Annotated in this window: 425 protein-coding genes, 3 tRNA genes, 3 rRNA genes, 1 other RNA gene, 2 pseudogenes, 1 riboswitch and 2 other annotated features (2 of these 437 only partly in view); of the genes and pseudogenes, 336 read left to right on the top strand and 98 right to left on the bottom strand. The window is 43.5% G+C overall.

Translation table 11 applies throughout. The annotated features are described in order from the left end of the window. The 4 genes from IGJ44_RS00800 to IGJ44_RS00815 all read right to left on the bottom strand — a co-directional run. Window positions 1-1285 carry the 5' portion of a PTS sugar transporter subunit IIC gene (locus tag IGJ44_RS00800; RefSeq protein ID WP_008376519.1) on the bottom strand. It extends 26 nt beyond the left edge of the window, so only the first 1285 of its 1311 coding nucleotides appear in the window; its start codon is at window positions 1283-1285; the stop codon falls past the left edge of the window. Between the two features lie 159 nt (window positions 1286-1444). Further along, window positions 1445-2203, bottom strand: coding sequence for a MurR/RpiR family transcriptional regulator (locus IGJ44_RS00805; RefSeq protein ID WP_010748570.1), 759 nt, complete (start codon window positions 2201-2203; stop codon window positions 1445-1447). 57 nt (window positions 2204-2260) lie between these two features. Then, window positions 2261-3187 (bottom strand): ROK family protein, encoded by a 927-nt coding sequence (locus tag IGJ44_RS00810; protein WP_074535622.1) that lies wholly within the window; start codon window positions 3185-3187, stop codon window positions 2261-2263. Between the two features lie 75 nt (window positions 3188-3262). After that, window positions 3263-3814, bottom strand: a complete 552-nt coding sequence (locus IGJ44_RS00815) for a GNAT family N-acetyltransferase (RefSeq protein ID WP_167826597.1) — start codon at window positions 3812-3814, stop codon at window positions 3263-3265. A 336-nt stretch (window positions 3815-4150) separates the two neighbouring features. Between IGJ44_RS00815 and IGJ44_RS00820 the strand changes: the two genes are divergently transcribed. Then, complete coding sequence (locus IGJ44_RS00820; protein WP_430606032.1) at window positions 4151-5431, top strand: PTS sugar transporter subunit IIC; 1281 nt, start codon at window positions 4151-4153, stop codon at window positions 5429-5431. A 43-nt stretch (window positions 5432-5474) separates the two neighbouring features. Here the strand turns inward: IGJ44_RS00820 and IGJ44_RS00825 are convergent, their stop codons facing one another. Then, complete coding sequence (locus IGJ44_RS00825; protein WP_151195390.1) at window positions 5475-6521, bottom strand: AraC family transcriptional regulator; 1047 nt, start codon at window positions 6519-6521, stop codon at window positions 5475-5477. Between the two features lie 38 nt (window positions 6522-6559). On the opposite strand from IGJ44_RS00825, the gene IGJ44_RS00830 reads away from it, so the two are divergent. The 5 genes from IGJ44_RS00830 (at window position 6560) to IGJ44_RS00850 (ending at window position 13038) form a co-directional block, all read left to right on the top strand. Beyond that, window positions 6560-9358 carry an alpha-L-rhamnosidase gene (locus tag IGJ44_RS00830; protein WP_167826599.1) on the top strand — a complete coding sequence of 933 codons (2799 nt, stop codon included), beginning with the start codon at window positions 6560-6562 and terminating at the stop codon, window positions 9356-9358. A 393-nt stretch (window positions 9359-9751) separates the two neighbouring features. After that, window positions 9752-10120 carry a YxeA family protein gene (locus tag IGJ44_RS00835; RefSeq protein WP_167826698.1) on the top strand — a complete coding sequence of 123 codons (369 nt, stop codon included), beginning with the start codon at window positions 9752-9754 and terminating at the stop codon, window positions 10118-10120. A gap of 294 nt (window positions 10121-10414) precedes the next feature. Then, window positions 10415-11761 (top strand): amino acid permease, encoded by a 1347-nt coding sequence (locus IGJ44_RS00840; RefSeq protein ID WP_167826600.1) that lies wholly within the window; start codon window positions 10415-10417, stop codon window positions 11759-11761. Window positions 11762-11868: 107 nt separating this feature from the next. Beyond that, window positions 11869-12297: a DUF1761 domain-containing protein gene (locus IGJ44_RS00845; protein WP_005226702.1), complete on the top strand. Its 429-nt coding sequence runs from the start codon at window positions 11869-11871 to the stop codon at window positions 12295-12297. Window positions 12298-12537: 240 nt separating this feature from the next. After that, window positions 12538-13038, top strand: a complete 501-nt coding sequence (locus IGJ44_RS00850) for a hypothetical protein (RefSeq protein WP_167826601.1) — start codon at window positions 12538-12540, stop codon at window positions 13036-13038. 109 nt (window positions 13039-13147) lie between these two features. On the opposite strand, the gene IGJ44_RS00855 is transcribed toward IGJ44_RS00850, so the two are convergent. Beyond that, window positions 13148-14284 (bottom strand): serine protease, encoded by a 1137-nt coding sequence (locus IGJ44_RS00855; RefSeq protein ID WP_167826602.1) that lies wholly within the window; start codon window positions 14282-14284, stop codon window positions 13148-13150. 426 nt (window positions 14285-14710) lie between these two features. Here IGJ44_RS00855 and IGJ44_RS00860 point away from each other — a divergent pair, with 426 nt between their 5' ends. From IGJ44_RS00860 to IGJ44_RS00870, 3 genes are read left to right on the top strand one after another with little or no spacing between them, the layout of a single operon-like run. After that, the gene (locus IGJ44_RS00860; RefSeq protein WP_167826603.1) at window positions 14711-16015 is read left to right on the top strand and encodes a hypothetical protein; all 1305 of its coding nucleotides are present in this window, start codon (window positions 14711-14713) and stop codon (window positions 16013-16015) included. A 48-nt stretch (window positions 16016-16063) separates the two neighbouring features. After that, window positions 16064-17464 (top strand): hypothetical protein, encoded by a 1401-nt coding sequence (locus IGJ44_RS00865; protein WP_413130240.1) that lies wholly within the window; start codon window positions 16064-16066, stop codon window positions 17462-17464. 4 nt (window positions 17465-17468) lie between these two features. Further along, on the top strand, window positions 17469-18242 hold the full coding sequence (locus tag IGJ44_RS00870) for a hypothetical protein (RefSeq protein WP_430606037.1): 774 nt from the start codon (window positions 17469-17471) through the stop codon (window positions 18240-18242). Window positions 18243-18342: 100 nt separating this feature from the next. On the opposite strand, the gene IGJ44_RS00875 is transcribed toward IGJ44_RS00870, so the two are convergent. After that, window positions 18343-19269, bottom strand: a complete 927-nt coding sequence (locus IGJ44_RS00875) for a methyl-accepting chemotaxis protein (protein WP_167826606.1) — start codon at window positions 19267-19269, stop codon at window positions 18343-18345. A 218-nt stretch (window positions 19270-19487) separates the two neighbouring features. On the opposite strand from IGJ44_RS00875, the gene IGJ44_RS00880 reads away from it, so the two are divergent. From IGJ44_RS00880 to IGJ44_RS00900, 5 genes are all read left to right on the top strand, one after another. Further along, window positions 19488-20447, top strand: a complete 960-nt coding sequence (locus IGJ44_RS00880) for an alpha/beta hydrolase (protein ID WP_167826607.1) — start codon at window positions 19488-19490, stop codon at window positions 20445-20447. A gap of 253 nt (window positions 20448-20700) precedes the next feature. After that, entirely contained in the window at window positions 20701-22353 is a 1653-nt protein-coding gene (gene alsS / locus IGJ44_RS00885; protein ID WP_005232673.1) for an acetolactate synthase AlsS, read from the top strand. Window positions 22354-22371: 18 nt separating this feature from the next. After that, window positions 22372-23088, top strand: a complete 717-nt coding sequence (gene budA / locus IGJ44_RS00890) for an acetolactate decarboxylase (protein ID WP_430606039.1) — start codon at window positions 22372-22374, stop codon at window positions 23086-23088. 305 nt (window positions 23089-23393) lie between these two features. Next, on the top strand, window positions 23394-24824 hold the full coding sequence (locus tag IGJ44_RS00895) for a catalase (RefSeq protein ID WP_430606040.1): 1431 nt from the start codon (window positions 23394-23396) through the stop codon (window positions 24822-24824). A 16-nt stretch (window positions 24825-24840) separates the two neighbouring features. Continuing rightward, window positions 24841-25104: a hypothetical protein gene (locus tag IGJ44_RS00900; RefSeq protein ID WP_005232670.1), complete on the top strand. Its 264-nt coding sequence runs from the start codon at window positions 24841-24843 to the stop codon at window positions 25102-25104. A 183-nt stretch (window positions 25105-25287) separates the two neighbouring features. On the opposite strand, the gene IGJ44_RS00905 is transcribed toward IGJ44_RS00900, so the two are convergent. Beyond that, on the bottom strand, window positions 25288-26781 hold the full coding sequence (locus IGJ44_RS00905; protein WP_167826610.1) for a helix-turn-helix domain-containing protein: 1494 nt from the start codon (window positions 26779-26781) through the stop codon (window positions 25288-25290). A gap of 210 nt (window positions 26782-26991) precedes the next feature. Here IGJ44_RS00905 and IGJ44_RS00910 point away from each other — a divergent pair, with 210 nt between their 5' ends. The 9 genes from IGJ44_RS00910 (at window position 26992) to IGJ44_RS00950 (ending at window position 39415) form a co-directional block, all read left to right on the top strand. Beyond that, window positions 26992-27420 (top strand): hypothetical protein, encoded by a 429-nt coding sequence (locus IGJ44_RS00910; protein ID WP_167826611.1) that lies wholly within the window; start codon window positions 26992-26994, stop codon window positions 27418-27420. Beyond that, the gene (locus IGJ44_RS00915) at window positions 27398-28837 is read left to right on the top strand and encodes a helix-turn-helix domain-containing protein (RefSeq protein WP_430606042.1); all 1440 of its coding nucleotides are present in this window, start codon (window positions 27398-27400) and stop codon (window positions 28835-28837) included. Before IGJ44_RS00910 ends, IGJ44_RS00915 begins: the two co-directional genes overlap by 23 nt. 369 nt (window positions 28838-29206) lie before the next feature. Beyond that, entirely contained in the window at window positions 29207-30718 is a 1512-nt protein-coding gene (locus IGJ44_RS00920; RefSeq protein ID WP_167826613.1) for a peptidoglycan DD-metalloendopeptidase family protein, read from the top strand. Between the two features lie 304 nt (window positions 30719-31022). Next, window positions 31023-35633, top strand: coding sequence for a hypothetical protein (locus IGJ44_RS00925; protein ID WP_430606043.1), 4611 nt, complete (start codon window positions 31023-31025; stop codon window positions 35631-35633). An 18-nt stretch (window positions 35634-35651) separates the two neighbouring features. Continuing rightward, window positions 35652-36158 (top strand): hypothetical protein, encoded by a 507-nt coding sequence (locus IGJ44_RS00930; protein WP_074536629.1) that lies wholly within the window; start codon window positions 35652-35654, stop codon window positions 36156-36158. Between the two features lie 24 nt (window positions 36159-36182). After that, window positions 36183-36737, top strand: coding sequence for a hypothetical protein (locus IGJ44_RS00935; RefSeq protein ID WP_074536630.1), 555 nt, complete (start codon window positions 36183-36185; stop codon window positions 36735-36737). 29 nt (window positions 36738-36766) lie between these two features. After that, the gene (locus tag IGJ44_RS00940) at window positions 36767-37114 is read left to right on the top strand and encodes an LPXTG cell wall anchor domain-containing protein (protein WP_074536631.1); all 348 of its coding nucleotides are present in this window, start codon (window positions 36767-36769) and stop codon (window positions 37112-37114) included. 124 nt (window positions 37115-37238) lie between these two features. Continuing rightward, window positions 37239-37643 (top strand): hypothetical protein, encoded by a 405-nt coding sequence (locus IGJ44_RS00945; protein ID WP_167826615.1) that lies wholly within the window; start codon window positions 37239-37241, stop codon window positions 37641-37643. 278 nt (window positions 37644-37921) lie between these two features. Further along, entirely contained in the window at window positions 37922-39415 is a 1494-nt protein-coding gene (locus IGJ44_RS00950; RefSeq protein WP_205821171.1) for a helix-turn-helix domain-containing protein, read from the top strand. 232 nt (window positions 39416-39647) lie between these two features. On the opposite strand, the gene IGJ44_RS00955 is transcribed toward IGJ44_RS00950, so the two are convergent. Beyond that, a complete protein-coding gene (locus tag IGJ44_RS00955; RefSeq protein WP_074536634.1) occupies window positions 39648-40025 on the bottom strand; it encodes a DUF7006 family protein in 378 nt (125 codons plus the stop codon). Between the two features lie 553 nt (window positions 40026-40578). Between IGJ44_RS00955 and IGJ44_RS00960 the strand changes: the two genes are divergently transcribed. The 27 genes from IGJ44_RS00960 to IGJ44_RS01090 all read left to right on the top strand — a co-directional run bounded on the left by IGJ44_RS00960 (window position 40579) and on the right by IGJ44_RS01090 (window position 67274). Further along, window positions 40579-42066 (top strand): phytoene desaturase family protein, encoded by a 1488-nt coding sequence (locus IGJ44_RS00960; RefSeq protein WP_074536635.1) that lies wholly within the window; start codon window positions 40579-40581, stop codon window positions 42064-42066. A gap of 11 nt (window positions 42067-42077) precedes the next feature. Beyond that, window positions 42078-43184, top strand: coding sequence for a glycosyltransferase (locus tag IGJ44_RS00965; protein ID WP_074536636.1), 1107 nt, complete (start codon window positions 42078-42080; stop codon window positions 43182-43184). Between the two features lie 12 nt (window positions 43185-43196). Further along, window positions 43197-43709: a hypothetical protein gene (locus IGJ44_RS00970; RefSeq protein ID WP_015508786.1), complete on the top strand. Its 513-nt coding sequence runs from the start codon at window positions 43197-43199 to the stop codon at window positions 43707-43709. Window positions 43710-44004: 295 nt separating this feature from the next. Beyond that, the gene (locus IGJ44_RS00975; protein WP_167826616.1) at window positions 44005-45069 is read left to right on the top strand and encodes a methylated-DNA--[protein]-cysteine S-methyltransferase; all 1065 of its coding nucleotides are present in this window, start codon (window positions 44005-44007) and stop codon (window positions 45067-45069) included. A 300-nt stretch (window positions 45070-45369) separates the two neighbouring features. After that, entirely contained in the window at window positions 45370-45798 is a 429-nt protein-coding gene (locus IGJ44_RS00980; RefSeq protein ID WP_010748593.1) for a MarR family winged helix-turn-helix transcriptional regulator, read from the top strand. A 10-nt stretch (window positions 45799-45808) separates the two neighbouring features. Further along, the gene (locus IGJ44_RS00985; RefSeq protein WP_167826617.1) at window positions 45809-46771 is read left to right on the top strand and encodes a ring-cleaving dioxygenase; all 963 of its coding nucleotides are present in this window, start codon (window positions 45809-45811) and stop codon (window positions 46769-46771) included. 13 nt (window positions 46772-46784) lie between these two features. Continuing rightward, window positions 46785-47678, top strand: coding sequence for a VOC family protein (locus IGJ44_RS00990; protein ID WP_010748595.1), 894 nt, complete (start codon window positions 46785-46787; stop codon window positions 47676-47678). Between the two features lie 15 nt (window positions 47679-47693). After that, the gene (locus IGJ44_RS00995; protein WP_008376465.1) at window positions 47694-48302 is read left to right on the top strand and encodes a flavin reductase family protein; all 609 of its coding nucleotides are present in this window, start codon (window positions 47694-47696) and stop codon (window positions 48300-48302) included. Window positions 48303-48315: 13 nt separating this feature from the next. Further along, window positions 48316-48912, top strand: a complete 597-nt coding sequence (locus IGJ44_RS01000) for an alpha/beta hydrolase (RefSeq protein WP_167826618.1) — start codon at window positions 48316-48318, stop codon at window positions 48910-48912. 422 nt (window positions 48913-49334) lie between these two features. Continuing rightward, complete coding sequence (locus IGJ44_RS01005; protein WP_167826619.1) at window positions 49335-50279, top strand: sugar phosphate isomerase/epimerase family protein; 945 nt, start codon at window positions 49335-49337, stop codon at window positions 50277-50279. Between the two features lie 14 nt (window positions 50280-50293). After that, window positions 50294-51667 carry a PTS transporter subunit EIIC gene (locus IGJ44_RS01010; protein WP_167826620.1) on the top strand — a complete coding sequence of 458 codons (1374 nt, stop codon included), beginning with the start codon at window positions 50294-50296 and terminating at the stop codon, window positions 51665-51667. Window positions 51668-51681: 14 nt separating this feature from the next. Continuing rightward, window positions 51682-52146, top strand: coding sequence for a PTS sugar transporter subunit IIA (locus IGJ44_RS01015; RefSeq protein ID WP_167826621.1), 465 nt, complete (start codon window positions 51682-51684; stop codon window positions 52144-52146). A gap of 27 nt (window positions 52147-52173) precedes the next feature. After that, window positions 52174-52836, top strand: coding sequence for a ribulose-phosphate 3-epimerase (locus IGJ44_RS01020; RefSeq protein WP_074536644.1), 663 nt, complete (start codon window positions 52174-52176; stop codon window positions 52834-52836). Beyond that, window positions 52833-53273 carry a ribose 5-phosphate isomerase B gene (gene rpiB, locus IGJ44_RS01025; protein ID WP_074536645.1) on the top strand — a complete coding sequence of 147 codons (441 nt, stop codon included), beginning with the start codon at window positions 52833-52835 and terminating at the stop codon, window positions 53271-53273. Before IGJ44_RS01020 ends, rpiB begins: the two co-directional genes overlap by 4 nt. A 159-nt stretch (window positions 53274-53432) precedes the next feature. Further along, on the top strand, window positions 53433-54185 hold the full coding sequence (locus IGJ44_RS01030) for a DeoR/GlpR family DNA-binding transcription regulator (protein WP_430606562.1): 753 nt from the start codon (window positions 53433-53435) through the stop codon (window positions 54183-54185). Between the two features lie 458 nt (window positions 54186-54643). Then, a complete protein-coding gene (locus IGJ44_RS01035; protein ID WP_074536647.1) occupies window positions 54644-55075 on the top strand; it encodes a PTS sugar transporter subunit IIA in 432 nt (143 codons plus the stop codon). 2 nt (window positions 55076-55077) lie between these two features. Further along, window positions 55078-55353 carry a preprotein translocase subunit YajC gene (gene yajC, locus IGJ44_RS01040; protein WP_008376459.1) on the top strand — a complete coding sequence of 92 codons (276 nt, stop codon included), beginning with the start codon at window positions 55078-55080 and terminating at the stop codon, window positions 55351-55353. 19 nt (window positions 55354-55372) lie between these two features. Further along, on the top strand, window positions 55373-55855 hold the full coding sequence (gene agaV / locus IGJ44_RS01045; RefSeq protein WP_005226769.1) for a PTS N-acetylgalactosamine transporter subunit IIB: 483 nt from the start codon (window positions 55373-55375) through the stop codon (window positions 55853-55855). Window positions 55856-55881: 26 nt separating this feature from the next. After that, window positions 55882-56688, top strand: coding sequence for a PTS mannose/fructose/sorbose/N-acetylgalactosamine transporter subunit IIC (locus IGJ44_RS01050; protein ID WP_005226770.1), 807 nt, complete (start codon window positions 55882-55884; stop codon window positions 56686-56688). Further along, on the top strand, window positions 56678-57706 hold the full coding sequence (locus IGJ44_RS01055) for a PTS system mannose/fructose/sorbose family transporter subunit IID (protein WP_005226771.1): 1029 nt from the start codon (window positions 56678-56680) through the stop codon (window positions 57704-57706). The genes IGJ44_RS01050 and IGJ44_RS01055 overlap by 11 nt, the downstream gene beginning before the upstream one ends. Before the next feature lie 214 nt (window positions 57707-57920). Next, window positions 57921-58655 (top strand): GntR family transcriptional regulator, encoded by a 735-nt coding sequence (locus IGJ44_RS01060; protein WP_005226773.1) that lies wholly within the window; start codon window positions 57921-57923, stop codon window positions 58653-58655. A gap of 179 nt (window positions 58656-58834) precedes the next feature. Next, complete coding sequence (locus tag IGJ44_RS01065) at window positions 58835-60004, top strand: SIS domain-containing protein (protein WP_074536648.1); 1170 nt, start codon at window positions 58835-58837, stop codon at window positions 60002-60004. 185 nt (window positions 60005-60189) lie between these two features. Beyond that, window positions 60190-61185, top strand: a complete 996-nt coding sequence (lacD, locus tag IGJ44_RS01070; protein WP_318248576.1) for a tagatose-bisphosphate aldolase — start codon at window positions 60190-60192, stop codon at window positions 61183-61185. Window positions 61186-61602: 417 nt separating this feature from the next. Further along, window positions 61603-63369 carry a DUF2264 domain-containing protein gene (locus IGJ44_RS01075; protein ID WP_074536650.1) on the top strand — a complete coding sequence of 589 codons (1767 nt, stop codon included), beginning with the start codon at window positions 61603-61605 and terminating at the stop codon, window positions 63367-63369. After that, window positions 63344-64171, top strand: a complete 828-nt coding sequence (locus IGJ44_RS01080; RefSeq protein WP_142965099.1) for a DUF7402 domain-containing protein — start codon at window positions 63344-63346, stop codon at window positions 64169-64171. Before IGJ44_RS01075 ends, IGJ44_RS01080 begins: the two co-directional genes overlap by 26 nt. A gap of 150 nt (window positions 64172-64321) precedes the next feature. Next, window positions 64322-65485, top strand: a complete 1164-nt coding sequence (locus tag IGJ44_RS01085; RefSeq protein WP_074536652.1) for a glycoside hydrolase family 88 protein — start codon at window positions 64322-64324, stop codon at window positions 65483-65485. 13 nt (window positions 65486-65498) lie between these two features. Continuing rightward, window positions 65499-67274, top strand: a complete 1776-nt coding sequence (locus IGJ44_RS01090; RefSeq protein ID WP_074536653.1) for a glycoside hydrolase family 35 protein — start codon at window positions 65499-65501, stop codon at window positions 67272-67274. A 24-nt stretch (window positions 67275-67298) separates the two neighbouring features. Here IGJ44_RS01090 and IGJ44_RS01095 read toward each other — a convergent pair whose 3' ends face one another. Next, entirely contained in the window at window positions 67299-68006 is a 708-nt protein-coding gene (locus tag IGJ44_RS01095) for a GntR family transcriptional regulator (RefSeq protein WP_010748602.1), read from the bottom strand. 190 nt (window positions 68007-68196) lie between these two features. Here IGJ44_RS01095 and IGJ44_RS01100 point away from each other — a divergent pair, with 190 nt between their 5' ends. The 3 genes from IGJ44_RS01100 (at window position 68197) to IGJ44_RS01110 (ending at window position 70881) form a co-directional block, all read left to right on the top strand. After that, a complete protein-coding gene (locus tag IGJ44_RS01100; RefSeq protein WP_167826622.1) occupies window positions 68197-69159 on the top strand; it encodes a PTS mannose/fructose/sorbose transporter subunit IIAB in 963 nt (320 codons plus the stop codon). A 140-nt stretch (window positions 69160-69299) separates the two neighbouring features. Next, window positions 69300-70088, top strand: coding sequence for a PTS mannose/fructose/sorbose/N-acetylgalactosamine transporter subunit IIC (locus IGJ44_RS01105; protein WP_005226797.1), 789 nt, complete (start codon window positions 69300-69302; stop codon window positions 70086-70088). Continuing rightward, complete coding sequence (locus IGJ44_RS01110) at window positions 70072-70881, top strand: PTS system mannose/fructose/sorbose family transporter subunit IID (protein ID WP_005226799.1); 810 nt, start codon at window positions 70072-70074, stop codon at window positions 70879-70881. Before IGJ44_RS01105 ends, IGJ44_RS01110 begins: the two co-directional genes overlap by 17 nt. Window positions 70882-71146: 265 nt before the next feature. On the opposite strand, the gene guaA is transcribed toward IGJ44_RS01110, so the two are convergent. Continuing rightward, a complete protein-coding gene (gene guaA, locus IGJ44_RS01115; protein WP_008376418.1) occupies window positions 71147-72712 on the bottom strand; it encodes a glutamine-hydrolyzing GMP synthase in 1566 nt (521 codons plus the stop codon). Window positions 72713-72792: 80 nt separating this feature from the next. Next, the gene (gene coaA, locus IGJ44_RS01120; protein WP_005226828.1) at window positions 72793-73716 is read right to left on the bottom strand and encodes a type I pantothenate kinase; all 924 of its coding nucleotides are present in this window, start codon (window positions 73714-73716) and stop codon (window positions 72793-72795) included. 337 nt (window positions 73717-74053) lie between these two features. Between coaA and IGJ44_RS01125 the strand changes: the two genes are divergently transcribed. The 13 genes from IGJ44_RS01125 to IGJ44_RS01185 all read left to right on the top strand — a co-directional run bounded on the left by IGJ44_RS01125 (window position 74054) and on the right by IGJ44_RS01185 (window position 87815). After that, complete coding sequence (locus IGJ44_RS01125; protein ID WP_074536656.1) at window positions 74054-74659, top strand: class I SAM-dependent methyltransferase; 606 nt, start codon at window positions 74054-74056, stop codon at window positions 74657-74659. 249 nt (window positions 74660-74908) lie between these two features. Beyond that, entirely contained in the window at window positions 74909-75928 is a 1020-nt protein-coding gene (locus IGJ44_RS01130; protein WP_074536657.1) for a LacI family DNA-binding transcriptional regulator, read from the top strand. A gap of 123 nt (window positions 75929-76051) precedes the next feature. Further along, the gene (locus tag IGJ44_RS01135) at window positions 76052-77353 is read left to right on the top strand and encodes a pyrimidine-nucleoside phosphorylase (RefSeq protein ID WP_005226834.1); all 1302 of its coding nucleotides are present in this window, start codon (window positions 76052-76054) and stop codon (window positions 77351-77353) included. A gap of 13 nt (window positions 77354-77366) precedes the next feature. Beyond that, window positions 77367-78029 (top strand): deoxyribose-phosphate aldolase, encoded by a 663-nt coding sequence (gene deoC / locus IGJ44_RS01140; protein WP_005226835.1) that lies wholly within the window; start codon window positions 77367-77369, stop codon window positions 78027-78029. A 54-nt stretch (window positions 78030-78083) separates the two neighbouring features. Beyond that, window positions 78084-78482, top strand: a complete 399-nt coding sequence (locus IGJ44_RS01145; RefSeq protein ID WP_008376409.1) for a cytidine deaminase — start codon at window positions 78084-78086, stop codon at window positions 78480-78482. A 63-nt stretch (window positions 78483-78545) separates the two neighbouring features. Continuing rightward, window positions 78546-79664, top strand: coding sequence for a BMP family lipoprotein (locus tag IGJ44_RS01150; protein WP_015508805.1), 1119 nt, complete (start codon window positions 78546-78548; stop codon window positions 79662-79664). Between the two features lie 137 nt (window positions 79665-79801). Further along, entirely contained in the window at window positions 79802-81412 is a 1611-nt protein-coding gene (locus tag IGJ44_RS01155; RefSeq protein WP_005232559.1) for an ABC transporter ATP-binding protein, read from the top strand. Continuing rightward, a complete protein-coding gene (locus IGJ44_RS01160; RefSeq protein WP_005226844.1) occupies window positions 81405-82556 on the top strand; it encodes an ABC transporter permease in 1152 nt (383 codons plus the stop codon). Before IGJ44_RS01155 ends, IGJ44_RS01160 begins: the two co-directional genes overlap by 8 nt. Beyond that, window positions 82556-83509: an ABC transporter permease gene (locus IGJ44_RS01165; RefSeq protein ID WP_005232556.1), complete on the top strand. Its 954-nt coding sequence runs from the start codon at window positions 82556-82558 to the stop codon at window positions 83507-83509. Before IGJ44_RS01160 ends, IGJ44_RS01165 begins: the two co-directional genes overlap by 1 nt. A gap of 194 nt (window positions 83510-83703) precedes the next feature. Beyond that, the gene (deoB, locus tag IGJ44_RS01170; RefSeq protein WP_142967950.1) at window positions 83704-84870 is read left to right on the top strand and encodes a phosphopentomutase; all 1167 of its coding nucleotides are present in this window, start codon (window positions 83704-83706) and stop codon (window positions 84868-84870) included. A 10-nt stretch (window positions 84871-84880) separates the two neighbouring features. After that, entirely contained in the window at window positions 84881-85699 is an 819-nt protein-coding gene (locus tag IGJ44_RS01175) for a purine-nucleoside phosphorylase (RefSeq protein ID WP_005226849.1), read from the top strand. 25 nt (window positions 85700-85724) lie between these two features. Further along, a complete protein-coding gene (gene deoD, locus IGJ44_RS01180) occupies window positions 85725-86429 on the top strand; it encodes a purine-nucleoside phosphorylase (protein ID WP_005226852.1) in 705 nt (234 codons plus the stop codon). Window positions 86430-86627: 198 nt separating this feature from the next. Further along, window positions 86628-87815: an iron-containing alcohol dehydrogenase gene (locus tag IGJ44_RS01185; RefSeq protein ID WP_167826623.1), complete on the top strand. Its 1188-nt coding sequence runs from the start codon at window positions 86628-86630 to the stop codon at window positions 87813-87815. Between the two features lie 52 nt (window positions 87816-87867). On the opposite strand, the gene IGJ44_RS01190 is transcribed toward IGJ44_RS01185, so the two are convergent. The 4 genes from IGJ44_RS01190 to rpiA form a co-directional block, all read right to left on the bottom strand. Continuing rightward, window positions 87868-88515 (bottom strand): SGNH/GDSL hydrolase family protein, encoded by a 648-nt coding sequence (locus tag IGJ44_RS01190; protein ID WP_167826624.1) that lies wholly within the window; start codon window positions 88513-88515, stop codon window positions 87868-87870. A gap of 101 nt (window positions 88516-88616) precedes the next feature. Beyond that, the gene (gene gpmA / locus IGJ44_RS01195; protein WP_005226871.1) at window positions 88617-89303 is read right to left on the bottom strand and encodes a 2,3-diphosphoglycerate-dependent phosphoglycerate mutase; all 687 of its coding nucleotides are present in this window, start codon (window positions 89301-89303) and stop codon (window positions 88617-88619) included. 194 nt (window positions 89304-89497) lie between these two features. Continuing rightward, on the bottom strand, window positions 89498-90079 hold the full coding sequence (locus IGJ44_RS01200; protein WP_005226873.1) for a recombinase family protein: 582 nt from the start codon (window positions 90077-90079) through the stop codon (window positions 89498-89500). Between the two features lie 150 nt (window positions 90080-90229). After that, complete coding sequence (rpiA, locus tag IGJ44_RS01205; protein WP_010748612.1) at window positions 90230-90904, bottom strand: ribose-5-phosphate isomerase RpiA; 675 nt, start codon at window positions 90902-90904, stop codon at window positions 90230-90232. Between the two features lie 304 nt (window positions 90905-91208). Here rpiA and rpsL point away from each other — a divergent pair, with 304 nt between their 5' ends. From rpsL to tuf, 4 genes are all read left to right on the top strand, one after another. Continuing rightward, window positions 91209-91622 carry a 30S ribosomal protein S12 gene (gene rpsL / locus IGJ44_RS01210; protein ID WP_003127956.1) on the top strand — a complete coding sequence of 138 codons (414 nt, stop codon included), beginning with the start codon at window positions 91209-91211 and terminating at the stop codon, window positions 91620-91622. A gap of 70 nt (window positions 91623-91692) precedes the next feature. Continuing rightward, entirely contained in the window at window positions 91693-92163 is a 471-nt protein-coding gene (gene rpsG, locus IGJ44_RS01215; RefSeq protein ID WP_003127957.1) for a 30S ribosomal protein S7, read from the top strand. 80 nt (window positions 92164-92243) lie between these two features. Then, window positions 92244-94328, top strand: coding sequence for an elongation factor G (gene fusA, locus IGJ44_RS01220; protein ID WP_005226900.1), 2085 nt, complete (start codon window positions 92244-92246; stop codon window positions 94326-94328). Window positions 94329-94476: 148 nt separating this feature from the next. After that, window positions 94477-95664 (top strand): elongation factor Tu, encoded by a 1188-nt coding sequence (gene tuf, locus IGJ44_RS01225; RefSeq protein ID WP_005226902.1) that lies wholly within the window; start codon window positions 94477-94479, stop codon window positions 95662-95664. Between the two features lie 127 nt (window positions 95665-95791). Here tuf and IGJ44_RS01230 read toward each other — a convergent pair whose 3' ends face one another. Then, on the bottom strand, window positions 95792-96517 hold the full coding sequence (locus tag IGJ44_RS01230) for a nitroreductase family protein (RefSeq protein WP_010748613.1): 726 nt from the start codon (window positions 96515-96517) through the stop codon (window positions 95792-95794). Continuing rightward, window positions 96501-97946: a PLP-dependent aminotransferase family protein gene (locus IGJ44_RS01235; RefSeq protein ID WP_430606048.1), complete on the bottom strand. Its 1446-nt coding sequence runs from the start codon at window positions 97944-97946 to the stop codon at window positions 96501-96503. Before IGJ44_RS01235 ends, IGJ44_RS01230 begins: the two co-directional genes overlap by 17 nt. A gap of 107 nt (window positions 97947-98053) precedes the next feature. Between IGJ44_RS01235 and thiD the strand changes: the two genes are divergently transcribed. The 34 genes from thiD (at window position 98054) to truA (ending at window position 116892) form a co-directional block, all read left to right on the top strand. Beyond that, window positions 98054-98884, top strand: a complete 831-nt coding sequence (gene thiD, locus IGJ44_RS01240; RefSeq protein ID WP_074535396.1) for a bifunctional hydroxymethylpyrimidine kinase/phosphomethylpyrimidine kinase — start codon at window positions 98054-98056, stop codon at window positions 98882-98884. Window positions 98885-99225: 341 nt separating this feature from the next. After that, window positions 99226-99534, top strand: coding sequence for a 30S ribosomal protein S10 (gene rpsJ / locus IGJ44_RS01245; protein WP_003127966.1), 309 nt, complete (start codon window positions 99226-99228; stop codon window positions 99532-99534). A 22-nt stretch (window positions 99535-99556) separates the two neighbouring features. After that, the gene (gene rplC, locus IGJ44_RS01250; protein WP_003127967.1) at window positions 99557-100186 is read left to right on the top strand and encodes a 50S ribosomal protein L3; all 630 of its coding nucleotides are present in this window, start codon (window positions 99557-99559) and stop codon (window positions 100184-100186) included. Between the two features lie 29 nt (window positions 100187-100215). Further along, entirely contained in the window at window positions 100216-100839 is a 624-nt protein-coding gene (gene rplD, locus IGJ44_RS01255; RefSeq protein WP_005226910.1) for a 50S ribosomal protein L4, read from the top strand. Continuing rightward, entirely contained in the window at window positions 100839-101132 is a 294-nt protein-coding gene (locus tag IGJ44_RS01260) for a 50S ribosomal protein L23 (RefSeq protein ID WP_005226911.1), read from the top strand. The genes rplD and IGJ44_RS01260 overlap by 1 nt, the downstream gene beginning before the upstream one ends. A gap of 39 nt (window positions 101133-101171) precedes the next feature. Beyond that, on the top strand, window positions 101172-102005 hold the full coding sequence (gene rplB, locus IGJ44_RS01265; protein WP_005226912.1) for a 50S ribosomal protein L2: 834 nt from the start codon (window positions 101172-101174) through the stop codon (window positions 102003-102005). Window positions 102006-102047: 42 nt separating this feature from the next. After that, on the top strand, window positions 102048-102326 hold the full coding sequence (rpsS, locus tag IGJ44_RS01270; protein ID WP_005226914.1) for a 30S ribosomal protein S19: 279 nt from the start codon (window positions 102048-102050) through the stop codon (window positions 102324-102326). A 23-nt stretch (window positions 102327-102349) separates the two neighbouring features. After that, window positions 102350-102697 carry a 50S ribosomal protein L22 gene (gene rplV / locus IGJ44_RS01275; RefSeq protein ID WP_003127973.1) on the top strand — a complete coding sequence of 116 codons (348 nt, stop codon included), beginning with the start codon at window positions 102350-102352 and terminating at the stop codon, window positions 102695-102697. A 13-nt stretch (window positions 102698-102710) separates the two neighbouring features. Then, the gene (gene rpsC / locus IGJ44_RS01280; RefSeq protein WP_005226916.1) at window positions 102711-103367 is read left to right on the top strand and encodes a 30S ribosomal protein S3; all 657 of its coding nucleotides are present in this window, start codon (window positions 102711-102713) and stop codon (window positions 103365-103367) included. A 2-nt stretch (window positions 103368-103369) separates the two neighbouring features. Then, window positions 103370-103804 carry a 50S ribosomal protein L16 gene (gene rplP / locus IGJ44_RS01285; protein ID WP_005226918.1) on the top strand — a complete coding sequence of 145 codons (435 nt, stop codon included), beginning with the start codon at window positions 103370-103372 and terminating at the stop codon, window positions 103802-103804. After that, entirely contained in the window at window positions 103794-103982 is a 189-nt protein-coding gene (gene rpmC / locus IGJ44_RS01290) for a 50S ribosomal protein L29 (protein ID WP_002288664.1), read from the top strand. The genes rplP and rpmC overlap by 11 nt, the downstream gene beginning before the upstream one ends. Before the next feature lie 24 nt (window positions 103983-104006). Then, a complete protein-coding gene (gene rpsQ / locus IGJ44_RS01295) occupies window positions 104007-104273 on the top strand; it encodes a 30S ribosomal protein S17 (RefSeq protein WP_003128005.1) in 267 nt (88 codons plus the stop codon). Window positions 104274-104333: 60 nt separating this feature from the next. Further along, window positions 104334-104702: a 50S ribosomal protein L14 gene (gene rplN, locus IGJ44_RS01300; protein ID WP_003128006.1), complete on the top strand. Its 369-nt coding sequence runs from the start codon at window positions 104334-104336 to the stop codon at window positions 104700-104702. Between the two features lie 35 nt (window positions 104703-104737). Then, window positions 104738-105049 (top strand): 50S ribosomal protein L24, encoded by a 312-nt coding sequence (rplX, locus tag IGJ44_RS01305; protein WP_003128007.1) that lies wholly within the window; start codon window positions 104738-104740, stop codon window positions 105047-105049. A 27-nt stretch (window positions 105050-105076) separates the two neighbouring features. Continuing rightward, window positions 105077-105616: a 50S ribosomal protein L5 gene (gene rplE / locus IGJ44_RS01310; protein WP_005227088.1), complete on the top strand. Its 540-nt coding sequence runs from the start codon at window positions 105077-105079 to the stop codon at window positions 105614-105616. Window positions 105617-105634: 18 nt separating this feature from the next. Next, complete coding sequence (locus IGJ44_RS01315) at window positions 105635-105820, top strand: type Z 30S ribosomal protein S14 (protein ID WP_003128010.1); 186 nt, start codon at window positions 105635-105637, stop codon at window positions 105818-105820. 32 nt (window positions 105821-105852) lie between these two features. Then, window positions 105853-106251, top strand: a complete 399-nt coding sequence (gene rpsH, locus IGJ44_RS01320) for a 30S ribosomal protein S8 (RefSeq protein WP_005227093.1) — start codon at window positions 105853-105855, stop codon at window positions 106249-106251. 31 nt (window positions 106252-106282) lie between these two features. Beyond that, window positions 106283-106819, top strand: a complete 537-nt coding sequence (gene rplF, locus IGJ44_RS01325; protein ID WP_005227095.1) for a 50S ribosomal protein L6 — start codon at window positions 106283-106285, stop codon at window positions 106817-106819. A 57-nt stretch (window positions 106820-106876) separates the two neighbouring features. Beyond that, on the top strand, window positions 106877-107233 hold the full coding sequence (gene rplR, locus IGJ44_RS01330; RefSeq protein WP_005227097.1) for a 50S ribosomal protein L18: 357 nt from the start codon (window positions 106877-106879) through the stop codon (window positions 107231-107233). A gap of 20 nt (window positions 107234-107253) precedes the next feature. After that, window positions 107254-107754 (top strand): 30S ribosomal protein S5, encoded by a 501-nt coding sequence (gene rpsE / locus IGJ44_RS01335; RefSeq protein ID WP_003128014.1) that lies wholly within the window; start codon window positions 107254-107256, stop codon window positions 107752-107754. A 13-nt stretch (window positions 107755-107767) separates the two neighbouring features. After that, window positions 107768-107947: a 50S ribosomal protein L30 gene (gene rpmD, locus IGJ44_RS01340; protein WP_003128015.1), complete on the top strand. Its 180-nt coding sequence runs from the start codon at window positions 107768-107770 to the stop codon at window positions 107945-107947. A gap of 40 nt (window positions 107948-107987) precedes the next feature. After that, window positions 107988-108428, top strand: coding sequence for a 50S ribosomal protein L15 (gene rplO / locus IGJ44_RS01345; RefSeq protein WP_003128016.1), 441 nt, complete (start codon window positions 107988-107990; stop codon window positions 108426-108428). After that, the gene (secY, locus tag IGJ44_RS01350; RefSeq protein WP_005227099.1) at window positions 108428-109723 is read left to right on the top strand and encodes a preprotein translocase subunit SecY; all 1296 of its coding nucleotides are present in this window, start codon (window positions 108428-108430) and stop codon (window positions 109721-109723) included. Before rplO ends, secY begins: the two co-directional genes overlap by 1 nt. Before the next feature lie 60 nt (window positions 109724-109783). Beyond that, the gene (locus tag IGJ44_RS01355) at window positions 109784-110428 is read left to right on the top strand and encodes an adenylate kinase (RefSeq protein WP_005227100.1); all 645 of its coding nucleotides are present in this window, start codon (window positions 109784-109786) and stop codon (window positions 110426-110428) included. Between the two features lie 188 nt (window positions 110429-110616). Further along, on the top strand, window positions 110617-110835 hold the full coding sequence (gene infA / locus IGJ44_RS01360) for a translation initiation factor IF-1 (protein ID WP_002288695.1): 219 nt from the start codon (window positions 110617-110619) through the stop codon (window positions 110833-110835). Between the two features lie 32 nt (window positions 110836-110867). After that, window positions 110868-110984 (top strand): 50S ribosomal protein L36, encoded by a 117-nt coding sequence (gene rpmJ, locus IGJ44_RS01365; protein ID WP_002288710.1) that lies wholly within the window; start codon window positions 110868-110870, stop codon window positions 110982-110984. A gap of 17 nt (window positions 110985-111001) precedes the next feature. Continuing rightward, a complete protein-coding gene (gene rpsM, locus IGJ44_RS01370; protein WP_005227102.1) occupies window positions 111002-111367 on the top strand; it encodes a 30S ribosomal protein S13 in 366 nt (121 codons plus the stop codon). A gap of 27 nt (window positions 111368-111394) precedes the next feature. After that, window positions 111395-111784: a 30S ribosomal protein S11 gene (gene rpsK, locus IGJ44_RS01375; protein WP_005227104.1), complete on the top strand. Its 390-nt coding sequence runs from the start codon at window positions 111395-111397 to the stop codon at window positions 111782-111784. A gap of 79 nt (window positions 111785-111863) precedes the next feature. Beyond that, window positions 111864-112802 (top strand): DNA-directed RNA polymerase subunit alpha, encoded by a 939-nt coding sequence (locus tag IGJ44_RS01380; RefSeq protein ID WP_008376367.1) that lies wholly within the window; start codon window positions 111864-111866, stop codon window positions 112800-112802. Between the two features lie 70 nt (window positions 112803-112872). Next, window positions 112873-113253: a 50S ribosomal protein L17 gene (gene rplQ, locus IGJ44_RS01385; RefSeq protein WP_003128038.1), complete on the top strand. Its 381-nt coding sequence runs from the start codon at window positions 112873-112875 to the stop codon at window positions 113251-113253. 271 nt (window positions 113254-113524) lie between these two features. Then, window positions 113525-114361 (top strand): energy-coupling factor ABC transporter ATP-binding protein, encoded by an 837-nt coding sequence (locus IGJ44_RS01390; protein WP_005227109.1) that lies wholly within the window; start codon window positions 113525-113527, stop codon window positions 114359-114361. Then, entirely contained in the window at window positions 114337-115203 is an 867-nt protein-coding gene (locus tag IGJ44_RS01395) for an energy-coupling factor ABC transporter ATP-binding protein (protein ID WP_008376364.1), read from the top strand. The genes IGJ44_RS01390 and IGJ44_RS01395 overlap by 25 nt, the downstream gene beginning before the upstream one ends. After that, window positions 115193-115990: an energy-coupling factor transporter transmembrane component T family protein gene (locus tag IGJ44_RS01400; RefSeq protein ID WP_005227113.1), complete on the top strand. Its 798-nt coding sequence runs from the start codon at window positions 115193-115195 to the stop codon at window positions 115988-115990. Before IGJ44_RS01395 ends, IGJ44_RS01400 begins: the two co-directional genes overlap by 11 nt. Window positions 115991-116145: 155 nt before the next feature. Continuing rightward, entirely contained in the window at window positions 116146-116892 is a 747-nt protein-coding gene (gene truA, locus IGJ44_RS01405) for a tRNA pseudouridine(38-40) synthase TruA (RefSeq protein WP_074535395.1), read from the top strand. A 57-nt stretch (window positions 116893-116949) separates the two neighbouring features. Here truA and IGJ44_RS01410 read toward each other — a convergent pair whose 3' ends face one another. After that, the gene (locus tag IGJ44_RS01410) at window positions 116950-118263 is read right to left on the bottom strand and encodes an MFS transporter (RefSeq protein WP_074535394.1); all 1314 of its coding nucleotides are present in this window, start codon (window positions 118261-118263) and stop codon (window positions 116950-116952) included. A 302-nt stretch (window positions 118264-118565) separates the two neighbouring features. Here IGJ44_RS01410 and IGJ44_RS01415 point away from each other — a divergent pair, with 302 nt between their 5' ends. Beyond that, window positions 118566-119552, top strand: coding sequence for an Rgg/GadR/MutR family transcriptional regulator (locus IGJ44_RS01415; protein ID WP_074535393.1), 987 nt, complete (start codon window positions 118566-118568; stop codon window positions 119550-119552). 209 nt (window positions 119553-119761) lie between these two features. On the opposite strand, the gene IGJ44_RS01420 is transcribed toward IGJ44_RS01415, so the two are convergent. Further along, window positions 119762-122410, bottom strand: a complete 2649-nt coding sequence (locus tag IGJ44_RS01420; RefSeq protein WP_128487969.1) for a YfhO family protein — start codon at window positions 122408-122410, stop codon at window positions 119762-119764. A gap of 162 nt (window positions 122411-122572) precedes the next feature. Beyond that, entirely contained in the window at window positions 122573-122761 is a 189-nt protein-coding gene (rpmB, locus tag IGJ44_RS01425; protein ID WP_005232504.1) for a 50S ribosomal protein L28, read from the bottom strand. 266 nt (window positions 122762-123027) lie between these two features. Between rpmB and IGJ44_RS01430 the strand changes: the two genes are divergently transcribed. The 14 genes from IGJ44_RS01430 to ftsY all read left to right on the top strand — a co-directional run bounded on the left by IGJ44_RS01430 (window position 123028) and on the right by ftsY (window position 141274). Continuing rightward, window positions 123028-123390, top strand: coding sequence for an Asp23/Gls24 family envelope stress response protein (locus IGJ44_RS01430; protein WP_005227125.1), 363 nt, complete (start codon window positions 123028-123030; stop codon window positions 123388-123390). 46 nt (window positions 123391-123436) lie between these two features. Then, complete coding sequence (locus IGJ44_RS01435; protein ID WP_167826626.1) at window positions 123437-125119, top strand: DAK2 domain-containing protein; 1683 nt, start codon at window positions 123437-123439, stop codon at window positions 125117-125119. Window positions 125120-125230: 111 nt separating this feature from the next. After that, window positions 125231-127261, top strand: a complete 2031-nt coding sequence (gene recG, locus IGJ44_RS01440; protein WP_015508817.1) for an ATP-dependent DNA helicase RecG — start codon at window positions 125231-125233, stop codon at window positions 127259-127261. 45 nt (window positions 127262-127306) lie between these two features. Continuing rightward, window positions 127307-128326 (top strand): phosphate acyltransferase PlsX, encoded by a 1020-nt coding sequence (plsX, locus tag IGJ44_RS01445; protein WP_430606049.1) that lies wholly within the window; start codon window positions 127307-127309, stop codon window positions 128324-128326. A gap of 110 nt (window positions 128327-128436) precedes the next feature. After that, the gene (gene acpP / locus IGJ44_RS01450) at window positions 128437-128679 is read left to right on the top strand and encodes an acyl carrier protein (RefSeq protein ID WP_005227129.1); all 243 of its coding nucleotides are present in this window, start codon (window positions 128437-128439) and stop codon (window positions 128677-128679) included. A gap of 324 nt (window positions 128680-129003) precedes the next feature. Continuing rightward, window positions 129004-130011 (top strand): ABC transporter ATP-binding protein, encoded by a 1008-nt coding sequence (locus tag IGJ44_RS01455; RefSeq protein WP_005227130.1) that lies wholly within the window; start codon window positions 129004-129006, stop codon window positions 130009-130011. Further along, window positions 130012-130956 (top strand): ABC transporter ATP-binding protein, encoded by a 945-nt coding sequence (locus tag IGJ44_RS01460; protein WP_074535389.1) that lies wholly within the window; start codon window positions 130012-130014, stop codon window positions 130954-130956. Continuing rightward, window positions 130956-131912 (top strand): oligopeptide ABC transporter permease, encoded by a 957-nt coding sequence (gene opp4B / locus IGJ44_RS01465; RefSeq protein ID WP_005227132.1) that lies wholly within the window; start codon window positions 130956-130958, stop codon window positions 131910-131912. The genes IGJ44_RS01460 and opp4B overlap by 1 nt, the downstream gene beginning before the upstream one ends. A gap of 63 nt (window positions 131913-131975) precedes the next feature. Beyond that, complete coding sequence (locus IGJ44_RS01470; RefSeq protein ID WP_153883525.1) at window positions 131976-132845, top strand: ABC transporter permease; 870 nt, start codon at window positions 131976-131978, stop codon at window positions 132843-132845. A gap of 16 nt (window positions 132846-132861) precedes the next feature. Continuing rightward, a complete protein-coding gene (locus tag IGJ44_RS01475) occupies window positions 132862-134646 on the top strand; it encodes an oligopeptide ABC transporter substrate-binding protein (RefSeq protein ID WP_074535388.1) in 1785 nt (594 codons plus the stop codon). 213 nt (window positions 134647-134859) lie between these two features. Next, window positions 134860-135552 (top strand): ribonuclease III, encoded by a 693-nt coding sequence (gene rnc / locus IGJ44_RS01480; protein ID WP_005227136.1) that lies wholly within the window; start codon window positions 134860-134862, stop codon window positions 135550-135552. Window positions 135553-135567: 15 nt separating this feature from the next. Further along, the gene (gene smc, locus IGJ44_RS01485) at window positions 135568-139146 is read left to right on the top strand and encodes a chromosome segregation protein SMC (RefSeq protein ID WP_015508819.1); all 3579 of its coding nucleotides are present in this window, start codon (window positions 135568-135570) and stop codon (window positions 139144-139146) included. 12 nt (window positions 139147-139158) lie between these two features. Further along, entirely contained in the window at window positions 139159-139977 is an 819-nt protein-coding gene (locus IGJ44_RS01490) for a Cof-type HAD-IIB family hydrolase (RefSeq protein ID WP_005227138.1), read from the top strand. A 1-nt stretch (window position 139978) separates the two neighbouring features. Continuing rightward, on the top strand, window positions 139979-141274 hold the full coding sequence (ftsY, locus tag IGJ44_RS01495; RefSeq protein ID WP_167826628.1) for a signal recognition particle-docking protein FtsY: 1296 nt from the start codon (window positions 139979-139981) through the stop codon (window positions 141272-141274). 282 nt (window positions 141275-141556) lie between these two features. On the opposite strand, the gene IGJ44_RS01500 is transcribed toward ftsY, so the two are convergent. After that, entirely contained in the window at window positions 141557-141925 is a 369-nt protein-coding gene (locus IGJ44_RS01500) for a BlaI/MecI/CopY family transcriptional regulator (protein WP_005227140.1), read from the bottom strand. 246 nt (window positions 141926-142171) lie between these two features. Here IGJ44_RS01500 and gshAB point away from each other — a divergent pair, with 246 nt between their 5' ends. Then, window positions 142172-144436, top strand: coding sequence for a bifunctional glutamate--cysteine ligase GshA/glutathione synthetase GshB (gene gshAB / locus IGJ44_RS01505; protein WP_167826629.1), 2265 nt, complete (start codon window positions 142172-142174; stop codon window positions 144434-144436). Between the two features lie 71 nt (window positions 144437-144507). Here the strand turns inward: gshAB and IGJ44_RS01510 are convergent, their stop codons facing one another. Both IGJ44_RS01510 and IGJ44_RS01515 read right to left on the bottom strand, forming a co-directional pair. Beyond that, window positions 144508-144927, bottom strand: a complete 420-nt coding sequence (locus IGJ44_RS01510) for a hypothetical protein (RefSeq protein ID WP_005227142.1) — start codon at window positions 144925-144927, stop codon at window positions 144508-144510. 14 nt (window positions 144928-144941) lie between these two features. Further along, window positions 144942-145394 carry a YueI family protein gene (locus IGJ44_RS01515; protein ID WP_010748630.1) on the bottom strand — a complete coding sequence of 151 codons (453 nt, stop codon included), beginning with the start codon at window positions 145392-145394 and terminating at the stop codon, window positions 144942-144944. Between the two features lie 107 nt (window positions 145395-145501). Here IGJ44_RS01515 and IGJ44_RS01520 point away from each other — a divergent pair, with 107 nt between their 5' ends. The 6 genes from IGJ44_RS01520 (at window position 145502) to IGJ44_RS01545 (ending at window position 149009) form a co-directional block, all read left to right on the top strand. Beyond that, complete coding sequence (locus tag IGJ44_RS01520) at window positions 145502-146071, top strand: GNAT family N-acetyltransferase (protein WP_005227144.1); 570 nt, start codon at window positions 145502-145504, stop codon at window positions 146069-146071. A 15-nt stretch (window positions 146072-146086) separates the two neighbouring features. After that, a complete protein-coding gene (locus tag IGJ44_RS01525) occupies window positions 146087-146464 on the top strand; it encodes an iron-sulfur cluster biosynthesis family protein (RefSeq protein ID WP_005227145.1) in 378 nt (125 codons plus the stop codon). Between the two features lies 1 nt (window position 146465). Then, the gene (locus IGJ44_RS01530; protein WP_010748632.1) at window positions 146466-147359 is read left to right on the top strand and encodes a metallophosphoesterase; all 894 of its coding nucleotides are present in this window, start codon (window positions 146466-146468) and stop codon (window positions 147357-147359) included. 85 nt (window positions 147360-147444) lie between these two features. Beyond that, a complete protein-coding gene (locus tag IGJ44_RS01535; protein ID WP_005227147.1) occupies window positions 147445-147666 on the top strand; it encodes a DUF2829 domain-containing protein in 222 nt (73 codons plus the stop codon). Further along, on the top strand, window positions 147663-148412 hold the full coding sequence (locus tag IGJ44_RS01540; RefSeq protein WP_159161094.1) for a 3-oxoacyl-ACP reductase: 750 nt from the start codon (window positions 147663-147665) through the stop codon (window positions 148410-148412). Before IGJ44_RS01535 ends, IGJ44_RS01540 begins: the two co-directional genes overlap by 4 nt. 30 nt (window positions 148413-148442) lie before the next feature. After that, window positions 148443-149009 (top strand): nucleotidyltransferase family protein, encoded by a 567-nt coding sequence (locus IGJ44_RS01545; RefSeq protein WP_167826630.1) that lies wholly within the window; start codon window positions 148443-148445, stop codon window positions 149007-149009. A 91-nt stretch (window positions 149010-149100) separates the two neighbouring features. Here the strand turns inward: IGJ44_RS01545 and IGJ44_RS01550 are convergent, their stop codons facing one another. The 4 genes from IGJ44_RS01550 to acnA form a co-directional block, all read right to left on the bottom strand. Then, a complete protein-coding gene (locus IGJ44_RS01550) occupies window positions 149101-149640 on the bottom strand; it encodes a biotin transporter BioY (protein ID WP_086338959.1) in 540 nt (179 codons plus the stop codon). A gap of 105 nt (window positions 149641-149745) precedes the next feature. Further along, window positions 149746-150600, bottom strand: a complete 855-nt coding sequence (locus IGJ44_RS01555) for a helix-turn-helix domain-containing protein (RefSeq protein ID WP_430606050.1) — start codon at window positions 150598-150600, stop codon at window positions 149746-149748. 104 nt (window positions 150601-150704) lie between these two features. Further along, window positions 150705-151955 (bottom strand): NADP-dependent isocitrate dehydrogenase, encoded by a 1251-nt coding sequence (icd, locus tag IGJ44_RS01560; RefSeq protein ID WP_167826632.1) that lies wholly within the window; start codon window positions 151953-151955, stop codon window positions 150705-150707. After that, entirely contained in the window at window positions 151948-154644 is a 2697-nt protein-coding gene (gene acnA, locus IGJ44_RS01565) for an aconitate hydratase AcnA (protein WP_015508827.1), read from the bottom strand. Before acnA ends, icd begins: the two co-directional genes overlap by 8 nt. A 235-nt stretch (window positions 154645-154879) precedes the next feature. Here acnA and IGJ44_RS01570 point away from each other — a divergent pair, with 235 nt between their 5' ends. The 4 genes from IGJ44_RS01570 to spx all read left to right on the top strand — a co-directional run bounded on the left by IGJ44_RS01570 (window position 154880) and on the right by spx (window position 159108). Continuing rightward, window positions 154880-156241 (top strand): citrate/2-methylcitrate synthase, encoded by a 1362-nt coding sequence (locus tag IGJ44_RS01570; protein ID WP_170927486.1) that lies wholly within the window; start codon window positions 154880-154882, stop codon window positions 156239-156241. 233 nt (window positions 156242-156474) lie between these two features. Continuing rightward, entirely contained in the window at window positions 156475-157920 is a 1446-nt protein-coding gene (locus tag IGJ44_RS01575; protein ID WP_338325572.1) for a peptidoglycan DD-metalloendopeptidase family protein, read from the top strand. 286 nt (window positions 157921-158206) lie between these two features. Beyond that, a complete protein-coding gene (locus IGJ44_RS01580) occupies window positions 158207-158608 on the top strand; it encodes an Asp23/Gls24 family envelope stress response protein (protein WP_005227156.1) in 402 nt (133 codons plus the stop codon). A gap of 50 nt (window positions 158609-158658) precedes the next feature. Further along, window positions 158659-159108, top strand: coding sequence for a transcriptional regulator Spx (gene spx, locus IGJ44_RS01585; RefSeq protein WP_010748641.1), 450 nt, complete (start codon window positions 158659-158661; stop codon window positions 159106-159108). Window positions 159109-159254: 146 nt separating this feature from the next. Here the strand turns inward: spx and rpsD are convergent, their stop codons facing one another. Beyond that, window positions 159255-159866 (bottom strand): 30S ribosomal protein S4, encoded by a 612-nt coding sequence (gene rpsD / locus IGJ44_RS01590; protein WP_005227158.1) that lies wholly within the window; start codon window positions 159864-159866, stop codon window positions 159255-159257. Window positions 159867-160233: 367 nt separating this feature from the next. Between rpsD and IGJ44_RS01595 the strand changes: the two genes are divergently transcribed. The 35 genes from IGJ44_RS01595 to IGJ44_RS01765 all read left to right on the top strand — a co-directional run bounded on the left by IGJ44_RS01595 (window position 160234) and on the right by IGJ44_RS01765 (window position 199634). Beyond that, window positions 160234-161031, top strand: a complete 798-nt coding sequence (locus IGJ44_RS01595) for a formate/nitrite transporter family protein (protein WP_005227159.1) — start codon at window positions 160234-160236, stop codon at window positions 161029-161031. A gap of 217 nt (window positions 161032-161248) precedes the next feature. Further along, window positions 161249-162025, top strand: a complete 777-nt coding sequence (locus tag IGJ44_RS01600; RefSeq protein ID WP_005227160.1) for a Cof-type HAD-IIB family hydrolase — start codon at window positions 161249-161251, stop codon at window positions 162023-162025. Window positions 162026-162143: 118 nt separating this feature from the next. Beyond that, window positions 162144-162566, top strand: coding sequence for a methylglyoxal synthase (locus IGJ44_RS01605; protein ID WP_008376307.1), 423 nt, complete (start codon window positions 162144-162146; stop codon window positions 162564-162566). 37 nt (window positions 162567-162603) lie between these two features. Continuing rightward, entirely contained in the window at window positions 162604-163839 is a 1236-nt protein-coding gene (pepT, locus tag IGJ44_RS01610; RefSeq protein ID WP_167826634.1) for a peptidase T, read from the top strand. A 150-nt stretch (window positions 163840-163989) separates the two neighbouring features. Next, complete coding sequence (locus tag IGJ44_RS01615; protein ID WP_010748642.1) at window positions 163990-164787, top strand: TIGR00282 family metallophosphoesterase; 798 nt, start codon at window positions 163990-163992, stop codon at window positions 164785-164787. 7 nt (window positions 164788-164794) lie between these two features. Continuing rightward, on the top strand, window positions 164795-165184 hold the full coding sequence (locus tag IGJ44_RS01620) for a YlbF family regulator (RefSeq protein WP_086294443.1): 390 nt from the start codon (window positions 164795-164797) through the stop codon (window positions 165182-165184). Then, window positions 165168-167720, top strand: a complete 2553-nt coding sequence (gene mutS / locus IGJ44_RS01625) for a DNA mismatch repair protein MutS (RefSeq protein WP_096742126.1) — start codon at window positions 165168-165170, stop codon at window positions 167718-167720. The genes IGJ44_RS01620 and mutS overlap by 17 nt, the downstream gene beginning before the upstream one ends. Before the next feature lie 15 nt (window positions 167721-167735). After that, window positions 167736-169844: a DNA mismatch repair endonuclease MutL gene (mutL, locus tag IGJ44_RS01630; protein ID WP_413130217.1), complete on the top strand. Its 2109-nt coding sequence runs from the start codon at window positions 167736-167738 to the stop codon at window positions 169842-169844. Then, window positions 169841-170401, top strand: coding sequence for a Maf family protein (locus IGJ44_RS01635; protein ID WP_167826636.1), 561 nt, complete (start codon window positions 169841-169843; stop codon window positions 170399-170401). Before mutL ends, IGJ44_RS01635 begins: the two co-directional genes overlap by 4 nt. Window positions 170402-170403: 2 nt before the next feature. Next, a complete protein-coding gene (locus IGJ44_RS01640) occupies window positions 170404-170802 on the top strand; it encodes a GFA family protein (protein ID WP_167826637.1) in 399 nt (132 codons plus the stop codon). An 88-nt stretch (window positions 170803-170890) separates the two neighbouring features. Further along, window positions 170891-171322, top strand: a complete 432-nt coding sequence (msrB, locus tag IGJ44_RS01645) for a peptide-methionine (R)-S-oxide reductase MsrB (RefSeq protein ID WP_167826638.1) — start codon at window positions 170891-170893, stop codon at window positions 171320-171322. A 181-nt stretch (window positions 171323-171503) separates the two neighbouring features. Beyond that, entirely contained in the window at window positions 171504-172094 is a 591-nt protein-coding gene (gene ruvA, locus IGJ44_RS01650) for a Holliday junction branch migration protein RuvA (protein WP_005232405.1), read from the top strand. A gap of 14 nt (window positions 172095-172108) precedes the next feature. Beyond that, window positions 172109-173110 (top strand): Holliday junction branch migration DNA helicase RuvB, encoded by a 1002-nt coding sequence (ruvB, locus tag IGJ44_RS01655; protein ID WP_005227171.1) that lies wholly within the window; start codon window positions 172109-172111, stop codon window positions 173108-173110. 352 nt (window positions 173111-173462) lie between these two features. Then, window positions 173463-174374, top strand: coding sequence for an ABC transporter permease (locus IGJ44_RS01660; protein ID WP_005232388.1), 912 nt, complete (start codon window positions 173463-173465; stop codon window positions 174372-174374). A gap of 11 nt (window positions 174375-174385) precedes the next feature. Then, complete coding sequence (locus IGJ44_RS01665) at window positions 174386-175267, top strand: carbohydrate ABC transporter permease (protein WP_005227173.1); 882 nt, start codon at window positions 174386-174388, stop codon at window positions 175265-175267. 14 nt (window positions 175268-175281) lie between these two features. Next, window positions 175282-176883 (top strand): hypothetical protein, encoded by a 1602-nt coding sequence (locus IGJ44_RS01670; protein ID WP_061053659.1) that lies wholly within the window; start codon window positions 175282-175284, stop codon window positions 176881-176883. Window positions 176884-177010: 127 nt separating this feature from the next. Then, entirely contained in the window at window positions 177011-177154 is a 144-nt protein-coding gene (locus IGJ44_RS01675) for a hypothetical protein (RefSeq protein ID WP_167389024.1), read from the top strand. Window positions 177155-177167: 13 nt separating this feature from the next. Continuing rightward, entirely contained in the window at window positions 177168-177770 is a 603-nt protein-coding gene (locus IGJ44_RS01680) for a DUF624 domain-containing protein (RefSeq protein WP_005232377.1), read from the top strand. Continuing rightward, complete coding sequence (locus IGJ44_RS01685; RefSeq protein WP_016609538.1) at window positions 177763-178683, top strand: acetylxylan esterase; 921 nt, start codon at window positions 177763-177765, stop codon at window positions 178681-178683. The genes IGJ44_RS01680 and IGJ44_RS01685 overlap by 8 nt, the downstream gene beginning before the upstream one ends. Continuing rightward, window positions 178674-179453, top strand: a complete 780-nt coding sequence (locus IGJ44_RS01690; protein WP_167826639.1) for an endonuclease/exonuclease/phosphatase family protein — start codon at window positions 178674-178676, stop codon at window positions 179451-179453. Before IGJ44_RS01685 ends, IGJ44_RS01690 begins: the two co-directional genes overlap by 10 nt. Before the next feature lie 6 nt (window positions 179454-179459). Next, window positions 179460-181610, top strand: a complete 2151-nt coding sequence (locus IGJ44_RS01695) for a glycoside hydrolase family 3 N-terminal domain-containing protein (protein WP_074934427.1) — start codon at window positions 179460-179462, stop codon at window positions 181608-181610. A gap of 15 nt (window positions 181611-181625) precedes the next feature. Next, window positions 181626-184916, top strand: a complete 3291-nt coding sequence (locus IGJ44_RS01700; protein ID WP_430606051.1) for a GH36-type glycosyl hydrolase domain-containing protein — start codon at window positions 181626-181628, stop codon at window positions 184914-184916. 13 nt (window positions 184917-184929) lie between these two features. Beyond that, entirely contained in the window at window positions 184930-185889 is a 960-nt protein-coding gene (locus IGJ44_RS01705) for a LacI family DNA-binding transcriptional regulator (RefSeq protein ID WP_005227180.1), read from the top strand. 634 nt (window positions 185890-186523) lie between these two features. Then, complete coding sequence (locus tag IGJ44_RS01710; RefSeq protein WP_338325573.1) at window positions 186524-191392, top strand: hypothetical protein; 4869 nt, start codon at window positions 186524-186526, stop codon at window positions 191390-191392. Between the two features lie 14 nt (window positions 191393-191406). Beyond that, window positions 191407-191775 carry an LPXTG cell wall anchor domain-containing protein gene (locus tag IGJ44_RS01715; protein WP_010748658.1) on the top strand — a complete coding sequence of 123 codons (369 nt, stop codon included), beginning with the start codon at window positions 191407-191409 and terminating at the stop codon, window positions 191773-191775. Next, window positions 191708-192421 carry a WxL domain-containing protein gene (locus tag IGJ44_RS01720; RefSeq protein ID WP_167826641.1) on the top strand — a complete coding sequence of 238 codons (714 nt, stop codon included), beginning with the start codon at window positions 191708-191710 and terminating at the stop codon, window positions 192419-192421. The genes IGJ44_RS01715 and IGJ44_RS01720 overlap by 68 nt, the downstream gene beginning before the upstream one ends. Before the next feature lie 45 nt (window positions 192422-192466). Continuing rightward, window positions 192467-193267, top strand: coding sequence for a WxL domain-containing protein (locus tag IGJ44_RS01725; RefSeq protein WP_167826642.1), 801 nt, complete (start codon window positions 192467-192469; stop codon window positions 193265-193267). 11 nt (window positions 193268-193278) lie between these two features. After that, a complete protein-coding gene (locus tag IGJ44_RS01730) occupies window positions 193279-194019 on the top strand; it encodes a WxL domain-containing protein (RefSeq protein WP_142967971.1) in 741 nt (246 codons plus the stop codon). A 67-nt stretch (window positions 194020-194086) separates the two neighbouring features. Further along, window positions 194087-195169 (top strand): DUF916 and DUF3324 domain-containing protein, encoded by a 1083-nt coding sequence (locus IGJ44_RS01735; protein ID WP_015508842.1) that lies wholly within the window; start codon window positions 194087-194089, stop codon window positions 195167-195169. Beyond that, window positions 195159-195959 carry a class A sortase gene (locus tag IGJ44_RS01740; RefSeq protein WP_167826701.1) on the top strand — a complete coding sequence of 267 codons (801 nt, stop codon included), beginning with the start codon at window positions 195159-195161 and terminating at the stop codon, window positions 195957-195959. The genes IGJ44_RS01735 and IGJ44_RS01740 overlap by 11 nt, the downstream gene beginning before the upstream one ends. Before the next feature lie 44 nt (window positions 195960-196003). Then, window positions 196004-196495, top strand: a complete 492-nt coding sequence (locus tag IGJ44_RS01745) for a hypothetical protein (protein ID WP_015508844.1) — start codon at window positions 196004-196006, stop codon at window positions 196493-196495. Beyond that, the gene (locus IGJ44_RS01750) at window positions 196473-197933 is read left to right on the top strand and encodes a helix-turn-helix domain-containing protein (protein ID WP_010748665.1); all 1461 of its coding nucleotides are present in this window, start codon (window positions 196473-196475) and stop codon (window positions 197931-197933) included. Before IGJ44_RS01745 ends, IGJ44_RS01750 begins: the two co-directional genes overlap by 23 nt. 207 nt (window positions 197934-198140) lie before the next feature. Further along, on the top strand, window positions 198141-198710 hold the full coding sequence (locus tag IGJ44_RS01755; protein ID WP_142967973.1) for a TetR/AcrR family transcriptional regulator: 570 nt from the start codon (window positions 198141-198143) through the stop codon (window positions 198708-198710). 3 nt (window positions 198711-198713) lie between these two features. Continuing rightward, complete coding sequence (locus IGJ44_RS01760) at window positions 198714-199172, top strand: low molecular weight protein-tyrosine-phosphatase (protein WP_074535364.1); 459 nt, start codon at window positions 198714-198716, stop codon at window positions 199170-199172. A gap of 108 nt (window positions 199173-199280) precedes the next feature. Continuing rightward, window positions 199281-199634 carry a hypothetical protein gene (locus IGJ44_RS01765; RefSeq protein WP_005227192.1) on the top strand — a complete coding sequence of 118 codons (354 nt, stop codon included), beginning with the start codon at window positions 199281-199283 and terminating at the stop codon, window positions 199632-199634. 63 nt (window positions 199635-199697) lie between these two features. Here the strand turns inward: IGJ44_RS01765 and IGJ44_RS01770 are convergent, their stop codons facing one another. The 6 genes from IGJ44_RS01770 to IGJ44_RS01795 all read right to left on the bottom strand — a co-directional run bounded on the left by IGJ44_RS01770 (window position 199698) and on the right by IGJ44_RS01795 (window position 206673). Beyond that, window positions 199698-200057: an iron chaperone gene (locus IGJ44_RS01770; protein WP_142967974.1), complete on the bottom strand. Its 360-nt coding sequence runs from the start codon at window positions 200055-200057 to the stop codon at window positions 199698-199700. Between the two features lie 360 nt (window positions 200058-200417). Next, window positions 200418-201923 carry a helix-turn-helix domain-containing protein gene (locus tag IGJ44_RS01775; protein WP_005227194.1) on the bottom strand — a complete coding sequence of 502 codons (1506 nt, stop codon included), beginning with the start codon at window positions 201921-201923 and terminating at the stop codon, window positions 200418-200420. Window positions 201924-202041: 118 nt separating this feature from the next. Further along, window positions 202042-203394: a branched-chain amino acid transport system II carrier protein gene (gene brnQ, locus IGJ44_RS01780; RefSeq protein ID WP_142967975.1), complete on the bottom strand. Its 1353-nt coding sequence runs from the start codon at window positions 203392-203394 to the stop codon at window positions 202042-202044. Between the two features lie 204 nt (window positions 203395-203598). Continuing rightward, complete coding sequence (locus IGJ44_RS01785; RefSeq protein ID WP_005227196.1) at window positions 203599-204333, bottom strand: amino acid ABC transporter ATP-binding protein; 735 nt, start codon at window positions 204331-204333, stop codon at window positions 203599-203601. 11 nt (window positions 204334-204344) lie between these two features. Then, entirely contained in the window at window positions 204345-205934 is a 1590-nt protein-coding gene (locus IGJ44_RS01790) for an ABC transporter permease subunit (protein WP_016609561.1), read from the bottom strand. 115 nt (window positions 205935-206049) lie between these two features. Beyond that, window positions 206050-206223, bottom strand: a riboswitch (Lysine riboswitch). Between the two features lie 147 nt (window positions 206224-206370). Continuing rightward, window positions 206371-206673 carry a hypothetical protein gene (locus tag IGJ44_RS01795; RefSeq protein ID WP_005227198.1) on the bottom strand — a complete coding sequence of 101 codons (303 nt, stop codon included), beginning with the start codon at window positions 206671-206673 and terminating at the stop codon, window positions 206371-206373. 316 nt (window positions 206674-206989) lie between these two features. Between IGJ44_RS01795 and IGJ44_RS01800 the strand changes: the two genes are divergently transcribed. Both IGJ44_RS01800 and IGJ44_RS01805 read left to right on the top strand, forming a co-directional pair. Continuing rightward, on the top strand, window positions 206990-207907 hold the full coding sequence (locus IGJ44_RS01800; RefSeq protein ID WP_167826643.1) for an ABC transporter ATP-binding protein: 918 nt from the start codon (window positions 206990-206992) through the stop codon (window positions 207905-207907). 1 nt (window position 207908) lies between these two features. Then, a complete protein-coding gene (locus tag IGJ44_RS01805; protein ID WP_185080145.1) occupies window positions 207909-208670 on the top strand; it encodes an ABC transporter permease in 762 nt (253 codons plus the stop codon). Window positions 208671-208745: 75 nt separating this feature from the next. On the opposite strand, the gene IGJ44_RS01810 is transcribed toward IGJ44_RS01805, so the two are convergent. Together IGJ44_RS01810 and IGJ44_RS01815 are read right to left on the bottom strand one after the other, a co-directional pair. Then, window positions 208746-209651, bottom strand: coding sequence for a sensor histidine kinase (locus IGJ44_RS01810; protein ID WP_167826644.1), 906 nt, complete (start codon window positions 209649-209651; stop codon window positions 208746-208748). A gap of 14 nt (window positions 209652-209665) precedes the next feature. Further along, entirely contained in the window at window positions 209666-210334 is a 669-nt protein-coding gene (locus IGJ44_RS01815; RefSeq protein ID WP_167826645.1) for a response regulator transcription factor, read from the bottom strand. Window positions 210335-210491: 157 nt separating this feature from the next. On the opposite strand from IGJ44_RS01815, the gene IGJ44_RS01820 reads away from it, so the two are divergent. The 7 genes from IGJ44_RS01820 to IGJ44_RS01850 all read left to right on the top strand — a co-directional run bounded on the left by IGJ44_RS01820 (window position 210492) and on the right by IGJ44_RS01850 (window position 217208). After that, window positions 210492-211184 (top strand): NAD-dependent protein deacylase, encoded by a 693-nt coding sequence (locus tag IGJ44_RS01820; protein ID WP_167826646.1) that lies wholly within the window; start codon window positions 210492-210494, stop codon window positions 211182-211184. Between the two features lie 13 nt (window positions 211185-211197). Then, window positions 211198-212046, top strand: coding sequence for a chorismate mutase (locus IGJ44_RS01825; protein WP_430606053.1), 849 nt, complete (start codon window positions 211198-211200; stop codon window positions 212044-212046). Further along, complete coding sequence (locus IGJ44_RS01830; protein ID WP_005227206.1) at window positions 212043-212567, top strand: transcription repressor NadR; 525 nt, start codon at window positions 212043-212045, stop codon at window positions 212565-212567. The genes IGJ44_RS01825 and IGJ44_RS01830 overlap by 4 nt, the downstream gene beginning before the upstream one ends. Before the next feature lie 121 nt (window positions 212568-212688). Then, window positions 212689-212927: a binding site (T-box leader), on the top strand. Window positions 212928-213287: 360 nt separating this feature from the next. Beyond that, the gene (locus tag IGJ44_RS01835; RefSeq protein WP_010748679.1) at window positions 213288-214364 is read left to right on the top strand and encodes a methionine ABC transporter ATP-binding protein; all 1077 of its coding nucleotides are present in this window, start codon (window positions 213288-213290) and stop codon (window positions 214362-214364) included. Beyond that, window positions 214365-215045 (top strand): methionine ABC transporter permease, encoded by a 681-nt coding sequence (locus tag IGJ44_RS01840; protein WP_010748680.1) that lies wholly within the window; start codon window positions 214365-214367, stop codon window positions 215043-215045. 52 nt (window positions 215046-215097) lie between these two features. After that, window positions 215098-215937, top strand: coding sequence for a MetQ/NlpA family ABC transporter substrate-binding protein (locus IGJ44_RS01845; RefSeq protein ID WP_005227209.1), 840 nt, complete (start codon window positions 215098-215100; stop codon window positions 215935-215937). A gap of 62 nt (window positions 215938-215999) precedes the next feature. After that, complete coding sequence (locus IGJ44_RS01850) at window positions 216000-217208, top strand: M20 family metallopeptidase (RefSeq protein WP_015508853.1); 1209 nt, start codon at window positions 216000-216002, stop codon at window positions 217206-217208. Between the two features lie 78 nt (window positions 217209-217286). Here IGJ44_RS01850 and def read toward each other — a convergent pair whose 3' ends face one another. Next, window positions 217287-217850: a peptide deformylase gene (gene def / locus IGJ44_RS01855; protein WP_123833746.1), complete on the bottom strand. Its 564-nt coding sequence runs from the start codon at window positions 217848-217850 to the stop codon at window positions 217287-217289. Between the two features lie 246 nt (window positions 217851-218096). On the opposite strand from def, the gene IGJ44_RS01860 reads away from it, so the two are divergent. From IGJ44_RS01860 to IGJ44_RS01960, 21 genes are all read left to right on the top strand, one after another. Further along, a complete protein-coding gene (locus IGJ44_RS01860) occupies window positions 218097-219161 on the top strand; it encodes a DUF871 domain-containing protein (protein ID WP_167826648.1) in 1065 nt (354 codons plus the stop codon). After that, on the top strand, window positions 219154-220062 hold the full coding sequence (murQ, locus tag IGJ44_RS01865; protein WP_010748684.1) for an N-acetylmuramic acid 6-phosphate etherase: 909 nt from the start codon (window positions 219154-219156) through the stop codon (window positions 220060-220062). The genes IGJ44_RS01860 and murQ overlap by 8 nt, the downstream gene beginning before the upstream one ends. Next, window positions 220062-222074 carry a glucose PTS transporter subunit IIA gene (locus tag IGJ44_RS01870; RefSeq protein WP_167826649.1) on the top strand — a complete coding sequence of 671 codons (2013 nt, stop codon included), beginning with the start codon at window positions 220062-220064 and terminating at the stop codon, window positions 222072-222074. Before murQ ends, IGJ44_RS01870 begins: the two co-directional genes overlap by 1 nt. A gap of 128 nt (window positions 222075-222202) precedes the next feature. Further along, window positions 222203-223234: an LPXTG cell wall anchor domain-containing protein gene (locus IGJ44_RS01875; protein ID WP_167826650.1), complete on the top strand. Its 1032-nt coding sequence runs from the start codon at window positions 222203-222205 to the stop codon at window positions 223232-223234. Between the two features lie 266 nt (window positions 223235-223500). Then, window positions 223501-224169, top strand: a complete 669-nt coding sequence (locus IGJ44_RS01880) for a TetR/AcrR family transcriptional regulator (RefSeq protein WP_005227217.1) — start codon at window positions 223501-223503, stop codon at window positions 224167-224169. Further along, on the top strand, window positions 224162-225889 hold the full coding sequence (locus IGJ44_RS01885; RefSeq protein WP_167826651.1) for an ABC transporter ATP-binding protein: 1728 nt from the start codon (window positions 224162-224164) through the stop codon (window positions 225887-225889). Before IGJ44_RS01880 ends, IGJ44_RS01885 begins: the two co-directional genes overlap by 8 nt. Further along, window positions 225886-227766, top strand: coding sequence for an ABC transporter ATP-binding protein (locus IGJ44_RS01890; RefSeq protein ID WP_151195938.1), 1881 nt, complete (start codon window positions 225886-225888; stop codon window positions 227764-227766). Before IGJ44_RS01885 ends, IGJ44_RS01890 begins: the two co-directional genes overlap by 4 nt. Before the next feature lie 203 nt (window positions 227767-227969). Next, the gene (locus tag IGJ44_RS01895; RefSeq protein WP_074535349.1) at window positions 227970-229115 is read left to right on the top strand and encodes an acetylornithine transaminase; all 1146 of its coding nucleotides are present in this window, start codon (window positions 227970-227972) and stop codon (window positions 229113-229115) included. Window positions 229116-229261: 146 nt separating this feature from the next. Beyond that, window positions 229262-230284: an N-acetyl-gamma-glutamyl-phosphate reductase gene (argC, locus tag IGJ44_RS01900; RefSeq protein WP_074535348.1), complete on the top strand. Its 1023-nt coding sequence runs from the start codon at window positions 229262-229264 to the stop codon at window positions 230282-230284. A gap of 78 nt (window positions 230285-230362) precedes the next feature. Further along, window positions 230363-231553: a bifunctional glutamate N-acetyltransferase/amino-acid acetyltransferase ArgJ gene (gene argJ, locus IGJ44_RS01905; RefSeq protein WP_430606055.1), complete on the top strand. Its 1191-nt coding sequence runs from the start codon at window positions 230363-230365 to the stop codon at window positions 231551-231553. 35 nt (window positions 231554-231588) lie between these two features. After that, window positions 231589-232350: an acetylglutamate kinase gene (argB, locus tag IGJ44_RS01910; RefSeq protein ID WP_074535346.1), complete on the top strand. Its 762-nt coding sequence runs from the start codon at window positions 231589-231591 to the stop codon at window positions 232348-232350. Window positions 232351-232525: 175 nt separating this feature from the next. Further along, complete coding sequence (locus IGJ44_RS01915) at window positions 232526-233347, top strand: VOC family protein (RefSeq protein WP_015508862.1); 822 nt, start codon at window positions 232526-232528, stop codon at window positions 233345-233347. Between the two features lie 199 nt (window positions 233348-233546). Beyond that, the gene (locus IGJ44_RS01920) at window positions 233547-234563 is read left to right on the top strand and encodes a serine hydrolase domain-containing protein (protein ID WP_167826652.1); all 1017 of its coding nucleotides are present in this window, start codon (window positions 233547-233549) and stop codon (window positions 234561-234563) included. A 45-nt stretch (window positions 234564-234608) separates the two neighbouring features. Further along, window positions 234609-235562 carry a mannose-6-phosphate isomerase, class I gene (manA, locus tag IGJ44_RS01925; protein WP_170920124.1) on the top strand — a complete coding sequence of 318 codons (954 nt, stop codon included), beginning with the start codon at window positions 234609-234611 and terminating at the stop codon, window positions 235560-235562. A 199-nt stretch (window positions 235563-235761) separates the two neighbouring features. Further along, window positions 235762-236901 (top strand): cysteine desulfurase family protein, encoded by a 1140-nt coding sequence (locus tag IGJ44_RS01930; RefSeq protein WP_074535345.1) that lies wholly within the window; start codon window positions 235762-235764, stop codon window positions 236899-236901. Window positions 236902-236969: 68 nt separating this feature from the next. Further along, window positions 236970-237311, top strand: a complete 342-nt coding sequence (locus IGJ44_RS01935; RefSeq protein ID WP_005232263.1) for a DUF1831 domain-containing protein — start codon at window positions 236970-236972, stop codon at window positions 237309-237311. 177 nt (window positions 237312-237488) lie between these two features. Further along, window positions 237489-238334, top strand: a complete 846-nt coding sequence (locus IGJ44_RS01940; RefSeq protein ID WP_074535344.1) for an aldo/keto reductase — start codon at window positions 237489-237491, stop codon at window positions 238332-238334. Between the two features lie 41 nt (window positions 238335-238375). After that, the gene (locus tag IGJ44_RS01945; protein WP_005227234.1) at window positions 238376-238981 is read left to right on the top strand and encodes a metallophosphoesterase; all 606 of its coding nucleotides are present in this window, start codon (window positions 238376-238378) and stop codon (window positions 238979-238981) included. Window positions 238982-239186: 205 nt separating this feature from the next. Then, on the top strand, window positions 239187-239750 hold the full coding sequence (amaP, locus tag IGJ44_RS01950) for an alkaline shock response membrane anchor protein AmaP (protein WP_060792382.1): 564 nt from the start codon (window positions 239187-239189) through the stop codon (window positions 239748-239750). 11 nt (window positions 239751-239761) lie between these two features. Continuing rightward, the gene (locus IGJ44_RS01955; RefSeq protein WP_005227236.1) at window positions 239762-239956 is read left to right on the top strand and encodes a DUF2273 domain-containing protein; all 195 of its coding nucleotides are present in this window, start codon (window positions 239762-239764) and stop codon (window positions 239954-239956) included. 56 nt (window positions 239957-240012) lie between these two features. Next, window positions 240013-240531, top strand: coding sequence for an Asp23/Gls24 family envelope stress response protein (locus IGJ44_RS01960; protein ID WP_005227237.1), 519 nt, complete (start codon window positions 240013-240015; stop codon window positions 240529-240531). Window positions 240532-240616: 85 nt separating this feature from the next. On the opposite strand, the gene IGJ44_RS01965 is transcribed toward IGJ44_RS01960, so the two are convergent. Beyond that, window positions 240617-241330 carry a C39 family peptidase gene (locus IGJ44_RS01965; protein ID WP_430606057.1) on the bottom strand — a complete coding sequence of 238 codons (714 nt, stop codon included), beginning with the start codon at window positions 241328-241330 and terminating at the stop codon, window positions 240617-240619. Window positions 241331-241744: 414 nt separating this feature from the next. Here IGJ44_RS01965 and mnmA point away from each other — a divergent pair, with 414 nt between their 5' ends. Further along, on the top strand, window positions 241745-242863 hold the full coding sequence (gene mnmA / locus IGJ44_RS01970; RefSeq protein WP_074535342.1) for a tRNA 2-thiouridine(34) synthase MnmA: 1119 nt from the start codon (window positions 241745-241747) through the stop codon (window positions 242861-242863). Window positions 242864-242986: 123 nt separating this feature from the next. Here mnmA and IGJ44_RS01975 read toward each other — a convergent pair whose 3' ends face one another. Together IGJ44_RS01975 and IGJ44_RS01980 are read right to left on the bottom strand one after the other, a co-directional pair. Then, window positions 242987-243943, bottom strand: coding sequence for a 1-phosphofructokinase family hexose kinase (locus IGJ44_RS01975; RefSeq protein WP_430606058.1), 957 nt, complete (start codon window positions 243941-243943; stop codon window positions 242987-242989). Then, on the bottom strand, window positions 243940-244701 hold the full coding sequence (locus IGJ44_RS01980; protein ID WP_005227243.1) for a DeoR/GlpR family DNA-binding transcription regulator: 762 nt from the start codon (window positions 244699-244701) through the stop codon (window positions 243940-243942). Before IGJ44_RS01980 ends, IGJ44_RS01975 begins: the two co-directional genes overlap by 4 nt. Window positions 244702-244982: 281 nt before the next feature. Between IGJ44_RS01980 and IGJ44_RS01985 the strand changes: the two genes are divergently transcribed. The 6 genes from IGJ44_RS01985 to IGJ44_RS02010 all read left to right on the top strand — a co-directional run bounded on the left by IGJ44_RS01985 (window position 244983) and on the right by IGJ44_RS02010 (window position 248687). Then, complete coding sequence (locus IGJ44_RS01985; protein ID WP_060792379.1) at window positions 244983-245444, top strand: PTS sugar transporter subunit IIA; 462 nt, start codon at window positions 244983-244985, stop codon at window positions 245442-245444. A 20-nt stretch (window positions 245445-245464) separates the two neighbouring features. Next, window positions 245465-245764 (top strand): PTS sugar transporter subunit IIB, encoded by a 300-nt coding sequence (locus IGJ44_RS01990; protein ID WP_005227245.1) that lies wholly within the window; start codon window positions 245465-245467, stop codon window positions 245762-245764. Between the two features lie 36 nt (window positions 245765-245800). After that, the gene (locus IGJ44_RS01995) at window positions 245801-247192 is read left to right on the top strand and encodes a PTS galactitol transporter subunit IIC (RefSeq protein ID WP_074535340.1); all 1392 of its coding nucleotides are present in this window, start codon (window positions 245801-245803) and stop codon (window positions 247190-247192) included. Window positions 247193-247220: 28 nt separating this feature from the next. Further along, window positions 247221-247472 (top strand): hypothetical protein, encoded by a 252-nt coding sequence (locus tag IGJ44_RS02000; protein WP_008376154.1) that lies wholly within the window; start codon window positions 247221-247223, stop codon window positions 247470-247472. Window positions 247473-247489: 17 nt separating this feature from the next. After that, on the top strand, window positions 247490-248242 hold the full coding sequence (locus IGJ44_RS02005) for a class II aldolase/adducin family protein (RefSeq protein WP_010748701.1): 753 nt from the start codon (window positions 247490-247492) through the stop codon (window positions 248240-248242). A gap of 154 nt (window positions 248243-248396) precedes the next feature. Then, window positions 248397-248687 carry a hypothetical protein gene (locus IGJ44_RS02010; RefSeq protein ID WP_225582108.1) on the top strand — a complete coding sequence of 97 codons (291 nt, stop codon included), beginning with the start codon at window positions 248397-248399 and terminating at the stop codon, window positions 248685-248687. A gap of 57 nt (window positions 248688-248744) precedes the next feature. Here the strand turns inward: IGJ44_RS02010 and IGJ44_RS02015 are convergent, their stop codons facing one another. Next, window positions 248745-249605, bottom strand: coding sequence for an AAA family ATPase (locus tag IGJ44_RS02015; protein ID WP_074535337.1), 861 nt, complete (start codon window positions 249603-249605; stop codon window positions 248745-248747). 311 nt (window positions 249606-249916) lie between these two features. On the opposite strand from IGJ44_RS02015, the gene IGJ44_RS02020 reads away from it, so the two are divergent. Continuing rightward, window positions 249917-250294, top strand: a complete 378-nt coding sequence (locus tag IGJ44_RS02020) for a DUF1033 family protein (RefSeq protein ID WP_005227251.1) — start codon at window positions 249917-249919, stop codon at window positions 250292-250294. Further along, window positions 250227-252299: a DNA topoisomerase III gene (locus tag IGJ44_RS02025; protein WP_074535336.1), complete on the top strand. Its 2073-nt coding sequence runs from the start codon at window positions 250227-250229 to the stop codon at window positions 252297-252299. The genes IGJ44_RS02020 and IGJ44_RS02025 overlap by 68 nt, the downstream gene beginning before the upstream one ends. A gap of 81 nt (window positions 252300-252380) precedes the next feature. Here IGJ44_RS02025 and IGJ44_RS02030 read toward each other — a convergent pair whose 3' ends face one another. Genes IGJ44_RS02030 through IGJ44_RS02040 form a run of 3 tightly spaced genes read right to left on the bottom strand, consistent with a single transcriptional unit; the run spans window position 252381 to window position 256375 of the window. Beyond that, window positions 252381-253934 carry a response regulator gene (locus tag IGJ44_RS02030; protein WP_430606061.1) on the bottom strand — a complete coding sequence of 518 codons (1554 nt, stop codon included), beginning with the start codon at window positions 253932-253934 and terminating at the stop codon, window positions 252381-252383. After that, on the bottom strand, window positions 253912-255360 hold the full coding sequence (locus IGJ44_RS02035) for a sensor histidine kinase (RefSeq protein ID WP_074535334.1): 1449 nt from the start codon (window positions 255358-255360) through the stop codon (window positions 253912-253914). Before IGJ44_RS02035 ends, IGJ44_RS02030 begins: the two co-directional genes overlap by 23 nt. 10 nt (window positions 255361-255370) lie before the next feature. Then, window positions 255371-256375, bottom strand: coding sequence for an ABC transporter substrate-binding protein (locus tag IGJ44_RS02040; protein WP_008376147.1), 1005 nt, complete (start codon window positions 256373-256375; stop codon window positions 255371-255373). 232 nt (window positions 256376-256607) lie between these two features. On the opposite strand from IGJ44_RS02040, the gene chvE reads away from it, so the two are divergent. From chvE to IGJ44_RS02060, 4 genes are all read left to right on the top strand, one after another. Further along, the gene (gene chvE, locus IGJ44_RS02045) at window positions 256608-257708 is read left to right on the top strand and encodes a multiple monosaccharide ABC transporter substrate-binding protein (RefSeq protein ID WP_005231478.1); all 1101 of its coding nucleotides are present in this window, start codon (window positions 256608-256610) and stop codon (window positions 257706-257708) included. 146 nt (window positions 257709-257854) lie between these two features. Then, entirely contained in the window at window positions 257855-259384 is a 1530-nt protein-coding gene (gene mmsA / locus IGJ44_RS02050; RefSeq protein WP_005231476.1) for a multiple monosaccharide ABC transporter ATP-binding protein, read from the top strand. 1 nt (window position 259385) lies between these two features. Further along, entirely contained in the window at window positions 259386-260582 is a 1197-nt protein-coding gene (gene mmsB, locus IGJ44_RS02055) for a multiple monosaccharide ABC transporter permease (RefSeq protein WP_005227258.1), read from the top strand. Between the two features lie 12 nt (window positions 260583-260594). After that, on the top strand, window positions 260595-260930 hold the full coding sequence (locus IGJ44_RS02060; RefSeq protein WP_074535333.1) for a PTS sugar transporter subunit IIB: 336 nt from the start codon (window positions 260595-260597) through the stop codon (window positions 260928-260930). Between the two features lie 508 nt (window positions 260931-261438). Here the strand turns inward: IGJ44_RS02060 and IGJ44_RS02065 are convergent. The 3 genes from IGJ44_RS02065 to IGJ44_RS02075 form a co-directional block, all read right to left on the bottom strand. Continuing rightward, the gene (locus IGJ44_RS02065) at window positions 261439-262548 is read right to left on the bottom strand and encodes an ABC transporter ATP-binding protein (protein WP_005227260.1); all 1110 of its coding nucleotides are present in this window, start codon (window positions 262546-262548) and stop codon (window positions 261439-261441) included. A 107-nt stretch (window positions 262549-262655) separates the two neighbouring features. Further along, on the bottom strand, window positions 262656-263486 hold the full coding sequence (locus tag IGJ44_RS02070) for a helix-turn-helix domain-containing protein (protein WP_074535332.1): 831 nt from the start codon (window positions 263484-263486) through the stop codon (window positions 262656-262658). Window positions 263487-263691: 205 nt separating this feature from the next. Continuing rightward, the gene (locus IGJ44_RS02075) at window positions 263692-264558 is read right to left on the bottom strand and encodes an SHOCT domain-containing protein (RefSeq protein ID WP_074535331.1); all 867 of its coding nucleotides are present in this window, start codon (window positions 264556-264558) and stop codon (window positions 263692-263694) included. A 149-nt stretch (window positions 264559-264707) separates the two neighbouring features. On the opposite strand from IGJ44_RS02075, the gene IGJ44_RS02080 reads away from it, so the two are divergent. From IGJ44_RS02080 to IGJ44_RS02100, 5 genes are all read left to right on the top strand, one after another. Continuing rightward, window positions 264708-265814, top strand: coding sequence for a GntR family transcriptional regulator (locus IGJ44_RS02080; protein ID WP_016609602.1), 1107 nt, complete (start codon window positions 264708-264710; stop codon window positions 265812-265814). A gap of 4 nt (window positions 265815-265818) precedes the next feature. Beyond that, window positions 265819-267414, top strand: coding sequence for a xylulokinase (locus IGJ44_RS02085; RefSeq protein WP_167826655.1), 1596 nt, complete (start codon window positions 265819-265821; stop codon window positions 267412-267414). Window positions 267415-267433: 19 nt separating this feature from the next. Further along, window positions 267434-268129 (top strand): L-ribulose-5-phosphate 4-epimerase, encoded by a 696-nt coding sequence (locus IGJ44_RS02090; RefSeq protein WP_010748713.1) that lies wholly within the window; start codon window positions 267434-267436, stop codon window positions 268127-268129. A gap of 19 nt (window positions 268130-268148) precedes the next feature. Continuing rightward, on the top strand, window positions 268149-269573 hold the full coding sequence (gene araA, locus IGJ44_RS02095; protein WP_167826656.1) for an L-arabinose isomerase: 1425 nt from the start codon (window positions 268149-268151) through the stop codon (window positions 269571-269573). A 197-nt stretch (window positions 269574-269770) separates the two neighbouring features. Next, the gene (locus IGJ44_RS02100; RefSeq protein ID WP_074535326.1) at window positions 269771-272137 is read left to right on the top strand and encodes a phosphoketolase family protein; all 2367 of its coding nucleotides are present in this window, start codon (window positions 269771-269773) and stop codon (window positions 272135-272137) included. Window positions 272138-272266: 129 nt separating this feature from the next. Here the strand turns inward: IGJ44_RS02100 and IGJ44_RS02105 are convergent, their stop codons facing one another. Beyond that, window positions 272267-273187, bottom strand: a complete 921-nt coding sequence (locus IGJ44_RS02105) for a LysR family transcriptional regulator (protein ID WP_005227268.1) — start codon at window positions 273185-273187, stop codon at window positions 272267-272269. Window positions 273188-273313: 126 nt separating this feature from the next. Here IGJ44_RS02105 and IGJ44_RS02110 point away from each other — a divergent pair, with 126 nt between their 5' ends. The 10 genes from IGJ44_RS02110 to IGJ44_RS02155 all read left to right on the top strand — a co-directional run bounded on the left by IGJ44_RS02110 (window position 273314) and on the right by IGJ44_RS02155 (window position 287205). Next, window positions 273314-274468: a cobalamin-independent methionine synthase II family protein gene (locus IGJ44_RS02110; protein WP_175445277.1), complete on the top strand. Its 1155-nt coding sequence runs from the start codon at window positions 273314-273316 to the stop codon at window positions 274466-274468. Window positions 274469-274594: 126 nt separating this feature from the next. Beyond that, window positions 274595-274829: a binding site (T-box leader), on the top strand. 308 nt (window positions 274830-275137) lie between these two features. After that, the gene (locus IGJ44_RS02115) at window positions 275138-275782 is read left to right on the top strand and encodes an amino acid ABC transporter permease (RefSeq protein WP_010748717.1); all 645 of its coding nucleotides are present in this window, start codon (window positions 275138-275140) and stop codon (window positions 275780-275782) included. 12 nt (window positions 275783-275794) lie between these two features. Then, a complete protein-coding gene (locus IGJ44_RS02120; protein WP_005227272.1) occupies window positions 275795-276427 on the top strand; it encodes an amino acid ABC transporter ATP-binding protein in 633 nt (210 codons plus the stop codon). 13 nt (window positions 276428-276440) lie between these two features. Further along, window positions 276441-277244, top strand: coding sequence for an amino acid ABC transporter substrate-binding protein (locus IGJ44_RS02125; RefSeq protein WP_005227273.1), 804 nt, complete (start codon window positions 276441-276443; stop codon window positions 277242-277244). Between the two features lie 163 nt (window positions 277245-277407). Beyond that, entirely contained in the window at window positions 277408-279846 is a 2439-nt protein-coding gene (locus tag IGJ44_RS02130; protein ID WP_005231469.1) for an FtsK/SpoIIIE family DNA translocase, read from the top strand. 41 nt (window positions 279847-279887) lie between these two features. Then, window positions 279888-280589 carry a GntR family transcriptional regulator gene (locus tag IGJ44_RS02135; RefSeq protein ID WP_005232219.1) on the top strand — a complete coding sequence of 234 codons (702 nt, stop codon included), beginning with the start codon at window positions 279888-279890 and terminating at the stop codon, window positions 280587-280589. A gap of 61 nt (window positions 280590-280650) precedes the next feature. Next, a complete protein-coding gene (gene proC, locus IGJ44_RS02140; protein WP_128487876.1) occupies window positions 280651-281451 on the top strand; it encodes a pyrroline-5-carboxylate reductase in 801 nt (266 codons plus the stop codon). A 46-nt stretch (window positions 281452-281497) separates the two neighbouring features. Beyond that, window positions 281498-282172 (top strand): HAD family hydrolase, encoded by a 675-nt coding sequence (locus IGJ44_RS02145; RefSeq protein WP_167826657.1) that lies wholly within the window; start codon window positions 281498-281500, stop codon window positions 282170-282172. 289 nt (window positions 282173-282461) lie between these two features. Then, entirely contained in the window at window positions 282462-285164 is a 2703-nt protein-coding gene (locus IGJ44_RS02150) for a YhgE/Pip domain-containing protein (protein ID WP_167826658.1), read from the top strand. 217 nt (window positions 285165-285381) lie between these two features. Continuing rightward, window positions 285382-287205, top strand: coding sequence for an amino acid permease (locus tag IGJ44_RS02155; RefSeq protein WP_167826659.1), 1824 nt, complete (start codon window positions 285382-285384; stop codon window positions 287203-287205). Between the two features lie 71 nt (window positions 287206-287276). On the opposite strand, the gene IGJ44_RS02160 is transcribed toward IGJ44_RS02155, so the two are convergent. Next, on the bottom strand, window positions 287277-288167 hold the full coding sequence (locus tag IGJ44_RS02160; protein ID WP_005227282.1) for an ArsR/SmtB family transcription factor: 891 nt from the start codon (window positions 288165-288167) through the stop codon (window positions 287277-287279). 375 nt (window positions 288168-288542) lie between these two features. On the opposite strand from IGJ44_RS02160, the gene IGJ44_RS02165 reads away from it, so the two are divergent. The 9 genes from IGJ44_RS02165 to IGJ44_RS02205 are packed head-to-tail and all read left to right on the top strand — an operon-like array spanning window position 288543 to window position 297682. Beyond that, a complete protein-coding gene (locus IGJ44_RS02165; protein WP_015508887.1) occupies window positions 288543-289883 on the top strand; it encodes an ABC transporter substrate-binding protein in 1341 nt (446 codons plus the stop codon). A gap of 56 nt (window positions 289884-289939) precedes the next feature. After that, on the top strand, window positions 289940-290854 hold the full coding sequence (locus IGJ44_RS02170; RefSeq protein WP_034872060.1) for a carbohydrate ABC transporter permease: 915 nt from the start codon (window positions 289940-289942) through the stop codon (window positions 290852-290854). Between the two features lie 11 nt (window positions 290855-290865). Continuing rightward, a complete protein-coding gene (locus IGJ44_RS02175) occupies window positions 290866-291699 on the top strand; it encodes a carbohydrate ABC transporter permease (protein ID WP_167826660.1) in 834 nt (277 codons plus the stop codon). A gap of 4 nt (window positions 291700-291703) precedes the next feature. Further along, window positions 291704-292312, top strand: a complete 609-nt coding sequence (locus IGJ44_RS02180; protein ID WP_061053696.1) for a DUF624 domain-containing protein — start codon at window positions 291704-291706, stop codon at window positions 292310-292312. After that, window positions 292309-293736: a glycoside hydrolase family 43 protein gene (locus tag IGJ44_RS02185; RefSeq protein WP_430606062.1), complete on the top strand. Its 1428-nt coding sequence runs from the start codon at window positions 292309-292311 to the stop codon at window positions 293734-293736. The genes IGJ44_RS02180 and IGJ44_RS02185 overlap by 4 nt, the downstream gene beginning before the upstream one ends. A gap of 3 nt (window positions 293737-293739) precedes the next feature. Then, window positions 293740-294723 (top strand): glycoside hydrolase family 43 protein, encoded by a 984-nt coding sequence (locus IGJ44_RS02190; RefSeq protein ID WP_016611393.1) that lies wholly within the window; start codon window positions 293740-293742, stop codon window positions 294721-294723. Continuing rightward, window positions 294724-296169, top strand: coding sequence for an alpha-N-arabinofuranosidase (locus tag IGJ44_RS02195; protein WP_016611392.1), 1446 nt, complete (start codon window positions 294724-294726; stop codon window positions 296167-296169). It abuts the gene before it with no gap. A gap of 4 nt (window positions 296170-296173) precedes the next feature. Continuing rightward, complete coding sequence (locus IGJ44_RS02200; protein ID WP_005232191.1) at window positions 296174-296440, top strand: DUF6171 family protein; 267 nt, start codon at window positions 296174-296176, stop codon at window positions 296438-296440. 51 nt (window positions 296441-296491) lie between these two features. Continuing rightward, window positions 296492-297682 carry an arabinan endo-1,5-alpha-L-arabinosidase gene (locus tag IGJ44_RS02205; RefSeq protein ID WP_074535316.1) on the top strand — a complete coding sequence of 397 codons (1191 nt, stop codon included), beginning with the start codon at window positions 296492-296494 and terminating at the stop codon, window positions 297680-297682. A 66-nt stretch (window positions 297683-297748) separates the two neighbouring features. Here IGJ44_RS02205 and IGJ44_RS02210 read toward each other — a convergent pair whose 3' ends face one another. Continuing rightward, window positions 297749-299011 (bottom strand): glycoside hydrolase family 27 protein, encoded by a 1263-nt coding sequence (locus IGJ44_RS02210; RefSeq protein WP_016611390.1) that lies wholly within the window; start codon window positions 299009-299011, stop codon window positions 297749-297751. A 120-nt stretch (window positions 299012-299131) separates the two neighbouring features. Between IGJ44_RS02210 and IGJ44_RS02215 the strand changes: the two genes are divergently transcribed. From IGJ44_RS02215 to IGJ44_RS02235, 5 genes and pseudogenes are all read left to right on the top strand, one after another. Beyond that, window positions 299132-300031, top strand: coding sequence for a helix-turn-helix domain-containing protein (locus tag IGJ44_RS02215; RefSeq protein ID WP_074535315.1), 900 nt, complete (start codon window positions 299132-299134; stop codon window positions 300029-300031). A 50-nt stretch (window positions 300032-300081) separates the two neighbouring features. Further along, entirely contained in the window at window positions 300082-302022 is a 1941-nt protein-coding gene (locus tag IGJ44_RS02220) for a glycoside hydrolase family 127 protein (protein ID WP_074535314.1), read from the top strand. A 154-nt stretch (window positions 302023-302176) separates the two neighbouring features. Then, on the top strand, window positions 302177-302428 hold the full coding sequence (locus tag IGJ44_RS02225; protein ID WP_034872056.1) for a type II toxin-antitoxin system Phd/YefM family antitoxin: 252 nt from the start codon (window positions 302177-302179) through the stop codon (window positions 302426-302428). An 11-nt stretch (window positions 302429-302439) separates the two neighbouring features. Further along, a pseudogene (locus IGJ44_RS02230) lies at window positions 302440-302707 on the top strand (Txe/YoeB family addiction module toxin). 192 nt (window positions 302708-302899) lie between these two features. Then, window positions 302900-305731 carry an endo-beta-N-acetylglucosaminidase gene (locus IGJ44_RS02235; protein WP_167826663.1) on the top strand — a complete coding sequence of 944 codons (2832 nt, stop codon included), beginning with the start codon at window positions 302900-302902 and terminating at the stop codon, window positions 305729-305731. Between the two features lie 130 nt (window positions 305732-305861). On the opposite strand, the gene IGJ44_RS02240 is transcribed toward IGJ44_RS02235, so the two are convergent. The 4 genes from IGJ44_RS02240 to IGJ44_RS02255 are packed head-to-tail and all read right to left on the bottom strand — an operon-like array spanning window position 305862 to window position 309263. Beyond that, complete coding sequence (locus tag IGJ44_RS02240; protein ID WP_005227316.1) at window positions 305862-306524, bottom strand: ABC transporter permease; 663 nt, start codon at window positions 306522-306524, stop codon at window positions 305862-305864. Between the two features lie 4 nt (window positions 306525-306528). Beyond that, window positions 306529-307449, bottom strand: a complete 921-nt coding sequence (locus tag IGJ44_RS02245) for an osmoprotectant ABC transporter substrate-binding protein (protein ID WP_074535312.1) — start codon at window positions 307447-307449, stop codon at window positions 306529-306531. Continuing rightward, window positions 307449-308084 carry an ABC transporter permease gene (locus IGJ44_RS02250; protein ID WP_016609633.1) on the bottom strand — a complete coding sequence of 212 codons (636 nt, stop codon included), beginning with the start codon at window positions 308082-308084 and terminating at the stop codon, window positions 307449-307451. Before IGJ44_RS02250 ends, IGJ44_RS02245 begins: the two co-directional genes overlap by 1 nt. 3 nt (window positions 308085-308087) lie before the next feature. Continuing rightward, entirely contained in the window at window positions 308088-309263 is a 1176-nt protein-coding gene (locus tag IGJ44_RS02255) for a betaine/proline/choline family ABC transporter ATP-binding protein (protein WP_005227327.1), read from the bottom strand. 352 nt (window positions 309264-309615) lie between these two features. Here IGJ44_RS02255 and queA point away from each other — a divergent pair, with 352 nt between their 5' ends. Continuing rightward, entirely contained in the window at window positions 309616-310647 is a 1032-nt protein-coding gene (gene queA / locus IGJ44_RS02260) for a tRNA preQ1(34) S-adenosylmethionine ribosyltransferase-isomerase QueA (RefSeq protein ID WP_010748742.1), read from the top strand. Window positions 310648-311096: 449 nt separating this feature from the next. Here queA and IGJ44_RS02265 read toward each other — a convergent pair whose 3' ends face one another. Further along, window positions 311097-311807: a DUF975 family protein gene (locus tag IGJ44_RS02265; RefSeq protein ID WP_015508900.1), complete on the bottom strand. Its 711-nt coding sequence runs from the start codon at window positions 311805-311807 to the stop codon at window positions 311097-311099. Between the two features lie 198 nt (window positions 311808-312005). Here IGJ44_RS02265 and tgt point away from each other — a divergent pair, with 198 nt between their 5' ends. Together tgt and yajC (IGJ44_RS02275) are read left to right on the top strand one after the other, a co-directional pair. Then, window positions 312006-313151, top strand: coding sequence for a tRNA guanosine(34) transglycosylase Tgt (gene tgt, locus IGJ44_RS02270; protein ID WP_005227333.1), 1146 nt, complete (start codon window positions 312006-312008; stop codon window positions 313149-313151). An 83-nt stretch (window positions 313152-313234) separates the two neighbouring features. After that, window positions 313235-313576 carry a preprotein translocase subunit YajC gene (gene yajC / locus IGJ44_RS02275; RefSeq protein WP_005232170.1) on the top strand — a complete coding sequence of 114 codons (342 nt, stop codon included), beginning with the start codon at window positions 313235-313237 and terminating at the stop codon, window positions 313574-313576. Window positions 313577-313707: 131 nt separating this feature from the next. On the opposite strand, the gene IGJ44_RS02280 is transcribed toward yajC (IGJ44_RS02275), so the two are convergent. Continuing rightward, window positions 313708-314139: an Hsp20/alpha crystallin family protein gene (locus IGJ44_RS02280; protein WP_005227339.1), complete on the bottom strand. Its 432-nt coding sequence runs from the start codon at window positions 314137-314139 to the stop codon at window positions 313708-313710. A gap of 247 nt (window positions 314140-314386) precedes the next feature. On the opposite strand from IGJ44_RS02280, the gene IGJ44_RS02285 reads away from it, so the two are divergent. The 8 genes from IGJ44_RS02285 (at window position 314387) to adhE (ending at window position 323689) form a co-directional block, all read left to right on the top strand. Continuing rightward, on the top strand, window positions 314387-315229 hold the full coding sequence (locus IGJ44_RS02285) for a YitT family protein (RefSeq protein WP_005227341.1): 843 nt from the start codon (window positions 314387-314389) through the stop codon (window positions 315227-315229). A gap of 26 nt (window positions 315230-315255) precedes the next feature. Beyond that, the gene (locus tag IGJ44_RS02290; protein WP_074535310.1) at window positions 315256-315984 is read left to right on the top strand and encodes a GntR family transcriptional regulator, LSA1692 subfamily; all 729 of its coding nucleotides are present in this window, start codon (window positions 315256-315258) and stop codon (window positions 315982-315984) included. 25 nt (window positions 315985-316009) lie between these two features. Then, complete coding sequence (locus tag IGJ44_RS02295; RefSeq protein ID WP_074535309.1) at window positions 316010-317311, top strand: Sapep family Mn(2+)-dependent dipeptidase; 1302 nt, start codon at window positions 316010-316012, stop codon at window positions 317309-317311. Window positions 317312-317435: 124 nt separating this feature from the next. Continuing rightward, window positions 317436-318383, top strand: a complete 948-nt coding sequence (locus IGJ44_RS02300; protein WP_060792619.1) for a N(4)-(beta-N-acetylglucosaminyl)-L-asparaginase — start codon at window positions 317436-317438, stop codon at window positions 318381-318383. Window positions 318384-318422: 39 nt separating this feature from the next. Then, on the top strand, window positions 318423-318755 hold the full coding sequence (locus tag IGJ44_RS02305; protein ID WP_167826664.1) for a PTS sugar transporter subunit IIB: 333 nt from the start codon (window positions 318423-318425) through the stop codon (window positions 318753-318755). Between the two features lie 68 nt (window positions 318756-318823). After that, window positions 318824-320179, top strand: coding sequence for a PTS cellobiose transporter subunit IIC (gene celB, locus IGJ44_RS02310; RefSeq protein ID WP_430606064.1), 1356 nt, complete (start codon window positions 318824-318826; stop codon window positions 320177-320179). A 17-nt stretch (window positions 320180-320196) separates the two neighbouring features. Next, entirely contained in the window at window positions 320197-320715 is a 519-nt protein-coding gene (locus tag IGJ44_RS02315) for a GrdB-related putative oxidoreductase (RefSeq protein WP_005232156.1), read from the top strand. A 382-nt stretch (window positions 320716-321097) separates the two neighbouring features. Next, the gene (gene adhE / locus IGJ44_RS02320; protein ID WP_010748754.1) at window positions 321098-323689 is read left to right on the top strand and encodes a bifunctional acetaldehyde-CoA/alcohol dehydrogenase; all 2592 of its coding nucleotides are present in this window, start codon (window positions 321098-321100) and stop codon (window positions 323687-323689) included. 243 nt (window positions 323690-323932) lie between these two features. Here adhE and IGJ44_RS02325 read toward each other — a convergent pair whose 3' ends face one another. Beyond that, on the bottom strand, window positions 323933-325465 hold the full coding sequence (locus IGJ44_RS02325; protein ID WP_167826702.1) for an alpha-L-arabinofuranosidase C-terminal domain-containing protein: 1533 nt from the start codon (window positions 325463-325465) through the stop codon (window positions 323933-323935). Window positions 325466-325566: 101 nt separating this feature from the next. On the opposite strand from IGJ44_RS02325, the gene IGJ44_RS02330 reads away from it, so the two are divergent. After that, window positions 325567-326334, top strand: a complete 768-nt coding sequence (locus tag IGJ44_RS02330) for an AraC family transcriptional regulator (protein WP_167826665.1) — start codon at window positions 325567-325569, stop codon at window positions 326332-326334. A gap of 92 nt (window positions 326335-326426) precedes the next feature. Then, a complete protein-coding gene (locus IGJ44_RS02335) occupies window positions 326427-326912 on the top strand; it encodes a hypothetical protein (protein WP_167826666.1) in 486 nt (161 codons plus the stop codon). A gap of 244 nt (window positions 326913-327156) precedes the next feature. Here IGJ44_RS02335 and IGJ44_RS02340 read toward each other — a convergent pair whose 3' ends face one another. Beyond that, entirely contained in the window at window positions 327157-328992 is a 1836-nt protein-coding gene (locus IGJ44_RS02340; RefSeq protein ID WP_167826667.1) for a DUF2264 domain-containing protein, read from the bottom strand. Between the two features lie 169 nt (window positions 328993-329161). Here IGJ44_RS02340 and IGJ44_RS02345 point away from each other — a divergent pair, with 169 nt between their 5' ends. After that, window positions 329162-330010 carry a hypothetical protein gene (locus tag IGJ44_RS02345; RefSeq protein ID WP_167826668.1) on the top strand — a complete coding sequence of 283 codons (849 nt, stop codon included), beginning with the start codon at window positions 329162-329164 and terminating at the stop codon, window positions 330008-330010. After that, complete coding sequence (locus tag IGJ44_RS02350; protein WP_167826669.1) at window positions 330007-331674, top strand: heparinase II/III family protein; 1668 nt, start codon at window positions 330007-330009, stop codon at window positions 331672-331674. Before IGJ44_RS02345 ends, IGJ44_RS02350 begins: the two co-directional genes overlap by 4 nt. Before the next feature lie 59 nt (window positions 331675-331733). Here IGJ44_RS02350 and IGJ44_RS02355 read toward each other — a convergent pair whose 3' ends face one another. Next, complete coding sequence (locus tag IGJ44_RS02355; protein ID WP_005232137.1) at window positions 331734-332777, bottom strand: LacI family DNA-binding transcriptional regulator; 1044 nt, start codon at window positions 332775-332777, stop codon at window positions 331734-331736. Window positions 332778-332954: 177 nt separating this feature from the next. On the opposite strand from IGJ44_RS02355, the gene IGJ44_RS02360 reads away from it, so the two are divergent. The 14 genes from IGJ44_RS02360 (at window position 332955) to IGJ44_RS02425 (ending at window position 347516) form a co-directional block, all read left to right on the top strand. Continuing rightward, entirely contained in the window at window positions 332955-333377 is a 423-nt protein-coding gene (locus IGJ44_RS02360; RefSeq protein ID WP_016609650.1) for a hypothetical protein, read from the top strand. Continuing rightward, window positions 333340-335181 carry a DUF2264 domain-containing protein gene (locus IGJ44_RS02365; RefSeq protein ID WP_167826670.1) on the top strand — a complete coding sequence of 614 codons (1842 nt, stop codon included), beginning with the start codon at window positions 333340-333342 and terminating at the stop codon, window positions 335179-335181. Before IGJ44_RS02360 ends, IGJ44_RS02365 begins: the two co-directional genes overlap by 38 nt. After that, window positions 335165-336316, top strand: a complete 1152-nt coding sequence (locus IGJ44_RS02370) for a glycoside hydrolase family 88 protein (protein WP_016609652.1) — start codon at window positions 335165-335167, stop codon at window positions 336314-336316. The genes IGJ44_RS02365 and IGJ44_RS02370 overlap by 17 nt, the downstream gene beginning before the upstream one ends. A gap of 45 nt (window positions 336317-336361) precedes the next feature. After that, window positions 336362-337633: an ABC transporter substrate-binding protein gene (locus IGJ44_RS02375; RefSeq protein WP_086294521.1), complete on the top strand. Its 1272-nt coding sequence runs from the start codon at window positions 336362-336364 to the stop codon at window positions 337631-337633. 86 nt (window positions 337634-337719) lie between these two features. Further along, a complete protein-coding gene (locus IGJ44_RS02380; RefSeq protein ID WP_005232126.1) occupies window positions 337720-338622 on the top strand; it encodes a carbohydrate ABC transporter permease in 903 nt (300 codons plus the stop codon). 13 nt (window positions 338623-338635) lie between these two features. After that, window positions 338636-339508, top strand: coding sequence for a carbohydrate ABC transporter permease (locus IGJ44_RS02385; protein ID WP_010748766.1), 873 nt, complete (start codon window positions 338636-338638; stop codon window positions 339506-339508). Between the two features lie 11 nt (window positions 339509-339519). Beyond that, window positions 339520-340176: a DUF624 domain-containing protein gene (locus tag IGJ44_RS02390; RefSeq protein ID WP_167826671.1), complete on the top strand. Its 657-nt coding sequence runs from the start codon at window positions 339520-339522 to the stop codon at window positions 340174-340176. Between the two features lie 60 nt (window positions 340177-340236). Next, window positions 340237-340779, top strand: a complete 543-nt coding sequence (locus IGJ44_RS02395) for a GNAT family N-acetyltransferase (protein WP_010748768.1) — start codon at window positions 340237-340239, stop codon at window positions 340777-340779. Between the two features lie 226 nt (window positions 340780-341005). Continuing rightward, window positions 341006-341779: a Fe-S cluster assembly ATPase SufC gene (sufC, locus tag IGJ44_RS02400; protein WP_005232112.1), complete on the top strand. Its 774-nt coding sequence runs from the start codon at window positions 341006-341008 to the stop codon at window positions 341777-341779. Between the two features lie 13 nt (window positions 341780-341792). Further along, on the top strand, window positions 341793-343097 hold the full coding sequence (sufD, locus tag IGJ44_RS02405; protein WP_086299074.1) for a Fe-S cluster assembly protein SufD: 1305 nt from the start codon (window positions 341793-341795) through the stop codon (window positions 343095-343097). Continuing rightward, window positions 343094-344338: a cysteine desulfurase gene (locus IGJ44_RS02410; protein WP_128489715.1), complete on the top strand. Its 1245-nt coding sequence runs from the start codon at window positions 343094-343096 to the stop codon at window positions 344336-344338. Before sufD ends, IGJ44_RS02410 begins: the two co-directional genes overlap by 4 nt. Next, on the top strand, window positions 344316-344810 hold the full coding sequence (gene sufU / locus IGJ44_RS02415) for a Fe-S cluster assembly sulfur transfer protein SufU (RefSeq protein WP_005232105.1): 495 nt from the start codon (window positions 344316-344318) through the stop codon (window positions 344808-344810). Before IGJ44_RS02410 ends, sufU begins: the two co-directional genes overlap by 23 nt. A gap of 29 nt (window positions 344811-344839) precedes the next feature. Beyond that, entirely contained in the window at window positions 344840-346231 is a 1392-nt protein-coding gene (sufB, locus tag IGJ44_RS02420) for a Fe-S cluster assembly protein SufB (protein ID WP_005232103.1), read from the top strand. Window positions 346232-346628: 397 nt separating this feature from the next. After that, entirely contained in the window at window positions 346629-347516 is an 888-nt protein-coding gene (locus tag IGJ44_RS02425) for an HNH endonuclease family protein (protein ID WP_430606565.1), read from the top strand. A gap of 584 nt (window positions 347517-348100) precedes the next feature. Here IGJ44_RS02425 and IGJ44_RS02430 read toward each other — a convergent pair. The 5 genes from IGJ44_RS02430 to IGJ44_RS02450 all read right to left on the bottom strand — a co-directional run bounded on the left by IGJ44_RS02430 (window position 348101) and on the right by IGJ44_RS02450 (window position 351962). After that, complete coding sequence (locus tag IGJ44_RS02430; protein WP_430606065.1) at window positions 348101-348286, bottom strand: DUF6440 family protein; 186 nt, start codon at window positions 348284-348286, stop codon at window positions 348101-348103. Window positions 348287-348784: 498 nt separating this feature from the next. Beyond that, window positions 348785-349186 carry a VOC family protein gene (locus IGJ44_RS02435; protein WP_430606067.1) on the bottom strand — a complete coding sequence of 134 codons (402 nt, stop codon included), beginning with the start codon at window positions 349184-349186 and terminating at the stop codon, window positions 348785-348787. A gap of 123 nt (window positions 349187-349309) precedes the next feature. After that, a complete protein-coding gene (locus tag IGJ44_RS02440; RefSeq protein ID WP_086316864.1) occupies window positions 349310-349555 on the bottom strand; it encodes a hypothetical protein in 246 nt (81 codons plus the stop codon). 809 nt (window positions 349556-350364) lie between these two features. Beyond that, window positions 350365-350943, bottom strand: a complete 579-nt coding sequence (locus tag IGJ44_RS02445) for a hypothetical protein (RefSeq protein WP_128432472.1) — start codon at window positions 350941-350943, stop codon at window positions 350365-350367. Between the two features lie 710 nt (window positions 350944-351653). Then, window positions 351654-351962 (bottom strand): hypothetical protein, encoded by a 309-nt coding sequence (locus tag IGJ44_RS02450; protein WP_086294528.1) that lies wholly within the window; start codon window positions 351960-351962, stop codon window positions 351654-351656. 891 nt (window positions 351963-352853) lie between these two features. Between IGJ44_RS02450 and IGJ44_RS02455 the strand changes: the two genes are divergently transcribed. The 9 genes from IGJ44_RS02455 (at window position 352854) to IGJ44_RS02495 (ending at window position 362312) form a co-directional block, all read left to right on the top strand. Continuing rightward, window positions 352854-354548, top strand: coding sequence for a DUF2075 domain-containing protein (locus IGJ44_RS02455; RefSeq protein ID WP_430606068.1), 1695 nt, complete (start codon window positions 352854-352856; stop codon window positions 354546-354548). Further along, on the top strand, window positions 354511-354846 hold the full coding sequence (locus tag IGJ44_RS02460; RefSeq protein ID WP_430606069.1) for a nucleotide pyrophosphohydrolase: 336 nt from the start codon (window positions 354511-354513) through the stop codon (window positions 354844-354846). Before IGJ44_RS02455 ends, IGJ44_RS02460 begins: the two co-directional genes overlap by 38 nt. Before the next feature lie 482 nt (window positions 354847-355328). Then, window positions 355329-356072, top strand: a complete 744-nt coding sequence (locus tag IGJ44_RS02465; protein WP_005227479.1) for a hypothetical protein — start codon at window positions 355329-355331, stop codon at window positions 356070-356072. A gap of 707 nt (window positions 356073-356779) precedes the next feature. After that, entirely contained in the window at window positions 356780-358060 is a 1281-nt protein-coding gene (gene celB, locus IGJ44_RS02470; RefSeq protein WP_195265273.1) for a PTS cellobiose transporter subunit IIC, read from the top strand. A gap of 1 nt (window position 358061) precedes the next feature. Next, on the top strand, window positions 358062-358961 hold the full coding sequence (locus tag IGJ44_RS02475) for a haloacid dehalogenase-like hydrolase (RefSeq protein WP_430606070.1): 900 nt from the start codon (window positions 358062-358064) through the stop codon (window positions 358959-358961). A 333-nt stretch (window positions 358962-359294) separates the two neighbouring features. Further along, complete coding sequence (locus tag IGJ44_RS02480) at window positions 359295-359531, top strand: addiction module antidote (protein ID WP_010748784.1); 237 nt, start codon at window positions 359295-359297, stop codon at window positions 359529-359531. Further along, on the top strand, window positions 359528-359938 hold the full coding sequence (locus IGJ44_RS02485; protein WP_123834790.1) for a type II toxin-antitoxin system death-on-curing family toxin: 411 nt from the start codon (window positions 359528-359530) through the stop codon (window positions 359936-359938). The genes IGJ44_RS02480 and IGJ44_RS02485 overlap by 4 nt, the downstream gene beginning before the upstream one ends. Before the next feature lie 546 nt (window positions 359939-360484). Then, window positions 360485-361504: a serine hydrolase domain-containing protein gene (locus tag IGJ44_RS02490; RefSeq protein ID WP_422704910.1), complete on the top strand. Its 1020-nt coding sequence runs from the start codon at window positions 360485-360487 to the stop codon at window positions 361502-361504. 226 nt (window positions 361505-361730) lie between these two features. Further along, on the top strand, window positions 361731-362312 hold the full coding sequence (locus tag IGJ44_RS02495) for a GNAT family N-acetyltransferase (protein WP_074536867.1): 582 nt from the start codon (window positions 361731-361733) through the stop codon (window positions 362310-362312). Window positions 362313-362699: 387 nt separating this feature from the next. Here the strand turns inward: IGJ44_RS02495 and IGJ44_RS02500 are convergent, their stop codons facing one another. From IGJ44_RS02500 to IGJ44_RS02510, 3 genes are all read right to left on the bottom strand, one after another. Next, complete coding sequence (locus IGJ44_RS02500) at window positions 362700-363344, bottom strand: CPBP family glutamic-type intramembrane protease (RefSeq protein WP_151196791.1); 645 nt, start codon at window positions 363342-363344, stop codon at window positions 362700-362702. Between the two features lie 16 nt (window positions 363345-363360). After that, a complete protein-coding gene (locus IGJ44_RS02505) occupies window positions 363361-364230 on the bottom strand; it encodes an Rgg/GadR/MutR family transcriptional regulator (protein ID WP_074536948.1) in 870 nt (289 codons plus the stop codon). 91 nt (window positions 364231-364321) lie between these two features. Beyond that, window positions 364322-365194 carry a CPBP family intramembrane glutamic endopeptidase gene (locus IGJ44_RS02510; RefSeq protein WP_074536947.1) on the bottom strand — a complete coding sequence of 291 codons (873 nt, stop codon included), beginning with the start codon at window positions 365192-365194 and terminating at the stop codon, window positions 364322-364324. A 233-nt stretch (window positions 365195-365427) separates the two neighbouring features. Here IGJ44_RS02510 and IGJ44_RS02515 point away from each other — a divergent pair, with 233 nt between their 5' ends. The 10 genes from IGJ44_RS02515 (at window position 365428) to IGJ44_RS02560 (ending at window position 379378) form a co-directional block, all read left to right on the top strand. Then, window positions 365428-367242 carry a hypothetical protein gene (locus tag IGJ44_RS02515; protein WP_430606071.1) on the top strand — a complete coding sequence of 605 codons (1815 nt, stop codon included), beginning with the start codon at window positions 365428-365430 and terminating at the stop codon, window positions 367240-367242. After that, a complete protein-coding gene (locus IGJ44_RS02520; RefSeq protein ID WP_074536610.1) occupies window positions 367243-367587 on the top strand; it encodes a DUF7006 family protein in 345 nt (114 codons plus the stop codon). A 329-nt stretch (window positions 367588-367916) separates the two neighbouring features. After that, window positions 367917-370154 carry an ATP-binding cassette domain-containing protein gene (locus IGJ44_RS02525; RefSeq protein ID WP_430606072.1) on the top strand — a complete coding sequence of 746 codons (2238 nt, stop codon included), beginning with the start codon at window positions 367917-367919 and terminating at the stop codon, window positions 370152-370154. A gap of 242 nt (window positions 370155-370396) precedes the next feature. Beyond that, window positions 370397-371872 carry a helix-turn-helix domain-containing protein gene (locus tag IGJ44_RS02530; protein ID WP_015508951.1) on the top strand — a complete coding sequence of 492 codons (1476 nt, stop codon included), beginning with the start codon at window positions 370397-370399 and terminating at the stop codon, window positions 371870-371872. Between the two features lie 374 nt (window positions 371873-372246). After that, entirely contained in the window at window positions 372247-376827 is a 4581-nt protein-coding gene (locus IGJ44_RS02535; protein ID WP_167827329.1) for a hypothetical protein, read from the top strand. Window positions 376828-376866: 39 nt separating this feature from the next. After that, window positions 376867-377385, top strand: a complete 519-nt coding sequence (locus tag IGJ44_RS02540) for a hypothetical protein (protein ID WP_034871937.1) — start codon at window positions 376867-376869, stop codon at window positions 377383-377385. A 25-nt stretch (window positions 377386-377410) separates the two neighbouring features. After that, window positions 377411-377974 carry a hypothetical protein gene (locus IGJ44_RS02545; RefSeq protein WP_167827330.1) on the top strand — a complete coding sequence of 188 codons (564 nt, stop codon included), beginning with the start codon at window positions 377411-377413 and terminating at the stop codon, window positions 377972-377974. 34 nt (window positions 377975-378008) lie between these two features. Then, entirely contained in the window at window positions 378009-378338 is a 330-nt protein-coding gene (locus IGJ44_RS02550; protein ID WP_016609681.1) for an LPXTG cell wall anchor domain-containing protein, read from the top strand. A 172-nt stretch (window positions 378339-378510) separates the two neighbouring features. After that, window positions 378511-378906 (top strand): hypothetical protein, encoded by a 396-nt coding sequence (locus IGJ44_RS02555; protein ID WP_115231767.1) that lies wholly within the window; start codon window positions 378511-378513, stop codon window positions 378904-378906. Window positions 378907-379030: 124 nt separating this feature from the next. Next, window positions 379031-379378, top strand: a complete 348-nt coding sequence (locus IGJ44_RS02560) for a DUF7006 family protein (protein WP_016609683.1) — start codon at window positions 379031-379033, stop codon at window positions 379376-379378. A 372-nt stretch (window positions 379379-379750) separates the two neighbouring features. On the opposite strand, the gene IGJ44_RS02565 is transcribed toward IGJ44_RS02560, so the two are convergent. Continuing rightward, window positions 379751-380494 (bottom strand): EAL domain-containing protein, encoded by a 744-nt coding sequence (locus IGJ44_RS02565; RefSeq protein WP_167827331.1) that lies wholly within the window; start codon window positions 380492-380494, stop codon window positions 379751-379753. A 133-nt stretch (window positions 380495-380627) separates the two neighbouring features. Here IGJ44_RS02565 and IGJ44_RS02570 point away from each other — a divergent pair, with 133 nt between their 5' ends. The 3 genes from IGJ44_RS02570 (at window position 380628) to IGJ44_RS02580 (ending at window position 383119) form a co-directional block, all read left to right on the top strand. After that, window positions 380628-381752, top strand: coding sequence for a GGDEF domain-containing protein (locus IGJ44_RS02570; protein WP_228074223.1), 1125 nt, complete (start codon window positions 380628-380630; stop codon window positions 381750-381752). A gap of 448 nt (window positions 381753-382200) precedes the next feature. Continuing rightward, a complete protein-coding gene (locus IGJ44_RS02575; RefSeq protein WP_086339094.1) occupies window positions 382201-382518 on the top strand; it encodes a hypothetical protein in 318 nt (105 codons plus the stop codon). Between the two features lie 58 nt (window positions 382519-382576). Next, on the top strand, window positions 382577-383119 hold the full coding sequence (locus IGJ44_RS02580) for a DUF3267 domain-containing protein (protein WP_074536602.1): 543 nt from the start codon (window positions 382577-382579) through the stop codon (window positions 383117-383119). Between the two features lie 193 nt (window positions 383120-383312). Here the strand turns inward: IGJ44_RS02580 and IGJ44_RS02585 are convergent, their stop codons facing one another. Genes IGJ44_RS02585 through IGJ44_RS02595 form a run of 3 tightly spaced genes read right to left on the bottom strand, consistent with a single transcriptional unit; the run spans window position 383313 to window position 384559 of the window. Beyond that, on the bottom strand, window positions 383313-383732 hold the full coding sequence (locus IGJ44_RS02585; protein ID WP_005232083.1) for a DUF2000 domain-containing protein: 420 nt from the start codon (window positions 383730-383732) through the stop codon (window positions 383313-383315). Beyond that, the gene (locus IGJ44_RS02590; RefSeq protein ID WP_254777470.1) at window positions 383725-384213 is read right to left on the bottom strand and encodes a helix-turn-helix domain-containing protein; all 489 of its coding nucleotides are present in this window, start codon (window positions 384211-384213) and stop codon (window positions 383725-383727) included. The genes IGJ44_RS02585 and IGJ44_RS02590 overlap by 8 nt, the downstream gene beginning before the upstream one ends. A gap of 43 nt (window positions 384214-384256) precedes the next feature. Next, window positions 384257-384559 carry an AraC family ligand binding domain-containing protein gene (locus tag IGJ44_RS02595; RefSeq protein ID WP_240934952.1) on the bottom strand — a complete coding sequence of 101 codons (303 nt, stop codon included), beginning with the start codon at window positions 384557-384559 and terminating at the stop codon, window positions 384257-384259. Window positions 384560-384926: 367 nt separating this feature from the next. Between IGJ44_RS02595 and IGJ44_RS02600 the strand changes: the two genes are divergently transcribed. Further along, the gene (locus IGJ44_RS02600; protein ID WP_017144486.1) at window positions 384927-385031 is read left to right on the top strand and encodes a putative holin-like toxin; all 105 of its coding nucleotides are present in this window, start codon (window positions 384927-384929) and stop codon (window positions 385029-385031) included. A 519-nt stretch (window positions 385032-385550) separates the two neighbouring features. Here the strand turns inward: IGJ44_RS02600 and IGJ44_RS02605 are convergent. Further along, window positions 385551-386975 (bottom strand): glycoside hydrolase family 1 protein, encoded by a 1425-nt coding sequence (locus IGJ44_RS02605; RefSeq protein ID WP_074536600.1) that lies wholly within the window; start codon window positions 386973-386975, stop codon window positions 385551-385553. A gap of 168 nt (window positions 386976-387143) precedes the next feature. Here IGJ44_RS02605 and IGJ44_RS02610 point away from each other — a divergent pair, with 168 nt between their 5' ends. Next, window positions 387144-387857: a GntR family transcriptional regulator gene (locus tag IGJ44_RS02610; RefSeq protein WP_005227520.1), complete on the top strand. Its 714-nt coding sequence runs from the start codon at window positions 387144-387146 to the stop codon at window positions 387855-387857. 144 nt (window positions 387858-388001) lie between these two features. Continuing rightward, a complete protein-coding gene (locus IGJ44_RS02615; protein WP_074536599.1) occupies window positions 388002-389330 on the top strand; it encodes a PTS sugar transporter subunit IIC in 1329 nt (442 codons plus the stop codon). A 190-nt stretch (window positions 389331-389520) separates the two neighbouring features. On the opposite strand, the gene IGJ44_RS02620 is transcribed toward IGJ44_RS02615, so the two are convergent. After that, the gene (locus IGJ44_RS02620; RefSeq protein WP_074536598.1) at window positions 389521-390273 is read right to left on the bottom strand and encodes a MurR/RpiR family transcriptional regulator; all 753 of its coding nucleotides are present in this window, start codon (window positions 390271-390273) and stop codon (window positions 389521-389523) included. Between the two features lie 145 nt (window positions 390274-390418). On the opposite strand from IGJ44_RS02620, the gene IGJ44_RS02625 reads away from it, so the two are divergent. The 8 genes from IGJ44_RS02625 (at window position 390419) to IGJ44_RS02660 (ending at window position 399657) form a co-directional block, all read left to right on the top strand. Beyond that, window positions 390419-391744, top strand: coding sequence for a 6-phospho-beta-glucosidase (locus IGJ44_RS02625; RefSeq protein WP_074536597.1), 1326 nt, complete (start codon window positions 390419-390421; stop codon window positions 391742-391744). 2 nt (window positions 391745-391746) lie between these two features. Continuing rightward, window positions 391747-392472 (top strand): glucosamine-6-phosphate deaminase, encoded by a 726-nt coding sequence (locus IGJ44_RS02630; RefSeq protein ID WP_074536596.1) that lies wholly within the window; start codon window positions 391747-391749, stop codon window positions 392470-392472. A gap of 14 nt (window positions 392473-392486) precedes the next feature. Beyond that, the gene (locus IGJ44_RS02635; RefSeq protein WP_005227532.1) at window positions 392487-393749 is read left to right on the top strand and encodes a PTS sugar transporter subunit IIC; all 1263 of its coding nucleotides are present in this window, start codon (window positions 392487-392489) and stop codon (window positions 393747-393749) included. Window positions 393750-394112: 363 nt separating this feature from the next. After that, window positions 394113-396152, top strand: a complete 2040-nt coding sequence (locus IGJ44_RS02640) for a BglG family transcription antiterminator (RefSeq protein ID WP_074536593.1) — start codon at window positions 394113-394115, stop codon at window positions 396150-396152. Then, window positions 396149-396430 (top strand): PTS sugar transporter subunit IIB, encoded by a 282-nt coding sequence (locus tag IGJ44_RS02645; RefSeq protein WP_005227537.1) that lies wholly within the window; start codon window positions 396149-396151, stop codon window positions 396428-396430. The genes IGJ44_RS02640 and IGJ44_RS02645 overlap by 4 nt, the downstream gene beginning before the upstream one ends. Window positions 396431-396446: 16 nt before the next feature. Further along, window positions 396447-397811, top strand: a complete 1365-nt coding sequence (locus IGJ44_RS02650) for a PTS ascorbate transporter subunit IIC (RefSeq protein WP_005232062.1) — start codon at window positions 396447-396449, stop codon at window positions 397809-397811. A 22-nt stretch (window positions 397812-397833) separates the two neighbouring features. Further along, entirely contained in the window at window positions 397834-398691 is an 858-nt protein-coding gene (locus tag IGJ44_RS02655) for a transketolase (protein WP_074536592.1), read from the top strand. Window positions 398692-398694: 3 nt separating this feature from the next. Next, a complete protein-coding gene (locus tag IGJ44_RS02660; protein WP_430606075.1) occupies window positions 398695-399657 on the top strand; it encodes a transketolase family protein in 963 nt (320 codons plus the stop codon). A gap of 114 nt (window positions 399658-399771) precedes the next feature. Here IGJ44_RS02660 and IGJ44_RS02665 read toward each other — a convergent pair whose 3' ends face one another. From IGJ44_RS02665 to IGJ44_RS02690, 6 genes are all read right to left on the bottom strand, one after another. Next, window positions 399772-401238: a PH domain-containing protein gene (locus tag IGJ44_RS02665; RefSeq protein WP_167827332.1), complete on the bottom strand. Its 1467-nt coding sequence runs from the start codon at window positions 401236-401238 to the stop codon at window positions 399772-399774. After that, window positions 401228-401719 carry a PH domain-containing protein gene (locus IGJ44_RS02670; protein ID WP_074536589.1) on the bottom strand — a complete coding sequence of 164 codons (492 nt, stop codon included), beginning with the start codon at window positions 401717-401719 and terminating at the stop codon, window positions 401228-401230. Before IGJ44_RS02670 ends, IGJ44_RS02665 begins: the two co-directional genes overlap by 11 nt. Window positions 401720-402033: 314 nt before the next feature. After that, window positions 402034-402387 (bottom strand): DUF3784 domain-containing protein, encoded by a 354-nt coding sequence (locus tag IGJ44_RS02675; RefSeq protein WP_074536588.1) that lies wholly within the window; start codon window positions 402385-402387, stop codon window positions 402034-402036. A 61-nt stretch (window positions 402388-402448) separates the two neighbouring features. Then, window positions 402449-402910, bottom strand: a complete 462-nt coding sequence (locus IGJ44_RS02680) for a GNAT family N-acetyltransferase (RefSeq protein ID WP_060792756.1) — start codon at window positions 402908-402910, stop codon at window positions 402449-402451. A 99-nt stretch (window positions 402911-403009) separates the two neighbouring features. Next, window positions 403010-403528: a helicase gene (locus IGJ44_RS02685; protein ID WP_074536587.1), complete on the bottom strand. Its 519-nt coding sequence runs from the start codon at window positions 403526-403528 to the stop codon at window positions 403010-403012. Between the two features lie 40 nt (window positions 403529-403568). Then, window positions 403569-404477, bottom strand: a complete 909-nt coding sequence (locus tag IGJ44_RS02690; protein ID WP_167827333.1) for a WYL domain-containing protein — start codon at window positions 404475-404477, stop codon at window positions 403569-403571. Window positions 404478-404570: 93 nt separating this feature from the next. Between IGJ44_RS02690 and IGJ44_RS02695 the strand changes: the two genes are divergently transcribed. The 3 genes from IGJ44_RS02695 (at window position 404571) to IGJ44_RS02705 (ending at window position 408307) form a co-directional block, all read left to right on the top strand. Beyond that, window positions 404571-404999, top strand: coding sequence for an effector binding domain-containing protein (locus tag IGJ44_RS02695; RefSeq protein ID WP_167827334.1), 429 nt, complete (start codon window positions 404571-404573; stop codon window positions 404997-404999). A gap of 15 nt (window positions 405000-405014) precedes the next feature. Continuing rightward, window positions 405015-405527, top strand: coding sequence for a ClbS/DfsB family four-helix bundle protein (locus IGJ44_RS02700; protein ID WP_167827335.1), 513 nt, complete (start codon window positions 405015-405017; stop codon window positions 405525-405527). A gap of 422 nt (window positions 405528-405949) precedes the next feature. Further along, window positions 405950-408307, top strand: a complete 2358-nt coding sequence (locus IGJ44_RS02705) for an HAD-IC family P-type ATPase (protein ID WP_167827336.1) — start codon at window positions 405950-405952, stop codon at window positions 408305-408307. A 78-nt stretch (window positions 408308-408385) separates the two neighbouring features. Here IGJ44_RS02705 and IGJ44_RS02710 read toward each other — a convergent pair whose 3' ends face one another. Together IGJ44_RS02710 and IGJ44_RS02715 are read right to left on the bottom strand one after the other, a co-directional pair. Further along, window positions 408386-409597, bottom strand: coding sequence for an MFS transporter (locus IGJ44_RS02710; protein WP_167827337.1), 1212 nt, complete (start codon window positions 409595-409597; stop codon window positions 408386-408388). After that, the gene (locus IGJ44_RS02715) at window positions 409590-411926 is read right to left on the bottom strand and encodes a family 78 glycoside hydrolase catalytic domain (RefSeq protein ID WP_430606076.1); all 2337 of its coding nucleotides are present in this window, start codon (window positions 411924-411926) and stop codon (window positions 409590-409592) included. Before IGJ44_RS02715 ends, IGJ44_RS02710 begins: the two co-directional genes overlap by 8 nt. Window positions 411927-412100: 174 nt before the next feature. On the opposite strand from IGJ44_RS02715, the gene IGJ44_RS02720 reads away from it, so the two are divergent. Continuing rightward, window positions 412101-413108: an AraC family transcriptional regulator gene (locus IGJ44_RS02720; protein WP_016609719.1), complete on the top strand. Its 1008-nt coding sequence runs from the start codon at window positions 412101-412103 to the stop codon at window positions 413106-413108. 224 nt (window positions 413109-413332) lie between these two features. Continuing rightward, complete coding sequence (locus IGJ44_RS02725; RefSeq protein ID WP_167827340.1) at window positions 413333-414259, top strand: LacI family DNA-binding transcriptional regulator; 927 nt, start codon at window positions 413333-413335, stop codon at window positions 414257-414259. A 415-nt stretch (window positions 414260-414674) separates the two neighbouring features. Here IGJ44_RS02725 and IGJ44_RS02730 read toward each other — a convergent pair whose 3' ends face one another. Then, window positions 414675-414863 (bottom strand): hypothetical protein, encoded by a 189-nt coding sequence (locus tag IGJ44_RS02730; RefSeq protein WP_005227564.1) that lies wholly within the window; start codon window positions 414861-414863, stop codon window positions 414675-414677. Between the two features lie 957 nt (window positions 414864-415820). Here IGJ44_RS02730 and IGJ44_RS02735 point away from each other — a divergent pair. The 4 genes from IGJ44_RS02735 (at window position 415821) to IGJ44_RS02750 (ending at window position 418898) form a co-directional block, all read left to right on the top strand. Next, window positions 415821-416279: a hypothetical protein gene (locus IGJ44_RS02735; RefSeq protein ID WP_086294565.1), complete on the top strand. Its 459-nt coding sequence runs from the start codon at window positions 415821-415823 to the stop codon at window positions 416277-416279. Between the two features lie 323 nt (window positions 416280-416602). Further along, window positions 416603-417910: a DUF3440 domain-containing protein gene (locus tag IGJ44_RS02740; protein WP_086294566.1), complete on the top strand. Its 1308-nt coding sequence runs from the start codon at window positions 416603-416605 to the stop codon at window positions 417908-417910. A 36-nt stretch (window positions 417911-417946) separates the two neighbouring features. Then, entirely contained in the window at window positions 417947-418438 is a 492-nt protein-coding gene (locus IGJ44_RS02745) for a hypothetical protein (RefSeq protein WP_005227570.1), read from the top strand. Next, window positions 418365-418898, top strand: coding sequence for an IbrB-like domain-containing protein (locus IGJ44_RS02750; RefSeq protein ID WP_005227576.1), 534 nt, complete (start codon window positions 418365-418367; stop codon window positions 418896-418898). The genes IGJ44_RS02745 and IGJ44_RS02750 overlap by 74 nt, the downstream gene beginning before the upstream one ends. 51 nt (window positions 418899-418949) lie before the next feature. On the opposite strand, the gene IGJ44_RS02755 is transcribed toward IGJ44_RS02750, so the two are convergent. The 3 genes from IGJ44_RS02755 to IGJ44_RS02765 all read right to left on the bottom strand — a co-directional run bounded on the left by IGJ44_RS02755 (window position 418950) and on the right by IGJ44_RS02765 (window position 422433). Next, on the bottom strand, window positions 418950-419102 hold the full coding sequence (locus IGJ44_RS02755) for a hypothetical protein (protein ID WP_010748814.1): 153 nt from the start codon (window positions 419100-419102) through the stop codon (window positions 418950-418952). A gap of 490 nt (window positions 419103-419592) precedes the next feature. Continuing rightward, window positions 419593-420468, bottom strand: a complete 876-nt coding sequence (locus IGJ44_RS02760; RefSeq protein ID WP_086294567.1) for a LysR family transcriptional regulator — start codon at window positions 420466-420468, stop codon at window positions 419593-419595. Window positions 420469-420927: 459 nt separating this feature from the next. After that, on the bottom strand, window positions 420928-422433 hold the full coding sequence (locus IGJ44_RS02765; protein ID WP_086294568.1) for a helix-turn-helix domain-containing protein: 1506 nt from the start codon (window positions 422431-422433) through the stop codon (window positions 420928-420930). A 267-nt stretch (window positions 422434-422700) separates the two neighbouring features. On the opposite strand from IGJ44_RS02765, the gene IGJ44_RS02770 reads away from it, so the two are divergent. The 4 genes and pseudogenes from IGJ44_RS02770 to IGJ44_RS02785 all read left to right on the top strand — a co-directional run bounded on the left by IGJ44_RS02770 (window position 422701) and on the right by IGJ44_RS02785 (window position 427902). Continuing rightward, a complete protein-coding gene (locus tag IGJ44_RS02770; protein WP_430606078.1) occupies window positions 422701-425262 on the top strand; it encodes a bacterial Ig-like domain-containing protein in 2562 nt (853 codons plus the stop codon). Continuing rightward, window positions 425240-425467, top strand: a pseudogene (locus IGJ44_RS02775) (glycoside hydrolase family 3 protein); the annotation flags it as partial. The gene IGJ44_RS02770 and the pseudogene IGJ44_RS02775, both read left to right, overlap by 23 nt. Before the next feature lie 24 nt (window positions 425468-425491). Then, window positions 425492-427558: a glycoside hydrolase family 2 TIM barrel-domain containing protein gene (locus tag IGJ44_RS02780; protein ID WP_240934957.1), complete on the top strand. Its 2067-nt coding sequence runs from the start codon at window positions 425492-425494 to the stop codon at window positions 427556-427558. Between the two features lie 146 nt (window positions 427559-427704). Further along, window positions 427705-427902 (top strand): hypothetical protein, encoded by a 198-nt coding sequence (locus IGJ44_RS02785; RefSeq protein WP_254777467.1) that lies wholly within the window; start codon window positions 427705-427707, stop codon window positions 427900-427902. 125 nt (window positions 427903-428027) lie between these two features. Here the strand turns inward: IGJ44_RS02785 and IGJ44_RS02790 are convergent, their stop codons facing one another. Next, window positions 428028-429812, bottom strand: a complete 1785-nt coding sequence (locus IGJ44_RS02790) for an ABC transporter ATP-binding protein (protein WP_430606079.1) — start codon at window positions 429810-429812, stop codon at window positions 428028-428030. Continuing rightward, complete coding sequence (locus IGJ44_RS02795) at window positions 429805-431538, bottom strand: ABC transporter ATP-binding protein (protein WP_430606080.1); 1734 nt, start codon at window positions 431536-431538, stop codon at window positions 429805-429807. The genes IGJ44_RS02790 and IGJ44_RS02795 overlap by 8 nt, the downstream gene beginning before the upstream one ends. Window positions 431539-431644: 106 nt before the next feature. Here IGJ44_RS02795 and IGJ44_RS02800 point away from each other — a divergent pair, with 106 nt between their 5' ends. The 6 genes from IGJ44_RS02800 to ffs all read left to right on the top strand — a co-directional run bounded on the left by IGJ44_RS02800 (window position 431645) and on the right by ffs (window position 435962). Beyond that, window positions 431645-432448: a MerR family transcriptional regulator gene (locus tag IGJ44_RS02800; protein WP_167827372.1), complete on the top strand. Its 804-nt coding sequence runs from the start codon at window positions 431645-431647 to the stop codon at window positions 432446-432448. Between the two features lie 213 nt (window positions 432449-432661). Beyond that, on the top strand, window positions 432662-433297 hold the full coding sequence (locus tag IGJ44_RS02805) for a YczE/YyaS/YitT family protein (protein WP_010748831.1): 636 nt from the start codon (window positions 432662-432664) through the stop codon (window positions 433295-433297). A 139-nt stretch (window positions 433298-433436) separates the two neighbouring features. Beyond that, window positions 433437-434804 carry an RsmB/NOP family class I SAM-dependent RNA methyltransferase gene (locus IGJ44_RS02810; RefSeq protein ID WP_430606081.1) on the top strand — a complete coding sequence of 456 codons (1368 nt, stop codon included), beginning with the start codon at window positions 433437-433439 and terminating at the stop codon, window positions 434802-434804. 68 nt (window positions 434805-434872) lie between these two features. After that, window positions 434873-435208: a hypothetical protein gene (locus IGJ44_RS02815; protein ID WP_005227636.1), complete on the top strand. Its 336-nt coding sequence runs from the start codon at window positions 434873-434875 to the stop codon at window positions 435206-435208. A 131-nt stretch (window positions 435209-435339) separates the two neighbouring features. Then, window positions 435340-435846 (top strand): tRNA adenosine(34) deaminase TadA, encoded by a 507-nt coding sequence (gene tadA, locus IGJ44_RS02820; RefSeq protein ID WP_015509027.1) that lies wholly within the window; start codon window positions 435340-435342, stop codon window positions 435844-435846. A 29-nt stretch (window positions 435847-435875) separates the two neighbouring features. Beyond that, window positions 435876-435962, top strand: an RNA gene (ffs, locus tag IGJ44_RS02825) — signal recognition particle sRNA small type. A gap of 213 nt (window positions 435963-436175) precedes the next feature. On the opposite strand, the gene IGJ44_RS02830 is transcribed toward ffs, so the two are convergent. Both IGJ44_RS02830 and IGJ44_RS02835 read right to left on the bottom strand, forming a co-directional pair. Then, a complete protein-coding gene (locus IGJ44_RS02830) occupies window positions 436176-436583 on the bottom strand; it encodes a type II toxin-antitoxin system death-on-curing family toxin (RefSeq protein ID WP_005227640.1) in 408 nt (135 codons plus the stop codon). Next, the gene (locus IGJ44_RS02835; RefSeq protein WP_005227642.1) at window positions 436580-436822 is read right to left on the bottom strand and encodes an addiction module antitoxin; all 243 of its coding nucleotides are present in this window, start codon (window positions 436820-436822) and stop codon (window positions 436580-436582) included. The genes IGJ44_RS02830 and IGJ44_RS02835 overlap by 4 nt, the downstream gene beginning before the upstream one ends. 326 nt (window positions 436823-437148) lie before the next feature. Here IGJ44_RS02835 and IGJ44_RS02840 point away from each other — a divergent pair, with 326 nt between their 5' ends. The 4 genes from IGJ44_RS02840 to IGJ44_RS02855 all read left to right on the top strand — a co-directional run bounded on the left by IGJ44_RS02840 (window position 437149) and on the right by IGJ44_RS02855 (window position 440649). Then, entirely contained in the window at window positions 437149-438531 is a 1383-nt protein-coding gene (locus IGJ44_RS02840; RefSeq protein WP_167827369.1) for a bifunctional metallophosphatase/5'-nucleotidase, read from the top strand. A gap of 90 nt (window positions 438532-438621) precedes the next feature. Next, window positions 438622-439242, top strand: coding sequence for a YutD family protein (locus IGJ44_RS02845; RefSeq protein ID WP_015509029.1), 621 nt, complete (start codon window positions 438622-438624; stop codon window positions 439240-439242). A gap of 1 nt (window position 439243) precedes the next feature. Further along, window positions 439244-440014: a TIGR01457 family HAD-type hydrolase gene (locus IGJ44_RS02850; RefSeq protein ID WP_061053784.1), complete on the top strand. Its 771-nt coding sequence runs from the start codon at window positions 439244-439246 to the stop codon at window positions 440012-440014. Then, window positions 440011-440649, top strand: coding sequence for a TIGR01906 family membrane protein (locus IGJ44_RS02855; protein WP_074536563.1), 639 nt, complete (start codon window positions 440011-440013; stop codon window positions 440647-440649). Before IGJ44_RS02850 ends, IGJ44_RS02855 begins: the two co-directional genes overlap by 4 nt. A gap of 56 nt (window positions 440650-440705) precedes the next feature. Here the strand turns inward: IGJ44_RS02855 and IGJ44_RS02860 are convergent, their stop codons facing one another. The 3 genes from IGJ44_RS02860 to IGJ44_RS02870 form a co-directional block, all read right to left on the bottom strand. After that, window positions 440706-441215 (bottom strand): phosphatidylglycerophosphatase A family protein, encoded by a 510-nt coding sequence (locus IGJ44_RS02860; RefSeq protein WP_005227653.1) that lies wholly within the window; start codon window positions 441213-441215, stop codon window positions 440706-440708. Window positions 441216-441323: 108 nt separating this feature from the next. Beyond that, window positions 441324-441965 carry a bis(5'-nucleosyl)-tetraphosphatase (symmetrical) YqeK gene (yqeK, locus tag IGJ44_RS02865; protein ID WP_086294574.1) on the bottom strand — a complete coding sequence of 214 codons (642 nt, stop codon included), beginning with the start codon at window positions 441963-441965 and terminating at the stop codon, window positions 441324-441326. 5 nt (window positions 441966-441970) lie between these two features. Next, entirely contained in the window at window positions 441971-442948 is a 978-nt protein-coding gene (locus IGJ44_RS02870; RefSeq protein ID WP_010748839.1) for an NAD(P)/FAD-dependent oxidoreductase, read from the bottom strand. A 140-nt stretch (window positions 442949-443088) separates the two neighbouring features. On the opposite strand from IGJ44_RS02870, the gene IGJ44_RS02875 reads away from it, so the two are divergent. After that, window positions 443089-443676, top strand: a complete 588-nt coding sequence (locus tag IGJ44_RS02875) for a peptidylprolyl isomerase (RefSeq protein WP_005227659.1) — start codon at window positions 443089-443091, stop codon at window positions 443674-443676. Window positions 443677-443766: 90 nt separating this feature from the next. On the opposite strand, the gene IGJ44_RS02880 is transcribed toward IGJ44_RS02875, so the two are convergent. Then, window positions 443767-444948: a MalY/PatB family protein gene (locus IGJ44_RS02880; protein WP_086294575.1), complete on the bottom strand. Its 1182-nt coding sequence runs from the start codon at window positions 444946-444948 to the stop codon at window positions 443767-443769. A gap of 93 nt (window positions 444949-445041) precedes the next feature. On the opposite strand from IGJ44_RS02880, the gene IGJ44_RS02885 reads away from it, so the two are divergent. From IGJ44_RS02885 to IGJ44_RS02915, 7 genes are all read left to right on the top strand, one after another. Beyond that, a complete protein-coding gene (locus IGJ44_RS02885) occupies window positions 445042-445422 on the top strand; it encodes a CvfD/Ygs/GSP13 family RNA-binding post-transcriptional regulator (protein ID WP_005227662.1) in 381 nt (126 codons plus the stop codon). Between the two features lie 67 nt (window positions 445423-445489). After that, window positions 445490-445852 carry a hypothetical protein gene (locus IGJ44_RS02890; protein ID WP_005227664.1) on the top strand — a complete coding sequence of 121 codons (363 nt, stop codon included), beginning with the start codon at window positions 445490-445492 and terminating at the stop codon, window positions 445850-445852. 565 nt (window positions 445853-446417) lie between these two features. Then, window positions 446418-447976, top strand: a 16S ribosomal RNA gene (locus IGJ44_RS02895). 229 nt (window positions 447977-448205) lie between these two features. Beyond that, window positions 448206-451120, top strand: a 23S ribosomal RNA gene (locus IGJ44_RS02900). Window positions 451121-451200: 80 nt separating this feature from the next. Then, window positions 451201-451316, top strand: a 5S ribosomal RNA gene (gene rrf / locus IGJ44_RS02905). The 16S, 23S and 5S rRNA genes sit together here with 1 tRNA gene alongside, the layout of an rRNA operon. Before the next feature lie 11 nt (window positions 451317-451327). Continuing rightward, window positions 451328-451401: transfer RNA gene (locus IGJ44_RS02910), tRNA-Asn, on the top strand. Window positions 451402-451568: 167 nt separating this feature from the next. Beyond that, on the top strand, window positions 451569-452219 hold the full coding sequence (locus tag IGJ44_RS02915; RefSeq protein ID WP_167827235.1) for an HAD hydrolase-like protein: 651 nt from the start codon (window positions 451569-451571) through the stop codon (window positions 452217-452219). A 48-nt stretch (window positions 452220-452267) separates the two neighbouring features. On the opposite strand, the gene IGJ44_RS02920 is transcribed toward IGJ44_RS02915, so the two are convergent. Further along, window positions 452268-452624 carry an iron-sulfur cluster biosynthesis family protein gene (locus IGJ44_RS02920; protein ID WP_015509034.1) on the bottom strand — a complete coding sequence of 119 codons (357 nt, stop codon included), beginning with the start codon at window positions 452622-452624 and terminating at the stop codon, window positions 452268-452270. Window positions 452625-453016: 392 nt separating this feature from the next. Between IGJ44_RS02920 and IGJ44_RS02925 the strand changes: the two genes are divergently transcribed. Continuing rightward, entirely contained in the window at window positions 453017-453451 is a 435-nt protein-coding gene (locus tag IGJ44_RS02925; protein ID WP_167827234.1) for a universal stress protein, read from the top strand. Between the two features lie 972 nt (window positions 453452-454423). Here IGJ44_RS02925 and IGJ44_RS02930 read toward each other — a convergent pair. Beyond that, window positions 454424-454496 (bottom strand) — tRNA-Thr (locus IGJ44_RS02930). Between the two features lie 194 nt (window positions 454497-454690). Here IGJ44_RS02930 and IGJ44_RS02935 point away from each other — a divergent pair. After that, a tRNA-Asn gene (locus IGJ44_RS02935) sits at window positions 454691-454764 on the top strand. Window positions 454765-454854: 90 nt separating this feature from the next. On the opposite strand, the gene IGJ44_RS02940 is transcribed toward IGJ44_RS02935, so the two are convergent. Next, complete coding sequence (locus tag IGJ44_RS02940) at window positions 454855-456243, bottom strand: hypothetical protein (protein ID WP_205821375.1); 1389 nt, start codon at window positions 456241-456243, stop codon at window positions 454855-454857. Then, window positions 456240-456629, bottom strand: coding sequence for a GntR family transcriptional regulator (locus IGJ44_RS02945; RefSeq protein WP_167827232.1), 390 nt, complete (start codon window positions 456627-456629; stop codon window positions 456240-456242). Before IGJ44_RS02945 ends, IGJ44_RS02940 begins: the two co-directional genes overlap by 4 nt. A 164-nt stretch (window positions 456630-456793) precedes the next feature. On the opposite strand from IGJ44_RS02945, the gene IGJ44_RS02950 reads away from it, so the two are divergent. From IGJ44_RS02950 to IGJ44_RS02965, 4 genes are all read left to right on the top strand, one after another. Then, a complete protein-coding gene (locus IGJ44_RS02950) occupies window positions 456794-457810 on the top strand; it encodes an acyltransferase family protein (protein ID WP_008377006.1) in 1017 nt (338 codons plus the stop codon). A 119-nt stretch (window positions 457811-457929) separates the two neighbouring features. Next, window positions 457930-459258 (top strand): aminopeptidase C, encoded by a 1329-nt coding sequence (locus tag IGJ44_RS02955; protein WP_167827231.1) that lies wholly within the window; start codon window positions 457930-457932, stop codon window positions 459256-459258. A gap of 345 nt (window positions 459259-459603) precedes the next feature. Continuing rightward, a complete protein-coding gene (locus tag IGJ44_RS02960) occupies window positions 459604-460992 on the top strand; it encodes an L-cystine transporter (protein ID WP_167827230.1) in 1389 nt (462 codons plus the stop codon). A 158-nt stretch (window positions 460993-461150) separates the two neighbouring features. After that, a protein-coding gene (locus IGJ44_RS02965) for a tyrosine-protein phosphatase (protein WP_010747448.1) crosses the window boundary here: on the top strand, window positions 461151-461373 show its 5' end (the start). Its footprint extends 557 nt past the window's final position; only the first 223 of its 780 coding nucleotides appear in the window; the start codon lies at window positions 461151-461153; its stop codon lies off the right edge, out of view.

A 461373-nucleotide genomic window follows, 5' to 3' on the forward strand; every position in this document is an offset into this window, starting at 1 on the left:
TAGAGGCGATCACGAAAGGCAAATAGATCAAGACCGAAATCGCAAGACAAACGACACCGACAACCGCAGCGATCGCATTTCCTCCAGTTCCTAAAAAGAGATTAATGATTCCTGGGGTCGTCCATGGTACCCCAATCGCTGGGGTCGGCATGATCGGCCAGACAACAGTGACAAAATAACCCACCAAAATATTGACCATTGGTGTCAAAATAAACGGAATGATCATGATTGGATTCAAGACGATCGGTAGACCGAAGATCATCGGTTCATTGATTTGGAAAATTCCTGGAACTAAGGACATCTTAGCGATCTCACGTTGTTCTGGACGTTTTGAAGCGATGAAGATCGCAATGATCAAGCCCAATGTCATACCAGTTCCGCCCATATTTGCGAACATATCATTTAAAACGCCCCAGGTTTCTTTGTAAGGAACGTCCCACAAGGAGCCGCCCTGGTTGATAAAGTCTAGGTTAGCTAGATCTTGTTCGGTAAAAATCGCTGAACGAACCGCATTCAATGTGTTTGGTCCATGGATCCCGATCGCAAACAACGTGGTTTGCAAGAATGCCAAGATCAAGACACCGACGACATTGCCCCCCAGATCCCGCAATGGACTTTGGATCCCGTTGTAAATCAGTTCATTGATGCCTTCTGGTGCAATCATTAAAACTAAGAAATTGATCAAAGCAGTGACTGCCACGATGATCACGATCGGAATCATACCAGAAAAGGAACGAGAAACTGCTGGTGGTACCATTTCAGGCATTTTGATCTGCAATCGTTTGACCTTGAAAAGCTTCGGCAAGAATTCACCGACCAAACAAGCCACGATCATAGCTACAAACAACCCTTGGGCGCCTAAATATTGTGTGGAGATCACATTGACATCATCTACTGCAAAGGAGGTCGGGTACAAGATCATAAAGGCAGCGACACTTGTCAAACCAACTAGCGTAGCATCTGCTTGGAAATGCTTGGCTAAAAGTTGGGCAACAAGAAACGCAATGAATAAACTCATGATGTTGATGGTCCCGTTCGCCACGGAAGCTAGAACTTGCTGGGCGCTTTCCAGATTAGGAAAAAGCCGATTCAGTTGAAATAATTGCACGATGAAACTTTCATTGGAAAATAAAATATTGTTGACCAAAATAACGAGAGAAGAAGCGATGGTCAGTGGGAAAATCAGCATGAATGCATCCCGGATCGCTGCTACGTGGCGTTGATTGTTCAACTTTGTTGCGATTGGTACCAACGAGCGGTCTAACAGGTCATTGAATTTTTGCATAATAATAACACCTTTCATTAATTGATGCCATCATTATAGCGAATGAAAACGACTAAAAGTAAGCGGATACGGATTCCGTACATATCTCTCAAGAAATGAAAAAAATTCCGCAGATGGAACACAGTGTTACAAAAAAAGATGGTTCAGTAAACTGAACCATCAAGAATGGGTACGATAATCTTGCAAATAGCCGATCAGCGTTTCTAAAATCGCTACTGAAGGCAGTTGACTAGTCAAATCAAGAAAGATGTCTTTGCGTTCCTCTTTGATCGCATACTCGATCGAATAATCGCACAGGCGTGCCAACGTACTTTCCCGATTTGGGGTAATGCAGTACTTCTGCACGATCGCCTGATTGTCTAAACCGGTAATGACTTCGATCAGTTCTTTGGTTTCACCAGAGACACTCAAAAAAACCAAAACATTCTTTTGATCTTTTCGTAAAAAGCTTTTGATCGGGTAGGTCAGCTCATCAATGCTGATGCTAAAGTAACCGAGGCTGGCTAGTTTGCGGGCAACGTATTGCGCGATCGCACCAGATGCCCCCATCCCCATAAATAAGATCAAATCGGCATCCCGCATCGCTTCGGCGAGTTTTCGTATTTGGTATTCCGCATCAGGGTGGAAGATCTGCATATTCAAGCCTTTGATGCGCGCTTCTAAACCTAAGTGTTCAGGGTGCGCATCAAAATGGGCTTTTTCTAAATGATTTTTGATATAGAAGCGAAATTCTGGAAACGACTGAAAGCCGACTTTTTGAATAAAACGAAAGACCGAAGTCGAAGAGACATGAGCATCATCGGCAATGTCGCGCACACGCATATACGGGATCTTTTCTAAGTGATTGACGATAAAACGGTAGATTTCTTGTTCTACCGCAGAGAGCTTGTTCAAGTTTAATTGTTCAAAAAGCGCCATGCTGGTTCCTCGCTGTCCTAGATAATCAATTTACACCAGTATAGCATATCCGAACTTTTAACGGTGCAGCTGTTGATGGATCTGATAGACTGCGCCGATCAAGCCGGCGTCGTTTTTCAGCTTCGCTGGACGCACAGGTGCGATGGTTTGTCCGCGCAAATAATTGATCGCTTCATGCCGTGTTTCCGTGATCGTCAAGCGAGCCTGCAGTCGTTCCCAGAAATAAGGATTGGCACTGATGCCGCCGCCGATCAATACCAATTCTGGGTCAAAGCAGCTGATCAAATTGATCAGCCCTACAGACAGATCCGTCAGAAATTGGTCCGTCAGCTTCAGCGCCAACGCTTCGCCTTGCTGTGCGCGGTCAAAAATTTCTTTGGCGTCTTGGGTGGGTTCAAAGCCAGGAACTGCTGCCCCCGCTAAATTGTAGAGGCGAATCAAGCCGCCTACGACGGCAGTTTTTTTATTGATGGAACTTTCCTCGATATTGCCTTCTTCTGGCAGCTGATCGATCACCATCCAGCCAAATTCACCCGCCATGCCATGAGCACCTCGGTAAACTTGATTATTGATCACGATCCCACCGCCTACACCAGTGCCTAGGACAAGACACAAATAGTTGGCAGCCTCTTGCGCATTGCCGATCCATTTTTCAGCGATCGCTGCTGCATTGGCATCATTTTCCACCGCCACAGGCAACCCTGTACGCGCTTCCAAGACTGCTTTGAAATTTTCGCCATATAACGATTTGATGGCGCCCGCCGTTAACATAAAGCCGTCTTTTTGAACGATCCCCGGGGCGCTGATCCCAATGCCATCAATCGTGTGGCGGTTCTGGGCATCTTCGATGATCGTGAGTAGATCCTGATAAAACTGGGCTGGTTCATAGCTAGTAGGGATCGCTGATTTTTCAAGGATCACTCCGCTTTCATCTAAAACACCATATTTAATACTTGTTCCGCCAATATCAAATCCTACGTACATTCTTCTTCCTCACCTTCTAAAACATTGTTGCCTTAAGTGTACCATCTGGCAGGAGGAATTTTTTTCTTTTTTTAGCTAATTTTTGCCTGCCGTTTCCGCTGCATCCAAATAAAACAAAATGTCACTTTTGCCTTCCTGATTGGTTCCTTTGTACACTTCCGTATCCAGACCTCCGATACGAAAGCCTGCTCGCAAGTAGAACAGACAGGCAGAAGGATTGTTGTCCTGTGCTTGCGTGTAGATGCCGCGATAACCTCTGGCAAGGGCCGCTTTCAGTGCCTGGTGGATCAGTAGTTGACCGACTCCTTGCTTACGGTAGTCTGTGTTGACCTTTAAGTCATAGAGGTACAGATACTTGAAAAAAGCGTCTTGAACAATCGCTAAGCCGATGCATTTTCCATCATCATAAGCACCGATAAACAGACTGTTTCGGCTCATTTCGTCATAGGAATAATTTTCATCTGGGAAACACATCGTCTGAATGTCTTCGGATGCAAATTTACAGATCGTGTACTGCCAGCTGCCCTCATTATAAGATGGCAGCATTTTCCCCCATAAGGAGAAGGGTTCGTTTTTTAAGCGAATGTCAGCTTGATGTTTTTGATCGATCAGTTTGATTTCTAGCATGGGGCACCTCGATTTTCTATAGATTCTCTTAGTTATTAGTGACTGGATAAGCACCATTGTTTTTTTCTAGTTTCCTACGATCTGTTGAACTCGATGCATTTGCGTCATCACAATAATGGATTTTTATTGGTCATCTCATGGTATTCTTCACGAGAAGACCATCGAATGTTTTTGGCTTCCTAAAAAACGCGGATCAATGCGCAACATTCTATTCAAAATCATTAACATCTAATTCTTTGATTTGGTTAGTATTTTTTCTTTCATAGGTCATTGGAGCGCGACATGAAATAGGGTTTAATGGTGTTGTTAGCGTTATCATAAAAAGGAGGATGTAACATGAATGGATTTACAGAACGAATAGAGAAAATCGTTTCCCCCGCTGCTTCTTGGCTAAACAACAACAAAGTGATCCAAGCCATCTCAAAAGGGTTAATGATGTCTATGCCTATCATCATGGTAGGCGCAATTGCTTCGATTTTTCAAAATTTTCCCTTGGCAGCGTATCAATCTTTTCTTTCCGATTCTTACTTTGGTCAATTATTGACAACGATCGTCAATGTGACCACGAATATGTTAGCGGTTTATGTGGTGGCAGCGATCAGTTATACCTATTGTAAAATTTTAGGAAATTCTGATGGATTTATTTGTTCCTTATTAGCTTTGATGAACTTTTTCTTATTGACACCCATGATCGTTATTGGTGAAGGATTTGCTGCAGCAACGAATCTACCGATTGAATGGTTAGGGGCAAAGGGACTGTTTACGGCAATGCTCGTTGCCATTTTGACAACCAGATTATTTGATCTCAGTGTCAAGAAAAATTGGACGATCAGACTGCCTGAGTCAGTACCTCCCTTTGTATCAAAAGCATTTGCAGCTATTGTTCCTGGTTTTTTGATGGTGATTCTTTTTGGATTGATTGCATTTCTATTTTCATTGACACCATACAATGATGTCCATCATACCATTTATTCACTGATTCAAGAACCACTAGGCAATATCGGAAATAATGTTTGGACAGCGGCGCTTATTTATTTTCTCTCTGGTTTGTGTTGGTTCTTTGGTATCCATGGGATTGCAGTGATTGGGGTAGTGATGCCAATCTGGATCGCAGCCGATGCAGCGAATATTTCTGCGCTGGCTGCAGGAGAGGCAGCGCCTAATATTATTACCTTCTCATGGATCAACATTGTTTCTTCACCAGGAGGCGGGGGCGCAACGATTGGGTTAATTGTATTAGCGACCTTTTTCAGCAAAAGTCAGCGTTATCGATCCATGGGAAAGATTGCGTTTGTCCCCTCTTTATTTAATATAAACGAGCCAGTCATTTTTGGTTTTCCAATGGTATTGAATGGCTTGATGGCGATTCCGTTTATTTTTACCCCGGTAATCAATATTTTGTTAGGTTATGCCCTAACAGTCATGGAGATTCTCCCACCGTCAAACGGTGCTGGTTCCATGGGGATGCCTATTTTCTTAAATGCACTTCTTAATGGCGGTTGGCGTCTATTGGCCTTTCAGATCGTAGCGACCCTGTTATCGATTGCGATCTATTATCCGTTCTTTAGAATATTGGATCAAAAAGAATACCAACTAGAAAATTCCGATCCAAAATAGTTCATAAGATACCCACAATCCACTTTCATGGGTTGAGGGTATCTTATTGATCGCTATGAGGGGACATCGTTTCTAGCCGTTGCTGACTTGCCAAGCGATAATCCCGAGGTGTCATCTGCGTTTGAGCATAAAATTTCTTATAAAAAAAACTGAGATTATGGTAGCCAACTTCTTCAGCGATGTTCTGAATCGTTTCATCTGTATAGGACAATAGATACTTGGCTTTTTTGATCTTTTGCGCCACGACCAACTCTTGGTAGCTACTGCCCGTGTGATCTTTTAGCAATTTAGAGATGTAATTCGGATGATAGCCAAAAAGATCTGCAATGTGTTGCAGCGTACAGTCCGCAGCATGATCGGCGATATATTTTAAGATCGGTAAGATGATCGTATGATCGGATCGGTCAAAACGTTCATTCGTAGTCACGTGATCTAATCGGCGAATCAAGGTAGTTAAGAATAAAAAGAGGTACGATTTTAACATTTCCGCAGTATAGCTATCATTTCGAAAATATTCGATCAACATTTGTTCCATCAAGCCGTGAAGCTCTTGTGGAACGATGGAGCGAAAAAGCAAAAAATTTTCCTGTTGGTTTTCTGATAGCGCTTGAATGATGAATTGTGACAAGATACTATGCTCCGATAAGCGATTTAAAAAAGAATCAGTGAAGAACTGTTTTTGCAAAACGATATTGATGATGATGTCTTCTTCTTCGACCTCATAAAGCGTGTGGACGATGTTGGAGTCTAAAAGACAAAAATCTCCTTCCGTTAATTCATACGTTTTATCCGTAAAGACTTGTTTACAACTTCCACGATAAACATAGGTCATTTCAAGATGATCATGCTTATGTAGGGGAGGATTACTAAAACGCGTATGTTGAACAAACTCGATCGTACTATTTTTAAAAAGGCTGCGCTTGTCATTCGCAAAAAATTTATTGTTATGACCGGCATTCATCAAGTTAAACGTAGGGATCTCTTCATCAAAGCGTTGGAAAAACGGGGCACTCTTTTTCGGCTGTTGTTGATAATTCAATTCACTTTCCGTCATGGAAAAAAGCAATTCGCGCAACTGCTGTTTATTCATATACACAACTCCAATTTTTAGTAAAAGGCGATGATAACATGGAAATCAATCAAATGACAATCAATTATTACACTGAACCGCTCGGCTATGATCTAAGCGATCCTATCTTTCGGTATCAAGTAACGGACCAATCGAAAGCAGTCTTTCATGCCTTAGAAGTGGCGCTAGATGCTGATTTTCAAGCAATCGTTAGCCAAGTACCCAAACAAAAGCTCGCTGCGTATCGCTTTTCCTGTACCTTTCCAATGCAACCTCGACAGCGCTATTTCTGGCGTGTCACGATTTGGGATGCAGCAGGTGATCGCTATCAAAAGACGAGCTGGTTTGAAACAGGGAAGCTGCAAGAAGCGTGGCAGGGTAAGTGGATCACGCCTGTGACAACGCCACTTGAATCAGCGATCTTTTCTTATCAAGGAGACCTCGCTAAACCGATTAAGCAAGCCCGTTTGTATATTTGTGGGCTAGGTTTGTACGAAGCATACTTGAATGAGCAAAAAATTGGAGACGAGTTTTTTACTCCCGGTTACACTAATTATCACGAATGGCTCCAATATCAAACCTATGATGTGACTGATGATCTAGTTGATTCACAGTATACAATAAAGGTTCTCGTGGGAAAAGGCTGGTATCAAGGAAATTTTGGGTTTCATGGCGGAAAAGAAAACATCTATGGCGATGCCTTTTTATTAAGGGCAGAGCTGCATCTAGAATACGTGGATGGCACACAAGAGATCCATGGAACCAATCAGGAATGGCAGGTTCGCACCGGTTCGATTGGGAAAAACAGCATCTATTATGGCGAAGATATCGATGAAACGATTCCTCACCAGTCTATTCAAGCGGTGAAGGAACACCAAGGCCCACAAGGGAAGCTAACTGAACGATTTAGCTTGCCTGTAAAAATAAAAGAAGAGCGCCCAGCGATTGCTTGTTGGCAAGAAGAGGGGGATTGGGTGTTGGACTTTGGTCAAAATATGGTCGGTTGGGTCACGTTTTATGATCAGTTACCTCTTGGCGCCCATATCAAACTCGAACATGCCGAGCTATTGGTCAATGGCAAGTTTTATCGGGAAAATTTACGAGCCGCCCGAGCAGCATTCACGTATCGTTCCAATGGCAACCGACAGTGGGTTCGTCCGCACTTCTCATTCTTTGGGTTTCGCTATGTTCGGATCAGTGGCTGGCCGTTAGAGTGTCCCTTTGCTAAAGACGCCTTTATCGGACAGGTGATCTATACGGATCTAGAAACGACAGGGGATTTTCGCACGAGTAATGAAAAAGTGAATCGATTGTACCAGAATATTTTATGGTCACAAAAAGGCAACTTCTTTGATGTGCCGATGGATTGTCCTCAACGCGATGAGCGCATGGGGTGGACAGGAGATGCACAGCTCTTTTCCCAGACAGCGATGTATACGATGGACACATATGCGTTCTTTCGCAAATATTTACATGATTTAGCTAGCGAACAACCACATTTTGATGGTGCGCCACCAATGACTGTGCCGCATGTTCCGACAGATATCCAGCAGTCTGGGGCAGCAGTGGGGGTTTGGGGAGATGCCGCCACGATCATTCCTTGGCATTTATACCGCTATTATGGTGAACCACAAATTCTCAAACAACAATTTTCTAGCATGCAAGCGTGGGTCGAACACATTGGCCGTAAGACGCATATCAACGGTTTATGGGACAAACAATTTCAATTTGGGGACTGGTTAGCTTTAGATGGTGATGATCCAGCTTCTCCGATTGGAGGAACCGAAGCAAAGTTTGTTGCGAATATTTTTTACTGGCATTCCTTGAAAATCGTTGCGCAGGCTGCAGCTATTTTAGGGTATACTTCTGAAGCTAAGCAATACGATCAGCGTCAAAGAATGCTCAAACAAGCCTTGCGAGCAGAATATTTCACGCCGAATGGGCGCCTTGCACTCGATACGCAAACGGCTTATGTGTTAACACTGGCATTTGATTTGGCTGCCGATCATGAAGTTGCGGGGATCGTGCAGAAGTTAAAAGAGAGACTAAAACGAGATGACTATCATTTGAAAACAGGTTTTGTTGGAACGCCTTTTTTAAATTTAGTTCTTAGTAATTATGGATTAAACGAGATAGCCTACACGCTCCTGTTAAATAATGATTATCCCAGCTGGCTTTATGCGATCGATTTAGGCGCAACGACGATTTGGGAACGCTGGAATTCGCTGTTACCAGATGGATCGATCAATCCTCAAGGCATGAATTCGTTCAATCATTATGCTTATGGAGCAATTGGCCAGTGGTTCTTTGAAGGTGTTTTAGGCATTCAACAAGCATCATCCAGCAGCGGGTTTCGGCACGTCCACATACAGCCCCAGATCCATTGGAGTATCAATCATGCCTCCGGCGGCATCGCCACTCCGAATGGACGGATTGAGGTCGCTTGGGCTTATGTTGCCAAAGATATCGTGAAATTAGACGTTACCATACCGACGCTTGCGCAGGCGATCCTTCATCTACCGGAAGTGGAGATTTACACCGACGAGGAGCTGACCGACCGCTGGTCTGAAGAAACACCATTAAAAGCAGGGCAAAATCATTTTTATTTAAAAGCCGCAGCCTATCAAAAACCAATCATTTCTGCTGAAACTACGTTAGGGGAGATCCAACAAACCCCCTTGATGTATGTGCGAGCAAAGCAACGATTTGCTGAGTCAAAATTATTTTCCAGCAGCAACGTAAGGGACCATCAAAAGCGATCACTAGCTTATTTTGTCAATCAAGAAGTGATTTCTCAGACACAGTTGGCTGGTTTTATCGATGAAATGACGGCATTGATCAAAGGAGACAAGAACTGAGCCCGTTATACGAAGAACTGACTGGTCACAAGTCAAAGTGGTATCTATCGCTGAAGAAAAAAGCAGACGGATAATCTTTCCGTCTTAACGCATCTGGAAGCAACCTATACCGATGCGTATCATTATTTGCGGACGATTGGTGTCGCGCAAGAGACCCTCGTTCATTTGCAAAGCAAGCTGATCGATGTGGCAGTGACGGTTTAAGGGTCACGAACAAACGGAACATCTAAGTGAGGGACTACTGCTTCTTTTGAAAAAGTGGTCCCTTTTTGTCTTAGTCACAATGACCGACGGAAAAATACGCCTTAAGTTTGATTATATTTATCGCTTGTTTTTTTATACTGAAGGTAGATAGAAAAAACGGAGGACAATCACTTGAAGAAAGCAATTAGTATGATCCTGCTCGTGTTAACGATAGGGACCGTCACATTGGTTACATGGTCTTATTTTACGAAAGATGCTTCCAGCGAACTGGTTCAGCTGGTGGATCGTTTCAATCCTTTCGTACCGGAGAAAAAGGTTTATGTCAAAACATCCGATGAGTATGGCGTGCCGCAAGAACATGATGCCTATGAATATACGCAAGAAGGAATCAATGAAGATGGACAAAAAATAAAAATCACGTTTTGGGCACCACAAAAATTAAAAGAAAATGCCTACCTAGAGCTTGATGCAAAGGGCAAACATGTGGAGTCGTATCAAGAGGTGACCGAGCAGGCTCTCCCTGACGCCGTCAAAGACGAGTTGGTTACGACTCATTGATCATCATGCCTGCTTGAAAAAAGGACAGGAAGTCATTTCCCGCAAGTTGGGAGATGGCTTTTTTCGTGCATTCACTTAGATAAAAGCTCGCCAAGATTTGATTTAGGTGAAAAAGATTAGAGGATGATAGAATTTTCAGAAAAAATAGATAATTTTTTCAATTCTTAGTTGCAATAGCAGAAGCGTCTGGTATTCTCTATGAGGTAGTTAAAAAAAATCATTCATATAATTAAAAATAGCGACAATGAGAGAATCACCTTGTATGGAGGATCAACGGTTTTCAAGGAGGAACCTATGACAGAAAAAAATCAATTAAAAAAGCAGATGAAAACCAGACATATCACTATGTTGGCACTAGGTGGCGCCATCGGTGCTGGCCTATTCAAGGGCAGCGGTGAAGCGATCCAGTTAGCGGGGCCTGCGGTCTTGCTGGCGTTTATTTTTTGTGGGCTGATCTTATTTGTCGTCATGACAGGACTGGGACAGTTGGTCTTATCTGACCAAAAACAACATGGTCTTTCGGGCTTAGTCCAGCCATATCTTGGCGTGCATACAGCCGATTTCATTGACTGGATCTACTGGTCAATGTGGATGATCAACATCATCGCCGAAGCAGTTGCTGCCGCAAGCTTTTTGCAGTTGTGGTTTCCCAATATTCCAGCTTGGATCTTTGTGTTGATTTTGGCACTGCTCACGACCATCATCAATTTGTTTTCGGTTCGCTTGTTTGCGGAAACGGAATATTGGCTTTCCTGGGCCAAAATCAGTGTGGTGATCGCGTTGATCTTGGTGGGTCTCTATCTGGTTGCCACGCAAGTCTTTGATTGGGGCTTTTTCCCGACGATGAGACAAATGACAGACTATGGTGGTTTTGCCCCTCATGGTCTCAAAGGATTTATCAATTCGTTATTGGTCGTAATCTATTCGTACGGCGGTTCTGAATTAGTAGCCATTACGATCAGTGAAGCGGAAAATCCCAAAAAAGCGATCCCGCAAGCAATCAAAGGAGTGATGACTCGGATTGCCGCTTTTTACATCATTCCCTTGTTTCTTTTACTGATCATTTATCCGTGGAATCAATTAGCCGATCCAAATGTCAGTCCTTTTGTGATGGTGTTTCAAAAAATCCATGTCCCATTTGCCTCCGACATCGTCAATTTAGTGATTATTTTGGCTTTGTTTTCGTCGATCAATTCTGGAGTCTATGCTTCTTCAAGAACGTTGTTTTTCCGATTAAGCAACAATGGCCAGAAAAAAAGCCGCTTTACGATGCTGAATAAAAACAGCGTGCCCCAACGAGCGATCATGTTTTGCAGCGGTACTTTATATCTTGGGGTCGTTCTTTCTTACTTTTTAGGCGACAAACTCTTCAATTATCTAGCAGGCTCCCTGTCTTATACTGTATTGCTGATCTGGTTGCTGATCAGTGCGGCGGCGTTTGTTTTGGTACGCAAGCAGAAGAAAATGGGCTATACGATTTTCTTGAGTGGGGCGATCCTTGCTCTGATTTTGCTGTTTGTCGGTATTTTGATCACTAACCCATTGGCGGTCACTGGCTTCACCGCACTATTGTATACGATCATTTTTCTTAGTTTTTATTGGAACCATCGAAAAATAGGGGAAACCAGTGAAAAAAGTTGAAGAAACGTCCCTTAAGACATAAACTGATGGGGAAGGAACCCTGCGTTCGGTTGTTTCTTCGGTTCTCAGGAATGTGACGATAAAATAAAGTGTAGGAGAAAACGAAAATGGTTAATTTTTGGACATTGATTTTCGGCACCCTCAGCTGGGTCGTGGTGGAAAGTCTGCTTTACAATCCGATGCATAAGTGGGGCAAGTTTTGGGCGAAAGAATCAGGAATGGCAGAGAAGATGGCTGATCAGCAGATGACGACCGGTGACATGCTCTTTACCTTTGGCGGCACGATCGTTGGTGGGATTCTCTTATCAGCAGCGACCTATCAAGTCGTCTATTGGTTTGCAACATTCGATCATGATGGTTGGCTGATGACCTCCTTGCAAGTCGCTTGCTTATTGTGGCTAGGGGTTTATGGGGTCGCCACCTTCGTGATGGCTGTTTACTCGGGACAGTCCCGCAAATTAGTCGGGCTGCACCTTGTGAACGGGTTTCTAGGAGTGATCGTTTTAGGACTTGTTGTTGGCTTGATTGGACAGTAAGCAACGATCATACCCCAGCGAGAGCGTTCAAAGGTCTCAACGAATCAATCCTAAAGAAAGCCGATCTTGTTTCAACAAGGTTGGTTTTTTTGTGCGTAAAATTAATCTTACTATAAAAAATAGCTATAAAAGCAAATAATTTATGCTATACTAAAAGCACTTTAATCTGTAGGAAACCAAATCCGCGGATTGCGGAAAAATCATCAAAGAAACAAAATTAGGGGCAACGAGGAGGAAAAAATGAAAACGAAAAGCATGTTAGGTAGAGGAATATTTGCTGCCGTTTGTTTAGTGACACTATTTTTCTTGACAAGCTGTAGCAGCTCAGGGGTTGACTCTGCAGCTGCGAATCAAGTATTGACCAATAGCAACAGTCATCAACAAAATGCCTTGTACGTTTTGGAAGATGGAAAGCTCACCGTCAATAAAACGCTGAGTTTTTTGGTCGATCCGAATCAGGAACCTGCGGACTTGGTAAAAGAACAAGAGACGCAATTAGTGCAGATCAACGAAACACTGCAAGCAGAGTTTCCCAAAAGCAAAGCACTGACTGCGGCAGACATCGGTCCTATGCACACCTTTGAAGTGACAAATGCCCAAGTGATCATTGATCAAGAGAAAAGGGAAGTGCGCATGACTGGCGATGATTTTGAGAAAGTATTCAAAATGGCGGACAACAATGACGAGCGTCTGATCGATGACGAACAAAACGAGTACGAGTTTTCGTATGAGGAAAACTAGCAAGTGACAAAAAAACGGCTGCCTCCGACGAGACAACCGCTTCAGACAGTAGACAAACCTTAGACAAAAATGAGGTTTGTCTTTTTTTCGTTGCAAAATTTAGTGGCTATTACGGAAAACATTTTGCGCAAGGAGTAAGTCCGCGACTTTGCGCTTCTGCTAAAGTGGCAGGCGTGTAGGTACCGTTGCCGCATTTTCTCGTATGATATTTCGAACCTGTTGGTGTAACGAGGACCGACGTTTGGGCTTGATTGCTAGCAGCGGCTGGCTGACTTTGTTCTGGCACAGCGGCGGCTGCCTGCCGTTCTTCCTCCGCCTTGGCTTGAGCGGCTGCTTGTTCGTTGGCAGCGATCGTTTGCGCCACTGTTTTTGTTCGAGCAGCTAATTCCTCATCGGGGGTCTTGAGACGAGCGACAGCATCTTCTGCACGAGCAAGGGTATCTTTTGTCGGCTCCGCCTCTGCCGCTTCCACCGCTTGGACAGCTTCTGCAACGAGTGCTTCTGCTTCTTTCTCAGAAATCTTAGTTTCTACAGTGGATAACCGACTTTCAAACGTTTCCTTGTTCAAAACCGCTTGTGCGACCAATTCTTTTGCCTGATCGAAATCCCTGCGCTCAAGAGAAGCTTCAGCGGTATCAAGGGCTTTGCCGATGGCAAGGTGTTCTTCAACTACCGCGAGCCGAGTAGCGAGATCTCCGTAGGTTTTACTCAAAGCATGAATCATCGTCACGGCTTCGTCGTAATTCTTTTGGTTTGGCTGGGTTGCGGCAAGCGCCAGTGCCGTCTCGGCTTTTTCCAGTGCTGCTTGTTCTTGTTTTTCAGCTTGCAAACTCGCTAGAAATGCGCGAGAAGGTTTGACGGTGACGACTTCTTCTTTGGTGTTTCCACCCATTGAGGCTTGGAGGGTAAATTCCTGTTCCTCTTCATCTTCAAGTTGCACGGTGTAAGAAAATGTTTCGTCCGCCAGCGAAACCTCCACCCCGTTGATCGTCAGTTGCGCTTCTGGGTTGGTTCGCCCAGTAATCGCCGCTTCGCCTTGTTCGTTGGTAACCAGTTCTGCTTCATCTACGTGAAGCTCCGGTGTTGTTGCAGGAGTCAATAATACCCCGCCGATCAATAAGAGAAAACCACCCATAAAAATAACGATTTTGTTGCGAAGCGGTTTTTTCTTGATCAAACTAAGAACAAAAAAGATTCCGCTTACAACCATTGTCAAAAAACCAACAACAAAAATAAATATCCCCATACTTTTTTCATTTCCTTTCTTGTGAATATTTTAATTATAACATTTTTATTAACGTATCCGCCATCAATAACCGACTAGTAAGGGTTGCTGAGCGTACGGAGGGAGTTTAATTAGTAAATCATCAGATATTTTTATCAATAATAAATAGATTTAAGGTATTTTTTATTATAAAATGATATATAAAAGAGTTGTTTTTCGTTTGCGGTTGTTTTTTTGGTTAAACAACTCTTGGTACAAATCCACTTGTTTGCTTCATCACTGTAAAAAAATGTTTCGAACAAACGGTTGAGAGCGAGCAACTACTTGCAAACCAGCAGCTTTCCTTCGCTGCTTCCCCCAAATAACACCATAAAAAAGAGATTCCCCCTCACTTGCAACCAAGCCATTTCATTGATAAGAAAATCAGTATGCGCAAAAGGAGAAGCAATGAAAATCACACAAATCCAATGTCCCAGCTGCTTGGGTCAGTTAACCGTTGACTGGGAGAAAGGAAAAGCAGTTTGCCAGTATTGCTTAACGAAGTCAGTCCTACATTCGCCGCCAAAACAAACGCAAGCAGCTTCGAATGAACAGGTTCCCGTAGTTTTTCAAGAAGTCAAAGAAGGGTTTTATTCGTTTACCTTTAATGAAGACGAGGTAGCAAATGCCTTGAAAAAATGGCTGATCCAACAGGAATCAGTTCCTGAGGACATTGTCGTTCATCTTGAAGTCAGCGAGGTAAAACGATATTTTATTCCGATTTATGAATTTCAGGTGACCTATACGATGCACTGGGAGGGGGCCTTTGGCTACGATACCCATTCCATTGCATGGGAAGGCTCGCATACGACCACATGGGAAAAGAAGCGCGGCGACCATCCAGATGAGACGGTCATACTCTATCAATGCGGCAGTTCGGAGGTGATCGAGCAAGAAATTCCTCAAAGCTTCGAGGTCAATGATGAAATGAAAAGAAAACCGCACTTTAGTACCGATCAAAAGGAATTTCAACAGCTAGTCTCAGCACATGCTATTCATGCTTTTCCCTTTGATATTGAGCAAGAGCAGGCGCTCTTTGGTTCTGAAAAACAAGCGGAATTGAGAGCCCATGCGAATGCGGTGATCCAGAAGAAAGAATCTGCCGATCATCTAAAAGAGCTGCACCTAGATCTTTCCCTGATCAGCTGTGCTACAGAAAAGCTCTACTTTCCCCTGTATATGGGCACCTTCAAGTACCAAGAGCAATCCTTTGAATTTGCGATCGACGGCAAAGATCCTGACCGAATGAAGCTGCCGATTATCCCACAGTGCCAAGAAACCTTACAAACGGTTGCGAATTTTTCAAAAGCTCGTAAGGTTTTTGGCTGGTCCTCCGTACTCTTTTTTACGTTAGGTGTGATCCTGATGATCTTGGCGCTATTCATTTCTGAATGGATCCCTCTAGGAAGAGTATTTAGGGCTGTCATAGGGGGGATTGTCATGAGTTCTCTGCCAACTGCAATCTATTGGGTAGTATCGGGGATATTGTTGCACTTTCTAAAAGAACAGTACCTCAAAACAGTCCAAAAATTTAGAGATGAGCTCCAAAGAGAATTATTAGGTAAGAAAACAGTTGGGACCGCTTTGTTAGCAAACTACGAGAAGTGTGGAAAGAAGCTTGCAAGAATGAGGAAATTTTATGAATGGCTCGATACGATCGCTTATGTGGTCGTGGTCGTTACCCTTATTTGGAACATTCTTCGGTTTCTTTGATAAACCATCTTGTTGAAAAGAAAAAACGATTCATAAAAAGGAGAAAAAATGAAAATCACACAAATCCAATGCCCCAGTTGCTTAGGGCGTCTAGAAGTTGATTGGGACTCAGGAAAAGCAGTCTGTCAGTATTGCTTGAATGAGCTGTTGATCAAACCAGAACAAAAAAACCAGGAACAAACAAACCAGGAACAAACAAACCAAGTCGTCTCGCTGAAAGAGTTGCCATGCATTCAAGGGACCGTCAAAGAAGGGTTTTATCCGTTTGCCTATGATGAAAAGGCATGTGAAGCGGCGTTGAAAAATAAACTAGCTTGGCAAGAGACCATCTCGGAAAGTATCTTTTTTGAGCTAGAGATGGTTTATCTCAAACGTGTATTTATCCCGATGTATTATTTTCAAATTGCTTATGATGCGCAAGTGAGAGGAAGCTATGTCCACGAGGAACAGCAGAGGGGGCGTGGGCGCATTACTGCCGACATTTCTTTACATAACAGCGGGAACACAACGGTTTTCAATGAATATTTCCCTACGGATACCCAAAAAGAAGCGGATTACAGTATCAATGGTAAGCTGCCGCTGCATCTTCAAAAAGGAGCCGCCTATTGCACGGATATGCAGCAGTTTTCGGCACTTAGTCAAGGCGCTCAGGTGCTGCCCTTTGATATTTCCAGAGAAGCGGCACTCTCTGATACCCATCTAATGGAAGTCTTTGAAGCAAAAGCCAAAGACCATTTGGTGGGAGCAGAGGTTGCCAATGAGGTTCAACTGACTCTTTTTCCGAAACAATGTGATACGGAAAAACTGTATTTTCCTTATTACATTGGCGAATTCAAGTATGGAAACCAAACCTATTCTTTCGTGGCTGATGGCACCGATGCTGAACGTCTTTTTCCAACCCAGCTTCCTGAATGTGAACAGCTGGTGCAAGTGAAGAAAAGTTTTTCGAAGACCAGTAGTGTCCTTTGGCAGTTCTGCTATACCTTCTTTTTTGTCGGATTATTTTCTGGAATTGCTTCGAGTTTTCTATTTGATGGCTTTTTATTACCGGCTGTTGCCTTTAGTCTGCTTGCTTCAGCGGTCATCTTGCTGATTGCTTGTCTTGCGACTTGGTACTTCTTGCTCGTACCAGAGGTCAAGTTTTTCTCAGAGTACGGCAAATTCAAAGCAGAACTTTCCCAGGCATTGAGTCAGTCGGATGCATCAACGGCTGCAGCGAAGAAAGCTTTTGAAACGCGGAGGAAGAAACTCGTTCGAAAAACAGTATTTTACAGCAGTCTGGAAAACATGGCGTATGAATTTGCCTTGATCCTTTTTTTAGCAATCCTGACTTGGTATTTCAGTTTTTATGGCTTATCGTTTCTAGTGCTGCTGGCGTTTGTCACCTGGAATACGATCCGTATTTTTACAACAAAAAGCTCCGATACCTGTATCGAAACGAAAGGATGATTCAATGGATATTATTCCGATTCAATGCCCCCACTGCCTAGGAGAACTAGAAGTCAATTGGGACGCTGGCACGGCGATTTGTCTGTATTGTCGTGGGAAAATGGTCATTAAACAATCTTTCGATCATACCAAAAGCCCGCATGCCAATCCTATGACAGAAAAACAGCTTGCGCTGACGCACCTTGCTGCTTTGTTGAAGAAAATCAGTCAGTCAGCTGCTGCCAACCAAACGATGGATCCTCTTCCCCTGGGAAACTCCTCAGCGGCAGGGGGTTCAAGTGATCACAAGCAGTCAAAGCAATCGGCAATGAATCAGACGTCTTTGATTCAGCGGGCGCCACGCGATCCAGTCAAGGAGCGACAAACTCGTTTGAATGCTTTTTTGCAAGAGCAAGATTTTTTGTTCTATTTTTCTGGAGAAAGACAAGTGCTGCCACGGCAATGGCAAAGACAAGTCCTTACCAGTTTTCAAGTACCTGAAACGGAGACGCTTCTGGCACTGCTAACGGCAAAGATGACTGGCAAGAAAGCGAATGCGGGGCTGCTTTTTGGCGTTGAACGAGTGTATTTGTGCACGTACGAAAAGAAAGAAAAACGAATAGCCAGTTTTTCCTGGAGTGTTTGGAAAAACCTCAGTTTTGAGGTCCAGCATAAAATGTTTAGTAGCTTTTTGGTGATTCAACAGGAATACCGCATTCCTCTCCAAGCATTGGGCTTTGCGACCCAATCATTTTTGCAAGAATTACAGCAGTTGTTGCAAGAGTGGGAGACTGGCTAGTGCTGAGTATCGATGAAATCAAATAATGGATCAATTTATTGGTCAAAAAAACAAAGAGAGCGTCGCAAACAGCGGCGCTCTTTTTTTATTCATTTGGTTTCTAGGTTTCCAACTCAGTGTCGTTGGTTTCTGATAAATACTCGGCTTCATCGTTTAAAAGACTGGCCGTCGTTCGCAGCGTGTCGTAAGAATGCAAAACGGCAGCGAGGCTTTTTTGCGAATCACTGATTTTCATGGTCGTCGAATCGGCACTATCTAACACGACTAAGGCTTGTTGATTGATGGCTTGCATGGTTGCGGCAATGGTTTGGGTCAACTGCTTGGTCTGTTCGGCTAATTTTTGCATTTCATCGGCAACTACCCGAAAGCCAGCTGCTTGTTCGCCGATCCGTGCTGTTTCGATGGAAGCGTTGAAGGATAGCAGTTTGGTTTGTTGTGCAATGCGGTCGATGTCATGCAGCACCGCTGTCACCTGTTGGCTATCCATTTCTAAGGCATGGGTCGTTGCTTGATTTTGATCAGACAGCCGTTTGACTTGCGCCAAGTTCTCTGACAAATGATCGACTTGCTGATGCCCGTTGGCAGAAAGTCGTGTCAGGGAAGCAGCACTTTCTTGCACTTTTTTGATAGTGACCGCTAAGGCTTGTTCTCTTTGGGTAATGTCAAAAGCGATTTTGACGACGTTGACGACTTCTTGCTGCTCATCGAGGACGGGGAAGTAGATTCCTTCTAAAATCAGTTTTTCTCCTTGTTTGTTTTTTCGGATGATTTTGTCTTGAAACCGTTGCTTTGAGTACAGCAGTTGATTCCAAAAAGCTTGGTAATCCGTACTGGCAGCATAATGGTCAAAACAAAAGGTCCGATGCGGCAAGCCAATGATTTCTTCTTGGCTGTACCCTAGGATATCAGTCATGTTGGCATTGGCGAAAACAACTTCTTTTTGCGGATCAAAGACTATGACAGCGAGTTCTTGAAAAATAGCAGCGAGCAGACGGTTATTTTGTGTTTCATCTAATGTGAATTTCATACGTACTTACCTACGCCTTTCAGTTTTTTGGGAAGTTTACACAGCGAGTGTCTTACAGTTATCGGTCATGAAGGCAAGGCAGTTAAGAGTGCAAAAACCACCTTTTTTGTCGAACAAAATGCTTGGAAACAGAAGAAAGCAAGATTCTTTGCATCAGAATGACTTGGTGGTACCCTTAAGATCAACACGAACGATTTCAAACAAAAGGAGAGAATCGTATGACAGATAGAATTTCGTTGGAAAAAGCAGCCGTTGAATTTAGTGAGGCAAATGCACCGCACCCACGGATCTATGAATTACCGCCAGAAGAAGGGCGCGCACTATTGGAACAAGTCCAAGAGTCGCCCGTCAATAAATTGGCGGTTGAGATAGAAGATCAGACCGTAGATACAGGCGAATGGGGGACCATCAATGTTCGTTTTGTTCGTCCTGAAGGAAATCATGCAATTCTCCCTGTTATTTATTATCTCCATGGTGCTGGCTGGGTCTTCGGCAGTGCCGCAACTCATGATAAATTGATCCGTGAATTGGCGGTACGAACCAACTCGATCGTCATTTTTCCTGAATACAGTCGTTCGCCAGAAGCAAAATACCCAACGGCGATCGAACAAAATTATGCGGTCTTGCAGCAATTACCGGGATTTGTCGATGTCAAAGGCTTAGACCTTACCCGTTTGACCGTGGCTGGCGATTCCGTAGGTGGGAACATGGCGACTGTTATGACCTTGTTAACGAAAGCCCGTGGTGGCATTCCGATCGCACAGCAATTATTGTTCTATCCTGTGACAGATGCCCGCTTTGATACGCCTTCGTATGAAGCATTTGGCGAAAACTATTTTCTGACCAAAGAAGGGATGCAATGGTTCTGGGATCAATACACGACGGATGAAACACAGCGGAATCAAATGACCGCTTCTCCTTTAAGAGCGACCAAAGAGGAGTTAGCCGATCTGCCACCAGCGTTGATCATTACAGGGGAAGCAGATGTCTTGCGGGATGAAGGGGAAGCCTATGCGCAGCATTTACGAGCAGCTGGCGTGGAAGTTACCCAAGCACGTCTGCAAGGAATCATCCATGATTTTGTGATGGTTAATGCGATGGATCAGACCCAAGCTGCACGAGCGGCCATGACACTGGCTGTCGGTTGGCTGACGGAAAAAAATGTCCCAGCAGAATAAAAAACCGACAAAAGAAGCTTCTTTTTAGAGGTGTTCTGATACAGTAAAGGATTTATGGGGTGGAGCGATCCACTCCTTTTTTTGTCGGAAAAATTGAAATACGTACACCTGCAGTCTGAAGCAGATGCAAACGCTCTCTAAAAAACTACGTTTTTATAGTACAGATATTAATAAGTGTTTTTCGTTGATAAATAAATATAAAGTGCTATTATATGTATTGTGATTAATACAGTTTTCGAAAAGAGGTAATACAGTGAGTGCAAAAGGATCAGAAATCATTGTTGAAAGTTTAGAAAATCATCGGGTGCCTTATATCTTTGGGATTCCCGGTGCAAAAATCGATGGCGTATTTGATGTGTTGAGTGATCGGGGACCAGAGTTGATTTTGGCGCGACATGAACAAAACGCGGCATTTATGGCACAAGCAATCGGTCGCCTGACAGGAGAGCCAGGAGTCGTCATTGCGACAAGTGGACCAGGAGCCAGTAATTTAGCGACTGGGTTGGTCACGGCAACTGCCGAAGGTGATCCCGTCCTGGCACTAGCAGGCCAAGTGAAGCGTTCTGACCTTTCAAAATTGACCCACCAAAGCATGAATAATGCGGCATTGTTTGCGCCGATCACGAAATTCAGCAGTGAAGTCCAAGATCCTGAAACCCTTTCTGAAAGTATTGCCAACGCCTTTCGCATCGCAAAAACAGCGAAAAAAGGGGCGAGCTTTTTATCCATTCCTCAAGATGTGACAGATGGAACCGTTCAAGGGGCAGCGATCAAACCTCTATCTTCGCCTAAATTAGGCAGTGCCGATGCAGAAGATATCCAGGCACTCGTCGATCGGATCAAAGAAGCCAAACTGCCTGTCCTACTCTTAGGGATGCGGGCTTCAGGCGTGAAAGAAACACAAGCGATTCGTCATTTAGTTGCAAAAACTGGGTTGCCTGTCGTAGAGACCTTCCAAGGCGCCGGGATCATTTCTCGTGAATTAGAAGAGCATTTCTTTGGCCGCGTCGGCTTGTTCCGCAATCAGCCTGGTGATATGCTGTTGAAACGCAGCGACTTAGTGATCGCTGTGGGGTACGACCCGATCGAATACGAAGCTCGCAACTGGAATGCGGAAAAAGATGCCCGCGTGATCGTCATCGATGAAGTACCGATGGAGATCGATCCATTTATGCAGCCAGAAGTTGAACTGATGGGCAGTATCGCGAAAATTATTGAACAACTATCAAAAGCCATCGATCAGTATCACTTGACCGAAGACGCTCAAAACTATTTAACGACGCTGCAAACCAAACTCAATGAAAAACCAGCGGATGTCGAAGGCAGCAACAATACCTTGCATCCCCTGGAAATCATTGATGCTTTGCAACAAGAAGTGACCGATGACATGACGGTGACGGTGGATGTCGGCAGCCACTACATTTGGATGGCCCGTCATTTCCGCAGCTATGAGCCAAGGCACCTGCTCTTTAGTAATGGCATGCAGACCTTAGGAGTCGCTTTGCCATGGGCGATCGCTGCAGCGCTCGTTCGACCAAATACTCAAGTGATCTCTGTATCTGGCGATGGTGGCTTCTTGTTTTCTGCCCAAGAGTTAGAAACAGCCGTCCGTTTGAAACAAAACATCATTCACTTGATTTGGAATGACGGTACCTACAATATGGTGAAATTCCAAGAAGAGATGAAATATGATCGTGCTTCTGGGGTTGATTTTGGACCAGTTGATTTCGTGAAATATGCCGAAGCATTTGGTGCCAAAGGCCTACGGGCAACTACCAAACAAGAATTGATGGCAGCCATCGAAGAAGGCTTTGCAACGGATGGTCCAGTGATCATTGATATCCCTGTGGATTATTCAGACAATGCCGATCTTGGCAAAACGATCCTACCTGATCAATTTTATTAAGACCAAAGGAGCATCAAGATGAAAGTGAAAAACAAAAGTTATTTATATCAGCATGGCACCCTAGGTGGGTTGATGCAGGATTTAATGGATGGCACGGAGCAAATCGGAAAAATGCTTGAATATGGCAATTTTGGGATTGGTACTTTGGCTGGTTCCAATGGTGAAGTGATTATTTTAGATGGTGAAATCTACCATGTAGACGAGTCGGGCAAGGTACAAGTGCTCCAAGGAAATGAAGGAACCCCCTATGCGGCAGTCGTTGATTTTTCTGCGGCGAAGCACCTGCAGGTCAGCCAAGAAATGACCGATGAAGAAGTGAAAAACCAAGTCCTGACAGAAGTCAGCCCGAATTTGTTTTCCGCTGTCAAGATTCATGGGGTATTTACCAAGATGCACGTCCGCGTTGCCCCAAAGCAAGAAAAACCGTACCCAAAATTCATTGAGATCATCCAGTATCAGCCGGAATTTCAAGCAGAAGATATCAGCGGAACGATCGTCGGGTTCTTTACCCCGTTGTTGTTCCACGGTGCTGCGGCCGCCGGTTTCCATTTGCATTTTATTAGTGATGATCGCACATTTGCTGGTCATGTCTTAGACTTTGAAGTGGCAGCTGGTGAAGTCGAATTGATGGAACTAGCCGAATTTCGTCAGCATTTTCCTATCGACAACCAAGACTACTTGCAGCGGGAGATCGATGTCGCAAAAATCGCCAAGGATATTGAAGCTGCCGAATAAGTAGCAGGCAGAAAAAAATAATTGATCGCCAGTAGAGTGGTCTCGGATCGAATTGAGCGCAAAAGTAGCAGTGAAGCCAACGCTTCACTGCTTTTTTTGTGCTTCCTTCTAATCGTGAGGGTTGCTGCAAAAACCTGGATACTTCGATAAAAAAGCTGGGAAATAGTCAAAAATCTGAAATAATTCTTATTTATGAGCAAATAAATTGATATATTTGAAGAATAATGATAATTTTTGTACTAATTAGAAGTATTTTGTTGAGAGTAATTACACTTGACTGATTTTATAGAGAAAAGAGGAAGGATATGAAAAAAGAGTTGACGACTGCGCAAGGAGCCAGTGTAGCGGATAACCAGAATTCTTTGACGGCGGGGCGCCGTGGACCAGTGTTGATCCAAGATGTCCATTTGCTAGAAAAACTGGCACATTTTAATCGTGAGCGGATTCCCGAACGAGTCGTTCATGCGAAAGGTGCGGGGGCTCATGGTGTCTTCCGAGTAACAAACGACGTAACGATGTACACGAAAGCGGCTTTTCTTTCAGCCATCGGTAAAGAAACAGACCTGTTTATTCGCTTTTCAACGGTTGCCGGAGAACTGGGGTCTGCGGATACGTTGCGCGATCCTCGGGGGTTTGCGGTTAAATTTTACACGGAAGCGGGGAATTATGACCTCGTGGGAAATAATACCCCGATTTTCTTTATTCGTGATCCGTTGAAATTTCCTGATTTTATCCATACCCAAAAAAGAGACCCGCGAACGCACTTGAAAAATCCAGAAGCGGTGTGGGATTTTTGGTCCCATTCACCGGAATCCCTCCATCAAGTCAGCCTGTTGATGGGGGATCGGGGGTTACCGGCAACCTTTCGCCATATGCATGGGTATGGGAGCCATACATTTGCTTGGATTAACGCAGAGGGGGAACGCTTTTGGGTGAAATATCATTTTCGGACGGATCAAGGCATTATGAACATGAGTGCAGCGCTCGCAGCAGAACTTGCGGGAAGCAATCCTGATTATCATATTGAAGATCTATACAAAGCAATCGAGGCAAAGGAGTATCCTTCTTGGACACTCTATGTTCAAATCATTCCCTTTGAAGAAGGCTGGTCAGCTGCCGTCAATCTTTTTGATGTGACCAAAACAGTCTCACAAAAAGACTATCCGCTGATTGAAGTGGGACGCATGACCTTGAATCGCAATCCAGAGAACTATTTCAACGAAGTCGAGCAAGTCACTTTTTCACCGGGCAATATCGTTCCAGGGATCGATTTTTCACCGGACAAACTATTGCAAGGTCGGCTGTTTGCTTATGGTGATGCGCATCGTTATCGAGTTGGACCCAACAGCAGCCAGTTGCCGATCAATGCGCCAAAAGCGCCTGTCCATAATCACCAACAGGACGGTTTCATGAATACCAAAACGAATTCTTCAGGGATCAATTATGAACCGAACAGTTTCGATGGCATCAAAGAAAACCCGCATGCCAAGGGCATCCACTATTCGTTAGAAGGAGAGATCGGTTCCTTTGATTACGATGAAGACTATTATAGCCAAGCAGGTGATTTTTATAGTTTGCTCTCAGAAGAAGAACGAACACGTTTAATTCAAACGATTGCGGGAAGTTTGGGACAGGTTCAAAATCAACAGATCAAAGAACGGCAGGTCATGCATTTTTACCGTGCGGACCCAGAATACGGCAGACGAATCGCTGAAGCGATCGATGTGAACATTTAAGAAAGGAGGAAAAAGAATGTTACTTTTACATGTAGTTTTTGGTCTTTTATCTTTTGTCGGAGCAATGATGCTGGGGGTGGCCTTTAAAGGGCAGCTGCGAGAGCTTTCAAGGCTTCAGCAATGGGCAGTCGGTTTGAGTTATACGGGCACGCTGTTGACGGCGATTTTGGGGATCTTGTCTGCATCTTCTCATCCAATCATCGTACTCATGACCCTCGTAGGCGCACTGGCTTTTACGAAACGGACATTTTTAAGTGCAGATCAATCCAAAGAGCAATGATTGCTGATAGTAGCGGCGTAGAAGGAAAAAGCGTACTTGATTCATTGGAAAAGTCCCATATAAAGCTGCTTCCACTAAAAAAGAACAGCTTTATATGGGAGGATTAGTCAGGCGTTCGTTTAAAGGCGACAAGGAAATATCAATTCTCTTTCTTTGGAGAAGCGGCGTGAATGATTGGAATTACTACGTATTATCAAGAACGACCAACCGCAAAATTCTCGGATTGATTCGATTCAAAAGATAATTCCAATCGGCAGCGTCGGGTATTGATTTTAATAAGACACTTTCAACATCCAGTAAGTATTCAGTGGCGTATTCGGAGTAGTTAGTAATGAGAAAATTAATGTTTTTTTCTTTTAAATACTCGTGGGAGAGTTCGTTTGAATCAGGGTAGTACATTTCATGATAAACGCCAAGATATTTTCGGATAATACTTTCGGCGTACTCACAAACATACTCGTTACCTTCAAAAATAACAGCTATAGTTCTCCGTGTGCCCCAATTCTCTTCAATGATGGCTTCCATGTGGAAGGTGAGACTTGCACAAAAATCATCCAAATGGTCGAAAGAATAGAGTGTTTTCACAAGAGGATGTGAGAGCAAAAACTGGCGATTTTTTTTATATTCAGCCGCAAATTTTTCTTTGACGAAAGCATTCAAATCATCGATGTTGACGTTCATCGTTGGCGATAACAACTCACGAAGCTTGAAAATAGTGAAGAATGACTCTAACCAAAGCAAATCTTTTTGTTCATCAAAGCTGTTGCCGCGATTTTGGGCATAGAAATCAGCAGTGATCTGTTTGATCGCGGGCCAGTGGTTATAGTTAAGACAAAACACTTTGCTTGTTTCTAGATCGGTGTTGAGTTTGCGACGACAAATGATGCAAGTCAAAAGATAGATTGCTTCTTCTTGAGGAAACTCAAAGGTAAAATAACGCTGGATAATCTTTTTAAGGTCCTCATAATTTGAAAGTAAACCATTTTTTTTAACTAACTCGCTTAGTTCTGGAGAGGGGGCAGCAAGTAAACCGCGTTTGCTGCGCTCCACGCTAATATAAAGGATATAAGCAAAATAAGAAAACGAAGAGCTCTGTAAGGCCTTCGTTTCCAAAAGGTCAGTGATTTCCATCACCGCATCTTGTACATGGATCGAGGGAAATAACGTGTGGACATTAATGTCAGACTCGTAGTAAAAAAGACAGAAAAATTTTCGTATATCGATCTCCGAACCTGCCAAAGAGACGGGATCCGTTTTGATTTTTAAACAGAAAGGGGATAAAAATGGCTGTATTTTCCGGAAGTAGCTGATCAGCGCTTGTTCAGAAATATTAAGCGTTAAGCTCCAATCAAAGAGGGTTTGCTGCTCATCATAAAAAATACTTTCTAAAATCTGGAAAATCGGTTCATCTTTTATCAATTCTTGCTTTTGCTTTCGATACCTATCATGATCGATTTCTTCAAAAAGATACCCGATTTTTGCTGTATGGATCGCCATAGCCCCTTTAAAATACTCTCGCAAGCTAGCAATGTCAGTAATCAACGTACGCGTACTGCTCTCGGTCACTTCAGCGAGTTCTCCCAGTGTACGGGAGGGACTTTTCTCAAATTCATTCAACAATTGCAGCCAGCGAATCAACGTGCGGTTTCGCATGAAGTTTAATTGAAATGTTTTCATGTCAGCCTCCAACAAAATAAGTTTAAATAATTATAGCATAATCATTTACACAGAGAATGAAACGTTCAACTGTTAGGCGTTCTTGCCACAGTGCCTTGAAGGCTCTGACTACCAGCAAAACATTTCCGGGAATATCAATCGTTCACGGTAAGTATAGCAAGGACCTGAGAAACCAATTGCCAAAAATCATACATAAAGGAGGAAAAAGAAATGGACCGTCGAATTATTTTTTTAGCAAGTACCTATGTTGTATTGGGGATGGTGAAGGTTCCACTGGCTTTTCCTCATACAGAACATTCTTTTGGTTCCCAAGTCAATATAGTAAAAAACATGTCCGATTTTGCTGATCGATCCGCCGATGCTGCTTCTTTGATTGATGAAAAACATCCCGAACACGAAAATGACTTCTCCGCAGAAAGAGCGAGACCATCTGTCGAGTCCTTCCAGGGAATCATGCTAGAGGAGGTTTTTGAGAAGGGAAAGATGGCACCAGCTTCCCAAAAGATGACCGATCAGATGATGCGAAGCAACTACCCGACGACGTATCACGGCCAGCTCAGCATGATGTTATCTGGAATCGCTCTTTATGGTCAGCGAAGGGAGGAGGCATCCATTTGTGTTTCCAACGTTTTTGAATAAAAAAGATCAGCGTAAGCTGAATGTATACAAAGAACTGGAGCATGCGCCCTTCATGACAAGATCAAGGGAGCAATTAATGGATCGTTTCGGCATGTCTCCATTTTTAGTAGGCAAAATAGTGGAAGAATTAGCTGCTGATTTCGTTCAGTTTGGCTTACAAAAAGAAGTAGCACTCAGCTGGGACGGGGAATCAATTGAACTGCACACGAATGGTCGATTTACTTCTGAGCTCCTCTTTTCTTATTACGCTGAGGAATCGATCAAATTTTCACTGTTTACGGCCATTTTTTGTGAACAGCTGCATTCCATCAACAGCTTTGCTTTGGACCACTTTTTAAGCCATACAACCGTCTACAATGAATTTAAGGAGCTGAAAAAAGCGCTGCAGGCATTTGCGATCGACATCAATAAAGAGTTTAAGTTAGTAGGGGATGAATGGCGCATCCGAGAAGTTGCCTTGCTTTTTTTTAGTATGATGAAGCGCTTAGACCCATTACGGACCCTTCAGAGCGCGAAAGAAATCAATCATTTTGCGCAACTCTTTTTCGGGTCAGCTTTTTCCGATAACTATTCTTCGTCTCTGGCTTTACGATTGAAGATATATTTAGGGATTGTGACGGTTCGAATTCGAAATCAGCATTATTTAGCGAAACTTTCAAACACTTCTTTAGCAAATCAAGTGGCGAGCCAGAAACTCCCAACGATACAAACATGGTTGCGCAGTAGAAAGACCATGGAGGAAGATTTCATCAAACAAGAAAGTCTCGGATTGTTAAACTATTTGATTGTGGAAGGTTGGCTTGAGGAGGAACGGTTCATGCAAGACTCTTGCCCAGAGATTCTTCGCCTCAATCAGCTGTTTATGGATTTTTTGACGCCACGATTGAAAGAAAACAGTCGCCAATATGAGGTTCGCCTAAAAGATCAGCTAATGAAGATCCACTATGAGTTGGTTCATTTTCCTTTGTACGTGAAATACAAGTATACGATGACGGAGGTGACGTACTTTTTCGAAGCGTATCCTGAATATGTGGAATGGTGTCGGACATTTTTGGAAAAAAATAAAAAGGAGCAGGTTCTATGGGAAGCAAAGGAATTTTTATTTTATCGTTACTTGCTCTTACTAGTTACCACGATTCCGATGAATGAAATTATTGAACCATTGTATGTCTGCGTCGACTTTTCATTCGGGGAAGCCTACAATCACTTTATTAAAGAATCGATTTCCCGTATCGTCAATCTGAATATTTTATTCCAACGTAGTCCCACGTTGCAAACCGATTTGATACTTTCGGATATTGTTTTGGCAGAAAACAGCAGCATCGATCAAGTTTGCTGGTTAACACCACCAAGGCCGACAGATTGGGCGATTCTCACAGAAAAAATCCTCGATTTGCGAAAAATGAAGTACGAATAGGGAGGCACTCAGTACAAGATTGAAAGCAAAGGACAAAAAAAACGATTGAAACACTGTTGTTCAACTGGCAGCCACCCATTTGAAAAACAGTGTTTTTTTCTGATGACGCCAGAGGATCTTAGGCAACACAAAAAAATTGCTGAAGCCGAGGATCGACAATGCGTTGGATGCAAAACGTGGTCCTTTATCAGTAGACCCATTCTTCCAACAACTCGTTCTCTTTGACAAGCAAGGGAGTCATTTGCTTGAGTCGAAAAAACGAAGCGTAGTATAATAAAAGAGAATTGATATTTATTTACTAATTGGATGGCAAGATGTTTTTTCAATAGAGGTTGTTAAGAGGAAAAAGGAAGAGAAAGGATTTCGCCTATGAAGCATTCGCAAAAAGGGGTAGCGCTTCTTTTGGTTTGCGGACAACTTTTAGCTGGTGTGCCAGTTTCAGCTGCGGTTGTTGCATCGGAAAGTACGATCGTTGCCCAAACATCAGAAACAGCTGCACAAGCAAGTGACAGTAGCAGCACAGAAGTGACTAGCGAAGAAACTGCTCCAGCAGTGGAAGGACAAGTGTCCGATTCTGAGCAAGGATCGGCACCTGTAGAAAGTGTACCAGAAGGATCTGAGACAGCGCCGGAGGGAACAGAGCAAACCGAAGAACCGACCCCAGTTCCCCAACCGACCCCAGAGCCAGAGCCAGAACCAGAACCAGAGCTACCGAGTAAGCCAGAGCCTTCTCAGCCAGAAGAACCAACGCCAGCACCCAAACCAGAAGAACCAACACAGCCTGTAGCGCCCAAACCTGAAACGCAGCCAGAGAAGCCCAAACCGTCAAAACCTGTAGAAACGAAACCGACACCAGAAGCAAACAGTGAAGCAAGTCAAGCAACACCGGCGGCTGTGTCACCGATCATGCCACCAAGTACCCAAGCACCAAGCGGGCCAAGTCAATCCGATCCGACACCGCAGCAAGGCAGCGAAACGAGCTTGACGGTCACACCAGTAAAAGAAGTGTGGGATTTTATCCAAGAAATCGGCGAAGATGCCCGAGAAATCGGCTTGAAAAATGATTTGTACGCTTCTGTCATGATTGCCCAGGCTATTTTAGAATCAGGTGGCGGGCAAAGCAGACTGAGTCAGGCGCCATACTTCAATCTCTTTGGCATCAAAGGAACCTATCAGGGACAGGGTGTCGCTTTTCGGACACAAGAAGATGATGGTTCGGGAAATCATTATACAATCACAGCAACTTTCCGCCAATATACTGGCTACAAAGAGTCATTGATGGACTATGCTCGCTTGTTGAAAGAAGGGGTCGGGCAGCAGTCTGATTTTTATAAAGGCGTATGGAAATCAGAAGCGGCTTCTTATCAAGAGGCTGCCAGCTATTTGACTGGTCGGTATGCCACAGATACGACGTATGATCAAAAGCTGAAAGCATTGATCGAAGCCTATGCGTTGACCCGTTATGATCAGAAAAAACCTGATGTGACCGTAAGTGAGACGTATCTTTTTCCTGTTGAAAAAGCCGTTGTCACTTCTACTTTTGGTCCACGTTGGGGAAGCTTTCATCGAGGTGTTGACTTTGCCGCAGCGTTTGGGACCCCAATCCTGGCGAGTCAATCTGGAACGGTCATCCGTTCAGAGGTACATCCTTCTTGGGGGAATTATGTAGCGATTCTCCATGAGGACGGGATGACGACACTCTATGCCCACAATCAACAGAACCTTGTAAAGGTTGGCCAACAAGTGAAACAAGGAGAAACGATTGCCCTCATGGGCAGTACAGGCAATAGCACAGGAGCACATCTGCACTTTGAAGTCAGTGCATCGCCTAGCTTGAGCCAAGCGCAATTGGTCGATCCAATCGCTTTTTTAACAAAATAAGAATAGTCAAAAAAGAGAGTATCAGAGATGCTTTCTTTTTTTTTTGCCTTTTTTTTGAAATTATTGGAACAGCAAGTTTTTAAATTTTTTTTCAAGAAAATAAAAAAAAAGTTTAAAAAAAGCGTAAGACGATTTTATATAATTTTCACATAACAATAACAGTTGCTATTCCAAGCTAGTTTAGATGGAACGTGGTTGTGATTGTTATCAAAGAAGTGAGAGAGGAGGATGAGCTATTGCTTCAAAGAAATTAAAGAAGAGCATTGTTTTTAGTTTGTGCCTGTCTGCACTACTGCATCCCTTATTGACGACGTCAACTCTCCAAGCTTATGAAGGAGAAACGGAAGTTTTAAGTGAGCAGGTCGATCCGCAAGCAACAGGAACACCCGATTCGGAAAATTGGCTGCCTAGCAGTGAGACTGATGATACCGCCAGTGATGATCAGTCAGAGCAGGTGTTGCAGCCAGAGACACAGGAAAGCAACTCAAACAATGATAAAAGCAGTCAAGAAGCACCAGAAAATGAAACGGATGAGTTTTCTCAGCTGCCGTCAGAACCAGAAAATGATGACCTTGAAACGGTAGAATCAACCGATTCGTGGGAAGAACCAGAAGATTCGGAAGAACCAGAACTTTTTTCTGAAAATGAAGCTGTTCTGCATATTACGATTGAAAACCAGCAGCATCTCCGAGCAGTTTTATTAGGAGAAACTTACACGTTAGGGAGCGGCAGCAGTCAAAATTACAGCTCAATTGATGATGAGACCCATCTTGTACTGACGTTCCTCCAAAGTCTGCAATTGACCGAGCCGATTAGCGGAATCGCCAGAAAAGCCATCACATTTGCTGGCGGCAATGAAGGAGTCACCATTTCCCAAGCAGCTGCGCAAAACAATACTGAAAACACGATGGTCTTTCTTGGTGCACAACGACTAGAATTTGAGAATCTGACCTTCTCAAATATTACGAGCGCCGGCGGACTTGTTCAAACGCAAGGATCGGTAAACCTGTTGTTTACGAACGTGAATTTTGTGAGCAGCAATGCGACTGGTCGATTCAGTAGCAACAATCAAGCGACGATCACCTTCACGGGGAATAATCGCTTAACGACTAGTACAACAGCGATTCCCGTATTCTTTTCTGCCAATCGGATCATGGTCAATGATCATTTTCACGCAACGATCGCCGGCAGCGGATCGAATCCATTTTTCGAAGCGAATCAAATTGTTTTTGCAGAAGAAGCCGATTTTCGCTTGGAAAAGAACAACAATGCCAACAATGGCGCAGTCGTTCGGCTAACAGGCAGTGCGCCTGTGATGACGCTGGGACAAGACAGTCACGTCTACGTCCGACAAACAGGAATGTTTGTGACGGTAACGAACACAACACAAGACAGCATCGTTCATCTGGAAAACGGTGCGCACTTCGACGGTGGGTTAGGCCAAGGATTTTCGGGAAACACTACATCAACAATTGGCGAACTGCACTTAGCCAGTCGTAGTAAACTAACTTTTAGTGAATTTGGCTCTGTGTCTGCTTTTCCAGCAATCAATATCGGACGAGTATTTAAAACTGAAGCAGCCTCGTCAGAAGCTCAAGCAGTCACTCTTGAGGGGAATCGCTCCGGAGGAACAACTGGGGCATTTGTTCACTTGCGAAGTGCCAATTCAATTGCTGAATTAGGCAGTCACACGAAAACGACGATTCAACAACAAGGCCCCATGTTTACAGGGGTCGCCACCAGTACGATCACCATCGGCGACCATGCCGTGATCGATAATACCCATAGTTTTGGCTTCAACGGGAGTGTCAATGTCAATGCGATCGATATTGGGAATCACGTTTCATTGAACATTCAAGAACCGACAAATGCAACGACAGGTTCCGCCTACAATACCTTTTTTGCTAGAAGCCGTTTTACGGTCGGCGAGCACAGCAGCATTAGTGTTCCACGACGAAGAACGGTTAGTACCTTAACAACAAATGCTGTGATCCGCTTAAACCTTGCTGGCGGCAGGATCGTCTTTGGCAAACACAGTACACTGGAAGCAAACCATCGCGGCGCTTTGCTTCATGCGCAGCAAGCCGAAGTTGTTTTTGAGGAAAATAGTCGTGTCGAAGCGGCCCTGAGCAGAGGGGTCACCAACGGCACTGCAGTCAGAAACTTCACCTTGAAGCAAGGGGCGGAAATGGTGCTTTCAGAGCACACGGCCAATCAACAAGCTGTAGCAAGATTCAATGTGCAAAGTAGTTTTCTGATGGAGCGAGGAGCCAAACTGACATCCACCCGCAGTTCTACAGGAACTCAGGGCATGGTGCAGTTTTCCTCGGCTAATGCCCGTTTTGTGACAGAAGAAGAGGCGCAGATCCATCTAACGCAAAGAGGACCATTGGTCATTGGAAATACCTCCTCGGATGCCTTCATAGGGGCGCGATCAGAAGTGACGCTCAATACAACAAGCGGGTTTACTGGAAATACAACGATGCGTCGTTTAGACGTAGGACCAGGTGCGAAGATCAACGTGACTGAACCGTCTACTAGTGCACTGAATCTGCAATATTTTACCTTTACCACAGAAATTTTGATTCGAGAAGAAGCGGAAGTGACTGTCACACGAACCAGCAATGTGAATGGTCCAGCCTTTCGCTTAACCGGATCAAGTTCACGCTTTACGACATTAGAGGGAAGTAAATTGACAGTCAGTCAATTAGGAATGGCGTTGCGTGGGGTAACAACGACCGATGTATCTCTTGGGAAGCGTTCCATCAATACGATCCAAACGGGTTGGGGGTTTACCGCCAATTATACAATTCGTTCGTTCGTCTTAGAAGATCAAGGAACGTATCGTTACACACAGCCAACGAGTGGTAGTACCGCGCCGGCTGTAGGAACCAATTACGCTTCTATTCGAGTCGCACAACGCTTTGTACTTGGAGAAGAGGCAGATTTTCAAGCAACGAGAGCGAGGACGACTGCGGATTCACGTTTTATTCTATTGAATTCAGCGAATTCTACGGTCTTCCTTGGCAAAAATTCTACATTCGACATTAGCCAATCGGGTGGCGTTTTCCAAGTACAGGCCACCTCAACCTTGACTTTAGACGAGGGCGCTAAGCTCAATGTATTGACGGAACGTGGGTTGAATACAGCGACTGGTGGTGCTGGTGGTTTCAATCTAACCAATGCTTTTGGGACGATCAACGTTGGGAAAAATGCGGAGTTTATTGTCAGAGATGGCTACCAAAACCAACGAACGACAGCAGAATTTACGAATCGGCCCTTAGTAAATGTTGGTCGTACCTTTAATGTTGGAGAAGATGCAACGGTGTTGATTGAAACGACGATCAATAAATCCCTGTCAAGTGCGGTGCTGTTTTTCCGACAAGCGAATGCCCAGTTGAATCTATCGAATGTAAAATCTTTCGAATTAGCGCATCCAAGTGCAGTGTCGGGGGGAAGCAACGGCAATCTGCAACGGTTGATTCGTTCCCAAACAAACTTCTTAGCAAATGGGCTACGCATCAATGTGATGCATCAAAAACTCACGCTATGGCAAGGGGCGAATCAGACAGCCGCTTCGTCACCAGCTGAAGAGTTTATTAATCTGTCTGGTGTGTTCCGTATCAACAGAAATAATGGGACAAATGCGAATGGGTTGCCAGCAGGCGTCTGGTCAGGCGCAATGAATGCTGTTTCGCAGGCTTTTCTGATGACCGCTGAATCAGTAACGGGGTCAGTGACCTCCACTGGCAATAATACACCGATTGAAACGGCGATCGCCCGCAACAATTTTAGTCGGTTACGCTTTTCTGAACCGGAAGGCTTGATGGCTCGGATCGATCCCTTGAGTGACCAATCCACGGAAATCACCGGGTTCATGTATGAGGATGCTCAAGCACGAATCACTTATCAGAATACTGAGGGAGAAACGGTGATCATCACCAATGAGACGGTTTCTGAAAGTGGCGAACGCATGATCCAATGGGGAGATTATCGTGATGAAAATCAGTTTTATCGCTACTTTACGATCAAACTAGCAGAAAATGAACGGTTAGAAACGGGCAGCAAGCTGAATGTTTTTCTTACAAAACCGGACCACGATTTTTACATTGATATTGATGTAGAAGTAACCGTCATCCAAGGGGTAGAATACCAGGCATTTAACATCACCCTCGATCGGCAGACGATCAACCAATTGGGCACGGAAGAAGAATTGCATAAATTGATTGTCGAAGAAAGTGAAGCTTCGGCACGCGATGTACTAAGCGATGCAGATTTGTCTGAAGAGATTCGTCTGGCGAAAACCAATCTAACAACAGACGTGACGGAAGATGGTACGTATTTTGCCGTATTAGAAGTCGGTAGAAAAACCTATGAGTTTACGGTTGGGATCGATGTTACAAGTAGTTTAGAGCAACTGTCCGTGCGGATACCGACTCGCATGCTCTTTGAATCAATGTATGACAGTCAAGAAAGCAATCGTGTCTTCACGAGCCCTGAATACGAAATCCGCAACAACTCGTATGTAGGGGTAGATGTCAAAGTCAACCGACTAATTCTTGAAGATTCTGCTGGGATCGTACTGTTGAAAGAGGAAGAAGATCCATTGGATTATGCTGAGCCAGATCCAGACTCGGAAGAAGAACACCCAATCTTGACAGAACAAGATATTTCGCAACCGTTGTTGGCGTTGAATTTAATGACAGAGCAAGCGACGGTTCGCCTATACGATCAGATGCCTGAAGCGGACTTGCTTTCCATGCCTGCCCGCAATCAATCAGCGATGACCTTAGGCGGAACCTTTTACGGCAATTACCCGCTTTGGATCGTTGATTCAGAATACGAAGAAGGCGGGTACTACGAGGACAATCTACGCCCTCAATATCGCTTTGTTTTAAGATTCGTTCCTAAATAATACAAAGGAGTGGTTGTAATGACAATGGAAAATCCAAAGAGAAATAAGCTGTTTTTCCTTTTGTTACTGCTCTCCTTTCTGGGCGGTATCGGTTTTTATTACTTGAATCAGCAACAAGTGAATGTTCCTGTGATCAGCGCCGATCTTTTACCGGAAATCGGCGATGCTTCCGATCGTGAAGTAGCTGAAAGAGCGCAAGAGGTAGCAGATGCGAATTATTTTACGCTGACTATCAATCCTTCTGCGGTTTTTGAAGCAGGCGATCGCGAAGGATCCATTGAGATCATCAATCCGGCAACTAATGTCTATCCGATCGCAGTGGATATTCATTTAAATGAAACCGGAGAAATGATTTATTCTTCGGGTGCAATTTATCCAAATCAGCAGATTTTGACTGCTAAGCTTGCTCAACCCTTAGAAAAAGGCGAATATGCAGCCACAGCAACAGTCAACATTTATGACCCAGAAACACATGAAAAACAAGGAGTCACAGAAGCAGCAATAACGATAAAAATTCAGAATTAATTGAAATCAAAAGGAGAATGAAAAATGAAAAAAATCAACGCAATTGTATCAGGAAGCATCGCAGTATTGACTTTATTAGCTGGAGGTGTAACCGCGGCAGCGACGACACAATCCATCAATGCGGAAACCAGCGGGGATGTTCAAATCAACGGGATCATCGGCAGCTTTGACAACACAACCCCTGGACCAAACCCTGGTGACCTTAATGAGTGGATCAATGTAACGATTCCAACGACCGCTTTGTTCTATACGACGCAAGAATCAGGACATCAAGAAATCGTGTCTCCGACCTATACGATCACCAATAATTCTGCAAAAGGAGTGATTGCTACAGTGGCGGATGTCATTGACCCGGTAACAATCGAGCCAATCAAACAATTAGCAGTCAATGAGATTGACTTGATTACCGATGGAGTCGTGGATGTGTTAGAAACCGACCTATTTGAATTAGGATCAAATCAAACATCTGGAAATGTAGGTGAGTTTACTTTTTCTGGAACGGCGACGCCTCAACAAGATGAAAAAGAGGTCAATCCAAGTTTTAAATTGGTTCTAAACTTTGCCCCAGTGGTTGAGTAAGACAAACGGAAACGCGAGGAGGGAACTGTGTGAAACATGGTCATTGGAAATATGTACTAATCGTCCTCCTGTTTGTTTTGTTTGTGATACCTAGCCAAAGCTTTGCACAGACTGCGAGTGGCAATGCAGGCACTCGTTCTGTGCAAGTCCAAGGGCGTATCGGAGAAACTGACGACAAGCTGGATGAAGAACAGCTAGATTCGGATGCCGTTGGAGACGATGGGAGAACCAAAATCGTCGCAGATGTTTCGGCTATTAACAAAGGCTCATTACCTAAAACGGGAAGTGAGCAAGCAAAAATAGCATCAATCGTGGGTTTATTTTTATTAATCATTTCTTTTTACTTGTTTAGTAGTAGGCAATTAAGAAGGAACTAAAAAGAGATGACTGTCCGAAATCAAAAAAGAAGCAGTAGCAACAACCAAACTGCTTCTTTTTTTTCGGTCAAAACGAATCCAAGATGACAAGTGTTGATGGAAAAATGAAAGAGGAGAACAACGGATGAGAATAAATAAAACGGATTTTGAAACAGTGATGGCTAATAGTGAATTTTTAGACTATTACTGTCAATTATTTGAACGAAACGGTGAACGATCCGTTACGGATACGCAATTAGAAAAATTACACTATTTGATTCAAAAGCAGGTGGCACTAACGATTCAAAAGAATGTGAGTTATTCCTTTTTTACACAAGCATATAAATTACCTGAAACACTCGTAAAGGATTACCAACTGTTAGCGGAGTGTACCGAGCGGCTTTCAAAAATAGAAATGGATCAGTTGATACCCAAACAATTTATTGAGCAAGACTTTAACGTACGGGTGAAAAAAGCAAGTCAAGAATCTCAATATGAGCAGCTTTTAAACATCATGTCAGACACATTTAGACAAATAAAGAAAACATAGGTGGTTTTTCACGCAGTAGCTTTTTCAAACATGAAGCAAGATGCGTATCCGCTCTAGGTGGTCTCTAATGAAAGCAAAAGCGAAATCCTTGCACTATTTTCAATAGCCGATAAAATAATTGTTATACAACAGTAGTCTGGAACCCACGCTTTTTTTCATCAGGCTATGAAAAAACCGATTTTTTATGTAGGATGAAAACCGATATAATGAGACTGCTTAGGCGCCTTTCATGCGTAATTTAGCCGCAAAAAAGAAACTTTTTAGTAAGGAGCTTATGTTTGAAAAATTTTCAATTGAGTTTTGTCACAAGCAAATCGACCGTCCGATGGCTGCAGATTCTAAGTGAATTTGAAAAAAATGAAATTTGTAGTGCCAGTCAATTGGCTGAAGTAACAACTAGTACCACGAGGACGATTGGCAAAGACATCAGTCAGATCAACGAGTATTTCTGTGGGCTGATCCTGATCACTTCCACCAATCAAGGCTATTCGTTTGAACTATTTGATTATTCACAGTATGAAAAGAAAAAAGCCTCGCTTTTAGCGAATGAACCGCTCTTTATTTTATTGGAAAATATTTTTATTGGAGAGTTAAAGACGATCGATGAGTGGGCGGACTGCTTGTTTTTATCCAAGAGTACCTTATCGAAGTACTTGCAGCGCATTCATGAACAACTGGCACGTTTTGATCTCCAGCTAGCATTAGATCCTGTGAATATCGTTGGGGAAGAAGCAGATATCCGCAATTTCTTCTGTACCTTTTTTTATGAAACGGACAGCACCCCCCACACTGTATTTCCGCCAGCTGCGGTCCAGCAGGCAGTAACGGAAATCGGCAGGATGTTTGACAAAAATAGTTACCACACCGTTTCGTTTTCACAATACACGTATCTGCTCTATATTTCGCTTGAGCGATTTATGCAAGGTAAGACTGTGCAAATCAACGCTGAATTGTACCACGCCTTGCGACACAGTATTCAGCTGATGCACTTTCAACGAATCAATGGCGTTATTGACAAGTACTTTCAATGTCGATTGACGAACGATGAACTTATCTTTTTATTTGTTAGTATTATCACAAAGAAAAAACTGCAAAATGTGATCGTCGAACAAAAATTTTGTCTTTCTTATAATCATTGGACTGAGATTCGCACGTTGACCAACGATTTTTATCAGATGTTGAAGGTATCGTCGAAAAAGCCCAAAGAAGATCGGATTCTGATCGAATCTTTTTTTACCTCTGCCAAATTGAAGGAGTGCTTATCCACTTCTGCCAATCGCAATATCTATGATGTGAATGCGTTTATTAAGAGAACCTTTCCTAAGGAATTTGCTGCTTACCGAGAGTTTTTAGAAAATAGTCGCGAGTACCACAACCTTTATTCTGAGGAGTATCTGACGGATTTTTGTGCAAACTTAGTGATTTTTATTGAATCTGTTCGAGAACGTCATTGGTTTCCCCGAAAAAATATCGCCTTTATCTTCGAAGGAAATAACAATATCGTTCAGTACATTGAAGGCTGGTCTAACCGCTATTTTAGCCGATCCCATCAAGTCTTTTATCCTGACTCAGGGGAAGTCAATGCTCAGTATTTAGAACAAAATACCATTGATCTGCTAGTGACGAACTATGCCGAGCATGCGACCGAATTTCGAGATATCGTTGAATGTATCGTCTTCAAAACGATCCCGTCTTCTTCTGACTGGAATCGGCTGCTTGAACGGATCAATCCTAACGTCACCCGCCAATTTGCCCTAAAAGACCTCTTCTAGTTTCCCATTATGTTTTGACCTAAAGAGTTGCTAGAAAGGGCCTTTTACATGAAAAGAAAGCATGTTTCCTTCACTGCATAGACAGACGTAAGGAAAGATGCTTTCTTTTTTAATGGCTTGACTTTCCGCAGCTGTGCAGGAGTGTGTGGAGGGGAAGTGGGGAGTGCATCAGGTACGGATGCAAGCCTTTGGAACCATCAGTTTTCAATTCAATCGATCGATTTGGGCGGAATCATTGGGCTTCACTTAAGTAAATCAAACTCCAAGGCGCCTTTTGGTTTAGCTGAAGACCGGTCAATTCCCGATAGAAACAGGTTTTGTCTTTGACCGTCAGCTGAATGATTTCTTCTTCCGTATACTCGTTTAGAGAAGAAATTTTTAAAACATAAAGTTCTTTTAGTATTTGCAGCTGTGCGTCGATATCTAAGAGCAACGACATTTTTTCGAAAAAAGTACCCTCGTCTTGTTCATAGATCGCTAAGAATCTTTGGCGCAAAGAGAGATAAAAATTAAAGATTTTTGGGTGTGTATAAGAACAGGGCGAGTGGATAAATTCTTCGTCAAAAAAGTTTAAATATTCTTCGGCTGATTGGATCGTTTTTAAGTTCATATCAATACTCCTTATAAGTGTTAGGAAAAGGCGACAATACGTGTCATTATCAAAAAGAGTCACTGTTAAGCAATGTCTTATTGAGAAGGCCCTTTTGTTTTTTTTATGATTGGGGGAAGGACTTTCGCTACATTCAATGTACAGGATATTCCAAATCGGCTCAAACGCGTTTTTTCGTAACCATACGAAGATTTGTTTTTCGCTGGTATTAACGTCAAAAATGTTTAAATATTCTGGTAATTATTGTTATAAAAGGAATATTTCTTAAATGGGCGAGATTGCTGGGTTTCCATTCTTTGCCAGCAGGTTGTTTTTTCATTTGCTGAAATCATGGTCGCAGATAAAGCAGTATCAATTGACCGATAGGCTCATCCCCGTCATTTTTTCAAAGGTGTGATACTATAGAATTATCTAGAAAAACGATCCTTTGATTCAAGCTGCCAATGCCAAAACAGTGCCAAGACACGCAGTTGCAGTGAGACGCAACCGTCTGTTTTGACGAGAAGGTTTGGCTAAATAGGGTCGTTCATTAAAGCAAACGAGGAGCAATTCAATGAAAGAGAAAAAAACAGTTGTAGTGATCGGCGGCGGACTTGGTGGTCTATCAGCGGCGGTCTCATTAGCCCAAAATGGCTTTGATGTATCATTATATGAAAAAAATCAACACTTAGGCGGCAAGTTGAACCGACTGGAAACAAACGGCTTCGGCTTTGACTTAGGTCCTTCGATTTTGACGATGCCGCAGATTTTCGAAAAGTTATTTACTGGCAGCAATCGCGATATGGCGGATTATGTTGCGATTCGCCGATTGCCATTGGAATGGCGCTCCTTTTTTCCTGACGGAACAAAGATCGATCTCTATGGCGATCTTGCACGCATGGCAAAGGAAAACCCGCACTTGTCGGAAAAAGACATGGCCGAGTACCAAGACTTTTTGGACTATGCGCAAAAGATTTATGCAATCACAGAAAAAGGCTATTTTGAGAAAGGCTTAGATACCACGAAAGAAATCTTGAAGTATCATGGCGTGATCAAAGCGCTGAAAGGCTTTGATTATTTCTCTTCGATGCATGATGCCATTCAAAAACGTGTCAGCAATCCGCAGCTGCAAGACATGCTGAGCTATTTTATCAAGTATGTCGGCTCATCTCCTTATGACGCTCCAGCCGTCTTGAACATGATGATCTATATGCAGCATGCCCAAGGTGTCTGGTACGTGCCAGGCGGGATGCATCGTTTAGCCGAAGGCATCGTTCGCTTAGCAAAAGAGATCGGTGTGACCTTCCACACGGGACACAAAGTGGAAAAATTGATCGTTGAACAGGAACAGATTCGTGCCGCTCGTTTGGATGATGGCACGTTGATCGAAGCCGACTATTTTGTTTCCAACATGGAAGTGATCCCGGCCTATGAAGAGTTGTTAGAAGAAGCGCCGACCTTTACTCAAAAACTGGAAGAAAAATTTGAACCAGCAAGTTCTGGTTTTGTCTTGCACTTAGGGGTCAAAACCTCCTATCCGCAATTGGCCCATCACAACTTTTTCTTTTCAAATGCCTCAAAAGAAAACTTTGATCAAAATTTCCATCAGCATCAGCTGCCAGAAGATCCAACGATCTATTTGGTCAATGCCAACAAAACCGATCCTTCGCAAACAGTGGCAGGGCATGAGAACATCAAAATCTTGCCTCATATCCCTTATTTGCAGGATAAGCCCTTTACGGAAGCGGAATACGATGCTTTTCGTGAACGGATCTTGATCAAGCTGGAAAACATGGGTTTAACGGATCTACGTAAGCACATCGTGTATGAAGACCGCTGGACACCCGAAGACATCCAAAAGAATTATTTGTCACATCGAGGTGCCATCTACGGCACGGTCTCTAATCGCAAGAAAAATCATGGCTTTAAACACCCGAAACACAGCGAACGCTACGACAATCTATACTTCGTTGGCGGTACGGTCAATCCAGGTGCCGGCATGCCGATGGTGACCCTCAGTGGCCAGCAAGTCAGTGAGATGATCACCCAAAGAGAACACTAAGACAAGAAAGGATGATGACTGTGTACCTGCTGCTCGCTGGTATTTGCGTTGCTTGGCTGGCAGGCTGGCTGATTTTTTTCCGCCTGCCGACGATACCCACCCGCAAGGAGACAGCCGCATCCAAAGACTTGACGGAGAGGGGAGAACTGTCGATCATCATTCCCGCCCGCAATGAAGCAGAAAATTTGCCGCAATTGTTGGCGTCCTTGCAGCAGCAAACCCTTCATCCTGTGGAGATTTTGGTGGTTGATGACGGATCGGAAGACGAGACGATCGCCTGTGCCAAGGGCTTCGGTGCGACGGTCTTGCAAACCACTGCTGATTCTGCTGGGAAAGCGGCGGCTTGTTGGTTAGGCGCCTCACAAGCGGTGGGCAAGTATCTATTATTTTTGGATGCCGATACCTTCTTTCTAGCAGAAGATGGCTTAGAGCGTCTTTTCGCTGCGTATGAGGAGCGATCGGGACAAGGACTGCTCTCGGTGCAGCCCTATCATCAAACGAAGCGCCTGTATGAACAACTGTCTGCCGTCTTTAATGTCGTCTTACCTGTCGGGTTGAACCGCTTTTCTATCGTAGGCGAAAAACTCTCAGCTGGCGGCGCCTTTGGTCCGTGTATTTTGTGCAGCAAAACTGCGTACCTTCAAGCCAATGGACATCAGGACATGCCACAAGGAATCTTAGATGATCTAGCATTAGCGAGACGCTTTAAGAAAAAACGCTTGCCGATCGCCTTGTATGGTGGAAAAGACTTGGTGGCCTTTCGGATGTATCCAGCTGGTGTTCGTCAACTTGTTCAAGGCTGGACGAAGGACTTTGCCACTGCTTCGCAATCCACTCACCCTTTGATTATGGCGGGCGTCATCTTGTGGATCAGCGGCGGCATTGGGGTACTGGCGGCACCATTTCTGATGGAACCGCTTTGGCTAGGACTGCTTTTTTATGCTGCTTATTTTGGACAAACTCTGCGCTTTGCCCGCCGTGTCGGCAACTTCAACCGAATCCTGCTGCTTTTTTTCCCATGTTACTTTCTTTTTTTCCTAGGCTTATTTGGTTGGTCGTGGATCCAAACCCAATTGTTGAAATCCGTGACCTGGAAAGGACGCAAAATCAATTTATAGGAGGCGATGCACATGCCGCTGATCACCTTATCTCCCCTGCTCTTGCTCATTACAGACAGTTTGGCTTGGCTGCTGTTTCATCTAGGCATCTCCTTTGGCTTGCGCAAAGTCAGCGATGCCTTTTTTGAACGTCATGCCAACTGGTTCCGTTCTTTTGCCTTTGAAAAAGGCGGTAGGATCTGGTCGGAGGTGTTTCGTATTCGTCAGTGGAAAGACAAATTGCCCGACGGCACTGTGATTGCCAAAAAAGGCTTTGACAAATCCCGCTTGGCTCAACAGCAAAAGGACTATCTGGAAAAATTCGTCATTGAGACACGCCGAGCAGAGCTGACCCATTGGCTGCTGATGGTTCCAGCACCGTTCTTTTTCCTCTGGAATCCTGCGTGGGCGGGCTGGGTGATGATCGTCTATGCGTTATTGGCTAATTGCCCATTCATCATGATCCAACGCTACAATCGCCCCCGTTTGGAGCGAGTCTTGCGGAAAAAAAGTGCCCTGCAAGTCAAGCAGAAGGCGACGGTCTAGGTTCCTGTAGGTGCCGCTTTAAGATTCGCTGAAAAATAGGCAAACTGGAAATCAAAAGGATCGGAGGGCAACTGCCTTCGATCCTTTTTAAAAAATTGGTGTTAATTTTTATGGGATGTGCCAAGTCCATTTTTTGTACACTAAGGTCATTCAAAGGAAAGGGTGATCGTATGTCATCAGAAGGATGTGGGCAAATTTTCGAACTGCCATTGCAGACTGCTGCATTGGTTGATCGTGTGTTTGGACAGGCACGAAGTATTTTTGTAAGTGTAGAAAAGAGGGAGGGATACGCAAGGTGATTGAAGATAGCCGACAACGGGACCACTATTACGACATGTTGATTGAAAAAAATTCCCAATATGAAGGGATTTTTTACGTTGGGGTAAAAACCACCGGCGTCTTTTGCCGTCCCACCTGCCCAGCGAAAAAACCGCTCAAAAAAAATTGCGATTTTTTTCAGACGGCACAAGAAGCGCTGCTGGCGGCGTATCGTCCCTGCAAACGATGTCGCCCGCTCAGCTCGCCTAGCCACTTATCCCCTGACGTGAAAAGCCTGGTGGAAGCCGTGGAGAGTAACCCAGAGAAAAAGTGGACCGACAAAGATTTTGAAGCACTAGCGATCCATCCCAATACCGCACGCCGACAATTCAAAAAATATTTTGGCATGACCTTTATCGAATACTCCCGTGCACGCCGCTTAGGATTAGCGTTTAAGCAGATTCGTGAAGGAGAACCGCTGATCCAAGCGCAATTAGAAGCCGGTTTCGATTCTGGCAACGGCTTTCGAGATGCGTTTTCTCGGATTATGGGGGAGTTGCCTTCCAACAGCCGCGAAAAAACGATTCTTTCTTCTGCTTGGCTTGAGACCAAGCTGGGATCGATGTTGGCGATCAGCGACCAGCAGCAGCTTTACTTGTTAGAATTCGTGGATCGCAGAGGGCTAGAAACGGAGATTGCTGTTTTGAGAAGCCGCTTGAATGCAGTGATCATTCCGCAGCAAACAGCAATCATTCAGCAACTCAAACAAGAACTGACGGAATATTTTGCAGGGAATCGAACTGCCTTCACGGTACCCATCGCATTGATCGGCTCTGATTTTCAAAAAGCCGTCTGGCAGCAGCTGTTGGCGATGAAGATCGGAGAAACATACTCTTACAAACAATTGGCACAGCGAATCGGCAATGAAAAAGCCACCCGAGCTGTTGCCAATGCCAACGGAAAAAATCAATTGGCATTGATCGTTCCATGCCACCGCGTCATCAATAGCGATGGCAGCATCGGCGGCTATGGCGGCGGTGTCGAACGCAAAAAGTGGTTGCTGGCTTTGGAAAAGCAGGTCCAGCCGACCACAATGATCTAAAAAGGACAAGTATGCGTCGGAATCAGCGCTTCATTGATCGGTACATGGAATGGATCGAATCCTTTTCATTGAAATATATATTTAGCGGAACTTATGGAACCTTTCATAAGTTCCGCTTTTTTTCTTAGATTTGGCGGGTTCATAGAGAAAAGGCGAGGACCGTCGTTAGTGTCTAAGCGTTCTTTATCTCTACAAAAATAAGCATTGAATGATTTTCTTAAATAACCAAAGCATATCCTTTTAAAACTTACAAAAAGTAAGTTATGATTATCTCGAATTCGAAATAAAGAGGTGAGGAAAATGGCGCATCAAGAAGAAGCGCTCAAAGCATACATCGGTTTGCTGCGTACGGCGAGTCGTTTGGAACAAGTGGCAAAAAAGGATGTCCGTTGTTATGGCTTAAATATCACAGAGTTTTCCGTACTGGAGTTGCTTTACCATAAAGGCACCCATACGACGCAAGCCATCAAGGAAAAAATCTTGATCGCCAGTAGCTCCACAACCTACGTGGTCGATCAATTAGTCAAAAAAGGCTGCGTGCAACGGGAACCTAGCCAAGAAGATCAACGGGTAACATACGTCAGTATTACGGAAGCAGGCAGGGCGTTGATGGAGAAAATTTTTCCCAGTCATGCACAAAAGATTGCGGCGAGTTTTTCCGAACTCAGCAGTGAAGAATTGCAACAATTAAAAACAATTTTACGAAAAATAACTTACGATCAGAAATGAGGAAAAGAAAATGAGAAAACAAGACCAATTATTAGGGGTACACCATGTGACGGCTATGACAAGTGATGTGGAACGGAATTACCATTTCTTTACAGATGTGTTAGGGATGCGTTTAGTGAAAAAAACCGTCAATCAAGATGACATTTATACGTATCATACTTACTTTGCGGATGATTTAGGGACACCGGGAACGACCATGACGTTCTTTGATTTTCCCAATACCGCTCGTGGTAGCAAAGGAACCAATTCAATCACCCGTACCAGTTTCCGAGTGCCAAGTGACGCAGCCCTTGATTATTATGCCGCACGCTTTGATGAATTTGAGGTAAAACACGAGGCAATCACCACCGAATTTGGGAAAAAAGTGTTGCGCTTTTGGGATTTTGATACGCAAGCTTATCAACTGATCTCTGATGAACACAATACTGGCGTGAAAGCTGGTACTCCTTGGAAAAAAGGACCCGTTCCTACTGAATTTGCGATTTACGGCTTAGGTCCTGTCGAAATGTCTGTATCTTACTTGCAAGATTTCAAAGGGTTGCTGGAATCCGTCTTTGATTTCAAAACCATTGATCAAGTAGACAATCGTTATTTGTTAGAAGTCGGTGAAGGCGGCAATGGCGCCCAAGTCGTTTTAGTGGAAGATACCACGAGCCCGCAAGCGCAACAAGGCGATGGCGAAGTGCATCATGTCGCTTTTCGCTTAGCTCACCACGACTCATTAGCAGTTTGGCAAGAAATCTTTGATAACTTGGGATTGGCCAACTCCGGCTATGTGGATCGCTACTATTTTGAATCCTTGTATGTGCGCATCGGCCATATTCTTTTTGAACTAGCAACAGATGAACCAGGGTTCATGGGGGATGAGCCATACGAAACATTGGGTGAGTCCTTATCATTGGCACCATTTTTAGAAAATCGCCGTGAATACATCGAAGGAGTCATCAAACCCTTCAATACAAAACGCGCCTAAGGAGGCACACAGTATGCAACCCATTCAACAGATCCACCATATTTCAGCCATCGTAGGCGATCCGCAAACGAACGTTGCCTTTTACCGCGACGTGTTGGGGTTGCGCCTCGTCAAACAAACCGTCAATTTTGATGATCCGTACACGTATCATCTTTATTACAGCAATCAAGCATTAGAAAATGGGACCATCATCACCTTCTTCCCCTGGGCAAATGCCCATCCTGGACGAGTAGGAAGCGGACAAGTCGGCACGATCGCCTTTCGTATTCCTAAAGGCAGCAGTGCCTATTGGCAAGAACATTTGGCGAAACATCAAGTAACTGTTCAAGAAAGTACATTGTTTGATCGACCAACTTTAGAACTTCATGATCAGCATGACCTGTCTTTGGCGTTAGTCGAAGCCGAAGAATCGGCGGAAACACCAGCGATTGTAGGCTTTCATGGGGCCGTCTTGCTTTCGGCACAACCAGAAGCGACCATTCAAACGCTGGCAGATGATCTAGGACTGAACATTTTTAACAAAACAGAGAAAAGCACCCATCTTCATACCGCAGGCACCCTCGCTCATGAGATCGTCGTGCCCCATGAAGCACTGCCAGCAGGGCGCTGGGGTGTCGGTACCGTCCATCACATCGCGTGGTCTGTGCCAACGGAAGCAGTGCAAAAAGAGTGGCAAGAGTACTTGTACGATCAAAGATACGGAGTCACTGAAATCAAAGACCGCAACTATTTCAAAGCCGTCTATTTCCAAGAGCGGGGCAACATCGTCTTTGAGATCGCAACAGAAACCCCAGGCTTTTTAGTTGATGAACCATTAGAAACGTTAGGACAGCAGTTGATGCTGCCAGCCCAATTTGAAAGCCGCCGTGTAGAGATCGAGGATCGCTTGCCAGATTTATCGGTTTAGAAAAGGAGACGCTATATGCACTATTTAGATCCCAAGGATTTGACCCAACGAGAAAATTATAAACTACTGATTGGCTCCATCATTCCACGGCCAGTGGCAGTGGTCAGTACGCAATCAGCCGATGGTATCGTCAACATCGCCCCATTCAGTTTTTTTAACATCGTCAGCTCAGAACCCGTGATCCTCTCGTTGGCTATCCAGCGCAAAGAGGGGGAACTGAAAGACACCGCCCGCAATCTGTTGGCGACGAAAGAAGCCGTCGTGCATATTTTGGATCAAACAAATGTCCAAGAGGCCAATAAAACCGCGGCATTATTGCCCGCAGACCAAAGCGAGTTGACGGTTTCTGGGTTTACCACAACGACATCGAAAACGATTGCCGTTCCTGGCTTGAACGAAGCCAGTGTACGCCTAGAAACGATTCTGCATCAGCACGTACCCATCAAAAAAGACCAGCAGACCACTGCCGATCTCTTATTGTTGGAAGTCGTCGGCTACCAGATTGCAGAGGATGTCTATCAAGACGGCAAGATCGATCCCCGTGCGTTACAAGCAGTCAGCCGGCTAGCGGGAAATTCTTACGCAACGATTGGGGAGATTTTCGATATCAAACGACCAAGTTAAAGGAGGAACTTCAATGAAAGCAATCTACCAACAAGGAGCAGCCGATGCACCAGTTTTGGTGCTACTCCACGGCACTGGTGGCGACGAACAGTCGTTGCTGGAAGTAGGCAAAACCCTTGATCCCCAAGCATCACTATTAGGTATTCGCGGGAACGTTTTAGAAAACGGCATGCCTCGTTACTTCAAACGTCTAGCTGAAGGGGTGTATGATGAAACCGACTTAGCACTTCGCGGCGACGAATTAGCCGATTTCATTCGGCAAGCCGCCAAAGAATACAACTTTTCATTAGCCCAAGTGGTACTGGTGGGTTATTCCAATGGCGCCAACATTGCCATTCGCTTATTACTAAATGATAGCGACCACTTCAAAAAAGCGATCCTCTACCACGCCATGTATCCAGTCGAGAATTTACCGACGAATTCCTTGCCTGACACTCATGTGTTTCTGAGTTTTGGCAGAAACGACCCGATCGTTTCCCTAGCCGACAGTGCTTACGTCCAAGAGATCTTCACCTCCCGGGGTGCAGTCCTTTCAACCGTTTGGACCCCAAGTCATCAGTTAACGTATGAAGAAGTCGAACACTCGCGCACGTGGTTGACCGAACAATAAAGCAGTGCCTCTTTCCTAATCAAACAGCGATCCTGCTGGTTGGTTAGGCTTTTTTGTTTCACGTGAAAACAATTCGAAAGAGTGAGAGGGGATACATTACTAGGGGCGCCTAGTTCAATAGCAGCCAACTAAGGATTTACCAAATGATCCTTTTTCTGAAACGAATAGAGTCAAATCAGCATAATCAGTGAATCAAGACAATGTGTTTTAAAATAATCCATAAAAAATCAATTTATTTCAAATGATTTCAAAAGTGAGTTTTAACAAAATAGATGCTTGAAAATCACTTTTTTTAAGTATTTCTTTCAACAAAAGCAATGCTTCATAGTGAATTAATTTGAAATAATATGAAATAAAGTGGTTGTAAATGAAAAAAGTTTGTGCTATTCTGGGTCTATAATAAATGGCTAAGGAGAATGAAGATGAAATTAGCAACGAGAATCAATTCATTTTTATCAATTTACGAAAATGATTTAGACAATGTATTTGGCGCATTCAAAGAATTGGGGCTTGATTATGTAGATTTAAATTATCCGGAGCACGTCGGTGGGACGGCTGCCTCTGAAATGAAAGAGAGATTGGAACAAGCTGATTTGAAATTGAATGGTGTTGCATTGCGATTTAGAGAAGAATTTATCAACGGTGAATTAGGCAATGCTAACTCACAGGTTGCGCAGCATGCCTTAACGTTATGCAAAGAAGCTGCTGATTATTGTCGTGCAGCAGGTGGAGAAGTCATAACCATTTGGCTTGGTTTTGATGGCTTTGACTATAGTTTTCAAATCAATTACCAAAAGGTTTGGAATCAGATTCGAGATGCCTTTATTGAAATTGCTGACTACGCACCAGATTTGAAAATCAGTATCGAGTACAAACCATTTCAACCAAGAGCCTATGCGTTCATTGATAGTATGGGTGTCACTGGAATGATGCTTAATGAGATCAACCGCAAAAATGTAGGTGTGACCCTTGATTATTGCCATATGCTAATGAAACACGAAAATCCTGCTTTTGCTGCGGATCTGTTCGCGGGAAAAGGGTTATTATACGGGGTGCATCTGAATGATGGGTATGGGTTAAACGACGATGGATTGATGATCGGTTCAGCAACACCCTTCAAAACATTAGAATTCTTGTATTATGTCAAAAAACATAACTATGACGGTGTGATTTATTTTGATACGTTCCCTGTAATTGAACACGCCTCAAAAGAGTGCGAACAAAACATGAAAATGATCAAGCAAATGGATCAAATGATCGATAACGTAGGCTTGGCTGCGATTCAAGCTGTGATCGATCAAAACGATGCAGTCGCAGCCAATCAGTTGCTGCTTGAATTTTTGTCACCAACAAATCAATCAAAATAAAAGGAGTGGGGAAGATGGATTACAAAGTGATGGCAAAAAATATTTTAGAAAAAATAGGCGGAGCGGAAAATGTTCGCAATATGACACATTGTGCCACCCGGTTGCGCCTAACGTTACATGACACCGCAAAAGCGGATGATCAAGCCGTCGAGAATATCGACGGAGTGATCAATGTCATTAATAAGGCGGGCCAGTACCAGCTTTTGATTGGGACAGAAGTTGGAAAGCTCTATGATGAGTTTGAGCCGTTAGTTAAAGGTAACGAAAGTTCTGGTAGCCCTATCACGGAAGAACAAGCTTTTGGCAGTATTATCAGCAATATTTTTTCCGCTGTATCTGCTATTTTTGCGCCACTACTCCCAGTTTTGGCGGGCTCAGGGATTTTAAGAGGACTGCTGATTTTGTTTGTTCAGCTCGGGATTATCAGTGAAGACAGCGGCACTTATTCGATTTTATTTGTTGCTTCTATGAGTGTATTTTATTTCTTGCCTGTATTGTTAGCGTTTACTTCAGCGCGGCGGTTTGGTGCCAGTCCGTATATCTCGGCATTGATCGGGGCTGCGTTAATCAATCCTGATTTTATTGCATTGATGGGAGGAGCAGGCAACGGTGCAACGACGGAGTTTTTTGGGATTCCAGTCGTTTTGATGAACTACAATTCGACTGTCGTACCAATCATCCTTTCGATTTGGGCTTTTTCATATCTCTACAAATTCTTAGACAAACACATACCGGAGACTTTAAAATTAGTGGTCGTTCCTTTAGTCTCACTAGCGATTATGGTTCCATTGACAGTGATCGTTATTGGACCAATCGGGGTCTATAGTGGCGAAGCAGTTGCTAATGTGGTGAATTGGTTGATCGAGCGTAGTAGTGTGCTAACTGGAATCTTAGTTGGTGGTGGTTGGAGTGTTCTCGTAAGTTTGGGCATCCACTGGGCAGTCAATCCAATCATGATCAATAACGTTTCGACCTATGGCTTTGATTACATCGTTCCTTTTACTTTTGCATGCAACTTCGCCGTGATAGGTACAACGATTGGTGTTTACTTTAAAGCGAAAGATAAAAAACTGCGAAGCTTTGCTTTAACTGGCTTAGTCACGATCGCATTATCAGCGATTATCGAAGCTACTTTGTTCGGCTTACTTGTAAAAAATAAAAAACTTTTCTTAGCGCAAATTATTGGTGGTGCTGTGGGTGGTGCCTATTTAGGGTTGATGCAAGTTGTAACGAATGCCTTTGTCTTTGGTAGTGTCACCACTTTTCCCGCCTTTGTAGGCTCAACTTCCTCGAATTTCATACAAGCGATGATCGGCTTACTGATTTCAATGGTGGTTTCAGCAGTCTTAGCATTTGTATTTACCAATCGATACGAGACATTGGCGTAGAAAGCAGGGGGAATATGGGTCTATTTAAGAAGAAAAATGTTATTTATGCACCAGCTAAGGGTGTGGTGAAAAGTATTGAACAAGTGAAGGACGAGATGTTTTCAACCAAACTATTAGGCGATGGGTTTGCTGTGGTACCAACAGATGATCTTGTTACAGCACCGATTGAAGGAACAGTGGTCTCTGTGTTTCCTACAAAACATGCGATTTCGTTAAAAGCCAAAAATGGCTTAGAAGTTCTAGTCCATATTGGGATCGATACTGTGGAGCTAAATGGCGCAGGGTTCGATACCAAAGTTTCTGAAGGTGACAAAGTTACTGCCGAGAGTGTGCTGGCAAACGTTGATTTTCCGTTTTTGGCATCACAGGGCAAAGAAACGGATGTAATCGTTGTTTTCACTAATTCCGCACAGCGAACCTTAGTGATGACAGAGAAGCAAGGGCGTTGTGGACAAGCGATTGGCGTTATTAATGAGTGAGAGCATTTGCTGACAGGAGGTAGTGTTTTGAAGAAAAAAATCTTGTGTCCATCTATGATGTGTGCTGATTTTTCAATGCTAAAGGACGAGGTTGCCGCTTTACAAGCGGCGAAAATCGATATTTTTCATCTTGATGTTATGGACGGACGATTTGTTCCAAATTTTGGTATGGGACTTCAAGATATCGAAGCTATTTGCAAATGGTCAGAAACCTTAGTTGATGTCCACTTGATGATTGAAGATCCGGGAGCGCATGTAGAGAAATTTGCGGATATGGGTGTAGATATCATTTATTTTCATCCTGAAGCAGATCGCCATCCTACAAGAACTATCAACAAAATCAAGCAAAAGGGAAAACAAGCCGGAATCGCCATCAATCCTGGAACAAGTGTAGCAATGATCGAAGAACTGCTGCCATTGATCGATTACGTGATGGTAATGACTGTTGATCCCGGTTTTTCAGGTCAAGCATATTTGACACACGTGGAAGGGAAAATAAAGCAGCTTGCTGCAGTTAAGGAACGTTATTCCTACCAATTGATGGCAGATGGAGCGATTTCGCCTGCCGTAATGACTCGCTTAAGCGCCTTAGACGTTGATGGGTTTGTTTTAGGGACCTCCGCTCTTTTTGGAAAAGAGGAATCGTATCAAGAACTGATTTCAATATTTAAAGAGGAGGATCAAGCATGAAACTAGCAATCGGTTGTGATCATGTTGGGTTTGAATTAAAAACTGATATCATTACTTATTTGGAGTCGTTGGGGCACACGGTACAAGATTTTGGGACACAAAGTGCTAAACGCGTTGACTATCCCAATTATGCGGCGGCTGTTGCAGAAGCGGTGGTAACCCAAAAGTGTGATTTGGGAATCTTGATTTGTGGCACAGGGGTTGGTATCTCAATTGCTGCCAACAAAATCAAGGGCATCCGAGCCGTGGTGTGCAGCGAACCCTATAGTGCTAAGCTCTCAAGAGAGCATAACAATACCAACGTACTGGCGTTTGGTTCGCGCGTCGTGGGCATCGAACTAGCGAAAATGATTACTAAGGAATGGCTGGCTGCTGAGTTTGAAGGTGGTCGTCACCAAAAACGGGTAGGAATGATTGGTCAGTTAGAAGTAGAATGATCAAAGGTTAGAGGATTCGCATTAGCGAATCCTCGTCTTTTTTTGTTAATGAGAAATTTATTTTATAATCGAGATCAAATTGACGAACAATGAAAGTCCTTGCTCATGACAAGAGAAAAAGTATGGTATAATTTGAAAAAAAGTGAAGTTGACCAATTAATGGAGGTTGCTATGATTCCATATGAAAGACAAGAAAGAATTTTAGAAGCTTTGGCTCAAGATGAACTGTTAAAAATAGAGCAATTGCAAAGCATTTTGCCTACTGTTTCTATCTCAACATTGAGGCGGGATTTAAAAGAATTAGAAAAATCAGGAAGGGTTGAATTGTTGGCTGGTGGCGCAGTGAAGATTTGTTCAACGGCTTCCGAAATGCCGATTGCAGCTAAGGCTGCTTTGTATTCCCAAGAGAAAGAAGCGATCGCTACTTTGGCTGCTGAGTTGGTTCACGATGGCGATGTGATCTACCTAGATTCTGGTTCGACTTGTACAGCGTTACTGCATAAAATCATTAATAAAAAAATCACGATTATTACTACCAATACGAGTGTCTTTACAATTCAACAAGAAACTCCTGCCGAGATTTTACTTCTTGGTGGCCGATACAATCCCGTTATTTCATCCTTGAATGGTCCATTGACGGATGCAAATTTACAAACGTTTAACTTTCAAACGGCTTTTTTAGGTGCTAATGGTATTGATGCTGAAAAAGGTGTAAGCACCCCCAACTTGGTAGAGGCGAACAAAAAGCGTGAAATTCTAAATAATGCCAAAACCGCCTATTTATTGTGTGACAGCTCGAAATATGGACAAATCGCCGCGGTAAAAGCTTTTAGTACAGAAGACGTTGTCATTATTTCTGATGCTTATAACGATAAGATTGGAGAACTGACGCAAATCATCTATCCGAATTAAAAACAGGATGGCATCTGAGTGGTATTGGTAATGTTGGAAATACAATTTAATAAAACGCATAATGGAAAATGAGTTTGGCGATGATCAAAACCAGTTAGGGATTATACCTAACTGGTTTTTTTATTAAGGCAGCAAATTTGTTGATAGTTCCTTTATTTAACAACGTTGATTGTTGTATCGGTGAATGGTGGAGTGACTCATGGTTCTTTAGATACCAGGGCGCAAAAATCAGTGGATTTATTAGTTAAAAATAACGTTGTTATCGTACTATTGATGAATTTCAATACCTTTATCAAGTGGTTTGTTGTTTTAAAATCATTGTTTTGGCGCTATTTTTCGTATTTAAAGATAACAAAGACATTTTTATATAAAAACAAAAATTTTGTTGACAGACAAAATGAAAGCGTTTATATTGGATATGTGGTTACTACCAGTTGAGAGTAAGGGGAGGACATAAGATGCTTGGTTTGGTTTTAACAGGTCATGGAGGATTTGCGCAAGGGATGGAAAATGCGCTTGCGATGATTGCAGGGCCGCAAGAACAGTTTCTAACAGTGCCGTTTTTAGAGGAAAATCCGTTAGCTGACTTTGAAAAAGAGTTGCAAGGAGCAATCGATCAATTAAAGGAAACCTGTGATGGGGTCGTGATTTGTGCAGACCTTGTGGGCGGGACCCCTTTTAATGTTGCGATGACCGCTGCCAATGAGGACCCGCAAGTCGAGGTCATCGGCGGTAGCAATCTGCTGATGCTAGTGGAAGGTTCGTTGACTAGATATACAGCAGCTGATCCAGAGCGTTTTTGCCAAGAGCTGGCAGAGATTGGCAAGACCGGTATTTTTCACGGAAAGATCAAAGGCCATGAGGAAATCAATGAGGAAGAAGGGATTTAACGATGTGGGAAATGATCTTAGCAGCCTCAATCGTGGTACTTGTTTTTCTCTTTCTCTTTTTGGCGGTCTCGTCTTTCTTGAATGGGAAACATCTGAAAAAGCAAAAAGGCTATTTCGCTGAATTGCAGCAGTCCTTGAAAAAGGGGCAGAAAATCAAATTATACGGCGGCATTATTGGGGAGATTCAAGCACTTGGGAAAGAGACAGTGGATCTAAGGGTGAAATCGGGAACGGTGATCGAAGTAGAACGTAGTGCGGTTGCAGAAATCATGCAGTAAATAAAAGGAGGAAATATTTATGGGAGAACCAAATATTTTATTGACGCGAATCGACAATCGGTTGATTCATGGGCAAGTTGCCACCCAATGGAACGGTACGTTGGGGGCAAATCTAATTTTAGTGGCAAATGATAAGGTCGCCAAAGACAAAGTCAGACAAGGGTTGATGGATATGGCGGCGCCAGCTGGCGTCCAAACGAGGTATTTCTCGCTTCAAAAAACCATCGAGATCATTCATAAAGCATCGCCAAAACAAAAGATTTTCATGGTGGTTGAAAATCCGCAAGATGCGTTGAAATTAGCTGAAGGTGGGGTGCCGATCAAGAAACTGAACATTGGGAATATGCATATGTCAGAAGGGAAAAGACAGGTTGCTACGACAGTTGCCGTCGATGAAGCAGATGTCGATGCCTTTAAAAAACTGAAGGAAATGGGGGTGCAATTAGTGATCCAGCGGGTTCCAACGACACCTGTTGAAGATGAAAAGAAATTATTTCAGTAATGCAGAGGTAAGGAAGGAGAAAGAAAATGGATTACACGATTTTTCAAATCATTTTAGTCTTCATAGTCACATTCATTGCCGCGATCGATCAATTTAGTTTTTTAGAATCATTGTACCAACCCATTGTTACTGGGATGGTTATCGGACTTATTCTTGGAGATCTTCAAACCGGCTTGATCGTTGGCGGAACGTATCAGTTAATGACGATCGGCAATATGCCAGTGGGCGGCGCGCAACCGCCAAATGCGGTGATTGGCGGAATTATGGCAGCAATCTTAGCAATCACGCTGCAGCTGGAACCCACAGTAGCGGTTGCTACGGCGATTCCGTTTTCTTTGCTGGGGCAATATGGGGTGACGATTATCTTCTCACTAATGTCGCCAGTGATGTCAAAAGCCGACAGCTACGCCCATGATGCCAATACGAAGGGCATTGATCGAATCAATTATTTAGCGATGGCGGGTCTTGGAACGATCTTCGGCTTGATCGTGGTCTTATTCTTTATCGGCGGTGCTGCCTTCGGGAATCAGGCGGTCGCAGCGATCCCTCAATGGTTGATGGGTGGGCTCGGCGCAGCTGGGGGCATGATGCGGTATGTCGGTTTTGCGATTTTACTAAAAGTGATGGTTTCCAAAGAAATGTGGGGCTTCTTCTTTATGGGGTTTGGTTTAGCCACGATCGTGATGGCGGCACCTTCCTTGCAAGGACCCGCCTTGATCATTCTAGCCTTTATCGGCTTCGCATTAGCCTTTTGGGATTATCAAATCCAGTCCAAATTTAAAGTAGCAGCAGCCAATACCTATGATTTCGGAGGCGATGAAGATGGCATATAATATTCCCGATTCTTATAGCGAACAAGCGCCCGCAGAACAACTGGATAAAAAGACCTTGAACAATATGGTCTGGCGTTCCTTATTTCTACAAGCCTCTTTCAACTATGAGCGAATGCAAGCAGGAGGCTGGTTATTCAGTATTTTACCGGGATTGAAAAAGATCCATAAAAATGAAAAGGATTTGGCTGCTTCAATGAGCCATAACTTAGAGTTTTTCAATACTCATCCATTTTTGGTGAACTTTGTGATGGGGATCATTTTATCGATGGAACAAAACAAAGCCGATATTCCCATGATTCGGGCAGTGCGAGTCGCCGCGATGGGACCGTTAGGCGGGATCGGTGATGCGTTGTTCTGGTTTACCTTGGTACCAATCACGGCGGGTATCACAGCCAATATGGCGATCAGCGGCAATATCGCTGCACCGTTTATATTCTTACTAGTATTCAATGCGGCCCAATTTGGTTTGCGGTACTTCTTGATGCACTGGTCCTATCGTTTAGGGACAGATGCAATTGGCATCTTAACGGAAAATGCCAAAGAGTTTACCCGAGCAGCGAGTATTTTAGGGATTTTTGTTGTCGGTTCCTTGACCTGCGTGTATGGAGCGACGTCTTTGGATATTCAGATCCCTAACGGCACTACCAATGAAGTGACGCAAGCGACGACGATCGTGGATGATCAAGCAGCCATTGCCGCTTACGAAGACATGCTGTATACCACGGATGAGAATGGTCAATTGACCGACACATTGCAAGAAAATGCTGCGGTCAATGAACTGGCTAACGGCAAATATGAATTGACGTTTAACAAAGTCAACGAAGTGCCTGTGACGATCGATATTCAAAAAATCCTCGATGGGATCTTGCCGCAAGTGATTCCATTGACCATCACATTGATGCTGTATTTCTTCTTATCAAAACGCGGCTGGACGCCGTTGAAATGTATCGCTTTGCTGCTAGTGATCGGCTTGATCGGTTCTGGCTTTGGCCTGTATCCATCCATTTGGCCGCAATAAGCAAGCTAGCAGAAGAAACGACGCAACACGTAGGAGGAGTTTTGCTAAGCAAGCAACAGCTGACTTTTCAGCTTAGCTCGTGCTGGCAATTGGTTCATTTTCCTGCGTGAAAAGACGTAAATTCAGGAAACAGAGCCCCTGTAGACGATTGTTTGACACGCCTATCGGGAAATAGTACACTCGTTATGTGGTAGTAACCAGTTTGGAGGGGCTTATGAATATCAATAAAAATCGACAACCATTATACGATCAATTGTTAAATTTACTGATTGAAAAAATCGAAAATGAAATGGAAGCAGACACAATGCTTCCCTCAGAAAGAGAGCTGTCAAAGCGCTACGGATTAAGTCGGACCACCGTTCGCTTGGCTCTACAGGAGTTAGAAAAATTAGGCTATATTTATCGCCAACATGGCAAAGGCACCTTTGTCTCGGATATCCGCAAGCAGGCAACCAATTTATCAGGTTCGTATAGTTTTACCGAACAGATGAAAGCACTGGGGAAACAACCGGAAACTAGAGTATTGGCATTCAAAAAAATGGAAGCGACAAAATATTTTGCCACTCAGTTGCAAGTTTCCATCGGCGAGCCGATCTACAAGTTAAAACGATTGCGTCTTGCTGATGGCCAGCCGATGATGATCGAGCGTTCTTATCTGCCGGTCAAACGCTTCATGCATTTAACGAGTGAGATGATCGAGCAAAAACCATTGTACGATATCTTCCATGAAGATTTTCATCAAGTGATCCGCCTCGCGGACGAAGAATTTTTTGCCAGCATTGCCAGTGCAAAAGATGCGGCATTGCTAAAAATCCACGAAGGTGCGCCGGTGTTGAACCTGGTACGCAGCACGTTCAATATTGAAAATGAAGTGATCGAATACACCTTGAGTGTTGCCCGAGCAGACCAATTTAGATACAAAGTCCGCCACTTGCGTAACGACGAGTAGCGCATTTCCTAGACAGTCTGAAATGATCCACTCGAGCAAAGAAAAGGCGTGTATTAAAAACCAGTGAGGTCGAGGAAGTTTGCCCTTTGGGTGATCGCTAAGCATTCATCCAAGACAAGCGCTCCTCGCACCGTCACTGGGAATACATACTGGAAAAACAGTAGCTAGGAGGAAGAAAGATGTTTCAACTGTCAACAAAGGAATTAGCAGAATTAGGTGCGGAGATTACAACAAGAGAAATCAAACAACAGCCAGAACTTTGGCAAGAAACCTTGACGATCTATCAAGAAAAGCAAGAGGCGATCGCGACTTTCTTACGTACCATCAAGCAAAAGACGGATAAACGCATTCGGGTGGTCTTCACGGGAGCGGGGACGTCGCAATATGTTGGAGATACGATCGTTCCTTACTTGAATAAGACCGGCGCAACTGCGGATTATCTTTTTGAAAGTATTGCTACGACGGATATTGTCGCAGCTCCAGAACAAGTTTTATTTGCGGATGAACCAACACTGCTCGTTTCTTTTGCTAGAAGCGGCAATTCACCAGAAAGTTTAGCAGCGGTCAAAATCGTCGATCAATTCGTTGCCGATAGCTATCATTTGACGATCACTTGTGCAGCCGACGGGTCTTTGGCACAACAAGCTGCCGCTGATGAAACGAGCTATCTGTTATTGATGCCTGAGAGGTCAAATGATGCTGGCTTTGCAATGACGGGAAGTTTTTCTTGCATGGCTCTTTCCGCACTGCTGATTTTTGACCAGACGCCTCTGACAGAAAAGAGGCATTATGTTGAAACCCTTAGCCGGTTGGGGCAAGAAGTGATCGACAGAGAAACAGAACTCCAAGTACTGACGGACCGTTCCTTTAAGCGGATCGTTTACCTTGGGTCAGGCACGTTGTCGGGGTTGACCAGGGAAGCACAGCTAAAAGTATTGGAACTGACTGCGGGAAAAATCGCCACCGTGTTCGATTCTTCGATGGGCTTCCGTCATGGACCGAAATCATTCGTAGATGATCAAACCCTCGTCTTTGTCTTTGTCAGCAATACGTCCTATACGCGGCAGTATGATCTTGATATGTTGGAAGAATTAAAGAGCGACGGCATCGCCGCCGCAGTGACTGCTATCGGACAGCCGACAGCTGTGAATTTCTCAGGAACAAACTTTTTCTTTCCAGATGACACATCATTGCCAGACGGTTATCTTGCCTTAGCAGACATTGTCTTTGCACAAACGATCGCACTGCTGGCATCGATCAAAGTCGGGAATACACCCGACACACCTTCGCCAACGCGTACCGTCAATCGGGTGGTCAAAGGCGTGACGATTCATCCGTATAACAACTAACGATGACTGAGAAAGCCCACCACGAGCACGTATCTTTTCGTGTACGAAGTCGATACGTGCGGTGGTCAATCAGTCGAACGGCTTCATCAATAGACATTTTTATACGTGCTGACAACCGTTTCGCCAACGCTGAAAAAAGTGAAAGCGGTTGATTCTTTGGCATGGACAAAAAAGGAGGAATTTTAATGAAAGCAACCGTAACGAAAGCCAAAAAAGCAGCGATGGATCGCCTGTCAACGAAAGAAGGAGTGATCGCAGCTTTAGCGATCGACCAACGAGGTGCCTTGAAAAAAATGATGGCAGCACTTGGCGTGGAGGCTGATGCAGAGAAAATCAGCCAGTTTAAAACGCTAGTCTCACAAGAATTGACCCCTTACGCGTCTTCTATTTTATTAGATCCAGAATATGGGTTGGCAGCTGCGCAAAGCCGTGATCCAGAGGCGGGGCTTTTGCTGGCGTATGAAAAAACCGGCTATGATGCGACTACGCCGGGACGTTTGCCTGATTTATTAGGGGAATGGTCGGTTGAGCGATTAAAAGCAGCTGGCGCAGATGCCATCAAATTTTTGCTTTACTATGATGTAGATGAAGATGCCCAGATCAATCAGTTGAAACATGTCTTTGTGGAACGACTCGGCAGTGAATGCCAAGCGGCTGATCTGCCCTTCTTTTTAGAAGTCCTTTCCTATGATGCTAAGCTGCCTGAAGTCGACTCAAAAGCATATGCGCAACGCAAACCAGAAAAAGTCATTGGATTGATGAAGGAATTTTCAAAACCGCAGTACAAAGTCGATGTGTTAAAAGTGGAAGTACCAGTCAACATGAATTATGTGGCAGGTTTTGCTAAGGAAGAAGCCGTGTATACCAAGGAAGAAGCTGCCGCGTATTTCAAAGCGCAAAGCGACGCGACGCATCTGCCGTTTATTTTTCTCAGTGCAGGCGTATCAGCCAGCTTATTCCAAGAAACGCTGGTTTTTGCCAAAGAAGCTGGCTCCACCTTCAATGGCGTCTTGTGCGGCCGGGCAACGTGGAAAGATGGTGTTGAACCCTTTGTAAAACAAGGAACAGAAGCAGCCAAAGAATGGCTAGCAAGTACTGGAAAACAGCACATCGAAGACTTGAATGAAGTGATCCAAAAGACCGCCACTTCTTGGTGGGACAAAGTCACGGTCGAAGAATAGTTTTTTCGCTGTTTGACAAGAGAAATGGCCAGTAATCAGACATCTTAAGGGCTTTTGAGAAGAAGTGGTAGGCTTCTGACTTAAGGCTCTAGGGTGTCTTTTTCTAGTGAAAAAAGGTTGATAGTATAACGGACGCTGCCCTCATCTAGACAAAAAAGGGTTAGCAAAAAATTATGAAAAAAAGTCAGAGCACTATGGATGATTTATCATAATTTTTTCATATAGACTAAGTTAACTTTGCTAGTTAAAAGAAAAAGAAGGGAAGAAAATCAATCCTAAAAGATTTGTTAACAGGTTAAGTCAAAAATCCCTCGAAATCTTTTCTCATTTTTCAGCAGTATTGCCAGTAGAAGATCGCTTGATAAAAAAGCCGTGGCTTGCTATTCTGTTCTGTAAATTGACAGAAGGAGATGGCATATGAAGCAAATGGCAATCAAAGAGAATCCGTTTTTGACGCGTCTGGATTATCAGCGGGCATTGGAAGACATGATCGCTCCTTTGCAAGCAGCGATCTTGGCAGATGACTATCCAGGATTGAATCTAGGTAGCAGTGGGGCCGTGTATGACCGAACACGGGCTGAGATGGAAGCGCTTGTGCGTCCTTTGTGGGGGCTCGCGCCTTATTGGAGAGGTTGCCCAGATGATCCGTTACGAGCAGCTTACGTAGAAAAAGTGATAGCAGGGACAGATCCTGAACACGCGTTTTACTGGGGAAGGATCACGGATTATGATCAATACATCGTGGAAGCAGCCGCATTGTCATTGACCCTATTGTTGCAAAAGGACGCTTTTTGGACAGCGTTGCCGCAGAAGAACCAGCGAAAGCTAGTGGCTTGGCTTTCCCCAGCACTTGAGTGCAAGATTCCTAAGAACAACTGGACATTCTTCAAAGTGTTGATACGCGTTGCCTTGTTTCACTGTGGGGAACCGTTGGCAAAAGAAGAATTGTCCCAAGAGTTGGCATTGATCGATTCCATGTACGTTGGCGATGGTTGGTACGTAGACGGGAAAACGACGCAGCGAGATTACTACATTCCTTTCGCGTTTCATTATTATGGCTTGATTTACGCTACATTTATGCAAGACGAAGACCCAGAATGGGCGCAGCGTTTTAAAGAGCGAGCCACATTATTTGCGCAAGACTTCGTCTATTATTTTGATGAAGACGGCGAAGCCTTGCCCTATGGCCGCAGCTTGACTTATCGGTTTGCACAAGGGGCGTTTTTCTCGGCACTGGTTTTTGCAGATGTCGAAGCGATCCCATGGGGACAGGTGCGAGGACTACTGGCGAAGCACTTGCGCAATTGGATGGCACAAGAAATTTTCACTTTCGATGGTCGCTTGTCTATCGGGTACCACTATGAAAATCATGTGATGGCAGAAGGGTACAATGCACCAGGCTCGCCTTATTGGGGGCTGAAGACCTTTTTGCTTTTAGCGGTCGCAGAAACGCATCCTTTTTGGCGGGCTGAACCTGAGCCAATCAAAAGAGAGCCGCAAAAACGGATTGAAAAAGGCAATATGTTGCTGGTGCACAACGAAAAAAGCCATCATCTGTTGGGGTATCCTGCAGGCTTGATGCTTGAACAGCAAGCCCATGCTCAATCAAAATACAGCAAATTCGTCTATTCGAGCAAACTTGGTTTCAGTGTGCCGAAAGCTGGCGTCACGTATGCCGAAGGCGCCTTCGATAGCACATTAGCTATTGCTCGAGATGGCAGCTATTTTCGCACGAAGGGCGCAGTCAGGGATTATCGAGTGACGGAAAAAGGGGTCTTTTACCAATGGGCACCCTTTGAAGAGGTAGTGATTGAAACTGAGATTTATCCCTTTGGTCAGTGGCATGTGCGCGTGCACGAGTTGACGACGACGATTTCGTTGGACCTCCGTGAGGGCGGGTTTAGTGTACCGCTGACTGGACGGTTGCCTCAGGCCCAAACAGGACCGACCTGGAGTCGAGTCAGTGAAGGAGGCTTTTGTTCTCAAATCATCAACATCGAAGGCTATCAACAAGCCAGTATTGTTCAGCCAGAAGCCAATACCTCCGTCTTTTTTCCAAGAACTAGTTTTCCATACTTAGCACAACATATTCCACCAGGGAAGCACCGTTTGATTTGTTTAGTCGGTGGTATCGTAGAAAAAGAAAGGAGCGATCCAAATGATTACGCTAGCAATAAAAAATAAGCAGGACCAGGTGATCGTCGGTCGCATCGACCATGAAAAAGAACCCGCGCCGTTTCAAGTTTCTGGTGATGATTTGGCCGTATTAGCCATTAAAAACTATCCCTATGAGGAAGGGGATAAGATCGTCGTTGAGGTGACGGGGGAAAATCCGTATTATGTCCTTCAGCTTGATGAAACCTTAGCGCCATCACTGATCTATCTTTCCCAATCCACTTGGGAATATCAGATCCCTTGGACGGAATCTCATCGAAAGTCCTCGGTGGAAACGGCCTTTGCCTCGCAGCGCCATCACCTGATGGTGCGTAAAGCCCATGCGTTTGAGATCACGAATTATCAAAATTTATCTTTCAATGCCCATGATCAAAAGTCAGCGACAGGGGCGTATCCTCATGCTTCAGCGAATGTGGAGACGCGAGATGATTCCGTCTTTTTTGCCAAGAATGCGATCGATGGAAAATATGGCAACCGATCCCACGGGTCGTATCCGTTTGCTTCTTGGGGCATCAATCAGCAAGCCGATGCTGCATTGACCATTGATTTTGGTCGTCCCGTCTTGATCGATCGGGTTCGTTTTCTATTACGGGCAGATTATCCCCATGATAGCTATTGGACCAAAGGGACCTTGGTCTTTGCTGATGGAGAAGAGCTGGTGGTGGAAACGACAAATACGGCGTCTTTTCAAGAAGTTCGTTTTCCGAAAAAAGAAACGACTAAGCTAACCTATAAAGAGCTGCAAAAAGCAGAGGATGATTCCCCATTTCCAGCTCTTACACAAATCGAAGTATTTGGTTGGAACTGTTAAAAAAAAGAGGACAAGAGCATGACAGGTCTGCATTTGTGGGCAGCTGTCATGCTCTTTTTTTAGGAATCAATGAAGGAAGGTCGCTTTTTTTGTTCGTTTACGTTATAATGATTTAAGTTAATATGTTAACAAGTTAAGAGGAGGGGAAACATGCGTCTGCAAGAGAACAAACAACGCTTGATCCTGTTAGGAGAAAAAGTGACCGATGTGTGGTTAGCGGATAAAATCACCGCGTGCATCCAACAGATCGAAAAAAATAGTCAGCGCTTTGGCACACAGTTTCCTTCAGCCTGTGCCACCAATGGCAAATATCGGCTGAAAGGCAACGATGATTGGACCAATGGCTTTTGGACGGGGATGTTGTGGCTCGCCTATGAGTGGACCAAAGAGAAGAACTTTTTGACTCGAGCAATGGAGAATATCGACAGTTTTCAAACGCGCTTAGACGACCATTTTGTATTAGATCATCATGATATTGGATTTTTATATAGCTTATCTGCCGGTGCGGGCTACAAGATCACTGGCGATGAACACTGCAAGCAAGAAGTCATTCAAGCAGCAGATGTTTTGTTGGCACGTTTTCAAGAAAAGGGGGAATTTATTCAAGCTTGGGGCACTTATGGCGACCCACAAGAATACCGCTTGATTATTGATTCGCTACTGAACTTGCCGCTTTTATTTGCAGCAACCCAATTATCGGGAGAGACTCGCTATGCAGAGGCCGCGAGTAAGCATTATCAGACAGTCCGAAAGACTGTCATCAAAGTTGACGCCACCACCTTTCATACGTACTATTTCGATCCAGAGACGGGGCAGCCAAGTCACGGTGCGACGCATCAAGGAAACAGCGACCAATCGATTTGGGCACGAGGGCAAAGCTGGGCGATTTTAGGGCTTCCTTTGAATGAAAGCTACTTGCATAGCCAGCCTTTTCCAGAAAATTATCCGCAGATCGTGGAGGTGTTTTTGGCTCATTTACCCGCAGATCTCGTGCCGTATTGGGACTTTGATTTTAACGACCAACATCCTGCTGAAAAAGACAGCTCAGCTTTAGCGATCGCGGCTTGTGGCTTGTTGGAAGCAGAGAAAATGGAGGCATATCCTGATGCCCAAAAAATCGCTAAAGGGATGCTTTACCAATTAGGCGAGCAGTATGCAGCGAGCCAAGTGCCAGAAAATGAGGGCTTATTGCTGCATGGTGTGTATGCTCATGCGAAAGGCAAAGGCATCGATGAACCCAATCTTTGGGGTGATTATTTCTATTTAGAAGCATTGATCCGATTGGCATTGCCTAATTGGCAAAGATACTGGTAAAGGGGAAGACGACATGCGAACGTTTGAGATAAAAGAAGATTTCTTGTTAGATGGAAAACCAATCAAATTGATCAGCGGAGCGATCCATTATTTCCGTATGACACCGGCGCAATGGACAGATAGCCTCTACAATCTAAAAGCACTGGGAGCCAACACAGTTGAGACCTACATTCCTTGGAATCTCCACGAACCTCGTGAAGGAGTCTACGACTTTGAAGGAATGAAAGACATTTGTGCTTTTGTAAAGCAAGCCCAAGCGCTAGGCTTGATGGTCATTTTGCGGCCTTCCGTCTACATTTGTGCTGAATGGGAATTTGGCGGGCTGCCAGCTTGGCTGTTAAACGAACCGATGCGGTTGCGCTCAACCGACCCACGCTTCATGGCAAAGGTGCGTAACTATTTCCAGGTCTTGCTGCCAAAGCTTGTGCCGTTGCAGATCACCCATGGGGGACCAGTGATCATGATGCAGGTGGAAAATGAGTACGGCTCTTATGGCATGGAAAAAGCGTATTTGCGCCAGACCAAGGAGTTGATGGAAGAATACGGCATCGATGTACCCTTGTTTACTTCAGATGGGGCATGGGAAGAAGTCTTGGACGCTGGGACATTGATTGAAGACGACGTCTTTGTCACAGGCAATTTCGGCAGTCGCTCCAAAGAAAATGCGGCTGTGATGAAAGAGTTTATGGCAAAACATGGCAAAAATTGGCCCATCATGTGCATGGAATATTGGGATGGCTGGTTCAACCGCTGGGACGAGCCGATCATCAAGCGAGACGGTCAAGACTTAGCCAATGAAGTCAAAGAGATGTTAGCAGTCGGTTCCTTGAATCTTTACATGTTCCATGGAGGCACGAACTTTGGCTTTTACAATGGCTGTTCCGCTCGGGGGGCGCTGGATCTACCACAAGTGTCCAGCTATGATTACGATGCTTTACTGACAGAAGCAGGAGAACCTACCGACAAATACTATCAGGTACAAAAAGCCATAAAAGAAGCCTGTCCCGAAGTGTGGCAAGCCAACCCACGGACCAAGCAATTAGCCGCATTAGGAACCTTTCCCATCGAAAACAGTGTCTCGTTATTGGCCATCAAAGACCAGCTGATGATACCGCAAGAAAATATGTATCCACTAACAATGGAAACTGCCAGCACAGGCTACGGCTATTTGCTCTATTCGGTTCAGTTAAAAAACTATCATCGAGAAAACAAATTAAAAGTGGTAGAAGCTAGCGATCGGTTGCATATTTTTACCGACGGCCAATTACAGGCGATCCAATACCAAGAAACGCTAGGTGAGGAGCTGTTGATCCAAGGGACACCAGATAAAGAAACCATCGAGCTAGATGTCTTAGTAGAAAACCTAGGGCGCGTGAATTACGGGTTTAAATTGAATGGGCCTACACAAGCCAAAGGTATCCGTGGGGGCATCATGCAAGACATTCATTTCCACCAAGGCTATCGTCATTACCCATTGACGCTTTCCGCAGAGCAGCTACAAGCCATCGATTATCAAGCAGGAAAAAATCCGACACACCCCTCCTTTTATCAAACGACCTTCACGCTGACAGAGGTAGGAGATACGTTCATCGATTGCCGTGGGTATGGCAAAGGCGTCGTTATCGTCAACGGTATCAATCTTGGTCGCTATTGGCAACGTGGCCCCGTGCATTCCTTATACTGTCCGAAAGAATTTTTGAAAAAAGGCAGCAACGAAGTCGTAGTATTTGAAACCGATGGCGTGGAGATCAAGGAGCTCGTTTTCTGTGATCAACCTGTCGTGGAATAAAAAGATAGAAGTAGAGACCCAAATTTACGCGGGCTCTACTTCTATTTTTGTTTTGAAATATTTCCAATGCTTGTAGCTGACGATGTATTCAGCGACACTTCCATCTGCTAAATAGGAGTGCTTGACTTGTTTGACCGCAGGCTCTCGGAAGCTCAGTTGCAATAAGTTCAACAATTCAGCATCATCAGGAAAGACGATTTCATTGGTCTCAACAGAAGCCAATGAGAAAAGGTCGATCGCAAAGTCTTTCCGGACCCGCTCATAAACACTGGCATACCGGTTGAGGTTTTTGGCGATCGGTTCTTTCATCAGTTTCTTCGGAAGATGAGTGATGTGAACCAAGAAAGGAACATCGCCAAAATAGCGGACTCGTTTGATTCGGTAGTAGGAAGCACTGGCAGCCAACCCTAATTCTTTCAAAATCTCGGGGTCATTTCCTTCTTCCACCGCAAGGACCTTGACCTTTTCTTGGTCCAGTGAATGCAGCTCGATGTCGGAAAACTTCACACTTTGAGATACTTTTGCTTTTGAAACAAAGGTCCCTTTGCCTTGGATGCGATACAGATAGCCAGCACTCGTCAATTCATTCAATGCTTTGACTGCCGTGATCGAACTAACAGAATACCTTCGCTTGATATCCGCCTCTGAATAAAACTTATCGCCGGGAATGAATTTATGGTCTTTGATTTCTTGTAAAAGATCTTGCTTGATCTGCTCATACTTTGGCAACACAGTGGTTTCCCTCCATTCCATATGAATACATCAAGCATAACATGTTAAATCCTTTCCTGCCACTTAATTATTGTAGAAAATATGTTGTTTTCCAGTCTGTACAGGCCTAAAAAATAAAATTCAATATGTTAAGATATTAGGTTTACGGATGGCTTGCCATGTGGTATAGTATGCTTACAAGGAACATAACATGTTAAGTAGGGCGACCTACGGAGTAGGAGGGAAATTAGTGGAAAACATTGTATTGATCAGTCATGGAGGCATGGCAGAAGGGGTCAAAAGCAGTCTGGAGATGATCGTAGGCCAGCAAGCAAACGTTCACACCGTTTCATTACGACCAGATAGTGACAATCTGCAGTTTGAAAAAGATTTGAACGAGAAAATGAAAGCCCTTAACGGTTCAACATTGATTATTGCGGATCTATTAGGAGGAACCCCGTGCAACGTTGCAGTCAAGAATTATTTAGAGGATGACGAAGTGGCGATTTTCGCTGGAATGACATTGTCCGTAGTGATCGAGGCAGTCGTCAATCAACGAGCGACGATCAACGAGCTGCTTTGCTTAGCCAAAGAAAACATCGTTGATGTCAAAGCAGGGATGAACCAGGCAGAACAAGAAATTTTAGAAGAAAAGCAAGAGGAACTAGGGGATTACAGTGCGTATGCTGGACAAGAAAATATTGTCAATAGTCGGATCGATGAGCGCTTGATCCATGGACAAGTTGCTGGTATCTGGTCCACCAGTTTAAACACGCAACGGATCATCGTGGCCAATGATGAAGCCGCCGCAGACCCATTACAAAAATCTTCTTTACGAATGGCAGCGCCAACTTCGATGCGACTTTCCGTCCTTCCAGTGGCAACTGCAGCCAAGAATATTCGCGCTGGTCGTTACGGCAAGCAACGGTTGTTTTTACTTTTCAAAAATCCCCAAGATGTTTTGCGTTATATTGAAGCAGATGGACCGATCAAAGCGATCAACGTCGGCAACATGAGCTACAAAGAAGGCGCACGGGAAGTGACCAAAAGCATTCAAGTGCTGCCAGAAGAAGAGCCGATCTTTGAAGCGATCGCCGCAAAAGGAATCACCGTCACGGCACAGCTTGTACCCAATGAACCATCGATCGACTTTATGAAGAAATTACGAGGATAAATCGGGCAGCGCTTCGATCGAGGAGAATATGTAGCAGAAGATTTGTCGAAAAACGAGTGTTTTTCACGATTTATCTGAGGCGACACAACGATCGATAACCAGCCAGTTAAGACTCGTTCATACAATTAGGAGGAAAATTCATGCATTTAGCAGCGTATCAAATCATTCTTATTACTGTTTATGCTTTTATTGCTATTAATGATTCACTTATTTCCAATACGTTGACCCAACCAGCGATCGCCGGAATGATTTCTGGAATGATCATGGGGGACTTGAAGACCGGTTTGATGGTCGGCGGTACCTTGCAGTTGATGCGTTTAGGGATCGCCGCATTTGGTGGTGCATCCGTCCCAGATTATTTTACCGGCGCAGTACTGGGAACGGCGTTTGCCGTGATCTCAGGAAACGGCGCGGAATACGGCATTGGCTTAGCAGTTCCAGTGTCCTTACTGATGCTGCAACTGGACGTCGTGGCTCGTTTTTGTAACGTATTTCTACTACACCGAATCGATAGAGCCATCGACAACATGCAAGTCAAACGAATCCCACGGTTAGTTTTATCGGGTTCTTTCTTATGGGGATTGTCACGGGCGATTCCGATTTTATTGATGCTTTTAGCTGGAGATGCAGTCGTTACGACGATTACCGATAACACGCCAGAATGGCTGATGACTGGACTAAAAACCGCTGGTGGCGTCTTGCCAGTCGTCGGGGTAGCGATCTTATTGCGCTACTTGCCAACAAAGCACTATATTCCTTATTTGTTATTAGGCTTCTTTTTAGCTGCGTATCTGCAAGTGCCAATGCTCGGCGTTTCCATCATTGGGCTCGTAGCAGCAATGTTAGTCTTTAAACGAGATAGCGAAAAAGGCACCGTTGCAACGGCAGCTGCTGGAGATTTTGAAGGAGGATATGATGGCGATGAGTGATCAAAAACTGACAAAAAAAGAGTTGAATACCATTAGCTGGCGCTATATTTTGGCAAGCCAATTAAACTGGAACTATGAGCGAATGATGAGTTCAGGCTACCTTTACGGCATCCTGCCCGTCTTGAAAAAATTCTATGGCCACGATGAAACCCAGCTGCAAGATATGCTGCGGACCCACAATCAATTTTTCAATACCAATGCGATCTTTGGGAACTTGATCATGGGGATCGATGTCGCGATTGAAGAACAAGACGGACACAAAGCCAAAGAAACGATCATCGCCTTGAAAACGGCCTTGATGGGTTCCTTAGCCGGTGTCGGTGACTCCTTGTTCCACGTGATTTGGGGAACAATCTTTGGCTCTGTTGCCGGCACATTGGCGCAAAATGGTTCCGTCGTTGGCTGTGTCATCTGGATCATCGCCAACATCGCGTTACTTTTCGGTCGGGCAGCGTTGCTACCTCTAGGTTACAAACAAGGGGTCAAATTAGTGACGACCTTGAAAGACAAATTATCTGCCTTCACCAATGCCGCAACCGTTTTAGGGGTTACAGTGATTGGTGCCTTGATTCCCTCTGTGGTCAAAGCAACTGTTCCTTTTGTCTATAAAAAAGACGGTGTCGAATTAGTGATCCAAGACACGTTGGATGCCATCTTGCCATCCCTTGTACCTATCTTGCTCGTCTTGCTGACCTACTGGATGTTAGGCCAAAAGAAACTAAATTCCACTCGAGTAATTTGGATCATCTTGATCTTATCGATCGTTTTGAGTGCGTTTGGTATTTTGGGTTAGGATTAGCAGTAATAACTGATAGATAAGAATATGTAAATAGAAAAAGAGTGTGGAATATTTTTCCGCACTCTTTTTTTATAAAATAATTTGTACGTTTTTACTCGTAAAGAATTTAATTCAATTGGAAACATAGAAAAAAATAAAATTGTCATTCCCTTTTTGCTCGTCTACTAATATTTTGATGTGTATTGATTATCTGTTGAACAGAATCAAAATAAAACAAGACAGAAACCCTTGATACAGAGGGTTTCTGTCTTTTTGAAGATTATTCCCACTCCACAGTAGCAGGTGGTTTGCTCGTAATATCGTACACGATCCGATTGACGTGTGCGACTTCGTTGACGATGCGGACGCTGATTTTTTGTAGGACTTCCCATGGGATGCGGGCAAAGTCAGCGGTCATGCCATCGATTGAAGTGACTGCACGGATGCCGACGGTATAATCGTAGGTCCGGCCATCACCCATGACACCGACGGAGCGGATGCCTGGTAAGACGGTGAAGTATTGCCAAATGTCGCGGTCTAAGCCGGCATTTGCGATTTCTTCCCGCAAGATGGCGTCCGAGTCGCGGACGATCGTTAGTTTTTCTTCTGTTAATTCGCCAAGGACACGAATGCCTAGACCTGGTCCAGGGAATGGTTGGCGCCATACGATGCTGTCTGGCATACCAAGTTGAGTCCCTAATTCACGGACTTCGTCTTTGAACAAGGTGTTCAATGGTTCGATCAATTTGAATTGCATGTCTTCAGGTAAACCACCCACATTGTGGTGTGATTTGATGGTTTGAGCAGTCTCGGTCCCTGATTCGATGACGTCGGTATAAAGGGTTCCTTGGGCAAGGAAAGAAACGCCTTCTTCGCCAGCTAGTTTGGTTGCTTCATCATCGAAGACGTACACGAATTCATTTCCGATGATCTTGCGTTTTTCTTCAGGATCAGAAACCCCCGCAAGTTTTGATAGGAAACGTTCTTTGGCATCAACTTTGATGATGTTCAAGCCGAATTTGCCGCCTAAGCTTTCCATTACTTGCTCGGCTTCACCTTTACGCAAGAGGCCGTGGTCAACAAAAATACAAGTCAGTTGATCGCCGATCGCTTTTTGTAAAAGAACACCAACGACAGAAGAATCGACCCCGCCTGAAAGACCAAGCAAGACTTTTTTGTCGCCCACTTGTTCGCGGATTTTTGCGATTTCCATATCGATGAAGTTGTCCATTGTCCAATCACCTGTACATTGACAAACGTCAATGGCAAAGTGACGCAATAAGTCGTTGCCGTATTCTGAATGGCGAACTTCTGCGTGGAATTGGATGCCGTACATTTTGCGCTCGGCATCTTGGATAGAAGCGATCGGGCAATCTTTGCTCGTTGCCACGACATCAAAGCCTGCAGGTGCTTGAGTGACCAAGTCTCCGTGGCTCATCCACACGGTTTGGGTTGCGGGCGTGTTTTGGAAAAGGGCCGCTGCATCAGAAGTGACTTCCAATTCTGCTTTGCCGTATTCACGGTTTTTGGCAGGTTCAACTTTTCCGCCTAATTTATAAGTAATCAACTGCATGCCGTAACAGATCCCTAAAACTGGGATGCCTAACTCAAAAATTTTCTCGTCGATGCCGAAAGAGTTCTCGTCGTAGACGCTGTTTGGTCCGCCAGATAAGATGATCCCTTTTGGGTTCATCGCTTTTACTTCTTCAGCGGTAATGCGGTGGCTCAATAATTCTGAGAAAACACCGAACTCACGAATACGGCGTGTAATCAGCTGGTTGTACTGACTACCGTAATCAAGTACGATAATTTTTTCGACGTTTGGCAGAGTGTCAACGTTTGTCACAATAAATTACCTCAATTCTTTTAGTTTTTATTGAAAAAAGGCTGGGCCTTTTCAACAGCATAATCATAAAAATGAAGCGGTCAATACTTGCGCAAGAACACTTCATCAATCAAATGGTGCTTTGTTTTATGAAGAATTATATCGGCTCTGCTGCGTGTAGGCAAGATATACTCGTGTAAATTCTTTAAATTCACATTTTTCCATACTTCTTTTGCCATTTTAATCGCTTCCTTGCGATCCCCGATCGCATATTGGTAATAATAATTGCTGGGATCTTGAAAGGCCGTGTCTAGTAATGATTCAAATCGTTCCAAATACCATTTTTCGATCAGTGCTGGTTGGGCATCCACGAAAATTGAAAAATCAAAAAAGTCGCTGATATAGATTTGTTGGTTGGCAGGCAGTTGTAGGGTATTGATGCCTTCTACGATCAAGATATCTGGTTGACTGATCGTTTCATACGTATCAGGAATAATATTGTAGACTTCATGGGAGTAGACAGGGATCTGAATGTCTGGTTCTCCTGATTTGACCGCATTCAAAAAGTTGATCAAGGCTTCCATATCATAACTTTCTGGAAATCCTTTGCGATTCAAGCTGCCGCGTTCTTCCAAGACTTCGTTTGGGTACAAAAAGCCGTCAGTGGTGATCAGTTGGACGGTTCTACGGGGAAACAAACGGGCCAACAAATTTTGGACGAGCCGTGCGGTGGTGCTTTTGCCGACGGCGACACTTCCAGCGATGCCGATGATAAAAGGCGGCATTTTAACATAGCGGTGTAAAAAGAGTCCCTTGCTGAGGGTCAATGATTCAAACTCTTTCATATAAAGATGGATCAGATGGCATAAAGGCACATAAACATCTTCCACATCTTGGACCGAGATCCGGTCGTTCAAACTTTTGATATTATCCAATTCTTCTTGAGTGAAAGGCATCATGCCATTCGTATAAAACCCTTGCCATTGCTCACGAGGAATTTGATAAAAATTCATGGTTTCTTGCATAGTAGGCTCCTTTTTTGCGGCATCATCGGTTTCTATTAGAAGCGATAGGCCACTGTTCGAAAGTATTTTACCATAGAAACCCACAGAACTTGGAAAAAAGACATGATTTCCTTTGCAGAAACAACAAAAAACTGTTTTTTCGTTGTTTTTTTTGCTGGGCGTTTACTTCTGGCTGTTTTTCGGTATGATTAGAAAGAAGCAGCAGGCAAATCTTGAACGGCTTTTTTACTGGTGTTTTCACTACGTTCACTCGTTCTAATAGAAGAAACAAGGAAAAAACCAGTAGAAGCCAGTAGAAAAAACAAGCGAAGAGGAAATAGAAGAAAGGAGCATAAACATGAGTAATCATTACTATACAGAAAATCCTGATACGGCCCATGATTTTGAACAGTGGTCGTTTGAATTAAGAGGAAAGAAGTTTCATTTTGTGACAGATAGCGGGGTGTTTTCCCGTGACACGGTGGACTACGGCTCGCGGGTGCTGATCGATGCGTTTGAGTGGGGGGAGCTGCCAGAAGGAAGTCTGCTGGACGTTGGTTGCGGCTATGGACCTGTTGGTTTAGCGTTAGCTCATGCGAGTCAACGACCTGTCGAGATGATCGATATCAATCAGCGGGCAGTGGATTTGGCAAAAGGCAATGCCCAGCGTAACGGCATTGAACAGGTAGATATCCATCAATCCAATGTCTATGCCCAATTAAATCAACCTGCTTATGCGGCGATCCTCAGCAATCCGCCGATTCGGGCAGGAAAAGAAGTCGTTCATGAGATTTTGACGGGGGCGTTTCCTTTGCTTAAAGCAGGCGGGACTTTAACGATCGTGATCCAAAAGAAACAAGGGGCGCCCAGTGCTCAAAAGAAAATGCAAGAGACCTTTGGCAATGCCGAAATCATCAAAAAAGACAAAGGCTATTACATCATTCAAAGCGTAAAAGAAGCGTAGCTGCTCTTTGATTCTCAATAGATCAAAGGCATCGCCAAGACAAGCGCTGGTTAGCGGCAACTGGGCAGTTGGTTTCTCAAAAAGCCTGTTGTCATCAGCCTTTCGGGCAATCGCAGCTCCGCTAAAAGAGCTGTCTGTATCGTCAGGCTATTTTTGAACAACGAAAAAGAAAGTCGCACACTTGTTGAAAGTGTGCTATTTTTTTTGAGAAAAATTTGCTACACTTTAGGCAAGAGAGGAGAGAAGCAGATGAAATTGACGATTAAACAGATTGCTGAAATGGCTGGCGTCTCTGTCACGACCGTGTCGCAGATCCTAAACAATAAAGGCAGCCGTTTTAGTGAAGAAACCCGAAAGAGGGTCTTAGGTATCGTAAATAAATATCACTATAAGCCGGATTTTTTTGCTTCGAATCTTATCAACCGCCATTCAAAAACGATCGGAATGATCGTGCCTGATGTGACGGATTTCTTTTTCTCTAAAGTCATTGAAGGGGCGGAAAGTTATTTCAATCCACTAGGTTACATGTTAGTGTTATGCAATTCGCGCCACAGCCAAGAAAAAGAGGTTCAATATTTGAATGAACTGTCTCATCGTTCGGTAGATGGCATCTTGTTAGCGACGCCGCATTTGCTGCCAGAGGATTATTCTTTGAAGAGCGGGTTCTTTGATGACCGACCAATTATTTTAGTTGATCGTGGGATCAATCAGCGGGACAATGGTCGTTTGATCGTGAAAGAATACGAAGGCGCCTACCAAGCTGTTAGCTATTTGATCAAAAATGGTCACCGCAACATTGCGATGCTCAAAGAAATCACCGGCTACTATCAATTAGAGGAACGGTTCAATGGCTATCGCCATGCCTTAAAGGATCATCAGATCCCTTTTAAAGGCCGATATGTAGAAAATGCTGAATTAACGGTTACCGGCGGGTACGAAGCAACGAAGGAATTATTGAAGTATAAAGAGATCACAGCGTTCTTCTGTGGCAACGATGCCATGGCGATCGGCTGTTATCAAGCGATTTATGAGGCGGGCAAAAAAGTACCAGAAGACTACTCGGTGATCGGCTTTGATGCCTTGAAATTATCGGAATACATCACACCACCGCTTACCACGGTCATGCAGCCGACTTTTGAGATCGGGTTTACCGCAGCGAAGTTTTTAGTGGACGCCATTGAGTTTCCGACACGGCGAATTCCAAATAAGATTTTTGATACAAAATTAATTATTCGTGAGAGCGTGAAGACATTGACAAGCGAGAAATAATGCGGTATATTTCTTCTTGTAAGTGTTTTCATAGTTTTGCGATATTTAGTAAACTGTTTTACTAAAGTGGTTTACCCTACGAAAAATTATTGTATAATGTTAAAGGAAGCGAGGGTCATTTCGATGCGAATGGTGGATTTAATTGAAAAGAAACGTGACGGCAAGTCATTGACGAAGGAAGAAATTGACTACATTGTAACTGCGTATACTGAAGGAAGTATTCCAGATTATCAAATGAGTGCCTTGTTGATGGCTATTTTTTATGTAGATATGACAGATGAAGAGATCACGAACTTAACGCTAGCAATGGCAAATTCTGGTGAAGTGATCGACCTATCTTCAATTGAAGGAATCAAAGTCGATAAGCATTCGACTGGCGGTGTCGGGGATACGACCACATTGATCTTAGCGCCATTAGTGGCTAGTGTTGGCGTACCGGTTGCGAAAATGTCTGGCCGCGGCTTAGGCTATACCGGTGGGACGTTAGACAAGCTTGAAGCGATCCCTGGATTTAAAATCGAGCTTTCTGAAGCTGACTTTATCCGATTAGTCAACGAAAGCAAAGTGGCCGTGATCGGTCAATCAGGAGATTTAGCTCCTGCAGACAAAAAACTGTATGCCTTACGAGATGTGACGGCAACGGTTAGTTCGATCCCATTGATCGCCAGCTCGATCATGAGTAAAAAAATCGCGGCAGGTGCCGATGCGATCGTGTTAGATGTAACCACAGGCGATGGCGCCTTTATGAAAAACTTGGAGGATGCCAAACGCTTAGCCCAAACGATGGTCCGCATCGGAAAATTGGCAAATCGCCAAACGATGGCAGTCATTTCTGATATGTCACAACCTTTAGGGGAAGCGATCGGCAACAGTTTGGAAGTGGTGGAAGCTATTGAGACGCTGCAAGGAAAAGGACCGAAAGACTTGGAAGAAATGTGCTATGCACTGGGCAGTCAAATGGTCGTTTTAGCGAAAAAAGCCGATTCATTGGAAGAAGCACGCCAACTGTTGGAAGAAGCCCTGCATTCAGGCAAAGCGTTGGAAAAATTCAGACAGATGATCACAGACCAAGGCGGAGACGCTACAGTGATCGATGACCCGAGCAAGATTTTGACAGCGAAATATGAAGTGGAAGTCCCAGCGAAAACTAGCGGTGTGGTGACGAAATTAGTTGCCAATGAGCTAGGGATCGCGGCGATGATGTTAGGGGCAGGTCGTAAGACCAAAGACGAAGACATCGACCATGCCGTGGGCATCAAATTGCATAAGAAAGTTGGCGAATCCGTAAGCAAAGGGGAATCGCTATTGACGATCTATAGCAATACCGAAGCAATCGAGGATGTCAAAGCATTGATCGACCAAAATATTGAAATTGGGGAAGATGGCGCAGAACCGCCATTGATCCATGACATTATTACAGAATAAGGAGCGAATAAAAATGGAATTGAATCGCATGATCGACCACACGATTTTGAAAGCAGACGCAACGGAGGAAGATGTTTTACGAATCATCGAAGAGGCAAAAACCTATCACTTCTATTCTGTCTGCATCAATCCAACGTGGGTTTCATTAGCAGCAGAAAAATTACAAGGCGAACCAACGGCTGTTTGTACCGTGATCGGTTTTCCTTTAGGGGCAAACACATCTGAGGTCAAAGCTTATGAAACAACTGATGCGATCAAAAACGGCGCAGATGAAGTCGATATGGTAATCAACGTAGGTGCCTTGAAATCAAAACAATACAAAAAAGTTCAAGCAGACATCGAAGCAGTCGTTGAAGCAGCCAAAGACAAAGCGCTTGTCAAAGTAATCATTGAAACAGCGTTATTAGACAACGAAGAAATCGTCAAAGCCTGTGAATTAGCCAAAGCAGCTGGTGCAGATTTCGTGAAAACCTCAACTGGCTTTTCAACTGGTGGGGCAGTCGTTGAAGATGTTCGCTTGATGCGTGAAACAGTAGGACCAGAAATGGGTGTCAAAGCTTCTGGTGGTATCCACAACGAAGCAGAAGCTGCAGCTATGGTCGAAGCGGGGGCAAATCGCTTAGGAACAAGCGCAAGTGTTGCTATCGTGACTGGCTCAACAGGTGCTGGCTACTAAGCTTAGCATTATTAAGTAAAGTAGCAAAAAATAAAAACAAGAGCGGGGAAGACAATGACAACAGCGAAAAAAGAGTGGATCGACACCGCCGTTTCCGCCTTAGATAAAGCGTATGTGCCGTACTCTAAGTTTCCGGTCGGTGCTTGTCTCGTTGCCAAAAATGGTACGATATATCAAGGGATCAACATTGAAAATGCCTCATATGGCTTAACAAATTGCGCAGAACGAACCGCTTTTTTCAAAGCCGTTTCTGAAGGCGAAAAAGAGTTTCAACATTTGGTTGTGGCGGGTCATACGCCAGAACCGATCTCTCCTTGCGGTGCTTGCCGCCAGGTCATGGTGGAATTTTGTGCGCCAGATATGCCGGTGACCTTAGTCGGCGATGATGGTGTCATCAAAGAAACCACGGTAGAAGGTCTATTGCCTTATTACTTCACGAACAAAGATTTATAAACCATGTTCATTCAGTCGATGCGGCTGTTGAAAAAAACTATATTTTTAGGGGGCTTTACAGCAATGAAAAAAGCAAAATTATTTAGTTTAGGTATTGTTGCAGTAGCTGGGTTGACTTTACTTGGTGCTTGTGGCGGAGGAAATTCAGGTTCAACTGATTCAACTGGCGGCGGTTCTGCAGACGGTACGACTGATGCAGCGCATAGTGTCGCAATCGTTACCGATATCGGTGGGGTGGATGACCGTTCATTCAACCAATCAGCGTGGGAAGGCTTAGAAGCATGGGGTGAGGAACACGGGATCGCTCGCGGTGCTGGTGGTTATGACTACGTGCAATCAAATGAAGCTTCAGAATACACAACCAACGTAAATGGTGCCGTTCAAAATGGTTTCAAAACAGTTTTCGGTGTAGGTTACTTATTGAAAGATTCAATCGCAGCAGCAGCTGACCAAAACCCTGATACACAATTCGGGATCATCGATGATGTGATCGAAGGCAAAGACAACGTTGTTTCAGCAACATTTAAAGATAACGAAGCAGCTTACTTAGCTGGTTTTGCCGCAGCGTATACAACCAAAACAAACAAAGTCGGCTTCATCGGTGGTGAAGAAGGCGTCGTTATCGACCGTTTCGAAGCTGGTTTCATGAAGGGCGTTCAAGACGCAGCTGAAAAATTAGGCAAAGAAATCACGGTTGATCCTCAATATGCAGCATCATTTGGTGATCCTGCTAAAGGGAAAGCATTGGCTGCTTCAATGTACCAAAGTGGCGTTGACGTAATCTTCCACGCATCTGGTGGTACTGGTGCAGGTGTCTTCCAAGAAGCAAAAGCAATCAATGAACAATTGAACGAAGCAGATCTAGAAGACAAAAAAGTTTGGGTCATCGGTGTGGATAGCGATCAACAAGACGAAGGAAAATACACAACTGCTGACGGCAAAGAAGATAACTTCACATTGGCTTCAACATTGAAAGGTGTTGGCGCAGCGGTACAAGATATCTCAACTCGTGCGTTAGAAGACAACTTCCCTGGCGGCGAACATATTGTTTACGGCTTGAAAGATGGCGGTGTAGACATTACTGAAGGGTTCCTTTCAGATGATGCCAAAGCAGCGATCGAAACAGCGAAACAAGACGTGATCGACGGCAAAGTAGAAGTACCAGAAACACCTGAAAAATAAAGTTGTGCTTTTCGGTTATCTTGCCCTAGTTTAGGGCAAGATGATCGTTGTTGGATTACTATGTTGATGAAAGCTACGGGTTTTCATGAGGATAGTAATCATCCTAAGCAATAGCAATTATTTTTTTGACATGATGAATGGTTTGTATAAGCGAATTAGAAAGTAAGGATGTGAGTAATTTGGCTGAGGAAAAATATGTTGTAGAAATGCGTCATATCACCAAAGAGTTTGGAACGTTCAAAGCCAATGACGATGTCAACTTGCAAGTAAGGCCAGGAGAAATCCACGCATTGCTTGGTGAAAATGGAGCGGGCAAGTCGACCTTGATGAATATGCTGTCAGGATTATTGGAACCAACATCTGGTGAAATCTGGATGAATGGTGAAAAAGTGAATATCACGAGTCCGACCGCAGCAAACAAATTGGGGATCGGGATGGTGCATCAGCATTTCATGCTGGTAGACGCCTTTACTGTAACAGAAAATATCATTTTGGGGAGCGAACCACATCATCTCGGTGTGTTAGATCGCAAGAAAGCCCGCAAAGAAATCAAAAAAGTTTCTGAACAATATGGTTTATCGGTTGATCCAGATGCTTATGTGCGTGACATCTCTGTCGGGATGGAACAACGGGTAGAGATTTTGAAGACTCTTTACCGCGGCGCAGATGTACTGATTTTTGATGAACCAACGGCAGTTTTGACACCGCAAGAAATCGAAGAGCTGATCGAGATCATGCGCGGATTGGTGCGTGAAGGCAAATCGATCATCTTGATCACCCACAAACTGGATGAGATCAAAGCGGTGGCAGACCGTTGTACAGTTATCCGTCGGGGACAAGGGATCGGCACCGTCAATGTCAAAGACGTCAGCTCACAACAGTTGGCCGATATGATGGTTGGTCGTTCTGTGTCCTTCAAGACACCGAAGAAAGAAGCGTCACCAAAAGAAGTCGTGCTTTCTGTTGAAAACTTAGTTGTAAAAGAAAACCGTGGCTTAGAAGCAGTCAAAAACTTAAGCTTAGAAGTACGTGCAGGTGAAGTATTGGGGATTGCTGGGATCGATGGCAATGGGCAATCAGAGCTGTTACAAGCCATCACTGGTTTACGGAAAGTCGAAAGCGGCAAGGTCTTGCTGAATGGTGATGACATCACCAACTTCAAGCCTCGGAAAGTCACCGAAGCCGGCGTTGGTCATGTGCCAGAAGACCGCCATAAATACGGACTTGTCTTGGATATGATGTTATCAGAAAACATCGCCTTGCAAACCTACTACAAAAAACCTTTGAGTAATGCAGGTGTCTTGGATTACGGAGAGATCAACGAGTTTGCTCGTGACTTGATTCAAGAATTTGACGTACGAACAGTCAACGAGATCGTACCAGCACGGGCATTGTCCGGCGGGAATCAACAAAAAGCGATCATCGCACGAGAAATCAGCCGCGATCCTGATCTATTGATCGTTGCCAATCCGACCCGTGGGTTGGATGTTGGAGCGATCGAATTTATCCACAAACGCTTGATTGAACAGCGGGATAAGTTCAAAGCGGTATTGTTAGTCAGCTTTGAATTAGATGAAATTTTGAATGTATCAGACCGCATTGCTGTTATTCATGCTGGTGAGATCGTTGGGGTCGTTGATCCGAAAGAAACATCAGAGAAAGAGCTTGGCTTGTTGATGGCAGGGTACTCCTTGGAGGAAGCAAGACGAGAGCTGCAAATGGAGGAAGTAGGTGGTTCGGTTGAATAACCGCAAAGAAAAGATCCGCAATATATTAGTGCCGATCATCGCTGTCTTGTTGGGATTCGTCCTTGGCGGGATCATCATGGCGGCCTTCGGCTACAGCCCAATCACAGGGTATACACAAATGTTTCGGACCGTTTTTATCAACGGACAAACAGGTGGGTTAAATGCCCGCAACATTGGTGAGATTTTTGTTACAGCAGGACCATTGATCTTTACCGCTCTGGGGTTTGCCGTTGCAAACTCAGCCGGATTCTTCAATATCGGTCTTTCTGGTCAAGCGCTAGCAGGTTGGGTTGCCAGTATCTGGGTAGCACTAGCGATGCCAGATGCGCCTCGGTTGGTGGTCTTGCCATTAGCCGTGATCGTAGGGGCTTTATGCGGGGCGATCGCAGCTGCGATTCCTGGTTTCCTACGGGCATTCTTTGGAACAAGTGAAGTCATCGTGACGATCATGATGAACTATATCTTGCTTTATACGGGGAACCATTTAGTCAATAATGTGATGAGCGAATCCATGATCACGACAAAAGGGGTCACAAAAATGGTGGGGGAAAATGCCTCCATGCAGACGCCGTTTCTAGCAAGCATCACGAGCAACTCTCGCTTGAACTTAGGGATCTTCTTAGCCTTGATCTTCTTAGTTTTGGTTTGGTTTTTGATGAAAAAGACCACTCTTGGTTATGAGATCCGCGCGGTGGGCTTGAACCCAAGCGCTTCTGAATATGCGGGGATGAGCAGCAAACGGACGATCATTATCTCCATGATCATCTCTGGAACGCTTGCTGGATTAGGTGGAGTCGTTCAAGGACTAGGAACGTTTGAAAACTTCTTCGTTCAAGGGTCATCATTGAGCATCGGGTTTGACGGTATGGCTGTATCCTTGTTAGGAAGCGGCTCATCGATCGGAATCTTGCTTTCAGCCCTCTTGTTCAGTATTTTGAAATTAGGTGGACAAGGCATGCAGTTTGCAGGTATTCCATCTGAATTAGTCGATGTCAATATCGCAATTATTATTTTCTTCGTAGCGATCAGCTTTGTGATTCGTTTCTTGTTGGCAAAAATCTTTGACGGCAAAAAAGAAGCGCTGGTCGTACAGGAGATTGAAGCCCAACCAAACGATCAAGATCAGGAAGGAGGAACCATCTAATGGATATTAGTTTAATTTCTTCGATCGTCACTCAAACATTGATTTATGCGTCTCCTCTGATTTTGACGGCGCTAGGTGGCGTGTTCTCAGAGCGCAGCGGGATCGTTAACGTGGGTCTTGAAGGAATCATGGTTATGGGTGCTTTTAGCTCGATTGTTTTCAATATTGAATTTGCGTCACAATTTGGTGCGTGGACACCGTGGTTAGGGATGCTCGTCGGCGGACTTGTCGGTGTGGTTTTCTCCTTGCTGCATGCGGTGGCAACCATCAACTTCCGTGCCGACCACATCATCAGTGGTACGGTGATGAACTTGATGGCACCAGCTTTGGCTGTGTTCTTAGTTAAAGCGATCTACAACAAAGGGCAAACGGATAACATCCAACGGACATTGGGGTATTTCAACTTCCCGATTCTTAAAGATATTCCTATCATTGGCCCGATTTTCTTTAATCAAACGTTCCTACCGGCATACTTCGCCATTTTGATCTCAGTGATCGCGTGGTTCGTGATTTTCAAAACACGCTTTGGGTTGCGTCTTCGTTCTGTCGGTGAGCATCCTCAAGCAGCTGATACCTTAGGGATCAATGTTTACGTGATGCGCTACTCAGGCGTCTTGATCTCTGGATTCCTTGGTGGGATGGGCGGTGCCTTGTTTGCTCAATCGATCGCGGGTCGCTTTGCCGTGACAACGATCGCCGGTCAAGGGTTTATCTCGATGGCTGCGATGATCTTTGGTAAATGGAATCCACTTGGTGCGATGGGAGCAGCGATTTTCTTCGGTTTCGCGCAAAACATCAGTATCGTAGGTGGCCAGCTGCCAATCATCTCTTCCATTCCAGCGGTTTACTTACAAGCTGCACCTTATGCCTTGACGATCATCGTGCTCGTTCTTTTCCTTGGAAAAGCTGCTGGTCCGAAAGCTAACGGGAAGAACTACATTAAATCTAAATAATTTTTTCAGTATGAAAGGGTGGGGCTATGGGACATGAATGTGTTGCTGTGTCCTGCCCTTTTTCTATCCTCTGGGTGAAAGGAACGCGTCAGGAAATTTCCAAAGCAACCCAGCGCAATTTTTGCTTAAGTTTAGTATGATAGAGGTAGTAGATCCGCTTGTAAAAGCATAAAATAAAGAAAGTAGGGAATAGAATGTTTAAACGTGTACACTTGATCGTGATGGATTCAGTCGGAATTGGTGAAGCACCTGATGCGGCAGCTTTTGGTGATGTCGGTTCAGATACATTAGGCCATATTGCAAAAGAAGCAGGCTTAACGATCCCTCACTTGGAACAATTAGGCCTAGGTACGATTCGTCCTTTAGAAGGCGTAAAGGCGGTAGCTGACCATGATGGGTATGCAACCAAATTGGAAGAAGTTTCTGTTGGGAAAGATACGATGACGGGGCACTGGGAGATCATGGGCTTGAATATCCAAAAGCCTTTCCGCGTATTTCCAGATGGGTTTCCCGATGAATTATTGCAACAGATCGAAGAGTTCTCTGGACGCAAAATCGTCTGCAATGCGCCGTATTCTGGGACAGCAGTCATTGATGACTTTGGCGAACATCAAATGAAGACCGGCGATCTGATCGTTTACACCTCGGCTGACCCAGTGTTGCAGATCGCCGCGCATGAGGAAATCATTCCATTAGAAGAATTGTATCGTATTTGTCAGTACGTTCGGGACATCACGAAAGATGAGCCATACATGATCGGCCGCATCATCGCGCGTCCGTATGTCGGTGAGCCTGGAAACTTTACTCGTACGAGCAATCGTCATGACTACGCACTTGATCCATTTGGCCATACAGTGTTAGATTCCTTGAAAGAAGCTGGAAAAGACGTGATCGCCGTTGGAAAGATCAATGATATCTTCAACGGGCAAGGAATCACCGATTCTGTACGGACGAAGAGCAACATGGACGGTGTGGATCAGTTACTGAAGGTGATGAAACAAGACTTTACGGGTCTAAGCTTTACGAACTTGGTCGACTTCGATGCGCTTTATGGTCACCGTCGCGATGTTGTAGGGTATGCCCATGCCATTGAAGATTTTGATTTGCGTATTCCAGAACTTTTAGAAGCAATGGGAGACGAGGATCTGTTGTTGATCACAGCTGACCACGGCAATGACCCAACCTTTACGGGAACGGATCACACGAGAGAATATGTGCCATTATTAGCGTACAGCAAGAAATTCCAAGGCCAAGGCAAATTGCCACAAGGCTACTATGCGGATATTTCCGCAACGATCGCTGAAAACTTTGGTGTTTCAGCTACAGAAAACGGAACAAGCTTTTTACAACATTTAAACTAGAGGTGATGAAATGACAACGTTACATGAGAAATTACAAGAAACAACGGCATTTATCCAAGAAAGCGGCGTCGGTGAAGTGGAATTTGGGTTGATTTTAGGATCTGGCTTAGGTGAATTAGCCGATGAGATCGAAAACCCAATCGTATTGCCTTATAACGATATCCCGCATTTTCCTGTTTCGACAGTGGTCGGTCATGCAGGACAATTGGTCTATGGAACATTAGCTGGGAAAAAAGTCTTAGCGATGCAAGGACGATTCCATTATTATGAAGGCCATTCGATGCAGACGGTCACTTACCCCGTCCGTGTGATGGCGGCATTGAAAGCTCATTCTTTAGTCGTGACGAATGCCTGTGGCGGCGTAAACGAAAGCTTCCAGCCTGGAGACTTGATGTTGATCACCGATCAAATCAACTTTATGGGGGACAACCCACTGATTGGTGAAAACGAAGAAGAAATGGGGCCACGTTTCCCAGATATGAGCCAAGCCTACCATTTGCCTTATCGGGAAGCGGCACAAAAAGTTGGTGCATCAAAAGGATTGCACTTAAAAGAAGGCGTTTATATGGGCTTCTCAGGTCCTACGTATGAAACGCCAGCAGAGATCCGCTTTGCTCGGACGATCGGTGCCGATGCTGTCGGTATGTCGACTGTCCCAGAAGTGATCGTTGCTGTTCACAGTGGCTTGAAAGTCTTAGGTGTTTCTTGTATTACAAACTTGGCTGCTGGTATGCAAGCGAGCTTGAATCATGAAGAAGTCGTGGAAACGACGGAACGGGTCAAGGCAGAATTTAAAGCGTTGATCAAAGAAACGTTAGCAGTACTATAAAAAGCAGACCAAAGGAGAAAAACGAATGAGCGTTCATATCGAAGCAAAAGCAGGAGAGATCGCAGACAAAATCTTGTTACCAGGTGATCCACTGCGGGCAAAATATATTGCTGAAACATTTTTAGAAGACCCGATCTGTTACAACAATGTTCGGGGAATGTTGGGCTATACAGGCGTTTATAAGGGCGAGCGGGTCTCTGTCCAAGGAACTGGCATGGGCATGCCTTCAGCGAGTATCTATGCCCATGAATTGATCAACTCTTACGGCGTGAAGAAATTGATTCGGGTCGGTACGTGTGGTGCCATTTCAAAAGATGTCCACGTGCGTGATCTTGTGATTGCCCAAGCGGCAGCAACAAGTTCATCGATGGTAGCAAAAAACTTCCAAAGTTTCCATTTCCCACCAATCGCTGACTTTGCACTGTTGCGTAAAGCCTATGATACAGCGATTGAATCAGGATTTACGACTCACGTCGGTAATATCTTATCTGAAGATACCTTCTACAAAGATGACATGACGGAAACGTTACAGTTGGCAGACCTTGGGGTGATGGGTGTTGAGATGGAAGCCGCAGCCTTATACTATTTAGGGGCGAAATTCCACGTTCAAACCTTAGCGATCTGTACCGTCAGCGACCACATCATCACTGGAGAAGAAACAACGCCAGAAGAAAGACAAACGACATTTAACGACATGATCAAAGTTGGCTTAGAAACAGCGATCGCGTAAAAAAGATACCACAGGATCGGTGCATGAACGATGCGAAGGCTGCTTGCTTTTGATAGAGCAAGCAGTCAAATCGTATTGGTTTGCATGCAACCGAGAATGTGTTATCTTTTTTTGTTGGCAAAAAGCCACGAAGAAGCGTTGCACTTTTGCCAGAAAATGGTTTAATGAAAAGAAAAGGTGTAAAAAGGAGACGAGACAATGAATAATTTTACGTTTCATGTAACGACGGACATTCGTTTTGGGAAAGATCGTCTGAACGAGCTGCCAGAAGTACTGAATACATTTGGAAAAAACGTCTTGCTAGTCTATGGTGGCGGCAGTATCAAGAAAAACGGCTTGTACGATGCAGTCATGGCGCAATTGACTGCCAACGGCAATCAAGTCACTGAATTGACTGGTGTCGATCCAAATCCACGAATCGAAACCGTTCGTCAAGGAGCCGCTCTTTGTCGTTCAGGAAAGATCGACGTCATTTTAGCTGTTGGCGGCGGTTCTGTAATTGATTGCAGCAAAGTGATCGCTGGGGCGGCTTGCAGTGAGCAAGAGCCTTGGGACTTAGTTCTTTCCAGAAGCTATCAAGGACCAGCGATTCCATTAGTAACGATCTTGACCCTTGCGGCTACTGGCAGTGAAATGAATCGCGGCGCGGTGATCTCTAATCTAGAAACGAAACAAAAACTTGGTGTTCACGGACCCGAATTTTTACCGAAAGTATCTTTTTTAGATCCAACAACGACCTTTAGTGTCAGTCGCTATCAAACGGCTGCCGGTTCAGCGGATATCATGAGCCATCTGATTGAAAATTATTTCAGTAAAACAGAAGGAACAGATGTCCAAGACGGTGTAGCAGAAGGATTGCTAAAAGCAGTCATTAAAAATCTGCCCATCGCATTAAATGACCCCACAGACTATGATGCACGGGCGAATTTGATGTGGGCGAGCACCTTAGCCTTAAATGGTTTGACTGGAAGCGGCAAGGGTGGTGCTTGGTCTTGTCATGCGATGGAGCATGAGTTGAGTGCGTTTTATGACATTACCCATGGTATCGGCTTAGCGATCCTGACCCCACGCTGGATGCTTCATGTGTTGAATGAAGAAACGGCGCCGAAATTTGCGCGGTTTGCCAGAGAAGTCTTTGGTGTCCAAGAAGCAGTGCCAGAATTAGCTGCCCGAATGGGGATTCAAAAACTGTATGACTTTTTTGCTTCTTGCGATATTCCGATGACTTTGCCAGAAGTAGGGATCGCCGATGACACCCATTTTGCTGAAATGGCGGCTCAAGCAGTTCAATTCAGCTCTATTGCAACAAATGCGTATGTACCGCTGCAAGAAGAAGACGTGATTGCAATCTACCAAGATTCCTTGACTCCTTCAACCTATCTTTAATCATAAAAAAGACCGTTCCTGCGACTTGGTTGTCGCGGAGCGGTCTGTTTATTTACCCTTCAGAAGAAAAAGCCAAACGCGCCATTAGCTGATCTGCAATCAAGGCGTGTCCAGCAGGAGTGGGGTGCACCCCGTCATCGCCTGTCAGTGCCTGCGGGGAGCTAGCAACGGCTGCTTCGGCAAACAAGCCATCCAGCGGCAGCAGCTGACAATGAAAGGCGGCAGCTAAGCGACGAACGATTTGGATTTTCGGATCAAGATCGATTCGCCAAGTTTGGCGATCCTCAGGATATGGCAAAACAAAAGGTTCCAGCAAGAAAATACGCGTGATCCCCTGTTGGGTCACTTGTTCCAGAATTTGACGGTAGGTTGCCTCAAAGGACGTTGCCGCAGCTTCTGAACCAAAATCGGGACCACCGGCATTGTGCCACGTGTCGTTGATCCCAATCATAAAGACCAAGACGTCAGGCGCTAATTGAAGGCAATCTTCTTGGAGACGGGCTAAGACGTCGGCAGCTTTGTTGCCGCCGATCCCCCGATTATAAAAGGTAAATCCTGCAGTGGGGAATGTTTCTGCCAGCTGATCGGCAACGAGACGGGCAAACCCATGTCCTAAATCGTGGGGATCTTGGCGATCACGATCGCAATCTGTGATGCTGTCACCTAAAAATAAAACGGTATCATTTTTGACTAGTTTCATAATAAGCTCCTTTCGAGTACGCCCTCAATTATAAAAGAGGGGGGAGGAAATGCCAATAAAAAAACTGCCCTTTTTTAAAAAAGGGCAGCGATAAGCGAGGCTTATAAGTAGTATTTTTTCGCAACAGTCAAATCATCGTTCAATTCATAAACAAGTGGTTGACCAGTTGGGATCTCAAGATCCATGATATCTTCGTCAGAAATACCTTCGATATGTTTTGCTAATGCACGTAGAGAGTTTCCGTGAGCCGCAACTAAGACAGTTTTGTCGTCTTTTAATGCTGGGGCGATTTCATCTTGCCAGAAAGGCAATGCACGTTCTAAAGTAACTTTTAAGTTTTCTCCACCAGGTACGTCGCGAGGGTCAAGCATTGCATAACGACGGTCGTTTGCAGCAGAACCTTCATCTGAAGCTTCCATCAATGGAGGTAAAACATCGTAAGAACGACGCCAGATGTGTACTTGTTCGTCACCGTATTTTTCAGCAGTTTCTTTTTTATTTAAACCTTGTAATTTACCGTAATGACGTTCGTTTAAGCGCCATGATTTGATCGTTGGTACCCAAAGTTGATCAGAATATTCTAAAATGTAATTACAAGTTTTGATGGCACGAGTTAAAACAGATGTGTAAGCAACGTCAAATTCGATGCCTGCTTCTTTGATTTTACGTCCGCCTTCGATTGCTTCTTCGACACCTTCTGGCGCTAGATCAACATCAGCCCAACCGGTAAACTGGTTTAATTTGTTCCATTCGCTTAGTCCATGACGAGAAAATACTAATTTTGGCATGTAAAACTCTCCTTTAGATATTCGATATTTTTCTGAAATTTTCAATTCCGTATTTATTGTACACTCTTTCTCAAAGAATTTCCATGGTTTTGGAGGAAAAGCTGGGGGAAAACGCCATTCTTAAGGAAAAACAAAAGGGGATCATTAAAAAGAGGACCGCTTTTGTTTCATGCTGTTCCAGGGGGAGTCGACAACTATGAACGTAACTTGTTCCATTCTTCTTCGGATAATTTTATGTATTTATAGCATGTACCTACAGAAACACCGCATTTTTCAGAAATATATTGAATCGTTTCTTTTTTCTCGTAGTACAATTGACGGATTTTTTTGATCGTTTTCGGATCGATTTTTGGACGACCGCCAATTTTGCCTTTTTTGCGGGCTTTATTTAAGCCGACCAGCGTGCGCTCTTTGATGAGTGAGCGTTCCATGATCGCAAGTCCTTCCATTAAATTGAAGTAAACCTGTCCCATCGGACCGCGGGTATCGATTTGTTCTGCCAGTGAAACCAGATGAAGCTCTCGCTGTTTTAATAGATCAGTGAGATCGGTCAGCTGTCTGGTGGTTTTCCCTAAACGATGCAGTTCCGTAACGACTAAGGTGTCGCCGGGTTGCATTTGTGCCACCACTGACTCCAATGAATGATTTTCTTCACTTTCTTCCACGCTAAATGTCTCATGGAAAAATTCATGACACCCGAATTCTTCGAGCTTGTTTAATTGTTCACTTGTTGAGTTGTCGGTGATCGTTGAACGAGCATAGCCTATGATTTTCATAAACCCTCCTACCTTTCCCTTTTTATTGAATGTATCATAATTATTTCTTAAATGATAGGGTAATTTGCACAAAAAATAATAAAAATTAAGTCGATTGAAGAAAAATAACGAAAAAAAGAGAAGCATTATCGCTCCTCTTTTTTGTTTCCTTTATCTAACGTGCTTGGTACTCGGGCCTTCAGGCAATCCAACAATGATCGTATGGACCATATCCAAAAACAGACCGTGTTCAACCACGCCTACTGTAGCATCTAATTCCTGTGCCAACTCAGTAGGGGCGGTGATCGTTTCTAGATGAAGATCAATGATGTAATTGCTGCAATCGGTTTTTAACGGTTCGCCTTCTTCATTCAGACGCAGTTTTGGATGGTAGTTTTTCTTCTCGAACAGACGCAACAGCTGTTGGCTGCCATAAGGGATCACTTCCACTGGCAACGGGAAGGCACCAAGTGTTTCGACCATTTTCGATTCATCAACGATCCACAAGACTTTTTTGGAGTTAGACGCCACGATTTTTTCGAATAAAAGGGCTGCACCGCCGCCTTTGATGCCATGATAATCCTGGCTGATCTCATCTGCACCGTCGATCGTTAGATCCACAGCGTCCACTTCATCGATGGTGCGAATCGGGATACCTAATCCTTCTGCTTGTTTTTTCGATGCCCAAGAAGTTGGGACACCCGTGATCGATAGACCTTCTTCTTTTACACGTCGACCCAGTTCTTCAATCATGTAGTAGGCTGTTGAGCCAGTGCCCAAGCCAACCACCATGCCATCTTTTACATAACTAGCCGCTTCAATGCCGACCATTTCTTTTAGGTTCATTTTCTTCCCGCCTTTTTTAAATAAATGCTTTGTCTCTATTATATAGGAAGAAGCGCAAAATTTGCGGATTTTTTCGTAACAGATTTCTTTTGAAAAAAGCCTAGGAGGATACTTGACAGGTAAGAATAAGCATGATATTCTATCAAAGGTGCTTTATCTACAGGTCTCTCGTTGGAGACGTGCTGACTGTCTATCAAAGCATAGTTGATATGAATGCAGAGAATGCATTATTTTTTATCGCAAAAAAAGAACCACCTGGATGTGTGGGACTATAAAGCGAATCAAGGAAGGAGGACAACTAGGGATGCCTACAATTAATCAATTAGTACGTAAACCTCGTAAATCCAAGGTTGAAAAATCAAATTCACCAGCATTGAACAAAGGATATAACAGTTTCAAGAAAGCTCAAACGAATGTTAACTCACCTCAAAAGCGTGGGGTAGCTACTCGTGTGGGAACTATGACACCGAAAAAACCGAACTCAGCTCTACGTAAATATGCGCGTGTTCGTTTGTCAAACTTGATTGAAGTGACAGCTTATATTCCAGGTATCGGACACAACTTACAAGAACACAGCGTGGTCTTGTTACGTGGTGGACGTGTAAAAGACTTACCAGGGGTACGTTACCATATCGTTCGTGGTGCATTGGATACTGCCGGTGTTAACGATCGTAAACAATCTCGTTCTAAATATGGTACAAAACGTCCTAAAGCTTAATCTTTAAGACAAACAGATCAAATGAATCTTATTTAAATCAGAACTGATATCTCGGAAGGAGGAGTTACGGATGCCTCGTAAAGGTCCTGTTGCAAAACGTGATGTTTTACCAGATCCTATTTATAACTCAAAATTAGTAACTCGTTTGATCAACCGTGTAATGGTTGATGGTAAACGCGGTGTTGCTGCAAATATTATCTACAATGCTTTTGGCATTATCAAAGAATCTACAGGAAATGATCCATTGGAAGTTTTCGAACAAGCAATGAAAAACATTATGCCTGTATTGGAAGTTAAAGCTCGCCGTGTCGGTGGTTCTAACTACCAAGTACCAGTAGAAGTACGTCCTGAACGTCGTACAACTCTAGGTCTTCGTTGGGTGGTAAACTACGCTCGTTTGCGTGGCGAACACACAATGGAAGAACGTCTTGCAAAAGAAATCATGGATGCAGCGAACAACACTGGTGCTTCTGTGAAAAAACGCGAAGACACACACAAAATGGCGGAAGCCAACCGCGCATTTGCTCACTATCGTTGGTAAGATCCTCACTGCTTTTTATTGGAAGGTACTGAGACAACCTTAGCTTAAGTTAAGTAAGAATGAGAGGGGAACAACCTAGAATGGCAAGAGAATTTTCGCTAGAAAAAACTCGTAATATCGGGATCATGGCCCACGTTGACGCTGGTAAAACAACGACAACTGAACGTATCCTTTATTACACAGGTAAAATCCATAAAATTGGTGAAACACATGAAGGTGCTTCTCAAATGGACTGGATGGAACAAGAACAAGAACGTGGGATCACAATCACTTCTGCTGCGACAACTGCGCAATGGAAAGAAAACCGCGTAAATATCATCGACACACCAGGACACGTGGACTTCACAATCGAAGTGCAACGTTCATTGCGTGTACTTGATGGTGCTGTAACTGTGTTGGACTCACAATCAGGTGTAGAACCTCAAACAGAAACAGTTTGGCGTCAAGCGACAGATTACCGCGTACCGCGTGTTGTATTCTGTAACAAAATGGACAAAATTGGTGCAGACTTCTTATACTCTGTATCAACTTTACATGATCGTTTACAAGCAAATGCTCACCCAATCCAATTACCAATTGGTGCGGAAGATGACTTTACTGGTATTATCGACTTAGTAAAAATGAAAGCTGAAATCTACACAAATGACTTAGGAACTGAAATCCAAGAGACTGAAATTCCTGAAGAATACGTAGAATTAGCTGAAGAATGGCGCGAAAAATTAATCGAAGCTGTTGCTGATACTGATGAAGAACTAATGATGAAATTCTTGGAAGGTGAAGAAATCACTGAAGAAGAATTGAAAGCTGGTATTCGTCAAGCAACATTGACTGTTGACTTTTTCCCTGTTCTTTGCGGATCTGCCTTTAAAAACAAAGGGGTTCAATTGATGTTGGATGCAGTCATCGACTACTTGCCTTCACCACTTGATGTTCCTGCGATTAAAGGGATCAATCCTAAAACAGACGAAGAAACTGATCGTCCGGCTGACGATGAAGCACCATTTGCTTCATTAGCATTTAAAGTAATGACTGACCCATTCGTAGGTCGTTTGACATTCTTCCGTGTGTATTCAGGTATCTTGAACTCTGGATCATACGTATTGAATGCTTCAAAAGGCAAGCGCGAACGTATCGGTCGTATCCTACAAATGCACGCCAACACTCGTGCTGAAATCCAAACAGTATACTCAGGCGATATCGCCGCTGCTGTTGGTTTGAAAGACACAACAACTGGGGATACACTATGTGATGAAAAATCACCAGTAATCCTTGAATCAATCGAATTCCCAGAACCAGTTATCGAAGTCGCTGTTGAGCCTAAATCAAAAGCTGACCAAGATAAAATGGGGGTTGCTTTACAAAAACTTGCTGAAGAAGATCCATCATTCCGTGTGGAAACAAACGCTGAAACAGGCGAAACTGTTATCGCTGGTATGGGAGAACTTCACTTGGACGTCTTAGTTGACCGTATGCGTCGCGAATTTAAAGTTGAAGCAAACGTAGGTGCGCCTCAAGTTTCTTATCGTGAAACATTCCGTGCAGCAACACAAGCGGAAGGTAAATTTGTACGTCAGTCTGGTGGTAAAGGTCAATACGGTCACGTATGGGTCGAATTTACACCAAACGAAGAAGGTAAAGGCTTCGAATTCGAAAACGCGATTGTCGGTGGTGTGGTTCCTCGTGAATACATCCCAGCAGTTGAAAAAGGACTTGAAGACTCAATGGCGAACGGTGTCTTAGCCGGTTACCCATTAGTAGACATCAAAGCAAAACTTTATGATGGTTCATACCATGATGTCGATTCAAGTGAAACTGCCTTCCGTGTTGCAGCTTCTATGGCTTTACGTGCTGCAGCGAAGAAAGCAAACCCAGTAATTCTTGAACCAATGATGAAAGTAGTTATCACTGTACCAGAAGATTACTTAGGTGATGTTATGGGTCACGTAACTGCTCGTCGTGGACGCGTAGAAGGAATGGAAGCACACGGTAACTCACAAATCGTGAACGCAATCGTGCCATTAGCTGAAATGTTCGGTTACGCAACAACACTTCGTTCATCAACACAAGGTCGCGGTACGTTCATGATGACATTTGATCACTATGAAGATGTACCTAAATCTGTTCAAGAAGAAATCATCAAGAAAAACGGCGGCAAAGCTGAATAATTGATGGAAGTATAGGAAATTAAGTAAAAAGCTATATTTTTTTCTGAGTTTCGTGTACAATATTATCGATGATAAGGGATGGGGAGCTGCGGCTCCCTACCTATCAAATATAAAAAATAAACTGCATTTTTAGGAGGAACATTTTAAAATGGCAAAAGAAAAATTTGACCGTTCTAAACCCCACGTAAACATTGGTACGATCGGACACGTTGACCATGGTAAAACTACACTTACAGCTGCTATCACAACTGTATTATCTAAAAAAGGTTTGGCTCAAGCTTCAGCTTACGACCAAATCGATGGCGCTCCAGAAGAACGCGAACGCGGAATCACTATCTCAACTGCTCACGTTGAGTACGAAACTGAAGCACGTCACTATGCTCACGTTGACTGCCCAGGACACGCGGACTACGTTAAAAACATGATCACTGGTGCTGCTCAAATGGACGGCGCGATCTTAGTAGTATCTGCTGCTGATGGTCCTATGCCTCAAACACGTGAACACATCTTGTTATCACGTAACGTTGGTGTACCATACATCGTTGTTTTCTTAAACAAAATGGATATGGTTGATGACGAAGAATTACTAGAATTAGTTGAAATGGAAGTTCGTGACTTATTGTCAGAATATGACTTCCCAGGCGACGATGTTCCTGTAATCGCTGGTTCTGCTTTGAAAGCTCTTGAAGGCGATGCTTCATACGAAGAAAAAATCATGGAATTAATGGCTGCAGTTGACGAATACGTTCCAACTCCAGAACGTGACACTGACAAACCATTCATGATGCCAGTCGAAGACGTATTCTCAATCACTGGACGTGGTACTGTTGCTACAGGCCGTGTTGAACGTGGACAAGTTCGCGTTGGTGACGAAGTTGAAATCGTTGGTATTGCTGAAGAAACTGCTAAAACAACTGTAACTGGTGTTGAAATGTTCCGTAAATTGTTAGACTATGCTGAAGCAGGGGATAACATTGGTGCATTGCTACGTGGTGTTGCTCGTGAAGACATCCAACGTGGACAAGTATTGGCTAAAGCTGGTACAATCACACCTCATACAAAATTTAAAGCTGAAGTTTACGTTTTAACAAAAGAAGAAGGTGGACGTCACACTCCATTCTTCACTAACTACCGTCCTCAGTTCTACTTCCGTACAACTGACGTAACTGGTGTTGTTGAATTACCAGAAGGAACTGAAATGGTTATGCCTGGTGATAACGTAACAATCGACGTTGAATTGATCCACCCAATCGCTATCGAAGACGGAACTCGTTTCTCAATTCGTGAAGGCGGACGTACTGTTGGTTCAGGCGTTGTAACTTCAATCCAAGCTTAATTTGATTGATCGAAGAGCAAAAGCGTACGCGCTTTTGCTCTTTTTTTGACATTTGTAGAAAAAAGCCGCTCTCTTTAGCTGCGATGAACCGTAACGGATTCATCAACGCTAGAGAGAGCGGTGCTTTTTATTTTATTAGTTTTTGCTTCTTCAAGAAGGCGTCAAATCCTTGGTCAGGACGATTGCTGTAAAACCCAGCAAATTTTTCTGACCACGGTTTGGTCTCGCGAGCTTCCCCAAAAGCAGTCATCGTTTGATCGTAGGCTTCGATCGCCTCATAAGAATAGTCCTGATAGTGGTTGTAATGAATGACCGCTTCTTCTGGCAAGCGAGGTTTGACCTTCATTTCTACGATTGGTTTACCGATGCTCAAGCCAGCCACAGGATAGACATATTCCGGTAAGTGCAACAATTCAGCGATTTTGGCGCTGTCTTTGCGGACGCTGCCGGAAATGACGGTGCCTAAGCCCAGTGATTCAGCAGCGATCGCACCAGATTGCAAAGCGATGCTGGCATCAGTGGTGGCGATCAATAATGGCTGATAGCCTTCATCGATTGGATAGGGAGTCTGTTTTTCGTCAGCAACTTTTTTGGTTCGATTTAAATCAGCTAAAAATAGCAGAAAGAGTGAACTTGCTGCGATATGAGGATTGCCAGGATTCCATTCGACCATTTGTTGGCGAATCTGCGGGTCGTCGATCACTAAGATCGAATAGGCTTGCCCGTTCATCCAGCTAGGTGCTTGACGAGCCGCAGTCAAAATCGCGGTTACTTGCTCTTGGCTCAAGCGGTAGTCAGGGTCAAATTGTCGGTAAGTGCGGTGATTGTGCAAAAGCTCAATGGTTTCGTTCATAGGTTTGCTCCTTTAACTGTTGGGTGATTTTTGTGAATCGTTCTTGAAATAGCGGTAAATCATCTTTGGCTAAGCGGGTATAGTTCAAACGCAAGCCATTCGTATCGTTACTGAAAAGAAACGCAGGTGCTACTAAGCAATCGTTCGCCAAAAAGAGTGACCAATCTTTGCGAGTCAATGTGCGGTGACGCCAAGTCAACCACAGGTAAAGGCCACCTTTCGTCGGCTGCCATTGCCAATCCTCCTGAAATGCCTGCAAGAGTTGGAGTAAGTCTTGCTGGCGCTGGGCCATTTCTGCAAGCAGTGTCCGCTGCTGCTGGTGGTAATCAGAGGAGCGTAAGGCGATGTTGGCAAGGACTTGCGGGAAGATCGTGGTATCGATCGCCATCCGTTTTTTCGCGTGGGCAAATTGGTCGGCTAACGCTTCTGGCACCAAAAGCCAGCCGATTTTGATGGATGATCCTAGTAATTTTGAAAGCGAGCCTAAATAAATGACGGTTTCGGGAGCCATGGATTTTAGCTTGGGCGGTACTTTATCAAAAGCCAACTCGCTAAAAACATCGTCTTCTATGATCGGTACTTGGTAGGTTTGGCAAAGGCGGATGATCGCTTGGCGCCGATGGTCACTCATAGTATGTCCCGTTGGATTTTGGAAGGTGGGATTCAGATAGACGAATTTGATCTTCTTTTCCTTCAACACTTTTTCCAATGCCGCAGGCCGCATCCCTTCGCTATCTTGCTTGATCCCGATCAGCTGGACATTCATCGTGGAAAACAAGGGGAGAGAGAACAAGAAAGAAGGGTCCTCTGTCGCGATACAATCCCCCGCATGCAATAAGACTTGCATTAGCAAGGTGATTCCTTGTGTCGATCCAGCAGTGATCACTAGTTTTTGTCCGTTGGTGGGCAAATTGAAGGAATCAGCAAGGTGCTGCAATAAGATTTCTTGCAAAGGTTCATAACCCGTCGGTAATACTTTGGTGCTTTCCTTGCGAATCTCTTCCCAGGTAAAGGCAGGAAACGTGAAATCGGGGATCAGATCGGCAGGTAGATCACCTGTGTACAGATCCAGCACATCCTTCTCGGTGCGCAAATGCTGAATCTGTTGAACGTAAGGGTCTTGCTGCAGATAAGGGCTGCTTAAAGACGAGCGCAAATAAGAAAGTGGCGTTTGACGGTTCCCCCAACGACCTTCCAATACACGAGAGCCGCTGCCTTGTTTTCGTTCGATCCATCCTAAGCTTTTCAATTCATCTAACGCTTTGACGACGGTGGAACGATTGACGCCAAAAGTCTGGGCGAGGCTGCGCTCTGGTGGCAAACGATCCCCAGGTCCGTAGGTTCCCGCTTGGATCTCTTCGATAAAATGAGTCACGATCTGCTGGTAAATCGGTTGTTTCTTCTGTTTGTCGATACTTGATGAAGCCATCCTGCACCACCTTTTTCAATTGGATGGTTTAAAAATAAGCCAAATGGCTCTTTTCGTCAAGGGGAAGATTGACTATACTTAGCAAAAAGCACAAGGAGATGAGGAAGATGGAAAAAGTCCTATCAATTGCTGGGTCGGATTCAACCGGAGGTGCCGGTATCGAAGCAGATTTAAAAACATTTCAGGAATATGGTGTCTTTGGTTTTGCCACGATCGCTTCGATCGTCACGATGGACCCGCAAGCAGGTTGGAGCCATGAAGTAACGGCGATGGAAACAGCGCTTGTCGAAAAACAATTGATCGCTGCTTTTGCAGGTGATCCGATGGATGCTCTAAAAACGGGCATGTTAGGCAATGAAGACAATATTGTCCAAGCTGCGCAGATGATCCAACAGCAGCAAGTCAAAAATGTGGTGATCGATCCTGTCATTGCTTGCAAAGGGACTGCAGAAATCTTACAGCCAAAAAGCGTCGATGCCATCATCACGCATTTGTTGCCGTTAGCAGATGTTGTCACCCCTAATTTAGTAGAAGCGGGGATTCTTTCAGGTTTGGGTGATTTGACGAGTGTGGAGGCCATGAAGCAAGCTGCTGAAAAAATCCATGAATTAGGTGCTAAATACGTCGTGATCAAAGGGGGGCATCGCTTGCCAGGAGCAAAAGCCGTTGACCTCGTTTATGATGGGCAATCCTTCCTCTTGTTAGAAAGTGAAAAAATCGCTACCGATTTCAATCACGGGGCAGGCTGCACCTTTTCAGCTGCGATCGCTGCGGGTCTTGCAAAAGGCAAACCCGTCGTGGAAAGCGTTCGGTTAGCGAAAGCCTTTGTCACAGCGGCAATCAAAGAAGGAGTGGTGATCAATCCTTATGTGGGTCATGTGTGGCATGGTGCCTATACCCACGCCCGAGACCGTATGCAGGAGGAAGCGCCGCAATAGCAGGTTTTCTTCTATAATAAATAGGAAATGAAGAAGTGCTTAAAAGAAGCGGTCAACGCTTCTTTTTTTGTGTTACGAAACCAAAAGAAAATTTTCTGAAAGAAATGCAAAAGAATCCCGGTTTTTCCATAAAAAAAGCTTGCAATCAATGTTTATCCGTAATATAATCATAAAGGTGCTGTTTACGTAAATACGTAAGTCACACTGGCAGCAAAGAAATTTTCTGCCGGCTACGAAACGAGAGGTTGCGACACGCCCGGACGCTTTGCCATGGACGAGCGTGACGGAAAATTTTCGTGGAGCTATGTCTACTTTTCAAAATAGGCGAAGGAGGGAAAACAATGGCAAAACAAAAAATTCGTATCCGTTTAAAAGCGTATGAACATCGTATTTTAGATCAATCAGCGGATAAAATCGTAGAAACTGCAAAGAGAACTGGAGCTGGCGTATCTGGTCCAATTCCATTACCAACGGAACGCAGCTTGTACACGATCATCCGTGCGACGCACAAATACAAAGATTCACGCGAACAATTCGAAATGCGTACACACAAACGTCTAATCGACATTGTGAATCCAACACCAAAAACTGTTGATGCTTTAATGAAGCTAGACTTGCCAAGCGGTGTTAATATCGAAATCAAACTATAATAATTAAGATGGAGGTGTAATCATGACCAAAGGAATCTTAGGGAAAAAAGTGGGAATGACTCAAATCTTCACTGAATCTGGCGAATTGATTCCAGTAACTGTAGTAGAAGCTACACCAAACGTAGTGCTACAAGTGAAAACAATCGAAAATGACGGCTACGAAGCAATTCAAGTCGGCTACCAAGATATGCGTGAAGTTTTGTCTAACAAACCTGCGAAAGGTCATGTTGCAAAAGCAAACACGGCTCCTAAGCGCTTCATTCGCGAATTCAAGAATGTAGAGCTAGAGGGCTTAGAAGTAGGATCAGAAATCAAAGTTGATATTTTTGAAGCAGGAGACATCATCGATGTAACCGGCACTTCGAAAGGTAAAGGATTCCAAGGCGTTATCAAACGTCACGGACAAAGCCGCGGACCAATGGCTCACGGTTCTCGTTACCACCGTCGTCCTGGATCAATGGGTCCAGTTGCACCTAACCGTGTATTCAAAAACAAACGTCTTGCTGGACGTATGGGCGGAAATCGCATCACGATCCAAAACTTGGAAATCGTACGCGTAGACGCAGAACGCAACGTTATCTTGATCAAAGGTAATGTACCTGGCGCGAAAAAATCATTGATTACAATCAAATCAGCTGTGAAAGCTAAATAAGTAGATAGGAAGAAAGGAGGAACTAAGGAATGCCGAATGTAGCATTATTCAAACAAGATGGAAGCCAAAATGGCGAAATTACATTGAACGAAGAAATCTTCGGAATCGAACCAAATGAATCAGTTGTCTATGATGCAATCATCATGCAACGCGCTTCATTAAGACAAGGAACACACGCTGTGAAAAACCGCAGTGCCGTTCGTGGCGGTGGCCGTAAACCATGGCGCCAAAAAGGAACTGGACGTGCCCGTCAAGGTTCAATCCGTTCACCACAATGGCGTGGAGGTGGCGTAGTCTTCGGACCAACACCACGTTCATACAGCTACAAACTTCCTAAAAAAGTTCGTCGCTTAGCAATGAAATCTGTATTGTCAGAAAAAGTTGCTTCAAATAACTTGGTAGCAGTAGAAGGATTAAGCTTTGATGCTCCAAAAACAAAAGAATTCAAACAAGTTTTAGCTAACTTGACAATTGACTCTAAAGTATTGGTAGTTTTAGAATCTGAAAACGACTTTGCCGCTTTATCTGCGCGCAACTTGCCAAAAGTTTCTGTAGTTACTGCTGATAACATTAGTGTTTTAGACATCGTTTCTAACGACAAAATGTTAGTGACACAAACTGCTCTTACTCAGATCGAGGAGGTGCTTGCATAATGAACTTACTAGACGTTATTAAACGCCCAGTGATCACTGAAAAATCAATGCTTGCCATGGATGACAAGAAATACACTTTTGAAGTGGACACAAAAGCTAACAAAACTTTAGTAAAACAAGCTGTAGAAGCTGCCTTTGACGGAGTGAAAGTGGCAAACGTGAACATCATCAACGTTCGTCCAAAATTCAAACGCATGGGTAAATATGCAGGATATACAAAAAAACGTCGCAAAGCTGTTGTGACTTTAACTGAAGATTCTAAAGAAATCCAAATTTTCGAAGCTGCTGAATAAGCAACTCACGCATAAACTTTACATGGGAGGGAAAAAGACGTGGCGATTAAAAAGTACAAACCTACCACGAACGGCCGTCGTAATATGACAAGTTCTGATTTCGCTGAAATCACAACTTCAACACCAGAAAAAACATTGTTAGCTCCTTTGAAAAACAATGCTGGTCGTAACAACAACGGACGTATCACGGTTCGTCATCAAGGTGGCGGTCACAAACGTCAATACCGTTTGATCGATTTCAAACGTAACAAAGACAACGTCGTTGCTACGGTTAAAACGATTGAATATGATCCAAACCGTTCTGCTAACATTGCGTTAGTACATTACGAGGATGGAGTAAAAGCATACATCTTAGCACCTAAAGGATTAGAAGTTGGCATGACTGTCGTTTCTGGTCCAGATGCAGATATTAAAGTAGGGAATGCATTACCACTAGAAAACATTCCAGTCGGTACTGTTATCCACAACATCGAAATGAAACCTGGTAAAGGTGGACAATTGATTCGTTCAGCTGGAACAAGTGCTCAAGTACTTGGTAAAGAAGGCAAATACGTATTGATCCGCTTGAACTCTGGTGAAGTACGAATGATCTTAGCATCATGTCGTGCAACAATCGGTTCTGTTGGTAATGAACAACACGAATTGATCAACATCGGTAAAGCCGGTCGTTCTCGTTGGATGCGCAAACGCCCAACTGTACGTGGTAGCGTAATGAACCCTAATGATCACCCACACGGTGGTGGTGAAGGTAAAGCACCAATCGGACGTAAAGCACCAGTTTCTCCTTGGGGACAACCTGCACTTGGTTACAAAACACGTAACAAAAAAGCAAAATCAGACAAACTTATCGTTCGTCGTCGTAAAACTAAGTAATATACTTGACCGTGTGTCGCACATTTTGAGAGGAGGTACACCATGGGTCGTAGTTTGAAAAAAGGACCTTTTGTCGATGACCATTTGATGAAAAAGGTCGAAGCACAAGAAGGCGCTGAAAAGAAAAAAGTGATCAAAACTTGGTCACGTCGTTCTACAATTTTCCCTAATTTTATCGGATTTACAATTGCTGTGTATGATGGACGGAAACATGTACCAGTTTACATCCAAGAAGACATGGTAGGACACAAATTAGGTGAATTTGCACCAACAAGAACTTATCGCGGACATGCTGCCGATGATAAGAAAACAAGACGCTAATTTTGAGGGGAGGATATCCAAAAATGGCAGAACAAATCACATCAGCGAAAGCAACTGCTAAAACAGTCCGCGTTTCTCCTCGTAAATCTCGTCTAGTTATTGACTTAATCAGAGGGAAAAGCGTTGCTGAAGCAATCGCGATCTTAAAGTTCACACCAAATAAAGCAGCTGGAATCATCGAGAAAGTCTTGATGTCAGCTATTGCCAATGCAGAAAATAATTTTGACTTAGATGTTGAAAACTTGATTGTTTCTGAAGCATTCGTAAACGAAGGACCAACGATGAAACGTTTCCGTCCACGTGCGAAAGGTTCAGCTTCACCGATCAACAAACGTACAAGTCATATTACTGTAGTCGTATCAGAAAAATAAGGAGGGACAATCAGTGGGTCAAAAAGTACATCCAATTGGAATGCGTGTAGGCATCATCCGTGACTGGGATGCTAAATGGTATGCTGAAAAAGAGTATGCTGAATTTCTACATGAAGATTTGAAAATCCGTAAATTTATCGCATCTAAACTTGCTGATGCCGCTGTGTCTACAGTTGAGATCGAGCGTGCAGCAAACCGCGTGAATATTTCAATCCACACAGCTAAACCAGGTATGGTTATCGGTAAAGGCGGATCTGAAGTCGAAAACCTAAGAAAAGAATTAAATAGCCTAACTGGCAAACGAGTTCACATCAACATCGTTGAAATCAAAAAACCAGATTTAGATGCTAAATTAGTAGGCGAAGGAATCGCACGTCAATTAGAAAACCGTGTTGCTTTCCGTCGTGCTCAAAAACAAGCGATCCAACGCACAATGCGTTCTGGCGCTAAAGGAATCAAAACACAAGTTTCTGGCCGTCTAAATGGTGCGGATATCGCTCGTTCAGAAGGTTACTCAGAAGGAACCGTTCCACTTCATACATTACGTGCGGACATTGATTACGCATGGGAAGAAGCAGATACAACATACGGAAAACTAGGAGTTAAAGTGTGGATTTATCGTGGAGAAGTTCTTCCAACTAAAAAGAACACTGAGAAAGGAGGGAAATAAACATGTTAGTACCTAAACGTGTAAAACACCGTCGTGAGTTCCGCGGAAAAATGCGTGGCGAAGCGAAAGGCGGAAAAGAAGTAGCATTCGGTGAATACGGCTTACAAGCTGTCGAATCACACTGGATCACAAACCGTCAAATCGAAGCTGCCCGTATCGCAATGACTCGTTATATGAAACGTGGCGGGAAAGTATGGATCAAAATTTTCCCTCACAAATCTTATACTGCCAAAGCTATCGGGGTACGTATGGGTTCTGGTAAAGGGGCTCCTGAAGGATGGGTATCACCAGTTAAACGTGGTAAAATCATGTTTGAAATTGCCGGTGTACCTGAAGAAGTTGCGCGCGAAGCGCTACGTCTTGCTTCTCACAAATTACCAGTGAAAACGAAGATCGTAAAACGTGAGGAAATGGGTGGTGAATCGAATGAAGGTTAAAGAAATCAGAGAATTAACCACTGCCGAAATGCTAGATCAAGAAAAACAATTGAAAGAAGAATTGTTCAATCTTAGATTCCAATTAGCAACAGGTCAATTAGAAAACACTGCACGTATCAAAGAAGTACGTAAATCGATTGCACGCATTAAAACAGTATTGCGTGAACAAGCTAAGTAATAGTGGAAGGAGGCCATTTAGCGTATGACTGAAGAAAGAAATCAACGCAAAGTTTACCAAGGTCGCGTGGTATCAGACAAAATGGATAAAACTATCACTGTTGTCGTTGAAACAAAGAAAAACCACCCTATCTACGGCAAACGTCTGAACTATTCTAAGAAATACAAAGCACACGATGAAAACAACGAAGCAAAAGTTGGCGATATCGTGAAAATTATGGAAACTCGTCCATTATCAGCTACGAAACGTTTCCGTCTAGTAGAGATTGTTGAAAAGGCAGTGATTATCTAATCACACGAGATTTTCCTATATAGATTGTGAATTGCAAAATCTGAAAGGAGGATACACATCGTGATCCAAGCAGAAAGCCGATTAAGAGTGGCGGACAACTCAGGTGCCCGTGAAATTCTAACGATCAAAGTCCTTGGCGGATCTGGTCGTAAAACTGCCAATATTGGTGACGTGATTGTTGCTACGGTTAAACAAGCAACGCCAGGTGGGGTTGTCAAAAAAGGTGACGTCGTTAAAGCCGTTATCGTTCGTACTAAATCAGGAGCTCGTCGTACAGACGGTTCATACATCAAATTCGATGAAAATGCTGCGGTTATTATCCGTGACGATAAGAGCCCTCGTGGAACTCGTATCTTTGGCCCAGTTGCCCGCGAATTGCGTGAAGGCAACTTTATGAAGATCGTTTCCCTAGCACCAGAAGTATTGTAATAGTGATTCTTATCTAAAGGAGGTGCGAAACAAACATGTTTGTTAAAAAAGGCGATAAAGTTAAAGTTATCACTGGTAAAGACAAAAACAAAGAAGGCGTTGTGCTAGCAGCGTTTCCTAAAAAAGACAAAGTCGTTGTTGAAGGTGTCAATGTTGTCAAAAAACACCAAAAACCTTCTCAAACTGCTCCTCAAGGCGGAATCGTTGAAATGGAAGCACCAATTCATGTTTCTAACGTGATGGTGGTTGATCCATCGAACGGTGAAGCTACGCGTGTCGGTTACAAAGAAGTTGACGGCAAAAAAGTCCGCGTTTCTAAGAAAACCGGAGAAGTTCTTGATAAATAATCTGATGAAGGAAGGAGGGGCTAACAGATGAACCGCCTTAAAGAAAAATATTCAAAAGAAGTTGTCCCATCATTAATGGACAAATTTAACTACAGCTCAATCATGGAAGCACCAAAAGTTGATAAAATCGTTATCAACATGGGTGTCGGTGACGCTGTTTCTAATGCTAAAAACTTAGACAAAGCTGTTGAAGAATTACAATTGATCTCAGGTCAAAAACCATTGATCACAAAAGCGAAAAAATCTATCGCAGGATTCCGTTTACGTGAAGGAATGCCAATCGGTGCGAAAGTAACACTACGCGGCGAAAGAATGTATGAATTCTTAGATAAACTAGTAAGTGTGTCATTGCCACGTGTCCGTGACTTCCACGGTGTGAGCAAAAAAGCGTTCGACGGACGCGGAAACTACACTTTAGGTATCAAAGAACAATTGATTTTCCCTGAAGTAGATTATGATTTGATCGACAAAGTACGTGGTATGGATATCGTGATTGTAACAACAGCAAACACAGATGAAGAATCTCGTGAATTGTTGACACAATTAGGCATGCCATTCCAAAAATAAAAAAAGGAGGCGAACTACGTGGCTAAAAAATCAATGATTGCTAAAAACAAACGCCCTGCTAAATTCTCAACGCAAGAATACACTCGTTGTGAACGTTGCGGACGTCCACATTCAGTTTATCGTAAATTTCATCTTTGCCGTATTTGCTTCCGCGAACTTGCCTATAAAGGACAAATTCCCGGCGTGAAGAAAGCTAGCTGGTAAACTATACTCGCATAAAGGAGGTAAATTATCCCATGGTCATGACAGATCCAATTGCAGATTTTCTAACGCGCGTGCGTAACGCAAACATGGTTAAACACGAAAGCCTAGAAGTACCTGCTTCAAAAATCAAACGTGATATCGCTGAAATCTTGAAACGTGAAGGTTTCGTCCGCGATGTTGAATACATTGAAGATGACAAACAAGGCGTGATCCGCGTATTTCTTAAATACGGTAAAAACGGTGAACGTGTTATCACAAACTTAAAACGTATCTCTAAACCAGGCTTGCGTGCTTATGTCAAAGCTGACGAAGTACCAAAAGTATTGAATGGTCTAGGAATCGCGATTATCTCAACTTCTGACGGTGTAATCACTGACAAAGAAGCTAGAGCAAAAAATGTTGGCGGCGAAGTAGTCGCTTATGTATGGTAATTTAAAATATTCCACAAGGAGGTGCCTCTAAGTGAGTCGTATCGGTAATAAGATCGTCGTTCTTCCTGCTGGTGTTGAAATCAAGCAAAACGGAAACGACATTACAGTTAAAGGACCTAAAGGTGAATTAACACGTACTTTCTCTTCTGATATCACAATGAATATCGAAGGAAACGAAGTAACATTCACTCGTCCAAATGATAGTAAAGAAATGAAAACTATCCACGGAACTACCCGTGCAAACTTCAACAACATGGTTGTTGGTGTTTCTGAAGGTTTCCAAAAAGCGTTAGAATTAATCGGGGTTGGGTACCGTGCTCAATTACAAGGGAAAAAACTTGTATTGAACGTTGGTTACTCTCATCCAGTTGAAATCGAAGCGCCAGCTGGAATCGAAATCGAAGTTCCTTCAAACACTTCTGTGATCGTTAAAGGATCAGATAAAGAAGTCGTTGGCGAATTGGCTGCCAATATCCGTGGCGTTCGTCCTCCAGAACCTTATAAAGGCAAAGGAATTCGTTATGTTGGCGAATTTGTACGCCGTAAAGAAGGTAAAACTGGTAAATAGTCGTAATTCTTTACGACTAGCAGCTTAGGCTAGCAAAATTAAAAGAGGTGACAAATTGTGATTACAAAACCAGATAAAAACAAGACACGTCAGAAAAGACATCGTCGTGTACGTAACAAAATCTCTGGTACTGCTGAGTGCCCACGCTTAAACGTGTTCCGTTCGAACAAAAACATCTACGCACAAGTAATTGATGACGTAGCGGGTGTGACGCTAGCAAGTGCCTCTGCCTTAGACAAAGAAGTTTCAGGTGCAACAAAAACTGAACAAGCACAAGCTGTCGGTAAATTAGTCGCAGAACGTGCAGCAGCAAAAGGTATTAAAGTAGTAGTCTTTGACCGTGGTGGATACCTTTACCATGGCCGTGTAGCAGCTTTAGCTGAAGCAGCTCGCGAAAATGGACTGGAATTTTAAGAGAAGGAGGAACACCATTCATGGTTTATATTGATCCAAAACATTTGGAATTAGAAGACCGCGTTGTTGCGATCAACCGTGTAACTAAAGTTGTTAAAGGTGGACGTCGTCTACGTTTTGCTGCATTAGTTGTTGTCGGTGACAAAAACGGACACGTAGGTTTCGGTACTGGTAAAGCACAAGAAGTACCAGAAGCAATCCGTAAAGCAATCGAAGACGCGAAGAAAAACTTGGTGGAAGTACCAATGGTTGGTTCTACAATCCCTCACGAAGTTATCGGTGTATTCGGCGGCGGACGCATCCTTATGAAACCTGCTGTAGAAGGTTCTGGGGTAGCTGCTGGTGGACCAGTTCGTGCCGTATTGGAATTAGCTGGGGTAGCTGATATCACATCTAAATCTTTAGGTTCTAACACACCAATCAACGTTGTTCGCGCAACAGTTGAAGGTTTAAAACAATTAAAACGCGCTGAAGAAGTGGCAGCACTTCGCGGCAAATCAGTAGAAGAATTAATCGGTTAAGGAGGACACTATAATGGCTGAATTGAAAATTACTTTAAAACGCAGTATTATCGGACGTCCCCAAAACCAACGTGATACTGTAAAAGCGTTAGGTCTTACAAAGTTGAATTCAACAGTTGTAAAACCTGCTAATGATGCAATCAAAGGCATGGTTAACACTGTTTCTCACTTAGTGGACGTTGAAGAGGTCTAAGGATCAGCAGATCTAGTTTGATTAAGGAGGTGCCAAACCTATGAAACTTCATGAATTAAAACCATCAGAAGGCTCACGCCAAGTACGTAACCGTGTCGGTCGAGGAACTTCATCTGGTAACGGTAAAACAGCTGGACGTGGACAAAAAGGTCAAAAAGCTCGTTCAGGCGGCGGAGTACGTCTAGGATTCGAAGGTGGACAAACACCATTGTTCCGTCGTTTACCAAAACGTGGCTTTACAAATGTGAACCGCAAAGAATATGCAGTCATCAATCTTGATGTCTTGAACCGCTTTGAAGACGGTGCTGAAGTAACACCTGTTGCTTTACACGAAGCTGGAATCGTCAAAGACGAAAAAGCTGGAATCAAAGTATTAGCTAACGGAGAATTAACGAAGAAATTGACTGTGAAAGCAGCTAAATTCTCAAAAGCAGCTGAAGAAGCAATCGTTGCTGCTGGTGGATCAATCGAGGTGATCTAATGATCAGACTATTGAAGGATGCCTTTAAGGTTAAGGATATTAGATCCAGAATATTGTTCACCGTCTTAATCTTGTTTGTCTTTCGTCTGGGAACACATATTACTGTGCCAGGCGTAGACGCAAGTCGCCTAAACACCATCGCGGATCTACCATTTTTAAACATGTTAAACTTGGTAAGTGGTGGCGCCATGCAACAATTTTCGATTTTCTCGATGGGGGTTTCGCCTTACATCACTGCCTCAATTGTTATTCAGTTGTTGCAGATGGATATCGTCCCTAAATTTGTTGAATGGTCGAAACAAGGTGAAGTGGGTCGTAAGAAACTAAATCAGGCAACACGTTACTTGACGTTGGTATTGGGCTTTGTCCAATCCATGACATTAACGGCTGGATTTAACTATTACACTCAACTCGGGTTTGTAAACAATCCTAATATGGCAACCTATATCGTGATCGGTCTGATTTTAACAGCCGGAACGATGTTAGTCACTTGGTTAGGAGAGCAGATCACCGAGCGTGGTATCGGAAACGGTGTGTCAATGATCATCTTTGCAGGGATCATTTCACGCTTACCAGCAAGCATCAAAGAATTGATTGAAGATTACTTCATTAACGTGGATCAATCGGATATCTGGCTAAATGCTATCTTTATGGCGCTACTTGTGATCGCTGTGTTGATCGTCATTACTTTAGTAACGTATGTTCAACAAGCAGAACGCAAGATTCCGATCCAATATACAAAACGGGTAGCAGGAGCGCCTACCAGCAGTTACCTTCCTTTGAAAGTAAATGCTGCCGGGGTTATCCCAGTTATCTTTGCCAGTTCTTTTATTACAACACCAAATGCGATCATTCAAGCATTAGGTAGTTCATATAGAGGAGAAACTTGGTACGAAGTGGTGCAAACGATCTTTAGTTACAACACTGTACCGGGTGCGATCATCTATACTGTCTTGATCGTTGCGTTTACTTTCTTCTACGCATTTGTTCAAGTGAACCCTGAGAAATTAGCGGAAAACTTGCAAAAACAAGGAAGTTACATTCCGAGTGTGCGTCCTGGTAAAGGAACCGAAGAATATGTATCACGTTTGTTGATGCGATTAAGCACGGTTGGATCGATCTTTTTAGGATTGGTTGCTTTACTTCCAATCATCGCTCAGATGGCTTGGAATCTACCGCAATCGATCGGTCTAGGTGGAACGAGTCTATTGATCATTATCGGTGTGGCACTTGATACTGCCAAGCAGTTAGAAGGGCTTATGCTGAAACGGAAATATACTGGTTTCATCAATTAAAGTTATTGAAGTGTTGAGGATTTCCTCAACACTATTCAAAAACTTACAGGAGGAATTAGAATGAACTTCATTTTAATGGGATTACCTGGTGCTGGAAAAGGTACTCAGGCAGAACGTATCGTTGCTGAATACGGTCTTCCTCATATTTCAACAGGCGATATGTTTCGGGCTGCGATGGCGAACGAAACAGAACTAGGCCTTAAAGCAAAATCATACATGGATCAAGGCGCATTAGTTCCTGATGAGGTTACAAATGGGATCGTTAAAGAACGTTTAGCTGAACCTGATACCGAGAAAGGTTTCTTATTAGATGGTTTTCCTCGTACATTGGATCAAGCAAAAGCGTTAGATGAGATGCTAGCTGACCTTAACAAAAAACTTGATGCCGTTATTGATATTCATGTTCCTGAAGAAGTTCTTGTAGAACGTTTAGCCGGCCGCTTCATGTGCCGCAATTGTGGGGCAACTTATCATAAATTGTTCAATCCTCCAAAAGAGGAAGGAACATGTGATCGTTGTGGAAGTCATGACTTCTACCAACGTGAAGATGATAAGCCTGAGACGGTCAAAAATCGTCTAGCTGTCAATATCAAAAGCAGTGAACCAATTTTGACTTATTACAAAGACAAAGGGTTATTGCAATCGATTGATGGGGATCGCGACATCGACGCTGTATTCGAAGATGTTCAAAAGATCATTGACTAATCATAGATTGCCCGAGTCCAACTTGCAGCTTAAAACTTTCTCTTGAAATCTTTGACAGGATATGATAGAATATGTCAGTCCGACTTCTACTTTTTATTAAGTAGGAGCATAGTTTGAGAATATCAGGTGGGAACCGAGTTTCCGCCATTTTATCGTGTGAAAATCACAAGTACAAGGAGGTACTGTGCGTGGCAAAAGAAGATATGATTGAAGTCGAAGGTACAGTCGTCGAAACTTTGCCGAATGCAATGTTTAAAGTAGAATTGGAAAACGGACACCAAGTTCTAGCGACCGTTTCTGGTAAGATCCGGATGCACTACATTCGTATTTTACCTGGAGACAAAGTGACGGTGGAATTATCCCCGTATGATCTGAACCGTGGCCGCATTACTTATCGCTTTAAATAATTGTACTCCGTAAAACCACAGGAGGTATTATCATGAAAGTAAGACCATCAGTAAAACCAATGTGCGAACATTGTAAAGTAATTCGTCGTAAAGGACGCGTTATGGTGATTTGCCCAGCAAATCCAAAACATAAACAACGTCAAGGATAATCGGAGGTGTAACAAATATGGCTCGTATTGCAGGAGTAGATATTCCTCGTGATAAACGTGTGGTCGTTTCACTTACTTATATCTATGGTATTGGTAACACGACTGCAAAACAAATTTTAGCTGACGCTGGCGTGTCTGAAGAAGTTCGCGTTCGTGATTTAACGAATGAACAAACAGATGCTATCCGTGCGGAAGTTGATAAATTAAAAGTTGAAGGTGACCTTCGTCGTGAAGTGAACTTAAACATCAAACGATTGATGGAAATCGGTTCTTACCGTGGAATCCGTCATCGCCGTGGATTGCCAGTTCGTGGACAAAACACGAAAAACAATGCACGTACTCGTAAAGGCCCGTCTAAAACAGTCGCAGGCAAGAAAAAATAATTCCTAAGTGAAGGAGGTTAAAACTTCATGGCAGCAAAAAAAGTGAGTCGTAAACGCCGTGTGAAAAAGAATATTGAAGCGGGTATTGCACATATTCACTCAACATTCAATAATACAATCGTAATGATCACTGATACTCATGGTAATGCATTAGCATGGTCATCAGCTGGTTCATTAGGTTTCAAAGGAAGCAAAAAATCTACTCCTTTTGCCGCTCAAATGGCAGCAGAAACAGCTACCAAAGCAGCAATGGAACACGGATTAAGAACTGTTGAAGTAACAGTTAAAGGACCTGGTTCTGGACGTGAAGCAGCAATTCGTTCATTACAAGCAGCAGGTTTGGAAGTGAGTGCGATCCGTGACGTGACTCCAGTCCCTCATAATGGATGCCGCCCTCCAAAACGCCGTCGTGTTTAATGAGTGCTGCTCATTTTGAGTGTAACAAATACGTCATTGAACAAGACACTTTTCGTTTTGAAAGGGGTAATAGATAAGAATGATTGAATTCGAAAAACCAAGAATCGCAAAGATTGATGAAGACAAAGATTATGGCAAGTTCATCGTGGAACCTCTTGAAAGAGGCTACGGAACTACACTAGGAAATTCCCTACGTCGTATTTTATTATCTTCTTTACCTGGTGCGGCAATCACCAATATTCAAATCGATGGAGTTTTACACGAATTCTCAACTGTTAAGGGTGTTCGGGAAGACGTTGCTCAAATCATCTTGAATATTAAAGGTCTTGCATTGAAAATGTACGGGGATGAAGAAAAGACCCTTGAAATTGATATTTCAGGACCTGCTACAGTAACTGCTGGCGATATCATCGTTGATAGTGATGTAGAAATCCTTAACAAAGATATGTATATCTGTACCGTTTCTGAAGGTGCTACGTTCCATGCTCGCTTAACAGTGAAACCTGGCCGCGGCTACGTTCAAGCGGACGAAAACAAAAAAGAAGACATGCCAATCGGCGTTCTTCCAGTCGATTCAATCTATACACCAGTACGTCGTGTCAACTATCAAGTAGAAAACACACGTGTCGGTCGTCGAGATGATTTCGACAAATTAACGATGGAAATATGGACTGATGGCTCAATCGAACCATTGGAAGCAATGAGTTTGTCTGCGAAAATCATGACTGAACATTTAGACATCTTTGTTAACCTAACTGATGAAGCGAAAAACGCTGAAATCATGGTTGAAAAAGAAGAAACACAAAAAGAAAAAATGTTGGAAATGACGATCGAAGAATTAGACTTATCTGTTCGTTCATACAACTGTCTAAAACGTGCAGGAATCAATACTGTACAAGAATTGACAAACAAATCTGAACCAGAAATGATCAAAGTAAGAAACTTAGGCCGTAAATCTCTTGAAGAGGTCAAAGTGAAATTACATGATTTAGGTTTAGGACTACGTAAAGACGATTAAACCGTTTTCGATTACGTTAGTTCGGTTCGTCTGACCGATACAACATTCGAAAGTGAAGGAGGGAAACCACGTGAGTTATCGTAAACTAGGACGCACATCTAGCCAACGTAAAGCGATGTTGCGTGATTTGACAACTGATTTATTCATTAACGAACGTATCGTTACGACTGAAGCTCGTGCGAAAGAAGTTCGTTCAACTGCAGAAAAAATGATCACTTTAGGTAAACGTGGTGATTTGCATGCACGTCGTCAAGCAGCAGCATTCGTTCGTAATGAAGTTGCAAGTGTACGTGAAGAAAACGAAGAAGTAGTTATTGAATCAGCATTACAAAAATTATTCAATGATATCGCTCCTCGTTACACAGATCGCCAAGGTGGATATACTCGTATCTTGAAAACAGAACCAAGACGCGGAGATGCTGCACCAATGGTTATCCTAGAACTTGTTTAAAATCACACTTATCATCACTTTATAGATGTTTACTAAGAGTGTTATGATGTTGGAAGAAACTTTCCGAGTCTAGCTCAGCGCCTACACCTCGATGTATTTCGAGGTGTACGCACTCATCATAAAGTGCTTTTTTTTTACTTTCGATTACCTGTCAAGACAGGTGATGGCAAGTGAAAAAAAGATCTGGAGACAAATCGTGCGCGAATCATTGAAAAACGTGCGCTTTTTTGGTAGTGTTAGAAAGAATTAATCGCAAATGAAGGAGTCTATCATGAAGCCAATCATTGAATTGAATGCTATTACTGTGCGTTATAGCGAAGAAGAGCGTGCCGCGTTAAATAACGTATCCTTTTCCATCAACAAAGGGGAATGGGTGGCGTTGATCGGCCATAACGGCTCTGGAAAATCAACTTTAGCAAAAACCATCAACGGCTTGATCTTGCCGCAAGAAGGCAGTGTTTCTGTCGGCGAATTGCCTTTGAATGAAGAAAATATCTGGAATATTCGAAAAATGGTCGGTATGGTCTTTCAAAACCCTGACAATCAATTCGTTGGTTCGACGGTGGAAGATGATGTGGCTTTCGGTTTAGAAAATCAAGGAATCCCGCGAGAAGAAATGCTGGTTCGTGTCAAAGACGCTCTGGAACAAGTACGGATGAGCGAGTTTGCGACGCGGGAACCCGCGCGCCTTTCTGGTGGTCAAAAACAACGGGTAGCCATTGCCGGTGTCGTTGCACTGCGCCCGGATATCATCATTCTTGATGAAGCCACTAGTATGCTAGATCCAGAAGGCCGTGAAGAAGTGATCGCAACGATCAAAAAAATCAAAGAGAAAAACAATTTGACCGTGCTATCGATCACCCATGATATTGATGAAGCAGCTAACGCCAATCGGGTGCTGGTGATGCGTCAAGGAGAGCTCGTCCGCGAAGGGACACCAGCAGAGATTTTTTCTGCAGGTCCGGAACTGATTGAGCTAGGCTTAGATCTGCCGTTTCCTGAAAAATTAAAAGCGGCACTAAAACAGCGGGGCGTCACGGTACCACAAGCGTACTTAACTGAAGAAGGGATGGTGGATTGGCTATGGACATCCGTTTTGAACAAGTAGGATTCACCTACCAACCGCATTCTCCGTTTGAACAACGGGTTTTGTTCGATATCGATTTAGAGATCAAAGAAGGCTCTTATACCGCCTTAGTCGGTCATACGGGTAGCGGAAAATCTACGTTGCTGCAGCACTTGAATGCATTATTAAAACCAACGACTGGAACGGTCACGATCGGTGAGCGAGTCATCAAACCCGAGTCAGACAACAAAAATCTAAAACCGTTACGTAAAAAAGTCGGGATCGTTTTTCAATTTCCTGAATCCCAATTATTTGAAGAAACCGTTGCGAGAGATATCGCTTTTGGACCGAAAAACTTTGGCATCTCCGAAGAAGAAGCCAAAGGTTTAGCCCAAGAATACATTCAATTGGTAGGTTTAGATGAAAGTTTTCTGGAACGTTCACCATTTGACCTTTCAGGGGGCCAAATGCGCCGTGTAGCGATTGCTGGAGTCTTAGCTATGGAACCAGAAGTTTTGGTCTTAGATGAGCCGACAGCTGGCTTAGATCCACAAGGACGCAAAGAGATGATGGAAATGTTTGATCGCCTGCATCGGGAAAAGAACATGACGATCATTTTAGTGACCCACTTGATGGATGATGTGGCGAACTATGCTGATTATGTCTATGTGTTAGAAAAGGGACGTCTCGTCAAAGCCGGCACGCCGTCCGTTGTGTTTCAAGACACTGCTTGGCTGCAAGAAAAGCAGTTGGGGGTACCGACAGCAACCGCATTTGCGGAACAACTACAAGCCAGAGGACTGGCATTTGAGCAGTTACCACTAACAGCTGATGAGCTGGCAGATGTTTTAGTAGCAAAGGGGGCGACTGCCCATGATGAATAAACTGATTTTCGGTCGTTTTATTCCCGGAGACTCCTTGATCCACCGTTTAGATCCACGAGTCAAATTGATTGCTAGTTTTTATTTTATTGCGATTATCTTTTTGGCGAATAATTGGCAAAGCTATTTATTAGCGGGTGCTTTTACGCTCTTTTGTATCTCCTTTTCAAAAATCGATTTTGGCTTCTTTATTCGAGGCGTTCGACCGTTGATTTGGCTGATTTTGTTTACCGTGGCGTTACAGATTTTGTTTACTACCGGCGGTGACGTCTATTGGTCTTGGTGGATCTTTAACATCACAGAATTTGGTGTCCAAAACGGGATCTTTATTTTTTGTCGTTTTGTTTTGATCATTTTCATGTCGACGCTCTTGACGTTAACGACGCCCCCATTAGAGCTTTCAGATGCGATCGAATACATTTTGCGTCCTTTAAAAGCGATCCGTTTCCCTGTCCATGAAATCTCACTGATGCTGTCGATTGCGTTGCGCTTTGTGCCAACCTTGATGGATGAAACAGAAAAAATTATGAATGCTCAGCGTGCCCGCGGGGTCGATTTCGGCGAAGGGGGACTGTTGCAGAAGATGAAGGCGATCGTTCCTTTATTGATTCCTTTATTTGTCAGCAGCTTTAACCGTGCGGAAGATCTAGCTACCGCTATGGAAGCCAGAGGCTATCAAGGCGGCGAAGGGCGTACCAAGTATCGTATTTTGCACTGGCACCAACGGGACACATTGGTTGTCATCGTTTTTGCGCTCTTTACAGTAGCATTAGTGTTCTTAAGAGGATAAACGAAGACCTATGATTGAAGTCAACCCACGAAAGGTTCTTAACGAAGCAACGAGACTGCTGGCAATCCCAGCGGCTGGTTCGAAAAGGCCTGTCGATCGATCAGACTTTTCTCATAGGCCTTTTTTTGAAAAAATAGAAAGAAACAGGTGATTCAATGGTCCGCTATAAAGCGACGATCGCTTATGATGGTACGAATTTTCAAGGATTTCAGCGTCAACCCAATGGACGAACGGTTCAAGAAGAGATTGAAAAGACATTAACGAAGATGAACAATGGGCAACCGATCCAGATTCATGGCTCTGGCCGCACCGATGCGGGGGTCCATGCGCAAGGGCAAGTGATCCACTTCGATTTCCCTCAAAAGCGTCCACTGGAAAAAATGCGCTTTGGATTAGATACCCAAACGCCAGAAGATGTTGCGGTAAAATCGGTGGAGATCGTTGACGATACCTTCCATGCCCGCTACTTAGTCATTGAAAAAACCTACCAGTTTCGGGTAGACATTGGGAAGCCCCGCAGTCCTTTCCGCCGTCATTATGCAAGTTATTATCCGTATCCGCTAGATTTGGAAAAAATCCAACGGGCGTTGCCAGATTTTTTAGGCACCCATGACTTTACCAGTTTTTGTGCGACGGGCAGTTCAGTCGATGACAAGACGCGGACGATCCATGAGGCGTCCATGGCGGTCAATGACGCTGGAGATGAGTTGATTTTTACCTTTCGCGGCGATGGATTTTTGTACAAGATGATCCGGATCATGGTGGGCACATTGCTGAAAATCGGCAATGGACGGATCGCACCTGACAGCATTCCTGCAATCATTGCGCAAAAAGACCGAAATGCGGCAGGTCCCACGGCTCATCCAGAAGGATTGTATTTGGTTCATGTTGCTTATGGATAAGGAAAAACACAAGCTTCGCTGCTCTTACACAACAAGAGATAGCGAAAGCTTGTGTTTTTATTTTTTCTCAGGTAAAACAGAGGTGGTTTCTTGCCAATCTTCAGTCCTTTCCGCAGCGATTTTAGGCGCAGCAGTGGTGGGTGTTTTTTCCAAGGTACCGGCAGCGACTAAGGCGGCGATGGCTACCAAAAATGCGAAAAGCAAGTAAAGCAGCCAGCTCCAAGCAACGTGATAGCGATTGCCGATGCCTAAAAAGACCATTTGTCCGACAGGTCCCCCTAGCATCACAATGGTGGAAAAGATCCCGCTGCTGATGGCGAGATGTTCTTCATCAATCTCACGAATCAGATGTGCCGAAAAACGAGGATTGATTTTTCCAATCAGATAGCCTTCAGCAAAGAGCAGCGCAATCATGAGCCAACGGTTATGCAGGAAGAGAAAATTCAAGGTCAACAGACATAAAACGAAAGAGGTATACGCAATCAAGCGAACCAGACCGGTATTCTTGAACCAGTCGGCAGCAAACAAGGCGCCAGCGACCATACCGATCGAAGTAGCGATGCCTGCCATCGCAACGGTGTTGCCATAAGTGGCAAACCAAAGCGCAAGGTCATCCAACAGCTGGAGATTTAGTAGACCGCTCGTACTAGCAGCTAAGGTATTGATCAGTAAGGCAAAGAGGATCATCTTTTTAAGAAAAGCCGTACCAGTCAATAATTTAAAAGTATCCGAGAAATTCTGAAAGAGTGGTGTTGCTGCTTGATTGATTTTCCCTGGCACCGCATAGAAGAGCGAGCGGTTCAGGAAGATCACGATCGCGGCTAAGAAAAACGTCACGGCATTGATCAAACCAAAAGCCGCAAAGTTATTATTCAGTAAAATGATCCCCCAAGCACCGATGCCTTGAAAGACGATTTGAACGGTGGTTTGACACGCCATTTGAAAGCCCATGGCACTGTCTAAGGCATCAGCAGGCACAAGACGGCGAACATAGGGCAGCTGTAACCCAGAACAATAAGCGCCCAAACAATCAGATACAATGTTGATGCCTAGCAAAAGGAAGAAAGACCATAAACTAGGCGGCAGTTGGATCAAAAAAGCGAGTGCCACGAAAAGGACTCCTTGTAATAGTCGACTGCTGATCATCCATTGCACTTTGTTTTTGGTACGATCGGCTAGATAGCCGGTCAGGATCCGTAAGAGATCAGGGATCAGCAGTGCCATGGAGGCTAAGGAAACAGCAAGGGCATTAAAGGGTAAAGTACTGGCATAAACTACAAAGACGATATTAAATAAACTCATGCCGATACCGCTGAGTAAGGCGGCGTTGACTAAGGCACGATAGCCGTTGTTTTGTTGATATTCTTTCATCGAAATCATCCTTTCACGTTCTACGTTGTAAAATCAGTATAGGATGCTTTATACTAAGAGAAGAAAATAATCCACTATAGTGGAATTTAAATGTACCAGGAGCATACCAGAGGTTACTGTCACGAGTGATTAGCAGTTAAAAGAGTGGCATGTAAATAAGGTGCCGCAGATTTTGCTCCTCAACATTTTATAGGTTTGAATCTAAACTTGAATCTAGAACAGGAAAATTTAATTGCGGAGCTTCATTCGTGAAGTGGGATTGGTTTGGCGTTTGTAGACCGATCGTTGTGAGGAGGATGGTTATGGAAGAAGGAAAACTGTACCGACAATTGCGCAAAGAGCGCGGCTATACGATCGCTCAAGTGGCGGATGAACAAAACAGTCGCTCGTTTATCAGTAAATTTGAGCAAGGTGCTTCAAGTATCAGTATTCATCGATTGGAACGCTTATTAGAAAATATCCATGTCACAGTGGAGGAGTTTTATTATTTGCGTGCGCAGCAAAAGGGCGTAAAAGGGCACGACAACCTGATGAGCTTTCCCAGCTATATGACGAGCGAATTTATGGATTTACTGGATCGAATTTTAGGGATCAACAAAGAAGCTTATTTGAGTAACGCCCACGCCCAGAGAAGCAAAGAAGGGCTGGAGGAAATGCGTAGCGAACTGATCGCCGCTTCCAAACAGCATTCTTTTGTTTTTCTGTACCTTGAGATCACAAAGGAGATACATGAAATCAATCTCTCAGGTCCTAAACTCAATCACTCTTCTGGTGACTATATGGAAAAGCTACGCACCAAAACTCGCCCCGTCATTTCCTACCTTACGAAAGTAGACAACTGGGGCGTTTATGAGATTTTGCTTTTTCGTTATTTTCAATTCTTATTTCCTGTCGAAACCTCCTATCACTTACTGCAGATCGCTATCTCTCGCACAAAAAAAGAACAAGGTTTGTCCTTGATGCGAGAAATTCAAATGGATTTGATTTTTAGTTGTTTTACGACGTTTGTCAATTTTCGCCGCCTGGAGTGGGCAAAAGAGGTGTTGACCATTGCAGAGGAATTATTGGCAGATCGCGGAGACATGCTAAACAGTACGCATCTTCTTTGCTATCAAGGATGGTACTGGTATATTTATGGCGATCAAGAAAAAGGACTGTTGAAAATCGATCAAGGGCTTTCGATCTTTCGCGTCTTGAAACAAACCAAAATGGTTAACTTATGGGAGCGATCGTTGCACTCCATCAAGAAAAATGCGGAAGAACCTAACAGTTATCTTATGTTTCGCTAAACGCTCTAAGGGCTAACGGGCTAGGCATTTGGCCCCGCATCGAAGGGGATCTAGTCGGTAGTGGAGGCTAAGGCCACTAGAGCGAACAACTGCGGAACGCCAGCACAAAAAAAGAACCAAACTCACCGATCATTGAGCGACACCCATAAGTCAGCGTTTGCTCTAACTTATGGGGAGCGCCTCAAAAAGACGAGTTGGTTCTTTTTCGATTAGGTTTCTGGTGGTTGATCCATGAGTTGACGTTGGTCGTCTAAAACTTGCTTTTTGGCTACTTGTTTCTGGTAAAACCAAGCAAACAGGATAAACAATGCGATGCAGCCGAAGAACAAGCAAACACCGATAACAAAGCCTTGCGGCAAGAAGGACAGTTCCAAGTGATGGGTGCCACTTGGGATCGTCACACTGATAAAGCCGTCTTGAAAGGCGGTGATTGGAACTTCTTTGCCGTCAAGCGTAGCAGTCCAGCCCTTGTCATAAGGGATGGTCGTTACAAGCTGCTGCTCTTTTTCAGTCGTGATATCGGCTTTGGCACTGCGTTTGCCGACCGTCATAGCGACCCCTCGATCTTGGATCGCATCAATTGCTTGTTGGTAAGCGTTGGTATCCAAGGTCACGACTTGCGGGTTTTGGAAGGAGATTTCAGGCGTTCCGTAGAAGCTGACGGTGAATTGAACCGTCGTATCGGTCTCATAGTGCCCTAAGTCGTAGTATTGACCGTTGATACTGATTTGCGTTTCTCGCTGCTGACCGTTGACTGTCACGGTGGCAGATGAGCTTTCCAATTCCCCAAAGTTGGCAGGGAAAAGACTCAAGTATGCTTGCGAGTTCGCTGGAACCTCCACTTGCCAAGTCACTTCTTTTGCGACATTGCTTTCTTGCTCGGTAAATTTCATATACATGCCGTCATTGGTGATATCTGTATTTTTACTATGGATCACCGTGATCGGCTGAAAGGCAAAATACTCTAAATTTAAATCGGCCAAGCCATTGAAAAGATTTTTCTGGCTCGTCAAGTTGTCATTTTGCGGCTGTTCAATCGATTCAATGGTTGGTTCAGCCAAGAAACCTAGCGGTAACGCATTTTGATTCTCATAAAGCTTGTATTCACCAGATTCCCCGACACGTTGAAAGCCGTATTTGGTGAGATTTGGCTTGGAGATATTGTATTTGATCCCTGTAAAAGCATCCATCAGCAAGGTATTATTCGGATAGCGGATATTTAAATTGGTGCCGCGGGACCGAAAGCCCAGCTTATCCAGGTAGCTTGAGGAATTGCGGTTACGGATCGAAGAAAACATGCTGACACCGCTGTAGCCATAATTGATACTGTCGTTGGAAGAAACAGGATCAAGGTTTTCTAATCGGAAAAAGGTATCATTGTCTTCGTTGGCTTGAGTGACTAGTTTTTTGATGTCCGGATAAGGTTCTGTATACAAACTACGAGAAGCATAGTTCCAATCATTCAAAATTCCGCGAACCATACCGCTCGTATTGACGGCCATTTCTCCGCAGACGAAGATCAGCATCAAGATCGTCACTCGTTTTTGTGTTAAAAGACCTAATTGCCCGAACCCAATACATAACAAGTAAAGAACAAAGAATACGATCGTTAGCGCAAAAGAAGTAGCGGAAACATATTCATAGGTTCCAGGTCCTTTCAATGCGTAGGAGAGGGCAAACACCACGATCGTAGAAAGACCAATAATGAGAAACAAGCCGCGATCTTTTTGCTGCAGCTGCTCCCACCCGTATCCCGCCAGCATGATCACTAAGAAGGAGAACAAATAGGCATAACGGAAAAGGAACATATTTGGGGCATGCATCCCGTGCCAAAAAAGATTCATCGGCACGATATAAAAACTGGCGATCAAAACAGCAAACATGCCAGCGTATAAGAATTTATCCTTCAAGCGGATTTTCTTCGAAACAAAATATAAAATACACAACAGCAACGGCAATAAACCGATATAGATGAAGGGAATGGAGCCGTATTTTGTCGTATCGTAAACACCGATCATGTTTTTCATCACGAGGTCAAAGACATCGGTGGCTTCGGTTTTAAAGGAAGAAATCGTTGTTAATTCTTCCCCGTTTGAGCGCAAATCCAATAAGGCAGGTAAGATGATCACCATTGAGGCGCCGCCAGCTAACAAGGAGGTGATGCCGTAAGGAATGATCGCCCCCCGAGCTTGCTTCCAGTTGCGCCCCAACTGAACCAAGAAATACATTACGGAAAAGAGACCGATCATAAAGCCCATGTAAAAACTGGATAAAAATAACAGCAGATAACTGATAAATAACACGACTGGTTTTTTCTTTTTCACTAAACGGTCAATACCTAAAATCACTAGCGGTAGATAGATCATGGCATCAAGCCACATGATCAGTTCCGAATGGGCGGTGATGAAGGACATCAAGGCATAACAGACGGCTAAGGTCACATGCTGCCAACGTTGGATCTTAAAGGTTTGGCTGGCATAAAACCAAAACGCCAAGCCCGCACTGCCGATCTTGATCAAGGTCAAGAAGTACAACGCATCTGGCATCAGCTGATTTGGGAAAAACAAGACCAGAGGAGTGAAGATCCCGCCTAAGTAATAGGAGATCAGTGCCAGATAATTCAAGCCTAAAGAGGCATTCCATGTATAAAAGATACTTTGCTTGCCTAAGAGCATATTGCGAAAGCTGGCATGAAAGTTTGAGAATTGCGAAAAGGCATCACTGGCTAAGACACTGCGGCTGCTGCCAGGGTAGATGCCGATGGTCAAATAGATCACTGCCATGATAAGAAACGGCAAGAAGAAACTAGCAAGCATATAAGGCCAATGTTGTTTGGCAAATGTTTTTATTTTCGTCACAAGAAGTCACCTGTTCTTTATCAATTTTTTCTTAGTTTACCACAGGTGAATCGATTAAAAAAACAAAGACCTGTTTTCTTTAATGAAAACCTAAGTGAAAGCGCACCAAAGAAAAAAGGGTACAAAAAAAGCCGTTCAAAACGAACGGCCGAAAAGGTCTAATTATACGCGCTCAACTTTTCCAGATTTCAAAGCACGAGTTGACACCCAAACTTTTTTAGGTTTTCCGTCAATCATAACGCGAACTTTTTGCAAGTTAGGTTTCACAGTACGTTTTGTCGCATTCATTGCGTGAGAACGATTGTTTCCACTTGCAGTTTTACGTCCAGTAAAGTAACAAACTTTAGCCATGTGGTTATTTCCTCCTTTGCCTTGATGTTGGAGCGCTATTTCAGCTCATACCATCTGAATTTATCACAGAAAGGTGAAAAAAGCAAGAGTAATTTTCAAGAAACATTGACTTTTCCCAGTAAACATTGTAAATTAAACAAGGTCGAAATGCAAGACGTTTGGTCAGAAAGCCCCTTTTCATATGTCTCATCCTTTTATTTGCGGTACAGCTATGATAAAATATGTAAGAAGAAAGATGGGTCATGCCCATTGAAGGAGGCTATAAAATGGCTGTAAAAATTCAAACCTCATCAGGTATTATTGAAATCAGCAATGAAGTCATTGCAACAGTGGTCGGAGGCGCAGCAACAGATGTGTTCGGCATTGTTGGTATGGCTAGCAAGAAACAAATCAAAGATAACATCAATGAAATTTTACGAAAAGAAAATTATTCTCGCGGTGTCGTTGTCCGCCAAGAAGAAAACGGCATTGCAGTGGATGTATACACGATTGTTAGCTATGGAACAAAAATTTCCGAAGTTTCCCGCAACGTGCAGGAAAAAGTGAAATACAACTTAGAAACGATGCTAGGTGTATCTGCGAACTCGGTAAATGTATTTGTTCAAGGCGTACGTGTACTGCCAGATTAGGCAAGGGATCCGTTCATGGCGGATGATTTTAAGGAGGACTATCTAAGTGAAGGTAACGAATATCAGCGCAAGTCAGTTTCAAGAAATGGTGCAGGCAGGCGCGGCTCGTCTACAAGTTAATGCAGAGTTTGTCAACTCATTGAATGTGTTTCCTGTTCCAGATGGAGACACCGGGACAAACATGAATCTATCCATGACCAGTGGAGCAAAAGCTGTCGCAGATGCGACTTCAGAAAACGTCGGCGATCTTGCCGCTACACTTTCAAAAGGACTATTGATGGGCGCACGTGGGAATTCCGGCGTCATTTTGTCTCAATTATTCCGCGGTTTTTCTAAAGCTATCCCGACCGCAGAAACACTCACTGCACCAGAATTGGCTCAAGCCTTTACTCATGGAGTAGAAACCGCCTATAAAGCAGTCATGAAGCCTGTGGAAGGAACCATCTTGACTGTGGCACGCATCTCAGCTGAATATGGCGAGAAAAAAGCACAAACTACCGATGATTGTATCGAAGTGATGAAAGCCGTGGTTCACGGCGCAAAACGTTCATTGGCGAAAACCCCTGATCTATTGCCCGTCTTAAAAGAAGTCGGCGTGGTAGATAGCGGCGGTCAAGGATTGTTGTTTATCTATGAAGGCTTCTTAAATGCATTGACTGGGGAATACCCAGCCGATGAAATCTTCGAACCTTCCCCAGCGGCTATGGACGAAATGGTCAATGCCGAACATCATCGCAGCGTTCAAGGGCACTTAGCGACAGAAGACATCACCTTTGGTTACTGTACAGAAATCATGGTGAAGATCGGTGAAGGTCCGACTGTAGATAGTGAATTTGATTATGAAACATTCCGTAATTACTTAAACGAGTTAGGGGATTCCTTATTAGTGGTCAACGACGATGAGATCATCAAAGTCCATGTCCATACGGAACATCCTGGCGAAGTCATGAATTATGGTCAAAAATTCGGCTCATTGGTGAAAATCAAAGTTGACAACATGCGTCTTCAGCATGAAACGATTTTGGAACACGACCAGCAAGGTGCAAAACCTGCACCAGTGAAACGTCCACGGACACCATTTGCGATCATCGCGATCGCGGCTGGCGAAGGCTTGAAAGAATTGTTCACTAGCCTGGGTGCTTCATATGTCATCAGTGGCGGCCAAACGATGAATCCAAGTACGGAAGACATTTTGTTGGCGATCAATGAAGTTAATGCCGACCAAGTGATCGTTCTACCAAATAACAAAAACATCTTTATGGCTGCACAGCAAGCAGCGGAAGTTTCCGAGATTCCAGTAGCGGTTGTTGAAACACGAACGATCTCACAAGGGATGACAGCGATGCTGGCATTCCACGAGCAATCCACACTAGCTGAAAATCAGCAAGCTATGACCGATGTCTTAGCAAGTGTTGTCAGCGGATCAGTGACTCATGCGATCCGTAATACATCAATTGATGGCATCGAAATCACAGAAGGCGACTTCTTAGGAATGGTCGACGGCAAAATCGTTGTTTCTGTTCCTGATCGTTTCTCTGCTTCCATGACTACCTTAGAAAAAATGATCACAGAAGATACTGAGATCGTCACCATCATTATCGGTGAAGAAGGCAAAGCCAAAGAAGCAGCGAAAATTGAAGAAGCGATCGTTGAGCTGCATCCTGAGATCGAAGTAGAGATCCATCAAGGCGATCAGCCAGTTTATCCGTATCTTTTCTCAGCAGAATAAACAAATTAGGCGGCGGGGGCAAAAATCGTAGATGATTTTTGGCTCCGTCTTTTTCTATGAATGCAGGAATCTCTGCAATAAACAAAATTACTTTGGAAAAGGAGGGTACCTATGCTGAATCAGCCACTTACGGTATTAAAGGGTGTCGGAGAAAAACGCGCCCAAGACTTGGCGAGTTTAGGGATCGAAACCATTGAAGACCTGCTGAAGTATTATCCGTTTCGTTATGAAGACATTCAAGAACGGCAATTAGCGGAGATTCAAGACCAAGAAAAAGTAACGATCAAGGGGATCGTCGTTTCCCCGCCGGTCGTCAATCGCTTTGGCTATAAGAAAAGTCGGTTGCAATTTCGCATGATGCAAGACCACGATGTCTTTAATGTCTCCTTTTTCAATCAGCCTTATTTGAAGGATAAAGTAGAGGTCTCAGAAGAGATCGCCGTCTATGGCAAATGGGACGCCAAACGCAAAGGACTGACGGGGATGAAAATTCTCGGCAGCAAGAGCGCAGAAGACTTTGCCCCCATTTATCATGTCAATAAAGCCGTGCGTCAAAGTGTGTTGATCGAACTGATCAAACAGGCATTCCTTGATTTTGGTGATCAGATCACAGAGATCTTGCCTTTGTCATTGATCGAAAAATATCGCTTGTTGGATCGGAAATCCGCGATGTTTGCGATGCACTTTCCAAAAGATCCGCAAGAGAGTCATCAAGCGAAGCGTCGGGTGATTTTTGAAGAGTTCTTTTTGTTCCAAATGCAGATCCAAGGACTGAAGAAAAGCGAAAAAGCCGAGAAAAACGGCTTGGCGATCGATTATGATGTGCAACGCTTGAAAGAGTTTACTCGTAAACTGCCCTTTGAATTGACGAATGCGCAAAAGCGCGTGACCAATGAAATCTGCCATGACCTGAAAAGTCCGCAGCACATGCAGCGACTCTTGCAAGGAGACGTAGGAAGCGGGAAAACAGTCGTGGCGGCGATCGCCCTCTATGCCACGATGACGGCTGGCTTTCAGGGCGCACTGATGGTGCCGACTGAGATTTTGGCTCAGCAGCACCTAGAAAGCTTGAATCAGCTCTTTGACCCCTTAGAAGTGACCACCGCTCTTTTGACAGGCTCGACCAAACCAAAAGAACGGCGGGTCATCTTAGAACAATTAGCAGCTGGGGAGATCGACATCATCGTTGGGACCCATGCGCTGATTCAAGAAGGGGTGGATTTTGCACATCTAGGCTTAGTCATCACCGATGAACAACACCGTTTTGGGGTCAATCAGCGAAAAGTCTTACGAGAAAAAGGCTATCTGCCTGATGTGCTCTTTATGACCGCCACACCGATCCCTCGTACGTTAGCGATCACGGCTTATGGCGAAATGGATGTTTCGGTGATCGATGAAATGCCAGCAGGACGGATTCCTGTAGAGACTCGCTGGGTCCGTCCGCCGCAGTTTGAATCGATCTTAGAGTGGGCGCAAAAAGAATTGGCACAAGGGCATCAGATGTATGTCATCTGTCCTTTGATCGAAGAATCCGAAATGCTGGATGTCAAGAATGCCACGGAGATTTATGAGCAGCTGCAAAGTTACTTTTCTCCTACTTATCAAGTGGGGATGCTGCATGGGAAAATGAAGAATCAAGAAAAAGACAGCATCATGGAAGCTTTCAAAGAAAATCAACTGCAGATCTTGGTTTCCACGACGGTCATCGAAGTAGGGGTCAATGTCCCCAATGCGACAGTGATGCTGATCATTGACGCCGATCGCTTCGGGTTAGCCCAGCTTCATCAATTGCGTGGACGGGTAGGGCGCGGTGCCGATGCTTCTTACTGTATATTGATCGCAAACCCGAAGAATGAAACAGGGGTCGAGCGAATGAAGATCATGACAGAAACCACCAACGGCTTTGTAGTCAGCGAAAAAGATTTGCAGTTGCGAGGACCAGGAGAAGTCTTCGGCAATCGACAATCGGGCTTGCCAGAGTTTGCGGCTGCCGATTTGGTCGCAGATGCCCATATTCTAGAAGTGGCACAAGTCGAAGCTGCCCAGCTTTGGCAAAAAAATGGCTGGCAGCTGTTGCCAGAATTTTCGGCATTGGCAAACTATTTAGCAGCAAAAAAAGCAGACAAACAATTTTTTGATTAAAGAATATGCTATACTGATTGGGAAAATGAAGGGAGTGGCAGCGAGATGCGGATTGCTGTTGATGCAATGGGCGGAGACAACGCCCCAAAAGCGATCGTAGAAGGAGTCATGCTGGCAAAAAAAGACTTTCCAGAGATTGAATTCCTCCTTTACGGAAAAGAAAATGAAATCAAAAAATACAAGACGGATGATAAAAATGTCACCATTATCCACACGGATGAAAAAATCAATAGTGATGATGAGCCTGTCAAAGCGATCAGACGAAAAAAAACCGCCTCAATGGTCTTGGCAGCACAAGCGGTCAAAAATGGTGAGGCAGATGCGATTTTTTCAGCTGGAAATACTGGGGCCTTATTAGCGGCTGGTTTGTTTATCGTCGGTCGGATCAAAGGGATCGACCGTCCCGGATTGATGTCCACGATGCCAGTGATCGGCAAAGATGCTGGCTTTGATATGCTGGATCTAGGTGCCAATGCCGACAATAAACCAGAACATTTGGCAAACTATGCCGTCTTAGGGTCCTTTTATGCCCAAAAAGTTCGCGGGATCAATCGACCACGGGTCGGCTTGTTAAATAACGGAACGGAAGAAACCAAAGGCAGTGAATTAACGAAAAAAGCCTTTGAACTGCTTTCGCAAGACCCGACGATCCACTTTATCGGCAATGTCGAGGCTCGGGAATTATTGGATGGTGCAGCTGACGTCGTCGTGACAGATGGCTTTACTGGAAATGCTGTTTTGAAATCGATCGAAGGAACCGCCTTGAATTTGATGGCGCTGTTGAAACAATCGATTCTCGATTCTGGTGCCAAAGGGAAATTAGGCGCATTATTATTAAAAGATGCGTTGCGGAAAGTGAAAAATGAAATGGATTATGCGAAACACGGCGGTGCCGTATTGTTTGGTTTGAAAGCACCAGTCATCAAAACCCATGGTGCGACAGGACCAGAAGCGGTGGCGTACACCATCAAGCAGATCCATACGATGTTAGCGACAGATGTCGTGGCACAATTGGTCGCCCATTTTGAAGAAATGCCGACTGACAAAGACGAAACGCAATCATAATGCAATGATTGTAATGAAATTGCAAAAATATCTAGACAAAAAGCATAGAAAGCAGTACAATGTTTGTTAGCCATTCTATGTTTTGTGCAAACGCGTGGAGGTGAAGCCAGTTGACACGAGATGAAGTATTCAAGAAAGTTGCGGTCGTGATCGCCAATCATTTTGAAATTGACGCAGAGAACGTAACGGATACGATGAGCATTAAAGACGACTTGAACGCTGATTCGATCAGTGTGATGGAATTCGTCCTTGAACTAGAAGATGAATTTGGTACCGAGATTTCTGATGAAGATGCCGAGCAGATCGAAACAGTCGGTGGAGCGGTTGATTATATTTCAAGCCATCTTGCTTAAGACAGACATAAGAGCTAAGTCCTAGATGACTTAGCTCTTTCTTTCTCATAATTGATCCGCAGTGATTTTGAGCGGCTTTTCTTTGGTAGTGAAATCTAAAAAACGGTCGTTAAACCTGACATGACGGCGTTGAAAGCATAATGTAAATTTTCTGAAAATTCAGTGTATTAACTTTTCTGGGACTTGCATTATTGGTGGCATTTCTATATAATTATTAAGAATATATTATACAATGTTAAGAAAGCTTTTGGAAATGAAATGCATGTTCCTTCTTTTTTTACATTAAATTGCAAGACATCTTAGAAAGTAGAGAGGGGTATTCGATTGTCCAGAGATAATCAATTACTAGATGTTCAAAACCTTCACACAGGTTTTCGTATTAAAGACGATTACTATGACGCAGTAGATGGTATTTCTTTTACACTGGATCGCAATGAGATCTTAGCGATCGTAGGAGAATCTGGTTGCGGCAAGAGTACGTTAGCTACAACGATCATGGGGCTGCATGACCCAAACAACACGAAAATCACTGGAGAAATCTTATATAAAGATTTAAACTTGTCAAACTTAAACGAAACGCTGTACAACAAAATTCGCGGAAATGATATTGGGATGATTTTCCAAGATCCATTGTCTGCACTGAATCCTTTGATGCGGATCGAAGATCAAATCAAAGAAGGGTTATCCTACCATACGGATATGACCGCCGAACAGCGTCAAGCACGAGCATTAGAATTATTAGAACAAGTGGGGATTCCCAATCCACCGCGAGTAGGACGTCAATACCCTCATGAATTGTCTGGTGGGATGCGTCAGCGGGTCATCATTGCGATCGCGATTGCTTGTAAACCACCAATCATTATTGCCGATGAACCAACGACCGCGTTGGATGTGACGATCCAAGCACAGATCCTTGATCTACTAAAAGATTTGCAAGAAGAAACACAGACGGGGATCATTTTGATCACCCACGATTTAGGTGTCGTAGCAGAGATGGCCGACCGAGTAGCCGTGATGTACGGGGGTCAGTTTGTGGAAGTCGCAACAGCCGAAGAGTTGTTTGCCAATCCGAAACATCCATACACCCGCTCATTGCTTAACTCGATCCCTCAAGAAAATTCACAAGACAGTGAACTGCACGTGATCGAAGGCGTAGTTCCTTCATTGAAAAATATGCCACGGACGGGTTGTCGGTTTGCCGCACGGATTCCTTGGATTCCTGAAAGCGACCACGAAGCAAACCCAGTCTTGCATGAAGTAGCACCTGATCATTTGGTCCGTTGCACATGCTACAAGCATTTTCATTTTAGAGACGAAGAAGGAGAAGTGTAGATGACAGAATTAATTACAATTAAAGATCTGAAAGTCCACTATCCTATTCGCAGCGGATTTTTCAACCGCGTCACAGACCATGTGTATGCCGTTGACGGTGTGGACTTCATCATAGAAAAAGGAAAAACCTACGGATTGGTTGGTGAGTCTGGTTCTGGTAAATCCACGACGGGGAAAGCCATCGTTGGATTAGAAAAAATCACCAGTGGCGAAATCATTTATGACGGGCAAGACGTGACCAAACGTTCCATCCGCAAAAAAATGAACTACAACAAAGATGTCCAAATGATTTTCCAAGATTCAATGTCCAGCTTGAATCCTAAAAAACGCGTGGTAGACATTATCGCCGAACCATTACGCAACTTTGAACGCTTAAGCGATCAAGAAGAGAAAAAACGAGTGAAAAGCCTTCTGGATATCGTTGGGATGCCAGAAGATGCCCTATACAAATATCCTCACGAGTTCTCTGGTGGACAACGTCAGCGGTTAGGGGTTGCCCGCGCGGTAGCATCCAATCCCAAACTGATCGTCGCCGATGAGCCGGTTTCAGCCCTTGACTTATCCGTTCAAGCGCAGGTACTGAACTTTATGAAACGGATCCAGCAAGAATTTGGCTTAAGTTTCTTATTCATCTCTCATGACTTAGGGGTCGTAAAACACATGTGTGACAATATCGCCATCATGTACAAAGGCCGCTTCGTTGAGATTGGGACACGGGAAGACATCTATCAAGACCCGCGTCACATCTATACAAAACGTTTATTATCAGCGATTCCTCAAATCGACGTAAAAAATCGCGATGCTCACAAAGAAAACCGCCGCAAGGTCGAGTTGGAATATGTGACCCATCAAAAAGATTACTACGACGAAACTGGCAGAGTGTATGACTTGCGTAAAATCACCGAGTCGCACCAAGTCGCATTGAAAAACGGGGGTGCTGAATAATGTGGAAAACAATTCTACGTCGTTTGTTGTTGATGATCCCGCAAGTCATTATTTTGAGTATCTTGATTTTCTTGATCGCACAAGCAATGCCTGGGGATCCATTTACCGGTTTGATCAATCCAAACCAAGATCCAGCTGTTATTGAGCGGATGCGTGAAGCCGCTGGTTTGAATGACCCATGGTATACCCAGTATTTCCGTTGGATCGGAAATGCCTTAAAAGGGGACTTTGGTCAAAGTTTCATCTTTAAATTACCTGTTTCAACGTTATTAGCAGGACGTATCAGCAATACATTGTGGTTATCTTTATTGACGGTCATTTTGACTTACGTGATTGCCATTCCTTTAGGGATGTGGGCAGGACGTTACCAAAATTCATTGCTTGATAAAGTCGTCGTTGTTTACAACTTCTTCAGTTTCGCCGTACCGTTGTTTATCTTTGCGTTGATCGCATTGTTCATCTTCGGTTACCGATTGGCTTGGTTCCCAACGGGTGGTTCCGTTGCACCGGGGGTCAGTGGCATGGCTGAGTTTTGGAGTCGCTTGTATCACCTACTATTACCGGCGATCACTTCTGCATTATTAGGAACAGCAGTGACGATCCAATACTTGCGAAGTGAAGTCATTGATTCGAAATCATTGGATTTCGTTCGTACCGCTCGTTCAAAAGGGGTACCAACGAATAAAGTCTTCTCACGTCACGTTTTCCGTAATGCATCGTTGCCGATCGCATCACAAATGGGCTACGAGATCACTTCATTAATCGCAGGTTCTGTGGTCATTGAGAAAATCTTCGCTTACCCAGGTGTCGGAAAACTGTTTATCGATAGTATCGTCCAACGGGACTATGCCGTGATCACTTCACTGACATTGATCTTAGGACTAGCGACCTTGATCGGTACGCTACTATCAGATATCATCATGAGTATTGTCGATCCAAGAATCAGAATCCAGTAATAGGAGGGGATAAATGTGTCTGAAAAGAAAGAAAAAGTACTAAAACAAGAGAGCATCCCGCCTATGGGATTAAAAATGATTTTTCGCGAATTCTTAAAAGATAAAATGGCGATCTTTTCATTAGTTTTGTTAGTCGCAGTTTTATTGTTCGTGTTTATCGGCTCAGCAGTTATCGACCAATCACAAGTGATGCGTGTCAGCATCCTTGATAAATACGCTGTACCCGGCGCGATTTCGCCAAACGGCGGCACCTACCTTTTAGGGGCGGATGAAGGTGGCCGTGATGTTTGGGGACAATTGATCATCGGTGCGCGTAACTCAATCTTGATTGGTTTTTCAATCACGATCATTACGTCGATCGTTGGGGTCGGACTAGGGATCATCTCAGGTTACTATGGTGGCATCATTGATAACATTTTGATGCGTATCGTTGACTTCGTTATGATTTTGCCGATCATGTTGATCATTATCGTTATCGTATCGATCGTACCTCGTTACAACGTTTGGACCTTTATATGGGTCATGAGTGCCTTTTACTGGGTCGGAAAAGCAAGGCTCTTCCGAAGTAAGACCCTTTCAGAAGGCCGTCGCGACTATGTTAGTGCATCGAAAACCCTCGGAACCAATGACTTCGTCATCATGTTCCGCGAAATTATGCCGAACCTTAGCTCATTGATCATCACCAACTTAACAATGAACTTTGCAGCGAATATCGGTATTGAAACGACACTAACATTCTTAGGTTTTGGTCTGCCGACCAATGTTCCAAGTTTGGGAACACTGATCGGATATGCCAGCAGCGGTGATGTGCTGGTCAACAGACAGTGGATCTGGTTACCCGCATCAATTCTAATTTTAGTCTTGATGTTGAGTATCAATTACGTTGGTCAAGCATTTAAGCGTTCAGCGGATGCGCGTCAACGACTAGGATAAACAAGGAGGATACAGGATGAAGAAAAATATTTTTGGTATGGTCACTCTTTTGTCAGTGTTAGCATTGGCAGCTTGTGGCAGCAACGGCGGCGGAACCGATTCTTCTGGTGGCGGTAATGCAGCGACAGAAACAGAAGATATCAGCACAATGCCAGTCGAAGTCAGCAATGATGAAGAAGCAATCGAAGGCGGTACATTGGATGTTGCAGTAGTGATGGATACGCAGTTCCAAGGGTTATTCGTACCTGAGTTTTATCAAGACAGTTATGACAGTTATTTCATGGAACCAAGTAATGAAACATTGTTCTTATACGATTCTGACTTCAAAATCGTTGACGGCGGTGCAGCAAATCTTGAGTTAGATGAAGACAACAACACAGCAACGATCACATTACGTGATAACTTGAAATGGTCAGATGGCGAAGATGTTACCGCTGATGACGTGATCTTCTCTTATGAAGTAATCGGTCATAAAGATTACACAGGTATCCGTTATGATAACAACTTTACCAATATCGTTGGTATGGAAGATTACCATGATGGCAAAGCTGATACTATTTCTGGTATCACCAAAGAAAGTGACAAAGTCGTTAAAATCCAATACAAAGAAGTTCACCCAGGTATGTTGCAAGCTGGTGGCGGAGTGTATGAATCTGCTTTACCGAAACATGCATTTGAAGGTATCGAAGTCAAAGATATGGAATCAAGCGATCCAGTTCGTAAAAATCCAGTTGTCTTTGGTCCTTATGTAATGTCAAATATCGTTGCGGGAGAGTCTGTTGAATACGTACCGAATGAGTACTACTACGGCGGCGCACCTAAAATGGATAAATTGTCATTTAAAGCTGTTCCTTCAGCATCAATCGTAGAAGGATTGAATGCAAAACAATATGACGTTGTTTATTCAATGCCAACAGATACGTATCCAACCTACAAAGATGTAGATGGCTACCAAATCTTAGGTCGTCCTGAACAAGCATACACTTACCTAGGCTTTAAATTAGGTACTTGGAATGAAGAAGAAAACAAAGTAAACTACAACCCTGAGTCTAAAATGGCGGATAAAGCATTGCGTCAAGCAATGGGTTACGCAATCGATAACGATGCTGTCGGAAGCCGTTTCTACAATGGCTTGCGTTCAAATGCAACGACATTGATCCCACCAGTATTCGGCACACTGCACAACACCGAAGTAGAAGGCTACACATTGAACATCGACAAAGCAAATCAATTGCTTGATGATGCTGGCTACAAAGATGTCGATGGCGACGGCATGCGTGAAGACAAAAATGGTGAGAAATTAACCATCAACTTTGCTTCAATGTCAGGTGGCGAAACGGCTCAACCATTGTCTGATTACTACATCCAACAATGGAATGAAATCGGACTTGATGTACAATACACAACTGGTCGCTTGATCGACTTCCAAGCTTTCTATGACAAGCTGAAAAACGATGATCCTGAGATCGATGTCTTCCAAGCAGCATGGGGAACTGGTTCAGATCCTTCTCCAAGCGGACTTTACGGCCCGAACGCAGCATTCAACTACACTCGTTTTGAATCTGAAGAAAATACAAAACTTCTAGATGCAATCGACTCAAAAGATTCATTTGATGATGCAAAACGTAAAGAAGCATTTGATGCTTGGCAAGAGTATGCAGCAAACGAAGCGTTTGTTATCCCTACTCTTTACAGAAACCAAGTAATGCCTGTTTCAAACCGTGTCAAAGACTTCTCATGGGCTTATGACATTGACCACAACAGATGGGCAACAGTTTCAGTTACAGCTGAATCTCGTTAATCAATGATCGATGAAAAGACGTCCTTTCCAGGACGTCTTTTTTTCCTGTTTTTTTGCGGGTATCTGAGGAAAACAGGCTTTTTTATCCAGGAGAAGATTAAGTAAATAAAATTTTATTACAGTCTTTCCAAGAATTTGGAGGAAACATTTCATAATTCGGCAAAAACCAGTATAATAGGGAAGTGTCGATAAACTAATGAAGGAATGTGACAAATGAATACACAATTAACGAAAGAACTAAAAGAAAAGTTTGATATTGTGTTCCATGATGTAGATCTGCTTGAACAAGCGTTTACGCATTCATCTTATGTGAATGAGCACCGCAACTTGCACTTGTCAGATAACGAACGTTTAGAGTTTTTGGGCGATGCTGTCTTAGAGTTGATCGTTTCACGGTATTTGTATCGTGAATTGCCAGATCTGCCCGAAGGTAAGCTGACGAAGCTACGGGCGGCAATCGTTCGCGAAGACAGTTTATCCATGTTTGCCAAAGATTGCCGATTCGATGAATACATTCGTCTAGGCAAAGGGGAAGAAAACTCTGGCGGTCGTAAACGACCTTCTTTGCTTTGTGATCTATTTGAAGCCTTTTTAGGTGCGTTATACTTGGACCAAGGACTGGAAAGTGTCAGCGGCTTTTTGACGAAAGTTGTCTTTCCAAAAGTAAAAGCAGGTGCTTTTTCCCATGAGATGGATCACAAGACCCGCTTGCAAGAAGTCTTGCAGCGTGGCGGCGATGTTTCCATCAATTATCGTTTGATCAAAGAAGCAGGCCCCGCCCATGAACGGATTTTTTGGACGGAAGTCTATTGCGATGATACCTTGATCGGAAAAGGACAAGGAAAATCGAAGAAATTATCAGAACAGGACGCCGCTGCGAATGCCTTGGCGGATCTTGAACAGTAAGAGAGGACTGGCGGAGTGTATTTAAAACGAATAGAGATTGCCGGCTTTAAATCCTTTGCCGACCGCACAGTCATTGATTTCGAACATCGAGTGACTGCAGTCGTCGGACCAAATGGCAGCGGCAAGAGCAATATTACCGAAGCGATTCGTTGGGTTTTAGGAGAACAATCTGCCAAAAATCTACGTGGTGGCAAAATGCCTGATGTTATTTTTGCAGGTTCTGACACCCGCAGAGCGCTAAATATAGCGGAAGTGACGATCGTTTTAGACAATAGCGATCATTACTTGCCGATGGATTACAGTGAGATCAGCGTGACTCGCCGCTTGAGAAGAACCGGCGAAAGCGACTTTTTCTTAAATAAACAAGCTTGCCGCTTAAAGGATATCCAAGAGCTGTTTATGGACTCTGGGTTGGGGAAAGAATCATTTTCGATCATTTCCCAAGGCAAGGTAGAAGCAATTTTCAGCAGCAAACCAGAAGACCGTCGTGGGATTTTTGAAGAAGCGGCGGGGGTATTGAAATACAAACAGCGGAAAAAGAAAGCCGAGCAAAAATTGTTTGAAACTGAAGACAATTTAAGCCGTCTACAAGATATCATTTATGAACTAGAAGATCAGTTGGTGCCTCTGGCAGCCCAAAGTGAAGCAGCCAACCGCTTTTTAGCGTTAAAAGAAAAATTGACGACGGTCGATGTGGCCTATGCGGTCTTAGAGATCACGAAAGCAAAAGAAGCGTGGGAGACAGCCAAAGCTCAACTGAGTACCTTTAACCAAGAACTGGCGCAGATTTCCGAAAAGATCAACCAAGGGGAACTGTCGCTACATTCTTTGCGGCAACAACGTACTGCTTTTGATGAAACGTTGGAGCGTTTGAATCAGCAGCTTTTAGAGGTCACCGAAGGACTGAAGCAAGCCGAAGGGCAAAAAGAAGTCTTGGATGAACGTTCAAAGCATACGCAAAAAAGCTCTGCCGAATACCAAGAAACTTTAGAGGAAGTCACAGAGCGGGTCACACTTTTAAATGAAGAAAAAACGGAACTGATCGGCTTGCTTTCACAAAAGAATCGTAGTGTGCAGGAAGTTGAAGCAGCGATGCTGGCGTGTCAGCAAGAGCAGGAAAAGTACCAACGTTCAGCAAAAGAAATCATTGAAGAGTTGCGTAGCCAATATGTTGAAGCCATGCAGGAGCAGGCAACGATTGGAAACGAATTGAAATACTTGGAGCGTCAATACCAACAAGAAGCCGCGAAAAATCAAACGGCGCTAAGCAAGCAGACGCAAATGAATACGTCGTTGAAAGAAAAGACGACGGAAGCGCAAATCGTGGAAGAGCAGCTGACGCAGGCTAAAGCGATTTTAGAAGAACAACGCAAGCAATACATCCATCTTCAAGAAAAAGCTCAGACCAACAAAAAACGCTTTGATGAAGAACAAAAGAAAATGTATCAGTTAATGAGTCAAGTGCAGCAGGTACGAGCGAAACAGCGCAGTCTGCAAGACATTCAAGAAAATTATAGCGGCTTTTATCAAGGCGTTCGCTTGATTTTGAAAAACAAACAGCAGATCAGCGGCATCGTTGGCGCAGTAGCGGAGTTGATCGATGTGCCGCAAGACTATACCGTGGCGATCGAGACCGCATTAGGCGCCGCTGCACAGCATGTCGTCGTTGAAAATGAGCGGGATGCGCGAGCAGCCATCACGTATTTGAAAGAAAATCGAGGGGGGCGTGCAACCTTCCTACCGCTGACGACCATCAAAGCCCGTCATTTGCCAGATTATGCCCGCAATCAAGCCAAGCAAGTGTCTGGATTTATCGGCGTTGCCAGCGAATTGGTCCAGTCGCCCGAACACGTCCAAACGATTACGGATAACTTGTTAGGCAGTATCTTGATTGCCGAAGACTTGCAAAGTGCCAATGCGTTAGCACGGGCATTGAACTATAGCTATCGGGTCGTTTCCTTAGAAGGGGATGTCATGAATGCTGGCGGTTCCATGACGGGTGGCGCAACGAAGAAAAATGCCGGTAGTTTGTTTAGCCAAAGCAACGAGCTGCAACAATTGACGGCACAAGCGGCGCAACTGGATGAGCGGCTTTTAAAAACGGAAAAGCAAGTCCAGCATTTTGAAGCAGCGACCAAAGAAGCACAAGCAGCATTAGAAGAATTGCGGACGCAAGGAGAACAGGCTCGCATGACGGAGCATGAGCTGCAAAGCCGCTTACAAAATCTTGAGAATGACCTGAGCCGCTTGAAGCAAGAGCAGCAAGTGTTTGATTTTGAACATCGCGAAGTGCAAGCCTTCTTTGAGGAATATGATGAGAAGAAGACGAGCTTGGAAGAACAGCAAAAGAATATTGCAGCGCAATTGGCGAAAATCGACCAAGATATTCATCAAATGAATGCCGAAGAAGACTTGATCGAGGAAAAACGCCAAACCTTAGCACAAGAAAGTGCGCGCTTGCAGGCAGCTTTCGCAGTTCAAAAAGAACAAGTGGCGCATTTGCAGCAAAAAATTGCCGCTACGAATCAAGCATTAGAAGAAAACGAAGCGCGTCAACTCTCCTTAGAACGGCAGTTAGCTGCCTTGACAAGCAACGTCAGCGATCATGAGTTTTCAGAAGAAAGCATTCTTCAGCGAATTGAAACCTTCACAAAAACCAAGCAGCAGGTAACAGCGGAATTGACGGTGATTCGTGAACAACGTCAAGTCGTTCAACAAGAAATCGGCGCATTAGACGAAGCCCTGAGTGCTGAAAACTTAACGCAAAAAGAAAAGCTGTCAGAAAAAACCGAAGTTGAGATCGAAAAAAATCGCGCAGAATTGGTGATGGATAATCGTTTGTTGTATTTACAAGAAGAATACAATCTCACCTTTGAAAAGGCAGCGCAAGATTTCCCTGAAATCGAGGATGCAGAACAAGCCAAAGTCGACATTCAGGAACTAAAACAAGCGATCGAGCAAATTGGTCCAGTCAATTTAAATGCGATCGAACAATATGAGCAAGTCAATCAACGGCATTTGTTCTTGACGAGTCAGCGAGACGATCTGCTGTCGGCTAAAGCACAGCTGTTTGATACGATGTCTGAAATGGATGAAGAAGTCAAAACCCGTTTCGGCGAAGTCTTCGATGCGATCCGTTTGCAATTCAAACAAGTATTTCCTAATATGTTTGGCGGCGGTCATGCGGAATTAGTCTTAACAGATCCGAAAGATTTATTGAACACTGGGATCGAGATCGAAGCCCAACCACCGGGCAAGAAATTGCAAAACCTCAGCTTGCTATCAGGGGGCGAACGGGCACTGACTGCGATTGCGTTATTGTTTTCCATTATTCAAGTTCGTCCAGTACCGTTTTGTGTGCTTGACGAAGTGGAAGCAGCATTGGATGAAGCCAATGTCTCTCGTTTCGGTCATTACTTGAGTGCTTTCCAAAATGATACACAGTTTATCGTCGTAACTCACCGTAAAGGAACGATGGAGGCAGCAGATGTGTTGTATGGTGTGACCATGCAAGAATCTGGAGTGTCGAAGACCGTGTCCGTGCGCTTAGAAGAAGTGCGTGAAGGCGGTAGTTTTGCAGCAGATCAAGCATAGAGGAGGAATGATATGATTAAACTGATTGCGATCGATTTAGACGGAACGTTATTGAATGACAAAAAAGAAGTGACTCCTCGCAACAAAGAGGTACTTGCTCGTGCCAAAGCACAAGGCGTAAAAATCGTCATTTGTACGGGACGTCCGTTGCGGGCGATCCGTCCCTATTTAGAAGAATTATCGCTGAAAGAACCCGGCGACTACAGTATCACCTTTAACGGCGGTTTGGTTCAAAAAAATGAGACTGGCGAGATCATTGAAAAAGCAGCGATGCAGCTGGCAGATATCCATGAATTGGTTTCAGTGGCGGAAGACTTAAATTTGCCTCTAGACGTGGTATCCGAAGAGATCGTCTTGAGTTTGCCGACTTCAGCAGCGCATCCATCGATTTATGGCTCCTTGAATCCTTTATTGGATTGTCGTCCTTTTGCCGTAGCTGATCTGGATGAATCGATGCTCTATAATAAAGCGGTGATCGCCTACCATCAGGAAGTTTTGGATCCTAAGATCCCTGAGATTTCCTCAGAGATCCGCGAGAAATATGAAATCATCAAAAGCCGGAATAACCTGTTGGAATTTATGCCTAAAGGAATCACCAAAGCCTATGGTATCAGCCTATTGGCGCAAGATTTAGGGATCAAGCAAGAAGAAGTGATGGCGATCGGTGATGAAGAAAATGACTTGCCGATGATTCGCTATGCAGGGATTGGCGTAGCGATGGCCAATGCCGTGCCAATCATTAAAGAGGCAGCTGACGTTGTCACCGTTTCAAACCAAGAAGACGGTGTGGCAGCAGTGATTGAAGAATATGTCTTAAAAGGAGGTGCGTAAGATGGGATTTTTTGACAAAATCAAAAAAGCGCTGATTGGAGAAACCAAAGAAGCAGAGCAAGAAACCGACAAACCGTTAGTCGATGCTGACTCACCAGAGGCACAGCGTTCAGAAGAAAGCCAGCCAGCACAAACACCTGCTGAACAAGGCGCTTCAGAACCAGTGGCCCCTAGAGAAGCCACCGATGAATCAAGTGATTTGGACCCAGAGCAAGAAACTGCTGAAGCGTCCCCGCAGCAAGAAGCAACGACAGCGAATAAAGGAGAAGAAGCACCAAGTATTCCAGAAGAAGTGGCTAAGGATACACCATCAGAGGAAGTACCAGCTTCTGAACCAATCCTTCAACCAGCGCCAGAAACGGAAAGTGTGCAGGATAAATACACCAAAGGATTGACGAAATCACGGAAAACCTTTGGGCAACGGATGAACGAATTGTTTGCCAACTTCCGTACGGTGGACGAAGACTTCTTCGAAGAAGTGGAAGAAACCCTGATCGGCGCAGACGTCGGCTTTGATGCGGCGATGAAGATCGCGGATGCATTGAGGCAAGAAGTCAAATTGCGTAATGTGAAGAAAACGGCAGATGTCCAAAATGTCATCATCGAAAAATTGGTTGACCTATATGGGGAAGCGGGTGTCGGTGAAGTCAACGAGTTGAATATGCAGTCAGGGTTGACCGTCATTTTATTTGTTGGCGTGAACGGTGTTGGAAAAACCACCAGCATCGGGAAATTAGCCCACCAATTCAAAGCCGAAGGCAAGAAAGTCTTATTGGCTGCAGCGGATACTTTCCGTGCCGGTGCCATCGATCAATTAGTGGTCTGGGGTGAACGGGCTGGTGTTGAAGTCGTTCGTGGCAATGCAGGAGGCGATCCAGCAGCAGTCGTGTTTGATGCGATGGAGCGCGCAAAACGAGAAAATGCTGACGTTTTATTAGTAGATACTGCTGGTCGTTTGCAAAACAAAGTCAATTTGATGAACGAACTAGAAAAAATCAAACGGATCATTCAACGAGTGGACCCAACGGCCCCTCATGAAGTCCTGCTCGTGTTGGATGCAACAACGGGTCAAAACGCGATGAATCAAGCAAAACAATTTAAAGAAACGACGGATGTTTCTGGTCTCGTCTTAACGAAACTTGATGGAACAGCCAAAGGGGGGATCGTCTTGGCGATCCGTAACGAGCTGCGGCTGCCAGTCAAATTAGTGGGACTCGGAGAAGGCATCAATGATTTAGAACCATTTGATCCAAATGAATTTGTCGTTGGCTTATTCAAAGGCTTGATCAAAGAATAAAAAAACAGAGCCCTGTGTTAGGTGATACACCTACACATGGCTCTCCTTTATTGTTGCTTTTGTGAGATCAAAGGGAAGAGAAAACGGGTCGTCGTCTCTTTCCACGAGCTTGACTTGTGACGTAAAGCTGAGAACACTTGGCGTGGCAAATGTGGGTACAGCGATGCACGACTTTGCCAAAAAATCAGGAAAAGCAGTTTGAAGGCTTCGTTTTCTTCTGCACTGTCTAAAAACTTTGGGAAGTATCAGGCAGAATACAACGAGTTCAACGGTAGGGAAAGATTATTTCTTAAGTTCCCCTTGGCGCTCAGTGATCATTTTTTCCAAGTTGTTCAATGTATCGATATCTTTATTGGTTTCGATAAAGTTCGTAATCAAATTCAATAAAGATTGATCAGACAATTCTGCTGCTAAGAAGTCTTCTTGGGTCACATTCGGAGAATACAACCGAGTCAAAACAGTACCGCTGTAGCCGATATCCGCTACTTTCAATAAGTCGTGGTTTTTTAGTTTACGTACGACTGCTTGAATGGTATTCTTGCTTAGATCTTGCTGTTGGACAGCAATGTCATTTGCAGAAAGAGGTTTGTCTGAATTCCAAAAGATATTCATGATTTGACGTTCGCGTTTGGTAAGATTAAGTGGCTTCATTCACTATTCTTCCTTTCAAAAAAGAGTAATATGGACATAATAATTTACTGTTCTATAAGCAGTATACTTTATTTTGAAGGTAAATATCAAATTTATTCAAGTATTTTATAAATTCTTGGTAATTTTAGTAAGAGATATTACAAGTGAGGAGCAAATTTCTGCATTTTTCACCAGTTTTCACTATAATAGATGGAAAGAAATAGCATTTGAGAAAAAAATTAGTAGAAGAACATAGAGGGCAGTCGAATGAAAATAAAAACATTGTTATCACATAAAGAGCTTTTTCCCTATTTATTGAAAGGACGCTACGGGATTGAGCGTGAAGCGCAGCGGGTGCGGCTCGATGGGACGTTTGCAGGTACCGATCATCCTAAAACATTAGGCAATCGGCGCTTCCATCCGTATATCCAAACGGATTTTTCCGAAAACCAACTGGAACTGATTACGCCCGTCGCTGATTCCGTGGATGAATTGTTCCGTTTTTTAGGGGCTATTCATGATGTAGCGTATCGTTCGATGTCAGCAGAAGAAATGCTCTGGCCATTGAGTATGCCACCGGCTTTACCAGAAAAAGAAGAAGACATCGTCATTGCTAAATTAGACCAATTTGAAGATGTGCTCTACCGCCGCTATTTAGCCAAAACATATGGTCGCCGCAAGCAAATGGTCAGTGGGATTCATTTCAATTTCGAATTTGCGGAAGACTTTTTGCAGCAGCTGTATGCTTTGTCTGAAACGAAGGAAAGCTTCCAGACGTTTAAAACGGCACTTTATTTGAAAGTAACTCGCAATTATTTGCACTATCGCTGGTTTTTGACGTATTTCTTTGGGGCGACTCCTGCTTCAGAAGCCAATTATTTTACGACAGAAAACGGACCGCAAGAACCAGTCCGTAGTATTCGCAATAGCCGCTATGGGTACACGAATCACGAAGACGTCAAGGTATCTTACGCTTCGTTAGAGACCTATCTTGCAGATATTGCCAACTTAGTGGAGACGGGAAAGCTTTCAGAAGAAAAAGAATTTTATGCGCCAGTGCGTCTACGTGGGGGAAAACGGGTCGCAGATTTAGCCTCAGCGGGTATCCGTTATATTGAGTTAAGAAATATTGACATCGATCCCTTTGCCCGCTATGGGATTTCCAAAGAGCAAGTCGCATTCTTGCATTTCTTCTTATTGTTTTTAAGTACAAAAGAAGAAGGCAGCGATGCGGATGCGTGGATCGAAGAGGGCAATCAGAAAAATGATCAGGTCGCATTAGAACATCCGCTTGCACCTTTGACTTATCAGCAAGAAGCGCAAGCGCTGATTACTGAAATGATGGACTTTGCCCAAGCCCTTGAGCTGCCGCATCCACCATTTTTAGATCAGCTCTCAGAAATGCTGGCTGAACCAGAAAGAACCTTCGCGGGACGTCTTTTCTCAGCAAGTCAAGCAACCAGTCAAGCGCAGACAGCAACAGTGCTGGGACAAAAGTATCATCAAGCTGCTTGGGAAAAACCATATCAGTTAGCTGGATTTCGAGCAATGGAATTGTCGACCCAGATCCTCTTGTTCGATGCGATCCAAAAAGGAATCGAAGTGTCGGTACTGGATGAAACGGATCAATTCTTGAAATTAGCCGTGAAAGACCACATCGAATATGTTAAAAATGCCAATATGACCAGTAAGGATCAGTACATCGTCCCATTGATCATGGCGAATAAAACGGTCACTAAAAAAATCTTAGCCGAAAATGGCTTTCATGTACCAAGTGGCGCTGAGTTCGCTTCGGCAGAAGAAGCGATCGCGTTTTATCCTCAGATTGCCCACAGCGGGTTTGTGGTAAAACCGAAAACCACCAACTATGGGATCGGTATCTCGATTTTCAAAGAAGGTGCCTCTTTAGCGGATTATCAAGCGGCGGTCGCCATTGCCTTTGCGGAAGATGATTCGATCCTCGTTGAGACTTTTTTGTCAGGGACGGAATATCGGTTCTTCGTGATCGATGGGCGAGTCGATGCGATTTTACTACGTATCCCTGCCAATGTCGTGGGTGACGGCAAGCGCACGATCACGGAACTCGTCGCAGAGAAAAATCTTGATCCATTGCGCGGCACCCATCATCGGACCCCATTAGAGCTGATCCAATTAGGGGAACTGGAACAACTGATGTTAAAAGAGCAAGGGTATCAAGTGGATTCAGTACCCGAAGAGGGGCAGATCGTTTATTTGCGAGAAAACTCGAATATCAGTACTGGCGGTGATTCTATCGATGTGACGGATGACTTCAACGATGATTACAAACAAGTAGCAGTCGATGCGGTAGCCGCATTACAAGCATCTATCAGCGGAATCGATCTGATTATTCCAGACAAAACCAAGCCAGCCAATGAACCGGGGGCTTATGGAATCATTGAAGCCAATTTCAACCCAGCGATGCATATGCACGTTTATCCATACAGCGGGAAAGGCCGACGCTTAACTATGTCTGTTTTACGCCTGTTGTTCCCTGAAGTTTTCGAGAGCTGATGGAAGTACAAAAAGCAAAGAACTGCACACTTTGGAAGGAGAGTTCCTTTCAAAGTGTGCAGTTTTTTTTATTAGGATTCAAAAGCAGCGATCTCAATCGTTTGTTTTGTTTCTTCCACCTTGAGACCCGTTCGGGCTTCCCACCATTGTTTCATTTCTTTTTCATACGTGGTAGGAAAACGTTGGATCAAGGTTAATAACGGTACGCCTTGAATCGAGGCGTAGGGAAAGTTTAAAACCAGATTGTACTTCAGTTCCGACAGGAGGCTATAATATTGAAACATCATAAAGTTCATTTCATTCTTATCCTCCAGCAGGAGTACTTTCGGAGCGCGATCCAGCATAAAACCCAAGCTGCGCATCATGAACAATACGCCATCTAGATGGCTGGATTCGATCGTGGGTGCCGTTTTTAACAAATCGATATGCAGATCCAAAGCATCAAGCAGTTCTTTCTTTAATGAAAGGTAGGGCGGTGTTGATTGTTCCATGATAGTTCCTCCTTTTAATGGAAAAGACGTTTCCAAAATGACGTTTTCTCTGGTTGTTCCTGCTCTTTATCCGATGGAGCGGCAGCTGCAGGGAATTTTTTTTCGATATCGATGACGTCTTCATTGACGGCTTCTTTCCCAGCAATCAGCAAGCCGATACTGTCTGGACCAGCATCTTGGGCATCGGAGACGATCCGAAATTCCATCTGTTGCTTGGTCAGTAAAGTGATGTAATCGGTCTGGATCGATTCTGGCAATTTTCCGTTAAGCAGCACGAGCGCTCCTTGATAATCTGGTAAGGCGTTCAAGAGCGTTTTCTGGTTGTCCTTCTTCTTCATTTCTGTTACTGTCATACTAAGATAACACCGTTCACGAAACGTGCCTAAATACTTGCGCTGTTCATCTGGGTTGACGCGAGGCGTCCCATACATTCCTGTATCAAGGCGTTTTTCTAATTCGTCTGACATTGAAGTATCCTCCTCAAAGCGTTTACTTATGCTTATTATAGCATATCCAGCAAATAGCAAAAGAGGGGTGCGATCGTGAGAGAGTATTGACAGAAAGTAGGGATCCTATGACAACAAAAGAACGACATTTGCTATTGTTAGCAGAAAATCAACGGTTGGAGACACCGAGGCTGCTCTTGCGTCCTGTTTCCTTGGCAGATGCAGCAGACATGTTTGCCTATGCAAATGATGAAGAAACGACGACATTCGTCTTTGCTAGACATGGGTCGGTTGAAGAAACAAAACTACGCATCGCCGAGTATTTTGTTGCTGCACCCTTAGGAAAATTTGCGATCGAAGAAAAAGACTCAGGAAAAATGATCGGGACCATCGATTTGCGGGTAGAATCAGAAAAAGAGATCGCTGAGCTCGGTTATACATTGAGTCGCGATTATTGGGGGCAAGGGATTATGCCAGAAGCGGCAATGGCGCTGCTGCATTTCGGTTTTGAAACACTCGAATTGATTCGAATTTTTGCTCGACATGATGCCCGAAATCCCAAGTCTGGACGGGTCATGGAGAAAATTGGGATGAAATTGGAAGCAACGATCCCAGCTGCCCGCAAATCGGGTGAAGAAATCATCGATGAAGTCACGCGTGGCATCACCCTTGAGGAATGGAAAAAACGTATCATGTAAAGGAGGGCTCTCGTCATGGAACTGAACATTGAGCCAGCAGCAATTGAAAAAATAACCCCTTATGTGCAGCCAGATGATCGTCTCTACTTGGATTTTGAAGACGGCGTTGGTCCGTTTCCTGCAACGGAGATCACCTGCCGTTTGGACATCCATTTTCGCCTGATCATCGTGCCGCAAAGCTATCCAGAAGAAGGATTGGCGATCTACGACACCCCTTTAACGACACCATTAGGCACGATTTGGTTGAAGCAAGGGGCTCAGGTGTATTTAGAAGAACAGACTCGGATGCAGGTGGAACCGACCTATCAACGGTTGCAATTGGTGGGAAATAGCGGGATCTTAGCTAACGATGTCCAATTGTTACGGATCGAAAAGCAGACGGCGGGCCGCTGAGATGGGCACGCTGGCGGTTATTAGCGACTTGCACGTCGATATCAACCAATTATTTGATCCCCATCTGCAGCTGATCGCTGATTATTTGCAGCAAAATCAGGTGACCCATCTGCATCTGGCAGGAGATGTGGCGAATAAAAAGCAACGGCTATTAGACGTGGTCGCATTTTTTCAAAGTCGACAGGTGCCAACGACCTTTCATTGGGGCAATCATGAAATGGTGGACTTGACGGAACAAGAGATCGAGGCTTTCGATGATCCCGCCTTTCTTAATTTTCAGACGTATCGCTTATCAGAAAAAACACAGCTGTTGGGAATCAATGGCTGGTATGACTACCAATATTCTGATCTGACCAGTGAAGCTGAGATCTTGCGGCTGAAAAATTTGTTTTGGTATGACCGCATGATTCAACGAAAGGGATCGGATAAGGAGATCAGCCAAGCCATCAATGAGCGTTTAGCGGAAACATTGGCCCATTTGCCGCAAGACCAAGAAATTTTTCTTTCTACGCATTTTGTGCCCCAAGAAGCGTTTATTGTGCGGCAGACCGGCAAGTACGCCCGCTGGAACCACCTAAATGCTTTTTTGGGGTCGCCTGATTTTGGCGCAGTGATCGACCAGTACGCCAATGTGCGGGCAGTCGTCTTTGGGCATACCCATCGACGCTTTGAGAAAAAAGAACTTGCGGGAACCAGCTACTATTGCCGTCCCTTCGGCTACTATTATGAATGGCAGTTGACCCGACGCTTCGTTTTGGAAAATCACTTAGCAGAAGCATATTCTCCAACGAAAGTTCGGACGCTGCTGCGAAACCATCATGAGGCATTTGAGGACTATAAAACGGCGCATCTTGTAGAGGAATTGGCGCAAGCGATCACGCTGCTGCCGTATTAGCGCAGCAAACGAGTTCTGCTTGTTTTCGTAATTGATTTTCCAAGCAATTTAAACCATTAGAAGAAACACACAAAGGAGAAAAATCATGACATTTGAAGAAATCTTACCAGAATTAAAAGCTGGCAAAAAAATCATTCGTGAAGGTTGGGGCGGCTTTGAACTTTATGTGACATTCGTTGAAGGCGAAGTCTACGACAATGCCCCAGTCACCCCTTACTTTTTGATCAAAACAGCAGATGAGGGATTCTCGAGTTTCGCACCGACTGTTTGCGACATTCTTGCGGAAGATTGGAAAATCGTGGAATGACGGCAGCGTGGATCGATGGCAAAACGATTGTGTTTGTCACAGGGGCTGCTTCAGGCATCGGTAAAGCGCAAGCAGAGGCGTTTCTTGCAGAAGGCGCTCAAGTATTTGGTGTTGACTGCCAATCGTTTCCTGATTCGCTTTTAGCCCAGCCCCGCTTTTTCGGCACATGTTGTGACTTAGCGGTGAAAGAAAATTGTCTTGCAGCGGTCCAAGCTTGTGTGACGCACTTTGGCGGTATCACGGTCTTGTTAAATACAGCAGGAAAGCTTGACGGCTATCATACGATCGCTGAGACGACGTCAATGGAGTGGGAGGAGATATTTCAAACCAATGTCTCCAGCATGTTTTATTTAACGAAAGAAATTTTGCCGCTGATGCAAGCCAATGGCGGCGGAACGATCATCAATATGGCGTCGATCGCTGGAATGGTCGCAGGTGGGGGCGGGATCGCCTATACAACCGCAAAACACGCGATCGTCGGGTTTACCAAACAGTTGGCATTGGATGTTGCAGATCAAGGGATCTCGGTGAAGGGCATCGCGCCCGGTGCGATTCAAACGCCGATGAATGCGGCTGATTTTGCCGGTGACGGGAAAATGGCGCAATGGGTAGCAGAAGAGACGCCAGTCAAGCGTTGGGCGCAACCAGAAGAAGTTGCAGCACTGACCCTTTTTCTAGCCAGTCCGCAAGCTAGTTACTTGCAGGGGGCGATCGTGCCCATCGACGGTGGTTGGACCTTGAAATAACTAGCCTGAACCCATTAGAGGAGGACGCCAATGAAGGAACAAGCGATCCAGAACTTGTTTGCAAAAAATCGTGAATGTCGACAACTGCTTACGATCATTGAAGCGCTGCAGCTGTCGGATTGCTGGCTGTGTGCTGGGTACCTGCGGAATTATTTATGGGGGTTTCTCAGTGGGAAAATAGCGGAGGTGCCGCTGACCGATATTGATGTCGTGTTTTATGATCCGACTGTAAGCATAGAAGAAACAGCAGCGATCGAAGAGCAACTGCGCCGCTCGTTTCCCGAATTTCCTTGGGAGGTTCGTAACCAAGCGTTGATGCACCAGCACAATTTTGCCGAGGAGCCGCCTTATACAAGTACCTTCGATGCTTTAACGAAGTTTCCAGAGCGTTGTACAGCGGTAGCGGCACGAATGAATCAAGGCAAGCTTGAATTGATGGCGCCTTTTGGCTGGCAGGATATTTGCAGTTTTCGGGTGCGTCCAACACCGCATTTTGCCCAAAATGAACAGTATCTTGCGGTTTATCGACAACGCCAAGCGATGAAGCAGTGGCAGAAAATTTGGCCGCAGCTCTCGAATGAAGAGGGGAAGAAATAAAAAAGAACACTCGCGTGATGCGGCGATTTCCAGAAGTTAGACGAAAAAGCTAACTGATGGGAATCGCTGCATATGACGCGAGTGTTTTTTATTAACGTAAAGCCAATGGTTGCGCCAAGCGGTTTCTTAAAAAGATACCTAGATAAGCTGCGGCAACGGCTTTGATGATCCCAGGGATAATAAACAGAACAAAGCCACCGTTAAAGGCAGCCGGCCATGCCATGCCCGTGCTCCATTTCAGCCATAATGTACCAAACAACAAAGTTGCCAGCGCACCGACAATATTGCCGATCACTGCTCCTGTGTAGTGAAACGCTGTTTTTTCTACGATCAATCCAGTAAGCAATCCATTAAAGAGGAAGCCAACTAAATAGCCGCCAGTTGGTCCTAACAAAACACCGACACCGCTGGAAAAACCAGCGAAAACGGGCAAACCGATCAATCCTAACAGCAAGTAGATGACGATCGCCATCGTTCCAGTTCGCGTGCCGAGGAAAGTCACCGCCAGCCCGATCGCAAAGGTTTGTCCTGTCAATGGGATCAAACCTAATGGAATCGTCAGTTGGGAAAGACCAGCAATAATGATCGCAAATAAAGCGGCATGGATTTGTTCACGTAATGATAATTTCATCGAATCCTTCTCTCTAATAATAATTTCGTTAACCTGAAATTAATTTATTTGGTTAACGAAATTATAAACGGTGGTTTACCAAAAGTAAAGAAGAATCTTGTTTTTTTAGTGTCCTTTTTTAAAAAGGACAATCAAGTTCTTTGAGGAGAGGAAAGGGGCGATCTCTTCCAGCTCATCTGTTGAGAAGGGCAGTGCTTGAACGAGCCGGCAGATCGTTGCTTCTGTCAGAAACGGCAGCAGTTCTTCGATTTCATCATAAGCCAAGCGTTCTGCTGCGGCAACGTTTGGCTGTTCCAGGGCGGTCAGCAGGAGTTCATCCAGATACGGCGCAGGTAAAAAGGGCAGCAGTTCTTCAATCTCAGAAAAGCAGAAGTCAGGATTTTCAAGCCAGCCTTTGATTTCTCCCGCCAAAAAGTTGGGGGGTAAAAAGGGCGCCGCCTCTTCCCAAAAAGCCATGGAATAGTGCTTACCTTTCAGGAGCTCTTCTACTTGGGACTTTTTCAAAAACGGCAGGAGTTCTTCCAGTACCTCTTCTGGGATATTCTCGGCACCATTTAGCAGGTGCTGCAAGTCTGCGCTGGTCAAATGAGGTGCTAGCCTAGGCAATAAGTCTAAATCTAAAGAAGTTTCTTGAAACGGTTCTTCTTGAATCAACGCTGACAATTCTTGCGGTTTGATCAGCGGAGCTAGTTCGGCGATTTCTTCTGGCTGTGCGGTTCCCGCTTGATAATGTTGCACCGCAGCTGCTGGCTTTCCTAACAGCTCATCGATGGATAGGTCTAAAATCGCTGCTAGCTGCGGCAATTTTTCAATGTCCGGCAGTGAGTTGCCCCGCTCCCAATTACTGACCGCCTGATAGCTGACAAGTAACTGGTCGGCCAAGTTGCTTTGGGTCAGGTTTTTTTCTTTGCGTTTGGCAGCGATCTGCTGACCGATTTTTCTCATGTTGAATTCACTCATAAATGAATTCCCCCTTTCATGCTCTAAGTATAGTTTCTCAAAAGGTGAAAACGCAATCAAGCTGTGATTGAGCAGGCAAATGCCGACTCAATCACAGCTTGAGTTTACGAATGGATCAACTGAAGGAGGTGTTCACCAAACGCTTGTGTCGTTAAACAGACCGCTTCTGGCATCAACTGCGCGAAGTCGGCAGTGACGTGTTGACTTTGCAAGGCTTGTTCAATGGCTTGTGTTAGGATTTGAGCTGCTTCTGGCCAGTTCAAATGTTCTAAAAGCATGCACGCTGACAGCAGCAGCGAACAGGGATTGGCTTTGCCAAGTCCTGCGATATCCGGTGCTGTTCCGTGGGTAGCTTCAAAGATGGCTGCCCCAGTAGCGTAGTTGATATTGGCACCGGGGGCGATCCCGATGCCGCCGACTTGTGCAGCAAGTGCATCAGAAATGTAGTCGCCGTTCAAATTACAAGTGGCAATGACGTCGAATTTTTCTGGATACAAAAGGATCTGTTGTAAAAAGTTGTCTGCGATCACGTCGTTAACAACGATTTTCCCAGCCGCTTTTGCCGAGGCAAGGGCGGCTTCGGCTGCCTTTGAGCCGCTTTCTGCTTTGATTTTGTTGTATTGATTCATTGTAAAACACTGGTCGGCGTATGTGGTCTCTGCAAGCTGATAGCCCCAGTTTTTAAAGCCGCCTTCTGTAAATTTCATGATATTGCCTTTATGCACCAGTGTCACCGTGGGCCGCTTTTGAGCGATCGCATACTCAATGGCAGCAGCGATCAAGCGCTGACTGCCTTCTAAAGAGATCGGCTTGATGCCGATAGCGGCAGTTTTAGGAAAGCGAATCGCCTTGACAGCAAAGTCTGCTTGCAATGTCTGGATCAGACGCTGCGTTGCGTCGTCGTCTTTGGCAAATTCGATGCCAGCATAAACATCTTCAGTATTTTCTCGAAAGATCACCATATCGGTTTTTTCTGGCTGCTTTAAAGGCGAAGGGACCCCTGTAAAATAGCGAACAGGTCTGACACAGGCATAAAGATCCAGCGTTTGCCTCAAGGTGACATTCAAGGAGCGAAAGCCCTCGCCAATTGGGGTAGTCAACGGTCCTTTTAAGGCGTATTGTTGAGCCTTGATCGTATCGATGGTTGCTTGCGGCAGCCATTCCCCCGTCTGTTCAAAGGCGGCTTCTCCAGCTAAAACTTCCAGCCATTCGATGTGGCGTTGATTGTCATAGGCTTTATTTACAGCGGCATCAATCACAGGTTGCGCAGCCTGCCAAATCTCGGCACCGATGCCGTCTCCTGCAATGTAAGGAATGGTGATCGTCGTTGCTTCATGGGTTGTTTGGTTAGGCATGGGCAGTTCCTCCTAATTCAGCTTTTTTTCGAATGACCATCGGTAAAATTCCTTGATGCTTCCAATAGCGAATATCTGCAGGGGCATCAAAGCGCAGGCGGGTCATAAAGGAGACAGTCCCTCCGTCGATCCGTTGCGCAGTGACTTCGATCAGCTGCTTGACCACTGGCTCTTCTGGCAAAGCGATCGAGAATGTTTCGCTGCCGTCCAAATCAAACGATGCGGCACTTTCACCAGCAAGATATTCAAGCGGAATGATCCCCATCATGACCAAGTTGCTGCGATGGATTCGTTCGAAGCTTTCTGCTAAGACGACTTTAACGCCTAACAATTGTGTTCCTTTGGCGGCCCAGTCGCGAGAAGAACCCATGCCATAATCTTTACCAGCTAAAATGATACAGCTTTGACCAGCTTTTTGGTAATTCATAGCTGCATCAAATATCGACAGGGTTTCCCCTGTTGGAAAATAATGCGTGACACTGCCAGTACTGCCAGGCACTAGCTGGTTTTGCAGACGGATGTTGCCGAAAGTCCCCCGCATCATAATCTGATGATTGCCGCGTCGCGAACCAAAGGAGTTGAATTCACGATACGGAACTTCTTTTTCTTGTAAAAATTTTCCAGCTGCAGAATCCATACTGATGCTGCCAGCAGGAGAAATATGGTCAGTGGTGACGGAATCACCCAATTTTGCCAAGACTTTCAGATCAGCTAAGACATCTGGTTTAGGCAACTCTTTGGTCAATGTTTCAAAGTAGGGCGGATGAGCGATGTAAGTGGATTGCTCCTCCCATTCATAACATGCGCTCGTGGTGGTTTCGATCGCATTCCAGCGTTCATTGGCATCAAAAAGATGCTCATAGGCAGCGCGAAATGCTTCTGGTCCGACGTACTCTTGAACGTAAGCATTGACTTCTTCATTGCTAGGCCAAATATCAGACAAATACACCGGCTCGTCATTGACGATAGCTAACGGTTCTTTTGTGAGATCTTTGCGAATGCTGCCAGCGATGGCATAGGCAACAACTAATGGCGGTGAAGCCAAATAATTGGCTTTGATCTGTGGATGGATTCTTCCTTCAAAATTTCGATTGCCTGACAGAACCGATGCCACCAGTAGATTTTCTGCCTCAATTGCTTCAGCGACCTGCGCTTCTAAAGGACCTGAATTTCCGATACAGGTGGTACAACCGTAACCCACCAAATAAAAGCCGAGTTGCTCTAAATACGGCAGCAAACCACTGTTTTGCAAATAGGTGGTCACGATCTGGGAGCCAGGTGCAAGGGAGGTTTTGACCGTACGAGAGACGGTCAGACCTTTTTCAATGGCTTTTTTAGCCAATAAGCCTGCCGAGAGCATGACGAAGGGATTGCTCGTATTCGTACAGCTAGTGATCGCCGCCAAGACGATATCGCCGGTCACTAATTTGTCAGGTGCAGCATCTGGCCAGGTAACGCTGGCTGCTTTTTGCCATTCGTCCTCTGAAAGACCAAAGCCCTTGGGACCGACGGCAGCCGTGACCGATTGTTCAAAATCCTGACGGACTGCTGGAAGCAAAATCCGATCTTGCGGGCGCTTAGGGCCCGCTAATGCTGGCTGAACTTCTGCTAGATCGATGGTGATCGTCTTAGTATAGGTCGGCACGATCGTTTCATCATAAAAGAAATGGTTGGCTTTGGCGTAAGCGGCAACGAGTTCGATCAGCTCGCTGGAGCGACCGGTCGTTGCTAAGTAGTTCAAGGTCTCTTGATCAATCGGACAAAAACCGCAAGTCGCACCATATTCGGGAGCCATGTTTGCTAACGTTGCTCGATCAGCTAAACTTAAATGACGATAGCCAGGACCGAAGTATTCGACAAATTTTCCGACCACTTTTTCGATCCGCAGCACTTCAGTTACTTTTAGTGCTAAATCGGTGGCGGTGGTACCTGCAGGCATCTCGTTGATAAATTTCACCCCGATGACTTCAGGCGTAGGGAAGAAAGAAGGTTCGCCAAGAATCGCAGCTTCCGCTTCAATACCGCCAACCCCCCAACCGAGAACCCCCAAGCCGTTGATCATCGTGGTGTGAGAATCGGTTCCTTGCAATGTATCAGGAAACAGCAGTCGTTGATCTTCGTGTGTTTTTTGCAAGATCACATCAGACAACGATTCGATGTTGACTTGATGAATGATCCCTGTTTCAGGTGGAACGACTTCGAAATTGTCGAAAGAACCTTGCGCCCATTTCAAGAATTGATAGCGTTCTGCATTGCGTTCAAATTCCCGCTCCGTATTAAAAGCGATCGCCCCAGGAGTACCGGCTTGATCGACTTGCACAGAGTGGTCGACGACGAGTGTGACGGGAATCTCAGGATTGATGTCTTCTGCGGCACCGCCTAAAGCGACCATCGCATCCCGCATGGCAGCCAAATCAACGACTGCGGGTACCCCAGTAAAGTCTTGCAAAACGACCCGCTCTGGTTTGAACGGCACGACACCAGTAGGGGTTTCTGCCTGCCAGTTCGCTAAAAATGGTAAATAATCCTCTGTAATTTCCTCGTCTTGATGACGAGCAACACTTTCCAATAAAACTCGAATGGAGTAGGGTAAGCGAGATAAATCAGCCCCTAAGTCTTGGGTGATTTTCGCTAAGTCAATATACGTGTATTGCGTATCATTGACGGTGAGTTGAGATTGCCACTTCATAAGAATCCTCCTTTTTACGAAGATAAACGTACTTATTAGGAATAATTATACGTTGATAATTTAAAAAATCAATTAAATTTATGAAAAATATTTCATTTTCTCAACATCGTGCTATAATGTGTGAAAGTTTGTTAAAAAGCAACGATTTTATAGGATGACTATTTTAACGATGTTTGTATACGGTTAAATAACATTGTAGTCGATAGTTTGTAGAAAGATTGGAGGTAACATCACCGTGGAAAGATTAGAAAAGAAAGAGAAGATGTCCTATCTTGCATCGCAATGTCAGAAATACAATTTGATAGATGTGAATCTTTATTCAGAATATGATGTGAAACGTGGACTGAGGGATTTAAATGGCACGGGGGTCTTAGCAGGGCTTACGACGATCTCAACCATTTATCCAGAAAAAATCATTGCTGGCAAGCCAATTGAAGCTTGTGGCGAGCTGCGTTATCGCGGAATTGACATCAACGAGTTAGTTGCAGGGTTCGTCAATGAAAAACGCTTTGGCTTTGAAGAGATTGCATATTTATTACTTTTCGGCGAACTGCCAAACAAAACAGAACTTGCGGCCTTTCATTGCCTATTAGCAGAAAAACGTACATTGCCGACCAATTTTGTTCGTGACGTCATTATGAAAGCACCTTCTTCTGATATCATGAATAGCTTATCTCGCAGTATCTTGACACTGGCAAGTTACGATCCACAAGCAGATGACATCAGCATTGAAAATGTATTGGAACAAAGTCTGATGCTGATCAGTGTCTTTCCGCTCTTGGCAATCTATGGCTATCATGCCTACAATCATTACAATCAAGGGGAGAGTATGTATATCCACCGTCCGACCGAAGAGTTGAGTACAGCTGAAACGATTTTGACTATGCTACGTCCAACGAAAGAATATAGCTTCCAAGAAGCCCAAACATTGGATATGGCACTGGTTTTGCATATGGAACATGGAGGCGGGAATAATTCGACCTTTACGACACGAGTCGTTACCTCCAGTGGGACGGATACTTATTCAACGATTGCTGCAGCGCTAGGTTCTTTGAAAGGGCCTAAACACGGTGGTGCTAATATCAAAGTGACGGAAATGATGGGAGATTTGAAGCGCAACGTTGCTGATCTTACCGATGAACAGGCGATCCGCAGCTATTTGGAAGCAGTCTTAGATAAAGAAGCGTTTGACCGTAAAGGATTGATTTATGGCATGGGCCACGCGGTATACAGCGACAACGATCCCCGTGCGGCGATTTTTAAAAATTATGTGGCAAAACTGGCCCAAGAAAAAGGATCAGAAGCTTGGCAAGAATATCAATTGTATACGATGGTCGAACGTATTGCTCCTCAAGTCATCAATGAAAAGCGCAAAATCTACAAAGGAGTCAGTGCCAATATCGACTTTTTCAGCGGGTTTGTTTATAACATGTTGGATCTGCCAGAAGAACTGTATACACCAATGTTTGCTATCGCGCGGATCGTCGGCTGGTCCGCCCATCGGATCGAAGAGCTGGTCAACGCACAAAAAATCATGCGTCCCGCCTACAAAGAAGTGTCAAATGATCGGGAATATATCGATATAGAGTCAAGATAGATCAAAACAGCAGGGAGGAAGCTCGCTGCTGTTTTTGTTTTGGACACTCGAAAAGAGGAGAATTGAGCCGTTTTTGCGTATTTTTACTAGAGAGCAAATGAATGGCTTGGTTCATTCGTTCATTAGAAAAATCAAGTTTTTCTCGTTTTTCATATAGGAATGCAAAAATTGATTACAAAGTTTCTTGCATTTTTTGTATGATAGAGGGAGGAATAAAGGAGGAAAGTTCACGAATGAAAATAAAAAAATGGATGGCGATTGCCATTATTACCAGTCAATTTTCAACAATGCTGCCAGTATCGGCTGCGGCATCTGTTTTGACGAACGAGTCTACTGCAGGTCAAAATACAGCTGAGTCAACGGTTCCGGGAGTGAACGGGCCAACCATGGGCTTGGTCCCTGAAGATGCCGCAACGGTACCAGGAGAAAACGGCGAAGTAGTTCCAGGAGAGTCAACACCTGCTCCTGAACAGCCAACACCAGAACCTTTGCCAGAACCAGAACCAACCCCGACACCAGAACCAACACCAGAACCAGAAGAGCCGACACCAAATCCTGATCCTGAGCCGAATCCAGAACCAGAACCAACACCTGAGCCGGCGCCAGAACCAGAAGAACCAGAACCAAATCCAGAACCAAATCCAGAACCAGAACCAGAGACAACACCAAATCCCGAGCCAGAATCAACACCAAGCCAGCCTTCGCCTGACATCAAAGAAGTACCGAATGTACCAGAGTTGACGGTAACGCCGCCGCAAGAAGATGAGCCAGCAAAATTTGAAGTCACGCCAGTCAAAGAAACATGGGACTTTATTATGGAGATTGGAGAAGATGCTCGTAAAGTTGGACAAGAAGAAGATCTTTACGCATCGGTCATGATTGCCCAAGCGATTTTAGAATCTGGCAGCGGAAGAAGCCGTCTGAGCCAAGAGCCTTTTTATAACTTATTTGGTATTAAGGGACTTTATGAAGGGAATGGGATTTCCTTCCAAACGCAAGAAGACGATGGCTCTGGTAATTTATACACAGTTCATGCCACTTTTCGCCAATATGACAGCATCGAATCTTCTTTGAAAGATTATGCGAAATTGTTGAAAGAAGGATTGGACCACAATCCGAATTTTTATAAAGGTGTTTGGAAATCAGAAACGAAATCTTATGAAGACGCCACGGAATATCTGACCGGACGTTATGCATCAGATACACAATACAATGAGAAGCTGAATGCGCTGATCGAAGCGTATGCCCTGACGAGTTATGACAAAGAGAAACCAGAATTACCGACAGGCAGCGAAAAGATGATCTATCCTGTCAGCAATCCAGTTGTCTCCTCTGTCTTTGGTCCGCGAGGCAATGGGTTTCATCGTGGAGTGGACTTCGCCGCACCACAAGGAACGCCAATCATGGCTAGTCTTTCAGGAACGGTGATCCGCTCAGAATATCATTCTTCATGGGGAAATTATGTTGCCATCGAGCACAAAGATGGGCTGACGACATTGTATGCCCACAATCATCGCAATTTAGTGGAAGTCGGTCAAACGGTCGAACAAGGCGAGGTGATTGCTTCTATGGGAAGTACGGGGAACAGTACAGGCCCGCACTTGCATTTTGAAGTCAGTCTTTCACCAAGTTTAGCGCGACACCAACTGATTGATCCGTTGGAAGTTTTGTCAAAATAACACGAAAAAAAGAGAGCGTTGTAGATGCTTTCTTTTTTTTTGTCAAGAAAAACGAATCATTTCAGGAAAATTATGCTTTGAGATTTTTTTAGCGCATTCATTTTATCTTGCGCGATAAATTTATTCCGAAAACAAGTGTTTTTCTTTGTAAAAAAAACAAAAAGAATTTATGCTAGAAAGGTAGGGAAAAAAATTCCCAAGAGGAATGTCCACTTTAGACAAGGTCGTGTATGCGACTTTGCGATGTCTCTAGTATCCTTTCTTATTTAACCAAGGAGTGTGAAAAATGACTGACGATCAGCAAACAACGAATGTGTCTAATGAAGCAGCGCAAGCAAGTCCACTGTCCTTTGAAGAGAAAGTCATTGAAACAATTGTTGGTGTCGCTTTGCAGTCAATTGATGGCTTGATTAGTGTAAATGGCAGATTTCTTTCAGATATGACCGAAAACCTTGAAGAACAGCCGCAAGTCGCTTCTGGCATTGATGTGGAAGTTGGCAAAGAAGAGGTTGCAGTTGATTTGGAAGTAATCGTGGCTTACGGCAAAGATATCCCCAAACTCTTTGCGCAAGTCCAAGAAGTGGTCTTAGAAGAAATTAGCCGCTTGACTTCTTTGAAAGTCAAAGAGATCAATATTCGAATCGCCGATATCGTCAAACAGGAAACGATCGATCAAATCGAAGGTTGAGCACCAGACAAAAAATCGAAGTACATTAAAGAGAAAGGAAGAATGAACAAATGATATCACTGTATACAACACCCAGCTGTACGTCATGTCGTAAAGCCCGTGCATGGTTGACCGAAAATGAACTACCATTTAAAGAGAGAAACATTTTTAGCGATCCATTAAATAGTGATGAACTAATGGAGATTCTTTCTTTAACGAAAAATGGAACGGAAGACATTATATCTACTCGTTCGAAAGTGTACCAAAAGCTAGACATTGATTTAGAAGAGTTGAAGCTAGAAGAGTTACTTTCATTGATCGAAAAATACCCGAACTTATTGAAACGACCAATTATCTTAGATGAGAACAAGCTCCAAGTGGGGTACAATGAAGAAGACATTCGTAAATTCGTGCCACGAAACTTACGAAAGATCATTTTCAAACGTCGCCAAACAGAGCTGCTCATGTTTAATTATCGCCAAAAGCAAGAAGAAGGCGAATCTGTTGCGAACTTTATCTAAAATAGGAACAAAACCGGCAAATGAATACAGCGATGTATCATTGTCGGTTTTTTTGGTATTTTTTAAGGGTCTTCTTAAAGGATCCGTAAATCCGTTGAGTCCACAAAAAAACACGATTCCAAAAAGGAATCGTGTCGTTTGAAATCTTAAAGTTTTTGGTTGTAGAATTCAACGACTAGTGCTTCGTCAACTTCTGCAGACAATTCATCACGCTCAGGTAAACGAGTTAATGAACCTTCTAATTTTTCGCTGTCAAAGCTTACAAATGACGCGCGGCCAGCTGTTGCTTCAACTGCTTCTTTGATTGTTGAGATGTTTTGTGATTTTTCACGAACGCTGATGACTTGTCCAACTTCAACGTGGTATGAAGGGATATCAACGCGTTTGCCATCAACTAAAACGTGACCGTGGTTTACTAATTGACGTGCTTGACGACGAGTAGTTGCTAAACCTAGACGGTAAACAACGTTATCTAAGCGTTGTTCTAGCAAGATCATGAAGTTAACACCGTGTTTACCTTCTTTGATTTTGCTTGCTTTGATAAACAATGTACGGAATTGACGTTCGTTCATGCCATACATATGACGCAATTTTTGTTTTTCAGTTAATTGCATGCCGTATTCTGATTTTTTGCCACGGCTGTTTGGTCCGTGTTGACCTGGAGCGTATGGGCGACGTGCCAATTCTTTTCCAGTTTCTGATAAAGAAATTCCTAAACGACGAGAAATTTTCCATGATGGTCCTGTATAACGAGACATAATTTAGTTCCTCCAATAAAATAGTTTGGAGTAAAATAATCCGTTGAAAAACTCACATTCGTGCAGTTCGTTCTTCAATCTTCACCTTTGCAGCCGCGGTTACGCAATTGCACCCGAGGGGCAACGAACTGGTGACGAGCTGTTATTTTCCTGCTGCATTATTTTACACAAGGAATAGTATACGACAAACTAGGGGCAAAAGTCAAGATGGAGCTGGCTTTGGATTTGATGAAAACAAAGCTTGAAATTTTTCATTAATTACTTATATTTTCAAATATCTCTTTACAAATCAGCATTTCGTCATTAGAATATGGAAGTATTGTGCAAATTATAACGAAGTAAAATTTTTCATAAAAGGAGTAGAAAAATGAATCCAGTATCCCCATTATTTGAGAAGATCGATTCATCCATAGAAAAGAAAATCGATTTGATCAAGAGTAGTTATTTGCGTTACGCTGTACGTGCGATGATGGCTTGTTTATTCTTGACCCTCGGAACAGCTATTGCTTTTGCGATCGCTATGAAAGGTGAATCAATGGTTCACGGGTTAGGAAAAATTTTGTATGCATTTATGTTTAGCTGGTCTTTAGTCATGATTCTTTATATGAACGCAGAATTAGGAACATCGAATATGTTGTATATGACTGTTGGGGTTTACCGTAAACGTCTAAGTATTCCTTTGGCATTGAAAATTTTGCTTACGTGTGTCTTATTCAACTTGATCGGCGGGGTGATCTTCGGCTCGATCGTTGCGCTAACGGGACCTTTTCAAGGGCTGACCGCAGACAACTTTATGCTGACCTCGATCACTGCAAAATTAGAAAAATCCACTATCCAAATTTTAGTGGAAGCGATGTTCGCTAATATCGTGGTAAACACAGCCGTGTTGGTAAGCATGCGGATGAAAGACGATGCTGGAAAAGTCGCAGCAATCATTTTCATCATCTTTATCTTTGCTTTCTTAGGCTTCGAACACGTCATCGCTAACTTCCCAGCGTTTACCTTAGCTTTCTGGGCTTCAGGCGGACACTTGGCAGGCATGACTGTCGGCAGTGTGATCCATAATTTAGTTTTTGCCTTTATCGGTAACTATATCGGCGGTGGCTTGGTCATGGGACTTGGCTATGCATGGTTGAACAACTCAAAATCGACCTATGTCGACTAATCAGAACCTACAAAAAGAAGCAGCGATGCTTCTTTTTTTCTTTTCTCTAACATTTCTCTAGGAAGAAGCTATCATCCCTTAACGGAGCGTTGAAATCAGCGGTCATTTGTGTTAAGAATAAGTATGTACGGTTTTTCTTGCTGTTTTTTGTAAAAATGACCGCAACCAAGACCAAAATCTTAGTTACTTCTTAATAGAAAGCGAGCCTTAACCTTTTATGAATCGGAAATTCTTTGCCTTTGATATTGATGGAACCTTGCTTGACTCGAACAAACAGCCACTAGACAGTACGCTAAAAGCCCTTGACCTTCTGCGAGATGCTGGCCATTTCGTGACCGTTGCCACTGGGCGCAGTCGTTTTCACGCCCAAGACATTATTCGTTCGTTGTCCTTTGATAATTACATTTTATGTAATGGGGCAGCCGCCTTTCTTTCGCATCAGCAGGTGTATAAAAATTTGCTCGATGAAACGCAATTGGCTGCTTTCGTGGCAGAAGCCCAAGAGCTTGGGATCGATACGGCATTTGTCGGGATGGATACAGCGAAACGAGCGTCTTCGTTGGATATTGCTAAAATGGAAGCAGCGATGCATTCCTTTGGTGCCCAACTTCCTGAGTTGGACATGGACTTTCCTGAAGAAAAAGAAGTCTATCAAGCATTGGCTTTTTACGGAAAAGAGTATGAGCATTTCTTTGACGAGAAATACAGCAAACTGCGTTTTGTACGTTGGCATGAAAACAGTGTGGATGTCGTTCCAAAAGAAGGCTCCAAAGCAGCAACGATCCTGTGTGTCGCAGAACAATTAGGGATAGCACAAGAAGATGTGATCTGTTTTGGTGATGGCCAAAACGATCGTGAAATGCTGACTGCCGCAGGTGTCGGTGTGGCAATGGGCAATGCGGTCCCTGAGATCCAACAAGTCGCAGATATGGTGACTGCTAGCAATGATGAAGATGGCATCTGGTTAGCCTTGAAAGAATTACAACTGATTTAAAAAGGAATCCTTTAGACATAGCACAGTCGATTTGCGGCATCTGTGCTATGTTTTTTTGTTTTTTCTCGGTCGAAAAGAAAATAAATTGGTACAATAGAAAAAAGGGGGAATGCAGCAAATGAAAATCGCATTGATTGCTCATGATCGAAAAAAGGATGTAATGGTAAAATTAGTGACTGCCTATCGAGAAATTTTAGCGCAGCATGAACTTTTCGCAACAGGAACTACGGGGAAGAGGATCGAAGAAGCAACCCAGTTGCCTGTCCACCGCTACAAATCAGGACCACTGGGAGGAGATCAACAAATTGGCGCCATGATTTCGCAAGATGACTTGGACATGGTGATCTTTTTGCGCGATCCTTTAGCCGCACAACCCCATGAACCAGATGTAACGGCATTGATTCGCTTGTCAGACGTGTACGAGATTCCTTTAGCCACCAATATGGGAACGGCAGAGATCTTGCTGCGCGGGTTAGCAGCTGGCTTTGCTGATTTTCGACAAGTGATCCACGAAACGGACAATCGTCCCCTGTCGTTATAAAGATAGTAGAAGAATTGAAGAAAAAGGACGTGCAGAATTGAAAGCAATCTTAAAGGATTTTTTGACCTATGCAAAAATGAATACTCGCTCGGATGCCACGAGTCAGACCATCCCAACGACGCCGGGACAAGTTGAGTTGGCTCTTTTATTGAAAGATCAGTTGATCGAGATGGGATTAGCGGATGTTGCTTACTATGAAAAGAATAGTTTTGTGATCGGACGTCTACCTGGTAATCCTGAAAAAACGGCGATTGGCTTTATTGCCCATGTAGATACGGCAGATTTCGAAGCTGAAAATATTCAACCGCAGATCCATGAAAATTACGATGGCAAGGATGTTTGTTTAAATAAAGAAAAAGCCATTTATATGACAACTGCTGAATTTCCTAATCTCAAAGACTATGTCGGCGAAACGTTGATCACAACGGATGGAACGACCCTGCTGGGTGCAGATGATAAAGCTGGTATCGCAGAGATCATTGATGCGCTGCGGATCTTACAAACGATGGATGCGCATAAGCGTGGCGATGTCTGGGTCGCTTTTGGTCCTGACGAAGAGATCGGGACTGGCGCTGATCGCTTTGATGCGGCGGATTTTCCAGTAGCATTTGCTTACACGATGGACAGTGGTCGCGTGGGCCATATGGAGTATGAAACCTTTAATGCGGCTCGTATCGATATAACGATCGACGGTACGAGTGTGCATCCTGGGACTGCCTATGGTCGTTTGGTCAACGCCTTGAAAATCGCGCATCAAATCGATGATGCCTTACCAGCAGAGGAAGTTCCTGAACGCACCCGCGGGTATGAAGGCTTCTACCTGCTGCACAATTTGACGGGACATATTGGTCGAGCAGAAGTTTCGTATATCATTCGTGATCACGATCATACGCTTTTTGAACAGCGAAAAGCTAACATCGTGGGGATCATTGATGAACTGAACACAGCCTATGGGCAAGAACGTATCACCTATACGCTGTATGATCAATATTACAATATGGGGGATTTGATCAAGAAAGATCCCCGCAGTATCGAAGCTGCCCGAGCAGGGATGCAAGCGATTGGCGTGACGCCGATCGAAGCACCGTTTCGTGGCGGGACCGATGGCTCGAAAATCACCTATAAAGGGATCCCAACACCGAACTTATTTGTCGGCGGTGAAAACTTCCATGGCCAGTATGAATTTATTACCGTGGAAGCGATGGAAAAAGCCCGTGATTTGATCGTGGCGATCGTAGAACATGTAGGACAAGAGGACACCACTGTTTCCTAAGAGAATTAAGCGACACGCTAGACTGATGCGAAAGAGTCTAGCGTGTTTTTTTGTTCTGCTGCAGGGAAGAACCGCAAGTGAAAGAACCTTTTTTTTCTGGACCAAAACCCTTATAATAGAAAAGAAGCTAAAAGAGAAGAGGAAAAATGTGTGCGGGTATTATTCATTGGAGATGTAGTTGGTTCATTAGGAAGAGAAACGATCACGGAGTACCTTCCAAAATTAAAAAAGGCGTATCGGCCACAGGTGACGATCGCAAACGGCGAGAATGCTGCGGCGGGTCGTGGGATCACTGGTAAAATCTATAAGAAATTTTTGCAAGATGGTGTCGATGTCGTGACACTAGGCAATCATACATGGGACAACCGTGACATTTTTGAATTTATTGGCGATGCGAAGAAAATGATTCGTCCAGCCAATTTTCCAGAGGGAACACCGGGCGTCGGCATGGTATTTGTGAAAGTCAACACCATTGAATTAGCGGTAATCAACATGCAAGCTCGCTCGTTCATGGTAGACCTTGATGATCCGTTTCGCAAAATGGATGAACTGGTTGCGATTGCCCGCAAACGTACACCGTTTATCTTTGTGGATTTTCATGGGGAGACCACCAGCGAAAAACAAGCGATGGGCTGGTATTTGGATGGCCGTGTTTCGGCAGTCGTCGGCACGCATACCCACGTCCAGACCAATGATGCGCGGATTTTGCCCCAAGGAACGGCTTATTTGTCAGATGTCGGCATGACTGGTCCTTATGATGGGATCTTGGGGATGAAACGCGAACCAGTCATTGAAAAATTTTTGACGGCGTTGCCGCAACGGTTTGAAGTGATTGAAAAAGGCCGCAGTATTTTGTCGGCTTGCTTGCTTGAGATTGATGAAGCCACTGGTAAAGCAAAATCGATCCGTCCGATCCAAATCAGTGAAGATCGCCCGTTTACAGAATAGGAGAAGCATGGAAGAGCAATTAGCCAAGGAACCACACGTTGCCCAAGAGCTGGCTGCTTTGCAAAGGCTCTTGTCTGATCATCCGATCGTTCAAGAATTTCAAGAAATTCAAGCACGAGCCTTGCAAAACCAAGGGCTATTGGAGCTGGAAGCAGCGCTGAAGCAAGCGCAAAAAGAGATCGTTCAATTTGAGCATTATGAGAAACCCGAAGCAAAAAAAGCTGCCGAGCAGCGTTATGCGTCATTGACAAACGAATACGAGCAGCATCCTTTAGTGGTTGCTTATCGCCAAGCGTTACTGCAAGCAGATGAATTGCTGCAATATGTCACGACGGAGATCCAAAAGAAAATGAATAAAGCCATCGAGGAGGATGAAACCAATGCCTCAAAAAACTAAAAATACCCCGATGATGGAACAGTATTTAAGCATCAAGGCTCAGTACCAAGATGCTTTTTTATTCTATCGTTTAGGGGATTTCTATGAATTATTTAATGAGGATGCTGTCAAGGCAGCACAAATTTTAGAACTTACGTTAACCAGCCGCAACAAAAATGCGGAGGAACCGATCCCTATGTGTGGGGTGCCTTACCACGCTGCCAGCAATTACATCGACACCTTGATCGAGCAAGGCTACAAAGTAGCGATTTGTGAGCAAGTGGAAGATCCAAAAACCACCAAAGGAATGGTCAAACGCGAAGTCGTTCAACTGATCACGCCGGGAACGGTGATGGATAGCAAAGGCCTATCCGCCAAAGAAAACAACTTTTTGACAGCTGTTTTGCAGCAAGGGGAGCGTTTTGGCTTTGCCTATGTCGATCTAAGTACCGGTGAATTAAAAGCAGCGCAATTGGAAGATGAAGAAGCTGTCGTCAATGAGGCCGCCGCTCTGCAAACGAAAGAAGTCGTTTTGTGCAGCGAGATCCCTGAGTCATTGCGAACAACACTGACCAATCGCTTGAATGTCGTGTTTTCTAAGCAAGAAACGTTGGAAGAAAATGCCGAATTTCAATTTTTAACAGAACCTCTCTCCCAAGAGTTAGAAAAAGTAGTCACAGGGAAGTTGCTAAGTTATTTGGCGATCACCCAAAAACGCAGTTTAGCGCATATTCAACAAGCCGTGGAATATCAGCCCGATCATGCCTTGAAAATGGATCATTATTCCAAATTCAACTTAGAATTGACGCAGTCGATTCGAACTGGCAAAAAACAAGGGACTCTTTTGTGGTTGTTGGACGAGACAAAAACCGCAATGGGTGGCCGTTTGTTAAAGCAATGGTTGGACCGTCCCTTGATCCAGCCAAAGAAAATCACTGCCCGCCAAGAAATGGTCCAATCGTTACTGGACAGTTTCTTTGAGCGAGCAGATCTGCAAGAAGCGTTGACGAAAGTCTATGACATGGAACGCTTAGTCGGACGGGTCGCCTTCGGAAATGTCAATGGCCGCGATTTGCTGCAGTTGAAATCTTCTTTGGAGCAAGTGCCTCTGATCGCGCAATTGCTGCAAGGCATCAACCGTGGCGAGTGGAATGACTTGCTGCTGGAATTAACGCCCCTAGATGATTTGGTTGCACTGATCGAAGCTGCGATCGATGAAGATGCCCCGTTACAGATCACAGAAGGCAACATCATCAAAGACGGGTTCCATCAACAATTAGATGAATACCGTACAGCGATGCGTAACGGCAAGCAATGGCTGGCGGAATTAGAAGCCAACGAACGCCAAGCGACGGGAGTCAAAAACCTGAAAGTTGGGTTCAACCGCGTCTTTGGCTATTACATTGAGATCACGAAAGCCAATCTAGTGAATTTAGATACCTCTCGCTACGAGCGCAAGCAAACGTTAGCCAATGCGGAACGGTTTATTTCCCCCGAGTTGAAAAAACTGGAGACTTTGATTTTAGAAGCCGAAGAGAAATCAGTGGATTTGGAATACCGCCTGTTTCTTGACGTCCGTGAAGAAGTGAAAAAGAGTATCACCCGTCTGCAAAAGTTAGCCAAAGCCGTCAGTGCGGTCGATGTCTTACAAAGTTTCGCCACAGTTTCGGAACGCTACCAATACGTGCGGCCGACAGTAGCGAAAAAACGAGCGGTATCGATCATCGACGGCCGTCATCCTGTAGTGGAAAAAGTCCTTGGTCACCAAGAGTACATTCCGAATAGTATCGTGATGGATGAAGAAACAGAGATCTTGTTGATCACAGGCCCAAATATGTCTGGGAAAAGTACGTACATGCGGCAGTTTGCCTTGCTAGTCATTATGGCGCAGATCGGCTGTTTCGTACCCGCACAATCTGCAGAGATGCCGATTTTTGATCGGATCTTTACTCGCATCGGTGCCAGCGATGACCTGATCGCCGGTCAAAGCACGTTTATGGTGGAGATGATGGAAGCCAACCAAGCGCTGCGTCATGCAACGCCTAACAGCTTGATTTTGTTTGATGAGTTAGGGCGTGGGACTGCGACCTATGATGGCATGGCATTGGCACAAGCCATCATTGAATATATCCACAAAGAAGTTCATGCCAAAACACTTTTCTCCACCCATTATCATGAGCTGACGGTTTTAGATGAGGAATTGGCGCACTTGCGCAATGTCCATGTCGGTGCCGTTGAAAAAGAAGGCGAAGTCGTCTTCTTGCATAAGATGATGGAAGGGCCCGCAGATAAAAGCTATGGGATCCATGTAGCTAAAATCGCTGGACTGCCAAGTGCACTCTTACAGCGCGCAGCCACGATATTAAAAGCGCTGGAAGAACATGAACCGACGGTACAACCAAAACCCGTCGTCGAAGAAAGTCAGCAGTTGTCGTTGTTTAGTGAAGTATCTACGGAAGAAATCGGCGTCATCGATCAGTTGAAGAAATTGAATCTGTTGGAAATGACCCCGATGGATGCTCTGAATACATTGTACGAGCTGCAAAAACGAATTTAGAAAGAAGGTCAGCAGATGGGAAAGATCCAAGAGTTATCCGAACGTCTGGCGAACCAAATCGCGGCAGGAGAAGTCGTTGAGCGACCGGCTTCTGTCGTCAAAGAATTAGTTGAAAACGCCGTGGATGCCGGCAGTACCCAAATCGATATTTTTATTGAAGAAGCGGGCTTGCGTAAAATCCAAGTCATCGATAATGGCGAAGGAATTGCAGAAGAGGATGTCTTGACTGCCTTTAAACGCCACGCCACCAGTAAAATCCACAATCGGGATGACTTGTTTCGAATACGTACCCTCGGGTTTCGCGGGGAAGCTTTGCCTAGTATCGCTTCGGTTTCAATCCTCTCGATTGAAACGGCAGTCAAAGGCGCCCAACAAGGCTCCTTTGTGCGCTTAAAAGGCGGCGCTGTTGAAGAGCATCTGCCTGCCAACTTGCGGCAAGGAACCAAGATCACTGTGGAAAACCTCTTTTACAATACACCGGCACGTTTGAAATATGTCAAGACGCTGCAAACGGAACTAGCGAACATCGGCGATATCGTCAATCGGATCGCCCTGAGCCACCCAGAAGTGGCTTTTCGTCTCGTTCATGAAGGCAATAAGATGTTGAGCACCACTGGAAGTGGGCAGTTAAAGCAAACCATCGCAGGGATCTACGGGGTGGAAACCGCCAAAAAAATGATCGCGATCGATACTGAGGACCTCGACTTTAAAGTCACTGGCTTTGTGTCACTGCCAGAAGTCACCCGAGCCAGCCGCAACTATTTATCCACGATCATCAATGGTCGTTATATTCGCAATTTCGCTTTGAATAAAGCGATCGTTGCTGGTTACGGATCAAAATTGATGGTCGGTCGTTTTCCATTAGCTGTCCTTGAAATCAAAATGGACCCCTTATTAGTCGATGTCAACGTTCATCCGACTAAGCAAGAAGTTCGTTTGTCAAAAGAAGACGAACTGACCAAGCTAATCAGTAAAGCCATCAATGAGGCGCTGCGGGAAATCAATTTGATTCCTAACGCCGCTGACAATCTGCGTTTCAAGAAAAAAGTGGCCGATCAGCCAAAAGCCCAGCAGCTTGGCTTGGAACTGGAGTCAGCAGGAAATTCGACTTCTGGGTTGTCTTATAATCGCGAAACAGGGAAATTTGAGGTTCAGGGCAATACTTATCAACAGACTGTGGATAACTCTGTGGAAAAACCTGTGGAGGAAGGTGGAAAACTTCCAGAAATGCCACAGGAATCTAGCGAAAACCTGTTGGAAGAAACCGAGGAAACCTTTCGCAGTTTGGAAGAGACGCTGCCAAATAAGCCTGTCCGAAAACCATTTGTGGAAGACCAGATGGGAACAAAAGCACCGCTGCCAGAAGCGCCAGTCTTTCTCCCAGATGAGACGCCAGAGCTTACGGCGCAAGATCTGCAAAGTCAAGCGACTCTGCATCCTGAAATGCATGGGGATGACCGCAACTACCTAAAAACGGTCGAACGGTTGCTGGAAGAAGAACCAGCGAAGGAGCGTTTTCCCCAATTGGATTATTTTGGGCAGATGCATGGGACCTATTTGTTTGCCCAAAGCGAGGCGGGTCTATATATCGTCGACCAGCATGCGGCACAAGAACGAATCAAATATGAGTATTACCGCGAAAAAATCGGCGAAGTGACCAATGACCTGCAAGAATTGTTAGTGCCGATCGTTTTGGATTATCCCAACAGCGATGCACTGCAATTACAAGAACAAAGTGAAAAGCTGGCGGAAGTCGGGATCCATCTGGAATCTTTTGGGACCAATAGTTTCATCGTCCGAGCGCACCCGACGTGGTACCCTAGCGGTGAAGAAGAAGCCATCATCCGCGAAATGATCGATATGTTATTGACGACAGGAAGTGTCAGTGTCAAAAAGTTTCGTGAAGCAACCGCGATCATGATGAGCTGCAAACGATCCATCAAAGCCAATCACTATTTGAATGAAGCACAAGCTAGGATCTTGTTGCAAGATTTAGCGAAATGCGAGAATCCCTTCAACTGTCCCCATGGTCGTCCGGTGCTGATCCATTTTACCAACAGCGACATGGAACGGATGTTCAAACGAATTCAAGATCCTCATCGAGCAAGGAGTGGCATGGAATGATTATTTTAGCTTCACAGTCGCCGCGGCGCAAAGAATTATTAGCAGAGTTAGTCTCGGAATTTGCGGTCATACCAGCAGATATCGACGAGTCGGTCCGACCAAACGAAGCTGCGATCCCTTATGTCCAACGGATGGCAGCCGAAAAAGCGGCGGCTATTGCGCAAACCTATCCTGAAGATCTGGTGATCGCGAGCGATACGACGGTCGTGGTGGGTGAAGAAATCTTAGGAAAGCCAGTCGACCGTAAAGATGCTCGGTCGATGTTGCGAAAAATGAGCGGACGTACCCATTGGGTGCATACCGCCGTCGTTTTGCAAAAAGGCAAACAGCAACGCCAAGCAGTGATTTCGACGGAAGTTGTGTTTCGTCCCTTGACGGATCAAGAGATCGACAAGTATCTTGTCTTAGATGAGTACCAAGACAAAGCGGGCGCCTATGGGATCCAAGGGGCAGCCAAAATATTTGTCTCATCGATAAACGGCGATTTTTATACGATCGTAGGATTTCCTGTCGCTACGGTCTATCAGTTGTTGCAAGAGTTTACGGAGGAGGAATAAGGATGGATGTTTCTGGTAGTTGTCTTTGCGGCAAAGTCACGATCAACTTGACGGGAGTTGCGAAAGAAATCACGGTTTGTCATTGTAGTCTCTGCCAGAAATTTCACGGCGGACCGATGTTTGCTCTTGCGCCATGCGCTGAGGACCAGATGGCTCTTCAAGGAGCGAAGTGGCTGCGACGTTACGATTCTTCTGAGTGGGCACAGCGAGGATTTTGCAGTCAATGCGGCTCGAGCCTGTTCTTTTACCTCAAAGAAACACACACCTATTTTTTTGCGGCTGGGTTATTTGGCAACTTGCCAGAAGCTGTCTTAACCGAAGAAATCTATACAGAAGACCAACCGCAGTTTTACCATTTTGCGGAACCAACGACTCGTTGGGAAAAGCTGCAAAACCCTTAAATAATTTGAGCAAGTCATTTTACATTCGCTAAGAAAAAAGGCATGATAGAGCATACAGGATGAGTCTAGAGGAAAAGCAGGTGAAAAAATGATAGATAAAAAAGAATTAAAAGAAAAATTGTCGCCGATCGAATATGCGGTGACCCAAGAAAATGCAACCGAACGCCCCTTTACTGGCGAGTATGATGATTTTTATGAAAAAGGGATCTATGTTGATATCGTCAACGGAGAACCATTGTTTGCTTCTACTGATAAATATGACGCTGGTTGTGGCTGGCCGTCCTTTTCGAAGCCGATCAGTCGCCAAGATATTCAAGAAAAAGCCGATTTTTCTCACGGCATGCATCGGGTAGAAGTCCGCAGCAAAGAAGCTGACTCTCATTTAGGACATGTTTTTTCAGACGGTCCTCAGGACAAAGGCGGTTTGCGCTATTGTATCAACTCGGCAGCATTGAAGTTCATCCCTTTAGCAGAAATGGATGAAAAAGGCTATGGCGAATTCAAATCACTCGTTGAGTAAGTATTAGGAACTGTGTGCGAAAAAAAGACGCAGCAGCATGTCTCGTTTGAAAAAATGCGACTGAAACAACGGTTTTTCCTCCGTTTGTTTCCTGCTAAGCCTTTTCCTTCGTTCACAGTCCTTTTTTTGCCCTCTCGTCTGTGCTACAATAAAGGGAACATATGTACAGAAAGGAAAGCACATGTACGAATATATCATAGGAAAAGTAACGGATATCTTTCCGGCGTATATCGTCGTTGAGACCCATGGCATCGGCTATCAGATCGCTTTTGGCAATCCGTATTCATTTAGCGGCAAGTTGAACCAAGAAGTAAAAATCTATCTGCACCAAGTGATTCGTGAAGATGCTCATAGTCTCTACGGCTTTGCCACGATCGAAGGCAAGCAGTTGTTTTTAAAATTGATCAGTGTCTCAGGTATTGGACCAAAGAGTGCGTTAGCAATCATGGCCAATGAAGACCATACAGGGTTGATCACGGCAGTCGAAAATGGGGACGTCAATTATTTGACTAAGTTCCCAGGTGTCGGTAAAAAGACGGCGCAGCAAATGATCCTAGACTTGAAAGGCAAAGTGGCTGAACTGGTTGGAGAAGAAGCGATCGTTCCTCTAAGCGTGGCAACGACTGCTTTAGATGAAGCAATGGAAGCCTTGAAAGCATTGGGTTATAGCGAAAAAGAAGTCAAGAAAGCCGAAAAACAATTAGCGGCGAATACCACAAAATCGACGGATGAGTACTTGCGGGAAGCTCTCCGATTGATGATGAAAAAGTAAGGAGCAAGTAGACGATGGATGAACGAATTGTTTCGCCAGAAAGCACAGAACAAGAAGAGATCATCGAAAAATCCTTGCGTCCGCAAACCCTTGCCCAATATATCGGACAAGACAAAGTCAAGCAGGAGCTTTCGATTTATATCCAAGCGGCGAAAAATCGAGAAGAAGCGTTGGACCATGTCCTCTTATATGGTCCGCCAGGCTTAGGGAAAACAACGATGGCAATGGTGATCGCCAACGAGATGCAGGTCCAAATCAAGACGACCAGTGGTCCTGCGATCGAAAAACCAGGGGATTTGATTGCGATCTTGAATGAGCTACAGCCAGGGGATGTTCTGTTTATCGATGAGATCCATCGCTTGCCTCGTGTCGCCGAAGAAATGCTTTATTCGGCAATGGAAGATTTTTATGTGGATATCATGGTGGGGCAAGGAACAACGGCTCACCCGGTTCATTTTCCGCTTCCGCCATTTACCTTAGTCGGCGCAACGACGCGGGCGGGGATGCTCTCGGCGCCATTACGGGATCGCTTCGGGATCATTTCTCATATGCAATATTATGAAGACCATGATTTAAAAGAGATCGTGCAGCGGACTGCGTCGATTTTTGAAACGGATATCGTGGAAGAAGGGGCGATCGAAATCGCCCGCAGATCCCGAGGCACTCCACGGATCGCCAACCGTTTGCTTAAACGAGTTCGCGATTATGCGCAAGTTCAAGCGGATGGATTGATCGATCGCACCGTTGCTGACCAGGCATTGGCGCTTTTGGCAGTCGATCATGCTGGCTTGGATTATATCGATCAGAAATTGATCCGCACGATGATCGAATTGTACCAAGGCGGCCCGGTGGGATTAAGTACGATCGCTGTCAATATCGGGGAAGAAACCGAAACAGTGGAAGATATGTACGAACCGTTTTTGATCCAAAAAGGATTTTTGAAACGCACCTCGCGTGGGCGGATCGCAACGCCGTTAGCCTATGACCATTTTGGCTATCCGCAAAGAAGTGAATAGAAGGAAGCAGCAATCAGCAATGATTGCTGCTTTTTTGTGCTTTTGGTGAAACGTTTCTTTTTATTTTTTAATAATTTCTGTGGGTCAATCGATGTTGAAAAAATACATTATTTGTGAAATTTGATTAAACGGAAGTGTTTGGAAAAAGGATTTCTTCTGAAAAAGCTGATATGAAAGCTTTTGTATTTGTGAGGAACCCAACAAAATTTGTGAAAAAAGAAAAGCTGAAAAAATTAATTGAAAAGGCTTGCATTTTCGATTGGCAGCGGATATAATCTTTTTGTAGAAACGTTTCACCAAAATGTGGAGATATAGGTAGTGTTGCGAGGATAGAAAGAAGGAGATTTTGTGTATGAGTAAACTGCAAAAGTTTTATAGTCAACGGCAGCTTCACTGGATGGTTTTTCCCGGCGTGGCATTTATGATCGTATTTAATTATATTCCGATCTACGGAATTATAATCGCTTTCAAAAACTATACGGTGATTGACACGATTTCATCAGCACCATGGGTGGGATTAGAGAATTTCCGTATTATTATGAATGACAGTTTTTTCTGGGAAGCGGTTAGAAATACGTTAGCCATCAGCTTATTGAAATTAGGATTAGGTTTTGCGATCCCGATTGTGTTAGCCATTATGATTTTTGAAATGCAAGATGGCCGCTTGAAGAAATTTATTCAAACGGTTTCATACATTCCCCATTTTTTCTCATGGATCGTACTAGGTGGGATGATGATTTCTTGGCTGTCAACGAACGGCTTTATCAACCAAGTGCTGATGTCTGTAGGATTGATGGACAAAGGGGTCAATCATCTATTGGATCCAAGCAAATATTGGTGGATCGCGGTCCTTTCTGATCTATGGAAAGAAGTCGGCTGGGGAACGATCCTTTACTTGGCAGGTATGTCGCGGATCGATCCAACGTTTTATGAAGCCGCACGAATCGATGGTGCCAGCAAGCTAAGACAGATTCGTTCGATCACATTGCCATTACTGACACCGATCATCTCCTTAAACTTGATTCTGAATGTGAGCGGTATCTTAGGGTCAAACCTAGATCAAACATTAGTTTTAATGAATTCACAGAACCAAAACCGTTCAGAAGTCATCAACTCCTTCGTTTATAAAATGGGGTTGACGCAAGGTGATTTCTCTTATGCAACTGCTGTCGGCTTGGGGATCGCGGTCATTTCCGTCATCTTATTGGTGATCACGGATCGAGTGACCCGCAAGTTGAACAACGGCAATTCAGTTATCTTATAGGAGGAAAAAACATGATCAAAAGAAAAGCAAAAGAAAACACGTGGTTTTACTTCTTCAATACCGTGATCTTGATTTTATTCTCATTGATGATCATCGTACCGATTTGGAATATCTTGGTTTCCTCCGTGTCTTCTAGTTCTGGATTAGCGGGCAACGGCCTCGTGTTATGGCCCAAAGGCTTTACCTGGGAAAACTATCGGAAAGTTTTTTCCGACGCAAGTATCCCCCGTGCCTTCTTGATCTCAGTGTTAAAAACGGTTCTTGGGGCTGCGACCCATACCTTGTTTTGTGCGATCGTGGCTTACGGATTGAGTAAATCACGCTTGGTTGGCCGCAACATTTATACAACGATGGGGGTCATCACCATGTACTTCAGTGGTGGGATGATTCCAACGTACTTGCTGATTCGCTCGCTAGGATTACTGGATTCTTTCTGGGTCTACATTATTCCAGCTTTGTTCAGCTACTATGATGTCGTGATTTTAATGAACTTTTTCCGTGAGATTCCGCCTTCACTCGAAGAATCGGCAAAGATCGACGGTGCAAGTGAATTCCAAATCTTCTATAAAATCTTCTTGCCATTAACGAAACCGGCCTTGGCAACCATCATCTTGTTCAACGGGGTTGGCCAATGGAACGATTTTATGACAACAAAACTGTATATCACAAAAGAGTATCTCTATCCGCTGCAAATGAAGATTTATGAAATCATCGTCCAATCCAACTTGAGTACGATGACTGAAAGCGGTAGTACCGACTTTATCGTTCAAGCAACGACCCGTGGGGTTCAGTTGGCTACGATCGTCATCACGACAGTGCCAATTTTAATTATATATCCATTGCTTCAAAAACACTTTATCGGCGGTATGATGGCCGGTGCAGTAAAAGAATAGAAAGAGGGATAGACATGAAAAAAGTAGTAGGCGGTTTATTGGCAGCATCAGCATTACTTAGCTTAGCAGCATGTGGCGGCAGCTCAGACAATGCCAGCAGTTCGGATTTTTCTATCAAAGATCGGTATGAGTTAGATGAAAAGACACCAGCATGGAAACTCGATACCAAAGAAGAACCAACCAAGATCACATGGTACATCAATTCAGACTGGACAGCTTTGCCATTTGGTGAAGATGTGACGACAGCCCAAATCAAAAAAGATTTGAACATTGATATTGAATTTATTTCAGGTGATGATTCGAAATTAAATGCTTTGATTTCAAGTGGTGATATGCCTGATATCGTGACGTTGATGGATAAAACCAGTCAAGCAGCCACAAAAGCTGATAGCTGGGCATACTCATTAAACGATTTAGCGGAACAATACGATCCGTATTTGATGAATGTCGTGACCGAAGATACCTTCAAATGGTTTGCTTTAGATGATGGCAAAACTTATGGCTATCCAAACTATTCCAACACAGCAGCGGACTACGAAAGCGGCAATATTCCCGTCAACGATAACTTTGTGATCCGTGAAGATGTCTATGAAGCATTGGGCAAACCAGATGTTTCGACTCCAGAAAACTATGTGAAAGTCATGAAAGAAATCAGCGAGAAATTCCCTGATTTGACACCAATGGGCTTCACAACGATCGGCGAAACAGCAGGACCATTCTTAGATAAATTGCAAGACTTCTTAGGTGTTCCGTTAGAAGATGAAGATGGTGCTTTCTACGATCGTAACTTAGATGAAGAATATATCTCATGGTTGAAAACCTTTAATCAAGTGTATCGTGACGGCAACATCAGTGATGACAGCTTTACCGATGACGGTCCAACCTATGATGAAAAAGTAAAACAAGGGGACTATGCAACGATCTTAGTAGCAGGAACGAGCGGACAAGGTGGGAACTTCACCGAATTCATGAAAAACTCTGACACACGCTACATCGCAATCGACGGACCTGCCAGCACTTCTGGTCGTGAAGCAACCTTGAACCAAACAGGAATCTCTGGCTGGTTGATCAACTACATCACAAAAGATGCGGCGGATCCAGCAAAAGTAACCCAACTCTTCACGTACTTGATCGATGAACCAGGACAAATTTTGACAAAATTCGGTGTTGAAGGCGTGACGTATGAATACAACGATGAAGGCAAAATCGATTACTTGCCAGAAATCAAAGAAATGGAACAAACCGACAACGAAGGCTACAACAAAAAATATGGTATCAGCCGTTTCAACTACTTTAACAACGACCGTGTCAATGCACTGAAAGTCAAAACCGAAAATGCGTTGACCCAAATGCAAGAATGGGGCGAAGGCAAATTGTATCCACACTTTGTGATCGAAAATACGGATCCAGATGCCGGAACTGCTGAAGCACGTTCAAACACAGCAATCAAAACCAAAATCAACAGTACGATCATCTCATTGATTCGTTCAAAAGATGAAGGAACATTTGACAGCACACTAACCGACTTTGAAGGCTTCTTAGATTCAAACAACTGGGATGCAATCAAAGACATTAAAACTGAAAAAATGGCCGAAAACCGCGAACGACTAAAATAACCCCCATAGGAGAGGAAAGGAAGCCAAAAAAAAGACCTTTCCTCTCCTTTGCTTTGAAACACAGGTTTTGCGCGCACTTTGCGCAAAATCTGATGTTTCAAAGTACTAGGCGACTGCAGGGAGCGTAGTGTCCGTACAAAGAATCACTGCGATTGGCTCACTGAGTGAGACCTGCAACCCAGAAACCCGTACGTTGAGAAACGACCCAAAATCACAAGAAGGCAAGAAACAAGTTTACGCAGCACCCGCAGCACAAATCAGCAAGTTTTGATTGGAGGATCATAATGAATCGACTATTTTCTTATGAAGGATGGTACTATCGGGTCTTTGCTTTTTTAGCAGATATGATCATTGTTAGTTTTCTCTTTATGATTCCAGCAATGACGCTGATTCTCGCAGGACCAGCATTGATCGCGCTGTATCAGACGATCGATCAATTGTACAAGGAACGGGATGTCCCGATTTGGCAACGATACAAGCAAGCATTCTTAAGCAACCTCAAACGTGGTCTCTTCTTAGAAGGTCTTGTTATTGCGTATGTCGCAGTCTTTGCCGGTTTGATCTATTCCTTGATGATGCTTACACCTTACTTTGGCGTTTTAGCCGTGATCCTCGTCAGCTTGGCTGCGCTGTATCTCGTCGTGTTCGTTCTCTTGTACAGTTTGTTTGCGCAATCATTGCAAGAAACAGCGAAAGAAACGGCATATGCGGTTCTTAGCAGTACGGCGAATGCGATCATTTTACTGGTGATCCCAATCATTGTTTTTGTATTGTGCAGCAAAGTAAACCTATTCTTATTTGTTTGTTTAGGCATTTCAGGATCAGCCTTTGTACAAGTGTTGTTTTTCAATAAAGTATTAGCGAAGGGAGAAGAGACAAATGACTGAATCGACCGCGACGGATCGATCCTATTTTTGGGCTTCGGTCCAACAAGAACTTGACACCCTTCCGCTAGCCTTTGAAAGAACCAAACAAGCGCCTTTGCTGAAAGGGATCGATTGTTTTACGATTTCTTTTCAAAGTCTTGGTAATGAAACGATCTATGGGCATCTGCTGCTGCCAGAACAAGCGGCAGATTGTCCAATCGTGATTGATTTTTTAGGCTATATGAATCATGTGCAAGAACCGTTCCAATTTGCTCATTGGTTATTGATCGGCTGCGGCTGTCTTGTCATCGACAATCGCGGGCAAGGGGGACGCACGCAAGATCAGGTTCCCTATGAAACCACGCAGCATGAAGCACCTTTTGGACGCGGCATCTTGAAAAAAGAAGATTTTTATATGAAGCGATTGGTCGCAGATAGTTTGCGCACACTAGAAGTCCTTCAACAGATACCGGAAATCGATCCGCAGCGCATTATTTTAAGAGGCGGCTCACAAGGAGGCGGCATCGCCTTATTGGTCAACGCATTAACGAACGTCCCGATTTTTGCGACGTTTGCCGATGTGCCAAGCCACTCCAATCTTGTCCATCGGATCGAACAAAAAACAGGAAGTTACCAGGTGATTCAAGAGTATATCGAACAATTTCCAGAAACGCGGGAAACGATCTATCAAGTCATGAGTTATTTTGATTTGAAGTATTTTGCTCATCAGATAACTGGTCCTGTTTATACATCGGTCGGCAGTGCTGATCCCATCTGTCCCATGGAAGATTTCTTCGTTTCCTATAAAAAGATTCCTGGACCGAAAGAATTGCGTATTTACTTAAATAAAGGGCATGGCGGCGGCGAAGCGAAACAAATCCGACGTGAGATGCAGCAAATCACAAAATTACTCAAAGGAAATGAATGCAGATGAAAGCAGCAACCTATAATCTACGAGTCGATACCGACTATGACCAAGAATGGCAATGGCACTATCGATCGGAGGCGGTCTGCTCCTTGATCGATTACTACGACTGGGATGTTCTGGCGATCCAAGAAGCTCGTCCCAGCCAATTTGCAGATTTAGCAAAGTTAGCGCAGTATGCTTCCGTCACGGCTGAACGTGACGGGGATGGCTTAGGCGAAGGCATCGGACTGTATTATCAAAAAGAGGCTTTCGAGTTATTAAATTCAGGTTCGTTTTGGTTGTCATTGACACCGACTGAACCAAGTATTCATCCAGAAGCTGCGTATCCACGCTTATGTGTTTGGGCAGTCTTGCAGGAAAAAAAGAATCCGCCGTTTCTTGCTATCACGACTCATTTAGATAATATTTCAGAAATGGCTCGTTTTGAAGGGATGAAAGTGATCCTTGAGCAGCTGGCAGATCAGATCGAACGCTATCCTGTATTGCTGATGGGCGACTTGAATGCGGAGCCAACGGAGCGGGTGCATCGGTACTTAGAGCGGCATTTTCAAAATGCCAAAGAACATGGACAGAAGCCCCATCATGGGCCAAAAGGCTCCTATCAAAATTTTATTTATACGTTACCATGGCAAGAACTAGAAGAAATTGATTATATCTATACGAAAGGCTTCACGGTGGTCAAAACCGCCTGTCTAACGGATTCTTGTGATCGTCGTTTTCCCTCCGATCATTTCCCTTTAGAAGCAGAAGTCCAATTTGAAGAAAGCAAAGGATGAATAAAAATGGAACAGCAGAAATTAACCGAACTACTTTCAGAAATGACCTTAGATGAAAAAATCGATCAGTTGCTGCAACTGGCAGCGGCTTTTTATTCAGATAAAGCAGAAGAGAAAACAGGTCCGATGGGCGACTTAGGACTGACACAAGAAAACATCAACAATGCGGGAACAACGCTAGGTGTTTCTGGTGCAAAAGAAGCGATCCGCGTCCAAAAAGAGTATATCGCCAATAACCGCTTGAATATCCCGACGATATTGATGGCGGACATCATTCACGGCTTTCGGACGATTTTCCCGATTCCATTAGGATTAGGTAGTTCATGGGATTTGGCAGCAGCGGAGAAAATGGCGGAAGTATCTGCCAAAGAAGCAGCTGTTTCTGGCTTGCATGTGACCTTTTCACCGATGGTGGACTTAGTAAGAGACCCACGCTGGGGCCGTGTCATGGAATCGACGGGGGAAGATCCTTACTTGAACAGTCGCTTCGCTGAAGCCTTCGTCAAAGGCTATCAAGGGGATGATCTGCGAACGGATTTCAACCGCGTGGCTGCTTGCGTCAAACATTTTGCGGCTTACGGTGCGGCTATCGGTGGTCGCGATTACAACACGGTCAATATGTCAGAACGCCAACTGCGAGAAAGTTATTTGCCAGGCTATAAAGCAGCCCTTGATGCTGGTGCCAAGCTGGTGATGACCTCCTTTAATACGGTAGACGGCATTCCAGCAACGGCCAATCGCTGGCTTTTCCGCGATGTTTTGCGAGAAGAATTCGGGTTTGAAGGCGTTGTGATCTCTGACTGGGCAGCAATCAAAGAAGTGATCGCTCATGGCGCAGCGGAGGATGAAAAACATGCCGCTGAACTAGCCATCAAAGCTGGGGTCGATATCGAGATGATGACGACTTGCTACACCGATAACTTGAAAGAGTTGATCGCAGAAGGCACCGTTGAGGAAGCCTTAGTCGATGAAGCGGTGCTAAGAATCTTGACCTTAAAAAATGAGCTGGGGCTATTTGAAAATCCATACCGCGGCGCTGATGAAGCCGCTGAAGCAGCCACTGTTTTGTCTCAAGAACACCGAGAGATCGCCAGCGATATCGCAAAGAAATCAATGGTGTTGTTGAAAAATGAAGGTGTCCTGCCGTTACAGAAAACCGAAAAAGTCGCGATCGTGGGCCCAGGTGCTCACTCCCGTGATCTATTAGGTGCTTGGTCTTGGCAAGGGAAACAAGAAGAAGTAGTGACATTAGTGGAGGGTGCCCAAGCCTTGGGTGCGGATCTGTTGATCGGTCAAGAGCCCTTTGATTATTTTGCACCGTCTGAAACGGCGATCCAAGAAGCAATCGAATTAGTGAAGGCAGCGGATAAAGTGGTCCTAGCGCTAGGAGAGCAGGAATGGATGAGCGGCGAAGCTGCCAGCCGCAGCGACATTCGTTTGCCGCAAGCCCAATTGTCCTTGGTTGAAACCTTAAAAGAATACAACGAGCAATTGATCGTAACTCTTTATAACGGTCGTCCTCTTGATTTGCAAGGTGTGGATGCAGCCAAAGCGATCGTCGAGGCTTGGTTCCCTGGAACCGAAGGCGGAAACGCACTTGCTCAGATCCTGTGGGGAGAATACAATCCAAGCGGTCGCTTGAGCATGTCATTCCCAGAAACCGTTGGACAAGTTCCTGTGTATTACAACGTTGACAATACCGGTCGTCCTTATGAAAGTGCACCGGATGAAAAATATGTCTCGAAATATTTGGATGTCTCCAATTATGCCAAATATCCATTTGGGTTTGGCTTGAGTTATAGCCCAGTTGCGTATTCTGCGGTGACGTTGGATCAGCCGACTATGACCAAAGATCAAACGGTCACGGCTTCCATCACTGTTACGAACCAAGGAACAGCAGCGGTCTGGGAAACGGTCCAATGCTACATTCGCGATTTAGTCGGTGAAGTGGTTCGCCCAGTGAAAGAACTGAAAGGCTTTAAGAAAATTTGGCTAGAGGCTGGCGAATCAGCAACCGTTCAATTTGAGATCACGGAAGAACTGCTGCGCTATGTCCACAGCAACCAACAATTAAGCAGTGATCCAGGGAAATTCCACATCATGATTGGTGGGAACAGCCGAGACACCCAACAAACAACCCTGCAATTAGTTAGGTAAGATAGGAAGGTTTCTATGACGAAAAAAATAGTGATGAATAACGCAAATACGACCGTGACGTTTTTACCAAACGGTGATTTATATGAGATCCAAAGTCACGGTGTGATGATCAATCAGTTGAACGGAAATGCGCTAGATGGTAGTTTGAATCAAATCTATCTACGTCTGCGTGAGCCGGGGGAGTTGTCCTTTATTCCCTTGATCGGTTCAAATGCTAACAGTGCCTTTGCCTACTCAGAAAAACAGCTGACTTGGACTGGGACGTACCAGTCCATCGATTACCAAGTTGATTTCCAATTGGCACAAGATTGCTGGTTCTGGCGGGTTCAATTGAGTGGTTCTGGGGAAGCGGAACTAGTTTACGGACAAGATCTTGGTAATGCCGCCAAAGGTGCTGTTCAATCCAATGAAGCCTATGTTTCGCAATATATCGACCATCATGTTAGCCATGATAAGAGTCGCATCGTGCTTTCTTCGCGCCAAAATCAACCACAAAATGGTCAATTTCCATTAGTGGAACAGGGCAGCTTCCAAGCCTTAAAAGGCTTCTCGACGGATGGCTATCAATTTTTCGGTCGCAGCTACAAAGAAACGAATCAACCAGCTGCACTTAGCCAAGAAACGTTAGCCAATGAAGTGTATCAATACGAATTTGCCTATACGGCACTGCAAACGCAATGGTTGACGGTAAGTGAGACGCCTACGGAAATCGTTTTTTACGCAGCGGTCAAAGCCAATCAAGCGACGGCAGTCAATGAACCGCAGTTTGCACTTGAAACGCTGAAAGAAACGTATCAAGCCTTGTCCTTTGACTCGTTGCAAGCAACGGCGCAGCCACGAAAAAACTTCGGTCGACCGCTCACAGGGCTGACATTTTCCACAGAAGAAATCAACGAACGGTTCCCGCAGCAAGAAGCAGTGGAAATCGTTGATAAGCAGCTTTATTCCTTTTTTACCCCTGACTATCACCATGTCGTGTTGAAGGAAAAAGAAGCACAGATGGAACGCTCCCATGGGCATATTTTGATGAGCGGACAAGAGTTGATCGTTGATCACCCCATTTTGAGCACGACTGTTTACATGACGGGGATGTTTAACTCCCAAATCGTATTAGGTAATACGAACATGAATAAATTGTTGAGTAATAGCCGCAACTCATTGAATCTGTTCAAACGTTCTGGTCAGCGGATCTACCTGAAAGACGGCGATCAATGGCGGATTTTAACGATGCCATCTGCTTTTGAAATGGGCTTGAATTCGGCGACGTGGTACTACAAAACAGCGGATGATGTCATTCAAGTAACGACCTTCACGAAAGCAAACGGACGCACGATCGCAACCACCATCACCAGTGAAGCAGGACGTGCCTACACCTGGGCCATCACTAATCAATTTGTGATGGGGATCGATGAAGCCGCACCGACTGCTGCTGTTACGCAAGACCAACAATTGCTCACCATCAAAGGAACAGCGGATTCACCGATTGCGGAAACTTATCCAGAATTGACGTATTATCTCCATGCAGCTCAGCCTTTTGAACTGACCGATGAAGCAATCTTCAATGTGGCCGCTGCTGATAGCACGACCGTATTGACCTTTGCAGAACAGGCGACGGTTTCCTTCGTGATCCAAGGCACACTGACTGGTGAACCCTTTGTTTCCGAAACGTTAGATCGCCAGCAAGAAGACACTGCCTATACGGCCTTTGTCGATGATTTGTTGAATCAGTTTGAATTGAAACATTCGCAGGCGGACGTTACATCCTTCAATCACTTGGCACGTTGGTACACCCACAATATGCTTGTTCATTACCTGTCTCCTCATGGTCTTGAACAGTACGGTGGTGCTGCTTGGGGGACTCGAGACGTTTCCCAAGGACCGACTGAGTATTTCTTAGCACTTAATCGTCCTGAAATGGTGGCGTCCATCATCGAGCATTTGTTTGAAAATCAATTTGCAGATGACGGCAACTGGCCACAATGGTTTATGTTTGATCGCTATGAGAAACAAAAAGCCGATGAGAGCCACGGAGATGTGATCGTCTGGCCAATGAAAGTCGTTAGTGACTATCTCGAAAAAACCAAAGATTTCGCGATTTTGGAAAAAGAACTGTCTTATACGGATCGCGCAACCTTCTTGAAAACCAAGACCAAAGCTTCGTTGTTTGATCATTTGAAAAAAGAAGTAGCGTATATCGAAGCGAACTTCTTGGAAGGAACGTACCTGTCTTGTTATGGTGATGGCGATTGGGATGATACCTTGCAGCCAAATAACAGTAAGTTGAAGAAACAAATGGCCAGCAGTTGGACCGTTGCCTTGACCTATGAAGTATTGAAAAAATTAGCCAGCCAGTTGCAGTCATTTGACCCAGAGTATGCCAAACATTTAACAAAACTGTCTAAGGGCATCAAACACGACTTTGAAAAATACATGTTAGCTGATGGCACTTTGCCAGGATTTGTCTATATGGAAAATAGCGAGCACGTGGAACTGATGGTCCATCCGACTGACAAGAAAACTGGTATCCAATACCGCTTGCTGCCGATGCAACAAAGCATGATCGGTGAGCTGTTATCTCCCGAACAAGCCGATCATCATGTGGCGATCATCAAGGAGCATTTGCAATTTCCAGATGGGGTGCGCTTGATGAATCGTCCAGCGACTTATGCGGGAGGTGTCAGCACCAATTTCAAGCGAGCAGAACAAGCAGCCAACTTTGGACGAGAAATCGGTTTGCAGTACGTTCACGCCCACATCCGCTTTACCGAAGCGATGGCGAAATTAGGTCGAGAAGAAGAGACTTGGCAAGCGCTTGGGGTCATCAATCCGATCCAGATCGCTCAACGGGTCGAAAACGCGGAGATCCGTCAAGCAAACGCGTATTTCAGCAGTTCTGATGGCGATTTCAAAACAAGGGTTGAAGCCCAAGAAAATTTTGGTAAACTTAAGGAGGCAGCAGTCGGCGTCAAAGGCGGCTGGCGCATCTATTCTAGTGGTCCAGGGATCTATATGAATCAGTTGATCAGCAATGTGTTAGGCATTCGGACCTTTGTTGATCACGTTGAACTTGATCCTGTCTTGCCAGAGGAGCTAGCAGGATTGACATTGACGTATCGACTCTTTGATCGGCCGGTCGAAATCGTCTATCATTCGGCAAGTACACCGAAAGTATTGATCAACGGGGAAGAAATGTCCACTGAGTTTGCGGAAAATCGCTACCGTCAAGGTGCGCTTGTCCTGAAGAAAGTAGCACTTTGCGCCAAATTAAACGAAAACCAAACCAACACGATCGATATTTATCGTTAAGAAAGGAGAAGCCATGGTAGGAATCAAAGATATTGCCCAAAAAGCGGGTGTCTCCATATCCACCGTTTCGTATGCATTGAATGGCAGTCCAAAAGTGACCGAGGAAACCCGTGCGCGGATTCAAGCGATCGCAAACGAATTGAACTATGTTCCGAACATGGCTGCTCGCACGCTGAAACGCAGACAAACCAACATCATCGGTGTTTATCTCGCCGATTATGCCGGAAGTTTTTATGGGGAATTGCTAGATGGCATCAAGAAAGGGTTGGAACTTTTCGGCTATGAAATGATCGTCTGCAGCGGCAAGAAATCACACTTGTTTATTCCTGAGCGGATGGTGGACGGTGCCATCATTTTGGATTGGACGTTTCCAGCAAAGGAAATCGAGCAATACGCCCAACGAGGACATCAAATCGTCGTGTTAGACCGTGTCTTGTCTCATGAAAATATCCATCAAGTCTTGTTGGACAATAAAGGAGGGGCGGCGCTGGCGATCGATCGCTTGATCGCTGGACAAAGCCAAAAAGTCTTCCTCTTAGCAGGGCCAGAAAAAGGCTACGACAGTCGGGAGCGCTTGGAAGCCAGTACGAAAGAATTGACGCGCTTTGGTATTCCTTATGAAGTCATTCCTGGTGACTTCACGGAACCTTCTGGTTATCGAGCGGCAAAACAGCTCTTAGCAAATGATCCCCAGTTTCCCATTGATATCTTTGCTTTCAATGATGAAATGGCGATCGGTGTCTACAAATATGTCCGCGAGACCGACTATCGCATCGGAAAAGAGATCCGCATCATCGGGTTTGATAACACGGAATTAGGCGCTTTTGTGCAGCCGCGCTTAGCGACGATCTCCTATTCGAAACATCGATGGGGCATGGTGGCAGCTGAGAAAATCGTACAATCGATCCAAGGGGAACCAGTGGCGGACGAGCATATTTATACCACTTTTGTGGATGGCGGATCATTTATTTAATTGATCCATTAAAGGAAAAAGAGTTGAAAAAGCCTCAAACAGAGAACGCTGTTTGAGGCTTTTTTTGCGTTATTTCAAAAATAACTTTACTTATTTTATCAAAATCAGTGATTTATAAAAAAAATAATAATTTTTATTTTGTTATTTTATATGCAATGGAATTTTTAAATAACGTTTTTTATTCATTTTTGATTATAACATTATCATTATCTACAGTCAGAAGATAGGAAGCGCTCTTTTAACTTATTATTTTAGGTCGTTAGAAGAGAGTTTTGTGCCGCTGAATTTTGTCAAATATTTTAACTTTTTATTTATTTTTCTCATCTTAATTTAATTATGAGTGTTGATTTATCCCTCGTTTTTTGTATGATTTATGAAAGAGAAAAGCATTTTTTTGAAAAGAATCGATGGTTCATCCTGATAATTTGCGCTTTTTTTCAATCGATGAGTCACAGATAGCTCTAAGATGTGGAAGTTACAAAAATCAGAATTATGAAAAATCAATTATAATCATAATTTTGAATGGAAGAAAAAAAGAATTATAATTCTCTTTCGCCAACTCGCTAAACTAAGAGTTGTAACACAGGGCGTGCACTGCGCGATACGTTTATTTTTTTAAGATAGGAGGGATAAAGTGAAACGGTTTTTAACAACTTTACTTGTTTTTCTACTAACATCAGGTCCGTGTTTTTCATATGCAATGGTAGTGGCACAAGCCGAAAGTGTTACAAAAACAAGTGAAGAACAAAGTATGTCTTCTTCTGACCCTGTCGTTTCATCGATCGACAGTCTGGAAGAGACGAACGAAACTGAAGTGCAAGCATCTAGTGAACCTGCTTCGACAGATTCGTCTACAGGAGCCACTGACACAGCTTCATCTGAAACAGAAGCTTCATCGGAAGCTGCAGAAGAAGTACAGGTGACCTTTCTGACAGACACGGAGCATCTATTTGCTACCGGGGAAACCCGCACTCAGATCAGCAAAAACAAAGGGGAAGCACTAAAAGAAAGTGAGTTGCCAGTTTTCGAAGATGATACTGCTTTTGAAGGCTGGTCGTTAGATGGCACGGTCTATACAAGTCAAGCGTTGACCGAATTGATTCTCACGGAGAACCAAACCTTAACTGCTGTTTTTAAACCGACGGTTAAGGCAAGAGCGGCGGACATCTCATTGGCAGAGCAATCGATCAAAGAGATCATTGCAGAAGCCGATAAAACGAAAGTGATCGCTGTACCAAGCCCAGCTGGAGATGGATCAGCATATGCGGAATACACCAATAGTGCTGAAGGCATTCGTCAAGCGTTGTTTGATATGTATCAAAACGGCAATGGCCAAGAATTTGCTTTGTATGTTGGCTCGGGTGGATCGCTATCACTGCCAACGAATCTGACTTCAAAGACGATTCCAGCCACAGTCGATAATACGAACATGACTTTTTATGCGCTACAAGGAAAAGTCAGCCGCTTGATCATCACAGGGCATAGTGATGATCCCATCACAGATGCAACAACGTTGACCACTGGGAGTCGCACGGTTGCACTTGGCACGGACATTTACTTCGGTTCTGATGTAGTGATTCGAAACCTCAATTATAGTGGTACGAGGATGTACATGAATGGGTATAGCCTTTCATTGAACGGTGGGTCCACCGGGAATGGTCTTGCGATTTATGGGGGAAGCAACAATGGCGACCTTTCGGGAAACCCAACAATCACATTGAATGCGACAGGTTCAGGAACTTGGAACATTTATGGGGGGAATCAAAACGGTGGTACGTTGACCGGGAATACAGCGATTGTCGTAAATAATACAGTAGGTAATATCAGTACGATCGCTGGAGGTGCCAATATCGGTACGATTGATGGGAATACCAGTGTCACGATCAATCGTTTGAATGGGACCTTAGGTAGTTATTATGGCGGTGGTTTTGGAACAAACGCTTCCAATACAGCCAATGTGACAGGCAATGTTGAAACGACGATTCAAACCACCAATGCAAGCTTCCGTTTAAGTACTTTTGCTGGTGGCGTTCAATATGGCAACATCAATGGAACGATCCGCAGTACGATCTCGGGTGCTGGCGGTTGGTCAGGGATATCCAATCGGTTTGTAGGCGGTTCATTTTATGGCAACATCGGCTCTGACCGTTCTAAGGATGCCATCGTGACCAACCTTGATGCCAGCAGCTATTCCACTGGACGGAGTGAATTTGAAGGTGGCAACCGGAATACTGGTACCATCACAGGAAACATCGTCAACACCGTGAAAGCGGGACCGAGTGCCAGCGTTGGCGGAATTGGTGATTTTAACGGCGGTGGGGGAAACAACGTTAGTACCTTGACTCAAAGTTCAATGGGGGCTTCGAATACGACGACGTATGACAATTATACTCCTGAGCAACGAGCAGCACTGGCAGAAGCAGCGGCAAGTTTTAAAGTTTATGGCGATATCACTTCTCATCTAGTCAGCGGGTCCTTTTCAAACGGTGCGATTTATTCGACGGCAGCTGGTCGAGGCGGCTATGTTGAGGGAAATACGACGATTGAAGTTGGTACGATCACTTCGGATGGTAGTCCTGGGGGAGATGGGATTGCTTACACAGGCACCAGACCGACAAATCTAGATTACTCAACGAGCAATAAAACGAGAGGTTATTCATCTGGATGGGATATCGTTGGTGGCGGCGGTTATCCAGGAACAGCTTGGGATATCTATATTAAAGGGAATACCAAAACGATCTTGAATAACACGGTTGCTCGCTGGACCTACGGTGGTTCCTTCTCAGGTGTCATTGAGGGAAATTCTTCCAATACTTTGAACTCTGGGATCGTCGATACGCTAGAAGGAACAGGCTATACTGGACGCCGTGTTTACGGAGATGGACGAACGACAGTAAATAATGGGCAAGTAGACTGGTTTTTATCTGGTGGCGGCTGGGATGACTTATTAGTGACCGGCAATGTCGCAGTAACGGTTTATGATGGGGTGATCAATGCCTCACTCGGTGCCTCTTATGGTGTCGCTTCTTCCCACACCATTAACGGAAACTCAGATAATCGAGTGTTTGGCGGAAACTTCTCAGGTACTCCGCGTACAGGGTCTAATGGTTTTTCAGGCGGTGTTACGAACAATGGACGGTTATTAGGAAATGCCAGTTTGACATTGGATTTGAGAAATTACGATGGTGAGTTTGCCCTTCCTTCTGGAACGAACATCTCAGGCGGTAATCCGTTTAACAGTACAAATATCGTTGGGACCGACAGCTCCAATACGATTACATTGAACATTTACACAAAGCCGGGGTCAGATGCGCTGAATGGGGCAACGATCTATGGTGATGGCGGACGGACTGCTAGCAATACGAGAAGCGGCAAAATTTATATGAATATCCAGGCGGAAGGATCAAGTATCGGGAATTTATACACCACGTATTATTCCAATATTTCTTCCAATCAAATTTTAAGAGATGTCGAGATGCGACTTCAAGGAGCCAAAAGTATCAATGGGATCTCAGGCGGAAACGCGTCAGATAACTTTACGAACACGATCGTAGCCAACAGCAGTAATCAAGTGAAGATGAACTTTGGTGAAAATGTCGATGGGACAGCTTCTTATCAAACTGATCCAATCGCTGTGACGGGTCTGGGGATCGTCAACTTTACCGAATTGAATGTGACAAACGGCATCAAGCTGATGGCCAATGGGGGAGACATCAAAAATGGCCGTTCAGCGACTGCTGCCAATCACGCAACGACCTATCATCAGTTCGGTGACATCCATCTTTCCAAAGATGCTGGTATCGGGATTTCTTCCGCAACGAATTTGATTTCAGGGGCGAAGTTAACGGTAGAAGACAAAGGGACGATCGAGTCGCCGCCGGGAACGGGGCGAATCAATCTCTCGGATTTCGCCACACCAGATACGGATAAAGATCATTTAACGTGGCTGAAAACGACGACCAATGATGCAGGTTCTCGAGTCAACAGTCAAGGAACGTGGTTTGGGGCGGTTAGTGCCTATCAAGTACTGACCATAAATCCAACTGCTGCTAATGCTGCAGCGATCACGCCAATCAATTTCAGCGGGATCGAAAAAGCGACTGGGAAAACCTTCATCGGGGACAACGATGTGACCAATGCAGCCAATGGGTACGGTATTGCAATACCAGGTTCGATCATTAACTACGAAGTCGAAACACCCGGAGTCGCGAATGGGATCGGTGCCATTAGTCACAATGTAACGGCAGTCAAAGAGAACAATACGCCGCTGACTTTGCAAGCATGGGGAACTGAGCAGGCGGGGACGCAGGTGCAAAAAGGGCGTTTATTGATTCCCTACACGGTAACGCAATTGCCAACATTGACGTTTACACCGGAAACCCAAACGTCCGGTTCATGGGTCTATGCGGGTCAAATCAAATCCAGCAAGCTGGATAGCACGGATCAGCAGTTGACGGAACAACCAGATTCAGAGCCAGTTGATTGGACGAGTCCTGATGGGGAGTATAGTTACGATATCAGTGTCCGCTACTCAAATAAGGCGGAAGTCCAAGCCCGCAATGTGATCCTTACAGAGCAGGAGGCACAATCGCTGACAAAAGAACAAGCCGTGACTTATCTCGAAGCCAGCGGGCGTCCTTTCTTTAAGGATACGCTGACAGATGAGGTCTTAGCTGCGATTCAAGAACCGTTAGAAACAGCGGTCTACCGCAAACAAGCGGTCACTTTTTCCGTAGGGGAAAACGATCAGAATCAGGCAGAAACTACCGTGAATCTGGTGGTGGTCAAAAATGAAAGTGTCATTTCTGCTGATCGGCAATTTGCCGTCTATGCAAAAGATGTCCGTTTGACCTTACCAGAAGCAACGGCACTGACAGATGAAGCCGCTTTGGCAGACTATACCCAAGCAACCACGATTTTTGCAGATAATCGGGCAAATGTACCACCGACTGTCGATCCACAAGCTTTTGCCGCGATCCAGCAAGCAACGGAAGATGAGCTGTTGAAAAATGTGTCAACGGCTTACCATTATGAAGCAGGCAGTCAACGGGCAGAAAAAGTCGTCAATGTCGCAGTTGCCGGCGAGCTTATTTTAAGCAGTGTGCCAACAGACTTTGATTTTGGGCAGCAGAAAGTTGCTACAGAAACACAAGATTATTGGCCAACGATCACAGGCGAGCTAGCAGTGAAAGATACGAGAGGGTCTGAACGGAGTCCATGGCGCTTGACGGTCAAAGAGCAACAGCCATTAACGGATGGGACAGATCAATTAACCGATGTCTTCCGCTTTGTGACAAACGGTCAAGAACAGATGATAACCAGTGGGGAAATGATCATCGAGGAAACGGAATTGACAGAAAATGGCACATACGTCGTGAATCAGCACTGGGGCGAAAGTCAGAATGAAGGAATCAAGCTTACCGTTCCAGTCGAACAGCAAAAAGTCGGGGACTATCAAGGAACCTTGAGCTGGCAGCTAGTTTCGGCACCTGGCAACCCATAAAGGCAGGAAAATAAATGAAAAAAATCATGATCGGTATTATTGCTGGCTGTCTATTAATGTTTCCTCAGCTCGTTTCAGCAGCCGAAGCAGGTGCCTATGACAGCAATGGCATTACTTCCTTTTTCGGTGTCTATGAAGAACCAGTTGAGGAGCCAGAAGAGCCCGTAAAAGAACAGCCAGGGAATAAACAAGTAAATCAAAAAGGCAACAACATTCTGCCGGCAACAGGGTCGGATCACTTTAATAGCTATCAAAGCAGTGGTCTTGTCGTTTTGTTGGCAGCAGGAATCATTTTAATCAAAAGGAGAACAAAAAATGAAAAAACTTTTCTTGACGGCAGGCATTCTATTGATGAGCACTGCTCTGTTACCAACAACCGTTAATGCCGCTGAATACACCTCAAATGGAGCAATCACTTTTGAAGCGGACCCGAATCCAACCAATCCAGTTGATCCGACCGATCCAGAAAAACCGGTGGATCCCGTCGATCCAACCGATCCAGATGGACCAAACCCTGGAACAGCTGGACCATTATCGATCGATTTTGCTTCAAGCTTTCAATTTGGCAACCAACTGATCACTTCCGAAACAAAAGATTATTACGCACAGCTACAAGAGTTCACAGCTGGCGCTGCTGGACCAAACTATGTGCAAGTAACAGATAAACGAGGAACGCAAGAAGGCTGGTCATTGAGCGTTGTGCAAAACGGACAATTCAAAACGGCTGATGACGAAGAACTAGTCGGGGCTTCATTATCGATCGCCTCAGGTGCAGCAACTTCGGTCACCGATATGCAGTATGCACCAACGGTTACGGCAAATCATACCTTTGTACCCGATAGTGAAATCACATTGGCCAACGCACCTGTCGGAAAAGGAATGGGCACTTGGATCTACAAGTTTGGGAACGATGCAACGGAAGGATCAACGGCAGTAAAATTAAATGTACCAGGCAGTTCCGTAAAATTAGCCAAAGAGTATCGGACGACATTGACTTGGAATTTAAAGAATGTCCCTGAAAGCAATTAAAATCACTGATTTTCAGTAAAACAGATAAAGGAGTGTCAAATAGAAATGAAAAAAACAGCATGGGTCTTTTTAAGTCTTGCCGTATTGGCAGCAGCGAGTGCAGCAACTGAGGTTTCAGCAGCTGAAGCGGCTTCTTACACCTCAAATGGGGCGGTTGATTTTATTCCAAATACCGATCCGACGAACCCAGTCAATCCAGAAAATCCAGATCCAGAAAACCCAGTCAATCCTGTGGATCCAACCGATCCAGATGGACCAAACCCTGGAACAAATGGCCCGTTATCGATCGATTATGCCTCTAGCTTAGATTTTGGTGTCAATAAAATCTCCAATAAAAACGAAGTCTATTATGCACGAGCACAAGGGTATTTGAATGACGATGACACAGCTTCTACATTAAAAACTGCCAATTATGTTCAAGTAACGGATAATCGCGGTAGTAATGCCGGTTGGCGGTTGTCTGTGAAGCAAAATGGTCAATTCAAAAACGAATCGACGTTGAATCAAGAATTGACTGGTTCTGTCATTACCCTAACAAGTCCTGCCGTTAAATCAAATGCGGTCGGCGTTACTGCTCCAGTGGCAGAAGCGACGATCACATTGGATGCAGCAGGTGCTGAATCAGTGGTGATGACCGCAGCAAATCAAACGGGTGCTGGAACATGGGTCAACGCCTGGGGAAGCGTTGAGATGGTCACTGAAATAGATAAGGATGGCCAAGAAGTACAAGCAGATGTTACCAAAGCAGTCGCACTTTCTGTACCCGGCAGCACACCAAAAGATGCCGTTAGCTACACGACTACACTAACTTGGGTATTATCAGATACACCAGGAACGGAAGGATAAGGAGTATAGACATGAAAAAAACACTAGCATTTCTCTCAGTATTAGGGCTAAGCTTCGCTGCTCCTGTACTGGCACAAGCAGCGGACAGCGCAGAATACAATTCAAACGGACAGATCACTTTTGAACCAAATACAGACCCAACCAATCCAATCAGTCCAACAGACCCAGATCCAGAAAATCCGATCAAACCAGTTGACCCAACGGACCCAGATGGACCAAATCCAGGAACCAACGGACCGCTATCGATTGATTTTGCTTCAAGCCTTTACTTTGGCACGCAAAAAATCACCTCAAAAACAGAGATCTACCATGCGGAAACCCAAAAATATGTGGATTCAGTTGGTGATAATCAAGAAGGACCAAATTTTGTCCAAGTGACAGACAATCGGGGAACAGAGAGCGGTTGGACATTGAATGTTCGCCAAAATGGTCAGTTCAAAACAGCAGAAGATCAAGAATTGACCGCCGCGCAAATTCGCTTGACGAAGGGAACTGTAGTAACACCTTCCTTGTCACCAAAACCATCAAATGTGAGTTCAACGATCACATTGAATCCAAATGGTGCCCAATCCTTAGTGATGAGTGCCCAAGATGGCGAAGGGGCAGGGACCTATCTAATGAGCTGGGGCGATAGTTTAGCTGCAGCTATGGATAGCATTGAGTTGGAAGTTCCAGGCTCAACGACAAAATATGCCAGCCAATACAACACCACGTTTACTTGGTTACTGACAGACACACCAACAAACCCATAAGTACCAGCTTTCTCCTTGAACCCTTTCGTGGTTCAAGGAGAATACATAGAAAGAAGGGACATCCATCATGAAAAAAATCAACCAGCTTTTGGCGCTCCTATTCGCAAGTATTTTCTTTTTTGTACCAACGATAGGAACCGCTTCTGAATTTAACTTTGCCGTCAATCCCGTAATTCCAGAAAATCAAATCGATAAAGAAAAAACTTATTTTGACTTGAAAATGGCGCCGGGTACGGTACAAACCGTTGAAGTCCAATTGCGTAATGACACCGATCAAGAGGTCGTCATCGCGCCAGTGATCGCTTCAGCTACCACAAACTTAAACGGAGTCGTGGAATATGGCGAAAACGACATCGAAGCGGACGAAACCTTGCCTTATGATATGGCTGATTTGATTGAAGTGGATGAAGAGATCACGATCCCCAAACAATCCCAAATCACCTTGCCCTTAAAGATCACCATGCCTTCAGAATCCTTTGAAGGGGTCATCGCAGGCGGATTGACTTTAAAAGAGACGACAGAGGAAACCGATACTGCTGACAGTGAAGAAGAGCAAGGGTTAGCTATCAAGAATGAGTATGCCTATGTCGTTGCGATTTTACTGCGTCAAAACACAACAGAAGTTTCCCCGGATCTAAAACTGCTGGATGTTGGACCAGGTCAAGTCAACGCCCGAAATACTATCAATGTCACCCTTCAAAATCCTGAAGCAGCTTACTTGAATTCATTACGCCTGATCAATGAAGTGAAGAAAAAAGGTGATAGCGACGTCTTGTATTCTTCGGATACCTCACGAATGCAAATGGCACCTAATTCCAACTTCTCGTACCCAATCTCTTTAGAAGGACAACGTTTAGAAGCAGGGACCTACGTGTTGACTTCCGTTGCCTATGGTGGAAAAAGCGATGAAGGGCAATACAAAATTGAAAATGAAGAAGGCGAAGAAGAAAGCTATCTCTATAAATGGACCTTCGAAAAAGAATTTACAGTGACGGGAGAGGTCGCACGTGATCTTAATAAGAAAGATGTGACGATCGAAACAGATTACACATGGCTTTATTTCTTGATCGGCGGACTGTTGCTACTACTCGCCTTGCTGCTGCTTTTATGGTACCGACGAAAGAAAAAAAATGAAACGGATGAAGCGTGAGCACCTTGAGAAATGCTTGATCGATGGCTTGATCATCGTAGGTATCCTTTTGCTGGCACTGCCTTTTTTAAAAGAAAGCATCGTCAGTTGGCAATTACGCACAAGCGAATTGACGATAGCGACCCAGCTGCCGACAACGATTCCAGAAGAAGAAACGATTCAAATGCCGGCTCTAGGGGATGTATTGGCTCCGCAGTCGGCAACGATCACTGGGTACGGCTTTGTCGCAATCGAGGCGATCGATTTCCAGCAGCCGCTGTTGGTGGGACTAACGAATCAACAGCTGCTGAGAGGCGGCGTCGTGATGTTTCCCGAACGTTCGTTGAAAAATAGCAATTTTGTCGTTTTAGGGCATCATCTTGGTAGACAAAGTTTGTTATTTGGTCAATTGCTAGAAGCACAGGTGGGGATGGAAGTATCAGTGACCTATCTCGAGGAGAGTCAACAGTATATCATCACGGATAAAAAAATCGTAGACGAGTCGGACTTGTCGGTGCTAGAGGAAGAACAGACACCAAAATTGACCTTGATCACTTGTCCTACGCCTACTCGAACAGAAGAACGATACGTGCTGACAGCGATTCCTGTTGAGCAGGCAACTGCCGATCACCCACAAAAACCAGCGGCGACAATCAGCACGACGAAAGCAGCAAAAGTGATGGTTGAAAAACAAGAAACGGTATGGAAACAACAATCAATGAAAAATTGGTTTATTTTATTTGTTATTTTATTTATAATTAGTGGATGTCTGCTGGGCGCCCATAAGTTGTTGGACCGTTCAGCGTCGTAGAAACATCATCAGAAGATGCGCTGATGATAAGGAGGGTGAATAAAATGAAACGCAGATTTGGCTTTGTCATTGGTGCGTGCATGATTATCGGAATGATCGATCTTGTTACAGAACAAGTCGTTTTTGCGACCATTTATAATCCGCTGGACCCCTCAGAAGAAATCGTCCCGACGGACCCACCAGAAGAAATACCAGAAAAAGTGGAGGAACCGCCAACTGAAATGGAAGAATCCAAAGAACAACCCGCGCCTGAACCAGAAACCGTTCCGAAAAAAGAGCCGGAGCGATCCTCACTGTCAGAAAGCAGTTTTTTGGAAAAGCAAAAACATTTTGCCCAACGAGTCATGCTGGAGGATGTCTTTGCGCCGGATCGTTTGAACGTCGATCTAGCACTGCCAGGAAATAATACAGATGGTGATGGCGATGATAAGCCTTCTTATCTTGCCAGCTTGTGCTACTTATTTTCAGGAAACGTCCTTTATGGCCAAAAAAACAATGGAGGCTTGAAAACGCATGTTTGTGACATTTTTGAATAAGGCGGACAAACGAAAATTGGTGATGCTGCAATATTTGGAAAACGCAGTCGCTCTTTCGGAAACGAAGGAAACATTGATGGACCAATTGACCATGTCGGAATTTTTGATCAACAAAACCGTTCAAGAATTGAATCTTGATTTTTATGAACTCGGATTGAACGAGGAATTTGAGATCGTGACCGATGGGACGGTCATTAAACTGAATGCCTCGGGCCTGGCAACTTCCGATACACTGCTGACCTATTATTTGGATCAAGCGTTGAAATTTTCCATGTTGAAAGAATGTTTTTTTGAGCAATTGTCTTCTTTATACGAATTTGCCACCAATCACTATTTAAGCCATAATCCCGTCTATAAAGAATTTAAACAGTTCAAACTGATCTTGAAAGAATATGATATTGAAGTGACGAAAGAATTTCAGCTGGTTGGGGAGGAAAGTGAGATCAGGGAATTTATTTTCCTCTTTTTTATGAAGGAATACTATCTGAATCATTCCCCTTTTCCAAAAGAAATCCTGGAAAAAGAAAAGACCTTTGATCGTTTTAATGAAAGCACCTGGCTTAAACCAGAACAGTCTGCTCGCATGCGGATTCGCAAGAAACATTATCTAGGAATCGTTTTGGCACGGATGACGAATGGTCATTACCTGCAAAACAGCGTGGAAAATGATTTAGTCTTGCCCAAACATCTCGTGATCATTGAGGAATTGAAACGCTGGCTGCAGGAGATTTTGACGATCACCGATCAAGAAGTGCTAGAGCGTGAAGCTCGAGATATTTTGCGCTTTTTGATCGTTGAGGGCTGGCTGATCGACAACAATAGCTACATCGATCAAGAACAAACCTATATCCAACAATTAAACGAGCATTTTATTCAGGCCGTCCAACAGCAGTTTTCCTTAACCGCAGATACGTTGGCACTTCTTCATGCTGAAACGACAACGATCCATTATCAGCTCTTGTCGTTTTCCTTTAGTTCTCGCTATGAATACCAATATATGGATGTGACGTATTTTCTTGAAACCTATCCAGAATATGCTGCCTTTTGCCGTAACTATCTGGAAGAAAGCCGCAACCGGCCGATCTTATGGAACAATAAAGAGTTTTTGTTTTTCAGGTACCTGATTCTGTTGATTTCCACGATTCCGCTAAAAGAGATTTTGGTTCCCTTGTATGTCTGCGTGGACTTTTCATTTGGCGATTCCTACAATCAGATGATCCAAAAGAATATCGAAAAAATCCTCGATTTAAATGTCCAATTCCAAAGTTACCCAGATGATCATACGCATCTGATTCTTTCAAACTTACCCTTTTATGGTGCATTGGGGATCGACCATATCTTATGGCTGGCACCACCTAGACCCATCGACTGGGCCAATTTCACTGAAAAAGTCAGTGTGATTCGAAGAGAACAGTTTCAAACCAAAATGGCACAATGAGCAACCTGCCGTTTAACTATCGAAAGCAACGTCTGCCACAAATGGAGGCAGGCGTTTTTTGTAGAAACCTGTCCTATTTAAAAAGCGCCAAGAATCTATTGCTCTGATGAAGGTTTCGGGTAAGGTCTGTGAAAAAGGACCATTTGATAGGATTTTTTTTTGCAGGAAAATTTGGTATGATAGAAGGAGAAGAAAAAGAGGTGCCCTATGATGGATGGGAAACAAACGAAGGCTGTGATTGGCCAGACATTGATCACCCTTTGTGAGACCAAAGAAGTGAATAAAATCAGCGTACAGGAGATCGCCGAAAAGGCGCAAGTCAATCGGCAGACGTTTTACTACCATTTTCCTGATAAAAAAGCTTTGATCCAATGGATCTATCGGCAAGATGCCCTGATTTTTTTGACGACAGAAGATGTCTCCCTTGATAACTGGGAAGAAGCCGCCTTGCGCATGCTGAAAGCAATGAAACAAGCGCCGGCCTTTTACCGCAAATCACTGGCTTATGACCGCGAAATCTTAATGAACGGATTTCTACAGATCACAGAACCGCTTTTTCAGCGCTTGTTCTTGGAGTTCGATCAAGAGCAACAATTGACGAAACAAGACATTCTATTTTATAGCCGGTTCTTTTCCTACGGCTGCGGAGGCATTTTGGAAAATTGGATTCACAACGACTTTCCAGAGACCCCTTTAGAGATTGCAACGCAATTGTTTCGTTTGGCGAAGGATGTGGAATTTTTTGGCCACCAAATCTATGAAAAAGAGGAGCAGTGAGCGATGACGAAAGTTTTATTTGTTTGTTTAGGTAATATTTGCCGTTCCCCCATGGCAGAAGCTATTTATAAAGCAGAAATAGCAAAACGCAAATTGGATTGGCAGATCGATTCGGCAGCGACCAGCTCATGGGAAGTCGGACATTCTGCTCATCCCGGAACCAAAAAAAGATTGCGTCAAGCAGGCTTATCCAGCGAGGGACTCATTTCACGGCAGATCACGGAAGCAGACTTTGCCAAATTTGACTGGATCATCGGTATGGATCAAAGCAATGTTGAAACACTTCAAGCGCTGGCACCTGCCGATACCACCGCAAAGATTCGTTCGTATTTGAGTGTTGTTCCTGGCAAAGAAACCGCGGAAGTACCAGATCCTTATTATACAGGAGATTTCGAAGAGACCTATCAACTGCTACAAGAAGGAATTCCTTTTTGGCTAGAGGTTATTTCTTCTGAAAAATAAGGCGTGTTCGCTTGTATTTTACCAAAAATTTGCTAAAATAGAACCATGGAAATGCGAACGTATGTGTGGTTTTTATAAACTGCTGCAACGCGCAGAAAGGAATGTCCAATGGAAAAGAAACCATCGCCCATCAAACAATTGGGCAAACTCATTGTGATGACATCCACAACGTTGCTGGATACCTTTTTCAGTGATGATGCTGACAAGAAGAATCAGTCTGAAAAAGTCAAAGAAATCCAGCGAACGCTGCAAGAGGCAGCCGCTGCCAAGCACCTGGTCGTGCTGCAAGTAAAAACAGAGAAATTGGGTGGTTTTGAAACCGTTACCGGCTGGATCGTCGGCAAAACGGTAGCAAAAGAACAAGTTGTCTTGAAATTGCAAAGCGACCGTCAGCAGCTGCGGATTATTCCCCTGCATCATGTGCTGAAAGTTAGCACCTTGAATACAAAACCTGGCTTGTAAACAAGCCTGTGCATAGCAAAAAAACCGCTGCGTCATTAGACACAGCGGTTTTTTTATTGCTGGTTAAGCGTGCTTGTTTTTGACTTCTGCGAGTCGCCAAGCGGTCATCACAGCGATCAGTTCGTAAGGGATCGGCTGTGCAAAAGAAAACTGGACCGCCCCTTTACTGGTTTTGTAGGGTTGTAGGTCTTCTTGGAAGGCCGTGATCGCAGAAGGCGTGGGATAAAAGCCAAGATGCTGTTTGGCGCAGGCAAAATGCACGATAGTTTCTCCCTGATGATAGGTAGGCATTTGATAACTGATTTTTTCAACCGCTTCAGGTAAAACGGCTTTGATGGTTTGACGGACCTTTCTTAAAATCGCTTGTCGTTCTGCTGGAGCTGCTGCAATGTATTGGTCAACTGTCGTAATGGCTTTTGTCATAGGACACCTCCTGCCTTTAGTATACGGCAAACCCCGTAAGAAAAAAAGGAGCCTGTCAGTGGGTAGCTGACAGGCAAGGAGTAAAAATGAAAAGTGTTAGTTAGGGTTGTTTGTTGGGTTATGTATACTATACTGTTCAAATATGAATTTTTTGTGGAGAAAAGATTGGAAAGTGTTTAAGTTTGCTGGCTGCGAAAAGAAGCAAAAAAAGACCCGTCGGTGGGTGGCCGACGGGAAGGAGTTAAAAATGAAAAAGTGTTAGTTAGGGTTGTTTGTTGGTATACATAGAGTATACGAGATAAATATGAATATTTTGTGACAAATCTTTTCGGAAGTTCTTAAGAAACCGTAACGGTTTGATTACAGAGAAAGGTTCTTTTCATCAAAACGGTTTTTCAAGGTACGATACAAATCAATGTATTGCCGATCATCTGCCGCATAATCCCAAATATAACTCATTTTTTCTGGTTTGAGTTTTTTCATCAACTGATTGGAACTAACGATGACATCATAGTTTTCTTGCTGGTTTAGATCATAAGGTTCTGCTGCTACGAAGGTCAAGTCATGTAAGAATTGATTCAATCCTTGAACGACTAAGAAATTGTCTTCTAACGCAACCCCTACCCGTAAACGATTCGAATAACGGATTTGATCATAAAACGGCAGCAGGGCGTGGGTATACATCGTTGCCATCTGCTCTTGGTTTTCATCGTTGATATAGTCCACCGCGGATTCTTCGCGATAGCTCGTTAAGAATTCATCGATTTTTTGCTGCAGCTGCTCTTCAGCAGACCCGCGATTGATCGATGGCGTCAGCAAGCGATAGATATTTGGAAACGGCTGACGGAAAACGTAGTTGCCGAAAGTCACATTGATTAAATTGCCCACGACCAATGGCTCGTCTAACAGGCCAGGTTGTGAAGCAAAGAAGGTTGCTTTCATCTCTGCTAACAAGTCTGCGACTAATGGATAAACTGGGTTTTGTTTGCTTGAAAAGAATTGCAAGGTTTGTTGCAACGCTTCTTCTTCAGGACTCAAATAGAATGGGAAGATTTGCGCCATCAAGTAAATAAACCCTGATTCGCCTTTTAATTGTTTGTCTGTCATTGAAACTTCAGGATCAACGACTTGTGTCAAACGCTCAAAATCGAAATATGGATTATTTTTCATTAGGAAATTGTACCGCTTGTCGTATTTGGCAAAATTTCCTTTTTTGATTCGTAAAAGAATCAAGGCGGCGAAATACTTCAACTCTAATCGGCCAAGATAAGAATGAGTCATTGGGAAATACTCCGTGAATCGATCCACCATTTTTTCTGTCTCACTCTCAGCGATCGCAAATGGCCATTCTATTCCACGAGTACCTAACCAAATGATATTGAATAGGGAGAGCCGCACAAGACGCTCATCGCCCACCAAGTTTGATTCAGTGTACGTAAAGCGAAGCTGAAATTGCTTCAAATGTTTTTTTAGATGTTCAAATTTGCGAGACACCGTTGAACGACTGACATCGTATTTTGCACAAAAATCCGTGATCGTAGGATGGTCTTCATTCAGCATGTAAAGAACATATAAGAACGGAACGCTTTTATTCAATAAATAGAAGCGGTATTCATCGATCGTTACCGCGATATTCTGAGGCTGTAATTTACCGCCACGACCGAGTATCGACATATGATCCGGAGTTAACTCAGTTAGATCTTGGTCGATCTCAGTCAACTCTATAAAAGCTTGTTGGTAGCTTAACTCCATTTCCTTTGCCAATTGTGCGATTGGGTGGCTAGGGTTTTGCAGAGTCAGCATACGCCGGAATATTTTAAATTTAATTAATGTTTGCGGGTCCATCATAAGTTCTTCATAAAACATAGGTATCCTCCTTTGTGGCTCTATTGTATCTTTTTTTTACGAAACTGTCAGTCTTTTTAATCAAAAAAATAGCCTACCCTTTAAAAAAAGGTAGGTTATTTTCATCTTTTTAACTAATTTAGGCTGAAACAGGGTCTTTTTTGAACCACGACCATAGCAAACCGATCAAAAATCCGATCGCAGCCGGTACGACCCACCCCATCCCGATTTGGAAGAAAGGCAGATAATCTGATGCAAAAGACAAGATTCCTTGCACGAAAGCATTGTTGGTAATCATTGCAGGACTTGCATTTAAGCCGTCGATGATTGCAGCGATCAATGTGAAGTATGTCGTCATTCGATAGACACTGGCACGATGATGAAACAAGGGACTGATGATCGCCAACAAAATCAACGTGATCGCCAGTGGATAGATAAACATCAAGACTGGAATAGAAAACTCGATGATATTGGTCAAGCCGACATTGGCGAAGATCGCTGGCAAGATACTTGTCAAAGCGATAAAGAACCCGTAGCTTTGCTTGGGAAACAATCCAGCAAAGGTTTCGGAAAAAGCCGTGATCAAACCAATGGCAGTTTTTAAACAAGCGGAGATAACGATCAAAGCCAACAGCAGACTGCCGACAGTGCCAAGGTAATGGTTGGCGATTTGTGCTAAAGCGATCCCCCCGTTTTCGCTGATAGGAAATTGCCCTAGACTTTTGGTTCCCATATAAGAAAGTAAGGTATAGATGATCCCCATCAACACGATGCTGACAGAACCAGAAAGGATCGTGTCTTTTGCGACCGTCGTAGGTTTTTCAACCCCCATATTGCGAATCGTCGAGACGATGATGATCCCGAAGGCTAAAGATGCCAGCGCGTCAAGGGTATTGTAACCGTTGGTGAAACCAGTAAAGAAAGCATCGCTTTGATAGCTAGGATAGATCGGCGCATCGCTGATGGTTCCTAGAGGTTGCCAAAAAGCAAAAAACAGCAAAACGCCTAGTAAGACCAGAAATAATGGATTCAAAAATTTCCCTACATAATCTAAGATTTTGCTTGGTTTACGAGAAAACCACCAGGCAGCGCCAAAGAAGAGGGCAGAAAACAACGCCAATAACCAAGTTTGCATGTCAGATGAAACATGGGGAGCGATCCCGATCTCATAAGAAGTGGTAGCCAAACGGGGCAAAGCAAAGAACGGCCCGATCACTAAATAAAGCAAAATCGTAAAAATCATTGCATAGCGGCGATTGATTCGAGAAGCTAATTCAAAAACACCGCTGCTCTGGGAAACCCCAATGGCGATCACCCCTAAAAACGGTAAGCCGATCCCTGTTACTAAAAAGCCAAGATTGGCCAAGCCGACATTCGCACCGGCTTCTTGTCCCATGTGGACTGGGAAAATCAGATTTCCCGCACCAAAGAAAAGACCAAAAAGCATTGATCCAACATACATATAATCCTTAAACTGTAACTTTTTTTCCATAAATGAAAGCTCCTATAATTCCTTAGTTTTAAAAAAAATAACAAAGTTTCTAACAAATAGCAATGGTTTTTTGTGATTTTTTGATAAATTCTGACAATTCCACCTCCTGCAATAAAAAAACACTTAGCATTGAATTCTTCCAAGCGTACTGAAAAAGGACGAAAAAGCTCGGAAGAAGACCGCTAAGTGTTTCAAGACAGAAAATTAATTCAACACACGGGAAAGGAATTCTTTGGTGCGTTGCTCTTTTGGATGAATAAAGATATCTTCAGGCGTCCCTTGTTCGGCAATGACACCTTGGTCCATAAAGATGACCCGATCAGACACTTCTTTGGCAAAGCCCATTTCGTGGGTAACGATCACCATCGTCAAGCCAGTATGAGCTAACGTATTCATGGTCTTCAACACTTCACCGACCATTTCTGGATCTAGCGCAGAAGTCGGCTCATCAAACAACATAACATCTGGATTCATCGATAAGGCACGGGCAATGGCTACCCGTTGTTTTTGTCCACCTGAAAGCTGGGAAGGCTTGGCATTGGCATATTGAGCCATACCGACTTGCTCCAGATTTTCTTTGGCAGTCGCTTCTGCTTCTTTGCGATCACGTTTCAAAACAGTGACTTGGCCCGTCACGCAGTTTTCTAATACATTCATATTGTTGAATAGGTTAAAGGATTGGAAAACCATTCCTAGATGCGTACGGTATTTCGGCAAATCATAGCCTTTTTCCAGCACATTTTCACCTAAGTAGATGATTTGCCCACTGGTTGGTTTTTCTAACAAGTTGATGCAGCGAAGAAGTGTGGACTTTCCTGAACCAGAAGAACCGATGATCGTGACAACTTCTCCTTTATTAACAGACAAACTGATGTCTTTTAAGACTTCGTTGTCGCCAAAACTCTTTTTTAAATGGTCAATTTCAATGATTGCTGACATGTTCTTCCTCCTTATTCGTTCGGGTTGATGTCTTCTAATTTGACATACGCACTGGGACCATCCATTTTGCGTTCAACAAAGCGCAAGATCTGGGTGGCACTGATGGTCAAGACTAAGTAGATCACACCGATGATCGCAAATGTTTGGAAGTATTGGAAGTTCGTTCCAGCGGCTGATGTACCTTGGAAGAAGAGGTCCGCAACACTGATAACACTTAAGACGGCAGTATCTTTGATGTTGATAATGATCTCATTTCCGGTAGCTGGTAAAATATTGCGCATTACTTGCGGCAACACGACTTTGATCATGGTTTGCCAATGAGTCATTCCGATCGCTTGAGCTGCTTCAAATTGGCCGTCATCTACAGCAAAAATCCCCCCACGAACGATTTCAGACATGTAGGCACCCGTATTGATAGAAACGATCAGCACAGCTGCCAGCGTGCGATTCATGGAGACACCAAAGGCTAGAGCCGTTCCGTAGAAAATAACCATTGCCTGAACCATCATTGGGGTACCGCGGAAAACTTCGATATAGATGGTCAGCAGGCCGTTGACGATTCGTTGGAAGAAACGTCCTACTGGATTTTCTGAAAGCGGCAGTGTCCGGAAGATACCGACTAAAAGACCGATGATCAATCCGATGATCGTTGAAAGGATCGCGATGAATAAGGTCAAGCCAGCGCCTCGTAAAAAGAGCATGCCGTAATCATCAATGATTTTTTTGAAATCAGCGATCAGGCCTTGATCCGCCGTTTCTCCGCTGGCATCTGCAGGCTGATCTAAGACTGCTTGATCCATCAGGGAAACCCGTTCTTCTTCAGAGATTCCTGCAAGGATCTCATTGACTTTTTCAACATCGGGGTCGCCTTTGCGCATCCCGACTGCTACTTGGACGTCTTCTGGGTTGGTTTCAAAACCAGCCCCTTCATCGAACTCGACCATCTTCAAATCAGGATTTGCCCCGACGGCAGTGACGCCTTCTGGTCGTTCGCTGACGTAGCCGTCAATGATGCCCGAAGCTAAAGCAACGCGCATGGAGGAGAAGTCCCGCATGGCTTGTTCTTTTTGGACCTCAGGGATTTGATCAATGACCGTATAATGGAAGGTATTCAGCTGAGCAGTGATTTTTGCCCCCGAAAGATCGGCGAGGCTTTTGGCATCGGCGAATGCCCCATCTTTACGTACTACGACCACCAAGTCGGATTCATAGTAAGGATCGGTAAAATCAATTTGCTCGCGGCGTTCGGCAGTTGGTGACATACCAGCGATGACGGCATCGATAGTCCCCGCTTGTAAAGCTGGCGGCAGACCGTCCCATTGGGTTTTAACGATCACTAATTCCTTGCCTAAACCTTCAGCGATTCGTTTGGCGATCTGGACATCGTAACCGCCGGCAAACGCCGAGCCTTCTTCCCCAGAAATCGGCACGGCACCATTGGCGTCCGTCGTTTGCGTCCAGTTGAAGGGGGCATAGCCTGCCTCCATACCGACACGGAATTGTTCCGCAGGCGTTTGGTCATCCGCTTGCACGGTTAGGGGCAGCTGAATGAGGGTTAGACAGAGGGCGAAGACCGCCCAGATCCAATTATTTTTTTTCATTTTATCTCTTTCCTTTCACGAGTTGGACAAGCAGGTAAGGATGAAAAAGCAAAAAAACAGCCGTACTCCATGATTGGAAAACGGCTGTTGACAGGTCATCGTCGACAAACCTTTCACAAAACATAGCGCAACTTAGACAAGCTAAGACAGTCCGCAAATTGTTCATTTGCGGCCCAACAAAATCGATGCAAGCAAAACCGATCTTGTTTCGGCGATGTTCCCTAGCTCTGCTGTAAACGTGTTGCTTCACTCAGCAGGATTAATGAACCTCGCGACCTCTACCTAAATGTTAAAGGGTACTCGTATTTAATTTGATTCTTCTCAGAGTTTAGAAGAAAAGCACCCAAATGTCAATTCTTTTTAACAAAAAAACGACCATTTCCCTATTTTTATCAAAGAGAAAGCGGATCGTTTTTACGAGTGTCTATTGGAACCCTTAAGCGACTTTCGCTTTTGGTTCACGGCCTAAAACAGCTTGGATGACTGTCAAGCCAAGCAATAAGCCAAGTGCTAGATAGATGAGGCTTGAGTATTGTGTAACGCCCCAATCTTGTCCTAAGGTACGGTAAACCACAAGGACGATGGCTTGAATGATTGCTGTGATGACATTTAAAAAGCCAAATGCCCATAAATTGCCATTTTCTTTACGTGCTAAATAGAAGATAGAGAAATATAAGCTGACTGCCAACCAACCGAAACTGATAATGATCATTGCCCAATAAATAATAGCTGCTACCAATGTATTTCACCTCACTTTGATTCGTGACTAGTTTACCACGTTTTTTGTTCCTTGTCATGAAGGAATCTCTTTCTTTGTGAGGCAAAAAACAAAGCGCAAAAGCTGCAGCAAAATGATCGTTTGCTATATTTATTGCTAGAGGGGTTGCTGCCAAAGAGGGATTTTCTTCAAAAGGTGCATTTTCAGCTGTGTATAATAGAAATAAGTTGTTTTTTTGCAAAAAACTACGAGTTAAGAATCAATTAATAATTAGTTAATAGCTGATTTAGATCTGCTTGCTAGAATGATCACAGAAGCAAGCAAGGAGGAAGTAGAAATGGAAAATGTTCTTAAAATCAAAGGGTTAAACAAGCGTTACGGCAAGCAGCTGGCGCTGCATGATGTCGATCTAACGATCGCCAAGGGAGATATTTATGGATTGGTAGGGAGAAATGGTGCTGGGAAGACGACCTTACTAAAAGCGATCGTGCAGTTGATCCAACCCACCAGTGGCAGTCTGCAATTGTTTGGTGTTGAAGGCGGCAAAGCGTACGTCCAGATGCTGAAACGGGTCGGTAATGTGATTGAGACTCCAGTCGCTTACGACCAATTGACGGCTGAACAAAATTTGAACTATTATTGCAAAATCAGCGGGGTGGTGGAACCTGATGCCGTTAGTAAAGCACTGGCGTTTGTTGGTTTGACCAATGTCGGCAACAAGAAATACCGTGATTTTTCTTTAGGGATGAAACAAAAACTGGGCTTAGCGATTGCTTTGTTGAATCAGCCAGATTTTCTAATTTTAGATGAACCGATCAATGGCTTGGATCCTGTCGCGATCGTTGAATTTCGAGAGCTGCTTTTACGATTGAATCAAGAACGCGGCATGACGATTTTGATCTCCAGCCATATTTTAGAAGAGCTGTACTTAGTGGCTACACGCTTTGGGGTCATTAGTGAGGGGCGTCTGATCAAAGAGATGACCAAACACGAATTCGATCTGATGGCGAAACGGTTTATTCAATTAGAAGTCGATGATGTAGCCACAGCTAGCCGCTTACTGGACAGTCAGCTGATTTCTGAATATAAAGTTGTCAGTGACCACAAGATCCACATCTACCAAGAAAATGTATTGATTCGTGATCTAATCCGTCAATTGGTTTATGAAGGGATCGCTATCGACCAGATTTCTTTTGAAGGGGAAAATCTAGAGTCGTATTTCAAAGAGTTAGTGACAAGTGAAGGGGGAAATTAAGATGTTGAATTTTATTCGAGCAGATTTGTATCGTTTATCTAAAAGTAAAAGTTTTTGGATCACAGAAGGAATTATTTTATTGTTGGTGATTTTAGCGGTTGTTTCAAATGGTGACGTGGGAGTCACCCTGGGAGATAGTACGCAAACCACAGGCAGCCTTGCCGAAATGACGGGCTTTCTTGCGATCCAGACCAGCCTGTCTTCCATGTTATTGTATTATTCACTGCCGTTAGTGATGCAAGTTTTAGGGAGTGAGTACACGAAAGGGACGATGAAGAATATCATTACCGTCGGTGTTTCTAAACCCGCCTATCTCTTTGGAAAATTCTTGGTGTATGCGTTGGTACTTGTCTTGCAAATTTTGGCTATTTGCTTAGTGAGCTTTGTTGCGGGAACGATCATTGGCGGTACCGGCTTTGAAGACATCTCTCAGCTAGAAAACTTATTGTATTATTTTGCTGGCTTTGTATTGATCTTACTGGCTACCTCATCCTTTGCCTTGTTGGTGTTGTATTTGACCAAAAATACAGCAGTCAGCGTGTTGGCGACGATCTTTATTCCGATGGGCTTTGCGATTGCACGTTTTTCTTTGCCAACCTGGAAATTCTTAGAATACTTGGATTTCCAAGGCGGATTAGAGATGGTGACTATGACCACTTTTAAAACGTGGGAAATGGTTCAACCAATTTTTGTTGGGAGTCTGATTAGTTTGTTGCTTTGTCTTTTGGCTGCACATCTGGTGTTTAAGAGACAAGAATTATAAAGAAAAGAAAAACGTCCAACAGGACCGACCGCAAAAGGTCTGACTGTTGGGCGTTTTTGTCCGTGTAGCCAGTGTTTAATGGGACTTAGCAGACTGCTGCCAAGCCAAAGTCAAACGAAACGTCTCTTCGGTTGTATCCAGTTGAATCTCGCCAGCTAATGCATGAGTCAATGCCGCGATGATATACAGACCAAGTCCAGCTTGCTGTTTGTGCCGTGAAAGGTCTTCCGTATAAAAGCGGTGAGTCAATTTTTCTGGGTGCTGAATCGGTGTCCTCAGCTGATTTTCCTGTTGGAAAACGATGCGATCTCCTTGTTGTTTCAAGCGGATCGTTCCCGTTTCATTGCCATGTTCCAGCAGATTACCAAGGACATTTTGAAAAATACGCTGCCAACTTTTTTTATCTGAAATGATCATGATATTGGGTTGGATCGCAACCGTCAGTGATAAATGGTTTTCCTCAAAAGAAGGATAGAGCTGGAGCAGTTCCTCCTCCAGCAAACGAGAAAGATCGAATTCTTCTAAGGTCAAAGCCAGTTGATTGTCTTTGAGGCGCTGATAGGTCAATAACTGTTCCAGATGATTTTCGACTTTTTCTAGGTTACTGCTGACTTTTTCCAACAGCTGCAGCTGTTGATTGTTGAGGGTCGTATCGGCTTGCAGCAGTTGTGTGTAGCCGCTGGCGACCGTTAAAGGTGTGCGCAAGTCGTGAGAGATATTTTGAATGGCTTGTTCCAATTGCTGGTTTTCTTGCAGCATTTGATAGTGTTGCTGCTTATTTTTTCTAAGTATCTGATTGTTTAACAAGGCGATCGCTTTTAAAGCGGGCACTCGGGTCTGCAAATGGATCTCTTGATTTGTTTCGATTTCGCTGATTCTTGCTAATTGTTGGTGGTACTTTTTCAGATCATACAGTAAAAATAGCCAGTAACCGATCAATAAAGCAACGATCAAGGCAGCGAAAAACTGAAGTATATGCATGAGGTTCCTCCTTTTTAAGCTAGCTTGATGCCGATGCCCCAGACAGTATCGATATACGCTTCCTCTGGATCGAGTGTTTTGATTTTGCTGCGTAAATGGCTGATATGGACATTGATCGTGTTTTCTTCACCGTAATAGGGTTCTTGCCAAACAGCTTCATAGAGCATTTCTTTCGTATAAACTTTTTTGGGGTTGGCTAAGAGCAGGGAAAAAATCTCAAACTCCTTTTTCTTCAACTGAACCGTTGCTTCTCCTCGTTGCAGCTGAAACGAGTCAGGCAACAGTTGAATGTTTTTATACGAGAGGCTGCTGGCAACAGGAGGGGCTTGTTTATTTGTGCGCAACTGAACAATGATACGGGCTTTTAATTCTTCGACATTGAAGGGTTTGGTCAAGTAATCATTGGCACCCGCCAGCAAAAGGGTGGAAACATCGGCTGGTTCATCTAAGGCAGTCAAGATAATGACGGGGACCGTGGAGGTTTGGCGAATCTCTTGCAAGACTTGTGTCCCATCTTTACCAGGGAGCATTCGATCTAGCAAAATCAAGTCGAAAGCATCTTGCTGAAAAAGTAGCAGACCTTCCGTGCCTGAATAGGCTTGCTGGACAGTATAGTCAGCTGCTAAAATAGTAGCCAACATTTCGCTGATCTCATGATTGTCTTCGATAATCAAAATTTTCATTTGGTTTTCCCATTCTCCTTGCATTTGTTGCATCTATTATAAGCAATTCCGCACGAAAAAGCATTAGTTGCTTTTAAAAAAGAAAATGGCTGATTTTTCGCAAAAACGGTTCTTTTTCGGTTAGAATAAGAGAAAAGCCATAAAGGAAGTTAGAACGATGAAGGTATCTATTGAGCAAGCAATCGCAGCGGTCACCGCCGCACCATCCGTGACCTTTTTGACGGGTGCCGGTGTTTCGACCCCATCGGGCATTCCTGATTACCGCTCCTTAAAAGGGGTCTATCAAGGAGTGGCCCAGCCAGAGTATTTGTTAAGTCATGACTGTTTAGAAAACGAACCGGAAACATTTTATCAGTTCGTCAAACACCTCTACCATCCTCAAGCCCAGCCTAATATCATTCATCAAAAAATGGCTGAGCTGCAAGCGAAGAAAACCGTTTGGGTTGTTTCGCAAAACATCGATGGCTTGCATGAAAAAGCAGGCAGTCACCAAAGAATTGATTTTCACGGCTCCTTGTACAACTGCTATTGCCGAAAATGCGGCAATTCGGTACCGTGGCAAGCGTATTTGGAGGATTGGCACCATGCAGGATGTGGTGGTCAGATCCGGCCAGCGATCGTGCTTTATGGGGAAGGATTTACGGATGAAACCATTGAAGGAGCCATTCAATCCGTTGCTCAAGCCGACCTGACGGTGGTCGTGGGGACTTCGCTGCAAGTCTATCCTTTTGCAGGGCTAGTCGATTACAGCCAGCAGGTGTTGGTCATCAATAAGGAACCATTGACGATCCCGAATGAATATGGCATGTTGACCGCAGCAGCCGAAACGTTTTTCCAGAAAATTGAATGAAGGAGTTTATGATATGACACAACGTACCGAAAAAGAGAAAATGATTGCTGGCGAATTGTACTTTTCCCCAGATCCAGAATTGGTGGCAGATCGAAAATATGCCCGTGAACAAATGAACCTGATCAACCAAGAAACTGATACAAAAATCAAAGAGCAGTTACTAAAAGAAACTTTCGGCTCTGTGACTGGTCGAATCTATATCGAACCGAATGTCCGCTTTGATTATGGCTACAATATTTCTGTCGGCAAAAACTTCTATGCGAACTACGACTGTGTGCTATTAGATGTTTGTCCAATTACCTTTGGTGACAACTGTATGCTGGCACCCAATGTTCGGTTGTTTACGGCGACTCATCCATTGCATCCGGTCAAACGAAATAGCGGCTTAGAATTAGGGGCACCGATCGTGATTGGCGATAACGCGTGGATCGGTGGCGCGGCCACGATTTTGCCAGGGGTCCGCTTAGGCAACAATGTCGTGGTAGGGGCTGGCAGTGTCGTTACCAAATCATTCCCCGACAATGTCGTGTTGGCGGGAAATCCAGCACGGGTCATCAAGACGATCGACTTAGAAGAAGAAAACAATCAGCAAGATCCCTTGGCTGTTCAGCGGGCAGCGATCGATGACGTTGATTGGCAACTCACGCATCTTTTGGAAAAACGTATGAGCACGGTCAACGAAATCGTACAATTGAAGAAAAGCAGTCAATTGCCAGTATTAGATGAAAATCGTGAAGAGAAAGTGCTGGAAAACATTCGGCAGGCGATTTCTAATCAAACCTATGAAGAAACGATTTTGGCTATGTTTCAATCAATTATGAACCACTCAAAAACCTATCAAGAGAATCAATTGGAGGAATGAGTATGGATGGAGGAACACGTCGAGAAAACATTTTAGCGGCATTGAAGCAAGCGGACAAAGCGATCAGTGCCAGCAAACTGGCAGAATCCCTCGGAGTCAGCCGTCAAATCATCGTTGGGGACATTGCCTTATTGCGAGCAGCTGGTGAAGCGATTGTGGCTACGGCTCGCGGCTATCGGCTGCAAGCGCTGTTGGATGAGGCAGGACATGTCAGCAAGCTCGCAGTGCAGCATCGACCTGAACAAACGGAAGAAGAATTGCGAATCTTTGTCGCTTGTGGTGTGGAAGTGGTCGATGTCATCGTTGAACATGAGATCTATGGAGAGATCACTGGCAATTTGCAGATCCAAACAGACCAAGACGTGACTGATTTCATCAACAAAACCAAACATGCAGAAGCCCGCTTGCTCTCAGATTTAACCAATGGGGTACACTTGCATACGTTGCGCTACACCGATCCTGCGGCTCTGGAAAAAGCCAAACAACAGTTAGCAGAAAAAGGCATGCTCTATCAAAATTGAGGCGTAAACCATTCTGGCAAGGACGCTTTGCGGAAGTCTTGGCAAATCCTCAGATGAAAAAATTGTGATTTTTTGTTGACAAGGCGTTCATTTTCCAGTAAAGTACTCTTCAACAAGAATAATGAATCTGTTGAGAAGGAAAGTAACCGCGGATACTTCAAAGAGAGACTCTGGTTGGTGGAAAGAGTCAAGTCAGAAGCGATGAAAAATGGCCTTGGAGGATTGATTGTCGATAAGTAGGCAATCACGGATGCGCACTACCGTTACAAAGTGCACCAATCTCTAGCACGACTAGACGTTGGGTTGAGGGAAGGGAAACCTTCTAAACAAAAGGTGGTAACACGAGTATTCGTCCTTTTACTAGCAAACGCTGGTAAAAGGATTTTTTTTATACCCAAAAATCAAATAGCACCACACACGAAGAATTGGTAAGTACAAAAGCACGTTTTTTCAACAGAGAGCTTCGGTAGCTGAAAAGAAGCATCAAACGACTTTTAGAAAATGGCCAAGGAGTGATTCGTTCCGAGCAGTAGTTTGCAAGGCGACGACGGTAGCGACCGTTATCTGGCTAGAGTATGATCGTACTCGAAAAGGAGCTGTATGCGAGTGCAGCTTAAACTGAGGTGGTAACACGCAAAAAGGCGTCCTCAAACAAGTCACAGGTGACTTGTTTGAGGATGCCTTTTTTTATTGAAAAAGACAAGAACTAGGGGGAAGACGATGATTTCATTAAAAGACATATCAGTAACATTCAATCAACCAAAGAAACCCGCGATCCAAGCGGTCAAAAACGTATCGATCGAGATCGACAAAGGGGACGTTTACGGCATCGTGGGCTACTCAGGCGCCGGGAAAAGTACACTCGTCCGTGTGATCAACTTATTGCAGCGCCCAAGTAGCGGCAGCGTCGTCGTCAATGGTACCGAGCTGACCACGCTTTCTGCGAAAGCCCTGCGAGAAAAACGGAAAACGATCGGAATGATCTTTCAGCACTTCAACTTGATGGACAGTCGCAATGTTTTTGATAACGTGGATTTTTCCTTGAAATATGGGGGACGGTCCAAACAGGAACGTCATCAAAAAGTTACCGAGCTGTTAGCATTGGTGGGATTGGAAGAAAAAGCCCAAGCGTTTCCTAGCCAACTATCTGGAGGACAAAAACAGCGGGTCGCCATTGCCAGAGCGTTAGCGAATGATCCAGAGATCTTGCTGTGTGATGAGGCAACCAGCGCCCTTGATCCAAAAACGACCTTACAGATACTGGCTTTGTTGAAAAAATTAAATCGGACTCTCGGTTTGACCATCGTGATCATTACCCATGAAATGCAGGTCGTCAAAGAAATCTGCAACAAAGTGGCAGTGATGGAAGACGGTGAAGTTATTGAGCAAGGTTCAAGCGTTCAGATTTTCAGTCAACCAGAAAAACCATTGACCAAAGATTTCATCCGAACGGCGACGCACATCGACCAAGCCTTAGAAACGATCCTTGGCAGTTCGAAGTTTTCTTCCTTGGCACCAAATGAATGGCTGGTGGAGCTGTCCTACGTTGGCGATCAAACCAATGAACCACTGATCGCCCAATTGTACAGCCGCTACAAAGTGACCACCAATATTCTTTACGGCAACGTGGAGATCTTGCAAGAAGTGCCGATCGGCAGCTTAGTCGTTAGCTTATCTGGCGAATACCATCAGCGTAAACATGCCTTAGAATACTTGAAGGCTCAAGGAGTTTACACCAATATTTTAAAAGAAAATCATGCAGAACCATTAAACAATGTGATTAAAGGAGGATTTTAGATGGCTGCCTTATTAGAAAGATATTTTCCCAATGTTGTTGCGATCCAAGATGAATTTGTGACAGCAACGATCCAAACCTTGTATATGGTTTTTTGGACCTCTTTGATTGCGGGCATCTTAGGTATCTTGTTAGGGATCGTCTTGGTAGTAACTCGACCGAATGGGATTTTAGAAAATCGACCGCTCTTTGAATTTCTCGATAAAGTCATCAATGTGGTCCGCTCGATCCCCTTTATTATCTTATTGACGTTACTAGGAACCTTTACCCGATTCCTTGTTGGAACGACCATCGGCGAAACAGCAGCATTGGTTCCTCTGATTGCTGGGATCATCCCCTTCTTTGCTCGGCAGATCGAGATCGCCTTGCTAGAAGTTGACCCCGGTGTCGTAGAAGCAGCTGAAGCGATGGGCACCAGTCCTTTCGGTATCATTTTTCGGGTCTATTTACCAGAAGGCGTGGCGGGAATCATTCGGGTCTCTGCATTGACCGTGATCAATGTGATCGGATTGACCGCCATGGCAGGAGCTGTTGGCGCTGGTGGTTTAGGCAACTTAGCCATCACCCGCGGGTACAACCGATTCCAGACCGATGTCACGATCATGGCGACCTTGATCATCTTAGTATTCGTTTTTATCAGTCAATTTGTCAGCAACCTACTCATTAAACGAGTATCACACTGACCACCACTTACGTACAAATAAAAAATCAAGCAAGTCTATGGAGGAAGCAAAAATGAAAAAAATCGTACAATCAATCGTCTTAGGGGCAGCATTATTATTTATTACAGGATGCGGAAACAATGGTAGTGCCGCAGCCAATGACCAAGAAGAAGTGACGGTGAAATTAGGGGTGATCGGGGCGGACACCGACGTTTGGGATGATGTCAAGGATCGTTTGAAAGACGAAGGCATCAATTTAGAATATGTCCAATTCTCTGATTACAACCAACCCAACGCAGCTTTAGCTGATGGTTCCATCGACCTTAATTCATTCCAACACCAATTTTTCTTGGACAACTATAATGAAGAATTTGGTACTGATCTCGTATCGATCGGCAATACAGTCAATGCGCCATTAGGCATTTATTCCGACAAAGTGACGGATGTCAACGATTTGGCGGAAGGAGCTAAAGTTGCGATCCCTAATGATGTGACCAATGGTGGTCGGGCATTGCTTTTATTACAATCAGCTGGATTGATCAAAGTGGATGAAGCAGCCGGACAAACACCAACGGTCGCGGATATTACAGAAAACCGTTTGAACTTAGAAATTTCAGAACTTGATGCAGCGCAAACCGCCCGGGCACTTTCGGATGTCGATGTTTCGGTCATCAATAGCGGCATGGCGGTGGATGCAGGATTTGTACCAACCGAAGATGCGATCTTTTTAGAGCCTGTTGATGAAACGGCCCGTCCTTACGTCAACATCATTGCCGCCCGTAAAGAAGAGGAAGACAATGAAGTTTACCAAAAAGTGGTCGCTGCTTACCAAACAGAGGATACGAAAAAAGTCATCGAGGAAACGTCAAAAGGATCAAGTGTTCCTGCTTGGGAAACCTTTGGGGCAAAATAAGCACCATGTAATTTGATAAAAACACTGAAAAAAACCATGTAAGAAAAAGGAGAGATTTGATTATGACAACAGCAACTATTACGAAAGCAGCCATCAAACCATTTATCCAAGAGCGTTTAGCCGCTTATCAAGCCTTGGCATTAGATATCCATAATCACCCAGAAGTCAGCAACTATGAGTTTTACTCAGCCGATGCCCTAATCGCCCAATTAGAAAAAGAAGGCTTTGCTGTTAAAAAGGATGTCGCAGGACATCGCACCGGCTTTGATGCCCGCTATGTCAGTGGGAAACCGGGTCCGACGATTGCCTTTTTAGCCGAGTATGATGCGTTACCTGGCATCGGTCATGCCTGCGGACACAATCTCTTCGGGACTTATTCCGTCTTAGCTGCCAGCGCTCTGCAACCTTTCATCGATGAGCTAGGCGGGGAGATTCGAGTCTATGGGACGCCAGGAGAAGAAGGTGGAGAAAATGGTTCCGCTAAAGGCAGTTTTGTCCGTGAAGGGTTCTTCGATGATGTCGATGCCGCTCTTTGTGTCCATCCAGCCCATCGCTATGGCAAAACGACGGCTTCATTAGCCAATGATCCAGTGGATATCAAGTTCTATGGTCGGGCTTCCCATGCGGCAGCTGCACCAGAAAAAGGCATCAACGCGTTAGAAGCATTGCTGCAAGTCTTTAACGGGATCAATGGGTTGCGCCTGCATTTACCAAAAGATGTCAATATTCATGGTGTGATCACCGATGGCGGCGTGGCAGCCAATGTCGTGCCAGAATATGCAGCCGGTCGTTTTTATTTACGAGCTGCCAATCGAGCAACCTTGAATGATGTCTACGAGAAAGTCGAAAACATCGTAAAAGGAGCCGCTTTAGCTACGGGAGCGACCTATGAATTTGGTTTGTTCCAAAACTCCGTCGACGATGTGATCGTGACACCAAGTTTTGATGAGATCTTCTTCGCCCATGCCCAAGAAGCGGGCGTACCTGCCGATGAGATCGATACGGAAGCCAAAACAAGCCTTGGTTCGTCTGATGTCGGCAATGTCAGCCAAGTGATTCCAACGATCCAACCCACTGTTTCGATTTCAGATGATTACATTGCGGGGCATTCGGAAGAATTCAAAGCCGCTGCCAAGAGTGAAAAAGGCTTGCAATCGATCGCCATCGCGGCGGAACTTTTAGCGCTGACGGCATTAGACCTTTTTGAGCAGCCAGCGTTATTAGAAAAAATCAAAGCCGATCATCAAGAAAGCCTAGCGAAAGGCAATTAATGCCAAAACCGTGAAGGAAGATAGTCAATAGTATAGAAAAAAAGTCTCTGCCGCAAAATGTCGGTAGAGACTTTTTAGTTAGTCGATGACTAAAATGCCTTCTTTCAATGAAAAAGGATTTTGTTGATTGATATGATCGTAGAACATGACCCCGTTCAAATGATCGATCTCATGCTGAACGACGATCGCAGGATAGTTCTTCAAACGAACTTTTTTCTTTTGGCCGTTGATGTCGTAATAGCTGATCGTGATCCGGGCATGGCGTACCACGTAGCCAGGGACTTCACGGTCCACGGACAGACAGCCTTCGCCTTCACCCAAACAAGCTTCTTGCACGGAATGACTTAAAATTTTGGGATTGTATAGAACATCTTTAAAATCAGGTTCTGTTTTTTCTGGGTCGCTACTAGGGACGAGGACCGCTGTGATTCGTTTTGAAATATCTAATTGAGGAGCTGCTAGACCAACGCCGCCTCTTAATTCAAGTTCTTCTGCCTTGACTGGGTCTTGGCTATTTTCTAAAAAGGTCATCATTTCTTTTCCTAGTGCGATATCTTCTTCGCTCAAAGGAAAAGGTACTTCTTTTGCTACTTCACGCAAGGTTGGATTGCCTTCGCGAATAATATCATCCATTGTAATCATTGATGATGTGATTCCTCCTACTATGTAAAAATGACGAAAGCAAGTTTCGTTCCTAATAAAGTGTACCATAAGTGTAGAAAGAAGGGCATAAGAAAGTTTAAACGGTAAAGCTTTCTTATTAAATGAAACGATATTTCTATATTAATGATTTAATTATGAAATATAGTTGCGAACAGAGGAAGAATCAGTTATAATGCTTTTATAGAAAACGGTATCACGAAAGTGACCCACCAAGGAGGCAAAGAGATGTTCGGCTTTTCTGTATTTATGAACGAAGACTTGACGGCAGCAGAACTTGAGCAGATGACTGCGATGGCATCAGGCTTTAAAGGGATTTTCACCTCCATGCACATACCAGAAGATGATCGCAGTACTTATCGGCAGCGTTTGACGGACTTGGGAGGTTTCGCAAAAGACCATCAGCTGTCTTTAATGGTAGATATTTCTGGAAACGCATTAGCAGAAGCGGGCTTTTCCATCGACAATCTGGCGGAACTAAGGGAGATCGGTGTCACTGGTTTACGAATGGATTATGCGATCGACAATCAGCAAATCGCAGCTTTTTCAAAAGAAATGACCATCAGTTTGAATGCCAGTACATTGACGGAAAAAGACATTCGAGAACTGCAGGCGTATGGAGCCGATTTTACTCGTTTGGAAGCTTGGCACAATTATTACCCCCGACCAGAAACGGGACTGGATGTTGGCTGGTTTCAGGAGAAGAACCGCTGGTTGAAAGCACAAGGCTTTTTCGTCCAAGCCTTTGTTCCAGGGGATGCCAAAAAACGCGGACCGTTATTTCAAGGATTACCCACACTGGAAAGACACCGCAACTGGTCGCCTTTTGCCGCAGCGATCGACTTATTGGCAACTGGCTCAGTCGATGCTGTTTACATTGGCGATGGCATGGTTTCTGAAAAAAGTGCCCAGCAGTTTGCGACGTATCTGCAAGAAGCGCGGATCGTTTTGCGGGTCAAAGATCTTGGTTCCACTTACTTTGAACACGTCTTAGGGAATCACCAAAATCGTTACGATGAAGCTCGGGATGTCTTGCGCAGCGCCGATGCCCGTTTCAATGCCGTTCCAGAAGTCAAACCTGAACTGAGTCAAGAGCGGCCAGTGGGGGCTGTGACGATCGATAACCAAGAGTACTTGCGCTATATGGGAGAGATCCAGGTGTGCAAACGACCTTTGCCGGCAGACCCAAAAGTCAACCTCGCCGCTCAGGTGATACCAGCCGATCTGCCGTTGATCCAACAAATCAAAGCAGGGATGCGATTTAAATTAGAAAGAGATGATTCCGATGAATAAAATCAATTTAGACAAATTAACGACCGAACGACGCAATAGTGAAACGAGCAATTTAGATGAAATGACGATTTTAGAAGCGTGTCAAAAAATGAACCAAGAAGATCAAAAAGTTGCCTATGCGGTGGAAAAAGAAATTCCTAGTATTGAAAAAGTGATTGAACAAACCATCGTCGCTTTTAAAAAGGGCGGACGCTTGATTTATCTTGGCGCTGGGACGAGTGGTCGATTAGGCGTCTTGGATGCGGCCGAATGTGTCCCAACCTTTGGGGTATCACCTGAGATGGTGGTCGGTCTGATCGCCGGTGGCGAAGAAGCGATGACGGTCGCTGTCGAAGGAGCAGAAGACTCCTTAACGCTAGGCAAACAAGACCTTGTCGATTTGAAGTTGAACCAAAATGATATGGTGATCGGGATCGCTGCCAGTGGCAGAACCCCTTACGTGATCGGGGCGCTTGACTATGCCAATGAGCTCGGTGCCACAACGGCTACGATCGCTTGTAATAAAGACGCGGAGATCTCTCAGCATGCCAGCTTTCCAATCGAGGTCGATTGTGGACCAGAATTTCTGACAGGTTCGACTCGTTTGAAATCTGGGACTGCCCAAAAACTGATTTTGAATATGATCTCGACGTTATCGATGGTAGGGATCGGCAAAGTCTACAATAATTTGATGGTCGACGTGAAAGCGACCAACGAAAAATTGGTGGAACGCTCAAAACGGATCATCATGCAGGCGACTGAAGCTGATTATGAAACAGCCGCCGCGGCATTTGAAGAAGCAGATCAGAATGTCAAATTGGCGATCGTGATGCTGTTGACTGATAGCACGAAAGACGAAGCACAAGCAAAACTTGCCACGGCACAAGGGTTTGTCAAAACGGCGTTAGGAGGAGAAAAGTAATGGCAAAAGAAACACTGACGGTAGAAGAGTTAGCGGAGAAGATTTTTCAAGAAGCCGGCGGAATGGACAACGTAGAAACAGTCAATCACTGTATGACTCGCGTACGAATGACCGTCCGCGACCACGATAAGGTCGATCAACAAGGGTTAAAAGAGATTCCCGGTGTGATGGGTGTCGTCAATGACGAGCAGCTGCAAGTCATTATCGGACCAGGGAAAGTCAACAAAGTAGCCAATGCAATGGTGGCAAAAGCTGGTGTTGATTTAGGACAAGAGATCCCACCGCAAAAATCAGGCAAAGAGGCGTTATCAGAAAAAACGGCAGAGATGAAAGCAGCCCAAAAAGCCAAACAAAAATCATCACCATTAAAGTCGCTGCTGAAAGATATTTCTAATATCTTTGTTCCAATGATTCCAGCCTTCGTTGGTGCAGGACTCGTCGCAGGGATCGCTTCTGTTCTGACCAACATGATCACGGCTGGCCGATTAGATGGAGATACTTGGAATTATTATGTCATGATTTTAAACGTCCTCAGAAATGGGATGTTCACCTATTTAGCGATCTTTACTGGGGTCAATGCAGCGCAGGTCTTTAAAGCCAATCCAACCCTTGGTGGCGTGATCGGTTCGATCATCTTGCTGACAGGTATGAACCCAGAAGCCCCGATCCAAAACTTGTTCACTGGCGAAGCTTTAGCTGCCAACCAAGGAGGGATCATCGGTGTGATCTTCGCAGTATGGCTTTTGGCGAAATTAGAGGCAGTGCTGCATCGAGTGATTCCTGAAGCGATCGATATTATCGTGACCCCGACGTTGTGTTTGCTGATCATCGGTTTGACGGAGATTTTCTTGATCATGCCATTGGCAGGTCTGATCTCTGACAGCTTAGTCGGTTCGATCACTTGGGTCTTGAACGTGGGCGGTGCTTTCTCTGGGTTTGTCTTAGGGGCGGCCTTCCTACCAATGGTCATGTTTGGTTTGCATCAAATTTTGACCCCGATCCACATTCAAATGATCGAAGCAACAGGCAGCACGCAATTATTACCGATCTTAGCCATGGCTGGTGCTGGTCAAGTCGGTGCAGCTTTAGCCTTATGGGTACGACTACGTAAAGACAAAGAGCTTTCTGAAATGATCAAAGGCGCATTGCCAGTTGGGATCTTAGGCATCGGCGAACCATTGATCTACGGAGTGACGTTGCCATTAGGTCGACCATTTATCACTGCTTGTATTGGTGGTGGGATCGGTGGTGCGGTCATTGGCGCTTTGACAAATATCGGCGCAAAGGCGATTGGACCATCAGGGCTAGCTTTGATCCCCTTGATTGCCAACGGCCGTTGGATGGGCTATATTTTCGGCTTGTTAGCAGGCTATGCTGGCGGCTTCGTTGCCACCTACTTCTTTGGGATTCCGAAAGATCGCTTAGAAGCAGTCAAAGAAAGCGAGGCAGAGGAAGAAAAACCAGCTGCAACCGTTACTGTGCAACCGCAACCAAAAGAAACGAGTGAAACGGCTGCAAAGGAAACGACAGCAAATCCATCAAAAGAAACGATCGATACCCCTTTATACGCAGTAGCCACAGGCACGACAAAAGCAATCAGTGCATCAAGTGATCCGGTATTTTCGCAAAAAATGATGGGCGACGGGTATTTCGTCTTGCCAGACAATGGTGCGATCTATGCACCAGCAGCAGGAACCGTCACGACGATTTTTCCCACGAAACATGCATTGGGGATCAAGACTGCCAGCGGGCTAGAGATTCTGCTGCACATGGGTGTTGACACCGTCGAATTGCAAGGAGCACCTTTTGAGATCCTGGTGGAGGAAGGCCAAGCCGTGACACCAGCTACCCAAGTTGCCCAAGTCGATTTGGCACAGTTGACGGCTAAAGGCAAAGCTTCTGAGATGCTCGTGATCATCACCAATATGGAGCAAGTAGCCAATATCGAAGGGTTACCAGGAACAGAAACAAAAGCGGGTCAAGCCGTCATGCATGTGGCAACGATAAAATAACGTTAAAACCTCTATCGGATAAAGATAGAGGTTTTTTTTAAGAAGTTACTAAATAGATTGCGAAAAATTTTCCTTTATGTTACAGTTTCGTTACAAAGGGAGTGATCCCATTCGAGGAGGCAATGAGGATGAAAAAAATAATTTGGTTCGGACTAATGACGCTGGCTTTTTCACCACTGATGGTTCATGCAGATGAAACAGCTACGAGTGAAAGTGGCAATCAGGCTGCCGTTAGCGAGACGCTTTCATCAGAGGAGCAATCAGGAACGGATCAGACACAAGCTGCTGTCCAAGAAAGTACAGTAGAAAATCAAGAGACGGATCAATCCGCTGTTTCAGAAACTACGACTACCGAGAATCAAGAACCAGTCGATTCCGAAGCTGTTATTGCCTCGATCCAAGCAGAGACGGGGACGCAAGATGTCAGTGAGATCAACACGTTAGCCGATGAACCTAGTTCGCTGCGTAGCGCCTTAACCCAAGGGATCACTGAAGGAAGTGTGACCGCATTTACCCAAGAACAGTTGGACCAGTTGACAGATGAAGAATTGACCAATGGCAATCGCCTGGCGCTACGTTATTCCAGTGATGCGATGGGCTTTGATATTGCTTACTTAGCAAAAATCATCGGTGCCTTGTTTGTCGATCACACGTTATCCTGGGAAGCCATTGAGCCGCAACTGGCTTTTGATGCAAATAGCTACGCCAGTTTTGCTGACTTGATTCCTGTTGTGGATCAGCTGCAGGAATATTTACGGGTCGTCTATCCAGCAGACGGAGTCTTTTTACATTTGAATCAAGCCGTTTCCAACGAATGGATGATCTCAATTTTGACCAATTTAAATCAGATGGAACAGGAGATGCAAGTCGATCCAGGTGCCTTTGTCCCAGGACGGATCTCTTATATCATTCAAGCGGCAAATGATTCCATGTATCTGCCTACAGGCACGCAAACGAGTACGACTGAAGAAGCGACCGCAACATCGACGAGTGCTCAAGAAACAGCGACAACGACTTCTTCGAAAGAGGCCAACGCTACTGCCGATGGTGAAAAAACATTACCTAAAACCAATGAAGCGCCAAGCTATACCTTACTGATCGCAGGTGTTATCCTGCTGCTGATTGTTTTCTTGATTCTATGGCGCCGCAAGAAAAAATGATTGTTATTTATAATCGTCAGAATGAAAAAATAGCAACCTTCGTTTTCCATCAGGGAAACGAAGGTTTTTTGTTTTCAGAAATTTCATTGGTTATTTCTTTTCAAATAACGCCCTTTATAAAAAGACCAGAATCGATTCCTTCATAAAAAAGTCAAATTTAAATTCTTGCATTCTCTGGTGAGGGGTGTATAATGACACAGTGTCATATGACAACGTGTCATATCGAGAGCTGTGATTTATTTTAAATTAGAAAGGAGTTGCTTGTGATGCCGACCGATACATTTTTTCACTTGCCGCCAGAAAAACAAAAGCGCATCTTAAATGCGGCGAAAAAAGAATTCTCAAGACTGCCGCTCAAAGACGCCTCGATCGCCAACATCATCAAAGATGCCGAGATTCCTCGCGGGAGTTTTTACCAATACTTCGAAAACAAAGAAGATCTTTATTACTATTATTTCCATACGTTGAAAAAAAATAGTCAGCGAGATCTGCTGAAATCGATCCAACATGAAAACGGGGATCTGTTTGCGGGGTTCGAATGGTACTTTTCACGGATGATCGCCGAGGTTTTCAAAGGCAAAAACGCAAACTTTTACCGCAATTTATTTATGAGTATGGATTATCGTTCCTTCCATAAAGTCGTGCCAGAGATGCAGCACAAGATGCATCAAGAAAACAAAGCCGATCGGCAGAAGCAGCAAGCCATCTTTTTGTCAGAGGTCGACAAAGATTTATTGAAAGTCAAAGACGACCATGAGTTGAAAATGCTGATCCAGCTGCTGATGCATACCGTCTTTTCGACGATTGCCGAAGCCTATCGCCAATCAGCGTTTGATCCAGACTATGATCCTGCCGAAGCGATCGCTGATTTCAACAGTAAAGTCCGCTGGTTAAGAGAGGGCGCAAAAAAAGAAAGAGGGGAAACCTATGATTAAGCTGATAAAACGCGTATCCGTCATTTCCATAATCATGGCAGTGGTGTTTATGGTGATCCAAGTCGTTTCTGATTTGTATCTACCGACATTGACTTCCAATATTATCAACAATGGGGTGGCGACAGGCGACATTGATTACATTTGGAAAACCGGCTTTTACATGATCGGCTTTTCATTGATCAGTATCATCGCCGCTTTAGGAAATACGTATTTCGCAACAAGAGAATCACAAAAATTAGGACAAAAACTACGTTCGGACATTTACCAAAAAGTTGAGAATTTTTCTTCTCGATCTTTTGATAAATTTGGGACCGCATCATTGATTACAAGAACCACCAACGACGTCAACCAAATTCAAATGGTGACGCAAATGTTTTTACGTATGATGATCAATGCACCGATCACACTGATTGGGGCGAGTTTCTTGGCCTATCAAAAAGATGCCCAATTAACGAGAATCTTTTTAGTCGTTATTCCTATCATGCTAGTATTGGTCGGCGGTATTATGTATTTTGCCGTTCCTTTATTCAAAAGTATGCAAAAGAAAACCGACCGTTTGAACTTAGTCTTTCGTGAAGGCTTGACGGGGGTCCGCGTTATTCGGGCATTTGACAAGACGGATTATGAAGCGAATCGCTTTGATGAAGCCAACAAAGATTACACCCACACCGCGATTAAAGTAAACACCATCGTCGCATTGATGATGCCATTGATGACGTTGATCATGAGTGGGACGAACATTGCCATCACATGGTTTGGGGGTCATTATATTGCCGAAATGACTTTAGAAGTCGGAAACTTGATTGCGTTTATGACCTATGCAATGCAAATTTTGATCAGCTTTATGTTGCTGTCCATGATCTTCGTGATGGTGCCAAGAGCCCAAGCATCAGCTGATCGGATCAACGAAGTCTTAAATGAAGAAGATGAAATTCTCGATCCAAAAACACCAGCGACATTGAGCTTACAAGGGGACCAAGCAACCTTGGCCTTTGACCATGTGGCGTATCGCTACCAAGGCGCTGAGAAATTGGCGTTGGAAGATATCGATTTTCAAGCAAAATCTGGTGATTTTGTTGCCATCATCGGTGGGACGGGCTCAGGGAAAACGACCTTAGTCAATCTCTTGCCTCGTTTGTACGATATGGAGTCTGGTGCAATCAAAATCAATGGGGTCAATATTGCAGAAGTCACCCAGCACAATCTACGAGAAGTCGTGGGCTTTGTTCCGCAAAAAGCGGTACTGTTTTCTGGTACCATTCGTGAAAATATGAAATACGGAAAACCCGATGCATCAGATGAAGAAATCTGGCAAGCACTAGAGATTGCCCAAGCCAAAGATTTTGTCTCCGAACTGGCAGATGGCTTAGATAGCCGTGTAGAACAAGGCGGCGGCAACTTCTCTGGTGGACAACGTCAACGTTTAGCGATCGCTCGTGCGTTAGTGAAACAAGCAGATGTCTATGTCTTTGATGATTCCTTCTCCGCACTGGACTTCAAAACCGATGCTAACTTACGAGCAGCGCTGAAACGCGACATGCAAGACAGCATTATGGTCGTGGTTGCCCAACGGGTCAGCACCGTCATGGATGCCGATACGATCTTAGTATTGGATGAAGGAAAACTCGTAGGAAAAGGAACCCATGAATCATTAATGGCAGACAATGAAACCTACCAAGAAATCGTTTCTTCACAATTGAGAGAGGAGGATCTTGCATGAGTGAAAAGAAAACAACAACACAACACCGTGGCGGACCAATGGGCGGCGGTCCAGGCCGTAACATCGGTGCCAAAGGACCAAAACCAAAAAACTTTTGGGGGACGGTCAAACGGCTTTTCGGGTACATGTCGAAACGCTCCATCGCTATCATTGCCGTCTTCGTTTTAGCGATCGCAGCCGTGATCTTCCAAATCCAAACACCGAAAATTTTAGGGGAAGCGACCACTGAAATTTTTAAAGGTGTCATGATCGGTGCGCAGCAGATGCAAGCCGGCCAACAGGTAACAGAATTTCCTATCGATTTTGAGAAAGTTGGTCAAATCATTTTGATCGCGATCGGCATGTATGTGATTTCAGCCGTCTTCAACTTTCTACAACAGTTTATTATGACCCGTGTCTCGCAACGGACGGTTTATGAGCTGCGTCGTGACTTAGATGAAAAAATGAACCGCTTGCCGATCTCTTACTATGATACTCACTCAAATGGGGATATCATGTCACGGGCGATCAATGATATGGATAATATCGCAAGTACCCTGCAACAAAACTTGACCCAATTTATTACGAGTGTCGTGACCTTTATCGGGGTTTTGTGGATGATGCTGACGATCAGTTGGCAACTGACTTTGGTTGCTTTAGCAACGGTTCCTTTAAGCTTGATCGTCGTGATGATCGTCGCACCAAAATCGCAAAAATTCTTTGCGGCACAACAAAAAAGTTTAGGATTGCTCAATGACCAAGTCGAAGAAACTTACGGCGGTCATACCGTTGTCAAAACCTTCAACCATGAAGCCGCCGATCAAGTCGTTTTTGAAGAAGAAAATGACCGTCTGTATTCCGCTGGTTGGAAAGCCCAATTTATTTCAGCGATCATTATGCCTTTGATGAACTTCATTAAAAACTTAGGCTATGTCTTCGTGGCTGTCCTTGGTGGGATCAAAGTGGCGAATGGGAACATGACGTTAGGGGATGTGCAAGCATTCTTGCAATACACCAATCAATTCTCTCAACCGATCACTCAAATCGCTAGCTTGCTGAACACCATCCAATCAACCGTTGCATCTGCTGAACGGGTCTTTGAAGTCTTGGATGAAGAAGAAATGACTGATGAGCCTTCTGGATTGCCAGTGGAAGACAGTGAATACAAAGTTCGTTTCGATCATGTTCAATTTGGTTATACCCCAGACAAATTATTGATGACCGATTTTAATCTGGATGTCAAAGCTGGTGAGATGGTGGCTATCGTAGGACCTACCGGCGCTGGGAAAACCACGCTGATCAATCTCTTGGAACGTTTTTATGATGTTTCTGGCGGTAGCATTCGTTACGATGGCAAAGATACCCGAGACTTGACTCGTGATGAGTTGCGTAGTAATATCTCGATGGTGCTGCAAGATACGTGGTTGTTTACTGGTTCCATCTATGACAACATTCATTATGGAAATGAAAAAGCAACCAAAGAGCAAGTGATCGCTGCGGCGAAAGCTGCCCATGTGGATGATTTTGTTCGCAAATTGCCAGAAGGCTATGATACGGTCTTGAATGAAGAAGCCAGCAACATCTCCCAAGGTCAACGTCAGCTGATCACGATCGCCCGCGCCTTCTTAGCGGATCCCGACGTTTTGATTTTGGATGAAGCAACTTCTAGTGTCGATACGCGGACGGAGATCTTGATCCAAAAAGCAATGGGTCGTTTGTTAGAAAATCGGACCAGCTTTGTGGTTGCTCACCGTCTCTCTACGATTCGTGATGCTGACAATATCATCGTGATGAATCATGGGTCCATTGTTGAGACTGGAAATCATGAGGAATTGATGGCACAAAACGGTTTCTATGCAGACCTGTATAACAGTCAATTTTCAGAAGAAGTGGCGTGATCCACTGTTTGTAATGAAAGAAATTCTTCCCCAAATGATGATAAACAGACCGCCAAAGGTTGACTGAAAGAAAGCAGTGATTGTCACTGCTTTCTTTTTTTTATGAATTTTATCGCTTTATTTTAAATATTTATTGCAATTAACTGGATTAAAATGTATATTAATTCATAATTTCGAATAATCCAAGACAAGGAGTGAACCCAATGAGTCATCTTTTTCCTAATTACAGCCGTTTACCCATCGATATCCAGCAAGGCAATGGCAGCTATGTGGTAGATTCGCAAGGCAAACAATATTTAGATTTAACAAGCGGCATCGGGGTCGTTAATCTCGGTTATGGGCATCCCAAAGTGCAAGCCGCATTGATGACACAAGCAGAGCAGATTTGGCATGTGCCGAATTTGTATGACAGCCAGTTGCAAGAAGAAGTTGCCCAAAAGCTGACCCAAAATCAAAAGAGCGCCTCAGACGAGCCGTATCTAGCTTATTTTTGCAATAGTGGCGCTGAGGCGAACGAAGCTGCTTTAAAGCTGGCTCGCAAAGCGACGGGACGTAGTAAGGTTATTAGTTTTGAACAATCTTTCCATGGTCGGACCTTTGGCGCGATGTCTTTGACTGGGCAGAGTAGTATCCATGATGGGTTTGGACCGTTAGTACCAGAGATGGTGTATGTACCGTTTAATGACCTTGAGGCACTGCAAGCCGTTTTAGATGAGCAGACGGCAGCCGTGTTTTTAGAATTGATCCAAGGCGAAGGCGGCGTGATCCCTGCTGAGGTGGCGTGGGTCCAAGCGGTGGCAGCCCTTTGTCAGGAGCAGGGAGCCCTGCTGGTGGTGGATGAGATCCAAACCGGGATGGGGCGGACAGGAACACTGTTTGCTTTTGAAGGATATGGCATTGAACCTGATCTTTTTACCGTAGCAAAAGGGCTTGGTAACGGGATCCCTGTCGGAGCAATGCTAGGCAAAAGCCACTTGCAAACGGCTTTTGGACCCGGTAGTCACGGTTCGACCTTTGGTGGCAATAAATTAGCGATGGCCGCTGCTAGTGCTGTTTGCAGTGTGTTGCAAGAAGAGGACATTCAAGTCAATGTTCACTTGCGCCAGCAGCAGTTTCTCGACGGATTGCAAGGACTGTCTAAGGTGCAGGCGATTCGTGGGAAAGGATTGATGATCGGTATCGAATTAGCCGATTCGGAAAGCTTGCAATCCGTGTTGCACCAACTGCGGAACCAAGGCCTCCTCGCATTAAAGGCGGGAACCAAGGTTTTGCGCTTGCTGCCACCCTTAACGATCTCGCAAGAGGAAACGCAAGCAGCCTTGGCGATTTTACAAGCAGTCTTAGCATAATTGCATAAAAATAGATTTTTCGGGCTTTTTTTCTTATAAAAACCGAATAATAGCGAATTAACTTTGAATAGTTTTATAAATAATCATTGACAGAGCGATGGGAGTTTCTTATAATCTTAAGTAAATTCTTTTGAGGAGTGACGTGTTTGAAGGCAGCAATCGTTGGTGTAACAGGGTATACCGGAATTGAATTGATTCGTTTGATCCAGCAACATCCCCAATTGGAGGTGGGCACCTTGCATAGTCATTCTATGCATGAAAATTCATCTGTTTTGTATCCTCATTTAATTGGACTGACAGAGCGGCTGATCGAACCTTTTGATGCAGAAAAAATCCAAAAGGAAAATCAACTCGTGTTTTTTGCGACTCCTGCTGGAATCAGCAAAGAACTCGCAGCGACTTTTGTCGCAAATGACTTTCCAGTGATTGACCTTTCTGGTGATCTGCGATTGAAGGATCGGGATAGCTATCAAAAATGGTATCACCAAGAAGCTGCACCTGCCGAGTTGTTGGCACAAGCGACCTATTCGCTGCCTGAGTTTGCAACGACTTCTGGCAATTTGATCGCCAATCCAGGCTGTTATGCGACTGCTGCCATTTTAGCGGCTGCGCCGTTGGTTCAGCAAAAACTATTCAGCGGCACGTTGATTTTTGATGGCAAGTCGGGCTTATCGGGTGCTGGAAAGAAATTGACTGACAGCAGTCACTTTGCAACCGCTGCGGATAACATGACGATGTATAAGCCAAATCAGCATCAGCATATTCCCGAGATCATGCAACAGTTTCAACAATGGGATCAGGCAATGCCGCCGATCCAATTTTCTACCAGCTTACTGCCTGTCAAAAGAGGGATCTTTATGACGCTTTATGCGCCTATCAAAGACGCGATTTCGCAAGAGGACATCTATGAGCAGTACGTAAAAACGTATCAAAACCATCCGTTTGTCCGAGTGCAACCGTTAGGAAAGCTGCCAGAGCTGCGGCAAGTGACGGGAACGAATTTTTGTGACATTGGCATATGCTTCAATCCACTGACCCAAGTGTTAACCGTTGTCGCAGTGATCGATAATTTAGGCAAAGGGGCTGCTGGCCAAGCAATCCAAAACTTCAACCGATGGGCAGGCATACCAGAAACGACCGGTCTTATGCAAGCACCGTTATATCCATAAAATAGCCAACAGACGCGTGAGGATACTCGTGCCAGCCAGTGGATAACCCGCCAAAAGGTGGCAGTAGGAGGAAAGAAAATGAAAGAAATCAAAGGAACGATCGCAACCCCCAAAGGTTTTTTTGCCGACGGTCTGCATTGCGGCCTGAAGAAAGAGAAAGTCGATCTTGGTTGGATCGTCTCTGAAGTGCCAGCCAGTGCTGCGGCAGTCTTTACCACCAATCAAGTACAAGCGGCGCCCATTCTCGTTACAAAGGAAAAAATGCAAGCAGGCACCTTGCAAGGCGTAATCGTCAATGCGGGCAATGCCAATGCTTGTACCGGGGAGCAAGGTTTAAAAGATGCACAAGAGATGGCAGAATTGGCAGCAGACCAGCTGCATACGAGTCCCGAAGCCTTTGCGGTAGCCTCCACCGGAATCATTGGCAAGAGCTTACCGATGGAAAAAATCACTGCAGGGATTCAGCAACTAAACAGGCAAGGGGATGCCCACCGGTTTCAAAGAGCGATTTTGACGACGGATCTGACTGAAAAAAGCAGTGTCATCCAATCAACGATCGCTGACAAAACGGTGACTGTTGCGGGCTGTGCCAAAGGGTCTGGTATGATCCATCCCAATATGGCCACGATGCTGGCATTTGTTACGACGGATGCAGCGATCTCGTCAGCACTCTTGCAAACACTGCTGAAAGAGTTGACCGATGTCACCTTTAATCAAATCACGGTCGATGGTGATACATCTACCAATGATATGGTGTTAGTTTTAGCCAACGGGTTAGCCAAAAATCCAACGATCGAAGCCGATACGCCAGCTTATCATGAGTTTAAAGGGATGCTTAAAGCAGTTCTGACCGCCTTAGCCAAAGCAATTGCGAAGGACGGAGAAGGCGCCAGCAAATTGATCGAAGCTCACACGAGTGGAGCTGTGACCGATGAAGCAGCCCGCATGATCAGCAAAACCATCGTCGGTTCGCCGCTGGTCAAAACAGCCCTCTTTGGCAAAGACCCAAACTGGGGGCGTATCTTATGTGCAGTGGGCTATAGTGGGCAACCCATCGATCCAGCAGCGGTATCGATCGCATTAGCCGACATTCCCGTTTTTGTCCAAGGGACACCGGTAGCTTTTGACGAAACCATCATGCAAGAACAGTTGGCGGAAAATGAAGTCAAAGTCGCTGTCGAGCTGAAAGAAGGGGCAGGCGTTGGCACCGCTTGGGGCTGTGATCTGACGTATGACTATGTGAAAATCAACGCACTATATCATACCTGAAAGAAATCAGGTACTAGACAAAAAGGAGCGAGTAGATGGAAACGATCGTAGTAAAAATCGGCGGTGTCGCCTCAGACAATTTAACCCCGTCATTCTTTGAGACGATAGCAGACTGGCAAGCTGCGGGCAAAAAAGTAGTCATCGTCCATGGCGGCGGTCACTACATCTCAGAAATGATGGAGAAAATGGCGTTGACAGTCACGATCAAAGACGGCCTGCGGGTGACCGACCCCCAGACGCTTGAAGTAACTAGAATGGTCCTTTTGGGACAAGTTCAACCGCTAATCACGACCGCTTTCCAGCAAGCTGGGTTCCATGCCGTAGGACTGAATGCTGGCTGTGATCAACTGATTCAAGGAGAAGTCATTGATGAAGAAAAATTAGGACAGGTGGGGAAGGTTCAACAAATCAACGCTGCTTTCCTGCAGCTCTTGACAGAGAAAAAACATGTCCCGATCCTAGCACCGCTAGGAATTACCCCAGAGGGGCAATGGCTGAACATCAATGCCGATGAAGTAGCGTGTCAGGTTGCTGCCAGTTTACAAGCCGAAAAACTATATTTGTTGACGGATGTCCCTGGGATCAAGCAAGAAAGCCAGTGGTTATCGGCTGTTTCTTTTGAAGAGATCCCCCGTTTGATCACCGAAGAAGTAGTCACAGGCGGCATGCTGCCAAAACTAAAAAGTGCGCAGAAAGCCTTGAAAGCAGGGGTAGCTGCCGTTTGTATCACCGATCGAATCGATCGTTTAGGAACCCAGATCCTCGCGGCAAGTCCAGCCGCAGCTGTCTGTAGCTGAAGCCATTAGCAACACCCAAATGCCTCTTCTCTACTCATAAAAATGCAAAATTCTGACTTTTCTGTGCTTTTCTTCTTGTTTTCTCTAAAAAAAGAATAAAATAGGTAGGGATTTCATTTGCTAGAATTTCGTTTTATCAGTACAATGAGTACATATGTAAGTAGGGGGAGAAACAATGACAGATTTCTTATTGGGGAGCAGTACGAAGTTGCTGACTGTTGCAATCCGGGTAAAAGACCGTGATCAAGCGATTGCCTTTTATCGGGATGTACTTGGTTTTGAGTTGAAAAGAGAAGAAAATGAATTGGCCATCTTTGGTCTAAAAGGATTAGATAGAGAAGTTTTATGGTTGGAAGAAAGCCCGCGTGCCAACGATCACTTCGGCGAGATCAAAAAAATGCAGCGCATCGTCTTAGCCGTATCCTCATTAGAAGAAGCGGCAACTATCGCGAGCAATGCCCAACAAAAAGCGATTGCTTTCGAAGAAGCTCGTTATGAAGCGAATCAATTAGGCTTTATTATAGCTGATCCAGAAGGGAACAAAATTGAAGTCTTATTTACAGCACCCGCAGGAACTGCGGTACCAAAAGACGAAGCAGAATTGATCAAAGCGGCACCTGCAAAAGCGGCTGGCTTATCAAAAGAAGCTCATTTTGGCAAGCTGTATTTAAACGTCAGTGATCTAGCCAAAGAGCAGCTTTTCTTAGAAGAAAGCTTAGGATTGAAAACAAAAGAAGCCGAAACGAAGGAATTTATCCTCAATGATGGTGACTTCCAAGTCGGCTTGACTGAAGCACAAGGTGGTACGATCGATTTGCCGACCCATGAGGTGCTTGGCTTAGACTTCTTGAAAATCTCCATCAGTCAAGAAGATATCGATACATTGGAAAAGCACTTGTCTGAGAAGAACCAAGAGTTCTTCATCGACAAAAAACGGAAGTTGTTGACGACCTACGATGCGATCGGTATCGAATGGTGGTTTATCGTTAAAAAATAAATCCAAATAGATAAGAAAAAACATCGGAAACTCTTTTGAGTAGTCGATGTTTTTTGATGACTAAGAAACCAAGCAAGCGAATCGACTAGCTGATCGAGGCGGATAGTTGGAGGAAAAAAGAGGATAACGAGTTTTGTTTGCTGCTAAAAAGTGCTAAAGTTAGAAGCAAGACAAGCCTGAAAGGAGCGAGTATGGAACGATGACAATGTACCCAAAAACAGTACAGCTCATTCAAGAAAAAATGCCGACCGTTTTCCCAGGAGCGGTGCTGCGTTTTATCGCTGGTGAAACCCAAGAGACCCATGTATTCGGACAGGCAGCGCTTCTTCCGAAAACCGAACCTATGACGAAAGATCATTTGTTTGATTTAGCCTCATTGACGAAAGTCGTTTGTACAACGAGTGTTCTGTTAAAATTGTGGGATCAAGGAAAAATCGAGATGGAGGCGCCGCTTACTCGTTGGCTGCCAGCGTTTAAAGACGATCGGGTAACGATCAAGCACTTGCTGACGCATACGGCAGCCATCAACACGTGGATTCCTCATCGAGACCAATTGGATGCTGCTGCCTTGCGCAAGGCGTATTTGCAGCTTGAAAGCAGTGATACGATCGGTCAAACGGTCAGCTATACGGATACTGGGACGATTTTGCTGGGCTTTTTATTGGAGGAGCTGTATCAAAAACCAGTGACCGAGATTTTTCAAGAAGAAGTCTTGACGCCTTTAGGCATGAAGAACAGCGGCTTTCCGCCTTTTCCTCCCTCACAGCTGCCAATGATCGTTCCTACCCAGCAGCTGCCAGACGGCAGCATCCTTAGAGGAATCACCCATGATCCTAAGGCACGAGTGTTGGGAAACCATGCCGGCAACGCAGGGTTGTTTTCTACCGTGGATGACTTGACGCTTTTCGTTCAACTGTTACTGGCAAATGGTCAGCAGCAAGGAGCGCCGTTTTTCTCAGAAAAAGTCATGCAGGCGCTGGCTCACAGGCAGACACCTGAAAGCACAAAGCCTCGCACCTATGGTTGGGACTTGTTAGGTGCACCGTATCAATTATTTCATACAGGCTATACAGGCACGTTTCTCGCAGTAGATATCCCTAACAAAAAAGCGTTTATTTTCTTATCGAATCGGGTCCATCCAGTGGATCATCGAGAAAGCTATTTGGGTCATCGTGACGAAATCCTGCAATGTTACTTAAAAGAAACTGCCGAATAAGCGGATTCATGCTATAATATGCACGAACAACTAGAGAGGGGAACAATTATGGAACCATTGTTTATGAAACCTGTTTTTCAAGAAAAAATTTGGGGCGGCAGTCGCCTGCATTCTGTTTTTGGTTTTGATTTACCGAGCGACAAGATCGGTGAAGATTGGGCGATCAGTGCGCATCCTCATGGGGTGAGCGTCATTGAAAATGGTCCGTTTAAAGGCAAAACATTGGCGGATCTTTGGCAAGACCATCAAGAACTATTTGGTCATTCAGACGAACCAGTCTTTCCATTATTAATTAAAATTTTAGACGCGGAAGATGATCTATCCGTTCAAGTCCATCCTGATGACACGTATGGGTTAGCCCATGAAGGGGAATTAGGGAAAACGGAATGCTGGTACATCATTGATGCCGAACCAGGTGCGGAAATCATTTATGGCCACCATGCACAAACCAAAGAAGAACTTGCGGAAATGATCGAAGCGGGTCGTTGGGATGATTTGTTAACAAAAGTCCCTGTGAAAAAAGGCGATTTCTTCTATGTGCCAAGTGGAACGATCCATGCCATTGGAAAAGGGATCATGATCTTGGAAACCCAGCAGAGCTCGGATACGACTTATCGGGTGTACGACTATGATCGTACCGATGATCAAGGACAAACTCGGGAGCTGCATATCCAACAATCGATCGATGTGACGACGATTCCTGCACGGACGCCAGAATTATCGATCCGTGAGGTCAAACAAGGACAATCAGCAGTTGTTACCTATCTTGAAACGCCATTTTTCAATGTGTATGAGTGGGAAGTACGTGGAAAATTATCGTTGGCACAAAAGGCCGATTATACCTTGATGACCGTGATCGATGGGTATGGGCATTTGATGATCGACGGTCATTCCTATGAACTAAAAATGGGCACGAGTTGCATTTTGCCAAACCCGATCAAGAAATGGGAATTGGTTGGTGAATTGACTGTCATTGCCTCTGAACCTGGAAAAAAATAAAACGATCAGTAAGTGACGTGATCCGCACGAGCAAAACAGCACACGTTCCTGATTTTTCGTAAGGCTGAACTCGTTCAGCTGCCTGTCATCATTGGCGATTTTTCCGCTTTTGACTGACAGGTTTTTTCGTATGGACACTCACGATAGACGTCTGAGGAAGATTTGTTATAATGGCAGTAATGAAGGATAGGTGAAAAGAATGGTTTACTTAGATCATGCAGCAACGACACCGCTGCATCCAGAAGTGATCAAAGTGATGAGTGAAACGATGCAGACATTTTTTGGCAATCCATCAAGCATTCATCATTATGGTCGAGACGCCCACACCCAATTAGAATTGGCTCGTCAAGCGATCGCTCAGCAGCTAGGAGTCAAAGAACATGAGATCATTTTTAATAGTGGTGGTACCGAAAGTGATAATACAGCAATCATCGGTACAGCCCTTAGCAAACAAGCACAAGGCAAACATATCATTACGACCCAGATCGAACATCCGGCGGTCATTGAGAGTATGCGCTATTTAGAAGGCTTAGGCTTTGAGGTGACCTATTTGCCCGTAGATCAAAAGGGGCAGTTGGCCGTCAGTGAAGTTGAGGCTGCCTTACGTCCCGATACGATTTTAGTATCCATAATGACGGCAAACAATGAAACGGGCAATTTGCTGCCGATTGCAGAAATTGGGGCCCTTTTACGGGAGCATCCCGCCGTGTTTCATACCGATGCCGTGCAAGCTTATGGCAAGATCCCGCTTGAAATCAATGAAAACAGTATTGATCTTCTAAGCATTTCTGCTCACAAAATCAACGGACCAAAAGGGATCGGCTTTTTGTATAAACGAGATGGCTTGACGCTGCCTGCGCTACTCCATGGCGGCGAGCAAGAAGAAAAACGGCGAGCAGGGACGGAAAACTTAGCAGCCATCATGGGAATGGCCAAAGCAGCTTCTTTGCATACCCCCGAAGCGCAGCAAGCAGCGGCGGAACAATATCAAACGTTTGCCGATGTACTGATGGAGACCTTAGCAGCACAAGGCGTCGATGTTCAGTTGAATGGTGATCCAGCACACAAATTGCCGCATATTTTGAATCTGCGTTTCCCAGGTGTCAGCAGTGACTTGCTGCTGATGAAATTGGACTTAAAAGGGGCTGCGATCTCGACAGGCAGCGCTTGTACGGCGGGCAATGTTGAACCCTCACATGTGCTCGAAGCGATGGTGGGCAAAGAGCATCCAGCTATTCGGGAATCGGTCAGAGTCAGCTTTGGCTATGGCAACACATTGGCGGAAATCGAAGCATTTGCTCTGCTATTAGCAGAAACTGTCTTAGCAACGAAAAAGTAGGAGAACAGCTAGCAATCTCGCTGAAAACTATTTATAATGAAAGAAATGATGTTAAAGAGGTGAAGAACATGGCATTTGAAACAACAGCAACCGTTTTAGGCGCAGCAACCCAATACCGCATTGCTCCTGAAGCAAAAAAATATACGTTGCGGGACAATGGCTTTACAGAAACGAACGGCGGCAACTTCCAATTGATTCGCGGCCTTGAAGCAACACCCCAAAGCAAAGAAGGCTTTAAATTAAAAATCACTGTTGCAAAAGATCTGCAAACCTTCAAGATGTCCATCACGACAGCCAATGGGTTAAAAGCAGTCAACATTTTCAAAGATGAACAGCACAAAATGCTGCAAGAAAAATTTTACTTTTTAATGGATGGTTTTATCAGCCGCGGGTTGTTTGTCAAAGCGTAAGCTTTTGCCAAAAGCAGCTATATCATTCAAAAGGCAAGAAGTGTGTCACTCCGCCAAGCAGGCATGGGATTGATACACTTCTTTTGTATCTTTGGCGGTTTCTTTTTATACTATAGAAAACAAACCCTAGGTGTTCGCAGGAACAGGATGAGTTAAGACGAGAAAGAGGGAATCAAGATGAAACGAACCTTAAACAAGCAATCAGTGCTAGCCGTCGGCATGGGGACTTGGCATATGGGGGATGACCCAGCCAAGGAAAAAGCCGAGATCGATGCGTTGCAAGCGGGCATCAAAGCTGGAGCGGCTGTCATCGATACCGCAGAAATGTACGGCGAGGGAAACGCAGAAACGCTAGTTGGCAAGGCGATCCAGCCCTTTACACGAGGGGATCTTTATTTGATTTCAAAAGTCTATCCCTGGAATGCCTCCGCAGATGAATTGCCGAAAGCTTTAGACCGCAGCTTAGCGCGTTTAGGCACCGACTATCTTGATCTGTATCTGCTCCACTGGCGAGGAGATGTGCCGTTAGCAGAAACAGTTGACGCACTAGAAGCTGCCAAAGCCTCTGGAAAAATTCGCGCATGGGGCGTCTCTAATTTTGACGTGGCAGATATGGAGGAGCTGTTGCGGTTAGAAAACGGCGATCAATGTGCCGCCAACCAAGTACTCTATAATTTAGGTGCCCGGGGGATCGAATACGATCTTTTGCCTTGGCAGGCAGAGGCTGAGATTCCTGTGATTGCCTACTCACCCATTGCTCAAGGCGATCGGCTAGGGCACCACTTCAAAAATGATGAAGTGTTGAAAGAGCTGGCAGAAGCCAAAGGCTGCACGATCTTTCAGCTGCTTTTGGCATGGACCCTTCGACAACCCCACGTCTTAGCGATCCCCCAAACCAGTGACTCGCTGCATATGCTGCAGAACATTGAAGCTTGCAAAATCGTTTTTTCCCAAAGCGAATTGGCAGCAATCGATGCGCGGTTTCCTGCACCGACGAAAAAGCAGCCGCTAGCGATGATTTAAAGACGCTGATCACAGAAAAAGCACCAAGGTAAGGAGCGACTATGAAATTTTTTACGTCTGATACCCACTATTTTCATGCAGCCTTGCTCGGGGACAATGACTTTGCCCCACGCCCCTTTGAGACAGTGACGCAAATGCATGAAACGATGATCGCCAGCTGGAATGAGGTCGTTGCGGATAAAGATGTCGTCTATCATTTAGGGGATGTCGCGATGCACCCTGATTACGAAGCGGGCTTTCCAGAAATTGCTGCGCTGTTAGCACAGCTGCAGGGCAAAATCGTTTTTATCAAAGGCAATCATGATACCCGAGCTTTCTTTGCGTACTTGCGCAAGCATGATCCTGGTTGTTTGGGAGCCGAAAAGTATGCGTTTGAAGATGTCGGTGTCTTGCTGAAGTTTGCTCATCAGCAATTTATACTGACCCATTATCCTATGCTGCTGGGGATCACCAAAAACAGCCGTAATCTGCATGGGCATATTCATCATCACAGTGTACCGATCGCTGAGAATCTCAACGTAGGAGTCGATGCACCAGAATTGGCGTTTCTGCCACAGCCGCGTCCTTTTGGTCGGCCAGTTTCCGAAAATGAACTGGCGGTGTTGTATCATGCAAAACAACAAGAACTTACTAAGCTGGCTCGTTAACAGATAACAAAAAAAGCAAGCGTCCAAACAGATTTGGGCGGCTTGCTTTTTTTGTGATGACTTTGACAGCAAGCTTTGATTAAGGAAATTTTTTTGATAAAAATAAACTTTATATGTAAAAAATAATCGATTCCAAGAGTTATTATTTGATGGATATTTAAGAAATGTGTATGCTTTAAGTAGAAAGCAGTAAAGGAGGTTGCCAATGCGTAAGATTTCTAAAGTGATTTTTATCATCGGATTGCTTTTACTCTTACTTGTCTTTTATTTTGGGATCATCGCCAATCAGCAAGCGGCTTCATTGCCTGTTTACTTGATTCCTTTGGATGAATATCCTTGGGTCGGATCTTCCATGAGTATGCTGCTCTTTTGGTTATCTGTTGGCTTTGCCATTTTTACCGTGATCGCGCTCTTTGTCGTTTTGTTTTATCCAAAACGTTCGGACCGCTTGATCATTTCCCATAAGACAGGCGATTTAGTGATTCAGAAGAAGGCGTTAGAGCATTTTGTGCTTGAACGGGTGAAACAAGCAGATTTCATCCATCAGCCATCCGTAAAAATCAAAATCGTCAAGAATAAAGTATCCGTAAAAATCGATGGAGAAATGAAACAAACAGCAGCCATCCCGCAAAAACAAGAAGCATTGGTTGGTGAGATCAGCAGCAGTCTGCAGCAGCTTTTCGGTATCGAAAGCAATATCCAAACGGAAGTTGTTTTAAAAGATACGCAAGAAACGCCAGCAGCCCATGACCAGCCGCGTGTAGTTTAGGAGGAACAGGTATGAGTGAATGGTTCTACCACTATAAGATCCCGCTTATCTTTGCAGGTTTCGGTTTGATCCTAGCGATCCTGTTTCTAACGATCGGCTTTTTGAAAACCATACTGCTGGTGCTGTTTACGGCACTAGGTATGTATCTGGGATTTTATCTCAAAGAAGTCGGATTCTTTGAACAATTTCAAAGACCGCGCCGTTAACTTTGGTAACATTATTAGTTTAATTTATATCAAGATTATAGTAGGAGGAATGTACGATGGAAAACCAAACAAAACCAACAACAGGTGTTAAAGGAGAATTAACTTACGAAGATAAAGTGATTCAAAAAATCGTAGGCATTGCATTAGAATCTGTAGACGGACTCTTAACAGTCGATGGCGGTTTCTTCTCAAATATTGCAGGTAAATTAGTCAACACCGATGATGTGACTTCAGGGATCAACGTTGAAGTTGGGAAAAAACAAGTAGCAGTCGATCTTGATATCGTTGCAGAATACGGCAGCGACATGACCACGATCTACGACCAAATCAAAGAGGTTGTTTCAACACAAGTCAACAAAATGACGAATTTAGACGTCATCGAAGTAAACGTGAACGTAGCAGATGTCAAAACACGTGAACAATTCGAAAAAGACTCTGAAACAGTTCAAGACAAAGTAAGCAGTGCGGCAGAAACAACTGGCGACTTTGCGTCAAAACAAACACGTAAAGCCAAAGGTGCCTTCAACCGGACAACGACGCGTATTCAAGAAAACAACGAACCACGCGTTCAATAATAGCAAGATAAGCAAAAGACTAGCTTCGGCTAGTCTTTTTTGTCGCAAAAATGGCGTGTTTTTGCAGCTTCAGCCGGTCAGAACATCAAAGCCAAAAGCTCCAATAATGGATTCCTTCTGCTTGAAAGACATCGTTAGGATAGCTTTTCTCATAATGGGCTTTTTCGGGGGAATCATTAGGATTGAATACTTGAATCGCTCCTTCTTTGTTCAAAGCCAATACCATGATATGTCCTGAGGTCGTAAAGGTTCCTGCTTGAACCGAGACCACAACGGGGATGCCTTGTGTCATTTTCTCATAGGCAGCCGCAAAGGAACTTCCTAAATCGGCAAATTGGTAACCAAAAGCTTCGGCAAACTGAGGAAAGATTTGCCAACTCGTTCCTTGTTTGGGAAGATAAAATTGATCGCCAGCCCACTTTAATAGTTTGTCAGGATTCGACGGATGATCCGTCCAAAAAGAATCGATCATCGCTAAAGAAGCAATAGCGCACCCGTTTGCTGCAAACGTATTTTGCGTTTCTCCATATCCATATGTGTTATTGCCCCAGCGTTGATCGGTTTGTACAATCAACGGCACTTGCTGCGTGTCTGCCATCGCTTGTTGAATCGCTTGATTGGCTTGGCGAGTGAACTCTTTTGAGACAAGCGCTGTCTGATCAAATTCAGCATCCCTGACCTGATCAATCACGTAATGAATGACAAAAATACCACCGATGAGAAAAAGTAGTAGCGCAAGGCTCTTTCTTTTCTTTCCGTCGTTTCTCCTAGTTTTCGATATCCCTGTGTGTGATCTCATGAAATGCCCCTCCTCGTAAAGTAATATCTAAGAGAAGTATAGTCTTTTTCTGATAGCGGCATTTCTACATTTCCTGAAGAATTCCATACGATTTTATGACAAACGACTGTTTAAAAGGTAAAATGCGGCTTCTTAGCATTCGCTTATCTAGTTGTCTTTGAACAATGGGAGTCGTTTGGACGGCTATCGATAAGATACACAAAAAGCAGCGCTTCTTCTATTGGTCTGAATGGGGGGGAAGAACGGACAGCGGGTATCCTCCAGATGACTTTTCTAAAAAAGGAATTTATAAGAAAAGACAGCAAACAGTGAACTTTTTTGTGTTTTGTTGTATAATGCAAATTACTGAAAAGTTGCGACCTTCAAATCGTAGATGATTTCAGAATCTATAATTGAAATGATGGTGAAACGATCATGTCTAACGAAAACACCCGTGTGGTGGTTGGAATGAGTGGCGGGGTAGACTCGTCAGTAACAGCACTTTTGCTGAAAGAACAAGGGTATGATGTTGTCGGGATCTTTATGAAAAATTGGGATGATACCGATGAAAACGGTGTTTGTACCGCAACAGAAGACTACAAAGACGTAGCCAAAGTGGCTGCGCAAATCGGGATTCCTTATTATTCAGTGAATTTCGAAAAAGAATATTGGGACCGTGTATTTGAATATTTTCTTGCAGAATACCGTGCCGGACGGACGCCAAATCCAGATGTCATGTGTAACAAGGAAATCAAGTTCAAAGCCTTTTTGGATTATGCGATGGATCTTGGTGCCGACTATGTAGCAACTGGCCATTATGCGCAAGTGACCGTTGATGAAAACGGCGTGACTCATATGTTGCGAGGCGTGGATAACAACAAAGATCAAACGTATTTCTTAAGCCAATTGTCACAAGAACAATTGAGCAAAACCATGTTCCCACTAGGCGGCATGGAAAAATCAGAAGTACGAGCGATCGCTGAACGGGCCGGTCTAGCAACAGCCAAGAAAAAAGATTCCACGGGTGTCTGCTTTATCGGAGAAAAGAATTTCAAACAATTTTTGAGTAATTACTTGCCAGCGAAAAAAGGCAATATGGTTACATTAGATGGCGAAGTCAAAGGACAACACGATGGCTTGATGTACTACACCATCGGACAACGTCAAGGCTTAGGCATTGGCGGCGGCGGTGCTACCCAAGAACCATGGTTTGTAGTAGGAAAAGACTTAGCGACCAACACTTTGTATGTGGGACAAGGATTCCATCACCCCGCATTGTATGCAGATCGCTTGGAAGCAAGCCAAATCCACTTTACTACAGAACAAGACCGCGGCACAGAATTTTCATGCACAGCAAAATTCCGCTACCGTCAACAAGATGTACCGGTAACGGTGCGTCTATTAGATGGAGATCGAGCAGAAGTGATTTTTGACGAACCAGTCCGCGCCATCACTCCTGGACAAGCAGTCGTTTTTTATGACGGGGTGGAATGCTTGGGCGGCGGTTTGATCGATGCAGCCTATAAAGAAGCCAAAGAATTACAATATGTTTAACCACTAACACAATCAGCCCTAGCTAAGAACACTGAACCAATCAGTTGCACTTAGCTAGGGCTTTTTTTATTTGTACCAACGAATGTTTTGCGTAATCAAGAGAACCAAAAAATAGGTAGCCGATTATTCTTTGATCTTGAAAAGGTGGATCTGTTCGCTAAATGTAGCGACTTGTGCAGGATTGATCGTACCGTTTGTTTTCGAAAGCGCATTAGACATGCCACAAGCCATCGAATAGGTCAATGCTTGTTCCATTGGATACTGTTTATTCAATGCAACAGCCATGCCACCAACAGTTGAATCGCCACAGCCAGTCGTATTAACGATGGCGATTTTAGGGATCTCGATCTTATAAAAAGTCGACTGATGTTTAACGATTGCCCCATCGCCGCCTTGAGATATCATGACGGTGTCGATTCCTTCGAAAAGAGTGCTTTCTAAGACAGAGAAAATGTCTTGAGATGAATGTAATTTTTGACCTATTAGCTCTTCCAATTCCTGTTGATTCGGTTTAATAAAATTCGGACGAGCATTCGTGTGAGTCAAACAATTTTTTAGTTGTTCACCTGCTATATCCATGAGGATTGGTACCTGCTCACCTAATGTCTTACGGATGAATTGAAGCAATTGATCGTGAAAATGCCCATTATCAGAATTTACTGATCCAGAAATACAGACGACCGTGATGGGATGTTGTTCAATTAATGCTGCAAGGTGTTGGTAAAAAAGTTGTTCGTTTTTCTCCGATAGATAAAGTCCTTTTTCTACTAGCTCTGTATGGGTGTTATCGTCATGCATGATCGTGATCGCATTGCGAGAATTACCATCGATGGTTAGGAAATCCAATACATAACGTTCTTCGGCTAGTAAAGAATCAAGGATCGTTTTGCCTACAGGTCCACCTAAAATACCTGTCAATAAAACGTCTTCCCCAGATTGTGCGATGACTCTGCCAGCATTGATACCTTTTCCCCCAATCGATGTATGTGGGTTATCTACCCGATTTACTTGATCCAATTTCAACGAAGGAACCAAATAGTTGTAGTCCATGGAAGGGTTCATTGTGATGGTTAAAATCATTTTTGTTCCTCCTTGAGGATCTCTGTAAAGGAGCGATAATACTCAAAAGTAGTCTCAGAAAGTTTATCATCAGTGATCAAATAATCGATATCTGAAAGTGAGTAAAAGGTGTAAACGTCGGAGCGATTAAACTTGGAACTATCCGCAACGATGCATTTTTTGCGGGAATGCTTGAAAGCGACTCGTTGAATCGAACCTTCAACAAGATTCGCAGTGGTGATATTATTTTCAAAGATCCCATTTGTAGCAGCAAAAGCGATATCGATATTTAAATTTTCAAAACTCTTCTCTGCCGTTTCCCCATAAAATTCTTCCGTCGTGCGGGAAAATTCTCCGCCTGTCAATAAGACACGATAGTCTGTGTTGTAAATCAAATAATTAAAAGCAAGCAAACTATTTGTGATCACGAATAAGTTTGCTTTTTTTAGTTCAGGTAAAGCGTGAAGCATCGTAGTTCCAGCACCGATATAGATAGTATCGTTGTCTGAAATGATACTGTTCATCACTTTTCCAATGAATTTTTTTTCAGCAACATTCGTATCGATTTTTTCTTGAGTAGAAAGCTCGTGTTCGATTTTTTCGAGTTTTTGGGCGCCACCATAGATTTTTACCAATAAAGATTGATTCGCTAACTCTGTAATATCTCTACGAATGGTCATATCGGAAACGTCTAATGTTTTGGCTATTTCTGCAATGGATAAGTAATCGTGCTGATTCACTAGCGCTAGAATTTTTTCTTGCCGTTCTTTCTTTAACATAGTTTCACCTCTGGTTGATTAACGATTTTTTTAAGTTTCTTTTTCAACTGTCTTCTTTATACATTAATTAATAGCATTTACTTTTGGAAAAAGCAAGGATAAATGTTCATCTTTGTTAAAGTTTGATAATTTTATGTGTCGATAAAAGTAACCAGTTTGGAAAAAATACGAAAAGAAAGCGTTGACAAGAAAAATTAACTATTGTATATTTACATTGTAAAACACATTATAACAAAGTTTAACAATGTTTATCATTAAAGTTGAACAAGGAGGAAGAATAGGTGGGCTATACGAGCATGTTTGATGAAAGGCTGATTTTTCTCGACGTGGAAGGAGAGGAGTTGAAAGAGCTATTTGAAGAGATAGCCAAACGATTACAGGAACAAGGTTTTGTGAATGAACAGTATGTAGAAGGATTACTAGCAAGAGAACAAGCCTTTCCAACTGGGCTGATTACACAGTATTTGAATATTGGCTTGCCTCATTCAGAACCAGCGTATGTCGAAAAGCCTTTTATAGCGATCGTGCGTCTGAAAAACGAGGTGAAGATGAAGCAAATGGGTGACAGTCAAGAAATGCAGGTCAAGAATCTCTTTTTTCTAGGGATCAAAGAACCAAAAGAGCAAGTCGGCTTACTGCAATCGTTAATGGCATTATTTATGGATGAAGGATTTGTAAAGGCATTCATTGGGACACAAGAAGTACAGGCAATTTATCAATTAGTTACACAGTATACAAAATAAAATTTTTGGAGGGATTCAAGATGAAAAGAAGATTGATCGTAGCATGTGGAAGTGGCGTTGCAACAAGTCAAACGATCGCAAGTAAAATTGCTGGGATGCTTGAAGATGACGGGATCGATTTCCCCGTTGAAGCAGTTGATTACAAGTCGATCCAAAACGAATTGCCGTCGACAGGAATTTATGTGTATGTTGCACAGCCAGATGATGAAGTATTGGAAAAAGCGGCTGAGCTAGGTGTACACGTTTTTGCTGGAATTCCGTTTCTTACAGGTATGGGTATGGATACGATTTATGAAGAAATCAAAGAATTGATTGGCTAGCACAAAACATCCTATCAAAAGAAAGAAGTGAAAAAAATGCAAGTATTTCAAGACATTATCAATTATATTTTAGGTTTAGGTTCCGCTATTTTTGTGCCGCTAATCATTTTAATCCTAGGCTTGGTTGCAGGGATGAAATTCAAAAAAGCCTTTATGTCTGCGATCACGTTAGGTATTGCTTTTACTGGGATGTCGATGGTCATCGGCTTTATGTCAAATGCAGTTAGTCCAGCTTCCGAAGCATTGGCGAAAAATACTGGCTTGAACTTGCCTGCGCTAGATTTAGGTTGGACAGGAGCAGCAAGTATCACCTGGTCATGGTCTTATGCATTTGTTTTCTTTGCCGTCGTTCTTGGTGTGAATTTTGTCATGTTGATTTTGAACTGGACCAAGACGTTGAATGTCGATATGTGGAATGTATGGGGCAAAGCGCTGACTGCCTATCTAGTCTACTTTATCAGTGGGAGTTTACTTGCTGGGTTTATCACCGCCGTCGTACAGGTTATCTTGGAACTTAAGATGGGGGATATGTTCCAACGCCACATTGAGGACTTGACTGGTATTCCTTTAGTAACAGTGACCCACTTGATGAATATTTCAGCAGTACTTTTATTACCGATCAATGTGATTATGGATAAAATTCCTTTCTTTAATCGACGTGCCGATACCAAAGCCTTAAAAAAGAAAATCGGCATCTTCTCTGAAAATTCGGTGATGGGCTTTCTCATAGGCTTAGGCTTGGGGTTAGCCGCAGCCTATGGCGTGTCAGGTTCATTGAATTTAGCTATTCAAATCGCGACGGCAATGGCTTTGTTCCCAATGATCTCAAAAATGTTTATGCAGTCCCTTTCACCACTTGCTGATGCAATGTCGGAAATGATGAAAAAACGCTTTAAAGATCGGGAAGTTTACATTGGGTTAGATTGGCCTGTATTAGCTGGTCGCTCTGAGATTTGGGTCACTGCTATCTTGTTGGTACCTGTATTTATTGGCTATGCCATCATCTTGCCAGGAAATGCTGTGTTGCCTTTAGCAGGAATCATTAACTATTCGATCGCAGTAGGTGGATTATTGCTTACCGGCGGAAACTTGGTTCGTATGCTGATCATGGGGGTTATTTCGATGCCAATCTATCTATATGCAGCTACGTATTTGACGCCGATCTTAACGGGCTTAGCAGATCGAACCGGCGCAGTAGAAGGGATACAAAAAGGGCAGCAAATCACTTGGTCTTCGATCGAAGGACCAGAATTTCGAATTTTATTTGCAGAAGCGTTTAAAGGAAATATCTTGGGTATCGTCGGTTCCGTTGTGTTTATCGCAATGTTTGTCTGGTTGTATAAATATATGAGTAAGGTAAAGGTACCAAGTCAAAGATATGAAGAACAAGGGACCCAATCGACGCATGTGCGTGCGACGAATGGCTAATATTTTCAAAAAGGAAAGGGCGACAGGAATGGGAAAGAGCGAAAAAATAAAATGGCAATTGCTTCTTTTTCTAGCAATTGGCTGCTATCTCTTAGCTTTGGTGACACAACAGTACCTATTTAATGTCGTAGCGATTGGTCTAGCAGTCTGTGTGTATAAATATGGCAGTCCAGTACTTTTTAAAGAATATGATGAACGGAAAAAGAAAAAAGAGGAAGAAGCAGCCAAAGTAAGAGAAGCTGTTCAAACAATCTTACGCAACAAAACGTTTGAAAAATAAAAAAGGTGGTCTTGAATATGTCAGATGGACGGATGATTTTTGAAAGAGAACGGGAAGATTTAGCACGAATCGTAAAATTGATTTTTACTAGGAAGAATACAAATGTTGCAGGCGGTAATTTTTCTTTTAAAACAACCGATGAAACTGGAAAAGAATACATTATTATGACACCAACTATGATGTCAGAAGCCTATTTAGGAGAAGTCTCACCAGCCCAGATTTTAGTCGTTGAGCCTCATACGAGAAAGGTGATTGATGGGGTAGGTCAGCTGACACGAGAAATCAACTTACACGAAGCGGTTTATGATACGAATCCAGCGATAAAAGCAGTCTTACATGCCCATTCTCCTCACTCGATGTTTTGGGCAACCGCCGGATTGGATATGCCTAACTTAACGGAAGCGACCCAAAAAATTGGCTATATTCCTGTACTAGACTTTGAACCTAATTGCTCACCAGAATTAGCAGAATTAGTTTCTGATTATATGAAAAAAGAACAACTCGCCTTACCGAATATGTTGCTCCTCAACAGTCATGGGGTACTGATCAGTGCGCCAGGAGCATCTGGCATCGAAGCAATCCATAAAGCTTTGCAAATATTAGATACCACGGAATGGAATGCGGAAATTGCCTATAAGCAAACGATTTTCCAATCTTTAGGCTTGTTAGATGGTTTTTACTCCAAAGGGAGACAAGTAGGAACCCTTGAAGACTTGAAAAAACATACACCGATTTATAATAAAGAAGAAATTTTTGCTGGTGGTGATTAGCCAGCAAGTAATCATCTTTTTCGATTGATAAAAATCCAAGAACATTCGTTTACGAGTTCTTGGATTTTATTTTTTTAGTCAAATTATGCTATAATTTAGATAGAAAATGAATGTTTTTGATGCATTGGCATTTTTAAAAGAAAGGAGGAGGAGCATGAATCGTACCAAAGCCAATCTCATGAAATGGGGGTTTGTCGTTAGTGTCGTAGGGGTGGTGATGCTTCATCAGACTCAGGTCATTTCAAGCCAAATCAACCATCTTGCCTTAGCCGTACTATTGGGTTTAGCCGGGTATTTGCTTGTTTTTAAAAAGTTCTACTTTTTGTCCTCTCAGATTGCGGGGCATTCCGATCAGTATAACCAAGCAGAAGTCAAGTGGGGCAAAATTGCGGGAGTGGTCGCCTTCTGTATTGCGCTGATCAATTTGATTTTGGTCTTTGTGTGAGTGCGACGGAAAAAAAGCCGCCAAAAGAAATCTTTGGCGGAAACTGGGTTGCTTTGCTCATGATCGATCATCAAATTCGGCTTGGTGTGCTTGAAAAAAGCGGTAATACTGCTGGACACTGGCTAACTGGGTCCACTTCCGAACATCGACGGGCGTTTGATCCAAATCATAGATTTTGGCTTCCTTTAAAGATAAAACGAAAGGACTATGGGTAGCAATAATGAATTGACACTGTTCATAGCGGACAAAATCTTCCAGTAACTGCACCAGTTCCAGCTGACGCTCAGCAGAAAGAGAATTTTCTGGTTCATCTAATAAGTAAAGGCTGTTGGGACGAATCTTTTCTTGAAAGAAGCGAAAGGCACTTTCACCATTGGAATATTCTCGGACATTGTCGATCAAGTGCTTGCGGGTGAATTTGGACTGTGTGTTGGATCGTGCAAGATTGATTTTCTTCAATTCATGGTAGTCGTCAAAACCCGTGAAACGAAAGTCCGCATACTTTGCTTGGTAGTATTCTTGGAATACTTCTTCTCGGCGATGATCGATCCCTTGATTCAAGTTTCGAATAGCCAGCATGTAATCAAAGACATCATCGCTGGTCAAAAGTACTTTTTCTTGCGGTTCGACGATGCTGCCAGTAGTACAGTAGGCTAAGTAGTCCTCGAAAAAATTCGAGCGATTATACGCAGCAAAGCGCTGCGCGTGGATCTTTTCGGCAATCACGTTCAATGCGGTGGTTTTGCCAGAACCATTGCCGCCATATAAGATCGTGACCGGTTCAAAATCGATCTGCTGAAAAAGGCGGGCACTGAGAATCTGAAAAGGGTAGTAAGAATCATAAACGGTTCGTTTGATGGAAAGGAAAAAATCAAACTCGGTCTCTTGATCGGGAAAAGTGATTTGTTCGAGATACATGGGGCACCTCCTGGCAATTTCGTGGTTGTCATTATTGTAGCATATCCATCGCAGACAAATTTTTTTTACGAGGTTAAAATAAATCTTGTTTGATATTTTTTTAATCTTTTGATGTTATATTCACAACAGGAAACATCTGTGCTAGACTATAGGGGCATAGAAATGATGTAATCTTAAACAACCGATAAATCGTACAAAAAAACGAGGGTTTAATGAATTTTTAAAGCAATGTTTAAATGCTGAAACTTATTCCTTGCAAGTTTAAGTAAAAGTGACTAATATGAGGAAGGAATCGTGAAAGGAGCAATGGAATGTATCAAGTAGTAGTCATGTATGGGGACAATGAACCGTGGTGGTTTTTTGAGGGATGGCAGTCAGATATTCAAGAGGCGTTCACATTTGCAACTTTCAGCGAGGCGCAGTCATTTTATGAACAAAAATGGCAAGAAATCAGAGAAGAGTATTCGTACATAAATGCAAAATCAAACTTTATGACGGCTTTTTGGAATGAAGAAGACGAACGCTGGTGCGAAGAATGCGACGATTACCTCCAACAATATATTGGACTGGCATTGCTTAAAGAATATCAGCAAGTCGTCGATGAAAGCAGGAAAGATTTTTATGAAACAACTAATTCTAGCGGAAAAGCCAAGCGTTGCCAAAGACCTCAGCAAAGTTTTGGGCTGTGAGCAAAAACATAAAAATTATTACGAAGGACCCAAGGCGATCGTTACTTGGGCCCTTGGTCATTTATTGGGCTTGAAAATGCCTGAAGATTTAAACAAAGACTGGGCATCATGGCAGATGGAAACGCTACCGATGATCCCTAAGTCCATCGGGATCAAGCCGTTGCCAAAAACCGGTCATCAACTAAAAGCCATCAAACAATTGGCTCAAAGAAAAGATGTCGGGGAAGTCGTGATCGCTACCGATGCGGGAAGAGAAGGGGAGCTAGTCGCTCGCTGGATTTTGGAGTGGGTTCGTTTTGACAAACCAGTCAAACGTTTGTGGATTTCTTCGCAAACCCCTAAAGCCATCAAAGAAGGCTTTGCAAAATTGCAGTCAGCCAAGCACTACGACAATCTTTACTACTCCGCCCTTGCGCGGGCAAAAGCCGACTGGCTGGTAGGATTGAATGTCACCCGGGCATTGACGGTCAAATATCAAGACAATCTTAGTGCGGGTCGGGTCCAAACCCCTACCTTAGCTTTGGTGCGCAGTCAGGAAATGCAGATCGAGAGTTTCCGTCCGCAAACCTATCATGTGATTACCCTAAACGTAGGCGATGCCAAGGCCCGCCTGCAGCAAAAAAATCCCTATCAACTAAAAGAACGCAGCGACGCCGAAGCATTGGTCAAGCAAATGAGTCAACAAAATGGTCGCGTGACAGCGATCGAAGAAAAGGTCAAAACAGAAAGTGCACCATTGCCATACGATTTGACCGAGATCCAACGAGAAGCCAATCAGCGTTATGGTTTTTCTGCCAAGAAGACCTTGTCGCTTGTTCAAAGCTTGTATGAAACCCACAAGATCGTCACTTATCCAAGGACGGATTCCAAGTATTTGACCAATGATATGAAGGCAACCATGAAGGAACGCCTGCAGGCAGTTGCGGATTTTGCCCCAGAAGTCAAAGGATACTTGAAAAATGGCGGACAAGTGGTGCAGCAAGCTGTCTTCAATGATAAAAAAGTTACCGATCACCATGCCTTATTGCCAACGGAACAGCGGGCACGTTATGAAAAATTAACTACCGATGAACAACGGATCTATCAAATGATCGTTAGTCGTTTCTTGATGCTCTTTGCGAAACCCCATAAAAAGCAGCAGCAGAAAGTGACCGTGACCTTTGGTTCAGAAACCTTTGTATTCAACCGCAATACCGTGTTAGAAGCGGGATGGAAAACGACTTCTGAAGAAGAAACCAGTGATGTGGCTTGGCAAAAAGACAGTACCGTCAAGCCTGAGTTCACCATCCAGAAAGAGTTGACCACACCACCGAAACCGTTGAATGAAGGAACTCTTTTAGGTAAAATGGAAAAACATAGTCTCGGTACGCCGGCAACCCGTGCGGAGATCATTGAAAAGCTGATCAAATCTGAGCTGATGGAGCGGACCCCAAGCGGCTTGCAAGTATCGCCAAAAGGCAAGCAGCTGTTAGTCTTAGTCAATCCATCCATGGTGACACCAGAATTGACGGAAAAATGGGAGAAGGAACTGGAAGCCATTGCGAAAGGCACCTATTCTGCCCAAACCTTCCTTGCACAAATCGAAGCAGACACAAAACAACTGGTCAAAGAAATCAAGCAAAGCGAAAGCAAGTACCAAGATTTCTCATTGACCCAAAAACGTTGTCCCGAATGCGGCGAACCATTGCGGGAGAAAAATACCCGTGATGGCAAGATCTATGTTTGCTCCAGTGGCACCTGCAAGTACCGTCGTCGGAAAGACCCGAAAGTTTCAAACCGACGCTGCCCGCAATGCCACCGAAAGATGGAGATCATCGAAGGCAAAAACGGCGCCTATTTCCGCTGTAAATTCGATGGGACCACCGAAAAAATGGCGGATAAAAAGGAACGCAGCAAAAAGCTGTCGAAACACGAAGAACGCCGCTTGATGAACAAAATCAATCAAGAAGAACCGCAAGAAAGCCCATTAGCAGCTGCTTTAAAAGCTGCGATGGAGAAGAAATAACTGCATGAGGTAGAAAATGAAAAAGAGTGAGGACGATTTTGCTGTCCTTCACTCTTTTTTTGCATCCATCCATTCACTCATCTAGGAATTTTTTTGACGGTATTCTTTCGGTGAGATGTTTTCTTTCTTCTTGAACAAAAAGGAAAAATAATTTGGGTCATTATAGCCAACATCAAAGGCGATCTCAGATAGCCGTAGATTGGTCGTTAACAGCAGTTCCTTAGCTAAGGTCAACCGTTGCTCGGTCAAGTATTCGATAAACGTAGAATCAGTGGCTTGCGAGAAGATGGTGCTGAAATGTGCTGGACTCAAATGAACTTTTTCAGCAACTACATTTAAGGAAATATTGGGATCAGAAAAGTGCTCACTGATAAAGGCTTTGGCTTGATTGATGACGCTTTGATATTTCGCCATCGCAGGATTGATGGGTTGTTGGGTCAATAATGGCAACAGTTCTGCCAGAGTCGTTTGATAGTTCTCTGGCTCATGGGTCAATGCCGCTAGATAGTCTAAGTCATGGGCGTGCTGAACGATCTGGGGCAGCGAATGACTGTCTTTTTTCTTCAATAATGCCAGCAGTTCGACTAAGACGAACAAACGGTACATTTGCGTTCGCTCAACGGTTCCATGAGGCGCCATCAATTCAGCGATCAGCTCAGGGATCGTCTGTTTCCCAGCATTTGCCAGCCGTGAAGCAAGGTCGGTTTTGAAGGGATTGGTGGGGGACAGTTCCCCTTCGCGAATGTCGTCTTCATAGCTGATGATTTTTTCCTTGCGGATGCTGCCATAGGTTTTTAGCATGTCACGAGCTTTCTGATAAGAAAGAGAGATGCCCGAGAAGCGATCTGCTACCGGTCCGATCGCCACTGCTACTTCTTCCCCAGAACCATGAACGAGGCTTTGAGCGATCTGATAGGCTTTTTCTAAAACTTGTTCTCGGTCATGGTCAAAAAGCAAAAACTTGATGAAGCGGCTAGACACACTGGAGAACAAGACGGCATCGTCTTGTTCATAGGCTTTGGTCAGCTGCTGGCTAAAGCGAGTGTAGTCAGAAAAGCTTTGATTGAAGGGGGTTTTTGCTAAGAGCACACAAAACTGTTTGCCTGAAAAGCGCCGGCCCAGTTCTTCTGCTTGTAAAAAGGCTTCTGAGATCGTGATCTTTTGTTTAAAGAGGTGATTCAGAAAGTGATTCTTTTTGATTTCCATTTCGAATAAATCGTCTTCTTTGGATAATTGTTGATGAGTGGCTTGTTGTTCATCTAAATGTTGAACGACGGTTTTGATGGCTTGTTCTAATTCTTCGTTTTTGATGGGCTTGAGCAAGTAATCGTCTGCTTGCAGCTGCAGTGCCGTTTTTGCATAGTCAAAATCATCAAAGCCGCTAACGAAAATAATGCGAACTTGCGGCAATAATTTCTTGGCTTCTTTCGCAAAGACCAAGCCGTCCATAAACGGCATTTTGATATCACTGATAATAATATCAGGACGCAGATCAAGGATCGAAGCCAGCGCCAATTCGCCATCTGCGGCTTCATCGCTATAAACGATCGGGTATTGTTTGGCAAGAGTCATGATTTGGTGGCGCAAACTATCGCGAATCAGATGTTCATCTTCAACTATGAACACTTTGTACATGGTTGGGTTCCTCCCTTTTTGGTACTGTGACGTTAATCGTGGTGCCTTCTTGGTATTGACTGTGGATCGTCAGTTGCGCTTCGCTGCCGTAGTTCAGCTGGAGACGGCGATAGACGTTATATAGGCCATAGCCGCTCTCAGAGGCGGGATCAGTGGTTTCTTTAAGGTTACGACGAATCTCCTCCAAACGCTCAGGGTCGATCCCAACACCGTTGTCACTGATGGTCATTTGAATCTGGTGAGGCAATTCTGACACTGTGATTCGAATCATGCCGACACGACGGACAAATTTGGTGCCATGATATACGGCGTTTTCAACAAGGGGCTGCAGGACCATCTTCAAAACCTGTAGTTCTGGACTGACAGTTTGATCTTCAATGGTGTAAGACAGCATCCTGCCATAGCGGATCTGCAAAATCTTCAAGTAATCGTCCACATGCCGCAATTCTTTTTCCAGCGGAATCCAGTCTTGCCCTTTGCTTAAGGAGATGCGGAAAAAATCTGACAGCGCATAAGTCATTTCGGTTGCTTGCTCGTAACGGGCAGCTTCAATCAAAGAAACGATCGCATCTAAACTATTATAGATGAAATGTGGAGTGATCTGGGCTTGTAAGACCCGCACCTCACTTTGGGCTAAGTGATACTGCTTCAAGGCATTTTCTTCCAAGAGCCGAGTCAAGTCATCTGCCATCCGATTCAAGCTACTCGTCAGAGTCCGCAGCTCTGGGGTTTCGGGCAGTTCTGCTCGGTAGCTCAAATGTCCTTGGGATAGTTCATTGGAAAGGTCTAACAACCGATCCAGCGGGTATTGCAGATTGTCACGAACAAAGCGGCGGTTTTTATTGATGATCGCAAAGATGATCAAAAGCAACACGACCTGAAAAAGGATCAGCAGCAACACGGATTGGACCAGTTCGTGATTGGTTTGGCTGGCTAAGCTGATCTCTACCCCGACAAACTGCTGCAAAATATCGGATAGCAAATCGATCACCGAATCCACTTGGATCATGACGTATTGGTTTTTTTCCACCGGCTCATCCTTGAGAATATTGTCGATCAACTGTTGCTGATAGGTTTCTAAAGAATCGAGCGTCCGAAAGGCGACTGCTAAAATATTGAGCTCTTTGGCAGTGCTGGTATTTTCTTGAATGTGCTGCAGATCGCTCCTCAGTTCATCGATCACATTGGTTTCTTGGACTTGTGCGACGGTTTTTTGGCCAAAGACTAAGTCCCACATCTCCTCCAAGACAATGGCGTCGACTTTTTCCGATAGTTGATTGGCTTCTTCAATATTGTTGATGGTGTTTTGGTAAATAAAAATCTGCCGCGAGTAAAAGACACTGCTTACTACAAGGGGGATAAAGGCGACGAGGATCATCAGTTTGTTGGTCTGCTGGAAAATGCCCTTGATACTTTTTGTTTTCATCTTCATCTCCTCAATAATTTCTTGGTGGAATCTGATCAAAGTCCATATCACTGGAAAAAACTGTTTCATGGACATAGATTTCACGAGGAATGGCATCGGCGCCGCGAGCCAAGTAGCGCGAGATGGCATTTTTGACGAACACACCAGCGTCTGGGTTGCATTCAACGACACAATTGACGATCCCTTGCTTCAATTTGTCGATCATTTCTTTTTGGGCATCGATCGATACGATCACCAAATCCTTCCCTGGCTCAATATCGGTTTTTTCGAGGGCTTCAAGAGCGCCAAGAGTCATCTCGTCATTGTGACTGAACAAGACATCGATCTGCTCCATTTTGCCTTCTGCGATGTATTGTTCAATGACTTCTTTGCCTTTGCGGCGAATGAAGTCACCATTTAGCTCATCTTTGACTTGGATCGTTACATTGTTGTGGGCATAATCACGCTTGATGGTTTCTCGGAACCCTTCTGAGCGCAAATACGTCGGAGAAGTAGCATCCAGTCCCGTCAATTCTAAAACATTGATCGTTTCATTTTGATGTTCTTTATAATAATTGCTGACGTAGAGACCTGCACGATTGCCCTCGGCTTTGAAGCTTGGCCCGATATGAGTCAGAAACAAAGAGGGATCGCTGACGTTGACATGACGGTCCACCACGAAAACGGGAATCCCCGCTTGCGCAGCTTCTTCCAAAATCGGTTCCCAATTGTTTTCCTGAATCGGGGTAAAGACGATGGCATCGACTTGATACACGATAAAACTGCGGATATCTTGAATCTGACGTTCTTGATTCATATAGCCGTTACGATAGAGCACTTCATAGCCTTCCTTCTCTAATTCAGTGCGAATCGATTCGGTGTGGCGCTTGCGCCAGCTGCTTTCCGTTCCCGATTGAGAAAAACCGATCACGATACTTTCTTCCGATGTTTCAGCGGTCGTTTCTTTGACTGCTTGGCAACCAGCCAAGAAAGACAAACACAACCAAAGGAGTAACCCAATTTTTATATTCCTCATTTTTTTCACCTCTATGGTCTATTCTACTAAAAAATACGGAAGCGCTTTACACAAAATATCAAATCAAATAAAAACCAAGGGAATCTTAAAAAATCCAAGATTACGAAAAGAAAAGGGGGCAACTGAGTCGTTTTTTCTCAAGAAATCCAAGAAACCTCGAAAAAATCTAAATGTAAGCGATTCCTTAAATGGCTATACTGAGAATGTAAGAAAAAGACATGGAGGGATCACAATGAAAGGTACTTTTGGTAAATTGGTCGTCCTAGCATCCACCTTATTGGTTGGCGGATTGTTAGCAGCTTGTGGGAATGGATCAGACAGCGGGGCAAACGGTGACGGAGACAAAGGATTTGTTGGGATCGCGATGCCGACCAAATCGGCAGAACGGTGGATCGCAGATGGCGACAACATGGTAGAAGAATTAGAGAAGCTCGGCTATAAAACTGACCTGCAATATGGAGAAGACAAAGTAGAAAACCAAGTGGCACAAATTGAGAATATGATCACCAAAGGCGTTGATACTTTAGTGATCGCCTCGATCGATGGTTCGGCACTGACAGACGTGTTGGAAAAAGCCCATAACGAAGACATCACAGTCATCGCCTATGACCGTTTACTGATGAACTCGGAATACGTCGATTATTATGCCACCTTTGATAATTTTGGAGTCGGCGTGCTGCAAGCGTCTTATATTGAAGACAAATTGGGTCTCAAAGACGGTGAAGGACCATTTAACATTGAATTATTCGGCGGCTCTCCAGATGATAACAATGCACTGATCAATTATAATGGGGTCCTTTCGGTCTTCCAACAATACTTTGACAGCGGACAGCTAGTCGTTCCTTCTGGTCAAACCAACTTTAACCAAATCGCTACTTTGCGTTGGGATGGTTCAACTGCGCAAGCTCGGATGGACAACTTGTTGAGTGCCAACTATACGGATCAAACATTGGATGCCGTTCTTTCACCTTATGATCCAATCAGCCTAGGAATCATTTCATCGCTTAAAGGCGTTGGCTATGGTTCTTCCGATAAACCACTACCTGTAATCACCGGTCAAGATGCGACGGTGGCAGGGGTGAAATCGATCATCGCGGGCGAACAGACCCAAACGATTTTCAAAGATACACGGGTGTTGGCGAAAAACACGATCGAAATGATCGAAGCCATCACCAATGGCGAGGAAGTGCCAGTCAACGATACGGAAACCTATGACAATGGCGTCAAAGTCGTACCAACCTACTTGTCAAATCCCGTTTCTGTGGATAGCGACAACTACAAAGAAGAACTGATCGATACCGATTACTATACAGAAGAAGAGCTAGGCATTTAAGCAAGAAGCGCTGATCCAGCGAGAAAAGATACTAGTTTCCCCGAAAGCAGTAGGGAAGAACGAATCATCCCCACTATTCGTTCTTTCCGCTTTTCTTACAAAGGCAGCGCACCACTTTTACATAAAAAGGAAAAGGGTGAAAGAACATGGCAGATAATATTTTGATGATGAAAGGCATCGTCAAAGAGTTTTCAGGGGTTCGCGCCCTTGATAACGTCAACCTCTCGATCGAGCGAGGAGAGATCCACGCACTGTGTGGAGAAAATGGCGCTGGCAAGTCCACGCTGATGAATGTCTTAAGCGGACTCTATCCTTACGGCAGCTATGACGGAGAGATCTATTATGAAGGGGAGTTATGCAAGTTCAAAGATTTGCGGGACAGTGAGGACAAAGGAATCGTTATTATTCATCAAGAGTTAGCATTAAGTCCTTACCTGTCGATCAAAGAAAATATCTTTCTAGGAAACGAACAAGCCAAACACGGCATCATTGATTGGGATCTGACCGAAAAGAAAACAGACAACCTCTTAAAGATCGTTGGCTTGAAATTAGACCCGAATACGCTGGTTTCACAAATCGGTGTCGGGCATCAACAGCTGGTGGAAATTGCCAAAGCATTTTCAAAATCCGTCCGATTGTTGATTTTAGATGAGCCAACCGCGGCGTTGAATGAAGAAGAAAGCGCCAATCTGTTAGAGCTGATCAAAGAGTTTCGCAACCAAGGGATCACCTCGATCATCATCTCCCACAAGTTGAATGAAATCGTCAATGTGGCGGATCGCATCACGATTTTACGAGACGGGCAAACGATCGAGACGCTGAGTGGTGCCGAAATCTCTGAAGAGCGCATCATTCGCGGCATGGTTGGGCGAGATTTGACCAATCGCTACCCAGAGCGGAACCCCACTATTGGTGAACCGTTTTTTGAAGTCAAAAATTGGACGGTCCATCATCCAATCGACCATACCCGTGTGGTGAATGAGAATTTGAACTTGATGATCCGCAAAGGAGAGATCATCGGCATCGCTGGTTTGATGGGTGCGGGACGGACTGAGTTTGCCATGAGTGTCTTCGGTCATTCCTACGGCAGTTCGATTTCGGGGGAAGTCTATAAAGACGGCCAACCGATTTCTGTCAAAGACGTGCCAACCGCCATCAAAAATGGGTTAGCCTATGTGTCGGAAGATCGAAAAGCGCTGGGCTTGAATCTGCTGATGGATATTCGCGAGAATACCACCATTGCTAGTCTTGCCAAAATCAGCCGCCAAGGGGTTATCGATAAAGAAAAAGAAGTCACGATGGCTGAAGAATTCCGCAAAAAAATGCGGACGAAAACCAATTCGATCTATCAAAACGTCGGCAGCTTGAGCGGCGGGAATCAGCAAAAGGTCGTTTTGGCAAAATGGCTGATGACCACACCAGACATCTTATTTTTAGATGAACCGACCCGTGGGATCGATGTCGGGGCGAAATACGAAATCTATACGATCATCGAAGAGATGGCAGCAGCTGGCAAAGCCATTTGCATCATCTCCTCGGAGCTGCCAGAACTATTAGGCATGTGTGACCGAATCTATACGATGAACGAAGGCCGCTTCACTGGCGAGGTCCTGCGGGAAGAGGCGGATCAAGAACGATTGATGAATCTAATGACATTAGAAGAGAGTGGGGTTTGAGATGGAAACAACCAATAAATTAAAAAAAGAACGCAGCCATTCGCTGAAAGAAAAGGCACTGGAAATCTTTAGCAAATACAGTATGATCATTATCTTAGCAGTGCTGCTGGTGGCCTTTCAGCTCATGACCGACGGGATTTTCTGGCGGCCGCTGAATATCACCAATCTCGTGTTGCAAAACAGTCATATTCTCGTTTTGGCAGCTGGTATGCTCTTGGTCGTCTTGTTAGGACATGTTGATTTATCCGTAGGGTCCGTGATGGCGTTTGTCGGTGCGATTGCAGGCGTCTTAATGGTCAATAACGGCATCAGTCCTTGGCTGGCAGTGCCTCTTTGCTTACTGATGGGCGCAGTGATCGGTGCTTGGCAAGGCTTCTGGGTCGCGTATGTCGGTATCCCAGCATTTATCGTGACCTTGTCTGGTTTACTGATGTTTCGAGGACTGACCCAAGTCGTCTTAGGGGGTCAATCATTGGCGCCGTTTCCCAAGGCATTCCAACAAATTTCTACTGGGTATTTGCCAGATATTGCAGGCGGTCAGATCCATTTACTTTCCATGATTTTAGGTGTAGTGATCACGGGCATCCTGATTTTAGGCCAATGGCGGACCCGTGAGCGTCGCAAAAAAAATCTTTTTGAAGTGGAATCAATGGCAGCATTTGCCTTTAAAGCCGTCTTTACTGCGGTCGTATTTCTCGGCGCTACCTATATCTTTGCCTCTTATCAAGGGTATCCGATCATTTTGATCGTCTTAGGGGTGATCGTGGCTGCTTATGGCTTTTTGACTAACAAAACCGTTGCTGGTCGTCAAATCTATGCAACCGGCGGCAACAAAAAAGCAGCCGAACTTTCTGGGATCAAGACGAAGAAAATCACCTTCTGGGTCTTCGTGAACATGGGGATGATGGCAGCTTTGGCGGGCTTGGTTTTAGCCGCTCGGTTGAACGCAGCCACCCCGCAAGCAGGAACGTCAATGGAATTAGATGCAATGGCCGCAGTGTATTTCGGCGGGGCTTCCACATCAGGTGGTATTGGTACTGTGATGGGTGCGATCGTTGGTGGGCTCGTGATGGGTGTCTTAAACAATGGGATGTCGATCTTAGGAGTCGGTGTCGATTGGCAGCAAGCCATCAAAGGGTTGATTTTGCTGCTGGCCGTCGTGTTGGATATCTACAATAAGAAAAAGAAAATATCGTAGGAGGGCCTGTTTATGGAGGAACAAGAACAAAAGACGATTTTATTGATTTGTACCGCAGGTATCACTACGGGTCTCTTAGTGAAAAACATGCAGCGAGCTGCAGATGAAAAAGGATTAGCCGTGCATATCTATTCGGCACCAGCCATCATTGCTGAACAGATCCTGCAGCAGCAGACTGTCGATGCCTTGCTGATCGGTCCGCAGTCGAAGTACGAAGTCAATCGATTGAAAGACTTTCTCATGGTCAAAGCGGTGCCTTATAAATTGATCAAAGAAACAGATTACGAGTTGTTAGATGGCGAAGCTGTCCTTGCAGACAGCCTGACCCTCTTGCAAAACGATCGCTAACCAGCAGCTTGGCAAAAAGCTAGGTGGTCAGCAGTTGAATAGGCTCCCCAGAGTAGTGCTTGTCATCCCCCACAAGCACTACTCTTTTTGCGGTGCTTTTCTGCCTACACTAGCCAAGAAAGCCACTATTAAGCAGAAAAGCGTGGCAAGCCCGTTGGTTCGTTTTCTCGTGTTTAGGACATCGCATCATAGACAAACAAAAGAGAAGTTGAGGGGGAAGAGGACGAAGCTGACACCACGCGTATGCTGTTTAAAGGCAAGTGATGGGCGAGTGTCGCCCTTAAAGCATCGAGGCTGTGGGCGGTAGGAGGGGGGAAATGAGCTGATTAAACCGCTTCTGGTTTCTCGTTCGTAACTAAGCGTTTCGTAGGAAACACAACGAAACCCAAAAACAGACAGTCTGCTGACTGTCTGTTTTTAGGGGATACAAATAAGGAATAAAAGTGGATATTAGTTAAATGCGACTGCCTAGGGGGCAAATCCGAGAACAGTGCATGGTAACTACAAATTAAGGAAGTGTGATGACATTTTCTGAATCTTTGTCGAAGAAGTGTGCTTTGTTGATGTTGAAAGCCAAATCAACTGTTTCACCTGGACGGTGGAAGTCACGAGCATCAACTTTCGAGATAAATTCAGTCGCACCTACGCGTGTATAAAGCATCGTTTCTGCACCTAATAATTCAGATACGACTACTTCGGCACGTACAGTTGCTTCAGGAGAAGCTTCCAATGCGATTTGTTCACTGTGAATATCTTCTGGACGAATACCAAAGACTAATTGTTTGCCTTCGTACCCTTTTTCCACAAGAATCTTGTTCTTGCCTTCAGGAATACGTAAGTTCAAGCTTTGTCCATCAGAGATCATACCGTTTTTCAACGTAACATTGAAGAAGTTCATTGCTGGTGAACCGATAAAGCCGGCAACGAAAATGTTTTTCGGTGTGTTGTAGACTTCTTTTGGTGAACCGATTTGTTGAATGAAGCCATCTTTCATGATAACGATCCGGTCAGCCATGGTCATCGCTTCTGTTTGGTCATGGGTTACATAGATCGTCGTTGTTTCTAAACGTTGGTGTAATTTTGCGATTTCCGCACGCATGGCAACCCGCAATTTCGCATCTAAGTTTGACAACGGCTCATCCATCAAGAAGACTTTGGCATCACGGACGATGGCACGGCCTAGGGCAACCCGTTGACGCTGACCACCTGAAAGGGCAGCTGGTTTACGATCTAAGTATTCTGTCAATCCTAAGATCTCAGCGGCATTTTCTACCCGTTTTTTAATTTCTTCTTTGTCGTATTTACGCAATTTCAAACCAAATGCCATGTTGTTGAAAACAGTCATATGGGGATACAATGCGTAGTTCTGGAAAACCATCGCGATGTCGCGGTCTTTTGGTGCCACATCGTTCATTACTTTTCCACCGATGCTCAATTCGCCTTCAGAAATATCTTCTAAACCAGCGATCATTCGAAGCGTTGTTGATTTTCCGCAACCAGAAGGTCCAACGAAAACGATGAATTCGCGATCCGCGATATCTAAATTAAAATCAGTTACCGAATACGCATCATTATTATCATATTTTTTGTGGATATTTTTTAAGGCCATTTCTACCATTGGGATTACCTCTTTCCATTTAGTTTACATGAACATCATAAATGAAAACGCTTCGAAGGTGCAACGGAAACATGCACAAGAAAAAAACGTTTTCTTGTGCATGTTGTTTAATTGCTCTGATGGGTGAACTGATCGATCAATAAATAGCAAAGCAGCAGATCATCCATATTTTTTAAATTTAAGCGCGTCAGTGTTTGAAACTTATCGATCTTATATAGGAGAGAATTCCGATGCATGAACAGTTCTTTGGCTGTGGAGCTTGCATTGCCTTGATTGCGCCACAGGGATTGAATGATCGTTTCGGTCTCTTCTTCAAACCAATCTAGATACAAGGTACGAAACAAGGAAATATACTCGGAAAAGCCGTTGCGAAAAAGAGAGAAGACCACTTTGGGCAGATCCATACTTTTACTGGTGGTTTTCGTTTTTAACTCATTTTTGAACAGGCTAGACTCACTTGCCCATAAGGCAGTGAAATCGTGGCGTGGATGATGGAAGGGACCGACGAACAGCTGGGAATAGCAGTCGAAATCCATATCCAAAGCGACGAATAAGCCGTCGAGATCTTCGATGGGCAAATTGGCAGCATCTTGTTTTTCTACGATCACTGCATGGTCTTCGGTGAGGAAAAAAAGATCCACCACGCTAGGGAGCATTTGCTGAATCTCTGCGAGCCATTCGGATTGCAAAGAGTCGATGGTTCGGGTGAAATGAACTTGCAGCAAGCGAATCCACTCTGGCTCTTGAACGGGCTGATGTTCAAATAAAATCGGATACCATGGATGGTTTCGGTTATCGATTTCTGGTTGCAAAGAGCCGTTTCCCAGTTGGATCAGCAATTTTTCACTGTCACTTAATTGGTCAGTTGGCAGCCAAATATATTTTTTGCCGAAGGCGATGGATTCGATATCCTTCGTTGTGGCAACTTTGTCATGCAACGTTGCCTGGGGGAAACGTGCTTTGATGTCATTAAAAGAAAAAATGAGAAAGACCTCCTTTGAGATACTCTACGTATTCTTCAATTAGTATAGCATGTTCTAAAAAAACCGTTCAAAATTTTCCCAGGAAAAAAGCACAGCCCTTCACCGAAAGCTCTGTCTTCTCATGGCAGGAGGGCGGCTTTTTTCTCCGAAGCGATTGCTTCTATAATCCTAACAGTTGTTTTTTCTTGAATGCAAATTCTTCTTCAGTCAAAATTCCTTCGTCGACCAACACTTTTAGTTCGCGTAGTTCAGCAATGAGCGCTTCCGTCGGCTTCGCAGCTGGTGGTGGCGATGGGTTCGTTAACGGGACCGACCGCTCCCGAGGGAAGTTGGTGAGGTAGCGCTGTATGATCCGAGCAATCACCAGGTCTTTTTCGGCAAAGCAAAGGGAGTGATTCGGTTCCATTCGTCTGAAGGAATGGGTTTCTCTGATCGCTCCGCCGCCAATATACAATTCTAAAAAGCCATTGCCTTTCCAAAGTCCTGATTCAGCAACTTCTTTCAGATTGACACTGGTGATTTGGGGAATCTGCAGAACCTGTTTCGCTTTCTTCTTGTAATCGATGATCGTGAGGGTATCTTCTGAAATGACCCAAGCATCACGATAATGATAGGAAAGTAATTTGATTTTTCCAGCCTCTTCATCCACGTAACTTTTGGCTGATTGCCCACCAAGTGCTGCCAAATGATCCGTTAAAAACTCATAGGCTTTTTGGGCATAGATTCGATTGGTGAAATAGAGCAGATGAGAATTACCTGGTACCTGCAGTCGGAGGTAGTCCACTAAGAGACCTTTGCCTATATGTAATTCCACATCGGCAATTTTTGCCATGGGAATCTTTTCATCTGGGATTTTTGGATGGGTGTTGTTTATCCAGACGCCTTTTTTCGTAATGAGCCAACGACAGCTGGCATCATGTCTGCGATTTTCTCGATATTTTTTTGAATACAAAATAATGGGTTCCTCGTAGGTTTCATTAGGTGTTCTCGTCAAAATACTTACCTCCTCAAACGTAATAAGCAACATTTTATTCAATTATACAACAAATAGTGTTTTGATTCGTTTTATTCTGATGAAAATAAAGGAGATTTATCATTTATCTTCTTTTCGTTAGGTTTTTTTAGAAAAAAAGCCATAGCAGCAATTGACACGGAAGCGGTTTCTTGGTATCTTAGATGTACGGACAACTTTTGAAAGATGGGATTAAAATGGCGAATAAGTACGAACAACTTGCGGATATCTTAAGAGAAAAGATCCGCTTAGGCACCTATCAAGAAGGCGATGCAATCCCTTCAGAAGCAACCTTACAGGAAGAATTTCATTATAGCCGCCACACGGTGCGCCAAGCGATCGCTGTTTTGGTCAATGAAGGCTATTTAAGAAAAGAACGAGGCTCAGGCACCTACGTTTCAAAACCTGAGACTGTCAATCATAAAAACCGCAAAACGATTGGGATCATCATGACCTATTTGTCTGATTATATTTTCCCTTCGATCATGCGCGGCGTGGAACAGACATTGCGGGAGCAAGGCTATTCACTGCTTCTAGGATCAACCAACAATGACCATGAGCAAGAAAGAGCGTGCTTGCAGCAAATGATGGATCAAGGGGTAGACGGGTTGATCGTTGAGCCAACGAAGAGCAGCCAGTACAACCCGAATCTTGCTTATTATGTCGCCCTCCAAGAAGCCGGGATTCCTCTCGTCATGATCAATGCCTATTACGAAGAACTAGACTTGCCGCATATTTGTGTCAACGATACACGTTCTGGGTTTTTAGCAACCAATTATCTATTAGAACAACAGCATCAGCAGTTGATGATGATCACGAAAATCGATGACTTACAAGGGAAATATCGGATGAAAGGGTTTGTCAAAGCCTTGACCCAAGCCAAGCGGACGTTTGCAGCAGAAGACGTCTTGACGTATACGACGGAGACGAAAGAAGCCGTTATTGAACAAGCGATCCAGCGCTTGACGGCTGCCGATAATCAAGTCACAGGCATCGTTTGTTACAACGATGAGATCGCGCATCGCTTGATTCAAGCATTGACGGCTGCTGGGAAGAACGTTCCTACTGATTTTTCGATCGTGGGTAACGATGACTCGCCCCTTAGCACCTTGTCCACACCGACGATCACCACACTAACTCACCCGAAAGAAGCGATGGGGGAATTGGCGGCACAATGGATCACTACAGGTAAGGCAACAGAAGCACAACGCTTTTATTTTGAACCGGAGCTGATCGTTCGCGGTTCAGTCAATAACCAAAAAGGAGAATAAGAAGATGACGCAACAAGTAAGGCAAGCAATTATTGACGGGCGCACGTCTCTTGGGATCGAGCTAGGCTCGACACGGATCAAAGCTGTCTTGATCGATGAGCAGTTTCAGACGATCGCTTCAGGCAGCTTTGAATGGGAAAATCAATTGGAGCAAGGGATTTGGACCTACTCACTAGAGGCGATTTGGCAAGGACTGCAAGCCAGCTACCAAGAGTTGGCGCACAACATCCAACGGCAATTTGAGGTACCTTTGACGACGATCGGCAGTATCGGTTTTTCTGCAATGATGCACGGCTATATGGCTTTTGATCAGCAAGGCACGCTGTTAGTACCTTTTCGGACATGGCGCAATGCGATCACGGAAGAAGCAGAAAAAGCCTTGACGGCATTGTTCCAATACAACATCCCGCAGCGTTGGAGTATCGCGCATTTGTATCAAGCGATTTTGAATCAAGAAGCCCACGTCCCAGAGGTTGCTTTTTTTACTACCTTAGCCGGCTATGTCCATTGGCAGCTGACAGGGGAAAAAGTTATCGGAATCGGCGATGCATCAGGGATGTTCCCAATCGACAGTACGACAAAAAACTATGATGCGAATATGCTGCAGCAATTTGATGCACAAATCAGCAGTCTGGGGTATCCTTGGCAGATCAAAGACCTTTTGCCGCAAGTGTTGACAGCAGGCGAACCAGCCGGCACATTGACGGCAGAAGGGGCAAAAAAACTCGACCCAACTGGTACTTTGCAAGCTGGCATCCCGTTATGTCCGCCAGAAGGCGATGCGGGCACTGGCATGGTTGCCACGAATAGTGTGGCACAGCGAAGCGGGAATGTTTCAGCCGGTACGTCTGCTTTTGCCATGATCGTCTTAGAAGAACCCTTAACTAAAGTGTATCCAGAGATCGATTTGGTCACGACGCCTTCTGGTGATTTGGTGGGGATGGTCCATACGAATAACTGTACCTCGGAGATCAATGCCTGGGTCAAACTTTTCCGCGAATTTGCCGACGCAGCTGGAATGAAACTCTCCACGGAAGAATTGTTTACGACCTTATTCAACGAAGCATTGAAAGGGGATTCAGACTGTGGCGGGATGCTTTCTTATGGCTATTATTCTGGTGAAAATATCACTAAGATCCCTGAAGGACGGCCGCTTTTCGTCCGATCGCCAGAGAGTTCTTTTACTTTAGCAAATTTCATGCGCTTACATCTGTTTAGTGCCTTTGGTGCGATGAAGATCGGGATGAAGATTCTGGAAGCCGAAGACGTCGCTATTGATCGAATCGTTGGTCACGGTGGGATCTTCAAAACGCCAGAAGTTGCCCAACGTGTCTTGGCAGCTGTCATGGAAGCCCCAGTCACGGTCATGGAAACGGCTGGTGAAGGCGGCGCCTGGGGGATCGCCCTTTTAGCAGCGTACCTTCGCCGTCATACGCCAGAACAATCCTTGGCAGCATTCTTAGCAGATCAAGTGTTTAAAAATGACCACGGCGTGACCTTAGCCCCGACAGAAGCCGACATTCAGGGGTTCACCGTCTTTACCCAACGTTACCAAGCAGGGTTGCCGATCGAGCAAGCGGCAATCGATGCGTTGATTTAAAAAGAAAGAAGGGAATTTTGTGTTAGAAGGATTAAAAGAAGAAGTCTTTCAGGCCAATTTGGCATTGCCTAAGCAAGGATTGATCAAATACACCTGGGGCAATGTGTCAGCAGTGGATCGCCAACAGCAATTGTTTGTCATCAAACCTAGCGGTGTTGACTATGAAACCATGCAAGCCAGTGATATGGTGGTTTGTGATTTTGAGGGCAACGTAGTGGAAGGAGCGAAAAATCCTTCCTCCGATACGCCAACGCATGCCGTTTTATACAAAGCATTTCCAGAAATTGGTGGAATCGTCCATACCCATTCTACATGGGCGACGAGCTGGGCTCAGGCAGGACTCGATCTGCCAGCGATGGGCACGACCCATGCCGATACGTTTTATGGGGCTGTCCCATGTGCCCGCTTTTTGACGCAAACCGAGATCGATGAAGGTTATGAAGCACAAACAGGACAGGTGATCGTCGAAACCTTTAAGGAACGCGGCATCACGCCAGAAGAAATTCCTGGTGTCTTGCTTCACGGTCATGGACCGTTTACCTGGGGCAAAACGGCGGATGCGGCGGTGATGAACGCAGTGGTCTTAGAAGAAGTTGCTAAGATGAATTTTATCACGCGTCAGCTGAACAGTTACGCACCCGAATTGCCGCAGCGGGTCTTAGACAAACATTATTTACGCAAACATGGAGAAAATGCCTATTACGGGCAAAAATAACGAAAAAGGAGCAAGTAGAATGTTAGAAATCGGGAAAAAAGAATTTTGGTTCGTCGTAGGATCACAGCACTTATACGGAGAAGAAGCATTACAAGAAGTACGGGACCATGCAGAAGAAATGGTCAAAAGCTTAAATGACAGCTCAAAGCTGCCTTATCCAGTCGTTTTACAAGAACTCGCTGTTACTGCCGATACGATTACGAAAATCATGAAAGAAGTCAACTATCGGGATGAAGTCGCTGGGGTGATCACCTGGATGCATACCTTCTCACCAGCAAAAATGTGGATTCGCGGCACGAAATTATTACAAAAACCATTGCTGCACCTTGCCACTCAATACAATGAACAAATTCCATGGGAAACCATCGATATGGACTTTATGAACTTGAACCAAGCGGCTCATGGTGACCGAGAATATGGATTTATCAATGCCCGTTTGAAAAAGCAAAACAAAATCGTTGTTGGCTATTGGAAAAATGAAGCCATCCAAAAAGAAATCGCTGCTTGGATGGACGTGGCAGTCGGCTACAATGAAAGCTTCCAAATCAAAGTCGCTCGTTTTGGCGACAACATGCGTAACGTTGGGGTGACCGAAGGCGATAAAGTCGAAGCACAGATCCAATTTGGCTGGACCGTTGATTATTTTGGGATCGGCGATTTGGTTCAAGTCGTCGATGCGGTGACTGACGAAGAAGTCGATGCACTCTTTGAAGAATACAGCCAGCTGTATGATTTCGATTATGGCGATTACGACAAAGAAGAATGGGCACGTCATGTCAAAGCCCAAGCCAAACAAGAAATCGGTCTGCGCCGTTTCCTTGAAGCAGGCGGCTATACGGCATTTACCACGAACTTTGAAGACCTATATGGTATGCAGCAGTTGCCTGGTTTAGCTGTACAACGTTTGATGGCAGAAGGCTATGGGTTTGCTGGTGAAGGGGACTGGAAAACCGCCGCTATTGACCGCTTGATGAAAATCATGGCCCACAATAAAGCGACTGGCTTTATGGAAGACTATACCTATGAGCTGACACCAGGAAAAGAAGCCATCTTGCAATCCCACATGATGGAAGTCGATCCAGTATTAGCAGCCAACAAACCAAAAATCGTGGTTTCGCCATTGTCGATGGGGGATCGTGAAGACCCAGCCCGACTCGTCTTTGACGGCCAAGGCGGCGAAGGTGTCGTGGTTTCGATGGCCGACTTTGGCACCCACTACAAATTATTGATCAATGAAGTCGATGCCTTTGAGCCAACTGAAGAAGCACCAAAACTACCGGTTGCACGAGTAATGTGGACACCAAAACCAAACTTCCACGATGGCGTCAAACAGTGGATCGAAACAGGCGGTGGCCATCACACCGTTGTCTCACTTGTCCTAAATTCTGATCAGATCGAAACATGGGCGAAGCTTGTGGGATTAGAATACGTAAAGATCAAATAAGTACCCAATCACAAAAGAAACCGTTGGCGATGGTCGGCGGTTTCTTTGCGTTTTTCTTAAGCTTTCTTGCCTTCTATCTGCAAAGTGCGGATAAGCAGACCCCTGAAAGCACCAGCAATCAGCAAAATTGACTTTTAAATATAGGGGGCATAGACTTTTATGTAAGAGTGGAACAATGGACTAAAAGGAGGAGCACAATGAAGACAACCTACGATACACCTGAGTATTACCAGAAAATGAACGCTTGGTGGCGAGCAGCCAACTACCTTTCCGTTGGTCAGATTTATTTGAAAGACAATCCCTTATTGCGCCGCCCCATCGAAGAAAAAGATTTGAAAGTGAATCCGATTGGTCACTGGGGAACGATCGCAGGGCAAAATTTTATTTACACCCATCTCAATCGCGTCATCAATAAGTACGACTTAAACATGTTTTATATCGAAGGACCAGGCCATGGCGGACAAGTCATGGTTGCGAATGCTTATTTAGACGGCAGCTACAGCGAGATCTATCCAAAAGCCACCCAAGACGAAGCAGGGATGAAACATCTATTCAAAACCTTCTCTTTCCCAGGTGGGATCGCTTCTCATGCGGCACCTGAAACGCCAGGTTCGATCCATGAAGGCGGCGAGCTAGGCTATTCCATCGCCCACGCTACCGGAGCTATTTTAGACAATCCCGATGTCATTGCAGCAGTAGTGGTCGGTGATGGCGAAGCCGAAACTGGACCATTAGCGGGCAGCTGGTTTTCAAATACCTTTATTAATCCAGTCAATGATGGCGCAATTTTGCCTATCTTGCATTTGAATGGCGCCAAGATTGCCAATCCAACGATCTTGGCTCGTAAAAGTGACCAAGATCTCACGAAATATTTTGAAGGCATGGGTTGGACCCCTTATTTCGTAGAAGGGGACGATCCAGAAGCCGTTCATCCGCAATTGGCACAGAAAATGGATCAAGCCATCGAACAGATCCACGCGATCCAAGCAGAAGCCCGCAAAGGTTCTGCGGAAGAAGCCACTATGCCTCATTGGCCTGTTTTGATCGTTCGCACACCGAAAGGCTGGACTGGACCGAAAGTCTGGGATGGCGAGCCGATTGAAGGGGGCTTCCGTGCCCACCAAGTGCCGATCCCTGTCAATGCGAAACATATGGAACACGTGGATGCTTTGACGGATTGGCTGCAGTCTTATCGTCCAGAAGAGCTTTTTGACGAAAACGGCCGCATCAAAGCTGAGATTCAAGAATTGGCACCAAAAGGGGAGCAGCGGATGGCGGTCAACCCAATCACCAATGGGGGGATCGATCCGCAACCGCTACGCTTGCCAGATTGGCAAGCACATGCCATTGCGATCGAGACACCAGGGGAAACGACTGCCCAAGATATGATGGTCTTTGGGAAATTTGCCCGTGACATCATCAAAGAAAATCCCGACAACTTCCGCATCTTTGGCCCAGATGAAGCCAAATCCAATCGGTTGAACCATGTGTTTGAAGTCACGGACCGCCAATGGTTGGAGCCAAAACATCCTGATTATGATGAATGGCTGTCTTCAGTGGGCCGTGTGATTGATTCACAATTATCAGAACATCAAGCAGAAGGCTTCTTGGAAGGCTATGTGCTGACGGGTCGTCATGGCTTCTTTGCCAGCTACGAGTCATTCTTAAGAGTCGTTGATTCTATGATCACGCAACACTTCAAATGGTTACGAAAAGCCCATGATCTTGACTGGCGCAACCCGTACCCCTCATTGAATTTGATTGCTTCATCAACGGTCTTCCAACAAGACCATAATGGGTACACCCACCAAGATCCAGGGATCATGACCCATATTGCAGAGAAAAAAGCCGACTTTGTGCGGGTCTACTTGCCAGCCGACGCCAATAGCTTGATGGCTGTCATGGCAGAAACACTCGCTTCTGAAGAAAAGATCAATCTAGTGGTCTCTTCAAAACACCCACGTCCGCAGTTTTATTCGGCGGATGAAGCGAAAGTGCTTGTCAAAGATGGCTTGAAAGTCATCGACTGGGCATCGACAGATGAAGGACAAGAACCCGATATTGTGATCGCAGCTGCTGGGACGGAACCGAATTTGGAAGCTTTAGCCGCTGTTTCCTTGCTGATTGAAGCCTTCCCAGAGTTGAAAGTCCGCTTCATCAATGTGGTCGATCTATTGAAATTGCGTCGTCCAGAAGTCGATCCTCGTGGGTTAAGCGATGAAGCATTCGAAGCCTACTTTACGAAAGACAAACCGATCGTGTTTGCTTTCCACGGGTATGAAGGACTGATTCGCGATATCTTCTTTGGCCGTCGCAACCAACAGCTTCATATTCATGGGTACCGAGAAAATGGCGACATCACGACACCGTTTGATATGCGGATCCTTTCTGAATTGGATCGCTTCCACTTAGCCAAAGACGCCGCCGAATGGGTCTATGGAGAAAAAGCAACGGACTTTGCCCAAAAAATGGCAGACACCGTTGCGTATCACCATGACTTTATTCGAGAAAACGGCTATGATATCGCCGAAGTCGAAGAGTGGGAATGGAAACCATTGCGTTGATTTATTCTCCACAACGCCAACGTAAGACAGTTTAAGAACAAAAAAAGCACAAAAGAAACAAAACGATCCGCAACAGGGTCGGGACACCTTACTAAGGTAGCCCGACCGACTGTCTGCGGATCGTTTTTTTTAAAAGACGTCGAAACCGTAGTTTTTGATATGCTGCTTCAACAAGGCGAGATAGTCCAAAGCCATCTCACTCAGTTCCATTTTCTTGTGTTTTAGATAACCTAGTGTCATCGCATCATCGACCTCCAAAGGGATCGCAACGATTTTTTCATCATTCAGCTCACTGCTGATGATCCCAGAGCTGATGGTATAGCCGTTGAGACCCACCATCAAATTGAAGATCGTGGCACGATCGCTGATGCGGATGTGTTTTTTGCGCTGTAAAGTGCTTAAGATCTCTTCAGAAAAGTAGAAGGAATTGGTTTCCCCTTGTTCGTACGACAAATAGGTATATGGTTCCAAATCAGCTAATGTGATGCTTTTTTTCTGAGTCAGGGGATTTTCTCGGCCGATGAAGACGTGGGGTTTGGCTTCAAACAAAGGAATGAATTGCAGGTCTTTTTCGTGGATCAAACGGGTGAGGACCGTCGTGTTGAAATCATTCAGATAAATGACCCCCAATTCGCTCTTAAACGTCTGGATATCATCCAGTACATTTTGTGTCTGGGTCTCTCGCAAGGTGAATTGAAATTCATCCTCCCCTAACTGTTTGACCAGCTCCACGAAGGCGTGGACGACGAAGGCATAGTGTTGTGCGGAAACACTGAAAACATGCTTGCGATGGCTGTCTTTGCGAAAGCGTTCGTCCAAGAGATTGACTTGGTCTAAAACATTTCGAGCATAGTTGAGAAAGGAACGGCCATCATCGGTCAAGGTCACCCCTAATTTACTGCGATAAAACAGCTGCAGATCATACTCTTTTTCCAACTCTTTCATGGCTTGAGAGAGGGAGGGCTGACTGATGAAAAGCTGTTTAGCGGCTTCATTGAAAGAGCCAGTTTCTACGATTTTTTCCAAATATTCAAGCTGCTGGATACGCATGGGATACAACCTCCTTTTTATGTTATAGGTATTGCCTATGGAATATATAAGTTTATAAGTATTATCTATAGTATAAGATGTTTGCTAGAATAAATCTAACAATTTTGAAAACTTTGTATAGGAGGAATGGATATGGCAACAGACAAATTTCAGCTTGTGGGGTCATTGTTACGACCACAAGATTTATTGGACTACAAAAATCAAATCGAGCATCGGGAGGATATCCGCTACCCGTTTTATGATGCGTTTCCTAGCTACCAAGAAACGGAAGCAAAAGCGATCGCTGAAATCATTGCAGCGCAAAAAGAACACGGCATCACAGTCATCACAGACGGCGAACACGGCCGCTCAATGTGGCACCTGGATTTTCTCTGGGGATTAAAAGGCGTTGAGCGCTATATCTCCGATCATGGGTATGCCTTTGAAGATTTGGACGGTGGACATTTTGAGACACGTAAAGACATCGGCATCCGAATCACAGAACCATTATCTGGCAAAAACCATCATTACTTGACGTTGTTTAAAGAAACCAAACGCCAAGCTGGCGACCTGCCAGTCAAAATCACCGTCTGGGGGGCTGCCCACGCCTTTACCGAGCTGACTGTCTTTAACGACCTCGTTGGTGAAGGTCAGGTGTATCCAACGAAAGAAGCCTTGCGGGAAGGGCTGCTTAACGCCTACAAGGAATTCTTGCAGGAATACCGAGAAGCCGGTGGTGAGATCGTTCAGTTCGATGATTGTTTATGGGAATTATTCGCCGAAGACAATGACAAGAGCTTCTTCACCCAAGGCAATGACGGCTTAGAAGCGTTAGCCGATGAATTCGTGGCGATCAACAACGAAGTCGCTGACTACGCCCACGAATTAGGATTAAAAGTCTGGACCCACAACTGCCGCGGCAATTACCAAAGCCGCGCGGCCGGCAGCGGTACCTACAAAGCGATCGCCGAAAAATTCTTGCGTGATCAGCATTATGACCGCTTTTTCCTAGAGTGGGACGATGACCGTGCTGGTGATATCTCGGCTTTAGAAGTGCTGAAAGATCGTCCAGAAGTGGAAGTTGTCTTAGGCTTATTGTCCAGCAAAACCGCTACATTAGACGATGAAAAGCGAGTGATCGCTTTATTAGACAAAGCCAGCCAAATCATTCCTAAGGAGCGGCTTTATCTTTCTCATCAATGCGGCTTTGCCTCTTGTGACTGCGGCAATGAGCTTTCGACTGAACAGCAGTGGGCAAAAATCAAGCAAGGACAAGCCTTAGCTGAAGCGTACTTCGGTTAAGCAGCTGCGTCTTCTTTTCCCTGAATCTTCCCCTCGAAACCGGTACATTTGACAAAGTTTCGAAAATTTCAGAAAAAATGTTTGACATTTTCTTTAAGAGCGAGTAAAGTAAGACACAACTTAATGAAACAGACATCGAAAAGAAGAGTAGCAAGGCTTGCTGTTTGAAGAGAGTCTCTGGTTGGTGCAAAGAGATAACGCATGGTTGTGAAACACATCTTGGAGTCGTTTTTCCGAAAGAAAAGTAGGAGAGACCGGGTTTGCCCGTTACAGCAGCAGTCATTGATTGATGACTTTCTGAGTTCAGTTGCTGTGAAGCACTGATAAACAAAGGTGGAACCGCGTTGATAACGTCCTTTAGCTGTAATGGCTAGGGGACGTTTTTTTTCTCTTTTTTTGCATCTCACCGAAAACCGAAAGTGGAAGGATCACAAGGACTGCACGAGGCCTTTTCCTGTGAAGGAAAGGCAAATTGAGGTGGAACCACGTATCAAGCGTCCTCTGGCAAATGCCAGTGTGCGCTTTTTTTGTTTTTCTTTTTTAAAAAAATGAAGCTTGCCAGTTGCCCCTCACCAGCCAACGCCCAGCGTCACATAAGCGTCGGAGCAAACCGTCGCGAAGCTGTAGCGCTGCTAATCGAAATTGAAACCTATCAAGGAGGAAGTCACCATGTTTGAGTATTTAGTTAATGTTATGCCCCAACTGATTTCAGGAACTGGAATCACCGTTAAATTGTTCGCACTGACCTTAATCGGGTCCATTCCCTTAGGCATCTTGTTGGCCTTTGTTTTAGCCAGTCGCCTGCGTATTTTGAAATTGATCGTGCAAGTCTACGTTTGGTTGATGCGAGGAACGCCTTTATTGCTACAGCTGATCTTCGTATTCTACGGTCTGCCGATCTTAGGGATCGTCTTTGACCGCTTTGAAGCAGCCTTGATCGCCTTTATTATCAATTACGCTGCTTATTTTGCCGAGATTTTCCGTGGAGGGATCCAATCGATTCCAGCCGGACAATACGAAGCCGCGAAAGTCTTGCGTTTGTCCCCGATCCAAACGATCCAAAAAATCATCATCCCACAAGTCGTCAAGATCACCCTGCCATCTGTCGGCAATGAAGTCATCAATCTTGTCAAAGACACATCCCTCGTCTACATCTTAGGATTGTCAGACGTGATGCGAATCGGAAAAATCGCCATGGAGCGAGACAGTACCTTGCTTCCGTTAGTTGGGGTCGGCTTGATCTACTTGGTGATGACAGGCGTCTTTACGTTATTGTTAAAACAAATCGAGACCAAACTGGACTATTACCGTTAGGAGGAACCACATATGTTAGAACTAAAACAAGTATCAAAGTCATTTGGCGCTAAAAAAGTCATCGATCAATTAGACCTGACGATCGAGGACGGCAGTATCTTAGCGGTGGTCGGTCCTTCCGGTGGCGGGAAAACCACCTTGCTTCGGACACTGGCTGGTTTAGAAACGATCGATTCTGGAAGCTTTTTACTGGATGGCAAAGCCTTTGATCCCACCGACACAAAAGAACAAGAACAAGTCGTCGGTGTCGTCTTCCAAGACTTCCAATTGTTTCCGCACTTGTCAGTTTTTGAAAACATCACTTTGGCGCCAAAAATGGTGCTAAAACAAGACAAGGCCGCGTATACAGCAAAAGCCGAACAGTTGGCAGAAAAACTAGGGTTAAGTGACCTACTAGCCCAATATCCCTTCCAATTGTCCGGGGGGCAGCGGCAACGGGTGGCTATCGCACGAGCGATGGCGATGAATCCCAAAGTGTTGGCCTATGACGAGCCTACCAGCGCCTTAGATCCAGGCTTGAGACAGCAAGTCGAACAGCTGATCTTGGATCTGAAAAAAGAAGGAGTGACCCAGATCGTGGTGACCCATGATTTGGTTTTTGCCGAAAATATCGGTGATCAATTATTAAAAGTAGCAGGAGAATAAGGGGGAGAACAAAATGAAAAAATTACTATTGACGGGAATCGCAGCAGCAAGTGTATTTTTATTAGGGGCGTGTGGCAGCAGCAATGACACCACAACCAGTGCCGCTGACAAAGAAGAAGTGATCGTCGGCCTAGACGATACCTTCGTACCGATGGGCTTTAAAGACGACCAAGGCAACATCGTTGGGTTTGATGTGGATTTAGCCACAGCGATCTTGGATCTAACAGGAACCAAAGTCAAATTTCAACCAATCGATTGGTCCATGAAAGAAACCGAACTAAGCAATGGCACCATCGATATGATCTGGAACGGGTATACCAAAACCGCAGCTCGTGAAGAAAAAGTATTGTTTACAGATACTTATATGGAAAACAAACAAGTCTTAGTCACAGCAAAAGCAAGCGGCATTACTAGCTTTGATGATATGGAGGGCAAAGTCTTAGGCGCCCAAGAAGGCTCTTCTGGTTATGAGACCTTCAATAACCAACCGGAAGTTTTGAAGGATCTCGTAGACGGCAATGACGCAACCTTGTATGCCAGCTTTAATGAAGCCTTTATCGATCTAGAAAACGGTCGGATCGACGGTCTTTTGATCGACCGCGTCTACGCAGAATATTATTTGACTCAAACAGGCAAAACCGATGACTTCAACGAAATCGAAAGCCCTTTTGAAGCAGAAGATTTTGCTGTAGGTGTGCGTAAAGACGATCAAGCCATGGCAGATAAAATCAATGATGGCTTGAAAGAATTGCAAGACAATGGCACCTTTGCTGAAATCTCTGAAAAGTGGTTTGGCGAAGACGTCACACCAAACTAAAACAAGTCAACTAGATACACTGGCTGCTTAGCAGCTGGTGTTTTTTTCATCATTTAAGAAATTTTCGCTTAAATTCCAACATCTACCCAAAATTTCTCACAGGAAAACTTTTGTTCGCCTTCTTTTTTCGTTATAATAGGGAAAGATGAAAAGAGGGATAGAAATGGCGCAAAAAAAACGCGCAAAGAAACGCAAAACAAAAAAACAACAAAAACAGCAAGAGAAATTAATGCTGGTCGGCGTCGGCCTGCTCTTTGTCTTGTTTTCGATATTTGGCTTTTTCCATTTAGGTTTTTTAGGAACCTTGATTGCCAACGGGTTTCGGATCGTTGGCGGAAACACGTACCAATTTTTGAGTGTTGCCCTAGCCGCTTATGGTGTCTGGTTAGCGATCAAAACGACCGATGCTCGCTTTAAGAGTATTCGGCGAGTGATTGGCTGTGTATTGGTGTATTTTGGTTTACTGATCATCCTCCATGCGCAAATCTTTAGTAATGTGGTGGGAGAACAAGCCAATATCTTCCAAACGACTTGGATGACGCTGTTAGGCGATATTCGGCGCAGCCAAGTGACCCAAAATGTCGGGGGCGGAATGATTGGCGCCATGCTCTATGGGGCGACCTATTTTCTTGTTTCCCAGATCGGCAGCTACATCATCGCTGTTTTACTCATGATGATTGGGGCGTTCTTGTTCAGCCAAATGAGCAGCCACGAGTTAGTCGAGCACCTGCAAGCAGCTGGTGACAAGCTGCAGCGGTTGTTAGAAGGCTCTCCAGAAAAGCAAGCCGAACGAGAAGCCCGCAAAGCGGAACGAGCAGCAGAGAAACAAGCTGCGAAAGAAGCCAAAAAAGAAGCCGAACGAGCAGCAGTCATGGCGGAGATCAAAGAAAAGAATCAAGTCCGACCAATGACAGAAGACGAAAAATCAGCAAAAGAACAACAGATGCAAGCGCCAGCTGATTTTGAACCAGAGCAGCTGAGCTTTGTACCCATCGACCACTTCCAGGAATTGCCGCAAGCGGCGGGACCAGAGGCCGCTCAAGCACCACATCCAGCAGGAAACAAACCGGGACCAAGCAAAAAGGTCAATGAAGACGGAGAGATCCTCGATGATGATGGTGAAGTATTGGAATTTGAGATTTCGGAAGAAGCTGAAAATCGTGATTATGAATTGCCTTCAGCGCAATTACTCGATTCGATCCCTTCAACGGATCAAAGCAGCGAGTACAAAAAGATCGAACAAAATATCGGTGTGTTAGAAACTACCTTCCAAAGCTTCGGTGTTGACGCAAAAGTCGTCAAAGCCAGCTTAGGACCAGCAGTAACCAAATTCGAAGTTCAACCAGCAGTAGGGGTCAAAGTCAGCAAAATCGTCGGGTTGACCGACGATATCGCCTTGGCCTTAGCTGCCAAAGATGTGCGGATGGAAGCGCCGATCCCAGGGAAATCATTGATTGGGATCGAAGTTCCAAACAGTGCAGTCAGCATGGTTTCATTCCGAGAAGTGATCGAAGCCCAACCGGATCATCCAGATAAACTATTAGAAGTACCTTTAGGACGCGATATTTCTGGCCGTGTCCAAACGGCAGACTTAACGAAAATGCCCCATCTCTTGATTGCCGGATCGACCGGGAGCGGGAAGTCCGTAGCCATCAACGGCATCATCACCAGTATTTTGATGCGGGCAAAACCCCATGAAGTCAAACTGATGATGATCGACCCGAAAATGGTTGAATTAAATGTTTACAATGGGATTCCCCATCTCTTGACACCTGTCGTGACCAATCCGCGCAAAGCGGCGCAAGCGTTGCAAAAAGTGGTCAAGGAAATGGAAGAGCGCTACGAAAAATTTGCGGCAACTGGGGTCCGAAACATTACTGGCTACAACGATTTAGTGATCAATAAGAATTTAGAAGACGGCGAAAATCGTCCGATCTTGCCATTCATTGTAGTGATCGTCGATGAGTTAGCCGACTTGATGATGGTTGCCAGCAACGAAGTCGAAGATGCCATCATTCGTTTGGCGCAAATGGCACGGGCAGCAGGTATCCATATGATCCTAGCAACGCAACGACCAAGTGTGGATGTCATTACAGGGATCATCAAAGCCAATGTTCCATCACGGATGGCGTTTGCTGTTTCCAGCGGTGTCGATTCGCGGACCATCATTGATGGGAACGGAGCCGAAAAACTGCTGGGACGCGGCGATATGCTGTATCTGCCGATGGGTGAGAACAAACCGATTCGGGTCCAAGGGGCCTTTATCTCCGACCAAGAAGTCGAACGAGTGGTTGAATTCGTGACCGATCAGCAAGAAGCCAATTATGAAGAAAAAATGATGGTCACTGAGGAAGAAACGAGTACTGGCAGCAGCGGACAACCGCAAGATGAGCTATTCGAAGATGCCAAAGCCCTTGTGGTGGAAATGCAGACCGCCAGCGTTTCTCTCTTGCAGCGACGTTTTCGCATCGGCTATAACCGAGCGGCTCGGTTAGTGGATGAATTAGAAGATCAAGGCGTCGTTGGCCCTTCTGAAGGCAGCAAGCCGCGGAAAGTCTTGATCGAGCCGCAACCAGAAGACATTCCTACCTTTGATGAATAAGGAGAACAAGACCAATCCAATGAGAGAAAGGCGAGATAGCAATGAAACGCAAACACATTCTTTACCGTGATGTTGCCGATAAGCTCAAAGAAGACATCATGTCGGGTCGCTACCCGATTGGTTCATTTTTACCGACGGAAACAGAATTGGAAGCCACCTTCAATGTCAGCAAGATCACTGTCCGCAAAGCCATCGAATTGTTAGCGGCAGATGAGTATGTGGAAAAACGCAGCGGACGTGGGACGACGGTTTTAAGCAATCGCCCTTATAACAAGCTGTCAAAAGGCACGACGTTTAGCCAATTGCTTGAAAAGACTGGCAAGGAATACACGAAGAAAAACCTCAGCTATGAATTAGTCGAACTTGCGCCTGAGCACCCCGCGTATTCTTTGATGGGCAAAGAAGTCATGCGTTTACGTCGCATGTATTATTTTGACCACCAACCCTTTATTTACTATGAGTACCATTTGCCAAAGCAGCTAAAGGGTACCTCCATCGAGGTCTTTGAAGAAAAATCATTGTATCGCCTATTGGATGAACATCGAATGATCATCGATCGCTTTCAAGATGCGTTCGTGGCAACGACCTTGACCGAAGAGCAACAGAAGTTTATGATCACGCCAGAGGTCGCTGCCTTGAAACGAACCCGTTATTCGTATGATCTACAAGGAGAAGTGGTAGAATATACAGAAGGGATCTATAACACCGCCTTGCATCCGTATATGATCGAGTTTGAAGCCTAGTCATTGATTAGGCTTTTTTAGCAAAAAGTGGTACCAAAATCAGAAGTGGAGCGTGAAAACTATGAGAAAAATCGCCTTTTTAGGAGCCGGTAACATGGCAAAAGCCATCATCAACGGCTTGATTGCAGCAAACTTGTATGAACCAGCAGAGATCTTGGTTTATAACCATCGCTACGAGCCGACTTTGGCACAATTAGAAAAAGAAACCGGGATCACTGGGACAACTAAGCTAGCAGATGTCAGCGAAAAAGCGGAGATCCTCGTCTTAGCAGTCAAACCTTTTGTCTTTCCCCGCTTGCTTGCTGATTTAAAAGACGGCTTGACCAAGGAGCATTTGCTAGTATCTATTGCCGCGGGTGTGACGATCGCGCAAATGGAAGAAATCATCGGTGCGCACAAAATCGTGCGGGTCATGCCAAATACCCCTGCACTGGTGGGGGAAGGGATGTCTTCTATCAGTCCCAACGGTCAAGTGACGGAAGCCGAAGCCAACGAAGTCAAACAGCTTTTTGAAAGCCTAGGCAAAGCCGAGCAAGTACCAGAAAGCATGATCGATGCAGTCATTGGTGTCAGCGGTTCTTCACCAGCCTACACGTATTTGTTCATTGAAGCTTTGGCAGATGGAGCAGTGGCAGAAGGAATGCCGCGGCCGATGGCGTATGAATTTGCTGCTCAAGCGGTATTAGGCGCAGCGAAGATGGTATTAGAGACGAAGGAACACCCAGGCGTCTTAAAGGATCGTGTCAGCTCGCCAGGGGGCACAACGATCCAAGCAGTCAAAACCTTAGAGGAAAATGGCTTTCGTGCGGCTGTCATCAAAGCAGTGCAAGCAGCTGCTGACAAAAGTCGAGAGATGTCTTGATCCCCAATGAGTGAGAAAAAAATCTTAGCAAAACGAAGGAGCGTTTATGAAAGAACTTTTGATTTTTGATTTTGATGGATTGTTAGTCGATACTGAAAGAGTCTATTTTGATGGGTGGTTGGCGCTATTTAAAAAGTATGAGCTTCCGATTACAGCCGCTGATATTTTTGGTTGGCGTGGTCAAAGTTGGCAACAGACTGCCACTAAATTAGCCGACCTCGTAGGCGGTCATCAGCGGGTGCAGGAATTACGAGCAGAACGGGAAGTCTATATTGCCCAGCAAATAACCGATGGCACCTTCAAAACCAAACCCTATGCGAAAGAAACCATCGCCTTGGCTCGTGAGAAAGGCTTCCAAACGGCATTAGCCACCTCGACGATGAAAAAAAGAGCCTCTGAATTGTTGGCGCATTTCGATTTGTTGCAGGCCTTTGACTATCAGACCTTTGGCGATGACGTCTCCGCCCATAAGCCTGATCCAGCACCGTACTTGCTGACTTTAGAAAAAGCGCAAGTCGCAGCAGAAAAAGCTTTAGTCATGGAAGATTCTCTTGTGGGAGCAACAGCCGCGACGCGTGCGGGCATCGATGTCGTGCTGATTCCCGATCAAAGTTTTGATCAAGTCTATTCCCCAGAGGAAAAAGCAGATCTTCAGTTATATGGCGAAGCTACCTCATTGAAGTATGTGTATGAGTTATTGGCAAAGGATCAACTGAAATAATACCTAAAAAAAGCTTCCTTTTTCGTTGCAGAAAAAGGAAGCTTTTTTTGTATAGGAAAGGCCTGTAAAAAAAACAGATCAAAGGATATGAGTGGTGTGTTTTTCGCCATCATGGTAAAGTTAAAGAAAGTTTAACAATAAGCGAAAAAAAACAAAAAGTAAAGGGGTTTCATTTTGACAAAAACGTCCATTTGTCAAAAGGACTTTTCTTGGTCGATCCTAGCCGTTGGCGGCAGGGGAAAAACATGGTAAATTATCCTTCGACGAAGAACTAGTGGGGGAAGAAAAAATGAATAAACTAAAGAATGTTTTCTATTTATATAAACTGGACTGGAAACGAATTTTCAGCAATCCAATCTCTGCATTTTTGATCATTGCCTTAATGATTTTACCCTCGCTTTATGCGTGGTTCAATATCAAAGCCCTCTGGGATCCATACGGCAACACCAGTGAATTGCCGATCGCCGTTTACAGTGCGGACAAAGGGGCAGAATTTCAAGACAAGCACATCGATATCGGTGATGAAGTCATCGATACCCTCCATAAAAACAAGCAGTTGGGCTGGCGTTTCTTGGATTCAAAAGAGGACTTAGTAGAAGGGGTCAAGTCAGGAAAATATTACGCGGGTATTTACCTGCCAGCGGATTTTTCAGATGATCTGATCAGCTTTACCAGTGGGAAAATCGAAAAACCGACCATCGAGTATTACAGCAACCAAAAAATCAACGCCATCGCTCCAAAAATCACCGATAAAGGAGCCAGCAGCCTTCAAGAAGAGATCTCACAAAACTTTATTGAAACCGCCAGCTCCACGTTGATAAAAGTCTTCAATGAAATCGGCTATGACATTGATTCCAACTTAGTCAGCATCAACAAAGTCAAATCGATGATCTTAGACACCGATGACAATTTGGCTACGATCGATGGCTATACGAAAGAGATCGTCACCTTGCACGATAAGTTTCCAGAAATCAAAGAAAAGATCGCAAAAGCCGAAGAATTCACCGATTATATCCCACAAGTGGATGCCATGGGGGAAAAACTGATCGGCTTAAACGATAAGCTGCCTGCATTGAAGAAAGAAGCCAGCATCATTTTGACCTTGCAAGAAAAGATCCCAGAGATCCAAAATGCCGGCAAACAATTGAAGATGATCGATGATGATTTTGATGACATTGCCAGCACCATGACGGACGGCATCGATACCGCCAAACAAGGACTGCAAGTCATCGAACAAGTTCAAGCCGCGTTACCACAGATCGAACAACTAGGCGACCAAGCCGCCAGCTTCGCCACAGCGACCAAAGATGGGGCCCAACAGTTGCAAGCTGCCCTGCCAAGTATTTCTAGCAGTGTGAAGGTGACGATTGAGTCGATCAGTCAAGTGGCAACAACTACTGCTAAATGGTCGAAGGCTCTGAACGATTCAATCAACCAGGAGCAGTTGGAACAAGATCGAGAATCAATCTTAAAAACAATTGATGGGTTGCAACAAAGCATTCAGCAACAACAAAGTATGCTAGATGCCTTAATTGCATTTTTAGGAAATATTGAAGGTTCAGCTGAAAATGCCCAAATTCAAGCCGTGATCAGTCAGTTAAATGACGCAAAAGGGCGTTTGACGAATGTATCTGGGTTGTTAACTCAGGTTAGAAATGCTGTGCAAAGCGGCGATGTTACAGCAGCTAAGCAATACCTTAGTCAAGTTACTGATGCAGCTAATAACGTTGCCAATCTCATGAACAGCATCAATGTTGATTCAATCACTGCAACCATCAACGACATTCTAACTAAACTAATCGAAACCATCACCACTGCCGAAGATGTCTTGAAAAAAGCCCAAGAAATCGATTTTGACTCGTTGCTGTCTTCCACCAAATCAGTGGTCAGCAATGCCGTGACGATTTTGGAAAAATACCAAAAAGAATTGCCTGCCATCAAGCAAGAATTGCACGATGCCAATACGATGCTGAATGGTCATATGGATGAAATCGTCAATGCCATCAACAAAGGAGCCGACCTGTACAACAACGAATTGCCAGTTGTCGAAGAAAAATTAGGGCTGGCCGTAGACTTCTTGCAAAACGATTGGCCAACCATCAAATCAGAAATCAGTTCTACGATGGCGATGGTGGATGAAAAACTGCCAGAAGTTGAAAAAGCCTTGGATGCGGCTGTCGATTTAATCAATAACGATTGGCCAAGTATCAAAGCAGGCATCCACAAAGCCGCTGATGCGATCCGAGCAGGAGAAAATGAAGTCGATCTCGGGGAAGTCATCAAATTATTGAAACTTGATGCCACGGATGAAGCCGACTTCTTCAAACAACCAGTGGAATTAAAAAGCAATGAAATCTACCCAATCGCCAACAATGGTTCAGCTAGCACACCATTTTATACCGCATTGTGTTTGTGGGTAGGGGCATTATTATTGTCAAGTGTCGCTACAACGGAGTATCATTTAGAGAAGAAAGACAAAAAACGCTTTACACAACGTGAAACCTTTGTGGCACGGATGCTGACGTTCTTGACGATGGCAGTCGCCCAAAGTTTGATCGTGACCCTAGGAAATATGTTTTTATTAGGCGTCGATGTCCACAACCCTGTGTACAGTGTCTTCTTCGCATTACTCGTCGGACTCGCCTTTATGATGATCGTCTACGTACTGGCGGGACTGTTCGGCAACCTCGGGAAAGGGATCGCCATCATTATTTTGGTTCTCTCCATTTCAGGTGGGGGAGGAAACTACCCAATCCAAGTCTCTGGGAAGTTCTTCCAATTCATTAATCCGCTACTGCCGTTTACTCATGCGGTCAATCTGTTAAGAGAATCAGCCGGTGGGATCTATTGGCCAAATGCTATCCCGCAGTTGATCATTTTAACGATTTTGTTCCTAGTCTTTGGGATCGTCGGTACGTACGCGTATCCTTATCTAGTCAACTCTACGAAGAAACTAAGTGACATTTCCAAAGAAAGTCATTTCTTCCACTAAAATCTTAAAGCAGAAAGAGCATTTGTTCTTTCTGCTTTTGTGCCATCACGTGAAATTTCTAATAATCAAAAGAGGGAAAAAGGGTCGTTTTTTCATCTGATTTTCATTGACTTTTCGCGGTTACAAGAGTAGCATACAGTCTTGATAATTCAATATTTGTGAGGATATCGTTACAAGTTTAACGAAGGATTTTTTCATGAAAAGGAGTGTAGAAAAAGTGGAGTATTTGAAACGTTTGTTGGTCGGACGTCCATTGAAATCCGCAGAGAATGATGAACAAAAACTGAGCCGGACGGCGGCCCTTGCGTTGCTATCTTCTGATGCTTTGTCTTCGATTGCTTATGGGACAGAGCAGATCGTTGTCGTATTAGTGGCACTTTCCGCTGCTGCTATCTGGTATTCATTGCCGATCGCTGCTTTTGTTATTATTCTTTTGATTTCATTGACCTTGTCTTACCGCCAGATCATTCATGCTTACCCTCACGGCGGTGGGGCATATGTAGTAAGTAGTGAAAATTTAGGGAAAAATGCGGGCCTGATTTCCGGCGGCTCTCTATTGATCGATTATATGCTGACAGTGGCAGTATCCGTCTCAGCAGGGGCAGAAGCTATCACTTCAGCTGTGCCGGCGTTGTTTGGTCATCAAGTGGCCATTTCTGTCGTGATCGTAATCTTGATCATGATGATGAATCTGCGAGGGTTGCGAGAATCAGCTAGCTTCTTGATGATTCCTGTCTACACCTTTATCGCAGTGATCACAGTCTTGATCGTGGTCGGTTTGTACAATATCGTAACGGGTGCGCAACCGTTAAATGCAACCGCACTACCGGGAGCGGTCGTACCTGGGGTATCCGTGGCCTTGATTTTACGGGCTTTCTCATCAGGTTCCTCTTCTTTGACAGGGGTCGAAGCGATCAGTAACGCGGTGCCGTTTTTCAAAAAACCACGGGCGAAAAATGCAGCTGCGACCTTGACAATCATGGCGTCGATTTTAGGATTCTTCTTTGTCGGCATCACTTTTATCAACTATTGGTATGGTATCGTACCAGAAACAGAAGTGACCGTCCTATCTCAAATCGGTTCTGCCGTTTTTGGTCATGGGTTTATGTACTACGTTTTGCAATTTGCTACGGCACTGATTTTAGCAGTTGCCGCAAATACCGGATTTTCAGCTTTCCCCGTGTTGGCGTATAACCTAGCGAAAGACAAATATATGCCGCATATGTATCAAGACCGTGGGGACCGTCTTGGCTATTCGAACGGAATCATCACCTTGGCTGCTGGTTCCATCGTATTATTGTTTATCTTCCAAGGATCGACCGAGCGTTTGATTCCTTTGTATTCCATTGGGGTATTTATTCCTTTTGCCTTGTCCCAAAGCGGAATGGTGATCAAATGGAGAAAAGAAGGCAAAGGCTGGTTCTTTAAATCGATCGCCAACATCGTTGGGGCTTTGATTTCCTTTGCGATCATTGCCATCTTGTTCGTGTATCGCTTAGGCGATATTTGGCCATTCTTTATTATCATGCCGATCCTCTTGTATATCTTTTACAAGATCCATGATCATTATAAAAAAGTCGCAGAACAGCTGCGATTGGAAAAACAAGAAGCACTGCATGTCTATGAAGGAAATACCGTGATCGTTCTCGTCGGAAATGTTACCCGAGTAAATATCGGCGCATTGAACTATGCCCAATCGATTGGTGATTATGTCGTGGCGATGCACGTCTCATTGGATGAAGATGTGAAGAAAGAAAAAGAGATCGAACAAGAATTTAAGCAAAAATTCCCAGACGTGCGTTTCTCCGTCGTTCATTCTTCGTATCGTTCGATTGAAAATCCCATCTTGCGTTATGTGGATCTAGTCAGCCGCAATGCAGCCAAACACAATTACACAACGACCGTCATCATTCCACAGTTTGTCCCAAGACGTCGCTGGCAAAATATTTTGCACAACCAAACAAGCCTGCGCTTACGTTTCAGACTCTCTTGGCGTGAGAACATCATTGTAAGTACGTACAGTTACCATTTGAAGAAATAACAAAAACGCTAGTTTAGTGACCTGATTCCCAAAAGAAATGTTTGGGTCATCCGCTAAGACTAGCGTTTTTTTTAGCTATAAAACATTTTTAGTTTGATATCCTGATCGTAATTCCCAAACCCCTTGCCAAAGAGGGTACAACCGCCGACATGCTCGGCATCTTCTTTGACTTCCACTTTTAAGTGCCACGTATCTTCGTAGGCAGGTATATCCTTGATCGTAATGTCGGAAAGAGGAACACCTTCCATGTAGGTTCCGTGATCCATGATGCGGATCGTCTTCAATAACCCGTACTGATTGAGATTGTCTGGATACCAATCCGGTGTATACTTGCCGCGAATATCTGCAAAATCCCCTGGGCTAGTCCATGTACCAAGCTCCACACCATTTAAGCTGAAGGTGATGTCTGACGGCCAGTTGTTATTGGAAAAAGGAAATTCAGACGAAACTTCCATTGAAATCTCCATCATTTCGAGTTTTTCTTCTCTTGCTAAGAAGTTTGGCGATTGGTATTCAACAAATCCTTTCGTAAACCACAAGATGCGGGCATCCATTCGTCGGGGATCCATGAAAAACTTCGGTTCATCCACCATTCCCACAAAATCAGCTGAAGTAGCAAGCCCGCACGTTGGTTCTACCGAATAATTTGTATAATGACCGATCGGTATCGCCGTTTCTTTCGTATCAAAGGCATTAAAGATTTTCTCAGGAAAGTTGATATCGATATGATCCACTCTTAAACTGGAAATCTTTTTTTGCCCTACACGCTCTGTTTTGATGATTTTGGCTTCTTCTAATTTTTTGATATGCATCGTAATGATAGCGCTGCTTAAGCCCAACTCCTGTGCCAACTCTTTGACATTCATCTTGTTTTTAGCCAGCAATTGAATGATTTTGATTCGTACGTTACTGGCAAGTGCCTCATAGACAGGCAATGCTTCTTGATTGATTTCTAATTGCATCGTGTCACCTCCGCTTAAACTGTTTGATTTACTTGAATGTTAACATATTTGCTAATTTGTGTAAATAGCGTTGTTTATTTCGCTAGTTATTAATATATTTATTAATTAATGTAGATATTATCATAAATAAATTAATCAAAATATTGTTGACAGCGATTACAAATCAAGTTATGATTTATTTGTAAATTGAAAGTGTTTGCAAACATCAATTTCTATGTTTTGTTTTTGTGAATTGTTTATAGGCTTCTTTATAGGAAATATCTTAGGTGTTAGGAATTATTATGAGCAGTTAGTAAGGTCTTTTTTAAGAGATGTCAATGAACAAATGTGATAACGTACCTGCAAATATCTATAAAACTTGAGAGGATGGAAAAGATGAACATCAAAAAGGTTATTTTTTCGGGAGCAGTTCTAGGTTTAAGTAGTTTGGTATTAGGGGCCTGCGGAAACAGCAATAATAGTTCAGGTGATGATAGCGGAAGTAAAGAAATTACGTTTATGTTTCGAGGTGGCGAGGACGAGAAGAAAGCCTATGAAACAGCAATTAAACAATTTGAGGAAGAAAATGATGTAAGCGTTAAGATTATTGCTACAGATGCTGATCAATATGCAACAAAGCTGCAAGCGGCAATCTCAGGCGGTAATATGCCCGATGTTTTCTATGTAGAACAAAGCAATCTCATGGCTTACGTTGATAATGGTGTTTTGCTAGATATTACGGATGAAATTGAGAATTCAGATTTTGATCTTTCAAACATTTGGGAATATGGGGTAAATAGTTATCGGTATGATGGTGAAAAAGTTGGTAGCGGTGCTTTGTATGGATTACCAAAAGATGTTGGACCATTTGCTTTAGGATATAACAAAGACATGTTTAAGGAAGCTGGTATTGATTTGCCTGATACAGATACGCCTTATACATGGGATGAATTCGTTGAAGTATCTAAACAGTTAACGAAGGATTCTGATGGAGATGGAAATCTTGACCAATGGGCAACAGGATTTAACGTAAACTGGAGTTTACAAGCTTTTGTTTGGAGTAACGGAGCAGATTGGATCAACGAAGCCAAAGATACCGTTACAGTCGATACACCAGAATTTGCGGAAGCATTGCAATGGTTTGCGGATCTGCAAAATGTGCATGAACTCACCCCTTCAATTTCTGATGCCCAAACATTGGATACGTATCAAAGATGGATGAATGGTGAGATTGCTTTCTTCCCTGTAGGACCTTGGGATATGAGTACGTATGCAGGATTAGATTTTGAGTATGACTTGATGCCTTGGCCAGCAGGCTCTACAGGCGAATCTGCAACGTATATCGGTTCTTTAGGAATTGGTGTTGCCAGCAAAACCAAACATCCAGAAGAAGCAGTGAAATTAGTTGAGTATTTAAGTGCATCTGAAGAAGGACAACAACAATTAGTAGATGCACAGATTCAAATTCCTAACCTGATTGATATGGCTGAAGAATGGGCTTCTGATACAGACAGTGTACCTAATAATAAACAAGAATTTATTGACATCGTCCAAGATTATGGTCGCGCTTTGCCAGTGGCAACAACCTACAATGCAGAATGGTACGATGAATTCTTTATCAATATCCAACCTGTGTTAGATGGAGATCAAACGGCAGCGGATTATTTAAAAGAAGTTCAACCTAAGATGCAAGAAAAACTAGACTCAGCGATTCGCCAACAAGAAACAGCAAGATAGACTCACTGGGGTCACATATCTATGTGACCCCAAAGATTTTTATGGAGGGACGCGTAATGGAACAAGTGGAAATAAAAAAAACAAAAAATAAAAATAGTCTTTATGCAAAAGAGCACAAAGTTGCTTTCTTGTTCGTTCTACTTCCAGTTTTAGGATTTATTTTGTTTTCATTGATACCTTTGGGCTATTCGGTTTATGCTGCCTTTACAGATTGGAACGGTCTAGGGCAAATGAATTTTATCGGTCTTGAGAACTTTCAGAAGCTTTTTAGAGATGAGTACTTCTATAAGACGATGTTTAATACCGTCTTTTTGATGTTAGGGATTCCAATCGGTTTGATTTTGTCATTTATGCTAGCATCAGCACTGAGCAGAGGAATTAAAGGAACGACGATTTTTCGAACAATCTATTATATTCCAGTCATCTCATCATTAGCAGCCATTTCGATTTTGTGGCAATGGGCTTACAATGGTGATTTTGGTTTAGTCAATCAGGTCTTGGATATCTTCGGTATCAGCGGTCCTAACTGGTTGCAAAACCCATCAACAGTCAAACCGGCAATTATTATTATGTCTGTTTGGAAGGGCTTGGGTTATTCTATGCTCTTGTACTTGGCAGCGATTCAAAGTGTACCAAAAACCTTTTATGAAGCAGCAGAATTAGATGGTGCTTCTTCTTTTCAAAAGTTTCGCAATATCACTTGGCCGATGGTTAGACCAGTCACTTTCTTTTTAGTCGTTACGAATATTATCGGCGGCTCACAAATCTTTACGGAAATAAACATTATGACACCAACTGGCGGACCACAATATAGCAGTGCTACGGTCGTTTGGTATATCTGGCAAAAAGCTTTCAGAAATTGGCAAATGGGTTATGCAAGCAGTATGGCGTTGATTCTAGCAGTATTGGTTTTTGTGATAACAGCATTCCAATTCTATATGAACAATCGTTCAAGCTATAAATTAGATTAGGAGGGAAAAGAATGAAAAACCTGAAAATAAGCAACGTACTCATTATTTTAATTCTCTCCCTTGGAGCAGTTATTATGGTGGGGCCGTTACTTTGGATGATCTCAACATCGCTAAAAGACCGAGCTGGCGTCTTCCAGCTGCCACCTCAATGGATTCCAGCCCCAGTACAATTTGATGCGTACAAACGTTTATCTGAGCTGGACACTTTGTTCTCAGGGATTAAAAATACAGTGATCGTTTCACTTTCTGTGACTGTTGTAGGTACTCTGACATCCAGTTTAGCCGCCTTCTCATTTGCCAAATTACGGATGCCGCATAAAGATGCGCTATTTCTAATCCTTTTAGCCGCTTTGATGATTCCTTATCCAGCGGTGATGATCCCGCAATTTATGATGTTTTCCCAAATTGGCTGGGTTGATACGTTATTACCATTGATCATTCCAGGAATGTTTGGAAATATCACTATGATTTTCTTTTTACGACAATATTTGTCAAATATTCCTGATTCGATCGTTGAGGCGGCGAAAATTGATGGTGCGGGCTATTTACAAACCTTTATCCAACTGATTTTTCCGTTGATTCGTCCAGCGGTTGCTGCTCAATTTATTTTATGGTTTATGGGCGCTTGGAATGACTACTTAGCACCATTGATCTACTTGAATAGTCCAGAAAAACAAACATTGCAAGTAGTGATCGCAAACTTAAATGCCGCCTATGCAATTCAAACGGATTATCCGTTGATTATGGCAGCTTCCGTTGTTTCATTACTTCCGGTTTTGATCGTATTTATTATTTTCCAAAAGCAAATTATTGAATCAGTTGCACTTTCTGGAATGAAAGGGTGAGTAGATGTTTCTAAAAGCAATGAACTGGCTAAATGCATTGGTACTTCTGATAGAACTAAATATTTTGTGGCTTCTAGGTATTTTAGCTGGTTTTTTTGTGGTCGGCTTTGTTCCCAGTACTGTTGCTGTCTTAACGATTCTAAATAAAGAGGATCTATTTACAGGCTATTACTCTTATATAGAAGTATTGACTTTATTTTGGAAAAACTATGTGTCAGCCATTCGCTTATACAAATGGCGGGTCTTTATATTTCCACTTATTCTAGGCATTCTCTATTTGGAATTGCTGATTGTGCAGCAAAGTGATCTAATGAGAGCATTTTTCCAATGGCCACTTTTGTTTTTGTTCAGTTATGTGATTTTAGTATTGATCAATTTATCCTTAGTCACTCGATTGAGTAAAGATAAGTGGCGGAAAAAAGCCGTTTTTTCATTGACGAGTCCATTCTTGTTACCAAAAGAATCGCTTCTTTGTCTTTTGATGGTTCTCACATTTTCAATTGTTAGCATGGCGTATCATTGGTTCTTTTTTGTCGCAATTTCAATCTTTTTGTACAGTGCCAGCAAGTGCTTGTTGTCAGGCTATAGCAAGAAAGGATTGTTAAAATCATGATCAAAAAATTTCTTTTCTCGTGTGTTCCTCTAATGGTTCTTTTATCTGGCTGTACTGCTTCTGCAGTTGAAGAAGTCTTGTCCCCTCCTGAGTTTGACGATGTTAGTGTCCATGACCCATCGGTGATCAAAGCGGATGATACGTTTTATATTATTGGATCACATATGCAATTTGCCAAGTCTCAGGATTTGATGAAGTGGGAGCAGATATCTAATTCAGTATCTGAAGATACACTATTTGAGAATATTCGAGAAGAATTGGCAGAAGAGTTTGAGTACGCACAGACAGATACGTTATGGGCTAGTGATATCCAACAGTTTAAGAATGGAAAATACTATTTGTACTATTGTTTGTGTCAAGGAACTTCACCGCTCTCCGTAATGGGAGTGGCGGTATCTGACTCTATTGAAGGTCCTTATGAAAAAGTCGAATCTTTTCTTTATTCAGGAACCTCTCCGCAGTTTGGTGAAGCGTACAATGCAGCGATTCATCCAAATGCGATCGATCCTCATATTTTTTATGACAATGAAGGGAAATTATGGATGGTCTATGGATCATACTCAGGCGGGATTTTTATCCTAGAAATGGATGATGAAACGGGTTTGCCTAAAGATCGCAATTCTTACGGAACACATTTGATGGGCGGAAATCACAGTCGCATCGAAGCACCATACATTCAATATAATCAAGAAAATGGCTACTATTACTTGTTCACTTCATTTGGTGGGCTAGATGCAGACGGTGGATACAACCTTCGAGTCGCGCGGTCAAAGAATCCCGATGGTCCTTATGAAGACAGCCAAGGAAATCCAATGGCTGAGGTCAAAGGGAAATTTGGAACGGTTTTTGATGACGTAAGTATTCAAGACTTCGGAACTAAGATTATGGGGAACTTCCTATATACCGAAAATACGAGCAATGAAAGGGTTGGCTATGTTTCGCCAGGTCACAACTCGACCTATTATGATGAAGAAACCAATCAATATTACTTGATTTTCCATACACGTTTTCCAAATAGCGGAGAATATCATTCTGTGAGAGTCCATCAAATGTTTTTCACAGAAGCAGGGTGGCCGGTTGTTTCTCCATTGAGATACAGCGAAGAAACGATTGCTGATTATACAAAGAATCAAGTTACGGGTGCCTATACGCTGATTTCCTTTGACAAGTTTTTAACGGATGATTTGAAAGAACCACAGGAAATTACAGTTGAAAAAAATGGCCCGATCAATGGTGATCGCACTGGAACATGGGAACTAGCGGAAAAGAATAGTCAAGAAGATTCAAGTGTGGTTATCGATGGCACTGTTTATAAAGGGAAGTTTCTTTCCGGCTGGGATGAAAATCAGCAAAAGCAAGTAATGACATTTACAGGTACCTCAGAAGCAGGAGTACCATTATTTATTGTTAGGAATGAGGAGTAAGGTATGGCAAAAGCAAATGCAGAGACAATACAAAATCCAATCGTGTATGAACGAGCAGACCCTTGGGTATATTTACATTCCGATGGTTACTATTATTTTACAGGTTCAGTTCCTGGATATCAGTCGATTGAACTTAGACGAGCGAAAAGCCTCAATGAACTGGAAGATGCAGAGAGAAAGACGGTTTGGCAGGCACATGAATCGGGACCAATGAGTGAATTGATTTGGGCACCAGAAATTCATTTCATCGCTGATAAGTGGTATATCTATTTTGCCGCTAGTGATAATGAAGAGATCAGAAATGAAAATCATCATCATCGAATGTTCGTGATCGAAAATAATGCAAGTGACCCTTTTGAAGGGGAATGGGAAGAAAAAGGACAAGTCATCACGCAATTTGAAAGCTTTAGTTTGGATGCAACTGTGTTTGAACATCAGGAGAAACTTTATTATGTTTGGGCGCAACAAGATCCAAGAATTCCAGGAAACTCTAATCTTTATCTATCAGAAATGGAAAATCCATGGACACTAAAAGGGAAGCAGCTTTTACTATCGATCCCTGAATATCCTTGGGAACAGATTGGTTTCATGGTGAATGAGGGGCCGGCCGTGCTTAAACGAAATGGTAAGATTTTTATCACTTATTCGGGCAGTGCTACAGATGAAAATTACACTATGGGATTATTGTGGACAGACGAAAATAGTGATTTATTAAATGGGTTTTCTTGGCAAAAATCCCAAGATCCAGTCTTTCAAACGTCAGAACGGAATTCTCAATATGGACCGGGGCATAACTCTTTTACAAAAGGGGCAGATGGTGAGGACATTTTAGTTTATCATGCAAGACCAGAAAAAAATCAGGCAGGCGATCCTCTGGCAAACCCGAATCGACATGCAGTTGCACAACCATTCACTTGGGATGAAAAAGGATTCCCAGTCTTTGGTGAGCCGGTCGTAAACAATAAATTAGAGATGAAGGTGAACTGATTGACGATTAACATTCAAAACACAAAATCAGGAACAACGATCAGCAAATATATCTACGGTCATTTTGCAGAGCATCTAGGCCGTTGTATCTATGAAGGATTATACGTTGGAGAAGATTCGCCGATCCCAAATAAAAATGGGATGCGGATTGATGTGGTTGAAGCACTGAAAAACATTCAAATCCCTGTGCTACGTTGGCCAGGCGGCTGCTTCGCCGATGAATACCATTGGAAAGACGGGATTGGTCCTAAAGAAAACCGCAAAACGATGGTCAACACCCACTGGGGCGGCGTGACTGAAAACAATCATTTCGGGACCCATGAATTTTTTGAATTGATCAAGCAACTGGAATGTGATGCGTATGTCAACGGCAATGTCGGCAGCGGAACGGTACAAGAAATGTCGGAATGGGTGGAATACATCACGATGGATGGCATTTCTCCGATGGCTGATCTTCGCAGAGAAAATGGCCATGAAGAAGCGTGGGAAATGAAATTTTTTGGCGTAGGAAACGAAAACTGGGGCTGCGGCGGCAATATGCGGCCAGAGTATTATGCGGATCTGTATCGCCGTTATCAAACCTATGTCCGCCAATACGGCGACAAAAAAATCTACAAAGTCGCCGGCGGAGCGAATGTCGCAGACTATCATTGGACAGAAACGCTGATGAAAAACGCCCATTGGTTGATGGACGGCCTAAGCTTGCACTACTACGTTCATCCGCAAGGCTGGGAAGAAAAAGGTAGCGCCTTGGAATTTGATGAGGCAGAGTGGCAAGTGACCTGTGAAAAAGCAGCCTACATGGATGAATTATTGACCCGCCACAGCGCGATTATGGACCAGTATGACCCAGAACAGCGTGTGGGAATCATTGTTGATGAATGGGGCACTTGGTTCTCAGCAGAACCTGGGACGAATCCAGGCTTCTTATACCAACAAAATACGATCCGTGATGCCATGGTCGCAGCGATCACCTTGAATATTTTCCATAAACATGCCAAGCGAGTGCATATGGCAAATATCGCACAAACCGTCAACGTCCTGCAGGCGATGATTTTGACAGATGGCGAACAAATGGTGAAAACCCCAAGCTATCATGTCTTTGATTTGTACAAAGTCCATCAAGATGCTGAAACCATTGATAGCCATGGAACCAGCAGCGATACCATTACGTATACGATTTCGAAAAAAGAAGATACGATCCATCTATCGGTTTGTAATTTTGCTACCCAAGGCACGGAAGAATTATCCTTCTCCCTTGAAACAGCGATCAATGAAGTGAAAGAAGCTCGTTATATCGTGGGAAACAAAATGAACGCACACAATGATTTTGATCATCCTGAAGATGTGGTGATCCAAGACTTCACCGCTTACAATGTTGAAGAGAACAAAGTCAGCTTGCGGGTGCCAGCAATGAGTGTTCTAACGATCTCATTGACAGTCTGATCCCATGACTTGTAAAGGATGCGAAGTGAAAGATGCTGCGGCAGCAGCACAGGAAGACATTGAATCCTTGATTGCAGAACAACTTTCTTTAGAAAGCGACTTGGCTTCGCCGGAGATCGTCAGTAGGAGAATCGTTGTTTGTGAGACTTGTCCATTGCGATTGAATCATACCTGTACCAAATGCGGCTGCTTTTATCGGTTTCGCGCAAATTTAGCTAAGAAAAACTGTCCTGCAGGAATGTGGGAACAAACAGGGCAGCTCGTCAAGTAGCTGTCCTGTTTTTATAAAATAGAATAAATCAATTAGGAGATGAGGGAAGACATGACAGCGATCAATGGGGTTCATGATCCTACGATTATTGAACATGAAGGCACCTTTTATTTATATTCAACGGACACCCAACAGCCCAAAACGGCTGGTGTACCAATTCGTCGTTCAAAAGATTTGATCCATTGGCAATTTGAGAAACAGGCATTGTCAGAAATGCCTGAACCAGCAGTAAAATGGAGCAAGGCTCAAGGACTATGGGCACCGGAAGTTATTCGCTATAAGGACGAATTCCGTATGTATTATTCTGCTTCGACATTCGGCAGTACCACTTCTTTTATTGGCTTAGCTACAGCAACAGATCCTTTGGGCCCTTGGGAAGATCAAGGAGAGGTTATTAAAACCAATGCTACTCTTGCACAGCATAACGCGATCGATGCCAATATTGCTTTTGACCGCTCGGGTGAACAGTGGTTTGTCTATGGTTCTTTCTTTGGCGGAATCTATATTGCTCCATTGAACAAAGAAACTGGAAAACTTCAAGAAAAGAGCTATGGCCAACGGATTGCTTTTCGTCCGAAAACAGTTGATACTGCTATTGAAGGCCCATTTGTCTATTATCATCCTGAAACCGATTATTATTATTTGTTTGTTTCTTTCGATTCCCTTAACGATTCGTATAATATCCGTGTCGCCCGAGCAAAAGAAATTACGGGGCCATATCTGGACTGGCATGGTACGGCCATGACGGATCAAGAGAAGACGCCAACCGAAGTAGGAACCAAACTGTTGGGCAGTTATCAGTTCTCAGAAGAACCAGTTGTATACGCTCCTGGTCATAATTCGATCTTTACGCAATCCAATAAAGAAAGCTTCGTTGTGCATCATGCACGGAGAAAACCCTTCAGTGACCAATTCTATTTACAAATACGTAAACTCTATTGGCTAGAATCAGGTTGGCCAGTAATCTCTGCTTCAATCTATCAGGGAAGTGTTTCACGAATGCCAGAGCAGGAAACTCTGTTAGGAAAGTGGGAAATCATCCAATTTGATCACGAGTCTCAAGTTATATCTTCTCAACAGCAAGAAATAACAGCATTAAAAAAAGAAGGACGAAGTTACTTGTGGGGAGAAAATGAATTTGTCCCATATTATGAGTACATCGACCAAAAAGAAAGGTTGTTTTTATCTGGAATCAATGATCAAGGCGTTGCGTTTCTTGGTCGAAAAGTGTACGAAGAATAAAAAATAAGCAGCACAATGGGCAGGTTGCATTGTGCTGCTTATAAACGTATACTGCTGCCGGTTTTACTAAATACTGCCTTTGAATAATCGGACACCATGAGTAGGAACCTCAGCATTGGCAATTGTTTGTTCTTTTTGTTGCCATAACTCAGTGCCGTTTTTAAGTGGTAGTAAATCAGTGATCGATTTTGGGATGGTTTGCGTTTGATCAGAAACATTGAAAATGGCATAGTAGACTGCTGTGTCGCTCAACGCCTCCCAAATGATCCACTCTTGATCACGATAGAACTCTTTTTTCGTATAAATTTTTCGATACATTTCTAAGACTTCAGTATTCGTCAATAAACGTAAGGTAAAGAGATCGATGTCTGGTAAAGTACCACCAAACATCAATGGAGATTGGAAGATCGTCCATAAACTCATCAATAAGTATTGCTCGTCTTCCGTAAAACGTGTCCAGCTGTCACCACCGCCACCATCAACTGCCCGAATGCCGATATGACCCAACGGCAACATATCACAGTCAGGCCAGTTACCTGGACGGACGAAAGGTGCCCACTCTGCTGCTCGGTCAAACATGGCGTAAAGGGCATCCCAATGATCCCAAAAGTCATCCGTCAAGCGCCACATATTGGCATGATTTTGAAAGAAACTACCATTTTTGAGGGCAGCTGGTCCGGGAGACAAAGAAAGGACGATCTCTCGACCGGATCGATCGATTGCACGGCGAATCGCTTTGATTTCTGCTTTATGGGCATCACCGTAAATTTTCGAATCGCCGATATCATCCACCTTTATAAAGTCAACACCCCAAGAAGCATATAATTCGAGCAAAGAATCATAATAAAGCTGTCCTTCAGGCAATGAAACATCGACCCCATACATATCGGAATTCCAAGGGCAGATTGAATTCATAGCAATGTCCCGTGCCCGTTTATCCGTTCCTTTGATCGGCGTATTTTGATGAACTGCTTGTCGTGGAATGCCGCGCATGATATGGATACCAAACTTCAGCCCTTTTTGATGCAGATAGTCACCAAGTTTTTTGAAACCAGCGCCATCTTTTGCTGAAGGGAAACGATTTTCAGCAGGAATCAAGCGAGAATAGTCGTCCATACACAACGGATAAAAATCATTGTACCTTGTAGACTTTGCTTCTGGTTCGCTCCATTGAATATCCACGACGACATACTCCCAACCATAAGCTTTCAAATGCTCTGCCATAAAATCGGCATGGGCGATCACTTCTGCTTCGGTCACAGAAGCGCCATAGCAGTCCCAAGAATTCCATCCCATTGGGGGTGTTTGTGCAAAATGTAAAAAAGACATCGATTTCCTCCTAGTACGTTTTTCTTATAGTATAGTAAGCAATAAAAAAGAGAGGGAAAGTTTTGTCTACTAGAAATAAAAAAGAAAGAAATCGTCAACGAATGAAAAAGGAGTTGATCAATAGTGTTTCCACAAGAAACAAACTATGCGAAGATTACAGCATACTATAGTGTTGCCCTTGAGCGTTTTTCCATGAATCCACATCAACACCCAGCGTGTGAGATCATGTTTGTGACCAAAGGGAAGTGTAAGATAAAGGTGCAAGATCAAGTAATTGTTCTGGAAAGAAATGATTTCGTTTTCATAAATGCGTTTGTGGAACACGCCTTACTCGTTGAAGGAGATTCCTGCACATTACTGAATATTGAATTTCTTCTGAGTGAGACACCGTCCGCCCTTTGTGTTCGTGATGTTTTTGCATACATCAAAGGAAATGTACAATGGAATGAGCCTTACGCGAAAAGTCGCGATGTCCGCCAATTTGGACAAGCGATCAAGTCATTGCTGCAGCTGCTAATGATCGATGATACTCAAGAGCAACCGTCTGCTGAACGGCAATTTACGATCGAGCTCTTGTTTAAGCGGATGCTGATGGAATTAGCCTTTTCATTACGTACGAAAGAAACCAAACGGGGCAATTGCTATGTGAACGCTGCGATCAACTATATTCAACAGCATTTTGATGAAGATATTCAAGTCTCCCAAATCGCAGCGGCGGTGGGGATTACGAAAGCTTACTTGCATAAACTCTTTCATGAGCAACTGGGAGTGACGGTCAACCATTTTCTCACCAGTGAGCGTCTGAAACAGGCAGCATTTTTACTAAGCAATAGTCAGCTGCCAATCGTCGAAATTGCCGCTCAAGCAGGATTCAACAGCAGGCAGCACTTTACCAATACCTTTAAACAGAAAAAAGGCATGAGTCCTAAAGCCTACCAGCTCTTATATAAGCAAACGATCAAAGAGGAGGCAGGGCAACATATCACAGGAGATGATTCGGCCTTTCTATTAATGAAGTGAATATAGAACGAATGATCAAACATAAAAAAATAAAAGAACAGGAGAACGTAATGAAAGAATTCGCATTAAACAAGATCCAGCTCACGGACGAGTTTTGGCAAGGATACCAAGAGCTTGTTCGCAAAGAAACGATTCCTTACCAATACCAAGTCCTAAATGATGAAATCGATGTAGATGTTCAAGCAGAACGGGAAGATCCCAATTTGCCAGCTGGGAAAAGCCATGCATTGGCGAATTTTCGCATCGCTGCAGGGCAAATGGAAGGGGAACATTTTGGCTGGTTTTTCCAAGATAGTGATGTCTACAAATGGATCGAGTCGGCTGGGTATAGCTTGTTGAATACTAGCGATCCGCAATTGGAAAAGACAGTAGATGAAGTGATTGACTTAGTTGCTGCTGCGCAAGAAGCGGATGGCTACTTAAATACCTTCTTTCAATTGACCCGACCGAAGTTAAAATACCGTCAGCTGTATTTCAGTCATGAACTTTATTGTGCCGGGCATCTAGTCGAAGCGGCTATCGCTTATGATCAAGCAACAGGCAAGGATAAATTACTGACCGTGGCAGAGAAAAATATCGCCAATATTTGCACGTATTTTGGGCGGGAGCCTGGAAAAATTCAAGGTGCTGATGGCCATCAAGAGATCGAATTGGCACTGGTGCGTTTGTATGAATACACTGGTAAACAAACCTATTTGACATTAGCTGATTTCTTTCTTGAAGTACGTGGGGAAGATCCTGCCTTTTACGAAAAAGAAATCTTGAAAAACCAAGCGGATGGCTTATCAGATGAAACACCAAGGGTAGACCTCACCTATTTACAAGCCTACGATCAACCTAAAAAGCAGCATGAAGCCAAAGGTCATGCGGTACGAATGCTGTATATGGCAAGCGGGATGGCAAAAGTCGCCCAGCATACCCAAGATCAAGCATTAATCGACGCTTGCGAAGCGATTTGGGAAGACATCGCCTGTAAGAAAATGTATGTGACCGGTGGCGTCGGCTCAACCGTTCACGGGGAAGCCTTTGTCGGTCCCTATGATTTGCCGAATGATACGATGTATTGTGAAACTTGTGCAGCTATTGCATTGGTGCAATTTTCTTTTGAGCTGTTCAAACTAACCAAGGAACCAAAATATTTAGCGACGATGGAACGAGCGTTGTATAATAGCGTCCTTTCTGGTGCGGCAATTGACGGCAAACACTTTTTCTACGTGAATCCTTTGGAGGTCAATCCCCAACGAGATCAAGAAAATCCTGACAAAGGCCACGTCAAAGCCCAACGACCTGATTGGCTCGGTTGTGCGTGTTGTCCGCCGAATTTTGCGCGGATGGTCGCTTCGCTGCAGCGCTTGGTTTACACTTGCGATCAAGAAAAGCTTTACGTGAATTTATTTGTGGCAAGCCGTTTAGAAGAACCTGACCAATTTACGTTTGAACAAACAGGCGGGTTTCCTTTTACAGAGGACCTCACGATTCGCTATCAAGGTATTCCAAAGACGCTCATCATCCACAAACCTAACGGACTAAGTAAGTTTCAAATCGATAGTGAACACGAATGGCAGGAGACGAACGAGGCAATCATCTTTGAGGCAGTCGAAAACGTGACGGCCAATATCCGTTTTGAACAACCATTGCAAATCTTGCGTGCGAATCCTCAGGTTATTCAAGCTATCAATCAAGTCGCATTGCAACGAGGACCCTTCGTGTATTGCATAGAAGAAGCCGACAATGGTCAAGCACTCTGGCGTTGCCGCATCGACCCACAGGCGCTGGAGGCGACCTTTTCGAAAGAGGATACGTTGTTGCCAACTACTTTATGTTTGGCGATCAAAGGCTACCAAAGCGAAGAATGGTCGGGAACACCCCTTTACGAAGAACGAGCGGAAACGGTCATACCTCGTACGTGGCAACTGATCCCATACCATTTATGGGGCAACCGGGGCATAGGCGAAATGCGCGTTTGGCTGCCGCTCGTTGGAAAGGAGTAAGAAGTAAGCAGGGCCAAAGAGCTTCCCTAAAAGGAGGCTCTTTTTTTCTATGTAAAAATAACGGGAAAAGTTCGCTGTATATGAGTACGTTATTGTATTTTTGATGTACTCAATCAGGTACGCTATAATTATATCAAGAAAAGGAGGAGTGGCAATGGCTAATACAACGATGAATCCTAGCACTGCTCGTAAAAATTTTTATCAGTTATTGAAAGATGTAAATGAAAACCATACTGAAATTGAGATTATTAGTGATCGTAGTGGAAACAATGCGGTGTTGATTGCGCTAGAAGACTGGAGAGCGATTCAAGAAACCCTTTTTCTTGAGCAAACAGGTACTCTAGAAAAGGTACGAGACCGCGAAAAAGACGACAGTGGCTTTACGGATATCGATGATATTGATTGACAAGCTCTTTGATGAGGAGCGATACAGTCACAATCAAAAACTCTGCGAAAGTGGATCTAAGGAAAATCAAACAATCGAATTTAAAAAAAACAGTTTGAAGAAGTGATTCAGGCCTTGAAGGAAGATCAATATATGCCCACGCAGTCTTTTGAAAAGCTGAGACCTACACATGAAGGCAGATATTCACGTAGGCTGAATAGGCAACATCGAGTGGTTTACAAAGTTGATGAGGAAAATAAAGTTGTGGAAATTTATTCTGCATGGACACATTATGAATGAAGTGTGAAGAGCTGATTTTTTAGCTAGTTGACCAAGAGCTTCCCAAAAAGGAGGCTCTTTTTTTTCTAAACTCAACCTTCTTGGATTTGTTGCATGATTTCTTTAATTTGTTCCTATATTCCTATCTTTGAAAGCGTTATCGTTTTAGTGTAGGAATGTTGGCGGGTTTATGTAAAACAAGGAGGAAGAAGTGTGACAAGGAAAATCAGTAAAGTTGGCGCATCTTTGTTGGTATTGGCAGCGGCAACGGCAATCGGTGGCTGCACCCAAAGTGAGGCGAAGACAACTGGAAAAGTCGTTTACCAAGAAACAGCCAAAAGTACGTTGGAAAAAGCGATGGACAATCAACCGGAGTCGTCTTATTGGTTCCCAGAGGATTTGTTGGCATGGTCTTTTGAAAAAGATCCAGATGCGAAATACAATACCAGCGTTGTTCCATTAGCGCAGCGGGCAGCTAAAGAGACGTTGCCGAAGATGAATGACACGCAAACGGCAGAAACCAAAGTCGTGGCGCTTTCGATCATGAATAGCAGTACGAGCGGCAATGCACCACGTGGGATCAATACCTTTGATGCCAATGTCTTTTCTTATTGGCAATACATCGATCAATTGGTTTATTGGGGCGGCTCTTCTGGCGAAGGGATCATCGTACCGCCAAGTCCTGATGTGACAGATGCTGCTCATAGGAATGGCGTGCCGGTTTTAGGAACGATCTTCTTTCCACAAACTGCCCATGGTGGGAAGTTGGAATGGCTAGATACGTTTTTAGCTAAGGATGAGGACGGCAATTTTCCGATCGTAGAAAAAATGATCGAAGTTGCCAATACGTATGGCTTTGATGGCTGGTTCATCAATCAAGAAACCGATACGGCGGTCACTAGTTTTGATGATGCAGCGGAAGGTGTCGAACAATCGGGGGCTGATGGTAAAGGACTAAATGAAAGCCACGCCAAAGCGATGCAAGAATTGATCGCCCAATTCAAAGAACAAGCCGACGAGCATTTAGAGATCATGTGGTATGATTCCATGACGAGTGATGGGAAAATGGATTGGCAAAACGCTTTGACGGATAAGAACAAAGCCTATTTGGTGGATGCAGAGATGAACCCATTGGCAGATAGTATGTTCTTGAATTTCTGGTGGACCACTGACAAACTGGCGGACAAAGAGCTGTTGAAGGCCTCCAATGAAAAAGCCCGTGAAATCGGCGTCGATCCTTACGATCTTTTTGCTGGGATCGATGTGCAAGAAAATGGCTATTCAACGCCTGTACGCTGGGATCTGTTTACGGATGAAAAAGGCGTTCCTTATACCTCATTGGGCCTGTATGTGCCTAGCTGGACCTATTCTTCTGCTAGTACGCCGGATGATTTCCAAAGCAAAGAGAATGCTTTTTGGGTCAATAACACGGGCGATCCTCGGGAAAGCCAGCTGCCAGAAGCGACAGAGTGGCCTGGGATCTCCACCTATGCCCTGGAACAGACCGCTATCACAGAGCTGCCTTTTGTGACGAATTTTAGTCTGGGGAATGGCTACAACTATTTTATCGAGGGAGAAAAAGTGTCTAGCCGCAATTGGAACAACCGAAGTTTGCAAGCTATTTTGCCGACCTATCGTTGGGTCTTTGACCATGGAAAAGACAATGATTTGGCTGTATCAATCAATTATGCGGATGCCTATAATGGCGGAAATGCACTGAAACTACGTGGACAGATGACAAAAGGCAGTACCAGTCACATGGCATTGTATCAGACAGCATTTCCTGTGACGAAAAAGACGAAGTTGACGACGACTGTCAAAGCAACGGTACCGACAGCTCTTGATTTGGTCGTGACTTTAGCCGATGGTTCGACACAAACGATCAAAGGAGACAAAGAGGTCGCAACAGACTGGACGACGATCACTTACTCATTGAAAGACATCAAAGGGGAAGTGACAGCGATCGGTTATGACATAACCACGAAAGAAACCAGTGATGTCTATGAGTTGAATCTAGGGCAATTAACGATCGGAGATCAGAAAGCGGAGAAATTCGCTGCCGAAGCATTGACGGTTGAGGATGTGCTCTTTGATGAAGAAGAGGGCAACTATGCGGGGGTCCGTTTAACGTGGGAAGCTGCCAAGGACAAGACAGCTGCGGTTTATGAGGTCTACCAATTGAACGATGACGGCTCACGCTCCTTCTTAGCAGCTACGCCAGCAACCAACCACTATTTGAATGCCGTTGAACGACCAAAAGGAACGAAAACCAAGTTCGCGGTGGTGGCAGTGGATCGCTATGGCAATCGTGGCAAGCTATCCGATACGGTGGAGATTACTTGGCCAAACAATCAGCTGCCAAAAGCAGCCTTTACAGCCTCTAAAACCTTAGCGGCACCGGGGGAAACGATCACCTTCACGAATACCTCATCTGCGAATGCCGAAGCATTTGAATGGACGTTTGAAGGCGGCGATATCACCAGCAGTACAGAAGAAAATCCCCAAGTGACCTATTCGGAACCAGGTACCTACAAAGTCACACTTGTTGCCAAAAACGAAGCAGGAGAGACCCCTCTGGAAATGGCGGGATTGATCACGATTTCTGCTGATGCGCCGAAAGAGTTGCTGCTGCTTTCAAAAGATGCCGAAGCAACTGCTTCATCGTTTGTCAATGATGCCGAAGCACCAGCTTTTGCCCTCGATGGTGATTTGAGTACGAAGTGGTGTGCGACAGGCAATGCGCCTCATGAGTTGATGATCGATCTCGGTCGACCACAGACGGTCAGTGAAGTACGCCTCGCCCATGCGGAAGCTGGTGGAGAAGGCCCAGACATGAATACGCGGGCGTATACGGTGCTCGTCAGTGAAGATGGCAAAGACTATGAGCCAGTTTCACGAACGTTGAAAAATGAAGCGGGCAATAGCACCAATACGTTTGCCGTCAAGAAGGTGCAATATGTAAAAATCAGTATCGATAAACCAACACAAGGAGCAGACTCAGCAGCCCGAATCTATGAAGTCGAAGTATACGGAATGGATAAATAGCAAAAAAGAGCAGGGCGTTAACCCTAAAAAGGAAAGCGACTGAAGCGATGCTTTTCTGAAAATGACCGAACCAAAAAAGCCGTTGCGACCAATAAATGGTCACAACGGCTTTTGCTTTTTCCAAATAAGTTTAGCGTGAAGTACGGCTGGCTGGATCTAAGCGGCGTTCAATAAAGCTTAGCCCAAGATCCGTAATGATCGCCATCAAGGCAGTTGGTAAAGCACCGGCTAAGATGATCGATGCACCATCCGTCGCATTGGTTCCGCGGATGATGATGTCCCCCAGTCCACCAGCACCAACGAAAGCGCCAATAGCGGTGATACCGATCGCCACGACTAAGGCGTTTCGAATCCCTGCCATGATCACCGAAACAGACAATGGCAATTCGATCATATACAATCGCTGCCAGCTAGTCATCCCCATCCCTTTGCCGACATCTAACGTATTGCGGTCGACTTGGCGCATGCCGGTATAGGTATTTTTGATGATCGGTAACAAAGAATAAAGGAAAATCGTTAAAATCACGACATTCACACCTAAGCCCATGCCGATCATTAAAATCGAGATCATCGCTAAAGATGGAATCGTCTGGATGATATTGGCGAAACGAATCACCCAATCTGCCAAACGCATTTTTTTAGAAATCAAGATCCCGATTGGAATCCCGACGATCGAGGCAAAAAGTACCCCGTAGATTGAAATCAAGAAGTGACGAATGAACTGGGCAAAAACATAGCCGCCATTTTCTTGAAAATAGAAAAGAAATTGTTGGAATAAATTCATGTCTGCCATTTCGTCACTCTCCTTCGAAGTAATTATTTTCTTCTAAGAAACGTTCGGCAACTACCGTTGGTTCTAGAAGGTCATTATCCACTTGGTAATTCAATTCTTGCATTTTTTCGGTATCGATTTTGCCTGCTAATTTGTTCAGGGCATCGCCGATTTCAGGTGTTTCTTTCAACAATTTGTCATCGACGATCGGTGCGGCATCATAAGGAGGGAAGAAGTTTAGATCATCTTCCAGCATCACGAGATCGTAACTGCCGATCCGGCCGTCGGTTGAGTACCCTAAAACGATATCCATTTTTCCGTTATCAACAGCATCATAGACGAGACCGATCTGCATCGGTAGGATATTTTGGAAAGAGAATCCATAGGCTTTCTGGAAGCCATCGTACCCATCGCCGACCCGTGTGATCCACGCGGTATCGACCCCTGCAACCAATTGATCTGCGACATCTTTCAAGTCACTGACTTTTTCCAATCCGTATTCTTCGGCAGTATCTTTTCTGACAAGAAAGACATACGTGTTATCAAAGCCGTAAGAAGGGAACCAAGTCTGTTGGTACCGTTTCTCAAATTCTGATTTGACTTTGTCAAAGGCGGCTTGTGGATCAGATTCTGGCTCCAACCCTAACGTCGTGGTCAAGTCAGTTCCTGTGTAGCGGGCAGCTGAGATCGACGCATCGCCATTCATCATTGCTTGGTGATTGATGGTCGTTGTTGCTAAGTTGTTAATGACGGTTGTGTTTTTATCCGTATAGTGTTCGACCATACCTGCAACCACCGCGCCAAGAATTTGGGCTTCGGAAGTGATCCCACCTGTGATCGCCACGGTATTCTCATCAGAAGTCGAGGCTAAACCGGGAAAGGAACAGCCGGACAGTAAAGCGACACTTAAGGAAAACAACAGCGCTAATTTTGAAGTTTTTTTCATTACGCATCCCCCCTTAAGGCAGCTGGTGTCAGTTTGTTTTCTAACAAACCCAGTAACCAGTCAGCTAATAAAGCAAAGATCGTCACTGGAATCGTCCCAGCAAAAATCAAAGGCGGTTGGTAGTTGTTTAGTCCGCTAAAGATCAAATCACCAAGTCCACCGGCGCCAATGTAAGAAGCCAAGGTAGCCCAGGCTAAAACATACACGGCCGATAAGCGGATCCCTGCCATGATCGTTGGGATCGCTAGAGGTAATTCCACACTGATGATCGACTGCAAGTTGGTCATCCCCATCCCTTTGGCAACATCACGGTAATTCCAATCGACTTTTTTCATTCCAATGTAGGTGTTTCGCAAAATCGGCAACAAGGAATAAATGAAAAGAGCGACGATAGCAGGAACTTTTCCGACACCTAAAATCGGGATCATCAATGCCAATAGTGCCAAAGAAGGCACGGTTTGCAGCGCACTGGTGATGCCGATCACGACCGTTGCTGCTTTGGGGAAACGGGTCAAGATCACACCGATCGGTACAGCAACAAGAATCCCTAAGAGCAAAGCAGCAAAGGAGATATACAAATGTTCGAGACTTTTGGTGACCAATTGGCCGCCATATTCATTAAAGAAGCTTTGCATGCGCTAGACCTCCTCAGTTTCTTCAGGTTTCGCCGACTCAATGGCTTCCATGATCGATGGCTCATCGCCCCAAATCACGTCATAAACGATATCAACTAAGGAAGCACGGGTCAAAATCCCGACTAAATGTTTGTCGGCATCTACTACCGGCACATATTTTAAGCCGCGTTTTAAAATGCGTTGCAAGGTATCCCGCAGCAAGGCGGTTTCACGAACGAAAAAGACATCTTTGTTCAAGATATCGCCGACACTAGTAACTTTGCCACGGTTGCGGTCGATGGATTCGACATCGATGTAGCCTTTTAGCACGTTGCTATTGTCGGTAACCAGCAAGGTATCGACCCGTTTTTCCCGCATCAAGTGAATCGCTTCTTGTAAGGATTTTTCTGGGGTGATAGCGATCGGGGTATTTAACATTACGTCTTTGACTGGTGTCGTGTCAGGTTTTGCTTGTAACAAGCGGTCTTCACCGATCAACTCTTCCACGAACGGTGTTGCTGGGTGTTGCAGAATATTTTCTGGTGTATCAAATTGAATGACTTTTCCTTCACTCATGATCACGATACGGCTAGCAAGCTTCAATGCTTCATCCATATCATGGGTAACGAAGACGACGGTTTTTCCAAGCCGTTCTTGCAAGTCTTTGACCAAATCTTGTAGGGAATCACGAGTGATTGGGTCTAGTGCGCCAAAAGGCTCATCCATTAAGATGACATCTTGGTCAGCTGCCAAGGCACGGACAACACCGATCCGTTGCTGTTGTCCCCCAGACAATTCGTTGGGGTAACGGTCGAGCATTTCTCGCGGCAATTCCACCAAATCGATCATGCGCTCGGCAGTTTTGTTGCGTTCTTCTTGGCTGACTTTTAACAATTTTTGAACCAATGTAATGTTTTCCCGAATCGTCATGTGAGGCATCAGACCGATGCTTTGGATCACATAGCCGATTTGACGGCGTAATTCCACTGGGTTGATCTCTGTAACGCTTTTTCCATTGATCAAGATTTTTCCTTTAGAAGGATCCGTCATACGGTTGATCATCCGCATACAAGTCGTCTTTCCGCTACCACTTGTCCCGATGAAGCAAATGAATTCGCCTTTTTCAAAGGAAAGATTCACATCTTCAACAGCGACTTTACCACCTTTGTAAATTTTGGATACCTGCTGAAACTCAATCATGATGTCACCTCTATTTTTATTTAAGCAATCTGAATAATGGCTTAGAATCTGTACTAAGTATGCCGAAAAGTCCCTTGTTATTCAAATAATCTGCCCATTTTTTTCATAATTGTATAGACAAAACCGAAAATAGCGCCATAAGCAAGTCCAAATTAAGGAGCGATGCATAGAGAAAAGAAACGGCGAAGATCCCCCGTTATTTTTCATTGGGAAAAAGGGGGCTTTTTTGCAGAACGCCTTGGCAACAGTCTCTTTATTTTTTTCTAAGAAAGGGCAGAATAAAAAGCTGTTTTTTCAATTTTTATAAAAACATGCTAGAATAGAGAAGAATTTAGGGAAAGAGAGGAACAACATGCTTACAACTGAAGATTTTGATTTTGAATTACCGGAAGAACTGATCGCCCAAACGCCATTAAGCGATCGCTCAAGTTCCCGTTTATTAGTGGTTGACCGTGAGACTGGCAAATTTGAGGACAAGCACTTCTATAACATCATTGATGAATTGGCACCAGGGGATGCTTTGGTGATGAATGATACACGGGTATTACCAGCTCGTATCTATGGCGAAAAACAAGAAACAGGTGCCCATTTAGAAATCCTTTTACTGAATAATATTGAAGGGGATACGTGGGAAACCTTGATCAAGCCAGCCAAAAGAGCCAAAGTCGGCACGAAGATCACCTTTGGCGACGGACGATTAGAGGCAGTGGTGGAAGAAGAGCTCGATCACGGCGGCCGGATCATTCGTTTTCAATACAAAGGGATCTTTTTAGAGATTCTGGAATCACTTGGCGAAATGCCGTTACCGCCTTATATCAAAGAACGGCTAGAAGACCCAGACCGCTATCAAACGGTTTATGCCAAAGAAAACGGCTCAGCTGCTGCACCGACTGCCGGCTTGCATTTTACCCCAGAATTGCTGGAGCAGATCGCCGCAAAAGGCGTCAAGCTGGTTTATCTGACTTTGCACGTTGGTTTAGGAACGTTTCGTCCAGTGAGTGTCGATAATATCGCTGATCATGAGATGCACAGCGAATTTTACCGTTTGACAGAAGAAGCTGCCGCTCAATTGAACGAGGTTCGGGCAAATGGCGGCAAGATCGTTGCAGTCGGAACGACTTCGATCCGTACGTTAGAAACCATTGGGACTAAGTTTGATGGGCAAATCAAAGCCGATAGTGGGTGGACGAGTATTTTTATCACGCCAGGCTATCAGTTTAAAATCGTGGAAGCTTTTTCTACCAACTTCCATTTACCAAAATCAACCTTAGTGATGTTAGTCAGTGCCTTTGCAGGACGCGACCTAACACTTTCTGCCTACCAACATGCCATCGATGAGCGGTATCGCTTCTTTAGCTTTGGCGATGCGATGTTCTTAAAATAAACAAAAAAAACTGAGCGACGTAAGCGGCTCTTTAAGTTGAAACAACTTCTCAACTTTTAGAACTGCTTTTTTGTCGCCCAGCTTACTACTAGAGGAAGGTATAAGTGGTGGTCGCTTTTTGTGGTCCATGCAAAGCAATGTTTCTCGAAAATTTGTTTTCATTTACAAACTTACACATGTTTCGTGTATTCCGATACAAAATGAGACGTATCATTTTTCGATATGGAAATGTTCGATCCTTGTTACGTTTTTCTTCTTGTTACTTTACACGTTTGGTACTAGGTGAAACTTGTACGTTCAACAACTTTTAGTAGATTGAGTTTGCGATATTTACGAAAACCACCAACAGAGTTGCTACCTTCCTTACACGTATACTATAACACGGAACGGAAGCGTTTGCAAAAGAAAAAGGTCGTTTTCCTCAAAAAAAAGACCGGCGAACCGATCTTTTAAGCAAGTGCTCGTTTAGGCAGATTGTCATAAAACGCTGCTTTGGTTGCACTGATGTAAGGTGTCAGCCATAAGTAGCCGATTCCTGCAGTCATGATGGCCAAAATGTGCCAGCCGATGAAGCTCAGATCAAGGATGAACAGTTGACCTTTGTAGCCTCTCATTAAATGACGGCTACCTGTGATGCAGCTGAGAAAATCTGGCCGCATGCCCGTTTCTTCATAGGTATCATAAAAGACAAAATATGCTTGAGAATAAGAATAAGCTTTAATGATCCCAGGAATGATAAACAGGAACGTCCACAACGTCGTGAAAATAGTCGACAGAATATAAATGACGATGATCCCTAACACGAAAGCACCACTGAAGCCACGAAAGACATCAGAAAAGGGTTGGATCGACTGTTTTTTACCGCGTAAAAGATCAAGGAAAGTCCAAGAGATCCCAGCACCGAATAAGGCAGAAAATAGACCGCTGATCAAACCGCCGCCGCCACTGCCACCACTGCCGCCAGCGGAATTGACTGCATCGGTAGAACCAAGATCATTGAACATACCGCTTTGATACAATGGAATAACAGTAAGGACGATAATGACGAATGCGATAGCGATCGAGATCAAAGTCGGTACAATACACATCAAAACACTGTCTTTCCAGCGTCCTCGCAGCATTGCTTTTGCTTCTGCTTTTAGTTCTCTATTTGATTTCATTTCAAAAAACCTCCCTTCAATATAAATAACATGATAGCAAACTTTCGCTAAATCTTCAAAAAAAAGTAATAGATGTTTCGCATGACTAGGAGAAAATACTCTTAGTTTCTTTAAACTTCCTTGCAAAATGTAAGGGCAACCCTTATCATAGATAGCGTTGCACAGTTAATCGAGTATAGAGAGAAAGTAGGGAAATGAATGACGGAACCAGCCATTCGTTATCGTCTGATAAAGAAAGAAAAGCATACCGGTGCCCGTTTAGGCGAACTGATCACGCCTCACGGAACCTTTCCAACGCCAATGTTCATGCCAGTCGGCACATTAGCAACGGTCAAAACCCTTGCCCCTGAAGAGTTGAAAGAAATGGGTGCAGGCGTCATTTTAAGCAATACCTATCACTTGTGGTTACGTCCAGGAGAAGACATTGTTGCAGAAGCAGGCGGCTTACATAAATTTATGAATTGGGATCAACCAATCTTAACAGATTCTGGTGGTTTTCAGGTCTTTTCATTAGCCGAAATGCGTAACATCGTCGAAGAAGGTGTCCATTTCAAAAACCATTTGAATGGATCGAAAATGTTTTTATCTCCTGAAAAAGCGATTGATATCCAAAACAAATTAGGGTCAGATATCATGATGAGTTTTGATGAGTGTCCGCCATTTGATGAAAGCTATGACTACGTCAAAAAATCGGTGGAACGGACGTCTCGCTGGGCGGAGCGTGGCTTGAAAGCCCATGCCAATCCAGACCGGCAAGGCTTGTTTGGGATCATTCAAGGTGCAGGCTTTGAAGACTTGCGCAAGCAAAGTGCCCAAGACTTGATCAGTATGGACTTCCCAGGGTATTCCATCGGCGGCCTGTCAGTTGGCGAACCAAAAGCGGAAATGAATCGCGTGTTGGAATTTACGACTCCTTGGATTCCAGAAAACAAACCACGTTACCTGATGGGCGTTGGGGCAGCTGACTCCTTGATCGATGGCGTGATTCGCGGTGTCGATATGTTCGACTGCGTTTTACCAACACGGATCGCAAGAAACGGTACCTGTATGACTTCAAAAGGTCGTTTAGTCGTGAAAAATGCGCAATATGCCCGTGACTTTCGACCAATTGACGAGAAGTGTGATTGCTATACATGTAAAAACTATTCTCGTGCGTACATCCGCCACTTGATCAAATGTGATGAAACCTTTGGTATGCGTTTGACGTCTTACCACAATGTCTACTTCTTATTGAATCTGATGAAAAATGTCCGTCAAGCCATCATGGATGACAACTTGTTGGAGTTCCGTGAGCATTTTATTGAAGAGTATGGGTTCAACAAGGAAAATGCGAGGAATTTCTAACATTCTCTACTAAAATGGTGGGAATAATAGAGGAATTCTGATAAAGTATCTTATAGGAAAGAAAATAAATCGAGGTGAAAAAAATGGCACAATCTTTACCAATGCTCTTTATGCTGGTTGCTTTAGTGGCAATGTGGTTCTTTATGAGTCGTTCACAAAAGAAACAACAGCAAGAGCGTAAAAATCTTTTAGAAAATATGAAAGCTGGCGATGAAGTCGTAACCATCGGCGGACTCCACGGCGTTCTTTCTGAAGTCAACACAGAAAAAAGCACCGTGATCATCGACTGTGAAGGAATTTTCTTAGAGTTTGATCGTTCAGCGATCCGCACAGTGAAACCCGGAACTGTTGCATCCGTTGAGACACAAATCGAACCAGCTGATGTCGAAGACGCAACGAGCATCCAAGACGAAACCAAAGAATAAGCACAAACGCACCGTCTCTTTCTCAGAAGCGATGGTGCATTTTTTTAGTAGTCGGACAGTTTCTAAAATAAAACAAACACCGCAGCAAAACAGAGATCGCTCGTTTTGCTGCGGTGCTTTGATTGCCTTCGTTACTCGATCGGAATCAGTTTCTTTGACGCTTGTTTGCCTTGGTCTTTTGGCAACGTCAATTTCAAAATTCCTTCAGCGTAAGAGGCTTTGATTTCATCCTCTTTGACGTTTTCTAACAGGTATTGCCGCCGAACGCTTGTCAAGCTGCGCTCGCTGCGAACCAGACGTCCTTTTTCATCTTCGGTCGCATGATCCGTCTGGTGTTGTCCCGTAATCGTTAAAACCCCATTTTCATAGGTTACTTGAATATTTTCTTTAGGGATGCCAGGCAGTTCTGCTTCAACGAGAAATTCCTTGTCATTCTCGTGAATATCGGTTTTGATCAGGTTCGATGGAAACCCATCAAAAAAACTGCGGCCAAAATCTTCAAAGAAATCAAAAGGTGTCATACTGTATGAATCTGAGCGGCGTGGCACAATCTCATGTGTCATAAGAATCATCCTTTCTTTATTCTTTTGTTTTTACACTTTTTATTTTATTCATTTTTTAGCGAATTTCAAGTGATTTACTCGCTTTAAAAAAATCTTAAAAAACCTTTGATACCAACGTTTTACTCCTTGATTTTGGCGTATTTTTACCTTGCTTCGTTCCTGTTTTCCCCCTCATTTCACCTGCTTTTTCTGCGTGACAGTATATACTTAATGATATATACTAAAAGCGAAGTGGAGGAGGAAAAACATGGCACGTTATAGAAAACGAATGCTTGTTGCTTTGATCTATGCATTGCTGTCGTCGATTGCCCTAAATCTCTTTTGGCTGCCGGGAAATATTTATGCGAGTGGGATCACTGGTTTGTCGCAATTGCTGTCGCAGCTTTTAGATGAGCAGTTGAATCTGCAGCTTTCGATCCCGCTTTTGGTGCTTTTTTTTAATGCGCCATTGTTAGCGGTTGCTTGGGTCAAAATCGATCGAGAATTTACCATCATGACGGTTTGTACCGTCGTCCTGTCTTCTGTTATGATGAAGGTGGTTCCGGTCATTGCTTTAACGACCGATCCGGTGATCTGTGCCGTGTTTGGCGGATTGCTGCACGGGGTGTCGGTGGGCTTGACATTGAACGACGATTTTTCAACGGGTGGGCTTGACATTTTAGGGATTTTAGTGAAAAAAGCCACTGGTAGAAGTATCGGCAGTTTCTTTATCGGCTTCAATGTCAGTTTGCAGCTAGCAGCTGGGCTGATCTTTGGCTGGCCTTATGCTTTTTATAGTGCCATTTCCTTCTTCATCAGTGGGCGGATGGTCGACTACGTCAACCTGAAGCAGCGGCGTGTACAGCTGCTGGTCGTTACAGAAAAAGCAGAACCCGTCATTACGACGTTGCAATGTGCCTTGCAGAGAGGCATCACGGTCATCAACGATGTCGAAGGTGGATTTGATCATCAACAGAAAAAACTATTATTACTTGTCATTTCCCATAGAGAACTCAAGACTGTCGAAGGCATGATCCAAGGAATCGATGAACAAGCGTTTGTCAGTGTTTCTTCTGGCGTCAGTGCCAATCGATCGTTTTATGAATGGTAGCAAAGTGAAAGAAAGTAGGAGAGACGTTGAAAAAACAAGCAGTATTTCAAGAAGTTGCCCAGCAGATTGCGCAACGGGTTCATGAAGGTACGTATGTGACGAGCCAAAAGCTTCCTTCCGATTATGATTTAGCAGAGGAATTTCAGTGTAGCCGTTTAACGGTGCGCAAAGCCATCGATCTATTGATTGGCCAGAATTTGTTAGTGAAAGAAAAAGGAAAAGGAACCTATGTCATGAAACAGCCCAAGATCCAAAGCGGCTCTGGCGGACTCCAAAGTTTTACCGAGACTGCCAAAATCCAAGGGAAAAAGACCCGTACGGAAGTTTTGCATATCGAAACCGTCAAAGAGCTCCCGGTAGAGATTGGTCAGCTGTTTGGCGATTACGCCAAGGAACCAATCGTTTATTTGGTGCGCTTGCGTTACTTTGATGATGAGCCGATGACGGTGGAAAATCTTTACGTATTGAAACGCTATCTGCAAGAAGACACCGCAGAACTCACGAAAGCTCAATTAGAGTCGTCTTTGTATCAAGTCATTGAAGCCAACATCGAGATTGGTTATTCCCATCAAGAGGTGGAAGCTGTGAAAAGTCCTGCCGATATTGCGAAACTTTTACAGGTGCCTCAAGAGGAACCGATGCTTTTGGTCCATTCGATGACCTATTCCGCATCAGCCAAACCGATCTTATACGATACATCCTATTACCGAGCAGACAAATATACCTTCAAAAATACATTAGTGCGTCAAAAATAAAATCAATCCTTTAGAGGTGAAGACAATGGATCCACTCACAACAAGTATTGAAGCCAATTGGTCAGAATTTCTCACGCTTTTGAGCGAAGTGATGCAGATTGCAAGCGTCAAAGGTGAGCCGGCGCCCCATGCGCCTTATGGCAAGGGACCACGAGAAGTGTTAGCATACGTCATGGAAAAAAGCGCAGCATACGGGTTTCAAACAACGGTCATTGATGATGCGATCGGCTATGCCCATTGGGGACCAACGGATACCGACTATATCGGTGTGTTAGGACACTTGGATGTCGTCTCGGCAGGTTCTGGCTGGAGCTACCCACCGTTTGCACTAACTGAAAAAGACGGCAACTTTTATGGCCGAGGGATCTTAGATAACAAAGGCCCGATCATCAGCTGTTTGTTTGCCATGAAATTATTGAAAGACCTTGGTCATCAACCGCAATTACCGCTGCGGATCATTTTCGGTACAGATGAAGAAAGCGGCATGTCGGATATTCCGCATTATCTAGCGGTTGAGCAGCCACCGCATTTTGGTTTTACGCCAGACTGCAAGTATCCAGTGGTTTACGGCGAACGAGGTGTCGTCAATGTGCAACTTGATTTTCCATTGCCCGTCCAAGAACAGCAGCTGTTAGCTGCGTTTTCTGGCGATCAATTCCGCGATCATGTGCCAGACCACCTATCGGTAACCGTAGGCAGCCAGTCCTTTGAAGCACTAGGCAAACGCTCCCCTAGCAATGCCCCTGAGCTAGGGGACAATGCCATTACAAAGCTTGCGCAGCAAGCGGCACCGCAACTGGCGGCGACACCGTCATTGCAAGCAGCTTTGCAGTGGATCACCCAAAGTTTTCACCAGCAGCACTATGGCGAAGGCATTGATTTGGTACTAGAAGACGCTGATTCAGGAAAATTGATCTTGACTCCTGTGGTTCTCCAAAAATCCGCCAGTGGACTAGCGTTAGAAGTGGCCTTTCGCTATCCTGTATCGGTAACGGAGGAACAAGTGCTCGCTGGGGTGCAAAAGGCATTGCCAAAAGGGGCAAGCCTTACGATCCTTCGCAGCATTCCAGGGTTCTGCCGATCAAAAGATGCCCCCGAAATCCAAACGCTATCGACGATCTATCACCAAGTAACGGGCAATGATCCAACCCCCGTGACCACTACAGGAGCAACCTACGCCCGCAAGATGCCAAACATCCTTGCTTTTGGTCCGTCTTTTCCAGGGCAAAAAGGGATCGCTCATAACCAAGATGAGTACATGGCGGTTGCCGATCTACGGATGAATCTTGAAATTTATCTGCGCAGCTTACAAGCACTGACAAAATAAGCGAAGACACGAACGAAGAAGAGTTTTTCCAATTTTTTTGAGAAACTCTTTTTTTAGTATAGACATAGTAGTATATACCGTATAGAATATACTTGAAAGCGCTATGAAAAATGGAGGGATATTTATGTGGGGAATGATTGCTACATGGCGGATGGCACACGATGGCGTGCTCGCTGCTAAAGCAATATTAGAGCAACAAGGCTCCTGCCAAGATGCAGTAGAAACAGCCATTAAAGCAGTGGAAGATTATCCATTTTATAAATCGGTGGGGTATGGCGGACTACCAAACGAAGAAGGCGTGTTGGAAATGGACGCTGCCTTCATGGATGGTGATACCTTCAAAATTGGTGCCGTCGCTGGGATCGTCGATGTGGAAAATCCTATTTCCGTGGCACGCAGCCTAAGTGAGGAGAAATTCAATAGTTTTCGGATCGGCCAAGGAGCGGTCGCTTATGCGCTTGCCGAAGGATTCCAGCCCAAAGAGATGCTGACACCGCGAGCCAAAACCATTTGGGAAAAGCGCAAAGCAGAGATCGCTGCCAACAACCTCGATCCCTATGACGGCCACGATACAGTGGGAGTAGTTGCGCTGGATGAACACCAAAGCATGGCAGCAGGAACCTCTAGTTCTGGTTTATTTATGAAAAAAAGCGGTCGTGTTGGCGATTCACCTTTATCTGGTTCTGGTTTTTATGTGGATAGTGAAATCGGCGGTGCCGCTGCCACAGGGTTAGGGGAAGACTTGATGAAAGGCTGCCTTTCCTACGAAATCGTCCGTTTGATGGGAGAAGGGCTAGCACCGCAAGAAGCATGTGATCAAGCCGTTTACGACTTTGAAGCGCGATTGAAGAAGCGCTACGGCAAAGCTGGCGCCTTCTCGCTGATCGCCTTAGATAAACAGGGTCGCTGGGGGGTGGCAACCAATGTAGAATTTACCTTTAGTGTCGCAACCACCAATCAAGCGCCTGCTATTTTTATGGCAACGCCAGGACCTGAGCAGACAACCGTGATCGAACCCATCACGAAAGAATGGTTGGAGGCTTATGAAAAACGAATCAAAGCGCCGGTCTAACAACCGCGATTGAGAAAAACAAACATTGGAGGAATGGATATGGCAACGAAAAAAATCTATTTGTTTTGTGAAGCTGGAATGTCAACGAGTATCATGGTAAATAAAATGATGGAAGTCGTCAAAAAGCACAACATGCCTTTGACGATCGAAGCATTCCCTGCAATCCATGCAGAAGAAAAAGTCGAACTAGAAAAACCAGTCGCTATTTTGTTAGGTCCACAAGTACGACACTTAGATAGCAAAATGAAAGCAACTTTCGAGCCAATGGGGATTCCAGTCGGCACGATCGCGACAGAAGCATACGGCATGATGGATGGCGAACGAGCGTTGAAAGATGCCTTAAGCTTGATCAAAAAAGCCAAAGCAAAGTAATAAAAGTGTTGGAGTAACAGGGGACTACGTGTTATCTGCCAGATAGCACGCAGATGGGAGGAAGAAAAATGCAGAAATTTTTAAACTGGTTAGAAAAAGTGTTAACACCGATGGCAAAGACGATCGGTGAAAACAAATACTTGATTGCGATTCGTGATGGTTTCTTATTATCCACACCGTTGTTGATCGTGGGTTCACTCTTTTTAGTCTTGACCAATTTTCCGATTCCAAATTGGAACGAGATGATGAGCAGTTTGCTGGGAGACAACTGGGCAACGATGTTGAATATGCCAGCAACAGCCAGCTTTGACATTATGACGATTTTAGCCGTTGGTGGGATCGGGTATAGTTTGGCAAAACAGTTTAAAGTTGATGCCATGCAAGCAGCCATTATTTCACTCGTTTCTTTTTTTATCGTGACACCATTTACGACCGTTTTCACACCAGAAGGCTCTACGGAAGTATATGAAGTTGGCAGCCTGCCATTACGATGGATGGGTTCTAGCGGTTTGTTCTTAGGGATGGTCGTTGCCTTGATTTCCACCAGAATGTTTGTTGCGTTATTACGCAAAGGGTGGACGATCAAAATGCCTGACGGTGTTCCCCCAACTGTGGTGAAATCCTTTGAGGCATTGATCCCCAGCTTTGTGATCGTGACGGTTTTTATGATCGCCAACTGGTTAGCCAACTTGACGTCTTATGGCAATCTGCAAGAGATCCTCTTTAAGTTCTTACAGACACCGTTGTTAAGTTTAGGAAATACTTTAGGTGCCATGATCATAGCCTACCTATTTTTGCATTTTTTCTGGTTCTTTGGGATCAATGGTTCCAGTGTGGTCGGCGCTGTCTTCAACCCTATCTTACGGGCATTATCTATTGAAAACTTAGATGCTTTCAAGAATGGCGCAGAAATTCCTAACATCATCACCGGTCAATTTCAAGACATGTTCGCGACCTTTGGTGGGGGCGGTTCGACGGTATCTTTGATTTTAGTCATGATCTTAGTCTGTAAAAGCCAACGGGTCAAAAAACTATCACAGTTATCGTTGATTCCAGGTATTTTCGGGATCAATGAACCCATCATCTTTGGGTTACCGATCGTCTTGAATCCAGTTCTGCTGATTCCTTTTGCTTTAGTGCCAACGATCAATATTATTATCTCTTACTTCTGTATGGATCTTGGGTTAGTCAACTATACCAATGGAATTCAACTGCCATGGACCACACCACCGATTATTTCTGGTTTCTTAGTCAGTGGTTGGCAAGCGTCCGTGTTACAAGTCTTGTTGATCCTCTTAGGAATGGCTATTTATTATCCGTTTATCAAAGTCTTAGATAATCAATATCTAAAAGAAGAAGCGGATGCCGTTGAACAAGAAGAAGAGGAAATCAATTTTGATGATTTCGATTTTGATGATCTATAAGAAAAGAGGCACCGCTCATGAAAAAAATAATTTTGATTCTCAATCATGTCACTGCAGGGATGGGAAGTGATGAAAATGCTCAGTTGCCGCCAAGCGGCAAAAAAGCTGCCCTTGGTCCAGGTCGAACCTTGAATCCACTTTTTCAAGAGCAAGACGCACAAATCGTTGCAACGCTTTATTGTGGTGACCAATATTATCACGAGCATCAAGAAGAAGTGAATAAAAAATTTGTGGGGTTTGCTAAAAAATTTGACGCCGATGCCGTTCTTTGCGGACCTGCGATGCATTATCCTAATTTTGGCGAAATGGCAGCAGGATTGACGAAAGTATTCAATGCGCAAGGAATTCCAGGGGCTGCAGCGATGTCAGAGGAAAACCCAGCAGTGGCAATCTATGCCAAAGACATCTATATCTTGAAGATGCCGAAAAAAGGCGGAATCGGATTGAATGATTCCTACAAAAAGATGGCGCACGTTGTTTCCCAGCTTGCCCACGGGAAGCCTCTAACAGAAGCAGACCAAGAGGATTTGTTTTAAAGAGAAAGACGATCAGCGATGGCTGGTCGTTTTTTTGTCCTCGATAGACACTAATAGCCATTGAAAGAAGGGCAGAATACTAGAGGGAGTATACGGCAATCTTAGATAAAATAGTAGAAGGAAGAGTGATTTTTTTCAAAAGTGAACAAAAAGTTTTTTAACCTATTGTTCAACTTAGCACATGACATTTTTCTTAATAAAAACCGAAACTTTTGTCCACTTCTTTTCCTTAAAAGTTCTTGAAAACGCTTAATTTAAAGGGAGTTTAATAAAACTGTGAAAAAAATCACAAAAACTATTTACAAACGAAAAAAGATGTTGTATGATCTGTATGTGAAGTAATTAACAAACAAAACATGTTTAAAAACTAGGAGGACATACAATGGCTAAGACATTGGAAAAAGAAGTGACAATCGACGTACAAGCAATGATTGACGATTTAGCAACGAAGGCAAATGTGGCGTTAAAAGAAATGGAAAGCTTTGATCAAGAAAAAGTGGACCACATTGTTCATGAAATGGCAATGGCAGCATTAGACAAACATATGCCTTTAGCTAAAATGGCAGTAGAAGAAACTGGCCGTGGTATCTATGAAGATAAAGCGATCAAAAACATGTACGCTTCAGAATATATTTGGAACAGTATCAAACATGACAAAACAGTCGGCGTGATCAATGAAGACAAACAAAAAGGCTTGATCGAAATCGCTGAACCAGTTGGTGTCGTTTGTGGGGTAACACCAACAACCAACCCAACATCTACAACGATCTTTAAAGCAATGATCGCTTTGAAAACACGTAACCCGATCGTTTTTGCTTTCCACCCATCTGCACAAAAATGTTCAGCAGAAGCTGCACGTATCGTTCGTGATGCAGCCATCGCTGCTGGGGCACCTGAAAACTGTGTGCAATGGATCGAACATCCATCAATCGAAGCGACTGGCTTATTGATGAACCACCCAGGAATTGCGATCGTATTAGCAACTGGTGGCGCTGGCATGGTCAAAGCAGCATACTCAACTGGTAAACCTGCATTAGGTGTTGGACCAGGGAACGTACCTGCATATATCGAAAAAACAGCGAAAGTGAAACGAGCAGTCAATGACTTGATCGTATCAAAAACTTTTGATAACGGAATGATCTGTGCCTCTGAACAAGCAGTGATCGTTGATAAAGAAGTCTATGCCTCTGTGAAAGCAGAATTTGAAGCACATCAAGTCTATGTTGTAAAAGCAAAAGAATTACAAAAACTTGAAGATGCCGTGATGAACGAAGGGAAATATGCCGTAAATCCAGCAATCGTTGGACATTCAGCAATGGAAATCGCGAAATTAGCAGGCATCAACGTACCAGAAGGAACAAAATTATTGATCGCTGAACTTGACGGTGTCGGTGCTGATTACCCACTATCAAGAGAAAAACTTTCTCCAGTTTTAGCAATGATCAAAGCAAACAACACAGAAGACGCGTTCGAAAAATGTGAAGCAATGCTTGATTTAGGCGGATTAGGCCATACAGCGGTGATCCACACTGAAAACGAAGACTTGCAATTAGCATTCGGCCTACGCATGAAAGCTTGCCGTATCTTAGTTAATACACCATCTGCAGAAGGTGGTATCGGAAATATCTACAACGAAATGATTCCATCATTGACACTTGGTTGTGGTTCATACGGGAAAAACTCTGTATCACGAAATGTTTCTGCTGTGAACTTGATCAACGTGAAAACTGTAGCGAAACGGAGAAATAATATGCAATGGTTTAAATTGCCACCAAAAATCTTCTTTGAAAAGAACTCTCTAATGTACTTGGAGAAAATGGAAAACGTTGAACGTGTCATGATCGTTTGTGACCCTGGTATGGTTCAATTCGGCTATTGCGATACGGTTCGTGAAGTACTTGCTCGTCGTAAAAATGACGTGAAAATCGAAGTCTTCTCTGACGTAGAACCAAACCCATCAACAAACACCGTTTACGCTGGAACAAAAATGATGGTTGATTTCAAACCAGATACAGTGATCGCCCTTGGTGGTGGATCAGCAATGGATGCTGCCAAAGGCATGTGGATGTTCTATGAGCACCCAGATACTTCATTCTTCGGCGCGAAACAAAAATTCTTAGATATCCGTAAACGGACATACAAGATCGACAAACCAGAAAAAACGCAATTCGTTTGTATCCCAACAACGTCTGGTACTGGTTCTGAAGTAACACCATTTGCGGTTATCACTGACAGTGAAACACACGTGAAGTACCCATTAGCTGATTACGCATTGACACCAGATGTTGCAATCGTTGACCCTCAATTCGTAATGTCAGTACCTGCTTCTGTTACAGCAGACACTGGAATGGACGTTTTGACTCATGCGATCGAATCTTATGTGTCAGTAATGGCATCTGATTACACTCGTGGATTGAGCTTACAAGCAATCAAGTTAGTCTTTGACTACTTAGAAAAATCAGTGAAAACACCTGATATGGAATCTCGCGAAAAAATGCATAATGCCTCAACAATGGCAGGTATGGCCTTCGCCAATGCATTCCTAGGTATTTGTCACTCAGTAGCCCACAAAATCGGTGGTGAATATGGTATTCCTCACGGACGTACAAATGCGATTCTTTTACCGCACATCATCCGTTACAATGCCAAAGACCCACAAAAACATGCAATGTTCCCTAAATATGACTTCTTCCGTGCCGATACAGATTACGCAGACATTGCGAAATTCTTAGGTCTTAAAGGCAAAACAACGGCTGAATTGGTTGAAGCATTGGCAACAGCTGTTTACGAATTAGGACAATCTGTTGGTATCGATATGAGCTTGAAAGCGCAAGGCGTCACTCAACAAACACTAGATACAACAGTTGATCGCATGGCTGAATTGGCTTATGAAGACCAATGTACAACAGCAAATCCAAAAGAACCACTAATCTCTGAATTGAAACAAATCATCGTTGATGCCTATAACGGCTAAACAATGAATCAAGAACACCCTGCGGTATCTTAGCTGCCGCAGGGTGTTCTTTTGTCGTCTCTTTTTTTGAAAAACAAGCTGGCAGTTGCCGCCTTTTTGCCCAGATCAGTTAAGAATGCGAAAAATAGCAAGTGAACAGGGGGGATCATAAAAAAGGAGTGGATTTCTCCACTCCGTAAAAGTCTCGCTTTTTCAGGATGTCACCAAGGCTGCTGCTTTTTTTTGCTTAAACAGATATACTCGTTACTTGCTGCCGTTTTTCTTCAAGCGTAGCATCTGGAAGCTTTGTTTTTCCAAGACGACACGCAAAATGCCGTCATTCAATTCCGCTGTTTTTCCATTGACGGGCACAACGTTGTTCGGGGTTGCTTCGGTATTGGCGGCATGCAAGTCTGGGTGGTGCAAGACTTGATGGGTAGCGATTTGCAATGAATCATATTGACGCAAGTCGCAAGTGAATTCATTGGCATCCTGCAAATCCTTATTTACTAAGAAAAAGGTCAAATAGTCATCTTCGTTTTCGATCGCAATGGCATCCACATAAGAAGCTTTTCCGTGGCTGCTATCGAAATCAGCCCCTCGAAGAATGCTATGCAACACGTGACCGCGACCATAGTTGCTGATCATTTCATAGGGATAAAAAATCGTTTGTTTCCAAGCGGCAGTATCGGAAGTCATGATCGGTGCGATCACGTTGACCAGCTGTGCCATGCAGGCGATTTTAACGCGATCTGCGTGATGAAGCATCGTGATCATCATGCTTGCGACGAGTAACGCATCTTCAAAGTGATAGACGTCTTCTAATTGTGGTGGGTGTTGACTCCAAGGTTCAATTTTTTGATCCTGTTCATTTGAGTGATACCAGACGTTCCATTCGTCGAAGGAAATATTGATCGTCTTCTTGCTTCGGCGTTTGGCTTTCACTGCATCACAGATTGCTGCGACTTGACTGATGAACTGATCCATTGCGACATTGCTTGCTAGATAGTCTTGGCTATCGCCGTTACGGTTGCCATAATATTGGTGCATGGAGATGTAGTCGACTTGATCGTAACAATGACTTAATACTGTATCTTCCCACATGCCAAAGGTCGGCATCGTGAGAGAAGAACTACCACAAGCGACGGTTTCGATCGTTGGGTCCACCAGACGCATCGCTTTGCCAGCTTCTTCTGCGAGACGGCCATATTCATCGGCTGTCTTATGTCCTTCTTGCCAAGGACCGTCCATTTCATTGCCTAGACACCAAAGTTTGATGTCATGAGGATCGGCCACCCCATGGGCACGGCGGAGGTCACTATAATAGCTGCCGCCTTTTAAATTGGTGTATTCGATCAAGTTTTTCGCTGCTTCGATTCCTCGTGTCCCAAGATTGATCGCCATCATCGGTGCCGTATTGACTTGTTTGGTCCAATCCATAAATTCGTTTAAGCCGAACTGATTGCTTTCGATTACCCGCCAGGCCAAATCGATTTTTGCTGGCCGTTGCTCTTTAGGGCCGACGCTATCTTCCCATTTATACCCAGAGACGAAATTGCCTCCTGGGTAACGGACGATCGGCACATTCAACTGCTTGATCAAGGCAGCGACATCTTGACGAAAGCCTTGATCATCGGCAAAAGGACTTTCTGGTTGATAGATCCCTTCGTACACACAGCGCCCTAAGTGCTCCACAAAAGAGCCGTAGATCCGTTCGTCGACTGGTGCCAAAATAAAGTGTTTGTCTAAATACATCGTAGTTTTCTTCAATTTTGCAACCCCTTTCTTTTCTTTTATTGTAGCGATAGTCCATGAAAATAAACACTACATTCTGTCTTATTCTATTGACGTTTTGTCCGTTTTCTTTATACTAAAGGCAAGTAGGAAGGAGTGAGAAGTTGAACGTAACCTATTCAGGATTTCAAATGCACAATGCTGTTTCCGATCATATTTATCGCCCCTCTGGCTTAAAGCATTATCTTTTCGTGTTGACGTTGTCTCCAATGGTTTTCACTTTTGAAGATGGTCATCAAGAAACTAGTGAAAAAGGTAGCTGCATTCTTTTTCCTCCAACCGTCTATCAAGATTATCGTGGCAAAGAAGATTTTTTTAATAGCTTTGTTGAGTTTCAAACGGATCAGGTGATCGAAGAAACCTATGCGATCCCTTGTAAGCAACTGTTCCAGCCGAAAAATATTCAACAAATCAACAAATTGATCCAAAAGATCAATCATGAATCCTTGTTGCCGCAACGGCACACGAAAGAATTGATCGCGGCGTATATGACAAATCTATTGGTCTTGCTTGAACGCAATTTTGAAGAAAGCATCCCGCAACCACAACACGAACACTATCAACTGTTTCAAGCGATGCGGTTGAAAATGTTAGTCAATTGCGAACAGCAATGGGATTTTTACCAGTTTAGCCGAGAGCTTTCCATCGGTAAAAGCCAATTCTATAAGCTCTATCAACAGTTTTTTCATACAACGCCCAAAGAAGATTTATTGCAAGCTCGGTTTCAAAAGTTTTTTTATTTACGCAGCAACGAAACACTAACGATTCGAGAGGCGGCGTTTCAATCTGGTTTCCAAAATATCAACCATTTTAATCGGCTCTTTGCGAAGCGCTATGGCTGTGCACCGACAAAGTACCAACAGGAGCAATAGGCAGGTCTGATCGGTAAAAACGCAGAAAAAAAGTCCGACGAATTCTTGACGGATGAAAGAGAAAACGGGACAATGTCATTAGGAGGTGGCGTATGGATACAGAAACGATCGTAAGCGAACTTTCTAAACGTTCAAGCGAATTGGAAGCGCTACAAAGGAAATTGAGTCAAAGCCAATTAATGAACAATGAAGCGGCACAAACGTTCATTTTTGACTTAAAGGATTATTTAGATAGCTTAAAGCTCGTAACGGATTTAGTACCGTCAGCGGCAACTACAACAGTGGAAGTTGACCAGTTGTCGTACGTCTTAGGTGAACAAAATCAAAGCATCCAGCAGCTGCTGGTTATTTTGGAAGAAGCCGAAGCAAATGACGACCAGCGCTTTTTCGGCAAAAGTGCGGGAGAGGTGCGGCGGATGATTGGCAGTCTGTCTGGGATCCTGGAACTAAACGGTCTGTTGCTGCAAGACAATCGTGGCTTTCAGCAAGTCATGAAGGAAACTGGACCGCTTCAGGTGACTGAAACAAAGGAAGTCTCTGAGAAAAAAGGGTTTCTCCAAAAGCTTTTTGGGAAATAAGCACTGATCGTCGATCAAAACATGAATCACTTGTACCCAAAAAACGGCACTTCACAATACGTGAAGCACCGTTTTGTGGGACAAGTATTTTTTTGCTTTTTGCCAATAGAGACAGAGGGATCAGAAGGTACCGATGCTGAAACGTTAGATCGTAATCGAACTTCTGGGGGGACATTCTTCAATCCCGTAAATCAGAAAGGTGTTTTCGGTAGCTTTTCTACTAGCATTTGTCAGTAATTTTTTGCTAGTAGCTAAGCTGAATGGTTTTTTTCTGATCCCCTTGGCTCATTGTTATTTTGTCCGCTGTGATAGTGACATCAAAGGGTGGAATCTGATCAGAAAAGGCATTGCCTAAACACGCAACGAGCCATTCCTGTTGTCCGGCGAGAACGGTTTTGCTTATTTGAGGGATGACTGTTCGACTATAAAGTAGATTCGTGTTGGGTTCTGGCATCAAGAGGGTACCTTCTTGATGCGTCGGGAGGCTTTTGATACCGACACAGCCAACCGAGCTTTGATAAAAGGTGCCTTCTTTGCTAGAAAGCGCAGCACCATCAGCTGGTGCTGCAAAGCTGCCATTGACCAGTTGCAACCTTCGATCCGTTTGAATCCGATGGTAACGTAGATGCCAAGGATACATCGGAATCACAAAGGTTTCGATAACGACCTGCTCGTAGGGACGCCAGCGACTATAGACGTAGTCATCTTCAATGGCAAAGGCTTCATAACCAAAAGCCGTTTTAAAATCCGTCTGCCCTTCTGAGATCGCCAATGTATTATCATAGGCACCTTGTTTCAATAAAACGGTTGCTTTCGGTACGCTAAACCCAAACGTTGTCGAATAGACAAACTTTTCGTATTTGGCATTGCCGTGAGCATGTTCGTGGGAATGTTGCCCCGCAGTGAAAGCTTGCAATTCTGTCCCTTCTTGGTTATGCACCAAAAGCATCCGACTATGGGGATTGCGCACCGGTGTGGCAAAGGTTGGCACCTGCTCCTCAAGCGTCCAAAATTCAGCATCCGCTGGGATGGACAATACACAGAAATTTTTGAAAGCCCAATAAGGCGATCCTGGTGCGTTATAGCCTTCAGCCATATTTAGGTTGGGGTAAGCATAGCCAATACTTAAAAAGCCTTCTTGCGTAAAGATTGGTTGGCGAAACCAGTAACGCATGTTTTGTAACAGTAAATATTTTCCTTCATTTTTTGTGAAGCCTTCATATTCTATATCGGCGAAAGCACCGACAGCAAAGAAACTTGATTGCGCAAACCGATACGTTAGACTACGACCAAAAGGCAATGCCGCACCGGTTTTCGTGAACCACTGCTTAAAGGATTGCGCAAACGTAGCGGCTCTTTGACGGTAGCTAAACTGATAAGGGCATTGGGAACGACAAGTAAGAACACTGTAAAGGAGTCCGTAGTATTGCATCCCAAAAGGAATATAATAGTCGATTTGGTTTTCATAGCCATCAAAATACCAGCCGTCTGCTAAGTAATACCTCTCGATCTCTTCTTGATCAGCCAAAAGGGTCGTTTCTAAAAAAGGCAATGCTGCCATTTCAAAGAAGGTATTAACTAAAATCCGAAAGAAGAGCCAATTGGTTTTAGGGATCGTGTGCTGATTGATCTGATTGAGCCAATCAAAGAGATTTGTTTGCTCTCTTGGTGTGAGGAGATCCCAAAAGACGGGTTTGGTAAAAATCAAATAGCTAGCAAGGGCACCCATTTCCACAAACAATTGGTCGTAGTCATGCAGTTTTCCCCAGTACTCCTGAGAGGTCGGGGTGGTGCCTGCAACGATCCCGGCATTGGCTTGTTGAAAAAGTTTTGGGTAACGAAGGCACGCTTCTTCTTGGCTGAACAATGGGCCCAATCCCCAGAGTGCCCGTAAAAAGCCTTCGACGTCACTCTTTTCCTGGGTGTACACTGCTCCTGAATTTCCTAGGTGGACCCTCCCGGGAGTTCCTTGTCGTGCCATACATTCGTATACGGGAGTGACCAGATCAACAAGGGCCTCTTCTAGATCGGTTTTGGTTCGAAGAGGGTTCTTACTTAATGCTTCTTGGAAGTTTCTCATGTAAACAGCTCCTTTTATTTGTTATTTTACTTTATTTAGTAAAATAAAGAAATGGAAACTGTTACATTTCTCGATTTTAAGTAAAAAAATAGTAAAAAATCGCTGGAAACAGTTACATTTTTTTGTCGACATCGCTATAATGGAGAAAATACGAGAGGAGCTACATGCAATGACCCAGATTTCCTTAACGATTTATGACCAAAAGCATCAAGTAAAAAAAGGCAAACGAACACCTGAAAGTGAACCTACCCTTCTTCAAGCGACGGCGGAAGACTTTGTCACGTTGGCATCCCAAGAGTATTGTTACGAGGACGGAGATAAAATCGTTGTCTCGCTCTCACGCAGTGGACAATTTGTGTGGGTCACACTCGATGAAACGCTGGCGACTACTTTGGTGTACATCAAAGGCAACGAGTGGATCTACCCCGTACATCTTAGTGAAAATGCCAAAGAAGCCGCGCCAGAAGGCCGTTTTGCTGGGAAAAGCCATTATTTGAGTGTGCGGGTAGCAACAAAAGAAGAACTAGCGGCTTACCGCAATGTCGCCTTAAACCCTCATGATCAAAAAGAATTCTTGGGTGCCTATCCGCATGCCCATGCCAATGTTGAAACAAGAGATGATGCGACGTTTTTCGCTTGTAACGCTATTGATGGTATTTTTGCCAATACGTCTCATGGCAATTATCCCTATGGCTCATGGGGGATCAATCAACAAGCAGATGCCGCTTTGACGATCGACTTTGGTCATGAGGTCCGCATCGACCAATGTGCGCTTACGTTACGGGCGGATTTTCCCCATGATAGCTATTGGCAACGAGTCACGTTGGCGTTTTCCGACGGGAGTCAAGAAATCTTGCAGACGGTCAAAAGCAGCCAGCCTCAACGGTTTTCTTTCCAGCCGCGAACGGTCACTTGGGTGAAATTGCATGAGCTGATCCAAAATGACGATCCCTCACCATTTCCAGCGTTGACCCAAATCGAAGTCTTCGGACGCTCTATTCAGGAGGAAAACGCGTGAATCCAGCAGATGTAAAAGAAGAAATTTTACAGGCGGCACAGGCTTATCTTGACACTGGTGAGATTCCCTATTTGCCTTATCAAGGCTATCAAGAGTATCTCGAATCGGGGAATCGTGTTGCCTTCGAATCCCATTATTTTGCCCGCCGACGGATGTTGGTGGTTTTAGGACTTGCTTATGAAATGGAGCGTAAGGCAGCGATCAAAGTGCTGCTGGAGCAAGTGATTTGGGAAATCTGCAATGAATATACATGGTGTCTGCCAGCGCATCTGCCGATTGTCGATGGCCAGTTTTCTTCGCAAGCGCGCCACACAGTCGATCTTTTTGCAGCTGAAACTGGGCAATCCTTAGCAGAGTTGTTTATGTTGGTTGGAGGAGACCTTTCACCAGTCATCACAGAACGAGTGTTGTATGAGATCGATCAACGGCTTTTTTTACCCTTCGAGGAGCAAACCTGGGAGTGGGAGACAAAAGAGAACAATTGGTCCGCAGTTATTGGTGGCTGTCTTGGAATGACGGCGCTCTATGTATTGCCGAAAAAAAGCGAGCGACAATTGCGGATGATCAAACGATTGGATACTGCAATGCAAAGCTATCTCAACAGCTTTGGCGAAGATGGTGCTTGTGTGGAAGGTGTCGGTTACTGGGCGTATGGGTTTGGTTATTTTCTGTATTATGCGCAATTGTTGGCAGAAGTATTGCAAGAAGATACCTACCTAAAACAGCCTAAAACCAGAAAAATTGCCGCTTTTCCTTATTACACGATGATTTCTCCAGGGCATTACGTTCCTTTTTCTGATTACTCGGCGATCGAACTGCCTAGCGGCTTGGTCAGTTATTGCTACGAGCATTTAGGCGTGGCGGTTCCCCAATTATCGGGGGTCAATCCGTTAGATTTTGATCCTTGCTACCGGTTTGCCCACATCTATCGAAATTTGTATTGGCATAACGAAGCGATCACACGAGAAACGAATGCCTCGTATCATCACTATTTTGAACAAGCGCAGTGGTTCGTTGCAAAAGATGTGCAGCAGGATCTCTTTTTTGCTGCCAAAGGGGGGAGCAATCAAGAAAGCCACAATCATCTCGATGTCGGTCATTTTGTATTAGGAACGACAGAGGAGTTGTTTCTGACGGACCTTGGTGCAGGGGAGTACACCAAAGAGTATTTTGACGAGAACACGCGCTATCACTACTTTTCCGCAGCCGCAATCAGTCATTCGCTGCCAATCATCAACCAGCACACCCAACGCCCAACAGCCGAGGAAGCAACGGTGCTGCAGGTTAATGACCAGCAATTTGACTTAGACCTCAGTGCGTTCTATCCGAAAGCAGCGGTCACTGAATACCAGCGGCGCTTCGTGGTCTCGCAGCAACAAGTAACGATCGAAGACCATTTTGTCTTTGACGAGCACCAACCAAAGAATCTGGTGGTGGAAAACTTTATTACGAACATACCACCAATGGTGCAAGATAAGACCGTTCAACTAATGACAAAAAAAGCACGCTGTGTTCTTGGTTTTACCAGTGATAAGATCCAAATACAGCCAGTCACTTATCAAGACCACCATGGTGTACAGGCACAAGCGTATTTGATCCAAGCCGAATACGCGCTTGAGCAGACAGGGGAAATCAAAACGACCATTAAAATAAAAAAAGGGTGAGAAGGATGCGGTGCTTCCTTGCAATGACGTTGATCAATGCAAGAAGACACCGCAGCTTCTCAGCCTTCTTTTGGTTTTGCGGTAGATTGACGAATCACCAGCTGTGTACTTAAAAAGATGCGTCTGGCGATCCCAGGATTTTCGATGCGGTTATAGAGTAGCTCTAACCCCGTTTCACCCATTTCTTCAGTAAATGCTTGGACTGAAGAAAGGGGTGGAGAGACATAGCGGGACACCGAAATATCGTTGATGCCCATAACACTGATGTCTTCAGGAATCTTGATTCCATGAGCCGTTAACGTATGGATGACCCCGATCGCAAAGGCATCATTGGCTGCCAAAATCGCAGTCGGCAAGCGGTCTTGCCACAAAGCCAAAGCCTGCTCCGTTAATTCTTCCCCCGTTTGGACATCCAACCGACTATTTTCTTTCACGATGAAATAATCCTCATCAAACAGCTGATAATGCTGCATCATATCGACATAGGTGTTGACCGTTGGCGTTTTGTACCGCCGATACCCATACATATTTTGACTTTCCTCGGCGCCGATAAAGGCGATTTTTTGATGACCAAGTCCCATCAAGTGAGAAAGAGCCAACTCCGTTGCTTGCGTAAAATCGGTATTGACAGAATCGTAGTCATCCAGCGGAAAGTTACTGCCAATCACACAGAGGTTGGGGTGTAGCTCATGGAGTTTCTTGACCCGCTCTTCTGTGAACTTGCCGATCGCCAGTAAGCCGTCGACGGACTGGATCACTGACTCATCAAGGTTGGAGATTTTTAACAGATCACAACCCAGTTCGGCGGCGCGTTTTTCCACACCCAAACGAATCGACATATAGTAAATGTCTTCCAATTCTTCATCATCCATCCGCCACTGAACGATCCCGATCGATTTGTTGTGTTTTTTTGGTACATCCACTGGTAGTTCACGCTGCTTTTGCTTGTTTTTGTATTTCGTATAATTTAGTTTTTCAGCTGCCTCGAAAATCTTTCGTTTGGTTTCTTCGGTCACTGAAAGACTAGGATCGTAGTTCAGAACCCGTGATACGGTTGATATTGATACCTCAGCTATGGTCGCTATGTCGGTAATCGTAGCCATAGAATCCCTCCTCCAATGCTTCTCCTCTTCAGTATATTTCTTTTTAGTAAAAAAACCAAGAGAGAAATTGCCCTCAAGTAAAAATTTTACTTTTTTTAGGAAAAACTATTGATTATTTTCCTAAAAAAAAGTATGATTTGAAATGAAGAAAGCGTTTTAAAAATGAGGGTGGCATGAATGAAGTGGATTAATTCGTTATTTATCCTGGGTCTACTTATAGGGTTGACTGCTTGTTCTTCAAATGAAGCAACGCAGACGCAAGCATTTTCCCAAAGCAGCGAAAAGCAATTAAAAGAACGAGCGCTTTGTTATTCTGACGAAGATTTTTCGCAAGGTGTCGTCCCGTTGCATGAATTCGTGAAGCTATCTGGCACCATCGTAAAGAGTGATGCGAAAACAGCAGACATTGAGAAAGGGGATCGATTTATTCTAGAAACAGCGGCTGGACAGTACCAAGTATTCAATGAGCAAAGTCAACAACTGAAACTGCAAGATGTGGTGACGGTCTACGGAGAATATTATGGTTTTATTAAAGCGACATTGATTGAAAGGAAGGATGCGGATGCAATCACAGAAGCTGCAGCAATTGAAAAAGAATAAATTTGAAAGTTATGAAGATGTAGCAGCCGGCTTCAAAACGATCATGGATCAACTCAAACCCGCTTTTGCAAGCAGTCGTCCCGGTCATTTGGCTTTAGGCAGCCATGGGACTGTCTATGAGAAAGAGGTACAGGAACTTGAAGCGTTCTTGCGACCGCTTTGGGGACTCGCGCCTTATCTAACCCAGCAAGAAGATTCATTCATGGAAACCTATCTCTCAGGAATTATTGCTGGTACAGATCCAGAGAGTCCCGATTATTGGGGTGTTGTGGAAGACTTCGACCAACGAATCGTGGAAATGGCTTCGCTAAGTACCTTTTTATTATTAAACAAGGAAAAAACGTGGGATGTTTTCTCCCAACGCCAAAAAGATAATCTCCATGCGTGGCTGATCCAAGTCAATCAACGAGAAATTCCCGCAAACAATTGGCATTTCTTTCGGGTTCTCGTCAATGTAGCCATGAAGCGTTGTGGCAGCAGCTTTTCCCAAGAAAAGATCGATGCTGACTTGGCATTGATCGAGACCTTTTATTTAGGGGAAGGATGGTACTGTGACGGAGTAGCCACTCAAATCGATTACTATGTATCTTTTGCGATCCACTACTATAGTCTTCTGTACTGTCGATTTGTCCCTGAGGATCTTGAAAGGGGAAGGAAGTTCAAACAACGAGCCACCGAGTTTGCTCAAACCTTCAAGCATTGGTTTGCAGCAGGTGGAGCTGCCGTTCCTTTTGGTCGAAGTTTGACGTATCGCTTTGCGCAAGTTTCTTTCTTCAGCGCATTGGTTTTTGCGGATGTTGAAGCATTGCCATGGGGAGAGATCAAAGGGTTGATCAGTCGTCACCTGCATCAGTGGATGCAGCAAGACATTTTTACTTCCGAAGGGATACTGACGGTCGGCTATTCGTACCAGAATCTGATCTTTGCCGAAGGCTACAATGCACCAGGTTCACCTTATTGGGCGTTAAAAATCTTTCTTTTGTTAGCGGTACCAAAGGAGCATCCCTATTGGCAAGCCACCCCAGCGCCATTAGTGATCACTGAAAGAACACTGGCTCATCCCATCAGTAAGAACTTTTATCAACACAATCAAGACTTGACCCATGCCTTGATGTTTCCTGCAGGACAATGTATCAACTATCAAAGTCATGCCAGCAGCAAATATAGCAAATTTGTCTACTCAACGACGTTTGGCAATAGCGTGCCCAAGAGCAATTATTGGTTTTATGAAGGAAATTATGACAACACATTGGCTTTATCAGAAGATGACCATTACTTTCGCACCAAAGGATTGGATCGCCAGTATCAGCTTTTACCTGATCGGATCATTCATGAATGGAATCCATGGGAAGACGTCCAGATAAAAACAACAATCATTCCACTGATAGGCAGTCACCTTCGCATTCATGAGATCAATTCTCAGCGCGCCCTTTCTTTCTATGAGGGTGGGTTTTCATCACCGAAAGAGGCAACTGCCATCACTGAAAAAACCGCAAGCAGCGCTGCGGTACGAACATCGATCGGCTATTCGAAAATCGAGGCGATCGCTGGCTATGAAACGAGCGATGTCATACGAACGGAGCCAAATACGAACCTCTTGTATCCTGCAACGTGGCTGCCGTATTTAACTGCTCAACGACAAGCAGGAAAGCACCTGTTCGTTTCCCTCGTCACCGGCTTGCTTCCACAAGAACAAGAACAAGCAGTGACCGTCGAAGTGACAACAAACAACATTACGATCAATCAATCCGGACATATGATCCAGGTTGAGCGAATAGGAGGAAAAAATGGAAACCAGCTATGACGTACAGCTATCACAATGGGTAGCCGAGCAAATCGACTTCACCGTTAATCAAGTAAGAAAGAATACTAAGACCTTTGACACGTTGGTCCCACCTGCAGCAAGTGAACAGCTTGTCTATCGACCAGAAGCCAACCATGATTGGACGGCGAGTTTTTGGACTGGCATGTTGTTTTTGAGTAAAGAACTGACGGGATCAACAGAATTTGATGAAACCATCGAAAAACAACTGCACTCTTTCCAAGAACGATTGGACCAAAGAATTGGACTAGAAACCCATGATATCGGGTTTTTGTATAGTTTGACTGCGATTGCCGACTATCGAGTGAACGGACGGGAATCTTCGAAAAAACTCGCGATTGCCGCCGCCGATCTATTGATGGCCCGTTACTCACCCAAAGCCCAGATCATTCAAGCGTGGGGCAATCTCGATGATCCGCAACAACGAGGGCGCATCATTATTGATTGCTTGATGAATTTGCCGCTATTGTATTTTGCTTCCCAAATGACGGGGGATGAATCCTACAAACAAGCAGCCTATGCTCATGCCAAGCAGACCCAGAAATACATCGTGCGAGACAACGCCACGACGTACCACACCTATTACTTCGACGTTGAAACTGGAGCGGCGATCGGCGGCAATACCCAACAAGGCTATGCCGATGATTCCTGCTGGGCGAGAGGGCAAGCGTGGGGAATCTACGGATTTACGCTGAGTTACCTTTACACCGGTGATACCAGTTTCTTGAAGACTGCTCAAGACCTTGCGGATTACTTTATTGCTGAATTACCGGCGGACAAGGTCAGTTATTGGGATTTAGTGTTTAACGATGGTAGTCAGGAAGAAAGGGATAGTTCGGCCGCCGCCATCGCAGTCTGTGGCTTGCTAGAACTGGCGAAACATTTACCGATCACGCAGCCAAACCAAGCCGCCTATCAGGAAAACGCCTTGGCGATCTTGGCGTCGTTAGCCCAAAACTATACAACGATCGACCATCCCGAATCAAACGGACTATTGATGCATGGGGTTTATGACAAGAATTCCCTCAAAGGGGTCGATGAATGCATGATCTGGGGCGATTACTATTACATGGAAGCGCTGATGCGGGTGTCACAAAGTTGGTATTCCTATTGGTAGTTTTAGGGGCGACCCTTTAAAAAAATGTTTAATGGAGGAATGAACATGCACTTTTTGAAAAAAGGTTTATTAGCAGTAACGATGTTTGGGACAATCGCAGCCTTGGCAGCGTGTGGAGGCGGAGCGACAGATGATTCCGCTGCTTCTGAAGATGGCGACATCAAATTGACCGTAACCACTTGGAATTACGATACGACACCTGAATTCGAAAAACTATTCCGTGCCTTTGAAGAAGCGAATCCAGGCATTACCGTTGAACCTGTCGATATTGCTTCAGATGATTATGATACCAAGCTAACGACGATGCTCTCTTCAGGAGATACGACAGATATTTTGACCATGAAAAATTTACTTTCTTACTCTAATTATGCGTTGCGGGACCAATTGGTGGATCTCACCGACCATATCGGATCATTGGATATTGCCCCAGCGCAAGAAAGCTATGACATGTATGACGTAGAAGGCAAAACCTATGCACAACCGTATCGGACGGATTTTTGGGTCTTGTATTATAACAAAAAAATGTTCGATGAAGCAGGCTTAGACTACCCATCAAACATCACCTGGGACGAATATGAGGAGCTTGCCAAGCAGCTAACAAAACCAGACGAACAAATTTATGGTGCGTATCAACACACGTGGCGTTCCACTACCCAAGCGATTGCAGCTGCCCAAAATGGCGCCAACTTGATCGATCCTCAATACGACTATTTAGAAGAATATTATGATCGTGCATTGCGGATGCAAGACGAAAAGGCGCAAATGGACTTTGGGACAGCAAAATCAACGAAAGTTACGTACCAATCACAATTTGAAAATGAAAAAGCAGCCATGATGTACATGGGAACTTGGTATATGGGAGCGTTGATGACCAATATCGACGATGGCAAGACAGATGTTGAGTGGGGCATTGCGGAAATGCCGCAAAATGAAAAAGGGGAAGTAACGACATTTGGTTCTCCGACTGCTTTTGCCATCAATAAAAATTCAAAACATCAAGAAGCTGCGCAAAAGTTCTTAGACTTTTGTTCTGGTGAAGAAGGCGCCAAAGTATTAGCAGAAGTCGGTGTCGTTCCTTCGTATAAGACTGACGCCATTGATGAACTTTACTTCTCCCGTGAAGGCATGCCCGCCGATGAAGTATCGAAAAAAGCCTTCAATCCAGAAACCGTCGCGATCGAGTTTCCTGTCGATGAAAATGGACCAGCGATCGACAAAATCTTGCAAGAAGAACATGACTTGATTCTTGTAGGGGACGAAACACCAAAAGAAGGCATTGCGAATATGGAAAAAAGGGTGAAATCTGAAACAGAATAGTCCTAACGAGAGAAGGGACTTGGGCAAAAAAGTTCCTTCTCTTTATTAATGAAAGGGGGCCTGCTGGCAAGCAGCAGGAGACAAATATGGAAATAACCTCAAAATCAAAAGCAGCCAATAAGTTGAAACGCAAAAATACGCTAACCGCGCTGTCTTTTATTGCACCGAACTTTATCGGCTTTTTCTTATTTACCTTAGTGCCCGTTGTGTTCTCATTGATTCTGGCTTTCATGGAATGGGATTCCTTTAGTTCGCCTGAATTTGTGGGAATGAAAAATTTCAGCAAAATGCTAGGGGACGACACCTTTTGGATCTCGTTAAAGAACACCTTTCTCTATACGATTGGCGTCGTTCCATTGACGTTAGTATGTTCCTTAGGCTTAGCGATTTTATTGAATAAAAAAGTACGTGGAATGAAGTTTTTCCGTACGGCCTTCTTCTTTCCTTATGTCACCTCGTTAGTTGCGATCGCTGTCGTGTGGAACATGTTGTTTCACCCAACGATGGGACCAATCAATCAGTTTTTGAAATTTTTTATTGAAAATCCTCCTGGTTGGACCTCCAGCTCTGATTGGGCTTTGACGGCGATCATCATAGTCAGCGTCTGGCGTGGCATGGGGTATTACATGATCTTATACTTGGCAGGGTTACAAAGTGTGCCAAAGGAATTGTATGAAGCGGCTTCGATCGATGGCGCCAACAAGTGGCAGCAGTTTCGCAACGTGACGTTGCCGTCCTTGCGACCTACGACCTTCTTTGTTTCGATCATGCTGGTCATCAACTGTTTCAAGATCTTCGATTTGGTCCAAGTCATGACTGCCGGCGGACCCGGTCGAGCCACCAATGTCTTGGTGTATCAAATTTACAACGAAGCGTTTGTGAAATTTAATTTTGGTTACGCATCTGCGATCGCCATGGTCTTGTTTGTGATCGTTTTGGGCATCACGGTGATCCAGTTTAAGTGGAACCAAAGACAAGAACGGGTGTAAGGAGGGAGTACAGATGGAAAATACACTGAGTAAAAAGAATGTTCAAGCCAAACCAAAACAAAAAGCCAAGCTGTCGGTCGGCAGTGTCTCCTTGATTCTTTTATTAACATTTCTCGCGTTAGTGACACTGATCCCGTTTCTCTGGATGATCTCTGCTTCTTTTAAGACCAATAACGATGTTTTTAGCGTACCGATCCAATGGATTCCAAAAAGTTGGCACCCAGAAAACTATACGGTGATCTGGGATCGCATTCCTTTGCTGACTTTTTTCAAGAACACAGCTTTTTTGAGCATCATCATTACCTTGATCCAATTGTTTACCTCTAGCTTTGCGGCCTATGGGTTTTCGAAGATGCATTTCAAAGGACGCGACCTGTTGTTTCTGACATACATCGGTACGATTGCGATTCCTTGGCAATCCTATATGATTCCTCAGTTCATCATGATGCGCCAGTTCGGGCTGACAGACACGCTTTGGTCTTTGGTCCTCTTACAAGCCTTCAGTGCCTTTGGCGTCTTTTTGTTGAAACAATACTATAGTAGTATTCCTGATTCATTGTGTGAAAGTGCGCGGATCGACGGCTTGAGTGAGTGGGGGATCTATCGAAAAATCATTCTACCACTGACGAAGCCCGCTTTAGCGAGTCTGACCATCATCACCTTCGTCAATACGTGGAACGATTATATGGGACCATTTATCTACCTTTCCTCAACCGAAAACAAAACCATTCAGTTAGGGTTGAAAATGTTTGTCGGCTTATATGATGCCGAGTACGCCCTGATCATGGCAGCATCTGTGGTCTCCATTTTGCCAGTAGCGATCGTCTTTTTAGCAATGCAAAAATACTTCGTAGAAGGAATCGCTACTTCGGGAATGAAAAATTGAGGTGATCAATCATGTTTACCAAACCTACCTTTGAAAACAATCTTTACATGCGGATCTTCCGCTGGCTATATACTGGCTTTGCCCTGAATATCAGTTTTTGGGTCGTGAATACACCCTACACCCTCACGGCAATGTTCTTGGCAGTCGATCCTAGAAACCTCCTTTGGTTTGCGTTGGCACTCTTGCTGATTGGGCCAAGCATGATCAGCCTCCTGGCTGCGATCGATCGCTTTGCAGAACACAAAGACATCGATCCAGTAAAAGATTTCTGCTACTTTTTACGAACCTTTGCCGTGCGCGGGTTTCTCTATTGGCTCATCGGCTGGCTGGGAAGTGTCATTGCGATCGTGGATATTCTGTTTGCGGTTCAATTTGAAAGTGGCAAATGGCTCGTTCCTTTCTTTCTTTTGTTAGGGATGCTTTCCATAGCTCTAAGTATCAACGCTTGGTACTTCCAAGTGCGTAATCCAAAAGCCGCTAAGAAAGATGTCCTGCGTACCGCACTTTTCTTCACTTTGAAAAAATGGCCTGTTAGTTTGTTAGCAACCTTTTTGTTTGTTGCCGTTTTTGTCGCCTTGATTTTGAAGCCGCAATTTGGCTTTACTCTTTTTCCAGTCCTTTTTTTCGGACTCCTTTATTTAAACTTACGGAAATTTCAGATAAAATAGAAAGAAAGTCGTCTACGAATAAAGGAGACGACTTTTTTTAGGAGAAAGGGGGGCTTGAAGATGGCAGAAACAGTCACACTTCAACCGATTACGGAAGAAATGATTGCTGAACTTTGGTCGATCAGCTATGGGCCTAAGGCAGATTTAGAATGGAAAAAATGGGACGGACCGTATTTCCAAGACCCCGTGTTGACGTGGGAAGAATTTCGAACGGGGTTTGGCGCTAGCTGTATCGACAACCCGTTACGTAAAGCGATCAGCTATCAAGGAAGAATCGTAGGGATCGCGACCGCTTATTGGGAAGACAATACCTTGCAGCAGTGGTTGGAATTCGGGATAGCCATCTATGATGCTTCCCTTTGGAATCAAGGCATTGGCAGCCAAGCAATTCGCCAGTGGATCAATGAGTTGTTTGAATCACAGCCTCATATCCAGCGTGTTGGTTATACCACGTGGTCGGGCAATCACCGCATGATGAAACTAGGAGAAAAGCTAGGGATGACCAAAGAAGCCCAGATCCGCAAAGTCCGTTTCTGGGAAGGCACCTATTATGATTCCATCAAGTATGGCATCTTGCGAGAAGAATGGGCACAGCAGAAGTGAAGGTAGGGGATGCGGCAGCCAATGTCGTATTCCTTTTTCTTTTTTACAACAAATCAAAAAAATTTCTAGCATTACAGACAATAACCATGTACTATCTCTATGTAATACTTTATAATAATTCCAATGTACAGATTAGAAATATTTTAAAAAAGTCGGGAATAGCGTTTGAAGTTCATTCTCAATTAGTCTAAAATAGTGAGAAAGAAAAGATACTGGAGGGAAAGAAATGTCAGTTTTAGAAATCAAAAATCTACACGTCCAAATCGAAGATAAAAAGATCTTAAAAGGCGTTGACTTAGTGTTAAAAACTGGAGAGATCCATGCCATCATGGGACCAAACGGTACAGGGAAATCAACCTTGTCCGCTGCCATCATGGGTAACCCGAATTATGAAGTGACAGAAGGGGAAATTTTGTTCGACGGCGAAAATGTCTTGGAAATGGAAGTGGATGAGCGGGCTCGTTTAGGTCTGTTCTTGGCGATGCAATACCCAAGTGAAATTCCAGGCATCACCAATGCGGAATTTATGCGGGCAGCGATCAATGCCAAACGTGACGAAGACGACAAAATCTCTGTCATGGATTTCTTGAAAAAATTAGATGAAAAAATGGATTTATTGAATATGCCAGAAGAAATGGCGGAACGCTATTTGAATGAAGGCTTCTCTGGTGGAGAAAAGAAACGAAATGAAATCTTACAATTGTTGATGCTAGATCCAACCTTTGCGATTTTGGATGAGATCGACTCTGGTCTAGATATTGATGCCTTGAAAGTCGTAGCAAAAGGCGTCAATGAAATGCGCGGCGAAGGCTTTGGCGCTTTGATCATCACCCATTACCAACGTCTGTTAAACTACATCACACCAGACGTGGTTCATATCATGATGGAAGGCCGTGTCGTGATGACCGGTTCGGCAGATTTAGCCAAACGCCTAGAAGCAGAAGGCTATGCTGGGATCAGTAAAGAGTTAGGGATCGACTACAAAGAAGAAGAAGCGTAAGGAGGCAAGGTAAATGGCAAAATTACAGGATTATCTTGAACAAGTCAACGTTTTTTCAGCGTTAAAAGAAGAGCCTGAATGGATGTTGGAATTACGCCAAGCAGCCCTTGCGAAAGTGGATGAACTTGCGTTTCCAAAAATCGAGCGGGTACGTTACGAGCGTTGGCCATTGTTCAATATCGACGAACAAGCACTTGCTGGTGAGTACGCTTTGTCAGAAGAAGAAGTGGCAGGCGCAGTTCCCGCCTTTGACGCGATGGATAACCATCCGACTCTCGTTCAGTTTGATGACACCACCATCTTTGAGCAATTACCGCAAGAGCTGATTGACAAAGGCGTGATCTTCACCGACTTGTTTACAGCAATGAAAGAAGTACCAGAGTTGGTCAATCAATACTACATGACCAAAGCAGTACCAATGGATGAAGACAAAATGACCGCAGCACATGCGGCGTTTATGAATAGCGGCATGTTCTTGTATGTACCAAAAAACGTGGTGATCGAAGAACCCCTTGAAGCGATTTTCTATCACAATGGCAATAGTCAAGCGCATTTCTTCAAACACATTTTGATCGTTGCTGATGAGCACAGTGAGTTCAGCTACTTGGAACGTTTCCAAACCAAAGGCGACCAAGCGAAAAAACTGTCTGGCAATATCGTAGTGGAAGTGATCGCCAAAGCAGGTGCGAAGGTCAAATTCTCTGCGATTGATCAGTTAGGTGTCAACATTACTACGTACATGAATCGTCGCGGCTACGTATTACGAGATGCGATGGTAGATTGGGCAATTGGAGTCATGAATGACGGCGACGTCGTGGCGGACTTTGATTCTGATCTTGTAGGCGAAGGCGCGCATTCGGAAGTCAAAGCGGTCGCCATCAGTGCTGGGCGTCAAACACAAGGAATCGACACTCGTGTTACCAACAAAGCACCGCATTCCATTGGCCATATCCTGCAACACGGCGTCATTAGAGAACGCGGCGTCTTAACCTTTAACGGTATCGGACACATTTTAAAAGGAGCCAAAGGAGCGGACGCGCAACAAGAAAGTCGGGTCTTGATGCTTTCTGACCAAGCCCGGGGCGATGCCAACCCAATCCTTTTGATCGATGAGCACGAAGTAACAGCCGGACACGCAGCCAGTGTGGGACGGGTCGATCCAGAAGAAATGTACTACTTGATGAGTCGTGGGCTGCGCAAAGCAGAAGCGGAACGTTTGGTGATTCGTGGTTTCTTAGGCTCCGTCTTGACCGCGATCCCAGTCAAAGAAGTGCAACAAGAATTGGTTGCCGTTATCGAAGGGAAGTTGCTCGCATGATCGATGCCCAAAAAGTGAAACAAGCGTTTCCCATCTTGGATCAGCTCGTAAATGACGAACCATTGATCTACCTCGACAATGCTGCCACTACGCAAAAGCCAGAGGCGGTGCTGCAGGCGATCACCGATTATTACCATCAAGACAATGCCAACGTTCATCGTGGGGTCCATACCCTCGCAGAACGGGCGACCCATTCCTATGAAGGCGCACGGGAAAAAGTGCGCAGCTTTATCCATGCGAATGAAACGGCGGAAGTGCTGTTTACTCGAGGGACGACCACTGGTTTAAATTGGGTCTCCCGCAGCTACGGCGACCGTTTTGTCAATGAAGGCGATGAAATCGTGATTTCCTATATGGAACATCATTCCAATATCATCCCTTGGCAACAATTAGCAGCCCGAAAAAAAGCTACCTTGAAATATATCCAGCTGACGCCAGAAGGCACCTTGGACATGGAAGATGCCAAGAAACAGATCACAGAAAAAACCGCTATCGTTTCGATCGCTCACGTTTCCAATGTTTTAGGCGTGATCAATCCGATTGCGGAGCTAACCAAATTGGCGCATCAGCACCAAGCCGTCATGGTGGTGGATGGTGCTCAGGCTGTTCCACATATGGCAGTTGATGTCCAAGCACTGGATTGTGATTTCTATGCCTTTTCTGGCCATAAAATGTGCGGACCAACTGGTATCGGTGTCTTGTACGGCAAGCGGCAATGGCTGGATCAGATGGAGCCCGTCGAATTTGGCGGGGAAATGATCGATTTTGTCCATCTGCAAGAAAGCACGTGGAAAGAACTGCCGTGGAAATTTGAAGCTGGTACACCAAATATTGCCGGTGCGATCGGTTTAGGTGCAGCGGTGGATTACTTAACAGAAATCGGCTTAGAAAACATCCACGCCCATGAAGCAGACTTAGCTGCTTACGTTTTGCCAAAACTGCAAGCCATTGAAGGCTTGACCATCTATGGCCCCCAAGAAGCAGCAAAACGCACGGGAGTGATCGCCTTTAATCTAGCTGGCATCCATCCTCATGATGTTGCCACCGCTTTAGACATGGAAGGCATCGCCGTACGGGCAGGTCATCATTGTGCCCAACCCCTCTTGAGCTATTTGCAAGTCCCAGCGACTGCACGGGCCAGCTTTTACCTGTATAATACAAGAGAGGACGCCGATCGACTGGTTGACGCCATCAAGCTGACGAAGGAGTTTTTCCAACATGGCACTAACGAAATTAGATAATTTGTATCGACAAGTCATTCTGGATCATTCCAGCCACCCACATCATCGAGGCACCTTGGATGATTCAACGTACAAAGTCGAATTGAATAACCCTACCTGTGGCGACGTGATCCACTTGGAGCTCGCTGTCGAAGGAGACACCATCAAAGACATCGCGTTTACTGGCGAAGGCTGTTCCATCAGTACCGCCAGTGCATCCATGATGGGGGATGCGATTATCGGTAAGACACTAGCAGAAGCTGGTGAACTATCAGGCTTGTTTTCTGAGCTCGTCCAAGGAAACGACATTCCCCAAAGCGATCGCTTAGGCGATGCTTCCATGCTTGGGGGGGTGGCGAAGTTTCCTGCACGCATCAAGTGTGCGACCTTAGCTTGGAAAGCATTAGAAAAAGCCATTGCTGCCGACAGTACACAAGCATCTGTCAGTCACAGCCACGCCAATGAATCTGACACTGAAGAAACCAGCGAATAGACAACCGCACTACAAAAGGAGTGAGAACCATGGGTGTACCCGAATTAGAAGAATATAAATTTGGCTTCCACGATGACGTGCAGCCTGTTTTTAGTACCGGCGAAGGATTGACCGAAGACATCGTCCGTGAAATCTCACGGGTCAAGCAAGAGCCAGAATGGATGCTTGAGTTCCGCTTGAAGTCTCTTGAAGCCTTCAACAAGATGCCCATGCAAAACTGGGGCCCAGACCTGTCTGACATCGATTTTGATGCCATCAAATATTACCAAAAACCAAGTGATCGTCCTGCCCGTGATTGGGATGACGTACCAGAAAAAATCAAAGAGACCTTTGAACGCATTGGTATTCCAGAAGCCGAGCGGGCATACCTGGCTGGCGCTTCTGCCCAATACGAATCAGAAGTCGTTTACCACAACATGAAAGAAGAGTTTGAAAAACTTGGCATCGTCTTTACCGATACCGATTCAGCCTTGAAGGAATACCCTGAGCTGTTCAAACAATACTTCTCAAAATTAGTCCCACCAACCGATAACAAGCTTGCTGCTTTAAACTCAGCCGTTTGGTCAGGTGGTACCTTTATCTATGTACCAAAAGGCGTTCGTGTCGATGTGCCATTACAAACCTATTTCCGGATCAATGCCGAAAATACCGGTCAGTTCGAACGCACATTGATCATCGTTGACGAAGGCGCCAGCGTTCATTACGTCGAAGGCTGTACCGCCCCAACCTATTCAAGCAATAGTTTGCACGCAGCCATCGTTGAAATTTTTACCCTAAAAGACGCTTACTGCCGCTACACCACCATTCAAAACTGGTCAGACAACGTCTACAACCTAGTAACCAAACGGGCCAAAGCCTTAGAAGGTGCTACCGTTGAATGGATCGATGGCAACTTAGGTGCCAAAACAACCATGAAATACCCAAGTGTGTATCTTGATGGCAAAGGCGCACGGGGCACGATGCTTTCCATTGCCTTTGCAGGTGCCAACCAAATCCAAGATACTGGTGCAAAAATGATCCATAACGCACCAAACACCTCCAGCTCCATCGTCTCAAAATCAATTTCTAAAGACGGCGGTGCAGTAAACTATCGTGGACAAGTCACCTTCGGCAAGAAGAGCGCAGGCTCTATCTCCCATATCGAGTGTGACACTATCATCATGGATGACCTATCGAAATCCGATACCATCCCATTCAATGAGATCCACAACAGCCAGGTGTCCCTAGAACACGAAGCCAAAGTCTCCAAAATCTCAGAAGAACAACTGTACTACCTAATGAGCCGCGGCCTCTCCGAAAGCGAAGCAACCGAAATGATCGTCATGGGATTCGTCGAACCATTCACCAAAGAATTACCGATGGAATACGCAGTCGAATTGAACCGGTTGATTAGTTATGAGATGGAAGGGTCTGTGGGGTAATGGAGTTGAATAAGCTAGAAATGCCTATTTGCAGGTGTTTCTGGCTTTTTTATGTTTACGATAGATCTATTAATTTACATAAGTCTGGTTTTACTCAATTTAAAAGAATTGAGCGTAGAAAAAAGTATGAGTATGGATATAAGTCTTATTTGTTAAATGCTATAGCACACAAAAGAGGATGCTATAGCTTCTATTTATAGATGAAAATAAACCTATGGCATCGTCTGGTCAAAATATTTTTTGAACATCAACAGCAATCTAAGAATTTTAAAATTATGAAAGTTTGTTATGTTTCTTAACCCTCTTTATAAGAGTTTTACAAATACTTGTTTGTATTTGTTATTATTCTTGATACAATTAATCAATTACAGATAAAAGAACAAATGTATTGAACAAAATGTTTGCGGCTTTGTCACGTGACATTTCTGAAACCAATGAAAAGGATCGTCTAGTCGTTGAATTAACAAATAAAAAAGGAACGCAAATTTTTCCTAGAGATGCAGAATTTGTAAATAGTTTTAAAACAGATGCTTTATATAATCGAAAAAACAACCTTGTTAAGCTAATTTTGATGATGCTTGAACTTTATAGGACAAAAGAACCAATTAACTTTGAATCAATTCAAGTAGAACATATTATGCCGCAAACGTTAACGAATGATTGGAAGGTTTCCGTTAAGAATGCTCATGATGTTCAAATAAAGTATGGGGATACGATTGGTAATCTGACTTTAACGGGATATAATGCAGAGTTATCTAATAAGTTATTTAGCGAAAAAAGTAAAATGTATCAACAATCAAATATAACTTTAACGAGAGAATTAGCCAATGAATATGATATGTGGGATGCCTCTACAATTGAAGATAGAGCGGAAAGATTAAGTAAAGAAGCCTTAGAAATCTGGAAATTTCCTGTTCAAACGCAAATGGAGGAGCAATCTTCTGTCGCAGGCGAGCATTATTTAGATGAAGACGTCATTATTACAGGAAGTAAACCTAAGTTATTATCTATCGAAGAAAAGGACTACAAAGTTGATAGTTGGAAAAAAGTACTTATTTCTTTTTTAGATTATGTGTGGGAAATTGATAGCCAAACTTTTGCTAATTTAAAGAGACGAGAGGTACTAAAAAGAATGTTTAGTCCAGGTAATGAAGTAAGAAATCCTGGCAAATTATCCAGTGGAGAAATTGTGGAGACCAATTTTAGTTCTGAAACAATTCTTTCAATAATAAAAATTATTGCTACTGAATATAATATATTTGGGAATATAAGTTACACTATTTAAGTCCTTTTTAAGTAACATTATATTATTATGAATTAGATTAATTAACTATCGATTAGTATTGTTCATAGAAAGAATACAATAGTTCTATAAATTAATATCCAAGCTAGCACTAAACCTGAAGAGTCATGAGAATCTATTTCACAAACAAAAATAGTAAAGGTAAATATATAAGTATATAAGTTTTGAAAAAATCTATATAAAATATTTTTGTTTTGCTTGAAGGAAGCCTCAGATAAAGGTTATATACAAGGAATGTCGGAGTTTAATGACTAGTATATTTCGCTCTTCTATCAGTCCTAAATATTGTAGAACCCAAATTATAGTGGGCGCTCTTTAAGAGTGCTCCTTTTTTATTTGATAAAAGTGATGTTTACTTATCATTATTACCTTTTGTATATGCAATAATTGCAATGCTAATTGGTTATTAAGATTTCGATTACTACTTCACTATATACGTTCATTTCATTCAAATCGTTCATCATCAATTATCTGGAACTCAAACAAATGAACGGGCTTGATTGCTTTACTAACGGAAGAAATTACCAACTAAAAGATAAAAAAAGACCAACAAAAGTTGATCTCACTTATTCTTTATAATGAATACTTCCATCTGGCTCTAATCTTGGTGTAAGTGCAACACTTTTTCCACTAGCACCTGTAACTATCGTTTGAATATACTGCACTTGTGTCTCAGGATCGGTAATAACAAAGATTTCATTGGTGCTTTTTTTATAGACTTTTTCAACTGTAAACTCTGTATTGGTGGTCATGCAATCACTCCTTTTAAATTCAGTATCAATAAAGGTATCAAACTCAAAAACTATTTTTTAAGTAAAAAAGGCAACTCAAGAGTTCCCCTTTTTCCGATATATTCTGTTTATTTCTTCCTGTCTATGCCATAAGTAGCGAAAGCAGGGAGAAAGAGGACTGCCAAGAATATACCTACCCATTTGAATACTTTAGGAACTTTACTAAATAAAAAACGCCTCCTTGATAACAATGATCATAGACTGAAATAGTTATTAGACGTGTTCAAAAAATAAAGAAAAGACCATTTTTGCAAGAAAGGAACCAGCGACAAAAGCAAGCGTAATCAACAAAATTTTCCAGAGACTTAACCGAGTACTACTCTTTTTCATCGAATCACCTCTAGAAAAAGAATACCACGATAAATAAATAATATCAAAAGTAAATGGTACTAAATAAACAAACACCCAATTTGTTGAAACAAAAAATAGCTAAACGACTAGTAAGTAAAAGGCAGTATACTAAGGCGAGGTCATGATCATCCATGTGATACCATATTTATCTTCAACCATGCCATAGAGCGAGGACCAGAACACTGGTGCAAGAGGGTCAATCACTTTTCCGTCTATCGAGAGGCTATTGAAAATAGTAGTAACTTCATCAGCGGATTCTTTCACAAGACAAAAGGAGAAAAAATCATTTGCTGGTCTATTTAGTCTGCCGTCTGTCATCATGATTCTCTGACCGTCGATGATGATTTCTGAGTCCATAACGAAATCATCAGGCATCTCAGGATCTAAACCTGAATCTATCGGTGCTTCACTCGCATAAACGATGGACTTAATTTGAGCGTCTAACGCCTCTTGATAAAATTTTATTGCATTTTCACAATTTCCTTGAAAACTTATAGCTGGGATAAGCATACAAAAATTCTCCTTTTTATTGATAGTATCACAAAGAAGTTACTCGCTTCTTTCAGTTTTTTCGTAGGAATCGGAAAATTTTGAATTGGTTATCCAAAAAAGGAGCAGAATACGTCGCTGCAATTAAATGACAAAATAATGTCTTGGAAAAATCTCAGTAGGTTTTTCTACGTTATATTTGATGGTCATTGTATTGCCCACACCATATCTCATTGGAACAGGAATACTATTTTCTGAGATATAATATTTTCCATCAATGAAGTAGCTAAAAGTTGCAAGTTTTGAATTGCGAAAATCCATCAGATTGGGAAGAACAGTAGTGAATGCGACAATATTTCCCACGACTTCCTTTTTTTCAATTTTACCCATAGCTAATCACGCTCCTACTATAATTTTTATAGTGACAATTATAACATGCAGGAGTGTGCACTAGGTGACATCAATGTCAATAATTCTTAATTTAAGTTCAAATAAACTGTTTAATCATTAGATAAGTATGTAAATATGATGATTAACTTGATTTTGTCTAGTCAAATGAGTAATTTCTGAATTTGTCTGATAAATGGTAGCAGAATAGGTACAAAATAGTTTTTACTGTTGTCATAGCATTGCTGGCTAAATTATATTTTCCATCGATAGAGGTAAATAACTACAAGTTAATCACCTCAAATAAAAATATAAATATGAAGTGATCTAGATTATAGAAAACAAAGATGTGATAATAAAATAGTGAAATAAGTAATATAGTTAGAATTAATCTTTTCATCAATCATTGAATGAGGGAGAACAACAAAAAATCTGAGGTAGAATAAAGTTCATTCTATCTCAGATTTTAGTTTGCACAATTTATAAGCCTATGGTGGAAAAGGGCTACTTTTTTGCTGTGCATGATCGAAATATTTATATTTCGCCTTTTTCATCTATCAAGGAATACCTAGAAAATCAAAATGTTGAGGCTTTGAATTTTTTGGATAGCAATTCTAAAGACTCAGTCTTTTTTGAAAAACATTCCTACTACAGTCACTATGAACATTAGTCCGAAGGTAAGCAAGAAGTCCCTGAACGCTTCGTTTAGTGGTGTTCTCAAGAATATAGTTGAGATTAAAAAATATCCGATTGGAAGAATTGCCGCTATAACAACACATATAAGTATAAAACCAATTATTTTTTTCATAAATCTATATTACCGCTTTTATCCCACATTTTCCAGCACTGAAAATAATTTGAGCTGGAATTCCACCAGGGACTAATTTTCCTAATATTTTTTTCAAAGCAGCTGTTCCTAATTTTTTTCCTAAGGTCTTAATGATTACTTCAGACGCTTTCTTCCATGCTTTACTAGCTATTAAATTTTTTACCTGAGGCGTGAAAATTTGTTTTGCAATATCTAAACCTACAATTTTTTCAAATTCTTTTTTCATACAATCGACAAAGTTTGCTTTTCTTAATTGAGGTTGTTGCTGACCAAAATCTCTTTCTAACATATCATAGAATTCATTATTACCATATTTTTCTCTCATCACAGTCAAGTTGATCTGAACAATATTTCCTTCACGGTCCGTCACAGCAGCGTGTTCATATATAAATTCTAAATCCTCTGCGTATTGATTAATAAGTTCTTGTTCGATTGCTTCTGTGTCCACAGAAGTATTGATCTCGTTTGCAGCTACAATTTGTAATGTTCCAAAAAAGGGCGAAATTACTATGAAAAGTGAAGCGATAAAACAAGCGATCTTTGATTTTTTCAGAAACGACATATTGAACCTTCTTTCTTGTTTTTTTGTTAGTTAGACAACGAAAAAATAGTAACACATAAATAAAAATATAACAATAATATTTTATGTTAATAGTATTAGATTATTTGATTGCTTTAACGATGAAGAGGACACAAAAATATTGATTACATCTAAAACTTTTACAAGTCGAAAGTGTAACCAACTGACAGTAGGAAAATAAGCTGTATGGTGGGTGTTTTTATTTAATTGCTTGATGAAGATACGCTTCATATCAGGAAGTCTGCCGTTATATTTTGTTTATATATGAACCTGATTTTATTTTATTTTATTTTATTTTTTATGAATTTATTCATAATCTAAAATTTTCATATAAGCGAAATTTACTGGTAAAGGGTCGATTTCCTCTCTTATTTTTAATAGATAATCCACGGAATGCTTCAACTTATATAGTTAAACGTTAGATATCGTGCATAATGATGGAAGGTATGAAAAAATACTCATTTTGAAATTGGGTAGATACTTTTCTCTATCTAACTTGGATTAATGATCTTCTATTGAGTCCCGATTAGTATAAATATTTTTGTGGAAAAAAAGTTAATATAACTAAGAGAAAAGACAAAGCCGCAGTATTTGATTAGCCATCGCCATCAAGTGGACAGGGAATGGTTCAAATACTACGGTTTTTTTAGGATGAATTTCATTAGTATCAATTTAATATTCTTGAATCAGTATTACTTCTCCGCGTTTTCTTTAAAGTAGTCATCAATGTACGCCTTAATTTTTTCAAAATCTTTAGTCAGAAAAAATTTAGAAGGAACTTTTATGATGGGGAGGTTATTTTCATTATCAAAAGGAGCGAATGGCTCAGGAAGGACCAAGTAATCAACAGTATCTTTATCTCTCAGATAATTGATTGAAACATCGTAAAACGGTGAAAAATAGTCTTTGAGGCTTGTGTCTCTTTGATAAAGAACACCTGGAGTTAATGGTGTGTAAGATAATCCATTGCTCAACACTAAGACAAAACAAATTCTTTTCATAATAAATCACCTTTCTTTTCTATTAAATACTAGCGTCATCTCAACAGTCAAGGATTCGTTATTCATTTGGTAAATCCATTTTAATAGACAAATGAATAAAAAATAGTGAGTAATAGAAACATAATTCAGTTGTTGGGTAAAAGGGAACCAGCAATCACAAGTTGTTCCTTTAATTTAAAAAACAAGCGATAAAAAAACACCAAGAACAATTATGGTTAAGATTTCCAATGGTCTTTCTAGAAACAAATTGTTGCTTTTTAAAAATATTGTTTTCTTTTTATAAGGGAACCAAAATGACTGGTTTGCGTAGTCTGGCGGGTACACGAGATCTAAAATACCACTGATAAACAGTAATGGAATTGCTTCGAAAATATTGTCATGGACGGCTAAATAAATATAGTATGTTAACAAAGAAATTTGAGCGATCCGTAGATATCTTAGGCTGGTAACTGTATGGTTCATCAAATCATCCTTTCGTAAATGATTATCGCATATTGAATGATTTAGTCAAATTAAAATTATAAAATATTTATTTATTTTAATATTGAAAAATAAATTCTTTTAATTTAATAAACAATTTATAAATATCCTAAACAGAGGATGTTTAATGAATTGTCAAATGGGATTTTCAGCTATTTATTTTAGAACGTCTTAGAGAGGATTCGTTTGAAAAGAGTTTCAGGATAATAAGTTAGTCTATTAAATCATTAGCAAAGTATGCACCTTGGACGAAATTAGTAGATTAATCAATAGCAATTTTTTAGATAATAGTTATTTTGCTAAAACAAAAAATTACCAATTTTGTCTTTAATGCTTTAAGAGCAAAATATGCAGTGATATACTAAAATAAATAAACTTAATGGAATAGACACTAAACGGAGACTCTAAAAAATGACCAACCAACTAATCATAGAAGATCATCATTTCAAGAAAGGTGAGCTATCTAGCATAACGACGGCATATATCGATCAGTACCCAGTCGTTTACATACTCTACAACCGAAATGAAAAGAAAAGACCTGTTGCGTACATTGGTCAAACGGTTCAAGTGAACAAACGATTGAAGCAGCACTTGAATAACTCTAAGCGCAGAGAAATTAAAGAAGTCTTGCTGATTGGACATGAAAAATTCAATCAATCAGCGACCTACAATATCGAAACCAATTTGATCAATCACTTCATTGGGGATGAGCAGTTTCAGTTGCAAAACGTCAGTCAAACAAGACAGGTGCAGATACATCAGTATTATGAAAAAGAGTATTATGATGAAGTGGTCTTCCAAGAGTTATGGGAAGAATTGCAAAGACGGCAATTGGCGAAGCACTCAATCGATACGATTCGCAACAAAGATGTATATAAATTATCTCCTTTTAAAGAACTGACGCCAGAACAGTTAGATATAAAACTTGAAATCATTGAGTACTGTAAACAAGCGATTCAGCAGGATGAAACACAAAAAGTCTTGATGATTGAAGGAGAAGCTGGAACGGGAAAGAGCGTCCTATTGGCATCTCTCTATAACACCCTTCAAGACTATACAAAGTCAGAGTCTGTATTAAAAGGCACCGATAACTTTTTGCTGGTCAACCATTCAGAGATGTTAAAAACCTATCATACAATGGCAGAAAGCTTGCCGAATTTAAAAAAGAATCATATGTTAAAGCCAACTTCCTTTATTAATAAAACAGATAATCAGAAGTTGCACCCAGACATCGTTATTGTGGATGAAGCCCATTTACTTTTAACGAAGAAAGACAGCTATAACAGTTTTCACTATGAAAACCAACTAGAAGAAATTATCAAGCGAGCAAAAATCACGATTTGTATCTTTGATCCGAAGCAAGTATTGAAAATCAAAAGTTATTGGGATCAGGACAAATTGGATCAGTTTCAGAAAAGGTACAATGCTTCTCGCTTTCAGCTAAAAGATCAATTAAGAATGAAAAGTAGTCCACAAATTATTCAATGGATCGATGATATCGTAGAAAAACGTGTAACACCGATTCCAGAATCAACAGCATCTTTTGAGCTTCAGATTATGGAAACCCATGATGCGTTAAAGAATAAAATCTTTTCTCTCGATAAAAAGGAAGGTCTGTCACGGATCATCTCAACATTCGATTATGTTCATAAAAAAGACGGAGCTTCTTATCTTGTAGATCCTGGTGGGATCAACCTGCCATGGAATACGACCGACACGAAGCGAACATGGGCGGAGAGACCAGATACAATCAGTGAAGTCGGATCAATCTACACCGTCCAAGGGTTTGATTTAAACAATGTAGGAGTCGTCATTGGCCCTTCCGTTGATTACGATCCAGAGACCGACCAGCTTGTCATCGATATCGATAAATATGAGGACAAAGGGGCGTTTACGGGACGTGACGATATGAACCAAGAATTGACGAAGAAAGCCAAAGAAACGATCATCCTTAATTCATTGAATGTATTAATGAAACGAGCAATCAAAGGGCTTTACATCTATGCAATCAATCCCAATCTGCGCCAAAAACTCTTAGCCCTACAAAACGAAAGGAGCCAGTCCAACCATGCGAAACCAACCCTCTTCAATGGAACGGATCAATAAATTCCGAGATGATCGCAATTGGCGACAATTTCATAATGAAAAAGATTTAGCTATTTCTATCTCCATCGAAGCTGCCGAATTGTTGGAGATTTTTCAATGGAAAACACCTGAAGAAGCCACTCAAGATTTCGAACATCTAAAAGAAGAAATTGCCGATGTTCTGATTTATTCCTATATGCTGGCAGACAATTTGGGCCTTGATATTGATGAGATCATCAAAGAAAAGCTGGAAAAAAACAACATGAAGTATCCGGTGAAAGAAAGTAAAGATTCGAAAAAGAAGTATAATGAATTGTAACAAAAAAGAAGCAAGGACGCTGCAAGTTCTTGCTTCTTTTTTTGATGGAATAGGAGCAACAACGGCTTTCTGAATTCATCAGTGATTGGTTACGAACGTCAAAAATCTGACATAATTGAGAAAGTTGAAGATAACTTCAAATTGGTTACAATTTTTCGGAAATTTGAAGTTAACTTCAAATATGCGCAATTTTTTATAAAAAATGAAGTTAGACCTACTGTCTGCAAGAGCAAAAACAAGATTATCCTATCCGAAAATGAAGGCAAGGTCATCGGTAAAAAATCGGCAATAATGAAGGTCATTTTCTATCAAAAATATTTCTCCCCAAAAACCTAAAAAACCTATTGCCCCCCAAGCCCTCTTACTGTATAGTAAACAAGAATATTTCATGAAAATAACCAAAAATAACTAATTAAAAAGACTTTGTTATTGAAAATTGCGATTAAACGATGCCGCAAACGGAATGTAAGAAGGAGAAAACAATGACGTATCTAACAAACAATCTTGTGAATTGCATGATCACTTTAGGGTTTATCTTCATCCATCTATCTTCAAATGTTATCTCATCCAGAAAACTAAACGTGCAATACATGAGCTCCTTTGCCGCTGGTGTAGGGATCTCCTATGCGATCGTTCATCTATTGCCCCATTTGGCTTATTTTCAAACGGTGTTGATCGATGAATTTGGCTGGGATTCGGGGATTTTTTATAGTCATGGGGTCTATGGCATCGTTTTGTTTGGCTTAGTCTTCAGTTACGTGATCTACAAAATCGATGAGCGGACGTTTATGGTGTTAGAAAAGAAAGACATCACCAGTGCCAAAAACGCCTTTTTTTGGTCGGATATCGCTTTTCATGTGATCTACAATATCATGATCGGCTATATCGTGATTGCCAATACGCTATCAGAGCGTTTTTACATTTTGACCTACTTTATTGCCTTTGGTTTGCACTTTCTCATGAACGATTGGCTGCTCTATCACCATCATGGTGCCCTCTATAACAAATATGGCCGCTTTGTGCTTTCCTTCAGTATTTTCGCGGGAGCTGCGTTCTCCCTCTTTGTTTCATTGCCCTACTATTTGGTGGTCATTATTGAAGCCTTGATCACCGGCGCTTTGCTGGTGAATATCATCAAATTTGAGTTACCCAATGAAGGAGAAGGCAGTATTCGTGGGCTATTGGTAGGCACGATCTGCTCCGGAATTTTATTTGTATTTGTCTAACGCGAAAAGGAGGACTGAATCATGGATGATTCGGTCCTCCTTTTTTTATAAATACGCAAAGTAATTACTATTTTCTGTTTCAATCGAACAAATCACAATAGTTTTTTATTTTTTTGACCATTATTTACAATTTTGTTGCAATGTTCGCTTGCTTTTCCCAAAAACATTCTATAAAATGTAAGCGAATAGAAACCAAAAAAATAGGCACCTCGTATCTCTGCGCCAACAGATTTACGAGGCCCTGATCAGTCAGACCCCTAAGCAGGATGACCAATCAAGTTGCCATAGTTGATCGCCAAAGGCATCAACGTGTTTATTGTACCCGATTTCCTTGTCGATTTCTAGTAGATTTAGGCAGGTTTTTGGGCAAAAACCGTGGGATGCTGGACGCTTATTTTGCTATGCCAAAGGCATTGGACAATCTTGTCCAATGCCTTTTTTGTCGTTTGAAACGGTTCATGCGCAGGATCGTTTGCGGCAAATAACAGGTGTGAAGATCAGTTGAGGACAGTCGCATGGAAAATAGGCAGTCATAGTTGAGAAATCCAATGCCATGCGTTCTTACTGTGTTCATAGAAATAGCGTTCTGGCGATCAGCACTTCAATCCTAGGTTCTTGAAGGTGGCAAGCCTTGGTTTCTATTCACACTTCGAAAAGATACCTGAAAGCAATCTGTCAGCGTTCTTTTAAGGTTAAGGAGGAAGCTTATGAAGGATTCGTTAAAGAAATTTATGGAAGAAAAAATGCTGCCATGGGGAATGAAAATTGGCGGTGAAAAGCATCTAGTTGCCATCCGTGATGGACTTGTCACCACGATGCCTTTGATTATTATCGGTTCCATTTTTGTTATTTTATCTAACGTTCCATGGGAAGGCTTTAACCTATTTGTTACGAGTATTTTTGGCGGGGAATGGCGCAGCAAATTAGACTTTGTCGTCCAAGTGACCTTTGGTGTGATGGCGCTGTTCAATTCCTTTGCTATTGCGTATAGTTTAGCAACCACTTACCGCGTCAGCGGTTTATCTGCCGGTGTATTGGCAGCCTCGGTTTTTCTTTTAGTCACTCCGATTGAAGATGGCGGCATTCAAATGTCTTATCTTGGTAGCCGCGGGCTGATCGTAGCAATCATCACTAGTCTAATCACGGCGGAGATTTTCCGATTATTCGTACAAAAGAATATCGTGATTCGCATGCCAGAAAACGTTCCCCCGGCGGTCAGTCGCTCCTTTATTGCATTGATCCCCTCATTCTTTTGCCTCTCGCTTTTCTGGGTGATTCGTTTATTAGTGGAATCATTCGGTAACACGAATGTTCATGATCTGCTGTACAGTCTTGTGGGACAACCATTGTCGATCATTGGCGGAGGCTTTATAGGCGGTCTGTTTGCCATCATGTTTACGTCATTGTTTTGGTCAGTAGGTATCCACGGTTGGGACTTGGTTTTGAGCGTCTTGCAGCCGACATGGATTCAAATGATCGATGAGAATCGAATCGCTTTTCAAAACGGCGAAACGATTCCGCATATCATCAATTATACCTTTATGAATACCTTTGTCTGGATTGGTGGTAGTGGGGTGATTTTGGGCTTAGCGATCTTGCTATTAGTCAGAAGTAAAAGCAAGTATTTAAAAGAGTTGGGGAAACTCGGATTTCCATCAACGGTTTTCAATGTCAATGAACCCATCATGTTTGGGTTGCCCGTTGTCATGAATCCCTTGATTTTGTTCCCATATATTCTGACGCCGGTCGTTTGTTATATCATCTCTTATACGACAGTTGCCATGGGGATCGTCCAACCTGCCGTTGTTTTGGTGCCATGGTCGATGCCGCCAATCATCGGCGGTTATCTAGCCACAGGCGGACATATTTCGGGGGCAATCTTACAACTGGTGAATCTGACGGTTTCTATCGCCATCTATTATCCATTCTTCAAAATGCTGGATAATCGGACATTAGCCAGTGAACTCGGTTCAGAAAGTGGGGCGTAAAATGAAGACAAAACGATTATTGAATTGCACGGCAGCTGATTTTAAATCATTTGATAAAGACCAGCTATTGGAAAGTATCCGAGGAAGTGCGGGGCGGACGATCGTTGCAGAAAATGATGTCCAAATCGATCCAATGTCTAGAGGAATCACCAATGCTGAATTCGTCGCTGCATTTGGGGCGGATTTGATTTTACTGAACCTATTTGATTGCGAAAATAGCGCTATCAAAGGATTACCGACTACGGATGACCCCATTCGCTTTTTGCAGTGCTTAACGGGGAGGCCTGTTGGGGTCAATCTTGAGCCTGTCGACGATTGTGCGGAGCAGATGGAACAGCTGACAACTATCGCGACTGGGCGTTTGGCAACAAAGAAAAACATGGCTCGCGCAGAAGCACTTGGATTTGATTTTATCTGTCTGACAGGAAATCCTTCCACTGGCGTTTCAAATAAAGAGATCACAGCGGCAATCAAACAAGCAAGAGCCATTTTCTCTGGGATCATTATTGCTGGAAAAATGCACGGTGCTGGTGTCAATGAACCCGTGTTAGATGAAGAAATTGCGTCTGCGTTCATTCAAGCTGGAGCCGATGTTATTCTTGTACCCATTGCGGGTACGATTCCTGGGCTGAGTGAACAACACATGAGTGATCTAGTGGCCTTTATCCACCAAAAAGAGAAGTTGGTCATGGGCACCATCGGTACTACACAGGAAGGTGCAGATACAGGTACGATCCGTGCCTTGGCATTGACTAGCAAACGTGCCGGATGCGACCTTCATCATATCGGAGATGCAGGTTTTTCTGGGACCGCTGATCCCGAGAACATCTTGCAACTATCCATCGCCATCAGAGGCAAGCGCCATACCTATCACCGAATGGCCGTCTCAGTGAATCGATAGGTGGAACAAATGGGCACATGCCTATGAAAGGCAAGAATTGTTAGAAGAATTTTTCGTTGAATGTTGAATAATGAAGCAAGACCGAAACAGAGAGTGAGTTCTTTGTTTCGGTTTTTTTATAGTGAGTTTTAATGCGTGATTAAGAATTCGCAACAATTGTGGTGAGTAGGAAAAAAATTAGGAAATATATTTTCAAATTGGATTGATTATTCTTTGGTATGTCGGATCATAGAGTTGCAGGTTATGCTCTTTAAGACATATTTTGACGGCATGTATCTATTGTTGTATAATGTATATACAAATTCATTTGTATATACATTGGGAGGGTAGAAATTGAAAAAAACAAAAAATTATAAAGTCAGAAGATCTGGTAATAGTGATATTACAACGATACCTGCAGAAGTAAAGGAGTATATCGGTGTTCAGACCGGTGAATCAATCAGTTATGTTTTTGAACGGGATGGATCTGTAAAAATGATTAAAGCGGTTGAAGAAGTTTCTATTGATTCAATCGTAGATTCAGTCATGGATCAATACGACAAAGCTTTAAAAGACTTGGTTGACTTATGATTTTTTTGACGGCGGCAGATGTGATTAGAATCAATGCGAAAGTAATTGTACAGTATTCTAAAGGAGAAATGATTGGTGTAAAAGATGCAAGTGCGTTGGATATGGCAATAAATCAACCATCACAAGCTGTGTTTGGCAAAGAATTATATCCGACAATTTTTGATAAGGCATCAATTTTAGCAATTAACTTAGTAAAAAGACACCCTTTCCATAATGGTAATAAACGGACCGCTTTAGTTTCTATGATTACTTTTTTGCAGCTTAATGGATATGTGACAAATTTTTCTCAAGATGAAGCGGTCAATTTTATTCTGACTATTACTACTAGTAAAAAAGAGTTTAACGATTTAAAAGAAGAGGTGGCAAGCTACTTACAAGATTCTAATCGCGTAAGGCCTAACTTTTAAGTAAAGGGTGCAAAGAAACATTTCAATTAATTGATGGTTGTTTAGTAATCAAACGGAATTGTTCGCATAAAGGTTAGTAGCCGATCATGACTTTTCGTTAAACACATCGACGCGAAAACAGATCAAATCCTTATAAAAAGGGATTTGGTCTGTTTTCGTCTTTTCTATTCGCCACTTGCGCCATGCGTTTTTTATTCAATAGTTATTCTTCTAACCCTCGGTTCATCTATCAATCGAAAAATCGCATAAGCCCTCTATCCTTGCTATTCCAGCATTTAGAACAAAACATAAAATAAACATAGTTTTTTTAAAAAATTCCGAGAAACAGCGAGTAGGTTGCCATTGCTCATGAAATGACAGATGGATAGAATGGTTGGGTGTCTTTGCACAAAAAGTACAAAGATACCACCATTGTGAAGCGCTTTATTCTATGATACTCTGATAACAGATAGGAGGAGATAAGGATGTTGCGTTTCCAAATATGAAAAGGGTAGGCTGGTGTTGACGACAAGTTGTCCTTGTACGAAACATTCGGAGGAAGAGAAAATGAATACCCAATTAATTGATAAGAGATTAGAACAAAAGCAAAAAGAGTACGCTTTTTATGGCAATATTCGTGTGGTCAAAGCTGACAAGGTTTTGGTGGATCGCTCTTTTGGCTATGCAAACGATGCAGACAAATTACCAAATCGTGCCCATACCCGTTTTGGCATTGCCTCAGGTTGCAAGCTTTTTACGGCACTAGCCATTTGCCAATTAGTTGAAGCAGGCAAACTGAGCTTTGACACGACACTGCAGGAGTGTGTTCCAGATGTATTGCCAAACTTTGATCCAGCTGTGACTGTTCATCATTTGCTTACACATACCTCTGGTATCCCTGACTATTTTGATGAAGAAGTATCCGATGATTTTGAAGCACTTTGGCAAGATTTGCCGACCTATCGAGTGCGAACCCCCCGTGATTTTTTGCCGCTTTTTCAAAAAAAAGCCATGGCTGATCCAGTGGGAAGCAAGGTCAAGTACAACAATGCAGGGTACATCCTCTTAGGAGTGATTGTAGAAGCAGTTAGCGGCTTGCACTTTACCGACTATATTGGAAAGAATATTTTTGAAAAAGCAGAAATGACAGATGCTGGTTACTTTGCCCAAGACATGCTGCCTCGCAATACGGCATTAGGATATATTGAAACGGAATCAGGACTTAAGACCAATATATTTTCCATCCCAGCCAAGGGCGGACCGGATGGCGGTGCTTATGTATCAGTTGAAGACTTAGAAAAATTCTGGCATGCATTGATCAGCGGGCAATTACTGAGTAAAACAATGACCGAGATATTTTTGACACCACAAGTCTATAAGGAAGATGAATTTTTTTATGGCTATGGCGGTTTGATGAAAGTGGTAGAACAAAAAGTGGTGAAGTACATCCAGATGGGCTATGATCCAGGTGTCAACTACCATTCCGTCTACTACCCAGATCAGCAGTTGTTGATCGCGGTATGTTCAAACAAATCGGCACATGCCTATGAAATGCAAGAAGTGTTAGAAGAATTTTTCGTAGACTAATGAAGTAAGACCGAAACAGAGAGGAAGTCTGCTGTTTCGGTTTTGTTTATGTATGTAACCTACATAGTAAGTCTTTGAAAAATGAAAGAGAGCAATTGGTTTTTTGTTTTCCTAAACGAAATCTATATTTAATAAACGAATTGGCGAGCAGTTGTTTTCTAAAGTACCTTTGATTAAAATAAGCACAGCAGCTATCATATACTAACTAAGCAAAGGAGTGTGCTACATGCTAACAGGCAACAAAGTCACTTTAACCCCTGCGGAAATCAAAGATAAAGAAGCGGTCTATCAATGGTGTTTTCATTCTGAAACCACAAAGTATCATTCTGGACCACCTTCTTATCCTAATGCACCGATCGCCACCGAAACAGAGTTTTTTGAGGACTATCAAGAGTATTACTTTACTGGTGCCCAACCGCAAGATGGCAGAGGCTTTTTGATTCTACATGCAGGTGAACCGATTGGCTTTATTAGCTACTCCTCATTTCATCTAACAGACGGCATAGCAGAACTGGATATCTGGTTGAACCGGGAAATTCATTGCGGCAAAGGATTTGGCACCGATGCGATCGTCACCCTCGGTGATCATTTACATGAAACATTCGGCATTCAAAAATTGATGATGCGACCATCGAGAAAAAATATTGCTGCAGTCAAATCTTACGAAAAGGCTGGTTTTACGCAATCTTCCCAAGACCTTGCTGACTATTTGTTGGAAGAGTATCTTACTTTATATGCCGAAGGGGATTACGGGGCTGAAGAAACGGTGACATTGATCAAAACGTTTCCGTTAACTGCATTGAGCTGATTTCTTTAACGATTCCAGATCATATGGATAATAAAAGGGAGCGGGTCACTTTTTGCCAAAGCATAACCTAAACCAATAGCTGCGATGATTCCAAAGACTACTTTGAAACCTATAAACAGGATGTGTCTTATATTAGTCATTCTATTCTCCAATCGTTAAGAAACTCAAACCAACATGCACGAGTCATTTTAGTATGGTCGGTCCTCTGAAAAAAATATTCAGAGAGTATCCAAGATAATCATAGTCTTGACAATCAAAGGTAAATTAAAAAGTCCTAAATTTAGGACTTTTTAATTTACCTTTTAGGGCAGAAGCGGGATGAAGGATTGAAAATATTTTGATCAGAACACAATACAACGTTTTGGTGAAACTTTATCGAAATAAGGACTAGAAATAAGAAATTGCACCAAGTGTAATCAAATCAAACACAATATGGATGAGCCACGGAACATAGAGAGAATTCGATCGAACACCTGCTGCATTGAAAAGAATTCGAGCACATCCTTGCAATAAGAGGACATGGATGAGTGTTAGCAGGAAACTTCCATTCCAGTAAGTCAGCATATGAAATATGGCGAATACAAAGGCACTGAGCAAAGTGGCAATGATCATTCGTTGCGGGTTTTTTTGTAAGAAATTCAGAGAAATGATCAAAACGTAAAAACTAAATAATTCTTCTCCTAACAGCATAAAAGGCAGTTGCAGCCATGGAATATTTCCGCTAAGGTCATTGGCTTTTAAATCGAGTTTTAAAATAAGAACCAATAAAAAACTAGTGACAAAACTTAGGATAAAGGCAGCAAGGAGGAAAAGAAAGAAATTGCGGAACGGATTTTCTGGTTTAGAAAACAAATGAGCCGTTCCCTTCAGACTATAGGTAAGTAAGAATGCAATCAAGCTAGCTAGTAATAACGAATAAGGTGCTAGAAAGGGAAGAAATCCGAAAGATAAGTTTAAAAAACCGCAAAAAATAAGGACTAAACCGAAAATCACTCGAAGAGGGGATACCGGGGTGTCATAAAGTTTGTTCATACATAGCGCCTACTTTCTAATAAATCGCTTGAATTTGGGTGAAAAAATCGAAACATTGTGCACGCAAATAAGTAAAACCCAGCACATCGAATAATTGTAATGTTTGTTCTATTGCAGTTTTACTAGCATTTTTTTCTACCGTACAAAAAAGAATGACTTGTTCAAAAAACGAGTGATAGAGTTTAAATACAGAGCTGTGTAGTCCGAGAGTCAGGGGCTGCAACTGAGCTACCGCTTTTCTTGCATAGGTAAAATTTCCTTGGCCGATAAAGTTACCGCAACTATTGATAAACAGCTTTGCATAGATGGTCTCTCCTGGAGGATAGAGACGATACATACCAATTTTTTTCAATGCATTATCGAAGAAAAGGATTTGTTGCTCAGGTTTGAAAAAGCCCATTGTATTCGAATACAACTGTATTTCTTGCAGTGTCCACGTTTGAATGGACTCAAGATAATCTGCAACAATTTGAATATCGCTGACCGTAGCTTGGCTGTTATCTACCATTCCAGTTTCTTTGAAATGGACCATAACCTTATACCTCATGTTGATCATTGCTCTAAACACACGATCACTGCTTTTTTGAGAACTAGCAACTTCTTCATATAACTGTTTGAGTAGTCGCAAATCATTGCTATTGGAAGCAAGTTCGAATTTTTCCCAGTTGGTTTTGGTTTGTTTATTATCGTAATTGAAAATAAAGAAAAACTCTTCTAAATTAACCATCAAACGATCCAATACCTTCAATAATAGCTTAAAAGATAAATCATGATTTCCTTTTTCGAATTCGATTGCATAGGATTTCGTGACAATATCATAATAAATTTCTTTTTGTGAAAAACCTTTCTCCAATCGGATTTTCCTAATCAGTTCTCCGTAACTCAACCGTCTCTCTCCTTTATTTATTCGTTGAACAATCAAAAATGAAAAAGGTCATTATTGATAGAATAGTTATTCCATATGTCTTATCGCCAGATTATATCGCATCAGCAACGTCATTTTTTTTCTTTACAAAATAGAATAAGACAATCAACATCAAAACGGCGCCAATCGTTAGACCCAATCCACCTTCAAAACCAAAACCACCGCCATTAATCAATGCTTTGTCTGTTACAGGATCAGTTTGAATGACGGAAGAGTAAATGTGTAGTCCGCTAACAGGTACTCCAAAAAAAGGGCCTAACAGAAAGTTCCAGATGGCATGGAAAGCACCAACGAGCAACAGATTATCAGAAAGATAAAAAATGAACGACAGAATAAGTGAAGCCAAAAATAAGTTGAAGATCGCCAACGCAGTTACTGAATCATTCACTCCATGAAGAGCGGTAAAAATAATAGAATTGATGATCACACCCATCCAAACATTCGTTTTTGCGCTTACTGTGTTCATTATAAACCCACGACAAACGACTTCTTCCATTGTCCCTTGAAATAAAAAACCGAAAAAAGAGGCAATGACATAGAGCCAACTAATTGATTCTAAATGAAAGGAAACCTTAATTGACCCAAAAAATAAATTAACAAGAAATACGAATAATAGAAAAACAAAGCCGGTCAATAAACCTATGCCAATATTCTTTAGGGGGTGTCTCGCAGTTAAACCAAAGGAAGCTACTGAGCGATTTTCAAAATAACGAGAAAATAAGAGGATGGCAATAATTACGAAGATATTTACGAATAGAGCAGTGACTTCCTGTGCACCTATGTTTGAAATAAATAGGTTGGGTACTTCCGTCACAATGGTTTGAACAATGATCACCAAGATAATTCCAAGTAAAATAGCCAGTGTAACACTTCTTTTTCGTTCTTTTTTTGTTAGTGCCATAGAATCAGTGAGTGCTAATTTCATTTTAATCTCTCCTTCTTATTGAAAAAATAATTAAACGTTTAAACCAAGTAATCTTTTTTCTAGTATAGCATTTTGTAAAAAAATACAGCTAGTATAGCGTTTCTTAACAAAGCAAATCTTACAACGGCTAACTGGGTGAAATCCATTTGGTCCTGATAATAGGACCAAATAATTATGAAAGAATTTTTGGCTGTATGATGCTCACGTAACTAGATAAAAATAGGAGTGATAAAATGAATAAAAAGATGATTATTGCGACTTCAGTGGTATTGATCAGTACGTTAAACAGTGTCAGTGGCTTTGCTGATGAAAATTCTTCTGACAGCATACCCACGAGTGAAACAGGAGATACCTTACCATTGCTTGATGGTACCGTTTTAACTAAAGACACCGAGAAATGGTACGACATAGAAGGATCACTATATACAGATGAAAGGATAGAACAACTCCAAGAGGCCTTTATAAAAGCACATACACCACCGTTGCCGGAAGTAGAAGTACCAACACCAAAAGCAATCGAGCAACAACTGCCCGAACTACCGGAAGTAGAAGTCCCAACACTAAAAGTAATCGAGCAACAAGTACCTGAATTACCAGAAATAGAAGTACCAACACCAAAAGCAATCGAGCAACAAGCACTAGAAGTACCAGAAGTAGAAGTACCAACACCAAAAGCAATCGAGCAACAAGTACCAGAACTACCAGAAGTAGAAGTACCAACACCAAAAGCAATCGAACAACAAGTGCCATCGTTGCCAGAAATAGAAATCCCAGCACCAAAAGTGATCGAGCATCAAGTGTCCGAACTACCGGAAGTAGAAGTCCCAACACTAAAAGTAATCGAGCAACAAGTGCCATCGTTGCCAGAAATAGAAGTATTAACACCAAAAGCAATCGAGCAACAAGTGCCAGAACTACCGGAAGTAGAAATCCCAACACCAAAAGCAATCAAGCAACAAGTGCCAGAACTACCAGAAGTAGAAGTATTAACACCAAAAGCAATCGAGCAACAAGTGCCAGAACTACCGGAAGTAGAAATCCCAACACCAAAAGCAATCGAGCAACAAGTGCCAGAACTACCAGAAGTAGAAGTATTAACACCAAAAGCAATCGAGCAACAAGTGCCATCGTTTCCGGAAGTGGAAATCCCAGCGCCAAAAGTAATCGAGCAACAAGTGCCCGAACTACCGGAAGTAGAAGTCCCAACGCCAAAAGTGATGGAGCAACAAGTCCCATCGTTTCCGGAAGTGGAAATCCCAGCGCCAAAAGTGATGGAGCAACAAGTGCCAGAACTACCAGAAGTAGAAGTTCCAACGCCAAAAGTGATGGAGCAACAAGTGCCCGAACTACCAGAAGTAGAAGTTCCAACGCCAAAAGTGATGGAGCAACAAGTGCCCGAACTACCAGAAGTAGAAGTTCCAACGCCAAAAGTAATCAAGCAACAAGTGCCCGAACTACCAGAAGTAGAAGTCCCAGCACCAAAAGTGATGGAGCAACAAGTGCCATCGTTTCCGGAAGTAGAAGTCCCAACATCAAAAGTAATCGAGCAACAAGTGCCCGAACTACCAGAAGTAGAAGTTCCAACGCCAAAAGCAATCGAACAAAAAGTCCCATCTCTATCGAAAGTAGAAGTAAAAGCCCCAAAGCCAGGAAAACCTGAGGGGGATAATTCAAAAAAAGAAAGAGAAAAAAATGCTCCTGTGGCAATAGCGAAAAGTAAAAACGACCCAGATAGATCAATCAAGCTACGTAAACTAACAAACAATAAGAAAGACAGTCTGGATGGTATTCAGAGTAAGTTTAGAGAGGTGAAAAAGGTACATGTTCCGTTAGTGGTTGAAGGAAACAAGGCAATCTCAAATGGAAATATAAAGACCGCTCCTCTCTTGTCGAAGCTAAGTCAGCGAGATAGCACCAGTTTGCCCCAAACAGGATTCAGCAAACTAGAGGAAAGGACAAGTTTATTCGTTACACTTTTAGGTTTTCTCACAAGTGTAGTCTCTGTCTATCTTTTTCTATTGCCAAAAGTGAAAAGGAATGGGAAATAAATGAGTATTCATAGTGTAAAAGAGTATTTTCATTTTTTTGATGAATCGATCGAAAAACAGACTTCTATAAAGATTCAAGAGTATTATGAAGGAATAAAAAAAGAATTCACTTGTTTGATTCAGAGCATCTCTTCGGCTAATGCATTGCCTTCCATCAAGGAATTAATGATTTTGGATGCGAAACTACAAATTCTTTCAAGTTTGATGGAAGACAACATTTTCAAGTTGTCGGAACAAGAAATTATACGATTATCGGAAATAGATAGCGCTTCTTATTATGAAGAGATTTTCAAATTGGATGGGATGACACACACAAATGACTATCATTCGCTTTTATTTCTATAAGGATTCTCGCAAGTAGAAACGAAACCCCTTCGATCACCTTAGCTCAAGGATTCGAACGGGTTTCCTCTTTTCAGACAGTTTTTTTGACTCTTCTTCATCGATTCTTTTGCCACTAACCTCTCGCTAAGATATATCGATCAGGCCTGACTATCTTCACTTTTAATAGTTATCGAAAAATCGCATAAGCCCTCTATCCTTGCTATTCCAGCATTTAGAACAAAACATAAAATAAACATAGTTTTTTTCAAAATTCCGAGAAACAGCGAGAATGTTTGTGCTATAATGGTCGCTCACTGAAAAAAATTCAACAGAATCTGGGAGGGTATAGCATGCAGGAATACATTACGATCCACAACGCCAGGCAGAACAATTTGAAGGGCTTTGACTTGAAGATTCCCAAAAGAAAAATCACGATTTTCACGGGTGTCTCTGGTTCAGGCAAGTCATCGATCGTCTTTGACACGATCGCACAAGAAGCTGGCCGACAGCTGAATGAGAACTTTTCGAAATTTGTCCGCAACTTTTTGCCAAAATACAGCCAGCCCGATGCCGATGCCATCGACAATCTTTCGATGGCAGTAGTGGTCGATCAAAGCCGTTTAGGCGGCAATTCCCGCTCCACATTAGGGACGATCACGGATATCAATCCCTTGATCCGCTTGCTTTTTTCTCGTCTTGGTCAACCGTATTTAGGTCCTGCATGGAATTTCTCCTTCAATGATCCTCATGGGATGTGTCCCACTTGCGAAGGGATTGGGCGCATCGTCGGGTTAGATTTAGAAAAGGCACTGGATCTTGAAAAGTCCTTAAACGAAGGGGCGATCTTGCTTCCTGGCTACAAAGTCGGCTCCTGGCTGCTGAAGTCTTTCACCAACACGGGCTTTTTTGACAATGACAAGCCGTTGAAAGAATATAGCGAAGAAGAAATGAACCGCTTTTTGTATGCCCAAGGAGAAAAAATCGATTCCTTGTATATGGAAGGGATGAGTTCCACCTATGAAGGCTTAGTCGCTCGTTTTAATCGCTCCAATATCAAGGGTGGCAATGAAAGCTCCGCTGCTACCCAGAAGAAAATCGCTTCTTTCATGAATGAGCAGAAGTGTCCTGACTGTCAGGGAAAACGCTTCAACCCACAAGTACTCGCGTGCAAAATCGCGGGCTATTCGATTGCGGACTTTTTGGCGATGCAAGTAGATGAACTATTGACGGTTCTTCAAGAAATCTCGGAGGAGAGTGTCCAACCGCTGCTTCAAAACATCCAAGCGAGAATCACTGATCTAATCAATATCGGGTTGGATTATGTTTCCTTAGACCGTGAAACAACGACCCTTTCTGGTGGGGAAAGTCAGCGGGTAAAAATGGTCAAACACTTGTCTTCTAGCTTGAACGATGTGATCTACATTTTTGATGAACCGAGTATTGGGCTGCATCCAAGGGATGTCCATCGATTGAATGAATTGTTAGTCAAACTACGGGACAAAGGAAACACCGTCATCGTAGTGGAGCATGATCCAGATGTCATTAAAGCAGCTGACCATATTATCGATGTTGGTCCTAAAGCGGGGAAAAATGGCGGCTATATTACCTACGAAGGAACCTTTGAAGGATTGCTGCGCTCAGATACACTGACTGGCAAAGCATTTGGGCAGATGGTGGACTTTAAAGAAGCACCTCGCCAGAGTCAGCAGGTTATCGAAACAAAAAAATCGATGCTGCATAACTTGAAAAATACAGCACTGCGGGTGCCATTAGGAGTATTTACAGTGGTGACCGGTGTCGCAGGTTCTGGAAAGAGCAGTTTGGTGAATGGTGTTTTTGCTAAAGAATACACCGAAGCCATTACGATCGATCAATCAGCGGTGGCGGGAAATATCCGCTCCAATCCAGCGACCTATTCTGGGATCATGAATGACATTCGGAAGTTATTTTCCCAAGAAAACAAGGTCTCAGCAGGTCTTTTTTCCTACAATTCCGAAGGTGCCTGTGAAACGTGCAAAGGCCACGGGTCCATCAAGATGGAACTGTCCTTTATGGATTCCGTCGAAGTTTTGTGTCAGGCCTGTGGCGGCAAACGGTTTAAAGAAGAAGTCTACCAGTATCGCTTGAAAGGCAAGTCGATCGATGAAGTCCTTGCCATGAGCATCACAGAAGCGGTGGAATTCTTTGAGGAAAAAGCGATTCAAAGAAAACTAAAACAGATTTTGGCTGTGGGACTAGGATACATGACCCTTGGACAGCCATTGAATACCTTGTCTGGTGGGGAATGCCAGCGACTGAAGTTAGCAAAAGAATTAAGCAAAAAAGGCAATATCTACATTATGGATGAACCAACAACCGGATTGCACATGGCAGACATCAAAAGCATCTTGGCGATCATCGAACGATTAGTAGAAAAAGGCAACACGGTGATCGTGATCGAACACAACCTTGAGGTCATGAAAGCAGCGGATTGGCTGATCGATGTCGGCATTGATGGCGGGATTCGCGGTGGCGAAGTGTTGTACGAAGGGATTCCAGAAAAACTGATCGAGTGCCAGTCCTCGATTACTGCCCAGTATTTATTTTAATGAGAAAACCAAAAAAGCCGCAAGCAGCTCTTTCATCGAGCGCTGCTTGCGGCTTTTTTTCTTTTTCCTCCAGCAAAAAAGAATATGATAAGTCTAAAAAGTGAATTTCTGCCCGCTATTTTTTTCATTTTTAGTAGGTTTTTTGATTAAAAATATATAAATTTGAGTATATAATTACCAAATAGTGTGCTATTTATGTAATAGTATAGAAAAGAATTTCTTGAAAAAAAGGAGTGGGATGAATGAGAGAGTTGCAATTGGCCTTCATCAGCAACCGTACGACCGCGCGCTTGTTTCGGCTGCTGAGTACGATTGAGCGAGACCGTGTGTTCACGATTGGCGACTTAGCAGAGCGCAATCAAGTGACGCAACGAACGATTGCCAATGATATCAAATACATGAAAGAATATTTTGGGGACAGTATTGCCCTCGTTTCGGGCAATAGCGGGTTTGTTTTCGAAGAGAAAAAGCCAGCAGACTATCAAAAAAGAAAACAAAGCTTGTTAAAAAATGAATGTTTATTTGAAATTATCGGGAATATTTTCCATGGCAAACTATCTAAGGTGGATGAGCTGGCACATCATTATCATTTTTCAGAGAGTACGTTTCGGCGTCTACTCAATCAGCGAAACCCTATTTTAAAAAGCTATGGCTTGCAGTGGGCATCAAATCCCTTAACGATTGAAGGAAGTGAAGCCAACTTGCGTAAGTTTTTCAAAGATTTTTATTACGAAGGTGTGGAAACGATCTATACGTTGGTTCCAGATCAAGCCTTGCATGACTTGATCTTAGGTCAATTGGAGGACAAGTTCGGCTATTATGAAATCGGATCTGGGGCGACTCCCGCAGCGTTTTACTACACGTTTTATATTGCCATCAAGCGTGCGAGCCTCGGCTATCGTATCACTATGCCGAAAGAACTGGTTAGACAGGCGTATAAAGGGAACAGTTTTTCCAAGCTATACGCACTGAAGGAAGGCATTGAAAAAATCTATCAGGTTCAGCTGCCCAAAGAAGAATTCGCTTGGATCTACTTAGTCACCTTGTGCAAGCGAACCTTGGATCAAGAAGAACGAGAGGAAAAATTTTACCAACAATTTCATCAAGGCGAAGCCATCACAACTGTGACGGACTTGTTTCTTCAAAACCATGAGGTTCCCCAAGCACAAGCCAAAACGGTTGCGACTTTTTTACGTTCTTTCTTTTTATCGAGAAAAATTAACCATGCGATTGCGCCGGTTTTGAACAAGGAAATGGATGATATCAAAGAGGTGATCATGCGTTCCAACAGTGAGAGTTACCAAAAGAACTTACAATTTCTTAAGGAGCAGAGCAAAAAACTCTCTTTGTCTACTGCCTACTTAGAAGACATCTGTGTCAGTTTAACGATTTATAGCGAGCTGATTTTCGATTATTATGCACCAGCAAAAACCATTTATTTCCTCTTAGAAGGGGATCATTTTGTGTGCCAGCATATCCAAACAAGAGCGATCCAGCGATTTGGCAGCAAGCATAAATTGACGTTTGTTCAACTGCAATATTTAACAAAACATACGCTTCATGCTGCCCATATCGATTTGATCGTGACCAATTACAATCGCTACCTTGTTGATTATAAAGTCAAAACAGATTACTTATTGTTAAAATCTCTCCCGGATGATCGCGATTGGGAACACCTCGAAAGGAAAATAAATCCCCATCAAAAACCGCTCTTTTAAACCAATTGCTGTGCTGTTCACGCGTTTAAATAGGTATGTTATTTATTCATCTATTTCAGGTGTTTATGAAAATAATGATTTTCCTTTGAGAAACGAGCACGCTATTCTTAGTTTAGTAAGGAACACGCGTGTCATACTTACAAATAATTTGTCCCAATAACCTTCGTTTTTGAGAATCCAGAACTCGTATGTAGTTATTATTTTATGAAAACTTAATCTAACAACTTTCTCCAGACATTTGATTCATCAAAATGTCTTTTTTTGTCGTTCCCTCAAAAACGAAGAATATTGAGACAGCTTTGTGTGAAAAAGCAAGGAGCTATTCCCTAGTTTTCAGCTTTCTTAACGCAACAAAGACTTGAAGAAAGGAGGATATGATGAAATTACTTACATTGTTTTCGGCCGTATTACTACTGAGCAGCACGGGCGTCAACACGACGATGGCGTTCCAGCAAGTTGCTTATGCAGAAACAGAGTCACTTTCTGAAGGGACGCAACAATCTTCAGGGGAGGAAACCAATAATTCTGCTGATCAATCGGAAACGCAAGAGTCAACCGAGCAAAGCAGCGAGGAACAAACAACCTCATCGGAAGCCACCGATGATTCAACGACCGCTAGCCAAGAAGAAGTAGAAGAAACTGAAGCACTGCCCGAAGCAGAAACGCCAGACAGCTCAGAAGATGAAGAGGAGCCTGAATCTGAAAACGAGCAAGTCGAAGGGTTCGATGCAGAAGCTGCAACCATCCAACTGACTGTAGCAAGTGAGGCGCAATTGCGGGCAATTTTACTTGGGGAACCCTTCACCGATGAAGAGGGCACGGAGTATCGTTACGAAGAAATCGCTAATGAGCAATCGCTAGTGCTTACTTTTGCCAGCAACTTGGCATTAACTGAGCCAATCAGTGGGATCCAACGGACGAACGTTACCTTTCGTAGTCAAGAAACACCTGTGATCGTTTCACAGACGGCAGCCGAGAACCTGATGCAGTTTGCGGCACCCGTTCAACTGGCTTGGCAAGGGGTGCAGCAACAAGGCATCCAGTCAGCGCAAGGGTTGGCTCAAACAACTGGGGCATCAACGATCACTTTTGAAGATACCCAATTGGAGCTGACCACTACCGCAGGACGCGTGGTGAATAACAACCAAGCACATCTTCATTTCAAAGGAACCAATGTGGTGACGACAGCGACGTCTTCCATTCCAACCTTGTTCACGGCGGAAAGGCTTTTGGTTGAAGGGCAATTGACGATCAATCATCGCTCCTCAAATGCCACACCGATTTTTGAAATGAACCAAGTAGCAGTCGCTAGCCAAGCTGAAATTTCTGTCACTCGCAGTACCAACAGCAATACTGGCACCGTCTTTCACATGACGGGTACCACAGCAAGCCTTGATTTTGGTCAAGGAAGTGTGACGACGATTCGCCAATCTGGTGCAATGGTTTCCTTGCCAAATGCCAATCAAGACAGCCGATTGACGTTAGCTACAGGGGCAACTCTGGATGTTGGTACAGGACAAGGACTTTCCGGGAACTCTACCAGTACGTTAGGAGAGATACGGTTACAAGCAGGTAGTCAGTTAAAGCTATCTGAGTATGGAACAGTCAGTACGACACCCGCCATCAATGTCGGACGCCGCTTCGTCGTTGAAAATAGTACCGCAGACCAACCTACCATCATCGAGGGAACGCGGACGGGCACAACGACCGGGGCATTTATTCAACTTCGAAGTGCGAATTCTGCCATCGATTTGGGGGAGCACACACAAACCAAGGTCTCGCAGCATGGACCGATGTTTACAGGGGTGGCGAGTTCCACGATCGTGATCCAAGACCATGTGAAAATGAACAATCAGCATAGCAACGGGTTTAATGGCAACATAGCCGTTGACAGTATTTCGATTGGTGATCAGGTGGAAATAGCCATCAGTGAACCTAGTAATGCCACTGTTGGTCAAGCGTATCGCACCTTTTTCGCAACGTCTTCGGTTCAAGTCGGCAGTCATACAACAATTGACGTACCGAGAACGCGAACGACCTCTTCAGCGAGTACATCGAATGTCGTCATCGGTTTAGCATCGAGCAACGGAAAAATCACCATTGGTGACTATTCAGAAATAGCTGTGAATCAGCGTGGGGCGTTCGTCAATGCAAGCTTGGCTCAGGTAACTTTAGGGAAATACGCGAAACTTACTGGTGTGTTAGGTCATGGCTTCACCGCTGGAACGATGGTCGATCAATTTGAGCTGCTTGAAGGGGCTGAAATCACGATTGCTGAGCATTCAACGAGTGCAGCAGCTAATGCATTTTCCGTGCAACGACGCTTCTTTCTAGGAGAAAAAGCGACGATCAACTATTCTCGCACGTCATCAGCCGCCAATCCTTTCATTGCATTGGGTTCAACGTCGGCGGCATCCCAATTTCTATCAGAAGCAAATGCAACCATCTCCCTCAATCAAGTAGGACCATTGGTTACTGGTCGCAGCACAACAGATATCTATATTGGTGAAGCAAATACGATCAGCCTACAAACCGCACAAGGCTTTACTGGCGGTACCTCATCTGCTGCTTCTTCAACCATTCGCAGGTTGCATGTGGGCGATCACTCTGAGATCACCGTTTCTGGACGAAGCAATGCAAATGTTGATTTTTTCCGATTTAGAGAAGAAATCAAACTCGGACGTGAAGCGAAAGTAACGGTCAATCATACTACGCGACAAGCAGCACGAGCGGTCTTTCGTTTAACCTTGGCGAACTCGAAATTTACGATGGAAGAAGCAAGTAAAGTCGAAGTTGATACGGGGGGACGATTTTTACAAGGCGTCGGAACGACGGATCTGCTATTTGGCGAAAATTCCTATACGAGAATCAACGCAGCGAGGGGAATGACAGGAAACACCACTGTTCGTTCCGTTACGCTTGGACAACATGCTGAAGTTCATTTGACAGAGCCAACAACGACGGCGATTCAAAATTCAGCTACAAGTCAAAATTACGCCAGAATCCGAGTGTCACAAAGAGTGGAATTGCAAGACAATGCCACCATGACGTCAAGAAGAGATCGAACGACTTCAGATTCTCGCTTTATATGGTTGACTGCTAGTAATTCATTTGTTCGGATTGGCAAAGGAGCTACCCTTGACGTGGATCAATCTGGAGGAATCTTTAGAGTCACGACTTCCTCTAATTTCATTCTCAATGATGACGCGACCTTTAAAGGGGTTGCGAGAGGATTAAATACGCAAGCGGGAGGGAATGCCTCAAGCAATCATTCGAATTCATTTGCGAACATCATGGTAGGGGCCAGAGCTAATTTTTTCATGACTGATAATCGAACAGGCATGGGGACATCAGCAGAATTTATCAATCGACCACTAGTCAATGTGCGTAATTCATTTTCGGCAGAAGAAGACGCTACGGTTGTATTAGAAACCATAAGAAATAAATCTGCAGTTCTTTATTTCAGACTAGCCAATGCACGATTGAATATAAACAATGTGAATTTGTTTGAAATTAGTCACCCTACGACAAGAACTGGTCAAGCCAATGCGCAATTGCAGCGTTTGATCCGCTCCGCACAAAATACGGTTGCGAATGGTTTGCGAATCAATGTGGCGAGTCAAAAACTAGCAGTTTGGGAAAATGCTTCTTTAGAGGCACCAACGGAAGAATTTATCAATATTTCAGGAACGATGAGAATCAATCGAAATGGTGGCAATACCTTCCCCTATGGAGGCACAGGAAATGGCGAAGCACGTTCCAGATTGCTGAGTGGCGAACAATTCGATGGTTCCTTAGAAAGTCTTGAAACACAAACAGATATTTATCAAGTGATTGCGAAAAATAATTACAATAAAATTCGTTTTTCAGAACCAGAAGGCCTCGTTGCCCGAATCGATGCATTGAGTGATCAGTCGACTGAAATCACTGGTTCTATGTACGAGGATACCGATGTCACAGTGATCACCTATACCAATACTGACGGAGAACTCGTTGAATTAGACAAAAACTCTGAACGAATCGAATGGGGCGACTATCGTGATGAAAATCAGCTGTATCGCTATTTCCGTATTCCACTAAGAGAAAATGAACGATTGGAAACCGAGACAGAAGTGTCGATCTTCTTATCAAAACCTTCGATTGAGACCTATGTCGATGTCACAGCTCGTCAAAACGTTATCAAAGGGGTAGACCTTGAAGCGTACAATATCACCTTAGATCGTTATAAGATCAACGAGTTACCTACAAAAGAGGCATTGGATGCTTTGATCCTTCAAGAAAGCCGAGCACAAGCCGCAAACGTCTTGACGGAAGCGGATATGACGGAAGAATTTCGCATCGTAGAAACGGATCTTACACGAGAAGTGGACGAAGATGGCAGCTACTTCGCTGTTCTTGAGGTGGGGAATAAAGCCTACCAGCTGACCGTCGGTATCGATGTGACATCGAAACTTGAACATCTGCGGGTGACGATCCCGACTAAAATGGTCTTCGAATCCTTGTACAACACAGCGGAATCGAATCGTAATTTTGAAAGCCAAACGTATGAGATCCGCAATCAATCGCCACTTGCCGTGGATACCTACGTCAATCAACTGGCGATCGATGATAGTGCCAGTATTGTCTTATTAGAAGCGGGAGAAGATCCTCTCGACTATGCCGAAAGTGAAAGCGAAGAAGAAGACCCAACCCTGACCTATGACGATATCTCAACCCCGCTGTTGCGATTGAACCTAAAAACGGAAGAAACCCAGATCCAACTCTATGAGGCGATGGAGGAACAACACTTGGTTCGCCTAGCAGAAAGAAGCCGCGTGCCGATTTCCTTATCGGGGGACTTCTATGGAGACTATCCCCAATGGATCGTTGATACAGAAGCCGATCAAGGTGGGTATTATGAAGACTTGCTCGTACCGAAGTATCGCATCGTCTTACGCTTTGTCCCACGAGATTAAAGAAAAAAGATCGTACCAAACGTGAAGGAGGTGAATCCATTGGAGCAAACGAATCAAACCGAAAACAAAAAACGACGGAAATGGCTCTGGTGGTTGTTGCTATTGGCCGTACTTGCCGGTGGACTCGGGTACTATTTCTATCAATCAAAAGAAGCGGTTCCGTTGATCAGTGCAGACCTTTTGCCTGAATCTGGCGATGCCACCGATCAGCGATTATCTGAACGGGCGCAGGAAATTGCAGATGCGAATTATTTCACCCTGCAAATCAATCCAGAAGCCATTTTTGAAGATGGTCAAAGCACGGGATCCATCGAGATCGTTAATCCAGGCACCAATGTGTACCCAATCGCCGTGGACATCTCTTTACTGTCGAGCGGGGAAGTCATCTATTCATCCGGTGCGATCTATCCAAATCAATTTGTTGAAAATGTCGCCTTAGCGACACCATTGGCAAAAGGCGAGTATCCTGCCAAAGCCACCATCAATATTTACGACCCTGAAAGCAAAGAAAAACAAGGGGTCACTGAAGCTGAATTAACGATTATCGTTAAGAATTAAAAAAAGGAAAAGTGAGGAAATAAAAATGAAAAAATTTGTAGCAGCTATTCTAAGTACAGCAACGATCGCAGGAGTAATCGCAAGCGGCACCACCGCTTTTGCGACACAAACCATTGACGGACGTGAAGGCGATACGTCAGGAGATGTCCAAGTAAACGGGATCATCGGTGAATTCGATAATACAACTCCTGGACCAAATCCTGATGATTTGAACCAATGGATCAATGTAACGATTCCAACGACTGCTTTGTTCTATACGACAGAAGCGTCAAGTCATACAGAGATCGTTTCGCCTACGTACACTGTGACAAATAACTCAGCAGTTGGTGTGATCGCTTCTGTTGCAGGTGTTGATACACCATTGAATATGTCTGAAGTAGACTTGTTAAACGTAAACGGGATTGAGTTGTTTGAAAACGGCACACCAACCGTAGCAGAAACAGAATTATTTACCCTTGAAGGCAACCAAGGTACGAATGAAGGCACGTTTGCGTTCACTGGTGAAGCAACACCGACCGATGCATCAGAAGAATCAAATCCAAGTTTCAAATTGGTCTTGAGCTTTGCGCCGGATGTAGAGGAAGACTAAGAATTGAAATCCCAGTAAAGAAGGGATCTATCGTATGAAAAAACGAAAACGAATCGTTCTTTTCGTCGCTGTGTTACTGACTCTGACTGTCTGGGATCTATCGGAAACCAGCGTCGCAGAGGCGACGACAGGGCAAGTCTCTGTGACCGGTCGAATCGGTGAAACGGTGACGCAAGAGGAAGAAGCAGACGATGACAATAAGAAAACGATCGTAGCAGATGGTTCTCAAATCGGACAAGGAAAATTACCACAAACAGGTTCATCAAACACAAGCAGTTTGATCATTCTTGGGTATACACTCCTAGTACTGTTTGTCGTCGCAGTAACAAGAAAAAAGAAACACGGTGAAAGCGTCGCTCCTTAACTATAGGCATCGCTAGAAGCGTATAGGAGAAACTGTGGGGAAAACTTGCAGTTTCTCTTTTTTTGATGAAAGATTTAACAAAAAATGGACCAAAAGAAGAAACAGTACTTAGTGATACCACAAACGCTGCATAAGTGAGGTCAGTGATAGTTTTGAAAGAAGGATACAGAAGATGAAAATCAAGAAAGAAGCGTTTGAAAGAACCATCATAAATAGTGAATACATCGGGTACTATACCCATCTGCTGAGTGCAGATACTTGCCCGTATCACCAAGGAAAGCAACTCGATACCATGCGTTACTTACTAGAAAACGATCGTATAGAAGAAATAAAAGCCAGTGCTCGCTATTTATTTCCTTTACGTAAATATAAATTACCCAGCAACCTGCAAAAAGAGTATCAATTATTGGAAGAAAGTGTTTCCTTTATCTCAAGCTTAAACACCCATCTGCTGATTCCTCAAGCAGCCATTGAGCAAAGTCTGTCAATCAAGGCAGAAAATGGAGCAAAAGATCAAAAAGAGCATTACAAGCAGTTGGTCAGAGGATTGCTGGATATTCTGCATTGACGCCTGTACCTGGGTGATTTTTCAGCAGCTAGAAAAAATAGTGAATGAATAACTAGAAGAACAAGCTGAGCTTTAGGAAGAAAATAACGGGGCTTGTTCCCCTCAAAGAAAGGAGTAAAAAAGCATGACGGTATTTACTTCAAAAACAGAATACCTTGATGGATTTCAAAAGAAATTTGCGGAGTCACACCGCGCCAATGGCGCTTTAGCAGCGTATGTTGAAAAGCAATTGGCACTCCTTGATGAATTGGTAGCAGCCATTTCACCAGAAACATTTTGGGCGATCACCCCAGATATTCTGGGCATCGACGCCAAACTGGTCTTAGTCACAGAAATGATGCGATTCGACGATTTTTCCGACAATGAGATCATTCGAATCGTTGAAAATGATTACCGCTTTTATCTAAAAGAACTGTGTGGTTACAATCTAGGAACAAAAGCGAAACATTCTCTGGTTTTCAATGTGAGATGAATCAAAGAGGGGAATGGTAGGAATCACTTCTAGCAAGACGAGTAGGTAAGAAGTGATGACTATTTTTAATACTTTTGCAATTAGGGAAGGTGAGCGATTGAAATAGAAGGGGTGTATCGAAAAAAGAGTGAATAGACAAAAAGCATTCAGGAATTGACTTCTTGAATGCTTTTTGTCTATTCACCTATCAAAAAAAGGTCTTTTCTTTGATTTCTACTTTCTCTCATGTGAAATTACCGTTAAAACGATGCCGAATCAGCAAAAATTCTGCAAATAAAATTATTTGTGTTATATTTGAAGGGCATCTGTTCATTTTTTTAATAATCGTTTATTTTTGATCGCGTATAATGAGAAAAATAAACGATGCGAGGACTATTTTTTTCGCTTTAATTGATCAGCTGGGGCAGGTTTGTCCAAATAAAACCCTTGTTGAAGAAAAATCTCTTCTTCAAGCAGGTACTCATGGATATCCGAGGTTTCGACCCCTTCGACAATAAATTGGATTTTACGATTGCTGGCGATATTTCGCCAGAAGTCGATCAAAAAGAAAATTTCCTTTTGGGAAAGCACTCGCAACGAGATAGGCGAAAACTTGATCACATCGATTTTATCCAGCATCGGTGCAATATTTGTCAGTGAATGAATGCCTGTCCCTACATCATCCAATGCGACAGAGAAGTGCATCTTTTTTATTTGGTTGATTTTGTTCATAAGAAAGGACTTGGGATCACAAGCGATAGAAGGTTCTGTATCGTCTTCGGTGATCTCAATCAAAATACGATCATGGTAGGGAGCTAAATCAGCTAACATCAAAAAGGTTTCTGGGTAGCTGAGTTGTTGCGGGTGGATATTGAGACTGATTTTTGTTTCTTCGTTCGGATGAAGCAAGCTGAAAATTTCATTTCGATACCACTGCAGTAAACGAGTATGTAATTTTTTGTATTTGATCACTTGCTGGAAGAAGGAAAGGGGAAACCTATTTCTTTCGGTACTTCTCAATAATAATTCGTAGCCAATCACTTTCTGACTATCTGCTTTCATTTGAAAGATAGGCTGGGCATCAAAATATAATTGGGGAAATATCGATAAGAGTTCTTGTTCTATTTTCTCAGACATTGGTTTCTGCTCCTTTCTGGGTCGCTTTATTTTTGGTTTCATGAAGTGCAGGAAAAAAGCTTATTTCGTGCGCTGCATCGTTAAAGAATCGAGCCTTTCAAAATCATGGGCGAACGATTTTAAAGAAAAATCTATGAAAGAAAGAAGGAGTAGTGTGTTTGTCCATCTGATTTATGCTGCGATCTATTCTGTGTTAGTCGTGAGCTTGCTCATTTCGTATGATTTGTTTATCAAGAACTTCAAAGAATTGAATTTACGCCTGTCGTTTAAAATTCTTATTGGTATTGTTTTGTTTATTTCGCAAGTCTACTTTATTATATCATTTTCTTTGAACAGTATCGGTTATGTTGCGTATGAATATACGATTCCAATCTTTATTTATTATTTTGGCATTCTCAAAGAAAAAATCTATCTGGTTGGGTTAGTACCCGTCATTTTGCTGACCTTTTTTGCATTGATCAATAAATTTGAATGGGAAGCCATGCTCTTTATTATCGGATTAAATTATATCATTTTAATCGTTACGGGCTTATTAAAGAAAAGATTTTATGGACAACCAAATCACACAGCATTTTACCTATTTTCGATTTTCGTTACGGTTGTCTCGCCGATGCTCAACGCCTTGCTTTTTTATCGCCGCGAAATTAGCGTTTGGGATGTAGTGTCTTTAGGCATTGGATCTGTGGGGATCGTTTCTTTATGGAAGTATTATTTGCAGAATCAAAAAAATTTCCTGGAAAAAATTAACACAAAAATCATTGAACGCAATTATGATGAGTTGACCAAGGTGAAAAATTTCCGCAGTCTGAACGAGGATATTTCAAAGCTGGCGCTACTTGAGAAGGACCAGCTCGTCGTGGTGATGATGGATTTAGATCATTTTAAGCGCATCAATGATCACCATGGACATCAAATCGGCAATCAAGCCCTATCCTTCTTTTCGGAAAAACTGATGACGTTTCTCTACCAGAAAAGTCCTTCCCATTTAGTCGAAGTCTATCGATATGGCGGCGAAGAATTTTTAGTCCTATTTAAAGAGAATACTTCTGATGCTGTGAAAAAAATTATTGAAGAATTCCATTTGTTTTTAAGCAATGAACAGTTGAAATTAGAAACCGCCCAACTGACCCTTTACTTTTCGGCAGGGATTTCAGAAGCAGCCTCTGCGTTAGACATTTCAGAAACCTTTTACCAAGCAGATCAAGCATTGTACGAAGCCAAAAGGAAGGGCAGAAACCGCACGATTATTTTTTCTTGAGACGTTTGCTTTTCTAAAGAAGGTTTCGCAGTCTTTTCTCAAGTAGATCGGGTGTTGTAGGAAACCAAAAGGAAAGACAAGGTCGTATGATTTTTTTAGACGAATATTTTTCAGAAGAAGTTTTAATAAAGAGACAAGGTTCGCAGGCTTCTTTGTCCAGCGTCGTAGCTTTTTCAAAAGGAAGAGAGGAAGCAATCTGGTAAGTATAACGGTTTACCGATTATCTTGAGAGGTTAATTGAAGGGAAAAAACAAGTAGAGTGCTTTTTAAGAAGTGGGAAGAAACCACTTCTTTTTTTGCACCAAGCATTGGGCAGTCGCGCTTGGCAGCATCGACTTGGTTTTCTGGCGTGTTTACAGTCTTTAAAAGCAATGGTATATTTATTTGATAAGTAAATAAAATTATTTTGTACCTGTGCGTAACGATTACTGACTAAGGAGACTTCCCCATGAAACCAATTCGGCGAATACTGTACCAAAGTGTTTTGTACGTAGCTATTCCTTTGATCGTGAGTCTACTGATTGGCTACCTAGCCAAATGCTCACTCCTGATTCCTGCCTCCATTATTTATGGCGTTCTTTTAGTGTTTATGATCCCTTCCGACAGCTTTTTATCAAGCAGCGTGGACTACCAAACGAAAAGCATGAATCCAAGTTTTCGTCCTCCGCCATTAAAGAGAAGGTTTGAAAGTGCGCCAGAGATGATCAATTTCCTCTTCGTTTTAACGGCACTGGTTTTGTGTTTGCTGCTCTTATTGGTTGGGTAAAGGGAATTCATAGAAATCATGTACTAAGAAGAATGACAAAAAGAAGAGGAGAACAGCGATGAAATTACTCAAACAAATCAATTTGATGGATGATAAAAAAACAATAAAGAGATTGAATCTCGCGGCGATTCCTAGTTTTATTTTTTTCTATGTGTTCTTTACACTCTTTGTCTTAGGTGGTCATGGGTCAAATGCTGAAACTTCGTTTATTTTCGATCTTTTGATCTTAATGGTTGCATATTTTATTCTCATCATTATTCATGAATTGATCCATGGTGCCTTCTTCAAGCTTTTTGACCCTAAAGGGAAGGTAAAGTTTGGGTTCAAAAATGGCGTAGCATATGCCACGAGTCCCCATTCCTTTTATTCAAAAGGGAAATTTGCCATCATTTTATTGGCGCCATTCCTTGGCATTTCTGTGGGTCTCTTTCTATTTTATTTATTTGGCTGGTTGACGGTATCTCTTTTTACCTTGATTGCTGCCGCACATGCCGCTGCTTGTGTGGGAGACTTTTACTTTCTTTTTCTGATTGTTAAAGCACCAGCGAACAGTTGTGTAGAAGATACTGAAGTGGGGCTGAATATTTATCAAGGAGAGTAGTTTATTTTTCAATTGATCTTGTCAAAATCAAAGAGCAAGAAAATGTATGCTAGAAAATCTCTTACAAAAAAACAAACACCTCAAAAGTGTTTGTTTTTTTATAGGACTGTTTATAAAAAACGTATATAGCAAGAAGACTGTTCGGCCGACAAAAAGACAACTTGTTTTAAACGACCGTTTTCTTATTAGCGCTTTACCGATACAACGGTAAGCTGCCAGCGACTTTATTGATACTCTTTTTCTTGCCTTTTAAACAAAGACCAAAATAAGCCAGTGTTTCTGTGGGAATCGTCTCAAGCGTCTGGCGGTATTGCTCATAAGAATTGGTGGTCTGAGCAACGTCGGAAAAATCAATGATGGTTACTTCTGGATCTGCTTGTTGACTGATCGATTCACGAATGGTCTGCAACTGTTCCTTGTTCGTTTTTAAGATAGGAATGGGAAAGTTGACAATGCCAAGGTGTTTTCTGCCCGTCGAATCGTAAATATCCTCTCCGATTCCTTCGGGAAACAATTTGCCTAAGGTTGCGCCTAAAATTGCTGCAGTATTTGCAACTAAGCCAATCGGTAATTGTTCATCGATAATCATGACACATTTTTCTTGGTTATTCATACGTTCTCACTCCATCTTCTTGGTAAATTGTTTGGTAAGCTTTCGGGGTGACCCCAATCAAGCTTTTAAAGATACGGGTAAAATGACTTTGGTCACTAAAACCTGTCAGAAAAGCGACTTCTGCAATTGCTTCTTGTGCTTCTAGTCTTTTCTTGGCAGCACTGATGCGCACCGTACTTAAATATTGAAACGGCGACAGCCCATACGCTTTGGTAAACTGCCGAATCAAGACGTACTGATTCATTCCAAGAACGTCACTTAATTCACTCAAGGACAATTTTTCGGCATAATGTTGATCGATATAGGCTTTTGCCGTTGCGGCTTTATTTGACACCGGGTCCGTTTGTTCGTGGGTGAAATCCGCATACTGAACAAGCAGGTCGTGAAGCAGACAAGTAAAGCGTTCTTGCTTTTCAAACTCATCACCGCGATCCGACAGCAGCAGCTGATGAACTGCATGAAATTCCTCTTTTTCTTTCACTTGGCGAATGACCGGTTCAGGAAAGTGGGGCGTCAATTGAGTGTTAAAAATTTTTTTGTACTTGTACCGCCATGTTCTCCGGGGTTAAGTGGATATTACGGTAAACCAGCTTCTCCTCCGTGAGTTGCTGGCAGCGGTGGGCAGCCTTTGGCGGAATCAAAATCAAGTCGCCTGCTTCAACGATATAGCAGGTATTTTGACAGGTGAATTGACGCGTCCCAGCTTCCATCAAGCCAATCACATAATATTCGTGCCAATGGTTAGGAAACTCCTGCTGGATGCCGTTAAATAATAAAGCTTCTACACCAAGGATGCTATCTTGAATGATTTTTCGTTCATTTCTCATCTGCATTCTCCTTTTTGTTACTATAACAAAAGTGGTTTTTGGTGAATAGAATGATATTGACTTTTGACTATTTTTCTTGATGGAAGACACTTGGTTGGGACTGAGAAAAGGGGCTGGAGAAGGTCGGAAAAGAGTGGATCAGGCTTGAAGAGAGAACAGCGGGTTATTTTGACGAATTTATGGAATGAATCACAGCAGATGGACCATGCGCCGTGAAAAAATAATGATAAATCCTTGGCATTTGAAAGTTTTATTGATGGAAGTATGGTACCATTTGACTGCAGTAAAGTTTGTGACGGTGGCTATCTTTGAAAGGTGGTGGTGCTTATGAATGTAAGTACTAACTCTTCAGAAAGGAGAAGCCTTTTTGTCCACAGCGGAAGCAATCGGGCTAATGATCAGTTTTGGTACATTTACCGCCATGCTGATCTTTGGTATCCTAGCCGCAGTGAAAAATGACAAAAAAAAATAACCGTCGACTTTAACAGGGAAACGGTTATCTTTTAAGTTAAAAAACCTGTCGCCGTCTTAAATGGCGCTGCAGAGGGGTTGTGGCAACAACTCCTCTTTACATAGTTAGTATAGCAAGAAGAGAGTGATTTTTCAACTTTTAACAAGGATATTCTCAAACAAAATCGATAAGCGACATAGGCAAAACCTTATTCTCAATTGAAATAAGGTGTTCGATGTAGTCATATTGGAAAAGTGTTCGAACAACTAAAAACGAATGCAATGTTTAAAGAAAAGGGAAGCATTATTATCGAAACTAGCGGCTAATAAGTTCCAGATAAATTCTGGTACATTTATTGCCATGCTGCTCTTTCGTATCCTAGCCACAGTGAAATATGACAAAAAAATAACCGTCGACTTTAGCAGGGAAACGGTTATTTTTTTACTAATAAAACCCTGTCGCCTTCTTAGAAGGTGCGAAAGAGGAGTTGTGGCAACAGGTTTCTTCTATACAGATCACTATCAATCATATTCGTGAATGCTAATCTACCAGTCGCTCGAGATCGTAGGAAAAACCGTTTTGCTTACTTAGTTCCTTGTAAAACAAGCCGCTTTTCTTTATTGTACGTTTCTGTGTGGCTAAATCTAAAGAAACTAAGCCGTAGCGGTTTTTATATGCATTGATCCATGACCAACAATCAATGAATGTCCATAGATGGTATCCTTTTATATTACAGCCATCTTGAATTGCTTTCCATAAATAGGCGAGATGGTCTTGGATAAATTCAATGCGATAGTCATCAATCACCTGTCCATTTTCATCCATGAACCGTTCTTCATTAGCAACACCCATACCGTTTTCTGAGATAAAGGATTCAATATTTCCGTAGTTATTTTTGATGTCCATACATAAATCATAAATTCCTTTTTCATAGATTTCCCATCCACGATATTCATTCATTCGACGGCCAGGCATAATATGCGGTTCAAAGAACCATTCTGGTAAGAATGGACTTTCTAGATTAACGGCAGAAGTTCTTGCTTTGACACGGCGTGGTTCATAGTAGTTTAGACCAAGTATCTGTGCGGTATTCTCTTCAATAATTTTTAGGTCTGTGTCATTGAAATCAACGGGTAATTGGTCGTATTCCTCCAGCAACGAGACTAGTTTTTCTGGAAATACTCCTTTGACCATGGGATCTAAGAAACTACGAGTATAAAAAAGATCCGCAATTTCTGCTGCTTTTTTATCTGCTGAATTTTGGCTTCTTGGGAAAGTCGGACTCAAATTGAGAATTACTCCGATTTTGCTAGATAGCTGGTATTTTTTAAAAGTTTGAATGGCTTTTGCATGAGCTAATATGGTAAAGAACGCTGCTTGAGCACCACGCTTAAAATCAATGAGATTTGGATAGTGAAAATCTTCTAAATAAGAGCCCAAGATTGGCCCCAAAGGTTCGTTAAAGGTGAACCAATGATAAACTAAGTCGCCAAACGCTAGAAAACAGGTATCAGCAAAATTTACATAAGCATCAACAACTTCACGTGATTCCCATCCCCCTTTATCTTGTAATTTTGCGGGCATATCAAAATGATAGAGATTCGCAAAAACTTTGATATTATTATTTTTCATTTCGGTAAAAAGATCTCGATAATAGGCTATCGCTTTCTCGTTTGGTTTACCAACCCCATCATTTGGAAACATTCGTGCCCATGAGATAGACACACGAAATGAATTGTGCCCCGTTTGTTTCATCAATTGAATATCTTCGTGGTAACGATGGATATGGTCTGTCGTAATACTAGGTCCAATTCGTTTATAAAAACGATGAGGTTCTTCGTGAAACCACCGATCCCATACGGTCTCTGCTTTTCCTGTTTCTCCACGCCCTTCAGATTGTTCTGCTGACCAAGCGGAGCCCCACCAAAAGTCATCTGGAAATGTTAACTGAGTTTGTCTTGACATTATCGTTTCCTCCTGTTCGTTTTTAATAGTGTAACATTGCTTTTAGTATAAATAAATACTTTTTATTAAAAATATATATCTTTTCGTGATGGGTATGTTTTTAGCTGTAAAAAGACAATTTTTTATGTTAAAGTATAAGTAATAGAGATGAGTATGAGGGAGTAAGTTATGAAGAAACAGCCAAAATATATGGAGGTTTATACGGAGGTAAAGAAAAAAATTGCCAATGGAACCTATCAAATCGGCGAAAAATTACCTACAGGCGATGAACTTGCGCATGAGTATCAAACAAGTAAGCTCACTGTGAAGAAAGGTATTGATATGCTAGTATCAGAGGGAGTTTTACGAACACGTAGTGGATTCGGAACGGAAGTTCTACGCAGACCAATTGATAATTCGAAAGTGTTTGGACCAAATGAAGGTCTTTTTGATTTAGTAGGGGAAGAACATGTGACTTCTGAAATCCATACGTTCTCAATTGAGTTGCCATCGAATGAAGTGGCAGAAATTTTAGAAATAAATCAAAAAGAGTATGTCTATAATATTATTAGAAGTCGTTTTATTGATGAACAACCGTATTCTATTGAGCAAACGTTTATGCCACTTTCTGTTATACCGGGGTTAGAACCAAAGCATTTGAAACGTTCTGTATATGGCTACATTACAAATGAGCTTGGTCTAGAGATTAAATCTTCCCATATTTGGATCAAAGGTGATGTGGCAAATGACTTCGATGCGGAAATTCTTTCTGTAAAACCAGGCGAGTTTATGATAGAGGTAGACAAAGTGGTGTCATTGTCATCTGGTGTACCGTTTGAATATTCTCTTTCGAGACATTTATACAAAGATTTTATTTTTGAAGCAGTTTTTGTTGAGAAGTGAAGACCAACGAATTTCGTTGGTCTTTTTTTGACTTTTGAAAAAGATATATAATTTTAAATAAAGATATTTACTTTTTTAAAAAGCTGGTGTATGATCATCCCATAAGCAATCGCTTACAACTAAAAAAGGAGACTGATCGGGATTATGAGTAAAAAAGATGCTATTTTTGAAAAGTTCGGAGTAATAGCCACAAGGCTAGGGAACCAGATTCATCTTCGAACACTAAGGGATGCTTTCGCCACTTTTATGCCTTTTATGATGTTGGCGGGATTTGTTACATTGATCAACTATGTTATTTTAGAGCCAACAGGATTTATGGGAAATATCATTGATCCAGCAACATTAACGACGATTCAAGAAATCGGGACTTCCATCAGTAATGGAACGCTAAGTATAACGACGCTATTAGTTGTTGCGGCAGTTTCTTATCATATGTGTGTTAGCAGAAATTATACAAATCATATTGCTGCTGTTCTAGTCGCTATTTCAACGTTTATTGTTCTCACCCCTATGATGACGATGTTTACACCAGAAGGAAGTCAAGAAGCGCTGGAGGTAGGTGGGGTTATTCCTGTCACTCATACTGGTGCGTCAGGAATGTTCGTTGGAATTTTTGTGGGCTTAGCTGCTACGGAACTCTTTATTAAGTTATCAAATAACAAAAAGTTACAAATTCAGTTGTCAGGAAATATCCCACCAGCTGTGTTGAAGTCATTTAACGTCCTTATTCCAATCATGATTACCGTGACTACCTTCGCAATTGGTTCATTTGCTGTCAATCAATTATTCAATATGGATGTTAATTCGTTGATTACTACTCTAATCACTGGACCTTTAAGTAGGGTAACGACAGGTTTACCAGGGTTCCTCTTAATTACCTCAATTGCAAATCTATTTTTCGGGTTTGGAATTCATCAAGCAGTGATATCAGGTTCACTTCTCGATCCGTTCTTAATTCAAAATATGCAAGAGAATATGGCTGCTTATGCGAATAGGGAAGATATTCCACATATCATAAACATGGCATTTAAAGATACGTTTGCTGTTATGGGAGGATCAGGAAATACTATTGCTTTGCTAATTGCTATTTTTATCTTTAGTCGTCGTAAAGACTACAAAGACTTTGCAAAATTATCCGTAACTCCTGCACTATTTAATATCAGTGAACCGATCATTTTTGGTTTACCAATTGTTTTCAATATTAGTTTGATTATTCCATTTGTATTGGCGCCGATTTTTTCCCTAACAGTTGCATATTTTGCAACAGCTGTTGGTTTAATCAATCATGTTGTCGTGCAGATACCTTGGACCACTCCTCCTGTCATATCTGGATTTTTAGCAACTGGTGGCGATTGGCGAGCATCAGTCTTGCAAATTGCGATCATTGCTGTGAGTGTTTTTATCTATTTACCATTTTTACGTATCGATGAAAAAGTTACCTCAACAATAGGGAATGAAGAGGCAAATGATTGAGAAGAGGAAACTTCACAAGATTTTTTGAAGTCTTCTCAAACCAAAGGTAAGAGAAACAAATAAATTGAACAAATCTATATATCAAAAAGAGACCACATAGATACATGTGAGTCTCTTTTTTTTGTGGATATATCGATCGGTGAACTTGTGAATAGAGGGAAAGAATTACCTGAAGAATTTTTTTATAAATCTATTGAGTTTCCATTCTATTTCTCACGGTTTTCGCTAACTTTTCAATAATGTACATTGCCGGTATCTGTGTTGTAATATCAGCTTCATTAATTTTTTCTAGTGAAATATTATAGGTTATTGCAATATCAGCTAATTTAGAAAGTGTTGAATTAGAGCTGCTGGTAATTCCTATTACTGAGCTTTCTGATAGATTCAAATGATTTAAATATTGAATGATTTCTGTGGTCTCGCCCGAAACGGATAAAGCGACGATACACATTTTTTTTGCTAACTCAGTGGATAGGTAATTAATAGGGTAATTACTAGGATCTTCAATGCGAATCGCCATGTTAAATAGTGACGAGAAATAAAGAGAACCATATTCAGCAACAACATTTGAGGAGCCTACGCCAATAAAAATAATCAGCTCTTTTTCCATCAATAAGTGAACTGCCTCATCAAATTTATCTTCAAAGAATTTATCTTGTGTCCGTACTAAAAAATTCAAGAGTTCACTCTCAAAATCAAGTGTTTTTACCTCTTTTTCTTCTTTAAGAGATTCGAGATACGCACTGAGGTAAATTTTAAATTCAGAAAAACCGGTACAGCGAAATTTTTTACAAAAGCGTAGTACGCTGGCAGTACTCGTATGACTTTTCTCAGCTAATTCACGAATACTCATGGAAGCAACTGCATTTACGTCTGAAATTATTGCTTTATATACTTCAATATCCGTTTCATTTAAGTCTGGTTGATAGTCAAGAAACAACATAGTAATCCCCTCCTGTTACAAATTGTAACAGGAGTGTAACCGGTGTCAATCGTTTGTTTTTGTAACCGTTTACTTAAAGGCGGTATTTATGGAGATAAAAATAATCTATACTGACCATGTAGTTAAGTTAAAGGAGTGTTTCAGGATGGATAAAGGAATAAAAATTGCAACAATTGGCGGTGGATCAAGTTATACACCAGAATTGATAGAAGGATTTATTAAACGATATGCTGAATTACCGATTTCAGAATTATGGCTTGTGGATATTGAACAAGGAAGAGAGAAATTAGAAATTGTTGGGGAACTTGCTAAACGTATGGTAAAAAAAGCGGAACTTCCAATGAAAATTTATATGACTCTTGATCGTGAAGCGGCATTAAAGGATGCGGACTTCGTTACGACCCAATTTCGTGTAGGTCTTTTGGAAGCGCGAGCGAAAGACGAGAGAATCCCTTTAACATATGACACGATTGGACAAGAAACGAATGGTCCAGGAGGGCTTTTTAAAGGATTACGCACGATTCCCGTTATCTTAGAAATAGTGAAAGACATGGAGCGTCTTTGCCCAGAAGCATGGCTGATCAACTTTACTAATCCAGCTGGCATGGTGACAGAAGCTGTCTTACGCCATAGCAATATGCGTAGAGTAGTAGGTTTGTGTAATGGACCAATTGGAATAGAACGTGGCATTGCAGAAACATTAAAAGTACCCAAAGAAGAATTATATGTTGAATTTACTGGACTAAATCATATGGTTTTTGCGAAAAAGATTTATCATAAAGGGATTGATGTGACCCAAAAAGTACTTACATTGATGACGCAAGATGCTGGTGATGCAGTTGGTCTGAAAAACATTGCTGATTTAGAATGGGAACCAGATTTTTTCCGAACACTTGGCATGATTCCCATCGGCTATTTAAGGTATTACTATCAAACAGCCACTATGTTGTCTGAGCAAAAACAATCAGCAGAAAAAGAAGGAACTCGTGCAGAAGTTGTGCAGAAAATCGAACATGAATTGTTTGAACTTTATAAAGATGAACATCTAGCAATCAAACCACCTCAATTATCAGAACGTGGGGGCGCTTATTATAGTGAAGCAGCATGTAATTTAATTAATTCCATCTATAATGACAAACGTGATATTCAAACGGTCAATACAAGAAATAATGGAGCCATCAGTGATATCGATTGTGATTCAGCGGTTGAAGTAAATTGTTTGATTACAAAACAAGGACCGATCCCTTTGACTACAGGTGAATTACCTATTCCTATCAAAGGGCTAGTTCAACAAATTAAGTCTTTTGAACGTATAGCGGCCCAAGCAGCTGTTACGGGAGACTATAACACTGCTTTATTAGCGATGACGATCAATCCCTTAGTTCCAAGTGATAGGACAGCAAAGCAACTACTTGATGAAATGCTTTTGGCACACAAAGAATATCTGCCGAATTTTTTTAAAGGAGAATGACAATGAATATAAAATACTATGTTGAGGCAAATTACCAGGAAGTCAGTAAGATCTGTGCAAAACTCATTTTAGATGTCTTGAAAGAAAAGCCAGATGGGTTATATTGCTTTGCAGGTGGTGATACACCCGTAGGAACGCTTAACATCATTGCAGAAGCAGCAATCAATAAAGAAATAGATTTATCCCAGGCAAAGTTTATTGAACTAGATGAATGGGTTGGAATCGATCCGAAAAATGAAGGCAGTTGTCTATCCTATTTGAAAAGAAACTTATTCAATCGGGTTCCTATTGACCTAAAGCAACTTCACACATTTGATCCTTTAGCCGATGATTTAAATGAGGAATGCAAAAAAGCTGATAAATTTATCGAGGAGAATGGAGGATTAACACTGAGTTTGCTTGGGGTTGGAGTAAATGGTCACTTAGGTTTTAATGAGCCTGGTTCGTCCTTCGAAGATAAAGCTCATATAGTGAACTTAGACGAATCAACCCAAAGTGTTGGGAAAAAATATTTTTCAGACGAGAAAGTTGATCGTACGAAAGGAATTACGTTAGGGATAGGACAATTATTACAATCTGGAACAATGATCGTACAAGCTAGTGGAGCAAAAAAGAAGTCTGCGATACAACAATTTCTAAGCGGTACGATTACAAAAGAGTGTCCAGTTACTTCTCTATGGTTGCACAAAGATCCTGTGTTGGTGGTTGATAAGGAAGTCGTGAACTAAAAGGAGGAAAAACGATGCAGGTCATTGAGAACAAGGTATTGCCTATATTGCTGAAAATAGGCAATAGTAAACACTTAGTTGCTATAAGAAATGGGATTTCCATGACGATTCCTTTTACTATTGTTGGAAGTATCTTCCTAATCATTGGTAACTTTCCAATACAGTCATGGATGGATTTTGTGTCAAATTGGGGGCCGCAGTTGAATGCACCAGTCAATGTTACGTTCGGAATCCTTGGACTGATATCTGCAATTGGCATAGGCTATCATTTAGGAAAAGAGTTTGGTGTTGATGCTATTTCTAATTCGATGCTCACAACTATCGGCTTTCTTCTAGCAACATTAAACGATGACTGGACGATAAATTTGGCTAATTTTGGTGCTAGTGGTATGTTTACCGCGATCATTGTTGGGGTATTTGTCACTCATGCTTTTAAATGGTTTGTCACTCATAATATTGTAATAAAAATGCCAGAAGGTGTGCCGCCCACTGTAGCAACTTCTTTTGCAACGTTAATCCCAGGAGCATTTATTCTGACCGTTATATGGATCGTCAGAACTTTATTAGGGGTTGATATCAATGAAATCATTACTATTGTTTTCCAACCTTTAATGCAAGGGATGGGAACACTCCCAGGCATGCTGCTATACACACTTCTCGTTTGTTTGCTATGGATATGTGGAATCCACGGAGACAATGTTTTGTCTGGAATTGCGACCCCTGTTTTCCTAAGTTATCTTGCTGATAATACGGCAGCTTTTCAAAGTGGTGTAGAAGTTCCTCATGTTTTTGCCGATGGATTTTGGATTGTCTTTATGTGTTTAGGCGGAACTGGCGCAACACTAGGTCTAGTGTTAAATATGCTCCATTCCAGAAGTAAGATGTATAAGTCGATTGGACGATTATCATTGCCGTCAGCTATTTTTTGTATCAATGAACCGGTTATTTTTGGTTTGCCTATTGTGATGAATCCTGTAATGCTTATTCCCTTTATAGCAACGCCTATGGTCCTATGTATCGGTACGTATATCCTAATGAATATTGGTATAGTAGGACCGATTGTTATTCAAGTTCCATGGACTATTCCTCCTATTATTGGTCCTTATTTAGCTACTAATGGTAGTATTGGAGCAGCTGTTTGGTCTGTTGTATCAATTGCTATCTCATATTTTATTTATATGCCATTTTTCAAAATATTGGAAAAGCAGCAAGTAAAAAACGAAGCCGCAAAGACACAGGAAACGGAAACAACGATTCCTGTTAGTATAAGTGAGTAGATAGAAAAAGCTTATTTTCCATCATTCATTAAGATAAGTCTTTTAGGTATCAGAAAATAACTTTAAAAAAGTATATTGGAAAAATGACGATTGCTTTTAATGATTCTGATAGTTTCAATAATAAAACAACAAATAGCATCAGTATCTAAGCGAATCAGTAAATGATTCGCTTTTTTTAATGTTGTATTTTTTATCCATTTGTTTCTATCAACAAAACCTTCTCGGATACTATATTGGATGTTATGGTAATCCTTGAAATCACCTCTTCGGTCCATCGTTAAAAAAAAACGAAGTTTCAGTTGTACCGAGAAATGATGGCGATTTCATTTTGTGCAAGCTATAGTTTAGGTGGGGGTAGCAAATATGATTCATTTCAAATTGACGTATCTTTTTTCAGAACCAAATGTTGAGGCGTTTCTTGATTTGACGAAGTGGAGGGATGAGGAATTTTTGGCTGAGATTGCCAAAATCAATCAAATCACTGAACAGCGGTTGAATCAACGAATCATGATTCATGAGGGAGAAGTTTTGATTCCTTCACTGATTCAACGAAAGTGGCCGGAAATTCTTTTCGATATCCAGAAGAATACGTTGTTTTTTTCGGAAGAAGAGCGGCGGTCCATGATTTATCTTCTGACTTTTTCAGCAGTGAAAGACTTATCCGTCTATCAGTTTCAAGAGCTGTTCTATGTCAGTAAAAATACGATTTTGAAAGATTTAAAGGGGATCAGAGAGGAACTTGCAGCTTTAAAGATTCAACTATTGTACTCTCGAAAATATGGCTTTTATCTAGAGGGAGAGGAATATCAGATTCGCGCTCTTGCTTTTCGAAAAGTCAGTGCGTTATCCAATACGAAAAATGGGAATTTGCTTTTATTTGAGGGAATCTATGAGCAGGATAAAACGATCTATGTTCAAATCAGAGATCGTTTGTCCGCAACACTGACTGATTTCAATCTGGTGATCGTTCCGAGTCGCTTCGAAGAAATGCTTTATTTTCTTAATTATCTATCCTTTCGGATGGCAGAAACGGCTGTTTCTTTAGCGGAGACAGAAATACCGCTGCTCCAGTCGCTGCATGTCCATCAAGTCAGTCAGCAGTTTTTAGCAGAATTTCCTGACATCAAAGATCGGAAAACAGAAGAACTTTATGTAACGATCCTGTTGAAAACGATTCTGCAAGGAGATATCGAAGATACTTCATTAGAGTTTTTATTGGAATGTGCCAGTAAGATCATTCATGAAATGGAACGGCTGGCAGCTATCGAGTTTGTGGACTATCGCACCCTTTTGATGAACACATTCTATCATCTTGTCCCAGCGTATTTTCGAATCCGCTACGGTTTTCCACTGGAGAATGTACTGATTGAAGAAATCAAGCTGCAATACAATGAGCTGTTTGAACTGACGAGACGAGCACTGGGTTCCTTAGAAGACCTAGTCGGCACGATCCCTGATGAAGAAATCGGTTATTTTACGATTTTGTTTGGTGGAGAAATCAGTAAACAAAAGGCCAAACGTGATTACTTCCAACTGAATGCATTAGTCGTTTGTCCCAGTGGCATCAGTTCATCCTTGATTTTGGAATCAGAATTAAAGGAACTGTTTCCCCAGATCCATTTTTTGCCGGCTCGTTCGATCGAAGAGTATGAAAATGTTCGGTTTAATGAAGAGATTGATCTGATTTTTTCCAGTGCGCCGATCAAAACCAAACGACCCTGTTATGTGATCAATCCGATTATGACACCAATTGAGAAGGATGAACTGGTTAAAAACGTACAAGCGGCATTTTTCCCTTCAAAAACTGGCTTGCATTCCATTGACGATGTGTTAGAAGTGATTTTGCCCTATGTTGATTTAAAAGCAGGAATCAGTAAGCAAAAGCTGAGAAAAATTTTGCAAAGAAAAATCAATCGAGAATTGAATAGAAGGGAAGACCAACGTCCGATGTTATCAGATTTATTAACAGCAGAAACCATCCAATTTACCGAGGTGCCGCTGACTTGGCAAGAAGCCATTCGAGAAGCTGCTGCGCCATTAAAAAAGACCAATAAAATTGAGGAGCAGTATATTACCGCCATGATCAATAAAGTGGTGGATCACGGTCCTTTTATCCATATTGGAAAAGGCATCGCTTTGCCTCATGCACGTCCAGAAGATGGGGTCAATGCCATCGGGATGTCGTTATTAAAAGTCAAAGAACCAGTGCTTTTGAATGATGATCCGCAACACCCCATTCACGTGTTTATATGTTTGGCGGCGGTTGACAATGAACTCCATCTAAAAGCGTTAGCGAGTTTAACTAAAATTTTGTCGAATAATGAAAAACTAACTGCGTTACTTTCCGCAACCAATGCGGATCAAATAATTGAAGTGATTAGAGAAGGAGAAGATGAAAAATGAAATTTGCAGCAGTGTGTGGGTCAGGATTAGGATCAAGTTTTATGGTGGAGATGAATATCAATTCTGTTTTAAATGAACTGGGTGTCTCAGGCGTGGAAGTGTCCCATTATGATTTAGGAAGTGCTGCACCCGATATGGCGGATGTTTTCTTCGTTGGCGGCGATTTAGCCGATAGTGCGCAGCATCTAGGTGAGATCGTAGTGTTAGACAGTATTATCGATCTCGATGAATTGAAGCAAAAGGTTCAAGCCGTTTGTCAGGAAAAAGGATTACTATAAAAAGGAGTAGACAGTCATGAACGAATTTTTAGATATTCTTGTTGATATCGCGAGTACCCCAGCGATCTTAGTTGCGCTGATCGCCGTTTTGGGGAATGTGCTGCAAAAAAAAGACATTGCCACGATCGTCAAAGGGGGGATCAAAACCTTTGTTGGGTTTCTCGTGGTCACTGCCGGGGCTGGGGTGATCGAAAGCTCTCTGGCGCCATTTGGGGAGATGTTCCAAGCAGCCTTTAACATGCAAGGGGTCGTACCAAATAACGAAGCGATCGTTGCGTTAGCGTTGACGACTTACGGCACCTATACCGCACTTATTATGTTAGCAGGAATGGCCTTCAATATTTTGATTGCCCGTATCACTCGCTTTAAATACATTTATTTGACTGGGCATGCCACGTTGTATATGGCTTGCATGATTGCGGTGATTTTGAGCGTTACTGGAATGAATACTTTTAATCTAGTTTTATTTGGGGGCTTAGCGTTAGGGATCTGTAACACGATTTTCCCAGCGATCGCACAGCCGTTTACCCGAGAAATTACTAAAAATGATTCCGTCGCATTGGGGCATACGGGGAACTTCGGCTACGCATTGAGCGGGTTGATTGGGAAATACGTCGGCAATAAGGAAAAATCTACCGAAGACATCAATTTTCCGAAAGGCTTGTCTTTCTTGCGGGATTCTACTGTTAGTATCACGATTACGATGGCGGTTGTATACGTGATCGTAGCAATTTTTGCTGGGAGTGAATTTATTACGGAAAATCTTAGCAATGGCACGAACTCGATCATTTATTCGTTGCAGCAAGCAGGTTCGTTTGCCGCTGGTGTCTTTGTGATTTTAGCTGGTGTCCGTTTGATTTTGGCAGAAATCGTACCAGCCTTTAAAGGGATTTCTGAAAAGCTTGTTCCTAATGCGATTCCTGCATTGGATTGTCCAATCGTCTTTCCTTATGCGCCAAATGCTGTTCTGATTGGTTTTCTAACCAGTTTTGTCGGTGGGATCGTTAGTTTGATCATCATGGTCTTCACAGGAACAACCGTTATTATTCCAGGGGTCGTACCCCATTTCTTCTGTGGCGCAACGGCAGGTGTTTACGGCAATGCAACGGGTGGTGTGCGAGGCGCCGTCATTGGGTCCTTTATTCATGGGATCATTATCAGCTTTATGCCGATCTTGTTGATGCCAGTCATGGGGGATCTTGGGTTCCAAGGATCAACTTTCTCTGATACCGACTATGGGGTTGCAGGGATCTTCCTAGGAAACCTAGCCAATATGGGCGGTCAAATCGCCATCTTCTCAGGGATAATTGCGGTAGTCGCGGTCTTGATCGGATTGACGATTTTCAAGAAAAACAGTCGGGCAAAATCTGTTTCTGAATAAATAGAGGATGGAGGGATAAATAGTGGCAATCAGTGAACAAAAATACCACGGGCTTGAAGAATTAGCGGCAAAGATTCGTTTAGATACCCTTTGCAGCATCAAGAAAATGGGACAAGGCCATCTGGGCGGCTCCTTTTCAATTGTTGAATTATTGGCCGTTTTGTACGGCAAACAGCTGCGAATCAATCCACAAGATCCACAGTGGGCGGATCGTGACCGACTCGTCTTGTCAAAAGGGCATGCTGGCGCCGCCTTGTATAGTGCATTAGCAAATACGGGCTATTTTGATCGGTCGTGGTTATGGACGATCAATGAGGGCGGCACGAGACTGCCTTCCCATCCGGATCGCTGGAAAACGCCAGGGGTTGATGCCACCACAGGTTCACTGGGACAGGGGACTTCCATGGCTGCTGGGATCGCGACAGGCCTGCGCTTGGCAGGCAAGGACAATTTTGTTTATTTGATCGTTGGAGATGGCGAACTAAATGAAGGACAGTGCTGGGAAGCCTTCCAATACATTGCCCACTTTAAACTGAATCACTGTATCGTCATTATTGATGACAACAAAAAACAGCTAGATGGGCCAACCAAAGACATTCTTGATCCCTTTGACATCCAGCAGAAGATGACTGCTTTTGGCTTTTATACAGAAAAAGTTCCAGGGGCAGACATGCAAGCCATTGATGAGGCAATCGAGCGCTGCAAAGCAATCGAAGACCAAGCGGTTTGCATTGTCTTGGACAGCGTGAAAGGACAAGGCGTTCCTTTCTTTGAAGAACTAGATGCCAATCACTCCGTGAAGTTTACCACGGATGAGATCAATCAAGCGGCAGAAGCGGCAATCAAAGAATTGACGATAAAAATCGAAGGAGGACGCTAAGGCATGTTTACATTAAGCAAAACCACTGCTGCTGGTAAAGAGCTGCGTACTTGTGTCGTTGACACATTGGTGGAACTCATGGATGAAAATAACCAGCTAGTTGCGTTAGATGCCGACCTTGGTTCTGCCAGCGGCTGGACCACGATTGCCAACAAACATCCCCAACGCTTTATCAACATGGGGATCGCGGAAGCCAATATGGTTGGTGTCGCGGCTGGCTTGAGTTTAACTGGTTATACACCTTTTATCCACACCTTTGGGCCATTTGCAACGCGTCGGGTATTCGATCAGCTGTTTATTTCTGGCGGCTATGGCGGCAATACGATCAATATTTACGGTTCTGATCCAGGGTTTGCAGTCGGGCAAAACGGCGGCACCCATACGACATGGGAAGATGTGGCTTTGATGCGAATGATTCCCCAATCGGTCGTCTGCGATGCAGCGGATGAAGTCCAAATGGCGTGGATCATAAAAACCTTTAGCCAATTATCAGGCATTCATTACGTACGAGGCAATCGGAAAGCGGTTCCGATGATTTATGAAAAAGGCTCGACCTTTGAACTAGGAAAAGGCAATATTTTAAGACCAGGCGATGAACTGTTGTTGATTGCTAGCGGACAATTGGTTTCTGAAACACTGCAAGTGGCAGAAGAATTAGCAGAAATAGGAATTAGCTGCGAAGTGATCGACATGTTTATCATCAAACCAATCGATAAAGAATTGATCCTCCGCGAAGTTCAGGGGAAACGGCAAGTCATCACCATCGAAAATCATTCTATTACCGGTGGACTAGGAAGTGCCGTCGCCGAAGTGCTTGCTGAAACAGGCAGTGCTGTCCCCTTAAAACGTATTGGTGTCAACGAACGATTCGGTCAAGTCGGCACACCCGATTTTTTGCAAAAAGAATATGGCTTAGATGCTGCTTCAATCAAGCAGCAAATAGTCGAGTGGAAGGTCAAGGGATAGAAAAAGGAAGCATCAGCGAATCAATGGTTGATGCTTCCTTTTCATTCCTTTCAGATCTTGTATAAAAAGCGTCAAACAGCGTGTCAGTCCTGCTGTTTGACGCTTTTTTATGAACTAAGACAAAAACCAGCGCCGTAAGTTTTCTGCTTCGGTTAATGGAAAATAGAACAGCTTACTTTCGGTGAGAGTATCTTCGGTTTTGATGGTTAGCTGTGACTTGCCAAGCCCTCTTTTGTGCTGCCAATGCGTGGTGGTGACAGTGAAATCTTGGATTTTATTTTTCTTCAGATAAGCGGTCACCTTCGTAAGACCGCGGATCGTTTGGCACAACAATACGTGGTTATCTAAAAATTGATAGCCTTGTATTTTGCCTCGCCAGATGCTTGATAACACGAAGGAGCCAAAGAACACGAAGAAAATCAGCGCTAACCACCAGAAAAAGAAGGCAGAGATTCCTACAGCAAGCAGTCCGATCAGCAGCTGCCAACGGCAGAAGTACCAAAAGTTGGGTCGTGGATTTTTCACTAGAGCGGTTTGTTGAAACGACCATTCGGGTAAAAAGCGGGTCAATGTTTCGGTCAGCTGCGCCTCTTTCAAAATGGGGAACAGATAGACCGTATCATCGCTTTCTGACGAACTGCCAGCAGCCAGCAGTAATTTGACGGAGCTTAGATGAAAGATTCTTCGATAAAGGTTTTGTTCGACACTCAGCCCTTGGATCCTAGCGAGGGGAATCGTTTGGTGTCGTTTAGAAAACAAGCCCTGCGTGATCAGCAGCTGTTGTTGGTTCGTTTCCACCGTAAAGCCATAATAACGGAAAAGATTCCTGGCGATCGCAAGGAAGAAAAACAAAATCAGCAGCCCGAGTAAAAGTGCAGCACCTAATAAAAGGCCAAGTTGCTGCAATTCCGATGCATAGGCAAAGAGATTGGGAATGTTGTCGATCACGTTGTAGCCGATGACTAGAACCAAGGTGAAAACAGAAAAATCAGTGAGAGAAAACAAGAAAATCTCCTTGAATTTCAAAGTGAATGTTTCTAGCGGCGGCTTGGCTGACTTCTCAGCTGAAAATGCAGCATAATCGTCGGTTGGTTCTTCTCTACTAGTTGTTTGGGCAGTCGGCTGTTGTGGTGTCGCAGCCGCCTTTTTTGACGCTTCGATGGAGGCAATGAGAGCCAGCGGCAATGCAGGGAAAAGAATTTCGGCTTCGCCACTCGAACTTGCGGCGCTTTCCAACTTCACTTCAGCTAGTTTAAACGGACGTAAATAAAAGTAATGATTCTCTTGAATCGTTTGGATGCGTTCAAATGGCAAAATCGTTTGTTTTTGGATAAAGAGTCCTTTGTTGACTAGTACACTCGTTTGATCGATTTGAAAGGTAAAGCGGGCGTAAGACAGTACCGCAAAAATCAGACAGACCAGTAAAAATAGCAGAATGCCGCCCAGAATCATCGGAAAAGAAGGGGCGTCGTTGAATAATTTGAATACAAGCAGAAATGCTAGTACCAGAAAATTTTTGCAATTTTTGAACCAATAAAGACCGATACACAGCAACGGCAGTCGTTGTTTTTCATAGATCATCTTTGACCACCTCGACTAAATTCATGATGGTTTCTCGCAAGCGTTCGGCTTGCGCCACTGGCAAGCCTTCAATGGTGTGGTTGGTGGCAGCCGTATGGATCTGTAAGGAGACTAAAGCGTATTTTCGCAAAAAGATCCCTTGGTCTGTTTCGATGTGCTGGATTCGACGGATCGGAATATACGTGGTGCTGCGGAATAGATAGCCACGTTGAATAGCGATATCCTTTTCTTGGATCTCGTAGCGATGGAATTTGTAACGGTAGCTCATCAGCACAAAAGAAAGCAGATGACTGATCAAAGTCAGTGCCAATAGGCTTGACCAAAGGGCGAACACCCAGAAATGAAGCCAGTTTTGCATGGATAAAAACCAAAAAGAAGCAGCGAAAAGTAAACTGAGAATGATCAGTGAAGTAATTGTCCGCAACCGCCAAACACGGATGATGGTCTGAGGCATTTGTTCATTTAATAAGGGATAATTCAAGGGAAACGTCCTTTCTATAAAAAAATGACTAATAAGTATAAATATAATGGTGCAGTGTAAGAAAAACAAGAGGCAAGGGAGAATTCAGTAAGGACAGCTGGCTCGATTGCAAAAAGATATGTGAGAAATCTTCTTATAAAACAAGGAAGAACTGTCGTCTAGTAACCTAAAAAAAAACCGTCTTAGATGACGGTCCTAGGGGGATCACATTCAGATGTTTTCGTTTAAAACAACCAATCATTGGTTAAAAAACTTGGATTACAGTGATCGCTTAGAAATACCTTATGAGTAAAACGAGAAATTCTCTCTTTATCTCAGTCTTTATTTATCGAATAGTACGAACGATTTTTTCGGACTTCATTGAAAATGAAGAGAACAAAAAGCAAGGTAAGGAGGGCACATACTATCCTAATTATTGACGAATCACCGATTTCTTCAAGCAGCAGGTAGAGCACAAGACCCAAAGACAAAACATAAACACCTGTCCAAAAGGCGCATTTGCTCATTGATTTTGAGATTGCCTGACTATCTGCTTGTGCTTTTTGATTTTCAGTCAAATCATTGTATCCAGCTATCAAGAAGCCCCATTTTTGTTTGCGAAACTGAACACCACACAAAAAGCATCCGAGAGCAAATACAACGACCAAAAGATAAATCAACCAATACAAGTTTTCTCACTCCTTTCTTATCGTTCAAGAATGATCGTTAGGTTTCGTGTTTCAACACCACTCATTCAGCGAAACGTCGAACCATCGTAATATCTGTTTCCAAATAGCCCATTTTTTTGTATAGCTGATACGCAGACTGATTATGGGCAAAAACGTGCAAGCCGATTTCAGTGATGCCTTGCTGGATCGCCCACTTTTCTAAAGCCTGTAACGCTTTGGTGCCATAGCCTTTTCCTCGCTGGTCTTCCTCGATGATAAAGTCATAGATGAAGGCTTTCTGGGCAGCTGTGTTGACCCAAATCACCCCGATCGGTTCACTAAAATCAGCTGCAAATAAAGAAAACAAGTGATTGTTTTCGGTGGCAGTCCCTTGAGGAAGTAAAGAAGCAAAGCTTTCTTTGGCTAGGGCGAGGGCCTCGTCTTTGGCCCATGTGCCTGCTTGGACTTTGTCATTGGCGTATTCGAAAACTGCATTGGTTAAGTAGGCAGCGTAGTCGCTGTCTTTCATTGGGATTAAGTTCATCTATTTCTCCTTTTGTCCTTTTCAGCTCTTCTTAACCTACAGAATGATTGTAGGCAATGAGAAACAAGGACATTTGATATGAAACGGTTTGTTTCCCCTTCAGTTGAGGCGCTCTGGCAGCGGCTCTCGTCGTTGAAACAAAAATAGGTCATCCGGTGCAAACTGGTGTCGTGCATCGCAAGTATAGCCTCGCAACCAGTCAACCCCATCGATGCGGCGAACGTAGAATCCTTTGGGGAAATCGTCGGTTTTTTCCAAAGGCACAGAAGCGATCGTGATTGCGGCAGCTGGCGCTTTTCCTTGGGATTTCAGTCCGGTACTATTTGCCAGTTGGCGATAGCTAAGACGAAAGTGTAAGGCCATTTCCAAGGTACAACAAGTCAATCCATAAGAAGGCGCAGCTGCAAAAATCTCCGTCAAAGAGCCACCTTGGGGGAGTCCCAGTTCTTTAAGGGGAACAATCACACAAGCAGCACGCTGTTTATCGGCACTGAGGGAGAGCTGGGGATGGCGCAAGAGCTGGTTGGCATACGCGTTTAAGTGAATCTGATTTTCTTCCAACTGCTGGCAAAGGCGGTTTAGCGAAACCCCGCCATACTGTACGATCACTTCCTTCAAATCAAACACTCCTTTCAATAGGGATCCTTTTTATGAAAAATCAGTTTACACCCTCGTTCTTGGACAAATCGGCATAAATCGCAGCAACTTCTTCTTGGTAACGATTCTTTAGTCGAGGGGGACTTAAAATGCGTAGGCTTTTTCCAAAAGAGAACAAATAGGGCACTACCCAGCTTTCCTCGGGCAAATCAACGGTAACGACAGCAGTGCCTTCCTCCGTCAAAGTAATATCCTGATGATCGAACTCATCATATACCCGATAAAGAACGTCGGCTTGAAAGAATAGACGCGCAGGATAGGTGTCAACAGTCAACTCAATGGCAGAATCAGGCGCAGTGACTGGGAAAAAATGCTGGTCAGTGACGTGGACCTGACTCATGCGGCTGATTTTAAATGTCCGAAAGGCATTCTTTTGCTGGTCGAAGGCTTGCAGATACCAAGCTTGCGAGCGAAAAAGCAATTTATAAGGCTGGCAGATGCGTTTTTGCAGTCCCTGTTTACTGACATAATCAAAGGTGATCAGGTGGTTCGTTAAAATACTCTTTTTTAATAAATCAAACGTGTCGTTGCCGTTTTCTCGCCGATGCCAAGTGGAAAAATCCACTTCTAGCCAATCAGCATCGGGCTGCTTAAACAAGGATTGCAGTTTTGCCAGCGATTGCCCACTGATCTGTGGCGTCAGCTGGCGAATCCCTTTCAACGCCAAAAGCAGGTTTTTCCGTTCTTCCTCTGATAATAACACTTTATCCAACACAAAACTGCTTAACAGATAAACGCCGCCATTTCGACCCGTTTCGGTATAGATGGGCACGCCAATACTGCTTAGGGTATTGATATCTCTGGTGATGGTGCGAGTCGAGACTTCAAATTGTTTGGCTAATTCAGAAGTGGTTGCTTTTTCATGATTCAACAGGTGGTAGATCAGGCCGAACAGGCGTGTCGTGCTCACTTGGTTTACTCCTTTTATAAAAAGATGATAAAACACTGACAGAAGGTGTCTAGGTTTCTATCGTATCATAAAGACAAAGAAGGAGGAACACTAATGAAATTTTCGATAATAGCAACGGAAAGAACCAATAATTTTACTGATCCAGCGATTCAAGCAAAAATCACTGGCTTATGGGAGAAAAACAGCGAGGCGGTCAAGAAAGCCGCAGAAAAAGGAACGGTCATCGCTTGCGTTTACCACGAGTATGAGTCAAACTATCAAGGAGACTATGCCGTTTCGCTTTGTTTCGAAGAAACGGAGCAAGCAGACTTTGATACAGAAAAATATACTTGGAAAAAGTATCCGATCGATCGGCGCGATGCGCAGGGCATTTTGACTACTTGGCGTCAAATCTGGTCTGAGGAAGAAAACCAGCAGCTGCAGCGCAGGTATTCCTTTGATTTTGAACAGTATGCGCCAGACGGCGAAGTAACGATTTTTATCGCCATTGCTGAAAGCGACAAAGAGCAGCTATTTTCCTGAATAGGAGGACAAACAATGAGACAGTATGAAAGCAAAGTAGCGCTGATCCAAGAGATCACAGAACGTTACCAAAAATTTCGCCAAGAATTTGTTGAAATTCCCGAAGCGTTACGAAATCAGCGAACAGCTGGGGTCGATAAGACCCCTTCAGAAAACTTGTCTTACCAAATCGGCTGGGTCAGTTTGTTATTGTCATGGGAAGCACAGGAACAACAAGGGATGAGCGTTCACACACCTGCTGAAGGGTATAAATGGAACAACCTTGGCGGATTGTATCAATCTTTTTATCAGACATATGGCAGTTTGACCTTAGCTCAGCAACAAGAGCTCTTAGACCAAAAAGTGACGGCCCTTTGCCAGTGGATCGAGGGCTTATCCGATCAGGAATTGTTTGAAGCAGGGCAGCGGGATTGGGCAACCACCAAAGCACAGTGGCCAGTCTATAAATGGATCCATATCAATACAGTAGCACCGTTTACCAATTTCCGAACGAAAATCCGAAAATGGAAAAAGGAAGCACTGCATTGATCAATAAACGAAGCAAGCTGGTTGAGCGTTTTTTAGCAACTGAGGGAACAGTGGGCTTAAAGAATTGTTAAACAGTTGATCTGCGAAGATCAGCTGTTTTTTTGTTTTGTGTCATCGCAAGAAACCACCTGGAAAGCCTATGATAGCTTATTGTCTAGTCGGTTCAGGTTAAGGAATAAACTGTTATTTTAATTCCTAAAGTGACGCGAAGGTGACAAAAATGAAACGCCAATTCGTAAAAGGGTATGCTATATTTTAAACAGTACTTGTTTTTTTACAGAAAAAAAGCGGGGAGTCGATGGCGTATCTTACGCAATCGACGCCAATTGGTTTTATAGAAAAAACACAAAACCATTCCCAAGTCTGATGCAAGTTTGCTGAATATTCAGCAAAATAAAAGTAAATGACTAAGAATAGAAAGGGTGAGGATCATCGAAAACAACCAAACCATTGGCTTGACGTCAGGAGAAGTCAAGGCGCGGGTGCAGCGCGGTCAAGTCAATAAGACAAAAAAGGATACGACGAATACGTACCCGAAAATCCTTTTTACCAATATCTTTACCTTTTTCAATTTGATCAACTGTGTCCTATTCTTTCTCGTCTGTTTGACGGGTTCTTACCAAAACGGGTTGTTCGTCTTTGTTGTCTTCAGCAATGTGATCATCAATCTCTTTCAAGAAGTTCGTTCCAAACGAACGCTGGATAAGCTGGCATTGCTAAAAGTTGCCAAAGCCGATGTTTATCGGGATGGCAAGCTGGAGAACTTGCCGATCCACAAACTCGTAATGGATGATGTGTTACGACTGAAAAGCGGGGATCAAGTGCCGACGGATGCCAAAGTCATTCAAGGATCTTTAGAGGTCAATGAATCCTTGCTGACTGGTGAAATGGATACGATCTACAAGCAGCCAGCAGACGAGTTGTTTTCTGGTAGTTTTATCACTGCTGGCGAAGCGTTATGCCAAGTGATCCACGTAGGCGCTGACAATTATATCGCAAAAATCAACAAAGAAGCCAAAACCATCAAACGACAAAAATACTTGATCCAAGGCAGTTTAAACAAAATCATTCGTTGGATCAGTCTGATTTTGGTCCCATTATGTACCCTCTTGTTCGTTAAACAGTTCTATTTCTCTCATGCAACTTTCAATACTGCCATCTTACGGACGGTGGCGGCAGCTGTGGGAATGTTCCCCGAAGGTTTGTTTTTATTGACGAGTGTCACGTTGACCATCAGTGCCGTCTATCTGGCGCGCAAAAAAGTGATGGTGCAGGAATTGAACTGCATTGATGCCTTGGCACGGGTCGATGTTCTTTGCTTAGATAAAACGGGCACGATCACCGAAGGCAAGATGACGGTGGAAAAGACGATTTCCTTTCATTCAGAAACACCGTTGGCAGAAATCACTGGTAACTTAATGGCGCAGCTGCCCGATCAGAACCCAACGGCAATGGCGCTGCGAACCTTTTTCCCAGAAAAAACGACGTACCAGATGCAGCAAGTCGTCCCCTTTTCATCAGATCGTAAATTCAGTTGCGTCACGTTTGAAGGACAAGGCACTTATTTCATTGGGGCTGCGTCGATTTTACTAGGAACTAGCCATGCAACTGTCTTAAAACAGGAAAGACAGCTGGCAGAAGAAGGCTACCGGGTGATCGTTTTGGCGCACAGTACGCAAGGCTATGAGGAGGCAGGACTGCCGACAGATATTGAACCGCTGGGCTTTTATTTGCTGTCAGACACGATCCGTGAAGATGCCAAAGAGACCTTGGAGTATTTTCGTTCACAGGCAATCCAATGCAAGATCATCTCTGGCGATGATCCAGTGACAGTCAGTCAAATCGCGAAAAAAGTCAATCTACCAGGAGCAGCTGATTTTATCGATGTGTCAAAATTAACTGCGACCGAATTAAAAGAAGCTGTCAGCAACTATCAGATTTTTGGTCGAGTGACGCCGCAACAAAAGAAAGAAATGGTGCTCTACTTGAAAGAACAAGGGCATACTGTCGCGATGACTGGCGATGGCGTCAACGATGTTTTGGCGCTGAAAGAAGCCGACTGCTCGATCGCAATGGCTTCTGGTGTTGATGCTGCGCGTCAAGTGTCAAATCTGGTTCTTTTGGAAAATCAATTTGATGCTTTGCCATCGGTCATGGATGAAGGCCGCCGAGTGATCAATAACATTACCCGCTCAGGTTCATTGGTGCTAGTGCAAGTCTTATTCTCCATCATGATCACCATGGGGACGTTGTTATCAGGAACGACCTATCCTTTTGAGCCGATCCAATTAACGATCATCAATGCCTGCTTTGTCGGCATTCCGACCTTCTTTTTGAACTTTGAACCAGATTTCAATCGGATCAAAGGGGACTTTATGACGACGATTTTCAAAAATGCTTTTCCAACAGCCTTGACGATTACGGTAGGAACTTTGCTGATCATCAACTTTGGCTATTGGTTCAACAGCAGCAGTAAAGCTCTATCGATCATGAGCATTATTTTTACTGCTTGGAACTATCGCTTGATCCAGAAAAAAGTCTATCCAGCGATCAACAGCTATCGAACGATGATTTTTTTCAGTACTCAGATCTTGTACTTTGCTGCTTTGATCGTCGGTCGCGACCTCTTTAACCTAGGCAATACCAGCTATCTCAACCTCATCCTCTTGATTGCCTTGTTGAATTTTTCCGCCTACATGCAACGCTTTGCGGATAAGGGCATCGAGCTGCTGATGCGAAGATATACGAAGAAACGAGCGCTGCAGAAAGTGCAAAACTAATAAACAAGCCTAAATCAACCCGAAATGGTCGGTTTAGGCTTGTTTTGGTGTTAAAACAATTACTCGTACATGAGATGTTTAAATTTGATTCTGGGATAGTGATTTTTCATTTACAGGTTCTTGACTTAACGCACGTTTTCCAATACGAGTTATTAAAGTTATTATGCTGATGCTTATGCAGACAATTCCACCAAATAGAAAAGCTTGCTCTCCCGGATCAATCTGCAACCAGCCGAGGACCATCGGTGTAAAAATTCCTCCCAATGAACTAAGGAATTGAAATACTGACATAGCGACAGCAATTTCAAATGGGCGAGCTTTCAATGAAATATAAAACGGAATTGAAGCCATAACCATTGCCATAGCAAATCCAGATAAAATTGCACCAATTGACATGCCAAAGATTGTAGAAGAAAAACGACTAACTAAGAAAGTAAGTCCCATTGCTAAGAAGCCTAAAGCTAGTGTTTTATCTTTGGTCACACGGTTAATGTATTTTAAGGCGAACCCAACGAAAAATCCTCCGACTGTACCAACAGCATTAATCACTCCTGTTGTGCTTGTTCCCCCAATACCCTTAGAATAAGCCAAAATAGATAGGTTGCTTGGATAGACTATATAAATGAACGTCATTAAGAATGATAAAATGGCAAGAACGTAAATAAGCTTACTCATTGATTTCAAAACGTTGAAAGGATTTGTTTCTTTGTCAACGGCTTTAGTAGAATCCTTGGTTTTTACCTTATCCATCGGTAGATTTACTGCTATTAGAAAGAAAATTAATATAGTGATTAGAAAAATGTAATACGTATTTTGCCATTCATTGGCACCGAGGAAGCTTCCACCTAACATCATGACAACCGATCCGAGAGAACCAATAGATGTACCTATACCCATCAAACTTGCTCGGTCTTCACCCTCAAAGTACTCGGATAGTAGCATTGGACTAAGTGTATTCGTGAAGCCAAGTCCGATCCCTAAAACAAAAGCAAATACTAGTAATATATTGATGCTAGAGTGAAAGAAAACAGGCACTAATCCACCAATTCCTGTTAATAAAACCCCTAAAAGAGCTAGAACTTTCTTTGGACATTTCATGGCTAAGATACCGACAAGTAACGTTGTGATCATTGATCCTAACCTTGGAATCGTACCTATCATTTGGATTTTTGCCACTGATTCATTGGGGAAATCTAAAATAATCGCACTGTAAGCATTTGTGATGACCAGAGAACTCATGCCTAAAAAGCTCAAACAGAGAACTCCTATTTTTAGTCTTGTTTTATTCATCTATTTTCTCTCCTTTAATCGTTAAATGGTGTTCGCCAGATGTTAACACTCTTGAGGTCTCTCCATATTGGAAGGTTGCTTTCGTATTTTGTGGCACTCTTAAATGGAATTGGTCATTGCTTCGTTCGATCTCAATGTCACCATATGCCGTTGTATAGTTCAAGTGATAACTTGGGATCACGTTTTGCTCAAGCGGTGAAATTGTAAAAGAAGCGAAACCAGGTTCTGTTACTTGCAATCCTGCCAAACGTCTCACTAGCCAATCCCCAACGCAACCAAATGCATAGTGGTTGAAAGAAAAATCACAGACTGTACCATCAGGTTGAATCGATGCCCATGACTCCCAAATCGTGGTTGCCCCATGATTGACTTCGTAAAGCCAAGAAGGGCATTCTTCTTGTAGTAAGAGCTTCAATGCCAATTCTTGATAGCCATAATCACAAAGAACGTCAAGGAGATAAGGGATGGATAAAAAGCCAGTGTCTAAGCAATAATTGTTTGCAATAATCAGTTCGGATAGTCTTGCTGCTGCAGCTTTTGACGCTGTTTCATCTAAAAGATCAAACGCGAGTGCGATCACATAGCTTCCTTGAAAATCAGCGGTAAGGTGATCATCGCGCCAGTAATATTTCTGAAAAGCAGCTTTTACCTTATGACTAAAATCATTCCAATCTTCTTCCTCTTCATCCAGTAGCTGGCTGATTTGAGCAAAAAGTTGAGACGAGTGTGCTAGAAAAGCCGTACCGAAAAGGTCTTTCGTGACGAGTGCCGTTTCCATCGGACCTTTCGCATCTTCTCCGATCATAAAGCTAGGAAACATCCAGTCACCAAAATGAAACTTTGTATCCCATAAATATTGTTTGTCATCCGTCTTGTCCCCAGCGGCGCTTTTTCGACTAAAGGAGAGCCAACGCTTCATTGCTTGATAATTCTCGGCTAAAATTTCTAACTTGCCATACCGTTGATACAATGTCCAAGGAAGTAAGACGATTGCGTCGCCCCAACCAGCAGAAGACAAAGAACCAGTAAGTGACTCCCCTTCAAAATAATCTCGTGGGGCAGGGGTATAATCGACAACTTGTCCATCTGCTTGTTGCTCCAAGCGGACATTGTCTAGCCAACGACCTAAGAAGTCATAAACATCCATAAAGAAAGTTGCTGTTGGACCGAACACTTGAATGTCACCTGTCCAGCCGACCCGTTCCCGTTGCGGACAATCTGTTGGAATCGATAGCATATTCCCTTTTTGACTCCATTGAATATTCTCAATCAGCTGATTTACTTTTTGATTGGATGTAGTAAAAGAGCCGGTTGCTTTCATATCAGAATAAATCGCGTATGCCCAAACAGACTGTTTATCAGGCAGGGTGTCAAGCCCGTCAATTTTGATGTAGCGAAATCCGTGAAAGGTAAAGTCAGGCTCTAGCCAGGCTTCACGGCCGTCGCCAATAAATACATCTTTTTGGTCTTTATTTCTACCAACGATATTATTGAAAAAATGTCCCTCCCGATCGAGTACTTCGCTATGCTCAATGGTGATTTCCTGTCCATCAGCCAATGGAATCTGTAACTGGACACGACCTGCGATCACTTGTCCGAAGTCTACAATCACTGCGTCTTTTTCCCACCAAATACTCTTTGCTGCAAGCTTTTCTTGGCGTTTGACTTGCGGTCCTCTTTGAGGAGTCAACTGATCGAAGCCATAATCTGCTTTTGATACTTTCGTAAATCCAGTTAGGTCAAAATCGGTTTCCCAGTTTTCCTTTTCTAAACGCAAATCTTGTTTTTCACCAATAAAAAGATCACTGTAGACATATTTGCCATGGCTGCTAAAAAAATCTTCGTCTGTCACAATAGTTTCATACGTATCGTCGGTATAGTAGATTTCGATTTCTCCTAAGATACCTAGTCGATCACCGAATTGAGCACTGCCGCCACTAACACTGACCCTGCCGGCGTACCAACCGTCAGCTAACGTAACTGACCAAACATTTTTTTCTTTTAACAAGTGAGTCACATCATATGTCTGGTATTGAAGATACTGCGTGTAAGAGGTATAATCTGGCGCAAATAAGGCTTCTGATACAGCTTGCCCGTTGATTTTTGCTTGGTAGATGCCGTGTGCCGTCATCGTAAGGGATGCTTGTTTGATAGACTTGTTTTCAACAGTGAATATCTTTTTTAAATAATGTGGTGGGAGTAACCTTTCTTCGGGGGGATCCTGCACAACTTTTTTTCCTGAAAACATATCCGTCAAACTGAATGGTGGTTCTTTTCGAGTTGGCTCTTGCTGCGGTTCGATCCAAGTTGCTTGCCAAGTTTTTGTCATAAATTTTCTTTCCTTTTTTCAACATTTGCCAAAAATGAAGCTTGCAATTCTTTTAATGGCTTGCTAGTATTACTACTAAGTTTTTGATACCTAAATTGTAAGCGGTATTCTTTTTTGTGTCTTAGCTATTATTGCCAACCCGATTAGTAAAAAAAGACATTGGAGGATTTCACAATGGCGACACTAACGATTCTTGAAAAAGCATTAAAAGAAGTTTATTTGGCTTGCCCAGAATTAGAACTCCAGGTACCGTTTCATGACAAAGTAATTCCCAAAAATTTAGCATCAAGCAAACGGTTGATCCTAGAACAAATTTTCTCGGAATTCAGACCAGAACTCTCGGAGCACTACTTGATCGAAGAAGATGCTGACATTCAAGTGATTAGACACATTCGCTATTTACCGGCAAATTACCATGCACATGAATTTTTTGAAATGATTTATGTATTAAATGGTAGCTGTTATAATTTTTTTGAAAATCAGACCTATGAATTGAAAAAAGGGGATGTTGTGATTATTGCACCGAGGACTACCCATGCTATTAGTGGATTTACCGATGATTTAGAAGCTTTCAATATTTTGATTCGTAAAAGTACATTCAATGCTTCTTTTTTCGGTTTATTAGAGGATAAGGATATTTTATCGCACTTCTTTTTAAATGCACTTTACGAAAACAGCAAGCGATTTCTTTATTTTCATACGAAGCCAGCTGCTGATTTATCAGAAGGAATTTTATTGATGACAGAAGAAATCAATAAAACAGATGGTTATTCTCAAAGAATGTTGAAGAATATTCTTGATACTTTTTTTATCAGGCTTTTAAGGGGATTACAAACCAATCAAGTCAGCCTAGATACTGAAGCGGGAGAGGAGTCAGAAATAATCGATATGCTTCAATATTTGCAGAATCATTTTGCAGAAGTATCAATTGCCGACTTATCTAAGAAGTTCAACTATAGCCAGCGACAAATTGCACGTATTCTAAAAAATAAAACAGGTAAAACTTTTTCACAATTGATATTGGAAATGAAAATCAGCAAAGCCAAAGTCTATTTAAAACAAACCAACTTACCCATCCAAGAAATTGCTGAGCTCGTCGGTTATGGCGATTTGAGTAATTTTTATCGCTATTTTTTTAAAGTAACGGGTTGTTCGCCAAAGCAGTTTAGAGAAATGAATTGAGCGCTTATCAAAGAGAACTGCTCTTCTAGAAATGTTGAGCAGTTTTTTCGTATGCTAGGTAGTAGTTAAAGAAAAATAATGTGGGCAATAGTCTTGCTATGAAACTCGTTTCATACCGTACAATCAATCAAGAGACCTTTTCAGAAAATTGTCGAAAGTGGAACAACTAATTTTCTATGGTAGACTTAGGTCATTAGCAAAACAATCAGATAGGAATGAAAGAAATGGCAACGATTCGCGATATAGCAAAAATTACTGGTTTTTCGATCACGACGGTCTCTCGTGTGATCAATGGCCATCCTTATGTTGATGAGCAAAAGCGAGCAGCGATTTTGGCGGTGATGGAAGAACTGGATTACAAACCGAATAAAATCGCCCAAAAACTTAGCTCGGGGAAAACCTATAATATTGGAGTCATCGTACCGTTTGTCAATCACGCCTTCTTTGATGGAATTTTAAATGGCATCATGGAAGAAGCCTTTGCCCAAAAATACAAGGTGACGTTGCTTCCGACCAATTTTGATCGGAAGCTGGAGCTAGAATATCTAGAAGAATTCGCTGCAAAGGGATTTGACGGCTTGATCGTCATCACCCGCGCAAATCATATCGAGACATTTTATCCCTACATGGAAAAAGGACCGATTGTTTTTTGTGAAAATTCGACCGGTACTGCCGTTCCTTTCGTTGCGATCGACTTGGTCGGCTCTGTGACAGCCAGTATCAATTATTTGAAAGAACAAGGTGTAAAACGCTTGGGACTGACGCTAGGGCGCAGCAAACGCCTCAGCTGCAATTCAGTCAACACGATCGCAAAAGCCAAGGAGCTGTTTCCTAATTTTTCTGAAGCAGATATTTATTGGGATTGTATCAAAGCACAAGATGGGATTTCCGCAGCTGCATTTTTTAAGGAACGAGGAATCGATGGGGTGATCACAAATGGGGACGAGATCGCAGCGATGATCTTAAATCAATACCCTCACGGAACAGCACCCGTCGTGATTGGGCAAGAAAACCTGCTCATCAGTCAAATGCTGCACTTTTCTTCCGTTGAGTTTCATCTGGATCAGTGCGGCAAAGAAGCCTTTCGCTTGTTTCAAGAAAGAAAACAAGAGCAGATCATTCTGCCTTACGAACTTATTATTCGTGAATAATCATTGTTATAAAAAGAACACACCTTTTTGTCGAGAGGTGTGTTTTTGCCTGCTTATTAAAGGGGAATTGTAGAGATAAAATAAAAAAATAAAGAAAAAATTTATTTTGAAAGCTTGCTTTTCACAGAGTAAAGGGCTACCATTGGTCTGTGGCTTTTTCGCCACAAAAATAGGAAACGTATCAGACAAGAGTACTTGGGGAAGATTCTCTTGGGGGAAGCCTGATACGTTTCCTTTTGTTCATTCTAACACTATTTATATATAAAGTAGAGAGATATTGAGTAGATAAATAAAAATACTACTGTAATTGATGAATAGGAAAAAGGCAATCTCACAGACGAGTTTCTCTGGAGCGATTTCCTACAACATGCTGGATGGCAAATTGCTCCATCATGTTTTGATTAATTACAAAGCATCAACTAACTAATTGTGTTGCACCCACTAGAAAATTACATAATTTCGCAACACCTGTTTCAGCTGTTTCTTTGATTAGAACAGTCGCAGTATTTTCGTAAACATGAATCACACTAACTTCTTGTAAACCGGTAAAGCCAATAACATTTGCCTGATAGTTTTGACCAGGGAACACTTGGTATTTTTCCATGTTTTTATCTCCTTCATTAATCTTATTTCAAAAGAATAATAATTAAAATTTAAGAAAAAGTAAAGTGAAACGATTTTTCATTCAAAAACTCGTCCTTTCGGCTGTTTATTCGAGTGAAAATCAACCTTTTCTGTAATTTTTCATTTGGATTTTCAATAAATATACGATGGCTAGTTGAATATTATTCAATGGATCGTACCAATTTAGCGAGCGATCGACTACAAAGTTGAGGGAAAGAAAGCTAGAAATCCCCAGCTATATTGTTTGTTTTGTCCCGTCTTCACGCTTATAATAAAGGTAGGAAGAACGATCGGTGTCACCACTTCCTAATTCAATTGAAAAGGGCGTGCAAGTTATGGAAAACGTATACCGAAATAACTTTGTCAAAAGAACGGTTCAACTGATGTTTGCACCAAAAAAAATCAGAAAACGTCCACCCGAACAATGGATCAAAATGCCTACCGACCGAGGTATTCGGAGAAAGGACGCGTGATCCAGCATCTCGCAGCTATGCGTAAAATAGTGTTTGAAGAAACGAAACTCAGGAAGTCCCGTCATGGGACTTCCTTTTTTATGTCATTTTTATCACATTCTTCATTGAGAAAATTATTAGTACAGGCGCTCTTTTACAGACGCAAGGTCAAGAATACGATGGAGTAAGAAATCACAAACTACAAAGAAACCAATGTCAGCACTCAATGGATCATTGGATGAAAGACTACAATCCTTCTTTTCATTGAGGGATTTCCCTGTTTCTTTTGATCGATTTTAAATTGGATATTGCCAGGAAAAATACGCGCCAACGAATTATCATTCTCTAATGGTACAGGAGACCAACGTTTAAGGAACGTAAAAGCAATCAAAAAAGCGCTTTTTTCGTACAAAGATTCTGTTAAAATGAAGATATGGATAAAAAAAGTAATTGCTGCAAATCAATCATTTAAAGAAGGTGAAAGCATGGACTACCAAGAAATCGCGCGTCATTTTCAAACGACATCGTTTGATCCCAAACCGTTTGTGCAAACTGCGATCGATGATCGAAAGGTAAGGGAGAAGCTAGTGGAGAATGTCGTTGATGGCCAAAATCATATCAATGAGTATTTTAATAGTTATTTGATCATTAAAGAAGTAGCCATTAAAAACCCTGAGCTGATTTATGATGAGTGGGAACGGATCTGGGCACTGCATACCCACAAAAATTCCTATCATCGGTGGATCGCCCATGATCTGATCACGCAACTTCTGGTGATCGATCATGAAGACAAGTTTGAAGCAATCAAGCGAGAATATGTACTGCTGCCCAAAGAAGAAAAAATCAGTAATTACAAGAAGATGTCTGAGAATATCCAAAAGGCTATGAAGCTCAAAGACCTCAGCAAAGAAATTTCACTGTTATGGAAAATTAAGTACATGTGATGAATGAACGGATAATCAGGTTGATGGTATTGCTTTCTATTAGCTAAATCATAGAAAAAACAGGCTATCTTTTTGTGATTCAAAAAAGAGCAGATGTATCAGTAGCAAGCAGCGATTATGAAGTTTAAAAAATTGATATCTCTGCTTTTTTTAGCCTGTAGTTGACTGATTATCCGATAATGAGCGCGCGTATTTCAACATGTCGCTGTATGAAATAACAGGGAAATCTCCCTTAAGTCCTTGTAAGAAGCCAAGTGAAACTTTATACTAGAATGTAATACTTATTCAAAAAAAGGACAAATAAAATGAGGACATGAGCTTTTATGAAGAAATATTGTAAGGAAAATGTGCTAGAAGCGGCGATGACGCGTTTGGAATATATTTTTGATACGTTTCCCCATGTGTATTTCTCTTTCAGTGGTGGAAAAGATAGCGGGGCCATGATCCAGTTGGCTGACCAAGTCGCACAGAACAAAAAGAAAACCTTTGATCTGCTGATTTTAGATATCGAGGCAAATTATGATGCTACGAGAACGTTCATGGAAAAAATCAAAGCGTTACCAAGTATCAATCAAACCTTCCACTTCTGTTTGCCCTTTTACGAGGACAACAATACCAGCGTCTTTCAGCCACAATGGCTGATGTGGGATGAACAAGAACGTGAGAAGTGGGTACAGCCGATGCCTAAAGATGCGATTTCACTTGCTGATTTGGATGAATCATTGATGGAAATCTATCAGAGTGCAAATATGAACCCTGATAAGTTTTTACGAAACTTTGCTCATTGGTACGCAAGCTATCATCAGTTTGAGCCGGTTGCTTGTGGTGTGGGGATACGAACCCAGGAAAGTCTGTATCGGTATCGATCGATCACATCGCCAAAGTATAACTTTCGGAAGCAATGCTGGATCAAACGGCAAGTAGCAGATTCAATGGTCGTTAATTTTTACCCAATCTATGATTGGAAGACCGAAGATGTCTGGGGAGCCTATGCCCATTTTGACTGGCCGATCAATGGCTTTTATGAAAAGTTGTATGATCATGGCGTTCCGATCCATCAAATGCGGATCTGTCAGCCTTACGGTATGCAGCAACGTAAAGGCTTGTACCAATATGCTTTGGTGGAACCGGAAACGTGGGAACGCGTCGTCAATCGTGTGTCAGGAGCCAATTTTGGTCGATTGTATGCCCAGACGGGATTATTGGCGCATTACAATACGAGAAAGCCCAGTCATATGACTTGGCAAGAGTATGCGGTCTTTTTACTGGAATCAATTGGACTTTATTCAAAGAAATTACAGGATCATTATTACCGCAAAATCACGATTTTGATTGATCATTATCGAGAAAAGCACGGGATCGAAGTGGAAGATATACCCGATGTGACCAAACGTAAGGACTGGCTGAAAAACGAAGTACTCTGGCATGACTGGAAAGGGATCGCTCGTGCGTTAGAAAAAAATGATTTTTCTTTGAGTACGCGACAATATAGTTTGACGAAAAAAGATGAGTCTGAATTGTATGAGTTGGCGGTCGATTTTGGGGCGGCTTTGGGGATCGAGCATTTACCCAAGTATCAGTTGAAAAAATTGAATGCCAAATACGAGTATTTAACGAAAAAAATCACCTAACGATGGACGAGTGCGTCCTTAGAGAGGAAGGGTTTTGTGAACGAACGATTGGTTTTATTTTTTCCACCGTATAAGAAAAGCCAATTCTATCAATTGATGGGGGCTTTTTTTGCGGAACGGGTGTATCAGCAGCAATTTCCGTACTTAGTCAATGATGAGAACTGCTACTGGTACGTGATTCTTGATGACGAAAAACGGGTGACTGCTTTTTCTTATTATGAAAAAGGCGCCAACAAAGTGGAGCTAGGGGAATTCTATGAAAAAGATCCAGCCGCTCAATTTAAAAAGTTTCTTTTACGGAAGATGCTGGTGGATATCAGCCGCAACTACCCAGAAGCAGAGATTCTCGCTTCTAGTAACCAGCCTAGTGAAATTGCACTTTTGGAGTCAAAAGGGTTTGCGGTCTATCGGCAAACAAAAAATTATTCATTTCTAAAAAGGAGTGTAGTACCTCATGAGCGATATCGATTTTCCAGTGTTAGCGGCGAAGCTGATCCCAGTCAGCAAGATTCACGCGAATACGTATAACCCCAACACCGTGGCTGCTCCAGAAATGGATTTACTGGAACTGTCGATTCGAGAAGATGGCTTTACGCAGCCATTGGTTTGTTACCACGATAAGGAGCAAGACAAGTATATTTTGATCGATGGGTTTCATCGGTACATCGTAGCAAAAGATCGTTTGGAATTGCCAAGCGTTCCGGTCACGGTGATCGATAAGCCTTTTGAGAATCGCATCGCTTCAACGATTCGCCACAATCGAGCACGTGGTACCCATGGCATCGAGAAGATGGGAAATATCGTGCAGCAGTTGGTGGCTAACGAGTGGTCGGATGAACGAATTGCCAAGGAATTGGGGATGGATCGTGAAGAGGTCTTTCGCTTTAAGCAGCGTTCAGGTTTAAAAAGTGCCTTTTCTAACCATGAATTCAGCAAGTCTTGGATTGAGTTTGAAAAAAGATATTACAAAGGCAAAAAAGAGACCTGAGAGGTTGAAAAAACTATTTAAAAAAGCTATCTATTAGAAGATAGCGATTCGTTAATAATTCTTTTTAAATTTTGAATAGGTGTTTTTTACAACGATAACGATCAAATTGACCACCATCGACAAGCAAAGCGTCCCTAAGAGAATAGCTAGGATCACACCTAATGCGTCTCTTAGAAAGCTGAAGATCGCTTCAATGATAAACATGGTTTTTCCTCCTTTTCTCATCGTCTATTTTTTCTGACAATTGCAAAAACAGCTTCCTTGAGCAATAACTACCCAAAGACTTTGCCCTGCGGGGTACAAGCCTCAGTTTCTTGAGACCCCGTCGCTTCAAAATTGAGTATACTTTATAAATAATGAAAATACGTTTCTATTTTTTACAATCGGAGAAAAAATCGGAAATGTTAAGAATAACGACACCTTTTCTAATTTTTCTTCGATTTACATCAATAATCGTATCAGGTTGCATAAAAAAAGTAAAATGATAACAAAAAATCGAATCGAGAAAAAAGATACTATTTCGTAACTTTATAACCGTAAGCGAATTCAAAAGCCTTGCTGCACCACGTCTTTAATATGTAAAGACTTGGTGCAGCTCTTTTGTTTCCCACTGTGACGAGGTTTACAAAATGACTGACATTATTTTTCCGGAAAAAGCATAATTGCATAAAAATCAATGCGGATTAAAACCGTTTTATAACAAAGATAGTAAGCGCATTTTTAGCTCGATGACAAAATTTTTTGTGATGCTGGGAGAAAGCATCAGTGGATGTTTTGACAATAAGCCGATCGACATGTGGGGATCAGGCAAAGGAAGCGAGACGATTTTTACTCGAGCATGAGTTTGCTCAATGATGGAACGAGGGATCAGACTGCAGTATCCAGTTCGTTCGATCAAGTAAGGAATCGTACTGATATTGCTGACAGACTCCCAATGGATCGAAGGAACCTGATTGTCAAGATAGCTTTCAATTTTTGTGCGAGCTGGACAATCAGACTTGGAACGATAGAGATGGCTCCCTTCAAGGTCGGCTAGCTTATTGATGATTAATGGGTTTGAGATTGAGGTAATGCAGCAAAGCTCTTCTTGAAACAATTCCTCGTAGGCAAAATGTTTCTCGTGAGGAAGTGAGCATAAGGCGAAATCGATTCGGTTTTCATTTAGTGCATTGGCTAATTCCAGTGTTGAGCCCACGATGATCTCGAAGTTTATTTTTGGATAGTGCTGCGAAAAATCGTGAAGCAGTGCAGGCAAAACCAAAATGTCATAGGGTTGAAGGATGCCCATCCGCAACGAATACTCGACCGTATGGGAAGCATTGATCAACTGTTCTTTGACCCGCTCCCAGTGGGCAATCAGTTCGGGTACTTCCTGTTTCAACAATTCGCCTTCCAAGGTCAATACATTGCTTTTTCCTTCCAAAAATAACGCTACTTCTAATTCGTCTTCTAACTTTTTGATATGGTTCGTAACGGTCGACTGGGCATAGTTTAGTTTGGCGGCAGCTCTAGTAAACGTACCTTCCTCGACGATTGTTTTGAAGGATTGCAGCTCCTTGATAAAATCCACGTTTGTTCCCCTCTCTTTTTACCTATTATACAAAAAAGGAGCGGGGAGAAAATTTCTTTTTTTTCTAGTAAATAAAAAAATTAGATACAAAAGTTATTTAAAACATGCAGTCTGTTATGACCGTATGTTTCTTTGCTTTTAAAATAACGAATTTCACATTTGTGGCTAAGGATATCCGCTAAAATTTCATTTATTAAAAAATCCACGAAGCAGGCCAACTTTTCAGGGATTACGAACAGCACATAAAAACAAGACAGTGGTTTTCTCCGCTGCGCTTGAATGGAAAAGCGTTTATTAGGAGAGGAATCTTGCAAAAAAGGTCTGATTTTTTTCTGATGTGAAAAAAATAGACACGCTAAGAGAAAAGAAAAATGGATACTTAGGAAAGGGTCAAAATAGCAAACCGCGCAATGAAAAACTGGCGGCGCTTCCTTCAAGAAGGCCGTCAGTTTCCTTAGGTCAACGAATCGGTGTGATTCTTGGCTGAATCAGCTGTTCAATCGTTTTGTGGATGATCGTCCAGTCCGAAAGGGTGGGGACATTGGAAATGCGCAGTTGCTGAAATTTGGAGTTGCTTTTCAGATGTAAGTCAAAATTGCTAACGATCAAATCTATTTCCCGATGGATCAATTCTTGTTCATCAGGAGCGACTTCAAAAAAGTAACTGATTTCTGTATGGTCGTTTTTAAATAATTCCGTTGATGCGGCTAAGAAAGCATCTAGACCAGCACCGCCTTGAAAAGCAAAGGCTACTTTGAGGTGTTTTTTCAGCTGGGGATTAGGCGCTAACTCGCTTAACAAAGTCAATGTGACTGCGATATGTTCCAAGTGAGTAAAGGAAAAGAAGCGGCTTTGATCGTTGAAGGGTTTCAACCACTCATTCCAAGCAAGGTAATCCGTCTTGAATGTCGTTTCAACAAAGGCTTTGATCTGCGGATCAGCAAACTCATAATTGGCAGAAATCATCGTCAGCAGGCGAAGATTTACGAGATACGCGACGATCTTGTGGGCGGCTGCAGGTGGAATAGCGACGCCAGATTTCTCTAAAAAGGCAGCCGCTTCTGCAATAATTTCTGGTCTTTCTGTATGGTGAAAAATGTAATCCGCATCGTTTTCTCCATTGATGTCCATCGTACTATAGGAAAGACAGTGGAGCGCATTGACAAAGATCCAAAGTAGTTCTTGTTGCGGCAAGTGGATGATTCGGTATTTTTTCAAGTAATGTTCGTTTAATATTTCTGAGAAAATAGCGAAGCGTTCTTTCTCCAATAGATTGCGTTCTAAAGACGGCGGCAAGGTCAAAAAGTAAGAATAGCGCCACCTACGCTTGGCGATACTTAACCACAGAGCAAGTCGGTAATGGCTGTAATGCAAATCTTTCTTGTTGGCTTCTTTGGCTTTTTGGACCAGCAGACGGGCATCAGCAGGACTATCCTTATCTAAAATCGTGCTATCGCCATAAGCAGAAAAAAAGACGAACAGACAAAATCGGATGTCCGCTTCGGTACCAATAAAGTCAAGATGATTCGTGGCAATAGTTACAGAATAGGTTTGCAACGACTTGTTCATGTAGCTGATCGTCCGTAAAAGATGACTGCGAGAATAACCGAATTCAATCGTTGCTCGGTGAATAGAGTATTTTTTATTATCAATAATACTCGTCATGATTTTAAACTCCAGCGTTTCCATCCCCAGATACTGAATGGCAGAATTGATGGAAGCGTTCGGCGCATAAGCGATCGAGACGATGTTCGTTTCTGAGAGTGTGATCTTGACCAGTTCTTTTGGCAAACTGTCACTTAATATACTCAGCTCTTTGGTAACTGTAGGCAAAGATAGACCCAGTAATGTCGCTAATTCTTGTGGATGATACCCTGTCGGTGCAGCATTTAGCACTTGCAAGATTTTTACTTGTCGAGAAAATGCTTTGTCCCGATGCAAGTTGATAGATAAATTTTCTAACATTGAAGTCACCACCTATCCATTGAAATTACGCTCGTTTTAAGTAAATTATATAATACTCTGCGCCAATCAAGAAGTCTTATCCCTTGAAAATTGGCGGATTTCATGTTAAAGGTGCGCCGCATGTTTTATCGAGTGTGAAGCAGTCATTGAAAACAGCTTTTTTAGAAAAAACAACCTTGCCAGTTGCAGACCTAAAACGCTTGGATAGATTGGTCCAAAGATAAGTGTGAATAACGTTGGGGAAAAGAAAAAGGAGAAAAAATGAAAATGAAGAAACGCGTAGTTATAAGTAAGAGCGCTTTAGTAGGGATGCTGATTTTAGGGACAACCTTTCCAAGCACATGGCCGATCGCTCAGGCAACAGAAACACAACAAACAGAGCAGCAAACACCATCCATAGACTCCACCGTTCCCTTGCTGACAGATTCAACAGGAAGCATGGACACAGGAGAAAAGACAAATTCCCAAGAAGGAAATGCTGACGTCGTATCTTCCGAAACAACCGCAAGTGAAGTGGTGACCACCACTTCAAACCCAGAAACAAATCAATCTAACACAGCTGATACTGCAGAAAAAACTCAAATTTCAGTTACTGCCCCATCTGCTGAAACCAATGTAGAATCTACGGATAGTCAACCTTTCGCTGCAGAATCAACGAAGAGTATCGAGAGTTTCAACTACGATCTGACTGTAGAATATGATCCGATCAAGTATAAAGCACTGGTTTTGGATTTGCCAATCCCGGAAAAATACGCACACCAAACACTATACCAAGACCCGCAGTTGACAGAAGATTTTTATGTCTACAAAACGGATAAGGTATACATGCTGGTGGGGCTATGGTATACAAGTGAAGTGACTGGTACCAATCAATTAAATATATCTTGGACAAGCTTTACAGGTTTTACGATCAACTATTACGGTCTAACAGCGGTTTTAGAATATACCGACGTTAACGGAAACCTTTTGTTTACGGAGACATATAATGTTCGCTTTACGAATAGCCATTTGACGGTTAAATATGTGGATGAATCAGGGATGGAAATCTATCCTTCTCAAACCATCCATAATAGCACCAATGAATCCTATAATGTCTCTACAAGTGCGTTTATTCCAGAAATTCCAGGGTACGTTCTTGATACCAATCAACTACCGACGAATGCCAAAGGAAATTTTCCTCGAGGCGAATCGACAGTGACCTACGTCTATCAAAAAGCACCAACGGACTTCACAGCGCTATCCGTGAAAGATACCACGGTTTATGAACGAGATACATGGAAAGCCGCGGATAATTTTGAACAAGCAGTCTCAAAAGAAGGAAAAATACTGACTTACGAGGAATTCCTCGCTGAGGGCGGCAGTGTGTCTGGGCAAGTCGATACTAGTCAAGCGGGTACTTATACAATCAGCTACCACTTAAACAATGTAAGCAAAGAGGCAACGGTCCTCGTCAAACCTCGATTCACTGCGATTACTGTTCACGATTCTTCGTTGTACGTCGGCGAAAATTGGTCCCCAAAAGATAACTTCGACCAAGCCGTCGATCGGGACAACCATCCAGTTGCTTTTGCCGATGTGAGCGTTGACGGAAGCGTGGATACCAAGAAAGCGGGGACCTATGAGGTAGTGTATCGTTATGATGGGATAGAAAGCAAAGCCGTGATCACCGTCAAAGCGGATCAAACGACAGTCAAAGTCCACAATAGCGAGTTGTACACAGGGGAACAATGGGAAGCCAAGGACAACTTCGACAGCGCAACGGATCGGGATGGTTCAGCTGTGGAATATGGGGATATCACTGTCACGGGGACTGTCGATACAACGCAAGCAGGCAAGTACGAGGTCACTTACAGCTATCACGGCGTAGAAAGCAAAGCCATTATCACCGTCAAAGCGGATCAAACCACAGTCAAAGTCCACAATAGCGAGTTGTACACAGGGGAAAACTGGAAAGCTATGTATAATTTCGATAGTGCAACGGATCGAGATGGTAAACCTGTTGATTTTGGGGTTATCATCGTTACAGGCAGAGTGGACACAATGAAAGCAGGCAAGTACGAGGTCACTTACAGCTATCACGGCGTTGAAAGCAAAGCCCTTGTTACCGTCAAAGCGGATCAAACGACAGTCAAAGTTCACGATAGCGAGTTGTACACAGGGGAAAACTGGACTGCCAAGGACAACTTCGATAGCGCAACGGATCGAGATGGTAAACCTGTTGATTTTGGGGATATCACTGTTACAGGCAAAGCAGATACAACAAAAGCTGGCAAGTACGAGGTCACTTACAGTTATCATAGTGTAGAAAGCAAAGCCATTATCATTGTCAAAGCGGATCAAACGGCAGTTAAAGTTCACGATAGCGAGTTGTACACAGGAGAAAAATGGACAGCCAAAGACAACTTCGATAGCGCAACAGATCGGGATGGTAAACCTGTTGATTTTGGGGATATCATCGTTACAGGCAAAGTGGACACAATGAAAGCAGGCAAGTACGAGGTCACTTACAGTTATCATAGTGTAGAAAGCAAAGCCGTAATCACCGTAAAAGCCGATCAAACGATAGTTAAAGTCCACGATAGCGAGTTGTACACAGGGGAACAATGGGAAGCCAAAGACAACTTTGACAGCGCAACGGATCGGGATGGTAAACCTGTTGATTTTGGGGATATCACTGTTACAGGCAAAGCAGATACAACAAAAGCTGGCGAATACGAGGTCACTTACAGTTATCATAGTGTAGAAAGCAAAGCCATTATCATTGTCAAAGCGGATCAAACATCCCTAAAAGTTCACGATTCAACGATCAAGCAATGCTTCCTGGTATGAAAAGGATCTCCCTACCATTTTTGTTTCTACTGCCAATCCCTATCACTTATTTGACATCCCTTATGTTTCAACTTTTATCAATGCGTATACAGGAAATCCAGAAACAGTGGAGGCTATAATCCAGAAATTGCTAGGGAAAGAACCGTTTAAAGGTAAGAGCCCGATCGATCCATTTTGTGGGGACTTTTTAGCTAGAGCAAAATAACTTTTATAAGAAGGAGGAGAAAAAATGAGACAAAATCGATTACTGAATGATGGCTGGCAATTTCACTTAGATGAGATAGAAGAGCCAATGAAAACAGTCAGAAAAGCCGCAGCTATCGGTGGCTTGGCAGCTCCGCTTGAAAATGAAGCGGGGGATACTGTTTTGATAGGTGCTGGTGGAGAACATTTTCTACGGCTGATTGCTCAAGGTGATCGTGAAAAAGGCTTGAGAATGTTGGCGAACACTGCTTTGGAAAGTGAACTTGACGAAGATTGGGTATCTGTTGATCTCCCTCATGATTGGAAAAATGAACTTCCGTATGTTAATGATCCCGATTTACTGATGAGTGGATCAAAGCCAGACGGCATTGCCTATTACCGTAAGACTTTTGCGTTAACTCCAGATGAAGTGAACGAAAAGCAAGTGACTCTCCACTTTATGGGCGTCATGCGTATGGCATCTGTCTGGTTTAATGGTGTATTTCTAGGTGATCATTACAGTGGATACTCTGATTTTTCTTTTGATGTCTCTGAACTGATACGCATCGGCTCAGAGGGAGTGAATGTGGTGTTGATCAAAGTGGATACGACGAAAGGCGCGGAAGGCTGGTGGTATGAGGGAGCAGGTATATATAAGGATGTATATTTAGAAATAAAACCAAAGCTTCAGATTGTGGCAGAAGCATCGTTTATCGAAACAACTGAAATAAACCAGCAGGAAGCGCTCCTTAAAATCACCATTGGTCTTGCTAACCATCATTTTGAGAAAAAACAAAAGATAACGATCAAAAGTCTGGTGGCTGATCAACAAAATATCCATGAGTGTAACGTAGATCCTTTGGAGACAACAGAATGGAGTTATTGTCAAAAAATCTGCGCGCCTCAGCTATGGTCTCTCGAGAATCCACATCTATACCAAGCTACTTTTCAACTATTTGATGGCGAGAACCAAATCGATGACTATCAGCTTTTTTTTGGTATTAGGACAGTCGCATATACTACGAAAGGTTTTCTGCTTAATGGGGAACGTAAAGAATTAAGAGGGGTCTGTGAGCATCAAGATTTTGGTGGTCTAGGTGTCGCATTACCAAAAGATATTTTACGGTATAAGCTGTTGAAAATGAAAGAAATGGGGGTAAACGCCTATCGCAGTGCACATCACTTTGCTTCTAAAGACCTCCTTGAATTATGTGATGAGTTAGGTATCATCGTTATGAACGAGAACCGCATCTTGGAATCTAGTGAGTGGCGGACAAATGAGCTGGCAAAAATGGTGAAGCAAACACGTAATCATCCTTCTCTTTGTTTTTGGTCCCTTTGTAATGAAGAGGTGATTGGTCATACGCCGCTTGCTTACCGAATGGCACAAAAATTAGCAGCTGTGATCCGAACCCATACTTCGCAAAGTCTTATTGTTTCAGCGGAATTACTTAATCCTGCTGGTCAGGTGGATGCTTCTTATATGCGTATTTTTGATGTGAACGGGGTCAATTATCCTGAGGCTGCTGTAAATGGGACAGGTTTAGTTGCTGTAAAGGAAAAGTATCCGCTATTTTCATATCTTAGTACGGAAAGTGCTTCTTACTTTTCGACAAGAGGGGTCTATCAAGATAACAGCGAAAAATGTCATACTTCAAACTTTGGTTCTCTTTATTCTATGGTCTTACCTGGGAAACGAAAGCCTGAAGAGCCAGGAACCGGTGGTACGGCTAAACCGACAGAAGTACTGCGTTACTTAGAAGAACATGCCTATATGGGAGGTGTCTTCTTGTGGACATTTATGGATTACTACGGTGAGCCAGCACCGTTTCGATGGCCTGGGATCAGTTCTCAATTTGGAATTACAGATACGGTCGGATTTGAAAAGGATTCTTTTTATTATTATCAATCAAGGTGGACTGAAACACCAATGGTTCATGTGTTTCCTCACTGGAACAAAGAAGGGTTAACAATTGACCAAGGGGTTACGGAGGTGAGGATTTTTTCTAATTGTCATACTGTTGAGTTGTTTCTGAACGGGAAGAGTTTTGGAAAGAAAAAAATGATAAAGATGGCCTATCTTGGCGTATTCCTTATGAACCAGGTTGTTTAAAAGCCATTGGTGTCAAAGAGGAACAAACAATTGAAGCAACTCGAAAAACAAGCGGTCCGACTGATTCTGTCACAGTTAAAGAACGATTCTGTGGAGCGGACTACTCTCTATTTGAGATCCAAGGAATCGATTCAGAAGGGATCGAGGTGCCAACTGCAGACGAACTTGTAGCGGTTTTGGTAAAAAATGGAACAATCCTCGGACTTGCTAATGGCGATCCCGCAGATCTAGACGGGTATAATTGCCAAGAGAAAAAACTTTTTTCAGGAAAATTAATGGCAATCATAAAAAAAGAACCAGGAAAAGTACCGCTTATCCAAGCAGCACTAAAAAAAGTTGAGTAAAAGAGAAGCAATTGAAGGTAATAGTAGTTAGCCTTGGTGCTCACAGATTTTTACGGAAAAAGAAAAAAGCCGACCCACAACCTCGACAGTTTATAAAGTCATTGGTTGGTGGTTCGGCTTTTTCATCAAGCTGTTGCAAACTGGCTGTTATATAGTTGGGCGTAAAGGGAATCTTGTGCCAGTAGTTCTGTGTGGGAGCCTTTTTCGACGACGGAGCCGTCTTTCATCACTAAGATCAAGTCAGCGTTTTTGATGGTAGAAAGACGATGGGCGATGATAAAGCTGGTCCGTCCTTGGGTCAAACGATCCATCGCCGTTTGGATCATTTGTTCCGTCCGCGTGTCGACACTGGAGGTGGCTTCATCAAGGATCAGGATCGTTGGGTCTGCTAAAATCGCCCGAGCGATCGTCAATAATTGTTGTTGTCCTTGTGACAGTTCGCTTTCGGAACCAATGACGGTATCGTAACCGTTGGGCAGGGTCCGCACAAAGTGGTCGCATTGGGCGGCTTTCGCGGCAGCCAAGATGTCTTCCCGAGTGGCATCGGGATTGCCATAAGCGATATTTTCAGCAATGGTTCCTTGGAACAGCCATGTATCCTGCAGCACCATACCGAATTTTTTCCGTACTGCCGGTGCCGAAAAGGACATCATGTCTTGATCGTCCAGCAAAATCTTTCCACCGTTTAAAGGATAAAAGCGCATCAAAAGATTGATCATGGTGGTTTTTCCAGCGCCTGTTGGTCCGACGATCGCAACCGTTTGTTTTGGTTTGACGGAAAATTCGACGTTTTCCATCAGGAGTTTTTCCTTGCTGTAGCCAAAGGAGACGTGTTGGAAATCGATTTTTCCTTTGATGGTTTGTGGAATTGGCAGTTGCTGGGTCGCTGTTTCTTCTTCAGGATAATCAAGGATCTCAAAAATTCGTTCGAGAGATGCTAAGGCACTTTGCAAGGTATTCATAATATAAGAAGCTTGCGTGATCGGTTCAGACACTTGGTTGATGTATTGCAGATAGGCTTGTACAAGACCAATGGATAATTGCCCTTGCAACACCATCAGACCACCAACGACGGCGCTTAAGATAAAGCCGATTTGATTGATAAAGCGCACGAAAGGATTGATAGCTGCACTGACGAACTGTGCTTTCCGAAAAGCTTTAAATTGGGCTTCGCTCAATTCCGCCATTTCCGCTTCAACGGCAATTTGCTGGTTGTAGGATTTGATCAGCGGATTTGCGGTATAAAACTCTTCCGCTCGACTGCTGACTGCACCTAATGTTTCTTGGTTTTTGGTAAAGTAGCTCAAGTTTTTTCGTGCGAGAACGGTAGTCACAAAAGCACTCAAAAGCAAAATCAGGACCACGCCGATCGTCAGCAATGGGCTGAGATAAAGCATGGCGATCAAGCCGAAGGTAATGCTGATGGTTGCGGTGATCAACTGCATCAAACCGACTTGCAAGACTTCAGATACTTTATCTAAATCGAGAATCACTCGGCTTAAAATATCGCCAGTATGATGTTTGTCGTAAAAACTGATAGGCAGGCGATTGAATTTGTCACTGATTTGTTTGCGTAAAGTCAAGGTCAGGGTTTCACTGACACTGGCCATTGTATACTCTTGCAGCAAGGAAAAGAGACTGATCAAAAGCCACGTTCCCCCTAAAAGGACGACTGGACCTAAAATACTTTGCCAAAAATCATTGATCTGCCAGCCTTCTTGTTGAAACAAGGCAATCAGATTATCCAGTCCACGCCCCAAGATCAAAGGGGCGATGGACATTAGTAAGGAAAAGAACAAGGCGGAAGCGATAATCAGTAGAAAGCGGGCTTTTTGTTCCATCAGCAAACGCAGCAAGCGTCGGCTTGTATGTTTCATGTTTTTTGGTGTATCCATTGTTTGTTTACTCATCCTTCATTCCTCCCATTCCTTGAGATGAGGCAAACTCTTGATAAGTTTGGCAATTGCGTAATAATTCTTCGTGGGTTCCTTTACCGACCATTTTGCCGTTATCCAAGACAATGATTTGATCGGCATTTTTGACGGTCGATACCCGCTGAGCCACGATAATGACGGCGGCATCTTTCGTGTATTCTTTCAATGCACGCCGCAAATTGGCGTCTGTTTGATAATCCAAAGCAGAAAAGCTGTCGTCAAAGAAGTAGATTTCTGCTGGCTTTGTCAGCGCTCGGGCAATACTCAGTCGTTGCTTTTGACCGCCAGAGAAATTGCTGCCTTTTTGAGCAACCGGACTTTCATAACCTTCAGGCAAGCCTTCAATAAATGACTTGGCTTGAGCAACTTCAGCGGCTTTTGCCATCGCCTCATGGGTTGCTGGACGATTGCCGAAACGCAAGGTTTCTTGAATCGTGCCGCTAAGCAAGAGCGCTTTTTGCGGGACATAACTAATTTGGTCCCGTAGTTCGGCTTGTGAGATCTCTTTGATGTTGCGTCCAAAAAGCGTGATCGAACCAGCAGTCACATCTTTGAAACGCAACAGCGCTTTGGCGATGGTGCTTTTGCCAGAGCCAGTTCCGCCAACGATCGCTGTCGTTTTGCCTCGGTGGATCTCGAAGCTGATATCTTCTAAGACAGGTTCTTCGGCGCCTTCATACGTAAACTGCACGTGATTGAAAGCGGCGATCGTTTCTGACACGGCAGTCTTATTTAAGGTTTGGTCACCGTCGATCAAATCAATTGGTTCTTCCAAAACTTCTGTGATCCGTTGCAAGGAAGTCAAGCCTTTAGGCACCATCACGATCACCATCGCTGCCATAGTCAAAAACCAGAGACTCAGGATCGTGTATTCGATGATGGCAGTAATACTACCAATAGCAAGGCGGCCCTGCAGACTTTGATAGCCGCCGTAGACAAGGATAGTCGAAATCGAGAGTCCCATTACTAAATTGACCGTCGGATTCAAGACAGCAAAGAGGCGATTGACTTGGATCATGGTTTTCGCATATTCCGTCAGTGTTTGATCTGTCCGTTCTTTTTCGTAAGCAGCTTTGTCGAATGCTCGAATCACCCGAGCGCCAGTAAAGGTTTCTCGTAAGATCCGCATCATTTTATCGACTAGTTTTTGCGTGATTTGTGATAATGGGATCGCTTTGCGAATCACCCCATAAGCGATCATTGAAAAACATAGGATCGCTACGATTGGGACCCAAATCATCCGTAAAGAGACGGTGCCGGTTAGAAAAATCGAAGCTGCGACGATCATTGGGGCTGGCAAAATCATTTGCAGCGCCATCATCAAAATTTGTTGGATGTTGTTGATGTCGCTGGTGGTACGTGCCAGCAAAGTGGGCGTACCATAGCCATCAACAGCGGATACAGAGAGTTCTTGTGTTTTTTTGAAAAGGCGCATCCGCAAAAAATGCCCGAATTTTCCTGAAAGGTGGGCAGATAAATAACTACCGCCTACAGAGACGATCACGGTGCCGATGGCAATGGCAAACATCCACCAGCCATTGTGCCAAATGGCTGTCGTGTCGACTTTCAAGATCCCTTCATCAATGATTTTTGCCAAAAAATACGGCAACAAGAGTGTGCCGAAGGATTGGACCAGCATCAAAAGAAATAAACTGAAAAAGAAGCGTCGTTCTTCTTTATAAAATAACTGTAATTGTTTCATGATTTCCCTCCAAAAATGTCGTTCTATGGTAGAATAAACTGTAACGTTACGTTACAGTCAAGCAAGGAGTGAAATTTTTTTGAAAAAACAATTGACCATCAGTGAGATGTCCGCTTATGCTGGCGTGAGTCGGCGCACATTGATTTATTACGATCAGATCGATTTATTCAAACCGCATTCGATTGGTGAAAACGGCTATCGCTACTACGGCTTTGAACAATGCCTTGAGTTAGACGTGATTTTGCTCTTGCGTTCTTTAGACATGCCCTTGCAAGACATTCGACAATTTTTGAAAAACCGCAACCCTGAATACACGCAAAAGGAACTTGTGGAACGGCGAGGAGAAGTTCGTGCCAAAATCGCTGCGCTGCAAGAATTGGAACGAACCTTCGATCGCTACATCCAGCGCTATGAAAAAGTACAGAAAGCCGATTTTGAGACCTTTACGATAGCGCACCACGAAGCAGAGGCGTTTATCGTTTCCGAAGAGATCGCTGGCGATGATCCAGAATCTGCTTATCAAGTGTACGCCCGTTTTTATCCGCTAGTGGATTATAAAGATGCCTTCAGTGGCTACCCCATCGGCTTTTTAAGTGTTGGAACGACATTAGAGGATCAGACCTTTCACGCATCGCCTTATCGGGCACTGATCTTGATTCCCCAAGATCGGCTGCATCTCTATCCGGAAAAGCTGATCATCACGCGTCCTACTGGCACGTATGTGTCTGGCTTTGTCAGTGAGGGAGAGGAGCAAATTGCTGCTTTTACCCATCGCATCCAAGCCTTTCTAAAAGAGAATCAGTTGAAGATCGATGGTGATGTTTGGGAATTGTTATGGCAAGATGAAGTCTTTACCGCCCAAAAAGAATTGCAGATATTTGAAGTGATGGTTCCAGTGAAGCCCGAGTAATGGACGAGGCACGCGTATCTGTAGGAACCGAAAATCAAGATACGCAATCGCAATGGTTGTTGCGGGCTTTTCAATGGAAGCAAAATAGAAGCAAAGGAGATGGACGAAGCCAGATCGTATCCCTAAAAAGAGCCCAGTGAAGCGTTGAAATTCCCATTTTCCTTTTTTCTCGTTATACTTGAAAGAACAGATGAGAAAAAAGGGGAAATTTTAATGAAAAAAGAAACAGGATTACGCTCGCTTTATGCGTTGATTGGTGTCGCCATTTTAGGATTCGGGGCGGCATTGCTGCGGGTTGGCGGAGTGGGGCTAGACCCATACACAGCAGCCAATATCGGTGTCGGCGAGCTGCTAGGGTTATCCCTTGGGGTCTATCAATTGATGATCAATATCGCTGTCCTAGTATTGATTTTTATCTTTGGCCGTCGCCATATCGGCATCGGGACGGTCATCAATATGGTGCTGACAGGATTTTTCATCGACTTTTATACCAACGTTTTTGATTGGTTATCCGTCGGTCCAAATAACTGGTGGCAGCAAGGCTTGTTCTTGTTGATCGGGATCATCTTCTTTACCTTCGGTGCTTCGTTTTATATGTCAGCGAATTTGGGTAGCGCCCCCTACGACGCGATCGCCCCAACCATCGTCGATCAGACGAAAGCCAACTATCGAGTGGTGCGGGTGATTCAAGACGTTGCCTTTGCCTTGATTGGGCTCTTCACAGGCGGACCTATTGGAATCGGAACCTTCATCAGTGCCTTTTTAGTGGGCCCACTGATCAAATTCTGGGACAACCGTGTCTCTCAGCCATTCATCGAAAGCAGTGTCAAAAAAGCGATTTTTAAATAAAAAAGGTCTGCAGCAAAGAGAAGTCGAAGCGATTTAGTCGCCCACTTCACTCAGCTGCAGTTTTTTTGCCATTTGATCAAGGAATTCTTGCATAATTGCTTCTCAGTCGCTAGAATAAAAAAGCCGAGGAGGGGTAAGTATGCAATTACCAACACCATTTATTGAAAAATACCAACGGTTGCTAGGAGAAGAAGCACCAGCTTTTTTTACCGCTTTAACCGATAATCAGCCAGTCAAAGGCTTTCGCTTGAATGTTGCTAAGCCGCACGCACAAGCGATGCTGGCAAAATATGGACCAGTCGCTGTACCTGCCCCCTATGCAGAAGCTGCTTATATTGGCGAAGTCAAAGGCCGTTCGCTGCTCCATCAAGCTGGCTATGTCTACAGCCAAGAACCTAGTGCGATGATCGTAGCAACGATCGCAGCCGCTCAACCAGGGGAGCGGATCTTAGATTTATGTGCGGCGCCAGGGGGCAAAACAACGCAGCTGGCAAGCCAATTACAAGGAAAAGGGCTGCTTGTAGCAAATGAGATTTTCCCCAAGCGTGCCAAAATTCTATCAGAAAATGTGGAGCGTTGGGGCTTTCCGAATGTAGTCGTCACCAATCAGGCACCGCAAGAATTGAGCCGCCATTTTCCTCAGTTTTTTGACAAGATCGTGGTGGACGCCCCATGTTCTGGTGAAGGAATGTTTCGTAAAGATCCCGTCGCCTTAGAAGAATGGCAAGCAGAAACACCTGATCAGTGTGCGATCCGGCAAAAAGACATTTTGGCACAAGCCGTTGCGATGCTAAAACCGGGGGGCCAGCTGATCTATTCCACCTGCACCTTTGCCCCAGAAGAAAACGAAGCGATGATGGCTTGGCTAATGGAGGAGTATCCCTTCACGATCGAAGCGATCGACTTGGACAATGTATCTCATGGGCGCAGGGAGTGGGGAGCTGCACCTGGGATTGAGAAAACCATCCGCTTATGGCCGCATTTAAACCAAGGAGAAGGTCATTTCGCTGCGAAATTGACCTCCCAAGCAGAAGCAGCGCCAGTGAAAAAGAAGAAAAAAGGCAAAGGAGCGATAGCCAAGAGCCCATTAGATGCAGCGACTCAAAAGTTGTGGCAAGCCTTTCGCAAGGAGTTTCCTTTTTTACAGGCACTGAATGCGACGCCACAGCTGCTAGGAGAAAACCTCTGGCTCGTTCCTGAAGAAATGCCTTCTTTAAAAGGGATCAAGTTTATGCGCCCAGGTTTGCACGTCGGCGTCGTTAAGAAGAATCGGATCGAGCCAAGTTATGCGTTGGCATTGGCGATCCATGCAGAAGAAGGGGCACCGACAGTGCCGATCACTTTGCCGCAATGGCAGCAGTATGCGGCAGGTGAAACCTTGAGCGTGCCAGGAAATGCTGGATGGGTGATTTTGACAGTCGATGAGATCCCAGTCGGTTTTGGAAAACAAGTCCAAGGAACCGTAAAAAACTTCTTTCCTAAAGGATTAAGATTCAAAGCGATTTAAACGAAATAGTGTTTTTATTTCAGTCCTCGTGCTATGATGGAAGTAGCAAAATAAGGGAGCTGATCGATATGAAAACATCATCAAAAGTAACGATTGGATTAAGCATTGCAGCGATCGCTGGGATCACTACTGCCGTCGTTGTATCAGACAAAGTATTCAATAAAGTACGCTTCGCTTGCAACCGACACAAAGTAAAGAAATTTGTCGATGACAAATTCAACGGCAATGAAAAATTGCTAGATGTCGTAGACGGCTTGTCTGACAATGAATTGGATTCGTTGTTAGGTGTGATGAAAAAAGTCAATGAGGGCCGCAACAAAATCTCTGTTTACGGAGACAATATCAAAGATTCGACAGAACATGTCAAAGACAAGTTGACGAGCTTTGTTGATTCCGTCTTTTAAGCCAATCATTCCATTTGAAACTCGCAGGGACATCGGTCTTTGCGAGTTTTTCTCGTCTTTCTAAGCGTTTTTCGTTATACTAACAAGGAAATGCACGAAATGGTGCGAGGTAGAGGAGTGAAAGTGAAGTCGTGGAAAAAACAAGTACCTTGACTGCCGAGGAAAAAGCCTTCTTTATGGAAGAAGCAATCAAAGAAGCCCGAAAAGCAGAAGGGTTGGCAGAAGTACCGATCGGTGCTGTCGTCGTCTTGGATGGTAAAATCATTGGTCGTGGGCACAATCTACGAGAAACGCAGCAGCAAGCCGCAGCGCATGCGGAGATGTTTGCGATCGAAGAAGCCTGTCGCACTGTCGGAAGTTGGCGCTTAGAACAAGCGCAGCTGTTTGTGACCTTGGAACCATGCCCGATGTGTAGTGGGGCGATGTTATTGGCACGGGTGGAAGAAGTGTATTTTGGTGCCTACGATCCCAAAGGCGGCACTGCTGGTACATTGATGAATTTATTGGAAGATGAGCGCTTCAACCATTGGTCCTATGTGGAAGGCGGCATTTTAGAAGAAGCATGCGGCCAGCTGCTAACAGATTTTTTCCGAGCGTTACGAGAAAAGAAAAAACAAAAAAAGGCTGGCAATCTCTAGCGAAATACGTTATACTAATTTTTGCCGAAAGGCTAGGACAATGGAGGTCTTGTGAAGCGTGTCAGATCCGGAAGGAAGCAGCACTAAGCAGGATTCTCCATGTGTCTGATTGAAAAACTGCCTGCTATTGAAGAAAGCAGTAGTACTAATTGAATCGATGATCATTCAACCCTGAGACAGACTGTCTTAGGTTTTTTTATTGTCTGAAAGTCTTTAGTTGAGTCTTCTCTTTGATAAATTTTCATGATCAATTTTTAGCCAATCTAGTAAAAAGTGAATCACGATTGTTTGATTGTAGGTGAAGAATTGCTGATTAGCTAGTTACTTTTTTACGACTTTCTTGTGTATTTTCGAAGGTAGTCAGAGGTTGATCGTTTTAAAGTATCAAATTTATTTTCGTCATATTTCGCAATGTGCACCAGAAATGCAATCGTTTGATTTTGTTCGAAAAAAGTTTCATAGTGGTTAAGCTTGAAAAAAACATCCGTTGCCATGAAAGCCGTTCGTTTATTGGCATTATGAAAGGGATGTTTTTTGATTAAGTTGATTAGAAGGATTGCAGCTTTTTCCTCCATTGAGGGATATAATTCTTTTGAAAAAACGATTTGTTGCGGTTGTTTTACAGCCATGGCTAATCCAGATGGATCACGCAAGCCGATCTCTTCATTTGGTGTTTGACTTTTGATAAGCACGACATTCATTTTTATGATTTGTTTTTCTGATAAGTAGATTGTCAATGATTTGCGAGCTCCTTATACATCTCTTCATATTGAGAAAAAGATTGATCGATTAAACGATTGATTTCGAGTTCCTGCTCAGAAGGTAATGACTTTTTCGTGATTGCAGCAGCTAATTTGTCTTCATCAACAAATACGTAATCATTTTCTTGAATTCCTATTTTTTCTAATAATTCTTTCGATAATGTTAAAACAACTGAATTTCCGCTCTTTCTAATTTTTCGTTCTTGAATACTCACTTTACATCTCCTCCTTATATCGTATATACAGTATATACGATAAACGAGAATTACTCAATAATTGTATGATCGTATGTTAGTGCTATATATTTTGGATCGTATTTGCTTGGAAAAAAATCATTCCAACAATTGAGCAAAACATGGCGGTACTTTTTGACAAATGACTGTCTATTTATTCCATTCTTTTCCAAGCATTCCAATGGTTTCCCAGAGATTTTATGCTATGCTTATTTTGTAGAGACTTCCGTCGTCTTTCTACTGGCAACCCTTGATGCCAATAGAAATGGATAGTGATTTCAGGCGACGTATTTGAAAAGAGGCGCACAATGGAAAAAATTACGATTATCCATACCAACGATCTGCATTCCCACCTAGAACATTGGCCGAAGATGCGGCGTTATTTGGATCAAAGAAAACGAGAAGCGGATACCACCGAAGAGACAGTGATCGCAGTCGACTTAGGCGACTTTGTCGATCGCTGGCATCCTTTGACAGAAGCAACTGACGGCAAGGCGAATGTCGACTTGATGAATCAAGGACATTACGATGCGGTGACGATTGGGAACAATGAAGGGGTCGGCAATCCCAAAGAGGTCTTGCAGCATTTATATGACCAAGCAGAATTTCCTGTCATTTTAGGCAATTTATTTGATAAACAGGATTTACGTCCGCCAAAGTGGGCACAAGAATACAAAATCATGGAAAGCAATCAAGGCGCCAAAATCGGCCTGATCGCTTTTACAGCACCGTTTCCGCTGACATATGCCCCAAACGGCTGGGACATTCGCGAACCCTTGGAGATTTTGCCTTCATTGGTGCAGCATTTGCGCCCCGAGGTCGATCTGCTGGTCTTGATGAGCCATCTAGGCATCAATGCTGACCGCCAGATTGCGAGGGACTTTCCAGAACTAGATGTTATATTAGGTTCCCACACGCACCATTTGTTTGAAAAGGGCGAAGTCATCAATAGTGTTCAAATTGGGGCAGCTGGCAAGTTTGGTTTTAACATTGGCGAAGTCGAAGTGGTCTTAGATGATCACCATCGCCCAATCAAGCATCGCGCACGTGTGATTCCGACGGATTCGTTGGTGGCTTTTCCGCAAGATGAGGAAGAGATCGCCGAATATCTATCGATCGGCCATCGCTTGCTGCGGGCAAATCAGGTGGCAGAAATTCCAGCAGCGTTTACGAGGGATTGGCAAAGTGAACATTCCTTGGTTCGGGAGGCGCTTTTGGCATTATGTGCCAAAGGACAGACAGATGCCGCCATCTTAAATACGGGGCTATTCTTAGATGATTTGCCACAAGGACGGGTTGATCAAGATCAGCTGCACACGATTTTACCCCATCCGATGCATTTGATTCGGGTGACGCTGCAAGGCGCGGATGTCATTCGATTGGTCTTAGAAATGGAAAAAAATCGCAACTTTTTGCGCAATTTCCCAATTATGGGGATGGGTTTTCGAGGGAAGATTTTTGGCGAACTGGTTTATGAAGGCATCCGCTTTGATGAAAAAAACCACCAAGTATTGTGGAAACAAGAGCCCGTCGATCCTGCTCAAAGCTACACGTTGACCCTTGTGGATCACTACTTGTTTATTCCGTTTTTCCCGACGATCGAGATTGCTGGAACCGTTGAGTTTCTTTTTCCAGACTTTATTCGCACAGTGGTCGGTGATTACCTGAGTCAGAAATACCCCATTCACTAGTTCGTCACTCCTTCAGCTGGTTTTTGCGAGAAAACCGCGACTATCATTGGGGAATAAAACAAGGTATAATAAACAGCAGGTGGTGAAAAAATGACCGAAAAACAAACGATCACAGATGAAATGACATCTGTACTAGAAGAAATTATTGAAGAACCAGCGAAACAACCGCAAAAAGGCGAGTTGGTGACTTTGTTAAATGATGAAGAATTAATGATTGGCAATCGACAATACAAATTGGTCATGGATTATCGTGAAGGCTTCAATCCAGAAAAACTTGGCGAGCGTTACAGTGAAGTGTTGGCACGTTATGATTATATCGTAGGCGATTGGGGTTATGAGCAGCTGCGTTTGAAAGGCTTTTTTGAAAAGGATAACCGCAAAGCATTACCCGATCAGCGTATCGACATGCTGGAAGACTATTTGTATGAGTATTGCAACTTCGGTTGTGCCTATTTCGTGATCCAACGAGTTGGCGGCAAGAAAGAAAAAAGTACCTCCCGCCGACGCAAGAAAAAGCCAACCCAAAACAATCAAAATCAAAACACACAACAAAACGCCCATATAGAAGAAAAGCGTGACACAGTACCGCAGAAAAAAAGCAAACCAACGATCAAAAATCGTAAACCAAAAGAAAAAAACGTCAAAAAAACCGAAACAACTACGGTGAAAAAAGGCAAAAAAGAGTTTACGATTCGACAAAGGGAAGAATAAGATGAAATATAAAGGCTATTTGATTGATCTAGACGGCACGATTTATTTAGGAAAAGAGCCGATCCCTGCTGGGAAACGCTTCGTAGAATCCTTACAAGAAAAAGGACTGCCCTATTTATTTGTGACCAACAATACGACCCGCAGTCCCGAAGTCGTGGCACAGCGATTGGCGGATGAATTTTCGATTCACGTGGCACCAGAAACGATCTATACCGCAAGCTTGGCAACGATCGATTTTATGAAAGACCATGGCAAAGGCCGCAAAGTGTTTGTGATCGGCGAAGCGGGGTTGATCGATTTGATCTTAGCTGCTGGGTTTGAGTGGGAAGAAACCAATCCGGATTATGTCGTGGTTGGTTTAGACAACCACGTGACGTATGAAAAATTTGTTTTAGCAACGTTAGCGATCCAAAAAGGAGCTACCTTTATCGGGACCAATCCAGACAAAAATATCCCGACGGAAAGAGGCTTGTTGCCAGGTGCAGGTTCACTGATCGCAATGGTGGAGACTGCCACCCAAACGCAACCGATCTTTATTGGCAAACCAGAAGCGATCATTATGGAAAAAGCGGTGGCACACATCGGCTTATCAAAAGAAGAGGTCTTGATGGTGGGGGACAATTACGAAACCGATATTCGCTCGGGGATCCAAAACGGGATCGATTCTTTGCTCGTATTATCTGGTTTTACCCCGAAAGCGGCAGTTCCGACATTACCAGTAGCACCAACTTATGTGGTGGATTCTTTAGATGAGTGGGATTTTGAACAATGAAAAAACAAGTGTGGCTTGAACGCTTAGGATTTGTCTGCTTGTTTTTGTTTTTGGTCAGTCTAGCGATCACCCTAACGATCAATTTTCGACCGTTATATTGGTTTGATGTCGATCACTTGAATCTGCTGGATTATACCTCGCTAACAAGAGAAGAGTTGTTGAAGAACTATGGCTTATTGTTAGATTTTCTAAACAATCCCTTTGCAAGTACGCTCGCCTTGCCAGATTTTCCAATGTCTGAAGCTGGCGCTGGGCATTTTTACGATGTGAAGCAGTTGTTTCTATTAAATTATGCCGTGATGATCGTCACGGTGCTGCCGAGTATCTGGTTCGTCAATCGGTTACGGCAAAAACAACAGCAATGGCGCTTGATTCGTCCTTTTCAATGGGGGATGATATTGCCGCTGATTTTCGGGTTTTTGATGGCAGTCGGCTTTGATCGCTTTTTCGTTACGTTCCATGAGATTTTCTTCAGTAACGACGATTGGCTATTTAATCCAGCCACCGATCCGATCATCAACGTATTGCCAGAAACGTTTTTCATGCATTGCTTTATTCTCTTTTTTGTCTTGATTGAAGTCTTCTTTTTTGCTTTCTATTGGTGGGGCAAACGAGGCTTGAAAAAAACAGCATAATGAAAAAAAGATCAACGATCCACTTCCTTTGAAGGAGGCGGATCGTCGGTCTTTTTTTATTGCGTAATGTAATGAGATTTACTTGGGTGTTGATGGGCTAAGCGACTTGCGGCAGAAGCTGCGATGGCACCTACGATATCATCTAAAAAGGTGTGAACGCGGGGACCGTCGTGCTTGTTCAGTTCTTTCAAAATACCCGGTTTGACTTTATCAATGTATCCATAGTTAGTAAAGCCGATCGAGCCGTACACGTTGACGATGGATAGAGCGAGGATCTCATCGATCCCATAAAGCCCTTCGTCTTCTTTAACGATTTCTTGCAGTGGATGCAGCAGTTGATTTTCTTCTGCCAAAATATCCAATTGGACCCCCGTTAAAATCGTGTTGTGGACTTCCCGCTTGCTTAAGACAGCGTTGACGCTTTCGATACACATCTCCAAGGTGATGCCTTCAATGTAATCTTTTTGCAAGAACATCACCAATTCGCCAATGTCTTGCAACGAGACACCGCGGTCGGCCAACAATTCTCTTGCTTTGTCTTCAAGTGTTTTGCTTTCTAATACCATATAGTTCCCCTCCATGTAAAAATAGTTTATTCAAAAGTCAACATGCGACTGATGGATTGCGATCATAAGTAGTGCCCTATTCCAGTTGCAGGCCATGCCGTTTGGGTTTTAATCCCTTCTGACATCCACTGAAGCACAGGTGTTGGCTAGTTCTGCTTTGGCTGCCACTGCCCAAGGATGGGGGACCACCAAGTCACCAGCAAAAAGCCAGTCCATATAATACCCAACGGCGGCTTCCAAGGAATCATCGAGGCGGTCTAATAAGCCGGTTAAGAAAGGCGCTTGATCTTTGCGATCCCATTTGATTTTGTCGGCTAAAAAAACGATCAGATCGAGACGATTATATTGGGCCTTTAAGGTGGTATGACAGCTGATGGCGGACAGAATGTCTGGATCAGACACCTGAAAAACCGTTTTTGCCAACAAAGCGGATTGCTGCTGATGCAGCAAAAAAGGTGCTTGCCGCTCCGCATCTAAGATCGGTTCGCCTACTGCTATCTGCAAGGCGATTCGCTGGTCATTAGGGATGACGACGCTGACATCGTGCAGCAGTCCTGCCAAGTAAGCTTTCTCCGCATTGACTTGAAACCGTTCTGCCAATCGTTTGGCTTCTTGGGCAACGGCTAGATTGTGGACCGCCGTTTCGGCATGATCGAAGGCTTCCAGATACTGAACCATTTGCTCAGTGAGGGTCTTGCCCTGTAAAGGGAGAGTATAGGCGGCAAGTTGACGTTGACCAGCTTGTTTCATCTCAGCTACTCCTTAAAAAGACTCGTACTGTGGGCAGGTTGTGTCCGCGTTTTGGGATCGATGTAGTGGAGCGCATTGTTCACCGCAGTTGGGGCTTCCCCGAAACCAGTAGCGATCAGGTCGACTTTTCCATCGTATAAAACGACATCCCCACAGCCATAGATCCCAGGAACAGACGTGCTCATATCTGAAGAGACGAAGACTCCTTGGCGACTGCTTTTCATGCCCCAATCCTTGATGTTCAATGTGGAAGAAAAACCGTAATTGACGATCAAAGCATCCAATGAAAGGCTGACCGTTTCATCACCCTTGACTTGCTGCAACGAGACACCAGTCAAACGTTGCTCTCCTTGGATTTCTTGGATCACATAAGGAGTCAAAATGTTGACGGCAGAAGCCTGTAATTTACTGACGCTATGTTCATGGGCACGAAATTCAGGACGGCGATGGATCAAGTAGACTTCACTAGCGATCGGCTCCAGCATTAATGCCCAATCGATGGCAGAATCGCCGCCACCGGCGATCGCTACTTTGCGTCCAGCATACTTCATTAAATCGGTGACAAAATAGTCTAAGCCGTATCCTTCAAAACGCTCGCTTTCTGGCAAAGTCAGTTTGCGCGGCTGGAAGGAGCCGTTTCCTAAAGCCAAAATCACGGCTTTCGAGTAATGGATTCCTTTGTCGGTGGTGACTTCGATATAGTCTTCTTGTTTTTCGACCGACAAGACGGTTTCTTCTAAACAATATTGGTGATTGAAGGTCGTCAACTGTTTTTCCAGGTTTTGGACAAGATCGCCCGCTTTGATTTTCGGATAACCTGGGATATCGTAGATGTATTTTTCTGGGTATAAAGTAGCAAGCTGACCGCCTAATTGCGGCAAGCTGTCGATGATCTTGGTTTTGGCGTTACGCATACCGGCATAGAAAGCAGAAAACATCCCGCTAGGTCCCGCGCCGATAATCGTTATATCAAAAATATCCATGTTATTCCTCTTTTCTAACCACGTTGGGGTGAAGCGTGTTCGTAGTGTACGAATAGCTTCATTATAGCAAAAATTATCCAAACTAGCATTTTTTCAATTTTCTGCTATCATGGATTTATGAGAGAGAAGGAGGAGTTAATGTGTCTGAATTTCCACAGTTAGCATTAGAAAAACAAACTGGCCATAAAGCAGTCATCAAAACCAATCGTGGGGATGTAGTTGTACAATTGTTCCCAGAATTGGCACCAAAAACAGTGAAGAACTTCGTTGAATTAGCGAAAAAAGGGTATTACGATGGGATCATCTTCCACCGTGTCATTCCTGATTTTATGATTCAAGGCGGCGATCCAACTGGTACAGGGATGGGCGGCGAAAGCATCTATGGTGGCAGCTTTGAAGATGAATTTTCAAAAGAATTGTTCAATCTTCGTGGCGCTTTATCCATGGCAAACGCTGGTCCAAATACTAACGGCAGCCAGTTTTTCATCGTAAACAATCAAAATGTTCCTAGCAACATGTTAGGTCAATTAGAAGGTGCTGGTTATCCAGCTGAAATCATCGAAGCGTATCAAGCGGGTGGTACTCCTTGGTTAGATTTCCGTCACACAGTCTTCGGTCATGTGATCGAAGGAATGTCAGTCGTTGATGAAATCGCTGGCGTGCAACGAGGACCACAAGATCGTCCAGTGCATGATGTAGTGATCGAAACGATCGAAATCAGCGAATAAAACAAAAGAACCCAAAAGCAGTTTCAACGGTCACCCTCAAGGAGATCGTTGAAATGGCAGCTTTAGGGTTCTTTTTTTCATAAGAAAGAGTTAACCGATCGGTTGGTCTTTAAACGCGGCGGCGATTTGATTGAGTGCTTTTTCTAATAGCTCTTTAGGACAGGCAAAGTTCAACCGCATATGGTGACTGCCGCGAGGACCAAAGATACTTCCTTGGTTCAATACGACATTGGCTTCTTTGATCAGTTTGCGCTGCAGCTGATTGTCCGTTAGGCCATAGGCAGAAAAATCTAGCCAGATCAAGTAAGTACCTTCGGGTTTTTGAAAGGTCACTGCTGGGAGTTGTTCAGTCAAAAAGTCGCAGACAAAGGTGCGATTTGCTTCTAAATAGGACAAAAGTTCTTCTAACCATGCTTCAGATTCACGATACGCTGCTTCAGTAGCGACCAAACCAAACGTATTGATTTCCCCTTGAACATTGCGTTCTTGTGTTTTTGCAAATTGGCTGCGCAAGGTTTGGTCTTTGATGAATACCATCGAATTTTTGATCCCAGCTAAATTAAAGGTCTTGGTTGCTGAGGTCAAGATGATCGAAAAATCGGCAAAGCTTGGCTCGACTGTTTGGAAAGAAACAAAGTGATTTGGCGCAAAAACGATGTCTTGATGGATCTCATCACTGACAACGACCACCTGGTGCTTTTGACAAATACGGCCGATCGTCAGCAGTTCTTCTTTTGACCACACGCGACCGCCAGGATTATGAGGATTACATAGAAGAAACAATTTTACCTTCTTGTCGATGATGGTTTGTTCCATCGCCTCAAAATCGATGACAAAGTGGCCCTCTTTTTCTAGTAACGGTTCTTGAATTAAGGTCCGCTGATTGTTTTTGACAACATGGGCAAAGGGATGGTAGACCGGATCGTGGATCAATACGGCATCTCCTTCTTGCGTATAACTTTGGATCGCCAGTGCAATACTAGGGACGACACCGCTGTTAAAAAGGATCGCTTCCTTATTGATGGTATAACCATGACGTCTTTGCTGCCAATCGATGATGGATTCAAGCAGCGAATCAGGGATGGTGGAATACCCATAGATCCCTTGGGCAACTGCTTTTTCTAAAGCTTTTTTCACAGGTTCTGGTGCCAGAAAATCCATGTCGGCTACCCAAAGCGGCAACAAGTTTTCTTCCTTATAGGTTTTTGCAATGGTATCCCATTTGACGCTATTGGTATTTAAGCGCGGATGAACTTTGTCAAAATTGATCATGCGTTTCCCTCCTATATTGTGCAACGTTGTTTCTGATGCTTCAAATCTACCACTAGTTCAAGTATAATGAAAGTGGAAAAGAGAGGAAAGACTATGAATTATCAAATCGGGAACATTATAGAAGGAACAGTCACTGGGATTCAACCCTATGGTGCATTTGTTTCGTTAGATAAGGAAACACAGGGATTGATCCATGTTTCAGAGATCCAATCTGGGTTTACCAAAAATATCCATGAAGTCTTACAGATCGGGCAAAAGATCCGTGTACAAATCATTGATATTGACGAATACAGCCAAAAGATCAGTTTGTCCCGCCGTACATTGGAAACGAGTTTTGTTCAGCCACCCTTTAAGCGTAAACGCTACTTTACAAATAAGAATAAGCGGATCGGTTTTCGTACGATTGGAGAAGCTTTACCAGTGTGGGTGAAAGAGGCCAAAGAAATGTTAGAAAAAGAAAACAGCAGCAGATAATCGTGCATATTTTCTGAAAATGTGCTAAAATTAGTTTACAAACAGATGAATAACTGAGGTGGGTATTTTGGGATCCAAAAAAGTAGCGGGTACAGTTATGATGCACTTAGCAAATGGTTCGAAACGATTTTTGATGCAAATACACGAAGGCACTGCGGAATTAGCGTCAACGGATTTTTCTGAAGATAAAACCGGCTTGGCTACGATCTTACAATTGTTTAAAGACCGTATCCACCTTGATGTGACAGCGATCGAACTCGTTGAGCTCACAAATGGCAATATTGATACGCAAAACATTCCTTTATTTGTTTTTGAAACACAAGAAGCAGGACAAACGCAACAGCTGCCAGAAGGGTATGCGTGGGAAGAGCCCAATATCTTTCGTAAGATCATTGAAGACTACGAGATTGAAGGCGTTCCGTTCTTTTAGCACCTGAATATTAGCGAAAAGACTGAAGACCGTTACGACGGTCTTTTTTTATTGAAAACTTTTTGTAAATAAAATGAAATATTTCCTTGACCTGAGTCAAGAAGAATGGTAAATTAGTCAACGTTGGCAATTGAGCCAGCGGGTCAAAACAACAGTTGAAAAAACTTCAAAAAAAGACTTGACCAAAAATGCAACAGATGATATTATAACGAAGTCGCAATAATAAAACAGTTAATCAATGTTGATAGATCAACAAAATTAATTAAAAAAAGTTGTTGACAAATAACAAATCATTTGTTATTCTAATTAAGTCGCTGAAACAGCCGCTACGAAGTTGAAAAACAACGAGCGAAAAAAACTTTTAAAAAAGAGTTGACAATCAAATGTCGCTCTGATATAATATAAAAGTTGCTAACACAGCACGGTAGACCTTTGAAAACTGAACAAAGCAAGCAAACGAACCAATGTGTAGGACGTTTCAATTTATTGAAACAAATACATGCAAGCAATAGCTAGCAAAGTTAATTTTTATGAGCTTAATGACCGTATGGTCATTCAAACAAATCATTATGAGAGTTTGATCCTGGCTCAGGACGAACGCTGGCGGCGTGCCTAATACATGCAAGTCGAACGCTTTTTCTTTCACCGGAGCTTGCTCCACCGAAAGAAAAAGAGTGGCGAACGGGTGAGTAACACGTGGGTAACCTGCCCATCAGAAGGGGATAACACTTGGAAACAGGTGCTAATACCGTATAACACTATTTTCCGCATGGAAGAAAGTTGAAAGGCGCTTTTGCGTCACTGATGGATGGACCCGCGGTGCATTAGCTAGTTGGTGAGGTAACGGCTCACCAAGGCAACGATGCATAGCCGACCTGAGAGGGTGATCGGCCACACTGGGACTGAGACACGGCCCAGACTCCTACGGGAGGCAGCAGTAGGGAATCTTCGGCAATGGACGAAAGTCTGACCGAGCAACGCCGCGTGAGTGAAGAAGGTTTTCGGATCGTAAAACTCTGTTGTTAGAGAAGAACAAGGATGAGAGTAAAATGTTCATCCCTTGACGGTATCTAACCAGAAAGCCACGGCTAACTACGTGCCAGCAGCCGCGGTAATACGTAGGTGGCAAGCGTTGTCCGGATTTATTGGGCGTAAAGCGAGCGCAGGCGGTTTCTTAAGTCTGATGTGAAAGCCCCCGGCTCAACCGGGGAGGGTCATTGGAAACTGGGAGACTTGAGTGCAGAAGAGGAGAGTGGAATTCCATGTGTAGCGGTGAAATGCGTAGATATATGGAGGAACACCAGTGGCGAAGGCGGCTCTCTGGTCTGTAACTGACGCTGAGGCTCGAAAGCGTGGGGAGCGAACAGGATTAGATACCCTGGTAGTCCACGCCGTAAACGATGAGTGCTAAGTGTTGGAGGGTTTCCGCCCTTCAGTGCTGCAGCAAACGCATTAAGCACTCCGCCTGGGGAGTACGACCGCAAGGTTGAAACTCAAAGGAATTGACGGGGGCCCGCACAAGCGGTGGAGCATGTGGTTTAATTCGAAGCAACGCGAAGAACCTTACCAGGTCTTGACATCCTTTGACCACTCTAGAGATAGAGCTTCCCCTTCGGGGGCAAAGTGACAGGTGGTGCATGGTTGTCGTCAGCTCGTGTCGTGAGATGTTGGGTTAAGTCCCGCAACGAGCGCAACCCTTATTGTTAGTTGCCATCATTTAGTTGGGCACTCTAGCGAGACTGCCGGTGACAAACCGGAGGAAGGTGGGGATGACGTCAAATCATCATGCCCCTTATGACCTGGGCTACACACGTGCTACAATGGGAAGTACAACGAGTTGCGAAGTCGCGAGGCTAAGCTAATCTCTTAAAGCTTCTCTCAGTTCGGATTGTAGGCTGCAACTCGCCTACATGAAGCCGGAATCGCTAGTAATCGCGGATCAGCACGCCGCGGTGAATACGTTCCCGGGCCTTGTACACACCGCCCGTCACACCACGAGAGTTTGTAACACCCGAAGTCGGTGAGGTAACCTTTTGGAGCCAGCCGCCTAAGGTGGGATAGATGATTGGGGTGAAGTCGTAACAAGGTAGCCGTATCGGAAGGTGCGGCTGGATCACCTCCTTTCTAAGGAATATTTCGGAAGACTACACATCGTTTGCCTTTGTTCAGTTTTGAGAGGTTTACTCTCAAACAAAATTTGTTCATTGAAAACTGGATATCGAAGAAATAATCAAAACAAGTAACACACACCGAGTTGAAATGTTAAAAGAGTTTTTTAATAAGTTCAACGCTTATTTTCTTGAGCAACCTTCTATCGCTAGAAGAAGTACTCAAAACCGACCGTAAGGTCAAAGGTTAAGTGAATAAGGGCGCACGGTGGATGCCTTGGCACTAGGAGCCGATGAAGGACGGGACTAACACCGATATGCTTTGGGGAGCTGTAAGTAAGCTATGATCCAGAGATTTCCGAATGGGGGAACCCAGCATCTTTTATAGGATGTTACGTCTGCGTGAATACATAGCGCAGTCGAGGTAGACGCAGAGAACTGAAACATCTAAGTACCTGCAGGAAGAGAAAGAAAATTCGATTCCCTGAGTAGCGGCGAGCGAAACGGGAAAAGCCCAAACCAACAAGCTTGCTTGTTGGGGTTGTAGGACTCCGATATGGTAGTCTATTCAGATAGTCGAAATACTTGGAAAAGTATGTCAAAGAGGGTAAAAACCCCGTAGGCGAAATTTGGATAACACCTAGGAGGATCCTGAGTACGGCGGAACACGAGGAATTCCGTCGGAATCCGGGAGGACCATCTCCCAAGGCTAAATACTCCCTAGTGACCGATAGTGAACCAGTACCGTGAGGGAAAGGTGAAAAGCACCCCGGAAGGGGAGTGAAATAGATCCTGAAACCGTGTGCCTACAACAAGTTAGAGCCCGTTAATGGGTGATAGCGTGCCTTTTGTAGAATGAACCGGCGAGTTACGATAGCATGCGAGGTTAAGTTGAAGAGACGGAGCCGTAGCGAAAGCGAGTCTGAATAGGGCGAATGAGTATGTTGTCGTAGACCCGAAACCATGTGATCTACCCATGTCCAGGTTGAAGGTGCGGTAAAACGCACTGGAGGACCGAACCCACGTACGTTGAAAAGTGCGGGGATGAGGTGTGGGTAGCGGAGAAATTCCAAACGAACTTGGAGATAGCTGGTTCTCTCCGAAATAGCTTTAGGGCTAGCCTCGGAATTGAGAATGATGGAGGTAGAGCACTGTTTGGACTAGGGGCCCATCTCGGGTTACCGAATTCAGATAAACTCCGAATGCCATTCATTCATATCCGGGAGTCAGACTGTGAGTGATAAGATCCATAGTCGAAAGGGAAACAGCCCAGACCACCAGCTAAGGTCCCCAAATAACTATTAAGTGGAAAAGGATGTGGGGTTGCACAGACAACTAGGATGTTGGCTTAGAAGCAGCCACCATTTAAAGAGTGCGTAATAGCTCACTAGTCGAGTGACCCTGCGCCGAAAATGTACCGGGGCTAAATAGTTTACCGAAGCTGTGGAGTGCACCATTAGGTGCATTGGTAGGAGAGCGTTCTAAGGGCGTTGAAGGCAGATCGTGAGGACTGCTGGAGCGCTTAGAAGTGAGAATGCCGGTATGAGTAGCGAAAGACAGGTGAGAATCCTGTCCACCGAATGACTAAGGTTTCCTGGGGAAGGCTCGTCCGCCCAGGGTTAGTCGGGACCTAAGCCGAGGCCGACAGGCGTAGGCGATGGACAACAGGTTGATATTCCTGTACCCGTTGTTTTTGTTTGAGCAATGGAGGGACGCAGGAGGCTAAGAAGTGCAGACTGATGGATATGTCTGTTCAAGCAGTAAGTCTTGGTAGGAGTCAAATGCTTCTACCTATACGGACAAGCTGTGATGAGGAGGGAAATAATAGTACCGAAGCTTCTGATGTCACACTGCCAAGAAAAGCTTCTAGTGAGAAAACAACGGCCCGTACCGCAAACCGACACAGGTAGTCGAGGAGAGAATCCTAAGGTGAGCGAGAGAACTCTCGTTAAGGAACTCGGCAAAATGACCCCGTAACTTCGGGAGAAGGGGTGCTGCTCTAACGAGCAGCCGCAGTGAATAGGCCCAAGCGACTGTTTATCAAAAACACAGGTCTCTGCAAAATCGAAAGATGACGTATAGGGGCTGACGCCTGCCCGGTGCTGGAAGGTTAAGAGGAGTGCTTAGCGTAAGCGAAGGTACGAATTGAAGCCCCAGTAAACGGCGGCCGTAACTATAACGGTCCTAAGGTAGCGAAATTCCTTGTCGGGTAAGTTCCGACCCGCACGAAAGGCGTAACGATTTGGGCACTGTCTCAACGAGAGACTCGGTGAAATTTTAGTACCTGTGAAGATGCAGGTTACCCGCGACAGGACGGAAAGACCCCATGGAGCTTTACTGTAGTTTGATATTGAGTGTCTGTACCGCATGTACAGGATAGGTAGGAGCCGTAGAGATCGGGACGCCAGTTTCGATGGAGGCAATGGTGGGATACTACCCTTGCGTTATGGCCACTCTAACCCGCAGCCCTTATCGGGCTGGGAGACAGTGTCAGATGGGCAGTTTGACTGGGGCGGTCGCCTCCTAAAAGGTAACGGAGGCGCCCAAAGGTTCCCTCAGAATGGTTGGAAATCATTCGAAGAGTGTAAAGGCAGAAGGGAGCTTGACTGCGAGAGCTACAACTCGAGCAGGGACGAAAGTCGGGCTTAGTGATCCGGTGGTTCCGCATGGAAGGGCCATCGCTCAACGGATAAAAGCTACCCTGGGGATAACAGGCTTATCTCCCCCAAGAGTCCACATCGACGGGGAGGTTTGGCACCTCGATGTCGGCTCGTCGCATCCTGGGGCTGTAGTCGGTCCCAAGGGTTGGGCTGTTCGCCCATTAAAGCGGCACGCGAGCTGGGTTCAGAACGTCGTGAGACAGTTCGGTCCCTATCCGTCGCGGGCGTTGGAAATTTGAGAGGAGCTGTCCTTAGTACGAGAGGACCGGGATGGACTTACCGCTGGTGTACCAGTTGTCTCGCCAGAGGCATCGCTGGGTAGCTATGTAGGGAAGGGATAAACGCTGAAAGCATCTAAGTGTGAAGCCCACCTCAAGATGAGATTTCCCATTTCTTTAAGAAAGTAAGATCCCTGAGAGATGATCAGGTAGATAGGTCAGAAGTGGAAGGCCAGTGATGGTTGGAGCGGACTGATACTAATCGATCGAGGACTTAACCAAAAAGAAAAAAACATGTAAACTCGTAGAGTTTTGATTCTTCGATCCAGTTTTGAGTGAGCAACACTTACTCAATTGAATAGTGTGGTGGCGATAGCAAGAAGGATACACCTGTAACCATGCCGAACACAGAAGTTAAGCTTCTTAGCGCCGATTGTAGTGAAGGGTTTCCCTTTGTGAGAGTAGGACGTCGCCACGCATTTCAATTTTTCCGGCATAGCTCAGTTGGTAGTAGCGCATGACTGTTAATCATGATGTCGTAGGTTCGAGTCCTACTGCCGGAGTTGCTTGATAGCATCTGCTATCTTTTTTTTGCATAAAATGACAAAAATAAAGACGTTGCCTTTGATGGGGCAGCGTCTTTTTTATTTAGATGAGATCAGAACGAAAAGGAAGAAGTGTTGCTTGTCCTGCTGTTTTTTTCTATACTATTAGAAAAGGAGACGATGGCGTGAGAAAGAAAGTACTTTTTGATTTAGATGGAACGATCATTGATTCGAGTGAAGGAATCTATGGATCGATTCAATATGCGATGGAAAAAATGGGAAAACAGCAATTAGCGCAAGACGTACTGCGGAGCTTTGTGGGGCCGCCTTTGATTGAATCCTTCCGTGGCTTGGGCTTCGATGAAGCTGCTGCCCAGCAAGCCGTTGCCTTCTACCGGGAAAATTATCGTCAAGCGGGCATGTTTCAAGTCCAACCATATCCGTTGATCGAAGAAACATTGCAGGAGCTGGCGCAGGATCACGATTTGTATATCGCTACGTCGAAACCAGAAGTTTTTGCAAAAGAGATCCTGACCCATCTCAAGTATGATGGCTATTTCAAAGGAATCTATGGGGCGGATCTTGAGAATAAACGTGGGGAAAAAGTGGCCGTTATCCGCTACGCGTTAACTGAGATCGAAAAGGAGCAAAAAGCGCAGCAAACCATCATGATCGGCGACCGCGAGCATGATATTTTAGGTGCAAAAGAAAACCAGTTACCGGCAATCGGCGTTTTATATGGGTTTGGGTCAAAAGAAGAATTGCTTGATGCTGGTGCGATCGCTTTAGCCGCTGAGACACAAGAACTCTTAGCGTTGATTCCAGATTCATTATAGAGAAAAAGAGCTAACAAGCACCTTACAAGGCGTTTGTCAGCTCTTTAGTTACGCATTCGTTTGTTTCAACTGTGGAGAGGATTCCAATAAAAGATTGGTATCCAAATAGCCGCTTTCGTTTTTCAAAATCAAGGTTCCTGAAGTTGGGTGAACATCTAGAATCAAATGACCAGTCAAGAACATTTGATCATAGGTTGATGTAAAGAAAGTAAACTGATTGCTTGAGACTAACTCATTGTATGGGTCTAACGGTTCGTCGATCGGTGTGATCAAAAAACGTTCGCCGATCATACAGCATCCAGCTGCTGAAGAAAATTGGTTCGATCCGTCATTACTCGTCAGAATATATAAGTCGTGTCCTTCTGGAAAGCGAGCGGCGGCAGTAGGGGTAATATGTAAGTCCATTTTGCATGATCTCCTTTTTGAAACGAGTGAGCAGCAAGCTGTTTCGTTTCGATAATTGTTGATAAACCAAGTGTATCACTCCTCTTAGGGATGTGACAGCAACTTGCTTTTCAACAAACCAAGCTTAAAGTTTTAGCAAGAAAAAGGCGATAATACCGATTATCAGCAAGAAAAGCCCTAAGTACAAGAGCACAGTGACCGCAGCCTGGAAAAAAGAGCGCATTTCTTTCACCTCGAATCATTCTTCTTTTCATTTTACTGCATAATCACAGGGACAAGTAAGGAACTTCACAAATCTTAAAGGAAGTTTTAGGTCTCTTAAGAGTAGACCTTGTCCTTTTTTGTAACGCTTCCATTTTTTGTGGTAAAATAAAGAAAAGGAGGCGATTTGGATGTTACGTAATTGTCAAAATGTACTTGTTGCCTTGGATGGGTCGGATCAGTCAGAAAAAGCGTTCCAAGAAGCACTCGCGATTTGTCGTAGGAACAAAGCCAAATTGTATGTCCTCTCTGTTATCAACAATGCTGAGTTATCCACAAGTGCCTATGCTTTTGCGAAAATTTTTGATCAAGAAAAATTACGTGTGGAAACGGATATGTTGAAAAAAATCTATGATGCCAATCAACATGGGGTGGAAGATGTTGAGGTGATCGTTGAAGTCGGTGATCCAAAACGTTTTATCATCCATGCAGCAACAGAATTGTACCCGATTGATTTGATCATTATCGGTGCAACTGGCAAAGGTACATTGACCCGAGCTGTCGTAGGCTCAACCACCGATTATGTCGTCAATCATTCGAAATGTACGGTGTTGGTCGTGAAGTAAAAATTTAAATTAAACGGAAACAGTATGTTATTTTTTTAGTCAGCATAAAGCATCTCCTTTCAAAAAACTTCAGTTAGTTGAAAAACCCGCTCTCTTAGCTTTAGGAGAGCGGATTTTTTGTGGTAAAAAAGATGTGTCTAAAATTGAGCTGTAAGCACCGATTGAAAAACCGTTTTTGTTCGTTTTATAAAAAAATATTTATTTAAATTGATAAAAATTGACTGTTAGAAGAGATAGTTTGTTACACTTTTAATAAGCAAAGGCTGTAGGAAAAGTATTGGAGAGAGGGGCTGATAATTTATCGACTTTACAGAATGTAGCAGAATACAATCGAATATTGTTGGAAAGGAGAAATAAATGATGAAAAAGATTTTTAAAATTTTAATGATCATGTTTGTTATTTTTATAGTAATTATTTTTCTGCCTACTATTATACTTTTCATAATTAAATAGAAAGAAGGCATTTGAAATGAATTGGTTAAATTGAATTGAACCTTTACCCCGTGGTAATTGTTCAAGTTTGACTTGCGGAATTAAACCTTGTATTTCAGATTCTTGTTTAAATAATGAGGGACATTGAGAGGATGTTGGAATAAATCTTGTTATATCAATTTTAAACAATAAAAAAGGAGAATGAAATGAAGCGTGTTGCATAAAACTATTTGGTTGTTTTTTCGATTCTTTTGCTGATTATATGGCTAGGCTTGATCCAAGTGAAAGAATATTCGCAAGAAGCAGCCCTGTCAATCATTTACTTTATTAATCTATATACGCTCTTGTTTAAATTTAAAGATGCAGCGAGGATAGTGAAAGCAGTTGTATCGGTCCTACTATTGGGTTTTACGATCTTATTTCTTTTGTATATCGCAGGAAATTAGGGGCGTACGAATGATTAAGTTCAGAAATTATCGCTATACTTTGGGAATTAGATGCACAAAAAAAGACAACGTCCGACAAACGTTGTCCTACCAAAGCCACTTGACGGGCTTGAACCGTCGACCTCATCCTTACCATGGATGCGCTCTACCAACTGAGCTAAAGCGGCGTGTTATTTAACACAAGATATAGAATACCGTAAAGGCGCTGCTTTGTCAATGAGATTTTCGGATATTTCTTGAGAAAAACACTTTGCGGGAAGGGAAGTTTCTAAAAGGGGATTTTCTTGAAAAAAAGGAACAAAAAATTGATTTTTGCTCTTGCTAAATTATCTGACTATTTGGTATAGTACAGATAGATTCTTCCGGCATAGCTCAGTTGGTAGTAGCGCATGACTGTTAATCATGATGTCGTAGGTTCGAGTCCTACTGCCGGAGTATCAAAAACGACCTTCGTTTCGGAAGGTCGTTTTTTTGGTTGTGGATAGCCTGGGGATAATGGGTTCCCCAGTTTTTTCTCCAGAACACTCACTCCGCTGAGGAAATCTTCTGTACTAGTTCCTCGTATAAATCCGTCGTTTCGGCGGCTTTTTTATTTGTGTAAAAAACGGTTGGCCCATCTTTGGTGGTGACTTTTAAAATAGGTGTCGAGTTTATGTCCACGAACATTCTGGCAGGATCACCAGCAACGGTAAATTTACCGATTTGGTAACTGGCGGTTCCTACACCCATGGTACGAACACGAGGCGATGGCAAAGCTTCGATCAATTCCACCTCTTGAATATCTGCCAAAGAGACCGTTGTTTTCCCAGTCATTGGTGCATCGAAGGTGACTTCTTGTCCTTGCACTTCACCGGTGATCGCATCAGGAGCGAAATCTAAGCGATACATCGGAATGATGGTACCGACCATTAATACAAGTAAGAAGACAGCGGTGATACCTGAGACGATTTGTCCGCTACGTTTGCCTAGATTGATGCCGATATTCATCCCAACACGGTCAGGAACGAACAGTCGCGTATCATTAGGATTGATGTAAAAACCATATCGCCAGTAAGCATCTTCACCATAATAGCGCGGTTGTCCTGCTGGTTCTAAGAGCTGATCTTGCTTTTTACGCAGATCTAGCAACAAGAAGAAGGTAAAGACGATCAAGAAAACAACCAAAACAACAAAGAGCACTAAGAGGATAGTACTGAATGCTCCAGTAGCGGACATGGACGCCAGTGGGACAGTCAACAAGAGTAGTGTAATGGTACAAGTGACAGCGATCAATAAGGACCAATAGCGTTTTGTTAAATCATTGATGTGCTGGTCGATAGCTGAATTGCCGCTGATCCCGCGAACGGGTAAGCGACTGATGATCACCCAGAGATAGAGGAACAGCGCAAAAATTGCTAAGGAGACGCCGCCCATCAAGTATCCTGTAAAAAGATCAGGCAAGTGCCATGCTTGGTACAAACTGATCATCAACAAAATCCCCGCTGGAACGAGGCTATACCACGGCAGCATCCGCTTATTTTTGGCTTGAACGAGTTTTGTGTCGATCCGAATCGGATCGATGGGTAGTTCCCATCCATTGGCAAGGATCAATTGCCGCATTTTTCCGATGTAATGCACTTGTACCAGGTAAGCTGTCCCCAATAAAGCGGCCATATAAAGCCAGAACAGGGTAAGGATGATGGAGTCAGATAAATTGAACAAAAAAAGGAGACTTGCTACACTAAATGTACCAACGATTTGTAAGATACGCTTGCGAAATTCTGTGATCAAGCTGTGGACGCTAAGATCATCCAGATGCTCAGGGGCAAGGGTATTTTCGAGTAAAACATTTTTGTGGGGTTTACTGATCAAGCGTAAACCAAATGCGGTCGTCCCGCAGAGGACAAGAGCAATAATGAAAAAAAGATAGGTCATTTGCATTCATTCCTTTCAGGAAATTGGTCCAGCAGTTGTTGAACATCGGTTAAAAGCGCTTGCTTGCTTTTGCCGTGTAAGAGAGCGGTTGCCAGTTGCAGTTGCAAGTTTTGGCGATACTCCGCTTCTTGTCCGGAAGTAAACGGTGGTGGCGCGGCAACGGCGGTTCCTTTGCGGCGATCTGTGACTAACAAGCCTTCTTCTTTGAGGGAATTGTAGGCTTTTGAGATCGTCATGGTATTGATGCCGATCTCTTCGGCTAATTGACGGACGGATGGCAGCAATTCGCCAGCGGCCAAATCGCCTTTTGCGATACCGACAATGATCTTTTCCCGCAACTGCTGGTAGATGGGTTGGTTGCTTTGGGTTTGAATATCAAATATCATCGAAAACAGCTCCTTTGTATTATATATATTAATACAAACTATACAAAATAGCAACTGGTAATCAAATGAACAAGAATCGTTAGAAAAAAGTAAATAGCTTGTTACAGTTCTGTTTCATGGATCAGGTATCCTTTGACAGATACAACTTAGAGGAGGAACTTTTTATGAGCCAATCGCAAAGAACGGCTTACTTTGATAATGCAAAATTTTTACTGATGATCTTGGTCGTCTTCAGTCACTTGCTGCAGCCTTTTATCGGCGATCAGAAGTTTTATCATGACCTATATTATTTTATCTTCACTTTCCACATGCCAGCTTTTGTTTTTCTGGCTGGGTACTTTGCCAAACCGTTGACGAAGGGACACAAGCTTCGTGAGTTGATGAAAAAGTTCTTGCTGCCTTATGTCTTCTTTCAGGTGTTTTACACCGTCTATTACTGGTTGATCGGTCTACGGGAGTCGCTAAAAATCCAACTGTTGAATCCGCAATGGGCACTTTGGTTTTTGCTTAGCATGTTCTTTTGGCAGCTCTCGCTGTTGATCTTTCAAAAAATGTCCAAAAAGCAGGCGATCCTGCTGAGTATTGGCTTGAGCATCTTTGCTGGCTACGTGCCGTTTTTAAATCAAGTGTTGACCTTGCAGCGGACCTTTGTCTTTTTGCCGTTTTTCATTATCGGGTTTTATTTTCCCAAAAATGAGATGCGCTTTTTATTGAAACCAAAGATTCGAACCATCAGTTTGCTTTTCCTACCGATCATCTACACCTTTATCGCGTTTTTTCATGGGATGAACAAGTACATGGTTTTTGGTTCCAAGCCTTATGACGATTACTTGAGCTATCCGTTGTTCGGCGGTCCCTTGCGTGCGGTCTTTTTCGTGATCGGGCTGATGGGGATCATCGGTTTTCTGAGCCTCGTGCCCAGAGAGCACCTATTTTTTACGAAGTGGGGCAAAAACACACTGCTGGTCTATCTTTTACAGGGGATCTTCATCAAGGGCTTGCGGGCATTAGCCATCACCGACTTGAATCTGTCGGTATTAGGCTTTGTGACGTTGGTGTTAGCCAGTGTTTTACTGACGATCTTGCTAGCTAGCCGCCCGATCCGCTTCCTGTATGCACGATTTGAACGAGGACTATCCTTTGTTTTACTTGGCTTTTTGCTTTTGATGCTAACCCTTTAAATCCTTGATACGAGCAACCGCTCTTAGAAAGATGATTTTTTCATTTTTCTAGGAGCGGTTGTTATTTGAGAGGCAGAGGCGTAAAATGGAAGGAACGGAAAGTGAAAGGATGAAGAAATATGTCAGAAATTTCAAAAAAGACCACCGCTGCCTTTGCGCAAGCGTATCAAGAAAATAATAAACAAACGGCACTGCAACGGAGTGTTGTGAAAAATGGGATCACCGCTTCTGCGGAAAACGTGTCAGCAAAAGTCAACAATGTGCCAGTTTTTTCAGTTGATGTGACAACCGGGAAAGTCTCAAACCAAAAACAATCAGGCCGCTGCTGGATGTTTGCCGCATTGAATACATTCCGTCATAAGATGTTGAATGATTTCAATTTAAAAGAATTTGAATTGTCGCAAAACCATACCTTCTTTTGGGACAAATACGAAAAAGCCAACTATTTCTATGAAAATATTTTAGCAACTGCTAACGAACCTTTAACAAGTCGCAAAGTTGCTTTCTTATTGCAAACCCCACAACAAGATGGTGGGCAATGGGACATGATCGTTTCGATTTTCCAAAAATATGGTGTCGTACCAAAAACGGTCATGCCAGAAAGCAGCAACTCTTCTAATTCTCGTGATCTAAACAATTACTTAAACAAAAAACTGCGTAAAGATGCGGTTGCTTTGCGTCAGCTAGTAGCAGAAGGCAAAACAGCTGAAGACATCCAAACAGCCAAAGAAGCGATGTTGGAAGACATTTATCGTTTCTTAGCGACTTCTTTAGGCACACCGCCAGAAACCTTTGATTTTGAATACCGTGATGAAGACAAAAACTATCACATTGATCGCAACTTAACACCACAAAGCTTTTATGAAAAATATGTCGGGGTGGACCTTGACGATTATGTCAGTATCATCAACGCACCAACTGCCGACAAGCCTTACAATCAATCGTATACCGTAGAAATGCTAGGCAACGTGGTTGGCGGCAAAGAAGTCAAATACTTGAACGTCGATATGCCGACCTTCAAAAAATTAGCGATCGCTCAATTGGAACAAGGGGAGTCCGTGTGGTTCGGTTGTGATGTCGGTCAATCTTCTACCAGAGATACTGGGATCATGGCATTAGATACCTATGATATCAATGACTTATTTGATATCGACTTTACGATGACCAAAGCAGAACGCTTAGATTTTGGCGAAAGCTTAATGACCCATGCGATGGTCTTGACCGGTGTTGATTTGATCGATGGCGAATCAACCAAATGGAAAGTCGAAAACAGCTGGGGGGAAAAAGTCGGAACGAATGGCTTCTTCGTCATGAGCGATGCATGGATGGATGAATACACCTATCAAATCGTGGTTCGCAAAGAATTCCTGACAGCAGAACAATTGGCTGCCTTTGAAGCAGAACCAACGGTCCTAGCACCTTGGGATCCAATGGGCGCTTTGGCGTAAGTCAGCAATTTCTAATGGCCGACTGAATATTTACTGAAATTTTTCAAAAAGACGAAATGAAAAAATAACGAACCAGTTGCCGCAATCTAACTGTTAGGAAAGCAGAAATCCTAGCAGCATGGGGGTGTGGCAACGGTTCTTTTTTTATTTACTGACAAAAAAGCGGTACCATCCCAGAAAACTGGGAACTTATTTATTGTAAGATGAAGCAAACTTCTTTAAAATGGAATAGTCACTAATGATGCCACACGTCTCATTAGAGTGAACTGTTGAAGAATGGTCACTGGGAACCTTTACTTCCTCTGACAGACTTTGTCATGTTTATTGAACAAAAGGAGGATTCAAATGACAAATCTGTTAACTATTATTGTTGTTCTACTTTTTGCTGCCCTTATTTATGGGTTCTACTTATTGCAAAAGCGTCACGTGAAGTTTTCAACGCGGGTCTTTGCGGCGTTGTTCGTCGGGATCGTTTTTGGTGGCGTGCTGCAGCTGATTTTTGGGACAGGCTCTGACGTTGTCACGCAAGCTCTTGACTGGATCACGATGGTCGGTAGCGGCTATGTAGCTCTCTTGCAAATGCTGATCATGCCCTTGATCTTCGTTTCGATCGTTGGTGCTTTCACCAAGATGAAAGAAAGCGAAAAAATCAAGAAGATCAGTTTTATGGTTCTTGCGACTTTGCTAGGGACAACGGCGATCGCTGCCTTGATCGGGATCGTGATGGTCATGGTCTTTGGTCTTGACGGTGCCAGCTTTACCGAAGGGGCAACGGAAACAGCGCGGATCGCAGAATTAGCGGAACGTTCGACACAAGTCCAAGACCTATCGATCCCACAACAAATCGTTTCCTTCATCCCAAGCAATGTCTTCGCCGACTTTGCGGGTACTCGTTCGACAAGTACGATCGGGGTCGTGATTTTCTCAGCCTTTGTTGGGATCGCCTTTCTTGGTGTCAAACGTAAATCACCGAAAGAAGCGGAAACTTTTGCGAATTTGATGGACAGCTTATATAAAATCGTGATGCGTATCGTCACGTTAGTTTTGCGCCTGACACCTTATGGCGTTTTGGCATTGATGACTAATGTATTAGCTTCAAGTGATTTTGAAGCCATCTTGAACTTAGGCAAATTTATCATCGCCTCTTATGCGGCTTTGATTTTGGTCTTACTCGTTCATTCATTATTGCTGATCGCTGTTCGGGTCAATCCAGTAACGTATTTCAAAAAGGCCTTTCCAGTCTTGAGCTTTGCCTTTACTTCTCGTTCAAGTGCTGGTGCCTTGCCATTGAACATCGAAACCCAAACCAAAGCGTTAGGTGTTGATGAAGCCACGGCTAACTTTGCAGGCAGCTTTGGGTTATCGATTGGTCAAAACGGCTGTGCGGGCGTGTATCCAGCGATGTTGGCAACGATCGTTGCACCAACGGTTGGGATCAATGTCTTTGATTGGCAGTTTATCCTACTGCTAGTTGCAGTAGTTACGATCAGCTCATTCGGCGTTGCTGGTGTCGGCGGTGGCGCAACCTTTGCTTCATTGATCGTCTTAGGCTCAATGAACTTGCCGATTGCCATCGTAGGCTTAGTTATTTCTGTTGAACCATTGATCGATATGGCACGGACACTCGTTAATGTCAGCGACAGTATGGTTGCAGGAATGGTGACCAGCAGCCGTATCAACGAACTGGATCGTTCGATCTTAGATGATTCTGCCGCCGTGATCGAAGCCGAATAGAAACATTTTGTAACAAGCGAAAGCAAAGAAAGACTGCGTGTGGTCTTTCTTTTTTTTGTCCGTTAAAGCTCAGCTCATAGAAAAATCTAGGTTTCAGTGCCCTTAATAGCGAAGTTTCTGCTATACTTTTAACTAGAACATCGCGGGAGGGATAAGCAATGACACAATTGATTCAACTAGAACGAGCAGCAAACGTCAGAGAACTTGGCGGCTATCAAACGACAAACGGCACGACGATCAAACGAAAAAAATTGATCCGCAGTGCGGCGATCAATGAATTGACTGCTTCAGATCAAGCAGTACTGGCAAACTATGGGGTCAATCAGGTCATTGATTTTCGCTCCATCGCTGAAGCCAATGCACAGCCTGATCGACCAATCG

The sequence above is a fragment of the Enterococcus sp. DIV1368d genome, from assembly GCF_050542975.1.
Lineage (GTDB): Bacteria > Bacillota > Bacilli > Lactobacillales > Enterococcaceae > Enterococcus_D > Enterococcus_D casseliflavus.

What these genes read in the sequence shown, in the direction of transcription:
- IGJ44_RS02510 (WP_074536947.1), bottom strand. Translation starts at nt 365,194, where the DNA reads ATGAAATTAGCACTCACTGATTCTATGGCACTAACAAAAAAAGAACGA.
- IGJ44_RS01745 (WP_015508844.1), top strand. Translation starts at nt 196,004, where the DNA reads ATGAAACGCAGATTTGGCTTTGTCATTGGTGCGTGCATGATTATCGGA.
- IGJ44_RS02710 (WP_167827337.1), bottom strand. Translation starts at nt 409,597, where the DNA reads ATGAATAAAACAAGACTAAAAATAGGAGTTCTCTGTTTGAGCTTTTTA.
- IGJ44_RS02355 (WP_005232137.1), bottom strand. Translation starts at nt 332,777, where the DNA reads ATGGCTACGATTACCGACATAGCGACCATAGCTGAGGTATCAATATCA.
- rpsJ (WP_003127966.1), top strand. Translation starts at nt 99,226, where the DNA reads ATGGCAAAACAAAAAATTCGTATCCGTTTAAAAGCGTATGAACATCGT.
- IGJ44_RS01635 (WP_167826636.1), top strand. Translation starts at nt 169,841, where the DNA reads ATGATTATTTTAGCTTCACAGTCGCCGCGGCGCAAAGAATTATTAGCA.
- IGJ44_RS01100 (WP_167826622.1), top strand. Translation starts at nt 68,197, where the DNA reads ATGTTAAGTAGGGCGACCTACGGAGTAGGAGGGAAATTAGTGGAAAAC.
- tuf (WP_005226902.1), top strand. Translation starts at nt 94,477, where the DNA reads ATGGCAAAAGAAAAATTTGACCGTTCTAAACCCCACGTAAACATTGGT.
- IGJ44_RS02570 (WP_228074223.1), top strand. Translation starts at nt 380,628, where the DNA reads ATGAAAGAAAGAAGGAGTAGTGTGTTTGTCCATCTGATTTATGCTGCG.
- IGJ44_RS02535 (WP_167827329.1), top strand. Translation starts at nt 372,247, where the DNA reads ATGATGAAATTACTTACATTGTTTTCGGCCGTATTACTACTGAGCAGC.
- IGJ44_RS01395 (WP_008376364.1), top strand. Translation starts at nt 114,337, where the DNA reads ATGGACATCCGTTTTGAACAAGTAGGATTCACCTACCAACCGCATTCT.
- IGJ44_RS02950 (WP_008377006.1), top strand. Translation starts at nt 456,794, where the DNA reads ATGAGCCAATCGCAAAGAACGGCTTACTTTGATAATGCAAAATTTTTA.
- IGJ44_RS01945 (WP_005227234.1), top strand. Translation starts at nt 238,376, where the DNA reads ATGAAATTTTTTACGTCTGATACCCACTATTTTCATGCAGCCTTGCTC.
- IGJ44_RS01890 (WP_151195938.1), top strand. Translation starts at nt 225,886, where the DNA reads ATGAGTGAAAAGAAAACAACAACACAACACCGTGGCGGACCAATGGGC.
- IGJ44_RS01680 (WP_005232377.1), top strand. Translation starts at nt 177,168, where the DNA reads ATGAATCGACTATTTTCTTATGAAGGATGGTACTATCGGGTCTTTGCT.
- IGJ44_RS01605 (WP_008376307.1), top strand. Translation starts at nt 162,144, where the DNA reads ATGAAAATCGCATTGATTGCTCATGATCGAAAAAAGGATGTAATGGTA.
- mmsB (WP_005227258.1), top strand. Translation starts at nt 259,386, where the DNA reads ATGGAAACAACCAATAAATTAAAAAAAGAACGCAGCCATTCGCTGAAA.
- rpmC (WP_002288664.1), top strand. Translation starts at nt 103,794, where the DNA reads ATGAAGGTTAAAGAAATCAGAGAATTAACCACTGCCGAAATGCTAGAT.
- IGJ44_RS02395 (WP_010748768.1), top strand. Translation starts at nt 340,237, where the DNA reads ATGGCAGAAACAGTCACACTTCAACCGATTACGGAAGAAATGATTGCT.
- IGJ44_RS02015 (WP_074535337.1), bottom strand. Translation starts at nt 249,605, where the DNA reads ATGTATCTCGAACAAATCACTTTTCCCGATCAAGAGACCGAGTTTGAT.
- IGJ44_RS02840 (WP_167827369.1), top strand. Translation starts at nt 437,149, where the DNA reads ATGGAAAAAATTACGATTATCCATACCAACGATCTGCATTCCCACCTA.
- IGJ44_RS01490 (WP_005227138.1), top strand. Translation starts at nt 139,159, where the DNA reads ATGATTAAACTGATTGCGATCGATTTAGACGGAACGTTATTGAATGAC.
- araA (WP_167826656.1), top strand. Translation starts at nt 268,149, where the DNA reads ATGTTAGAAATCGGGAAAAAAGAATTTTGGTTCGTCGTAGGATCACAG.
- msrB (WP_167826638.1), top strand. Translation starts at nt 170,891, where the DNA reads ATGATAGATAAAAAAGAATTAAAAGAAAAATTGTCGCCGATCGAATAT.
- murQ (WP_010748684.1), top strand. Translation starts at nt 219,154, where the DNA reads ATGAATAAAATCAATTTAGACAAATTAACGACCGAACGACGCAATAGT.
- IGJ44_RS01805 (WP_185080145.1), top strand. Translation starts at nt 207,909, where the DNA reads ATGTTGAATTTTATTCGAGCAGATTTGTATCGTTTATCTAAAAGTAAA.
- IGJ44_RS02770 (WP_430606078.1), top strand. Translation starts at nt 422,701, where the DNA reads ATGAAGAAACGCGTAGTTATAAGTAAGAGCGCTTTAGTAGGGATGCTG.
- IGJ44_RS00835 (WP_167826698.1), top strand. Translation starts at nt 9,752, where the DNA reads ATGATCCTGCTCGTGTTAACGATAGGGACCGTCACATTGGTTACATGG.
- IGJ44_RS02475 (WP_430606070.1), top strand. Translation starts at nt 358,062, where the DNA reads ATGAAGACAAAACGATTATTGAATTGCACGGCAGCTGATTTTAAATCA.
- IGJ44_RS01820 (WP_167826646.1), top strand. Translation starts at nt 210,492, where the DNA reads ATGAAGGTATCTATTGAGCAAGCAATCGCAGCGGTCACCGCCGCACCA.
- IGJ44_RS02500 (WP_151196791.1), bottom strand. Translation starts at nt 363,344, where the DNA reads ATGAACAAACTTTATGACACCCCGGTATCCCCTCTTCGAGTGATTTTC.
- celB (WP_430606064.1), top strand. Translation starts at nt 318,824, where the DNA reads ATGCAGAAATTTTTAAACTGGTTAGAAAAAGTGTTAACACCGATGGCA.
- IGJ44_RS01145 (WP_008376409.1), top strand. Translation starts at nt 78,084, where the DNA reads ATGACAACAGCGAAAAAAGAGTGGATCGACACCGCCGTTTCCGCCTTA.
- IGJ44_RS01835 (WP_010748679.1), top strand. Translation starts at nt 213,288, where the DNA reads ATGATTTCATTAAAAGACATATCAGTAACATTCAATCAACCAAAGAAA.
- IGJ44_RS01175 (WP_005226849.1), top strand. Translation starts at nt 84,881, where the DNA reads ATGACAACGTTACATGAGAAATTACAAGAAACAACGGCATTTATCCAA.
- plsX (WP_430606049.1), top strand. Translation starts at nt 127,307, where the DNA reads ATGCGGATTGCTGTTGATGCAATGGGCGGAGACAACGCCCCAAAAGCG.
- IGJ44_RS01410 (WP_074535394.1), bottom strand. Translation starts at nt 118,263, where the DNA reads ATGAAAGAATATCAACAAAACAACGGCTATCGTGCCTTAGTCAACGCC.
- IGJ44_RS02000 (WP_008376154.1), top strand. Translation starts at nt 247,221, where the DNA reads ATGGGAAAGAGCGAAAAAATAAAATGGCAATTGCTTCTTTTTCTAGCA.
- IGJ44_RS02720 (WP_016609719.1), top strand. Translation starts at nt 412,101, where the DNA reads ATGGCGACACTAACGATTCTTGAAAAAGCATTAAAAGAAGTTTATTTG.
- IGJ44_RS01595 (WP_005227159.1), top strand. Translation starts at nt 160,234, where the DNA reads ATGAATCCAGTATCCCCATTATTTGAGAAGATCGATTCATCCATAGAA.
- IGJ44_RS01730 (WP_142967971.1), top strand. Translation starts at nt 193,279, where the DNA reads ATGAAAAAAACACTAGCATTTCTCTCAGTATTAGGGCTAAGCTTCGCT.
- yajC (WP_005232170.1), top strand. Translation starts at nt 313,235, where the DNA reads ATGGCACAATCTTTACCAATGCTCTTTATGCTGGTTGCTTTAGTGGCA.
- IGJ44_RS00825 (WP_151195390.1), bottom strand. Translation starts at nt 6,521, where the DNA reads ATGAATAAACAGCAGTTGCGCGAATTGCTTTTTTCCATGACGGAAAGT.
- IGJ44_RS02735 (WP_086294565.1), top strand. Translation starts at nt 415,821, where the DNA reads ATGGACTACCAAGAAATCGCGCGTCATTTTCAAACGACATCGTTTGAT.
- IGJ44_RS01545 (WP_167826630.1), top strand. Translation starts at nt 148,443, where the DNA reads ATGAAGGAACAAGCGATCCAGAACTTGTTTGCAAAAAATCGTGAATGT.
- tgt (WP_005227333.1), top strand. Translation starts at nt 312,006, where the DNA reads ATGACGGAACCAGCCATTCGTTATCGTCTGATAAAGAAAGAAAAGCAT.
- IGJ44_RS02485 (WP_123834790.1), top strand. Translation starts at nt 359,528, where the DNA reads ATGATTTTTTTGACGGCGGCAGATGTGATTAGAATCAATGCGAAAGTA.
- IGJ44_RS01230 (WP_010748613.1), bottom strand. Translation starts at nt 96,517, where the DNA reads ATGAACGAAACCATTGAGCTTTTGCACAATCACCGCACTTACCGACAA.
- IGJ44_RS01995 (WP_074535340.1), top strand. Translation starts at nt 245,801, where the DNA reads ATGCAAGTATTTCAAGACATTATCAATTATATTTTAGGTTTAGGTTCC.
- IGJ44_RS02305 (WP_167826664.1), top strand. Translation starts at nt 318,423, where the DNA reads ATGGCAACGAAAAAAATCTATTTGTTTTGTGAAGCTGGAATGTCAACG.
- IGJ44_RS02165 (WP_015508887.1), top strand. Translation starts at nt 288,543, where the DNA reads ATGAACATCAAAAAGGTTATTTTTTCGGGAGCAGTTCTAGGTTTAAGT.
- IGJ44_RS02110 (WP_175445277.1), top strand. Translation starts at nt 273,314, where the DNA reads ATGGATATGGCAACAGACAAATTTCAGCTTGTGGGGTCATTGTTACGA.
- rpsG (WP_003127957.1), top strand. Translation starts at nt 91,693, where the DNA reads ATGCCTCGTAAAGGTCCTGTTGCAAAACGTGATGTTTTACCAGATCCT.
- rpiB (WP_074536645.1), top strand. Translation starts at nt 52,833, where the DNA reads ATGAAACTAGCAATCGGTTGTGATCATGTTGGGTTTGAATTAAAAACT.
- IGJ44_RS01960 (WP_005227237.1), top strand. Translation starts at nt 240,013, where the DNA reads ATGGAAAACCAAACAAAACCAACAACAGGTGTTAAAGGAGAATTAACT.
- recG (WP_015508817.1), top strand. Translation starts at nt 125,231, where the DNA reads ATGCTGAATCAGCCACTTACGGTATTAAAGGGTGTCGGAGAAAAACGC.
- argB (WP_074535346.1), top strand. Translation starts at nt 231,589, where the DNA reads ATGGAAACGATCGTAGTAAAAATCGGCGGTGTCGCCTCAGACAATTTA.
- IGJ44_RS02645 (WP_005227537.1), top strand. Translation starts at nt 396,149, where the DNA reads ATGAAATTTGCAGCAGTGTGTGGGTCAGGATTAGGATCAAGTTTTATG.
- IGJ44_RS02285 (WP_005227341.1), top strand. Translation starts at nt 314,387, where the DNA reads ATGGCACGTTATAGAAAACGAATGCTTGTTGCTTTGATCTATGCATTG.
- IGJ44_RS01525 (WP_005227145.1), top strand. Translation starts at nt 146,087, where the DNA reads ATGGAACTGAACATTGAGCCAGCAGCAATTGAAAAAATAACCCCTTAT.
- sufD (WP_086299074.1), top strand. Translation starts at nt 341,793, where the DNA reads ATGGCAAAATTACAGGATTATCTTGAACAAGTCAACGTTTTTTCAGCG.
- IGJ44_RS01755 (WP_142967973.1), top strand. Translation starts at nt 198,141, where the DNA reads ATGATGGATGGGAAACAAACGAAGGCTGTGATTGGCCAGACATTGATC.
- IGJ44_RS02575 (WP_086339094.1), top strand. Translation starts at nt 382,201, where the DNA reads ATGAAACCAATTCGGCGAATACTGTACCAAAGTGTTTTGTACGTAGCT.
- IGJ44_RS02715 (WP_430606076.1), bottom strand. Translation starts at nt 411,926, where the DNA reads ATGACAAAAACTTGGCAAGCAACTTGGATCGAACCGCAGCAAGAGCCA.
- IGJ44_RS01700 (WP_430606051.1), top strand. Translation starts at nt 181,626, where the DNA reads ATGACGAAAAAAATAGTGATGAATAACGCAAATACGACCGTGACGTTT.
- IGJ44_RS01770 (WP_142967974.1), bottom strand. Translation starts at nt 200,057, where the DNA reads ATGACAAAAGCCATTACGACAGTTGACCAATACATTGCAGCAGCTCCA.
- IGJ44_RS01955 (WP_005227236.1), top strand. Translation starts at nt 239,762, where the DNA reads ATGAGTGAATGGTTCTACCACTATAAGATCCCGCTTATCTTTGCAGGT.
- IGJ44_RS02740 (WP_086294566.1), top strand. Translation starts at nt 416,603, where the DNA reads ATGAAGAAATATTGTAAGGAAAATGTGCTAGAAGCGGCGATGACGCGT.
- IGJ44_RS02630 (WP_074536596.1), top strand. Translation starts at nt 391,747, where the DNA reads ATGAATATAAAATACTATGTTGAGGCAAATTACCAGGAAGTCAGTAAG.
- IGJ44_RS00860 (WP_167826603.1), top strand. Translation starts at nt 14,711, where the DNA reads ATGAAAATCACACAAATCCAATGTCCCAGCTGCTTGGGTCAGTTAACC.
- IGJ44_RS02805 (WP_010748831.1), top strand. Translation starts at nt 432,662, where the DNA reads ATGAAAAAAGAAACAGGATTACGCTCGCTTTATGCGTTGATTGGTGTC.
- icd (WP_167826632.1), bottom strand. Translation starts at nt 151,955, where the DNA reads ATGCCTAACCAAACAACCCATGAAGCAACGACGATCACCATTCCTTAC.
- IGJ44_RS01000 (WP_167826618.1), top strand. Translation starts at nt 48,316, where the DNA reads ATGAAAGCAATCTACCAACAAGGAGCAGCCGATGCACCAGTTTTGGTG.
- truA (WP_074535395.1), top strand. Translation starts at nt 116,146, where the DNA reads ATGGTCCGCTATAAAGCGACGATCGCTTATGATGGTACGAATTTTCAA.
- IGJ44_RS01880 (WP_005227217.1), top strand. Translation starts at nt 223,501, where the DNA reads ATGCCGACCGATACATTTTTTCACTTGCCGCCAGAAAAACAAAAGCGC.
- IGJ44_RS01760 (WP_074535364.1), top strand. Translation starts at nt 198,714, where the DNA reads ATGACGAAAGTTTTATTTGTTTGTTTAGGTAATATTTGCCGTTCCCCC.
- IGJ44_RS01055 (WP_005226771.1), top strand. Translation starts at nt 56,678, where the DNA reads ATGGCATATAATATTCCCGATTCTTATAGCGAACAAGCGCCCGCAGAA.
- IGJ44_RS02585 (WP_005232083.1), bottom strand. Translation starts at nt 383,732, where the DNA reads ATGAATAACCAAGAAAAATGTGTCATGATTATCGATGAACAATTACCG.
- IGJ44_RS02365 (WP_167826670.1), top strand. Translation starts at nt 333,340, where the DNA reads ATGCAATCACAGAAGCTGCAGCAATTGAAAAAGAATAAATTTGAAAGT.
- mmsA (WP_005231476.1), top strand. Translation starts at nt 257,855, where the DNA reads ATGGCAGATAATATTTTGATGATGAAAGGCATCGTCAAAGAGTTTTCA.
- IGJ44_RS01660 (WP_005232388.1), top strand. Translation starts at nt 173,463, where the DNA reads ATGAGTAAACTGCAAAAGTTTTATAGTCAACGGCAGCTTCACTGGATG.
- IGJ44_RS02790 (WP_430606079.1), bottom strand. Translation starts at nt 429,812, where the DNA reads ATGAGTAAACAAACAATGGATACACCAAAAAACATGAAACATACAAGC.
- IGJ44_RS01200 (WP_005226873.1), bottom strand. Translation starts at nt 90,079, where the DNA reads ATGAAAATCATAGGCTATGCTCGTTCAACGATCACCGACAACTCAACA.
- IGJ44_RS01990 (WP_005227245.1), top strand. Translation starts at nt 245,465, where the DNA reads ATGAAAAGAAGATTGATCGTAGCATGTGGAAGTGGCGTTGCAACAAGT.
- IGJ44_RS01520 (WP_005227144.1), top strand. Translation starts at nt 145,502, where the DNA reads ATGACAACAAAAGAACGACATTTGCTATTGTTAGCAGAAAATCAACGG.
- IGJ44_RS01050 (WP_005226770.1), top strand. Translation starts at nt 55,882, where the DNA reads ATGGATTACACGATTTTTCAAATCATTTTAGTCTTCATAGTCACATTC.
- IGJ44_RS02035 (WP_074535334.1), bottom strand. Translation starts at nt 255,360, where the DNA reads ATGAAAACAAAAAGTATCAAGGGCATTTTCCAGCAGACCAACAAACTG.
- IGJ44_RS02010 (WP_225582108.1), top strand. Translation starts at nt 248,397, where the DNA reads ATGAATCGTACCAAAGCCAATCTCATGAAATGGGGGTTTGTCGTTAGT.
- IGJ44_RS02440 (WP_086316864.1), bottom strand. Translation starts at nt 349,555, where the DNA reads ATGGGTAAAATTGAAAAAAAGGAAGTCGTGGGAAATATTGTCGCATTC.
- rpiA (WP_010748612.1), bottom strand. Translation starts at nt 90,904, where the DNA reads ATGAACCTAAAAGAAATGGTCGGCATTGAAGCGGCTAGTTATGTAAAA.
- IGJ44_RS02695 (WP_167827334.1), top strand. Translation starts at nt 404,571, where the DNA reads ATGAAATTTTCGATAATAGCAACGGAAAGAACCAATAATTTTACTGAT.
- mutL (WP_413130217.1), top strand. Translation starts at nt 167,736, where the DNA reads ATGGGAAAGATCCAAGAGTTATCCGAACGTCTGGCGAACCAAATCGCG.
- queA (WP_010748742.1), top strand. Translation starts at nt 309,616, where the DNA reads ATGCTTACAACTGAAGATTTTGATTTTGAATTACCGGAAGAACTGATC.
- IGJ44_RS01790 (WP_016609561.1), bottom strand. Translation starts at nt 205,934, where the DNA reads ATGAAAAAAAATAATTGGATCTGGGCGGTCTTCGCCCTCTGTCTAACC.
- IGJ44_RS01895 (WP_074535349.1), top strand. Translation starts at nt 227,970, where the DNA reads ATGAGTCATCTTTTTCCTAATTACAGCCGTTTACCCATCGATATCCAG.
- IGJ44_RS02020 (WP_005227251.1), top strand. Translation starts at nt 249,917, where the DNA reads ATGTATCAAGTAGTAGTCATGTATGGGGACAATGAACCGTGGTGGTTT.
- yqeK (WP_086294574.1), bottom strand. Translation starts at nt 441,965, where the DNA reads ATGAAACAAGCTGGTCAACGTCAACTTGCCGCCTATACTCTCCCTTTA.
- IGJ44_RS00805 (WP_010748570.1), bottom strand. Translation starts at nt 2,203, where the DNA reads ATGGCGCTTTTTGAACAATTAAACTTGAACAAGCTCTCTGCGGTAGAA.
- IGJ44_RS02370 (WP_016609652.1), top strand. Translation starts at nt 335,165, where the DNA reads ATGGAAACCAGCTATGACGTACAGCTATCACAATGGGTAGCCGAGCAA.
- adhE (WP_010748754.1), top strand. Translation starts at nt 321,098, where the DNA reads ATGGCTAAGACATTGGAAAAAGAAGTGACAATCGACGTACAAGCAATG.
- IGJ44_RS02580 (WP_074536602.1), top strand. Translation starts at nt 382,577, where the DNA reads ATGAAATTACTCAAACAAATCAATTTGATGGATGATAAAAAAACAATA.
- ruvA (WP_005232405.1), top strand. Translation starts at nt 171,504, where the DNA reads ATGTACGAATATATCATAGGAAAAGTAACGGATATCTTTCCGGCGTAT.
- IGJ44_RS00870 (WP_430606037.1), top strand. Translation starts at nt 17,469, where the DNA reads ATGGATATTATTCCGATTCAATGCCCCCACTGCCTAGGAGAACTAGAA.
- IGJ44_RS01430 (WP_005227125.1), top strand. Translation starts at nt 123,028, where the DNA reads ATGGCTGTAAAAATTCAAACCTCATCAGGTATTATTGAAATCAGCAAT.
- IGJ44_RS00875 (WP_167826606.1), bottom strand. Translation starts at nt 19,269, where the DNA reads ATGAAATTCACATTAGATGAAACACAAAATAACCGTCTGCTCGCTGCT.
- IGJ44_RS02515 (WP_430606071.1), top strand. Translation starts at nt 365,428, where the DNA reads ATGAATAAAAAGATGATTATTGCGACTTCAGTGGTATTGATCAGTACG.
- IGJ44_RS00810 (WP_074535622.1), bottom strand. Translation starts at nt 3,187, where the DNA reads ATGTACGTAGGATTTGATATTGGCGGAACAAGTATTAAATATGGTGTT.
- IGJ44_RS02225 (WP_034872056.1), top strand. Translation starts at nt 302,177, where the DNA reads ATGGCTAATACAACGATGAATCCTAGCACTGCTCGTAAAAATTTTTAT.
- IGJ44_RS01825 (WP_430606053.1), top strand. Translation starts at nt 211,198, where the DNA reads ATGACACAACGTACCGAAAAAGAGAAAATGATTGCTGGCGAATTGTAC.
- IGJ44_RS01810 (WP_167826644.1), bottom strand. Translation starts at nt 209,651, where the DNA reads ATGCATATACTTCAGTTTTTCGCTGCCTTGATCGTTGCTTTATTGATC.
- IGJ44_RS00920 (WP_167826613.1), top strand. Translation starts at nt 29,207, where the DNA reads ATGAAGCATTCGCAAAAAGGGGTAGCGCTTCTTTTGGTTTGCGGACAA.
- IGJ44_RS02205 (WP_074535316.1), top strand. Translation starts at nt 296,492, where the DNA reads ATGACAGCGATCAATGGGGTTCATGATCCTACGATTATTGAACATGAA.
- IGJ44_RS01075 (WP_074536650.1), top strand. Translation starts at nt 61,603, where the DNA reads ATGAAGCAAATGGCAATCAAAGAGAATCCGTTTTTGACGCGTCTGGAT.
- IGJ44_RS02525 (WP_430606072.1), top strand. Translation starts at nt 367,917, where the DNA reads ATGCAGGAATACATTACGATCCACAACGCCAGGCAGAACAATTTGAAG.
- IGJ44_RS02025 (WP_074535336.1), top strand. Translation starts at nt 250,227, where the DNA reads ATGAAACAACTAATTCTAGCGGAAAAGCCAAGCGTTGCCAAAGACCTC.
- rpsH (WP_005227093.1), top strand. Translation starts at nt 105,853, where the DNA reads ATGGTCATGACAGATCCAATTGCAGATTTTCTAACGCGCGTGCGTAAC.
- IGJ44_RS01185 (WP_167826623.1), top strand. Translation starts at nt 86,628, where the DNA reads ATGAATAATTTTACGTTTCATGTAACGACGGACATTCGTTTTGGGAAA.
- IGJ44_RS00900 (WP_005232670.1), top strand. Translation starts at nt 24,841, where the DNA reads ATGTTACTTTTACATGTAGTTTTTGGTCTTTTATCTTTTGTCGGAGCA.
- IGJ44_RS01475 (WP_074535388.1), top strand. Translation starts at nt 132,862, where the DNA reads ATGAAGAAAAATATTTTTGGTATGGTCACTCTTTTGTCAGTGTTAGCA.
- rplP (WP_005226918.1), top strand. Translation starts at nt 103,370, where the DNA reads ATGTTAGTACCTAAACGTGTAAAACACCGTCGTGAGTTCCGCGGAAAA.
- IGJ44_RS00855 (WP_167826602.1), bottom strand. Translation starts at nt 14,284, where the DNA reads ATGGGGATATTTATTTTTGTTGTTGGTTTTTTGACAATGGTTGTAAGC.
- IGJ44_RS01390 (WP_005227109.1), top strand. Translation starts at nt 113,525, where the DNA reads ATGAAGCCAATCATTGAATTGAATGCTATTACTGTGCGTTATAGCGAA.
- IGJ44_RS02130 (WP_005231469.1), top strand. Translation starts at nt 277,408, where the DNA reads ATGGCGCAAAAAAAACGCGCAAAGAAACGCAAAACAAAAAAACAACAA.
- IGJ44_RS02815 (WP_005227636.1), top strand. Translation starts at nt 434,873, where the DNA reads ATGAAAACATCATCAAAAGTAACGATTGGATTAAGCATTGCAGCGATC.
- IGJ44_RS02925 (WP_167827234.1), top strand. Translation starts at nt 453,017, where the DNA reads ATGTTACGTAATTGTCAAAATGTACTTGTTGCCTTGGATGGGTCGGAT.
- IGJ44_RS02410 (WP_128489715.1), top strand. Translation starts at nt 343,094, where the DNA reads ATGATCGATGCCCAAAAAGTGAAACAAGCGTTTCCCATCTTGGATCAG.
- IGJ44_RS02635 (WP_005227532.1), top strand. Translation starts at nt 392,487, where the DNA reads ATGCAGGTCATTGAGAACAAGGTATTGCCTATATTGCTGAAAATAGGC.
- IGJ44_RS01035 (WP_074536647.1), top strand. Translation starts at nt 54,644, where the DNA reads ATGCTTGGTTTGGTTTTAACAGGTCATGGAGGATTTGCGCAAGGGATG.
- IGJ44_RS02880 (WP_086294575.1), bottom strand. Translation starts at nt 444,948, where the DNA reads ATGATCAATTTTGACAAAGTTCATCCGCGCTTAAATACCAATAGCGTC.
- IGJ44_RS01640 (WP_167826637.1), top strand. Translation starts at nt 170,404, where the DNA reads ATGGATGTTTCTGGTAGTTGTCTTTGCGGCAAAGTCACGATCAACTTG.
- IGJ44_RS02435 (WP_430606067.1), bottom strand. Translation starts at nt 349,186, where the DNA reads ATGCTTATCCCAGCTATAAGTTTTCAAGGAAATTGTGAAAATGCAATA.
- IGJ44_RS01030 (WP_430606562.1), top strand. Translation starts at nt 53,433, where the DNA reads ATGGAGGTTGCTATGATTCCATATGAAAGACAAGAAAGAATTTTAGAA.
- IGJ44_RS02245 (WP_074535312.1), bottom strand. Translation starts at nt 307,449, where the DNA reads ATGAAAAAAACTTCAAAATTAGCGCTGTTGTTTTCCTTAAGTGTCGCT.
- IGJ44_RS01975 (WP_430606058.1), bottom strand. Translation starts at nt 243,943, where the DNA reads ATGATTTTAACCATCACAATGAACCCTTCCATGGACTACAACTATTTG.
- IGJ44_RS01260 (WP_005226911.1), top strand. Translation starts at nt 100,839, where the DNA reads ATGAACTTACTAGACGTTATTAAACGCCCAGTGATCACTGAAAAATCA.
- sufB (WP_005232103.1), top strand. Translation starts at nt 344,840, where the DNA reads ATGGGTGTACCCGAATTAGAAGAATATAAATTTGGCTTCCACGATGAC.
- IGJ44_RS01695 (WP_074934427.1), top strand. Translation starts at nt 179,460, where the DNA reads ATGGAACAGCAGAAATTAACCGAACTACTTTCAGAAATGACCTTAGAT.
- IGJ44_RS02940 (WP_205821375.1), bottom strand. Translation starts at nt 456,243, where the DNA reads ATGACCTATCTTTTTTTCATTATTGCTCTTGTCCTCTGCGGGACGACC.
- lacD (WP_318248576.1), top strand. Translation starts at nt 60,190, where the DNA reads ATGAAAGCAACCGTAACGAAAGCCAAAAAAGCAGCGATGGATCGCCTG.
- rpsE (WP_003128014.1), top strand. Translation starts at nt 107,254, where the DNA reads ATGGTTTATATTGATCCAAAACATTTGGAATTAGAAGACCGCGTTGTT.
- IGJ44_RS01540 (WP_159161094.1), top strand. Translation starts at nt 147,663, where the DNA reads ATGACGGCAGCGTGGATCGATGGCAAAACGATTGTGTTTGTCACAGGG.
- IGJ44_RS02390 (WP_167826671.1), top strand. Translation starts at nt 339,520, where the DNA reads ATGTTTACCAAACCTACCTTTGAAAACAATCTTTACATGCGGATCTTC.
- IGJ44_RS02555 (WP_115231767.1), top strand. Translation starts at nt 378,511, where the DNA reads ATGAAAATCAAGAAAGAAGCGTTTGAAAGAACCATCATAAATAGTGAA.
- IGJ44_RS02150 (WP_167826658.1), top strand. Translation starts at nt 282,462, where the DNA reads ATGAATAAACTAAAGAATGTTTTCTATTTATATAAACTGGACTGGAAA.
- IGJ44_RS02220 (WP_074535314.1), top strand. Translation starts at nt 300,082, where the DNA reads ATGAAAGAATTCGCATTAAACAAGATCCAGCTCACGGACGAGTTTTGG.
- IGJ44_RS00965 (WP_074536636.1), top strand. Translation starts at nt 42,078, where the DNA reads ATGATGACTGTGTACCTGCTGCTCGCTGGTATTTGCGTTGCTTGGCTG.
- IGJ44_RS01165 (WP_005232556.1), top strand. Translation starts at nt 82,556, where the DNA reads ATGGATATTAGTTTAATTTCTTCGATCGTCACTCAAACATTGATTTAT.
- rplO (WP_003128016.1), top strand. Translation starts at nt 107,988, where the DNA reads ATGAAACTTCATGAATTAAAACCATCAGAAGGCTCACGCCAAGTACGT.
- IGJ44_RS01235 (WP_430606048.1), bottom strand. Translation starts at nt 97,946, where the DNA reads ATGGCTTCATCAAGTATCGACAAACAGAAGAAACAACCGATTTACCAG.
- deoB (WP_142967950.1), top strand. Translation starts at nt 83,704, where the DNA reads ATGTTTAAACGTGTACACTTGATCGTGATGGATTCAGTCGGAATTGGT.
- IGJ44_RS01600 (WP_005227160.1), top strand. Translation starts at nt 161,249, where the DNA reads ATGAATCGGAAATTCTTTGCCTTTGATATTGATGGAACCTTGCTTGAC.
- IGJ44_RS02005 (WP_010748701.1), top strand. Translation starts at nt 247,490, where the DNA reads ATGTCAGATGGACGGATGATTTTTGAAAGAGAACGGGAAGATTTAGCA.
- IGJ44_RS02960 (WP_167827230.1), top strand. Translation starts at nt 459,604, where the DNA reads ATGACAAATCTGTTAACTATTATTGTTGTTCTACTTTTTGCTGCCCTT.
- IGJ44_RS02250 (WP_016609633.1), bottom strand. Translation starts at nt 308,084, where the DNA reads ATGCAAAGCTTCTTTAATGAATATGGCGGCCAATTGGTCACCAAAAGT.
- IGJ44_RS02375 (WP_086294521.1), top strand. Translation starts at nt 336,362, where the DNA reads ATGCACTTTTTGAAAAAAGGTTTATTAGCAGTAACGATGTTTGGGACA.
- IGJ44_RS02545 (WP_167827330.1), top strand. Translation starts at nt 377,411, where the DNA reads ATGAAAAAATTTGTAGCAGCTATTCTAAGTACAGCAACGATCGCAGGA.
- proC (WP_128487876.1), top strand. Translation starts at nt 280,651, where the DNA reads ATGAGAAAAATCGCCTTTTTAGGAGCCGGTAACATGGCAAAAGCCATC.
- IGJ44_RS02945 (WP_167827232.1), bottom strand. Translation starts at nt 456,629, where the DNA reads ATGATATTTGATATTCAAACCCAAAGCAACCAACCCATCTACCAGCAG.
- IGJ44_RS02145 (WP_167826657.1), top strand. Translation starts at nt 281,498, where the DNA reads ATGAAAGAACTTTTGATTTTTGATTTTGATGGATTGTTAGTCGATACT.
- IGJ44_RS02455 (WP_430606068.1), top strand. Translation starts at nt 352,854, where the DNA reads ATGACCAACCAACTAATCATAGAAGATCATCATTTCAAGAAAGGTGAG.
- IGJ44_RS01740 (WP_167826701.1), top strand. Translation starts at nt 195,159, where the DNA reads ATGAAGCGTGAGCACCTTGAGAAATGCTTGATCGATGGCTTGATCATC.
- deoD (WP_005226852.1), top strand. Translation starts at nt 85,725, where the DNA reads ATGAGCGTTCATATCGAAGCAAAAGCAGGAGAGATCGCAGACAAAATC.
- IGJ44_RS02855 (WP_074536563.1), top strand. Translation starts at nt 440,011, where the DNA reads ATGAAAAAACAAGTGTGGCTTGAACGCTTAGGATTTGTCTGCTTGTTT.
- IGJ44_RS02565 (WP_167827331.1), bottom strand. Translation starts at nt 380,494, where the DNA reads ATGTCTGAGAAAATAGAACAAGAACTCTTATCGATATTTCCCCAATTA.
- IGJ44_RS01850 (WP_015508853.1), top strand. Translation starts at nt 216,000, where the DNA reads ATGACAACAGCAACTATTACGAAAGCAGCCATCAAACCATTTATCCAA.
- IGJ44_RS01720 (WP_167826641.1), top strand. Translation starts at nt 191,708, where the DNA reads ATGAAAAAACTTTTCTTGACGGCAGGCATTCTATTGATGAGCACTGCT.
- IGJ44_RS02190 (WP_016611393.1), top strand. Translation starts at nt 293,740, where the DNA reads ATGGCAAAAGCAAATGCAGAGACAATACAAAATCCAATCGTGTATGAA.
- IGJ44_RS02060 (WP_074535333.1), top strand. Translation starts at nt 260,595, where the DNA reads ATGGAGGAACAAGAACAAAAGACGATTTTATTGATTTGTACCGCAGGT.
- IGJ44_RS01885 (WP_167826651.1), top strand. Translation starts at nt 224,162, where the DNA reads ATGATTAAGCTGATAAAACGCGTATCCGTCATTTCCATAATCATGGCA.
- IGJ44_RS02620 (WP_074536598.1), bottom strand. Translation starts at nt 390,273, where the DNA reads ATGTTGTTTCTTGACTATCAACCAGACTTAAATGAAACGGATATTGAA.
- IGJ44_RS01555 (WP_430606050.1), bottom strand. Translation starts at nt 150,600, where the DNA reads ATGAGTGAATTCAACATGAGAAAAATCGGTCAGCAGATCGCTGCCAAA.
- IGJ44_RS01670 (WP_061053659.1), top strand. Translation starts at nt 175,282, where the DNA reads ATGAAAAAAGTAGTAGGCGGTTTATTGGCAGCATCAGCATTACTTAGC.
- brnQ (WP_142967975.1), bottom strand. Translation starts at nt 203,394, where the DNA reads ATGGAAAAAAAGTTACAGTTTAAGGATTATATGTATGTTGGATCAATG.
- IGJ44_RS02660 (WP_430606075.1), top strand. Translation starts at nt 398,695, where the DNA reads ATGTTTACATTAAGCAAAACCACTGCTGCTGGTAAAGAGCTGCGTACT.
- IGJ44_RS02425 (WP_430606565.1), top strand. Translation starts at nt 346,629, where the DNA reads ATGTTTGCGGCTTTGTCACGTGACATTTCTGAAACCAATGAAAAGGAT.
- IGJ44_RS01685 (WP_016609538.1), top strand. Translation starts at nt 177,763, where the DNA reads ATGACTGAATCGACCGCGACGGATCGATCCTATTTTTGGGCTTCGGTC.
- amaP (WP_060792382.1), top strand. Translation starts at nt 239,187, where the DNA reads ATGCGTAAGATTTCTAAAGTGATTTTTATCATCGGATTGCTTTTACTC.
- IGJ44_RS02240 (WP_005227316.1), bottom strand. Translation starts at nt 306,524, where the DNA reads ATGGCAGACATGAATTTATTCCAACAATTTCTTTTCTATTTTCAAGAA.
- IGJ44_RS02755 (WP_010748814.1), bottom strand. Translation starts at nt 419,102, where the DNA reads ATGTTTATCATTGAAGCGATCTTCAGCTTTCTAAGAGACGCATTAGGT.
- IGJ44_RS01690 (WP_167826639.1), top strand. Translation starts at nt 178,674, where the DNA reads ATGCAGATGAAAGCAGCAACCTATAATCTACGAGTCGATACCGACTAT.
- IGJ44_RS02490 (WP_422704910.1), top strand. Translation starts at nt 360,485, where the DNA reads ATGAATACCCAATTAATTGATAAGAGATTAGAACAAAAGCAAAAAGAG.
- IGJ44_RS01830 (WP_005227206.1), top strand. Translation starts at nt 212,043, where the DNA reads ATGAGTATGGATGGAGGAACACGTCGAGAAAACATTTTAGCGGCATTG.
- IGJ44_RS02795 (WP_430606080.1), bottom strand. Translation starts at nt 431,538, where the DNA reads ATGAAACAATTACAGTTATTTTATAAAGAAGAACGACGCTTCTTTTTC.
- IGJ44_RS01665 (WP_005227173.1), top strand. Translation starts at nt 174,386, where the DNA reads ATGATCAAAAGAAAAGCAAAAGAAAACACGTGGTTTTACTTCTTCAAT.
- IGJ44_RS01105 (WP_005226797.1), top strand. Translation starts at nt 69,300, where the DNA reads ATGCATTTAGCAGCGTATCAAATCATTCTTATTACTGTTTATGCTTTT.
- deoC (WP_005226835.1), top strand. Translation starts at nt 77,367, where the DNA reads ATGGAATTGAATCGCATGATCGACCACACGATTTTGAAAGCAGACGCA.
- IGJ44_RS02595 (WP_240934952.1), bottom strand. Translation starts at nt 384,559, where the DNA reads ATGAGAAATGAACGAAAAATCATTCAAGATAGCATCCTTGGTGTAGAA.
- IGJ44_RS00865 (WP_413130240.1), top strand. Translation starts at nt 16,064, where the DNA reads ATGAAAATCACACAAATCCAATGCCCCAGTTGCTTAGGGCGTCTAGAA.
- argJ (WP_430606055.1), top strand. Translation starts at nt 230,363, where the DNA reads ATGAAAGAAATCAAAGGAACGATCGCAACCCCCAAAGGTTTTTTTGCC.
- rplV (WP_003127973.1), top strand. Translation starts at nt 102,350, where the DNA reads ATGGCAGAACAAATCACATCAGCGAAAGCAACTGCTAAAACAGTCCGC.
- IGJ44_RS02750 (WP_005227576.1), top strand. Translation starts at nt 418,365, where the DNA reads ATGAGCGATATCGATTTTCCAGTGTTAGCGGCGAAGCTGATCCCAGTC.
- IGJ44_RS02730 (WP_005227564.1), bottom strand. Translation starts at nt 414,863, where the DNA reads ATGGAAAAATACCAAGTGTTCCCTGGTCAAAACTATCAGGCAAATGTT.
- IGJ44_RS02520 (WP_074536610.1), top strand. Translation starts at nt 367,243, where the DNA reads ATGAGTATTCATAGTGTAAAAGAGTATTTTCATTTTTTTGATGAATCG.
- IGJ44_RS01080 (WP_142965099.1), top strand. Translation starts at nt 63,344, where the DNA reads ATGATTACGCTAGCAATAAAAAATAAGCAGGACCAGGTGATCGTCGGT.
- IGJ44_RS02625 (WP_074536597.1), top strand. Translation starts at nt 390,419, where the DNA reads ATGGATAAAGGAATAAAAATTGCAACAATTGGCGGTGGATCAAGTTAT.
- IGJ44_RS02255 (WP_005227327.1), bottom strand. Translation starts at nt 309,263, where the DNA reads ATGATTGAGTTTCAGCAGGTATCCAAAATTTACAAAGGTGGTAAAGTC.
- def (WP_123833746.1), bottom strand. Translation starts at nt 217,850, where the DNA reads ATGATTACAATGGATGATATTATTCGCGAAGGCAATCCAACCTTGCGT.
- IGJ44_RS01930 (WP_074535345.1), top strand. Translation starts at nt 235,762, where the DNA reads ATGGTTTACTTAGATCATGCAGCAACGACACCGCTGCATCCAGAAGTG.
- rplC (WP_003127967.1), top strand. Translation starts at nt 99,557, where the DNA reads ATGACCAAAGGAATCTTAGGGAAAAAAGTGGGAATGACTCAAATCTTC.
- rpsM (WP_005227102.1), top strand. Translation starts at nt 111,002, where the DNA reads ATGGCTCGTATTGCAGGAGTAGATATTCCTCGTGATAAACGTGTGGTC.
- IGJ44_RS01575 (WP_338325572.1), top strand. Translation starts at nt 156,475, where the DNA reads ATGAAAATAAAAAAATGGATGGCGATTGCCATTATTACCAGTCAATTT.
- rpmJ (WP_002288710.1), top strand. Translation starts at nt 110,868, where the DNA reads ATGAAAGTAAGACCATCAGTAAAACCAATGTGCGAACATTGTAAAGTA.
- rplD (WP_005226910.1), top strand. Translation starts at nt 100,216, where the DNA reads ATGCCGAATGTAGCATTATTCAAACAAGATGGAAGCCAAAATGGCGAA.
- IGJ44_RS02135 (WP_005232219.1), top strand. Translation starts at nt 279,888, where the DNA reads ATGAAACGCAAACACATTCTTTACCGTGATGTTGCCGATAAGCTCAAA.
- IGJ44_RS02280 (WP_005227339.1), bottom strand. Translation starts at nt 314,139, where the DNA reads ATGACACATGAGATTGTGCCACGCCGCTCAGATTCATACAGTATGACA.
- rplE (WP_005227088.1), top strand. Translation starts at nt 105,077, where the DNA reads ATGAACCGCCTTAAAGAAAAATATTCAAAAGAAGTTGTCCCATCATTA.
- IGJ44_RS02380 (WP_005232126.1), top strand. Translation starts at nt 337,720, where the DNA reads ATGGAAATAACCTCAAAATCAAAAGCAGCCAATAAGTTGAAACGCAAA.
- IGJ44_RS01470 (WP_153883525.1), top strand. Translation starts at nt 131,976, where the DNA reads ATGGGATTAAAAATGATTTTTCGCGAATTCTTAAAAGATAAAATGGCG.
- IGJ44_RS01085 (WP_074536652.1), top strand. Translation starts at nt 64,322, where the DNA reads ATGCGTCTGCAAGAGAACAAACAACGCTTGATCCTGTTAGGAGAAAAA.
- IGJ44_RS02180 (WP_061053696.1), top strand. Translation starts at nt 291,704, where the DNA reads ATGTTTCTAAAAGCAATGAACTGGCTAAATGCATTGGTACTTCTGATA.
- IGJ44_RS02315 (WP_005232156.1), top strand. Translation starts at nt 320,197, where the DNA reads ATGAAAAAAATAATTTTGATTCTCAATCATGTCACTGCAGGGATGGGA.
- rpmD (WP_003128015.1), top strand. Translation starts at nt 107,768, where the DNA reads ATGGCTGAATTGAAAATTACTTTAAAACGCAGTATTATCGGACGTCCC.
- IGJ44_RS02465 (WP_005227479.1), top strand. Translation starts at nt 355,329, where the DNA reads ATGACGTATCTAACAAACAATCTTGTGAATTGCATGATCACTTTAGGG.
- IGJ44_RS02360 (WP_016609650.1), top strand. Translation starts at nt 332,955, where the DNA reads ATGAAGTGGATTAATTCGTTATTTATCCTGGGTCTACTTATAGGGTTG.
- rpsS (WP_005226914.1), top strand. Translation starts at nt 102,048, where the DNA reads ATGGGTCGTAGTTTGAAAAAAGGACCTTTTGTCGATGACCATTTGATG.
- IGJ44_RS01125 (WP_074536656.1), top strand. Translation starts at nt 74,054, where the DNA reads ATGAGTAATCATTACTATACAGAAAATCCTGATACGGCCCATGATTTT.
- IGJ44_RS02850 (WP_061053784.1), top strand. Translation starts at nt 439,244, where the DNA reads ATGAAATATAAAGGCTATTTGATTGATCTAGACGGCACGATTTATTTA.
- celB (WP_195265273.1), top strand. Translation starts at nt 356,780, where the DNA reads ATGAAGGATTCGTTAAAGAAATTTATGGAAGAAAAAATGCTGCCATGG.
- IGJ44_RS01530 (WP_010748632.1), top strand. Translation starts at nt 146,466, where the DNA reads ATGGGCACGCTGGCGGTTATTAGCGACTTGCACGTCGATATCAACCAA.
- IGJ44_RS02955 (WP_167827231.1), top strand. Translation starts at nt 457,930, where the DNA reads ATGTCAGAAATTTCAAAAAAGACCACCGCTGCCTTTGCGCAAGCGTAT.
- IGJ44_RS02265 (WP_015508900.1), bottom strand. Translation starts at nt 311,807, where the DNA reads ATGAAATCAAATAGAGAACTAAAAGCAGAAGCAAAAGCAATGCTGCGA.
- IGJ44_RS01190 (WP_167826624.1), bottom strand. Translation starts at nt 88,515, where the DNA reads ATGAAACTAGTCAAAAATGATACCGTTTTATTTTTAGGTGACAGCATC.
- IGJ44_RS01875 (WP_167826650.1), top strand. Translation starts at nt 222,203, where the DNA reads ATGAAAAAAATAATTTGGTTCGGACTAATGACGCTGGCTTTTTCACCA.
- IGJ44_RS02550 (WP_016609681.1), top strand. Translation starts at nt 378,009, where the DNA reads ATGAAAAAACGAAAACGAATCGTTCTTTTCGTCGCTGTGTTACTGACT.
- IGJ44_RS02200 (WP_005232191.1), top strand. Translation starts at nt 296,174, where the DNA reads ATGACTTGTAAAGGATGCGAAGTGAAAGATGCTGCGGCAGCAGCACAG.
- IGJ44_RS02080 (WP_016609602.1), top strand. Translation starts at nt 264,708, where the DNA reads ATGTACGGACAACTTTTGAAAGATGGGATTAAAATGGCGAATAAGTAC.
- IGJ44_RS01580 (WP_005227156.1), top strand. Translation starts at nt 158,207, where the DNA reads ATGACTGACGATCAGCAAACAACGAATGTGTCTAATGAAGCAGCGCAA.
- IGJ44_RS02665 (WP_167827332.1), bottom strand. Translation starts at nt 401,238, where the DNA reads ATGATCTATGAAAAACAACGACTGCCGTTGCTGTGTATCGGTCTTTAT.
- IGJ44_RS02920 (WP_015509034.1), bottom strand. Translation starts at nt 452,624, where the DNA reads ATGGACTTACATATTACCCCTACTGCCGCCGCTCGCTTTCCAGAAGGA.
- IGJ44_RS02560 (WP_016609683.1), top strand. Translation starts at nt 379,031, where the DNA reads ATGACGGTATTTACTTCAAAAACAGAATACCTTGATGGATTTCAAAAG.
- IGJ44_RS01460 (WP_074535389.1), top strand. Translation starts at nt 130,012, where the DNA reads ATGACAGAATTAATTACAATTAAAGATCTGAAAGTCCACTATCCTATT.
- IGJ44_RS02605 (WP_074536600.1), bottom strand. Translation starts at nt 386,975, where the DNA reads ATGTCAAGACAAACTCAGTTAACATTTCCAGATGACTTTTGGTGGGGC.
- IGJ44_RS02295 (WP_074535309.1), top strand. Translation starts at nt 316,010, where the DNA reads ATGGATCCACTCACAACAAGTATTGAAGCCAATTGGTCAGAATTTCTC.
- IGJ44_RS02065 (WP_005227260.1), bottom strand. Translation starts at nt 262,548, where the DNA reads ATGGTAGAAATGGCCTTAAAAAATATCCACAAAAAATATGATAATAAT.
- IGJ44_RS02335 (WP_167826666.1), top strand. Translation starts at nt 326,427, where the DNA reads ATGGATACAGAAACGATCGTAAGCGAACTTTCTAAACGTTCAAGCGAA.
- IGJ44_RS02105 (WP_005227268.1), bottom strand. Translation starts at nt 273,187, where the DNA reads ATGCGTATCCAGCAGCTTGAATATTTGGAAAAAATCGTAGAAACTGGC.
- IGJ44_RS00850 (WP_167826601.1), top strand. Translation starts at nt 12,538, where the DNA reads ATGAAAACGAAAAGCATGTTAGGTAGAGGAATATTTGCTGCCGTTTGT.
- IGJ44_RS01735 (WP_015508842.1), top strand. Translation starts at nt 194,087, where the DNA reads ATGAAAAAAATCAACCAGCTTTTGGCGCTCCTATTCGCAAGTATTTTC.
- IGJ44_RS02725 (WP_167827340.1), top strand. Translation starts at nt 413,333, where the DNA reads ATGGCAACGATTCGCGATATAGCAAAAATTACTGGTTTTTCGATCACG.
- IGJ44_RS01090 (WP_074536653.1), top strand. Translation starts at nt 65,499, where the DNA reads ATGCGAACGTTTGAGATAAAAGAAGATTTCTTGTTAGATGGAAAACCA.
- ruvB (WP_005227171.1), top strand. Translation starts at nt 172,109, where the DNA reads ATGGATGAACGAATTGTTTCGCCAGAAAGCACAGAACAAGAAGAGATC.
- IGJ44_RS02430 (WP_430606065.1), bottom strand. Translation starts at nt 348,286, where the DNA reads ATGACCACCAATACAGAGTTTACAGTTGAAAAAGTCTATAAAAAAAGC.
- IGJ44_RS01535 (WP_005227147.1), top strand. Translation starts at nt 147,445, where the DNA reads ATGACATTTGAAGAAATCTTACCAGAATTAAAAGCTGGCAAAAAAATC.
- IGJ44_RS00990 (WP_010748595.1), top strand. Translation starts at nt 46,785, where the DNA reads ATGCAACCCATTCAACAGATCCACCATATTTCAGCCATCGTAGGCGAT.
- IGJ44_RS02300 (WP_060792619.1), top strand. Translation starts at nt 317,436, where the DNA reads ATGTGGGGAATGATTGCTACATGGCGGATGGCACACGATGGCGTGCTC.
- IGJ44_RS00955 (WP_074536634.1), bottom strand. Translation starts at nt 40,025, where the DNA reads ATGAACTTAAAAACGATCCAATCAGCCGAAGAATATTTAAACTTTTTT.
- IGJ44_RS02385 (WP_010748766.1), top strand. Translation starts at nt 338,636, where the DNA reads ATGGAAAATACACTGAGTAAAAAGAATGTTCAAGCCAAACCAAAACAA.
- IGJ44_RS02170 (WP_034872060.1), top strand. Translation starts at nt 289,940, where the DNA reads ATGGAACAAGTGGAAATAAAAAAAACAAAAAATAAAAATAGTCTTTAT.
- IGJ44_RS00985 (WP_167826617.1), top strand. Translation starts at nt 45,809, where the DNA reads ATGAGAAAACAAGACCAATTATTAGGGGTACACCATGTGACGGCTATG.
- rpsK (WP_005227104.1), top strand. Translation starts at nt 111,395, where the DNA reads ATGGCAGCAAAAAAAGTGAGTCGTAAACGCCGTGTGAAAAAGAATATT.
- IGJ44_RS01150 (WP_015508805.1), top strand. Translation starts at nt 78,546, where the DNA reads ATGAAAAAAGCAAAATTATTTAGTTTAGGTATTGTTGCAGTAGCTGGG.
- rplX (WP_003128007.1), top strand. Translation starts at nt 104,738, where the DNA reads ATGTTTGTTAAAAAAGGCGATAAAGTTAAAGTTATCACTGGTAAAGAC.
- IGJ44_RS02650 (WP_005232062.1), top strand. Translation starts at nt 396,447, where the DNA reads ATGAACGAATTTTTAGATATTCTTGTTGATATCGCGAGTACCCCAGCG.
- IGJ44_RS01135 (WP_005226834.1), top strand. Translation starts at nt 76,052, where the DNA reads ATGCGAATGGTGGATTTAATTGAAAAGAAACGTGACGGCAAGTCATTG.
- rpsL (WP_003127956.1), top strand. Translation starts at nt 91,209, where the DNA reads ATGCCTACAATTAATCAATTAGTACGTAAACCTCGTAAATCCAAGGTT.
- acnA (WP_015508827.1), bottom strand. Translation starts at nt 154,644, where the DNA reads ATGAAGTGGCAATCTCAACTCACCGTCAATGATACGCAATACACGTAT.
- IGJ44_RS01400 (WP_005227113.1), top strand. Translation starts at nt 115,193, where the DNA reads ATGATGAATAAACTGATTTTCGGTCGTTTTATTCCCGGAGACTCCTTG.
- IGJ44_RS02100 (WP_074535326.1), top strand. Translation starts at nt 269,771, where the DNA reads ATGAAGACAACCTACGATACACCTGAGTATTACCAGAAAATGAACGCT.
- IGJ44_RS01845 (WP_005227209.1), top strand. Translation starts at nt 215,098, where the DNA reads ATGAAAAAAATCGTACAATCAATCGTCTTAGGGGCAGCATTATTATTT.
- secY (WP_005227099.1), top strand. Translation starts at nt 108,428, where the DNA reads ATGATCAGACTATTGAAGGATGCCTTTAAGGTTAAGGATATTAGATCC.
- IGJ44_RS02765 (WP_086294568.1), bottom strand. Translation starts at nt 422,433, where the DNA reads ATGTTAGAAAATTTATCTATCAACTTGCATCGGGACAAAGCATTTTCT.
- IGJ44_RS01010 (WP_167826620.1), top strand. Translation starts at nt 50,294, where the DNA reads ATGGATTACAAAGTGATGGCAAAAAATATTTTAGAAAAAATAGGCGGA.
- IGJ44_RS01550 (WP_086338959.1), bottom strand. Translation starts at nt 149,640, where the DNA reads ATGAAATTATCATTACGTGAACAAATCCATGCCGCTTTATTTGCGATC.
- IGJ44_RS01060 (WP_005226773.1), top strand. Translation starts at nt 57,921, where the DNA reads ATGAATATCAATAAAAATCGACAACCATTATACGATCAATTGTTAAAT.
- IGJ44_RS02810 (WP_430606081.1), top strand. Translation starts at nt 433,437, where the DNA reads ATGCAATTACCAACACCATTTATTGAAAAATACCAACGGTTGCTAGGA.
- IGJ44_RS00815 (WP_167826597.1), bottom strand. Translation starts at nt 3,814, where the DNA reads ATGCTAGAAATCAAACTGATCGATCAAAAACATCAAGCTGACATTCGC.
- yajC (WP_008376459.1), top strand. Translation starts at nt 55,078, where the DNA reads ATGTGGGAAATGATCTTAGCAGCCTCAATCGTGGTACTTGTTTTTCTC.
- ftsY (WP_167826628.1), top strand. Translation starts at nt 139,979, where the DNA reads ATGGGATTTTTTGACAAAATCAAAAAAGCGCTGATTGGAGAAACCAAA.
- IGJ44_RS01815 (WP_167826645.1), bottom strand. Translation starts at nt 210,334, where the DNA reads ATGAAAATTTTGATTATCGAAGACAATCATGAGATCAGCGAAATGTTG.
- thiD (WP_074535396.1), top strand. Translation starts at nt 98,054, where the DNA reads ATGGAAAAAGTCCTATCAATTGCTGGGTCGGATTCAACCGGAGGTGCC.
- IGJ44_RS01765 (WP_005227192.1), top strand. Translation starts at nt 199,281, where the DNA reads ATGGAAAAGAAACCATCGCCCATCAAACAATTGGGCAAACTCATTGTG.
- IGJ44_RS01965 (WP_430606057.1), bottom strand. Translation starts at nt 241,330, where the DNA reads ATGAGATCACACACAGGGATATCGAAAACTAGGAGAAACGACGGAAAG.
- IGJ44_RS01915 (WP_015508862.1), top strand. Translation starts at nt 232,526, where the DNA reads ATGACAGATTTCTTATTGGGGAGCAGTACGAAGTTGCTGACTGTTGCA.
- IGJ44_RS00820 (WP_430606032.1), top strand. Translation starts at nt 4,151, where the DNA reads ATGAATGGATTTACAGAACGAATAGAGAAAATCGTTTCCCCCGCTGCT.
- rpmB (WP_005232504.1), bottom strand. Translation starts at nt 122,761, where the DNA reads ATGGCTAAAGTTTGTTACTTTACTGGACGTAAAACTGCAAGTGGAAAC.
- IGJ44_RS01355 (WP_005227100.1), top strand. Translation starts at nt 109,784, where the DNA reads ATGAACTTCATTTTAATGGGATTACCTGGTGCTGGAAAAGGTACTCAG.
- IGJ44_RS01065 (WP_074536648.1), top strand. Translation starts at nt 58,835, where the DNA reads ATGTTTCAACTGTCAACAAAGGAATTAGCAGAATTAGGTGCGGAGATT.
- IGJ44_RS01015 (WP_167826621.1), top strand. Translation starts at nt 51,682, where the DNA reads ATGGGTCTATTTAAGAAGAAAAATGTTATTTATGCACCAGCTAAGGGT.
- IGJ44_RS01750 (WP_010748665.1), top strand. Translation starts at nt 196,473, where the DNA reads ATGTTTGTGACATTTTTGAATAAGGCGGACAAACGAAAATTGGTGATG.
- IGJ44_RS02210 (WP_016611390.1), bottom strand. Translation starts at nt 299,011, where the DNA reads ATGTCTTTTTTACATTTTGCACAAACACCCCCAATGGGATGGAATTCT.
- IGJ44_RS01860 (WP_167826648.1), top strand. Translation starts at nt 218,097, where the DNA reads ATGTTCGGCTTTTCTGTATTTATGAACGAAGACTTGACGGCAGCAGAA.
- IGJ44_RS01620 (WP_086294443.1), top strand. Translation starts at nt 164,795, where the DNA reads ATGGAAGAGCAATTAGCCAAGGAACCACACGTTGCCCAAGAGCTGGCT.
- IGJ44_RS01005 (WP_167826619.1), top strand. Translation starts at nt 49,335, where the DNA reads ATGAAATTAGCAACGAGAATCAATTCATTTTTATCAATTTACGAAAAT.
- IGJ44_RS02460 (WP_430606069.1), top strand. Translation starts at nt 354,511, where the DNA reads ATGCGAAACCAACCCTCTTCAATGGAACGGATCAATAAATTCCGAGAT.
- rpsD (WP_005227158.1), bottom strand. Translation starts at nt 159,866, where the DNA reads ATGTCTCGTTATACAGGACCATCATGGAAAATTTCTCGTCGTTTAGGA.
- IGJ44_RS01510 (WP_005227142.1), bottom strand. Translation starts at nt 144,927, where the DNA reads ATGGAACAATCAACACCGCCCTACCTTTCATTAAAGAAAGAACTGCTT.
- IGJ44_RS02085 (WP_167826655.1), top strand. Translation starts at nt 265,819, where the DNA reads ATGACGCAACAAGTAAGGCAAGCAATTATTGACGGGCGCACGTCTCTT.
- IGJ44_RS01980 (WP_005227243.1), bottom strand. Translation starts at nt 244,701, where the DNA reads ATGTTAAAGAAAGAACGGCAAGAAAAAATTCTAGCGCTAGTGAATCAG.
- mnmA (WP_074535342.1), top strand. Translation starts at nt 241,745, where the DNA reads ATGTCTAACGAAAACACCCGTGTGGTGGTTGGAATGAGTGGCGGGGTA.
- IGJ44_RS02610 (WP_005227520.1), top strand. Translation starts at nt 387,144, where the DNA reads ATGAAGAAACAGCCAAAATATATGGAGGTTTATACGGAGGTAAAGAAA.
- IGJ44_RS01130 (WP_074536657.1), top strand. Translation starts at nt 74,909, where the DNA reads ATGAAATTGACGATTAAACAGATTGCTGAAATGGCTGGCGTCTCTGTC.
- IGJ44_RS00935 (WP_074536630.1), top strand. Translation starts at nt 36,183, where the DNA reads ATGAAAAAAATCAACGCAATTGTATCAGGAAGCATCGCAGTATTGACT.
- IGJ44_RS00970 (WP_015508786.1), top strand. Translation starts at nt 43,197, where the DNA reads ATGCCGCTGATCACCTTATCTCCCCTGCTCTTGCTCATTACAGACAGT.
- chvE (WP_005231478.1), top strand. Translation starts at nt 256,608, where the DNA reads ATGAAAGGTACTTTTGGTAAATTGGTCGTCCTAGCATCCACCTTATTG.
- IGJ44_RS01705 (WP_005227180.1), top strand. Translation starts at nt 184,930, where the DNA reads ATGGTAGGAATCAAAGATATTGCCCAAAAAGCGGGTGTCTCCATATCC.
- IGJ44_RS02120 (WP_005227272.1), top strand. Translation starts at nt 275,795, where the DNA reads ATGTTAGAACTAAAACAAGTATCAAAGTCATTTGGCGCTAAAAAAGTC.
- IGJ44_RS00880 (WP_167826607.1), top strand. Translation starts at nt 19,488, where the DNA reads ATGACAGATAGAATTTCGTTGGAAAAAGCAGCCGTTGAATTTAGTGAG.
- sufU (WP_005232105.1), top strand. Translation starts at nt 344,316, where the DNA reads ATGGCACTAACGAAATTAGATAATTTGTATCGACAAGTCATTCTGGAT.
- IGJ44_RS02445 (WP_128432472.1), bottom strand. Translation starts at nt 350,943, where the DNA reads ATGTCGTTTCTGAAAAAATCAAAGATCGCTTGTTTTATCGCTTCACTT.
- IGJ44_RS01800 (WP_167826643.1), top strand. Translation starts at nt 206,990, where the DNA reads ATGGAAAATGTTCTTAAAATCAAAGGGTTAAACAAGCGTTACGGCAAG.
- coaA (WP_005226828.1), bottom strand. Translation starts at nt 73,716, where the DNA reads ATGCAAGAAACCATGAATTTTTATCAAATTCCTCGTGAGCAATGGCAA.
- IGJ44_RS00910 (WP_167826611.1), top strand. Translation starts at nt 26,992, where the DNA reads ATGGACCGTCGAATTATTTTTTTAGCAAGTACCTATGTTGTATTGGGG.
- spx (WP_010748641.1), top strand. Translation starts at nt 158,659, where the DNA reads ATGATATCACTGTATACAACACCCAGCTGTACGTCATGTCGTAAAGCC.
- IGJ44_RS00960 (WP_074536635.1), top strand. Translation starts at nt 40,579, where the DNA reads ATGAAAGAGAAAAAAACAGTTGTAGTGATCGGCGGCGGACTTGGTGGT.
- IGJ44_RS01840 (WP_010748680.1), top strand. Translation starts at nt 214,365, where the DNA reads ATGGCTGCCTTATTAGAAAGATATTTTCCCAATGTTGTTGCGATCCAA.
- rpsQ (WP_003128005.1), top strand. Translation starts at nt 104,007, where the DNA reads ATGACTGAAGAAAGAAATCAACGCAAAGTTTACCAAGGTCGCGTGGTA.
- IGJ44_RS01785 (WP_005227196.1), bottom strand. Translation starts at nt 204,333, where the DNA reads ATGTCAGCAATCATTGAAATTGACCATTTAAAAAAGAGTTTTGGCGAC.
- IGJ44_RS00845 (WP_005226702.1), top strand. Translation starts at nt 11,869, where the DNA reads ATGGTTAATTTTTGGACATTGATTTTCGGCACCCTCAGCTGGGTCGTG.
- IGJ44_RS02860 (WP_005227653.1), bottom strand. Translation starts at nt 441,215, where the DNA reads ATGGTATTAGAAAGCAAAACACTTGAAGACAAAGCAAGAGAATTGTTG.
- IGJ44_RS02780 (WP_240934957.1), top strand. Translation starts at nt 425,492, where the DNA reads ATGAGACAAAATCGATTACTGAATGATGGCTGGCAATTTCACTTAGAT.
- IGJ44_RS02845 (WP_015509029.1), top strand. Translation starts at nt 438,622, where the DNA reads ATGACCGAAAAACAAACGATCACAGATGAAATGACATCTGTACTAGAA.
- IGJ44_RS02160 (WP_005227282.1), bottom strand. Translation starts at nt 288,167, where the DNA reads ATGCAATTAGAAATCAATCAAGAAGCATTGCCTGTCTATGAGGCACTT.
- IGJ44_RS02700 (WP_167827335.1), top strand. Translation starts at nt 405,015, where the DNA reads ATGAGACAGTATGAAAGCAAAGTAGCGCTGATCCAAGAGATCACAGAA.
- IGJ44_RS00930 (WP_074536629.1), top strand. Translation starts at nt 35,652, where the DNA reads ATGACAATGGAAAATCCAAAGAGAAATAAGCTGTTTTTCCTTTTGTTA.
- IGJ44_RS02640 (WP_074536593.1), top strand. Translation starts at nt 394,113, where the DNA reads ATGATTCATTTCAAATTGACGTATCTTTTTTCAGAACCAAATGTTGAG.
- IGJ44_RS01415 (WP_074535393.1), top strand. Translation starts at nt 118,566, where the DNA reads ATGGAAGAAGGAAAACTGTACCGACAATTGCGCAAAGAGCGCGGCTAT.
- IGJ44_RS00830 (WP_167826599.1), top strand. Translation starts at nt 6,560, where the DNA reads ATGGAAATCAATCAAATGACAATCAATTATTACACTGAACCGCTCGGC.
- IGJ44_RS02680 (WP_060792756.1), bottom strand. Translation starts at nt 402,910, where the DNA reads ATGAACTTAATCCCAATGAAAGACAGCGACTACGCTGCCTACTTAACC.
- IGJ44_RS02175 (WP_167826660.1), top strand. Translation starts at nt 290,866, where the DNA reads ATGAAAAACCTGAAAATAAGCAACGTACTCATTATTTTAATTCTCTCC.
- IGJ44_RS01110 (WP_005226799.1), top strand. Translation starts at nt 70,072, where the DNA reads ATGATGGCGATGAGTGATCAAAAACTGACAAAAAAAGAGTTGAATACC.
- IGJ44_RS02495 (WP_074536867.1), top strand. Translation starts at nt 361,731, where the DNA reads ATGCTAACAGGCAACAAAGTCACTTTAACCCCTGCGGAAATCAAAGAT.
- IGJ44_RS02340 (WP_167826667.1), bottom strand. Translation starts at nt 328,992, where the DNA reads ATGAGAAACTTCCAAGAAGCATTAAGTAAGAACCCTCTTCGAACCAAA.
- IGJ44_RS02450 (WP_086294528.1), bottom strand. Translation starts at nt 351,962, where the DNA reads ATGAAAAGAATTTGTTTTGTCTTAGTGTTGAGCAATGGATTATCTTAC.
- budA (WP_430606039.1), top strand. Translation starts at nt 22,372, where the DNA reads ATGAAAGTGAAAAACAAAAGTTATTTATATCAGCATGGCACCCTAGGT.
- IGJ44_RS02115 (WP_010748717.1), top strand. Translation starts at nt 275,138, where the DNA reads ATGTTTGAGTATTTAGTTAATGTTATGCCCCAACTGATTTCAGGAACT.
- IGJ44_RS02125 (WP_005227273.1), top strand. Translation starts at nt 276,441, where the DNA reads ATGAAAAAATTACTATTGACGGGAATCGCAGCAGCAAGTGTATTTTTA.
- IGJ44_RS00945 (WP_167826615.1), top strand. Translation starts at nt 37,239, where the DNA reads ATGAGAATAAATAAAACGGATTTTGAAACAGTGATGGCTAATAGTGAA.
- IGJ44_RS02530 (WP_015508951.1), top strand. Translation starts at nt 370,397, where the DNA reads ATGAGAGAGTTGCAATTGGCCTTCATCAGCAACCGTACGACCGCGCGC.
- IGJ44_RS02870 (WP_010748839.1), bottom strand. Translation starts at nt 442,948, where the DNA reads ATGGATATTTTTGATATAACGATTATCGGCGCGGGACCTAGCGGGATG.
- IGJ44_RS01920 (WP_167826652.1), top strand. Translation starts at nt 233,547, where the DNA reads ATGACAATGTACCCAAAAACAGTACAGCTCATTCAAGAAAAAATGCCG.
- IGJ44_RS01715 (WP_010748658.1), top strand. Translation starts at nt 191,407, where the DNA reads ATGAAAAAAATCATGATCGGTATTATTGCTGGCTGTCTATTAATGTTT.
- IGJ44_RS02345 (WP_167826668.1), top strand. Translation starts at nt 329,162, where the DNA reads ATGACCCAGATTTCCTTAACGATTTATGACCAAAAGCATCAAGTAAAA.
- IGJ44_RS01935 (WP_005232263.1), top strand. Translation starts at nt 236,970, where the DNA reads ATGGCATTTGAAACAACAGCAACCGTTTTAGGCGCAGCAACCCAATAC.
- IGJ44_RS02800 (WP_167827372.1), top strand. Translation starts at nt 431,645, where the DNA reads ATGTCCGCTTATGCTGGCGTGAGTCGGCGCACATTGATTTATTACGAT.
- IGJ44_RS02075 (WP_074535331.1), bottom strand. Translation starts at nt 264,558, where the DNA reads ATGTTGCTTATTACGTTTGAGGAGGTAAGTATTTTGACGAGAACACCT.
- IGJ44_RS01870 (WP_167826649.1), top strand. Translation starts at nt 220,062, where the DNA reads ATGGCAAAAGAAACACTGACGGTAGAAGAGTTAGCGGAGAAGATTTTT.
- IGJ44_RS01725 (WP_167826642.1), top strand. Translation starts at nt 192,467, where the DNA reads ATGAAAAAAACAGCATGGGTCTTTTTAAGTCTTGCCGTATTGGCAGCA.
- IGJ44_RS01155 (WP_005232559.1), top strand. Translation starts at nt 79,802, where the DNA reads ATGGTTTGTATAAGCGAATTAGAAAGTAAGGATGTGAGTAATTTGGCT.
- IGJ44_RS01775 (WP_005227194.1), bottom strand. Translation starts at nt 201,923, where the DNA reads ATGTTTTATGAAGAACTTATGATGGACCCGCAAACATTAATTAAATTT.
- IGJ44_RS01500 (WP_005227140.1), bottom strand. Translation starts at nt 141,925, where the DNA reads ATGAAGCCACTTAATCTTACCAAACGCGAACGTCAAATCATGAATATC.
- opp4B (WP_005227132.1), top strand. Translation starts at nt 130,956, where the DNA reads ATGTGGAAAACAATTCTACGTCGTTTGTTGTTGATGATCCCGCAAGTC.
- IGJ44_RS01940 (WP_074535344.1), top strand. Translation starts at nt 237,489, where the DNA reads ATGAAACGAACCTTAAACAAGCAATCAGTGCTAGCCGTCGGCATGGGG.
- IGJ44_RS02185 (WP_430606062.1), top strand. Translation starts at nt 292,309, where the DNA reads ATGATCAAAAAATTTCTTTTCTCGTGTGTTCCTCTAATGGTTCTTTTA.
- fusA (WP_005226900.1), top strand. Translation starts at nt 92,244, where the DNA reads ATGGCAAGAGAATTTTCGCTAGAAAAAACTCGTAATATCGGGATCATG.
- rnc (WP_005227136.1), top strand. Translation starts at nt 134,860, where the DNA reads ATGAATACACAATTAACGAAAGAACTAAAAGAAAAGTTTGATATTGTG.
- IGJ44_RS00995 (WP_008376465.1), top strand. Translation starts at nt 47,694, where the DNA reads ATGCACTATTTAGATCCCAAGGATTTGACCCAACGAGAAAATTATAAA.
- IGJ44_RS00840 (WP_167826600.1), top strand. Translation starts at nt 10,415, where the DNA reads ATGACAGAAAAAAATCAATTAAAAAAGCAGATGAAAACCAGACATATC.
- IGJ44_RS02040 (WP_008376147.1), bottom strand. Translation starts at nt 256,375, where the DNA reads ATGAGGAATATAAAAATTGGGTTACTCCTTTGGTTGTGTTTGTCTTTC.
- IGJ44_RS02885 (WP_005227662.1), top strand. Translation starts at nt 445,042, where the DNA reads ATGAATTATCAAATCGGGAACATTATAGAAGGAACAGTCACTGGGATT.
- IGJ44_RS02030 (WP_430606061.1), bottom strand. Translation starts at nt 253,934, where the DNA reads ATGTACAAAGTGTTCATAGTTGAAGATGAACATCTGATTCGCGATAGT.
- gpmA (WP_005226871.1), bottom strand. Translation starts at nt 89,303, where the DNA reads ATGCCAAAATTAGTATTTTCTCGTCATGGACTAAGCGAATGGAACAAA.
- IGJ44_RS01515 (WP_010748630.1), bottom strand. Translation starts at nt 145,394, where the DNA reads ATGTCAGACGAATTAGAAAAACGCCTTGATACAGGAATGTATGGGACG.
- IGJ44_RS00980 (WP_010748593.1), top strand. Translation starts at nt 45,370, where the DNA reads ATGGCGCATCAAGAAGAAGCGCTCAAAGCATACATCGGTTTGCTGCGT.
- mutS (WP_096742126.1), top strand. Translation starts at nt 165,168, where the DNA reads ATGCCTCAAAAAACTAAAAATACCCCGATGATGGAACAGTATTTAAGC.
- sufC (WP_005232112.1), top strand. Translation starts at nt 341,006, where the DNA reads ATGTCAGTTTTAGAAATCAAAAATCTACACGTCCAAATCGAAGATAAA.
- IGJ44_RS01380 (WP_008376367.1), top strand. Translation starts at nt 111,864, where the DNA reads ATGATTGAATTCGAAAAACCAAGAATCGCAAAGATTGATGAAGACAAA.
- agaV (WP_005226769.1), top strand. Translation starts at nt 55,373, where the DNA reads ATGGGAGAACCAAATATTTTATTGACGCGAATCGACAATCGGTTGATT.
- IGJ44_RS00905 (WP_167826610.1), bottom strand. Translation starts at nt 26,781, where the DNA reads ATGAAAACATTTCAATTAAACTTCATGCGAAACCGCACGTTGATTCGC.
- gshAB (WP_167826629.1), top strand. Translation starts at nt 142,172, where the DNA reads ATGAAAATAAAAACATTGTTATCACATAAAGAGCTTTTTCCCTATTTA.
- IGJ44_RS00895 (WP_430606040.1), top strand. Translation starts at nt 23,394, where the DNA reads ATGAAAAAAGAGTTGACGACTGCGCAAGGAGCCAGTGTAGCGGATAAC.
- IGJ44_RS02615 (WP_074536599.1), top strand. Translation starts at nt 388,002, where the DNA reads ATGAGTAAAAAAGATGCTATTTTTGAAAAGTTCGGAGTAATAGCCACA.